At 37.9% G+C, this 461,373-nt stretch carries 415 protein-coding genes, 42 tRNA genes, 4 rRNA genes, 5 pseudogenes, 4 riboswitches and 5 other annotated features (2 of these 475 only partly in view); of the genes and pseudogenes, 348 read left to right on the top strand and 118 right to left on the bottom strand.

Annotation, left to right across the window (positions count from 1 at the left end; all coding sequences use genetic code 11):
- Both kynU and ald (V6670_RS18340) read left to right on the top strand, forming a co-directional pair.
- On the top strand, positions 1 to 263 hold the 3' portion of the coding sequence (kynU, locus tag V6670_RS18345) for a kynureninase (RefSeq protein ID WP_338651829.1). It extends 1,024 nt beyond the left edge of the window; only the last 263 of its 1,287 coding nucleotides appear in the window; the start codon falls outside the window, past its left edge; its stop codon occupies positions 261 to 263.
- 15 nt (positions 264 to 278) lie between these two features.
- Entirely contained in the window at positions 279 to 1,406 is a 1,128-nt protein-coding gene (ald, locus tag V6670_RS18340; RefSeq protein WP_338651828.1) for an alanine dehydrogenase, read from the top strand.
- Positions 1,407 to 1,720: 314 nt separating this feature from the next.
- Here the strand turns inward: ald (V6670_RS18340) and V6670_RS18335 are convergent, their stop codons facing one another.
- Entirely contained in the window at positions 1,721 to 3,157 is a 1,437-nt protein-coding gene (locus V6670_RS18335; RefSeq protein ID WP_036122875.1) for an amino acid permease, read from the bottom strand.
- 713 nt (positions 3,158 to 3,870) lie between these two features.
- On the opposite strand from V6670_RS18335, the gene V6670_RS18330 reads away from it, so the two are divergent.
- On the top strand, positions 3,871 to 4,368 hold the full coding sequence (locus V6670_RS18330) for a GNAT family N-acetyltransferase (protein WP_141904970.1): 498 nt from the start codon (positions 3,871 to 3,873) through the stop codon (positions 4,366 to 4,368).
- A 47-nt stretch (positions 4,369 to 4,415) separates the two neighbouring features.
- On the opposite strand, the gene V6670_RS18325 is transcribed toward V6670_RS18330, so the two are convergent.
- Both V6670_RS18325 and V6670_RS18320 read right to left on the bottom strand, forming a co-directional pair.
- Positions 4,416 to 4,697, bottom strand: a complete 282-nt coding sequence (locus V6670_RS18325) for a hypothetical protein (RefSeq protein WP_338651827.1) — start codon at positions 4,695 to 4,697, stop codon at positions 4,416 to 4,418.
- A 117-nt stretch (positions 4,698 to 4,814) separates the two neighbouring features.
- Positions 4,815 to 4,970 (bottom strand): YvrJ family protein, encoded by a 156-nt coding sequence (locus V6670_RS18320; protein ID WP_080717074.1) that lies wholly within the window; start codon positions 4,968 to 4,970, stop codon positions 4,815 to 4,817.
- 173 nt (positions 4,971 to 5,143) lie between these two features.
- Between V6670_RS18320 and V6670_RS18315 the strand changes: the two genes are divergently transcribed.
- Both V6670_RS18315 and V6670_RS18310 read left to right on the top strand, forming a co-directional pair.
- A complete protein-coding gene (locus V6670_RS18315) occupies positions 5,144 to 5,695 on the top strand; it encodes a sigma-70 family RNA polymerase sigma factor (RefSeq protein ID WP_141904971.1) in 552 nt (183 codons plus the stop codon).
- Between the two features lie 3 nt (positions 5,696 to 5,698).
- A complete protein-coding gene (locus V6670_RS18310) occupies positions 5,699 to 5,890 on the top strand; it encodes a hypothetical protein (RefSeq protein ID WP_036122865.1) in 192 nt (63 codons plus the stop codon).
- A 55-nt stretch (positions 5,891 to 5,945) separates the two neighbouring features.
- Here the strand turns inward: V6670_RS18310 and V6670_RS18305 are convergent, their stop codons facing one another.
- Positions 5,946 to 6,845, bottom strand: a complete 900-nt coding sequence (locus V6670_RS18305) for a 3-hydroxyacyl-CoA dehydrogenase (RefSeq protein ID WP_338651826.1) — start codon at positions 6,843 to 6,845, stop codon at positions 5,946 to 5,948.
- A 221-nt stretch (positions 6,846 to 7,066) separates the two neighbouring features.
- Positions 7,067 to 7,963, bottom strand: a complete 897-nt coding sequence (locus tag V6670_RS18300) for a copper oxidase (RefSeq protein ID WP_141904973.1) — start codon at positions 7,961 to 7,963, stop codon at positions 7,067 to 7,069.
- A gap of 342 nt (positions 7,964 to 8,305) precedes the next feature.
- Here V6670_RS18300 and V6670_RS18295 point away from each other — a divergent pair, with 342 nt between their 5' ends.
- Positions 8,306 to 9,367: an S-layer homology domain-containing protein gene (locus V6670_RS18295; RefSeq protein WP_141904974.1), complete on the top strand. Its 1,062-nt coding sequence runs from the start codon at positions 8,306 to 8,308 to the stop codon at positions 9,365 to 9,367.
- 39 nt (positions 9,368 to 9,406) lie between these two features.
- On the opposite strand, the gene V6670_RS18290 is transcribed toward V6670_RS18295, so the two are convergent.
- Positions 9,407 to 10,093 carry a zinc transporter family protein gene (locus V6670_RS18290; protein WP_244504876.1) on the bottom strand — a complete coding sequence of 229 codons (687 nt, stop codon included), beginning with the start codon at positions 10,091 to 10,093 and terminating at the stop codon, positions 9,407 to 9,409.
- Positions 10,094 to 10,327: 234 nt separating this feature from the next.
- On the opposite strand from V6670_RS18290, the gene V6670_RS18285 reads away from it, so the two are divergent.
- Positions 10,328 to 12,016, top strand: coding sequence for an FAD-dependent oxidoreductase (locus V6670_RS18285; RefSeq protein ID WP_338651825.1), 1,689 nt, complete (start codon positions 10,328 to 10,330; stop codon positions 12,014 to 12,016).
- A gap of 135 nt (positions 12,017 to 12,151) precedes the next feature.
- A complete protein-coding gene (locus tag V6670_RS18280) occupies positions 12,152 to 13,762 on the top strand; it encodes a GNAT family N-acetyltransferase (protein WP_338651824.1) in 1,611 nt (536 codons plus the stop codon).
- A gap of 39 nt (positions 13,763 to 13,801) precedes the next feature.
- On the opposite strand, the gene V6670_RS18275 is transcribed toward V6670_RS18280, so the two are convergent.
- A complete protein-coding gene (locus tag V6670_RS18275; RefSeq protein ID WP_141905595.1) occupies positions 13,802 to 14,425 on the bottom strand; it encodes a 3-ketosteroid-delta-1-dehydrogenase in 624 nt (207 codons plus the stop codon).
- 212 nt (positions 14,426 to 14,637) lie between these two features.
- On the opposite strand from V6670_RS18275, the gene V6670_RS18270 reads away from it, so the two are divergent.
- The 9 genes from V6670_RS18270 to V6670_RS18230 all read left to right on the top strand — a co-directional run bounded on the left by V6670_RS18270 (position 14,638) and on the right by V6670_RS18230 (position 24,455).
- The gene (locus tag V6670_RS18270) at positions 14,638 to 16,239 is read left to right on the top strand and encodes a Na/Pi symporter (RefSeq protein ID WP_338654675.1); all 1,602 of its coding nucleotides are present in this window, start codon (positions 14,638 to 14,640) and stop codon (positions 16,237 to 16,239) included.
- Between the two features lie 33 nt (positions 16,240 to 16,272).
- A complete protein-coding gene (locus tag V6670_RS18265) occupies positions 16,273 to 16,722 on the top strand; it encodes an SACOL1771 family peroxiredoxin (RefSeq protein ID WP_141905597.1) in 450 nt (149 codons plus the stop codon).
- Between the two features lie 141 nt (positions 16,723 to 16,863).
- Positions 16,864 to 17,499 carry a sugar transferase gene (locus V6670_RS18260; RefSeq protein ID WP_141905598.1) on the top strand — a complete coding sequence of 212 codons (636 nt, stop codon included), beginning with the start codon at positions 16,864 to 16,866 and terminating at the stop codon, positions 17,497 to 17,499.
- A 47-nt stretch (positions 17,500 to 17,546) separates the two neighbouring features.
- The gene (locus tag V6670_RS18255) at positions 17,547 to 18,641 is read left to right on the top strand and encodes a glycosyltransferase family 4 protein (protein ID WP_141905639.1); all 1,095 of its coding nucleotides are present in this window, start codon (positions 17,547 to 17,549) and stop codon (positions 18,639 to 18,641) included.
- Between the two features lies 1 nt (position 18,642).
- Positions 18,643 to 20,316, top strand: a complete 1,674-nt coding sequence (locus V6670_RS18250; RefSeq protein ID WP_338651823.1) for a GNAT family N-acetyltransferase — start codon at positions 18,643 to 18,645, stop codon at positions 20,314 to 20,316.
- A complete protein-coding gene (locus V6670_RS18245; protein ID WP_338651822.1) occupies positions 20,297 to 21,043 on the top strand; it encodes a hypothetical protein in 747 nt (248 codons plus the stop codon). Before V6670_RS18250 ends, V6670_RS18245 begins: the two co-directional genes overlap by 20 nt.
- A 4-nt stretch (positions 21,044 to 21,047) precedes the next feature.
- Entirely contained in the window at positions 21,048 to 22,040 is a 993-nt protein-coding gene (locus V6670_RS18240; RefSeq protein ID WP_338651821.1) for a polysaccharide deacetylase family protein, read from the top strand.
- 420 nt (positions 22,041 to 22,460) lie between these two features.
- The gene (locus V6670_RS18235) at positions 22,461 to 23,453 is read left to right on the top strand and encodes an agmatinase family protein (RefSeq protein WP_338651820.1); all 993 of its coding nucleotides are present in this window, start codon (positions 22,461 to 22,463) and stop codon (positions 23,451 to 23,453) included.
- A 114-nt stretch (positions 23,454 to 23,567) separates the two neighbouring features.
- A complete protein-coding gene (locus V6670_RS18230) occupies positions 23,568 to 24,455 on the top strand; it encodes a 5'-3' exonuclease (RefSeq protein WP_101966549.1) in 888 nt (295 codons plus the stop codon).
- Positions 24,456 to 24,541: 86 nt separating this feature from the next.
- On the opposite strand, the gene V6670_RS18225 is transcribed toward V6670_RS18230, so the two are convergent.
- Complete coding sequence (locus tag V6670_RS18225) at positions 24,542 to 25,045, bottom strand: C39 family peptidase (protein WP_338654673.1); 504 nt, start codon at positions 25,043 to 25,045, stop codon at positions 24,542 to 24,544.
- Between the two features lie 59 nt (positions 25,046 to 25,104).
- A complete protein-coding gene (locus V6670_RS18220; protein WP_101966547.1) occupies positions 25,105 to 25,419 on the bottom strand; it encodes a thioredoxin family protein in 315 nt (104 codons plus the stop codon).
- A gap of 375 nt (positions 25,420 to 25,794) precedes the next feature.
- Here V6670_RS18220 and V6670_RS18215 point away from each other — a divergent pair, with 375 nt between their 5' ends.
- The 15 genes from V6670_RS18215 to V6670_RS18145 all read left to right on the top strand — a co-directional run bounded on the left by V6670_RS18215 (position 25,795) and on the right by V6670_RS18145 (position 44,083).
- On the top strand, positions 25,795 to 28,179 hold the full coding sequence (locus V6670_RS18215) for a 3-hydroxyacyl-CoA dehydrogenase/enoyl-CoA hydratase family protein (RefSeq protein ID WP_338651819.1): 2,385 nt from the start codon (positions 25,795 to 25,797) through the stop codon (positions 28,177 to 28,179).
- A 49-nt stretch (positions 28,180 to 28,228) separates the two neighbouring features.
- Positions 28,229 to 29,401 (top strand): acetyl-CoA C-acetyltransferase, encoded by a 1,173-nt coding sequence (locus V6670_RS18210; protein ID WP_338651818.1) that lies wholly within the window; start codon positions 28,229 to 28,231, stop codon positions 29,399 to 29,401.
- Positions 29,402 to 29,527: 126 nt separating this feature from the next.
- The gene (locus V6670_RS18205; protein ID WP_141905604.1) at positions 29,528 to 31,312 is read left to right on the top strand and encodes an acyl-CoA dehydrogenase family protein; all 1,785 of its coding nucleotides are present in this window, start codon (positions 29,528 to 29,530) and stop codon (positions 31,310 to 31,312) included.
- Positions 31,313 to 31,543: 231 nt separating this feature from the next.
- Positions 31,544 to 31,900, top strand: coding sequence for an arsenate reductase family protein (locus tag V6670_RS18200; RefSeq protein ID WP_036119632.1), 357 nt, complete (start codon positions 31,544 to 31,546; stop codon positions 31,898 to 31,900).
- 206 nt (positions 31,901 to 32,106) lie between these two features.
- Positions 32,107 to 32,487, top strand: coding sequence for a glycine cleavage system protein GcvH (gcvH, locus tag V6670_RS18195; protein WP_036119635.1), 381 nt, complete (start codon positions 32,107 to 32,109; stop codon positions 32,485 to 32,487).
- 91 nt (positions 32,488 to 32,578) lie between these two features.
- Positions 32,579 to 32,920, top strand: coding sequence for a TOPRIM domain-containing protein (locus V6670_RS18190; protein WP_036119638.1), 342 nt, complete (start codon positions 32,579 to 32,581; stop codon positions 32,918 to 32,920).
- 14 nt (positions 32,921 to 32,934) lie between these two features.
- A complete protein-coding gene (locus V6670_RS18185) occupies positions 32,935 to 33,246 on the top strand; it encodes a thioredoxin family protein (RefSeq protein WP_141905606.1) in 312 nt (103 codons plus the stop codon).
- Positions 33,247 to 33,302: 56 nt separating this feature from the next.
- Positions 33,303 to 33,406: riboswitch (SAM riboswitch) on the top strand.
- An 83-nt stretch (positions 33,407 to 33,489) separates the two neighbouring features.
- Positions 33,490 to 34,518, top strand: coding sequence for a methionine ABC transporter ATP-binding protein (locus V6670_RS18180; protein WP_141905641.1), 1,029 nt, complete (start codon positions 33,490 to 33,492; stop codon positions 34,516 to 34,518).
- Positions 34,508 to 35,176 (top strand): methionine ABC transporter permease, encoded by a 669-nt coding sequence (locus V6670_RS18175; RefSeq protein WP_338651817.1) that lies wholly within the window; start codon positions 34,508 to 34,510, stop codon positions 35,174 to 35,176. The genes V6670_RS18180 and V6670_RS18175 overlap by 11 nt, the downstream gene beginning before the upstream one ends.
- Before the next feature lie 70 nt (positions 35,177 to 35,246).
- Entirely contained in the window at positions 35,247 to 36,095 is an 849-nt protein-coding gene (locus tag V6670_RS18170; RefSeq protein WP_141905608.1) for a MetQ/NlpA family ABC transporter substrate-binding protein, read from the top strand.
- Positions 36,096 to 36,625: 530 nt separating this feature from the next.
- The gene (locus V6670_RS18165; RefSeq protein WP_338651816.1) at positions 36,626 to 37,951 is read left to right on the top strand and encodes a nucleotide sugar dehydrogenase; all 1,326 of its coding nucleotides are present in this window, start codon (positions 36,626 to 36,628) and stop codon (positions 37,949 to 37,951) included.
- Positions 37,952 to 37,967: 16 nt separating this feature from the next.
- Entirely contained in the window at positions 37,968 to 39,398 is a 1,431-nt protein-coding gene (locus V6670_RS18160; RefSeq protein ID WP_338651815.1) for a polysaccharide deacetylase family protein, read from the top strand.
- On the top strand, positions 39,395 to 41,266 hold the full coding sequence (locus V6670_RS18155; RefSeq protein WP_141905610.1) for a glycosyltransferase family 2 protein: 1,872 nt from the start codon (positions 39,395 to 39,397) through the stop codon (positions 41,264 to 41,266). Before V6670_RS18160 ends, V6670_RS18155 begins: the two co-directional genes overlap by 4 nt.
- A complete protein-coding gene (locus V6670_RS18150) occupies positions 41,263 to 43,014 on the top strand; it encodes a polysaccharide deacetylase family protein (protein WP_338651814.1) in 1,752 nt (583 codons plus the stop codon). Before V6670_RS18155 ends, V6670_RS18150 begins: the two co-directional genes overlap by 4 nt.
- A gap of 37 nt (positions 43,015 to 43,051) precedes the next feature.
- Complete coding sequence (locus V6670_RS18145; RefSeq protein ID WP_338651812.1) at positions 43,052 to 44,083, top strand: glycosyl hydrolase family 18 protein; 1,032 nt, start codon at positions 43,052 to 43,054, stop codon at positions 44,081 to 44,083.
- Positions 44,084 to 44,460: 377 nt separating this feature from the next.
- Here V6670_RS18145 and V6670_RS18140 read toward each other — a convergent pair whose 3' ends face one another.
- Positions 44,461 to 45,363: a LysR family transcriptional regulator gene (locus V6670_RS18140; protein ID WP_141905613.1), complete on the bottom strand. Its 903-nt coding sequence runs from the start codon at positions 45,361 to 45,363 to the stop codon at positions 44,461 to 44,463.
- A 520-nt stretch (positions 45,364 to 45,883) separates the two neighbouring features.
- Here V6670_RS18140 and sufC point away from each other — a divergent pair.
- The 15 genes from sufC to V6670_RS18065 all read left to right on the top strand — a co-directional run bounded on the left by sufC (position 45,884) and on the right by V6670_RS18065 (position 59,901).
- Positions 45,884 to 46,669 carry a Fe-S cluster assembly ATPase SufC gene (sufC, locus tag V6670_RS18135; RefSeq protein ID WP_089934132.1) on the top strand — a complete coding sequence of 262 codons (786 nt, stop codon included), beginning with the start codon at positions 45,884 to 45,886 and terminating at the stop codon, positions 46,667 to 46,669.
- A gap of 18 nt (positions 46,670 to 46,687) precedes the next feature.
- Positions 46,688 to 47,995 (top strand): Fe-S cluster assembly protein SufD, encoded by a 1,308-nt coding sequence (sufD, locus tag V6670_RS18130; RefSeq protein ID WP_338651810.1) that lies wholly within the window; start codon positions 46,688 to 46,690, stop codon positions 47,993 to 47,995.
- Positions 47,995 to 49,224: a cysteine desulfurase gene (locus V6670_RS18125; protein ID WP_058844830.1), complete on the top strand. Its 1,230-nt coding sequence runs from the start codon at positions 47,995 to 47,997 to the stop codon at positions 49,222 to 49,224. Before sufD ends, V6670_RS18125 begins: the two co-directional genes overlap by 1 nt.
- On the top strand, positions 49,214 to 49,639 hold the full coding sequence (gene sufU, locus V6670_RS18120) for a Fe-S cluster assembly sulfur transfer protein SufU (protein ID WP_036119698.1): 426 nt from the start codon (positions 49,214 to 49,216) through the stop codon (positions 49,637 to 49,639). Before V6670_RS18125 ends, sufU begins: the two co-directional genes overlap by 11 nt.
- Positions 49,640 to 49,740: 101 nt before the next feature.
- Positions 49,741 to 51,138: a Fe-S cluster assembly protein SufB gene (gene sufB / locus V6670_RS18115; protein ID WP_036119701.1), complete on the top strand. Its 1,398-nt coding sequence runs from the start codon at positions 49,741 to 49,743 to the stop codon at positions 51,136 to 51,138.
- A gap of 259 nt (positions 51,139 to 51,397) precedes the next feature.
- Positions 51,398 to 52,393: an ABC transporter substrate-binding protein gene (locus V6670_RS18110; protein WP_141905615.1), complete on the top strand. Its 996-nt coding sequence runs from the start codon at positions 51,398 to 51,400 to the stop codon at positions 52,391 to 52,393.
- A gap of 177 nt (positions 52,394 to 52,570) precedes the next feature.
- Entirely contained in the window at positions 52,571 to 53,428 is an 858-nt protein-coding gene (locus V6670_RS18105) for a DUF72 domain-containing protein (protein ID WP_141905616.1), read from the top strand.
- Entirely contained in the window at positions 53,428 to 54,252 is an 825-nt protein-coding gene (locus tag V6670_RS18100; RefSeq protein ID WP_141905617.1) for a sulfite exporter TauE/SafE family protein, read from the top strand. The genes V6670_RS18105 and V6670_RS18100 overlap by 1 nt, the downstream gene beginning before the upstream one ends.
- A 20-nt stretch (positions 54,253 to 54,272) precedes the next feature.
- Positions 54,273 to 55,640: a bifunctional UDP-sugar hydrolase/5'-nucleotidase gene (locus tag V6670_RS18095; protein ID WP_141905618.1), complete on the top strand. Its 1,368-nt coding sequence runs from the start codon at positions 54,273 to 54,275 to the stop codon at positions 55,638 to 55,640.
- A gap of 33 nt (positions 55,641 to 55,673) precedes the next feature.
- Entirely contained in the window at positions 55,674 to 56,783 is a 1,110-nt protein-coding gene (locus tag V6670_RS18090) for an HD-GYP domain-containing protein (protein ID WP_141905619.1), read from the top strand.
- A 23-nt stretch (positions 56,784 to 56,806) separates the two neighbouring features.
- Positions 56,807 to 57,604, top strand: a complete 798-nt coding sequence (gene yunB / locus V6670_RS18085) for a sporulation protein YunB (RefSeq protein ID WP_051891599.1) — start codon at positions 56,807 to 56,809, stop codon at positions 57,602 to 57,604.
- A 106-nt stretch (positions 57,605 to 57,710) separates the two neighbouring features.
- A complete protein-coding gene (gene lipA / locus V6670_RS18080; RefSeq protein WP_036119719.1) occupies positions 57,711 to 58,628 on the top strand; it encodes a lipoyl synthase in 918 nt (305 codons plus the stop codon).
- A 33-nt stretch (positions 58,629 to 58,661) separates the two neighbouring features.
- Complete coding sequence (locus V6670_RS18075) at positions 58,662 to 59,009, top strand: YutD family protein (protein WP_338651809.1); 348 nt, start codon at positions 58,662 to 58,664, stop codon at positions 59,007 to 59,009.
- A gap of 117 nt (positions 59,010 to 59,126) precedes the next feature.
- Positions 59,127 to 59,654, top strand: coding sequence for an HAD family hydrolase (locus V6670_RS18070; RefSeq protein WP_338651808.1), 528 nt, complete (start codon positions 59,127 to 59,129; stop codon positions 59,652 to 59,654).
- A gap of 58 nt (positions 59,655 to 59,712) precedes the next feature.
- Positions 59,713 to 59,901: a hypothetical protein gene (locus tag V6670_RS18065; protein WP_186436239.1), complete on the top strand. Its 189-nt coding sequence runs from the start codon at positions 59,713 to 59,715 to the stop codon at positions 59,899 to 59,901.
- An 86-nt stretch (positions 59,902 to 59,987) separates the two neighbouring features.
- Here V6670_RS18065 and V6670_RS18060 read toward each other — a convergent pair whose 3' ends face one another.
- On the bottom strand, positions 59,988 to 60,254 hold the full coding sequence (locus tag V6670_RS18060) for a DUF3055 domain-containing protein (protein WP_036119730.1): 267 nt from the start codon (positions 60,252 to 60,254) through the stop codon (positions 59,988 to 59,990).
- An 88-nt stretch (positions 60,255 to 60,342) separates the two neighbouring features.
- Here V6670_RS18060 and V6670_RS18055 point away from each other — a divergent pair, with 88 nt between their 5' ends.
- Together V6670_RS18055 and V6670_RS18050 are read left to right on the top strand one after the other, a co-directional pair.
- The gene (locus V6670_RS18055) at positions 60,343 to 60,801 is read left to right on the top strand and encodes a DUF86 domain-containing protein (protein WP_036119733.1); all 459 of its coding nucleotides are present in this window, start codon (positions 60,343 to 60,345) and stop codon (positions 60,799 to 60,801) included.
- The gene (locus V6670_RS18050; RefSeq protein ID WP_141905622.1) at positions 60,798 to 61,550 is read left to right on the top strand and encodes a TIGR01457 family HAD-type hydrolase; all 753 of its coding nucleotides are present in this window, start codon (positions 60,798 to 60,800) and stop codon (positions 61,548 to 61,550) included. The genes V6670_RS18055 and V6670_RS18050 overlap by 4 nt, the downstream gene beginning before the upstream one ends.
- A gap of 80 nt (positions 61,551 to 61,630) precedes the next feature.
- Here the strand turns inward: V6670_RS18050 and V6670_RS18045 are convergent, their stop codons facing one another.
- Positions 61,631 to 61,867 carry a YuzB family protein gene (locus V6670_RS18045; protein ID WP_036119739.1) on the bottom strand — a complete coding sequence of 79 codons (237 nt, stop codon included), beginning with the start codon at positions 61,865 to 61,867 and terminating at the stop codon, positions 61,631 to 61,633.
- Positions 61,868 to 62,136: 269 nt separating this feature from the next.
- Here V6670_RS18045 and V6670_RS18040 point away from each other — a divergent pair, with 269 nt between their 5' ends.
- A complete protein-coding gene (locus V6670_RS18040; protein WP_141905623.1) occupies positions 62,137 to 63,201 on the top strand; it encodes an NAD(P)/FAD-dependent oxidoreductase in 1,065 nt (354 codons plus the stop codon).
- 71 nt (positions 63,202 to 63,272) lie between these two features.
- Here V6670_RS18040 and V6670_RS18035 read toward each other — a convergent pair whose 3' ends face one another.
- On the bottom strand, positions 63,273 to 63,608 hold the full coding sequence (locus tag V6670_RS18035) for a YuzD family protein (protein ID WP_338651807.1): 336 nt from the start codon (positions 63,606 to 63,608) through the stop codon (positions 63,273 to 63,275).
- 83 nt (positions 63,609 to 63,691) lie between these two features.
- Between V6670_RS18035 and V6670_RS18030 the strand changes: the two genes are divergently transcribed.
- Positions 63,692 to 63,928, top strand: a complete 237-nt coding sequence (locus tag V6670_RS18030) for a NifU family protein (RefSeq protein ID WP_004228295.1) — start codon at positions 63,692 to 63,694, stop codon at positions 63,926 to 63,928.
- Between the two features lie 47 nt (positions 63,929 to 63,975).
- On the opposite strand, the gene V6670_RS18025 is transcribed toward V6670_RS18030, so the two are convergent.
- Positions 63,976 to 64,668: a DUF2225 domain-containing protein gene (locus V6670_RS18025; RefSeq protein WP_338651804.1), complete on the bottom strand. Its 693-nt coding sequence runs from the start codon at positions 64,666 to 64,668 to the stop codon at positions 63,976 to 63,978.
- 186 nt (positions 64,669 to 64,854) lie between these two features.
- On the opposite strand from V6670_RS18025, the gene V6670_RS18020 reads away from it, so the two are divergent.
- Complete coding sequence (locus V6670_RS18020) at positions 64,855 to 65,229, top strand: iron-sulfur cluster assembly accessory protein (protein WP_036119760.1); 375 nt, start codon at positions 64,855 to 64,857, stop codon at positions 65,227 to 65,229.
- A 212-nt stretch (positions 65,230 to 65,441) separates the two neighbouring features.
- On the opposite strand, the gene satA is transcribed toward V6670_RS18020, so the two are convergent.
- Positions 65,442 to 65,963: a streptothricin N-acetyltransferase SatA gene (satA, locus tag V6670_RS18015; RefSeq protein ID WP_338654667.1), complete on the bottom strand. Its 522-nt coding sequence runs from the start codon at positions 65,961 to 65,963 to the stop codon at positions 65,442 to 65,444.
- Between the two features lie 212 nt (positions 65,964 to 66,175).
- A complete protein-coding gene (locus tag V6670_RS18010) occupies positions 66,176 to 66,727 on the bottom strand; it encodes a hypothetical protein (protein WP_338651803.1) in 552 nt (183 codons plus the stop codon).
- 169 nt (positions 66,728 to 66,896) lie between these two features.
- Between V6670_RS18010 and V6670_RS18005 the strand changes: the two genes are divergently transcribed.
- From V6670_RS18005 to V6670_RS17985, 5 genes are all read left to right on the top strand, one after another.
- On the top strand, positions 66,897 to 67,394 hold the full coding sequence (locus V6670_RS18005) for an NUDIX hydrolase (RefSeq protein WP_338651802.1): 498 nt from the start codon (positions 66,897 to 66,899) through the stop codon (positions 67,392 to 67,394).
- A gap of 24 nt (positions 67,395 to 67,418) precedes the next feature.
- Positions 67,419 to 69,170 carry a sensor histidine kinase gene (locus tag V6670_RS18000; RefSeq protein WP_338654665.1) on the top strand — a complete coding sequence of 584 codons (1,752 nt, stop codon included), beginning with the start codon at positions 67,419 to 67,421 and terminating at the stop codon, positions 69,168 to 69,170.
- Between the two features lie 6 nt (positions 69,171 to 69,176).
- Positions 69,177 to 69,914 carry a LytTR family DNA-binding domain-containing protein gene (locus V6670_RS17995; protein ID WP_338651801.1) on the top strand — a complete coding sequence of 246 codons (738 nt, stop codon included), beginning with the start codon at positions 69,177 to 69,179 and terminating at the stop codon, positions 69,912 to 69,914.
- A 118-nt stretch (positions 69,915 to 70,032) separates the two neighbouring features.
- Entirely contained in the window at positions 70,033 to 71,826 is a 1,794-nt protein-coding gene (locus V6670_RS17990; RefSeq protein ID WP_141905627.1) for a carbon starvation protein A, read from the top strand.
- A gap of 316 nt (positions 71,827 to 72,142) precedes the next feature.
- Positions 72,143 to 72,472, top strand: a complete 330-nt coding sequence (locus V6670_RS17985) for a YuiB family protein (RefSeq protein ID WP_036119784.1) — start codon at positions 72,143 to 72,145, stop codon at positions 72,470 to 72,472.
- Positions 72,473 to 72,562: 90 nt separating this feature from the next.
- Here the strand turns inward: V6670_RS17985 and V6670_RS17980 are convergent, their stop codons facing one another.
- Positions 72,563 to 73,048, bottom strand: a complete 486-nt coding sequence (locus V6670_RS17980; RefSeq protein WP_141905628.1) for a divergent PAP2 family protein — start codon at positions 73,046 to 73,048, stop codon at positions 72,563 to 72,565.
- 123 nt (positions 73,049 to 73,171) lie between these two features.
- On the opposite strand from V6670_RS17980, the gene V6670_RS17975 reads away from it, so the two are divergent.
- From V6670_RS17975 to cysI, 7 genes are all read left to right on the top strand, one after another.
- Positions 73,172 to 74,680 carry a leucyl aminopeptidase gene (locus tag V6670_RS17975; RefSeq protein ID WP_338651800.1) on the top strand — a complete coding sequence of 503 codons (1,509 nt, stop codon included), beginning with the start codon at positions 73,172 to 73,174 and terminating at the stop codon, positions 74,678 to 74,680.
- Between the two features lie 134 nt (positions 74,681 to 74,814).
- A complete protein-coding gene (locus tag V6670_RS17970; protein ID WP_036119794.1) occupies positions 74,815 to 75,018 on the top strand; it encodes a hypothetical protein in 204 nt (67 codons plus the stop codon).
- Between the two features lie 298 nt (positions 75,019 to 75,316).
- Positions 75,317 to 76,090 carry a uroporphyrinogen-III C-methyltransferase gene (gene cobA / locus V6670_RS17965; RefSeq protein WP_338651799.1) on the top strand — a complete coding sequence of 258 codons (774 nt, stop codon included), beginning with the start codon at positions 75,317 to 75,319 and terminating at the stop codon, positions 76,088 to 76,090.
- A gap of 9 nt (positions 76,091 to 76,099) precedes the next feature.
- Positions 76,100 to 76,843 (top strand): sirohydrochlorin chelatase, encoded by a 744-nt coding sequence (locus V6670_RS17960; protein WP_338651798.1) that lies wholly within the window; start codon positions 76,100 to 76,102, stop codon positions 76,841 to 76,843.
- Positions 76,843 to 76,992, top strand: a complete 150-nt coding sequence (locus tag V6670_RS17955; protein WP_080717104.1) for a YezD family protein — start codon at positions 76,843 to 76,845, stop codon at positions 76,990 to 76,992. The genes V6670_RS17960 and V6670_RS17955 overlap by 1 nt, the downstream gene beginning before the upstream one ends.
- Positions 76,993 to 77,034: 42 nt before the next feature.
- Positions 77,035 to 78,828 (top strand): assimilatory sulfite reductase (NADPH) flavoprotein subunit, encoded by a 1,794-nt coding sequence (locus V6670_RS17950; protein WP_338651797.1) that lies wholly within the window; start codon positions 77,035 to 77,037, stop codon positions 78,826 to 78,828.
- 124 nt (positions 78,829 to 78,952) lie between these two features.
- Entirely contained in the window at positions 78,953 to 80,668 is a 1,716-nt protein-coding gene (gene cysI / locus V6670_RS17945) for an assimilatory sulfite reductase (NADPH) hemoprotein subunit (protein ID WP_141905633.1), read from the top strand.
- Between the two features lie 611 nt (positions 80,669 to 81,279).
- Here cysI and V6670_RS17940 read toward each other — a convergent pair.
- The 4 genes from V6670_RS17940 to V6670_RS17925 are packed head-to-tail and all read right to left on the bottom strand — an operon-like array spanning position 81,280 to position 85,149.
- Positions 81,280 to 82,350, bottom strand: coding sequence for a sulfate/molybdate ABC transporter ATP-binding protein (locus V6670_RS17940; protein WP_036119803.1), 1,071 nt, complete (start codon positions 82,348 to 82,350; stop codon positions 81,280 to 81,282).
- Between the two features lie 15 nt (positions 82,351 to 82,365).
- Complete coding sequence (gene cysW, locus V6670_RS17935) at positions 82,366 to 83,241, bottom strand: sulfate ABC transporter permease subunit CysW (protein ID WP_141905635.1); 876 nt, start codon at positions 83,239 to 83,241, stop codon at positions 82,366 to 82,368.
- A gap of 10 nt (positions 83,242 to 83,251) precedes the next feature.
- On the bottom strand, positions 83,252 to 84,085 hold the full coding sequence (cysT, locus tag V6670_RS17930; protein WP_338651796.1) for a sulfate ABC transporter permease subunit CysT: 834 nt from the start codon (positions 84,083 to 84,085) through the stop codon (positions 83,252 to 83,254).
- An 11-nt stretch (positions 84,086 to 84,096) separates the two neighbouring features.
- Positions 84,097 to 85,149: a sulfate ABC transporter substrate-binding protein gene (locus V6670_RS17925; RefSeq protein WP_338651795.1), complete on the bottom strand. Its 1,053-nt coding sequence runs from the start codon at positions 85,147 to 85,149 to the stop codon at positions 84,097 to 84,099.
- Positions 85,150 to 85,614: 465 nt separating this feature from the next.
- Here V6670_RS17925 and V6670_RS17920 point away from each other — a divergent pair, with 465 nt between their 5' ends.
- From V6670_RS17920 to cysC, 4 genes are all read left to right on the top strand, one after another.
- On the top strand, positions 85,615 to 86,316 hold the full coding sequence (locus tag V6670_RS17920) for a phosphoadenylyl-sulfate reductase (protein WP_036119818.1): 702 nt from the start codon (positions 85,615 to 85,617) through the stop codon (positions 86,314 to 86,316).
- A 12-nt stretch (positions 86,317 to 86,328) separates the two neighbouring features.
- Positions 86,329 to 87,393 carry an inorganic phosphate transporter gene (locus V6670_RS17915; RefSeq protein ID WP_141905637.1) on the top strand — a complete coding sequence of 355 codons (1,065 nt, stop codon included), beginning with the start codon at positions 86,329 to 86,331 and terminating at the stop codon, positions 87,391 to 87,393.
- Between the two features lie 71 nt (positions 87,394 to 87,464).
- Positions 87,465 to 88,604: a sulfate adenylyltransferase gene (gene sat / locus V6670_RS17910; RefSeq protein WP_141905638.1), complete on the top strand. Its 1,140-nt coding sequence runs from the start codon at positions 87,465 to 87,467 to the stop codon at positions 88,602 to 88,604.
- Entirely contained in the window at positions 88,601 to 89,194 is a 594-nt protein-coding gene (gene cysC, locus V6670_RS17905) for an adenylyl-sulfate kinase (protein ID WP_036119825.1), read from the top strand. Before sat ends, cysC begins: the two co-directional genes overlap by 4 nt.
- Before the next feature lie 52 nt (positions 89,195 to 89,246).
- On the opposite strand, the gene mnhG is transcribed toward cysC, so the two are convergent.
- Genes mnhG through V6670_RS17870 form a run of 7 tightly spaced genes read right to left on the bottom strand, consistent with a single transcriptional unit; the run spans position 89,247 to position 95,002 of the window.
- A complete protein-coding gene (gene mnhG, locus V6670_RS17900) occupies positions 89,247 to 89,615 on the bottom strand; it encodes a monovalent cation/H(+) antiporter subunit G (protein WP_036119829.1) in 369 nt (122 codons plus the stop codon).
- On the bottom strand, positions 89,599 to 89,880 hold the full coding sequence (locus tag V6670_RS17895) for a Na(+)/H(+) antiporter subunit F1 (RefSeq protein WP_004228375.1): 282 nt from the start codon (positions 89,878 to 89,880) through the stop codon (positions 89,599 to 89,601). The genes mnhG and V6670_RS17895 overlap by 17 nt, the downstream gene beginning before the upstream one ends.
- Complete coding sequence (locus V6670_RS17890; protein WP_036119832.1) at positions 89,877 to 90,356, bottom strand: Na+/H+ antiporter subunit E; 480 nt, start codon at positions 90,354 to 90,356, stop codon at positions 89,877 to 89,879. Before V6670_RS17890 ends, V6670_RS17895 begins: the two co-directional genes overlap by 4 nt.
- Before the next feature lie 4 nt (positions 90,357 to 90,360).
- The gene (locus V6670_RS17885; RefSeq protein WP_036119835.1) at positions 90,361 to 91,848 is read right to left on the bottom strand and encodes a Na+/H+ antiporter subunit D; all 1,488 of its coding nucleotides are present in this window, start codon (positions 91,846 to 91,848) and stop codon (positions 90,361 to 90,363) included.
- A complete protein-coding gene (locus tag V6670_RS17880; protein WP_004228379.1) occupies positions 91,841 to 92,182 on the bottom strand; it encodes a Na(+)/H(+) antiporter subunit C in 342 nt (113 codons plus the stop codon). Before V6670_RS17880 ends, V6670_RS17885 begins: the two co-directional genes overlap by 8 nt.
- A complete protein-coding gene (locus V6670_RS17875) occupies positions 92,182 to 92,604 on the bottom strand; it encodes a Na(+)/H(+) antiporter subunit B (RefSeq protein ID WP_036119837.1) in 423 nt (140 codons plus the stop codon). The genes V6670_RS17880 and V6670_RS17875 overlap by 1 nt, the downstream gene beginning before the upstream one ends.
- Entirely contained in the window at positions 92,591 to 95,002 is a 2,412-nt protein-coding gene (locus V6670_RS17870; RefSeq protein WP_080717040.1) for a Na+/H+ antiporter subunit A, read from the bottom strand. Before V6670_RS17870 ends, V6670_RS17875 begins: the two co-directional genes overlap by 14 nt.
- A 154-nt stretch (positions 95,003 to 95,156) precedes the next feature.
- Between V6670_RS17870 and V6670_RS17865 the strand changes: the two genes are divergently transcribed.
- Complete coding sequence (locus tag V6670_RS17865) at positions 95,157 to 95,720, top strand: DUF5366 family protein (protein ID WP_058844855.1); 564 nt, start codon at positions 95,157 to 95,159, stop codon at positions 95,718 to 95,720.
- A 64-nt stretch (positions 95,721 to 95,784) separates the two neighbouring features.
- On the opposite strand, the gene V6670_RS17860 is transcribed toward V6670_RS17865, so the two are convergent.
- Entirely contained in the window at positions 95,785 to 97,635 is a 1,851-nt protein-coding gene (locus tag V6670_RS17860; RefSeq protein ID WP_338651793.1) for a transglycosylase domain-containing protein, read from the bottom strand.
- A gap of 238 nt (positions 97,636 to 97,873) precedes the next feature.
- Here V6670_RS17860 and V6670_RS17855 point away from each other — a divergent pair, with 238 nt between their 5' ends.
- Both V6670_RS17855 and V6670_RS17850 read left to right on the top strand, forming a co-directional pair.
- Positions 97,874 to 98,461 carry a peptidylprolyl isomerase gene (locus tag V6670_RS17855; protein ID WP_036118107.1) on the top strand — a complete coding sequence of 196 codons (588 nt, stop codon included), beginning with the start codon at positions 97,874 to 97,876 and terminating at the stop codon, positions 98,459 to 98,461.
- Between the two features lie 22 nt (positions 98,462 to 98,483).
- Positions 98,484 to 98,696: a hypothetical protein gene (locus tag V6670_RS17850; RefSeq protein ID WP_036118109.1), complete on the top strand. Its 213-nt coding sequence runs from the start codon at positions 98,484 to 98,486 to the stop codon at positions 98,694 to 98,696.
- Positions 98,697 to 98,757: 61 nt separating this feature from the next.
- Here the strand turns inward: V6670_RS17850 and V6670_RS17845 are convergent, their stop codons facing one another.
- Together V6670_RS17845 and V6670_RS17840 are read right to left on the bottom strand one after the other, a co-directional pair.
- A complete protein-coding gene (locus V6670_RS17845) occupies positions 98,758 to 100,176 on the bottom strand; it encodes a hypothetical protein (RefSeq protein WP_338651792.1) in 1,419 nt (472 codons plus the stop codon).
- Positions 100,177 to 100,288: 112 nt separating this feature from the next.
- On the bottom strand, positions 100,289 to 101,458 hold the full coding sequence (locus V6670_RS17840) for a MalY/PatB family protein (protein WP_338651791.1): 1,170 nt from the start codon (positions 101,456 to 101,458) through the stop codon (positions 100,289 to 100,291).
- 72 nt (positions 101,459 to 101,530) lie between these two features.
- On the opposite strand from V6670_RS17840, the gene V6670_RS17835 reads away from it, so the two are divergent.
- Positions 101,531 to 101,791, top strand: a complete 261-nt coding sequence (locus tag V6670_RS17835; RefSeq protein WP_080717041.1) for a DUF1871 family protein — start codon at positions 101,531 to 101,533, stop codon at positions 101,789 to 101,791.
- A gap of 82 nt (positions 101,792 to 101,873) precedes the next feature.
- On the opposite strand, the gene V6670_RS17830 is transcribed toward V6670_RS17835, so the two are convergent.
- The gene (locus tag V6670_RS17830; protein WP_036119854.1) at positions 101,874 to 103,214 is read right to left on the bottom strand and encodes a sodium-dependent transporter; all 1,341 of its coding nucleotides are present in this window, start codon (positions 103,212 to 103,214) and stop codon (positions 101,874 to 101,876) included.
- A gap of 219 nt (positions 103,215 to 103,433) precedes the next feature.
- On the opposite strand from V6670_RS17830, the gene V6670_RS17825 reads away from it, so the two are divergent.
- From V6670_RS17825 to yugI, 3 genes are all read left to right on the top strand, one after another.
- Complete coding sequence (locus V6670_RS17825; RefSeq protein ID WP_338651790.1) at positions 103,434 to 103,631, top strand: sigma factor; 198 nt, start codon at positions 103,434 to 103,436, stop codon at positions 103,629 to 103,631.
- Positions 103,585 to 103,959 (top strand): hypothetical protein, encoded by a 375-nt coding sequence (locus V6670_RS17820; RefSeq protein ID WP_338651789.1) that lies wholly within the window; start codon positions 103,585 to 103,587, stop codon positions 103,957 to 103,959. Before V6670_RS17825 ends, V6670_RS17820 begins: the two co-directional genes overlap by 47 nt.
- Positions 103,960 to 104,043: 84 nt before the next feature.
- Positions 104,044 to 104,421 (top strand): S1 domain-containing post-transcriptional regulator GSP13, encoded by a 378-nt coding sequence (yugI, locus tag V6670_RS17815; protein WP_036119858.1) that lies wholly within the window; start codon positions 104,044 to 104,046, stop codon positions 104,419 to 104,421.
- A 42-nt stretch (positions 104,422 to 104,463) separates the two neighbouring features.
- Here yugI and V6670_RS17810 read toward each other — a convergent pair whose 3' ends face one another.
- Positions 104,464 to 105,771 carry a sigma 54-interacting transcriptional regulator gene (locus V6670_RS17810; protein WP_141905889.1) on the bottom strand — a complete coding sequence of 436 codons (1,308 nt, stop codon included), beginning with the start codon at positions 105,769 to 105,771 and terminating at the stop codon, positions 104,464 to 104,466.
- A 145-nt stretch (positions 105,772 to 105,916) separates the two neighbouring features.
- Here V6670_RS17810 and pruA point away from each other — a divergent pair, with 145 nt between their 5' ends.
- The 5 genes from pruA to V6670_RS17785 all read left to right on the top strand — a co-directional run bounded on the left by pruA (position 105,917) and on the right by V6670_RS17785 (position 112,771).
- Positions 105,917 to 107,461, top strand: coding sequence for an L-glutamate gamma-semialdehyde dehydrogenase (gene pruA, locus V6670_RS17805; protein ID WP_036119871.1), 1,545 nt, complete (start codon positions 105,917 to 105,919; stop codon positions 107,459 to 107,461).
- A gap of 252 nt (positions 107,462 to 107,713) precedes the next feature.
- Positions 107,714 to 108,907, top strand: coding sequence for an ornithine--oxo-acid transaminase (locus V6670_RS17800; protein WP_338651788.1), 1,194 nt, complete (start codon positions 107,714 to 107,716; stop codon positions 108,905 to 108,907).
- A gap of 83 nt (positions 108,908 to 108,990) precedes the next feature.
- The gene (locus V6670_RS17795) at positions 108,991 to 110,235 is read left to right on the top strand and encodes a Glu/Leu/Phe/Val dehydrogenase (protein WP_036119879.1); all 1,245 of its coding nucleotides are present in this window, start codon (positions 108,991 to 108,993) and stop codon (positions 110,233 to 110,235) included.
- Between the two features lie 271 nt (positions 110,236 to 110,506).
- Complete coding sequence (locus V6670_RS17790; RefSeq protein WP_338651787.1) at positions 110,507 to 111,670, top strand: iron-containing alcohol dehydrogenase; 1,164 nt, start codon at positions 110,507 to 110,509, stop codon at positions 111,668 to 111,670.
- A gap of 363 nt (positions 111,671 to 112,033) precedes the next feature.
- The gene (locus tag V6670_RS17785) at positions 112,034 to 112,771 is read left to right on the top strand and encodes a hypothetical protein (protein WP_338651786.1); all 738 of its coding nucleotides are present in this window, start codon (positions 112,034 to 112,036) and stop codon (positions 112,769 to 112,771) included.
- A gap of 54 nt (positions 112,772 to 112,825) precedes the next feature.
- On the opposite strand, the gene V6670_RS17780 is transcribed toward V6670_RS17785, so the two are convergent.
- Both V6670_RS17780 and V6670_RS17775 read right to left on the bottom strand, forming a co-directional pair.
- Entirely contained in the window at positions 112,826 to 113,809 is a 984-nt protein-coding gene (locus V6670_RS17780) for a cation diffusion facilitator family transporter (protein ID WP_036119886.1), read from the bottom strand.
- A gap of 13 nt (positions 113,810 to 113,822) precedes the next feature.
- Positions 113,823 to 114,545 carry an MgtC/SapB family protein gene (locus V6670_RS17775; protein ID WP_036119888.1) on the bottom strand — a complete coding sequence of 241 codons (723 nt, stop codon included), beginning with the start codon at positions 114,543 to 114,545 and terminating at the stop codon, positions 113,823 to 113,825.
- A 368-nt stretch (positions 114,546 to 114,913) separates the two neighbouring features.
- Between V6670_RS17775 and V6670_RS17770 the strand changes: the two genes are divergently transcribed.
- The 24 genes from V6670_RS17770 to V6670_RS17655 all read left to right on the top strand — a co-directional run bounded on the left by V6670_RS17770 (position 114,914) and on the right by V6670_RS17655 (position 123,016).
- Positions 114,914 to 115,813, top strand: coding sequence for a DMT family transporter (locus V6670_RS17770; protein WP_141905892.1), 900 nt, complete (start codon positions 114,914 to 114,916; stop codon positions 115,811 to 115,813).
- A 271-nt stretch (positions 115,814 to 116,084) separates the two neighbouring features.
- Positions 116,085 to 117,638: ribosomal RNA gene (locus tag V6670_RS17765) — 16S ribosomal RNA — on the top strand.
- Positions 117,639 to 117,945: 307 nt separating this feature from the next.
- Positions 117,946 to 120,872: ribosomal RNA gene (locus V6670_RS17760) — 23S ribosomal RNA — on the top strand.
- A 168-nt stretch (positions 120,873 to 121,040) separates the two neighbouring features.
- Positions 121,041 to 121,156 (top strand): 5S ribosomal RNA (gene rrf, locus V6670_RS17755).
- The 16S, 23S and 5S rRNA genes sit together here with 20 tRNA genes alongside, the layout of an rRNA operon.
- 10 nt (positions 121,157 to 121,166) lie before the next feature.
- Positions 121,167 to 121,242: transfer RNA gene (locus V6670_RS17750), tRNA-Val, on the top strand.
- A 3-nt stretch (positions 121,243 to 121,245) separates the two neighbouring features.
- Positions 121,246 to 121,321: transfer RNA gene (locus V6670_RS17745), tRNA-Thr, on the top strand.
- Positions 121,322 to 121,328: 7 nt separating this feature from the next.
- A tRNA-Lys gene (locus tag V6670_RS17740) sits at positions 121,329 to 121,404 on the top strand.
- A gap of 16 nt (positions 121,405 to 121,420) precedes the next feature.
- A tRNA-Leu gene (locus tag V6670_RS17735) sits at positions 121,421 to 121,505 on the top strand.
- A gap of 35 nt (positions 121,506 to 121,540) precedes the next feature.
- Positions 121,541 to 121,615: transfer RNA gene (locus tag V6670_RS17730), tRNA-Gly, on the top strand.
- A gap of 5 nt (positions 121,616 to 121,620) precedes the next feature.
- Positions 121,621 to 121,709: transfer RNA gene (locus V6670_RS17725), tRNA-Leu, on the top strand.
- A gap of 8 nt (positions 121,710 to 121,717) precedes the next feature.
- Positions 121,718 to 121,794: transfer RNA gene (locus V6670_RS17720), tRNA-Arg, on the top strand.
- 8 nt (positions 121,795 to 121,802) lie between these two features.
- Positions 121,803 to 121,879: transfer RNA gene (locus V6670_RS17715), tRNA-Pro, on the top strand.
- Between the two features lie 16 nt (positions 121,880 to 121,895).
- Positions 121,896 to 121,971: transfer RNA gene (locus tag V6670_RS17710), tRNA-Ala, on the top strand.
- Between the two features lie 27 nt (positions 121,972 to 121,998).
- Positions 121,999 to 122,072 (top strand) — tRNA-Met (locus V6670_RS17705).
- Positions 122,073 to 122,079: 7 nt separating this feature from the next.
- Positions 122,080 to 122,156, top strand: a tRNA-Ile gene (locus tag V6670_RS17700).
- 15 nt (positions 122,157 to 122,171) lie between these two features.
- A tRNA-Ser gene (locus V6670_RS17695) sits at positions 122,172 to 122,264 on the top strand.
- A 53-nt stretch (positions 122,265 to 122,317) separates the two neighbouring features.
- Positions 122,318 to 122,392: transfer RNA gene (locus tag V6670_RS17690), tRNA-Met, on the top strand.
- Positions 122,393 to 122,395: 3 nt separating this feature from the next.
- Positions 122,396 to 122,471 (top strand) — tRNA-Asp (locus V6670_RS17685).
- Positions 122,472 to 122,528: 57 nt separating this feature from the next.
- A tRNA-Phe gene (locus V6670_RS17680) sits at positions 122,529 to 122,604 on the top strand.
- A 5-nt stretch (positions 122,605 to 122,609) separates the two neighbouring features.
- Positions 122,610 to 122,683, top strand: a tRNA-Gly gene (locus tag V6670_RS17675).
- A gap of 1 nt (position 122,684) precedes the next feature.
- Positions 122,685 to 122,758 (top strand) — tRNA-Ile (locus tag V6670_RS17670).
- Positions 122,759 to 122,765: 7 nt separating this feature from the next.
- A tRNA-Asn gene (locus V6670_RS17665) sits at positions 122,766 to 122,842 on the top strand.
- 9 nt (positions 122,843 to 122,851) lie between these two features.
- A tRNA-Ser gene (locus V6670_RS17660) sits at positions 122,852 to 122,942 on the top strand.
- Positions 122,943 to 122,944: 2 nt separating this feature from the next.
- A tRNA-Glu gene (locus V6670_RS17655) sits at positions 122,945 to 123,016 on the top strand.
- 60 nt (positions 123,017 to 123,076) lie between these two features.
- On the opposite strand, the gene V6670_RS17650 is transcribed toward V6670_RS17655, so the two are convergent.
- The 4 genes from V6670_RS17650 to nadB all read right to left on the bottom strand — a co-directional run bounded on the left by V6670_RS17650 (position 123,077) and on the right by nadB (position 127,184).
- Positions 123,077 to 123,493 (bottom strand): VOC family protein, encoded by a 417-nt coding sequence (locus V6670_RS17650; RefSeq protein WP_141905951.1) that lies wholly within the window; start codon positions 123,491 to 123,493, stop codon positions 123,077 to 123,079.
- A 197-nt stretch (positions 123,494 to 123,690) separates the two neighbouring features.
- Positions 123,691 to 124,794 carry a quinolinate synthase NadA gene (gene nadA, locus V6670_RS17645; RefSeq protein WP_141905950.1) on the bottom strand — a complete coding sequence of 368 codons (1,104 nt, stop codon included), beginning with the start codon at positions 124,792 to 124,794 and terminating at the stop codon, positions 123,691 to 123,693.
- Positions 124,781 to 125,641: a carboxylating nicotinate-nucleotide diphosphorylase gene (nadC, locus tag V6670_RS17640; RefSeq protein ID WP_141905949.1), complete on the bottom strand. Its 861-nt coding sequence runs from the start codon at positions 125,639 to 125,641 to the stop codon at positions 124,781 to 124,783. Before nadC ends, nadA begins: the two co-directional genes overlap by 14 nt.
- The gene (nadB, locus tag V6670_RS17635) at positions 125,598 to 127,184 is read right to left on the bottom strand and encodes an L-aspartate oxidase (protein WP_141905948.1); all 1,587 of its coding nucleotides are present in this window, start codon (positions 127,182 to 127,184) and stop codon (positions 125,598 to 125,600) included. The genes nadC and nadB overlap by 44 nt, the downstream gene beginning before the upstream one ends.
- A gap of 100 nt (positions 127,185 to 127,284) precedes the next feature.
- Here nadB and V6670_RS17630 point away from each other — a divergent pair, with 100 nt between their 5' ends.
- The 23 genes from V6670_RS17630 (at position 127,285) to V6670_RS17520 (ending at position 132,113) form a co-directional block, all read left to right on the top strand.
- A complete protein-coding gene (locus V6670_RS17630; protein WP_141905952.1) occupies positions 127,285 to 128,355 on the top strand; it encodes a cysteine desulfurase family protein in 1,071 nt (356 codons plus the stop codon).
- Positions 128,356 to 128,674: 319 nt separating this feature from the next.
- A 5S ribosomal RNA gene (gene rrf, locus V6670_RS17625) occupies positions 128,675 to 128,790 on the top strand.
- A 10-nt stretch (positions 128,791 to 128,800) separates the two neighbouring features.
- Positions 128,801 to 128,876: transfer RNA gene (locus tag V6670_RS17620), tRNA-Val, on the top strand.
- A gap of 3 nt (positions 128,877 to 128,879) precedes the next feature.
- Positions 128,880 to 128,955: transfer RNA gene (locus V6670_RS17615), tRNA-Thr, on the top strand.
- 7 nt (positions 128,956 to 128,962) lie between these two features.
- Positions 128,963 to 129,038, top strand: a tRNA-Lys gene (locus V6670_RS17610).
- A 16-nt stretch (positions 129,039 to 129,054) separates the two neighbouring features.
- Positions 129,055 to 129,139 (top strand) — tRNA-Leu (locus V6670_RS17605).
- 35 nt (positions 129,140 to 129,174) lie between these two features.
- Positions 129,175 to 129,249, top strand: a tRNA-Gly gene (locus V6670_RS17600).
- A 5-nt stretch (positions 129,250 to 129,254) separates the two neighbouring features.
- Positions 129,255 to 129,343, top strand: a tRNA-Leu gene (locus V6670_RS17595).
- An 8-nt stretch (positions 129,344 to 129,351) separates the two neighbouring features.
- Positions 129,352 to 129,428 (top strand) — tRNA-Arg (locus tag V6670_RS17590).
- An 8-nt stretch (positions 129,429 to 129,436) separates the two neighbouring features.
- Positions 129,437 to 129,513 (top strand) — tRNA-Pro (locus V6670_RS17585).
- Between the two features lie 16 nt (positions 129,514 to 129,529).
- A tRNA-Ala gene (locus V6670_RS17580) sits at positions 129,530 to 129,605 on the top strand.
- Positions 129,606 to 129,632: 27 nt separating this feature from the next.
- A tRNA-Met gene (locus V6670_RS17575) sits at positions 129,633 to 129,706 on the top strand.
- 7 nt (positions 129,707 to 129,713) lie between these two features.
- Positions 129,714 to 129,790 (top strand) — tRNA-Ile (locus tag V6670_RS17570).
- A gap of 15 nt (positions 129,791 to 129,805) precedes the next feature.
- Positions 129,806 to 129,898 (top strand) — tRNA-Ser (locus V6670_RS17565).
- A 53-nt stretch (positions 129,899 to 129,951) separates the two neighbouring features.
- A tRNA-Met gene (locus V6670_RS17560) sits at positions 129,952 to 130,026 on the top strand.
- A gap of 3 nt (positions 130,027 to 130,029) precedes the next feature.
- A tRNA-Asp gene (locus V6670_RS17555) sits at positions 130,030 to 130,105 on the top strand.
- Between the two features lie 57 nt (positions 130,106 to 130,162).
- Positions 130,163 to 130,238, top strand: a tRNA-Phe gene (locus V6670_RS17550).
- Between the two features lie 5 nt (positions 130,239 to 130,243).
- Positions 130,244 to 130,317, top strand: a tRNA-Gly gene (locus V6670_RS17545).
- 1 nt (position 130,318) lies between these two features.
- A tRNA-Ile gene (locus V6670_RS17540) sits at positions 130,319 to 130,392 on the top strand.
- Between the two features lie 7 nt (positions 130,393 to 130,399).
- A tRNA-Asn gene (locus tag V6670_RS17535) sits at positions 130,400 to 130,476 on the top strand.
- Positions 130,477 to 130,485: 9 nt separating this feature from the next.
- Positions 130,486 to 130,576 (top strand) — tRNA-Ser (locus V6670_RS17530).
- A gap of 2 nt (positions 130,577 to 130,578) precedes the next feature.
- Positions 130,579 to 130,650 (top strand) — tRNA-Glu (locus tag V6670_RS17525).
- Positions 130,651 to 130,910: 260 nt separating this feature from the next.
- A complete protein-coding gene (locus V6670_RS17520; protein ID WP_141905369.1) occupies positions 130,911 to 132,113 on the top strand; it encodes a diaminopropionate ammonia-lyase in 1,203 nt (400 codons plus the stop codon).
- Between the two features lie 127 nt (positions 132,114 to 132,240).
- On the opposite strand, the gene V6670_RS17515 is transcribed toward V6670_RS17520, so the two are convergent.
- Together V6670_RS17515 and V6670_RS17510 are read right to left on the bottom strand one after the other, a co-directional pair.
- Positions 132,241 to 132,372, bottom strand: coding sequence for a hypothetical protein (locus V6670_RS17515; RefSeq protein WP_338651785.1), 132 nt, complete (start codon positions 132,370 to 132,372; stop codon positions 132,241 to 132,243).
- Between the two features lie 181 nt (positions 132,373 to 132,553).
- A complete protein-coding gene (locus V6670_RS17510; RefSeq protein ID WP_338651784.1) occupies positions 132,554 to 132,706 on the bottom strand; it encodes a hypothetical protein in 153 nt (50 codons plus the stop codon).
- A gap of 257 nt (positions 132,707 to 132,963) precedes the next feature.
- Here V6670_RS17510 and V6670_RS17505 point away from each other — a divergent pair, with 257 nt between their 5' ends.
- From V6670_RS17505 to V6670_RS17495, 3 genes are all read left to right on the top strand, one after another.
- Entirely contained in the window at positions 132,964 to 133,725 is a 762-nt protein-coding gene (locus tag V6670_RS17505; protein ID WP_141905368.1) for a MerR family transcriptional regulator, read from the top strand.
- A 75-nt stretch (positions 133,726 to 133,800) separates the two neighbouring features.
- The gene (locus tag V6670_RS17500; protein WP_141905367.1) at positions 133,801 to 134,250 is read left to right on the top strand and encodes a TraR/DksA C4-type zinc finger protein; all 450 of its coding nucleotides are present in this window, start codon (positions 133,801 to 133,803) and stop codon (positions 134,248 to 134,250) included.
- Between the two features lie 47 nt (positions 134,251 to 134,297).
- Positions 134,298 to 135,224 carry a dipeptidase gene (locus V6670_RS17495; protein WP_338651783.1) on the top strand — a complete coding sequence of 309 codons (927 nt, stop codon included), beginning with the start codon at positions 134,298 to 134,300 and terminating at the stop codon, positions 135,222 to 135,224.
- 13 nt (positions 135,225 to 135,237) lie between these two features.
- Here V6670_RS17495 and V6670_RS17490 read toward each other — a convergent pair whose 3' ends face one another.
- Positions 135,238 to 136,158 (bottom strand): 1,4-dihydroxy-2-naphthoate polyprenyltransferase, encoded by a 921-nt coding sequence (locus tag V6670_RS17490; RefSeq protein WP_036123142.1) that lies wholly within the window; start codon positions 136,156 to 136,158, stop codon positions 135,238 to 135,240.
- A gap of 247 nt (positions 136,159 to 136,405) precedes the next feature.
- Here V6670_RS17490 and V6670_RS17485 point away from each other — a divergent pair, with 247 nt between their 5' ends.
- The 7 genes from V6670_RS17485 (at position 136,406) to V6670_RS17455 (ending at position 144,308) form a co-directional block, all read left to right on the top strand.
- Positions 136,406 to 137,791 carry an isochorismate synthase gene (locus V6670_RS17485; protein ID WP_058845031.1) on the top strand — a complete coding sequence of 462 codons (1,386 nt, stop codon included), beginning with the start codon at positions 136,406 to 136,408 and terminating at the stop codon, positions 137,789 to 137,791.
- Positions 137,784 to 139,499, top strand: coding sequence for a 2-succinyl-5-enolpyruvyl-6-hydroxy-3-cyclohexene-1-carboxylic-acid synthase (gene menD, locus V6670_RS17480; RefSeq protein ID WP_141905365.1), 1,716 nt, complete (start codon positions 137,784 to 137,786; stop codon positions 139,497 to 139,499). Before V6670_RS17485 ends, menD begins: the two co-directional genes overlap by 8 nt.
- Positions 139,496 to 140,305 (top strand): 2-succinyl-6-hydroxy-2,4-cyclohexadiene-1-carboxylate synthase, encoded by an 810-nt coding sequence (gene menH, locus V6670_RS17475; protein WP_089934524.1) that lies wholly within the window; start codon positions 139,496 to 139,498, stop codon positions 140,303 to 140,305. The genes menD and menH overlap by 4 nt, the downstream gene beginning before the upstream one ends.
- A 63-nt stretch (positions 140,306 to 140,368) precedes the next feature.
- Complete coding sequence (menB, locus tag V6670_RS17470; protein ID WP_036123154.1) at positions 140,369 to 141,187, top strand: 1,4-dihydroxy-2-naphthoyl-CoA synthase; 819 nt, start codon at positions 140,369 to 140,371, stop codon at positions 141,185 to 141,187.
- Positions 141,188 to 141,257: 70 nt separating this feature from the next.
- Positions 141,258 to 141,386, top strand: coding sequence for a hypothetical protein (locus V6670_RS17465; RefSeq protein ID WP_338651782.1), 129 nt, complete (start codon positions 141,258 to 141,260; stop codon positions 141,384 to 141,386).
- A 214-nt stretch (positions 141,387 to 141,600) separates the two neighbouring features.
- A complete protein-coding gene (locus V6670_RS17460; RefSeq protein ID WP_141905363.1) occupies positions 141,601 to 143,025 on the top strand; it encodes an o-succinylbenzoate--CoA ligase in 1,425 nt (474 codons plus the stop codon).
- 131 nt (positions 143,026 to 143,156) lie between these two features.
- Entirely contained in the window at positions 143,157 to 144,308 is a 1,152-nt protein-coding gene (locus V6670_RS17455) for a transglutaminase domain-containing protein (protein ID WP_338651781.1), read from the top strand.
- Positions 144,309 to 144,377: 69 nt separating this feature from the next.
- Here the strand turns inward: V6670_RS17455 and V6670_RS17450 are convergent, their stop codons facing one another.
- The 4 genes from V6670_RS17450 to ytzI all read right to left on the bottom strand — a co-directional run bounded on the left by V6670_RS17450 (position 144,378) and on the right by ytzI (position 146,096).
- Positions 144,378 to 145,418 (bottom strand): zinc ABC transporter substrate-binding protein, encoded by a 1,041-nt coding sequence (locus V6670_RS17450; RefSeq protein WP_338651780.1) that lies wholly within the window; start codon positions 145,416 to 145,418, stop codon positions 144,378 to 144,380.
- Positions 145,419 to 145,527: 109 nt separating this feature from the next.
- Positions 145,528 to 145,761 (bottom strand): membrane protein insertion efficiency factor YidD, encoded by a 234-nt coding sequence (gene yidD, locus V6670_RS17445; protein WP_036123166.1) that lies wholly within the window; start codon positions 145,759 to 145,761, stop codon positions 145,528 to 145,530.
- Positions 145,758 to 145,919 carry a hypothetical protein gene (locus V6670_RS17440; RefSeq protein ID WP_180957787.1) on the bottom strand — a complete coding sequence of 54 codons (162 nt, stop codon included), beginning with the start codon at positions 145,917 to 145,919 and terminating at the stop codon, positions 145,758 to 145,760. The genes yidD and V6670_RS17440 overlap by 4 nt, the downstream gene beginning before the upstream one ends.
- 30 nt (positions 145,920 to 145,949) lie before the next feature.
- A complete protein-coding gene (gene ytzI / locus V6670_RS17435; RefSeq protein ID WP_094029263.1) occupies positions 145,950 to 146,096 on the bottom strand; it encodes a YtzI protein in 147 nt (48 codons plus the stop codon).
- Positions 146,097 to 146,233: 137 nt separating this feature from the next.
- Here ytzI and V6670_RS17430 point away from each other — a divergent pair, with 137 nt between their 5' ends.
- On the top strand, positions 146,234 to 146,551 hold the full coding sequence (locus V6670_RS17430) for a hypothetical protein (RefSeq protein ID WP_016992524.1): 318 nt from the start codon (positions 146,234 to 146,236) through the stop codon (positions 146,549 to 146,551).
- Positions 146,552 to 146,914: 363 nt separating this feature from the next.
- Here the strand turns inward: V6670_RS17430 and V6670_RS17425 are convergent, their stop codons facing one another.
- The 4 genes from V6670_RS17425 to V6670_RS17410 form a co-directional block, all read right to left on the bottom strand.
- Positions 146,915 to 147,595 carry an AroM family protein gene (locus V6670_RS17425; RefSeq protein WP_338651779.1) on the bottom strand — a complete coding sequence of 227 codons (681 nt, stop codon included), beginning with the start codon at positions 147,593 to 147,595 and terminating at the stop codon, positions 146,915 to 146,917.
- Positions 147,592 to 148,734 (bottom strand): amidohydrolase family protein, encoded by a 1,143-nt coding sequence (locus tag V6670_RS17420; RefSeq protein WP_338651778.1) that lies wholly within the window; start codon positions 148,732 to 148,734, stop codon positions 147,592 to 147,594. Before V6670_RS17420 ends, V6670_RS17425 begins: the two co-directional genes overlap by 4 nt.
- Complete coding sequence (locus V6670_RS17415; protein ID WP_338651777.1) at positions 148,731 to 149,801, bottom strand: amidohydrolase family protein; 1,071 nt, start codon at positions 149,799 to 149,801, stop codon at positions 148,731 to 148,733. Before V6670_RS17415 ends, V6670_RS17420 begins: the two co-directional genes overlap by 4 nt.
- A 62-nt stretch (positions 149,802 to 149,863) precedes the next feature.
- A complete protein-coding gene (locus V6670_RS17410) occupies positions 149,864 to 151,465 on the bottom strand; it encodes an ABC transporter substrate-binding protein (RefSeq protein WP_338651776.1) in 1,602 nt (533 codons plus the stop codon).
- A gap of 216 nt (positions 151,466 to 151,681) precedes the next feature.
- On the opposite strand from V6670_RS17410, the gene V6670_RS17405 reads away from it, so the two are divergent.
- The 10 genes from V6670_RS17405 (at position 151,682) to V6670_RS17360 (ending at position 161,105) form a co-directional block, all read left to right on the top strand.
- Complete coding sequence (locus V6670_RS17405) at positions 151,682 to 152,644, top strand: ABC transporter permease (protein WP_036118726.1); 963 nt, start codon at positions 151,682 to 151,684, stop codon at positions 152,642 to 152,644.
- Between the two features lie 2 nt (positions 152,645 to 152,646).
- Complete coding sequence (locus V6670_RS17400; protein WP_338651775.1) at positions 152,647 to 153,513, top strand: ABC transporter permease; 867 nt, start codon at positions 152,647 to 152,649, stop codon at positions 153,511 to 153,513.
- A gap of 17 nt (positions 153,514 to 153,530) precedes the next feature.
- Positions 153,531 to 154,553 carry an ABC transporter ATP-binding protein gene (locus V6670_RS17395; protein WP_338651774.1) on the top strand — a complete coding sequence of 341 codons (1,023 nt, stop codon included), beginning with the start codon at positions 153,531 to 153,533 and terminating at the stop codon, positions 154,551 to 154,553.
- On the top strand, positions 154,537 to 155,544 hold the full coding sequence (locus tag V6670_RS17390; protein ID WP_089934505.1) for a dipeptide ABC transporter ATP-binding protein: 1,008 nt from the start codon (positions 154,537 to 154,539) through the stop codon (positions 155,542 to 155,544). The genes V6670_RS17395 and V6670_RS17390 overlap by 17 nt, the downstream gene beginning before the upstream one ends.
- Positions 155,545 to 155,595: 51 nt before the next feature.
- Positions 155,596 to 156,549 carry a DUF1177 domain-containing protein gene (locus tag V6670_RS17385; RefSeq protein WP_036118738.1) on the top strand — a complete coding sequence of 318 codons (954 nt, stop codon included), beginning with the start codon at positions 155,596 to 155,598 and terminating at the stop codon, positions 156,547 to 156,549.
- A complete protein-coding gene (locus V6670_RS17380) occupies positions 156,542 to 157,810 on the top strand; it encodes an ArgE/DapE family deacylase (protein ID WP_338651773.1) in 1,269 nt (422 codons plus the stop codon). Before V6670_RS17385 ends, V6670_RS17380 begins: the two co-directional genes overlap by 8 nt.
- A 135-nt stretch (positions 157,811 to 157,945) precedes the next feature.
- Positions 157,946 to 158,707: an IclR family transcriptional regulator gene (locus V6670_RS17375; protein WP_338651772.1), complete on the top strand. Its 762-nt coding sequence runs from the start codon at positions 157,946 to 157,948 to the stop codon at positions 158,705 to 158,707.
- An 11-nt stretch (positions 158,708 to 158,718) separates the two neighbouring features.
- Positions 158,719 to 159,642 carry an aminopeptidase gene (locus V6670_RS17370; protein WP_338651771.1) on the top strand — a complete coding sequence of 308 codons (924 nt, stop codon included), beginning with the start codon at positions 158,719 to 158,721 and terminating at the stop codon, positions 159,640 to 159,642.
- 235 nt (positions 159,643 to 159,877) lie between these two features.
- Complete coding sequence (locus tag V6670_RS17365) at positions 159,878 to 160,345, top strand: NUDIX domain-containing protein (protein ID WP_338651770.1); 468 nt, start codon at positions 159,878 to 159,880, stop codon at positions 160,343 to 160,345.
- A complete protein-coding gene (locus V6670_RS17360) occupies positions 160,329 to 161,105 on the top strand; it encodes a prolyl oligopeptidase family serine peptidase (RefSeq protein ID WP_036118745.1) in 777 nt (258 codons plus the stop codon). The genes V6670_RS17365 and V6670_RS17360 overlap by 17 nt, the downstream gene beginning before the upstream one ends.
- Before the next feature lie 96 nt (positions 161,106 to 161,201).
- On the opposite strand, the gene V6670_RS17355 is transcribed toward V6670_RS17360, so the two are convergent.
- On the bottom strand, positions 161,202 to 162,158 hold the full coding sequence (locus V6670_RS17355; RefSeq protein WP_338651769.1) for an alpha/beta hydrolase: 957 nt from the start codon (positions 162,156 to 162,158) through the stop codon (positions 161,202 to 161,204).
- 85 nt (positions 162,159 to 162,243) lie between these two features.
- A complete protein-coding gene (gene pckA, locus V6670_RS17350; RefSeq protein WP_036118749.1) occupies positions 162,244 to 163,830 on the bottom strand; it encodes a phosphoenolpyruvate carboxykinase (ATP) in 1,587 nt (528 codons plus the stop codon).
- Positions 163,831 to 164,219: 389 nt separating this feature from the next.
- Positions 164,220 to 164,338, top strand: a riboswitch (SAM riboswitch).
- Between the two features lie 257 nt (positions 164,339 to 164,595).
- Between pckA and metK the strand changes: the two genes are divergently transcribed.
- Positions 164,596 to 165,792, top strand: coding sequence for a methionine adenosyltransferase (metK, locus tag V6670_RS17345; RefSeq protein ID WP_141905346.1), 1,197 nt, complete (start codon positions 164,596 to 164,598; stop codon positions 165,790 to 165,792).
- Between the two features lie 178 nt (positions 165,793 to 165,970).
- On the opposite strand, the gene V6670_RS17340 is transcribed toward metK, so the two are convergent.
- Complete coding sequence (locus V6670_RS17340) at positions 165,971 to 166,483, bottom strand: gamma carbonic anhydrase family protein (protein WP_036118752.1); 513 nt, start codon at positions 166,481 to 166,483, stop codon at positions 165,971 to 165,973.
- Positions 166,484 to 166,617: 134 nt separating this feature from the next.
- Here V6670_RS17340 and V6670_RS17335 point away from each other — a divergent pair, with 134 nt between their 5' ends.
- Both V6670_RS17335 and V6670_RS17330 read left to right on the top strand, forming a co-directional pair.
- Positions 166,618 to 167,424, top strand: coding sequence for an alpha/beta hydrolase (locus V6670_RS17335; RefSeq protein WP_141905345.1), 807 nt, complete (start codon positions 166,618 to 166,620; stop codon positions 167,422 to 167,424).
- Between the two features lie 127 nt (positions 167,425 to 167,551).
- Positions 167,552 to 169,060, top strand: a complete 1,509-nt coding sequence (locus tag V6670_RS17330) for an alanine/glycine:cation symporter family protein (RefSeq protein ID WP_338651768.1) — start codon at positions 167,552 to 167,554, stop codon at positions 169,058 to 169,060.
- Between the two features lie 59 nt (positions 169,061 to 169,119).
- Here V6670_RS17330 and V6670_RS17325 read toward each other — a convergent pair whose 3' ends face one another.
- The gene (locus tag V6670_RS17325) at positions 169,120 to 169,695 is read right to left on the bottom strand and encodes a class I SAM-dependent methyltransferase (RefSeq protein ID WP_141905343.1); all 576 of its coding nucleotides are present in this window, start codon (positions 169,693 to 169,695) and stop codon (positions 169,120 to 169,122) included.
- Positions 169,692 to 170,648: a TIGR01212 family radical SAM protein gene (locus tag V6670_RS17320; RefSeq protein WP_338651767.1), complete on the bottom strand. Its 957-nt coding sequence runs from the start codon at positions 170,646 to 170,648 to the stop codon at positions 169,692 to 169,694. Before V6670_RS17320 ends, V6670_RS17325 begins: the two co-directional genes overlap by 4 nt.
- 236 nt (positions 170,649 to 170,884) lie before the next feature.
- On the opposite strand from V6670_RS17320, the gene V6670_RS17315 reads away from it, so the two are divergent.
- The 4 genes from V6670_RS17315 to leuS all read left to right on the top strand — a co-directional run bounded on the left by V6670_RS17315 (position 170,885) and on the right by leuS (position 177,138).
- Complete coding sequence (locus V6670_RS17315; RefSeq protein ID WP_338651766.1) at positions 170,885 to 172,063, top strand: MFS transporter; 1,179 nt, start codon at positions 170,885 to 170,887, stop codon at positions 172,061 to 172,063.
- Positions 172,064 to 172,209: 146 nt separating this feature from the next.
- Complete coding sequence (locus tag V6670_RS17310) at positions 172,210 to 172,557, top strand: metalloregulator ArsR/SmtB family transcription factor (protein WP_036118762.1); 348 nt, start codon at positions 172,210 to 172,212, stop codon at positions 172,555 to 172,557.
- A 56-nt stretch (positions 172,558 to 172,613) separates the two neighbouring features.
- Positions 172,614 to 174,356: a SulP family inorganic anion transporter gene (locus V6670_RS17305; protein ID WP_338651765.1), complete on the top strand. Its 1,743-nt coding sequence runs from the start codon at positions 172,614 to 172,616 to the stop codon at positions 174,354 to 174,356.
- 66 nt (positions 174,357 to 174,422) lie between these two features.
- Positions 174,423 to 174,633: a binding site (T-box leader), on the top strand.
- 87 nt (positions 174,634 to 174,720) lie between these two features.
- Positions 174,721 to 177,138, top strand: a complete 2,418-nt coding sequence (gene leuS / locus V6670_RS17300) for a leucine--tRNA ligase (RefSeq protein ID WP_338651764.1) — start codon at positions 174,721 to 174,723, stop codon at positions 177,136 to 177,138.
- A gap of 136 nt (positions 177,139 to 177,274) precedes the next feature.
- On the opposite strand, the gene V6670_RS17295 is transcribed toward leuS, so the two are convergent.
- The 8 genes from V6670_RS17295 to V6670_RS17260 form a co-directional block, all read right to left on the bottom strand.
- On the bottom strand, positions 177,275 to 178,456 hold the full coding sequence (locus V6670_RS17295; RefSeq protein ID WP_338651763.1) for a nucleoside transporter C-terminal domain-containing protein: 1,182 nt from the start codon (positions 178,454 to 178,456) through the stop codon (positions 177,275 to 177,277).
- Positions 178,457 to 178,929: 473 nt separating this feature from the next.
- Complete coding sequence (locus V6670_RS17290; protein WP_338651762.1) at positions 178,930 to 180,192, bottom strand: permease; 1,263 nt, start codon at positions 180,190 to 180,192, stop codon at positions 178,930 to 178,932.
- Between the two features lie 4 nt (positions 180,193 to 180,196).
- Positions 180,197 to 180,895 carry a response regulator gene (locus V6670_RS17285; protein ID WP_338651761.1) on the bottom strand — a complete coding sequence of 233 codons (699 nt, stop codon included), beginning with the start codon at positions 180,893 to 180,895 and terminating at the stop codon, positions 180,197 to 180,199.
- Positions 180,896 to 180,933: 38 nt separating this feature from the next.
- Complete coding sequence (locus tag V6670_RS17280; RefSeq protein WP_036118768.1) at positions 180,934 to 181,686, bottom strand: histidine kinase; 753 nt, start codon at positions 181,684 to 181,686, stop codon at positions 180,934 to 180,936.
- 37 nt (positions 181,687 to 181,723) lie between these two features.
- Positions 181,724 to 182,716: a dipeptide ABC transporter ATP-binding protein gene (locus V6670_RS17275; RefSeq protein WP_338651760.1), complete on the bottom strand. Its 993-nt coding sequence runs from the start codon at positions 182,714 to 182,716 to the stop codon at positions 181,724 to 181,726.
- A complete protein-coding gene (locus V6670_RS17270; protein ID WP_338651759.1) occupies positions 182,713 to 183,726 on the bottom strand; it encodes an ABC transporter ATP-binding protein in 1,014 nt (337 codons plus the stop codon). The genes V6670_RS17275 and V6670_RS17270 overlap by 4 nt, the downstream gene beginning before the upstream one ends.
- Before the next feature lie 14 nt (positions 183,727 to 183,740).
- Entirely contained in the window at positions 183,741 to 184,661 is a 921-nt protein-coding gene (nikB, locus tag V6670_RS17265; protein WP_036118771.1) for a nickel ABC transporter permease, read from the bottom strand.
- 14 nt (positions 184,662 to 184,675) lie between these two features.
- Positions 184,676 to 185,578 carry an ABC transporter permease gene (locus V6670_RS17260; protein WP_036118772.1) on the bottom strand — a complete coding sequence of 301 codons (903 nt, stop codon included), beginning with the start codon at positions 185,576 to 185,578 and terminating at the stop codon, positions 184,676 to 184,678.
- Between the two features lie 181 nt (positions 185,579 to 185,759).
- Here V6670_RS17260 and V6670_RS17255 point away from each other — a divergent pair, with 181 nt between their 5' ends.
- The 6 genes from V6670_RS17255 (at position 185,760) to V6670_RS17230 (ending at position 193,898) form a co-directional block, all read left to right on the top strand.
- Positions 185,760 to 187,319, top strand: a complete 1,560-nt coding sequence (locus tag V6670_RS17255; protein ID WP_338651758.1) for a glutathione ABC transporter substrate-binding protein — start codon at positions 185,760 to 185,762, stop codon at positions 187,317 to 187,319.
- 43 nt (positions 187,320 to 187,362) lie between these two features.
- Entirely contained in the window at positions 187,363 to 188,613 is a 1,251-nt protein-coding gene (locus tag V6670_RS17250) for an amidohydrolase family protein (protein WP_338651757.1), read from the top strand.
- Entirely contained in the window at positions 188,610 to 189,821 is a 1,212-nt protein-coding gene (locus tag V6670_RS17245) for an amidohydrolase (RefSeq protein WP_338651756.1), read from the top strand. The genes V6670_RS17250 and V6670_RS17245 overlap by 4 nt, the downstream gene beginning before the upstream one ends.
- 167 nt (positions 189,822 to 189,988) lie before the next feature.
- Entirely contained in the window at positions 189,989 to 190,894 is a 906-nt protein-coding gene (locus V6670_RS17240) for a DMT family transporter (RefSeq protein ID WP_338651755.1), read from the top strand.
- Positions 190,895 to 191,660: 766 nt separating this feature from the next.
- Positions 191,661 to 192,929 carry an OFA family MFS transporter gene (locus V6670_RS17235; protein WP_036118777.1) on the top strand — a complete coding sequence of 423 codons (1,269 nt, stop codon included), beginning with the start codon at positions 191,661 to 191,663 and terminating at the stop codon, positions 192,927 to 192,929.
- Between the two features lie 276 nt (positions 192,930 to 193,205).
- Positions 193,206 to 193,898: an AIM24 family protein gene (locus V6670_RS17230; RefSeq protein WP_036118779.1), complete on the top strand. Its 693-nt coding sequence runs from the start codon at positions 193,206 to 193,208 to the stop codon at positions 193,896 to 193,898.
- Positions 193,899 to 194,373: 475 nt separating this feature from the next.
- On the opposite strand, the gene V6670_RS17225 is transcribed toward V6670_RS17230, so the two are convergent.
- Entirely contained in the window at positions 194,374 to 195,624 is a 1,251-nt protein-coding gene (locus V6670_RS17225) for an NAD(P)/FAD-dependent oxidoreductase (RefSeq protein ID WP_338651754.1), read from the bottom strand.
- Positions 195,625 to 195,911: 287 nt separating this feature from the next.
- Between V6670_RS17225 and asnB the strand changes: the two genes are divergently transcribed.
- The 4 genes from asnB to V6670_RS17205 all read left to right on the top strand — a co-directional run bounded on the left by asnB (position 195,912) and on the right by V6670_RS17205 (position 202,047).
- Positions 195,912 to 197,762 (top strand): asparagine synthase (glutamine-hydrolyzing), encoded by a 1,851-nt coding sequence (gene asnB / locus V6670_RS17220; RefSeq protein ID WP_036118787.1) that lies wholly within the window; start codon positions 195,912 to 195,914, stop codon positions 197,760 to 197,762.
- 271 nt (positions 197,763 to 198,033) lie between these two features.
- Entirely contained in the window at positions 198,034 to 199,647 is a 1,614-nt protein-coding gene (locus V6670_RS17215; RefSeq protein WP_080717031.1) for a polysaccharide biosynthesis protein, read from the top strand.
- A gap of 10 nt (positions 199,648 to 199,657) precedes the next feature.
- The gene (locus tag V6670_RS17210; protein WP_141905329.1) at positions 199,658 to 200,371 is read left to right on the top strand and encodes a pseudouridine synthase; all 714 of its coding nucleotides are present in this window, start codon (positions 199,658 to 199,660) and stop codon (positions 200,369 to 200,371) included.
- 158 nt (positions 200,372 to 200,529) lie between these two features.
- Entirely contained in the window at positions 200,530 to 202,047 is a 1,518-nt protein-coding gene (locus tag V6670_RS17205) for a GGDEF domain-containing protein (protein ID WP_338651753.1), read from the top strand.
- Between the two features lie 47 nt (positions 202,048 to 202,094).
- On the opposite strand, the gene V6670_RS17200 is transcribed toward V6670_RS17205, so the two are convergent.
- Complete coding sequence (locus V6670_RS17200) at positions 202,095 to 203,264, bottom strand: MFS transporter (protein ID WP_080717032.1); 1,170 nt, start codon at positions 203,262 to 203,264, stop codon at positions 202,095 to 202,097.
- A gap of 283 nt (positions 203,265 to 203,547) precedes the next feature.
- The gene (locus tag V6670_RS17195) at positions 203,548 to 203,769 is read right to left on the bottom strand and encodes a DeoR family transcriptional regulator (protein ID WP_036118795.1); all 222 of its coding nucleotides are present in this window, start codon (positions 203,767 to 203,769) and stop codon (positions 203,548 to 203,550) included.
- 357 nt (positions 203,770 to 204,126) lie between these two features.
- Between V6670_RS17195 and pepV the strand changes: the two genes are divergently transcribed.
- From pepV to V6670_RS17160, 7 genes are all read left to right on the top strand, one after another.
- Positions 204,127 to 205,533, top strand: coding sequence for a dipeptidase PepV (gene pepV / locus V6670_RS17190; RefSeq protein ID WP_338651752.1), 1,407 nt, complete (start codon positions 204,127 to 204,129; stop codon positions 205,531 to 205,533).
- Between the two features lie 27 nt (positions 205,534 to 205,560).
- A complete protein-coding gene (dat, locus tag V6670_RS17185; protein WP_338651751.1) occupies positions 205,561 to 206,415 on the top strand; it encodes a D-amino-acid transaminase in 855 nt (284 codons plus the stop codon).
- Positions 206,416 to 206,897: 482 nt separating this feature from the next.
- A complete protein-coding gene (locus tag V6670_RS17180) occupies positions 206,898 to 207,902 on the top strand; it encodes a nuclease-related domain-containing protein (RefSeq protein WP_141905325.1) in 1,005 nt (334 codons plus the stop codon).
- A gap of 3 nt (positions 207,903 to 207,905) precedes the next feature.
- Entirely contained in the window at positions 207,906 to 208,838 is a 933-nt protein-coding gene (locus V6670_RS17175) for a diacylglycerol kinase family protein (RefSeq protein ID WP_338651750.1), read from the top strand.
- A 95-nt stretch (positions 208,839 to 208,933) separates the two neighbouring features.
- Positions 208,934 to 209,584, top strand: a complete 651-nt coding sequence (gene trmB, locus V6670_RS17170; RefSeq protein ID WP_338651749.1) for a tRNA (guanosine(46)-N7)-methyltransferase TrmB — start codon at positions 208,934 to 208,936, stop codon at positions 209,582 to 209,584.
- 11 nt (positions 209,585 to 209,595) lie between these two features.
- Positions 209,596 to 210,459, top strand: a complete 864-nt coding sequence (locus tag V6670_RS17165) for an MBL fold metallo-hydrolase (protein WP_338651748.1) — start codon at positions 209,596 to 209,598, stop codon at positions 210,457 to 210,459.
- Between the two features lie 129 nt (positions 210,460 to 210,588).
- Positions 210,589 to 211,815 (top strand): hypothetical protein, encoded by a 1,227-nt coding sequence (locus tag V6670_RS17160; RefSeq protein ID WP_036118808.1) that lies wholly within the window; start codon positions 210,589 to 210,591, stop codon positions 211,813 to 211,815.
- Between the two features lie 53 nt (positions 211,816 to 211,868).
- On the opposite strand, the gene V6670_RS17155 is transcribed toward V6670_RS17160, so the two are convergent.
- Positions 211,869 to 212,183 (bottom strand): peptidase M4, encoded by a 315-nt coding sequence (locus V6670_RS17155; RefSeq protein WP_036118810.1) that lies wholly within the window; start codon positions 212,181 to 212,183, stop codon positions 211,869 to 211,871.
- 165 nt (positions 212,184 to 212,348) lie between these two features.
- Between V6670_RS17155 and V6670_RS17150 the strand changes: the two genes are divergently transcribed.
- From V6670_RS17150 to V6670_RS17110, 9 genes are all read left to right on the top strand, one after another.
- Positions 212,349 to 213,425 carry a M42 family metallopeptidase gene (locus V6670_RS17150; protein ID WP_036118812.1) on the top strand — a complete coding sequence of 359 codons (1,077 nt, stop codon included), beginning with the start codon at positions 212,349 to 212,351 and terminating at the stop codon, positions 213,423 to 213,425.
- Positions 213,426 to 213,484: 59 nt separating this feature from the next.
- Complete coding sequence (locus V6670_RS17145; RefSeq protein WP_338651747.1) at positions 213,485 to 214,006, top strand: DUF84 family protein; 522 nt, start codon at positions 213,485 to 213,487, stop codon at positions 214,004 to 214,006.
- A gap of 94 nt (positions 214,007 to 214,100) precedes the next feature.
- Positions 214,101 to 214,619, top strand: coding sequence for a hypothetical protein (locus V6670_RS17140; RefSeq protein ID WP_338651746.1), 519 nt, complete (start codon positions 214,101 to 214,103; stop codon positions 214,617 to 214,619).
- A gap of 70 nt (positions 214,620 to 214,689) precedes the next feature.
- Positions 214,690 to 215,514: a DUF1444 domain-containing protein gene (locus V6670_RS17135; protein ID WP_036118818.1), complete on the top strand. Its 825-nt coding sequence runs from the start codon at positions 214,690 to 214,692 to the stop codon at positions 215,512 to 215,514.
- Positions 215,511 to 216,125 carry a YtpR family tRNA-binding protein gene (gene ytpR / locus V6670_RS17130; RefSeq protein ID WP_338651745.1) on the top strand — a complete coding sequence of 205 codons (615 nt, stop codon included), beginning with the start codon at positions 215,511 to 215,513 and terminating at the stop codon, positions 216,123 to 216,125. Before V6670_RS17135 ends, ytpR begins: the two co-directional genes overlap by 4 nt.
- 261 nt (positions 216,126 to 216,386) lie before the next feature.
- Complete coding sequence (locus V6670_RS17125) at positions 216,387 to 219,779, top strand: DNA translocase FtsK (protein WP_338651744.1); 3,393 nt, start codon at positions 216,387 to 216,389, stop codon at positions 219,777 to 219,779.
- A gap of 229 nt (positions 219,780 to 220,008) precedes the next feature.
- Positions 220,009 to 221,322: a UDP-N-acetylmuramate--L-alanine ligase gene (murC, locus tag V6670_RS17120; protein WP_036118824.1), complete on the top strand. Its 1,314-nt coding sequence runs from the start codon at positions 220,009 to 220,011 to the stop codon at positions 221,320 to 221,322.
- Positions 221,323 to 221,431: 109 nt separating this feature from the next.
- A complete protein-coding gene (locus tag V6670_RS17115) occupies positions 221,432 to 221,935 on the top strand; it encodes a DUF948 domain-containing protein (RefSeq protein ID WP_036118825.1) in 504 nt (167 codons plus the stop codon).
- A 133-nt stretch (positions 221,936 to 222,068) separates the two neighbouring features.
- Positions 222,069 to 222,560: a YtxH domain-containing protein gene (locus tag V6670_RS17110; protein ID WP_036118827.1), complete on the top strand. Its 492-nt coding sequence runs from the start codon at positions 222,069 to 222,071 to the stop codon at positions 222,558 to 222,560.
- Positions 222,561 to 222,645: 85 nt separating this feature from the next.
- On the opposite strand, the gene V6670_RS17105 is transcribed toward V6670_RS17110, so the two are convergent.
- Positions 222,646 to 223,976, bottom strand: a protein-coding gene (locus V6670_RS17105; RefSeq protein ID WP_338651743.1) for an IS3 family transposase whose coding sequence is annotated in 2 segments (ribosomal slippage) — positions 222,646 to 223,598 and positions 223,598 to 223,976 — 1,332 coding nt in all. Because the reading frame shifts where the segments join, the coding sequence is not laid out codon by codon here.
- Between the two features lie 142 nt (positions 223,977 to 224,118).
- Positions 224,119 to 226,272 (bottom strand): pilus assembly protein PilM, encoded by a 2,154-nt coding sequence (gene pilM, locus V6670_RS17100; RefSeq protein WP_338651742.1) that lies wholly within the window; start codon positions 226,270 to 226,272, stop codon positions 224,119 to 224,121.
- Positions 226,273 to 226,446: 174 nt separating this feature from the next.
- On the opposite strand from pilM, the gene V6670_RS17095 reads away from it, so the two are divergent.
- Positions 226,447 to 227,532 carry a bifunctional 3-deoxy-7-phosphoheptulonate synthase/chorismate mutase gene (locus tag V6670_RS17095; RefSeq protein ID WP_036118830.1) on the top strand — a complete coding sequence of 362 codons (1,086 nt, stop codon included), beginning with the start codon at positions 226,447 to 226,449 and terminating at the stop codon, positions 227,530 to 227,532.
- 174 nt (positions 227,533 to 227,706) lie between these two features.
- Positions 227,707 to 228,711 carry a catabolite control protein A gene (gene ccpA, locus V6670_RS17090; protein WP_036118832.1) on the top strand — a complete coding sequence of 335 codons (1,005 nt, stop codon included), beginning with the start codon at positions 227,707 to 227,709 and terminating at the stop codon, positions 228,709 to 228,711.
- A gap of 244 nt (positions 228,712 to 228,955) precedes the next feature.
- Here ccpA and V6670_RS17085 read toward each other — a convergent pair whose 3' ends face one another.
- From V6670_RS17085 to V6670_RS17075, 3 genes are read right to left on the bottom strand one after another with little or no spacing between them, the layout of a single operon-like run.
- Positions 228,956 to 230,116 (bottom strand): acetoin utilization protein AcuC, encoded by a 1,161-nt coding sequence (locus V6670_RS17085; RefSeq protein ID WP_141905320.1) that lies wholly within the window; start codon positions 230,114 to 230,116, stop codon positions 228,956 to 228,958.
- The gene (locus V6670_RS17080; RefSeq protein ID WP_058843409.1) at positions 230,116 to 230,763 is read right to left on the bottom strand and encodes an acetoin utilization AcuB family protein; all 648 of its coding nucleotides are present in this window, start codon (positions 230,761 to 230,763) and stop codon (positions 230,116 to 230,118) included. Before V6670_RS17080 ends, V6670_RS17085 begins: the two co-directional genes overlap by 1 nt.
- 24 nt (positions 230,764 to 230,787) lie before the next feature.
- Positions 230,788 to 231,420, bottom strand: coding sequence for a GNAT family N-acetyltransferase (locus V6670_RS17075; protein WP_036118837.1), 633 nt, complete (start codon positions 231,418 to 231,420; stop codon positions 230,788 to 230,790).
- Between the two features lie 327 nt (positions 231,421 to 231,747).
- Here V6670_RS17075 and acsA point away from each other — a divergent pair, with 327 nt between their 5' ends.
- The 5 genes from acsA to V6670_RS17050 all read left to right on the top strand — a co-directional run bounded on the left by acsA (position 231,748) and on the right by V6670_RS17050 (position 237,983).
- Entirely contained in the window at positions 231,748 to 233,469 is a 1,722-nt protein-coding gene (gene acsA / locus V6670_RS17070) for an acetate--CoA ligase (protein WP_141905370.1), read from the top strand.
- Between the two features lie 237 nt (positions 233,470 to 233,706).
- Positions 233,707 to 234,741 (top strand): N-acetyl-gamma-glutamyl-phosphate reductase, encoded by a 1,035-nt coding sequence (gene argC, locus V6670_RS17065; protein WP_338651740.1) that lies wholly within the window; start codon positions 233,707 to 233,709, stop codon positions 234,739 to 234,741.
- Between the two features lie 57 nt (positions 234,742 to 234,798).
- A complete protein-coding gene (gene argJ / locus V6670_RS17060; protein ID WP_338651739.1) occupies positions 234,799 to 236,031 on the top strand; it encodes a bifunctional glutamate N-acetyltransferase/amino-acid acetyltransferase ArgJ in 1,233 nt (410 codons plus the stop codon).
- Entirely contained in the window at positions 235,994 to 236,779 is a 786-nt protein-coding gene (gene argB / locus V6670_RS17055) for an acetylglutamate kinase (RefSeq protein ID WP_338651738.1), read from the top strand. The genes argJ and argB overlap by 38 nt, the downstream gene beginning before the upstream one ends.
- Positions 236,780 to 236,852: 73 nt before the next feature.
- The gene (locus V6670_RS17050) at positions 236,853 to 237,983 is read left to right on the top strand and encodes an acetylornithine transaminase (RefSeq protein WP_338651736.1); all 1,131 of its coding nucleotides are present in this window, start codon (positions 236,853 to 236,855) and stop codon (positions 237,981 to 237,983) included.
- A 182-nt stretch (positions 237,984 to 238,165) separates the two neighbouring features.
- Here V6670_RS17050 and V6670_RS17045 read toward each other — a convergent pair whose 3' ends face one another.
- Together V6670_RS17045 and V6670_RS17040 are read right to left on the bottom strand one after the other, a co-directional pair.
- Positions 238,166 to 239,047 carry an NAD-dependent epimerase/dehydratase family protein gene (locus V6670_RS17045; protein ID WP_036118853.1) on the bottom strand — a complete coding sequence of 294 codons (882 nt, stop codon included), beginning with the start codon at positions 239,045 to 239,047 and terminating at the stop codon, positions 238,166 to 238,168.
- A gap of 137 nt (positions 239,048 to 239,184) precedes the next feature.
- Positions 239,185 to 242,199: a transglycosylase domain-containing protein gene (locus V6670_RS17040; protein ID WP_338651735.1), complete on the bottom strand. Its 3,015-nt coding sequence runs from the start codon at positions 242,197 to 242,199 to the stop codon at positions 239,185 to 239,187.
- Between the two features lie 102 nt (positions 242,200 to 242,301).
- Positions 242,302 to 242,510 (top strand) — a binding site (T-box leader).
- A gap of 86 nt (positions 242,511 to 242,596) precedes the next feature.
- On the opposite strand from V6670_RS17040, the gene tyrS reads away from it, so the two are divergent.
- Entirely contained in the window at positions 242,597 to 243,865 is a 1,269-nt protein-coding gene (gene tyrS, locus V6670_RS17035) for a tyrosine--tRNA ligase (protein WP_141905314.1), read from the top strand.
- A gap of 56 nt (positions 243,866 to 243,921) precedes the next feature.
- On the opposite strand, the gene V6670_RS17030 is transcribed toward tyrS, so the two are convergent.
- Positions 243,922 to 244,725, bottom strand: a complete 804-nt coding sequence (locus V6670_RS17030) for a cobalamin-binding protein (RefSeq protein WP_338651734.1) — start codon at positions 244,723 to 244,725, stop codon at positions 243,922 to 243,924.
- A gap of 144 nt (positions 244,726 to 244,869) precedes the next feature.
- Positions 244,870 to 246,075, bottom strand: a complete 1,206-nt coding sequence (locus V6670_RS17025) for an iron-containing alcohol dehydrogenase (protein WP_338651733.1) — start codon at positions 246,073 to 246,075, stop codon at positions 244,870 to 244,872.
- A 524-nt stretch (positions 246,076 to 246,599) separates the two neighbouring features.
- On the opposite strand from V6670_RS17025, the gene V6670_RS17020 reads away from it, so the two are divergent.
- Positions 246,600 to 247,148, top strand: coding sequence for a MarR family transcriptional regulator (locus V6670_RS17020; protein WP_338651732.1), 549 nt, complete (start codon positions 246,600 to 246,602; stop codon positions 247,146 to 247,148).
- 91 nt (positions 247,149 to 247,239) lie between these two features.
- Positions 247,240 to 248,408, top strand: a pseudogene (locus tag V6670_RS17015) (MFS transporter).
- Positions 248,409 to 248,527: 119 nt separating this feature from the next.
- Here V6670_RS17015 and rpsD read toward each other — a convergent pair.
- Complete coding sequence (gene rpsD / locus V6670_RS17010; RefSeq protein WP_036118865.1) at positions 248,528 to 249,130, bottom strand: 30S ribosomal protein S4; 603 nt, start codon at positions 249,128 to 249,130, stop codon at positions 248,528 to 248,530.
- A gap of 472 nt (positions 249,131 to 249,602) precedes the next feature.
- On the opposite strand from rpsD, the gene V6670_RS17005 reads away from it, so the two are divergent.
- Positions 249,603 to 251,486: a GGDEF domain-containing protein gene (locus tag V6670_RS17005; RefSeq protein WP_141904662.1), complete on the top strand. Its 1,884-nt coding sequence runs from the start codon at positions 249,603 to 249,605 to the stop codon at positions 251,484 to 251,486.
- Positions 251,487 to 251,572: 86 nt separating this feature from the next.
- Here the strand turns inward: V6670_RS17005 and V6670_RS17000 are convergent, their stop codons facing one another.
- Entirely contained in the window at positions 251,573 to 252,052 is a 480-nt protein-coding gene (locus V6670_RS17000) for a GAF domain-containing protein (protein ID WP_338651731.1), read from the bottom strand.
- A gap of 24 nt (positions 252,053 to 252,076) precedes the next feature.
- Entirely contained in the window at positions 252,077 to 252,871 is a 795-nt protein-coding gene (hisJ, locus tag V6670_RS16995; RefSeq protein ID WP_338651730.1) for a histidinol-phosphatase HisJ, read from the bottom strand.
- A gap of 163 nt (positions 252,872 to 253,034) precedes the next feature.
- On the opposite strand from hisJ, the gene ezrA reads away from it, so the two are divergent.
- From ezrA to V6670_RS16970, 5 genes are all read left to right on the top strand, one after another.
- Positions 253,035 to 254,735 (top strand): septation ring formation regulator EzrA, encoded by a 1,701-nt coding sequence (gene ezrA, locus V6670_RS16990; RefSeq protein WP_141904664.1) that lies wholly within the window; start codon positions 253,035 to 253,037, stop codon positions 254,733 to 254,735.
- Positions 254,736 to 254,842: 107 nt separating this feature from the next.
- Positions 254,843 to 255,289, top strand: coding sequence for a GNAT family N-acetyltransferase (locus V6670_RS16985; protein WP_338651728.1), 447 nt, complete (start codon positions 254,843 to 254,845; stop codon positions 255,287 to 255,289).
- A 106-nt stretch (positions 255,290 to 255,395) separates the two neighbouring features.
- Positions 255,396 to 256,550 carry a cysteine desulfurase family protein gene (locus V6670_RS16980; RefSeq protein ID WP_141904666.1) on the top strand — a complete coding sequence of 385 codons (1,155 nt, stop codon included), beginning with the start codon at positions 255,396 to 255,398 and terminating at the stop codon, positions 256,548 to 256,550.
- A complete protein-coding gene (thiI, locus tag V6670_RS16975) occupies positions 256,550 to 257,761 on the top strand; it encodes a tRNA uracil 4-sulfurtransferase ThiI (protein WP_338651727.1) in 1,212 nt (403 codons plus the stop codon). The genes V6670_RS16980 and thiI overlap by 1 nt, the downstream gene beginning before the upstream one ends.
- 144 nt (positions 257,762 to 257,905) lie before the next feature.
- Positions 257,906 to 258,121 carry an alpha/beta-type small acid-soluble spore protein gene (locus V6670_RS16970; protein ID WP_058843395.1) on the top strand — a complete coding sequence of 72 codons (216 nt, stop codon included), beginning with the start codon at positions 257,906 to 257,908 and terminating at the stop codon, positions 258,119 to 258,121.
- 70 nt (positions 258,122 to 258,191) lie between these two features.
- On the opposite strand, the gene thiE is transcribed toward V6670_RS16970, so the two are convergent.
- From thiE to thiM, 3 genes are read right to left on the bottom strand one after another with little or no spacing between them, the layout of a single operon-like run.
- On the bottom strand, positions 258,192 to 258,833 hold the full coding sequence (gene thiE / locus V6670_RS16965) for a thiamine phosphate synthase (RefSeq protein ID WP_338651726.1): 642 nt from the start codon (positions 258,831 to 258,833) through the stop codon (positions 258,192 to 258,194).
- Positions 258,823 to 259,647, bottom strand: coding sequence for a bifunctional hydroxymethylpyrimidine kinase/phosphomethylpyrimidine kinase (thiD, locus tag V6670_RS16960; protein ID WP_338651725.1), 825 nt, complete (start codon positions 259,645 to 259,647; stop codon positions 258,823 to 258,825). The genes thiE and thiD overlap by 11 nt, the downstream gene beginning before the upstream one ends.
- Complete coding sequence (gene thiM, locus V6670_RS16955; RefSeq protein ID WP_338651724.1) at positions 259,635 to 260,402, bottom strand: hydroxyethylthiazole kinase; 768 nt, start codon at positions 260,400 to 260,402, stop codon at positions 259,635 to 259,637. Before thiM ends, thiD begins: the two co-directional genes overlap by 13 nt.
- 91 nt (positions 260,403 to 260,493) lie before the next feature.
- Positions 260,494 to 260,591: riboswitch (TPP riboswitch) on the bottom strand.
- Positions 260,592 to 260,781: 190 nt separating this feature from the next.
- Here thiM and V6670_RS16950 point away from each other — a divergent pair.
- The 5 genes from V6670_RS16950 (at position 260,782) to V6670_RS16930 (ending at position 265,860) form a co-directional block, all read left to right on the top strand.
- Positions 260,782 to 262,383 (top strand): acyl--CoA ligase, encoded by a 1,602-nt coding sequence (locus tag V6670_RS16950; RefSeq protein ID WP_338651723.1) that lies wholly within the window; start codon positions 260,782 to 260,784, stop codon positions 262,381 to 262,383.
- Positions 262,384 to 262,549: 166 nt separating this feature from the next.
- The gene (gene sppA, locus V6670_RS16945) at positions 262,550 to 263,563 is read left to right on the top strand and encodes a signal peptide peptidase SppA (RefSeq protein WP_036118896.1); all 1,014 of its coding nucleotides are present in this window, start codon (positions 262,550 to 262,552) and stop codon (positions 263,561 to 263,563) included.
- Between the two features lie 12 nt (positions 263,564 to 263,575).
- Positions 263,576 to 264,202 (top strand): RDD family protein, encoded by a 627-nt coding sequence (locus V6670_RS16940; protein WP_141904672.1) that lies wholly within the window; start codon positions 263,576 to 263,578, stop codon positions 264,200 to 264,202.
- 134 nt (positions 264,203 to 264,336) lie between these two features.
- Positions 264,337 to 264,840, top strand: a complete 504-nt coding sequence (tpx, locus tag V6670_RS16935; protein WP_004226187.1) for a thiol peroxidase — start codon at positions 264,337 to 264,339, stop codon at positions 264,838 to 264,840.
- Between the two features lie 90 nt (positions 264,841 to 264,930).
- The gene (locus V6670_RS16930) at positions 264,931 to 265,860 is read left to right on the top strand and encodes a class I SAM-dependent methyltransferase (RefSeq protein WP_338651722.1); all 930 of its coding nucleotides are present in this window, start codon (positions 264,931 to 264,933) and stop codon (positions 265,858 to 265,860) included.
- A 208-nt stretch (positions 265,861 to 266,068) separates the two neighbouring features.
- Here the strand turns inward: V6670_RS16930 and V6670_RS16925 are convergent, their stop codons facing one another.
- The gene (locus V6670_RS16925; RefSeq protein WP_036118901.1) at positions 266,069 to 266,518 is read right to left on the bottom strand and encodes a universal stress protein; all 450 of its coding nucleotides are present in this window, start codon (positions 266,516 to 266,518) and stop codon (positions 266,069 to 266,071) included.
- 425 nt (positions 266,519 to 266,943) lie between these two features.
- Between V6670_RS16925 and ald (V6670_RS16920) the strand changes: the two genes are divergently transcribed.
- On the top strand, positions 266,944 to 268,059 hold the full coding sequence (ald, locus tag V6670_RS16920; RefSeq protein WP_141904674.1) for an alanine dehydrogenase: 1,116 nt from the start codon (positions 266,944 to 266,946) through the stop codon (positions 268,057 to 268,059).
- 47 nt (positions 268,060 to 268,106) lie between these two features.
- On the opposite strand, the gene V6670_RS16915 is transcribed toward ald (V6670_RS16920), so the two are convergent.
- Positions 268,107 to 269,195: a Xaa-Pro peptidase family protein gene (locus V6670_RS16915; RefSeq protein ID WP_338651721.1), complete on the bottom strand. Its 1,089-nt coding sequence runs from the start codon at positions 269,193 to 269,195 to the stop codon at positions 268,107 to 268,109.
- A 233-nt stretch (positions 269,196 to 269,428) separates the two neighbouring features.
- On the opposite strand from V6670_RS16915, the gene V6670_RS16910 reads away from it, so the two are divergent.
- Together V6670_RS16910 and V6670_RS16905 are read left to right on the top strand one after the other, a co-directional pair.
- On the top strand, positions 269,429 to 270,112 hold the full coding sequence (locus V6670_RS16910) for a metal-dependent hydrolase (protein ID WP_089934174.1): 684 nt from the start codon (positions 269,429 to 269,431) through the stop codon (positions 270,110 to 270,112).
- 151 nt (positions 270,113 to 270,263) lie between these two features.
- Positions 270,264 to 271,571 carry a DRTGG domain-containing protein gene (locus V6670_RS16905; protein WP_058843387.1) on the top strand — a complete coding sequence of 436 codons (1,308 nt, stop codon included), beginning with the start codon at positions 270,264 to 270,266 and terminating at the stop codon, positions 271,569 to 271,571.
- A 60-nt stretch (positions 271,572 to 271,631) separates the two neighbouring features.
- Here V6670_RS16905 and V6670_RS16900 read toward each other — a convergent pair whose 3' ends face one another.
- The gene (locus tag V6670_RS16900; protein ID WP_141904676.1) at positions 271,632 to 271,937 is read right to left on the bottom strand and encodes a YtpI family protein; all 306 of its coding nucleotides are present in this window, start codon (positions 271,935 to 271,937) and stop codon (positions 271,632 to 271,634) included.
- 90 nt (positions 271,938 to 272,027) lie between these two features.
- Here V6670_RS16900 and V6670_RS16895 point away from each other — a divergent pair, with 90 nt between their 5' ends.
- The 8 genes from V6670_RS16895 to V6670_RS16860 all read left to right on the top strand — a co-directional run bounded on the left by V6670_RS16895 (position 272,028) and on the right by V6670_RS16860 (position 282,343).
- The gene (locus V6670_RS16895; RefSeq protein ID WP_036118911.1) at positions 272,028 to 272,972 is read left to right on the top strand and encodes a bifunctional oligoribonuclease/PAP phosphatase NrnA; all 945 of its coding nucleotides are present in this window, start codon (positions 272,028 to 272,030) and stop codon (positions 272,970 to 272,972) included.
- A 43-nt stretch (positions 272,973 to 273,015) separates the two neighbouring features.
- Positions 273,016 to 276,078 carry a DNA polymerase III subunit alpha gene (dnaE, locus tag V6670_RS16890; protein WP_338651720.1) on the top strand — a complete coding sequence of 1,021 codons (3,063 nt, stop codon included), beginning with the start codon at positions 273,016 to 273,018 and terminating at the stop codon, positions 276,076 to 276,078.
- A gap of 131 nt (positions 276,079 to 276,209) precedes the next feature.
- Entirely contained in the window at positions 276,210 to 276,851 is a 642-nt protein-coding gene (locus V6670_RS16885; protein ID WP_141904678.1) for a GntR family transcriptional regulator, read from the top strand.
- Positions 276,852 to 276,875: 24 nt separating this feature from the next.
- Positions 276,876 to 277,733: an acetyl-CoA carboxylase, carboxyltransferase subunit beta gene (gene accD / locus V6670_RS16880; protein WP_141904679.1), complete on the top strand. Its 858-nt coding sequence runs from the start codon at positions 276,876 to 276,878 to the stop codon at positions 277,731 to 277,733.
- A complete protein-coding gene (locus V6670_RS16875) occupies positions 277,726 to 278,682 on the top strand; it encodes an acetyl-CoA carboxylase carboxyltransferase subunit alpha (RefSeq protein ID WP_036118918.1) in 957 nt (318 codons plus the stop codon). Before accD ends, V6670_RS16875 begins: the two co-directional genes overlap by 8 nt.
- A gap of 323 nt (positions 278,683 to 279,005) precedes the next feature.
- On the top strand, positions 279,006 to 279,965 hold the full coding sequence (pfkA, locus tag V6670_RS16870; protein ID WP_036118919.1) for a 6-phosphofructokinase: 960 nt from the start codon (positions 279,006 to 279,008) through the stop codon (positions 279,963 to 279,965).
- A gap of 26 nt (positions 279,966 to 279,991) precedes the next feature.
- A complete protein-coding gene (gene pyk, locus V6670_RS16865; RefSeq protein WP_141904680.1) occupies positions 279,992 to 281,752 on the top strand; it encodes a pyruvate kinase in 1,761 nt (586 codons plus the stop codon).
- Between the two features lie 201 nt (positions 281,753 to 281,953).
- Positions 281,954 to 282,343, top strand: coding sequence for an FxsA family protein (locus V6670_RS16860; RefSeq protein WP_141904682.1), 390 nt, complete (start codon positions 281,954 to 281,956; stop codon positions 282,341 to 282,343).
- On the opposite strand, the gene V6670_RS16855 is transcribed toward V6670_RS16860, so the two are convergent.
- Positions 282,327 to 283,292: an AI-2E family transporter gene (locus V6670_RS16855; RefSeq protein WP_338651719.1), complete on the bottom strand. Its 966-nt coding sequence runs from the start codon at positions 283,290 to 283,292 to the stop codon at positions 282,327 to 282,329. The genes V6670_RS16860 and V6670_RS16855 overlap by 17 nt on opposite strands.
- 250 nt (positions 283,293 to 283,542) lie before the next feature.
- On the opposite strand from V6670_RS16855, the gene citZ reads away from it, so the two are divergent.
- From citZ to V6670_RS16730, 25 genes are all read left to right on the top strand, one after another.
- Positions 283,543 to 284,658 (top strand): citrate synthase, encoded by a 1,116-nt coding sequence (gene citZ, locus V6670_RS16850; protein ID WP_036118926.1) that lies wholly within the window; start codon positions 283,543 to 283,545, stop codon positions 284,656 to 284,658.
- Between the two features lie 79 nt (positions 284,659 to 284,737).
- The gene (gene icd, locus V6670_RS16845; RefSeq protein WP_036118927.1) at positions 284,738 to 286,000 is read left to right on the top strand and encodes an NADP-dependent isocitrate dehydrogenase; all 1,263 of its coding nucleotides are present in this window, start codon (positions 284,738 to 284,740) and stop codon (positions 285,998 to 286,000) included.
- Between the two features lie 179 nt (positions 286,001 to 286,179).
- The gene (gene mdh, locus V6670_RS16840) at positions 286,180 to 287,118 is read left to right on the top strand and encodes a malate dehydrogenase (protein WP_036118928.1); all 939 of its coding nucleotides are present in this window, start codon (positions 286,180 to 286,182) and stop codon (positions 287,116 to 287,118) included.
- Positions 287,119 to 287,304: 186 nt separating this feature from the next.
- Positions 287,305 to 287,745 carry a MaoC/PaaZ C-terminal domain-containing protein gene (locus V6670_RS16835; protein WP_141904685.1) on the top strand — a complete coding sequence of 147 codons (441 nt, stop codon included), beginning with the start codon at positions 287,305 to 287,307 and terminating at the stop codon, positions 287,743 to 287,745.
- 52 nt (positions 287,746 to 287,797) lie between these two features.
- A complete protein-coding gene (locus V6670_RS16830; protein WP_141904687.1) occupies positions 287,798 to 288,514 on the top strand; it encodes a response regulator transcription factor in 717 nt (238 codons plus the stop codon).
- Positions 288,511 to 290,046, top strand: a complete 1,536-nt coding sequence (locus V6670_RS16825) for an ATP-binding protein (protein ID WP_141904688.1) — start codon at positions 288,511 to 288,513, stop codon at positions 290,044 to 290,046. The genes V6670_RS16830 and V6670_RS16825 overlap by 4 nt, the downstream gene beginning before the upstream one ends.
- Positions 290,047 to 290,411: 365 nt before the next feature.
- The gene (locus V6670_RS16820; protein WP_036118937.1) at positions 290,412 to 290,780 is read left to right on the top strand and encodes a CidA/LrgA family holin-like protein; all 369 of its coding nucleotides are present in this window, start codon (positions 290,412 to 290,414) and stop codon (positions 290,778 to 290,780) included.
- Positions 290,777 to 291,490: an LrgB family protein gene (locus tag V6670_RS16815; protein WP_141904689.1), complete on the top strand. Its 714-nt coding sequence runs from the start codon at positions 290,777 to 290,779 to the stop codon at positions 291,488 to 291,490. Before V6670_RS16820 ends, V6670_RS16815 begins: the two co-directional genes overlap by 4 nt.
- Before the next feature lie 149 nt (positions 291,491 to 291,639).
- The gene (gene tnpA / locus V6670_RS16810) at positions 291,640 to 292,113 is read left to right on the top strand and encodes an IS200/IS605 family transposase (protein WP_036129052.1); all 474 of its coding nucleotides are present in this window, start codon (positions 291,640 to 291,642) and stop codon (positions 292,111 to 292,113) included.
- Positions 292,114 to 292,365: 252 nt separating this feature from the next.
- Positions 292,366 to 293,328, top strand: coding sequence for an FtsH protease activity modulator HflK (hflK, locus tag V6670_RS16805; protein WP_141904691.1), 963 nt, complete (start codon positions 292,366 to 292,368; stop codon positions 293,326 to 293,328).
- Positions 293,328 to 294,338 (top strand): protease modulator HflC, encoded by a 1,011-nt coding sequence (locus V6670_RS16800; RefSeq protein WP_338651718.1) that lies wholly within the window; start codon positions 293,328 to 293,330, stop codon positions 294,336 to 294,338. Before hflK ends, V6670_RS16800 begins: the two co-directional genes overlap by 1 nt.
- 183 nt (positions 294,339 to 294,521) lie before the next feature.
- Positions 294,522 to 294,938, top strand: coding sequence for a hypothetical protein (locus V6670_RS16795; protein WP_036118946.1), 417 nt, complete (start codon positions 294,522 to 294,524; stop codon positions 294,936 to 294,938).
- 104 nt (positions 294,939 to 295,042) lie between these two features.
- A complete protein-coding gene (locus V6670_RS16790) occupies positions 295,043 to 295,249 on the top strand; it encodes a hypothetical protein (RefSeq protein ID WP_338651717.1) in 207 nt (68 codons plus the stop codon).
- Positions 295,246 to 297,873: a DNA polymerase I gene (gene polA / locus V6670_RS16785; protein WP_338651716.1), complete on the top strand. Its 2,628-nt coding sequence runs from the start codon at positions 295,246 to 295,248 to the stop codon at positions 297,871 to 297,873. The genes V6670_RS16790 and polA overlap by 4 nt, the downstream gene beginning before the upstream one ends.
- Before the next feature lie 12 nt (positions 297,874 to 297,885).
- The gene (gene mutM, locus V6670_RS16780) at positions 297,886 to 298,758 is read left to right on the top strand and encodes a bifunctional DNA-formamidopyrimidine glycosylase/DNA-(apurinic or apyrimidinic site) lyase (protein WP_141904695.1); all 873 of its coding nucleotides are present in this window, start codon (positions 297,886 to 297,888) and stop codon (positions 298,756 to 298,758) included.
- Positions 298,759 to 298,771: 13 nt separating this feature from the next.
- Complete coding sequence (gene coaE, locus V6670_RS16775; RefSeq protein WP_141904696.1) at positions 298,772 to 299,365, top strand: dephospho-CoA kinase; 594 nt, start codon at positions 298,772 to 298,774, stop codon at positions 299,363 to 299,365.
- Positions 299,366 to 299,569: 204 nt separating this feature from the next.
- A complete protein-coding gene (locus tag V6670_RS16770; RefSeq protein ID WP_036118955.1) occupies positions 299,570 to 300,592 on the top strand; it encodes a glyceraldehyde-3-phosphate dehydrogenase in 1,023 nt (340 codons plus the stop codon).
- Between the two features lie 187 nt (positions 300,593 to 300,779).
- Complete coding sequence (gene nrdR, locus V6670_RS16765) at positions 300,780 to 301,250, top strand: transcriptional regulator NrdR (RefSeq protein WP_036118958.1); 471 nt, start codon at positions 300,780 to 300,782, stop codon at positions 301,248 to 301,250.
- A 16-nt stretch (positions 301,251 to 301,266) separates the two neighbouring features.
- Positions 301,267 to 302,631 carry a DnaD domain protein gene (locus V6670_RS16760; protein ID WP_036118960.1) on the top strand — a complete coding sequence of 455 codons (1,365 nt, stop codon included), beginning with the start codon at positions 301,267 to 301,269 and terminating at the stop codon, positions 302,629 to 302,631.
- 27 nt (positions 302,632 to 302,658) lie between these two features.
- Positions 302,659 to 303,588 (top strand): primosomal protein DnaI, encoded by a 930-nt coding sequence (gene dnaI / locus V6670_RS16755; protein ID WP_255358782.1) that lies wholly within the window; start codon positions 302,659 to 302,661, stop codon positions 303,586 to 303,588.
- A gap of 502 nt (positions 303,589 to 304,090) precedes the next feature.
- The gene (thrS, locus tag V6670_RS16750) at positions 304,091 to 306,022 is read left to right on the top strand and encodes a threonine--tRNA ligase (RefSeq protein ID WP_338651715.1); all 1,932 of its coding nucleotides are present in this window, start codon (positions 304,091 to 304,093) and stop codon (positions 306,020 to 306,022) included.
- Between the two features lie 170 nt (positions 306,023 to 306,192).
- Positions 306,193 to 306,341 (top strand) — a sequence feature (ribosomal protein L20 leader region).
- Positions 306,342 to 306,436: 95 nt separating this feature from the next.
- Entirely contained in the window at positions 306,437 to 306,940 is a 504-nt protein-coding gene (gene infC / locus V6670_RS16745; protein WP_025114499.1) for a translation initiation factor IF-3, read from the top strand.
- 31 nt (positions 306,941 to 306,971) lie between these two features.
- Positions 306,972 to 307,172: a 50S ribosomal protein L35 gene (rpmI, locus tag V6670_RS16740; protein ID WP_004226312.1), complete on the top strand. Its 201-nt coding sequence runs from the start codon at positions 306,972 to 306,974 to the stop codon at positions 307,170 to 307,172.
- A 55-nt stretch (positions 307,173 to 307,227) separates the two neighbouring features.
- Positions 307,228 to 307,587 (top strand): 50S ribosomal protein L20, encoded by a 360-nt coding sequence (gene rplT / locus V6670_RS16735; RefSeq protein ID WP_004226314.1) that lies wholly within the window; start codon positions 307,228 to 307,230, stop codon positions 307,585 to 307,587.
- Between the two features lie 135 nt (positions 307,588 to 307,722).
- Entirely contained in the window at positions 307,723 to 307,986 is a 264-nt protein-coding gene (locus V6670_RS16730) for a DUF1294 domain-containing protein (RefSeq protein WP_058843380.1), read from the top strand.
- 24 nt (positions 307,987 to 308,010) lie between these two features.
- On the opposite strand, the gene V6670_RS16725 is transcribed toward V6670_RS16730, so the two are convergent.
- On the bottom strand, positions 308,011 to 308,406 hold the full coding sequence (locus V6670_RS16725; RefSeq protein WP_036121631.1) for a hypothetical protein: 396 nt from the start codon (positions 308,404 to 308,406) through the stop codon (positions 308,011 to 308,013).
- Positions 308,407 to 308,513: 107 nt separating this feature from the next.
- Here V6670_RS16725 and V6670_RS16720 point away from each other — a divergent pair, with 107 nt between their 5' ends.
- The 3 genes from V6670_RS16720 to V6670_RS16710 all read left to right on the top strand — a co-directional run bounded on the left by V6670_RS16720 (position 308,514) and on the right by V6670_RS16710 (position 311,946).
- Entirely contained in the window at positions 308,514 to 308,999 is a 486-nt protein-coding gene (locus V6670_RS16720) for a dUTP diphosphatase (RefSeq protein ID WP_036121628.1), read from the top strand.
- Positions 309,000 to 309,093: 94 nt separating this feature from the next.
- Positions 309,094 to 310,182, top strand: a complete 1,089-nt coding sequence (locus V6670_RS16715; protein WP_036121625.1) for a M42 family metallopeptidase — start codon at positions 309,094 to 309,096, stop codon at positions 310,180 to 310,182.
- A 237-nt stretch (positions 310,183 to 310,419) separates the two neighbouring features.
- Positions 310,420 to 311,946, top strand: coding sequence for a thiol-activated cytolysin family protein (locus tag V6670_RS16710; RefSeq protein WP_141904698.1), 1,527 nt, complete (start codon positions 310,420 to 310,422; stop codon positions 311,944 to 311,946).
- A 169-nt stretch (positions 311,947 to 312,115) separates the two neighbouring features.
- Here the strand turns inward: V6670_RS16710 and V6670_RS16705 are convergent, their stop codons facing one another.
- Positions 312,116 to 312,775 (bottom strand): 4'-phosphopantetheinyl transferase superfamily protein, encoded by a 660-nt coding sequence (locus V6670_RS16705; protein WP_338651713.1) that lies wholly within the window; start codon positions 312,773 to 312,775, stop codon positions 312,116 to 312,118.
- A gap of 65 nt (positions 312,776 to 312,840) precedes the next feature.
- Positions 312,841 to 313,800 (bottom strand): AraC family transcriptional regulator, encoded by a 960-nt coding sequence (locus V6670_RS16700; RefSeq protein WP_338651712.1) that lies wholly within the window; start codon positions 313,798 to 313,800, stop codon positions 312,841 to 312,843.
- Positions 313,801 to 313,985: 185 nt separating this feature from the next.
- Here V6670_RS16700 and V6670_RS16695 point away from each other — a divergent pair, with 185 nt between their 5' ends.
- The 24 genes from V6670_RS16695 (at position 313,986) to V6670_RS16580 (ending at position 349,999) form a co-directional block, all read left to right on the top strand.
- Entirely contained in the window at positions 313,986 to 314,579 is a 594-nt protein-coding gene (locus V6670_RS16695) for an MptD family putative ECF transporter S component (RefSeq protein ID WP_338651711.1), read from the top strand.
- Positions 314,580 to 314,619: 40 nt separating this feature from the next.
- Entirely contained in the window at positions 314,620 to 315,342 is a 723-nt protein-coding gene (locus tag V6670_RS16690) for a CbiQ family ECF transporter T component (protein WP_141904702.1), read from the top strand.
- A complete protein-coding gene (locus tag V6670_RS16685) occupies positions 315,336 to 316,805 on the top strand; it encodes an energy-coupling factor ABC transporter ATP-binding protein (protein ID WP_141904703.1) in 1,470 nt (489 codons plus the stop codon). The genes V6670_RS16690 and V6670_RS16685 overlap by 7 nt, the downstream gene beginning before the upstream one ends.
- Positions 316,806 to 316,870: 65 nt before the next feature.
- Entirely contained in the window at positions 316,871 to 318,619 is a 1,749-nt protein-coding gene (locus tag V6670_RS16680) for an ABC transporter ATP-binding protein (RefSeq protein ID WP_338651710.1), read from the top strand.
- Between the two features lie 108 nt (positions 318,620 to 318,727).
- Positions 318,728 to 320,440: an ABC transporter ATP-binding protein gene (locus tag V6670_RS16675; RefSeq protein WP_338651709.1), complete on the top strand. Its 1,713-nt coding sequence runs from the start codon at positions 318,728 to 318,730 to the stop codon at positions 320,438 to 320,440.
- Between the two features lie 37 nt (positions 320,441 to 320,477).
- Complete coding sequence (locus V6670_RS16670; protein WP_338651708.1) at positions 320,478 to 322,121, top strand: AMP-binding protein; 1,644 nt, start codon at positions 320,478 to 320,480, stop codon at positions 322,119 to 322,121.
- Positions 322,118 to 329,920, top strand: coding sequence for an amino acid adenylation domain-containing protein (locus V6670_RS16665; RefSeq protein ID WP_338651707.1), 7,803 nt, complete (start codon positions 322,118 to 322,120; stop codon positions 329,918 to 329,920). The genes V6670_RS16670 and V6670_RS16665 overlap by 4 nt, the downstream gene beginning before the upstream one ends.
- Positions 329,917 to 330,885 carry a MetQ/NlpA family ABC transporter substrate-binding protein gene (locus V6670_RS16660; RefSeq protein WP_338651706.1) on the top strand — a complete coding sequence of 323 codons (969 nt, stop codon included), beginning with the start codon at positions 329,917 to 329,919 and terminating at the stop codon, positions 330,883 to 330,885. Before V6670_RS16665 ends, V6670_RS16660 begins: the two co-directional genes overlap by 4 nt.
- A 14-nt stretch (positions 330,886 to 330,899) precedes the next feature.
- Positions 330,900 to 331,658, top strand: a complete 759-nt coding sequence (locus V6670_RS16655; protein WP_338651705.1) for an ABC transporter ATP-binding protein — start codon at positions 330,900 to 330,902, stop codon at positions 331,656 to 331,658.
- Positions 331,642 to 332,406, top strand: a complete 765-nt coding sequence (locus V6670_RS16650; RefSeq protein ID WP_338651704.1) for an ABC transporter permease subunit — start codon at positions 331,642 to 331,644, stop codon at positions 332,404 to 332,406. The genes V6670_RS16655 and V6670_RS16650 overlap by 17 nt, the downstream gene beginning before the upstream one ends.
- Before the next feature lie 11 nt (positions 332,407 to 332,417).
- Entirely contained in the window at positions 332,418 to 333,455 is a 1,038-nt protein-coding gene (locus tag V6670_RS16645; RefSeq protein ID WP_141904711.1) for a methyltransferase, read from the top strand.
- A 1-nt stretch (position 333,456) separates the two neighbouring features.
- Positions 333,457 to 338,973: an amino acid adenylation domain-containing protein gene (locus V6670_RS16640; protein WP_338651703.1), complete on the top strand. Its 5,517-nt coding sequence runs from the start codon at positions 333,457 to 333,459 to the stop codon at positions 338,971 to 338,973.
- A complete protein-coding gene (locus tag V6670_RS16635; protein ID WP_338651702.1) occupies positions 338,957 to 340,081 on the top strand; it encodes a saccharopine dehydrogenase NADP-binding domain-containing protein in 1,125 nt (374 codons plus the stop codon). Before V6670_RS16640 ends, V6670_RS16635 begins: the two co-directional genes overlap by 17 nt.
- Positions 340,078 to 341,160, top strand: a complete 1,083-nt coding sequence (locus tag V6670_RS16630) for a Gfo/Idh/MocA family oxidoreductase (RefSeq protein ID WP_141904714.1) — start codon at positions 340,078 to 340,080, stop codon at positions 341,158 to 341,160. Before V6670_RS16635 ends, V6670_RS16630 begins: the two co-directional genes overlap by 4 nt.
- The gene (locus tag V6670_RS16625) at positions 341,151 to 341,921 is read left to right on the top strand and encodes a thioesterase domain-containing protein (protein ID WP_141904715.1); all 771 of its coding nucleotides are present in this window, start codon (positions 341,151 to 341,153) and stop codon (positions 341,919 to 341,921) included. The genes V6670_RS16630 and V6670_RS16625 overlap by 10 nt, the downstream gene beginning before the upstream one ends.
- Positions 341,922 to 342,150: 229 nt before the next feature.
- Entirely contained in the window at positions 342,151 to 343,116 is a 966-nt protein-coding gene (gene argF, locus V6670_RS16620) for an ornithine carbamoyltransferase (protein WP_141904716.1), read from the top strand.
- 295 nt (positions 343,117 to 343,411) lie between these two features.
- Positions 343,412 to 344,308, top strand: a complete 897-nt coding sequence (locus V6670_RS16615) for a LysR family transcriptional regulator (RefSeq protein WP_141904717.1) — start codon at positions 343,412 to 343,414, stop codon at positions 344,306 to 344,308.
- A 184-nt stretch (positions 344,309 to 344,492) separates the two neighbouring features.
- Positions 344,493 to 345,821, top strand: a complete 1,329-nt coding sequence (locus tag V6670_RS16610) for an LLM class flavin-dependent oxidoreductase (RefSeq protein ID WP_141904718.1) — start codon at positions 344,493 to 344,495, stop codon at positions 345,819 to 345,821.
- 45 nt (positions 345,822 to 345,866) lie between these two features.
- Positions 345,867 to 346,880: an LLM class flavin-dependent oxidoreductase gene (locus V6670_RS16605; protein WP_141904719.1), complete on the top strand. Its 1,014-nt coding sequence runs from the start codon at positions 345,867 to 345,869 to the stop codon at positions 346,878 to 346,880.
- 13 nt (positions 346,881 to 346,893) lie between these two features.
- On the top strand, positions 346,894 to 347,172 hold the full coding sequence (locus V6670_RS16600; protein WP_036128274.1) for a glutaredoxin family protein: 279 nt from the start codon (positions 346,894 to 346,896) through the stop codon (positions 347,170 to 347,172).
- A gap of 20 nt (positions 347,173 to 347,192) precedes the next feature.
- Positions 347,193 to 348,017, top strand: coding sequence for a transporter substrate-binding domain-containing protein (locus V6670_RS16595; protein ID WP_141904720.1), 825 nt, complete (start codon positions 347,193 to 347,195; stop codon positions 348,015 to 348,017).
- A 23-nt stretch (positions 348,018 to 348,040) separates the two neighbouring features.
- Positions 348,041 to 348,745: an amino acid ABC transporter permease gene (locus tag V6670_RS16590; protein ID WP_338651701.1), complete on the top strand. Its 705-nt coding sequence runs from the start codon at positions 348,041 to 348,043 to the stop codon at positions 348,743 to 348,745.
- Positions 348,746 to 348,757: 12 nt separating this feature from the next.
- Positions 348,758 to 349,471, top strand: a complete 714-nt coding sequence (locus V6670_RS16585) for an amino acid ABC transporter permease (RefSeq protein ID WP_141904722.1) — start codon at positions 348,758 to 348,760, stop codon at positions 349,469 to 349,471.
- A 15-nt stretch (positions 349,472 to 349,486) separates the two neighbouring features.
- Positions 349,487 to 349,999 carry a GNAT family N-acetyltransferase gene (locus V6670_RS16580; protein WP_141904723.1) on the top strand — a complete coding sequence of 171 codons (513 nt, stop codon included), beginning with the start codon at positions 349,487 to 349,489 and terminating at the stop codon, positions 349,997 to 349,999.
- A 46-nt stretch (positions 350,000 to 350,045) separates the two neighbouring features.
- Here the strand turns inward: V6670_RS16580 and V6670_RS16575 are convergent, their stop codons facing one another.
- On the bottom strand, positions 350,046 to 351,425 hold the full coding sequence (locus V6670_RS16575; protein WP_141904724.1) for an FAD-linked oxidase C-terminal domain-containing protein: 1,380 nt from the start codon (positions 351,423 to 351,425) through the stop codon (positions 350,046 to 350,048).
- 78 nt (positions 351,426 to 351,503) lie between these two features.
- On the bottom strand, positions 351,504 to 351,713 hold the full coding sequence (gene sspI, locus V6670_RS16570) for a small acid-soluble spore protein SspI (RefSeq protein ID WP_036128269.1): 210 nt from the start codon (positions 351,711 to 351,713) through the stop codon (positions 351,504 to 351,506).
- Between the two features lie 238 nt (positions 351,714 to 351,951).
- Here sspI and V6670_RS16565 point away from each other — a divergent pair, with 238 nt between their 5' ends.
- Both V6670_RS16565 and V6670_RS16560 read left to right on the top strand, forming a co-directional pair.
- Positions 351,952 to 352,479 (top strand): sigma-70 family RNA polymerase sigma factor, encoded by a 528-nt coding sequence (locus tag V6670_RS16565; RefSeq protein WP_141904725.1) that lies wholly within the window; start codon positions 351,952 to 351,954, stop codon positions 352,477 to 352,479.
- Between the two features lie 197 nt (positions 352,480 to 352,676).
- Positions 352,677 to 354,821: an EAL domain-containing protein gene (locus tag V6670_RS16560; protein ID WP_338651700.1), complete on the top strand. Its 2,145-nt coding sequence runs from the start codon at positions 352,677 to 352,679 to the stop codon at positions 354,819 to 354,821.
- 51 nt (positions 354,822 to 354,872) lie between these two features.
- Here V6670_RS16560 and V6670_RS16555 read toward each other — a convergent pair whose 3' ends face one another.
- From V6670_RS16555 to V6670_RS16540, 4 genes are all read right to left on the bottom strand, one after another.
- A complete protein-coding gene (locus V6670_RS16555; protein ID WP_036128267.1) occupies positions 354,873 to 355,064 on the bottom strand; it encodes an H-type small acid-soluble spore protein in 192 nt (63 codons plus the stop codon).
- A 12-nt stretch (positions 355,065 to 355,076) separates the two neighbouring features.
- Entirely contained in the window at positions 355,077 to 355,241 is a 165-nt protein-coding gene (locus V6670_RS16550; RefSeq protein ID WP_139149533.1) for a YfhD family protein, read from the bottom strand.
- Positions 355,242 to 355,381: 140 nt separating this feature from the next.
- Positions 355,382 to 356,791, bottom strand: a complete 1,410-nt coding sequence (locus V6670_RS16545) for a LysM peptidoglycan-binding domain-containing protein (protein ID WP_338651699.1) — start codon at positions 356,789 to 356,791, stop codon at positions 355,382 to 355,384.
- Between the two features lie 554 nt (positions 356,792 to 357,345).
- The gene (locus tag V6670_RS16540) at positions 357,346 to 357,741 is read right to left on the bottom strand and encodes a (deoxy)nucleoside triphosphate pyrophosphohydrolase (RefSeq protein WP_338651698.1); all 396 of its coding nucleotides are present in this window, start codon (positions 357,739 to 357,741) and stop codon (positions 357,346 to 357,348) included.
- 172 nt (positions 357,742 to 357,913) lie between these two features.
- Here V6670_RS16540 and V6670_RS16535 point away from each other — a divergent pair, with 172 nt between their 5' ends.
- The 3 genes from V6670_RS16535 to pheT all read left to right on the top strand — a co-directional run bounded on the left by V6670_RS16535 (position 357,914) and on the right by pheT (position 362,538).
- A complete protein-coding gene (locus V6670_RS16535) occupies positions 357,914 to 358,678 on the top strand; it encodes an RNA methyltransferase (RefSeq protein WP_058844332.1) in 765 nt (254 codons plus the stop codon).
- 392 nt (positions 358,679 to 359,070) lie between these two features.
- Entirely contained in the window at positions 359,071 to 360,108 is a 1,038-nt protein-coding gene (gene pheS / locus V6670_RS16530; protein ID WP_036128260.1) for a phenylalanine--tRNA ligase subunit alpha, read from the top strand.
- A gap of 12 nt (positions 360,109 to 360,120) precedes the next feature.
- Positions 360,121 to 362,538 (top strand): phenylalanine--tRNA ligase subunit beta, encoded by a 2,418-nt coding sequence (gene pheT / locus V6670_RS16525; protein WP_338651697.1) that lies wholly within the window; start codon positions 360,121 to 360,123, stop codon positions 362,536 to 362,538.
- Positions 362,539 to 362,816: 278 nt separating this feature from the next.
- Here pheT and rnhC read toward each other — a convergent pair whose 3' ends face one another.
- Complete coding sequence (gene rnhC, locus V6670_RS16520; protein ID WP_141904729.1) at positions 362,817 to 363,743, bottom strand: ribonuclease HIII; 927 nt, start codon at positions 363,741 to 363,743, stop codon at positions 362,817 to 362,819.
- Positions 363,744 to 363,878: 135 nt separating this feature from the next.
- Here rnhC and zapA point away from each other — a divergent pair, with 135 nt between their 5' ends.
- The 14 genes from zapA to V6670_RS16450 all read left to right on the top strand — a co-directional run bounded on the left by zapA (position 363,879) and on the right by V6670_RS16450 (position 380,571).
- The gene (gene zapA / locus V6670_RS16515; RefSeq protein WP_036128254.1) at positions 363,879 to 364,139 is read left to right on the top strand and encodes a cell division protein ZapA; all 261 of its coding nucleotides are present in this window, start codon (positions 363,879 to 363,881) and stop codon (positions 364,137 to 364,139) included.
- A 5-nt stretch (positions 364,140 to 364,144) separates the two neighbouring features.
- Positions 364,145 to 364,684, top strand: a complete 540-nt coding sequence (locus V6670_RS16510; protein WP_036128251.1) for a CvpA family protein — start codon at positions 364,145 to 364,147, stop codon at positions 364,682 to 364,684.
- 58 nt (positions 364,685 to 364,742) lie between these two features.
- Positions 364,743 to 366,452, top strand: a complete 1,710-nt coding sequence (gene polX, locus V6670_RS16505; protein ID WP_141904730.1) for a DNA polymerase/3'-5' exonuclease PolX — start codon at positions 364,743 to 364,745, stop codon at positions 366,450 to 366,452.
- Between the two features lie 18 nt (positions 366,453 to 366,470).
- Entirely contained in the window at positions 366,471 to 368,837 is a 2,367-nt protein-coding gene (locus V6670_RS16500; RefSeq protein ID WP_141904731.1) for an endonuclease MutS2, read from the top strand.
- A 22-nt stretch (positions 368,838 to 368,859) separates the two neighbouring features.
- Entirely contained in the window at positions 368,860 to 369,273 is a 414-nt protein-coding gene (locus V6670_RS16495) for a DUF350 domain-containing protein (protein ID WP_141904732.1), read from the top strand.
- Positions 369,274 to 369,701: 428 nt separating this feature from the next.
- Positions 369,702 to 371,396: an AMP-binding protein gene (locus tag V6670_RS16490; RefSeq protein ID WP_141904733.1), complete on the top strand. Its 1,695-nt coding sequence runs from the start codon at positions 369,702 to 369,704 to the stop codon at positions 371,394 to 371,396.
- A gap of 147 nt (positions 371,397 to 371,543) precedes the next feature.
- Positions 371,544 to 372,125 (top strand): TetR/AcrR family transcriptional regulator, encoded by a 582-nt coding sequence (locus tag V6670_RS16485; RefSeq protein ID WP_036128243.1) that lies wholly within the window; start codon positions 371,544 to 371,546, stop codon positions 372,123 to 372,125.
- A gap of 14 nt (positions 372,126 to 372,139) precedes the next feature.
- A complete protein-coding gene (locus tag V6670_RS16480; RefSeq protein WP_141904734.1) occupies positions 372,140 to 372,913 on the top strand; it encodes an enoyl-CoA hydratase in 774 nt (257 codons plus the stop codon).
- 113 nt (positions 372,914 to 373,026) lie between these two features.
- Complete coding sequence (locus tag V6670_RS16475; protein WP_036128240.1) at positions 373,027 to 373,800, top strand: electron transfer flavoprotein subunit beta/FixA family protein; 774 nt, start codon at positions 373,027 to 373,029, stop codon at positions 373,798 to 373,800.
- Between the two features lie 47 nt (positions 373,801 to 373,847).
- The gene (locus tag V6670_RS16470) at positions 373,848 to 374,825 is read left to right on the top strand and encodes an electron transfer flavoprotein subunit alpha/FixB family protein (protein ID WP_101966536.1); all 978 of its coding nucleotides are present in this window, start codon (positions 373,848 to 373,850) and stop codon (positions 374,823 to 374,825) included.
- 129 nt (positions 374,826 to 374,954) lie between these two features.
- Positions 374,955 to 375,187, top strand: a binding site (T-box leader).
- Positions 375,188 to 375,245: 58 nt separating this feature from the next.
- The gene (locus V6670_RS16465; protein ID WP_141904735.1) at positions 375,246 to 376,595 is read left to right on the top strand and encodes an amino acid permease; all 1,350 of its coding nucleotides are present in this window, start codon (positions 375,246 to 375,248) and stop codon (positions 376,593 to 376,595) included.
- Positions 376,596 to 376,716: 121 nt separating this feature from the next.
- Positions 376,717 to 377,028 carry a thioredoxin gene (gene trxA, locus V6670_RS16460; protein WP_004226420.1) on the top strand — a complete coding sequence of 104 codons (312 nt, stop codon included), beginning with the start codon at positions 376,717 to 376,719 and terminating at the stop codon, positions 377,026 to 377,028.
- A gap of 123 nt (positions 377,029 to 377,151) precedes the next feature.
- Positions 377,152 to 378,942, top strand: a complete 1,791-nt coding sequence (gene uvrC / locus V6670_RS16455) for an excinuclease ABC subunit UvrC (RefSeq protein WP_141904736.1) — start codon at positions 377,152 to 377,154, stop codon at positions 378,940 to 378,942.
- Between the two features lie 109 nt (positions 378,943 to 379,051).
- A riboswitch (Lysine riboswitch) is annotated at positions 379,052 to 379,230 on the top strand.
- A 114-nt stretch (positions 379,231 to 379,344) separates the two neighbouring features.
- Positions 379,345 to 380,571: an aspartate kinase gene (locus tag V6670_RS16450; RefSeq protein WP_338651696.1), complete on the top strand. Its 1,227-nt coding sequence runs from the start codon at positions 379,345 to 379,347 to the stop codon at positions 380,569 to 380,571.
- 95 nt (positions 380,572 to 380,666) lie between these two features.
- Here the strand turns inward: V6670_RS16450 and V6670_RS16445 are convergent, their stop codons facing one another.
- Complete coding sequence (locus V6670_RS16445; protein WP_036128229.1) at positions 380,667 to 381,101, bottom strand: YslB family protein; 435 nt, start codon at positions 381,099 to 381,101, stop codon at positions 380,667 to 380,669.
- A 272-nt stretch (positions 381,102 to 381,373) separates the two neighbouring features.
- Between V6670_RS16445 and V6670_RS16440 the strand changes: the two genes are divergently transcribed.
- The 13 genes from V6670_RS16440 (at position 381,374) to V6670_RS16380 (ending at position 391,606) form a co-directional block, all read left to right on the top strand.
- Positions 381,374 to 381,982 (top strand): succinate dehydrogenase cytochrome b558 subunit, encoded by a 609-nt coding sequence (locus tag V6670_RS16440; protein ID WP_141904737.1) that lies wholly within the window; start codon positions 381,374 to 381,376, stop codon positions 381,980 to 381,982.
- A 66-nt stretch (positions 381,983 to 382,048) separates the two neighbouring features.
- Positions 382,049 to 383,803 carry a succinate dehydrogenase flavoprotein subunit gene (sdhA, locus tag V6670_RS16435; RefSeq protein ID WP_036128225.1) on the top strand — a complete coding sequence of 585 codons (1,755 nt, stop codon included), beginning with the start codon at positions 382,049 to 382,051 and terminating at the stop codon, positions 383,801 to 383,803.
- A gap of 5 nt (positions 383,804 to 383,808) precedes the next feature.
- Positions 383,809 to 384,588: a succinate dehydrogenase iron-sulfur subunit gene (gene sdhB / locus V6670_RS16430; RefSeq protein ID WP_058844339.1), complete on the top strand. Its 780-nt coding sequence runs from the start codon at positions 383,809 to 383,811 to the stop codon at positions 384,586 to 384,588.
- A gap of 225 nt (positions 384,589 to 384,813) precedes the next feature.
- The gene (locus V6670_RS16425; RefSeq protein WP_338651695.1) at positions 384,814 to 385,278 is read left to right on the top strand and encodes a thioesterase family protein; all 465 of its coding nucleotides are present in this window, start codon (positions 384,814 to 384,816) and stop codon (positions 385,276 to 385,278) included.
- Positions 385,279 to 385,465: 187 nt separating this feature from the next.
- Complete coding sequence (locus tag V6670_RS16420) at positions 385,466 to 385,687, top strand: LuxR C-terminal-related transcriptional regulator (protein ID WP_004226437.1); 222 nt, start codon at positions 385,466 to 385,468, stop codon at positions 385,685 to 385,687.
- A 74-nt stretch (positions 385,688 to 385,761) separates the two neighbouring features.
- Positions 385,762 to 386,214 carry a MarR family transcriptional regulator gene (locus tag V6670_RS16415; RefSeq protein ID WP_016991542.1) on the top strand — a complete coding sequence of 151 codons (453 nt, stop codon included), beginning with the start codon at positions 385,762 to 385,764 and terminating at the stop codon, positions 386,212 to 386,214.
- 10 nt (positions 386,215 to 386,224) lie between these two features.
- A complete protein-coding gene (racE, locus tag V6670_RS16410) occupies positions 386,225 to 387,022 on the top strand; it encodes a glutamate racemase (protein ID WP_141904740.1) in 798 nt (265 codons plus the stop codon).
- A gap of 134 nt (positions 387,023 to 387,156) precedes the next feature.
- The gene (gene rph, locus V6670_RS16405) at positions 387,157 to 387,906 is read left to right on the top strand and encodes a ribonuclease PH (protein ID WP_141904741.1); all 750 of its coding nucleotides are present in this window, start codon (positions 387,157 to 387,159) and stop codon (positions 387,904 to 387,906) included.
- A 2-nt stretch (positions 387,907 to 387,908) separates the two neighbouring features.
- Entirely contained in the window at positions 387,909 to 388,502 is a 594-nt protein-coding gene (locus V6670_RS16400; protein WP_036128214.1) for an XTP/dITP diphosphatase, read from the top strand.
- Between the two features lie 12 nt (positions 388,503 to 388,514).
- Positions 388,515 to 389,018 (top strand): metallophosphoesterase, encoded by a 504-nt coding sequence (locus V6670_RS16395; RefSeq protein WP_338651694.1) that lies wholly within the window; start codon positions 388,515 to 388,517, stop codon positions 389,016 to 389,018.
- A gap of 130 nt (positions 389,019 to 389,148) precedes the next feature.
- A complete protein-coding gene (locus tag V6670_RS16390) occupies positions 389,149 to 390,609 on the top strand; it encodes a YdiU family protein (protein ID WP_338651693.1) in 1,461 nt (486 codons plus the stop codon).
- 98 nt (positions 390,610 to 390,707) lie between these two features.
- Positions 390,708 to 390,878 (top strand): DUF2639 domain-containing protein, encoded by a 171-nt coding sequence (locus V6670_RS16385; RefSeq protein WP_338651692.1) that lies wholly within the window; start codon positions 390,708 to 390,710, stop codon positions 390,876 to 390,878.
- Positions 390,879 to 390,937: 59 nt separating this feature from the next.
- Positions 390,938 to 391,606: a DUF2071 domain-containing protein gene (locus V6670_RS16380; RefSeq protein ID WP_338651691.1), complete on the top strand. Its 669-nt coding sequence runs from the start codon at positions 390,938 to 390,940 to the stop codon at positions 391,604 to 391,606.
- A gap of 14 nt (positions 391,607 to 391,620) precedes the next feature.
- On the opposite strand, the gene V6670_RS16375 is transcribed toward V6670_RS16380, so the two are convergent.
- Positions 391,621 to 392,271 carry a hypothetical protein gene (locus tag V6670_RS16375; protein ID WP_338651690.1) on the bottom strand — a complete coding sequence of 217 codons (651 nt, stop codon included), beginning with the start codon at positions 392,269 to 392,271 and terminating at the stop codon, positions 391,621 to 391,623.
- Positions 392,272 to 392,363: 92 nt separating this feature from the next.
- A complete protein-coding gene (locus tag V6670_RS16370; protein ID WP_338651689.1) occupies positions 392,364 to 393,110 on the bottom strand; it encodes an SDR family oxidoreductase in 747 nt (248 codons plus the stop codon).
- Positions 393,111 to 393,330: 220 nt separating this feature from the next.
- On the opposite strand from V6670_RS16370, the gene V6670_RS16365 reads away from it, so the two are divergent.
- Positions 393,331 to 393,404, top strand: a tRNA-Arg gene (locus V6670_RS16365).
- A 94-nt stretch (positions 393,405 to 393,498) separates the two neighbouring features.
- Here the strand turns inward: V6670_RS16365 and V6670_RS16360 are convergent.
- Positions 393,499 to 393,933, bottom strand: coding sequence for a site-specific integrase (locus V6670_RS16360; RefSeq protein WP_338651687.1), 435 nt, complete (start codon positions 393,931 to 393,933; stop codon positions 393,499 to 393,501).
- A gap of 48 nt (positions 393,934 to 393,981) precedes the next feature.
- On the opposite strand from V6670_RS16360, the gene V6670_RS16355 reads away from it, so the two are divergent.
- Positions 393,982 to 394,386 (top strand): phage holin family protein, encoded by a 405-nt coding sequence (locus tag V6670_RS16355; RefSeq protein ID WP_338651686.1) that lies wholly within the window; start codon positions 393,982 to 393,984, stop codon positions 394,384 to 394,386.
- Positions 394,383 to 394,859: pseudogene (locus V6670_RS16350) on the top strand (N-acetylmuramoyl-L-alanine amidase family protein); the annotation flags it as partial. The gene V6670_RS16355 and the pseudogene V6670_RS16350, both read left to right, overlap by 4 nt.
- A 335-nt stretch (positions 394,860 to 395,194) precedes the next feature.
- On the opposite strand, the gene V6670_RS16345 reads toward V6670_RS16350, so the two are convergent.
- Positions 395,195 to 395,791, bottom strand: a complete 597-nt coding sequence (locus tag V6670_RS16345) for a hypothetical protein (protein ID WP_338651685.1) — start codon at positions 395,789 to 395,791, stop codon at positions 395,195 to 395,197.
- A gap of 79 nt (positions 395,792 to 395,870) precedes the next feature.
- Between V6670_RS16345 and V6670_RS16340 the strand changes: the two genes are divergently transcribed.
- Positions 395,871 to 396,143 carry a hypothetical protein gene (locus tag V6670_RS16340; RefSeq protein ID WP_338651684.1) on the top strand — a complete coding sequence of 91 codons (273 nt, stop codon included), beginning with the start codon at positions 395,871 to 395,873 and terminating at the stop codon, positions 396,141 to 396,143.
- Between the two features lie 49 nt (positions 396,144 to 396,192).
- Here V6670_RS16340 and V6670_RS16335 read toward each other — a convergent pair whose 3' ends face one another.
- Positions 396,193 to 396,528, bottom strand: coding sequence for an epimerase (locus tag V6670_RS16335; RefSeq protein ID WP_338651683.1), 336 nt, complete (start codon positions 396,526 to 396,528; stop codon positions 396,193 to 396,195).
- Between the two features lie 12 nt (positions 396,529 to 396,540).
- Here V6670_RS16335 and V6670_RS16330 point away from each other — a divergent pair.
- A pseudogene (locus V6670_RS16330) lies at positions 396,541 to 396,867 on the top strand (recombinase family protein); the annotation flags it as partial.
- A gap of 347 nt (positions 396,868 to 397,214) precedes the next feature.
- Here the strand turns inward: V6670_RS16330 and V6670_RS16325 are convergent.
- Positions 397,215 to 397,379, bottom strand: a complete 165-nt coding sequence (locus tag V6670_RS16325) for a hypothetical protein (protein ID WP_338651682.1) — start codon at positions 397,377 to 397,379, stop codon at positions 397,215 to 397,217.
- A 1,072-nt stretch (positions 397,380 to 398,451) separates the two neighbouring features.
- Between V6670_RS16325 and V6670_RS16320 the strand changes: the two genes are divergently transcribed.
- The 12 genes from V6670_RS16320 (at position 398,452) to V6670_RS16265 (ending at position 407,405) form a co-directional block, all read left to right on the top strand.
- Positions 398,452 to 399,852: a reverse transcriptase domain-containing protein gene (locus V6670_RS16320; RefSeq protein ID WP_338651681.1), complete on the top strand. Its 1,401-nt coding sequence runs from the start codon at positions 398,452 to 398,454 to the stop codon at positions 399,850 to 399,852.
- Between the two features lie 537 nt (positions 399,853 to 400,389).
- Positions 400,390 to 401,193, top strand: coding sequence for a sce7726 family protein (locus V6670_RS16315; protein ID WP_338651680.1), 804 nt, complete (start codon positions 400,390 to 400,392; stop codon positions 401,191 to 401,193).
- Positions 401,194 to 402,165 carry a sce7725 family protein gene (locus V6670_RS16310; protein ID WP_338651679.1) on the top strand — a complete coding sequence of 324 codons (972 nt, stop codon included), beginning with the start codon at positions 401,194 to 401,196 and terminating at the stop codon, positions 402,163 to 402,165.
- Between the two features lie 20 nt (positions 402,166 to 402,185).
- Entirely contained in the window at positions 402,186 to 403,277 is a 1,092-nt protein-coding gene (locus V6670_RS16305; protein WP_338651678.1) for an RES domain-containing protein, read from the top strand.
- Positions 403,278 to 403,394: 117 nt separating this feature from the next.
- Positions 403,395 to 403,469 (top strand) — tRNA-Ser (locus V6670_RS16300).
- A 154-nt stretch (positions 403,470 to 403,623) separates the two neighbouring features.
- On the top strand, positions 403,624 to 403,905 hold the full coding sequence (locus V6670_RS16295) for a hypothetical protein (RefSeq protein WP_338651677.1): 282 nt from the start codon (positions 403,624 to 403,626) through the stop codon (positions 403,903 to 403,905).
- Positions 403,906 to 403,994: 89 nt separating this feature from the next.
- Entirely contained in the window at positions 403,995 to 404,195 is a 201-nt protein-coding gene (locus V6670_RS16290) for a hypothetical protein (RefSeq protein WP_338651676.1), read from the top strand.
- A gap of 451 nt (positions 404,196 to 404,646) precedes the next feature.
- On the top strand, positions 404,647 to 405,087 hold the full coding sequence (locus tag V6670_RS16285; protein ID WP_338651675.1) for a hypothetical protein: 441 nt from the start codon (positions 404,647 to 404,649) through the stop codon (positions 405,085 to 405,087).
- 15 nt (positions 405,088 to 405,102) lie between these two features.
- Positions 405,103 to 405,591: a hypothetical protein gene (locus V6670_RS16280; RefSeq protein ID WP_338651674.1), complete on the top strand. Its 489-nt coding sequence runs from the start codon at positions 405,103 to 405,105 to the stop codon at positions 405,589 to 405,591.
- 726 nt (positions 405,592 to 406,317) lie between these two features.
- Entirely contained in the window at positions 406,318 to 406,464 is a 147-nt protein-coding gene (locus V6670_RS16275; RefSeq protein WP_338651673.1) for a hypothetical protein, read from the top strand.
- Positions 406,461 to 406,994 carry a hypothetical protein gene (locus tag V6670_RS16270; RefSeq protein ID WP_338651672.1) on the top strand — a complete coding sequence of 178 codons (534 nt, stop codon included), beginning with the start codon at positions 406,461 to 406,463 and terminating at the stop codon, positions 406,992 to 406,994. Before V6670_RS16275 ends, V6670_RS16270 begins: the two co-directional genes overlap by 4 nt.
- 183 nt (positions 406,995 to 407,177) lie before the next feature.
- Positions 407,178 to 407,405 (top strand): hypothetical protein, encoded by a 228-nt coding sequence (locus tag V6670_RS16265; protein ID WP_036125924.1) that lies wholly within the window; start codon positions 407,178 to 407,180, stop codon positions 407,403 to 407,405.
- Positions 407,406 to 407,456: 51 nt separating this feature from the next.
- On the opposite strand, the pseudogene V6670_RS16260 reads toward V6670_RS16265, so the two are convergent.
- A pseudogene (locus V6670_RS16260) lies at positions 407,457 to 407,757 on the bottom strand (IS3 family transposase); the annotation flags it as partial.
- Positions 407,758 to 408,099: 342 nt separating this feature from the next.
- On the opposite strand from V6670_RS16260, the gene V6670_RS16255 reads away from it, so the two are divergent.
- The 5 genes from V6670_RS16255 (at position 408,100) to V6670_RS16235 (ending at position 411,333) form a co-directional block, all read left to right on the top strand.
- Positions 408,100 to 408,585, top strand: coding sequence for a DinB family protein (locus V6670_RS16255; RefSeq protein WP_338651671.1), 486 nt, complete (start codon positions 408,100 to 408,102; stop codon positions 408,583 to 408,585).
- Between the two features lie 267 nt (positions 408,586 to 408,852).
- Positions 408,853 to 409,467: a hypothetical protein gene (locus tag V6670_RS16250; protein ID WP_338651670.1), complete on the top strand. Its 615-nt coding sequence runs from the start codon at positions 408,853 to 408,855 to the stop codon at positions 409,465 to 409,467.
- Between the two features lie 34 nt (positions 409,468 to 409,501).
- On the top strand, positions 409,502 to 410,113 hold the full coding sequence (locus V6670_RS16245; protein ID WP_338651669.1) for a hypothetical protein: 612 nt from the start codon (positions 409,502 to 409,504) through the stop codon (positions 410,111 to 410,113).
- A gap of 639 nt (positions 410,114 to 410,752) precedes the next feature.
- On the top strand, positions 410,753 to 411,109 hold the full coding sequence (locus V6670_RS16240) for a hypothetical protein (RefSeq protein ID WP_338651668.1): 357 nt from the start codon (positions 410,753 to 410,755) through the stop codon (positions 411,107 to 411,109).
- A 20-nt stretch (positions 411,110 to 411,129) separates the two neighbouring features.
- Positions 411,130 to 411,333 (top strand): hypothetical protein, encoded by a 204-nt coding sequence (locus V6670_RS16235; protein WP_338651667.1) that lies wholly within the window; start codon positions 411,130 to 411,132, stop codon positions 411,331 to 411,333.
- Positions 411,334 to 411,854: 521 nt separating this feature from the next.
- Here the strand turns inward: V6670_RS16235 and V6670_RS16230 are convergent.
- From V6670_RS16230 to V6670_RS16205, 6 genes and pseudogenes are all read right to left on the bottom strand, one after another.
- Positions 411,855 to 412,319, bottom strand: coding sequence for a hypothetical protein (locus V6670_RS16230; RefSeq protein WP_338651666.1), 465 nt, complete (start codon positions 412,317 to 412,319; stop codon positions 411,855 to 411,857).
- Between the two features lie 17 nt (positions 412,320 to 412,336).
- A complete protein-coding gene (locus V6670_RS16225) occupies positions 412,337 to 412,687 on the bottom strand; it encodes a hypothetical protein (protein WP_338651665.1) in 351 nt (116 codons plus the stop codon).
- A 492-nt stretch (positions 412,688 to 413,179) separates the two neighbouring features.
- On the bottom strand, positions 413,180 to 413,281 hold the full coding sequence (locus V6670_RS16220; protein ID WP_139149540.1) for a YjcZ family sporulation protein: 102 nt from the start codon (positions 413,279 to 413,281) through the stop codon (positions 413,180 to 413,182).
- Between the two features lie 261 nt (positions 413,282 to 413,542).
- Positions 413,543 to 414,232, bottom strand: a pseudogene (locus V6670_RS16215) (serine hydrolase domain-containing protein); the annotation flags it as partial.
- A 174-nt stretch (positions 414,233 to 414,406) separates the two neighbouring features.
- On the bottom strand, positions 414,407 to 415,534 hold the full coding sequence (locus V6670_RS16210; protein WP_338651664.1) for a hypothetical protein: 1,128 nt from the start codon (positions 415,532 to 415,534) through the stop codon (positions 414,407 to 414,409).
- A gap of 648 nt (positions 415,535 to 416,182) precedes the next feature.
- Positions 416,183 to 417,187: a hypothetical protein gene (locus V6670_RS16205; RefSeq protein WP_338651663.1), complete on the bottom strand. Its 1,005-nt coding sequence runs from the start codon at positions 417,185 to 417,187 to the stop codon at positions 416,183 to 416,185.
- 406 nt (positions 417,188 to 417,593) lie between these two features.
- Between V6670_RS16205 and V6670_RS16200 the strand changes: the two genes are divergently transcribed.
- The 4 genes from V6670_RS16200 (at position 417,594) to V6670_RS16185 (ending at position 422,128) form a co-directional block, all read left to right on the top strand.
- Entirely contained in the window at positions 417,594 to 419,261 is a 1,668-nt protein-coding gene (locus V6670_RS16200; RefSeq protein ID WP_036124257.1) for a spore germination protein, read from the top strand.
- A 21-nt stretch (positions 419,262 to 419,282) separates the two neighbouring features.
- Positions 419,283 to 420,380, top strand: coding sequence for a spore germination protein (locus V6670_RS16195; protein ID WP_036124259.1), 1,098 nt, complete (start codon positions 419,283 to 419,285; stop codon positions 420,378 to 420,380).
- Complete coding sequence (locus V6670_RS16190) at positions 420,377 to 421,567, top strand: Ger(x)C family spore germination protein (protein ID WP_141904995.1); 1,191 nt, start codon at positions 420,377 to 420,379, stop codon at positions 421,565 to 421,567. The genes V6670_RS16195 and V6670_RS16190 overlap by 4 nt, the downstream gene beginning before the upstream one ends.
- Before the next feature lie 99 nt (positions 421,568 to 421,666).
- On the top strand, positions 421,667 to 422,128 hold the full coding sequence (locus V6670_RS16185) for an SAM-dependent methyltransferase (protein ID WP_141904996.1): 462 nt from the start codon (positions 421,667 to 421,669) through the stop codon (positions 422,126 to 422,128).
- Positions 422,129 to 422,244: 116 nt separating this feature from the next.
- On the opposite strand, the gene V6670_RS16180 is transcribed toward V6670_RS16185, so the two are convergent.
- Positions 422,245 to 422,940, bottom strand: coding sequence for a helix-turn-helix transcriptional regulator (locus V6670_RS16180; RefSeq protein ID WP_058844352.1), 696 nt, complete (start codon positions 422,938 to 422,940; stop codon positions 422,245 to 422,247).
- Between the two features lie 144 nt (positions 422,941 to 423,084).
- Here V6670_RS16180 and V6670_RS16175 point away from each other — a divergent pair, with 144 nt between their 5' ends.
- The 7 genes from V6670_RS16175 to V6670_RS16145 all read left to right on the top strand — a co-directional run bounded on the left by V6670_RS16175 (position 423,085) and on the right by V6670_RS16145 (position 429,503).
- Positions 423,085 to 424,710 (top strand): NAD(P)/FAD-dependent oxidoreductase, encoded by a 1,626-nt coding sequence (locus tag V6670_RS16175; protein ID WP_141904997.1) that lies wholly within the window; start codon positions 423,085 to 423,087, stop codon positions 424,708 to 424,710.
- Positions 424,711 to 424,736: 26 nt separating this feature from the next.
- Complete coding sequence (locus V6670_RS16170; RefSeq protein WP_186436204.1) at positions 424,737 to 425,462, top strand: SDR family oxidoreductase; 726 nt, start codon at positions 424,737 to 424,739, stop codon at positions 425,460 to 425,462.
- Between the two features lie 32 nt (positions 425,463 to 425,494).
- Complete coding sequence (locus V6670_RS16165) at positions 425,495 to 426,448, top strand: alpha/beta hydrolase (protein WP_141904999.1); 954 nt, start codon at positions 425,495 to 425,497, stop codon at positions 426,446 to 426,448.
- Positions 426,449 to 426,584: 136 nt separating this feature from the next.
- Positions 426,585 to 427,001, top strand: coding sequence for a YugN family protein (locus V6670_RS16160; RefSeq protein ID WP_141905000.1), 417 nt, complete (start codon positions 426,585 to 426,587; stop codon positions 426,999 to 427,001).
- Positions 427,002 to 427,153: 152 nt separating this feature from the next.
- Complete coding sequence (locus V6670_RS16155; RefSeq protein ID WP_186436205.1) at positions 427,154 to 427,318, top strand: hypothetical protein; 165 nt, start codon at positions 427,154 to 427,156, stop codon at positions 427,316 to 427,318.
- A gap of 634 nt (positions 427,319 to 427,952) precedes the next feature.
- Complete coding sequence (locus V6670_RS16150; RefSeq protein WP_141905001.1) at positions 427,953 to 429,032, top strand: sorbosone dehydrogenase family protein; 1,080 nt, start codon at positions 427,953 to 427,955, stop codon at positions 429,030 to 429,032.
- Positions 429,033 to 429,083: 51 nt separating this feature from the next.
- Positions 429,084 to 429,503, top strand: coding sequence for a universal stress protein (locus V6670_RS16145; RefSeq protein WP_036123932.1), 420 nt, complete (start codon positions 429,084 to 429,086; stop codon positions 429,501 to 429,503).
- A 52-nt stretch (positions 429,504 to 429,555) separates the two neighbouring features.
- On the opposite strand, the gene V6670_RS16140 is transcribed toward V6670_RS16145, so the two are convergent.
- The 7 genes from V6670_RS16140 to V6670_RS16110 all read right to left on the bottom strand — a co-directional run bounded on the left by V6670_RS16140 (position 429,556) and on the right by V6670_RS16110 (position 436,870).
- Entirely contained in the window at positions 429,556 to 430,413 is an 858-nt protein-coding gene (locus V6670_RS16140) for a DUF6612 family protein (RefSeq protein WP_338651662.1), read from the bottom strand.
- Between the two features lie 299 nt (positions 430,414 to 430,712).
- Positions 430,713 to 430,997, bottom strand: coding sequence for a cytochrome aa3 quinol oxidase subunit IV (gene qoxD, locus V6670_RS16135; RefSeq protein WP_004226585.1), 285 nt, complete (start codon positions 430,995 to 430,997; stop codon positions 430,713 to 430,715).
- Positions 430,997 to 431,596 carry a cytochrome aa3 quinol oxidase subunit III gene (gene qoxC, locus V6670_RS16130; RefSeq protein WP_004226587.1) on the bottom strand — a complete coding sequence of 200 codons (600 nt, stop codon included), beginning with the start codon at positions 431,594 to 431,596 and terminating at the stop codon, positions 430,997 to 430,999. Before qoxC ends, qoxD begins: the two co-directional genes overlap by 1 nt.
- A gap of 1 nt (position 431,597) precedes the next feature.
- Positions 431,598 to 433,541: a cytochrome aa3 quinol oxidase subunit I gene (gene qoxB / locus V6670_RS16125; RefSeq protein ID WP_141905002.1), complete on the bottom strand. Its 1,944-nt coding sequence runs from the start codon at positions 433,539 to 433,541 to the stop codon at positions 431,598 to 431,600.
- Positions 433,542 to 433,597: 56 nt separating this feature from the next.
- Positions 433,598 to 434,491, bottom strand: coding sequence for a cytochrome aa3 quinol oxidase subunit II (qoxA, locus tag V6670_RS16120; RefSeq protein WP_338651661.1), 894 nt, complete (start codon positions 434,489 to 434,491; stop codon positions 433,598 to 433,600).
- 830 nt (positions 434,492 to 435,321) lie between these two features.
- Positions 435,322 to 436,164 (bottom strand): DUF2785 domain-containing protein, encoded by an 843-nt coding sequence (locus V6670_RS16115; RefSeq protein ID WP_338651659.1) that lies wholly within the window; start codon positions 436,162 to 436,164, stop codon positions 435,322 to 435,324.
- A gap of 241 nt (positions 436,165 to 436,405) precedes the next feature.
- Positions 436,406 to 436,870 carry a hypothetical protein gene (locus tag V6670_RS16110; protein ID WP_036123947.1) on the bottom strand — a complete coding sequence of 155 codons (465 nt, stop codon included), beginning with the start codon at positions 436,868 to 436,870 and terminating at the stop codon, positions 436,406 to 436,408.
- Positions 436,871 to 437,085: 215 nt separating this feature from the next.
- Between V6670_RS16110 and V6670_RS16105 the strand changes: the two genes are divergently transcribed.
- The 18 genes from V6670_RS16105 to V6670_RS16020 all read left to right on the top strand — a co-directional run.
- Entirely contained in the window at positions 437,086 to 438,069 is a 984-nt protein-coding gene (locus V6670_RS16105; protein WP_338651658.1) for a DUF3196 family protein, read from the top strand.
- Between the two features lie 118 nt (positions 438,070 to 438,187).
- Positions 438,188 to 439,477 carry a trigger factor gene (gene tig, locus V6670_RS16100; RefSeq protein ID WP_338651657.1) on the top strand — a complete coding sequence of 430 codons (1,290 nt, stop codon included), beginning with the start codon at positions 438,188 to 438,190 and terminating at the stop codon, positions 439,475 to 439,477.
- Between the two features lie 681 nt (positions 439,478 to 440,158).
- Entirely contained in the window at positions 440,159 to 441,430 is a 1,272-nt protein-coding gene (clpX, locus tag V6670_RS16095; protein ID WP_036123956.1) for an ATP-dependent protease ATP-binding subunit ClpX, read from the top strand.
- A gap of 230 nt (positions 441,431 to 441,660) precedes the next feature.
- The gene (lon, locus tag V6670_RS16090) at positions 441,661 to 443,985 is read left to right on the top strand and encodes an endopeptidase La (protein ID WP_058844880.1); all 2,325 of its coding nucleotides are present in this window, start codon (positions 441,661 to 441,663) and stop codon (positions 443,983 to 443,985) included.
- Between the two features lie 4 nt (positions 443,986 to 443,989).
- The gene (gene yihA, locus V6670_RS16085; RefSeq protein WP_036123963.1) at positions 443,990 to 444,571 is read left to right on the top strand and encodes a ribosome biogenesis GTP-binding protein YihA/YsxC; all 582 of its coding nucleotides are present in this window, start codon (positions 443,990 to 443,992) and stop codon (positions 444,569 to 444,571) included.
- Positions 444,572 to 444,709: 138 nt separating this feature from the next.
- The gene (locus tag V6670_RS16080; protein WP_082673761.1) at positions 444,710 to 444,883 is read left to right on the top strand and encodes a YjfB family protein; all 174 of its coding nucleotides are present in this window, start codon (positions 444,710 to 444,712) and stop codon (positions 444,881 to 444,883) included.
- A 140-nt stretch (positions 444,884 to 445,023) separates the two neighbouring features.
- Positions 445,024 to 446,682: a hypothetical protein gene (locus V6670_RS16075; protein ID WP_036123966.1), complete on the top strand. Its 1,659-nt coding sequence runs from the start codon at positions 445,024 to 445,026 to the stop codon at positions 446,680 to 446,682.
- A gap of 194 nt (positions 446,683 to 446,876) precedes the next feature.
- A complete protein-coding gene (locus tag V6670_RS16070; protein WP_338651656.1) occupies positions 446,877 to 448,325 on the top strand; it encodes an S-layer homology domain-containing protein in 1,449 nt (482 codons plus the stop codon).
- Between the two features lie 18 nt (positions 448,326 to 448,343).
- Positions 448,344 to 451,265 (top strand): VWA domain-containing protein, encoded by a 2,922-nt coding sequence (locus V6670_RS16065; protein ID WP_338651655.1) that lies wholly within the window; start codon positions 448,344 to 448,346, stop codon positions 451,263 to 451,265.
- 198 nt (positions 451,266 to 451,463) lie between these two features.
- Complete coding sequence (gene hemA / locus V6670_RS16060) at positions 451,464 to 452,828, top strand: glutamyl-tRNA reductase (RefSeq protein WP_036123975.1); 1,365 nt, start codon at positions 451,464 to 451,466, stop codon at positions 452,826 to 452,828.
- Positions 452,829 to 453,025: 197 nt separating this feature from the next.
- Positions 453,026 to 453,838 (top strand): cytochrome c biogenesis protein CcsA, encoded by an 813-nt coding sequence (ccsA, locus tag V6670_RS16055; RefSeq protein ID WP_338651654.1) that lies wholly within the window; start codon positions 453,026 to 453,028, stop codon positions 453,836 to 453,838.
- Between the two features lie 18 nt (positions 453,839 to 453,856).
- A complete protein-coding gene (hemC, locus tag V6670_RS16050) occupies positions 453,857 to 454,789 on the top strand; it encodes a hydroxymethylbilane synthase (RefSeq protein WP_338651653.1) in 933 nt (310 codons plus the stop codon).
- Positions 454,779 to 455,540: a uroporphyrinogen-III synthase gene (locus tag V6670_RS16045; protein ID WP_338651652.1), complete on the top strand. Its 762-nt coding sequence runs from the start codon at positions 454,779 to 454,781 to the stop codon at positions 455,538 to 455,540. Before hemC ends, V6670_RS16045 begins: the two co-directional genes overlap by 11 nt.
- On the top strand, positions 455,537 to 456,517 hold the full coding sequence (hemB, locus tag V6670_RS16040; RefSeq protein ID WP_036123992.1) for a porphobilinogen synthase: 981 nt from the start codon (positions 455,537 to 455,539) through the stop codon (positions 456,515 to 456,517). Before V6670_RS16045 ends, hemB begins: the two co-directional genes overlap by 4 nt.
- Positions 456,518 to 457,810 (top strand): glutamate-1-semialdehyde 2,1-aminomutase, encoded by a 1,293-nt coding sequence (gene hemL / locus V6670_RS16035; protein WP_058844884.1) that lies wholly within the window; start codon positions 456,518 to 456,520, stop codon positions 457,808 to 457,810.
- 307 nt (positions 457,811 to 458,117) lie between these two features.
- The gene (locus tag V6670_RS16030) at positions 458,118 to 458,564 is read left to right on the top strand and encodes an SRPBCC family protein (protein ID WP_036124000.1); all 447 of its coding nucleotides are present in this window, start codon (positions 458,118 to 458,120) and stop codon (positions 458,562 to 458,564) included.
- A 169-nt stretch (positions 458,565 to 458,733) separates the two neighbouring features.
- Positions 458,734 to 459,408: a valyl-tRNA synthetase gene (locus tag V6670_RS16025; protein ID WP_186436207.1), complete on the top strand. Its 675-nt coding sequence runs from the start codon at positions 458,734 to 458,736 to the stop codon at positions 459,406 to 459,408.
- A 272-nt stretch (positions 459,409 to 459,680) separates the two neighbouring features.
- Positions 459,681 to 459,939: a binding site (T-box leader), on the top strand.
- A gap of 81 nt (positions 459,940 to 460,020) precedes the next feature.
- Positions 460,021 to 461,373, top strand: the 5' portion of a protein-coding gene (locus V6670_RS16020; RefSeq protein ID WP_141905012.1) for a valine--tRNA ligase. It continues 1,293 nt past the right edge of the window; 1,353 of the gene's 2,646 nt are visible here — the first part of the coding sequence; it begins with the start codon at positions 460,021 to 460,023; its stop codon lies off the right edge, out of view.

The raw sequence follows: 461,373 nt of genomic DNA, 5'->3' as shown, positions 1-461,373 counted from the left end.
GTTTCGAAGTTAATTGCCCAGTAATCAATGAGCAACGAGGTGGACATGTCTTTTTAACACATACAGAAGCGGCTCGTATTTGTAAGGCATTAAAAGCGAAGGGAGTTATTCCTGATTTTAGAGCACCAAATGGTATTCGTATCGCACCTGTGGCACTTTATAATACCTTTGAAGAGGTCTATGAAGTCGTTCAAATACTAAAAACAATTATGGATGAAAAATTGTATGAGCAATTCAAAAATGAACGGGAAATCGTTGCATAATAAAGGAGTAATGGAATGATTATTGGTGTACCTAAAGAAATAAAAGTAATGGAAAACCGTGTTGCTTTAACGCCTGCAAGTGCAAGTGTTTTAATAGCTGCAGGTCATATAGTACTTGTTGAATCGAACGCAGGTCTTGGCTCGAATTTTACAGATGAGCACTATATAGAAGCTGGTGCAACCATCGTTCCAACGGCGAAGGACGCATGGGCTGCCGAAATGGTCCTGAAGGTAAAAGAGCCAATCGCTTCAGAATATGATTATTTTTACAAAGGACAAATCTTATTTACCTACTTACATTTAGCAGCAGATGAAGCATTAACGAAGGCACTTTTAGAAAAAGAAGTAGTAGCCATTGCTTATGAAACGGTCCAATTAGCCGATGGAAGCCTGCCACTTCTTGCTCCGATGTCAGAAGTGGCTGGTCGAATGGCTGCGCAAATTGGTGCACATTATCTAGAAAAAACAAATGGTGGTAAAGGTATTTTACTAAGCGGTGTGCCAGGTGTAGCAAAAGGTAATGTAACCATTATAGGTGGTGGGGTTGTCGGCTATAATGCAGCAAAAACTGCTGTAGGCTTAGGTGCAAATGTAACGATTTTAGATGTCAATCCTGCTCGACTTCGCCAGCTTGAAGAGATATTTGGGGATCGTATTCAAACGTTGCTATCCAATAGCTTCAACATTGCAGAACAATTAAAAACAGCAGATTTGGTTATTGGTGCAGTACTTATTCCTGGTGCCAAGGCGCCTCGACTTGTGACAGAGATGATGGTGAAAGCCATGCAGCCAGCCTCTGTTATCGTAGATGTGGCCATTGATCAAGGCGGAATTGTGGAAACAGCAGACCGTGTAACAACACATGATAATCCAACATACGAAAAACACGGTGTTGTGCATTATGCAGTGGGTAATATGCCAGGTGCAGTGCCGAAAACATCATCAATGGCTTTAACGAATGTGACATTACCATATGCTATACAAATTGCAGCAAAGGGCTATAAGGAAGCACTATTACAAAACGAATCATTGCGAAAAGGTTTGAATGTTTATCAAGGTATAATTACAATGCGTAAGGTTGCTGAAGCTTTACAGCTACCATATGAAAGCGCAGAGGATCTATTAAAAGGTCAAATCGTGTAATCGTACTCGAAGAAATGAGATTATATGAATGTAAAAAGAAATTGAAAAGGTCTGAGTTCAGTATAGTATAGGAACTCAGGCCTTTTATATAGTAGCATCTTTATCTGGCTGTTAGCTATGTGTACGATCAATAGACTTTTAGAACTGAATGGCTTTGCTTTCTAATAGTATTAAGATCAAGTTTACATCTGGTTATCTAGGAGTTGTTTTGCTTGTATTAATCTATAAAAAATACCTCCAAGACGGATAGAGAATTTCCTATCCTTTATCAGTCTTGGAGGTATCTTATTAGTTTTAGCGCTTTAACAACTATGCTATATGGTTTCTACTTGCTCTTCCTCAAGATCATTTGTGATGACACGATTTTTTGCTATGTTTATTCGTTTCCAAATATAATAGCAGATAGAAATGAAGATAAGCCAAGGGAAGCCGACAAGTAATGTTGCTTTAAAATCAGGAGAGAACCATGTTGATAATACGACAGAAGCTAATAGAACGGCTCCTAAAATGGTTAAATAAGGATAACCAATCATACGTACAGGTAGTTTTTCTCCATCTATTGGTTTGTATTTTTTACGGAAAAATAGATGCGTAATGAAAATCATAAACCACGCAAACATAGCGCCAAAGCTTGAAATTGAAATCATAAGCGATAAAGCTGATTCTGGCTTGAAAATCGAAAATGCTGTAGCAATGATAATACCGATAACAGATGCGAGCAATGCCCTCGTCGGAACTTGTCTTTTGTTAAGCTTACCCAATTGCTTCGGAGCAAAGCCACCCCGTGAAAGTGAGAACATCATACGAGTAGAAATATAAAGCTGGCTATTCATAGCCGAAAGCGCTGCGATTAGAACAACAAAGTTCATCATAGATGCGCCACCAGGAATATTTAATATTTCCATTACTTTAACGAATGGGCTCTTGTCTGCACCTGCCATTCCCCAAGGGACAATCATCAGCATTAGTACAAGTGTTACAATATAAAATAAAATTAAACGAATCACAGCTGATTTTAATGCAATTGGGACAGCTTTCCTTGGGTTCTCTGCTTCCCCAGCACTTACAGCAATCATTTCAATACTTAGATAACTAAATAATGAAATAAATATACCCATCCACATTCCCCAAAAACCATGTGGGAAAAAGCCGCCATCATTGAAGTAGTTTTGGATGCCAATATTGGAGGAGCTATCTGCCCCGAAAATAACAATACTAGCTAAAATAATAAAGCCGACAATCGCAGTGATTTTAATAACGGAGAACCAATATTCTACAGCGCCAAATAATTTCACTGTGGTAGCGTTTACATAAAGCAGTATAGCAGCAAATAATATAATCCATACAGCATTGGGTACACTTGGGAACCAATACCGCATATAAAGGGCAACAGCGGTCACCTCTGTACCAATTGAACAGATTAATGAGAACCAATAGGAATACCGAATAGCAAATCCTGCCCAGGAATTTACGTATTTTTCAGCATAAGCACCAAATGATCCAGTTGTAGGATGCGCAACCGTCATTTCTGCGAGACAACCCATTAGTAATAGTGCAATGAGAGCTCCTATAGCGTAACTCACAATAACACTTGGACCAGCTAGACCGATGGCTAAGCTACTGCCGAGAAATAACCCTGTCCCAATGGCACCTCCAATGGCAATCATCGTAATTTGATTTGTCTTTAATCCCTTGTTTAAACCTTGCTCACGTTCCATAATGTCTTCCATACTGTGGTTATGTTTAACCATTCTTTCATCCCCTTTGTGTAAATTTCATCTTTCATAAATCAACTTCTTTCTATCATTTCTAAAAAATCTGGTGAATCTATGCATATACTAAATTAAAAATGACACAGTGTCAATATAATATGTCATAATTTTCTGAATATATATCTTTTTTCTCTTTAATGTATGTAATTTGGTTTGTTTATTTAATCAACAATGGATTGGAATCACTAAAAGTAAGATGTTTCATGTATAATTATCCTTTATGCTTAATAAAATCAGTCCGAAAATAATTGATACTATATCACTTATTTAGTAGAGGTTATGCTTGATAAGAAAACAAATCTCCTAAAAAAATCCCTAGTGTTATACGAAAATGATATCTCTCATAAATAGCCAGCAACTGTATAGCTTGAAAATATGCAGTGGGTTTGCTTAGCAAAATCCTTTAAGAACGCTTGCAAAACAATTGTTTCGTTAAGGTCGCTCTATGTCTTGATTACTTAGTACAAAGCGTTTTTCTTGTACTGCTAATAGTGTTCACCGATAGACTATTTACCTTTATGTATAAATAGATCATAGACGGGAGCGAATGAGTTCGTTGCGTCTACAGTGTAAGAGTGTGTTTCGCGATACTGCTAGACATCTATTTTAACCTTCTTCATTTTCCTGAAAAAATACATCAAATGCTATTCGCTATGGTCGATAAAAATGAAAAGTGTTATAGGAGGGGAAGAATGGAAATTAGGCTTTTAACAGCAGCAGATGCTGAGGTATATCGTCAATTGAGATTAGAGGGACTACAAATGAATCCGGAGGCATTTGGTTCTAGCTTTGAAGAGGAAAAGGATATGGGGCTTGCATTATTTGCAAGTAGACTAGAGGGGCAGGAATCGTTTACATTCGGGGCATTTGAACAGAATGATTTGCTGGGCGTTGCGACATTGGTACAGGAAAATAAAATGAAGCTAAAGCATAAAGCAACCATTTTTGCCGTTTATGTTTCTCCAAAAAAGCGAGGGCTTGGTTTAGGTAAACATTTAATGTTAGCCGTCATTAATCAAGCAAAGGTATTAGCGGTCGTTGAGCAGATCAATTTAACAGTTGTGTCTTCCAATGATTCAGCAAAAGGGCTATATAAATCGCTAGGCTTTCAGGTGTTTGGAACAGAAAAGCGTGCGTTAAAAATAGGACAGCAATATGTTGATGAAGATTATATGGTGCTGTACATCTAGTAAAAAAAGAAATGCCTTTGAAGTCAGCCTTCAAAGGCTATAAGTTTTTATGGTGAACTCCAATAGAACAATGAAAATAATGCAATGACTAAAGTAATACCAGTCATAACAAGTATAAGTAAAGTGCTAACAATGGGCACTTTCTTTTTAAGTAGCCATATACTCAACACAATCATAATAATTGATAAGGGGAGTGTCAGCCAAAATCCTAGATTGCCTAAGTATTCAATTTGAATGGCGAATGAATCGTAAAAGTAATTATAGGAAATGCCAAGCATGATAAAAAGGGTCATGACAATATTCGGTGACAGCATGTTATTGTGATTCATAAAATCCCCTCCCATCTATAAAGTATTTGGTCTTACATATATTGTATGAATTTGCACGGTTAAGTCACACGGCAGCATTCCTTTTAAAGAGTGCTGCCGTAAATTTTTTTAGGCTGATTATTGCTCCATTTTATCTAATAATCTCAAGATGACCGCTTCTAAAACCTCTATTTTCTTTTCGAATCGCACAAAGAGATAGATGGTAATGGCAATAGGGAAACCAGAGTTTCCAATTAAGCTAACCCATATTTGAATAGTTTCAGGTGTAATCATGACATCTTCCTCCTTCAATATTGTTGTGCCTTACAATGACTAAAGTGAATTGCTGCACCATAAAATCAATATAAATTAACCTTAAACAGAACATTTGTTCTGTGTTTGGTTTATAATAGAGAGAGGATATTCACTTTATTTAGCAAGAAGACGGATAGATAGGAGTGATAATAATGTGTAATGAGCATCAAAAAATAGAGGCGTTTTTTCGCAGGAATATAGAGCAGATTAAAAATCCAATTATTAGAAGTTTTTTAGCTGATGCTAAAAATCTTTATTTGGTTCAAAATGCCATTTTATATCCAACCGATTGTAATAGGAAAATGGTTGATGAAATTTTTCAAACTCACTATATAAGGGTTCGAAAAATAACATATGTCAGCAGTTTAATTTATTTCTTCAGCCTGGATTTTGATAAAAAAAGGAGAAGATTGCAAAACCGCTTCTTATTAATCGTAGATAATGCCCTATTTGACGCTGAGTGTACTAGAGAAGACGTGAAAATTGAGGGAGGATTATTGGACACGGTTGAAAACGAACAGCTCTTTAAAGCTTTAAAAACATTAACGGGCAAGCAACTTCAAATTTTAGAGCTGATTTATGTCAAAGACTGTTCGATTAAAGTAATAGCAGAAACATTACACACGTCACCTCAAAATATATCCAATCTACATCGAAAGGCATTAAAGAAACTTCACCAGATGCTTAGAAAAGAGGAGAGATAATCAATGGAAAACAATTACAATGAGGAGACGCTAATAATCATTGAGAATTTCATGCCAAAAATTAAGCAGTGTCTTCATCAAACAAGTTATCAGGAGAGAGAGGATCTGGAACAGGAGATCAAATTAAAAATTATTGAAAAAATGGCGACAAAAGAATTTAAAGACACACCTGGATTTTGGGATTTCTTTACATGAAACAAAAGAAAAGAGCAATTTTCCTTTTTAATGGGATAATTGCTCTTTTGAATCATTAACCTTTTAAGAAGTCTGGTTTAGCAAAGCTTGGGTTTGGATATGTGTAGAAGCCCTCGCCAGTTGCACGACCAAGTTTACCTTTTTCAATGTACTCTGATTTTAATAGGTTAGCTAATTTTTTCATGTTTTCATCGTCAGTAGCATTTGCTTTCGCTTCCACAATGTTATAGGCTGTGTTAATGCCAACGATGTCTAGGATAGCAAATGGCCCAAGTGGAGCACCAGTACCAATCATCCATGTTTTATCAATCGTTTCTGGATCAGCTACTTCCTTTACAAGCAAAGATTCAGCTGCATCTAAAAATGGCACAAGCAATGAATTTAAAATATAGCCAGGTTGTTCTTTATATAATGGTAGAGGTACCATGCCGATTGCACGTGCAAATTCTACAACCTCATCAAATACTTTCATATCTGTACCAGGATGTTTCATAATTTCAGCTGTATTGTTTTTCCAAATAGTATTTGCAAAGTGGAGAGCTAAAAATTTCTCAGGGCGTCCAGTTGCCTCAGCAAATTGACTAGGTAATAAAGTAGACGAGTTTGTTGCAAAGATTGTTTTTGCTGGTGCTACTTTGCCTAGATTTGTGTAAAACTCAGTTTTGATGCTCACAACCTCAGGAATTGCTTCAATTACAAGGTCTGCATTCGCAACAGCTTGAGCTAAGTCACTATTAAAAGTAAGACGTGCATAAGCAGCATCTACTTCTTCTTGTGTTGCACCTAGGTCTTGTTGATACAAGGGTTTTAAATTTGTAATGCGATCCTGTGCATTTTTTAGAGCCTCGTCATTAATGTCGTAAACGGTTACATTAAAACCTTTGAAAGCAGATTGGTAAGCAATTTGACTTCCTAATACACCGCTACCTGCAACCGTAATGTTTTGATAATTCATCGAAATTCCTCCTTTGAAATTGTTACATTAATATAATAGTGTGGATAGGTAGATAATCCTTCGTTACAATTCCATACTACTTCTAACCTTCAATAAAAATCAAATGATAGACTCTAATATTATAGAGATATAAAGATTTATGTGATGTTCCTTATCAAGTATGTACCCAATAATAAAGAAATATAACGTTAAAAAGAACAGCTTTTAAGCTGTCCTCCATGTTAAAGATAATTCACTGTAGTAAACATGCCCCCAACACCAGGTGCGCCATTGTTTGTAACATGATGGGGCATATGACAATGGATGGGCCAGATACCAGGGTTATTAGCCGTAAAGCTTATATCCCATGTTTCACCAGAGGCAACAAGAATGGTGTTTTTAGCAATTTGTGTGTGGCTTGCGATAGGAAAACCATCTGCCCCAACGACATGGAATTGGTGACCGTGTAAATGGATGGGATGGTGATGCATTTGGATGTTGCCAAAACGAATTTTTACAGTATCACCTAAATGTACGGCTAATGGCTTTGTGAAAGGATAGCATTTGCCATTGATCGTGAAAAAATTAAATTCAGGCTTAATAAAGTTTAAAGGATACGTACCTTTTGTAAGCTTCCCCCAGGATAATTGATCGACAGCCCATTCTTGTAATAGGCATAGATAATCCTTGTGCTGAGAAATGTTTTGTAAGCATGGGTCTTCAACGATAAATCCGCCTAAAAGGCCAGCATTATCTTGCACAGCGACATTCACATGCGAATGATACATATATGTTCCGGGAGGGTTTTTAATTGTAAAATGATAATCGAAATAATGTCCTGGCTCGATAAAAGGTGACGGTTCAATGGGAGGAACACCATCCATTGTGTTCGGGACAAGTAAGCCGTGCCAATGTACACTAGTTTTTTCAGGTAGTCGATTAATGACACGAATACATATATGATCCCCCGGATAGACACGAATGGTTGGCCCAGGTGTGGAACCGTTGTAGCCCCACGCCTGAATGAAGATTCCATCGACAAGCTCCCACGTTATTTCTTCTGCAATCAAAGTGAAAAACTTTGTACCATTTACTTGCATGACATAGGGTAAATCTTTAATACCAGGGGTGATAACCATTAAGAAGCCTCCTGTAATCATGATTTTCTATTGTATGTTTGTTGTTGTTAAATTTAGGACATGTAAGGCGGATGGTTTCAATAGCATCTATGACTAGAAACACACATAAAAATCATGCTAGTAATCAATATAAGGTGGTAATATTATTAAATTTTTTTAGAAATAATAAAAAATTACCTTGTCGCTTAATTGAATGCATGCCGAAATAAAAAGAGCAGTAGTAAAATTTTAGTATGTAATTAATAGGTCTTTCTTATAATTATTGAATTATTTACATATTTTTATAGATTTACTAAGTCCTGTTTTAGTACACTGGGTGTATGAATCGAAGGAGGAAGAACGATGAAAAAAGTAATGTTAGCTGGTGCGCTAAGTATTGCATGTTTAACAGGAGGATTTGGTGGACAGGCACAGGCACAGGAAACTATAAATGTGGCAAATATTATCCATCCAAAGCAGGCTGTTGCAGCTACTAGTCAATTACAGGCAATGTCCTATCAAGATATTTATAAAATGCTATTGCTATCTAAAATAGGCTTTGAGAATGATGAAGTCTCGATTGTTACAACGAAAAATAGTATTACAGTAAAAATTTCGTTAGAGTCGATTCTTCAATCCTACAAGGATGGTACAAACCTATATCCAGAGGGAGAAAAAGAATTTAAAGAAAACTACGAAGAGCTTAAAAAGTTGTTCGGTAATGCGATTCAAATAAAAATTACGCAAACTGGCAATGGTTTTAAGAGTGAAGTTTATACAGCAGGGAAATGGGAAGCTGTTAGCACAGAGGATTTAAATGATATGGTTCAAGTATTTGCTCGTGCAGATGTTGAGTTAAAGCCAGGTGGATATTTTAAGGATGCCATTGGTCATTGGGCTGAGAGCTATATCCAATTGCTATATCAAGCTGATATTATCACGGGTACATCTGCCACAACTTTTAATCCGAATGGACAAGTAACTAGAGGAGAATTAGCGGCCATTATTTTCCGAGCATCTGGCTTAAATGTAAATGAAGATTATGAGGGACCAGCTACTTATACGGACCTGAATGGATTCTGGGGTGCAAAGGAAGTAGCGATTCTAGAAGAGTATGGCTTAATTGATATTTTTAATGGTGAAAAATTTGAGCCGAAAAAGCCTGTTACACGCGAGGAAATGGCATACATTACTGCTAGATATTTAGAAAGTATGGAAGTTAATGTTTCACAAGTGAGCAAAACTAATACTTTCACAGATAAAAATCAAATGCGTAAAGAAACAGTAGAAGCTATTGGTCTCTTACAACATTTAGGAATTTTAAATGGCACGAATGGGAAGTTTAACCCGAAAGGAAATCTGACTCGTGCAGAGGTTTCTAAAATTTTAACGCTTACTTTAATGCTACTAAGTGAAGAAGAATAATGAAAAAGGGATGTCTCTAATATTAGAGACACCCTTTTTTTACTCCACAAGTATATGGAAAATATAGCTGAGGAAGTAGCCTAAAAAGAGATAGATAAAAAATGATTTAAACGAGACTTTCTGTAGCTGATGCAAAATAAATTCAGAAATACTAGCCGTGGCAATTAATCCTATCGATATCCCCATTAAGACCCCCTGTGCTTTCTCCGTCAAAGACCAATATTGTCCAAACCAAATAAAAATACTAAAGAAAATAGAGAAAATAAAAAAATAAATGAAAAGTCTCCATAGCTTTTCCCCCTGAGAAATAAGTGCGGTTGAAAGAGCAAAGCCTTCTGGAACATGGTGAAGAATAATAGAGGCTGTGAGAGAAATACTTAAGGCAGCATTTCCAAGTAAGTTTCCAACAGTGAGACTAATAGGGATTGTATGGATAATCATAGCAAGAGTTAGGAGAGAAACCGATGGATTTTGTGTATGTGAAGCATGAAATAAGGTGTCTAGTAGTTGAAAGATGAAATAACCGATAAAAATGCCTAGTATAATACCGAATGATTGATAGATTTGAAATGAAGAAGGGATGATATCTAGCACAAGTATGCCTACTAGAAAGCCCCCACATAATAATGATAATCCCTGTGTCGTATGCTGAAATAGCTTAGAGAAAATCCAGGCAATCGCACCCCCAATGCTCACACTGAAAAATAGAAATCCGCCAAGTATCATTGCACTCACCTGTAAAGTTCCTCCGCCCTATCATAAACTTTAATGTCATTTTTCCAAATATATGCTAATTGGACATGAATATGCTTGCAAGAATGTATCTAGAAAGCGGTGGATAATTTCATAATGTAGGAAAATAGCGAATTTATTCAATTGACTGAATATTAGTTTAATTCTATACTTTTTAATAGAAAGACCAGATTCATCGATTAAGCTCATATAGGGAGGAATGGTTGAATGAAATGGGATGCAAGCTATGATGTAGTTGTAGTAGGATCAGGTGCAGCAGGATTGACAGCAGGTTTAACAGCAAAATTACAAGGATTGAAATCATTAGTGATTGAAAAAACAGCTCGCTACGGCGGTGCTTCTGCTATTTCAGGTGGTGCCTTATGGATTCCAAATAATCATGTCATTAAAGGTGCAGGTGTTCCAGATACACATGAACTTGCACGCCAATATTTAGATTCAACAATCGGTGATCGTGTGCCAGAAGCGTTAAAGGAAGCTTATATTACGAGAGGACCTGAAATGTTACGCTTTTTATACAATAAAACTAAGCATATGCGCTTCCAATATGCAAAAGGCTACTCAGATTATTATCCTGAAAAACCAGGTGGCTTGTCACAGGGACGTTCCATTGAACCACTGATTTTCGATTTAACGAAAATGGGTTCTTTAGCGAATACTATGCGTCGGGCAACACTATCAACAAAAGGCTTTACGATGAATAGCTACGAGTTTCATAAGGTGAATATGATTACAAGGACGTTGCAAGGAAAAACGACTGCACTGAAATTAGGGGCGCGTTTAGTAAAATCAAAGGTGACAAAGAGTGACCCAGTAGCTTTAGGCGAGGCTTTAGTGGCACGTTTACGGCTCTCTCTTGCGGAGGCAAATGGCGAGCTTTGGCTATCGACTGCCTTTAAAGATTTCATTATGGACAAGGGACGAGTGATTGGCATCGTTGTGGAACGTGATGGGCAAGAGCAGCGCATTGAGGCAAAGAAGGGTGTTGTTCTTTCATCAGGTGGCTTTTCACATAATCAGGCACTCCGCGAAAAGTATTTACCTAGCCCAACGAATGCTGCGTGGACTTCTTCACCAGAAGGGCAGACAGGTGACATTATTGAACCTGGCGTGAAAATTGGCGCTACGTTAGATTTAATGGATAAAGTGTGGGGAGCGCCTTCTGTTATTGATCCACAAGGGCAACCATTCTTCCTAGTGGCAGATCGCGGTGTACCGAATATGATGGTAGTGGATAGCACAGGGCAACGTTTTGTCAATGAAGCGGCACCCTATCATGAATTTGTAGAGAGGATGTACAAGCATCAAGAAGCTACAGAGCAGGCTGTTCCTTCCTGGATATTGATTGATGCCTCTGCTAAAAGCCGTTATATTTTTACAGGGCTGTTTCCAGGACAAGCCTTCCCAAAAAGTTGGTTTGATCATGGCATCGTGAAAAGTGCGGAGACGATTGAAGAGCTTGCCAGAGAAATGGATGTGCCAGCTGAGAGACTAGTAGCGACGGTAGATCGTTTTAATGACTTTGCACGAAACGGTCATGATGATGATTTTTATCGAGGAGATAGCGCCTATGATAATTACTATGGGGACCCGACATTACCAAATCCAAATTTGGCAGAGATAAAGAAAGCCCCGTTCTATGCATTGCGTTTATTTCCAGGAGATATTGGTACAAAAGGTGGTTTAGTAGTGGACGAATATGCTCGGGTGATTAAGAAAGATGGTGAACCAATCGAAGGTTTATATGCTTCAGGCAATTGTTCAGCGTCTATTATGGGAGAAACATATCCCGGACCAGGAGCGACCATTGGACCTGGTATGACTTTAAGCTATGTGGCGACAACATATATGGCCAAGGAAGTAGCAAAAGAAGAGGCATCACTTGTAAATGTATAAATTGGACGAAACCCTTCCAACACGCTGATGAGGAAGGGTTTTACATTGGGGAAATGTTCTAACACTTTCTTGCTAAGAATATAGTGGCTACTAAATGTATGGCGATGAAAACGGAAAAAGGAGCGATTTAGTACGTTGCTAGCTTATAGACTCATCACTGACATTGAAACATTAGAGCCCTATAGAAGTACTTGGTCAGGAATACTTGAACGAGAGCATAATAATAATCCTTTTATTGAATACGAATGGATCTCAACGTGGTGGACAACACTAGGGGCTCATGACAATGTAGAGATTTATGTAGTCGAAAATGAAGGCATGGCCATTGCTTTTTTTCCGTTCATTCATTCTGTGAGGTATGGAATCCATCATTTTAGCTTTATAGGACAAGGATTTGCGACCTATATGGAAGTCATAGCAGAAAAGCGATGGCTAGAGCAGGCAATTGCTTATTTAATGAAGGAATTTAGCCAAAAATATAAGCGTTATTTGTTAGTATTTCATGGCTTGTTAGAAAGTAAAACTACCTCACAAGCGCTTGAAAAGTATGCCATAGAATACCAGATGCCTCATTCTATATTTCGAACAGTAACATCCTATATAGATTTTCAATCGATCTCATTGGATGAGTTTTTGAAAAAGCACCGGAAAAAATTCAAAGGCTTGAAGCGTCGTGAGCATAAATTAAGGTCACTTGGTCAAGTAGTCTTTCAAAGTGTGAAGCACAATCATATACAGGATATGTTTACGTTATATACAAGAAGATGGCAAAAGAAAATTGATAAAAGTGGTTTTACAGCAAAGCAAACTCGCTTATTTTATGAGCGATTAGCCAAAACGAATAGCAAGGTATTACGGGTAGAAGTAGATCACTTGCAATTTGAAGGGCAGTGGATTGCTTTTACCATTGATCTATGCTGTAGAGAGCGTAACTTCTGTCAGGCAATGGGACATGAGCCTGATTTCAATCTATTTGGTCCTGGTCGCATCATAGAAAAAGAAAACATGTTAAAAGCCCATGACTCTGGCTATCGTTATTATGACTTAGGAAGTGGCTATGAGCCATATAAGTTTGAATGGTATACACATATTGATTTCACAAGGAAGTTTGTCATGAGTACAAAAGGGGTCAAAGAGCGTGTTATTCGAACATGGATGGTATTTCGTGATCGCCTGAAAGGTCTATTAACGAATAATCATCAGCTAGTGAAATTGAAGAGAGATCGACTAGGGGAACTGCGTTATTTTGTGAAGAATGCCAGTGCAAAAGATTGGTTAAAGGCTTTAACGATCAAACTCCAACGAATTCTAGCCATTCACATATTAGACGTTTATATCGCAGAGCAAAATCAAGCAAAAGAATTAGTAAACTTTCAAGAGATAACAATGAAGGATATCATGACGCTGAATGAGCGAGCAGATTATGTTGCTAGTTTCTATAAGGGCTATCGGCTGTTTGGGGAAAACAATCAAGTTTTATATAGGAGACACGATAAAATAGCAACTGAAGAAATGCTTGACTATTCTTATGAGCTGCCAGAAAATATGTCCTTTATCAGGGAATATGATAGCCAGCGACTAGCTGACATTGTTGCTGATGTGCAGCGTGAAGGGAGAGCGGTTTGTACAATCGCTTCATGGTATGATGGACACAGGCGGCGCAAGCTTCAGTATGCTGGGTTCCATAAGGTAGCCAAAATTCATATTGTGAAGTTGTTCAAATGGCGAAAAATATATCAATTCTAAAAAATAACACCCTCAGCAAAAAAAGCTGAGGGTGTTTCATTAAAAATGGATACCAGGTTTATCGATTAGTTTACAGCCTGTACCATATTTTGCTTTTAACGCACCTTTGAAATGAGTGTGCTCAAGTTCAGGAAATGTTTGCTTCCAAAGCTCAAAGACATTATGACTGGATGCTTTGCCATCCTTCGTTAGTCGTGCAATATGGAAGCCGTATTCGTCATTACAACGAGCTAAAGGACGATTTTCACGGACCGTTAAAATGCGACCACTCACTGTCATTTCATATAGCCCTTCATAGCCAGCAATAGCACGGCTTTCTTCAGTTCCTTCAGCTACAGTTTCTTTTTTTTCTACCGCTGGTGCTCCTTTTTCTTCTGTTGCTGCCTGTTGATTAGAAGTTTGCGTTTCTTCATTGCTGCTTGCTGTTGGAAGTTGTTCAACAATGACGAAATCTTTATTAGAAGCTTTATCGCTCATTGTCGCCATAACGTTCATAATAGAACCAACGTAACGTAAAGGTTTATCTCGCCCTTCTTCAAAGACAAAAATATTATATTCGGTTTTATTGATCTTTTTCATAATAATATTGCCTGTTGTAATTGTAAAACCGATAAACTTATTCTTTTTAAGTGCTTGTATTGCTTCTTGCTTTGTTAAAATCATTTGAAAATCTCCTAAATAATTATTTATTCTATTCTACCATAAAAATTATCATCTTGTTTTTCGTAAAATAATGGATTATTTTGTTCGTTAAAGGAAAACATCCCTATTTTCTCAAATTCAATAATGGTACGATGAAGAAATAAAATGTCTCCAAAGAGGAGTCGAGCATCAATAGAGATTATTTAGTAGGGAGTGTTGATAGGTTGATCAATGTGCTAGGGGGCATCGGTTTATTTTTACTTGGGATGACGATGCTAACTAACGGTTTGAAGGAATTGGCAGGAGATGCCTTGAAAAAATGGCTAAATCGTTTTACAGGAGGGACCATTAGCTCGGTATTATCAGGAACATTGATGACGATGCTAGTGCAATCCTCCACTGCCACTACCTTGATTACCATTGGTTTTGTCAGTGCGGGTCTCCTCACGTTTGTCCAATCAATTGGTGTTATTATTGGCGCTAATATTGGGAGTACAAGTACTGGTTGGATTATTTCACTAATAGGCTTCAAAATTAATATGCAGACAATGTCACTGCCTTTCATTGCTCTTGGTGTGTTTGTGCAATTGCTTGCTCCTCGTGACTACAAAGCAGTAGGTGGGTTAGTTACTGGTTTTGGATTATTATTCTTAGGTATTGATGTCCTGCAGGGAGGAATGGCAGCTGTACAGGATAAAATTCCATTCGATGCATTTAGTGCAAATTCTATTAGTGGAATACTAATTTTAATTGTTTTAGGCCTTATTATGACGGTTATTATGCAGGCTTCTAGTGCCGCAATTGCCGCTACTTTAACAGCTTTATATGCAGGCGCTATCGATTTTGAACAGGCAGCTTATTTAGTTATTGGCCAAAATATTGGTACGACTGCTACAGCATTATTTGCTGCAATTGGTGCATCAACAGCTGCTAAACGAACAGCCGTGACACATGTATTGTTCAACGTAGTAACGGCTATTCTAGTGACATTTGGTGCAACGTTTATGTTCACACTAACCGAATTTGTCACGAAATCCATCAATGGTAGCTTCGATGAAACATTAGGCATTGCTGTTTTCCATACATTATTTAGTGTCATCGGAGCCATTCTTTTTGTGCCTTTTGTACGCCCTTTCGCAAAGGCTATTGAAAAAATGATTCCTGAAAAAGGAAATCATTTAACACGGAATTTAGATGATAGTGTAGCTCAATTACCAGGGGTAGCTGTAGAAGTATCCTTCAATACGTTACAGGACATTACCAAGGAATTGACGACTGTCATTGTTACCCTTATACAAGAGAAAAAACGAACAGCCGAAATAGACAGTCAATTAGCTCAAATTGATGAGGCGATTGAAAAAACACGTTTATTTATGGATGCTATACAATCTTCTTCGCAAAAGGAACGTTCTAAGCATATAGCACTTTTACATGCTTTAGATCATTTGTACCGTCTATCTAAGGCATTACGTGAGCAGAACCCTAATGCCTTCCAATTACAGGTGACGTTAACTCAAAAATGGTTAGAGGTATTGGAAAAAGTTCTATTGATTATCGATGAGGATGAGCGTTTACCTGAGATTGCTACTCTGCTTGAGGTTACATCCTCTGAAATGGCGGCAGTTCGACGTGACAAACGAAATGCGTACTTCGAGCATACTGTTGAAAATGTGGTAGAGTTAGAGACAGCCGTATCGAAAGTGGAGGCTTTACTGTGGCTTGATCGCCTTATTTATCACTATTGGCGTACAACGGCTCGCCTTGCTGAGTATCAAACCGTAACTAAAAAAGGTCGTCATGTTGAGGCAGAAAAAAACACAGCAATAGTTGAATAAAAGGAATATTCATCTCCAGAAGGAGGATATAGAATGGTTCAGCATAAATTTACAATGGATTTAACATGGGCAGAGGGAAGAAATGGTACAGGGAACATCAAAGCAAGCAATTTGCAAACAGAAATTTCTATTCCTCAGGAAATGAATGGACCTGGCATTGGGACAAATCCTGATGAAATGCTGTTAGGGGCAGCGGCAACGTGTTATTTAATTACATTAGCAGCCCTCCTTGAAAGATCAGAAATTGAGGTGCAGCAATTATCCATGCAAGCGCATGGGTTTGTCAGTGTAGAAAATGGTGTATTTACTTATGAGAAAATTGTGCATAATCCAACGATTGTTGTCCAAGCATTATCAGAACAACTTGCAAAAAGAGTGGAACGTTTAGCACAAAAGGCGGAACAAACATGTATGATTAGTAAAGCGTTAAAAGGTAACGTTATGATTGAATGTGATGTTCAAATTTTGGAAGCAAGCATATAATAAGGCAAAAAGAGTTATTCAGCATAGGTCGCTGATATAACTCTTTTTTTTATAAAAGGAGGCACTTTTTTTTAATAGTTCTAGAAATGTTCAAAATGAATATATAGTGATAAGTGCTAAAAAAATGCAAAGGATGATGTATTGCACGTTCAGACAGCTCAGAATCTCACATTCTATGGTCAGTACGGCAAAAGAATATTTGATATAGTTGGAGCATTACTTTTACTTTTCATAACAATCCCTCTCATGCTAATAGTATTCCTCATTTTACTCATGACGACAGGTCGCCCTATTTTCTTTAAACAAATAAGAACTGGCCTCGATCATCACCGCTTTGTGATTTGGAAGCTACGAACCATGTGTATTCAAGCAATTCCAGTGAATATGCCTGCTATTTGTGCTGACGGTATCCCAGATGATTATTATTTTAAAACAGAGCAAGATACACGGATTACAAAAGTGGGCGCTATCCTTCGAAAGCTCAGTATTGATGAAATTCCACAACTTTTAAATGTGTTAAAGGGTGAGATGAGCATTGTCGGACCACGCCCAGAGGTTCCCACAATTACAAATGCGTATAACCCGCTACAGGCCAGGCGTCTGAAGGTAAAACCCGGCTTAACGGGTCTTGCCCAAATTAACGGTAGGTCGAATATTTCACATGGACAAAAAATTTCTTATGATGTTGAATACGTTGAAAATTATTCCTTTTGGATGGATGTTCAAATTGTGTTGAAGACACTTTATGTCGTAGTAGCAAGAACAGGTGCCTATTAAAGAAATAAGGAGTGGCTAGACTGAAGATTGTTCAGCTTATTACACGAATGGATAAAGTGGGAGGAGCACAAAAGCATGTGGAGGCACTTGCTATCCAGCTCAAACAAGATGGGCATGAAGTCACTGTCGTGACAGGTTCCTATCAGCCCTCATTATGGTGCTTACAAGAACAACAAATTCCAGTGATCACCATCCCTACCTTGCAAAGAGCTATTCATGTAACGAAAGACTTTCAAACATTTTGGCAATTAAGAGCAATCTTCAAACGAATACAACCTGATGTTGTAGCCACCCATTCATCTAAGGCAGGTGTAATAGGTCGTGTCGTTGGCAGTTTACTACGTATCCCAACTGTTTTTACTGCACATAGCTGGAGTTTTACAGAAGGTGTTCCCCGCAAGAAAAAGCTACTCTATCATCGGGTGGAAAAATCGGTTCAGCCATTCACAACAAAAATAATTACAGTATCTGAATATGATCGGGAACTAGCCTTATTGGAAAAGGTTGCGCCCGCTCATAAATTGCTGACCATCCATAATGGAATTGATCGAATTGAGAGAAGCAAGGCAACTGAAAAGACATTTGTGGAGCAGCCAATCATTATCATGGTTGCTCGTTTTGAAGTGCCAAAAAGACAGGATATTTTACTAAAGGCATTAGCAGAGCTGACAGATCTATCTTGGCATCTTCAATTAATTGGGGATGGCTCTTTACGTCCAGCTCTTGAGGATTTCGTTGTTCAGCATGGTTTAACGAATCGTGTAACCTTTTTAGGCAATCAATTAGACGTTCATTCATATCTAGAGAAGAGCCATGTATTTGTATTGTTGTCAGATTGGGAAGGCTTGCCGATTTCTATCATTGAAGCAATGCGTGTAGGTCTTCCAATTATTGCAACAAATGTAGGTGGTGTGAATGAACTTATTGCAGATAAGGATAATGGATTTTTAGTAGGGCGAGAAGAATATGAATTATTGAAGAAGAGGCTTCGTACATTGTTAATGGATACTATTTTAAGGCAACAAATGGGGAATGCTAGTGAACGCCGTTACTTGCAGGATTTCACGTTTATCCCCATGTATCAAAAAACAGTAACAGTTTATCAACAGGCTGTTTCAGAACTTGTGAAGAAAGGGGATTAAATTGCAATTAATTCGCATTAGAACAGATGATGAGCTTATGTGGTACAAGGAAATTTGGGATGCCATTTTAGAAGCAGAGGACAATGATAACCCATTTATAGAATTTGCTTGGTTTTATAATTGGTGGCAAATTGTAGGGCGTAAAGAACGAGTTGAGCTTTACGCCATTGAACATGACGGGACAATCATTGCGTTTTTCCCCTTTAAGGTATCTGTTCGATGGGGGATAAGAGTGTATGCCTTTGCAGGTGAAAATATTGCTAACTATACAGGGGTTGTTGCCAAACATCAATGGTTACCACAAGCAACGACCTTCGTATTTGATGAACTGATTAAGAAGCATCGGCATATTGTTTTTTCACTGCATGGCTTATTAGAAAGTAAAGTGTCTACAAAAGTCGTGGAGCAATACTTTGTAGAGCGACAATTACGTACAAGTATTTTCCGTGTTGTGACACCCTATCTCGCCTTTTCAGAAGTAGATTTTCAGCATCATTTCCAGCAACGGCGAAAAATGCATGGTGTTGATCGTCGCGAACGAAAGCTCCGAAATTTAGGCTCCTTAACAAGGCGTGAGCCATCACAGGACGAGCTTTGGCAAATGTTTCGGTTGTTTGATAGACGCTGGGCAAAGAAGCTAGATACAAGTGATTTTACAAAGGGCAAGAAAAGAGATTTTTTTGAGCGTCTTACAATGCTAAAAGGAGAGGCATTACAGGTGGAGGTCGATGCACTTGTTTTTGAAAACCAGTGGATTGCTTTCACCTATGGTCTTGGCTGTCGTGGTCGTTATGTAACTTATGCTCTGGCACATGAGCCAACCTTCAATTTATTTGGTGCAGGTCGTATAGTCAATCAGGAAACCATTCAGCGAACGTTTGCAGCAAACTATAACTTATTTGATATGAGCATTGGCTATGAGCCTTATAAATTTGATTGGCGTTCTAGCATTGATTTTACGAGGCATATGCTTGCTAGCAGTGGTACGAAACGTACAAATCTATTGGCAGGTTTTTTGACGCTAAAGGAACGGCTCAAAGAACACGTAAAGGGCAATCAACGAATTGTGGACTGGAAGCGTAATACACTAGGCTATTTACGTTATTTAGTAAAGTATGGAAAGATAAAAGATTGGCTAGAATATGGACAACAATTCGTAGAAAAATGTATTCGTTTGAAACAAGTGGAGCTGTATGAATTATCCCCATCAGAGGACGTATCGCCACAGCAGCCTGTAGGTAATTTATTTGAAGAAATGTCCATTCAGGAAGCGATGCAGCTTGATCAGGAAGAAGTCATTGCTCTTTATTATAAGGGCTATAAGATCTATAAAGACTCCTTTGCGGAAACGAATAAGCCAGCCTTTGCGTTACATGCCTCCAATTGGCGTGTAGAGTCAATGAAAATTGTAGAAGCCTTACCGAAGGAAACCTATTTTTTAGCCTATGATGTTTTCAAACAAATCGATATTATTACAGCGTATTTCCGAAAAATAAAACCAGCACAAACATTGTGGGTAACAGTAAGCTTTTGGCAATGGCGGAAACGTAAACGTTTAGTACAGCTAGGCTATAAACCTATTTCTCGAATGAAACATTATAAAATCGCTCGTTTTGAGCGACAGCGTGTAGAAAAATATACAGAGAGTGGGGGCGATGTTCATTCTGTCCATTAAAAGTAAGCGATGGAATATCGCAATGCAGCATTTTTATTTTTTAGAAAAACCAGCGAATTTTCGAAAATCAATGAAAGTCGTAGGGTATACACATTCATTGGTACCTAGTCGAAAGCTTGTAAAAAGCGAAACGATTCACATTCATTTGCAAGAGCATGAGCTATCATTGTATTTAGCGCTTTCTGAAGGGAATCGCAAAATTTTACGACGTGCCCAAAAAGAATCTTATCAAGTCATTTTGTATAAAGAGCCATCCCTCGAAAACTTACGAGCCTTTCAGCAATTTTATAATCATTTTGCTAAAAGAAAAAAGCTTGAAGCGATTGGCAAGTCACAAATGGAAACTATTTTGCTCCTCAACGAGCAGGGGGCATTATTATTATCTGAGATCCAAAGTATTTGTGGACAAACACTGTGCTATCGATTAGATATTGTACATGAGAAAAAAGCGATGTCCTATTATGTGGCAACTTGCCATGCATCAGCTATGCCTGCTCATTTAAAACGCCCAATCCGTTATGCTAATCGTTTTTTAATCTGGCATAACCTACTGCATCTAAAAGCACAAGGTTTTGTTTTATATGATATGGGTGAGTTAACGGACAATCGAAATGTACGAGCCTTTAAATTAAGCTTTGGAGGCAAGCTTGTCCATGTTTACTCAGGCTATATTACTCAATCCAAAATACGTGCACTGTTACTAGGTGTGCAAAAATGGAGGAAGTAGTTACATGAATGGTGGGGGTCTCGTTATTTCATTAGATTTTGAGCTGAATTGGGGTGTCCATGATGTATTTCGATATGGACAATATAATAAGAACCTTTATGGTGTACGGAAAGCCTTGCCCAGGATACTAGCGTTATTTGAGCAATATGACATACATGCGACTTGGGCTACAGTCGGATTATTGTTTGCAGAATCAAAGGCAGAAATGGCTCATTATTTACGAGGTATCCCTGTGAAATATGATAACATGCGCTTTGCGGCGCATAGCCAGCTAGCAAAAGTAGGCGAAAATGAACAAGAGGATCTCTTGCATTTTGGGAAATCATTAATTGAGGAGATTAAACGTACACCACATCAAGAAATAGGAAGCCATACCTTTTCTCATTTCTATTGCTTAGAGAATGGTCAAACAGAAGCAGCCTTTTGTGCAGACTTACATGCGACAAAAACGATTAGTGAGGGGTATGTTGCTCCGATGAAATCCATAGTCTTCCCCCGTAATCAAGTAAACAAAGATTATTTAGCAGCCTGTTTAGAAGCGGGCTATGTTTGCTACAGAGGTACTGAAAATCATGTTCTGTATGATGCCCAAAAGTTTACGAAAAAAGGAAGACTTTTGGGTGCCAAAAAGTGGCTAGATAGCTATTGGAATCTAACTGGTCATCATATGGCTACACTGGAGGAAATGCAAGAGGACCAACTAATTAATATTCGATCAAGTGCCTTTTTAAGACCTTATTGTAGTCCGTTACGTGTATTCGAGGGTTTAAAAGTAAATCGCATAAAGGAAGGCATGCTTGAGGCTGCTAAGGCAAAAGCATTTTATCATTTATGGTGGCATCCTCATAATTTTGGCAAACATCTTGATAAAAATTTAGCTATGCTAGAAGAGCTATTAAGTTATTTTCAGACCTTGCGCAGTCAATACGATTTTCAAAGTTACTCCATGTATGAAGTAGCAGAACTTTGTGAAAGCCGTTCTAAACAGCAGAAGTAGAGGATTAGAGTGCTTTTATTAAAAGTGGAGAATTTTTGGAAACAGGGTTGGGGGTTCACATCTTCTTTACCACGGTGGCTTGCTCATGAGAGTGGTCCAATAGCTCTCGAGGTGAGAAAGCCGCTTATAAAGAAGAGCAAGGCGTTCTAAAATAGTGGTAACTCTTGTGAAAGACACCAACTCGGGACTAAAAACAAATATTTATTCATATAAAATGTGCAGAGCAAACTGATTTCTAGTTTGCTCTTTTGTTGTATAAGGAGAAAATTTAAAAGAAAAGAGGAAAAAAGAAAAACAGTGACGAAGTTGAATGTACGAATGGTACTATTACTATAGAGGATATATGTTAAGACTTTTTAGGGAGAGCATAAGTTCGTATAGGTCAATTTAACTTGAATAGAAAAGATATAAAGGTGGTAGATGAATATGTTTATACAACCAGAATGCCAATGGAAGCAAGAAAATGGATCAGCGATGCATCAATGGATAAAGCAGCAGCTAAATCCAAACCCGAATGATGTGGATATTGTCGTATATGGTGCACTTTTATCGTATGCCGGTGGAGCCTCAACAAAAGCGCAATACCCAACAGCATTTCGGAAAGCTTGGCCAAGCTTTCAATCGTATAATTTAGATGAGCAGATAAATTTACGTGCACTATCAGTCGTTGATATAGGAGATGTGGCGATTCATGAACAAGATAGAATGCTTTCAGAATCGGCCATCGAGGCGGCAGCGGAAAATTTAAGTATCGCCTTTCAAAAAAGCTTTACTTGTTTGATTGGAGGCGATCATGCCATTACAGCATGCTCACTAAAAGGCATAAAGAATGCTTTTCCACAAGATCGGATTGGCATTATTCAAATTGATACGCATCTAGATGCAAGAAATCAAGAGGAGGTTGGTTTAGCGCAAGATTCGCCAATCCATCAGTTAATGGCAGCAGGGATTGTGGAGGGGAAACATGTGTATAATGTCGGTCTGCATGGCTTTTTTAATTCTCCTGAAATGATTCATTATGCAAGAGAGCAAGGGATTCATATGATTACGTTAAAGCAAATGCGACGTGATGGTATTCAGCTCACAATCCGCGAAATGTTACGTCAGCTTATGTATGAGGTAGATCGCATTTATGTTTCCGTTGATTTAGATGCTCTTGATATTATGTTTGCGCGCGATGTTCCGGCAGCAACACCAGGTGGTTTAACGGCCTATGAATTATTTGATATTCTTAAACTAATTGGTGAAAATGAAGGGGTTCGTCATATTGATTTTGTTTATGCCGACCCGAAGGAAGGAGTGCTACGTCCAGAAACTGTTAAGATTGGAGTGACAGCTTTTTTACAATGGTTAACAGGGATTCAACTGGATCACCGCAATCGCATCTCGAAAAAAGGGAAGGTTATGTTGTAAAGTAAGCGTATTTCCGTGTATTAACAATGCTGATTATTGAAAGTTTGCTATAATGTTTAAGTAGAAAACAATAATAGATACAAACTTTGTATTGTAATAGAGAGGAAATATAGCATGACAACAAAACCAAAACTATTGATTATTGACGGGATGGCACTGTTATTCCGGTCATTTTTCGCTTCCGCTGCAATGGGGCATTTTATTCGTCTGGCAGATGGAACACCGACTAATGGAGCCCAAGGATTTGTGCGACATGTGTTAACGGCACAATCGATCATGAAGCCAACACATATGGCTGTTTGCTGGGATATGGGGGCACATACATTCCGCAATGATTTATATGATGGCTATAAAGCGAATCGCCCAGCACCACCAGAGGAAATGCTCCCTCAATTTGATATGGCGAAAAATTTATCACAGCAAATTGGCTGGCAAAATTTCGGAGTGAAGGGCATGGAGGCTGATGATTTAATTGGCTCGATGATTACCAAATGGCAGGAACAGGCAGACATTACTGTCATTAGTGGTGATAAGGACTTGCTTCAGCTTTTAAGACCATCTACAGAAATTGCCTTTATGAAAAAAGGCTACACAGAATACGATATTTATACACATGCTCGCTTTAAAGAAGAATATAGTATTGAACCAACACAGTTTGCACAGGTTAAAGCCTTTATGGGTGATACAAGTGATGGCTATCCAGGTGTGAAGGGGATTGGTCCTAAGCAAGCACTAACGTTAATTCAAACATATGGCTCGATTGACAAAATTTTAGCGTCACTCGGTGAATTGAAGCCAGGGCAACGGACAAAAATTCAAGAGAATTTGGACATGCTGCAATTATCCCATGAGCTTGCAACAATTCAAACGAATGTTCCAATTGATGCCGATTTTACAAGCCTCATGTTACCAAACTATGAACCGCAAATTTTTAAAGAGATAGAAGAGAGTGGCTACACGCTAATTGCAAAGCACGCACGCTCATTATATTCCCTTATTTAATGGATCATCACAGAGTATAGCAATATGCTCTGTTTTTTTATGAGAAATGAGTGGAGAGAGCAAATAAGGACGATTCATTATTTGCCCTACTGAGGTGTTATTTTAACGAACGATAATACCTTGACATTGTCTTTATAGAGAGCCTGCCGAATTTGACTGTCCCGTTGTGGCCCACCATTATCATGAAATATTAACCATAGCGCATCATTTTTTATGGTATAGCCAATAAGCGGTACCCAATGGTAGGCAAAGGTTGATTTTTTATTCTGCCACTGTAGGCTAAAATAGCGGTCAAAACGCATAGCAACAGGGCGACCTGCGTCAATTTCTTGTAAAGCTTCTTTTAGTGAACAAGTTCGAATATTCCAGGTGGGTTGCATTTCGCGGAGGTTGTGAATCAGTCGCCATTTGAACAAACCAATTTTTGTGCCACCAAGCTGTCGATAAAGCTTATTAATAGAAGGAGCTGAACTGTTCAAATAGTTTAAGATGACGTAAATCGTAGTGGGCCCACAGGCAGAATTTCGATAGCTTGGTGCAATGGATGCATCATATTGTGATGTTCCATATAAAGCCAATTGTTGGTGCATCATGTTTCCCTCCCAAAAAGAGCTGCATTTCAAGAAGAAATGCAGCTCTTTATTCATTATTATTGTGCAGCTAAAAATTCTGTTACTTGCTGAGGTGTTTTGGCATTGGCACTGTGTAAGTGTGCAAGTTTTTCACCGTTTTGGAAAATCAATAAGCTTGGGATTCCCATAACATCATATTTGTCAGCGATTTCTGGAAGCTCATCACGATTTAGCTCATACCAATCATATTGGCTGTACTCTTCAATGATTGGATCGATGAACATATTCATGCGTGTGCAATCTGGGCACCAGCCAGCGTAAAATTTCACTAGCACTTTTTGGTCACCAGCGATTAGTTCATTAAATTGTTCTGCAGTAGTAATTGTTTTCATAAGTATTCACTCTCCTTGCTTTTCATTCTACACATTTTTCTCTCAACCTGAAAGTTTTCTGTTTGGCCGTTTTGATCGCTACATATTGTCTGCTTTTAGCTCGTAAAGAACAAAAAAAGATGTATATTGCAAAAATAATTCTTGAAAAAAGATTGCTAAATTAGACAAAATAATCTACACTAAAAACAGAAAAGTAGTTTTATCTTCATTCATTAAGAGTTGTAATGGGAACGGAGATAAACCTTAGTAGTGCTTGGTTGAATGGAGTGAATCTCATCCAACAACAAGACAAAATCCACTAAGGTACACTTGATATTTTTTTGGCCAAAAAATGAATGGCTATTCATTCAATGGGAGAATAAGGGGGAATTGCTTGTGACTTACAACATTAAAAAAGCAGCTGTTCTAGGTTCTGGGGTGATGGGCTCTGGAATTGCAGCACATTTAGCAAACATCGGTATACCAACATTACTATTGGATATCGCACCGAAGGAACTGACGCAAGAGGAAGAAGCAAAGGGTCTTTCTTTAGCGCATCCAGCTGTAAGAAATCGTATTGTAAACGGAGCTTTGCAAAAGTTATTAAAGCAAAAGCCAGCACCACTTACTTCTAAGAAAAATTTATCACTACTAACGGTTGGCAACTTTGAAGATGATCTAGGGAAACTAAAAGATGTAGATTGGATTATCGAAGTTGTTGTGGAAAATTTACCAATTAAACAAAGTCTCTATGAAAAAATTGATGCTGTTCGTACACCGGGAACAATCATTAGTTCAAATACATCTGGTATTAGTATTGATGCTATGGCAGAGGGACGTTCAGATGATTTTAAAAAGCATTTCCTTGGCACACACTTTTTCAACCCACCTCGCTATTTAAAATTACTAGAGGTGATTCCTGCTAATACAACTGCTCCTGAAGTAGTTAGTTTCATGAAAACATTTGGGGAAGATGTGCTTGGTAAAGGTGTTGTAATGGCGAAGGACACACCAAACTTTATTGCAAACCGCATCGGAACATATGGCTTACTGATAACATTACAGGAAATGTTAAAAGGTGGTTATTCAGTTGGTGAAGTAGACTCTGTAACAGGTCCACTTATTGGTCGTCCAAAATCTGCAACTTTCCGTACACTAGACGTTGTTGGTTTAGATACATTTATTCATGTAGCAAAAAATGTTTACGATCAAACAACAGATGAGGAACAGCAAGTATTTGCGGTACCTGAATTTTTACAAAAAATGGTTGAAAATGGCTGGTTAGGTGCAAAATCGGGTCAAGGTTTCTTCTTAAAACAGGGAAAAGAGATACTTGAGATTGATCCAACAACATTATCATATAGTCCAGCGAAAAAGTTAAAAACAGCTTCTATTGAAATGGCGAAACAAACACGTGGGTTAGCTAATAAAGTGAAGGCATTAACCTATGCAAAGGATCGTACAGGTGAGTTATTGTGGGGGATCTTTGCTCCAACATTAATTTACTCAGCACAGCTACACGGTGAAATTGCAGATGATGTTGTAGCCATTGATAATGCCATGAAATGGGGCTTCGGCTGGCAACAAGGACCATTTGAAATTTGGGATGCTATTGGTGTACAAGAATCTGTAGCAAAAATGGAGGCTGAAGGTCGAGAAGTCCCTGCATTTGTCAAAGAGATGTTAGCGAATGGCTTTGAGACATTTTATTCTGAATTAGATGGCGATGTAGCTTACTATGATGGTTCGCAATATGTGAAAGTTCCAGTCAATGAAAAAGAGATTAACTTAAAGCGCTATAAGAAAAAGCATGGTGTTATTAAATCAAACACAGGTGCTAGTTTAATAGATTTAGGTGATGGAGTTGCACTGCTTGAGTTCCATTCACAATCGAACGCAATTGGTTTAGATATTATCCAAATGATTAACTTTGCGGTTGATGAAGTAGAGGCTAACTATAAAGGCTTAGTAATCGGCAATCAAGGGAAAAACTTCTGTGTAGGTGCAAATCTAGGGATGATTTTAGTAGAAGCACAGGATGATAATATTTTTGAGCTAGATTTCGTAATTAAGGCATTCCAAGATGCTATGCAAAAAATCAAATATTCACGTAAGCCTGTTGTGGCAGCACCTTTTGCCATGACATTGGGTGGAGGAGCAGAGGTTTGCTTACCAGCTGCACATATTCAAGCAACGATGGAAACGTATATGGGCTTAGTGGAAGTTGGCGTTGGTTTAATTCCAGGCGGCGGTGGTAATAAAGCGCTTTATCAAAAATTCCTAAAGGGCTTACCGAACGGCGTAGATGTAGACTATCAACATATTGCTAATAAAGTATTTGAAACAATTGCAATGGCGAAGGTTTCAACTTCTGGTGAGGAAGCACGTGAAAATAACTTCTTAAACTTTGCAGATGGTATTTCTGTTAACCCAGACCATCAATTATATGATGCGAAGCAAGCTGCATTAGCGCTTTACGAAGCGGGCTATCAACCACCTGTACCAACAAAAGTGCCAGTGGTCGGTGCATCAGGCTACGGAACATTACTCATCGGTGCGCAAGGCATGTTTGAGTCAGGCTTTATTAGCGAACATGATTTAAAAATTGCTAAAAAATTAGCTTATGTAATTGCAGGTGGTAAGGTTCCGTACGGTACATTAGTTGACGAACAGTATCTATTGAACTTAGAGCGTGAGGCTTTCCTTAGCCTTGTTGCTGACCCACTTTCTCAGCAAAGAATGCAACACATGCTGTTAAAAGGTAAACCACTTCGTAACTAATTGACAAAATAGATCAATCTTGCACATGAAACAAAGGGGGATTAATACGATGCGTGAAGCCGTTATTGTAGCAGGAGCACGAACTCCAATTGGAAAAGCAAAAAAAGGTTCTTTAGCAACAGTAAGACCAGATGATTTTGGTGCTGTCGTAGTCAAAGAAACATTGAAAAGAGCGGGCTATGAAGGACCGATTGATGATTTAATTTTAGGCTGTGCGATGCCTGAAGCAGAGCAAGGGATGAATGTAGCACGTAGTATTGGGGCACTAGCAGGATTACCAGATACAACTCCTGCGCTAACGATTAATAGATTTTGTTCATCAGGTTTACAGGCAATTGCGTATGCAGCAGAACGAATTATGCTAGGTCATTCAAAGGTGATTCTAGCTGGCGGTGTCGAGTCTATGAGTATGGTGCCGATGGTGGGGAATACACCACGCTTAAATCCAACATTAGCTGAATCGGCTCCTCAATATTATATGGGTATGGGGCATACGGCTGAGGAAGTGGCTCGCCAGTACAATGTTAGTCGTGAAGATCAAGATGCCTTTGCAGTTCGCTCGCATGTTCTTGCTGAAAAGGCGATTAAAGAAGGTAAATTCAATGATGAAATTGTACCAATCGAAGTGGAACAGCATTACGTAGACGATAACAATAAACTACAAGTAAAAAAATTCACATTTAGTATGGATGAAGGTGTACGACCAGGTACATCAGTTGAAGGCTTAGCAAAATTGCGTCCAGCTTTCCATGTAAAGGGCAGTGTAACGGCTGGTAATGCCTCCCAAACTTCTGATGGTGCAGCAGCTGTACTAGTGATGGATCGTGAGGAGGCCGAACAGCAAGGACTGACACCAATGGCAAAATTCCTAGGCTTTGCAGTTGGTGGTGTGCCTCCTGAAGTAATGGGAATTGGTCCGATTGTGGCAGTACCTAAAGCGTTAGAAATTGCAGGTTTATCCATAGATGACATTGATTTATGGGAAATCAATGAAGCATTTGCTTCTCAATCATTACAGGTAGTACGTCATTTAGGCATCGACCAAGAAAAAGTCAATGTCAATGGTGGAGCAATTGCATTAGGTCACCCTCTAGGTGCTACAGGAGCTATTTTAACGTTAAAGCTTATTCATGAATTGAAGCGTCAAGGGAAGAAATATGGCGTGGTGACAATGTGTATTGGCGGCGGCATGGGTGCTGCTGGTGTATTTGAAATTTTATAAAATTTTCTAGATCAGCTTGAGGTGTACGGTTTACGGTTGCCTCCGAACATGTTCACATCAAGCTTTTCTATACATGTTCATTTGGGGATTAAACAATCAAAATAGATATATTGGGAGGAATTTATCATGACTGAAAAAACAACTGATTTCATTAAAGGCGGCGGATTTCTAATTGAAGATGTGGAATTAAATCGTGTATTTACACCAGAAGATTTCACTGACGAGCATAAGATGATTGCTAAAACAACAGAGGAATATGTAGCAAATGAAGTTTTACCAGTAGTTGAAAATTTAGAGCACCATGAATTTGAGCATTCAGTGCGTCTCCTAAAAAGTGCAGGCGAATTAGGTTTACTTGGAGCAGATGTGCCAGAAGAATATGAAGGGCTTGGACTAGACAAAGTTTCTTCAGCTTTAATTGCTGAGAAAATGTCTGTTGCAGGTGGTTTTTCCATCACACATGGTGCACATGTTGGGATTGGTTCACTACCGATCGTTCTATTTGGTAATGAAGATCAAAAGAACAAATATTTACCTAAGCTTGCTTCAGGTGAATTAATCGCAGCATATGCATTAACAGAGCCAGGCTCAGGTTCAGATGCTCTAGGGGCAAAAACGACTGCGAAATTAAATGAGGCAGGCACACATTATATTTTGAATGGTGAAAAGCAATGGATTACAAATGCAGGCTTTGCTGACGTATTTGTTGTTTATGCAAAAATTGATGGTGATAAATTCTCTGCCTTTATCGTAGAACGTGCCTACAATGGCGTTTCAGTAGGCCCAGAAGAGAAGAAAATGGGGATTAAATCATCGTCAACTCGTACATTAGTATTAGAAGATGCGGAAGTACCTGTAGAAAATCTATTAGGTGAAATTGGTCGTGGGCATGTCATTGCCTTCAATATTTTAAATATTGGTCGTTATAAGCTTGGTGTGGGCACAATTGGTGGCTCTAAACGTGCATTGGAGTTAGCTATCCAGTATACAAACCAACGTCAGCAATTTAAAACAAAGCTTTCTGATTTCAATCTAACAAAAGAGAAATTGTCAACAATGGCTTCTCAATTGTACGCGTCCGAATCATTAAACTATCGTACTGTTGGTCTATTTGAGGATCGTTTAAGCCAGTTAAGCCTTGAAGAGCAAAAGCAAGGAAAAGTAATTGCAGGTGCTATTGCTGAGTATGCAATTGAATGCTCTATTGCGAAAGTATTTGGGTCGGAAACATTAGATTATATTGCAGATGAAGCCGTACAATTACATGGCGGTTATGGCTTTATGGCTGAATATGAGGTAGAGCGTATTTACCGTGATTCTCGTATTAATCGAATTTTTGAAGGTACAAATGAAATTAACCGCATGATTGTCCCTGGCACATTTATGAAAAAGGCGCTAAAAGGCGAGCTTCCTTTATTACAAGTTGCTCAAAATTTACAGCAAGAGCTGCTAATGTTAATGCCAGAAGACATCGGTACAGAGCCACTAGCACAAGAAAAATATTTAGTGAAAAATGCTAAGAAGATTGCTGTATTAGCTGCAGGCTTAGCAGCACAACGCTTTGGTGCGAAGCTTGATCAGGAGCAAGAGGTATTAGTGAATATTGCCAATATCGCTAACCAATTATTTGCAATGGAGTCAGCTGTCTTACGTACAGAAAAGGCAATTGCTCGTGATGGCGCTGAAAAAGCACAGCAGAAATTGCTATACACGCAAATCTTCTGCCAAGAAGCATTCACAGAAATCGAAAAGGAAGCAAAAGACACAATTCTTGCTTCAGCAGATGGCGATGCAGCACGTATGACATTATCTGCACTTCGTAAATTAACACGCAATAACCCTTATAACTTAATTGCGAAGAAACGTGAAGCTTCTGTTAAACTAATCGAAGCTGAAAAATATATTGTTTAATAGCATACACTGTAACTTAGCTATCTGTAAGAGGATAGCTAGGTTTTTTTATGAGAGATGGATAGAAGCGTGAAACTGATGGATAGAACAGCTAGATTGACGGATAAAATGGAAAAAGTGATGAATAGAACAGCAAAACGGATGGATAGGCTTACGAAAATGAGAGAAGTTCCACCATTCGAAACAATTATGATGGTATACTACAGAAAAAGACAGTAGAGGAGCATTTTAATGACGATTCAATTTATCCATTATCCGAAATGTACGACATGTAAAAAAGCACAAAAGTGGTTAAATGATCATGAGGTTTCCTATGAAGAGGTACACATTGTAGAGCAATCGCCAACAAAGGATGAAATAACAGCCATTTGGCAAGCCAGTGGACTGCCTTTGAAGAAATTTTTTAATACATCGGGTATGAAATATCGTGAGCTTGGTTTAAAGGACAAGCTAGCGGAAATGACTGAAGATGAGCAGCTGGAGCTACTTGCTTCTGATGGGATGTTAATCAAACGTCCAATCGTAACGGATGGCCAAAAAGTAACGCTAGGGTTTAAAGAATCAGATTTTGAGCAAACTTGGAAATAGCCGTATTTAAACAGGATCGAACGACTCTTCTAACCGAGATAAAGTCACCGGCAGATGTCACAAATTTTTAACAGAGATGTATTTCAAGTAACTTGAAAAAATTGTGGACCGCAATTAAGCTGGCACGTAATTGAATCTTGTTTTTATAGGAGAAGTATGGCACACTGAAAGTGAATATATTACATATTTATGGAGGGGTTTTTTGCATGAGCACACCTAAAGACTTACGTTATTCTGAAGAACATGAATGGGTAAAAACAGAAGATGGAAAAGTACGTATTGGTATTACTCACTTCGCACAATCTGAATTAGGAGATATCGTTTTCGTTGAGCTTCCACAAGTTGGCGACGAAATCAAAACAGATGATCCATTCGGTAGCGTAGAATCAGTTAAAACTGTTTCTGAATTGTATGCACCAATCTCAGGTACTGTAGTTGAAGTAAATGCAGATTTAGAAGATAGCCCAGAATTCGTTAATGAATCACCATATGAAAAAGCATGGATGATCGTTGTGGAGCCTGCTGATGCATCAGAAGTTGAAAAACTAATGACAGCAGAGCAATACGAAGAAATGATCGCTGAATAAGACAAGCTATAATCGAAAAACGTCGGAAACTACCGGCGTTTTTTGTTATATAATGACTTATAAGTGGGTATGTCTAAATGGAGGTGGCGTAATGTTCGAGGGAAAATGCTTAATAGTAGAAGGACGCTCAGATAAGCTACAAATTGAGCCAATTTTAAATGAGAATGTTACAATACTATGTACGAATGGTACAATTGGTGTGCATCAATTAGAAGAGCTGCTCGATCCCTATGAGAGCTGTGAGCTATTTACTTTTTTTGATGCAGATACTTCAGGCGACAAGCTGCGTGCATTAATGGACAGACATTATCCAGAGGCAGAGCATTTACGTACAATGCCAACCTATAAGGAAGTAGAGACGACACCAAGAAAAGTGTTAGCGATGATATTACTGCGTGCACATTTTTCAATCCATAATGAATATATTTTGTAAGGTTGCGTGAGGAAATGGAAGAATGGTCAAAAGAGCAGTGGGAAACGGCTAAACAGTCTGGACAGAAAGCTGCGTTTTATTTATATACACCGATGTGTGGAACGTGTGCAGTGGCATCTAAAATGATGTCCATTATTGAACAATTATTGCCACAGCTACCAATAGGTAAAGCGAATATAAATTTTTTAGAGCATGTTGCTGTTGAGCATCAAATTGAAAGTGTTCCGTGTTTACTTGTTAGTGATGGCGGAAAAGTGACAGATAAGATTTATGCTTTTCAATCCGTACCATTTTTATACGAATTGTTAAAAAAATCAATTGACTGAACTTTACTAGCGTGGTAAAGTATCAAATATATTACTAAAACATTAAATATATCGAACTCTTATAAAGAGTGGCGGAGGGAAGTGCCCTATGAAGCCCGGCAACCATCACAAAGTGAAAAGGTGCCAAATCACTCAAAGATTTTTCTTTGAAAGATGAGAGAACGGTTTAACGTTATTATACGTGACCCCTTCTACTTGTCTGTGAGTGAAGGGGTTTTCTATATGAGAAAAGGAGTATTCGCTATGATCCAGCTTCAAAATATTACGAAGAAGTACAAAACAGCAAATGGCGAATTAACGGCAGTCAAAGACGTCAACCTTACCATCAATAAAGGTGAAATTTTTGGCATTATCGGCTATAGTGGCGCTGGTAAGAGTACCATGATTCGTTTATTAAACGGTTTAGAGAAACCGACAACAGGAACAGTAACGGTGAACAGTCAAGAGTTTTCATCGATTAAAGGGCAAAAGCTTAGAGCAGCTAGACAAAAGGTAAGTATGATTTTCCAACATTTCAATTTACTTTGGTCTAGAACAGTTGCCGAAAATATTGCATTTCCACTAGAAATAGCAGGTGTTTCAAAGGCTCAACGTGAAGCACGAGTGAAGGAATTAATTGCACTTGTTGGTCTAGAGGGACGTGACAGAGCATATCCATCCCAGCTTTCTGGTGGACAAAAGCAGCGTGTAGGGATTGCCCGTGCATTAGCGAATAATCCAGAGGTTTTACTATGTGATGAGGCGACTTCCGCACTCGATCCTGAAACGACGGATGCCATTCTTGATTTACTCGTTGATATCAATGAACGTTTAGGCTTAACAATCGTTTTGATTACCCATGAAATGCATGTCATCCGCAAAATTTGTCATCGTGTAGCGGTCATGGAGGCAGGCGAAATAGTGGAACGTGGTGAGGTATTGCAAGTTTTCCAAGCACCACAAGCGGCTATTACTAAAAAATTCGTATCTCAGATTACGGATACAAAGGAAACACAGGATACGGTGGCACAAATCAAAACAAATTATCCAACTGGACAACTTGTTAAACTGATTTTTGTTGGTGAAAAGACCGAACAGCCGGTTATCTCACATCTTGTGAAACAATTTGATGTAGAAGTAAGCATTGTTCATGGTAATATTTCGCAAACGAAAAACGGTGCATACGGTACACTGATTGTGCAAATTGATGGCTCGAAGACAAATGTGGCTGAAGCCCTTCGTTATTTAAATACAGTCGAAGTACAAACGGAGGTGATCGCAAATGGTAACTAATCTTTTTCCAAACGTAGACTGGGAAAATATGTGGCAAGCTATGTATGAAACATTGTACATGACAGCAATTTCTACAGTTGTCACATTTATTCTTGGGTTAGTCATTGGGATCGTTCTATTTTTAACAAGCCCTAATCAGCTATGGGCTAATAAAATGGTTAACTTTTTAACGGGTTCAATCGTTAATATTTTCCGCTCCATCCCATTTATCGTGTTAATTATTTTATTAATTCCATTTACGAAATTCTTACTTGGTACGATTCGGGGAGCAAATGCGGCATTACCTGCTCTAATTATCGGTGCAGCCCCGTTCTACGCTCGTATGGTATTAATTGCGTTACGTGAAATAGATAAAGGTGTCATTGAAGCAGCCCGTTCAATGGGGGCAAAAACATCCACAATCATTTGGAAAGTACTGATCCCTGAATCTTTACCAGCACTAATTTCAGGAATTACTGTAACGGCTGTTGCCCTCGTTGGTTATACTGCAATGGCAGGGATTATCGGTGCAGGTGGTCTTGGTAACTTAGCTTTCCTAGACGGCTTCCAACGAAATCGCCAAGATGTGACATTAATGGCAACTATTTTGATCTTAGTAGTTGTATTTATCATTCAATGGATTGGTGATCTAATAACGGTGAAGATCGATAAACGTTAGTAAGACTAAAAGAGGTTAATCCGGTTCTAACCGCTAACATATTTGAAACAAATAAAAGGGAGTGTCATAAATGAAAAAGTTATTAGCAGGATTATTTTTATCTATACTTGTACTAGCATTAGCAGCTTGTGGTACAGATAAAAAAGAAGATGCCAATTCAGCATCTGATCAAACAGATAGTAAAGACAACGTAACATTAAAAGTAGGTGCTTCTAATACACCACACGCAGTCATCCTAGATAAAGCAAAACCAATTTTAGCTAAAGAAGGCATTGATCTTGAAATTGAAACTTATACGGATTATGTTCTTCCAAACCAAGATCTAGATTCAAAAACACTTGATGCAAACTTTTTCCAACATATTCCATATTTAGAGCTACAAATTAAAGATAATGGCTATGATTTCGTAAATGCTGGTGGCGTTCATATTGAACCAATCGGTATTTACTCAAAAAAATATAAAACTTTAGAAGATCTGCCTGAAGGCGCAACAATCTTACTTTCTAACTCAGTATCAGACCACGGTCGTATGCTATCATTACTGGAAGCTAAAGGCTTAATTAAATTAAAAGAAGGTATTGATAAAACGGCAGCAGAAATAAAGGATATTGAAGAAAATCCTAAAAACTTTAAATTCGATGCGAATACTGCACCAGAAATGCTTGTACAAATGTATGAAAATGATGAGGGCGATGCAGTACTTATCAACTCTAACTTTGCGATCGATAATGGTTTAAATCCAATCGAAGATGCTATTTCTCTTGAAGACAAAGAATCTCCATATGTGAATATCATCGCAGTACGTGCAGGCGACGAAACAAGACCAGAAATTAAAAAATTATTAGAAGTATTAACTTCTAAAGAAATCCAAGACTTCATTTTAGAAGAATGGAAAGGTGCAGTAGTACCAGTACAATAATTCAAAGGGTAAGTGAGTGATCTAACTCACTTACTTTTTTATTAGCCTCCTCAAGTATCGCTCATTAATGATACTTGAGGGGGCTATTTTTATTGCAATTATTAAAAAGTTGATTTATCAACTATTAACATCAATCAGTGTTGTTTTTAATCAAATTATTTTAGAGTTAGAAAGTAATTCTGAAATTATTTGTTAAATAGGATGAACATTATTGCACAAATATTATTAAATTACATAAAATGTAGGTGTTTATGAGTATATTTTATAATTGTTTAGAAATTGTTTAGTTATAATTAGTACTATATAAATGTTGATGAAGTTTTTTTGAGTTAAATTTATTTTTTTAATCTATTTTGACTAGAAAAATCATACGTAAGTATGTAGCGATGAAAGGAGTCTGTACAGTACGATGATGAGAAGTGACAAATTACTTTGCAGAATGCTTGCGATGAATAACTCTGGTCAAATGACGCTGTAACGAAAAGAACGATGACAATGGACTACTAGATTAGATAAAGGAGTAATTTTTTATGACAATTGAAACGACATCATTAAGCAAAGCTTTATTAAAAAAAATCCACACAAAAAAAGCTACAATTGGGGTTATTGGGCTTGGCTATGTAGGGTTACCATTTGCAGTGGAAATGGTTCGAAGTGGGTTTCAGGTGATAGGCTTTGATAAAAACCAAGATAAAATCATGCAGTTACAAAATGGTCATAGTTATATCGCTGATCTACCTAAAGAAAATATACAGCAAATGATAAAGAGTAATCAATTTGAGCCAACGAATGATTTTTCTAAGCTTTCACAAGTGGATGTCGTTATGATTTGTGTGCCTACACCTACTTCTACAGAAGGAACTCCCGATATTTCATATATAAAAGAGGCAACACATACCATCGGACAATATATAAAGACGAATGGGTTAGTTATTCTTGAAAGTACAACGTATCCTGGGACAACAGAAGAAATTGTCCAGCCTATTTTAAAAGATTATGGTTTTGCGATTGGTCAAAATTTATTTTTAGCCTATTCACCAGAACGTGTGGATCCAGGAAATATCAACTTTTCCGTATCGAATACGCCTAAAGTGGTTGGCGGAATAACTGCAGCATGCTTAGAGGTATCAAAGGTCTTTTATGAAACAGTCATTCATACCAATGTTTGTCCTGTTTCAAGCCCAAGAGTGGCTGAGATGGAGAAATTGCTGGAAAATACATTTCGTCAAATTAATATTGCCCTTGTCAATGAGTTAAGTCAGATTTGCTACAAAATGGATATCGATATTTGGGAAGTCATTCATGCAGCTTCTACAAAGCCATATGGTTTTATGCCATTTACACCTGGACCAGGAGTAGGAGGGCATTGTATTCCAGTCGATCCTAAATACTTATTATGGGCAGGACAACAACACGGAATCTCAGCAACGCTAATTGAAGCGGCAGATAAAGTCAATGATTCCATGCCCCATTTTGTTGTAAACAGACTAGAAAACTACTTACGTCTACAAAGTAAAGAGCTGTGTAAGGCAAACATTGTTGTCATTGGCGTTACTTATAAGCCCAATATAAATGATTCACGTGAATCTCCAGCACTTCGTGTTATTCAACAACTACTAGATAATCAGTGTCAGTTAAAGATTATCGATCCTTTTATTGAATCTTTTTCTGTAGAGCAAGCTCTTGTCAAGACGGACCTATTAACAGTAGAAATAATCCAACAGGCAGACGCAGTATTAATTTTAACGAATCATTCAGATATTGATTACTCTTTAATTGATCAACAGGCTTCTTTAATTTTTGATACGCGAAATACCCATTTTCTGTTTAAAAATAAAAATTATTACAAATTATAAGGAGAATTCATGGGAAATGAAACAACTTAAACTATGTGGTCTGCTCATTCTGCTGTTGTTAGCAGGCTGTCAATCTGCTCCTAAAGAAACGATTCACCCAGTTGATTCTACCATAGACGTCAAAAAATCTGATGGTACTATGAGTGACTTAATCAGTCATGCCAATATAGTTGTGCCAAAGGTTGCCTTAACATTTAATGGCTTCGCAGATAATGAAACGATGGAGTTACTACTGACAAAATTAGATGAATCGAATATGAAAGCAACCTTTTTTCTAGAGGGGATGCGTGTTGCTCAGGAGCCAGAGCTTGTTAAAGAAATATTAAAAAAGGGACATGAGGTGCAAAATGGCACATTGACATTTCCAGATGTATCAACTTTAGATTATGACCAAACGTATGAAGAAATCGTTTTAACCAATCAAATTTTTAAAGAGCATTTAGGTTATACACCGCAATTTGTTCGCAGTCGCTCAGGTGATGTTACCGATAATATGCGCTTAGCAGCAGCGGCACTAAATATGAAGGCCGTTATTGGATTATCTATTAATCCACTTGATCGAAAAATGCAAAGTGCTCAGGAATTGATCGACTATATCGGCCAATATATTGATAGGGGCTCTATTATTCATCTCAACACATACATTAACCCTGCTATTATGGATGCCATTCCTTTATTAGCCCAATTAGCTAATGAACGGGAGTATACCTTTACTACTTTAAGTGATTTATTAGATGAGCGCTATTTAACAAAGTCTGTAGAAGAGATAGCTGGTTATGATGCTGTTAGCCCCAATTTAAATTATGAGCAGGTCAAGCCGAATTTATATTATCGGAAAGAGACGACTAAAAAGGAGATTGCAATTACTTTTGATGACTGGGCACATGAAAAAAGAGTAAAAGAAGTGTTGGATATTTTACGTAAATATGAAATCAAAAGTACTTTTTTCTTAATCGGTAGTGGCGTGGAGAAAAATCCACAATTAGCAAAGATGATTGTAGAGGAAGGTCATGAGGTAGCTAGTCACTCCTATTACCATCTAGATGTTACGAAAATGACACCCGAAGATTTACAGGACGATTTAGTAAAAGCACATAAGGCTTTGACCTATGCGCTACAAGAGCCACCTCTACTCTATTTTAGACCAGCACAAGGCATAATGGATGAGCGAACAGCCAAAATCATCACTGCTGCGGGCATTAAAACGATTGCTATGTATGATATAGCTTCTTTTGATTGGAATTTAGAGTATACAGCACAAGACATTTATGATCGAGTGATGTCTAGGGTCGGGCCAGGAAAGGTCATTGTCATGCACATTTTAGATGGAACTAATACGGTAGAAGCACTGCCACTCATCATTGAAAAGCTGCAACAAGATGGTTACAGCTTTAGTAAAATGTCGACTTGGATTGAAGAAGATTCAAATAGGGATGTGAATGAATGATGAAAACGAAAAAAGAGGTTTTAACCATACCACGCTCTGATCGTCGGATTTTATCAAATATTCCTGATCCCGAAAATGTACGGAGCCTTGTCAATCGGCGTGGAGCATCCTACCAGAAAGATGAAATTGATCCTGCCGATGTGAATGAAATTTATCGGCTCCAACAACTAAGCTTGCGCTATGAAACTCATTTTGAGGTGCAAATTAAACGAGCACGACGTCAAGTGAGTTCAGACAAATACTATGCGGAGGATATTTCAGTAACAGGTATCCTTGTTTACACGAATAAGCCCTATCATTTACTCATCGATGAAATACTAACAATGAATTTTACAATACCAGGTGGAGCGATGCCTGAGGGCTATGAAGCTAAAGTAAAGTTAAAGGCTAAGGTTAAACGTCTTTTTACGAAAGAGGTAGATGGACAAATCCGGTATTACGTTGCCTGTGAATTTTTACAGCCTTTGAATGAATACATGACAAAAAAACGTTGGGGCATTTCTATTTTTATGGCCAGTTTATTTTTATTGGTCGTATCACTTATTGTCATGTTAATGCGGGCCGAAAGTGTGATTTACTTTAGGTTTAATAAATTTTTATATTTATATAGTATTATTGCGGCTACGTTTCTACTAAGTAGATATATATTTGGGATTTTCTATAAGAATGTACCAATCAATCCGAAGTTTGAACCAGGTGTATCGATTATTATCCCCGTGTTTAATGAGGAAGAATGGATTCATCGTACAATTTCAAGCTGTATCAATCAATATTATCCAGTAGATAAATTAGAAGTCATTGTTGTGGATGATTGTTCAACAGATCGTACGGAAGAAAAGGCAAAGGACATGATTGACCTTATTCATCATGAGGGCGAGCGTTTTAGGACAAATGATCGCTTACAGTTTTATAAGCTGCCACAAAATGGAGGGAAACGGGAAGCGTTAGTAGCTGGTGTTCATCAAGCAAAGCATGATTTAGTTGTTTTTGTGGATTCAGATAGCTTTTTAGAGCCACATGCAATCCGCAATTTAGTACAGCCATTTCAAGATCCTAAAATGGGCGGTGTAGCTGGCCGAACTGAGGTTGAAAATAAATTTACGAATGCTCTAACGAAATTACAAACGGTCCGTTATTATATCGCCTTCCGCATTATGAAAGCAGCTGAATCATGGTTTGATACGGTTACTTGCTTATCTGGGCCATTAGCATGTTATCGAAAAGAGCTTATTTTAAAAAATGAAAAGGCCTGGCTCAATCAAAAATTTCTTGGTCAGCCAGCGACATTTGGTGATGATCGCAGTATGACTAACTATATTTTGAAAACGCATCGAACAGGTTATCAGGACAATGCCATCTGCTCAACGATCGTACCCTCTGACACAAAAGTTTTTTTATCACAGCAAATGAGATGGAAACGCTCTTGGCTAAGAGAATCATTACGAGCATTTTTATTTATGTGGAAAAAAGAACCGTTCATGTTCCTTTTCTTCATCATTGGTTTAATTGTGCCGATTGCTGCACCTATTGTCGTTGTTTATAACTTAATTTATGTACCACTGATGTATGGTATTTTTCCAACGACTTTTTTAATTGGTTTATTACTAATGGCCATGTTAATGAGTTTGGCTCATTTATTCTTTAGAAAAAGTAAATTATGGGGATTTGGCTTTATCTTTGTTCTCTATTATGAATTTATTTTGCTTTGGCAGATGCCAGTTGCTTGGGTGACGTTTTGGAAATCTACATGGGGGACAAGGGAGACACCTCAGGACATTCTCGCGAAAGAAAAGAAAATGGAAAAGCAAAAATTACGAAAATCCCGATTTTCGATGTTAAAAATTAGAAAAATGGGTGAGAAGGAATGAATGAGAAAAATATAGAACTCCAGCCAGCAAAAAAAAATCGTCGAAAAATCATCCGTTCGATCGTGCAATTAATCATTGTAGTTTTGTTAGCTGTTATTTTAATAAAAGCTGTATTTCTAACAGAGAAACGAACGGCTGACACGGAACCATTAAACAATAAAGAGGGCTTTATTGCCCTTTCCTATTTCGGTGTGAGTAGAAATGATTCACCAAAATATGTGTCCAAAAAGAATTTAGAAGAACAATTAACATTGCTAGAAAAGCAAGGTTATCAAACCATTACGCAACAGGACATTTTAGATTTTTATCAAAAAGATAAACCATTGCCAAAAAAAGCATTGTATTTATCGTTTGAGGATGGACGAACAGACTCTAGTATTTTTGCTCAAAATATTATGGAAAAATTAAATTATAAGGCGACGATGTTTACGTATGCTAATAAAATGGATACTCGAGACAATAAATTTTTAAAGCCTAAAGATTTAAAGCTAATGGAACGAAGCGGTTATTGGGAGCTAGGATCTAATGGGTATAGGCTAACCTATATTAATATTTTTAATGATAAGGGACAGTCTCTTGGTGTGATTGATGAAAATAATGTACCAAATAAAACAACGATAGAATACTATAACCACTATTTAATGGATTTTATTCGGAATCAATATATGATTCCAAGTGAAACACGACTAGAGATGGAAAAACGCATTCGCAAGGATTACACACTGATGGAGGAAATCTATCAACAGGAGTTTGACGAAGTGCCGAAAGCCTATGCAATTATGCATGCCAACTCACTCTATAACAATATGGACCCACTTGTTCAGCATGTCAATGATAAGGAAATTAAAGACAAGTTTCGTATGCACTTCAATTTAGAGTTAGGTGCCTATAATGATCGAGAGGCAGATTTGTATAATTTAAATCGCTTGCAAGTCTCCCCCTATTGGTCAACCAATCATGTCATGATGAAAATCCGTCAAGCTAGTAAACAAAATGTTGAATTCAAAATAGGGGATCTTTCATTAGCACAGAAGTGGGATGTAATGAACGGTGCTGCTGAATTTGAAAACAATGAAGTTACGTTAACATCAGCACCATCAAGTGAAGGGAGAATTCTCTTTAAGGAAGCCTTACCCGAAAACTATCAGGCGCATTTTACTTTTAAGGGAAATGTTGTGGGTCAGCAAGCCTTCTATATTAATTACGATGAAAAAACGAATAGCTATTTGCGAGTTGCATTAGTAGATAATGAGATTGTGATTAGCGAAAAATTACCAGGAGCAGGAATTGTTGAAAAGCAGCGTTTTCAGTTAAATGAAATAAAATGGAATGAAGAGGAATATGCCTTTAACAAAGCGACCGTTTATTCCTATCAAGATACACAAAATGGGTCACGGATTAATGACAAAGAATACCCAAGAAACTTAACGAAAAAAAGAGTATTTAACATTACCGTGAATAAGGATAAAATAGAAATAGATGTTGATAATGTATTATCCGAGACCGTTCAAATAAATCCATTGTTACAAGGGTCACAAATTGGATTTGGTGCATTGTACAGTAAAAAGGATACTTCACATGAACAGTATGCAGATGATATTTACGATACATTGATAGAGGATATATTGATTACAGACAGTAAAGATCAAACTATATTTACGAACCAATATACGAATTTTGAGAAGGTGAAGCATAAAACCATCACCATGTTTAATCAGGTTGTGGATTTCTTTATTGAAACCTTCTAAATCGGGGTGAAATTTGATTCAAGTGAAGAACTTTGTATTGTTTATATGTATAGCACTACTATTTATCACTGCTTGTAGTAATAGTAAAGAGCCACCAGCTGAAGCAAAGGTAGGAATAAAGGACAAGGAGAAGCTTCGATTGTCCATCTGGTTACCAGAATGGCAAAATAAATCTGCGATGGAGGATGTGAAAAAGTCTCTAGATGGATTACAAGATATACGGGTTTTCGGTGCTTATTTTAATAGCAAAGATGAACTATTATTAACTGAAAATGCGATTGACATGCTACAACAAACGCAGCAACAATTTAATGATTCCCATCCTGTAATCCTAACGCTTATCAATGATTATGTAACAGATAATGCCCCTTCTGTTCAAAAGGACAGTACGCTTTTGCATAGACTCGTGCAGGATTCTTCTGCGAGGCAAAAGCATATCAATAATATTTTGCAAGTAGTCGATCAATACCAAGTGAGTGGCATTGAGATTGATTATGAAAAGGTAGCACAGAAAGACCTTCGAAACTACATTCTTTTTTTAAAAGAGCTGTACAAAGCTCTTTCAAAAAAGGATGTGACATTACATGTCGTTCTAGAGCCAAGTTTTCCATTTAATATGAAATTGCCAAATGGACCAATCTATACTGTCATGGCCTATAATGTTCATGGCTATCATAGTGGTCCAGGTGCGAAGGCCACTTACTCTTTTCTCAATGATTTAGTGAAAAAAGTGAAGAAGTCCAATCAGGATTTAGCGATTGCCTTTGCTACAGGAGGCTTTGATTGGGTAGCCGAAGGTCAAATTGTTGCTTTAACAGAGCTTGAGGCTGAACAACTATTAGCTGAAACGAATGCAGTGAAGCAGCGTGATAAGGCGAGTGGGGCCGTTTATTTTACGTATGTAGATGATGACGATGTCAGTCATGAGGTTTGGTATGCAGATCAAGAAACACTTGAAAAATGGGTAAACTATATACAAAAAAGAAGCTATCATGACGTGGTGCTATGGCGTGCTGGAGGCTTAGGTGCAAGAACTTTACAATGGATCAGTGAGCAATCAATTGAATAGCATTCATGCAAAAAAATCGCCTGAAAAGGCGATTTTTTTCATAGTATTGAAAAACAAAACAAACAATAGACTTTTGGTGAAAGGTGAAAAGGGCTTTTCGTTTTAGGAAACTTGCTTGCCGCTTTTGTGCAGAATAAAAGCAGTTGCCCCCTGTCACGCTATCCTACGGGAGTCAAGTAGTCTGCCACTCTCATCCGCAGAGTGATATCTTTTTAGCAGAGGTTGCACAAATAAAATGATGGTTGATTGGAGTAGAACCAGCATCACTCCTAGGGATTAGCGGCTCATTGGATGCCCCTTGGAAAGGATGCTGGCGGAACGGAAATCAACCTCTCACCTTGCCAAAAAGTCTTTCTCTGCTATTGACATCGTCTTTTTTATTGGAATTGGGAAAGACGAGAAAAGAAATGTTTCACAAAATCTAAAAAGATTGCTTCAGATGGTGCGATTTCTCGATTTACGGGTGAGATAATGCCAACAGTTCTAGGTATTGTGGGTGATTCAATTGGAACCTTGATGGTAAATCGTGCAGCTGAATCATATAAAGAGCTTTCAGGTAATAGACTAACACCTATACCAGCAGCTACTAAACCTTTCAGTGCATCCAAATCCTCACCCTCTGAAATAACATTTGGTAAGAAGCCTGCAGCACGGCAAGCATCCATAGCTACCTTATGTAATATATAGCCATCTGGAAATAAGACAAATAAATCGTTTTTCAACTCTGCTAGCTGAATACTTTCCCTTTTAGCTAATGGGTGATTGGCGGGTAGTAGTGCGGCGATGTTCTCAGTGAACAGAATTGTGGACTGAATGGATTCGTCCTTTGGGGGTAATGGTCCCAAAAAGGCTAGGTTTAACTCCCGATTTTTGACCGCATCAATTAAAAATCGATAAGATCCTTGACGTAGTTGGAATTGTAAATCAGGATATTCCCGTTTAAAGGCGGATATAACAGTAGGTAGAACATAGCTAGCCAAACTTGTTGGAAAGCCAATTTTAATAGAACCTTTGGCAGGATCCAAATATTCTTCCACTTGCTTTGCAGCAAAATCAATGGCCTTTAAGGCTGTAATGGTATGCTCAAGAAACGTTTTCCCAATGGGAGTTAATTTCACATTTCGACCAACGCGCTCGAACAACGGCGTGCCTAATTCATCTTCAAGGTTTGCGATTTGCCGACTGATGGCAGATTGGGCTACATGAAGATGCTCCGCGGCCTCTGAAATATGCTCCCGTTCAGCAACCTCTACAAAATAGCGTAATTGACGTAACTCCACAAACATTCACCTCTATTAATCTAAAAATAAGATTGATTTTACCTTAATTATATATTATTTAAGATGAAAAATGATTGTAAATGTCGAAATAATAATTAGAATATTATGTTATCTTGCGAGATGGATTTGGTTATTGAAGTCTAGAAGAAACTTTGCTTAAAATATCTTGTTTTTAATTGATTCCATTTTAATGAAATAGGTTATAGTATAGTTATGGTTGTTTATGCAAATTTGTCATAAAACCGCTACAATTAACACTTTCCAAGGGGTTTTCACTATGTAGCTAGATGAAATCTATTCTCAATTAGGGATATTTCATTGAAAATGAAGAAAGTCTATTCTCATTGTCTAGCTGAACTAGTAATAATCTGAAAATGCTTATAAATCCTTTATTTTTCAATATTTTATTTGAGAAATGGGAAAGTAATTGAAATGGTTTGCATAGAGAACGATTTTCAGTTAAGATTAGAATGATAATAATTAAGGAATGGTTGACCCATTCACTGAACACTATGGAGGTATTTTCATGTCAACTTTAGTTATTAAAGATCTTCACGTTGCGATCGACGGGAAAGAGATTTTAAAAGGCGTAAATCTTACAATTAATACAAATGAAATTCACGCAATCATGGGGCCAAACGGAACTGGTAAATCGACACTAGCTTCTGCAATTATGGGTCATCCTAAATATGAAGTCACTTCAGGTACTGTAGAGCTTGATGGCGAAGATGTACTTGAAATGGAAGTGGACGAGCGTGCTCAAGCTGGTTTATTCCTAGCAATGCAATATCCATCAGAAATTGCTGGTGTAACAAATGCTGATTTCTTACGTTCGGCGATTAATGCACGTCGTGAAGAAGGCGATGAAATTTCATTAATGAAATTTATTCGTGAATTAGATAAAAATATGGATTTCCTAGAAATGCATGAAGATATGGCTCAACGTTATTTAAATGAAGGTTTCTCTGGCGGTGAGAAAAAACGTAATGAGATTCTTCAATTAATGATGATTAAACCAACATTTGCAATTTTAGACGAAATTGACTCTGGACTTGATATTGATGCATTAAAAGTAGTATCAAAAGGCATTAACGCAATGCGCGGTGAAGGCTTTGGTTGCTTAATGATCACACACTATCAACGTCTATTAAACTACATTACTCCAGATCATGTACACGTAATGATGCAAGGACGTGTTGTAAAATCTGGTGGTGCAGAGCTTGCACAACGCTTAGAAGCAGAAGGCTATGATTGGATTAAAAAAGAATTAGGTATCGAAGAAGAAGCAGAAGAACAAGAAGCATAAGAAGGAGGACGAACTAGCATGACAGTGGAACTTAACTTGCCTGTAACAGTACAGGACGTGCGCTCGTTCTCAGAAGCAAATGGTGAACCAACTTGGTTTACAGAACTTCGCGCGGCAGCACTAGACAAAGTAACTGGTTTAGATTTGCCAAAACCAGATAGAACGAATATTACAAAATGGGATTTCTTGGATTTCCCAGCATTGGCGGTTCATAGTGAGGCATTCTCTTCATTGGATGCTCTACCTGAAGAAGCAAAAGGGTTAATTGACCTTGAAGCACAAGAAAACCTATATATTCAACGTAATAATACACCAGCGTACATTAAGACATCACAAGAACTTATTGATAAAGGTGTTATTTTTACTGATATTTTCACAGCAGTCCGTGAACATGGTGAACTTGTTCAAAAATACTTTATGACAGAAGCTGTTAAAGTGGAGGAGCATAAGTTAACAGCACTTCATACAGCGCTTGTTAATGGTGGTGTGTTTGTATACGTACCTAAGAACGTAATCATTGAGCAACCACTTCAAGTTGTTTTCCTAAATGACAATGCAGAAGCTTCATTATACAACCACGTTTTAGTAGTAGCGGAAGCTAATTCTGCTGTAACTTATGTAGAAACATATATTTCAACAATTGAAGAGGCAAAAGGTCAAGCAAATATTATTGCAGAAGTCGTTGTCCAAGATAATGCACAAGTAACATATGGTGCAGTAGATGTACTTGCAAAAGGCTTTACGACATACGTAAATCGTCGTGCACGTTTAGCACGTGATGCAAAAGTTGACTGGGCTCTTGGTTTGATGAATGACTCAGATACAATCTCTGAAAACATTACACATTTAATTGGTGACGGTTCTCATGCAGATACAAAAACAGTAGTAGTTGGTCGTGGAGAACAAAAACTTAACTTCACTACGGAGGTTCGTCACTGGGGTAAAAACTCTAACGGGCATATCTTAAAGCATGGTGTAATGAAAGATGCAGCTCAATCAATCTTTAACGGTATTGGCTATATCGAGCATGGTGCGACAAAAGCAGATGCACAACAAGAATCGCGTGTATTAATGCTGTCAGAAAAAGCTCGTGGGGATGCAAACCCAATTTTATTAATTGATGAAGATGATGTAACAGCAGGACACGCAGCGTCTGTTGGTCGAGTAGATCCATTACAGCTTTATTATTTAATGAGCCGTGGTATCTCAAAAGCAGAGGCAGAGCGCCTTGTTATCCATGGATTCCTTGCGCCAGTTGTTACGCAATTACCAATTGAGGGCGTTCAAAAGCAACTGACGGAGGTTATTGAAAGGAAAGTTCGCTAATGATGAATAAAGACATTAAAAGCTATTTCCCAATTTTAAATCAGGATGTCAACGGTCATAGACTTGTTTATCTTGATAGTGCTGCAACGTCTCAAAAACCTGTTCAAGTGATTGAAGCAATTAAAGCATATTATGAATTTGATAATTCTAATGTTCACCGTGGCGTGCATACATTAGGAAATCGTGCAACAGATAAATATGAAGGTGCACGTGAAAAAGTTCGTAAGTTTATCAATGCACAATCAACGCAGGAAATTATATTTACACGTGGCACAACAACGGCTTTAAATACTGTGGCGTCAAGTTATGGGCGTGCTAATGTCGTAGAGGGTGATGAAATTGTTATTACCCATATGGAGCACCACTCCAATATTATTCCTTGGCAACAGCTGGCTAAAGAGAAAAATGCAACATTGAAATACATTGAGCTAGAAGCAGATGGTACTATTAGTCTGGAGAAAGTTCGTGCAACAGTCACACCTAAAACAAAAATCGTTTCCGTATCTATGGCGTCAAACGTCCTTGGAACAATAAATCCAATTAAAGAAATTGCTCAAATTGCACATGCTAATGGTGCGGTTATGGTAGCCGATGGTGCACAGGCTGCCCCACATATGAAAATCGATGTGCAAGATTTGGATGTGGATTTCCTCGGATTCTCAGGGCATAAAATGTGCGGACCAACTGGAATAGGTGTACTATATGGTAAAAAGGAACACCTTGAAAAGATGGAGCCAATTGAGTTTGGTGGCGAAATGATTGATTTTGTCGGGCTTTATGATTCAACGTGGAAGGAATTACCGTGGAAATTTGAAGGTGGAACGCCTATTATTGCAGGTGCAATAGGTTTAGGTGCCGCTATTGATTTCTTAACTGACATTGGGCTAGATAATATTGCAGCACATGAGCATAAGCTTGTAGGCTACGCAATGGATCAGCTTGAGACAATTGACGGTTTGAAAATTTTCGGCCCACGTGATCCAATGAAGCGTTGTGGATTGGTGACATTTAACTTAGATGATGTACATCCACATGATGTTGCAACGGTGCTTGACATGAATGGGATTGCTGTTCGTGCAGGACATCATTGTGCACAGCCACTAATGAAATGTCTTCAGCAAGTAGCAACAGCGCGTGCAAGCTTCTATCTGTACAATACAGAGGAGGATATTGACCGTTTAGTTGCAGGGTTACGTTCTGCGAAGGAGTATTTTGGAGATGTCTTTTAATAATTTAGATCAACTATATCGTTCAGTCATTATGGATCACTATAAAAATCCTCGTAATAAAGGATCTTTAGAAGAGGATGCTGTAACGATTGATATGAACAATCCAACATGTGGCGACCGCATTCACTTAACATTAAAAGTGACTGACGGTATCGTAGAGGATGCAAAATTTGACGGCGAAGGCTGCTCTATTTCCATGTCCTCTGCATCGATGATGACACAGCTCATCAAAGGGAAAAAGGTTGAAGAAGCAATAGAGCTTTCAGATATTTTTTCTAAGATGATGATGGGGGAAGAGTATAGCGATAAATACGACCTTGAGGATGTAGAAGCACTGCAAGGTGTTTCACAATTTCCTGCACGAATTAAATGTGCGACATTAGCTTGGAAAGCAATGGAAAAAGGCGTGAAATAAATCTTACATCCTTGTTGCTTGGATGAAAGCGACATGGCTTTCATCCAAGACAAGGGTTGAATACCTGGAGAAAATACATCTCAGTGAACGGAGGAGAAACGATGGCTAAAAAAATGCCTGATATCGGCGATTACAAATACGGATTCCATGACAAGGACGTATCAATTTTCCGTTCAAAACGTGGTTTAACTGAAGAAATCGTCCGTGAAATTTCAAATATGAAACAAGAGCCAGAGTGGATGCTTGAGTACCGCTTAAAAGCACTTGAAACATTTTATACAAAACCAATGCCACAATGGGGTGGCGATCTTGGAGATTTAGATTTTGATGAAATTACGTACTACGTAAAACCATCAGAAGCTACACAACGATCATGGGATGAAGTGCCTGATGAAATCAAAGCTACATTTGATAAATTAGGTATTCCAGAAGCAGAACAAAAATATCTTGCTGGTGTATCAGCACAATATGAGTCTGAGGTAGTTTATCACAACATGAAAAAAGACCTTGAAGATCTTGGTATTGTGTTCAAAGATACTGACTCAGCTTTACGTGAAAACGAAGATATTTTCAAACAATATTGGGGCAAAGTAATTCCTTACACGGACAATAAATTTGCTGCATTAAACTCAGCTGTATGGTCAGGTGGATCATTTATCTATGTACCACCAGGTGTAAAAGTAGAAACACCATTACAAGCTTACTTCCGTATTAACTCTGAAAACATGGGTCAATTCGAACGTACATTAATTATCGTGGACGAGGGTGCACACGTACATTATGTTGAAGGTTGTACAGCGCCTGTTTATACAACAAACTCTTTACACTCTGCAGTTGTAGAAATTGTTGTACGTAAAGATGCTTATTGCCGTTATACAACGATTCAAAACTGGGCGAATAACGTTTACAATCTTGTAACGAAACGTACAGTTGTTGAAGAAAACGGTACAATGGAATGGATTGATGGTAACATCGGTTCTAAGTTAACAATGAAATACCCAGCATGTATCCTGAAAGGTGAAGGTGCTCGTGGTATGACATTATCCATTGCATTAGCAGGTAAAGGACAGCACCAACATGCTGGCGCAAAAATGATCCATATGGCACCAAACACATCTTCAACAATCGTATCGAAATCGATTGCTAAACAAGGTGGTAAGGTAACTTATATGGGACAAGTTCGTTTTGGTCCTAAAGCTAGTGGTGCACGTGCGAACATCGAATGTGACACACTGATCATGGACAATCAATCGACTTCTGATACAATTCCGTACAACGAGATTTTAAATGATAATGTTTCTTTAGAGCATGAAGCAAAAGTTTCAAAAGTATCTGAAGAGCAATTATTCTACTTAATGTCTCGCGGAATTTCTGAAGAAGAAGCGACAGAAATGATTGTAATGGGCTTCATTGAGCCATTCACAAAAGAACTACCAATGGAATACGCAGTAGAAATGAACCGTCTGATCAAATTCGAGATGGAAGGTTCTATCGGGTAATTAACTTACCACCCCTAGTCACAGTAAAACTTGTGACTAGGGGCTTTTTTATGATCTGATATATCAGATCGACAATGGATTTTTGTAATATATTAAAATAATACTGGATTTTTAGACGAATACATACTAAAATGATAATGAGAATCAATATCAATTGAAAAGTAGGAGCTGATAAAATAATTTCATGTTCAATGCTTCAATATGCCAGATGACATAGCTGTTTGTCATAACGATAACAATTTAAAGGAGATTATTGTCAATGAAAAAGAAGTTTCTATTTATTAGTGTCATCGCATTATTTATGCTGATCCTAGCTGCATGTGGTGAGAAAAAGGCTGCGGAAGAGGAAACATCCACAGATACGCAAAAAGAAGAAGCAACGCAAACAAAAGATGAATCTACAAATGAAGATGGTACGAGAACAATTGAATATCTTGGTGAAAGCTATGAAGTACCAGAAAAGGTCGAAAGAATTGTTGTAACAGGTGCTATGGAAGCGATGGAGGATATGGTTGTTCTTGATGTTCATCCAGTAGGAGCTATTGCTATTGGTGGCAAGTTCCCTGAGCTATATGCTTCTGTAACAGACAAAGCAGAATCAATTGGTGAGAAAATCAAACCAAATTTTGAAAAAATATTAGAATTAGATCCTGATGTCATTTTAGGTTCAACAAAGTTCCCAGAAGAAGTACAAAGTAAATTAGAGAAAATTGCTCCTACTATTTTAGTGTCACATATATCGACGAACTGGGAGTCTAATTTAAACTTATTAGCTGAATTAACAGGTAAGCAAGCAGATGCAGAGAAAATCTTATCTACATATAAGGCAGATATTGAAGCTGCTAAAACGACGTTAACTGAGAAACTACAAGATAAAAAAGTAGCTGCTGTTCGTATTCGTGGTGGACAGGCTTATGTTTATCCAAAAGAAGTATTTTTAAATGCTGTTCTTTATGGAGAACTCGGTTTAGCAGTGCCTGATGAAGTTGCGAAAGCAAAAGCACAAGAAGCAATTTCTGTGGAACAACTGGCAGATATGAACCCTGATTATTTATTTGTACAGTTTTCAACAGATGAAAATGCGGATGCACCAAATGCTTTAGAAGACTTTAAAAACAATCCAATCATCCAAAATATTAATGCCTTTAAAAATGACCAAGTGTTTGTCAATGTACTTGATCCATTAATGGAAGGTGGCCCAGCTTATAGCCGAATTAAGTTTTTAGAGGCTATCCAACAAAATCTTGTGAAATAATAGGTAGCCCAATTAAGTAGCATGAGTTCAAGGGTATATGGACTCATGCTTTTTCTTTTGCATATAAGAGACAAACCTTCATTGTGAATGTACAAAAGAATGCGATATTTTTTACATGATGTTTATTTCTAGTATCATACTGTGTGCTATGATTATGTACATAGAGGAGGGTGTCACATGATTGTAGTTGGATTAACTGGTTGGGGCGATCACCCTTCACTTTCTAGTGGAGTGACTACCTCAAAAGATAAATTATTTGATTATACAGGTCATTTTTTAACGGTCGAAGTCGATACGTCTTTTTACGCCATCCCGTCCAAGGAGCATGTACGTAAATGGTGTGAGGATACACCCGAAAATTTTCGTTTTGTTGTAAAGGCCTACCAAGGTATGACTGGCCATTTGCGTGGTGATATACCTTTTGAAACAAAAAATGACATGTTCAATGCTTTTATCGAATGTGCGAATGAATTTAAACGTTATGGAAAGCTAGCGATGGTATTAGCACAATTTCCACCGTGGTTTGATTGTCAGGCAAAAAATGTACAATATTTATTGTATATACGGCAGCAGCTCAAAGATTTTGAAGTGGCTATTGAGTTTCGAAATCAAACATGGTATGCAGAAAATGTCGTACAGCAGACGATGGATTTTTTACGTGAACATCAATTTATTCATACGATTTGTGATGAACCACAGGCTGGTGTAGGTTCAGTCCCCTTCTACCCTGTAGTGACGGCTAGTAAAGCACTTATCCGTATCCATGGGCGCAATATTCATGGGTGGCGCAACACAGGGAATGCAGAAAATTGGCGTAAAGTTCGCTTTTTATATGATTATAATAAAGAAGAATTACAACAGCTTGGGCATAGCATGCAAAAGCTTGAAACAGAGGTCAATGAACTCTTCGTATTATTTAATAATAATTCAGGTAATCATGCAGCGAAAAATGCAAAGGAGCTACAAGACATGTTGAATATTAAAGATGTTGGACTAGCGCCTAAACAATTAAACATGTTTGAAGGGGAACTATAATGGAATTTATTTTATTAGTCATCATTGCACTATTGGCGGGTCTAATTGGCTCATTGGTTGGGCTAGGTGGTGGTATCGTTTTAGTACCAGCAACCTTATACATTGGTTTAAATCTAGGGATGATTCCAGATATTACTCCTCAAAAAGTAGTCGGTTTATCAGTTGTTATGATGATTTTTACAGGGCTAGCCTCTACGTTAAGCTATATGAAATCCAAAACGGTGGATTATAAAAGTGGCTTTATATTTTTTCTTGGAAGTATTCCAGGAACGATTCTTGGAGCTTGGGTCAATAAAGGATTAGACTTACCATCCTTCAATTTATATTTTGGTATTCTGCTTATTATTTTATCGATCATTTTGCTTGTCCGTGACAAGTTGAAGCCAGTAAAATGGTTTGTGAAAAATGGTACGCAACAAGAATTTACAGACTCTGAGGGAAATACCTTTGTATATGGCTATCCTATTTGGTTTGCCTTTATATTAACATTTGGCATTGGCTTTGCTTCTGGGCTGTTCGGCATTGGTGGTGGCTCGATGATTGTACCAGCAATGATTATTTTGTTTTTATTTCCACCACATGTCGCAGTGGCAACATCGATGTTTATGGTGTTTTTAACGTCCATTGTAAATTCCGCAAGCCATATTTACTTCGGACATGTGCCGTGGCTCTATACAATCCCTGTTATTCCAGGGGCCTATATTGGGGCAAAACTGGGGGCGGCATTAAATAAAAGAATTAAATCAGATACGCTTGTACTCGCCCTAAGGATTATTTTATTATTATTAGGAATTCGTTCCATTATAGAAGGCATATTAGCTTAATTTGAAATGAGGTGGCTTTAATGCTTGAAAAAATCCATATTTTTCACACAAATGATTTGCATAGTCATTTTAAGTATTGGCCACGTATGCAAAGCTATGTGAAAGAGATGCGTAACAATCTAGCGGCAATAGGAGAAACAAGCTATTTGTTTGATGTTGGAGATCACTTAGACCGTTCTAATATTTATACAGAGGCGACGGTTGGGAGAGGCAATGTACAATTACTTAATGAGGCAGGTTATGATGTAGTGACAATCGGTAACAACGAAGGCATTACATTGTCACATGAAGAGCTCTTCCATTTATATGATGATGCCAATTTTGAAGTTGTGGTGGCGAATGTCTATGCCTCTCAAGGGGAAAAGCCATCTTGGATGAAGCCCTATGTTATTTTAACAACAGAAACAGGTACAAAAATAGGTGTAATTGCTGCAACAGCCATGTTTGAAGTGTATTATCAAGAATTAAGCTGGCATATGGACGATGCCCGCAGTACATTGCTACGTCTAGCACATCAACTACGTAAAGAGGTAGACATTGTTGTGTGCTTATCACATTTAGGCATTACAGAGGATGAGCTCCTAGCGGAAGAATGTCCCGAAATTGATGTGATATTCGGGTCCCATACACATCATGTCTTGCCAACTGGCAAACACATCAATGGTGTTTTACTAACAGGTGGAGGGAAATTTGGCCAATATACAGGTCATCTTGTCATAGAATATGATAAAAAAATGAGGAAAATTGTTGAAAAAGAGGATACTTTAATTCATAATAAGGATTTGCCAATTGTTAATAATGAACAGAAAATGGTACAGTTTTGGGAGGATGAAGGTAACAGAATACTGGATACACCAGTCTTTACAACAAATAAATCCTATAACAAGGAATGGTTCCATTACTCACAGCTATCAGATTTATTTGCACATGCCATTTTGGAAAAAAGCGGTGCCGACTGTGCATTGTTCAATGCAGGTATCTTTTTAGATGGTTTACCGAAGGGCACTGTAACTGCGCTAGATTTGCATCGAATTTTTCCACATCCTATTAATTTATGTACAATTGAATTATCCGTTGCAGAAATGAAAGAAATTTATATGCAATCCAAAAATGAAGAGTGGCCCTATATCGAATTAAAAGGTTTAGGGTTTAGAGGCGTTATTTTTGGGAAAATGTTGACATACGGATTTTCAATGAATGACAATCGCCAATTATTGATTAATGGCAAGCTAGCGGATCACGATCATATTTATAAACTTGTGACGTTAGATTTATTTACATTTGGTTATTTTTATCCAAGCTTTAAATATGCGAAGAAACAATATATTTTACCTGAATTTTTACGAAACATTATGATAGATTATGGTCAAAGATTCTTTAAACAATAGAGAGAGTTTAAAGAATGGATTGGGGAAAAAATCATGCGATTAATTTCAATCGATGTATTAAAAGAAGGAATGGTATTAGGTAGAACCATTTGGAATGAGGCAGGTCATCCACTTTTAAAGAAAGATGTTGTTATTAATGACCGGATTATTCAACGACTTCAACAGTTAAATATGCATTATCTATATATTAACGATGACATTTCTGAAGGTATAGAAGTAGAAGAGACCGTTCCACCTGCTATGCGAAATAAAGTGATTACAACTATAAAGGATTCATTCCAATCCATTGATGGTTGTAATCCCGTAAATGCCTCTTATATATTAGATCAGCAATCAAAGACAATTGTCTCAATTGTAGATGAACTACTTTCTGCAGTTACTGGAAATGATGAAATTTTAACTATTTTAACAGATGCTTATTTATTTGATGAATATTTATATCAACACTCCTTCCAAGTGACCTTGTACTCCATTGCGATTGCCAAAGAGCTTGGTTATTCGGCTGAGGATTTACGCTTAATCGGTATTGGTGCTTTACTGCATGATGTTGGTAAACTCATGGTACCTAAAGATATATTAACAAAGCCTGATCGCCTCACTAATGATGAGTTTGAAACAATGAAAATGCATGCTCGTTATGGTTTCGATTTATTGCGCAATTTACATTCTATCTCATTACTTGTGGCACATTGTGCTTTTCAGCATCATGAGCGAATTGACGGAAGCGGCTATCCAAGAGGGCTTGTTGATTTTGAAATTCATCCTTTTGCCAAGATTATTGGCGTGGCAGATGTTTTTGACGCAGTTACAACCAATCGTGTTTACCGTGAAAAGATGCTACCATCACAAGGGTTAGCAATTGTTGAAGCAGGCTCTGGTACTCTTTATGATGCCCGTGTTGTAAAAGCGTTAAAAAGAGCAGTGGTCCACTATCCAAATGGCGTTATTTTAAAATTATCGGATGGACGACGCGGTATTGTATCCAGACAAAATACATTGGATGCAGCATTACCGTGGATTCGTATTTTTGAAGAGCAAGATCAATTGCTTGCAGCTACATATGAAATCAATTTAGTGGATTATCCTAGTGTTTCAATTGAAAGTGTTGAGACCGATTACGTGGCTTCAGCAAAAGTAGAATAAATTGCTCCCCCTGTTCATACGTTATGGAACAGGAGGAGATTTTTTTGTTTTTCCCTCGAAAAAGGATGAAATTACGCTCATATAATCAAAGGGGAATACGTCTTAATCGATTAACAATTTTAATTGTGAGTACGGTTATTTGCCTTATATTATTTATTTATTATTTAAATGAACGGCTCATGCCAACCTATTTGCAGTATGCCGAGGTACAAACTACTAAGATTGCGTCATACGTTGTGAGCAAAGCCATTAATTCACGTACCTCAAATGTATTAGATGTCAATGATATCATTCAAGATATTCCTCCCGGTACATCTGAAATGATGACGACTAAGTTTAACACAGAAATTATTAATCGTGTTCGAGCAGAGACATTAGAGCTTGTTAAAATGTATTTAGAGCAAGCTGAACAAGGAGAGTTATCGCATTTACCTGAATTAGATAATGTTGAATATGATATTAACAGAATTCAGGAAGGTGATGGTATTGTCTTCTTTGTACCTCTTGGTCAAGCGGCCAATATACCTTTGCTCGGAAATTTAGGGCCAAAGATTCCGATACGCTTCCACGTGATTGGAAATGTTCATAGCAATGTGACGTCCTCCATTCAGGAATTTGGGATCAACAGTGCTTATGTGGAGGTAGGCATTCATTTAGAAGTCAATGTACAGATTATTGTCCCGTTCGCTAGTAAATCTTCAACCGTTGCACAGGATATCCCTGTAGCAATGGGCTTAACGAGAGGTCCTGTTCCAAACATTTATACAAATAGTAGTGATGCACCGCAACCCTCCATCGAAATACCTGTCCCTTATAAGTAGAAATGTTATGGTGATAGTTGTTGGAGCTCCTTTAATATGTTACATTGACAACAGTGAAGATAGTTAATATTAAAAAATGCATATTTTTGATAGGGGCGATATTCGTATGACATCTTGTAAACCTACAAGTAAAGAAGAACATGTAAGAAAACCAGACTGGCTAAAAATAAAACTAAACACGAACGACGAATATAAAGGGCTTAAAAAGCTGATGCGTGAGAAAAATCTGCATACAGTATGTGAAGAGGCTCGCTGTCCAAATATCCATGAATGCTGGGGAGAAAGACGTACTGCTACCATGATGATTCTTGGTTCCGTTTGTACACGTGCTTGTCGTTTCTGTGCAGTCAAAACAGGGTTACCCAATGAATTAGATTTGGCTGAACCAGAGCGCGTTGCAGATTCAGTAGCAATTATGAACTTAAAGCACGTTGTAATCACAATGGTAGCGCGTGACGATTTAAAGGATGGCGGTGCGCAAGTATTAGCCGAAACAGTTCGTGCTATTCGCCGTAAAAGTCCTTTCACATCTGTTGAGGTGCTGCCATCAGATTTAGGTGGTATAAAAGAAAACCTTCAACTGTTAATGGATTCGAAACCAGATATTTTAAACCATAATATTGAAACGGTACGCCGTTTAACACCAAGAGTACGTGCTCGTGCAAAATACGAACGCTCATTAGAGTTCCTTCGTTTGGCTAAAGAGATGCAGCCAGAAATTCCAACGAAATCCTCGTTAATGATTGGCTTAGGCGAAACACACGAAGAAATTTTAGAAGTAATGGACGATTTACGTGCGAATAATGTAGACATTATGACAATCGGTCAATATTTACAGCCAACGAAAAAGCATTTACCAGTTAAAAAGTATTATTCACCAATTGAATTTGGTAAACTGCGTAAAATTGCCATGGAAAAAGGCTTTAAACATTGTGAAGCAGGCCCACTTGTACGTAGTAGTTATCATGCAGATGAACAAGTAAATGCTGCAACAAAAGAACGTCAATTACAAGCAGAACTCTAAACGTCAAGGCTGAACGAAAAGGGTGGTGTCACTTTGATCATAATTGAAGGATTAGAATATGAACTAATAAAGGATTATCGAGAAGCCTTCCAGGAGGAAGTTTTTCAGGAAAGGTATTCAGATATTTTAGCCAGATACGATTATATTGTAGGGGATTGGGGCTATAATCAATTACGTTTAAAGGGTTTTTTTGATGATAAAAATCAAAAATCAACTTTTGATACGAAAATAAGTACGCTTCAAGACTATCTATATGAGTATTGTAATTTTGGCTGTGCTTATTTTGTGTTACGTAAAACGGGCAAAGTCATGAAACAGCCCGAAGTGTTGGATACAAGTGTGGTAACAAAGCCAACAGAACAAGAACCTTTAGCGGAATAAAAAAGATAAGAGAAACCTGATGTGATAGGCATCAGGTTTTTTCTTGTGTCCTTGTTTTCTTTTGCAGTAATGGGGGAAAACTAAAGCACAAAACAGCTTATTAAAGGTGTGTTGCATATGAAAAGAGCCGTATTTTTAGATCGCGATGGTGTCATCAATGAGGTACTAACGAGTCGTGTGAAATTTGTCAATAAGCCTAGGGATTTATACTTTTTACCACAGGTGCCTGAGGCGATCAAGAAGTTAAATAAACATTTTGATTATGTGTTTGTTGTGACAAATCAAGGTGGTGTCGGTTTAGGTTTTATGAAGGAAACGAGCTTACAGAAAATACATGAGTATATGGTGAAGGAGCTCAAGAAAAAAGGCGCCACTATCCATGAGGTCGTTTATTGTCCACATAAGCCTAGGTCGGGCTGTGCTTGCCGAAAGCCCAATAGTAAATTAATTGTGGATTTAGCGAGGAAATATAACATTGATGTATCTAAATCCTATATGGTCGGTGATACGGACACGGATATAATTGCAGGCAAACAAGCAGGAACGAAGGGTGTATTTTTAGGAGAACAAGATCCATTAGCAGATGCCGTTTTCCCAGATTTAATAAGTGCTGCACATTGGATTATTGAGGATTCAACGACTTAATTAGTGTAAAAAAAGAAGTATAAAACATTGAAAAAAGGATAATTTATGAGTGGAGGTGATGATATTGGCAAAGAACAAGCGCGATAAAAAGCCATTAGATCGTGAGGAATACGGATATGGTTTTGATATAAGTGTAGATGATTTAGCGGTTATTGGTCAAAATCAGCAAGCAAAAAAACAAAATGATCAAGAAAACAAAGACAATAAGCCCCATAATAAAAATAATCCATCTACTTTAAATAAATAACAATACGTAAAAAGATTTCGCAATCGCCTACAGGGTAACGCGGAATTTTTTTATGCCCTATAAAAAAACACCCAATAAAAAGGGTGTTAGTTCAATAATTCACGTAAATATTCTCGTAATTCTATCGTTTCTTCCTCTGTGCGATTGTACACATGTTCTAAGTAACCAGGTTCTTCTATATCATCAGGGCCGATGATAGCAAAACGACCAAATTGAATATCCATGACAAGCACTTTCCCAAAGAAGCGGCCTGATTGTAAAATAGCTAAATCATAACGTAGCTTTTTCCCAGCAAAACTAACAAAGCGTGTTTTTGTATCTTCTACATCATCATATAAAAAAAAACGTTCCATCTTTTAATCTCCTTCCAGTCCTATAGTTATGGTACTATAGAAGAGAAAAGACTATCAACTTTTAATGATTTGAATGGGGGCTTTCCTTGTGTATTTTGTAGATCGTAATAAAATCACAAAAAATTTACAGTACTTAGATGGGCTATTAACTATTTTGGAGACAGAGGATAATGATAACTGGCTTCAAAATGATATAAAGAAATTAGCTATCGAGCGAATTGGACACAACATTATGGAGTCAATGATGGATGTAGGCAATTTAATGATTGACGGTTTCATTATGCGTGATCCAGGAAGCTACGAGGATATCATCGATATTTTAGTCGATGAAAAAGTTGTAGCTGCTGAAATGGAAGCACCATATAAAGCAGTTGTCGGCTTGCGTAAAATGCTTGTACGCGAGTTTATAGATGTAGATATCCCAGAGGTTATTCAGGTACTAACAGCCAATTTAGAGGCTTTAAAGCAATTCTCGCCAGCAGTCCACCATTATTTAACAAATGAATTAGGGCCAGTTTCTGCTTTTTTACCAGAGGACCATCAATGAAACAATATAAAGCCTATTGCTTTGATTTAGATGGCACTGTCTATCGCGGGAAGGAAGGAATTCCTTCAGCAGTTGCGTTTATTCATCGTTTACAGCAAGCAGGAATTGAGCCATTTTATGTAACGAATAATTCTTCGAAGACGCGAGAACAACTGCAGGAAGCTTTAATGTCTATTGGTGTAAACGCACCATTAGAGCATATTTATTCAAGTGCATTGGTAACAGCAAAATATGTGGCACTTCATTTCGCAGGCAAAAAAGTAGCCATGATGGGCACAGATGGAATACGTCAGGCATTACTCAATGAAAATATTGAGCCTGTTGAAGATGAGCCGGAAGTATTTGTTATGGGTATTGATCGTACGCTTGATTATATGGCACTTGCTAGAGCAACGATTTTTGTCCAAAAAGGGGCAACCTTTATTGCGACTAATCAAGATATTAAATTCCCGACAGAGTACGGCTTTTTACCAGGCAATGGTTCTTTTGCTCGCTTAGTAGGAGAGGTTGCAGATGTTGAACCAATCTATATTGGTAAACCATCACCAGCCATGCTGGAAGTAATCGCTACAGAACATGGAATTGCTAAAGAAGACATGGTGATGATCGGTGATAACTATGACACGGACATTATGTGTGGTATTCGTTTTGGCTGTGATACCATTCATGTGAATACAGGCGTTACTCCTACAAAGGTTGTACTAGAAAAAGAATGTCAACCTACATATGTAGTGGATGTATTAAAATAATAAAAGGATGTTTATGCTGATTTTTAGCATAACATCCTTTTTATTTGTTCAAATTTATTTCATATAGGCATTTTAGAAAACTACCATAATGGATTTTCTTCAATAAATTGATAAATGGCTTTCGTTAATGCATCAGGAGAATCGGCTTCTACTAATTCACCATTTACAATTGCATAAAAAGATTCCGAGCACTTTGTACAATAACTGAGGCAGCCATATTCCAAAACGTCGATGTTTGGGTCGCGTTCGAGTACTTCATAAGTTGCTTGAGAGCCATTTGCTAAATTACTTATACAAAATTCAACCATTGGATTCATTCATGTCACCTCACCAAAGTAATGCTACTCGGTTTTACGATTTTCGTCAATTATTTATGTTTAAGGTAAAAGAAACGTTTTTTGATAAAAGATAAAGGGAATTCGTTATTAATAGCTCTAAAATCAATCGAAATGAACAAGTTCTCATTTATTATGTGAAATCTTTCACAAAATTTCATTCTGATATTGTGAAACTTCTCACAATCGGTTATACTCGTTTGTGGATACTTTGTGAACAATTATTAAAAGAGATATAAAAGGAGACTATTATGGGTAAATTAGTACTTTTAGGTGGCGGCTACGGCAATATGCGTGTCATGCTTCGTCTATTAAATAGCTTACCATTAGACAGAGAGGTAGTTATAGTAGATAGAGCCCCTTTCCATAGTTTAAAAACAGAATTTTATGCATTGGCGGCAGGGACTGCAACAGATAAAGAAATTCGTGTAAGCTTCCCAGAGCATGAACGTTTAACGGCTGTATATGGAGAAGTCGTTGAAATTAATCGTGCAGAAAAAGTAGTCCTTTTAGAAGACGGGCAACGTATTGAATATGATGATTTAGTCATTGGGCTTGGCTGTGAAGATAAATATCATGGTGTACCAGGTGCGGAAGAGCACACATACAGCATTCAAACGATGGGACAATCACGCGCAACATTCCAAGCACTTTGTGGTTTACCGGCTGGATCTACAGTGGGAATTGTAGGAGCTGGCTTGAGTGGAATTGAGCTTGCAAGTGAGCTACGTGAAAGTCGATCAGATTTAAAAATAAAGTTATTTGACCGTGGTCAACGTATTCTTAAGGATTTTCCAGAAAAACTAAGTAAGTATGTAAAGGATTGGTTTGTTAAGCATAATGTTGATGTTATAGCCAACTCCAATATTACAAAAGTAGAACCAGGTAAAATTTTCAATCACGAAGATGAAATTTTACTCGATGCTGTCGTTTGGACTGCAGGTGTACAGCCTGTCAAAATCGTTCGTGATATGGATGTTGAGAAAGATAAACATGACCGTCCACTTGTCACTCAGTATTTTAATGTACTTGATGATGAACATGTCTATATTGTTGGGGATTGTGCTTCATCAGAATTACCTCCAACAGCACAGTTAGCTGAGGAACAAGCGGAGCAAATTGTAAAAGTACTTCGTATGCGTTGGAAAGGTGAACATTTACCAGAGAAGATGCCGGACATTAAATTAAAAGGCTTCATGGGGGCTCTTGGTAAAAAACAAGGCTTTGTGTACTTAGCTGATACAACAGTCACTGGACGTATCGCGCGCTTAATGAAATCAGGATTATTATGGTATTACAAACGTCAAAATGATTAATTAGCTACTGTCTTTCATAGAGAGAAAAGGGATTGCTCTAACATCATGTTGAAGCAATCCCTTAGCTTTGTTTAAACAGTTTTGTCTGGAACAAAGCCTAAATTTTCAAGTGTTGTAAATACAGGCTTTAATTGCACATAGCCTTCACCAACAACTTCATTATTTATGAGGACAAGAGGGTAAAAAAACTCATCTTCTTGAATACGTTTGGCATACTCCTGGTCGCGATCATTCTCAATTGGACCTTCAATATCAATATAGCGAATATCGTAGGTTTGATCTGGGTACTTACGGTCGATGGCTGCTTGAAGCCACTCATATGTATCTTTTGAAGATGGAGCATTGACACAGCTAGCACAGATAACAGCTGTTCCATAAATTTCAATCATTGGTTTTGTTGATGGCATAGTATTTTCTCTCCTTGTGATTCAATATTGGATTTTTTCTGTTGCTAACATTATAATCATTATAAGGAAAGGAGTCGAGATAAATGGCAGAAGCAACAATTAACGACCAAGTACAAGAGGTATTAGATAAATTACGTCCATTCTTACTACGTGACGGTGGAGACTGTGAATTAGTAGATGTTGAGGATGGCGTTGTTAAATTACGTTTATTAGGTGCATGTGGCAGTTGCCCAAGTTCTACGATTACATTAAAAGCTGGTATTGAACGTGCTTTACTAGAAGAAGTACCAGGTATTGTGGAAGTAGAGCAAGTATTCTAAGCTATCATAAAAAGTTCTAGCTGTAAGCACAGCTAGAACTTTTTCAGCTATACATGGCGTGCATGTTCCTTCTCTTCACGTATAATGGCCCATTGCTCTTTCGCCATATCCACAATTTTTGCTTCGCCCCCAGCACTTTGTTTTTCAATGACTCTTGAAAAGAAACGTGTGGCATTTTCAATATCTCCAATGCGTCTGGATAATTCAGCAATCATATACATGATGCGGACAGCTGACATTTGTGTTGAACTATAATCCTCAGTTGAGTAAGATTCCATATAATAATCACGTGCTAATTTCAAAAAACGTTCCTCTTGTCCGCTATTGTTCAAAGAACGATAAAGCCAAGCAAGACGTAAAGTTAATCCGGCAATCGCTACATTTTTTTCTTTTTTAATTGTGCCACAAAGAAAAGCTAACTTATAGGCTTGAATCGCTTGAAATACGGTACGTTCACCCTTGAAATCATGGTGCACCCATTTTTCCGTAATTTGTGTACGAATTTCATCTTGAATACCTGGTGCAAAATATTTTGTAAAGTCTTCTGTAAAGGAGAAGCCGCAATGCTCGCAAACAAAGACGTTGTAATAAAGAGCATTGACATCATCTGCATAGATCGGTTGAAAATCTGTTTCGGTATGGTCTACTTTAATAAATTTTGAGCGTACCTTTAATGTTGGAAATTCTTTTTTGCAATTCAAACATTGAATCTTTTTTTCGTAATATGGTGAAATCTCCATATATATTCCCCCCTACAAAGAAGTCGTTGTAACTATTATACCAATAGAGTTTTTATTAACATGAATAAAAAATACTAAAAATGTGAAAAATATTAGAATTATGACTAAAAATCGACTTGAAGCTGAATGTTTGTCATACAATGGTCAAAATTGATATGATAATACGTAAGAAGGAAGGTGATTGGGATGACAAGTACAAAAAAAGTAATTGAAGTTACACAAGCTGCTGGCTTTCATATTAATGAAATGATGGAGCATAATGAAGAACAAGGTTCTTTTTTACGTGTAGTGGTGAACGGTGGCGGCTGTAGCGGACTATCCTATGGCATGCACTTTGATCAAGAGAAAAAAGAAGATGACTTTGAAGATGTACAGCATGGTTTAACAATTCTTGTTTCCCGTGAAGATGCGCCGATTTTGATGGGAACAAAAATTGACTATAAACAATCGCTAATGGGCGGTGGCTTCACAATTGATAATCCAAATGCTATTGCATCATGTGGCTGTGGTACTTCATTTAAAACAGCTAAACGTGAAGGTACACCTGAGGTTTGTGAATAAAAACTTGTATCAGGAAGTTGATAGATAAGTGTACACAATCCTTAAAATAAGAACACAACCCTAAAATAGCGGTTTAGGGTTATAGATACCAAGCCTTTTTGATTTGTATGTTGGGATAACAACAAATTGAAGAGGCTTTTACTATAGTTTGCAAACATAAAAATCTAAAACGAAAGCCCCGTTTATAAAATTAAACAAGGCACCCTAATATTTTAAAATTTATAATACCAAAAAATCGCTATTTCATTTGCTGTTGGAAAGTTTGCATAAAGCATTGTATCCACTGCACCTATTATAAAGTGATTTTTGGCATAAAAATGACAAGCTGAAACATTGATATCCTGTGTTTCAAGCATGAGACCACAAAAGTTCCTTTCTTTTGCCCACTCAATTGCTTTATTTAGTAAGGCAGTGCCCACACCATTTTTTCTATAATCCTTTGCAACAGCAATATCTTCAATAAGTGCATATCCGTTCCAATTAGAGCACATCTTAATCTGCCCAACACAGTTGTTTTCAATATAATAAAAAAATACAGCTTTCTCGACTTCCTCTATGTAACGAAGGTCCATTTCATCATCATCATATTTCTTGAAGTAAGGCTCAGAAAATATTTCCTCTGTGAATGTCCAAATATTATTTGCATATGTCGGTACAATCCTTCCTGAAACCATAAAACCGTCGTTTGTTTTATTAAAATCCTTTATATTATCTTGAGTCATTTTAATAATCATTTTCATCTCCCTTTCTCCATTGAGGTAGGATTTCTACCTATCTTAAGCCAAACTAACATCTACCTTCTTTAATGGAATTCCCGACAGCAGGAAATTGGAATTTACATGTTTACATTGGTGAGACCCTCTTTGATGAAATAATAGTTAATGTACAGTCAGTTCTAAGAAAAGCGCTTCTTTCATTGATGAGGAAAGAAGCCTTTTTCATGGAGTTAATCAGATTTTTCACGCTCAATAAACTTTGCCTCATTTAAAATAGCTAGCTGGTAAATGGCCCTTTTTTCATCGAGACCAAATTGTCCGTTTTCCGCAATAACAAATTGTTCATTGTTTGTTGTTTGAAAGTAATACGTTCCTACAGAGCCTATTTCATATTCGTAGATAACCTCATTTATATCTTGCCATTTATAAATAGTTTGTTTGTGATAATGTTGAAAAACGATTTGATCCTTTTGTATGGCGCTATAGCTTAAAAAAGAATAATAACCTAATACGAAGCTGCTTAAGATGATTGCAGATGAAATGGCGTAAATATATGGATTTCTTTTTAAACCGAGGACAATCAAAGCTAATACTATTAATCCGATGGCTATTAAAAGCATAATAAAGTTGCTAGGAGGTGTAATCAGTACGACATTATCCCTATTAAAATAAAATGTATGCGATATAGTTAAGGGCATAAAAAAGGCAAGAAAAGGAGTTAATATCGCTAACATAAGTGCTGCTATAAAGTACTTTGCTCGCACTGAGAGTGCATTTAACATAAGGTCTCCTCCTAAATTAAACTTCCTTGTTATTAAAAGTGTAACATATTTACAAATAAGGTATGCATACGCATTTTTGCAGTCTATAAAGATTGGTCGTAAAATTCTGAATAAAAGCTTCATTCCATTGAAAGCAAGCAGGTATAATAGTTATATAGAGGTGAAGGTTATGAAAAAGGATCGAGGAAAAATATGGTTGGGTGTATCAGGTGTTACGGTCAATGAGCTTGGACAATGGTTAGTTGTGAAAAAGGCTTATAGCGGCTTGAAAGGACGTTGGTCATTGCCAGCAGGGTTTGTCAACGCAGGTGAAACAGTGGATGAGGCGGTCATTCGTGAAATCAAAGAAGAAACAGGAATTGATTGCAGTGTATCAGGCTTAATTGGATTTAGAACGGGTGTCATCCGTGATGACATTAGTGATAATATGGCGATTTTTTATTGTCATATGCTAGATGAGCAGCAACAGGTATGCATTCAGGAAAAAGAAATACTAGAAGCCCAATGGTTGTATCCCCATGAGCTAGCACAAGATGAAACAACCTCGGTTATGTTAAAAGAAATGGCATCCAATCAATTCGAAAAACATCAATTAGAAGCGATAGAGGGGATTAATCCTGGCGATATTTTTGGTTATACCTCTTATCGACTGTTCTTTAAAAAATGATATGACTTCAGGAGGAAGGCTATGATGGAGTTATTTTTATTTATGCTGGAGCGAGTCGGTCTGATCATTGTGTTTGCCTTTTTAATGTCCAGATGGAGACTTTTTCGAGAAAAGTTGTTTCAGGAGCAAGGAACGAAGGAGAAAATATGGCTTATCATTATCTTTAGTAGCTTATGTATTATTAGTAGCTATACAGGTATTAAAATTGAAAGCGGTACGATTCATCCTTTAAATCAGATGATACATAGTACGATCAATGCTGAGGAGGCTATTGCTAATACGAGGTTAATCGGCGTAGCCATTGCAGGTATTTTTGGTGGGCCCCTTGTAGGTGTTTGTGTAGGGATTATTGCAGGTGTTCACCGAATTACACTTGGGGGCTTTACAGCGATAGCCTGTGGTGTTTCGACGATTCTTGCTGGCTTTATGACAGGTGGATTAAGCAAACGTTTCAAAATACGTCAAACTTTTTCCTATAAGAAAGCTGTCATTATTGGAATCTGTGCGGAAACGATTCAGATGATTGTCATTTTAGTAGTCGCGAAGCCATTCGAGCAAGCTTTGCAGTTAGTATCGTTAATTGCGCTGCCAATGATTTTGATGAATGCCTTTGGGATATTTTTATTTTTCATGATTATTAAAACATTTATTGATGAGGAAGAACGGACAAAAGCTTTACAAACACATCAAGCTTTTTCGATTGCCCAACAAACGATTGAGCATTTTCGTAAGGGGTTGAATGAAGAATCATGCCAAACGGTTGCTGAAATTATTAAAAGGGAAATAAAAGTAGAGGCGGTCGCTATTACTGATAAAAAGGGCATATTGGCACATGTCGGTGTTGGTGAGGATCATCATTTAATTCATCGTGAAATTATGACAGCTTTAACGAAACGTGTATTAAAGGAAGGCGAAATTTTAATGGCTACTTCGGCAAAGGAGATTCAATGTCCACATGATAGTTGCCCATTAAGCGCTGCCATTGTTCTGCCTTTAATGGTACAGCAGCGCACTGTTGGAAGCTTAAAGCTCTATTTCACGAAAGCAGAATCTTTAACGGGAGTGAAGAAGGAGCTTGCGGAGGGCTTAAGTAGACTATTCTCCTCACAGCTCGAATATGCTGAAATTGAACAACAGCGAAAGTTATTAAAAGACGCTGAAATTAAAGCATTACAGGCACAAGTTCATCCTCATTTCTTCTTTAATAGTCTGAACACGATTTCGAGCTTGATCCGAACAGATGCAGATGCGGCAAGAGCGCTATTGATCAAACTAAGCACATTTTTTAGAAGCAATTTGCAAGGCGCACGGCAAATGCTCATTCCATTAAAAAATGAAATTGATCATGTTGAGGCTTATTTATCCATTGAGCAAACAAGATTTCCTAATCGTTACGAAGTTGAATTTATGATGGATGAAACACTCTTTGATGTGCAAATTCCTCCATTTACATTACAGCCTCTTGTTGAAAATGCTATTGATCATGCCTTTAAAAACCGCAAGGAAGGCAAGATTTTTGTCAAAGTACAACGAGTGAACGATAAGCTAGTACTAGTAACGGAAGATAATGGCTGTGGTATGAGAAAAGAACAGGTGAAACAGCTCGGTAAACATATTATGCAATCGGAGCAAGGGACAGGAACGGCATTATGGAATATTTATCAACGCATTCATGAAATTTATGGCACAGAGGCAGATTTTCATATAGCGAGTACATTGGATGTAGGAACGAAAATAATGATTCAACTGCCGCTAAAGGCGACTAGATGGGAGTAGAAAAGATTGAATGTATATATTGTGGATGATGAACCGTTGGCACGCGCTGAGTTGAGGTATTTATTAGAGCAAACAGCGTTAGTAAATGTTTGTGGCGAATCTGAAAATCTAGAGGACTTTTGCAAACAGTATGAACAGATAGATTGTGTATTTTTAGATATTGAGTTAGGAATGAAGAATGGACTCGATTTAGCTAAGCAACTACTGTTAGATGCACAAAGACCCGAAATTATTTTTGCTACAGCCTATGATGAATATGCATTACAGGCATTTGAGGTCAGTGCCTTTGATTATATTTTGAAACCATTTGAGGCACAAAGAGTACAAGCTACTGTGGAAAAGCTATTAGCTAAAAAAAGAGCTGCCCAGGTAAAAACAATGGAAGAAATAAAGTTTTCACAGTTGGACAAGCTCGATAAATTAACGGTTTATGTAAACGATCGAATTTTATTAATGAAAATACAGGATATTTTATATTGTACATCTGAGGACAGTAAAACGGTGGTTGTGACAGAGCAAGGGAGATTTTTTGCTTCGGAGTCATTGGCAGCGTTAGAGAAGAAGCTGGCTTTAAAAGGTTTTGTGCGTGTCCATCGTGCGTTCATTGTTAATTTAGAGCATATTGTGGAACTAGAGCCTTGGAGTAGTTCTAAATATAATTTAATATTGCACAACAGACATTCAATTCCGGTTAGTAGGCTGTATATGAAGGATGTACGGAAAATTTTTGACCTATCAAAATAGTTGCATTTCAATAGAAGAATACGACATTTCAACTTTGATTTCTGACATTTCAGTTAATTTTATGAATATGGGGGACATTCCTTTGCTATGATGTGAAAAAAGTAAAAGGGGTGTTTGCATGAATGCGATTACAATTGTGATAGGATCTATTTGTGTTTTGGTGATTAGCTATCGTTTGTATGGCATATTCTTTACAAAAAGGGTACTCAAAATAAAAGATGATACGCCCACGCCAGCGCATGCTTTGGAAGATGGTAAGGACTATGTTCCGACGAATAAATGGGTAACCTTTGGGCATCATTTTGCAGCGATTGCCGCCGCAGGACCGTTGGTTGGACCGATTTTAGCTGCACAGTTCGGGTATTTACCTGGACTTCTATGGTTATTAATAGGAGCGGTAATTGGTGGGGCTGTCCACGATGCTGTTGTGTTATTTGCTTCCATGCGTCATGGAGGGAAATCCTTATCAGAAGTGATGAAGGAGGAGCTTGGTCCTATTGCTGGCTTCTGTACAGGCCTTGCGATGCTATTTATTATTACGATTACTATGGCAGGTCTTTCAATGGTGGTGTTAGGAGCTTTAGAACGTAATCCATGGGGAACGTTTGCGGTAGGGATTACTATTCCAATCGCGATACTAGTAGGGATTGCTTATCGTAAAACAGGCAATTTAATTTTAACATCCACAGTAGGCTTTATTTTATTGATGATTGGCGTATTTATCGGGCCACTTATTCAAGGTACAGCATTTGGTGAATTTTTAACGTTTGACCGTGATACATTAGCTATTATCTTACCGATTTATGCCTTTTTCGCCGCAGCCTTGCCTGTATGGCTATTACTAGCCCCACGTGATTATTTAAGTAGTTTCATGAAGATTGGTGTATTTATTGCATTAATTATTGGCGTTTTCTTTGTCAATCCTGCTATTCAGTTCCCGCCGTTAACAGAATTTATTCATGGCGGTGGCCCAGTAATTGCAGGTCCTGTATGGCCATTTGTGTCTATTACGATTGCCTGCGGAGCTATTTCAGGCTTCCATGCTTTTGTAGGCTCAGGAACGACGCCTAAAATGATTGATCGTTGGGAAGATATTCGTATTGTTGGCTTTGGCGCAATGTTAGTAGAGTCATTAGTAGGCGTGATGGCCTTGATTGCAGCTACAGCCCTTCATCCAGCAGACTATTTTGCGATTAACTCAGCACCAGCTGTATTTGCCACATTAGGGATGGAGCCTGTTCATTTACAAGCCTTGTCTCAAAGCATTGGTATGGATTTAGAGGGACGAACAGGAGGCGCTGTAACTTTGGCTGTTGGAATGACAGATATCTTTACAGGCATTCCTTGGTTCGCAGAGTTATCTTCTTATTTCTATCAATTTGTAATAATGTTTGAGGCTGTCTTTATTCTAACAGCCATTGATGCAGGAACGAGAGTAGCTCGCTATTTGATTCAAGACTTTGGTGGCAATGTTTATAAACCATTGAAGCGTACCAATTGGGTGCCGGGTACAATTTTTGCCAGTGCACTCGCCTGCTTTATGTGGGGCTATTTATTGTATTCGGGGGATATTAGCTCCATTTGGGTATTATTTGGTGTATCCAATCAGCTGATGGCAGCTATTGGTTTAGTATGTGGAGTGACGATGGTATTGAAGGTGGCAGATAAGCGAGTTTATGCGTTAACATGCTTTATTCCATTGGCTTATTTATACGTCACTGTCAATGTTGCAGGCTATTGGATGATTAAAAATGTGTATTGGAATCCAGCAGCTGCAGGCTTCAATATGTTAAATGGCATCTTATCCGTTATTATGCTGATGCTCGGTTTATTAATCGTCATCACAGCCTTTAAAAAATGGGCACAGCTTTGGAAATCACCGAAGTTCTTGCTAGCTCAAACAGCTTCATAAAGAAACAGCAAAACTATTGAAGATTAGAAGCTCTATCTTCAATAGCTTTTTGATGATAAGAGCGGGAAATACTCGCGATGAAGGAAGGAATACTCGCGGAAGACAGGGAAATACTCTCGATAGGAGGAGGAATACTCGCGGAAGACAAAGAAATACTCTCGGTAAGAGAAAGAATACCTACAAAAAAACAGGGGAATACCCGCGATAACTGAAAGATTAACTAAATATGTCGAACAAGCGAAAACAAGGATATGTTCATTGAAAGCGTTGTCGTAATCATGTAAACTAATGAGAGGAAAACGGAGGTTATACATACATGGATGGTCCAGTTTCATTAGTACAGTTAATCATTTCAATATTGTTATTTTTCGTCATGTTCTTTGGTATCGGATTTTTGTTAAATATGCTGTTACGTATGACATGGTTAATGTCGATTGTGTATCCAATCGTTGTCATCTTTATTGTAGATGAAGTAAGCTTCTTAGATTATATTTTTAAGCCAGGTTCTGCATTCCCAGCACTAATCGATAAATTACAGGCTCTACAGTTTGTAGATATTGCTATTTTATCAGGTGGATTTGCGGGTTCCATTGTGGCAGGTATCGTGATGATTTATTTACGAAAAAGTGGATATCGAATGTTCTAACTTGCTTAGTATTCTTCTTTCAATCGAAGGAAGAATACTTTTTTTATACAAAAAAACACAACCTCCCTCTAGAGGATGTGTTTTTATTGCTTATAATATGAAAAACTCGTAGGTTATGATGGCGATAAAAATACCTGTGAGAGCCCCAAAAAATACTTCGCTTCGTTTATGACCTAATAATGTTTTTAATTCCTCCATTTTCTCCTGCCCATCCATCTGAGGCCATTTTTTTAAATCATGGAGCAATGTTTGGAAGTCCTTGCGCAGCTGATTTAATATAGCGGCATGCTGTCCTGCTTGGTAACGAACACCACTTGCATCGTACATCACAATAATGGAAAACATAGCGGCTACTGCAAAAATAGGGGATTCCAACCCCGTCTCATAAGCAATCGAGGTTGCCAGTCCAGTGACTGAGGCAGAGTGAGAGCTAGGCATACCGCCCGTTGAGGTAAACAGGCTCCAATTCACTTGTCTAGTCATTAAAAAATGGATGGGGATTTTGACAAACTGTGCAAAGAGAACCGCAAAGAGGGCAATTAGTAATGGGGTATTTTGAAGTAAACTCAAATTCATCACAACCTTCGCAAATAATTGCTTTTATTATAACATTCATTATTTTCTAAAAGAAGATACAGGCAAATATTACGTACTTTTCAGAAACTTCGTTATAATAGTATATGGAATGGAGGAATTTACATGCATATTGTAAAAGAAACAAAAACATTTGAAACGATTTCTACAGAACTATTAGTGGTGGGAGTCACAAAACATTGTGAACAAATGCAGGATTGGACAAGCTTTTCATCTTTTTACGGTGAATCCCTTGATACGTGGATTAGTGCTGGGGACGTATCAACAGAATTAAAGAAACTAACGAAATTGCCATTTGTGAAAGACCATGCGAACCTTAAACGTATTTTATTTGTAGGCCTGGACGAGCGTAAAAACTTAACAGAAGGTGATATTCGCGCAGCATTTGGTTTAGTAGGAAAAGAATTAAAAGCTTTAAAGGCAAAAGAGTATTCCATTTGGCTTGAATCATTTACAACAGATTCAATCACAACTACAGATGTAGCGTTTTTAGCAGGAGAAGGAATTGGACTTGGCTATTATGCTATTCCTCATTACAAAACAACTTCAAACGAAGTAGATAAACGTATTGATGCTGTTCATCTTGTGACAATGTCAGAGGATATAGATGAAGTTGTGGCAAGCTTTGAAGTAGGTGTAATTTATGCGGATGCTGTCAATGAAGCTCGTAGTTTAATTAATCTACCACCAAATCTACTAACAGCAACTGATTTAGCCAATTATGCAGAATCACTTGCAGTAGAGTATGATTTTGAAGTAGAGATTTTAGGTAAAGCTCAATTAGAGGAACTAGGTATGGGTGGTATTTTAAGTGTTAACCAAGGCTCATATGAAGAACCACGATTAATTACTTTAAAATATAAAGCGACTGAAGATTTTGAAGATCCAATTGGCCTTGTCGGTAAAGGGGTAACATATGATACAGGTGGATATTCTTTAAAGCCAAAAGACTCAATGGTCGGTATGAAAGGCGATATGGGCGGCGCAGCAGCTGTGCTTGGAGCGATGAAAATTATCGGTGAATTACGTCCAAATAAAAATGTTGTAGCTGTTATCGGTTCTACAGATAACATGGTATCTGATACAGCATTTAAACCAGATGATGTGATTACTACGTATAGTGGGAAAACGGTTGAAATCTTAAACACGGATGCAGAAGGACGTTTAGTTCTGGCAGATGCGACTACATATGCTAAACAGCAAGGTGCTACATCACTGATTGATGTTGCTACTTTAACTGGAGGCGTCATTACTGCGCTAGGTATGGATAAAACAGGTGCTCTTGCGAATGATGATGCATTTTTCACAGCATTTATGGAAGCTGCAAACGAGACAGATGAATTTGTTTGGCGTATGCCTTTAACAGAGAATGATAAAAAACGAATTCGTAAATCAGATGTAGCTGATTTAAACAACTCTCCAGGTCGTGATGGTCATATGATTTTCGGTGGAGGCTTTGTAGGTGAATTCGTTGGCGATACGCCATGGATTCATTTAGATATTGCTGGCACATCTGATGCAGTGGCTATACATGATTTAGGGCCTAAAGGCGGTACTGGGGTTATGGTACGTACGCTTGCGAATTTTGTCCAACGTTTAGGGGAAGAAAAGTAAGAGAGAATGGCAATCAGCGGGAATTTGTTCTCGCTGATTTTTTGTGATTTAAGCACTAATCCCGATAGAATAGGCATTCTACATATGATAGATGTATCTTCCTTCATACGATAGAGTAAAAAGGGAGGTAGCATATGCGCAATTTCGGAGGTTACCCAGGAGGAGGATTTGGAGGCTTTATTTGGCCATTTGGTGCACCGTTTTTCGGTGGTTTTTTAGGAAGTTTCCTTGGCTCTCAATTTAATCAATATCCTTATAATCCATATTATCCAAACTATCGACCATATCAGCCAGGTCCATATTTTCGACCAGGTCCACGGTATCGCAGACCTTGGTAAGCACATAAAACGATCAACCAGTTGTCTTATAATCGGCAACTGGTTTTTGTTGTGCCTTACGAAGTAGCAAATTGGGTGTTGACAGAATATACTAAATTATTTATTATTCTTATTATATTACTAAGAATTAAATAGGTGGCTGACTAGCAAACTAGAGGCTTTTATTGTTCATAGGCATTGTTGTGCCTAAGGATAATATTGGCCTCTTTTATTATCTTGATTCAATAAGTGTTTTTTGAACCACCAGGTACAGAAGACTCCCTCCACTATAAATAGAGGATAGAAGGAGTGAAACGGAATGGGGAAAGTTTATATCGTAGGTGCAGGTCCTGGAGACGTTGACCTCATTACGGTCAAAGGATTACGTTGTATTGAATGTGCTGACATTATTTTATATGACAGACTCATTAATAAAGAGCTATTGGATTATGCCAAGCAAGACGCTAAATTGATTTTTTGTGGGAAATTGCCAAAACAGCATGCAATGATTCAAGAGCAGATCAACCAGACTCTTGTCAGTTATGCACAGCAAGGGTATGTCGTAACAAGATTAAAAGGAGGAGATCCGTTTGTCTTTGGTAGAGGGGCTGAGGAAGCTGAGGTACTAGCTAAGCATCAGATTCCATTTGAAATTGTACCTGGCATTACTTCAGGTATAGCAGCGCCAGCGTATGCAGGCATTCCTGTTACACATCGGGCATTAAGTTCAAGTTTTGCCATGGTTACGGGGCATATGCAGGATGGGAAAGAAGATGCGATACGTTGGGAAAGCCTAGCGAAGGGAATTGATACGATTGCCATTTATATGGGGGTTGGTAATCTGCCATACATTCGTCAGCAATTACTCAAATATGGCCGTGATGAAAATACGCCTGTGGCTGTTATTCATTGGGGCACATTAGCCACAAAGCAACAAACTGTTACGGGTACTTTAGCTACAATTGAAGAAATTGTGTGTACGGAAACTATTCAAAATCCTAGCATCATATTAGTAGGGGAAGTTGTGACACTAAGAGAAACAATTCAATGGTTTGAGCATAACACGCCACAGCCAGTCCAAATAACGGGGTAAGGATGTGGAATGATGCAAGCAATTTTATATATTGCACACGGCAGCCGAGTCAAGGCAGGCGTAGAGCAGGCCGTAACGTTTCTTCAAGGCGTGCAGCAGGAAGTTCATGTATCCATTCAAGAAATCTGCTTTTTGGAGCTTGCAACACCGACCATTGCTGAAGGAATTGAGAGCTGTATTCGAAAAGGTGCAACAGCGATTGCAGTGATGCCCATTCTACTACTAGCTGCCCAACACGCCAAACAAGATATTCCGAAAGAAGTGGCAAAAGCTCAAGAGCAATATCCATCTGTAAAGTTTACTTATGGTGAGCCTCTTGGAATCCATGAACGATTAATTGACTCATTACAAGCTAGGATAATAGAAAAACAGCAACCTAAGTTTGACGCAAGTGTTTTACTCATAGGGCGTGGGAGTAGTGATTCAGCCGTCAAAAGAGATCTAGCAAAAATTGCAGCAAAGTTACGTACTAAATATCACTATAAAGTTGTTGATACATGCTTTTTATATGGGATGGGACCGACTTTTGAAGACTGGCTCCAACAAGAAAAAGGGAAGCAACGGCAAGTCTTTATTGTACCGTATTTATTATTTACAGGTATTTTAAGGCAAAGTATTGCCAAGCGAATACAGGGTTTTGACAGCCAAGATATCGTGCTTTGTGAAAGCCTAGGCTACGATGACAATGTGAAAAAGGTGTTAGTGGAACGTATTGATGAATTATTACATTTTAAAGAGGAAGGTGTTTCGTAATGGTAGATAAAAGAGCTGAAAACGTAAATCTAGCATTAGAGAATGTCCGCCAAATGTTAAATACTGTGAACCACGGATCAATTACATTAATTGTACAAAATGCTTACGTGGTTCAAATTGAAAAAAAGGAAAAGATCAGGCTTCGATAATCTAAAAAAATGAAATGATGATGATTCGTGAGGTGGCAAAGATTGAAATTGCAAGTAATAAACAGTCCATTTAATGAAGAGCAGGTGAAGTTATTAAATGAGCTTCTTCCTAAATTAACAACCGAACAAAAAATTTGGCTTAACGGTTATTTAAGTGCACCACTAGCAATGTTGGAGGCAAGTGAGGAACAGCCAACACCAGCAGCCCAACCCATTACCAAAACAATGACCATTTTATATGGCTCTCAAACAGGCAATAGTCAAGGATTAGCTGAAAAATATGCAGCCGCTTTAAAAGCTCAACATGTAGAGGTCACTATCTCATCATTAGGAAAATTTAAAGCAACTAATTTAAAAAAGATAACAAATCTTTTACTGATTGTTAGCACACATGGGGAAGGTGATCCACCAGATCAAGCGATACAATTCTATGAGTTTTTGCACAGTAAGCGCGCACCTAAGCTAGAGCATCTACAGTATTCGGTCCTTGCTTTAGGGGATAGCTCCTATGAATTTTTCTGTAAAACGGGGAAGGATTTCGATGAGCAATTCTCCAAATTAGGTGCAACAAGAATGGTTCCCCGAACTGATTGTGATGTGGATTATGACGACACAGCTGCACAGTGGTTCTCAGCAGTTCAACAAAAATTTCTGCAGCAAGCAACTGCTGTAGGGTCTACTTCAATATCAAACGAAGACACGCAACTACTAGAAGAATCTACATATTCAAGAAAAAATCCATTTTACGCTGAAGTACTTGAAAATCTGAATTTAAATGGTCGTGGCTCGAATAAAGAGACACGTCATCTTGAATTATCAATTGAGGGAGCTCATTTTCATTTTGAACCTGGAGATAGCATTGGCATTCTGCCAGAGAATGATGAGCAATTAGTCCATACATTGCTGGCAGCCCTTCAATTCAATCCAGAAACGGAAGTGACTGTTTTTAATGAAACGGTAGCATTGAAGGATGCGTTACAGAAAAAATTAGAGATTACGGTGTTATCTAGGCCTTTACTCGAAAAAATAGGTGCTTATACAGAGCATCAACAATTTTCAAAGCTATTTGAGGAAACGAATGCTTGGAAGGGCTATGCAAAAGGTAGAGATTTACTTGATGTGGTAAAGGATTTTGCACCATTTACATGGAGTGCTCAGCAATTTGTAGAGATGCTACGTAAAATTCCAGCACGACTTTATTCCATCGCTAGTAGCCAAAAGGCCAATAACGAAGAAGTTCATTTAACCATTGGAAAGGTTAGCTACGAGACAGTTGGCAGAAAACGTTTGGGTGTTTGTTCTGGCAGTGTAGCAGAACGCGTTCAAATTGGTGATACATTACCAATCTATGTTCATAAAAACCCGAACTTCAGATTACCAGAGAATGAAGATACGCCAATTATTATGATTGGAGCAGGTACAGGAGTTGCCCCGTATCGAGCTTTCCTAGAGGAGCGAGAAGAGTTAGGGATTGAGGGGAAGGCGTGGCTTATTTTTGGCGACCAGCATTTTGTTACGGACTTTCTTTATCAAACGGATTGGCAACGTTGGCTTGCATCGGGCACATTAAGCCAAATGCATGTAGCCTTTTCACGAGATACCGACCAAAAAGTATATGTTCAGCATAAATTACAAGAAAATGCGGCGAGCTTTTATGAATGGCTTGAGCAGGGTGCTGTCATTTATGTGTGTGGTGATAAACAGTCGATGGCAGCTGATGTGGATGCAACCATTCATCACATCATTGAGCAGCAAGGGCAGAAAACACCAGAAGAAGCAAAAATCATTGTGAATGAATTAAAACAGCAGAAACGCTACCAACGTGACGTTTACTAACTGTATTTAGCATGAGTTCTTTAACAAATGATTCCTATAGTGAGGCTCGTACCTTAGCTAAAAAGCACAGCCCCAGATGGAAGCCAAAACGCCGAGGTGTAAAGGATTAAAGGAGCGATCAAGAATGACAGAAAAGATAGTTTTACCTCCACAGCCTGGAGAACCAAGTGATGTAGAGCGCATTAAGACTGACAGTAATTACCTACGTGGTACGCTCGAACGTACCATGAATGATCCATTAAGCTCTGGTATTCCAGAGGATGATAATCGTCTCATGAAATTCCATGGTAGTTATTTACAGGATGATCGAGATCTGCGCAATGAACGTCAACGCCAAAAGCTGGAGCCTGCTTATCAATTTATGGTGCGTGTGCGAACACCAGGTGGCGCAGCTACACCAGCACAATGGCTAGTCATGGATGAAATGGCTAGAACGTATGGTAATGGCTCTTTAAAGTTAACAACACGTCAAGCATTTCAAGTACATGGTATTTTAAAATGGAATGTCAAAAAATATATGCAGGAAATCAATGAGGTACTATTGGATTCTCTGGCAGCTTGTGGAGATGTAAACCGCAATGTGATGTGTAATGTGAATCCAAACCAATCAGCATTACATGAAGAGATTTACAACTGGTCTGCCAAACTAAGTGAGCATTTATTACCTCGAACACGGGCTTACCATGAATTGTGGTTGGATGGTGAAAAGGTGGTAGATAGTCAGGATGAAGAAATTGAACCGATTTACGGAGCACAATATTTGCCTCGTAAATTTAAAATAGGAATTGCGATTCCACCAAGTAATGACGTGGATGTTTTTTCACAAGATATTGGACTTATTGCCATCGTTGAGAAAAATCAGCTTATTGGCTTTAATGTAGCTGTTGGTGGAGGAATGGGCATGACCCATGGTGACCATGAAACCTATCCACAGCTTGCTCGTTTAATTGGCTTTATTACGCCAGATAAATTACTTGAAACAGCAGAGAAAATTATTACGATACAGCGTGATTATGGGAATCGTTCTGTGCGCAAAAATGCACGTTTTAAATACACGATCGATGCAAGAGGGCTTGCCTGGTTCCAAGAAGAATTAACACGTCGGCTAGGCTGGGAAATTCAGCAGGCTCGTCCCTATACATTTGAGCGTACTGGTGATGAATTTGGCTGGATTAAAGGGGCAGATGGTCATTGGCATTACACATTATTTATTCAAAATGGTCGTATAAAAGACTTTGAAGATTATCAGCTGTTAACAGGATTACGCGAAATAGCTAAAGTACACACAGGTGATTTTCGCCTAACACCGAACCAAAATTTAATGATTAGCAATGTGACTCCAGAAAAAAAGAAAAAAATTAATACGATTATTGAACAATACAAACTAACGGATGGTGCGCATTATTCTGCCTTACGTCGCAATTCCATTGCCTGTGTTTCTTTACCAACCTGTGGTTTAGCAATGGCGGAAGCAGAACGCTATTTACCTTCTCTCATTACGAAGATTGATGCCATTATCGATGAGGCAGGATTAAATGAAACAGAAATTGTTATACGCATGTCTGGCTGTCCAAACGGCTGTTCACGTGCAGCTATGGCTGAAATCGGCTTTATCGGTAAAGGACCAGGGAAATATAATATGTATTTAGGGGCAAGTTTTACAGGCAACCGATTAAATAAAATCTATCGTGAAAATATTGGCGAAGAAGAGATATTAGCAGAGCTTCGACCAATTCTTCTGCATTTTGCGAAGGAGCGTTTAGAGGGGGAGCATTTTGGTGACTTTGTTATTCGTGCTGGATATGTGACAGCTGTTAATGATGGGAGAGAATTTCACTAATGATTAAAGCCATGTAGCAAATTGCTTTGCTACATGGCTTGTTGTTGAAAAAAGGTGATGTCAATAGCAAAAAAAGAACCTTTAGCAAGGCGAGAGGTTGATTTCCGTTCCGCCAGCGTCCTTTCCAGGGGGCGTCCGATGAGCCGCTTCACTCACTGCGTTTCGCTCCAGGGTCTCACCTGTGGACGCTAAATCCCCTAGGAGTGACGCTGGCTCCACTCCAACCAACCATGTGCAAAAGTGTCTTTACCTGAACAAAATAGCCCATTATTTATTATAAGAGAGAGGGTAGGTTCTTATTTTCAAAGTGGAGAGGTGATGAGTGACAACACCCCTCCATAAAGAGTAGTGAATACCTTCACTTTATTTGAAGCCCTTTGCTAAAAAGAAGCATTTTTATGGATTGGAGTGGAAGGCTACTTGACTCCCGTGGGCTAGCGAGACAGGCGAGCCCCTGCACGGAGCGGTAGCGGAGGAAGCGGCTCGGCGCTCGCCCACAGGAAAGCAAGTAGCCTGCAACGGAAATCCATTTTCACCCTTCACAAAAATGCTATGGATGGTTTTGTTTTTCAACACTATGCCATGTAGCAAATTTCTTGCTATATGGCTTTTTAAATGGAGTAATCTTCGGGAATAAATACTTTTAATTGTTTTGGCTTTACAAATACTTGGTCGCCAACTTTAAGCTGTAGGTGGAAAAATTGTTCTTTTGATAACTCCGCCTCTAAAAATTCATCAAGATCCTCACGGCGTAGCTCAATTTGGACAATAGGTCCTAGCAAATGAATATGACTGATTTTAACAGGAACTGTCCCTGGAATACTTGTTTTTTCGATATGAATGTCATGAGGGCGTACATAGCCAATTACGTTATCATTCGTATGTGTGAGAGCATCTGGTACATCCAGTGCAACTTCGCCTTGCATGAGCTTACCATTATGTAAGCGACCTTTAAAAAGATTGACATTGCCCAAGAAGTCATAAACAAATGGACTATTTGGATTCGTATACACCTCATCTGGGCTGCCAATTTGTTCGATCTTGCCATTATTCATTACGACAATGCGATCCGCTACATCTAGTGCTTCCTCCTGGTCGTGTGTCACAAATATACTGGTAATATGAAATTCATCATGCAATTTTCGTAGCCAGCGACGTAATTCCTTGCGAACTTTTGCATCAAGTGCTCCGAACGGCTCATCCAATAAAAGAACCTTAGGCTCTACAGCAAGGGCTCTTGCCAGTGCTACACGTTGCCGTTGCCCCCCTGAAAGCTGTGTTGGATATCGATTAGCGTAATTTTCGAGTTTGACTAGCTGCAATAATTCCATTACTTTATTTGTTATTTCTTGTTTTGAGGGTCTGCTTTTTCGCGGGCGAACCTTTAGCCCATATGCGACATTATCAAAGACTGTCATATGACGAAAAAGAGCATAATGCTGAAAGACAAAGCCCACATTGCGCTCCTTTGGATGTCGATTGGTTATGGACTGACCATCAAATAAGATGTCACCAACATCAGTGGTTTCCAGCCCAGCAATCACACGTAATAAAGAGGTTTTTCCCGAACCAGAAGGGCCAAGCAGTGCTACTAGCTCCCCTGACTGAATATGGACTGATATATCCTCTAATGCTTGAAAAGCACCATATTTTTTGGATACGTTTTGAATTTGTATACTCAACGTGACCATCTCCTTTTAACTAGATTTTGATTTCCATGCGATTATATCTTTCACAACTAATGTAAAGATGGCCATAACACTCATTAAGGAGGCAACAGCAAAGGCTGCTGAAAATTGATATTCATTATAGAGAATTTCAATATGAAGTGGCATCGTATTGGTCATGCCACGGATATGACCTGATACAACAGAGACCGCCCCAAATTCCCCGATGGCTCGTGCATTACATAAAATCAAACCATAGAACAGTCCCCATTTAATATTGGGCAATGTAACATACCAAAATGTTTTAAAGCCGTTGGCACCAAGTGAAATGGACGCTTCCTCCTCAGATGTGCCCTGTGTTTGCATGAGTGGTATTAACTCACGTGCAACAAAGGGTAAAGTGACGAAAATAGTGGCGAGGACAATGCCAGGCAAGGCAAAAACAATTTTAATATCATGTGCGAACAGCCAATCACCGAAAAGTCCCTGTGAACCAAACAATAAAATAAATACTAGTCCTGCGATAACAGGGGAGACAGCAAATGGTAAATCAACGATGGTAAGTAATAGATTTTTCCCCTTAAAGTTAAACTTTGTAAGGGCCCATGCAGCCATTACGCCAAAAAGAGCATTAAGTGGTACAGCAATAGCTACAACCGTTAACGTAAGCTTAATAGCAGCTAACGCATCTGGATGTGTGATAGCGGCAAAATAAACGTCGGCTCCCTTTTGAAAGGCTGTAATAAAAATAGATAGTAAAGGTAGTACGATAAAGAAAGCTAAAAAAGCTAAGGCAATGAACGTTAACGAATAGCGAACAATACGGGGCTCCTGTAAAGCAGCAGACTTTGGGGCTACTTTATTTTTCTCACTACTAGCCTGCTGAATAAATGTTGATTGTTCCATGTGGTACCTCCTACTGTACAAAACGACGATTGGCTAGCCATTGGATCAAGTTGATGGTGAATAACAGAATAAAGGATGTCACAAGCATGACAACTGCTATTGCGGTAGCACCTGCATAATCATATTGTTCTAGCTTCGTCATAATAATTAACGGTGTAATTTCTGTTTTCATCGGCATATTTCCTGCAATGAAAACAACGGAGCCATATTCACCAAGTGCACGGGCAAAGGCTAATGAAAAGCCAGTTAAAATGGCAGGTAATAGCTCTGGCAGAATGACTTTATTGAAGGTTTGTAAACGATTGGCACCAAGACTTGCCGAAGCTTCCTCGACCTCAGCGCTAATATTTTGTAATACGGGCTGCACTGTACGTACTACAAAAGGTAGCCCGATAAATGTTAACGCGATCATAATACCAAGCGGTGTAAAGGCAATTTTAAAATCAAAAAATTGACCGATCCAGCCATTTGGCGCATAGAGTGATGTTAAAGCAATACCAGCAACAGCAGTAGGCAAGGCAAAGGGTAAATCTACTAGCCCATCAATGATTCGTTTAAATGGAAATTGATAGCGAACGAGAACCCATGCGATAATGGTGCCGAAAAGTACATTTAGTAAGCCCGCAATCAATGCTGTGCTGAAGCTCACTTTATAAGAGGCAACAGCACGAGGCTCTGTAATGATAGCGATAAATTCAGTCCAGCTTAAGGACATGGTATGAATGAAAATCATTGAAAGTGGTAGTAACACTAGTAAACTAACATAGAGCATTGTATAACCAAGAGACAGATGAAAGCCTGGAATTATTCGCCGTGATTTTTTAGGAAGGATTAACTGACTCATCAAAACGCTCCTTATTGTGGTACATATATTTCATCAAAGGTACCACCATCTTTAAAATGGGTAGCTTGAGCTTGTGACCAACCGCCAAAATCATCAATGGACACAAGTTCAAGCTGAGGAAATTGCTCTTTATATTTTGCTAGAATGGTTTCATTACGTGGTCGATAATAGTTTTTCGCCGCAATTTCTTGCCCGATATCACTATATAAATGTTGTAAGTAAGCTTCCGCAACTTCACGTGTTCCTTTTTTATCAACGATTTTGTCAACAACTGCAACGGGTGGCTCTGCCAAAATACTTAATGATGGTGTGATAATTTCAAATTCGTCCTTCCCTAATTCATTTAAAGATAAGTAGGCTTCATTTTCCCATGCAATTAAGACGTCTCCAATCTTTCGTTCTACGAATGTCGTTGTAGCACCACGAGCGCCAGAATCTAATACTTCAACATTGCTATAGAGTGATTTCATAAATTCTTTTATTTTTGTCTCATCCTTGTTATATAACTTTCCAGCATAAGCCCAAGCCGCTAAGTAGTTCCAACGTGCACCACCAGATGTTTTGGGGTTGGGCGTAATGACCGACACATCTTCTTTAATTAGATCATCCCAGTCTTGAATGTTTTTTGGATTCCCTTTGCGTACTAAAAACACAATGGTCGATGTATAGGGGGTCGAGTTATAATCAAATTCTGTCTGCCAATCTTTATTCAATAGCTCGCGTGTTTGAGCAATTTCGTCTATATCGTAAGCTAGTGCAAGGGTGACAACGTCAGCTTCGAGACCATCGATCACAGCTCGACCTTGTTTGCCAGATCCACCATGTGATTGATTGATTTTGACATCTTGACCTGTTTCGTCTTTCCATTTTTTTATAAAATCCTTGTTAAATTCATCGTAAAGCTCGCGTGTTGGGTCATAGGAAACATTGAGTAGTTCTACAGACTTCTTTGCTTCCTGACCACTTGCTTTTTCATCAGAATTAGCACTTCCACAGCCACTTAAACTTAACGTTACTGCAGCTAATAGTGCTAACGTTTGGAGAACATAGCTCCTTTTTTTCATATCATTTCGCTCCTTTTCCATCTAAAGAATGCAAAAAGCCATCCCCCATAATGTTATGACTTCATGGGTAGATGGCCTTCAGATTCTCTGATCAGCAACTTATTATTTATGTCAAAGCTTTAATAATACATTAAACATATATTTCCTATTAGTCAACAAGGAATTAAATAAAAAAATAATTATTTTGAAAATGAATGTAACGGTCACTAGATACCACTTATTCTATGCAAGAAGGAACTGAAAAAATGGGTGGATGAAAAAGATATGTCAAAAAACCTAGTTGACTGCTTGGTGTATTTTAGTATATATTTGGTAATAAGAAGAATGATTGTAGTACGAGGTAGCAAATACTAGTGAACAATCATTAAATAAAGAGCTGGCTAGTCAAACTAGAGGCGTTTTAACAAAGACCTGTTTTACTGTGTCTTATTGTTAAAACGCCTTTTTTGCTATGAGGGGGATTTGATGTTAACGTACGAAAATTGGCAAGAACCGATTATTGATTTTCAAGTCGATGATCTGTATAAGGGTGCACTGGAGGTTTTACAGTGGGGCTATCGAGAATATGGAGAGGAAATCGTCTATGCATGTAGCTTTGGCATTGAAGGTATTGTCTTAATTGATCTCATTTCAAAGGTAAAGCCAGACGCTACGATTGTTTTTTTGGATACAGATGTCCATTTTAAAGAAACCTATGAAACGATTAATAGAGTCAAAGAAAAATATCCACAACTAAATATTGTCATGAAGAAGCCTATCCTTACATTAGAACAACAAGCTGCTCAATATGGTGATGAGCTTTGGAAGTCCAATCCAAATAAATGCTGTGACATTCGCAAGATAAAACCATTGCATGAAGCCTTGTCAGGTAACAAGGCTTGGATATCTGGTTTGCGGCGTGAACAATCGCCAACACGTCAACAGACAAACTTTCTAAATAGGGACGATAAATTTAAATCGATTAAAGTTTGTCCACTGATTCATTGGACATGGAAGGATGTCTGGCGCTATGTTTCTAAGCACAATCTGCCATACAACCCATTGCATGATCAAGGCTATCCAAGTATAGGCTGCGAGCATTGTACAAAGCCAGCATTTACGATGGATGATTTACGTTCAGGACGATGGCAAGGTTCTGGTAAAACGGAGTGTGGTTTACATGAATAAAGGAGTTTTGCCATGCTTGAATATTTTGCAATAGCTATTAGTTTATTTTTTGCGATGAATATAGGGGCAAGCGGAGCAGCAGCCTCAATGGGCGTTGCTTACGGTGCAGGTGCCATCAAAAAAGCTTGGCAAGCATTACTTTTATGTGCAATAGGTGTCTATAGTGGAGCTGTATTAGGCGGAGGAGAGGTTGTCAAAACGATTAGCTCAGGCATTATGCCGCAGGACTATATTACGGCAAAGGTTGTCATCATTATCCTAATTTCGGCGACAAGCTCCTTATTTTTCGCCAATCTTTTAGGTATCCCCTTATCAACGAGCGAAGTAACGGTTGGAGCTGTTGTTGGAGTAGGAATAGCCTATAAAGTATTATTCGTGAGTTCACTGTTAGTTATCATATCATTTTGGATCATTGTACCGCTTGTCGCCTTTGCCATTGCACTTGTCTTTGGAAAATTATTATATAAATTACAAAACAGAGGGCTGCTAAAAGATCGTCCGATTTTAACGGTTCTTCTCGTATTAGCTGGATTTTTTGAAGCCTTTTCAGCGGGCATGAACAATGTCGCCAATGCTGTTGGACCACTTGTTGGTGCAGGAATGATGGATGTTAGCATGGGCATTGTCCTAGGTGGGGCATTTGTGGCACTAGGTGCTATGCTGCTTGGCAAACGAGTGCTTGAAACCAATGGGAAAAAAATTATGCGCTTTCAAAAAGCAGAAGGAATCTTAATTTCTAGTACAGGTGCCCTTCTTGTTGGCGTAAGCTCCCTTTTTGGGCTTCCAGTTCCTTTAACACAAGTAACATCTTCATCCATCATTGGGATGGGCATGGCGAAGAATGGAAAACAAATTTTCCATCAGCATATTGTCAAAAAAATCATTCGGATTTGGATTGTATCGCCTATCTTTTCGTTAGCTATTTCGTACTTTTTAGTGCAGCTATTTTTAGAAAAGGACCTCTATGCCATTATTTTGATTGGCACTATTATTGTTGGGACATTAGGTGTCATTAGCCTAATGCGTACGATGCGAGAAGAAGAGCAGTCCATTTATGACGCAGGTGAAGGCATATAAATTGAATCATGCTAGAACTAATATTTTGACTATAAAACTTAGTATTTAACTAGAAGTAGGAGGAGATTTTCATGAGTTTACAACCACATGGTGGGCTTCTTGTGCAAGCGTTTAACCCAGAAAAAGAGATAGCAATCATTCACAAGGAAATTGAGCTGGATGCTATTTCTTTAAGTGATTTAGAGTTAATTGCGATAGGTGGCTATAGCCCAATTGAAGGCTTTTTAACACAAGAAGATTATGAGTCAGTTGTGGAACAAAGTCGCTTAGCATCAGGCGTAGTATGGAGTATTCCGATTACATTACCTGTTACACAAGAAAAAGCAGCTACTATACAGCCTGGTGATGAGGTGAAACTGGTCTATCAAGATGAAGTTTATGGCGTTATTGAAGTAGTTGATATTTATGAGCCGAATAAACGAAAAGAGGCTTTGCTTGTATATGGGACAGAGGATTTAGCACATCCAGGAGTTCAAAAGCTTCATGACCGACCTGCTATTTATGTCGGTGGAAAAATTACCTTAATCAAACGTATCGCACAAAAATTTCCTGCGTATTCGTTTGATCCCGTAGAAACACGTCAATTATTTGCCGACAAGGGATGGAAAACAATTGTTGGCTTCCAAACTCGTAATCCAGTTCATAGGGCGCATGAATATATTCAAAAGGCAGCGCTTGAAACGATTGATGGGTTATTTTTAAATCCACTTATTGGTGAAACAAAATCGGATGATGTGTCAGCTACAATACGTATGGAGAGCTATGAGGTTTTATTGAAAAACTACTATCCTGAAAGCCGTGTACAATTAGGCGTTTTTCCTGCCGCAATGCGTTATGCTGGGCCAAAGGAGGCCATTTTCCATGCGCTTGTAAGGAAAAATTATGGTTGTACCCATTTTATTGTTGGTCGTGATCATGCAGGTGTAGGTGATTATTATGGTACGTACGATGCACAAAAGATTTTTGAACAGTTTACGGAAGATGAATTAGGAATAGTGCCATTAAAATTCGAACATAGTTTTTATTGCCAGCGATGTGAGGGAATGGCTACTACCAAAACGTGTCCGCATGATGGCTCTGCCCATGTTATTCTATCAGGAACGAAAGTGCGTGAAATGCTACGTAATGGAGAAGTACCACCTAGTACATTTAGCCGCAAAGAAGTTGTAGATGTATTAATCAAAGGCATGCGTAAGGAGGTAGTTAAATGAGTTCAAATATTGTTTGGCATGAAGCCTCCATTACGAAAGAGGAACGTCGTTCAAAAAACAAACATCAAAGCTTTATTTTATGGTTTACGGGATTATCTGCTTCAGGGAAATCATCCGTGGCCAATGCTTTTGCCCGGCGATTATTTGAACGGGGCAATCAAGCCTTCGTTTTAGATGGTGATAATGTGCGCCATGGCTTGAATAAGGATTTAGGATTTGATGAGTCCGGACGAAAGGAAAATATTCGCCGAATAGGGGAAGTTTCTAAGCTATTTATAGAAAGCGGTCAAATAGTGCTAACCGCTTTTATTTCACCTTATCGAGAAGATCGTCAAGTAGTACGTGGACTTGTAGACGACGGTGAATTTTTAGAGGTCTATGTAAAGTGTTCAGTAGAAACATGTGAAAAAAGAGATCCGAAAGGTTTATATAAAAAGGCAAGGAATGCTGAAATTACGAACTTTACAGGTATTAGTGCCCCATATGAAGAACCAGAGAATCCAGAAATTATTTTGAATACAGAACAGCATTCCATCGAGGAGTGTGTTGAACAACTGACGAAGATTTTAACTTTGAAGGGATACATTTAAAGAAATTAAAAGAACTGCTCGACAGTAGTACGAACGAGCAGTTCTTTTATGTTTATTTTACATTTTGTTCCTTTTTCATTCTGTCAATTTCAGGACCTAACTCATCACGTACTGTACCTTTCCAAGGCTTTACACCAGCGATATAGGAAGAACGAGTCATAATGTGTCCCCCAACAGGGCCAGTGATGAAGAGGAACAGTATCCCTAGTAAAATTCGGGGATTGAAATGATCTTCTATTAGCCAAAAGTGAAAGAATACACCAATCAATACACACATGACACCCAGTGTTGCACTTTTAGAAGCGGCATGGGCACGCGTATACAAATCAGGTAAGCGGACAAGTCCGATAGCTGTGACGACGATAAACAGTACGCCAACAGAAATGAAAAAGATAACTAAGCTATTAGCGAGAATTGTCACGTTTAATGATATCTCCTTTCTCTATGAATTTAGAGAAAGCCATTGTCCCGATAAACGATAAAATCGCAAGCAATAAAATAATTTCTAGAAAGAAGCTTGTTTCCACTAAAATCGAAAATAGCCCAATAAGAGAAATAAGTGAAACACCAAGTGAATCCAAAGCGACAACACGATCAGATGCAGAAGGGCCTTTTACCATTCGGTAAATAACTGCAATCATCGATAAGCAAATCACTACGATCACAGCAATAATAAATGTTGTCATGATTTACTCACCTCCAAAATCGCTTTCTCAAATGAATCTCGAATGGAAGCAACAGCTTCATCCACATCATTAATATCAATCGCATGTACATACAATGTTTTCGCATCATCTGATACATGCACTACCACTGTTCCGGGTGTTAACGTAATAAGACTTGATAATAAAGTGATTTCCCAGTCTTCGGTTAAAACAGTAGGATAAGCAAAAAAGGCAGGTTGCATGTCCAATTTAGGCTTTAACACGACCTTTAAAACTTGCACATTGGCTAATATTAACTCTTTAAAGAACAGCAAAGTCAGTTTAATAAGGGCCCATAAGCGGTAGACATAAAGACGTGATTTGAAAAATCTTCGCATGATGATAAGTAAAATGATCCCCATGATGAACCCTATGATAAAGCCAGCTGCTGTGTAATTAGAGGAGAGGAACATCCAGACGAAGGCAAGTACAAAATTTAAAATCATTTGAAATGCCATTGTGTTAATCCCCCTTCATAACAGCATCTATATAGATAGATGGATCGGTTAATAATTTTGCTGCATCGTCCATGAATGGCGTAATCCATTCTGAACCAACACCATATGCTACAGTAATGAGTACTAAAAGGGCAGTAGGCATAAACAGCATCTTATAGACAGATTTATCGACAGACCCGTGTGTTTCTTTCTCCTCACCCCAAAAAGCATAAAGGAAAATACGAATCACGGATAAGAGGACAAGCAGTGAAGATGCTAAGATAAAAATACTACTCCACATACTACCAGCCTCAAAGCCTCCCTGTACAATAAGCAGCTTTCCAACAAATCCACTAAGTGGTGGAATGCCGGCTAAACCAAAAGCTGCAATCAAATAACACCAGCCTAGGGCAGGATATTTCTTCATGAGACCACCCATCTTACGCAAATCAGATGTACCAGTAATGTAGATGACAATGCCGATTAACATAAAGAGTGCTGCCTTTATAAGCATATCGTGAATTAAATAAAACATAGCACCCTTTAAGGAAACCTCATTCATTTGAGAAACACCAAATAAAATGACACCTACTGCAATAACAATATTGTAGATAATAATGAGTTTGACATCAAAATAAGCGAGTGCCCCAATACATCCAGCTACGATAGTAGCAATGGCTAGTACCATTAATAAATCGTGCGTATAGGATAAATCATGTACAAAAAATAGCGTATAGGTACGTGTAATGGCATAGACCCCTACCTTTGTAAGCAAAGCACCAAATAGAGTTAGGACAGGAATTGGCGCTGCCGCATAAGAAGTAGGAAGCCAAAAGTATAATGGGAAAATGGCTGCTTTTAGTCCAAATACCATTAAAAACAGGACGGCAATAACCGTAATAATTCCCGGCTGATTAATTTCAGCAATTTTGACAGCAATATCCGCCATGTTTAATGTACCTACTACGGAATATAAAAAGGCAACGGTAATAACGAATAAGGCTGAAGAAATAACATTAATTAAAATATATTTAATAGACCCTTTCAGTTGTCCCTTCTCACCACCTAGAACGATGAGTAAGTAGGAAGCCATTAACAATACCTCAAAGAAAACAAACAAGTTGAAAATATCGCCAGTCGTAAAGGCCCCATTGACCCCCGTTAAAATAAACATAATACCAGGGTAATAAAAGAAGCGTTCACGTTCCTTCGTAATGGAACCGAAACCATACCAAACAACAAAAAATGCAATAAGCAATGTCGTTGTAACAAGTAATACAGATACCATATCAGATACCATTGTAATACCGTAAGGAACAGGCCAATTTCCGAATGTTACCTTTTGAATACCATCCTGTTTCACTTTTAAAAGAAGTGAAATAGCAGAGATGAAGGCGAGCCCAATACCAAGTAATGAAAATGACCGTTGATAGGTTAGATTTTTTTGCCCAAACATTAAAATCATACCGAAGAAAAACGGGATGATAATAGGCAATAATAGGAAGTTATTCATCCTCATCACTTCCTCTCATTAAGCTAATATCATCTGTGTTAAGCTCCTGATAGGAACGATAAGCAAGTACAAGGAAGAATGCTGTAACCCCAAAGCTAATAACAATAGCTGTTAAAATAAGCGCCTGGGGTAAAGGGTCCGCAAAAGTTTTGGCTCCTTCGTTTAAAACGGGTGGTGCTTCGCCACCAAGGCCTCCCATTGTTAAGATGAGCAGGTGGGCACCATGACTTAAAAGACCTGTTCCAATAATAATGCGTAATAAGCTTTTCGATAAAATTAAATAGACAGCTGCCATAAAGAGAAAGCCGATGACAAAGGCCATAATTATTTCCATTATTCATCCTCTCCAATCGTTTGAATAATGGTCATCGTAACGCCGACAACAACCAAATAGACACCGCTATCAAAAAGCATAGCCGTGTGTAATGACTGTTTGCCCAGAAGCGGTAAATCGAAATAATCAAAGTAATGCGTAAAAAACGGTTTGCCCACAAACATTGGGAATGCCGCAGTAGCAAGGGCTAGTAGTAAGCCAATAGCTGTTACATACGTATAATTGATAGGTAAGATATGGCGCACTGTATTGATATCAAAAGCTAGCACTAAGAGAACAAGTGCACTTGATGTTAACAGTCCTCCAACAAAGCCTCCCCCAGGCGTATAGTGACCAGCTAAAAATATATGAATGGAGAAGAAGAAAATAATGAAAAATACAATTTTAGCTGTAAATTGTATTATCACATCATTTGTTTTCATGTGTTTTCTCCTTTCTATTCATACGCAACTTAATCATGGCTAAAATGGCCATGCCCGCAATGCCTAGTACTGTAATTTCAAATAATGTATCGAAACCACGATAATCTACTAAAATTACGTTTACAATATTTCCTCCACCAGCTAATGAGTACACGGTTTCCTCGTAGTACTTAGCAATAGAAGGAATCAGTTTTTGTGAATGCGCAGATAGTGCCACAAGTGTTACCATAACACCAACTGCGATTGAAACAATGGCACGATTTAATTGGAATCTCATTCTTTCCTCGCGCTTGCCAAGCTTTGGGAGATGATAAAATGCTAATAAAAATAGTGCTACTGAAATCGTTTCAATAACGAGCTGTGTTAACGCTAAATCCGGCGCGTTAAAAATAACAAAGAATAATGCAACAGTGTAGCCAACAGCACCCAGTCCAATAATGGCTGTTAAACGTGACTTGGCCAAGATAGTAATGGCTGTACCAATTAATAAAACCACAATCAATATAATTTCATATGGTCTAATTGGTGAGGCCCCTTGGAATGAAAGACTAAAAGCATCCTTCACGAAAAGAGAGCCAATGACGATAATAGCGATTCCACTAAACATATAGAGTAAATAGTGACGCATCGAGCCAGTCATATAGCGTCGTGATAAACGATTTAAGCCAACACCCAACCCCTGCATGATTTTGTCATAGGCATTGTTTAATGTGAATGCTTGTGGGAATCGTTGGTATATTCCTTGCCATTTTGGTAAGGCAACAAATAATAATACCCCAATGATAATTATTCCAATTGTCATCAGTAGCTCAGGGTTAATGCCGTGCCAAGCTGATACATGTATATCAACAGCTTGTGGTGTATCATATAAAAATGGCTGAATGGCTTGAACAGCAGGCTTGACAAAGGTATTGCCTATCAAATTCGGGATGAAGAAAATAATTACGACTAATGCTGCTAAAAGTATCGGCGAAATAAGCATCCCTATTGGTGCCTCATGTGGTTTATGAGGTAATTGTTCCGGCTTGTAATTGCCATTAAATGTTCGGAAAACAAAATAAAAGCTATAGATAAATGTGAAAATACTAGCGATCCAAGCAATAATAGGGAAGAGTGCTCCCCATGTTTCAAAGCCGAAAAATTCAAACTTTTGAAGGGCAAGCATAGCTGTTAAAAACATTTCTTTACTTAAGAAGCCATTAAATGGTGGAAGACCAGCCATTGATAAGCTGCCAATAGCTGCCACAGTAAAGCTAATCGGCATGATACTCATTAATCCACCAAGTTTTCGAATATCACGAGTTCCTGTTTCATGATCCACAATCCCTGCAATCATGAATAGACTGCCTTTAAATGTTGCATGGTTGATAAGGTGGAAAATAGCTGCATATGCCGCAAATTTAATCGTATCGACTGTGTCGTTAGCATGAAAAGCAACGGCGCTCGCCCCAAGCAGTGACATAATTAGTCCCAGTTGACTGACTGTAGAAAATGCAAGAATGCCTTTTAAGTCTGTTTGTTTCACTGCAAAGAAGGAACCCCAGAATAACGTTAAGAGACCTACTCCTGTTACAAGCCATACCCAAAGCTCTGAGGCAGCAAAAATAGGTGTAAAGCGTGCCACTAAATAGATACCTGCTTTGACCATTGTTGCGGAGTGAAGATAGGCACTTACTGGTGTTGGTGCTTCCATTGCATCTGGTAGCCAAATATAGAATGGGAATTGTGCGGACTTTGTAAATGCGCCTAAAAGTAATAAAACGAGCGACCAAGTGAATAAAGGTTGGTCTACTAAATTAGGTGCCATCACAATCAGTTCACGGATGGAATATGTTCCTCCCATTAAATAAAGAAGAACGAAACCACCTAGCATCATTAAGCCGCCACCGACTGTTATCATCATGGACTTCAGTGCACCGAAGCGTGAGGCATCACGGTTATACCAATAGCCAATGAGTAAAAATGACGAAATAGATGTTAGTTCCCAAAAGAAATAAAGTGTTATTAAATGATCTGACTGTACTACTCCCAGCATGGCTGACATAAATAGCAATAAGTACACATAAAAATTATGTAATTTTTCTTTATGCTTATCTAAGTAAAAGATAGAGTAAAGTACAACCAATGAACCAATGCCGGTAATGAGTAGTGAGAATAATAAGCTAAGTCCATCCAAATACGAAACGATGGAAATATCAAGTGATGGAATCCAAGGTAGCTCTGCAATAAATACTTCTCCCTCAGCTACTTGTGCAATATATGTTGCATAGATAACTGCGAGTGTAGCAGGTACAGCAAGAACAAACCAGCCTGTGTGAATATTTTTCATGCGTTTATATAAAAAAGGCACTAATATTGCAGCAAGCATTGGAATGAAAATATAAAGTACTTGTAACAAAAAAACCCTCCTTTATGCAGGTAAGTATACCAATTATAACGTACTTTAATTGTGAATGCATATGGACGAATGGGATTTAGCTTGCGGTAGTGGAAGAATTTTCGTTATATTATAAATAGGAAGTTATCAATAAAAATAGAGGAAAAAATTTTTTATGAGGAATCCTTATATCTATGGTTATCTACCATTAATTACAATTTTATTGTTTAGTTTGACATTTGGCATGTATGCTGTTGGCGAATCCTTACAGATTTTTCAAGCAATCGGTGTTTATTCAGGTATGCGAGAATTTTTATCTGATTTTGAGTTACGCGTATTTTTGCTCATTGTTTTTGCCATTGTTTTTTTTATGTTATTTTCTGCACTCAAACTAGTAGGGGAAACGATTCATGAGCTAGGAATGCTGTTTTTCTCAAAAGATCATGATGGAGCTACTGTTAGTCAGGCTCGAGGTGGCTATATTATCTTGTTTATCGGCGCTATGTGTTCCGCATTTGCCATCCAATTTATTTATGTTTTGATTGGTATCTTTATCATAACTGTGTTTACCTATTTTATTTATCTGATTTATAAAATGAGTCATTTTATGTCGATGGGCGGCACAATTGGTCTATTAATCTTTGAGCTTTTTATGTGGACCATTCTTTTAACACTCATTATTTATGTTGTATTGAAGCTATATAATGGTATTTTGGCAAGTTTGCCGTTTGCCCATTAGTTACATTACATACTAGTGAAAAGAGGTAGCAGTCATGTAAGACTGCTACCTCTTTGCTGCTTCACTACTCTAATAAAACATTAAATAATTGATGATGGATTTTGTATGCCTCTAATTTTTGCATGGATTGAGGCTTATCATAGCCTAGCCATACAGCCGCAGTATAACCATCATTCAGTCCGGCAAGCCAGTAGTCTCGATAGTCATTGGTTGTACCTGTTTTTGCCCCTATATAGTCGCCGTTACTGTAAACCCCTTGTCCTGTCCCATTTGCCACAACATCAGCAAGAAGCTCACGCATATATTTCACCGTTTTCGGAGACCAGATTTGATTACGCTGTGTATCCCAACTATAAAGCTCAGTTCCATCTAAAGCTGTCACTTTACGAATACCATGAGCTAAAACATAGGAGCCATCGATAAAGCTTGTATAGGCATCTGCTAGCTCTAAGGCTGTCACACCGTAAGTTAGCCCACCCAATGAAGCGGCATAATTATGATCTTTCGCTACAATCGAACGGAAGTGAAAGTGATTGAGGTATTGAAAGGCCGTTTCAACGCCAACAGTTTCAAAGAGACGCAGTGCAGATGTGTTGTAGCTATGTCGAAAAGCCGTACGGAGTGACACATCACCATACGTATAGCCCCCATAGTTTTGCGGACAGAACGAGCCAACACAGAATCTACCTCCATTGACAATAGAATCAGGTGTATGTGCTGACGTTTCAAAGAAAGGGGCATAGACTGCTAAAGGTTTAAAGGCTGATCCAGGCTGACGTGTTCCTTGGAATGCACGATGATAATCAAATTTTTCATAGTTTTTTCCTGCATATAAGCTGACAATTTCTCTTGATTGGTTTTCAATGACAGCACCAGCTGCTTGCAACGAACCTGTACCGAGAATAGCTGACATTTTATCCTCATCATGCTGTTGTTTATTTGGGTCAAGCGCAGTTTGAATAATGAGTCCATTTTGAAATAATGTATCTAGTCGATTATCTAATTGTGCTTTAATTTTTTTCTTTTCTTCCTCATTCTCTGTATTGCTCAGTCGATCCGCATAACCCTCTTTTTCAGCAACTAACCACTTTAGCTCTTGAAGAACGTAAGTGCTATACATTGGATAACTTTGAATTTTATCTTTCACATTTAATGTAATCTGCTCAGCTTTGTAGGTAGCTGCATTTTCCTTTGTAATAGCGCCATTAACTGCTAGCGTATCTAACAAACGCTCCTGCCTCGCTTTAGTTTGATCGAAATTTTTCAAAGGATTATAAAGTGAGGGGTTATTTGGGATCGCCGCAATAAAAGCAATTTCAGCAATGCTTAATTCTTGAAGTGGCTTTTGAAAATAATAGGTCGCTGCTCCACCGATACCATAAACTTGGTTGCTAAAATAGGATTCATTAAGATACATTGTTAAAATAGTTTCTTTATCAAATTCTTTTTCTAATTCATGCGCATAAAAAAGCTCTGTTAATTTCCGCTCATATGTTTTTTCATCAGATAAATAACGCATTCGAACGAGCTGCTGTGTAATCGTACTACCACCTTGAGAGGCTGTGTTGCTATTCGAATTGGCTACAACTGCACGAATGATTGCACTTAAATCAAAACCGATATGCTCATAAAAATCAGCATCTTCACTTGTAATGAATATTTCCTGGGCAATTTGTGGAATTTCTTGTAAGGTTAACGGCTGTCGCCATTCGACATATTCCTCGCTAAATGTTTGCCCATTTCGATCAATTAGGGTGACAGGAAGTTGGGTTTGTACCTCAGGTAAATGAATGGCACTCGATATTTGTTCCTCATGTGCTTGAGCGATATTGATTTCTGTCCTAATGTTTGTACTAATCCACCATAAAGCAGGTAGGGATAGTAATATAATAAAAAAACCAAAAGCCTTTTTCATGTGTGCCTCCACTCTTTCGATAAATCCTTCATCAGAATAACATATTTTGGATTGATTCCAAATACTCGCTCAGACCTATTTCCTTGGTTTTGATTATGAAAGTTAAAATTGCAAAAATCGTCAATACTTTGATGAAGAAAACCAATAAGAAGTATGTTAGACTAAAATGAGGTCGGAAAGGATGCATTAGTCATTTTTTTCATTGAAACTGAAATTTATCATTAAAGGAGAGACTTCCATGTTTCCACAATTAACAACAGACGTACAAGCAGGCGAAGTGCTTGTAGAAATGAACACAACATTAGGTGCTATCAAAATTAAGTTGTTCCCTGAGCATGCACCAAAAACGGTTGAGAACTTTTTAGGGCATGCTAAATCAGGCTACTATAATGGCATTATTTTCCACCGTGTTATTCAAGACTTCATGGTTCAAGGTGGAGACCCAACTGGTACTGGTATGGGTGGAGAATCGATTTGGGGTAATTCTTTTGAAGATGAATTCTCAGATAACTTATTTAACCTGCGCGGTGCGCTATCAATGGCAAATGCGGGTCCAAACACAAATGGCTCTCAATTCTTTATCGTACAAATGAAGCATCTGCCAAGTGATATGCTTCGCCAATTACAAGGAGCTGGTTTCCCAGAGGAGATCATTGAAGCTTATGCACAAAATGGTGGTACACCTTGGTTAGACCATAAACACACAGTATTCGGTCATGTTGTGGAAGGTATGGACATTGTGGACAAAATTGCGGATGTTGAAAAAGATTTCCGCGATAAACCATTAGAAGATGTGAAAATTGAGTCAATTACGGTTTTTGAATAATACTTATAAGGACGTGTAGAGTATGCAAAACTTTATGTACCAATTTTTATATTTCCCTGAAGACAAATCAGGTTATATTCCAGCGGCTTTTGAGTTTTTAATCATGCTTATTCTATGTATTATCGTGTTTATGCTTTTTAGAAAAATTTCTAAGAAACAGGAAATGAAATCAAAAGAAATCGAAGCACGTATTCTAGCAGATAAAAAAAATACAAACAATCAACAAAACATTTAGCTAAAAAAGAATCTGCTTCCCACATTAGATGTTAAGGGTAAGTAGATTCTTTTTTTATAGATCATTTTTTATAACGACGAATCATATTTTGCACCGTCTTGAAGCCAGTGAAACAAACGAGTACAAGCGATAAACCAATCCCACTTAATGCGGTAATAAACGCTAGCCATTCGAATAGTGTATAACTCCAAATACTCTCGAAATCACTGCTATCCTTCCACCCCTCAATAACTAAGTTCATACCGTAAATACCAGATACCACAGTAAATACAGTTAAAATAAACAGTAAATTATTACTTCTATTATCTGATTGATCCTCTTGTGTGCGATACAAACTGTCCAATGTCGCTTTGGTTTCTACATAATGCTCATTAATACGGAACAGCTTTCGTAGCATTTGGGAAATTTCTCTTCCTTCCGTTCGAACAATCACTTCTTCAAAATAATAGCGTGCCGAAAATTTTGTAATTAATTCAATTAATTCATTCACAACGAGCTTATCTTTGCCCCATTTGATTTCACTATATTCATAGGACAACTTTAAGAGCATCATCTTGTAAAAATAATGAATGAAAAGATTATAATAGTGCGTTCCCATAAACTCTTGAATGCTATGTGTACACTTTTCAAAGGGCACATTCGTAAGGGTCATTTGCGCCTGTGCCGAAGTAATAATATAGCTATTGGGTGCCCAACGTGTATGTGCATGGTCTTGCACATATTGCGCAATATATTGAGCGTTTGTGCTGGAAATAAAGGGCTTGCCTGCAGGTGTTCTACCATCTACTTGTCCTAATCGAAATAAATGCTCAGGTAATATATCTGCTTCTTTCTCAGCAATTAAATAGGCAGAGGCATACATCCGCTCATCCTCGAAAAATGGTAATCCTTCGTAGCTATTGTCTTGTTGATGCTGTAAAAAAGGCAGCAAATAGGGGATAAAATAGTTAAATAATAGTTCACTGGTTGAAGAACAATGGCCAAAGGAAAAATGATGACTCGCCCCTTTTTCTTCTCGAAGCTTAGCCTCCAGTACTCTAAAATAGTGAATAAAATTTAAAATGTCACTTATATCATGTGGGGTATCTGTTATATTTGTTCTCACGGTTATAATACCATTTCCAAAAGGACATAGTGTTACATCCATACTCATGATTTCATAATGAATACGACTATCTAGATGATGTAAGGAGCCTTGGGTATAGAATGCTTTTGAAAACCGAATAAAGTCAGGGCTATTCATATCGTATGGGAATAATTTATCCTCTAAAAAGGGATAGAAAAACTGGGCAAGCTCCTCATGGATAATTGCCGTGTCACCGTAAAAGGCATTTTCAAGAGCTGTATTATTTAGAGTGAAAAAAGTAAAACCTTCCTTTAGTAGTACCTCTCCAATTTTTTGACGATTTTTCGTGGAATAGGCAAAGGGAAATAAGAATGTCATATATGCACGTTTAATCATTAATGGCGCTAAGTCCATGAAAACACCTCTTTTTACATCCGATTGATAAGAAACTTTTCCACAAAATCATTATTTTAAACATACAAAAGGATATCTCTAAAAGTTGAGATATCCTTTTTACTGTCATTTTCTATTCAAACACTTTTTTAAAGCGTTTTACACCATCTTGAACGGTTTCAAATGAACAAGCGACATTCATACGTAGGAAGCCATGACCCTCTTCTCCATATTTTGTCCCTGGCTCTAATGCAAGCTTTCCGATTTTTAATAAGCGATTCATGATGTCCTTTTCTTCAAGCTCTAGCTCGCGGTAATCAATCCAGATTAAATAAGTGGATTGTGGTATTGTGACACGAATGCCTGGAAGCTGCTCTAACTCGGCTTTTACATATTCCATATTTGCAGAAATATATGGAAGTAACTCGTCTAACCAAGGAGCTCCTTCTGTATAAGCGGCATGAAGTGCAACAGAGGCAAATGTATTTAATGAGCCTTGTCCACTTGCCATATTTATTGCCTCTAGCTGTAGACGTTTTTTCCTATCTGTTACGATCATATAGGAAACTTGAATTCCTGCTAAATTAAATGTTTTGGTAGGCGCCATGCACGTAATAATGCGATTGATCTCATCACCTGCAACCTTTGCTAGAGGAATATGCTTATCCCCGTTTAACATTAAATCAGCATGTATTTCATCAGAAATAATGATGACATCGTATTTAGCACAAAGTCGTACAATCTCCTTTAAAGTAGCTTCATCCCATACATAGCCTCCTGGATTGTGAGGGTTACATAATATGTAGGCTTTCACATCTTGCGCTAATGCCTGTTCAAAGGCTTCGAAATCATAGCCAATCACACCCTCTTTTTCAACTAATGGGCAGCTTACAACTTCACGACCATTACTTTTGGGGATGTTATAAAATGGTGGGTAGACTGGTGGCGAAATGAGTACTTTGTCACCAGGGTTTGTTAGAGCTACAATGCTATTGGCTAATGCCGCTACAACACCATTACAAAATAGGATAGATTCTTTATCAATATGCCAGTCATGGCGAGTATTTTGCCAGTCTACGATTGACTGAATCGCTTCTTCACCCATAAAACTATAGCCAAAAATAGTTTGTTCAGCGTGTTTCTGTAATGCCTTTGAAACGGCTAGTGGTGCTGCAAAATCCATATCGGCTACCCACATTGGCAAGATATCTGACGCATCATCTAGGCCATATACCTTTTCCATTGCGTCCCATTTTACAGAGTTTGTACATCGACGTTTGAAAGTTTGATCAAAAATAGACAAGCAAATCACTCTTTTCTTTTTTATTTAATATGGTATCATACGGGTATGATCAAAGGATAACAGGTGAGTATTTTGGAAAATATAAAAATGAATCAAGCAGCTGTACATCTGCTAGAGGAGTGGGATCCATTCCACTTAGGTCCAGACCATTATGATACAGAAACGGCAGATGTAGTAGCAGCATTGCAAGGGATAGATGATCCATCGACACTTGCAAAAATTATTCAAGAAACATATGAGCATTCGTTTGAACAATGGATACCATTTGAAGATTGTGTAGCCATTTCTTACAAACTAATTGCTATTAAATTTGAAGCAAAATGTATTATTTAAAATATTTTGCATATTCCTTATAAAAAAAAGGGGGCTGTCATTCGACAACCTCTTTTTTTATGTGCACGTTTGAGGCTAGTTCTTATTTAAATAAAGGTAAAATCCCCTGAATGAAAATAATGAAAATGGCAATTGGAGAAACGAAACGAACTAAAATATACCAGATATTAAACATTAAGCTAGATGCGGCTAATTCCTTACGTGAAATATCCTTCGTATAATAATAACCTGCAAATATAGAAATAAGGAAAGCTCCTATCGGCATGCCGATGCTGTTCGTCAGAAAATCAACAAAGTCAAAAATAGAGCGATCTAATATTTTTACATCTGATAATATACCAAACGACAGCGCACTTGGGATACCGAAAATAAAAATGATGATTCCACCAATCCAAGCAATCTTTCTACGTTTTTCTGGATGGTCTCCAATCGCAATGGCTACAACAATTTCTAACATAGAAATGGAGGAAGTGACGGTAGCAAATAGCAATAGGATGAAAAAAATGGTTAAGAACAGACCACCAAGTGGCAACTGCTCAAAAACAGCTGGCAAAATAATGAAAACAAGGCCAGGCCCTTGGTCAGGTGTATAGCCTAGAGCAAATACTGCGGGGAAAATAACAAGACCCGCAAGTAAAGAAATAATAATATTCATGGAAGCTACATTGATTGCTGAATTACCAATCTTCTCTGTTTTAGACAAATAGGAAGCATATGTAATCATAACGGCAATACCTACACTTAAAGAGAAGAAGGCTTGTCCTAAAGCCATTAAAAATGTTTCAGCGTTAAAGTAAGACCAATCAGGCACAAACATAAATTTAACGCCTTCCATTGCGCCATCTAAAGTTAAAGAGCGTATAACTAAGACAATGAAGAAAATAAAGAGCAAGGGCATCATCCATGTGCTGGCTTTTTCGATTCCACCTTTAATACCTGCCGATACAATCACTACTGTTAATAGCATGAATAGTCCCTGTACTAGAATGGCTTCGGAGGGGCTTGAAATAATATTGGTAAATAAATCTGCGTAGTTCATCTCAGAACTAGCATTTGTTAGCTTAAATGTAATGGCACGACCCAAATAGCTTAAAATCCATCCACCAACAACACTGTAGAACGATAAGATAAGGCCTGCAATCACCATGCCACCCCAGCCAATCAAATACCATGGCTTTCCTGGCGCTTGTTCTTTAAAGGAAGTGACAGCGTCTTTTTGCCCTCGACGACCAATCATAAACTCAGCAATAAGCACTGGTAAGCCGATAAAAAAAGTACATAAAATGAATAATAAAATAAAGACACTACCGCCATTAGTACCTGCCATATAGGGGAATTTCCAAATGGCTCCTAACCCTATAGCACTTCCAGCAGCAGCTAAAATAAAACCGATTTTAGTTGTAAACTGATCTCTCGATGACACGAAAATAAATCCTCCTTATACTAAAGTTTTATTTTACCTCAATATTCTCATAACACAAGCAGATATCAGAAAATTGACGATGGATATTCCTACATCAGCAGCTGTTTAGAAATAGAATAATAACATATTAGGAAGGGTCCTCTTTTTGAGTAAAAGATATATTATTTTTGTAACAATTGGGTATAATATTTCGTTTCACTAACAAAAGGGGGGATCGCTTTGACGGAGTCGGACTTAATAGCAAGGGCCCAACAAGGAGATAAAGAGGCCTATACAGAGCTTATTCGTATCCATCAACGAACTGTTGAAAAATTTGCCTTTCAATGTGGTGTACATAGGAATGATTTAGCTGACGTTTCACAGGAGGTATTTGTCAAATTGTACCGCTTTTTACATCGATTTAAGCAGGATCTATAAAATCACCTTAAATGCTACTCGTGATTACTACCGCAAGGAACAACGACAGCAGGCAAAAGAGAACAAGCTACACGCTCAACAACAAAATAACTATTCATCTGCGGAAGATAATCTTCTTCTATTTGAGGAGGACAGGCTGTTACATAGTGCCATTCAAACTCTTGTTGTAAAGTATCGCTATCCAACAGATCCATCCCAAACAACAATTAAAGTGGGCGTTAAACCAGAATCAATGCAGAAGATTGGACAGCATTTAACCTTCCAGCTAAGTACAATGTCTACAGAAAAAGGCGGAGAACGTTGCATCATTACGGCCATTTCCGAGTAAGGAGATTTTTTGCCCCGTTTTTACACGTATGTTATAATTTAAGCGATATATACGTAGCAAACAAAAAGAAAGTGGGCAAAGGTTATGGTAAAAAAATATGAATTAGGAGACGTGTTGACCGGAAAAGTTACAGGTATTCAACCATACGGTGCATTCGTAGCACTAGATGACAATACGCAAGGCCTTGTGCATATTTCGGAAATAACATACGGCTTTGTTAAAGACGTTAGTGAGTTTTTAGCTGTTGGGCAGGAAGTAGAAGTAAAAATTCTTGAAATCGATGAAGAGGCCGAAAAAATTAGTTTATCGATGAGAGCGCTACAGGAACGCCCCACATCAGTACGAAAAAAAGATGCACCGCCGCGTAAAACATTGCAGGACCGTGTAGATGAATCGGATGCAAATGGTTTTAATTCCTTAAAAGATAAGTTGCAAGACTGGATCGAACAATCAGGACACTAAAAAAACGAGGATACTTTCGACTGAAGGGATCCTCGTTTTTTGCTATTGTTTTTTTATTTTTCGGATTCGATATTGCAGGTTTTGGCGACTCATTCCAAGTGCATTCGCTGCTTTTGTAATATTGCCCTCATATAAATTTAAGACATTTTGCACATAATATGATTCGGCTTCACGCAAATAAGCATCGAGTGGCATGACTTCATGATTTTGATGAAACATAAAAAATTCTGGCTCACGATTGTTTGTGTCTTGCTGTTGTACCTTGAAGCGGAAATGGAGTGGCAATAAATCTGAAGTAACCGTTGACTCTGTTGTCATAAATGAAACGATTTCATCCAATAGCAGCTCAAGTTCCTTAAGATTTCCTGGCCAATCATATTGTAAGAATAATTCCTGTACATCTGGTGCAAGTTCAGTGACTTGGGAGGCAAAGCGTTCTCGATGTCGAGTAAAATAATCATCGACAAATGGAAGAATATCTTCTTTTCGATCCGTTAAATTAGGAATGGTAATAGCCATTGTTGCAAAGAAATAATAAAGTGACTTAGACAGCTTTTTTTCAGCGATCAATGTAATGGGGTCACTGCCCACACTTCCAATCAGCATATATTTGGACTGTGGAAGGGATTGTAGTATAGCTAAAAGTTGTTCCTGAATGTCTAAGCTCAAAAAATCTATGCGTTCAAAGAAAAAGGTATAGTCCGTATCTTCTTCTAACAGTTGCTGTAATTTATCCAGCACGGATTGAGCAGAACGGCGGCTGACAAGCGTCACAAAAGCTTCAGGATCTGGAGAGGCTGCATGGTGGATTCCTTCAGCCACTAAATCTTTCCCTGTGCCAGATTCACCAATTAATAATACAGGTAATTTTACGGCTGCTGCTTTTTTAGCATTCTCGATAACCTGCTTCATTGATTCTGAATCAGCTTTAATCATATCAAATGTTAATGGTTCATCATAACGACGAAGGGGTTGATAAACAAGCTTTTCAAGTGAGGTAATATCTCGAGCAAATTCTATTGCCCCAATGAGTTTACCTTCCACAAAAAGTGGAAAAGTATCATTGATTGTTGTAATTTCATGACCATTTTTATTCCAATAAGATTGTTTAACATTAATTTCTTTTTTTCCTGTTTGTAAAACACGCATTAACGTACTTTCGTGTTGACGGAACGAAAACAATTCAATAATAGAACGATCCGCAAGTTCATCAAAATGAAATCCTTCAATTTCTTTCATTTTTGTATTGTAAATAATCGTTTTACCAGATAGGTCTACTGCATGGATACCAACGGATACATTTGTTGCAATAAACTCATAAAAAGGTAGTAAAGGTTCAGAATTTTTCATAAAAATGTGCACCTCAAAAATTTTTTACTTGAAATATGCAACGAAATTTTGCATTATAATAAGTGTAAGAATATTTTATACGCAAAGATATTTTGCGTCAATGTTTTTTGCATACCCAAATACATCTCACAAGGGAGGATTAAGTATGATTCCATACAAACACGAACCATTCACAGATTTTTCACAAGAGGCAAACTACAATGCTTATGTGGAGGCTTTAAATAAAGTTGAAGGTTACTTAGGTCAAGACTACCCACTTATCATTGGTGGCGAGCGCATTACAACAGAAGATAAAATCGTTTCGTACAATCCTGCAAAGAAAACAGAAGTGATCGGCCGTGTGTCAAAAGCAAGCAAAGAGTTAGCTGAAAAAGCGATGCAAGCAGCGGATGAAACATTCAAAACATGGAAAAAAGTTGACCCTGCGATTCGTGCTGACGTTTTATTCAAAGCAGCAGCTATTATTCGTCGTCGTAAACATGAATTCTCTGCATTATTAACAAAAGAAGCAGGGAAACCTTGGGCAGAGGCAGATGCAGATACAGCGGAAGCAATCGACTTCTTGGAATACTATGGTCGCCAAATGCTACGCATTAAAGGCGGTCAACCAGTAGAAAGCCGTCCAGGTGAATATAACCGTTATGACTATATTCCACTAGGAATCGGTATCGTTATTTCTCCTTGGAACTTCCCATTTGCCATCATGGCTGGTACAACAGTGGCCGCTTTAGTAACAGGGAACACAGTCTTATTAAAACCAGCTTCTACAACACCAGTAGTGGCGTATAAATTTATCGAAGTATTAGAAGAAGCAGGTCTTCCAGCAGGTGCCGTGAACTTCGTACCAGGTTCTGGTGCTGAAGTAGGCGACTACTTAGTCGATCATCCAAAAACACGCTTCATCAGCTTCACAGGTTCACGTGATGTTGGTTTACGTATCAACCAACGTGCTTCTGTATTAAATGATGGTCAAATTTGGATTAAACGTGTCATCGCTGAAATGGGCGGAAAAGATACAATCGTGGTTGATAAAGAAGCAGACTTAGAATTAGCTGCACAATCAATCGTCAAATCAGCATTTGGCTTCTCAGGTCAAAAATGTTCAGCATGTTCTCGTGCAGTCATCGTAGAAGATGTATATGAGCAAGTTGTTAATCGTGTAGAAGAATTAACAAATGCTTTAACAGTTGGAGATCCAACAGATTTCAGCAACTTCATGGCAACGGTTATTGACCAAGCGGCATTCAACAAAATTACGGAATACATCGAAATCGGTAAAGGCGAAGGTCGTCTAGTGGCTGGTGGTACAGCAGATGATTCAGTTGGTTACTTCGTACAGCCAACTGTATTCGCAGACGTAGAACCTTCTGCACGTATTATGAAAGAAGAAATCTTCGGGCCAGTGGTAGCGATCGCAAAAGCAAAAGATTTCGATCACGCAATTGAAATTGCGAACGATACAGAATACGGTTTAACAGGTGCAGTCATCACGAAAAACCGTGTGAACTTAGAAAAAGCACGTGAAGAATTCCATGTAGGAAACCTTTACTTCAATCGTGGCTGTACAGGTGCCATCGTTGGCTACCAACCATTTGGTGGCTTCAACATGTCAGGTACAGACTCAAAAGCAGGTGGCCCAGACTACCTACAACTGCACATGCAAGCAAAAACAACTTCAGAAATGCTTTAATTTTATATTGACGTTAGGGCTACTCTAATAAGTAGAAATTAAAGCATTATGACAGGATTTGCAAAACTTCTCCAGGTAATACTATCCCTGGCTAAAACCGTAGACACTCATGACGAGGTAGTTTATTTTGGAGAAGTGAGCAAATTTATGGTATGAATTGTTGCTGAATTCTTAATTATTCTACTCATAGAGATACATAGTCCCTATCTTCCATAGATTTTTCATCATGATTTAGTAAGGAGAGAATAGGATATGACAAAAACTCAACAAGTTATTGAACAAACACAAAATTATGGTGCAGCAAACTATCATCCACTGCCAATCGTAATTTCAGAGGCTGAGGGTGCTTGGGTTAAAGATCCAGAAGGCAACAAATATTTAGATATGCTATCAGCTTATTCAGCTGTAAACCAAGGACACCGTCACCCAAAAATTATTGCTGCTTTAAAAGAACAAGCTGATAAAGTAACGTTAACTTCACGTGCATTTTACAGCGAAAATCTTGGTGAATGGTATGAGCTAGTAGGAAAATTAACAAATAAAGAAATGGTATTACCAATGAATACTGGTGCTGAAGCAGTAGAAACGGCCTTTAAAGCAGCTCGTCGTTGGGCATATGATGTAAAAGGCGTAGAAGATGGCAAGGCTGAAGTTATTGCATGTAATGGTAACTTCCACGGTCGTACAATGCTTGCTGTATCTTTATCTTCTGACGAAGAATACCGTCGTGGCTTCGGTCCAATGTTACCAAACGTTAAATTAGTAGACTATGGTAATCTTGAAGCATTAAAGGCAGCTATTACACCAAACACTGCAGCATTCTTAATCGAACCAATTCAAGGCGAAGCTGGTATTGTCATTCCAACAGAAGGCTTCTTAAAAGCTGCTCGTGAACTTTGCCGTGAAAACAACGTATTATTCATTGCTGACGAAATTCAAGCAGGTCTAGCACGTACTGGTAAAATGTTTGCTTGTGATTGGGAAGAAGTAGAACCAGATATGTACATCTTAGGTAAAGCACTAGGTGGCGGTGTATTCCCTATTTCTTGCGTGGCTGCAAACCGTAGCATTTTAGGTGTATTCAACCCAGGTTCACATGGTTCAACTTTCGGAGGTAATCCTTTAGCTTGTGCAGTTTCAATTGCATCTATTAAAGTTTTATTAGATGAAAAATTAGCAGAGCGTTCACACGAACTTGGTGAATACTTCAAAGGTAAATTAAAAGAAATTAACAACCCTGTTATTAAGGATGTACGTGGTCGCGGTTTATTTATCGGTATGGAGCTAACAGAAGCAGCTCGTCCATACTGTGAAAAACTTAAAGAATTAGGTCTATTATGTAAAGAAACACATGATACAGTAATTCGTTTTGCCCCACCACTTGTTATTTCTCAAGAGGATTTAGATTGGTCAATTGAACAAATTGAAAAAGTATTTAAACTTTAACAAAATGTTCACATTTTAATTCGGAAGTATGTTACAATGATGCCGATAACTATCATTAAAAAAAACAAAGAGGCGATTTAATAATGTCTGAAAACTTAAATCTTTTCACATCAACTCAAGATGTCATTCAAGATGCTCTAAATAAACTTGGCTATGATGAAGCAATGTATGAATTACTAAAAGAACCGCTTCGCATGCTACAAGTACGCATTCCAGTGAAAATGGATGATGGTACAACAAAAGTATTTACTGGTTACCGTGCACAACATAATGATGCTGTAGGACCAACTAAAGGTGGGGTTCGTTTCCACCCACAAGTGTCTGAGGAGGAAGTTAAAGCGCTTTCAATGTGGATGACATTGAAATGTGGTATTGTCGATCTACCATACGGTGGTGGTAAAGGCGGTGTCATTTGTGATCCTCGTCAAATGTCTATGGGCGAAATCGAACGTTTAAGCCGTGGTTATGTACGTGCAGTAAGTCAAATCGTAGGACCAACAAAAGATATTCCTGCGCCAGACGTATTTACAAATGCACAAATTATGGCATGGATGATGGATGAATATAGCCGCATGGATGAATTCAACTCTCCAGGCTTCATCACTGGGAAGCCACTAGTACTTGGTGGTTCTCAAGGTCGTGATCGTGCGACTGCACAAGGTGTTACAATCGTAATCGAAGAAGCAGCGAAAAAACGTGGCATTGACATTAAAGGTGCTCGCGTTGTGATTCAAGGATTTGGTAACGCAGGTAGCTTCCTTGCGAAATTCATGCATGATTTAGGTGCAAAAGTAATCGGTATTTCAGATGCTTATGGTGCACTGCATGATCCTGAAGGTTTAGATATCGACTATTTATTAGATCGTCGTGATAGCTTCGGAACAGTAACAACGTTATTTGAAAACACGATTTCAAATAAAGAATTATTAGAGCTTGATTGTGATATTTTAGTGCCAGCTGCTATTGAAAACCAAATTACTGCTGACAATGCACACAATATTAAAGCCACTATCGTAGTAGAAGCAGCAAACGGTCCAACAACATCTGAAGCAACTAAAATCTTAACAGAACGTGGCATTTTACTTGTACCAGACGTATTAGCCTCTGCTGGTGGTGTGACAGTTTCTTACTTTGAATGGGTACAAAATAACCAAGGTTATTATTGGACAGAAGAAGAAGTTGAAGAGCGACTATACAAAAAAATGGTTGAAGCATTTGACAATGTTTATACAACAGCAACAACACGTAACATCAACATGCGCTTAGCGGCTTATATGGTAGGTGTTCGCCGTACTGCTGAAGCTTCACGCTTCCGTGGATGGGTTTAAGTAGAAGATAAATGAAATGAAACGAGTCATTCCTATAATAATGGGGTGACTCGTTTTTTCTTGTTTATTTGTTTGAATAAGGTGCTCGAGGCGCTGTTGTACTAATCTAAGTAGTAATGACGCTAATGAGTATACGCAATATTCCATTTATATAGAGGGTGACTCAACAAAATCTGAACAATCACTAGTATTATGATTGCAAAGTCGGCGTTTAATCTTTGCTTTCTCCAATATAAATATGAGAAAATCCAACTAGGAAGGGGCGAATTAAATGGATTCATTTACATTTTTTAACCCAGTGAAGCTCCATTTTGGTGAAGATGCACTGGAAAAATTACCGAACGAATTAGCGCAATATGGCGAGAAGGTACTAGTTGTCTATGGTGGCGGAAGCATCAAAGCGAATGGTGTTTACAATGCTGTTATAGAGAAATTACAACAGGCAAATAAAACAATAGTTGAGTTAAGTGGTGTTGAACCAAATCCACGTGTGGAAACAGCGAGACGTGGTATTGAAATTTGTAAAACTGAAGGTATCGATTTAGTGCTAGCTGTTGGTGGCGGCTCTGTTATCGATTGTTCCAAATTAATTGCTGCTGGTGCAAAATATAATGGTGATGCTTGGGATATCGTAAAACGTAAGGTAATTGTAGAGCAAGCCATACCGTTAGGAACGGTATTAACGCTTGCAGCTACTGGTTCTGAAATGAACTCAGGATCTGTTATTACGAATGCAGCTACCGAAGAAAAACTAAGCTGGGGTAGTCCAGCGACATTCCCGAAATTTTCAATACTGAATCCAGTCTTTACTGTGACGGTACCTAAAAACCACACCGTTTATGGAATCGTTGATATGATGTCACATGTTTTCGAACAATATTTCCATAACACAACGAATACCCCGATTACAGATGAAATGTGTGAAGGAGTATTACGAACGGTTATTACGACAGCGCCCAAATTACTTGAGGATTTAGAGAATACGACATTACGTGAAACGATTTTATTGGCGGGGACAATTGGTTTAAATGGATTCTTATCAATCGGCTCTCGTGGTGATTGGGCATCTCATAATATTGAGCATGCTGTATCCGCTGTATTCGATATTCCACATGCAGGGGGATTAGCTATCCTCCAGCCACATTGGATGCGTTTAAATGTGCCTGTGAATCCTGAGCGTTTTGCGGGTATAGCAACACGTGTATTTGGGGTCGACGCAACAGGCAAGACAGTAGAAGAAGTTGCTTACGAAGGAATCGATCGTTTATCAGCATTTTGGACGTCATTAGGGGCGCCTAATCGCTTGGCTGATTATGATATTGATGATTCGAAATTCCAACAGATTGTAGAGCATGCTATGCAGAACGGTCCTTTTGGAAACTTTAATAAACTGCAAGAGGAAGATGTAAGAACCATTTTACAAAATTCTCTTTAAAACAATGAGTGTGAGGCTATGATTTATGGTCTTGCACGCATTGTTTTTTTAGGTTTCATGAATCGAAATGTTAAGAAAAATTAACGATTCATGTTGAATTTTGTCGTAGAAGTTTCTTAAGTCCTGCGATATAGTGAAATAGATAGATGAATAAGATAGTAGAAATATTATTTTCATTGTTTTTAAGTGAGAAAAGTCATGTGAAAATTGAATTGTTGGTTAATTATTGAAAACAATATTACTTTTGAATAAGAAGAAAAGTATTTTTGTCGTAATTGCTCGAATGATGTAAAGATGTTCAGAAATTGTTCAGCCATCTTTATTAAAATAATGACAATTTAAAACAAAGGGGAGAGGGATCAAATGTTGAAACGATTGTTAGAGAAGCGCATTGTTACATTAAATTGTGTGGAGATACCATTTCAACAGCATGTTTATAAAATGCAAAATTGTGTAGAGGTATTGGGAATTGAAGCGAAATCTCTACAAATTGAAAATAATAAAATTATCACAGGATACATTGATGATCAAAGTATATTTTTCAAAAGCTTACGTTTTGGGCAAACGATTATTCATTTTTCGGATGATGTAAATAAAGCAATTGTACAATTATTTGTTCGTCCTTCTGGAGAAATTGTTATAGAAGTAAAGCCTTATTTAGGAGAAGCTGAAATTGTCACTGTTTATTATCGAACAATTTTAGCGGATACATTTATCGCAATTGATTTAAAAGGTGCTTTAAAACATTATCTGGTGGCCCATCAATTCATGAACAGAGAAGATTCGATTGCAGAGGTGCACTATCAATCCATGCATCCAAATGTTTTAAAGGATTCTTTTGCTGGACATTTTGTATTAGGTTGTCATACGGATGGCAGAGAAATTCAAAATGCTAATGAATATGCTTTAGCTAACCGTCAAGCTTCATTACAATTTTCGAAAATCATCATTCTACAAAGGGGTCAGAGAAAGGCGATAGCCTGTGACAGACTGCTTACTTTTATGATTACCAACCATGTCTTTGTAGGGTACGAGGATATACCTGATTATCAAAATGAAGTTGCAAATTATGTAAAACGAGATTGTTTAATACCAGTATAACAAATAGCCAACTGCCTGAAATATGGCAATTGGCTATTTGTTTTCTTTAAATGATTATATGGTGTCTTTTGGTTTTTCGTTAACATGTACCCAATTTGTTTTTCCATCATCTTCATCAAATAAAATCGCTACTTTCGATACCCCTTTTTGGCTTAAGATGACCTCTGTTAAATGGTCACGTACGTCATCTAAAAAAGCCAGCGATAAATGAGGATCCGCTTCAGCTACTAATTCGACATGCAAAAATTCTCCTTCTTTAATTACTTCAAGGCGGAAGATATCTTTAATATTGGGATCATCCATTACAATATGGGCGATGTGATTTAACATTTCCTCGTCAGTCTCCCCAATGACGCCACGAGCGTTATCTAGAAATACTTTACCGACAACATAAAACATCATCGCGCCAATAATCATTGAAACAAGACCTTCTATTCGGCCCCAACCAGTAAAGTAGGCAATCAAAATGGCAGCAAAGGCTAAAAAGTTTCCGCTAGTAGCAACTAAATCTTCCATAAACACTAATTTGGTTGCAGGCTTTGCACGATTTAAATAAGAAAACGCTTTTGGAATTGTGGAGAGACCTGCCTTTTCTTGACCCGCTTCATGCAGCACTTCAGCAGCTGCTTTGGCAAGCACTGTACCCTCTAAAACAATCCCTATGAATAATACCCCGAGTGCAATTAGTATCCCACTAGACTCTCCAGTAGGATGAATAAAATGATGCCAACCTTCTTTTATCGTTTCATAAGAAAGGATAGCTACAATAATGACAGCAAATAAGCAGACTAAATTGACAATTCGACCGAAACCACCGGGAAATTGTTTTGTAGGTGCCTTTTTTGAAAGTGCTGAGCCTATATACACAAATAATTGATTTGCTGCATCACCGAGAGAGTGCATCATTTCTGCAAACATGGCAACATTACCAGTTAAGAAAAAGGCGACTCCTTTGATGATTCCTAAAAAGGTATTGACACATGCTGCCAATAGGGAGGGTTTGTTGCCATCCTTTAGTAATTTTAATAGTTCTGCCATAAAAATCCTCCAACTAGTTTAAAATTTCCATTTCGATTTTTTCTATATAAGATAGTGCTCGTAATGAACGATAAAATGATAATAGGTTATCAGAGACAATTAAGGATAGACGCAAATCCAATTCATGTAAAACATTATCATTTTTTAAAGGTACATCTTTAATGCGGATATTTTCGATGATAATGTTGTTGTCCTTTAAAAATAATAGAAATGATTCCGTATGGTTGTCATCATCAATTTGGACTTTTAATAAAATTTCTCGCATTCTAATTCGCTTAGGTCCAATTTTCATCAGGAAAGGCGATAGTATTTCAATGCCGAACACAATAATTACAACAGCTAGCGTTGCATCCATATAAAATCCTGCACCAACTGCAATACCGATACCAGCGGCTCCCCATATCATGGCTGCAGTTGTTAATCCCGTAATGCTATCATTGCCACGTCTTAAAATGACACCTGCTCCAAGAAACCCAATCCCGCTGACAATTTGTGCAGCTAAACGGAGAGGATCCATCGTAATATTAATATCTTCTCTGGAAGGAGTTGAGTATGCTGTTTCAATGGAGATAATGGTTAGTAGGCAGCTGAAAGTAGCAATAACTAAACTGGTTTTTAATCCAACTGGCTTCTTCTTTAATTCCCTTTCGATACCGATCACTAAACTTAATGTGGCTGCAATAATTAATTTTATGCCAACTTCATATGTAATCATATTTTCCAATAATGTTTCCATACACAACCCTCCATAGATATTTCGTATTGCTAAGAGATATGCAAGCTGTCATTATTATATGTGCATTACTTTTTTGTATTGTACATCATGGAAGTAAGGAAATATAATTATTTTTTTCTTGATTAAGCAGATGTTTTTTTGGAAATGAAAGAGAAGCATCAGACGTAGAAAATCTCCTTCTTGTATTGAATGGAGTGGAGCTTGTTTTTCAGCGGGGATTCAAACGCCTCGTGAAATAGGGGAACCTATGTCCTAAGGTAATGTGTTTGCATGAGGTAGATCAATTAACTGTTGTTACAAGACGTAATAACTTCTGGGGAGTCAGTTTGAATATTACGCGCGAGGCATCAATGATGGAGGTGAGATTTTTGGAGCAACCTAAAATTCATCCATACATCCCAATCGTAATTGGTGTTATTTCAGTATCAATGTCCGCTATTTTTGTGAAATTAGCATCAGCGGAAGCTGGCATCATAGCTTTTTATCGTATGCTATTTTCTGTTTTAATAATGGCACCGTTATTTTTGAGGAAGTATACAAAGGAGTTAACAGCTTTAAGGAGACGTGATTGGTTATTTTCTTCAGTTGCGGGAATCTTTTTAGCTTTCCATTTTATTTTATGGTTTGAATCACTCAACTATACTTCAGTAGCAAGCTCTACAGTTTTGGTGACATTACAGCCGTTGTTTGCATTTGTGGGAACATACTTTTTCTTTAAAGAGAAGATAACAAAGAAAACGATCGTTGCAGGTACCATCGCCATAGTAGGCAGTGTGTTAATCAGTTGGGGAGATTTTAAAGTAAGTGGAACAGCTTTTTATGGAGATATACTTGCGCTCATTGCTTGTGCGCTTGCCACGGCTTATTTTCTATTAGGACAGGATGTGCGTAAAAGATTATCTTTAATGACGTATACGATGGTTGTGTATGTTGTGTGTACCATTACTTTACTTTTTTATGTATTGATTAAAGGAGAATCTTTTGGTCCATACTCTTCGATGGATTGGTTATGGTTTTTCTTATTAGCGTTAGTCCCTAATTTATTGGGTCATACTCTATTTAATTGGTCTATTAAATATGTTAGTACGAATGTTGTTTCAATCGCTATATTATTTGAACCTATAGGGGCAGCTCTTTTAGCCTTGGTGATATTTAAAGAGTATTTGATTATGACACAAATCATTGGTGGATTGATTGTTTTAGCAGGGATTCTATTGTTTGTCATCGATGTTAAAAAGATTTTTAATTTTTTTATGAAAAATGCTTGATTTTTATAATGCTATATTATATATTATTACTTGTCCTTAACAAGAAGGAACGCTTGAAAATAAAGTTTTAAAAAGTTGTTGACTTCTTGTTGTGAACAAGATATGATAATAAAGTCGCTGAAAACGACTTGAATAAAATGAACCTTGAAAACTGAACAAGCAAAACGTAATCAATAAAGTTTCAAATAACTAGCTTTAGTTAGTGAACGAAACAAAAATTTTGGACATCAAAATTGATGCCAGCAAAACAATTTGAGCTATTCAAATTTCTTTTATGGAGAGTTTGATCCTGGCTCAGGACGAACGCTGGCGGCGTGCCTAATACATGCAAGTCGAGCGAACAGAGAAGGAGCTTGCTCCTTCGACGTTAGCGGCGGACGGGTGAGTAACACGTGGGCAACCTACCTTATAGTTTGGGATAACTCCGGGAAACCGGGGCTAATACCGAATAATCTGTTTCACCTCATGGTGAAACACTGAAAGACGGTTTCGGCTGTCGCTATAGGATGGGCCCGCGGCGCATTAGCTAGTTGGTGAGGTAACGGCTCACCAAGGCGACGATGCGTAGCCGACCTGAGAGGGTGATCGGCCACACTGGGACTGAGACACGGCCCAGACTCCTACGGGAGGCAGCAGTAGGGAATCTTCCACAATGGGCGAAAGCCTGATGGAGCAACGCCGCGTGAGTGAAGAAGGATTTCGGTTCGTAAAACTCTGTTGTAAGGGAAGAACAAGTACAGTAGTAACTGGCTGTACCTTGACGGTACCTTATTAGAAAGCCACGGCTAACTACGTGCCAGCAGCCGCGGTAATACGTAGGTGGCAAGCGTTGTCCGGAATTATTGGGCGTAAAGCGCGCGCAGGTGGTTTCTTAAGTCTGATGTGAAAGCCCACGGCTCAACCGTGGAGGGTCATTGGAAACTGGGAGACTTGAGTGCAGAAGAGGATAGTGGAATTCCAAGTGTAGCGGTGAAATGCGTAGAGATTTGGAGGAACACCAGTGGCGAAGGCGACTATCTGGTCTGTAACTGACACTGAGGCGCGAAAGCGTGGGGAGCAAACAGGATTAGATACCCTGGTAGTCCACGCCGTAAACGATGAGTGCTAAGTGTTAGGGGGTTTCCGCCCCTTAGTGCTGCAGCTAACGCATTAAGCACTCCGCCTGGGGAGTACGGTCGCAAGACTGAAACTCAAAGGAATTGACGGGGGCCCGCACAAGCGGTGGAGCATGTGGTTTAATTCGAAGCAACGCGAAGAACCTTACCAGGTCTTGACATCCCGTTGACCACTGTAGAGATATAGTTTCCCCTTCGGGGGGCAACGGTGACAGGTGGTGCATGGTTGTCGTCAGCTCGTGTCGTGAGATGTTGGGTTAAGTCCCGCAACGAGCGCAACCCTTGATCTTAGTTGCCATCATTTAGTTGGGCACTCTAAGGTGACTGCCGGTGACAAACCGGAGGAAGGTGGGGATGACGTCAAATCATCATGCCCCTTATGACCTGGGCTACACACGTGCTACAATGGACGATACAAACGGTTGCCAACTCGCGAGAGGGAGCTAATCCGATAAAGTCGTTCTCAGTTCGGATTGTAGGCTGCAACTCGCCTACATGAAGCCGGAATCGCTAGTAATCGCGGATCAGCATGCCGCGGTGAATACGTTCCCGGGCCTTGTACACACCGCCCGTCACACCACGAGAGTTTGTAACACCCGAAGTCGGTGAGGTAACCTTTTTGGAGCCAGCCGCCGAAGGTGGGATAGATGATTGGGGTGAAGTCGTAACAAGGTAGCCGTATCGGAAGGTGCGGCTGGATCACCTCCTTTCTAAGGATTATTTCGGAATACAAACCTAGGGTTTGTAAGATTACGTTTTGCGTTCAGTTTTGAAGGTTCATTCTTCTGAATGAAAATCTTCAAAACTTGTTCTTTGAAAACTGGATAAAACGACATTGAAATTGTAACAAACACATTTATTTTTTTAAGTTTTTTTATAGGCTTAATAACATTAAAAGGTTTCAAGACATGAGCAGTTCTAGGAAGCAATCGAGTGAATGAAGGAGCGTACTTGAGTACGTGACTGATTGAACGAGAGAAGCTGACAACGAAATGCGATGTGTATTGAAAGCTGATAGGTTAAGTTATTAAGGGCGCACGGCGAATGCCTTGGCACTAGGAGCCGAAGAAGGACGGCACTAACACCGATATGCTTCGGGGAGCTGTAAGTGAGCTTTGATCCGGAGATTTCCGAATGGGGGAACCCACTACGTTTAATCGCGTAGTATCTTGACGTGAATACATAGCGTCTTGAAGGCAGACCCAGGGAACTGAAACATCTAAGTACCTGGAGGAAGAGAAAGAAAAATCGATTCCCTGAGTAGCGGCGAGCGAAACGGGAAGAGCCCAAACCAAGAGGCTTGCCTCTTGGGGTTGTAGGACACTCAATACGGAGTTACAAAAGAACGAGTTAGATGAAGCGACTTGGAAAGGTCCGCCAGAGCAGGTAAAAGCCCTGTAGTCGAAAGTTTGTTCTCTCCTGAGTGGATCCTGAGTACGGCGGAACACGTGAAATTCCGTCGGAATCCGGGAGGACCATCTCCCAAGGCTAAATACTACCTAGTGACCGATAGTGAACCAGTACCGTGAGGGAAAGGTGAAAAGCACCCCGGAAGGGGAGTGAAAGAGATCCTGAAACCGTGTGCCTACAAGTAGTTAGAGCCCGTTAATGGGTGATAGCGTGCCTTTTGTAGAATGAACCGGCGAGTTACGATTACGTGCGAGGTTAAGCTTTAGAAGGCGGAGCCGCAGCGAAAGCGAGTCTGAATAGGGCGAAATAGTACGTGGTCGTAGACCCGAAACCAGGTGATCTACCCATGTCCAGGGTGAAGGTAAGGTAACACTTACTGGAGGCCCGAACCCACGCACGTTGAAAAGTGCGGGGATGAGGTGTGGGTAGCGGAGAAATTCCAATCGAACTTGGAGATAGCTGGTTCTCTCCGAAATAGCTTTAGGGCTAGCCTCGTGATGAGAATACTGGAGGTAGAGCACTGTTTGGACTAGGGGGCCATCCCGGTTTACCGAATTCAGACAAACTCCGAATGCCAGATATTTATACACGGGAGTCAGACTGCGAGTGATAAGATCCGTAGTCAAAAGGGAAACAGCCCAGACCACCAGCTAAGGTCCCAAAGTAATCGTTAAGTGGAAAAGGATGTGGCGTTGCACAGACAACCAGGATGTTGGCTTAGAAGCAGCCATCATTTAAAGAGTGCGTAATAGCTCACTGGTCGAGTGACGCTGCGCCGAAAATGTATCGGGGCTAAACGATTCACCGAAGCTGTGGATTGACATCTACGATGTCAGTGGTAGGAGAGCGTTCTAAGTGCGTTGAAGTCAGACCGGAAGGACTGGTGGAGCGCTTAGAAGTGAGAATGCCGGTATGAGTAGCGAAAGACGGGTGAGAATCCCGTCCACCGTATGACTAAGGTTTCCTGAGGAAGGCTCGTCCGCTCAGGGTTAGTCGGGACCTAAGCCGAGGCCGATAGGCGTAGGCGATGGACAACAGGTTGATATTCCTGTACCACCTCCTCACCGTTTGAGAAATGGGGGGACGCAGTAGGATAGGGTAAGCGCGCTGTTGGTTATGCGCGTCCAAGCAGTAAGGCGTGTGTGTAGGCAAATCCGCACACTGTAACGTTGAGCTGTGATGGCGAGTCCGTATGGACGAAGTTCCTGATTTCACACTGCCAAGAAAAGCCTCTATCAGGTGAGAGGTGCCCGTACCGCAAACCGACACAGGTAGTCGAGGAGAGAATCCTAAGGTGTGCGAGAGAACTCTCGTTAAGGAACTCGGCAAAATGACCCCGTAACTTCGGGAGAAGGGGTGCTCTTGAGCGTGCAAGCGCATGAGAGCCGCAGTGAATAGGCCCAGGCGACTGTTTAGCAAAAACACAGGTCTCTGCAAAACCGTAAGGTGACGTATAGGGGCTGACGCCTGCCCGGTGCTGGAAGGTTAAGAGGAGTGGTTAGCGCAAGCGAAGCTGCGAATTGAAGCCCCAGTAAACGGCGGCCGTAACTATAACGGTCCTAAGGTAGCGAAATTCCTTGTCGGGTAAGTTCCGACCCGCACGAAAGGCGTAACGATCTGGGCACTGTCTCAACGAGAGACTCGGTGAAATTATAGTACCTGTGAAGATGCAGGTTACCCGCGACAGGACGGAAAGACCCCGTGGAGCTTTACTGTAGCCTGATATTGAATTTTGGTACAACTTGTACAGGATAGGTAGGAGCCAGAGATCTCGGAGCGCCAGCTTCGAAGGAGGCGTCGGTGGGATACTACCCTGGTTGTATTGAAATTCTAACCCATGCCCCTTAGCGGGGCAGGAGACAGTGTCAGGCGGACAGTTTGACTGGGGCGGTCGCCTCCTAAAAGGTAACGGAGGCGCCCAAAGGTTCCCTCAGAATGGTTGGAAATCATTCGTAGAGTGTAAAGGCACAAGGGAGCTTGACTGCGAGACCTACAAGTCGAGCAGGGTCGAAAGACGGGCTTAGTGATCCGGTGGTTCCGCATGGAAGGGCCATCGCTCAACGGATAAAAGCTACCCCGGGGATAACAGGCTTATCTCCCCCAAGAGTCCACATCGACGGGGAGGTTTGGCACCTCGATGTCGGCTCATCGCATCCTGGGGCTGTAGTCGGTCCCAAGGGTTGGGCTGTTCGCCCATTAAAGCGGTACGCGAGCTGGGTTCAGAACGTCGTGAGACAGTTCGGTCCCTATCCGTCGTGGGCGTAGGAAATTTGAGAGGAGCTGTCCTTAGTACGAGAGGACCGGGATGGACACACCGCTGGTGTACCAGTTGTCTTGCCAAAGGCATCGCTGGGTAGCTATGTGTGGACGGGATAAGTGCTGAAAGCATCTAAGCATGAAGCCCCCCTCAAGATGAGATTTCCCATTACGCAAGTAAGTAAGATCCCTCAAAGACGATGAGGTAGATAGGTTCGAGGTGGAAGTGTGGTGACACATGGAGCTGACGAATACTAATCGATCGAGGACTTAACCAAAAATGTTTGAACCATTCAATGAACCGTTTATCCAGTTTTGAAAGAACAAAACTTTCAATAAAAAAAGAGCTTCACGACACTATTTATTTGAAGCTGATATTAAAGGAACTTCTGCTAAGAACGCAACATCCATGTTGCAACGCAGAAGCCAGCACATCCATGTGCAAGTCTAGTGATGATGGCAAAGAGGTCACACCCGTTCCCATACCGAACACGGAAGTTAAGCTCTTTAGCGCCGATGGTAGTTGGGGGCTTCCCCCTGTGAGAGTAGGACGTCGCTAGGCATAGTACCCAGGAGGATTAGCTCAGCTGGGAGAGCATCTGCCTTACAAGCAGAGGGTCGGCGGTTCGAGCCCGTCATCCTCCACCATATGCCGGTTTAGCTCAGCAGGTAGAGCAACTGACTTGTAATCAGTAGGTCGTGGGTTCGATTCCTATAGCCGGCACCATTTTTTAGAGCCATTAGCTCAGTTGGTAGAGCATCTGACTTTTAATCAGAGGGTCGAAGGTTCGAGTCCTTCATGGCTCACCATTTTTAATAATAATAAGCGGGTGTGGCGGAATTGGCAGACGCACTAGACTTAGGATCTAGCGCCGCAAGGCGTGGGGGTTCGACTCCCTTCACCCGCACCATTATTTCATTGCCAGATAAAAAAACTTATGCACATGCGGAAGTAGTTCAGTGGTAGAACACCACCTTGCCAAGGTGGGGGTCGCGAGTTCGAACCTCGTCTTCCGCTCCAAATGTGCCGGGGTGGCGGAACTGGCAGACGCACAGGACTTAAAATCCTGCGGTAGGTGACTACCGTACCGGTTCGATTCCGGTCCTCGGCACCATTTTTAATGCGCCCGTAGCTCAATTGGATAGAGCGTCTGACTACGGATCAGAAGGTTATGGGTTCGACTCCTGTCGGGCGCGCCAAAAAAGAACGGGAAGTAGCTCAGCTTGGTAGAGCACTTGGTTTGGGACCAAGGGGTCGCAGGTTCGAATCCTGTCTTCCCGACCATTTCCAAAGAAATTATGGGGCCTTAGCTCAGCTGGGAGAGCGCCTGCCTTGCACGCAGGAGGTCAGCGGTTCGATCCCGCTAGGCTCCACCATAATAAATTAACCAGTATAAAGATCCTGGCGGCGTAGCTCAGCTGGCTAGAGCGTACGGTTCATACCCGTAAGGTCGGGGGTTCGATCCCCTCTGCCGCCATCTTAAAGGACCTTTAGCTCAGTTGGTTAGAGCAGACGGCTCATAACCGTCCGGTCGCAGGTTCGAGTCCTGCAAGGTCCACCATTTATATAATGCAACGGAGGTATACCCAAGTCTGGCTGAAGGGATCGGTCTTGAAAACCGACAGGCGGGTAACACCGCGCGGGGGTTCGAATCCCTCTACCTCCTCCAGTTTTAAATCTTTATAAATGGTGCTTTAAAAACTCGAAACAGTATAAAATTATCGCGGGGTGGAGCAGTGGTAGCTCGTCGGGCTCATAACCCGAAGGTCGTTGGTTCAAATCCGGCCCCCGCAACCAAATGGTCCCGTGGTGTAGCGGTTAACATGCCTGCCTGTCACGCAGGAGATCGCCGGTTCGATCCCGGTCGGGACCGCCATTATTTTCATAAGAAGATATGATAAGCAAAAGAAAATAAGCTTAGCATGGACGAAATGGGTCAGTAGCTCAGTTGGTAGAGCATTAGATTGAAGCTCTAAGTGTCGGCGGTTCGATTCCGTCCTGACCCACCATTTATGCGGGTGTAGTTTAATGGTAAAACCTCAGCCTTCCAAGCTGATGTCGTGGGTTCGATTCCCATCACCCGCTCCAAGGGCCTATAGCTCAGCTGGTTAGAGCGCACGCCTGATAAGCGTGAGGTCGATGGTTCGAGTCCATTTAGGCCCATCATTATTCCGAAGTAGCTCAGTTGGTAGTAGCACCTGACTGTTAATCAGGTTGTCGCAGGTTCGAGTCCTGCCTTCGGAGCCATTTTTATGTGGGGAAGTACTCAAGAGGCTGAAGAGGCGCCCCTGCTAAGGGTGTAGGTCGGGTAACCGGCGCGAGGGTTCAAATCCCTCCTTCTCCGCCATTGGCCCGTTGGTCAAGTGGTTAAGACACCGCCCTTTCACGGCGGTAACACGGGTTCGAATCCCGTACGGGTCATACTAAAAAACAGTAGATGCACATGCATCTACTGTTTTTTCATATTCATAGATATAAATATTACTCTTGATTCAATGCATTTTCATCCATATAAACTACTTCCCAGATATGCCCATCTACATCCTGAAATCCCCAGCCATACATAAACCCATGGTCTTGGGGTTCACTATAAGATTTACCACCGGAGGCCAGTGCCTTATTTACTAATTGATCTACTTGCTCTCGATTTTCAGCAGATAGACATAAAATTGCTTCTGCAGACGTAGCAGTATTTGTAATTTCCTTCTTACTAAACCCTTTGAATCGTTCTTCCACCATCATTAATGCAAAGATATTTTCACTAATAATCATTGAGGCTGTAGTCTCATCGCTAAATTGTTGATTGAACTCAAAACCTAGTTCCTTAAAGAAGTTGATGGATTTGTTTAGATCTTTCACTGGTAAATTGATAAAAATATTTTTCGATTGAAAAGCCATTTATTTTCACCTCCAAATCGACAGTAGCATAGAGCATAAAGCCATGTCAATTTCAGCAATAGATGGTTATTCTTTGATTGGATCGATGATGATGCATTTGAAAATGGCAGTTGTTTAAGCTATTCAAAATAGATGTTATATGAACATAAAAAGCAGAGACGTTTTTTTACAACATCTCTGCTTTTAAAGCAACCTAATTATCCTCGTGCTAGCATTCTTTTGAGAGAGCTAAGTGCTTCAGCTGTAGTATATTCATCTACTTGGATACGGTTATGTGGTTGCCCCTGCTCAATGCTTTCTAAGCTCCATAACAGATGGGGAAGGTCAATGCGATTCATTGTTAAGCAAGGACAAAAATTTTCATTTAAAGAGATAATATGTTTATCTGGATGCTGCTTCATTATGCGATTGACAAGGTTCATTTCTGTTCCAATAGCCCATGCCGATCCGCTTGGTGCACGATTGATTGTCTCAATGATGTATTTTGTGGAACCTGCATCATCGGCAGCTGCTACAACTTCACGACTGCATTCAGGGTGAACAATAATTTGCATAGTTGGATGTTCTTTGCGAACGACCTCCGTATGGTGAACCGTAAATCCTTCATGTACAGAGCAATGACCTTTCCATAGAATAACCTGAATGTTCTCAAGCGGCTCATTTGTTTCAAGCATATTCTTATGGGGATTCCAAACAGCCATATTTTTAAGTGGAATACCTAAATCATAGGCAGTGTTTCTTCCTAAATGTTGGTCAGGTAAAAAGAAAATACGCTGTTTTTGTGTAAATGCCCATTGAACAAGCTCTTTAGCATTCGATGAAGTGACACAGGCACCACCATGTCTTCCCGTAAAGGCTTTAATGGCAGCAGTCGAATTGACATAAGTTAGCGGGATAATTGTATCACCAAAGAGTTGCTGAAGAATCGGCCATGCTTGTTCTGTTTGATAAATATCAGCCATATCAGCCATTGAACAACCTGCACGCATATCTGGTAAATAGACATGTTGCTGCTTCGTTGTCAGCATATCAGCAGTTTCCGCCATAAAATGCACGCCGCAAAATACAATATGTTCAGCTTCCTTGTTAGCGGCAGATAATTGAGCTAACTGTAGGGAATCACCAGTTGCATCAGCAAATTGAATGACTTCATCTTTTTGATAATGATGTCCTGGTATAAATAGTTTAGGTCCTAATTTTTGCTTTATTGATAAAATACGAGATTCCATTTCCTTTACGGATAATGCCCGGTAATGCTCTGGAAGTAGTGTCGTTTGTTGTAATAAACTAGTTATGGACAAGGGAATGATCTCCTTTCATTTGAACGAGTGCACTAATGTCAAAGGCTTTAACGGAATGCGTTAATGAACCAAGTGAAATAAACTGAACACCTGATTGTGCATAGGCCTTTAAATTTTCAAGTGTGATGCCTCCTGATGCCTCTGTCACAATAGAAGAAGGGACAGTGGGAAGCCATGCTCGTATTTCTTCTGGACTACGGTTATCAAACATAATAATATCTGCTCCAGCAATGATGGCTTCTTCTAGCTGGTCCTTTGTTTCAATTTCCACTTCGATTTTTACAGTATGACCGACTTTTGCTCTAGCAGCCTGAACAGCTTTTGTAATGCTACCAGCAAAGGCAATGTGGTTATCCTTTAGCATGATGGCATCATACAGGCCATTACGATGATTAAAGCCACCACCGATTCTAACAGCATATTTATCCAACATACGCAATCCAGGCATGGTCTTACGCGTATCACATATTTTCGCATGCGTACCAGATGTTTCTCGAACGGCATGATGGGTCGCTGTCGCAATAGCGGACATACGCTGAATAAGATTTAATATAACGCGCTCACCTATTAATAATTTTTGTAAGGGTCCCTTTACCACAGCAAGCACATCACCGGTCTTTACTGTCTCTCCATCTTTTTTTAGAAGTTGGATTTTTATTGATCGATCGAGTAAGTGAAAGCCATACTCAATAATGAGCGCCCCGCAGAAAACCCCATTTTCTTTAGCGTAAAAAGAAAAAGATCCCTGCTGTTCAGCTGAAAAGATATATTCACTCGATAAATCCCCATCACCTAAATCCTCATTAAAAAATTGCTTGAGCATTTCCTCGAGTTTGATGATATTCATACAATGAGTTCCTCACTTTCATTTGGCCTTGCGAAAAAATAATCCAACGACTTGCCCAGTGTACGTCCATTTCTAATTTATCCGTACGAATGTGAGCACCACGCGTTTCCGTTCGTGTAATTGCAGCATGTGCCATTAATGTTGCGACAACATGCATCATAAATAGTTCCAATTCAGCTTGTTCTAGACCCTTTAGATTCGTATAAAGAAGTGATTGTAAGGAGGGTAATTGCTGAATAAAATGCTGCAAGTCATTAACGTTTCGCACGATGCCTAAAAACTGCATCATGTATTGCTGTAACTGCTGTTTGCTAAATAAAGATGGCATTATTTCAGCACATTGATGGTGGTTATGTGTGAAATTTTTTTGATGGCAACCATGTTGAATGATGAACTGAGCCATTCTTTGCCCAAACGTAATACCTTCCAATAGGGAGTTACTTGCTAAACGGTTCGCACCATGGACACCTGTACAGGCAACTTCCCCCACTGCATATAGATTAGGTATAGTGGTTCTTCCTTTGTCATCAGCAATAACGCCCCCCATTAAGAAATGACTTCCTGGAGCTACAGGAATTAAGCCATCTTGTAAATAAACTTGATTGTCATAGCAAAGCTGAGCAATTGTTGGGAATTTCACTTCAAAATTTTGAATGTTAGTAATATCAATAAACGTCTCCTCACCAGCAGCACGTTTTTTAAAAAGTGCAAGTGCCGTAATATGTCTTGGTGCTAAGTCAAGTTGGGCATGTAAGCCTGTCATAATGGGCTGACGCTGTGCATCGACAAAGATGCCACCAGCACCTCGAACAGCTTCGGAAACTAATCCCTTCGCCTCATTTTCACACCAAAGCAGACTAGGGTGGAACTGCATAAATTCCATATCACTGATGGCAGCACCTGCGCGAAATGCTAACGCGATGCCGTCACCTGTATTGGTTGGATAATTAGATGTGCTTGAATAGAGTGCACCTGCACCACCTGTCGCTAAAATGACATGATGGGCCAAATAGCGTGTAATGCCTTTTTGTCCTTTGGTAAGTGCGCCTATGCAGCCACCATCTGTATTCCGTAAAAGCTCATAAGCCATTTCATAGCAATTCACCTTTGTTTTAGGTGAAAGTTTATGAAGTAAGTAATCTATGAAAATTTGACCAGTACGATCACCACCTGCATGTAGAATACGATGATGACTATGTGCCCCTTCGAGTCCTAGAGCCGGTTTTCCATCAACATGACGATCGATAGGGAGACCAGTCTTTAAATATTTCTGCATGATTTTAGTGCCATCTTCTATGAGTGTAGTAACATGTTTTTTCTCGTGATGATATTCTCCAGCTTTCAATGTATCAGCAATGTGGTGTTCAATATGATCTTTCTCACTTGTAACAGCAGCGATGCCACCTTGTGCACGATAAGAACTACTCATATAAAGAGATGATTTTGTAACAATTTGTACTTGAAAATGTTCTTCGAGCAGTAAAGCAGCTTGAAGTGCAGCAATTCCACTGCCGATTATAAGGACATCTGTCTTTACATCCATAGTTATACCCTCTTTACAGTTGTCTTGACACTTATCTTTACATAAAATAAAAAAGAAAACAAGACTTGATGAACTAGAGAGGGAGAAGACAATGATTTATATGGATTATGCTGCGACATCACCGATGACGAAGGAGGCTCTTGCAGCTTATGTAGAGGTAGCACAGCGTTATTATGGAAATAGTGCAAGTCTTCATGATTTAGGAGGACAAGCCTATTATTTTGTCCAGCAATCAAGAGAGGTTGTAGCCACTGCTTTAGGCGTAAATAGTGACGGTATTATTTTTACAGGGAGCGGGACAGAAGGAAATATCCTGGCTATCTTGTCATTAGCGCTGGCCTCTAAAAAAGGAAAACACATTATTTCATCTCAAGCTGAGCATACGTCTGTGCATGCAGCGTTGAATACGCTTGAGAAAATGGGTTTTATAGTGACAAAATTGCCTTTACAGATGGATGGATGGATTGACCTTGAACAATTACAGCAAGCAATCCGCAAAGATACGGCTTTGATTACAATTCAACATGTCAATTCTGAAATTGGCGCTATTCAGCCTGTAGAGAAAATAATAGAGATGGCTAAAAAATCTGATGTTTTCAGTCATATTGACTGTGTACAATCATTTGGGAAGCTCGCTATACCAAGTGGAGTAGATGCCATTACAATCTCAGCTCATAAAATAGGTGGGCCAAAGGGGTGTGGTGCTGTCTATCTGAATCCTGCGCTCCGAGTACCTGCCTTAACACCGGGTGTAACTCATGAGAGGGGTTTAAGAGGAGGCACATTAGATACACCAGCAATTGTAGCCTTTGCGGCAGCAATTGAAAACTATCAATATGAAAGACAACATTATGAGACTTTAAGAAGATTTTTGAAGAACAATTTGCCTGAAACATGCCAATTAATAGAATGTAACCAACAATTGCCTAATATTTGTGGCGTAATGATGGATAAAATAGAGGGGCAATATGTTCTTTTAAAGTTAAATGAGGCAGGAATCTGTATTTCGACGGGTAGTGCATGTGATATTCATAGTGAATCTGGAACGAAAGCTATTTTATCAATGGGTTACTCTTTGGAAGCAGCACGCCAATTTTTTAGACTATCTTTTGGAGCTTCCACAACATTTGAAGAAATTCTAAGATTGAAACAAGAGCTTTTAACTATTTAATGAAACAACAAGTGAAGGGTTTTCTATACCCTTTCCTTGTTTAGAAATAGATTATAAGCTAAGAAAATAGGTGAAATAAAATAATTGTTTTCTTTTGAAACAACAATTGTTATAATATTTTGCAGGGCAATATTTTCTCTTACTTAGCAAAAATAACTTCAAAAAGTAATAATTTCTTTTTTTTATAAAAAAGTATTGCACAATGTGAGAAAACGTTATACAATAATTCTTGTCTTGAAGGACAGGTAAACAACTTCAAAACAAGATACATAAAGAAACTTCTGCTAAGAACGCAGAAGCCAGCACAATCAAGTGCAAGTCTAGTGATGATGGCAAAGAGGTCACACCCGTTCCCATACCGAACACGGAAGTTAAGCTCTTTAGCGCCGATGGTAGTTGGGGGCTTCCCCCTGTGAGAGTAGGACGTCGCTAGGCATAGTACCCAGGAGGATTAGCTCAGCTGGGAGAGCATCTGCCTTACAAGCAGAGGGTCGGCGGTTCGAGCCCGTCATCCTCCACCATATGCCGGTTTAGCTCAGCAGGTAGAGCAACTGACTTGTAATCAGTAGGTCGTGGGTTCGATTCCTATAGCCGGCACCATTTTTTAGAGCCATTAGCTCAGTTGGTAGAGCATCTGACTTTTAATCAGAGGGTCGAAGGTTCGAGTCCTTCATGGCTCACCATTTTTAATAATAATAAGCGGGTGTGGCGGAATTGGCAGACGCACTAGACTTAGGATCTAGCGCCGCAAGGCGTGGGGGTTCGACTCCCTTCACCCGCACCATTATTTCATTGCCAGATAAAAAAACTTATGCACATGCGGAAGTAGTTCAGTGGTAGAACACCACCTTGCCAAGGTGGGGGTCGCGAGTTCGAACCTCGTCTTCCGCTCCAAATGTGCCGGGGTGGCGGAACTGGCAGACGCACAGGACTTAAAATCCTGCGGTAGGTGACTACCGTACCGGTTCGATTCCGGTCCTCGGCACCATTTTTAATGCGCCCGTAGCTCAATTGGATAGAGCGTCTGACTACGGATCAGAAGGTTATGGGTTCGACTCCTGTCGGGCGCGCCAAAAAAGAACGGGAAGTAGCTCAGCTTGGTAGAGCACTTGGTTTGGGACCAAGGGGTCGCAGGTTCGAATCCTGTCTTCCCGACCATTTCCAAAGAAATTATGGGGCCTTAGCTCAGCTGGGAGAGCGCCTGCCTTGCACGCAGGAGGTCAGCGGTTCGATCCCGCTAGGCTCCACCATAATAAATTAACCAGTATAAAGATCCTGGCGGCGTAGCTCAGCTGGCTAGAGCGTACGGTTCATACCCGTAAGGTCGGGGGTTCGATCCCCTCTGCCGCCATCTTAAAGGACCTTTAGCTCAGTTGGTTAGAGCAGACGGCTCATAACCGTCCGGTCGCAGGTTCGAGTCCTGCAAGGTCCACCATTTATATAATGCAACGGAGGTATACCCAAGTCTGGCTGAAGGGATCGGTCTTGAAAACCGACAGGCGGGTAACACCGCGCGGGGGTTCGAATCCCTCTACCTCCTCCAGTTTTAAATCTTTATAAATGGTGCTTTAAAAACTCGAAACAGTATAAAATTATCGCGGGGTGGAGCAGTGGTAGCTCGTCGGGCTCATAACCCGAAGGTCGTTGGTTCAAATCCGGCCCCCGCAACCAAATGGTCCCGTGGTGTAGCGGTTAACATGCCTGCCTGTCACGCAGGAGATCGCCGGTTCGATCCCGGTCGGGACCGCCATTATTTTCATAAGAAGATATGATAAGCAAAAGAAAATAAGCTTAGCATGGACGAAATGGGTCAGTAGCTCAGTTGGTAGAGCATTAGATTGAAGCTCTAAGTGTCGGCGGTTCGATTCCGTCCTGACCCACCATTTATGCGGGTGTAGTTTAATGGTAAAACCTCAGCCTTCCAAGCTGATGTCGTGGGTTCGATTCCCATCACCCGCTCCAAGGGCCTATAGCTCAGCTGGTTAGAGCGCACGCCTGATAAGCGTGAGGTCGATGGTTCGAGTCCATTTAGGCCCATCATTATTCCGAAGTAGCTCAGTTGGTAGTAGCACCTGACTGTTAATCAGGTTGTCGCAGGTTCGAGTCCTGCCTTCGGAGCCATTTTTATGTGGGGAAGTACTCAAGAGGCTGAAGAGGCGCCCCTGCTAAGGGTGTAGGTCGGGTAACCGGCGCGAGGGTTCAAATCCCTCCTTCTCCGCCATTGGCCCGTTGGTCAAGTGGTTAAGACACCGCCCTTTCACGGCGGTAACACGGGTTCGAATCCCGTACGGGTCATACTAAGTGCAGTAGATGAATTACATCTACTGCACTTTTTAATTGATTTGATAACATAGTTACTATAAAAATGAAGCCTTCACAGAACATCGAATCTGTGAAGGCTTGTTAATTATATAGGAAGTTAAGAAATTTTTCTCCCTTTTCCGTAGGGGATCATAAACGCATAACAAGGAACTTAGACAAATGTAAGTTCTGTATTGTATAATTTTGTATTTTGAAGCTAGATGGACTAAGCTAATGATAAAGGAGGGATAGGAATGAATGAAAAATTAAAGTGGGTGCACAATCAGCTGGATAAAGCAAATGACGGAACAGCTTTACTGCCATATTTTACATTGGAACAAGTAAAGAAAGTGGGGCAATTTCTACGTACATATGAGCAATTTGAAAAGACACCTCTCCATCATCTTGATTCACTTGCTTCATGGATGGGTATAGAAAAAATCTTGGTAAAAGACGAATCCTATCGATTTGGCTTAAACGCATTTAAAGTATTAGGCGGAGTTTATGCAATTGCGCAGTATGTTGCCAATAGACTCCAGAAAAATATAGAGGAACTATCGTTTGAACAATTAAAATCATCAGAAGTAAAAGCGCAGATAGGTAATTTAACCTTTATTTCAACAACAGATGGTAACCATGGTCGTGGTGTGGCATGGGCGGCTCGTGAACTGGGGTATCAAGCGCGAATATATATGCCAGCTGGCAGTGCCGATGAACGTTTACAGCATATTAAAAAAGAAGGAGCCTATGCTGAAATAACGACAATGAATTATGATGAAACCGTGCGTTATACCTCGCAGCTAGCACAAGAAAATGGCTGGGTCCTGATTCAGGATACGATGTGGGATGGCTACGAAGAAATACCATTATGGATTATGCAAGGCTACACAACACTTGTACATGAAATCGTTGAACAGATGCAGCAAGCTCCGACACATGTATTTTTACAAGCTGGTGTTGGGTCATTTGCAGGGGCAGTAGTAGCTTTTTTACAACAATATTATGAGCAGGATATTACATTTGTGTTAGTTGAGCCACATGTTGCTAATTGTTATTATGAGAGCTTTAAGGCAGGTACTGAGCAATATGTAACTGTTGGTGGAGAGATGAAAACCATAATGGCGGGCCTTGCTTGCGGTGAACCTAATCCACAGGCTTGGCGACTCTTAAAAGCCCATATAAAAATAAGCATCTCCTGTGAAGAAGAAATAGCAGCAACAGGAATGCGCGTTCTTGCAAATCCATTGGCTTCAGACTCACGTATTATAGCAGGAGAATCAGGAGCGGCTCCGTTTGGTTGCTTTTATGAATTAATGACTAATGAACACTACAAAGATTTAATACTCGACCTACAGCTAGACGAACATGCGAGGGTGTTGTTTATTAATACAGAGGGTGACACAGATAAAAAGAATTATCATCACATAGTGTGGCATGGGAAATATGCGAATCAATGAACAGTAAGATAGCTGGATCATTTTTAAACTACCAAAACAATGCAGAAGAAACGAACTATTGCGAAATAAGAGTATCTCGCGATAGTTTATTTTTTCCTTGCTTATTTTACGATTGTAAAAGACCTTATTAGTGAATAGTAATATGGGCAATATTAAAAGCACCATAATCATCTATTGTAACAGTATAGGTCTTATAGCAATCATAGAATTGATAATTTTCTTGTGCATCATAAAAATCACCCGTTTCGTTCATATCCACATAGTATTGACCATTTGAAAATTGTACATCTAATACCCCGTTGTTTTAAATAGAAGTAATATGCAATTTCATTACTATATTTCTCTAATTCTTGATAAGCTGAACTGCTAGGTGTAAGCATATCAGCAATCCAATAAAAATCACCCTCATTGAGTGCCATCTCATAATACAGACGGAATGCTTACACGAATTGACCAGCTAGTATAGCGTCTGCTTCGTTAATGGATTCTGTTTCAATAATAGATAGTTGACTGTTTTCATAAACATTCGCAACAGCATGAACTTCATTTGCTGAAAGTGGCTTAGCAATCCATCCTTCAAATTGGTCAAGCATACTGTAAAGAGGGATGGAGAAGGTAAAGTAGTTAGTACTTGTCTTGTATGATTCTCATGGTGACAATTTGGACACTTCATCCTATCACGTTCCTGTGAATTATTTATTATTCATATCGGCTTATAAAAACTCGGATTATAGATTTTTATGGAATTATATATTCTGAAAGGATGATTATAGTTCGATTAATATTTTTTATTTTGTCTTGACCTTAACGTTGCGTCAAAGTTTACAGTAGCATTAGAGGAGGTGAGCACATGGAATATTCCATTCAGGAGCTTGCTCAATTGTCGGGTGTTAGCACGAGAACATTGCGTTATTATGATGAAATTGGGTTGCTGAAGCCAGCCAGAACAAATGAGGCAGGGTATCGATTCTATGGCCAATTGGAGGTCGATATGCTACAGCAGATTTTATTTTATCGTGCATTAGATATGAAACTTGCGACGATTCAAGCGATTATTAAGGCGCCAAATTTTCAACATGCAGAGGCGCTAAAAACACATAGAGCAGCTTTGCTTCAACGCCAGGAACAGCTTGTAACAATCTTACAGACGGTAGAAAAAACAATACAATCCATTGAGGGGGAACAACCGATGTCCAATGAAGAAAAATTTAAAGGTTTTAAAGAAAGGTTAATCGAAGATAATGAAAAGCAATACGGACAAGAAATTCGTGCGAAATATGGAGAAGGCACAGTGGATGCTTCGAATGCTAAGCTTATGAATATGACAGAGCAACAATATCAGGCGATGCAAGAGCTAGAACAGCAAATGTTTGAGCGGTTAGCAGAGGCTATGGAGCTTGGGAATCCTACAAGTGACATTGCGATGGAAGTGGCAGAATTGCATAAACGCTGGCTAAGCTATACATGGAATGAATATTCTCAAGAGGCCCATGCAGGACTTGCACAAATGTATATAGCTGACGAACGATTTACGGCTTATTATGATGAGCGAGGTACAATGGGAACTGCACAATTTTTACATGATGCAATTATAGCTTACACGAGTAAATAAATAGGTCTTCCTTATGCTGACATGTTTTAGAAATCGTAAATTAGGAAAAAATGAAGGCATGAGGAGGAGATTTTTTTGGATCAACAAGTAATGCAACAATTAAAAAGACAACTAGAGCAAGAATTGCAAGAAATTGAACAACGATTAGAGGAATCAGAGCGTCCCCAAGCGACAGAGCTATCTAATTATGATAATCATCCTGCTGATAATGCGAGTGATTTAACGGATCAGCTAACAGAAATGGCTATGGATGAGCATCTTGGCGACAATGCGGAGGAAATTAAAAAAGCTCTTCAAGCAATGGCAGACGGAACATATGGTAAATGTGTGGTCTGTGGTGAAGACATTCCATTAGGACGTTTAGAGGCTATGCCACAAGCTCTGACATGTGTGGAGCATGCAGAACAGAAAGAAGAAAATTTACGACCAGTGGAAGAAGATGTACTATCTTCAACACCAAGATCTGATGATTTTATTGAACTTGAGGAATTTGGCTCTTCCGATACACCGCAAGATAAAATTTAGTCAGTTTTTCCTCGTGAAAGCAGTATAATAGCTGTAGAGGTGAGGATATGAAGATTATTGATTTACATTGTGATGCGCTTTTAAAATTAACAACTCTTGAAACGGCAAATTTTGCAGAGGATGAGCGTCTTCATACCAATCAAAAAAGACTGCAATTAGGGCAAATAGAGGCTCAAGTATTCGCCATCTTTATTGACCCAGAAATCCCACAAAATCTGCAATTTCTTGAGGTCATGCGCCAAATTGAAGCATTTCATACCCATGTTTTACAAACAGAGGGCATGGTGCATATAACAGATTGGGCGCAGTTAGACCGAATAGCTCCACATGAGATAGGAGCTATTTTAAGCTTAGAGGGCTGCAATGCCATTGGTGATGATTTAACAAAACTGACAGCCGTACTAGATGCTGGTGTAAAATTAGTGGGCTTAACATGGAATGAAGAAAATGCTGTTGCACATGGAGCTGAACAGGATGCAAGTCTAGGATTGAAGCCGTTTGGTCAAGAAGTTATACAATTACTAAATGAGCGAGATCTTATTATTGATGTCTCTCATCTGAATGAACAAAGCTTTTGGGACGTGTTGCCTTTAGCGAAGCATATTCTTGCAAGTCATAGTAATGCACGTGCACTATGTGACCACCCACGTAATTTAACGGATGCCCAAGCAAAGGCGCTTGTAGAACATGGGGGACATATCCATGTAGTTTACTTCCCACCCTTCATTGGTAAAGATGCAACACTAGAACATTTAGTGGATCATGTGGAGCATTTAGCAAAATTAGTAGGTGTCGAGCACATAGGATTAGGTTCAGATTTCGATGGGATTGATAGGACTGTCAAAGGCTTAGCGCATGCAGGAGAAGCACAAAATTTAGTAGAGGCACTACGCTCACGTTTTTCAGCCGAAGAAGTGCATGGTATCGCAAGTCAAAATTTCAGACGTTATATAAAAAAAGCAGCAACCCGTTAAGGCTGCCACATTTTTAATAAAAGAAATAATAAATTAATAAACCGATTCCTAATAGGAAGCCGAAGAATGTATTCGTTTGTGCTGTATATTTCATCGCAGGCATTACTTCTTTGGCTTCTTTTTTGTCTCGGAAAATTTGAATAGCACGTAATGGTTTTGGAATACTTAGGAAAATAATTAATGCCCAAAAAGTAATGCCATCAACTGCTACAAGGGCGATTACCCATAAATACGAGACGATAAAAAAGCCAGATAACACAGAAATCGCATTATCGCGTCCTACTAAAATAGCCAATGTTTTTCGTCCACCTTCTGTATCGCCAACAATATCACGGATATTGTTCGATAACATAATAGCACCGACTAAAATCATGCTTGGCACAGACAGCAATACAGCATCGAGTGTCACTGTAAGCGTTTGAATATAGAAGGCGATTAACACAATGCCCATGCCCATTACTGCCCCAGAAACAATTTCTCCAAATGGGGAATAGGCGATTGGATAAGGTCCACCTGTATATAAGAAACCAATAAGCATACAAACAAGCCCTACAGCTGCTAACCACCAAGATGTTGAGGCACATATGTAAATGCCAAGAAGCATAGCAATGGCATAGAAGCTTAACGCAATCAACATAATTGTTTTCGGCTGTACACCATGACGGACAATCGTTCCGCCAATTCCGACAGAATGCTCGTTATCTAATCCTAATTTGTAATCATAATATTCATTGAACATATTCGTTGCTGCTTGAATAAGCATACTTGCAATGAGCATAGCAAAAAATAGTCCAAAATCAATTGTTTCTTTTTCAATTGCTAGAGCAATTGCTGTCCCAAGAAATACGGGAACAAATGAAGCGGTTAAAGTATGTGGACGTGTTAAATGCCACCAAACTTTCAAACCCCTATCAGCTTCAATGACTTTGGTCATAAGGTCTTTCTCTCCTTCAAATGTTGTCGACTCTCCTTATTTTAAACGAAGAATGAGAAAATGGGTAGGTTCACAGCTTATTACATACTGTTTAATGAAAAAAAATGATACAATAGAACATGCATTTATGAACTGAAAATAAATAAGAATGATTAGCAACAGTACGAATAACAGTGTTGCCAACCAAAAAAATGATGTATTTTAATCATCATTGATTATGAACATTGCAGCAACGGAGGTAATTTTCATGCAACAGAAGTGGTACCAATCCACAGAGGTAGAAGTGGACTCTTTGGGCCAAAGCCTTCATTTTTATATGGAAACAATTGAAGTAAGTCGCTTATCTGCACTGGCGTTCTATGCAGCAGGCGAAGAGTGTTATAAAGGTGAACGATTTTATTGGCAAAATAGAGAAAAAACAATGACATTAGTTGGGCTAGGACATGCTCATACTATTCAAAACAATGCTCAACATGAACGTTTCGATGCTGTGGAAGCAGAATGGAAAAACTTAACGAAAAACTGTCCAAAAGGACAAAGTGAGTTACAGCCTATTTTGTTTGGTGGTTTTACATTTGATCCGCAAAATAATGTTGATGGAGAATGGACGGATTTTCCTGAGGCTTATTTTGCATTAGCAACATTTCAACTTGTGATTCGTGATGATAAAGCATACGTGAGTATTCATCTGTTGACACAAAATCATCAGGCTGAAGATCAGCTAGAAGTATTGAGAAAAGAGCGAGATCATTTAATTCATGCAGCCCAGGTTAAAGAAGTGAAAACGTATACAAAACCTGATATCACAAATTATTTCGAACCCTATAAGGAACCTTATTTAGCCTCGATTGACCAAGTGACAGCATTAATCAAACAGAAAAAAGCGGATAAAGTAGTTATTGCACGCTCACTTGCATTGCAATTTAAAGAGGATGTATCTGCACCACAAGTACTCTCTCAAATTATTCATGAGCAGCCAGAAAGCTATTTATTCGGTTTAGAGCATAAAGATTTATTGTTTTTTGGTGCATCACCTGAACGCCTTGTCAAAGTAGAAGAGGGTCGTGCGTTTTCTTCTTGCATTGCTGGCTCGATTAAACGAGGCAAGACGGCAGAGGAAGATGAGACTTATGGACAAAGTTTATTAAATGATCCGAAAAATAGTGGTGAACATCAATATGTTGTCGATATGATTGTGGATACTTTCCGTAAAAATTGCGTGGACATGACAGTGCCAGATAGACCACGCCTATTAAAAATTCGTGATATTCAACATCTATATACACCTGTAGAAGGTCAGTTAAATCAAAATGCTACAATTTTACAATTAACAAAATCATTACATCCTACACCAGCTTTAGGTGGTGTACCACGCAAAGAAGCATTGGCAGCCATTCGTAAGTATGAGCCGATGAATCGTGGTCTGTATGCCGCGCCAATTGGCTGGCTAGATGCTGAAGGTAATGGTGAATTTGCAGTTGCGATACGTTCAGCTGCGTTACTAAGTGATAAAGCTTATTTATATGCAGGTGGAGGGATCGTAGCAGATTCAGAACCACAATCTGAATATGAAGAAACATTAGTGAAATTCCGTCCAATGCTTCGTGCGCTAGGGGGACGATTACATGAGTGAACGAAAAAGATTAACAGATTATGTTTATAAAATGGTTGCATCATTAGTACAAGCCGGTGTAGAAAATGTTGTCGTCAGTCCAGGCTCACGTTCCACTCCTCTTGCCTATGCAGTTGCTTCAACGAAAGAAGTAAACATGTATCGTCAAGTAGATGAACGCTCAGCTGCATTTTTTGCGTTAGGCCTGGCTAAGGCTACTGCTAAGCCTGTTGTCCTCTTATGTACATCTGGTACAGCAGCAGCAAACTATTTTCCTGCGATTGTAGAAGCAAGCTATGCACGAGTTCCATTGATTGTCTTAACGGCAGATCGCCCTCATGAATTACGTGAGGTAGGTGCACCACAGGCTATCAATCAGCTTAATTTATATGGTTCACATGTGAAATGGAGTGTAGATTTTCCGTTAGCAGATGGGGCTGATCCGACATTACCTTTGATTGAGCGTCACCTCGCTCGTGCGGTAGCGATTGCCACAAGTGCACCATTTGGACCAGTACATATTAATGTACCTTTCCGCGAACCGTTATTAATTGATTTACAGCATGAACTGCCAACAGTAACATTCAAACATAGCAGTATGGGACAACTAACCCCAACGTTGGCTAATCAGCAGGAGCTTTCCTCTATACTACAATTGACTAAAAGAGGCTTTATTATAATTGGGGAATTAGCGCTTGGCACGGACTTATCCATCGTTTGGGAATTTGTCCGTCAGCTCAAGTGGCCAGTCCTTGTTGAAAGCTTATCGAATATGCGTGCATCTGTACCAGAGGATTGTTTACCATATATCGTAACAACCTATGATGCCATTATGAAAAGCGAGGATTTTAAAGCACTTGTTCAACCAGATACAGTATTACGTATTGGGGCCCAACCTGTCTCAAAATTTATTATGCAATTCATCACAAAATCACAGCCAAACGCTTATGTGATTATTGATGAAGATCCTATGTTTAGAGATGCTACGGGCGTATCTACGCATTTTATTCATGCTACTATCGGTCAGTGGCTGACACAATTAGCTATCAATGATACAGCCCTTGAAGAAACATACTTAACCAAATGGCAAAATGCGAATGAGCTGGCATCCATTTCTATTGAGCAGTATTCAGAAGTAGAGAAAGATGAAGGCGCTATAGTTAGCCGTTTACTTAAAATGATTCCTGACGGTAGTGATATCTTCGTTAGTAGCAGTATGCCAGTGCGTGATATCGATACATTTTTATTGGCCACACCGAAAGATTTGCGTATTTTTGCCAATCGAGGCACGAATGGAATCGATGGCGTAGTATCAACCGCGATGGGCTTCAGTCAAGGAAATAAACGAGCAACCTATTTGCTGATTGGGGATTTAGCCTTTTTACATGATGTAAATGGATTGATTGCCTCCAGATATCAGAAGTGTAACTTAACCATTCTTGTCATGAATAATGATGGTGGCGGTATTTTTTCTTATTTACCACAGTCAACTGTCGAAGATCATTATGAAGATTTATTTGGCACACCGACTGCACTTGAATTCCGTGACATTGCCCATATGTATGAGATGGACTATGTGCGTGTGGAAACAATCTCCGAGCTTTCAGAGAAATTTTCAACAAAGCAACATCATCCTTTACGTTTGGTTGAAATATTTACCGATAGAACCGAGAATGTTAATGCTCATCGAGCGCTATGGAATCGAATTAATGCGGAGCTAAAAGCATGACAAAATGCATGATTCGAGGACTTGAAACGCATATTGAAATATGGAATGACAACAGTGAACACACACTTGTTGCGTTACATGGATTTACAGGCAGCACGGCTACATGGCACGATCTAGCGCAAGCTCTACCTAATGTTCGTGTTATTGCCATTGATTTAATTGGTCATGGTCAGACAGCTATTCCAGAGGATATACAGCGTTTCTCCATGGAGGAACAATTACAAGATTTAGAAGAATTATTTTGCCAGCTTCATCTAGAGAAATTTACGTTGTTAGGCTACTCAATGGGAGGAAGAATTGCTTTATCGTATGCTATTGCACACCCAGGTCATATTCAACAGCTTATCTTAGAAAGTGCTTCTCCAGGTTTACGAACAGCAGAAGAACGAAAGGAACGCTGTGAGCGAGATGAAGTACTGGCACAAAAAATAATGGCAAATGGGTTACAATCATTTGTCCATGCTTGGGAGAACATACCTCTTTTTGCAACACAGCATCGTCTTCCGAGAAGCGTACGAGAAACCATTCGAGCAGAAAGACTTTCTCAGAAAGAAGAGGGACTGGCTGGCAGCCTGAGAGGTATTGGAACAGGTGTTCAGCCTTCAAATTGGGAGAGCCTAGCGCAAGTGGAAATACCTGTACTACTCATTACTGGTTCATTGGATGAGAAATTTTGTAAAATTGCACTAGAAATGAAAGCGCTATTAAATACTGTTAGCCATCTTACAGTAAATGACGCTGGACATGCAATTCATGTGGAAAATCCCGCTGAGTTTGCTACAATAGTAGAGGAGTATTTAACGTAATATACTGTTACGTTAGCGCCTCGCTAGTAACGAGACGAATTTATTGATATAGGAGGCAATTTAATGACACGTCAATGGACTACATTACATACTTATGAAGACATTAAGTATGAGTTTTATAACGGTATCGCAAAAATTACGATTAACCGTCCAGAAGTGCGTAATGCATTCCGCCCGAAAACGGTAATGGAAATGATTGACGCATTCTCACGTGCACGCGATGACAAAAATATCGGTGTGATTATTTTAACTGGTGAAGGTGAACATGCTTTCTGCTCAGGCGGAGATCAAAAAGTTCGCGGTCATGGTGGCTACGTAGGAGATGATGAAATCCCACGTCTAAACGTTCTTGATTTACAACGTTTAATTCGTGTAATTCCAAAACCTGTAGTGGCAATGGTTGCAGGCTATGCAATTGGTGGAGGACATGTTTTACATGTTGTCTGTGACTTAACAATTGCTGCTGACAATGCCCGTTTTGGACAAACTGGACCAAAAGTAGGTTCATTTGATGCTGGTTACGGCTCAGGCTATCTTGCTCGTATTATTGGTCATAAAAAGGCACGTGAAATTTGGTACCTTTGCCGTCAATACGATGCACAACAAGCACTTGATATGGGCTTAGTCAATACAGTTGTTCCTTATGAGCAATTAGAAGATGAAACCGTTCAATGGTGTGAAGAAATGCTACAAATGTCACCAACTGCACTACGCTTCTTAAAAGCAGCGATGAATGCAGATACTGACGGCTTAGCAGGTCTTCAACAAATGGCTGGTGACGCTACACTTCTTTACTACACTACAGATGAAGCAAAAGAAGGTCGCGACGCATTCAAAGAAAAACGTCAACCAGACTTTGGTCAATTCCCAAGATTCCCTTGATGATGAAAGGATGTAAAGCTCGTATCTTTTTGGAGATACGAGCTTTTTGTATGCATGCAGGAGGAGTGTGGTGGATAGAATGCTCGAAGTTGCGGATAGAACTCAAAATGTGAGGGATAGAGTAGTACTTATAATAAAAGAGATGGATAGAACGCTTAAAATAGTGGATAGAATGCAAAAAGAGGTTGATAAAACGTAAAAAGTGTTGGATAAAACGCAAGGTGTGAGGGATAGAGTAGTACTTTGAAAAAGAGAGATGGATAGAACGCTCAAAATGGTGGATAAAACTTAAAATGTGAAGGATAGAGCGATTAGCGGAACAGATAGACATACAAAAGGGCGAGAAAGACCATCGACTAATAGACAAAGTTGATGGGAAAGCGTTAAGATGTAGGGTGATTGGAGTGACAAAGATGTATCCAAATTGGATTTTACAACGAGCCTATTTAACACCATTACGGAAGGCATTGGCTTATAAAAAACAAAGCTGGACTTTTCAGGAACTACAGGATTTATCTATAAAACGTGCCCGACAATTAGTGGCACTCGGTATTCAACGGGGAGACCGAATTGCGATTATGGGGCCAAGTAAGCCTGAACTAGTTATCGTGATGTATGCTTGTATGCATTTACAATGTGAGATGGTGATGCTTAATCGTAGACTATCACAGGATGAACTGGCTTATCAGCTAGAGGATTCAGGAGCGGTGTGCGTGTTAATTGCAGATGAGGATATAGAAAAGTTGCCATCTGAAACAGGTCATCATTTATTTTCAACGATTGAAGAGGGGGTTGAGCGCACCGTAGATATTGAAAAGGAGTGGCCTTTACATCAAACTACAACGATCATGTATACATCGGGTACAACTGGCTTTCCAAAGGGAGTTCGCCAAACGGTTGGGAATCATCAGGCGAGTGCGACTGCCTCTGTTTTAAACATTGGACTACAGGCTCAGGATGTTTGGTTATGTGCTGTACCATTATTCCATATTAGTGGATTTTCAATATTAGTACGTTCACTGCTGTATGGCAATCAGGTTGTTTTATACGATCAATTTGATGTAGAGGCTATCTCACAACATATTATAGTTGGGGAAGTAACTCATATGTCTGTTGTAGCAGTGACATTGGAACGGATTCTACATACGTTAGAGCAGCATAATGCGAAAGCTTCGCCGCACTTTAAGTTGATGTTAGCTGGAGGTGGGCCTGTGCCCGTGGATTATTTAGTGAGAGCACATGCGTTAAACTTAGCTGTCGCGCAAACCTATGGCATGACAGAAACTTCCTCACAAACGGCTACATTGGCAAGTGAAGATGGCATGCGAAAAATTGGTTCTGCTGGCAAGCCTTTATTTTTTAATCAAATAAAGATTGCGCAGCCCAATGCGAAAGGTGAGGGAGAAATTTGTATTCGAGGGCCTCATGTAACTCCTGGGTATATTGGACGTTTTGCACAAAAAGATGCAACGATGGATGGCTGGCTGCATACGGGTGATATTGGTTATATGGATAAGGAAGGTTATTTATTCGTCATTGATCGTAGAGCAGATTTAATTATTTCAGGGGGAGAAAATATTTATCCTGCAGAAATAGAAAATGTGTTACTCACACATCCTACTGTCAAAGAAGCGGGGGTATGTGGTGTGGCAGATGAGCAATGGGGACAGGTTCCGATTGCCTTTATCGTGTTACATGAGCAAGCATCTGTTGAGCAGCTCCAAGCCTTTTGTTTACAGAAACTTGCTAAATATAAAGTACCTAAAGAAATTATTATTACAGACAGTCTTCCGCGAAATGGTGCGGATAAATTGCTGAGACGGAAATTATTACAATAAAAAACTTGTGAAAGAAGTCTTCTTAAAATGAAGGCTTCTTTTTTATTCGCACTTTTAGCATGAAATTAATCATTCATTAACATAATAAAAAATGAGAGGCATAAACTAGTTAGTAAAGGAGAATGACTCATATGAGGAAATATATATATAATGTTGTCATTATAGTATTTGTTCTACAAATGAGTCATGTGCAAGTATTTGCAAACGATGAAAAAGATAATGTAGCAACTGCTCATTCAATTGAAACACTACAATCTCTCATTAATAAAGAAGTTACGCAGCTATCTTCGGAATTTTCGATTCGCTATACTGGTGACATAACTGAAATAAAAGATGGACTAACAGACATTACAAAAACTGCGATTCAAAACTCTTATATTTATACTAATATTTCTAGCTTTAAATGGAAGTACGATGGTTATAACAATAATATTGTCATTGCCTTTGCCTTTACCTATCATATTTCCCCAACAGAGGAAGCGTTTGTAGGGCAAACTTTGGCGAATATTATTGCACCCATGCATGGATTAAGTGACATAGAAAAACTGCAGGCTGCACATGATTTTATTGTTTTAACTGCGGAATACTCCAAAGAAACAGAAGGAAGTCAATATTCCCCTTACACGTTACTAACAGAAAATAAGGGAGTTTGTCAGGCATATGCTTTAGTGCTTTATCGAATGTTAGAAATGTTGGGCTTTGAGGTACAATATGTGCCAGGAAAAGTGGGTGAACAGCTCCATGCCTGGGTATTAGTAAAGTTGGATCGTGATTGGTATCATATTGATGTAACTTGGGATGATCCATTGCCGGATCGTAAGGGAGAAGTGCGCTATCAATATTTTTTAGTGTCGGATCGTCAATTAGCACAGGATCATACTTGGGACTACGCAAGTTTTCCTGCTGCAACAAGCGAGAAGTATACAGAGATGCTAGAAGAAACGAAAATACAGAGTTTAACAATGCCTTTACAAGCTAGCTTTACTGAAAATAAAGGAATCTCTATTATTGGAGAAAATAAGCTGGCAGTACAACAATTAGTGGAACAGCCAACAAAGCTTATTGCACAAAAAACAAATGATCCAAACACTTTAGTTCAGTTTGACTTTACTGAATGGACACCAATGTTAGTGGAAAGTATGTCCGTTGGTATTGCGATTCAGCCGAAAGTGATACAGGATAAGGAACTAAAAACAACAAAGTGCCGACCATCTGTTTATCGAACGGGGAAACGCATGCCACAAGAAAAATACGTCATAATAAAGGAGGTGTCCCATTTGTAGGGGCACCTCCTTACTCATAATATGTTTGGTTTACACTGGCTTAATGTCTACTTGCTGGCTCTTACTTGATTAATGTGCGTTTAACGCCTTTTCTAGTGTTTGAATATTTTTTTGCATCAAGGTGAAGTAGGTTTCTTTATTTTTTTCATCATCAGCTGTTAATACACTTAAATTATGCAGGACAAGAGATTCTGCGCCAACTTCTTTTTGAATAACCTCTGCTAATTTAGAAGAAACATTTTGTTCAAATAAAATATAGTGAATATGCAATTCATTTGCTTTATCAACGATTTTTGTTAATTCTTTTTGAGATGGCTCATTTTGTGAATTTAAGCCAGCAATTGGCACTTGTGTAAAACCATATTGACCTGCAATATAGCCAAAGGCAGCATGTGATACAAAGAATGTTTTATTCGGTGCTTTGTCAGCCATTGCTTTGAAGTCATTATCTAAATCCTGTAGTTCTTTTACTAGTGCTTCATAATTCTCATTAAAAGTCGATTCTTGAGCAGGCATTTTTTCAACGAGTGTATTTTTAATAGCAAGTGCTAAATCCTGACTAATTGTAGGAGATAACCAAACATGTGGGTCGATATCGCCATGTTCATGCTCATCATGTCCGTGCTCTCCCTCTGTGGCAGCGTGATCGTGCTCATGATCGTGCTCTTCCTCTGTGGCAACGTGATTATGCTCGTCATGCTCATCTTCTGCATGAACATGACCTGTGCTGATAGCTAATTTTTCATCTGAAACTGTGTCAGCAGTTGCCACCATCGTGACATCTTCGTTTGCTAAAGTCTTTTTAGCGTTTTCGACAAAGCCTTCCAGTCCTAAGCCAATATAGAAGAAGATATTTGCATCTGCTAATTTCATCATATCTTTTTGAGTGGGTTCAAATGTATGCTCGTTCGCACCAGCTGGGTAAATAGAAGATACTTCAACAAAATCGCCACCAATGCGCTGTGCAAAATAGCTTAACGGATAAACCGTTGTATAGATGCTTAACGTATCCTTGTCATCAGACTTTTGGGAAGTGGAAGATTTGTCTCCACAAGCAGCAGTGAATAAGGCAAGGACTGCGACTAACAATAATAAATACAATTTTTTCATATAATCAGATACCTCTCTTAAATAGTAATCATTACGATTTATTTTTTAGAACAGTTATTATAATAACGCACAACTTAAAAAAGTACAAGAAAAAAATGCCCTCCGAAAGTTAATTCTTTTTCGAAGGCCATTTTTCAGGCACAGGATCAAAGCCACCAGGATGAAACGGATGGCACTTCGATATACGTGTAATGGTTAAGATGGAGCCTTTCAATGCTCCATGCTTTTGAAAAGCTTCTAGCCCGTAAGAAGAACAAGTAGGATGGAAACGGCAAGTTGGTGGCGTCATAGGTGAAATGAATTTTCTATAAAACTGAATGAGCCAAATAAAGGGGTATTTCATCGTTGTTCTTCCTCTTGCTGAGACGTCATTTGTTCAGGTTTTGGATCAATAGTTTGTGTAAAGATATGATTTTTTTTCTTCAAAATAATAATGACAGAAAGACCAAACATTAGCATCATCATGGCAATCATAATGATAATTGGTAAAGGTACACCCATTGCTTTCACTCCAAATTCAATAAATTATGATTAGTTATCCTCTTGATGATAGCTTTGCTGTGGTTTTTCATCAATAGTATGTTTAAAGGCATAGGCACGGTTGACACTGATAATCGTCGCAATAGTGATAAAGATAACAATGATAACTGCGACTATTAAGAGCGTAGTTAAACTCATAGTATTCACTCCGTTCTTTGTTCATCATACCTATTATAAATTATGTGGTTCTATTAATTGTGAAGGAAGTTTGACATTAAAGCGAATAAAACAACTCCGTTCTCTCCATACTATGGAAAAAGGAGTGAATCATAAAGATGGATCGTCAGCGCGTATATTTTTCACTTGCCAATAGAACCTATTATACAAATCCTTATGCTGGGCCGTGGAATTTTGAACTGAATGTAGATCGACAGGCATTAGATGTATTTGAGAGAATCTTTCAGCAAATGCAGCTGCTAGAAATTTCAAATGCATGGCGTGCACAATTACCGTATATACAGTATCACTTAGACAGGGAAAATGATGAAATCGATAAGCGATTAATGAAAATTTATGCACTCGTTCATGAATATGGGGATGATGACACAAAGGCATTTGTTGAGCAGCTTCCTTATTTCAATAAACGTGTCTAGCGGAACGGGAAAAGGGCACTGCCGATGCAGTGCCCTTTTTCATAGTGTTGAAAAACAAAACCATCCATAGAATTTATGTTAAAGGTGAAAATGGATTGGAAGTCAAATAGCCTTCCAATCCATAAAAATATTTCTTGTTATCAAAGGTTTTCAAATGAAGTGAAGGTATTCACTACTGGGGTGCTGTCACTCATGACTTCTCCACATTGAAAATAAGTGCCTATTCTTTTACCACATGGTTGATGAGACCCTGTGAGTGAAGCGGCTCATTGGGCATCCCCTGGAAGGGACGATGGCGGAGCGGAAATCAACCCGCGCCTTTCAAAATGGTTGTTTCTGCTGTTGACATCACCTTTTTTACCATTAACAAATGGCCTTTAAAATCGTAAATACTGCTTCTCTAGGAACAATGACGGGAATAGTGAGTTGATCTTTAATCATGTTTTTCATTGTTGTGGAATAACCCATACAATCAAGAATGAGCAAATCAGCTCCTTGATATTCTAATAGCTGTGCTTTTGCTAATAGATGTTGTGCATTGAACTGATAGGGCGAGCTAGCTGAAAAGGTGACATCGAACTGTGCTTTTTGCCATTTCTCCGCAACAGCTTGTTGTTGCTCAGGCTCAGGGCCTATTAATCCAAGTGCTAATTCTGTTTGTAACCCTTTCACTAAATTTGTCATCATGCGATCAGGTAGTAACAGGTTTTTACATGACAGCTTATTCGTAAAATCTCCTGTACACATAAGCAAAACCCAAGTGAATTCATGTAAATCATCAATGCATGTCTGAATATAGGGCATCAGCTTTTGTTTACTTAGCTTGACTTGTTGTCCATTTGTCAAAAGTGTCACTAAAACACCTGTGTCTTCACTAGACGGTGAAAGGGAAGTAATTTCGGCTGGAGAGAGTGAATCCAGTACGCCAAACTCATGAACATGTAAACCAGATGTTCTTAATTGCTGAATATCCTCCGCCATATCTTTGCGAGGCGCTTGACCAATTGTGACTACGGCAATTTTTGAATGTTTCAATAAGCTCACTCCGCTTCGTAATATTTTTGTCCATTGACATACGTTTGTAAGACCTTTGCTTCTGTTTCAAAAATAGGGTGTGACCAAACAACAAAATCAGCATCCTTGCCTTCCTCAAGGCTGCCAATACGGTGATCTAGCTGTACGAGCTTAGCGGCATTTAATGTAATACTTTTTAAGGCGGTGACCTCATCTAAACCATAGCGAATAGCTTCAGTGGCACAATATTTTAAGTACTGAATTGGTACGAATGGATGGTCTGTCATGATGGCAAATGGGATATTGTGCTCTTTAAAAATGGCTGCAATCGCCGGTGTAGAATTACGTGTTTCATATTTAGATGGGGTTAACATATAGGGCCCAAGTGTCGCATGAAAGCCACTGTTTTTAACCGCATCGACCATTAAATAGCCTTCTGTGCAATGCTCTAAATGGAGCTTCACATTAAATTCTTTAGCAATTCTTATAGCTGTCATAATGTCATCTGCTCTGTGACAATGAAGGCGAAGGGGCATGTCACCTCGTAGCACTTCAATGAATGGACGCAACTCTGAATTTTGTTTAATTTGCTCAGCTCGTTGTTGTTCATTCAGTTGACTTGCACGTTGGAAACCATCACGTAAAAGCTGGGCAATGGCCATGCGAGTCATTGGCTTTCGTTTGTATTGATTGCCAAAAACATTCTTTGGATTTTCTCCTAACGCGCCTTTTAAACCGCTTCGTTCTACTAAAACACGAGAGGGAAGAGTGGGCCCTGCTGTTTTAAGAATACTCCAAATGCCCCCAATGACATTGGCACTACCTGGACCAGTTTGTACAGTCGTCACACCGCCTTCTAACGCATGTTGGAAGGAAAAGTGTCGGATATCTACACTATCTAGAGCATGCATAAGAGGTGTAAAGGGCTCGCTATATTCATTAGCATCATTAATGTCTTCAGTAACCTCTGCCCATGTCCCAACATGGGCGTGAATATCAATTAAGCCTGGTGTGACATAAGCTCCCTGAAGATCGACTAACTCTGCTTGAGGAGGATAATCTTTGGCTGGACCGACATAGACTATACGTCCATCTTCGATCCATAACTGTTCAAAAATATCATTTTGTTCATTGACTGTGAGAAACTTAGCATGATGGTAAATAATCATTCTGAGAACCCTTCTTCCCGTGCATAAACTTTTGTTCCTTTAATAAAAGTAGCTACAACCTGTGCATCTAAATCTAATGGATGCTTATCCCATATGACAAAATCAGCTAGAAGGCCATCACGAATAGTGCCGGTTTTATGAGCGATTCCAAGGAAATTAGCAGCTCCTGTTGTTAGTGCATACAGAACATCCTGGCGTGCTAGCCCTTCTCTTACAGCTAAGCAACCTTCTAATGTTAGGTGAGAGGTGCTACTAACAGGATGATCCGTACAAAAAACAAACGGAGTATGTTGTTGGGACAACTGGCGGTATAGTTTTGGTGATAATGCCATCATCTCGTTATGCTCGATATATCGAAACGTTGGGCCAGCAATGACCGTATTGAAGGATATCTCTTGAAGCAGTGGAGCTTCAGTGCCGTGAATAATATGAAAATCAAAAGTAGACTTAAACTCTTGTTGAAGACGGTCAATGAATTCAAGATCCACAGCTTTATGTGCTCGTATGACAATTTTCTTAATTAAAGGTTCTTGTTGCTGAATCTGTTGCAATGTTTCTCTTAAAATTTTGGCAATCCCCATACGGGTTAGTGGCTTTCTCTTTTCAGCGAAAAATGTGCTTTTTGCTTGGTGTCCGATAGAGAAGGAATAAGCAATATCTTTGGCAATGACCATTTCATCAACCGTTGTATGTGTATGATGAATAATAGCCGTTTTTGCACCGATCAAGCTTTTAGGAGAGGGAACGATATGAGAGGCTGTCACCCCATGGGAGATAGCTTTTTGAAAGGCTGCATCGAATGGATAAACGCCATCAACTACAGAATAGTCCAGATGTGAGTCAAATTCATAGCTATCATCTCCCTCCCAACGAATCCCTATTTCAGCTAAGCCAATTTGTGAACAACTGTCGATAAGACCAGGTGTAATATAATAGCCATCTAAATCGATGTCTATTTCAGACATTGTAGAAGATGGAGCAAAGTATTGCGCCTGTACTTGAAATGACTGTTTGTTAAAGCTACGTGTCTCAGAGTTAAAAACAAGTCCATTTATATATCGAGTCATGGGATGAGATCTCTCCTTATGAAGAGAAAAGCGGAGACAAGCATCTCCACTTTTCCAGTTAATTATTTAGAAATGGATACGTTCGTACCGTTTGGATGTACAATTTGTACGGAGTTGTCAGCAGAAACCTCAAAGCCCTGTACTTTTTTGTTTACACCTGCAACGGTTTGTGTTGCTTCTAATTCAATACGCGGAACATCTGCTAAAATCAGTTTTAATGCTTCTTGGTATAATTTAGCACGTTCTTCCTGTACTACTGTTTCAGATACCGCACGCTCTAATAATTTATCTACCTCTGGGTTGCTATAGCCTTTACCATTACCTAACGCACCGATTTGATTTGTGTGGAATAATTGATATAGGAAGAAATAAGGATCTGGATACCAAGTCCAGCCACCAATATTCATTGGAGCGTTCCCTTTTGCAACAGTATCACTGTAAGTACCCCATTCAAGCACTTTAATTTCCACATCAATGTTTAAGTTTTTCTTTAATTGACTTTGGAAAATCGTTGCGTAAGGCACACGTGCTTCGGATACATAAATCTCTGTTTTGAAGCCATCAGGATAACCAGCCTCTGCTAGCAATTTTTTTGCTTCTTCTGGATTATATTTTGGTACTAAATCAACTAATGATTTATCATATCCCCATGAACCTGGTGGCAATGGTAAATAAGAAACATCACCGCCACCCCATTGGTTAACACCAGAAATGATTTCCTCAACATTTGTTGCCATATAAAGTGCCTCGCGAACACGTTTGTCAGCAGTCGGACCAACTTTGTTGTTAAGGTCAAGATAAACAATAGATAGACCTGGATTCGTTAAAAGCTCAAGGTTGCTATCTTGGTTAATAATTTCTCTGTTTTGGCCTTTGACATCCATAGCAATATCTATGTCACCAGAACGTAATGCATTTGTCATCATATTTTGGTCGGAGATAAACTTCATGGATAAATTATCAACATGAGGTTGTTCACCCCAATAATTGTCATGACGAACTAGTTTTACTTCTTGGTCTTTTTTCCATTCTGTTAACTGGAATGGGCCTGTACCAATGAAGTGTTCTGAGAAGTTATCGCCCCAGCCTTCAACCTCTTCTTTTGGAATAATGATATTTCCTGCATCCGTTAGCATAGCAAGAAGGGCAGCATTCGGTGTAGTTAAGTGAATTTCTATTTCATAATCTGACAACACTTTAACTTCTGTCACACCACTTAAACGATTCATAGCGGATTCTTTGGCGGAACGCTCTAAAGAATATTTCACATCTTCCGCTGTCATTTCACGGCCATCCTGGTATTGCCCCTTTTGGAATTTCACACCCTCACGTAATTTGAACGTATAGACTAACATATCATCTGACACTTTCCATTCTGTTGCTAAAGAGGGGATGATATCTGATAGATCTTTGTTATAAACAACTAAAGTATCACCCATTTGACGCATAACTTGCGATTCATAAACCCCTGTATATTTGATAGGGTCAAATGTTTTGGCATTGGCTGAAAGACCAATATTTAATTTGCCACCTGAAGTGACTTCTCCATCTTTTTCATTTGAAGAATTACTTTTTTCTGTGTTTCCACCACAAGCTGCTAAAACACCAATTAATAAAGTTAAAAAGAGTAGTAGTAAAGATTTTTTTACGTTTATCTTCTTCATCTGCATAAGCCTCCTTTATTTTGTTTCACAATATGAACCGTTGATTCAAAAATGATAGGTTCGAATTAAAATTAGCACATTTGTAAACAGAAAGTAAATAAAAAATTAAAAAGATTCAGAAAAAATATATTTACAAATAATTATCGCATGGTGTAGTATGTGGTTATTCACAATATGAACCACTGATTCTAATAATGAAAAGGAGGTCTTAATAAGATGGGCTCATTTATTTTAAAAAGGTTAGTCAACCTTATCCCGACACTGCTAGTAGTAGGAATCATCGTCTTCATTATTACGCGAATGATTCCAGGTGACCCAGCTTCAGTAATGCTTGGGCCACAGGCCAGTGTGGAAGATGTAGAGAATTTAAGAGAAGAGCTAGGATTAAATAAATCAATGCCTTCGCAATTTATTTCATATGTAGGAGACTTAGCACAGTTAAATTTAGGATATTCCTATTCTTATAGTGAGTCTGTCATCGGGCTTATTATAGAAAGATTCCCTAACACAGTGATACTAGCATTGGCAGCCTTGTTTATAGCGGTTGTGGTCGGTATCCCAGCAGGAATATTAGCTGCTAGAAAGCAAAATACAATCATTGATTATATTGTCATGCTTGTATCATTAGTTGGTGTATCTATGCCTATTTTTTGGTTGGGGATCATGCTTGTTTTATTCTTTAGTGTCAATCTTGGTTGGTTCCCAGCTACTGGAATGGGCAACATCAGTGATGGTCTATGGACCTATTTGAAACATTTAATTTTGCCAGCATTTGCATTAGCAACGATTCCAATGGCGACATTTGCACGGATTACCCGTTCAAGTATGTTAGAGGTTATTTCACAAGATTATATTAAAACAGCTCGTTCTAAAGGGATTAAAGAATATTTAGTGATTGGTAAACATGCATTTAAAAATGCCCTAACACCTATTTTAACGGTATTAGGGATGCAGATATCCAATTTACTGGGGGGAGCGGTTTTAACAGAAACGATTTTTAGTTGGCCTGGAATGGGGCGACTAATTGTAGATGCCATTGATAAACGTGATTTTGTTGTTGTACAAGGTACTGTTATTTTCATTGCGTTTATCTTTGTACTTGTTAACTTAGTAGTCGATGTACTGTATAAAGTGGTCAATCCTAAGGTCAATTTAGAATCGGATGGAGGGAAAAAATAACAATGACTCAAGCAATCGTCCATGAAACGAGAAAAAGAAATATGTTATTGCGCAAGTTGCTAAAAAATAAATTAGCGACAATTGGGTTAATCATTGTCACCTTAATGGGTATTGTTGCTATTTTTGCCCCATTGATTGCTACCCATCCACCGAATGAAATGATTGTCGGTAAATCATTTTTACCGATGAATACAGAAGGACATTTATTAGGAACAGATAACTATGGTCGTGATCTGTTTAGTCGCTTAGTTTATGGTACAAGAATATCGATGATTGTTGGGATTGCGGCAGTGCTATTTGGTGCTGTATTTGGAACGCTCCTAGGCTTAGTAGCTGGGTATTTTGGTGGACGCATTGATTCGATCATTATGCGTACGATGGATGGTCTTTTCGCATTCCCGTTTATTTTATTAGCTATCACATTAATGACGGTATTAGGGCAAGGACTTGTCAACGTTATTGTTGCGATTGGTATTGCTAATATTCCAGGTTTCGCACGACTTGTTCGAGGACAGGTTTTAAGTGTAAAAGAGGAAGAATTCGTTGAAGTAACACATTCCTTAGGTGCTACACATACGAGGATCATTTTTAGCCATATATTACCGAACTGTTTAGCTCCTTTAATTGTTTATGGAACGATGAGTACAGCGGGCGCTATTATTTCAGAAGCTGCCCTTAGCTTTTTAGGACTAGGCGTTCAACCACCGACAGCCTCATGGGGTAGTATTTTAAAAGATGGTAAAGACTTTTTAGTATTAAATCCCCAAATGGCGACATTATCAGGCATCTGTATTTTATTAACAGTTCTTGGTATTAACCTATTAGGGGATGGATTGCGCGATGCATTAGATCCGAAAATGAAAGTTTAATGGAAGGGGGTGGAGTCATGACTGAACGTTTACTAGATGTAGAAAACTTAACAGTAGAATTTAAAAGTGGCGGCTCTACAATGAAAGCTGTTAATGGAGTAAATTTACAATTAAATAAGAAGGAAACACTAGGTATTGTTGGAGAATCAGGGTCGGGAAAAAGTGTTACAGCCACTGCTCTCATGCGTTTAATTCCATCTCCGCCAGGAAAAATAACGAATGGAAAAATTTTATTTAATGGCCGCGATTTAATAGGAATTTCTGAAAAGGAAATGCGCAACGTGCGAGGTAATGATATTTCAATGATTTTCCAAGATCCTATTACAAGTTTGAATCCTGTATTAACAGTGGGCAATCAAATTATTGAAGTCATTCAAGCGCATGAAACAATCTCGAAGAAAGATGCCGCTATCAAAGCCGTTGATATGTTAAAAATGGTTGGTATTCCCGAGCCAGAGAAACGATTAAAAATGTATCCTCACGAATTTTCAGGAGGAATGCGTCAGCGTGTCATGATTGCTATTGCTCTTGCTTGTAACCCGAAACTACTCATTGCCGATGAGCCAACAACTGCACTGGATGTAACTGTACAAGCTCAAATTCTTGATTTAATGAAAAAATTACAACAAGACCATGATACAGCCATCATTATGATTACACACGATTTAGGTGTGGTTTGGGAGTTATGTGACAAAGTAAATGTTATGTATGCAGGTCGAACAGTTGAGTCGACTACAACAAGACAGCTCTATGAAAAACCTTTACATCCTTATACGTGGGGATTATTAGAGTCTCAAATTACAATGGGCACACAAGAGCAACAAAGATTGCCAGCCATTCCAGGTAGTCCACCGGATTTAACAATGCCCCATAGCGGCTGTCACTTTTCATCACGTTGCCCTTTAGCAACAGATATTTGTCGTCATACAGTACCCGACTTAGTGGAAGTGCAGGACAATCATTTTGTAGCCTGCCATTTACAAGCGAAAGATCAAATTGTTGCAAGGAAGGAGGGAATTTTTAATGCAACAGCACAATGAACTTGTTTTAAAGGTAAGTAATTTAAAAAAGCATTTTCCCATTAAAAGTTCAATCCCTTTTAAAAAATCAACACAATTTGTGAAAGCGGTAGATGGCGTCAGTTTTGAATTATATAAGGGAGAAACACTTGGGATTGTAGGTGAATCAGGTTGTGGGAAATCGACGGTTGCTCGTTTAATCAACCAGCTAATTTCTCCAACAGAGGGAATCGTTGAGTTTAAGGGTACGGATTTAGCAAGCTTAAATACAAAGGATATTCGCTCTGCTCGAAAGTCGATACAAATGGTTTTCCAAAATCCATATGCATCACTCGATCCTCGAAAAACGATTGAATATCTCATTGCCGAGCCATTAGTCATCCATAGTATTGGTGATGAAGCATCACGTAAAAAGCGTGTTATTGAATTACTTGAAACAGTAGGATTAAGTGCTTATCATGCAAAGCGCCATCCACATGAATTTTCTGGGGGACAAAGACAACGTATCAATATTGCTCGTGCCCTTGCGCTTAATCCAGATATTGTTGTATGCGATGAACCTGTTTCAGCATTAGATGTTTCTGTACAAGCACAGGTAATCAATCTATTAAAAGACTTACAGAGAGACTTCGGTTTAACATATATTTTTATTTCACATGATTTAAATGTTGTGAATTATATGTGTGATCGGATTGCCGTCATGTACCTAGGTAAAATTGTGGAAATTGGGACATATAAGGAAATTTATGAGAACCCTCAACATCCCTACACACAAGCCTTATTATCGGCTATTCCTAAGGAAAATCCCTTTGATAAAAAGGACCGTATTATTTTATCTGGAGACGTTCCAAGTCCAGTAAATCCACCGAGTGGCTGTGCATTCCATAAGCGTTGTCGTTTTGCTACAGACAAATGTGCAGACGTCCAACCGACACTCGATACAGTGACAGCTACACATCAAGTTTCTTGTCATTTATTTTCGTCGATACAGCAAGAAGTGTCGACGACTTAGAGCAGAAAGTAATTGAATCAATTATGGAAGTAAAAAAGGAGCGGACTGATTATGTCATTGAAGCATGTTATTGAATTATACGAGGTAATGGATAATTTCCATGTTAACGGAGAAACGATTAAAGCCTATTTACACAGCATTGATCCAACAGCAGATGTGAAGATCAAAACGATTAAAGGTGAAAGTGGCTCAACGGATTTTGTGCGTGTACTAGTGAAAGGAAAGCAAGGGAAATCCTCTGGTGGTCAGGCACCGACGTTAGGAATTATTGGTCGTCTCGGTGGTATTGGAGCACGTCCTGAAATGACAGGCTTTGTATCAGATGGTGATGGAGCACTAGCATGTATGGCAGGTGCAGCCAAAGCCATTGATATGGCTTTAAAGGGTGATCAGTTAGAAGGAGATGTTATTTTCTCAACACATATTTGTCCGACAGCACCCACTTTGCCACATGAGCCAGTGCCATTTATGAACTCTCCAGTGGATATTAGTGTAATGAACGAAAATGAAGTGGAAGAAACAATGGATGCCATTCTATCAATTGATACAACGAAAGGCAATCAAGTATGTAACCATAAAGGGTTTGCCATTACGCCAACAGTCAAAGAAGGTTACATATTAAAAATCAGTGATGATTTATTGCATGTTTACACACAAGCAGCAGGAATTTCTCCAGTTGTACTACCGATTACCATGCAAGACATTACACCATATGGCAATGGTTTATTCCATATTAATAGTATTTTACAACCAGCTGTGGCAACAACAAGCCCTGTTGTAGGTGTAGCTATCACAACAGAATCTGTCGTGGCAGGCTGTGCAACAGGCGCCACACATGTAACAGATGTAGAAAATGTAGTTCGATTTGTTTTAGAAGTAGCAAAAACGTATGGAGCTCATAAATGTTCCTTCTTTGACGAAAAGCAGTTTACACATATGAAAAATCTATATGGAAGCATGCATCATCTACAAACGAAAGGAAAAGAGGTATATACACATGAATGATTTACAAGCACTCAAAGCGCAGTTATTAGAGGCAGTTGAAAAGCATCAAGATGAACTGATTGCATTTTGTTCGAAACTCATTCAAATTCCTAGTGTCAATCCTCCAGGAGATACGACTGAAATAACAGTTTTTATCGAAAACTATTTACAGGATGTTGGCATTACTTATCAAAAATACGAAGCTGCAGATAAAATGTTTAATTTAGTAGCTTCTATTGGGAGTGGTGAGGGAAAGGAACTCATTTATTGTGGTCATACAGATGTTGTTCCTGTTGGTGATTTATCAAAGTGGGAATTCAATCCATTTTCAGGGGAGGTGAAGGATGGCTGGATGCTAGGCCGTGGTGCAAGTGATATGAAAGCTGGTTTAGCTGGTATTATTTTTGCAACAAAGCTACTAAAGAAATTGAATATTGAATTACCAGGGAAACTAACATTGGCGATTGTGCCAGATGAAGAAACAGGCGGCGAATTTGGTGTTCCGTGGTTGTTAGAGCGAGGTTTTGTGCAAGGAGATGGTTGCTTAATCGCTGAGCCTTCTTCACCGCTAAATCCAACCATTGGGCAAAAGGGTTCTTATTGGTTTGAATTAGAGGTTCGTGGGGAACCTGGACATGGAAGCCTATCACCTTTAGCTGGGAGAAATGCTATTGTCGATGCCATTCGAGCTATTCAAGAGATTCGTACACTATGGGATTTGGAAATTACGATCCCAGAAGAGGTACTGCCACTTATCGAGGTATCTAAAAAATACATGCGTGAGGTGGAAAAAGATCGCTTGAAATATCAAGAAGTTTTAGAGAAAATTACTGTAAATATTGGTACAATTGAGGGAGGTACGAAGTCCAACGTAATCCCAGATTATTGCAAGGTTCAGGTCGATTGTCGCTTACCATTCGGTATTACACAAGAAGAAGTAACAGAAATTTTGAAACATAAACTAGATGGTTTGGCTATCGATTATTCAATCAAACGTTTTGGCTTCAAAAGTGTAGCAAATTATACGCCTGCGGAAAACCCTGTATGTCAATCCATTGTGGAAAATATTTCATTTGTAACAGGGCAAGAGGCATATGGCGTTATGCAATGGGCAAGTAGTGATGCTCGACATTTCAGACAATATTATATTCCTGTATTGCAGTACGGCCCAGCCTATTTACCAAGTATTCATGGTTACAATGAAAAAGTGCGTGTTGAGGATATCGTACGCTGTGCAAAAGTATATATTACTGCTGCTGTTGATTTCCTATATCAAAAGTAAGAGATTAGCTACTCTCTTACTTTTGATAAAGTGATATCAGGTGCTGACGGCTGCTAAATCTGTCGCTTATTTCCCCCTTTAAGAGAAAGATTTGCAGCCGTTTGTACAGATAAATAGATCAAAAGGATGAGAGATATGCTAAAGACGTTAAATTTATCAATCGCGGTTTTAAAAATGTTTACAAAAGAAAAGCCCATATGGGGTGGAAGAGAGTTAGCAATGGCGATGAATATGAATCATACAAATTTATATCGCATTCTTGAAACCTTTGAAAATAACGGGTTTATTACAAAAGATCCTGTAACAAAAAAATACTCACTTGGTATTGCTTTATGGGAGATTGGTATGAATATGTATGATTCATTAAACATAGATCAGCTATGTATGCCGGTTCTTGAGAAATTAAAGGATGTCACAGGCGAAACAGCTATTTTTACTGTTCTGAATGGACTGGAAGCGTTAACATTACTAAAAGCCGAACCTGTTAATAAGGTGAAATTCACGGTTTCAAGAGGAAGTAGATCACCACTTTATGTAGGGGCATCCTATCGTTCGATGCTTGCTTTTCTAAATGAAGAGCAAATTGCCAAGGTGATTGACGAGCCTTTAACAGCCTATACGAATAATACGATGACGGATGCTAATGAAATACGAGCAGAGCTGGAAAAAATTCGTGCGTGTGGTTATGCACTCAGTAACAGTGAATATTCTGTTGATGTACTGGCACTTGCCATGCCCATATTCAATAGTGAAGATCAGGTCGTAGCCTCCATTACTGTTTCTGGGCCAATCTATCGTTTTACGGAACAACGTGTTCCAGAAGTTTTAGAACCATTAACAGAGGCGAGAAATGAAATAGAAGGAATTATTCGTAGATATCATTTGAATTTTAATTAAGGAGTTTTATTATGCAACATTTACATGATATTGCACTTACTATACTAAAAGGTAATCTAAATGTTCATTCATCTGAAACACTGTTAATCTTAACAGATATTCATAAGCAAGATATTGCGCAAATCTTTTATAAAGCTGGGCTATCTATTACAGCGAAGACAATGTTGATGGTCATGCCGCTATTAGATAAATCTGGACAGGAGCCAATCCAAGCTGTTTCGACGCTGATGACGAATGTCGATGTCACGCTTTGTATTACCTCGCACTCCTTAACACATACAGCTGCTCGTAAAAACGCCTGTGAACAGGGTGGCCGAGTGGCGACAATGCCAGGTGTTACAATGGATATGCTAGAGCAAGGTGCGCTACATGCAGATGCACAGGAAATAGAAAATATGGTAGAAAAATATGTTCATTTACTTGATGCAGCAAAAAATATTCGCATTGACAAAGGCGGACATACATTAACGTTTAGTGTAGAAAATCGTTTGGGAATTCGTTCTACAGGTGTTATACGCCAAGCTGGAGAGCATGGGAATATCCCTTCTGGAGAATCTTATATTGCACCACTAGAAACATCTGCGAATGGAGAGATTTTAGTGGATGGTTCGATTGCTAATATAGGTGTTTTAAAGGAGCCATTATTATTAAAAATCACGAATGGTCGTTTAGAGGAGGCAATCGGTCCTGATGGTCCTCAATTACTTGCTTTACTTGGTGAAGGAAATGGTAGAATCATTGCAGAGTTTGGCATCGGAGCGAATAAAAGTGCCATCCTATGTGGTAATGTACTAGAGGATGAGAAGGTGTATGGGACAATCCATATTGCATTTGGTAGTAATAAGCCATTCGGTGGAGCAAATATGGCTGATGTCCATATTGATTGCGTTGTGAAAAACCCCACTGTCTATTTCGATGGTCAGCAAGTCATCTAAGGAAAAGCGTGTCTTCATATGAAGCACGCTTTTTTGCTTTACCTCACTATAGCTTACAGTTGCTTGTCTTTGTAGGATTACACTATAGTTAACATAGATAAGCTAGAGTAAAGGAAGCATTTTGCATCTAGCATTTCGTTAACTAGGAATCAACATTAGATCCTGTCCATAAAATAGGAGCAAAGAATAGGTATCGCTTCTATTAGTCATCAAGAAAGAACGTGAGGTTGAAAATATGCTAACATTTACAGATTTACATGGTCTACAAGTAGATTTGAGTTTTTCAAGAGGGGAATTTGAAGTCGAGCCAAAGCACGTCCTTGTTTTTTTAAAGCATGAAAATAAATGGCTATGTACCATTCATAAACGACGTGGTGTAGAGGTGCCAGGGGGCAAATTAGAGCAAGGTGAAACTTTAGAGGAGGCGGCTATTCGGGAAGTTTTCGAAGAGACGGGTGTCCGTGTGAAAAATCTCCAATGGTTCGCAGAATATGCCGTTCATGATACCATTGTGTTTTGTAAATCTGTTTTTACTGCACAATTTTTAACGCAGGAGGACATTGAATTTGATTTAGAAACATCGGGTATGCTTTGGCTAACGGATGAAGAATTTGCTCATCATCCTAATTTAAGCTTTCATATGAAGGATGAGGGTATGAAGAAAATGCTGGAGGAGTTGAAAGACCGTGACATACAATGGTGAAATTGTGGAAAAACGTGCCTATCCCTCACCGAATCCAGCCATACGACTAACAGAAATAACCTATCTATCACAGGGCTTACGTATAAAAGGATTATTAGCAGAGCCAAAGGCAGAAGGTACATATGATGGCTTTTTATATTTAAGAGGGGGCATGCAAAGCATTGGGATGGTAAGACCTTCACGTATTGCCCAATTTGCTGCACAGGGCTTTATCGTTTTTGCCCCATACTATCGTGGAAATCGTGGTGGAGAAGGCCGTGATGAGTTTGCAGGAGCAGACCGTTATGATGCTGTTTATGCCGTAGATGTTCTCAAGCAATATTGTAATGACAATATACATGTTTTTGGTTTTTCTCGTGGGGGAATTATGGCTCTTTGGACAGCCATTTTAAGAAAGGATATTACCTCGGTCGTCACATGGGCAGGTGTTTCGGACGCAACAGCCACTTATTGGGAACGTACGGATATGCGCAGAATGATGAAGCGTGTAATTGGAGGAACACCGAATCGTGTACCAGAAGCTTATGATGCGCGAACCCCACTTTTCGAGATAGAGCAGATTACTGCGCCTGTATTAATCATACATGGCTATCGTGATGAAAATGTAGATATCGAACATGCCAGACAACTAGCCTTTTTTTTAGAAGATGCGAATAAATCATATGAAACCTGGTATGATCCAGACCATGCACATCAATACCCACCAGCAAAAAATCGTGAAACCGTCCGTGCCCTTTGTGAATGGATGAAACAGCAATAAATAAATGATGAAAAAAAATACCCCCTCCTTAGAATAGCTATCCGCTTCAGGCAAGATAGCCATGCTAAGGAGTAGGGGGCAATAAAGGGGTGATGATTATTTCATGTTACTTTCTAAAAATTGTTGTATCGTAGCCCAGTAAAGCTCGCTTGCAACACTTTCTGCGCCACCATGTCCAGCTCCTTCAACAATCAACTTTTGCTTTGGTACATCTGCCGCTTCATATACTTCATTCAACATGGTAGATGGGACGAACGTATCGTTGTCTCCATGAATAAACAACATGGGTGTCTTCGATTTTGCCACTTGTTCAACTGCACTCGCTTCACCTAATGTATAGCCTGCTTTTAGTTTCGTCACTACAGAAGAGAAATGCATGATTGGAAATGCAGGTAAGTGAAAGATTGCTTTCAACTGATAGGAAAATTCATCCCATACTGAAGAATAGCCACAATCCTCAATGATTGCTCTAACGTTTGTTGGTAAATCCTCTCCTGAAGCCATCATGACAGTGGCTCCACCCATCGAAACACCATAAAGAACAATTTCAGCGCTCTTATTTAAGCTGACAATGTGATTGACCCATGAAACAACATCAAAACGATCATGCCAGCCCATGCCAATATAATCTCCTTCACTTTTACCATGGCCTCTCGCATCTGGAATAAGTACATGATAGCCCATATCATAAAAATGTTTAGCATACTTTGTCATTTGTGCGCCTTCGCTTGAATAGCCGTGAAAGATGATAGCCCATTTGTCAGTGGGATGATCATTTTGGATGGAGTAAGCATGGAGCTTTAGCGAATCATAGGATTGAAGCGAAGCATCTTCATATTGCTTATTAAACCATTGCTCAGTTGTTTCTTTCTCTTTAGCTTCCTGAGGATTGACAGCTATTACATTATGAGGTGCATCTAGCACTGCTGTTTTATCAGTGTCAGGATTTAATGCCAGATTATAAAAGTAATTTCCCGCAAAAAAACCAGCGCCAACAAATAAAGCCAACAACATTATAAGAATAGAAAATAGTATTTTATATTTTTTTGTCATATGTATCTCCCTAATACTAGCTACCTTCAAGGTAAAGAAAAAGAGAACGAATGAATTCGTTCCCTTTGATTCTTGTGTCTAGTCGTTATTTTAATGGGCCACCAAGTGTAGTAATGGCATCAGAAACGTTTGAGAATTTCTTGAAGTTTTCGTTGAATAAGCCTGCAAGTTCAGCAGCTTTTGCATCATATGCAGCTTTATCTGCCCATGCTTCACGAGGATTTAACACTTCTGACGGTACACCTTCAACTGCTGTTGGAATGTGTAAACCGAAGACAGCATCTTGTGTCGTTTCAACATTTGTTAATTTTCCGTCGATTGCTGCACGTACCATTGTGCGTGTGTAAGACAGCTTCATACGGCTACCTGTACCATATTCGCCACCAGTCCAACCAGTGTTCACTAGGAATACTTGTGCACCATGCTCGTCAATTTTTTGACCTAACATTTCTGCGTACACTGTTGCTGGAAGTGGAAGGAATGGAGAACCGAAGCAAGTAGAGAATACTGGTTCTGGCTCTGTTACACCACGTTCAGTTCCAGCAAGCTTAGAAGTGAAACCGCTTAGGAAGTGGTACATTGCTTGCTCTTTTGTTAATTTACTGATTGGAGGTAATACGCCAAACGCATCAGCTGTTAGGAAGATGATTGTTTTTGGATGACCTGCAACAGAAGGATCAACAATATTTTCGATGTATTGGATTGGATAAGCTACACGTGTATTTTCTGTTAATGAACCATCATCATAGTCACAAATACGAGTTTCTGGATCAACAGCTACGTTTTCTAAAACAGAACCGAAGCGGATTGCATTGTAGATTTCTGGTTCTTTCTCAGCAGAAAGGTTGATTGTTTTTGCATAGCAGCCACCCTCAATGTTGAATACACCATTATCAGACCAGCCGTGTTCATCGTCACCGATTAGCTTACGATCTGGATCAGCGGATAATGTCGTTTTACCAGTACCAGATAGACCGAAGAATAATGCCACATCGCCAGCTTCACCAACGTTTGCTGAACAGTGCATTGAAAGGATACCTTGCTGTGGTAATAAGTAGTTCATGATACCAAAAATAGATTTTTTCATTTCACCAGCATATTCAGTACCACCGATTAAGATCATTTTCTTTTCAAGTGATACAATGATGAAAGTTTCAGAAGCAGTACCATCAACTGCAGGGTCTGCTTTAAAGTTAGGAGCAGAGATGACAGTGAAGTCTGCAACATGAGAAGCTAATTCTTCTTCAGTTGGACGGATAAATAATTGATGAGCAAAAAGGTTGTGCCAAGCGTATTCATTAATTACTTGGATGCTTAGTTGTGAATCTTTGTCAGCACCTGCGAAGCCTTTAAATACGAATAACTCGTCACGTTCTTTTAAATATTTTATTACTTTTACATATAAGTTATCGAACACTTCAGAAGAAATCGGTTGGTTGACTTTACCCCAGTCAATTTGATCTTTTGTGCTTTCTTCTTCTACCGTATATTTATCTTTAGGTGAACGACCAGTGTATTTGCCAGTTTCTGCACGAACTGCGCCATCTACTGTTAACATTGCTTCACCACGAGATGTAGCTTTTTCTGCTAATTGTGGTACTGAAAGTTGAACATTAATGTTACCGCCGTTTAATAATTCCTTCAGTTCGTTTGCAATTTCTACTGAATTCATCGATTAAATACCATCCTTTTTTATAGTATTCCCTTGATTTAGAGGGATTTTTTCTTAATTTCAAAAATAGTATAACACAATTGCTTAAATAATCTATACTAATTAAGAAATTATTTTAGAGTTTTTATCACTTTTCAATAAACTGACAAAAAATAATGTTTTTCGAGTAGAATCCGATCAATCCTACTGTAATTAGGCGCAAAAATTGAGCCACACATATGTTACCACAAGTAGCTAGGTATGTTGTAGGGATTAATTTGCTTCTATTTACATCATCATCCAAGTATGAAAAGTTTTTGTGTAATCAGTTCCTTCCTTTCTATACAGTAATACATAAGAAAATATTTGACAACGTTCAACCTTTTCAGTAACATGAAATTGAACGGATACTCTTATCCCGAGCTGGTGGAGGGTCAGGCCCTGTGAAACCCGGCAACCTGCATGTTTTATTTCACAACATGCGTTGGTGCCAACCTGATGCAAGGGAACATCCCTTGAACGATAAGAGTGAAAGGTTACGAAGTCATTATTCCTTTCCTCATGTGCAGTAACGTGAGTAAAGGATTTTTTTATTGTTAAAAAAGAATGTAAAGGTAAGTATATGTAGTTCTTTCCTTATTATAATGACAGATCTTTCGAAATCCTCGTGTTAAAAGCAGCAGTAACGGCTTGAGAGTTCAATCCTTAGGAGCGGACTTGACATGGGTAATGAGTACCGTATTCATACACAACTACTTTTTGTAAGAGTAATAGGAGGAAAACCAAATGACAAACCGTCGACTGTTTACATCAGAGAGTGTAACAGAAGGACATCCAGATAAGATTTGTGACCAAATCTCGGATGCCATTTTAGATGCTATTTTAGCAGAAGATCCAAATGCACGTGTAGCGTGTGAAACAACTGTCACAACAGGATTAGTATTAGTAGCAGGAGAAATAACTACTTCTACTTACGTTGATATTAAAGGTATCGTTCGTGATACTGTAGCAGAAATTGGCTATACACGTGGTAAATATGGCTTTGATGCTGAAAACCTAGCGGTGCTTGTAGCTATTGGCGAACAATCACCTGATATTGCACAAGGTGTTGACCAAGCTTTAGAGGCTCGTGAAGGCTCTATGACAGATGCTGATATTGAAGCAATTGGTGCTGGTGACCAAGGTCTAATGTTTGGTTATGCATGTAATGAAACACCTGAACTAATGCCATTGCCAATCAGCTTAGCACATAAATTAGCACGCCGATTAACAGAAGTTCGTAAATCAGGTGAATTAGCGTATTTACGTCCTGATGGAAAAACACAAGTAACGATTGAATATGATGACAATAATGTACCTGTGCGAGTGGATACAATTGTTATTTCAACACAACATGATGAAGAAGCAACACTTGAACAAATTCAAGCTGATTTGAAAGAATTTGTTATTGCACCCGTTGTGCCAAGTGAATTATTAGATGCAAACACGAAATACTTTATTAACCCGACTGGCCGTTTTGTTATCGGTGGACCTAAAGGGGACGCTGGCTTAACAGGACGTAAAATCATTGTTGATACATACGGTGGTTATGCACGTCACGGTGGTGGCGCATTCTCTGGTAAGGATGCAACAAAGGTAGACCGTTCAGCGGCTTATGCGGCACGTTATGTAGCAAAAAACATTGTAGCAGCTGGCTTGGCAGAGCGCGCTGAGGTACAACTTGCCTATGCGATTGGTGTGGCTCAACCAGTTTCCATTGCGGTTGACACATTTGGTACAGGTAAAGCAAAAGAAAGCGAAATCGTAGAGTGGGTACGTGAGCTATTTGATTTACGCCCAGCAGGTATTATTAAAATGCTAGATTTACGTCGTCCGATTTATAAACAAACGGCAGCTTATGGTCATTTTGGTCGTACAGATTTAAATGTCCCATGGGAACAAATCGATAAAGCAGATGCTCTACGAGAAAAGGCACATCTATAAACTATTGAGCTAAAGTAATGAAGACATTAGAAAATTATTCTAATGTATTAAAAAGGAAAGGGGCAATATTGTCCCCTTTGTTTTTACAAAAAATCCCTCGCTACGATCCGTGAACATTTTAGTTACACGGAAATGCGAGGTATTTTTTTCGTTAATATTGAATTTTTGTGTATGTTGTTTACTTCTGAAGGGATTTATAATATTGTCCTTTTTCTGCATATTCGCGCACGATACGTTCCATATCCTCTTTATCTTCTGCATTTAATTCACGGACTACTTTTGCTGGACGACCTAATGCTAAACTATTCGGAGGAATGACTTTACCAGGAGGTACTAGGCTTCCTGCCCCAATAAATGCACCCTCTCCTATCTCTGCCCCGTCTAATATAATGGAGCCCATACCAATTAAAGCATTTTTGCGAATTGTACAGCTATGTAAAGTGACTTGGTGTCCAACTGTTACCTCATCTTCAATAATTAGCGGAAATTTTGGACTTTGATGTAAGCAACAAAGATCTTGGATACTGACACGTTTTCCAATAATCGTTGGGGAAACATCACCACGAATGACCGTATTAAACCAAATGGTTGTTTCAGCACCAATTGTTACGTCGCCCGTAACAGTTGCGTAATCAGCAATGAAGACAGATGGATCGATCTTTGGCATTTTATCTTTAAATGGATAAATCATGAAAATCGCCTCAATTCTTTCTATAATGTAGTATTATCGTATCAAATACGCAACTTTATGGAAATATAAAATTAAAATGAGCTATTTATTTCGATATAATCAATGTGTAATTATTTTTTAGGAGGACTATGTGAATGTGGAAATGGGAAGCTGAAGGACAAGCAAAGGCTGTGATTGCTATAGTTCATGGTGCATATGAAAATCACCGATGGTATGCATGGCTGATAGAGAAATTAAGATTGGAAGGCTTCCACATAGTCATGGGAGATTTACCTAATCATGGCGTGAATGCAAGGTTTGCTCGTGTCCATGATGAGGACTTCAAATTGTACAATAAATATACAAGAAATCTGATTGAGAATGCTTTTTCATATAATTTACCAACTTTTGTAATAGGACATGGGCTTGGAGCAACGTTAGTTCTTCACACAATGCAAAAGAAGCAATATGAATGTGCAGGGATTATTTTGACATCACCTTGGCTGCAATTAAAGCTTTTACCAGGTAAATTATCAAATGCTTTAACGAGTCTAAGTGCATTGACTGCAAATGTTAAAATGACTCACAATATTTCATATGAGAACCTTACACGCAATGTTGAAGGTAAGGACGAAATGAAAGATGAGGTACCATTCATGTCAGTCGTTTCAGTGAAATGGTATCGAGAGCTTCAGCAGATGATGAAAAATTTAGTGATGCTTCCAAAAGGTGAATTTCCGAATATGCCTATGCTCATTATGACAGCTGAGAAAGATAAAATTACGGAAATACGACAAACTCGAAATTGGCTCCATCAACAAGAGTTTACAGAGTTTCAATTTAAAGAATGGGCAAATTGCTATCACAATTTATTTCACGAAGTAGAACGAGAAGAGATTTTTATGTATATTCGTGATTTTATTAATAATGCTCTTCGAAGAATCGGTTATATCATTAAATAGGTTTTATCCCTTCCATTTACTAGAAGACTTACTTAAATATTGTTACTTAAATATAATGTTGTAATTTTCAGAAAAGTGTAATACTATAATGACTTAAAGTATGGTATTTTCAAATTGGAGGGGTAAAATGGAGGTAATCGTTGGTAAGTTGAATGGTATTTTATGGGGACCGTGGTTTATTTATGGTATTTTATTGATTGGACTTTTTTTCTCAATCATCACAAGGTTTCTGCAAGTAAGACACATTAAAGACATGTTTGTTTTAATGTTTAAAGGGGAGAAATCGGAAAAGGGGATTTCATCTTTCCAAGCAATGTCGATTGCATTATCAGGCCGTGTAGGTACTGGTAATATTGCTGGTACTGCAACTGCAATTGGAATGGGGGGACCTGGTGCTGTCTTTTGGATGTGGGCAATCGCTTTCATTGGTGCGGCTACCGCGTATGTAGAGTCAACATTAGCACAAATCTATAAAGAAGAAAAAGATACGGAATATCGTGGTGGACCAGCCTTTTACATAGAAAAGGGAATGGGTCAAAAATGGTTTGCAGTTATTTTTGCTATAGCTGCGTTGATTGCAATGTTAATTTTAATGCCAGGTGTGCAGTCTAACGCCATTGCAGGAGCTGTTGAAAACGCTTTTGGTCTGGATACATGGATTACAGGACTGATTATTGTAGTGTTGTTAGGTGCTATTATTATTGGGGGAGTTAAATCTATCGCGAATGCTGCCCAAATCATTGTACCGTTCATGGCATTAGCATACATTATTATGGCTATTATCATTATTGCTATGAATATTTCTGAGGTACCTGCAGTCTTTGCTTTAATTTTCTCAAGTGCCTTTGGTGCACAAGAGATTTTTGGTGGTATCATTGGTTCTGCGATAGCTTGGGGAGTGAAGCGTGGCATCTATTCCAATGAAGCTGGTCAAGGAACAGGGGCGCACCCTGCTGCTGCTGCGGAAGTATCACATCCTGCTAAACAAGGGATAGTACAAGCAGCGTCTGTCTACATTGATACATTATTAATTTGTTCTGCTACTGCATTTATGATTTTATTTACAGGTATGTACAATGTACATGATGAAAAGGCCGCTGAAGGAGCAGATCCATTTATCCATATTGGGAAATTCAATAGTGGCGGATTAGCAGGCGATGAGCAAATGACATTTGCGAAAAGTATTGAAGCAGGTGCTGCTTATACACAATATGCAGTTGATTCATCATTACCTGGTTTTGGAGCTCCATTCGTAGCAATCGCGTTATTCTTCTTTGCCTTTACAACAATTATGGCCTATTACTATATTGCTGAAACGAATGTCGCCTATTTATTCAGAGGTAGCACGGAGAAGATTTTCATTTGGATTGCGAAAATTGCCATTTTAGTTGCTGCATTTTATGGTACAGTCCGTACGTCTGACCTAGCTTGGGCAATGGGAGATGTGGGTCTTGGACTAATGGTTTGGATTAACGTTCTTGCTATTTTAATTATTATGAAACCAGCTATCGTAGCATTAAAAGATTACGAGAAACAGAAAAAAGAGGGGAAAGACCCTGTCTTTGATCCTCGTAAACTAGGTATTAAGGGTGCAGATTTCTGGGTTGATTATAATGAGCAACGTAAAAATAAATAGTAAATGACGAAGGCTATCTACTAGTTTCTATTAATCTAGTAGATAGCCTTTTGCATGTATTAAATAGGAAATTCTTTCATTTTCTCTAACGCAATAACGAAAGGTGGATCATTTTGTTGATTGAGAAACTCGTATTTTAAGACATGTACATGTTTTTGTGGAAGCCTACTAACATAGTCCATGACCGTATCTCGTTCTTCCTTACCACCAGGATGACCATGATAAATAACAAGAACGATTAGGCCGCCAACCTTCAAAAGCTTTAGTAAATCCTCAATAGCTTGTGTCGTTGTAGCGGGCTTTGTAATAATGTCATGATTGCTGCCAGGTAAATAGCCAAGGTTGAAAATGGCTGCAGCTACAGGCTTGTATACATACTGTGCTACGTCTTCATGCCCTTTATTAAGGACCAGTGCACGATGCTCTAAACCGTGATCTAAAAGACGAAGGAGTGTTGCATCAACTGCTTCTTTTTGAACATCAAAGGCATAAACTTGTCCATTATCCCCCACAAGCTGTGCTAGAAACAATGTATCATGACCGTTTCCAGCAGTAGCATCGACGACCGTATCTCCCTCATCTATACTGTCCTTTAAAAGCTGCTGTGCATATTGTAAAACACGTTGTAGTTTCATTTTGTAACCTCAGCCTTATAAAACTTCCCTTGCCAGCTGCCACGACGTTCAAGCTCGGCATCAATGCCATTCAATACTTCCCATTTATTGACGCTCCACATCGGTCCAATCATTAAATCAATCGGTCCATCGCCGGTAATACGATGAATGACCATTTCAGGTGGGAGAAGTTCTAATTGATCTGCCACTAGTTTTGTATAGACATCCTGATCTAAAAATTCTAACATGCCTTTTTCATATTGCTTCACCATTGGCGTACCTTTTAGTAGATGTAATAAGTGGATTTTTATGCCTTGGACATCTAGCTGTGCTACTGCTTGAGCAGTTTCCATCATCATGTCATAGTCTTCAAGAGGCAGGCCATTAATGATATGTGAGCAAACACGTATGCCGTGCTTGCGCAATTTTTCAACGCCTTCCACATAGGTTGCATAATCATGGGCACGATTAATCAGATTCGCTGTTTTTTCGTGCACGGTTTGAAGACCAAGCTCAATCCATAAATACGTACGCTCGTTTAACTCTGCTAAGTATTCCACGACATCATCTGGTAAACAATCAGGACGAGTAGCAATGGAAAGACCAACAACACCTTCTTGTGCTAAAGCAGCTTCAAATTTTTCCTTTAAAACTGGCAGTGGGGCATGTGTATTTGTATAGGCTTGGAAGTACGCCATATATTTGCCGTCCTTCCATTTCTGATGCATTTTGTCTCGGATTTCAGCAAATTGTACATCGATTGAATCTACCTTATTACCGGCAAAATCACCAGAGCCTGCAGCACTGCAAAATGTACAGCCACCGAAAGCGACTGTGCCATCACGATTTGGGCAATCAAAGCCTGCGTCTAATGCGACTTTAAATACTTTATGTCCGAATTGATCACGTAAATAGCGATTCCATGTATAATACCTTTTTCCTTCTGAAGGAAAAGGAAAATTCGTTTCTGTCATTTATTTCACTCCTCTAACGCTTTATTCTATCATGTGCTTTTCGTTCCGTCATGGGGGAAGGGCTTGATCGTTACATCAATGAAGAAAAATTGTAATGAAAACAAGAAAAAGACTTTTAAAACTTAGTTAAAGTATGATGGCATACTTGTAAAAAGGGTAAAATTATTTTTCTTGTGCTTTTAAGATTTTCAGCATAAACTAGCTATTTAGAGAGGCGAAATAATGGAGGTCATCATATGCCAAAACGTGTTTGGTTTTTACTTATTGGAATGCTTGTGAACACAACAGGTAACTCTTTTTTATGGCCTTTAAATGCCATATATATGCATGATTATTTAGGGAAAACTTTAGCGATGGCTGGTTTTGTCTTAATGCTCAATTCTGCTGCTGGAGTATTGGGCAATCTATTAGGTGGTTACTTATTTGATAGAATCGGTGGCTATAAGGCGATTATGTTTGGCATCCTGCTAACAATTGCTTCATTAATAGGCTTAACAATTTGGCATGGTTGGCCACATTATGTGTGGTTTTTAACGATACTAGGCTTTAGTGGGGGCATCGTTTTTCCAAGTATGTTCGCATTAGCAGGGGCTGCATGGCCTGAGGGCGGACGAAAAGCCTTTAATGCGATCTATTTGGCACAGAATGTCGGTGTTGCAGTTGGCCCTGCTCTTGCGGGTATAGTAGCTGATTATCAATTTGATTATGTTTTTAAAGTGAATTTAGGCATGTATATTTTATTCTTTTTTATTGCTTTATTTACATTTAAACGTTTAGAGGCAGGCAGTATTGCCCCTAAAAATGTCGTCAGTGAAAGTAAACGAATTGTTAACAAAGCACCATTCTATGCGTTGTTAATTATTAGCGCATCCTCAGTGTTATGTTGGCTTGCATATTCTCAATGGAGTGCGACTATTTCATCCTATACTCAAGATTTAGGCTTAGGGTTAAAGCAATATAGTTTACTTTGGACAATAAATGGTTTGCTTATAGTTGTAGGTCAGCCACTCATTGCACCGCTTGTGAAAAGGTGGGAAAACAATTTGAAGCGTCAGCTAGTATTTGGTGTAATTCTGATTGCCCTATCGTTTGGAATCATCGCCTTTGCGAGTGATTTTAAAATGTTTGGAGCCGCGATGCTTGTTTTAACGTTTGGTGAAATGTTCTATACCCCAGCATTACCAACCATCGCGAATCAGCTCGCACCAAAAGGTCGACAAGGGTTCTATCAGGGCATTATCAATAGTGCAGCGACAGGTGGTCGGATGATTGGGCCATTATTCGGTGGGATAATGGTGGATCAATTTGGCATGATACCTCTTGTATTAACTTTAGTGGTAGTTGTGCTGTTGGCTATTATTCCATGTTTAACTTATGATTATCCTTTAAAAAAGAATAATATCGTTGCACATTAATAGTGGGCAAGGAAGAGAGCAAAAACGAGTGATCAGCACTTGGTTTTGCTCTTTTTTTATTGAAGCTATTGAAAAATAATCGATACAGGCTTACAATCATACATATTCAAATATTTGAATATGTAGTAATGTGGAGGGTGTTTTTTATGGAAGAGGGTTTACAACAATTTAAGGCGGATTTTTTTAAAGCATTAGCACATCCGTTACGCATTAGAATACTGGAACTCCTTGTAGAAGGTCAGAAAAGTGTCAATGAGATTCAAGATTGCTTAGAGAAAGAGGGTTCTGCTGTTTCTCAGCAATTAAGTGTATTACGCGCCAAAAATATCGTTTATGGTGTGAAGGAAGGTAAAAAAGTCTACTATTCTTTAAGTGATCCAATGATTGGTGAATTACTTGGGGTGGCAAAGGATATTTTCAATAACCATTTAGTTAATACCATTTCGAGATTAGAGGAAATGACGAGCAATGAAGGTGACGAAGGCAATAAGTAAATCAAAGAAGTTGAAAAATTATGCTTTGCTTATTATTTCGAAGGGAAGATTTATCTATGAAGTCACTGTTTACAGGACGCTTTGAAGGGTATTCTGTTCATCACGTCAAGAAGGATCTATTATCCGGAATTATAGTTGGGATCGTCGCTATTCCACTTGCCATGTCTTTTGCCATTGCATCGGGGGTGAAACCCGAATATGGGATTTATACCGCCTGTATTGCGGGTATTCTTATTTCTCTTTTTGGTGGATCGAAATATCAAATTGGTGGGCCAACAGGGGCGTTTGTACCGATTTTATTAGGAATTGTCATTACCTATGGCTATGAGGATTTATTACTTGCAGGATTAATGGCTGGGATTATGCTTTGCTTAATGGGCATTTTTAAGCTAGGATCTTTAATTAAATTTATACCTCGCCCTGTTACAGTTGGCTTTACAGCAGGTATAGCAGTTATTATTTTTACAGGTCAAATTGCCAACTTTTTAGGGCTAACAAATGTTAAAAGACATGAGTATTTTATTGCCAATATACAAGAAATTATGAAGCAGCTTGGAACGACCAATATGTATAGTATTTTGACGGCTGTTATCTGTTTTGTGACAATACTGATGACGCCGAAGTTTTTTCCAAAGGTTCCTGGAGCATTAGCAGGTATTGTTGTTTCTACACTTGTGGCCACTTTCCTTTTTGCAGGACATGTTGCTACAATCGCGACAGCTTATGGGCAAATTCCGAATTCATTGCCTCATTTTGCTATACCTGATATCACCTTTGAACGCTTACAACTGCTTATTGGACCAGCGTTTGTCATCGCCATGCTAGGGGGTATAGAGTCACTACTATCGGCAGTCGTTGCGGATGGGATGACGAATAGTAAGCATAACAGTAATCGAGAGCTGATTGGTCAAGGAATTGCTAATATCGTGACGCCTTTGTTCGGGGGGATTCCAGCTACAGGTGCTATTGCACGGACTGCAACTAATATTAAAACAGGTGCAGTATCGCCTATGTCAGGTATCATACACGGAGTATTTGTTTTAGTTACATTATTGCTATTAGCACCATATGCGTCTCATATTCCATTAGCAAGTATGGCTCCTGTATTGATGGTCGTAGCCTGGAATATGAGCGAACGACACCATTTCTCACATATTGTGAAATTAAAATCGGGTGACTCGCTAGTGTTATTGATTACCTTTTTATTAACGGTGTTTACAAGTCTCACATTAGCAGTGGAAGTAGGGCTTGTATTAGCTGTGCTATTATTTGCGAAACGCATGAGTGAAAAGCTTGTTGTGACAAAGGTACTCCCAGACCATTCAAACAAAAGTGAGAAGGTACAGCCCCATGTCGTTCACCAGCAGCATGATTGTCCACAAATTAGCATGTATACAATTGAAGGACCATTATTCTTTGGAGCTGCCCAAATGTTTGAACAAAAAATTGAAAGCACTTTGCATCAGCAACCAAGAGTTTTGATATTGCGAATGGGGAAAGTGCCCTTTATGGATTCCACTGGTGAAGCATATTTTAGCAATATCATTGAAAACTTTACAGCACAGGGGGGTAAAATCCTGGTAACAGGTGTGCAAGGTGATTTAAAAGTAGCTCTTCAGCACAATGGTATTTACGATAAAATTGGTGCGCATCATTTTTATCAGCATACTGGAGAAGCGATTACTAAGGCTCTCGGCTATTTGGACACAAAGAAATGCATCGGATGCCAGCATTTTGCTTTTCATGAATGTAAGAATTTATCAAACCCTAAGGAAGAAAAGGAATTAATTCTTCAGTAATGGGTTAGTCTGTAAACAAAGGCTTGTGCTTTTCAATACTTTCCATTAGAATAAATGCAATATCATGTAAAGACTGTGATGAGGAATAGTAAATTTGTCGTTCTTTTTAGAGAGCTAGCGGCTGGTGGGAGCTAGTAAGAAAGCAAGTTGAACTCGCCTTCTGAGTCTGCCCGCGTGAAACAGCGTGTGTCGTTTCTTCCGCGTTAAGGAAGCTTGAGCCGAGTGTAATCACTAATTTGGGTGGTACCGCGGGAGTACAAATTCTCTCGTCCCTTCTATAAGAAAGGGACGGGTTTTTTTATTTTTTAAATATTTTGTCAATTATGATGAAGAGCAGCATGATTCAATCGAAGGAGGAAAAAGAATGAGTTTTAATCATCTACAAATTGAAAAAAAGTGGCAGCAATATTGGGCTAATAACAAAACATTCAAAACTGAAAATGAAACAGCGAAGCCTAAATTTTTTGCATTAGATATGTTTCCATATCCATCTGGCGCTGGACTGCATGTAGGACATCCAGAAGGATATACAGCGACAGATATTTTATCACGCTTTAAACGTATGCAAGGCTACAATGTATTACATCCAATGGGCTGGGATGCTTTTGGTTTACCAGCTGAGCAATATGCACTCGATACAGGAAATGACCCAGCAGAATTTACAGCTAAAAATATTGCAACTTTTAAACGCCAAATTCAAGAGCTAGGATTCAGTTATGATTGGGATCGCGAAATTAACACGACGGATCCAGAGTATTATAAATGGACACAATGGATTTTTATCCAGCTTTATAAAAAAGGTTTAGCCTATGTGGATGAAGTAGCTGTTAACTGGTGTCCAGCGCTTGGTACGGTATTGGCTAACGAAGAAGTAATTGATGGGAAATCAGAGCGTGGTGGGCATCCAGTAGAACGTCGACCAATGAAACAATGGATGCTTAAAATTACTGCGTATGCTGATCGTTTAATCGACGACCTAGAAGAAGTTGATTGGCCAGAATCTATTAAAGATATGCAGCGCAACTGGATTGGTCGTTCAGAAGGGGCAGAAGTAACATTTGCTATTGATGGTTCAGATCAAAACTTCACGGTCTTCACAACACGCCCAGATACATTATTTGGTGCTACATATTGTGTACTTGCGCCTGAACATAAATTAGTAGAACAAATAACGACAGCTGAGCAACGTCAAGCTGTTGAGGCATATTTAGAAAAAGTGAAAATGAAATCTGATCTTGAGCGCACAGATTTAGCAAAAGAAAAAACAGGCGTATTCACAGGTGCTTATGCAGTGAATCCGATTAACGGGAAAAAAGCGCCGATTTGGATTGCTGACTATGTGTTAGTATCTTACGGTACAGGTGCTATTATGGCGGTGCCAGCACATGATGAACGTGACTATGAATTTGCGACTGCATTTGGTTTAGACATCGTTCCTGTACTTGAGGGTGGGGACATTAGCAAAGAAGCATTTACAGGTGATGGTCAACATATTAATTCTGAATTCCTTAATGGTTTAAATAAAGAAGATGGCATTGCGAAAGCAATTGAATGGTTAGAGGAAAAAGGCGTTGGAGAAAAGAAAATTTCTTATCGACTACGTGATTGGCTATTCTCACGTCAGCGTTACTGGGGTGAACCAATTCCAATGATTCATTGGGAAGATGGCACGATCACACCTGTTCCAGAATCAGAATTACCATTAGTGCTTCCAAAAACAGATAATATCCGTCCATCGGGTACTGGTGAATCACCATTAGCTAATATTGCTGAATGGGTGAATGTTGTAGATCCAGAGACAGGCAAAAAGGGTCGCCGTGAAACAAATACAATGCCACAGTGGGCTGGGTCTAGCTGGTACTTCTTACGCTATATCGACCCTACAAATACAGAGGCGATTGCAGATCCAGAGTTACTAAAACGTTGGTTACCAGTAGATATTTATATTGGAGGAGCGGAGCATGCAGTACTGCACTTACTTTACGCTCGCTTCTGGCATAAAGTTCTTTATGATCTAGGTGTTGTTCACACGAAAGAGCCATTCCATAAATTATTTAACCAAGGTATGATTCTTGGTGAAGGTAATGAAAAAATGTCTAAATCGAAAGGTAATGTTGTAAACCCTGATGAAATCATTTCATCACATGGTGCCGATACATTACGTTTGTATGAAATGTTCATGGGACCATTAGAGGCATCTGTTGCATGGTCAACAAATGGTTTAGATGGGGCACGTCGCTTCTTAGATCGTATTTGGCGTCTATTTGTTAATGAAGAAGATGGAGCCATTTCATCAAAAATTCAAGTGTCTAACGATCAAACACTTGAAAAAGCATACCACCAAACAGTGAAAAAAGTGACAGAGGATTACGAAGGTATCCGCTTTAACACAGCTATTTCACAGATGATGGTATTTATCAATGATTGCTATAAAGCTGACGTTATTCCAGCAGAGTATGCGGAAGGCTTTGTTAAAATGCTAGCACCAATCGCGCCGCATATTGCAGAAGAGCTATGGCAGCTATTAGGCCACGATTCAACACTTTCTTACGAGCAATGGCCAACATACGATGAAACGAAGCTTGTGGATGATGAAGTGGAGATTGCCGTGCAAGTTGCTGGTAAAGTCCGTGCAAAAATCGTCGTAGCGAAAGATGCTTCAAAAGAGGATATCGAAAAAGTAGCGCTTGCTGATGAAAAAGTACAAGAATATATGGCAGGAAAAAACCTAGTGAAAATCATCGTTATTCCAAGCAAACTTGTCAATATTGTCGTTAAATAAAATGATCTAAATAATAAAAATGTACATCACTAAATGAAATTTTAGTGATGTACATTTTTTTTCGTGAAGGGTTTATAGTGGATAATTTAAAAAACTACACTCGATAACTATCGGAGTGCAGTTCAAATGATGATGTTTAAATAATTAATCCAACAATAATAGCTGTTAGGATACTGACAAGTGTGGCTCCGTACAATAACTTTAAGCCAAAACGAGCAACGACATTACCTTGTCTTTCATTCAACCCTTTAACTGCTCCGGAAATAATACCGATGGATGAAAAGTTGGCAAAGGATACAAGGAATACCGAAATAATGCCCAGTGTACGTTCACTCATGGACTCTGAGACGTCGCCAAGGTTGATCATGGCAACAAATTCATTCGTTACTAATTTGGTAGCCATAATTCCACCTGCGGAAACAGCATCTGCCCATGGGATACCCATTAGGAAAGCGATTGGGGCAAAGATATAGCCTAATATTTCTTGGAAGGAAATGCCGATAATCATATCAAATAATGAATTGATTAAATCCATTAAGGCTACGAAACCAATAAGCATAGCGCCGACAATGATAGCTACTTTAAAGCCATCCATTATATATTCTCCAATCATTTGAAAGAACGCTTGCTTATGCTCATCTTCAATTGTTAAGATATCTTCCTTTTCCTCTACCGTATATGGATTAATGATGGAAACAATTATAAATCCACCAAATAAGTTCAAAACAATGGCTGTTACAACGTATTTGGGCTCAATCATCGTCATATAAGCTCCAACCACTGACATCGAAACTGTCGACATAGCTGATGCGCATAATGTATACATACGCTGTGGCGCAATCTTATCTAATTGTTTTTTGACTGTAATGAATACTTCCGATTGTCCAACCATTGCAGAAGCAACAGCATTATAGGATTCCAATTTCCCCATTCCACTTACTTTACTCAACAGTAATCCTATCCATTTCATGAAGAAAGGGAGAATTTTAAAATGCTGCAAAATCCCAATTAAGACTGATATAAAGACAATCGGTAATAATACAGCTAGAAAGAACGGAGACTCTCCTTCATTTGCTAATCCACCAAAAACAAATGATATCCCTTCATTTGCGTAAGACAATAAATGATCAAATACTTTGGTGATTCCTTTGATTAAAACAAAACCAACCGTCGTATTGAGTAGTAAAGCTGCCAATAAAAATTGGATGATTAACATCACCACTATATATTTATATTTTATTTCTTTTTTGTTTTTACTCATTAATAAAGCTAAGGCAAAAACAAGTAACAATCCACAAAAGGATATTAAGTATCTCATAAGTTCCTCCATAAGTATGTGTAATATTTTGTCCTGATGTTCCAAATTCAGAAGAACAGCTAAAGATCTTAATTAGTCAGACGTCAGACAAACAATCTCACTATAACAGTTTTTTTGCTAGTTATTCAATAGATAATAGAAAAAAAGTATGCAACAGGGCATACGAATACGATAAATACAGCTCTATAACAAGAAAAGCTCATGTTAAAACACTTTTTATTGTGTGAAGTTTTTAAAATTTTATGACCAACGTGTAAATGAAAACGTATTGCTTTTAGGAAACCAACTAGGGAAGTGAAAGGGTATAGGAGTGTTTGGGAAGTTCTGACCATTGTAGCAAACGTACGAGTGGTGTTATTTAAAGATGCAGAAGAAGGTATTCAGGATGTATTTTTTTACCTAATCATTATTTACGAAAACATAAAAGACATATATTTAGTTAACTAAAGACGAATGCCTGACCTCCATATATTTTAGGGTTCAGGCATTTTTTCTATAGTATCGGTCTGAAGCATTAATTGATAAATGCTAGAGATCATAAAGCTTGTTGCTAATCCGTAAAGCGCATTGAAGCTTAGAGCAACGCCAATTCCTACGAGGATAGATAGCAGTATGACAAACCAACTATGTTTATGAATACGGCGATTCGTAAATAAAAGAATTAACATAAACGGTAGTATGGTAATATGCAGGAACGCGAAAGAATAAATAACCCCTAAAATCGTTAAATCGATAGATAAGAAAAAAGTAAGTAAAATGACCATAAGTCCAATTAAGTAAAAATAATAGGGTCTTTTCTTCATAAAAAACCGTTTTGTTGCACGCATATCTACAAGTAAGGACGTCACAACGGCTAACAGAACAATGACAAGGAAAGCGAATGTCAGAAACCCAGGCTGTACTTCATATAAGAACGTAAAAATTAGCACTTGAAACTGACCAAAGGAGCCACTGTATAAAGCAATCATTAAAATAGCTGTAAAGGATAATGTTAATAATGCTAAAATCACACCTGATGAAAATAGGCTGCGACGTATTTTTTTTGGCTTGATAAATGCAATTAAATACCATGTTGATTTATCGAAAAGTACTTGTCCTAAAACGGCTAATTGAATAATGACATAGAACAGGAGGATTTCGCTATTTTTAAAATAAAATAAATAAGGGTGGTATAAGCGAATGCCTTCATAAACGGTGCTTGCTCCATTTTGTACAAAGTAGTAAATAGGGATAAAAATAAGTAATGAAAACAGGGCGATGATAAATAAAATTTCTAGCCAAAGTATACTTTTCACAGACATGATGCGATCAAGCAGTAACATACCGGTTAGAAATAAAAAAAGCGTAATGGGTATCGGGATATTTAACATGATTTCAGACAAGACACTAATGCTAATTAATTGAATTAACCAAAGTTCAATGCTTGTCAAAAGGTAAAACAGTCGTATCACTTTTAAATTCATACCACTCAATTTTTGTTGTATGGTAAAGAGTAAAAAGCTTTGGGTATGCTGGTTTTGCTTGTAATTCCTTTTATTTAACAAGGAGCTCAATACAATAAACGAAATAGCTGTTGCTAATGTATAACAAATGCCTGCCATAAAGCCAAAAGAAATAAGGGCTGAGGGAGAGGACAATAATAAATTACCGTTAATCCATCTTGCTAAAAGTATGATGACGCCTGCTGCTGTGCTTAAACTTGCAAATGGTACGAGCAATGAATATTTTTTTAACATACCATCAAATACCTTTACTCATTTTAGCGGATTTATATTGACGTGGCGATTGATTATACTTTTTCTTAAAGGCCACACTAAAATAGTGTTGGCTATTAAATCCACAGCTCTCCGCAATTGCAGACATGCTTGCATCCAGGTTTTCATTTATTTTCTTCACGGCCATTTCGAGGCGGTAATTATTTATATACTCATTAATTCCAATAGACTGCTCCTCCAAAAATTTACGACTTAAGTAGCTTGGATTCAAATGGATCTTTTCTGCAATAATATTTAAACCGAGCTTTTCATAATAGTTTTCATGGATATAGGAAAGCGCGCTTTGAATCGCATCATGGTTGGAGCTCCATACTTTATATTTCTCTACAATCGCATCTAATTCACTAGCAATAACAGGTTTTGTAAGATAATCTTTTACCCCGATACGCAATGCTTGCTGGGCATATTCGAAGGTCTGATAAGCGGTCACCATAATGATGTCTATTTCATACAATTCTTTTAATTCCTTACTCAAGGTGATGCCATCTTTCCCAGGCATTTGAATATCCAAAAAGGCGATAGTCATACGGTGTTTTTTAGCTAATTGCAAAGCTTGTGAAGCGTCCTGAGCAGTATGGAATGTCCAATTAGGGAAATGTGGCTTTAATAAATAAATCATTTGCTCAAGCTCTAAAGGCTCATCATCTGCGATTAATATATTCATGTTGAGGTTCTCCTTTCATATTCAAATGAGTAGAAAGCCTAAGCGGGAACGTGGATTGTAACTGTGTAAAACTGTTCATTATTTTGAATCGAAAATAAAACATTTTCGAGACCATAAATAAGCTCAAGCCGTTGTCTAATATTTTCAAGACCATAACCTTGCTGTAATTCATCTTCTAGCTGCTCAATAGCAGTTTCTATCTTTTCTAAGGGCTGTGTATTTTTTATTTCTATTAATAAGATCTTGTCCATTTTTTTTATCGTAATGGATAACTCAGCAGGTCCTATATGCTTTTCAAAGCTATGTTTATATGCATTTTCAATAATGGTCTGCAAAATAAATGGAGGTATTTGTACAGATAGAGCTTCATCATCCATATCCTTATGAATCGTCAAACGATGTCCAAAGCGTAACTGTTGAATATTTAAATAGCTATCCATGAATTGTATCTCGTTCTTTAATGCGATTAAAACCTCATGATTATTGTATTTAAATTTAAAAAACGTTGCTAAGGCCTCAATACCCGCAACCAAATCTTCCTTACGATTGATGCGGGCTAGGCTTAGCAATGAATTTAATGCGTTAAAAAAGAAATGTGGTTGTATTTGCTGATTTAACTGAAGAATATTCGCTCGTTGTAAATCCTGCTTGAGCTCTAAACTTCTTTTTTCTTCCTCAAGGCTATCGATTTGTTTTTCGAAAATAAATATAAAAGTAAGCAGAAAAGCTCCAATAATTGGAGCAATTACACATAGGAGAATATATATGTTGAAGGTTTCTAGTTGTAACATAATGATCTCTCCATTTATTTTATAAGTGTAAGATACATTAAACTAAATTTTCTGCAAAATGGCAAGCTACCTTATGTGTTGCAGTGATTTCTCGTAATGCTGGAACTTCTGCTTTACATTTCTCTGTGGCGAATGGACAACGTGTGTGAAAGCTACAGCCAGTAGGAGGATTAAGAGGTGACGGTAGGTCTCCTTTTAAAATAATGCGCTCCTTGCGATGTTGTTTGTCGATTACTGGAATAGAAGAAAATAATGCTTTTGTATAAGGATGATATGGCTGTGTGAAAAGGGAATGCTTATCAGCAATTTCGACAACCTTTCCAAGATACATGACCATGATACGATCTGAAATATGTCGAACAACACTTAAATCGTGCGAGATAAATAAAAATGTTAAATCTAAATCTCGTTGTAGCTGCTTTAATAAATTTAAAATTTGTGCTTGAATAGAAACGTCAAGAGCAGAAACCGATTCATCACAAATAATAATTTTAGGATTGACTGCAAGAGCTCTTGCAATTCCGATACGTTGACGCTGACCACCAGAAAATTCATGTGGATAGCGCTCTAAGTATTCAGGACGTAATCCAACAAGCGACATTAATTCAATCATGCGTGCCTCTTGTTGTTCAGGTGGTACTATTTTTTGAATAGACATGGCCTCTGTTAACATTTTACGAATGGTTCTTCGCGGGTTAAGGGATGCATAAGGATCTTGGAAAATAATTTGGATGTCCTTGCGTGCAGCACGTAGCTCTTTTTTGTTCATATTCACTAAGTTTTTACCAAATAACATTACTTCTCCAGAAGTAGGTTCATCTAATCTTAAAATAGAACGCCCCGTCGTTGATTTTCCGCAGCCAGATTCTCCAACAATGCTAAGTGTTTCACCAGGCATAATGTCAAAGGAAACACCATCCACAGCTTTTACAATTTGCTGAGGACCGAAGAGCTTTTCTTTTTTTAAGAAAAAATGCTGTTTTAAATCATTTACTTGTAAGAGTGGTTGTGTTTGTTGCGCTGTTGTCATACTGTCATCTCCTTCATCATTGTTTGCCCTCGCCATTCATTGCTGTACATCCAACATCTTACTTTTTTCTCGTGCTCCACAGTCATAAGCTCAGGTTGTTGTTCATGACATAAATCTGTAGCAAATGGGCAACGTTCTGCATAACGACAGCCAACCGGATAATTGTATGGACTTGGAACAGTTCCGTGAATAGTAGATAATTCTTCTTGCTCTTCATAGAGCTTTGGTAATGATTGTATTAATCCATTTGTATAGGGGTGTAACGGTTTTTCAAAAAGACTTTCTGTTGTGCCTTCTTCTACAATCTGCCCTGCATACATAACAGCAATTTTATCGCAAATTTCTGCTACAACACCTAGGTCGTGAGTAATGAAGATAATGCTCATGCCTAATTGCTTTTGCAGATTTTGTATAATTTCAATAATTTGAGCTTGAATGGTTACATCAAGTGCCGTTGTAGGTTCGTCTGCAATTAAAACATCTGGTGTACACGCTAATGCCATCGCGATCATAATGCGCTGACGCATCCCACCGCTTAACTGGTACGGCTCCTGCTTCGCTCTTTTTTCTGGTGCAGGAATTCCCACTAGACGGATCATATCGACGGCCTTTTGCCATGCCTCTTTACGTGATAAACCTTGGTGTAAGCGAATAGATTCAGCAATTTGCTCCCCAACGGATAACACAGGATTTAGACTTGTCATAGGCTCTTGGAAAATCATGGATATTTTATTGCCTCGAATTTTGCGTAATTCCTCATCTGATAATTTTAAGATGTCTGTATTATTTAAGAGAATCTCACCGTTGATGATTTTACCAGGAGGTGACGGTACTAAACGAAGTAACGATAGGGAGGTCATTGATTTCCCACAACCAGATTCACCAACAATGCCTAGTGTTTCTCCCTTTTGAAGTATAAAGGAAACATCATCCACAGCTTTGGCAACGCCTTCACTCGAATAAAAATAAGTTTGTAAATTTTTTACTTCTAACACGGTATTTTGTTTCATCGCTTTTTCCCTCCCTAGTTTAAATCCATTCGTTTATTAAAAATTCGATATAATATGTCTACGAAAAGATTAATGAAAACAAATATTAATGAGGCTACGAGAACGCCGCCTTGAACAACAGGTATATCTCGTGTACGAATAGCATCTACAATCATTCGTCCTAAGCCGTTGACAGCGAACACAGATTCTACTAATACTGTTCCCCCAAGTAAACTACCAAACTGTAAGCCTACAACTGTAATAACTGGAATTAAGGCATTGCGTAGTGCGTGTTTTAAAATGATAATATAGCCTTTTAAACCTTTCGCCTTCGCTGTTCGAATATAGTCTTGGTTCACAACCTCTAGCATACTAGAGCGAGTCATACGCGCAACGATTGCAGCGCCACCAGCACCTAGTGTGACCGCTGGTAGAATAATATGTTTGGCACTATCCCAACCTGCTACAGGAAGCCAGTGTAGCTGTACAGAGAAAACATACATCAATAAAATACCTAACCAAAAACTTGGTAGGGAAATCCCTAATAAGGCGACAATCATTAGTCCAACATCCATAAACGAATATGGACGGATTGCTGAGATGATGCCGGCAATCAACCCCAAAATAATAGTGATTAAAATACTATAAAAGGCTAGCTCAATTGTAATTGGTAAACGTGCAGTAATTTCCTCAAATACAGGTTGTTTATTTTTTAACGAATGCCCCATATCTCCCTGTACAAGATTTTTAATATAATCTGTATATTGGATAGCTAATGGTTTATTAAGCCCTAAATTTTCACGTAATTCTTCAACCGTTTCTTGAGAAGCTCCTTCTCCTGCTAAAATAATGGCGGGATCACCAGGGATCATTTGCATAATTAAAAAAACAACAAGCGTCACACCAAGGGTCACAGGAATAATTTGAGCGAGCCGTTTTATGATAAATAATGTCATGTGTCTTCTCTCCTTTAATTTTTCATTCTTGGGTCTAGCGCATCGCGTAAACCATCGCCAAATAAGTTAAATCCTAAAACAAGGATGGAAATCATAATACCAGGGAATAGCGCCATATAAGGAGCAGTAAATAAGAAATCTCTTCCGTTTGATAGCATGGCACCCCATTCAGGAGATGGTGGCTGTGCCCCTAATCCTAAAAATGATAGACCTGCTGCAGATAGAATAGCCGTTGCTAAACGCATAGATGCTTGTACAATAATCGGTGATAAAATGTTCGGGAAAATATGTTTAATTAAAATCGTCATATCATTTGCTCCGAGTGTTTTGACAGCATCGATATATTCTAGTTTTTTAACTTCCATTGTCGAGCCACGTACGATACGAGCAAACATGGGAATAGAGAAAAAACCTACTGCAATTGTGACGTTAATTAGACTTGGCCCTAATGCACTGACAATAGCTAGAGCTAACAAAATACCTGGAAAGGCAAGCATGATATCTAAAATTCGACTAATAATAGAATCAACCCATTTACCATAATAACCAGCGATAAGTCCTAGGAATGTGCCAATCGATCCACCAAATAACACAGCTGAAATACCAACTCCAATGGATAAGCGTGAACCATATAAAATTCGACTTAAAATATCTCGTCCTTTGTCATCGGTGCCCATTAAATGATCTAAACTTGGCCCTTGTAATTTTTGATCTAACTGTACGTCGTAAGGATCATAAGGTGCTAGAATAGGTCCGATAAGAAACATCAATATATATAGAAGAATGATGATGCCTCCAGCGACCGCCGCTTTATTTTTTTTTATTTTGTTTAGGAAAGAGACAAGATTCTTTTTTCTAGAGGCCTTGCGTGCATTCACTAAAACAGAATGATCGATAGTAGTAGTTACTTTATCCATATCGAATCTCCTTTTCTATTTGATTTGTTTTCAATTTAGTGAAAAGCGTAAAGAATGTAAATGATTAATGGAGTATTAGTCAGAAAATTTAAAAAACATGTAAAGATTTTAAAAAACAAGTGAATTTTATTTCTTTATAATTCGAAATGTAAGGATCAAATCATATAAGGAGGAAATGTTTATGAAGAAAATGAAGTTGATTTTATTTATGACACTCATTACCGTACTTGTTTTACAGGCATGTTCAACTGCAAGTAATCAAAGTTCAGAAGGTTCCAAGGAGGGATCAAAAAGTGTAGGAGGAGAATTAGTTGTTTTAAGAGCATCGGATGCGACAAGCCTTGATCCTCATTTTATTACAGATATTCCGTCAGCAAATATTATCCATGGCAAAATATATGAAACACTTGTTGCTTTTGATAGAGATCGCAAAATTGTTCCATTACTTGCAAAAGAGTGGGAGCAAAAAGATGATGTCACTTGGACATTTACATTAAATGAGGGCATTAAATTCCATGATGGAGCAGATTTTAACGCAGAGGCTGTTAAAGCTACATTTGATCGTATTTTAGATCCTGCAACTGGTTCACCACAACGTGATAAATTATCAATGATTAATGAAGCAGTGGTAGATGATACGTATGTTGTCACGTTGAAGTTAAAAGAACCATATGCACCGCTTTTATCTATTTTAGCAAGTCAAGAAGGTAGTATGATCAGCCCGAAAGCTATTGCGGAAGCGGCTGATGAATTAGCAACACATCCAGTAGGGACAGGTCCATTTGTATTCGAGGATTGGAAATCAGGTCAAGCAATTACATTAAATACAAACAAAGATTACTGGGGCACTGTACCGAAAGTAGATAAAGTAACATTTAAAGTCGTACCAGAGGACTCTACTCGTTTAGCAATGATTGAAAGTGGAGAAGCACATATCGCTGAACAAGTACCCGTAACAGAGATTGACCGCATAGAAAATTCTTCAACGATGAATTTATTCCGTGCCGAAGGACTTGCAGTAGAATTTATCGGTTTCAATGTGAAAGATGCACTATTATCAGATGTAAAAGTACGTCAGGCAATTAGTTATGCAGTTGACCGCGAAGCAATTATTAGTGGCATTTATGATAATGTAGGTACACTTGCAAATTCGGCAATGAGTCCTAAAATTATTGGTTATTCTAGTGAAACAAAACCATATGACTATGATGTAGTAAAGGCAAAAGAGTTACTAAAAGAAGCTGGCGTTAAAGAAGGAACAAAAGTTAAATTACTGACAAGTGACCGTAAAGAGCGTATCAATATGGCTGAGGTTATTCAATCTCAATTAAAAGGTATTGGATTAGATGTTGAAATTCAAGTAATGGAGTATGGTGCATTTATTTCTGAAATCACGAAAGAACAGCACCAAATATTTATTAGTGGTTGGGGTAATGCTACTGGGGATGCTGATTATAACCAATTTAATCTATTCCACACGGCTTCTATGGGACCTCCAGGCAACCATTTCTACTATTCAAATCCAGAGGTAGACAAGCTAATTGAGCAAGGGCGTTCTGAGTCAAATCAAGAAGCACGTAATGAAATCTACAAAAAGGCAATGCAAATAGAGTTAGATGAAGCTGTATACATTCCAGTTCGTAACTATGAGCATTTAGCAGTCTACAGCAATGCTGTGAAAGGTTTCTGGTTAGACGCATCTAACTACACAATAATCGGTGGCGTTGAAATTGTAGAATAATCGAATTTGGTGAAAGATAAAAAATACCAATTGGGAGGAAACTATGAGTAAACTATTGCTGAAAAATGTAAGATTAGAAGAAGCATATGAGCATGAAAATGAACATATTGTTGCAACTCGTACAGGTATTTATGATGTCCTAATCGTAGATGGGCATGTTCAACAAGTGGATAACAATATAGTGGTTGACGGAGACGTAGAAGTAGTGGATGCTCAAAAGCAACTATTAGTCCCTTCTTTCCGAGAAATGCACATCCATATCGATAAAACGTATTTTGGTGGGGAATGGCAAGCGCCAAGACCCATTACTAAAGGGATATTAACGCGTATTGAAGAAGAAAGAACGTTATTACCAAAGCAATTACCAACGGCTGCTTATCGAGCAGAGGAAATGGTGAAGTGGCTTATTTCTCAAGGACATACACATATTCGTTCACATTGTAATGTGGACCCACAAATTGGGACAAAACACATTGACATAACAAAGCAAGTATTAGAAAAATATCAAGAGCAAATCACCTATGAGATTGTGGCTTTTCCACAACATGGCTTATTACGCTCCAATGTGGAAGAATTGATCCGTGAAGCAATGGCAATGGGCGCAACGCTCGTTGGGGGCGTTGACCCATCCATTGTAGATCGCAATATTGAGAAATCACTGCACACAACGATGGGTATTGCCCAAGACTATAATGCAGGAATAGATATTCATATTCATACAGCTAACACACTTGGTGAATTTGAATTTTATAAGCTAATCGAGTTAACGAAACAGGCGAAAAAAGAAGGACGAGTGACAATTAGCCATGCGATGGCACTTGCCGATTTAGAACAGTCACGATTAGAAGATTTAGTACAGGCGATGGCTGCTGTACAAATGGATGTCACAACAACTGTACCAACAGACCTGAATCGTTCAACAATACCAATGCCTTATCTTTATAACAATGGTGTAAAGGTTTCTGTAGGACATGATAGTTTAACAGACCATTGGTCACCATACGGTACGGGCAATACGATTATGAAATTAAATGTGATGGCACAGAGATTCCGTTTTATCGACGAATATTCATTAAGTCGTGCTTGGAAATACGCTTCTGGTGGTATCACACCTTTGAACGACGCGGGAGAACGTGTTTGGCCACAAGCTGGTGATAAAGCCAATATGCTGTTAGTAGATGGCGTTAGCACTGCTCATGTTATAGCAAGAAGATGCCCAATTTCTACTGTTATTTCACAGGGCAAAATTATTCACCAACAGGAAGTAGGAGAGTTGAAAGGAGAATTCAGATGAAGCACTGGCTTACAAATGTTCTACTTGAAACAGGAGAATATGTAAAAGAAAATGATACAGTTGGTACGAAAGTGGAGCTTTTTAACCTTGAAATTACAGATGGCTTTATTTCTCAAATTGTACCAGCAACGCAGGTAATCGATTCTCCAAATGAAGTAACAAATATGAACGGGAAGCTGCTATTACCTGCCTTTAAGGAAATGCATAATCATTTAGATAAAACATACTTAACTTTACCGTGGAAGGCTTGTGTACCCGTAAAAAATTTAAAGGAAAGACTTGATCGTGAAGCACAAGAGTTATCCGTTCTTGCTACAACAGGTAAACAACGTGCAGCTGCAATGATTGAGAAAATCGTTAAGAATGGCGCCAACCATATTCGTACTCATGTTAATATTGATCCTTACATTGGCTTGAAAAATTTAGAAGGTGTACTAGCGGCATTGGATGAATATAAAGATGTCGTGACATCCGAAGTCATTGCCTTCCCACAGCATGGCTTACTAAGAGATGATGTCCCTAAATTATTGCGTGAAGCCTTACGCAATGGGGCAACGATGATTGGCGGCCTAGATCCAGCAGGGATTGATAATTCAATTGAGCCTTCTCTTTATGAAGTGATGGATATCGCACAGGAGTTTAATGTAGATGTTGATATTCACCTCCATGATGGTGGTCATGTTGGGTATTATACAATCGATAAATGGATAGATATCGTTGAGGATGCACAATATCAAGGTAGAACGGCGATTAGTCATGCATTTTCACTTGGGGATGTATCCGTTATGGAACAGCATAAAATCGCTGATCGTCTCGCACAACAGCAAGTGAAAATTATGTCTACTGTGCCATTCGATTTAAGACGTTTAATTCCACCAATTGATTTACTAACAGAGCACGGAGTAGATGTCCACTTTGGATGCGATGGCTTTTACGATTCTTGGAGTCCTAATGGCTCTGGAGATATTTTAGAAAAAGCGACTACTTTTGCTGATATTTCTCGTAAGCTAGATGAACGCTCTATTCGACAAACATTAAAATATATTACAAATGGTGTAACACCATTAGATGCAAATGGTCAGAAGGTTTGGCCGAATGTGAAAGACGAAGCAAGTTTTGTATTCTTTGACGCAGTATCAAGTGCTGAGGTCATTGCACGTAAACCATCTAACCGAGTGGTTATGTCAAATGGTAAGTTTATCAACTAAGTATAAATCTAAATCCCCCTTATTTAGATATGATAGCAAACTAGAAATCTTCTAGTTTGCTATACTTATGTTTTAATAGAAAAGATTAATAAAGGAAAGGGAAGTAGATTTTTAATAGTTGACCCAGAACTTATGTAGAAGTCTCTTTACATGCAGGTACGATTAATATGAAGCAATTCACTATCTATATGATTTTATTTAGCTGTGTATTTTTTTGGGCCAGTAACTTCATTATTGGCTCGATTTTAATTGAACACTGGGCTCCTATAACAGTCGCCATTTTTAGGCTAATTATCATTGTTTTATTTTTGGGATGTATTAGTTGGAAAGCTATTACCCGAACAATATTTACGCGCAAGAATTTACTATTGTTGGTCATTGCAGGAATACTGGGCGTTTCCATTAATCACTATAGTTTTTATGCCAGCCTTCAGCATACTTCTCCTATCACTGCGGCTTTAATATTAGCCTGTGCACCGATTATCACATCATTACTGAATAAATTGATTTATCATGAATCACGGAACGGCATATTTTGGCTAGGTGCAATCATTTCATTTGTAGGAGTTGGTCTTATCATTACAAAAGGAGCTCTCATCACCATTTCTATTGGTAAGGGAGAGGTGCTAAGTTTAATTACAATGCTAAGCTTTTCCTTCTTCCTTATTATTGTGAATCATCTTAGTCTAAAAATGTCAGCTCAGTCCATCACCTTTTATACAAATCTAATTGGCTTACTGATGCTTATACCATTTTCTTTTACTATATTGCCGCAAACAAATTGGCAAGTAACATACCCCTATTGGATTTTGCTAGTTTTATCAGCAATCGTTATTCATGGGGTTAGTAATTTAATGTGGAATCAAAAAATGAAGGAAATAGGCTCGACGAATGCTTCGCTGTTATTGAATTTTGAGCCAGCTATTGCCATGCTGTTGAGTGCGATTTTTTTAAAGCAATTTCCTACCAGTGTCCAAATTTATGGCTCCTTACTGATTTTACTAGGGATTTTGCTATGTATTTATTATAAAGAAATAAAAGTTATGCTTTTTATGAAAGGAAAAACAAATTAAAAAATGTATTTTTCTGTACAGTATGTTAGAGGTAGCTTCTAACATGCTGTTTTTTTGTAGCGCTTGTTTTATTTTTTTACAAAAACAATATGACTTCGAAAATCGTCTTGTTCCAGATTAATTGTATTCTATAAGAAGCAATTGATTTTGTTTAGTTGCCATTAATATTCAATTTCCTGAAATAAAAATGTATATTTGAATAATAAAAATAGGGAGCGATTGAAAGCTATTTATAAAATATGCATACTCTGTATTGTCAATAAATTATTTTTTTGAAAATTTAAGTAAAAACAGAATTGATTTTTAATTTTTATTGCTACTTCTAAAAATTAAAATTTCGTACATTTATATGGTGAAATTCTCTTTTGTTCTAAAAATTTCTATTATTCATTGATTTGATCTGCTTCTTTTTTAGAGAAGTGAGCATAAAAATATTGTTGGTAAAATAAGACGTATACAACATCAGAATGTGAAGTTATGCACAAAAATAATTATATTAATATAATTAATAATGCCTGGGATAATAGAGTAGAAAAGTAATATTAGCTAAAAGCTGTCATGTTTTTTGTAGGAAAAACGAATTTATACTTAGAGACTGTAAGGTTTATGTGATGAAAATCATTGATGAAAAAACAAAATACTTTTTGGAGAAATAATATTTTTTAGAAAAACATCTTGCATTTGAATAATTCTAAGTGGTAAATTGTTTTACATGGACGTTCATAGAATTTTCACAGGTAGCAAAAGAGGGGAGAAATGAGAATTTATGAATAAAAATAGATGGTTAATTGCATTATCTGCAATCGCTATTCACCTTTCAATCGGTGGAGCCTATGCATACAGTGTATATAAGCTACCGATTGTCACAGAAATGGGATGGAGTGAAACAAAGGTAACGGTTGCCTTTACCATTATGATGGGGCTTGCAGGTTTCTCTGCCGCATTATTTGGTAGCTTAGTAGAAAAAATGGGGCCACGTAAATCGGCGATGGTAGCAGCTGTCTTATTTGGAGCAGGACAAGCTGGTGCGGGTGTAGCGATTTCAATGGATTCTGTTGTCATGTACTGGTTAACATATGGTGTTCTTAGTGGATTAGGTATGGGGATTGGTTATATAGCCCCTGTATCAACACTTGTAAAATGGTTCCCAGATCGCCGTGGTCTAGCAACAGGTATGGCCGTACTTGGATTTGGATCTGGTGCATTAATTACAGCGCCAGTCGCAGCCAACTTAATGGAGGCAGTTGGCATTTCTACAACGTATTTTATTTTAGGGGCAAGTTATTTCACGTTGATGATTTTAGGGGCTTCATATATAGCGCCGCCTAAGCCTGGTTATATGCCAGCGAATATGAAGGCAGCTGCCGATAAAGGCAAAGAAGTAGTAAAGAAAGATTTAGCAGTGATGTCAGCGCGTGAGGCTGTCAAAACAAAGCATTTCTGGATGTTATGGTCCATGCATTTAGTCAATGTAACTGCGGGGATTATGATGATATCTGTTGCCTCTCCGATGGCACAGGAGATTGTTGGTCTATCAGTTGCAGGTGCTGCTGCAATGGTAGGCATAATGGGGCTATTTAATGGTGGTGGTCGTTTAATTTGGGCCGCTGTGTCTGATTATATTGGTCGTTCAAACGTTTTTGTTATTTTCTTTACAGCACAATTAATTACATTTATTGTCCTACCACATACAACAAACGTAATTATTTTCCAAGCACTTATTTTCTTAGTTGTTAGTTGCTACGGTGGTGGATTCTCGAATTTACCTGCATTTGCTAGTGATCTATTTGGTACAAAGCAACTTGGCGTTATTCATGGCTATTTATTAACAACTTGGTCATTAGGTGGTATTTTCGGACCATTGTTAGTAAGTACAATTAAAAATGCTTACGGAAGCTATATTCCTGTGTTCTATGTATTTGCTGGGTTAATCGCAGCTTCCTTAATTATTTCGTTAACACTACGTGCAGATGTACGTAAACAAACTGCTTTAAAAGCAGCACAAAATGTTGGAGATGTCTCCGCTACTCAATAAAGTGAGCTTTCAATTGAGACAGGAACTATATAAGTGTCATTTCGCACATGGCACTTATATAGTTATTTTTTTGTAGCGATTGTTATATAACAATTTTCATTTCTTCGTTTAATGTATAACAGTGTATACTTGATGTCAATAACATGACTGGAAATGAAGTGATTTTGTTATTAAAAGAGGAATTTTGTAACGAAATGCACAATGAGGGACAATACGCTAAAATTTGAATCTTTTCTCAACTGTAAACGTATATAAGGTAATTAGGAGGGATGAATCTTGGGGAAATTTTCTTTAGATGAATTTGTTCATAAAACACAGCAAGATGACAATGAAAATGATTATTTTGAATTGGAAACTGAACGAGTATTAGAAGTGAATCTAAACGGTGAAGTATGGTCAAAAATGGGTGCAATGATTTCCTATACGGGTGATATTAAATTTGAACGTGAGCGTGTGCTGGAGCATGGTCTTGGTAAGATGTTTAAGAAGGCTTTAACAGGTGAAGGCACGCAATTGATGAAAGCAAGCGGAAAAGGAAGACTTTATTTAGCAGACCAAGGAAAGAAAGTAACGGTCTTTGATTTGAAAAATGACAGTATTTGTGTAAACGGAAATGATTTACTTGCCTTTGAACCTAGTATTGAGTGGGATATACGCTTAATGCGTAAAATGGCTGGCATCATGTCAGGTGGTCTATTCAATGTAACACTACAAGGAACAGGGAAAGTAGCCATTACAACCCATTTCGAACCATTGACATTATTAGTGAAACCAGGTGAAACAGTTTATACTGATCCACATGCTACCGTTGCATGGTCAGGAAATTTAACACCTGAGTTTAAAACAGATATCAGCTTCCGTACATTTATCGGTCGTGGCAGTGGCGAATCCATTCAGATGGCATTTTCGGGTGAAGGCTTTGTCATTATCCAGCCGTTTGAAGAAGTTTATATGTCTAGTGAAAGCTAAAAAGAGCGTGTCCGTTTTTTTCTTGGACACGCTTTTTCATAGTGTTGAAAAACAAAGCAATCAATAGCATTTTTGTGAAAGATGAAAATGGATTTCCGTTGCTGGCTACTTGCTTTCCTGTGGGCGAGCCGCTTCCTCCGCTACCGCTCTGTGTAGGGTTTCAACTGTCTCACTATCCCACGGGAGTTAAGTAGCCTTCCACTCCAACCCACAAATATTTAACTTTTTAGCAAAGGTTTTTAAATAAAGTTTAGGTGTTCACTACGCATTTATTAAAGCGTGTTGTAACTAAACACTTCTCCACATTGAAAATAAGAGCCTGTTCTTCCTCTAATTATACAAATGGGCAATTCGATCGCAACAGCTAAATGAAAGATAAAGAAAAGACACTTTTTCCACATGGTGGAGGCGGCTTATCGGACGCCCCTTGAACGGAAATCAACCCCTTGCCTTGCCAAAAGGTCTTTCTCTTCTATTATAATGCAGCATGCATTCCTGCAATACGTCCCGTTACGAGAGCAGAGGTAATATTATAGCCTCCTGTATAGCCATGAATATCAAGAATTTCTCCACAGAAGAATAAACCTTCTTTTTTCTTTGATGCCATTGTTTTTGGCTCGATTTCTTTTACAGAGACACCACCGCCCGTAACAAACGCTTTGTCAAGTGACTGTGTGCCGCTCACTTTTAATGTGAAATTGACTAGTAAATGTGCTAATTGACGAATTTTCTCTTGGGATAACTCAGCACCCGTTGATTGGACATCGATATTTGCTCGCTCACATAAGAATAAGAGCCACCGTTCGGGTGTAATGCCTTTCCAGACATTTTTCACAGCCTTTTTTGGATCTTCCTTGATTAGTTTATTTAAATATTGCAGACATGTTTCTTCATTATAATGAGGCAGTGTCTGAATACGCATTGTCACTGGTTCATAGCCTGTTTTCATTAACTCTTTCACAACGAACTGACTACAGCGTAAAACAGCGGGGCCACTCAAGCCAAAATGGGTAAAGAGCATATCCATTTGATGTGTGACAAGTGTCTTGCCTTTTTTGTTGAGCACAGAGACAGCGACATCACGCAATGCTAGACCTTGAAGCTCACGCGCTTGGATAAAGTCCTCTTTTGATAGAACAGGCACCTCTGTTGGGAAGAGCGTCGTGATTGTATGACCAGCACGCTCTGCCCAAGGATAGCCATCACCTGTTGAACCAGTTTGTGGGACTGCCTTGCCACCAACTGCTACAACAACTGCTTGACTACGGACTTCGGAGCCATCCGCAAGACGTACACCCAAAATTTTATCTTCGTCCATCAGAAGCTTACTGACGGCTGTGTGTAAACGAACTTCAATATGTAGTCGTTGAAGCTGACGAATTAGTGTATCAACTACATCTTGTGCCCGATTAGATACAGGGAACATTCTGCCGTGATCCTCTTCTTTTAGGGCGACACCAAGCCCTTCAAAAAATGCGATAATATCTTCGTTATTATAAACTGTAAATGGACTATAAAGAAAACGACCATTGCCAGGTATATGCTTGACGATTTCTTCGACAGGTAAACGATTAGTAACATTACAACGTCCACCGCCAGAGATGGCTAATTTCTTGCCAAGTTTTGCGCCTTTTTCTAACAATAACACTTTCTTTTTACGCTCTCCGGCAGCAATCGCCGCCATTAAACCAGATGGGCCACCACCGATCACGATTACATCATACATAGTTAGAAACTCACTTTCTGTTCAAATTAGGAATCTTTCCTATTATACATGAAGTCTATATAGAGAGGGGCTTTCTTGGACATTGAAAATAATAGAAAAGTGTTTTATAATTCCTTATCTCATCTTTCGTGATGAAGAGTGTTTATAGTAGAATGAAACACATGAATCTTTGTTATACAATTGTTTCGATGAAAGTTTTCCTTTATTAGCATTGTCAGCATGAAATGAACGTCTTTTCATGCTATTATGGTAAAGGTTATGCACTAAATTATGAGGTGAAAAATAGAATGTGCGGATTTATTGGTTATATTAATGGAACAAATGTGATTGATCATCATCAAACAATAGAAAATATGATGAATACAATTATTCACCGCGGACCAGATAGCGGCGGTATTCATAGTGACGATAAAGTAACGTTAGGTTTCCGTCGATTAAGTATTATTGACTTATCAGAAGTAGCAAATCAACCATTATATAGTGAAGACGGCAATATTGTGCTTGTATTTAATGGGGAAATTTTCAACTTCCAAGAGTTACGTGCAGATCTTATTGAAAAAGGTCATACGTTTAAAACACAGTCAGATAGTGAAGTCATTATTTATGGCTATGTAGAATATGGCGTAGATTTTGTGAAAAAACTACGTGGGATGTTTGCCTTCTGTATTTGGGATAAAAAGAATGATTTACAATTTATTGCACGTGATGGTTTTGGTATTAAACCATTGTACTATTCTGAGCATACAACAGATGGTACATTTATTTTCGGCTCTGAAATAAAATCGTTTTTACCACATCCTTCATTTATTAAAGAATTAAATAAACAGGCGATACGCCCATACTTAACATTCCAATATTCTTCAATGGATGAAACCTTCTTTAAAGGTGTCTTTAAATTACCGCCTGCACACTATATGCTGATTCAAAATGGACAAAAGCAAATTGTGCAATATTGGGATAAAAAATTCCATGCAAAAGACGCACCGATTGAAAAATATATCGAAGAAATTCAGTCAACGGTTAAAGAGTCTGTAGAAGCTCATAAAATTAGTGATGTAAAAGTTGGTTCATTCTTATCTGGTGGTATTGACTCTAGTTATATTACTTCTTTATTACGCCCAGATAAATCCTTCTCAGTAGGATTTGCTGACTATGAAGATATGTTCAATGAGACAAATCTTGCAAAAGATTTATCAGATACGTTGAATATTCAAAATGAACGTAGATATATTACAGCAGATGAGTGTTTTGAAGCTCTTCCTAAAATTCAATGGCATATGGATGAGCCACAGTCCAATCCATCTTCAGTGCCACTTTACTTCCTTTCAGAGCTTGCATCAAAAGATGTAACAGTTGTGCTATCAGGTGAAGGCGCAGATGAAATTTTTGGTGGCTATGCTTGGTATCAAAACTCAGGGAAAATGCAAAAATACGAAAAACTACCATTAGGTCTTCGTAAAACATTACGAGGAATGGCAGAAGCCCTACCGAAAAATCAATATACGAACTTCCTGATTAAAGGTGCTCAAACGGTAGAAGAGCGTTTTATTGGAGAAGCAGTCGTGTGGGATGAAGTAGATGCCATTAACGTTTTAAAACCAGCTTATAAAAATGCGCCATCTGTAAAATCGATTACAAAACGAATTTATGATGAAGTGCCTGGTGATGACGATGTGACAAAAATGCAATACCTTGATCTAAACCTTTGGATGCCTGGTGACATTTTATTAAAAGCAGATAAAATGAGTATGGCTCACTCAATTGAATTACGTGTACCATTTTTAGATAAAGAAGTTATGGAATTAGCGAAAAATATTCCATCCAGATATCGTGTCAACGACATTGATACAAAATATGTTTTACGTCAAGCGGCACATCAAGAATTACCAGAGGAATGGGCGAAACGGCCAAAACTTGGTTTCCCAGTGCCAATTCGTCACTGGTTACGTGAAGAAAAGTATTACAGCATGGTGAAAGAAATGTTTACAACGGACTTTGCGAATGAATTCTTTGATACAAAACAATTAGTGGGTTATCTAGATGAGCACTATGAAGGGAAAGCAAATCGCGGTCGATATATTTGGACGGTTTATGTATTCCTAGTGTGGTATAAAAAGTTCTTTGTGGACATGGTATAAGAAATACGGTTAATCGGTGGGGATGTTCCATTCCTCACCGATTATTTTAAGGTCTTTTTTCATCAGGTATTTTTGAATGAACTTTTTGGTGTATTTATGCGTCTCATTTCCTATAAATATGTTAAGATTACAGTTGGTTTACTTATGCTATTCACAAGGTGATAGCGCTTGCATGTTGGTTTCTTTGAAGTAACAGAAACGAAAATGTTTTATAAGTATCCTTGAAGTGTTACGATAATAATATTGATTTTACAATGAATGGATGGGTATGATGTCCAATTTAATGAAAGGTACTGCGATATTAACACTGGGGATGTTTTTATCGAAGGTACTCGGATTAATTTATATTTTTCCGTTTTATGCAATTGTTGGCGAAAAGAACATTGCGCTTTATCAGTATGCATATATTCCCTATTCTATTATGTTGGCAATAGCTATTTCAGGTGCGCCAATAGCCGTCTCTAAATTTGTCTCCAAGTATAATGCAATGGGAGACTATCAATCAGGTCGCAAGCTGATGAAATCGGGCATACTCATTATGATGGTAACAGGCTTCGGGGCATTTATTGCACTCTTCCTGCTTGCAACGCCGATAGCAGGGCTAGTTATTAAAAGTGAGGAACAAGTCTTTACGGTTGAACAGATTGCTTCGGTGATTCGCTGGGTCAGCTTTGCCTTAATCGTCGTACCATTTATGAGTCTATGGCGCGGCTTCTTCCAAGGCTATGACAAAATGGAGCCTACGGCAGTTTCTCAATTGGTAGAACAAATTGTGCGAATTGTTGTGTTACTTGGTGGTTCTTTCTTAGTCGTTGTGGTGTTCAAAGGGAAGCCAGAGACAGCGATTTCGTTTGCTGTGTTTGCTGCCTTTATTGGGGCAATCGGTGGATTAGGTGTTCTTTATTACTACTGGAAAAAATATCAGCCTGAATTCAACTTATTACGTAGCCAAAGTGTGACGTCTACACAGCTACCGATGTCCAATATTTATAAAGAAGTGATTACCTATTCCATACCAATGGTGTTTGTTGGAGTAGCCAACCCGTTATTCCAATTAGTTGACATGCTTACATTTAATGGGGCGATGACTTCCATTGGTTTAGCAGAAGTGACAGATACTTATTTATCGATGATAAACTTTATGACACATAAGGTTGTCATCATTCCGGTCATGCTAGCGACAGGCTTTTCAATGGCATTAGTACCGACGATTACAAAATATTACACACAAGGTGAGTATTTATCGCTACGCCATGCGATGGATAAAACCTATCAAATTTTAATCTTTATTACATTGCCAGCTGTAGTAGGTATTTCTCTTTTAGCTAATGAAATCTACTTCATGCTTTATTCAGAAAGTGAAATGGGTGCTACTATATTAGCGCATTATGCACCAGTTGCGATTTTATTTGCGTTATTCCAAGTAACAGCAGCGTTGTTACAAGGGATTGATTTTCAAAAGTGGATTGTCTTCAGCTTATTATCAGGGATATTCGTAAAGCTAGCGTTAAATATTCCATTTATTCGTTGGCTGGAGGCAGATGGTGCCATTGTGGCAACTGCAATTGGCTATAGTGTATCGATTCTTATCAATATCCTTGTGCTACGAAAAACATTGAATTATCGATCAGAAATGGTTGTTCGTCGTGTTATGTTGATTGCTTTATTGACAATGGCAATGGCAATTAGCGTGCTCGTTGTGCATAAATTATTGGAATTGCTTATGGGCCCAGTTGATAGTAAATTCTCAGCATTACTATTCTCTATTATTTGTGCGGGTGTTGGTGTGGCTGTTTACGGCTTTTTATCACTGCGCTTAGGTTTGGCACAAAAGTTATTGGGAGAACGATTAACGCGCATTATGAGCAAGCTGGGAATGAAATAGGAGTGGTACTATGCGTTTAGATAAATTACTAGCGAATATGGGGTATGGTTCCCGTAAAGAAGTGAAGCAGCTATTAAAGCAAAAGGCTGTCACAGTGGATGGTGCTTATGTTAAAGACGCAGCGCTACATGTAGACCCAGAACAGCAAATTGTATCAGTGTTTGGAGAGCGCGTTGTTTATACAGAGTTTGTCTATTTTATGATGAATAAGCCACCTGATGTTATTTCTGCAACAGAAGATTTAAGAGACGAAACGGTGATTGATTTATTAGAGCCATTGCATCAGCATTTTCAACCTTTCCCAGTTGGTCGGCTGGACAAAGATACAGAAGGGTTACTGTTATTAACCAATGACGGTTTGCTTGCTCATAATTTATTGTCTCCGAAAAAACATGTGCCAAAGGTTTACTTTGCACAGATTGAGGGCGTTGTGACGGAAGAAGATGTCGAGAAATTTGCGCATGGCGTGGAATTAGATGATGGCTACGTTACAAAGCCTGGAAAGCTTGTGATTCTACAATCTGCACAGCAATCAGAAATAGAGCTGACCATTCAGGAAGGCAAATTTCATCAGGTGAAACGAATGTTTGAGGCTGTGGGTAAACGTGTAACGTATTTAAAGCGGTTGTCTATGGGGAATCTTCAACTAGATGATAAGCTGGCATTAGGTGAATATCGTGAACTAACTGCAGAAGAGCTAGCCAGCTTACAAAACAATCATTAACACAATCCTCGGTGCTACTATAGCATCGGGGATTTTTTATATACAGTATGATGACAGTAACGGTATAATATGAATGAGTTACTGTGATGTACTCATGTAGCTTATCATTATCTAAAGTTTTTAAAATATGATGGTGAAAATAGGTAGAGGACAAACATATGAAGAACCTGCGTATAAAATTATTACTATCTTTAATAGCTTTTGCAGTCATACTCGTTGCTGTCATTTCATATGTCAACAGACAAATACTAGTGGCAGATATCGAGAAGCAAGTGGCCATGAATAAAGTATTAATTGAAAATCATATTCTGACAGATATGCAAACGATCGATAATGCTCATTTTTATTTTGATAAAAATATGTCAGATAATATGGAACAGGAACTTAGACAATTACAAAACGATTATCGCAAAAATCCTGCTATTGAAACTTGGGATTTGCAACAGAAGAAACAGAAGCATGGTATGGATATTTACATAGTAGATCGATCCAACAAGGTGATTTACACGACATTTGAGAAAGATATTGGTTTGGATTTTTCGAGCTGCTGTCAGCGTTTTTCGGCATTATTGGATGAGCGGCGTGCTAGTGGTGAGTTTTATACAGATGGAATAGATATTTCGACAACGACAGGAGAATACCGAAAGTTCGGCTATTTGGCAACGCATGATAAGAAATATCTGCTTGAGTTAGGCATAGACTTACTGAATGATCCAGTCTTTCAAACCTTTAATTTTGAGAAAACCGCAGAATACTTAATTGCTAAATACGAGGATTTAGTAGAAGTGCAAATCATTAACGCCGGTGGAGTTTTTTTTGATGATTCTAGATTGAAGAAGATCACCGTGCGAGATCAATCCAAACAATTTCAGCAATATTTTGAGCTAGCAAAGAAAAAAATGGAGCCAGTTGAATTTCAAAAAGCATTACATCATGGTTATATAGAAACGCATCTTTTTTTGCCTTATGAAGCAGAGACAGTGAGAGGGGAGTCTTCAAAAAGGCTTGTTTATGTGAAATTTGTCAATTTTACTAAAATAGAAGCGCTCCAAAAAAATACAAAACAATTTTGGATTTTACTATCCATTGCCTTGCTAACAGCATTTATTATGCTATTAGTCATCAATAAAATTTTATCTAAAACAATCTATCTTGCCACATTCGATCCGTTAACAGGTGTCTATAATCGTGCTACCTATATTCGGAAGTTTGACAATTTATTAAAAAAACGAAAAATGAATGTGCCGGGTTTATTGTTAATCGACTTGGATAATTTTAAGCAAGTAAATGATCAATTTGGGCATGTTGAAGGGGATCGTATCCTGATTGAAACAGCCATGATTTTAAAGCATGTAGTGAAAAACAATGGCTTTGTCGTGAGATTTGGTGGAGATGAATTTGCCATTGTCTTGTACGATACGACAGAACAACAGATGCAACAAATTGCAAAGGCCATTTTGACTCAAATCAGAACCGTAAAATATGAGGGATATGCTAGTGAAAAATGGTCCGTATTATCTGTCAGCATGGGTGGCGCTATATATCATCATGCTGAAGAGACAGAAATGAGCTTATTTGAACGGGCGGATAAGGCACTATATCAATCTAAAAATGCAGGTAAAGATCAATATTCTAGTTATGCTGAGGTCGCTGCTGACGAAGACTATAGTATTTAAAAAACGCTCCATTCTATCATTAGCCAATGATAGCAATGGAGCGTTTTTTAATGCGTTGTCGTTTTGGATCTATAAAAGAAACAACTACATAATACAAGAATGGCGATGACAGCAAACATAGCATTCATATAATGAGTCAATAACCAACCACCTATTATGGGTCCAATAAAGCCGCCTAAATTTTTAAATTGCGCAGCGCCCAAATAAGTTGCTTTTTGTGTATCTGGTGCAATTTCATCAATCATAACATTCATTGTTGGGAAGGCAAAAATCTCACCTATTGTAAAAATAATCATGGCGATGATATAGAGCGTATAATTATTGGAGAATCCGAACAAAAATAGACCAATTGCAAAGAACAGTATACCTACCAACAATGTTGCGGACGATGAAAATCGCTCTGATACAATGCTTATTGGTAATTGTAATAATAAGACAACCGCTGCATTGAGAGAGATTAATAGCGAATAAAGTTTCGCACCTTCCTCAATTTTTAATTCAATGATTTGTGGTAATGTAGAATCAAATTGAGAGTATCCTATATTGATTAGGATGGCACCTAAAATAAAGCTAAGTAGTACACGATTTGTCAATAGGATTGTGAATGTGCTTAGTATTTTTGTTTGAGTGACAGCTTTAGGTTGTTGCATTTGATAACGGTTTAACACGAAAAATAAAAATACAGCATAAATGATATACATAATACCTGTCAGCATAAAGGGGATACTTGGACTTGATAGCTGTGAGATGTACACACCGATAATAGGGCCGATGACCGCTGCAATATTAATGGCTGTATAACGTAATGAAAATAGTCTTTTTCGTTTATCAGCAGGTGTAAAATCAATCATTAATGCCTGTGTGGAAGGTTCAAAAAATGAACGACAAAGACCATTCAAGGCATTGAATAGGACAAAGAGCCATACGGTATGAACAGTTGCAAAGCCGAAAAATACAAGGCTCCAAACAATAATTGTTAGTAAAATAACACTTTTTCGACCAAAGCGATCTGTTAGATAACCACCGAAAAATCCACCAATAGTGGAAATAAGTGGCGCAATTCCAATCGTCAACCCAATTTGTAAAGGGGAGGCTTGAATTTCATTATGTAGATAAATAGCTAAAAAAGGCATTGCCATAAAGCTTGCAATACGTGTAAATATTGTTCCGCCTAAGATGATCCAAACTAATGGATGAAAGTACGTTGACAATTTCAAATAAAACCCTCCTCTCAACATTTAGAATGTTTCGAGTTTAACGGATTGTTAAGCAACTGTAAATAGTCAAAATAATCTTGAAGGAGCACATAGGGAAATTTTTACGTAAGTATAGAGCATAAAGGGGATGTGAAATGTATGTTTTGAATGCACAACAGTGAAATGACCAGCCCTTCCAATAAGCCATAAAAAAATCTAATACGCTTATAATGACAAAAAAGAATGACCCCGACGAAAGGTCATTCTTTTTCCATACACAATGCTTTACGTACAAAACGTAAAACTAAGACGTCATTTTTACTTTTTTCTTCGTCGTTGTCCATTTGCCTCGACTTGGACTCATTACCAAATCGTTAAAGGCTAACACGTTCAAATCTCTTTGAACGGTGCGAGGAGTGATACTAAACTCTTCGACTAAATCCTGTGTAGACACGGTTCCTTTGTCTAAAATAAACATGTACACGTCTTTAATACGATTAAGCATTCGATCAGTAGTTGGTTTCATTAAATGAACCACTCCTTCATCTTAATTCTCTTGGCAAAGACTAGCGGACGACAATATGTGCGGAGTGCACTTAGGCTAATAAGTAGCTGCCTTAGACATCCCTTTTTCTAATTTTATAGTCAGAACAATTATTCTGATAACTTCATTATATAGAAAAACTACTTAATTTTCTAGTGAATGCAAGAGAAATTTACATTTGAAACATAAATTTTATACTGTATTTTGTGGGAATACGTGAAAAACATGCTATATGTGGTAGTGTCAGTAGAAGTTACTGAAAATAGTTGTCAGAAAGCTGATTGTCATATATGTTGTAAGGTGTAGAATAATGTTGATACTTTGAAGGAGGTATATGGTATGGATTGGTTACAGGCTGCAAAAGAAAGGCAAGATGAATTGATACAAGAGTTACAGGAGCTTGTGCAAATTAATAGTGTTCTTGATGAGGATACAATAACTACTGAAGTACCATTTGGAGATGGTCCACTTCAAGCGCTTGAATGGTTACTAGCAAAAGGTCAGAACCAAGGCTTACAAACGAAAAATGTTGATAATTATGCTGGGCATATTGAAATGGGTTCAGGTGAAGAATTACTTGGTATTTTATGTCATGTTGATGTTGTACCGGTTGGAGACGAAGCTGACTGGACATACCCACCATTCAGCGGTACAGTAGCAGACGGTAAGTTATATGCACGTGGTGCGATTGACGATAAAGGTCCTACGATTGCGGCATGGATGGCTATGAAGCTTGTGAAAGAAGCAGGTATTCCATTAGAAAAAAGAGTACGAATGATTATTGGTACGGATGAAGAAACAGGATTCCGCTGTGTCGACCACTATTTTAAACAAGAGGAAATGCCGACAATTGGTTTTGCACCAGATGCGGATTTCCCGCTCATCAATGCGGAAAAAGGCATTGCCGAGCTTGTGTTCTCTCAAAATAAAATAGGTGATGCAACGAAAGAACAACTACTACTATTTAATGCAGGAAAGCGCCCAAATATGGTACCTGATTTTGCGAAAGCAACAATTCAGCATGTCTTCGAGCCATTCGAACAGAATTTTCAAACATTTTTAAGCAAAAATCAGCTAGAAGGCTCTTTATTAATGGAGGACTCTCGCTATATAATAACTATCAAAGGTAAAGCAGCCCATGCAATGGAACCAGAAAAAGGTGTTAATGCAGCTGTTTATCTTGCAGCATTTTTACAACAAGAGTTGACGACAGAGGCAAGTAAACAATTTGTTGACTTTATCGCACATGCTTTTTATCAGGATCATTATGGCCATCAGCTTGCGCTACAATTTGAGGATGCAATGTCAGGAAAAACTACATTAAATCCAGGTATCGTCAGCTATGATGTTCATAAAGGTGGCAGTTTAGTAATTAGTATGCGCTATTCTGTGTCCTACCCATTCGATGAAAAAATAATGGCGGCTCAACGCTTAACGGTGGAAAAAGGGTTCTCACTAGATATTCAAGACGACTCCAAACCGCATTATGTCAGTGAAGATGATCCATTTATCCAGACATTAGCAGCTATTTATAGACGTCAAACGGGTGATAGAGAAACACCGCTATTATCGACAGGTGGTGGGACGTATGCACGTGTGATGAAAAAAGGAGTGGCATTTGGCATGCTGTTTCCAGGAGAGCCAGATGTAGCGCATCGTGCAGATGAGTTTGTTGTCGTTGAAAATCTCGTTAAAGCTGCAGCAATTTATGCTGAAGCAATTGTTGAACTTGCAGGAAAAAAATAACTCAAAGACGAAAAGGATGAACAAAACATGGCATATTCATTATGGAATGATCAAATTGTTGAAGAAGGATCGATTGTGGTATCTCCAGAAGACCGAGGTTATCAATTCGGTGACGGCATTTATGAGGTAATCAAAGTTTATAACGGAAATATGTTTACAGCACAAGAGCATATTGATCGTTTCTATGCAAGCGCCGAAAAAATTCGTCTTGTTATTCCTTATACAAAGGACGTTTTACACAAATTATTACATGAGCTAATTGAAAAAAATAATCTAGATACAGGGCATGTATACTTCCAAATTACACGTGGTGCTAATTCCCGTAATCATGTTTTCCCAGATGCGAGTGTTCCAGCTGTATTAACTGGTAATGTTAAAGAGGGTGCACGTGCATATGAAAACTTTGAAAAAGGGGTAAAGGCTACTTTTGTTGAGGATATTCGTTGGTTACGCTGTGATATCAAATCTTTAAACCTACTTGGTGCAGTATTAGCAAAGCAAGAGGCTGCTGAAAAAGGTTGCTATGAAGCGATATTACATCGTGGGGATATCGTGACAGAATGCTCATCAGCGAATGTTTATGGTATTAAAGACGGAAAGCTTTATACACATCCAGCGAATAACTTCATTTTAAATGGCATTACTCGTCAAGTCATTTTAAAATGTGCAGAGGAAATTAATTTACCTGTCGTTGAAGAACCGATGACAAAAGCTGATTTATTAACGATGGATGAAATCATTGTTTCGTCTGTATCTTCTGAAGTGACGCCTGTAGTTGATGTTGATGGAAACCAAATTGGTGCTGGTGTACCGGGGGAATGGACACGTCAATTGCAACAAGCTTTTGAAGCGAAATTACCACTTTCTTCAAATACAAAATAAAAAAACATTTTAGAGAACTACCAATAAGGATAGTTCTCTTTTTTTATGGATGTAATGTTGAGTGTCGTCATGTAAAATAAAAAGGATAGGAAAGAATAATTTTACAGATTGAAATTCGTAGAACAAATGTCGATGTAATGTATACAATTGCCTCTTTTTCTACTAAAGCAATCATAATCCATGATGCCTCGGTGTAATAGTGTCTAAATTTTTTCAAGCCTGCAAGTAAGAAGTTAACCTCAAGCCATCCTGTGCTGTGATAGCAGTTAACTATCTTCTCTTAAAGGTTGTAACATTCGTCGGGGGATTCGGGACAATTTGGAGTAGATCACGTCGTCATTGCTTCAGAGCATGATGCTTTTTGACAGTGTTCTCCCTATTTCAGCGAGCGTTTGAACACACGCTTTTAGTACAAAAAACAATTGCTGAATCAAGATAAAAAGAAATATAGATATGGTGAGTAAGAATGGAGTGACCTTTACATGGCACAATTGGTGAAATTACAAGATTATATTTCACGCTATCAAATTGATTTAGCGAGATATCCAACTCAATTTGTGCGCTTAAAGAAAAGTCAGTGGGAGCGCATTAAGCGTCAGTGGGAGTTGGGAGAGGATATAAGCGAATGGCAACATGACGACAATGAGGCAGAAACAAATGCCTTCGAAGAAAAGGAACGGTTTTCCTTCTTCAAAAAAATCTTTGCTGGTCGCCAAAAGGAAGCAACTGAGGATGTTGAAAAACTAGAAATATCCAACGAGCTTGTCAGTGATGAAGATACTATTCCAGAAGAAGAAACGACGCTCACATTTGAACCTAAAATTGTGTTTGCACCACAATCCATCCATGAGCTGAAACGAATGTTTATCGATCAATTTTTCCATTTTCAAATGAAATGGGCTAGTTCAACATTACGTGAAAAATCATATGTAGATCCTCGTTTCATGCGTGACTCTTTACTACGTACATTATTGCAAACGTTACCAGATAACTATTTGTTGTTTTATTATCCCATTCTACAAATAAGAAAAGCCCCTATTGAGCTTGATGTAGTACTCATGTCACCAACAGAATGTATTTGTATTACGGTGTTAGAAGCTGAAAATCAAGCTGTCTATGTAGGTGGTAGTGATCGCTTCTGGATGAAGAAAGTGGGAACTAAGGACGTTAAAGTACTGAATCCAACAATTAATTTAGGGCGGATGGAATCGGTGCTATCGCAATTATTTAAACAAGAGAATATAGATATGCCTATCCGTAAAGTTGTGCTAACTCGGAATGGTTATTTTGATTATCCTGGTGCACCATTTGGGGTTCGCTTTGTTGATCGTCGAAATTACCACGAATGGATAGAGCAGTTGAGAAAAGTTTCCTCTCCTATGAAGCATATGCAAATACGGGCTGCTCAAACAATTTTAAATACTGTCCAAACAACCTCCTTTAATCGAGACATTTGGCAGCAAGCGCCACAACCAACAGAGGACTGATATATGCAGGTATTATTTATTGTCAATGAGGCAGCAGGAAATGGGAAAGGCAAGAGGGTTTGGCTTCAGCTGCAACAGCAACTAACGATCACCTATCAAGTAGCTTTTACGGAATATGAAGGACATGGAAAGGAAATAGCCAAACAATGGGCTCAGCAACAGCAAGAACACATGTTACTTGTCGTTGTTGGTGGTGATGGCACCATCCATGAGGTAGTTAGTGGTGTTGTACATAATAAATACGTCATTATAGGTGTCGTTCGAGCAGGCTCTGGCAATGATTTTGCCCGCTTTTTCCCAATCTTTCAACATGCGAGGCAAATAGAGGCCTATGTAAGGACCACTATGGCCAATACACAGATGGATGCAGGAATTATTCAGCTCGGTGATAAATGGAAGGAAATTTTCGTTAATAATGCGGGTATAGGCTTCGATGCCTATGTGACAAAATCAATTAATACATCTCGTCTTAAATTTTATCTGAATAAAATTGGGCTAGGAAAGCTTTCCTACGCTGTAGCTGTTATGAGAGGGTTATTTCGCTTTGAGCGTTTTGATGTAACGATTCTTTCAGGTGAACAAGAATGGCAATTCCAGCAGGCATGGTTTGTAGCGATGAGTAATCAGCCTTATTTCGGGGGAGGCATGAAAATATCACCAGCTGCAAAAGCAGATGATGGCCATGTGGATATAACGATTGTCCATGGAATATCACGTATCAAATTATTACTTGTTTTTATCACTGTTTTTTTTGAAAAGCATACAAAATTTAAGGAAATTACTTTTTTACAGGGCCAACACTTTGATATGAGTGTACGCGCTCATCAGGTTGATTGTCATACGGATGGCAATTACGTGGGCGTTGTGAATCAAGGGACCCCTATACACTGTACAGTACAGCAAAATGCATGGCAGGTTATTGCTAAAGATGCCTAAAAATATCATTGTGCAATAATTTCATGCGAATTGTAGGGGAATACGTTATACTATAAAAAATCAATAATTTCACAAGAAAGAAATGAGGAACAACATTGAGATTAAGAAATAAGCCTTGGGCAGAGGAAATGATTACAGATCACCCAGAGGTGATTATTCCAAATCCTGAAGACTTTAAAGGAAAGTGGCAGTCTGTTTTCGGAAATGACAATCCTATCCATATTGAAGTAGGTTCTGGAAAAGGGCAATTTGTTACAGGCATGGCTTTGCAAAACCCAACGATTAATTATATTGGCATTGAGCTTTATGATAGTGTGATTGTTTGTGCACTAGAAAAAGTGCTAGAGGCAAAATCTCCAGCGAATTTACGCTTACTAAAAGTAAATGGCGCAGATTTATATAAATTCTTTGATAAAAATGATGTATCACGTGTATACCTGAATTTCTCAGATCCTTGGCCAAAAACACGTCATGCAAAAAGACGTTTAATGCACGAGGGTTTTTTGAAATTATATGAGTCGATTTTAGTGGATAATGGGGAAGTCCATTTTAAAACGGATAACCGTGGTCTGTTCGAGTATTCTTTAATCAGTATGTCTGAATATGGTATGTTACTAAAGTATGTATCTCTCGACCTACATGCAAATATGCCAGAGGATAATGTGATGACGGAATATGAGGAGAAATTTTCTGCGAAAGGGCAGCCGATTTATCGCTTAGAATCACAATTTATCACTAAATTGTAGGGGGAATATGGATGGATCAGTTACAGTTTCACAAAATGTCATTAACATGGCTTAACGGGGGTGTTACGTGCCTAGATGGCGGGGCAATGTTTGGTGTTGTACCGAAGCCGCTTTGGTCACGTAAATATCCAGTCAATGAAAAAAATCAAATTGAATTACCAACAGAACCCATCCTCATTCAATATGAGGGCAAAAACTACCTGATTGATACAGGAGTTGGTTTTAATAAATTAAACGAAAAACAATTACGAAACTTTGGTGTAACCGAGGAATCCTCATTAACGGAAAGCTTACAGGAACTGGGATTAACAACAGCGGATATTGATGCAGTGTTAATGACTCATTTACATTTTGATCATGCTGGTGGCTTAACACAATGGGAAGAGGATGTACTTGTGCCAACTTTTCCGAATGCCAAAATTTTTGTTACGAAAATTGAATGGGATGAAATGCGTAATCCTAATATCCGCTCTAAAAATACGTATTGGAAAGAGAATTGGGAGCCAGTGCAGCACTTAGTTGAAACCTATGAAGATACGTTGGAAGTGATACCAGGGATCGAAATGATTCATACAGGTGGACATAGTGAGGGACATGCCGTTATCAAGCTAACGCAAAATGGTGAAGTATTATTGCATATGGCGGATATTATGCCAACACATGCTCACCAGAATCCATTATGGGTATTAGCGTATGATGATTACCCAATGACAAGTGTATTTGCCAAAGAGCGACTTATGAAAGAGGCGCTTACCAATAGCTATAGCTTTATTTTCTATCACGATGCATATTACCGTATGATTAAATGGGATGAAACGGGCAAAGAAATTGTGAATAAGCTTGAGCGTAGTAGACAAGCTGTTATTACATTTTAATAGCGCCAGCAAAGGCCGAGGTAATTGACATATAAAATGTCAATTACCTCGCTTTTTTGTTCGTGAACAGGATAGAAAATATGATACACTTAACACGATACTAAAATACAAAAGAGAGTTGAAATAAACATGGCAACTGAACAACCATTTTTACCAGTTTTACTAGGATCAGATATGAATGCATATGGTATGGCACGCGCGTTTTATGAAGCATATGGTATTAAACCACTTGTCTTAGGACGTTCTCATTTAACAGCGACTCAAGATAGCCATATCCTACAATTTCAAGAAATAGATCGTTTAAATGAACAAGATGTTTTTGCACCTGCACTTGCAGAAGTTGCAAAAAAATATGCTGATAAAAAACTATTACTTTTAGCATGTGGAGACGATTATGCTAAGCTGATTATTAAAAATAAGCCAGCGTTACAAGAGCATTTTACTGTACCGTACATCGATGAATCGTTGATGGATGAAATTTTATTGAAAGAAAACTTCTATAAAATGTGTGATCAATATAATTTTAAATATCCAGGTACAACAACGGTGACAGCCGATAACTATGAAAACTTTACACCACCATTTGATTACCCTATTATTTTAAAAGCTTCAAACTCTGTAGAATATTGGGCATGTAAATTCCCAGGTAAGAAAAAAGTATTTGTTGCGCATGATGATGCGGAAAAAACGGCCATATTAAAAGCGATTTATAGCTCAACATATCAGGATACTATGATTATCCAAGAATTTATTCCTGGTGATGATTCTTATATGCGTGTGTTAAATGCTTACGTAGGGAAAGATGGAAAAGTAAAGCTGATGTGTCTAGGTAATCCTATTCTAGAAGAACATTCTCCTGAAGGAATCGGAAGTTATGCAGCCATCGTTACAACCTATGATAAAGAATTAATGGATCAAGTACGATTCTTCTTAGAGGATATCGGTTATACAGGCTTTGCAAATTTCGATATGAAATATGATATTCGAGACAAGCAGTATAAGCTATTTGAAATTAATTTACGTAATGGTCGCTCTAGCTACTATGTAACAGCAAGTGGTCATAATTTAATGAAGTATGTCGCTGATGACCATATGTTAAATATCGAGCAAGATGTCACATATGTGCAGGACAAACATTTATGGATGATTATCCCTAAGGGCGTATTATTCAAATATGCATCAAATGAAAAGCTTAAACTAGAAGCAAAAAAATTAATTAGTGAGGGCAAATATACAAACTCTCTTTACTTTAATGAGGATATGAATACGAAGCGTTGGGTGAAGTTAACCCTCAATAACTTGAATTATTATCGTAAGTATAAAAAGTACTTTAATAATAAAGGTTTATCCGAATAACAATAAGAAGCCATCTCATTCATTGGAGATGGCTTCTTATTGTCTATACATGATTAAACTTCTGTTAGTTCCACTACAACACCAGAGCGTGCGTCGGCAGCAAACTCGAAAGTCTGCATTTCCCCTTCATTCATACGAGAGATTCCTCCGCGATATACTGGAATAGTCATAATACCGTTTGTGAAATCTTCTGTTTTCATAAAAATCCAAGAACCGTCAATCGGTGCATCCTTTTTAAACTCTCTTTTTATGTTTTCAAGTACTTGTCCTGCAGGTACGAACGGAGAAACTTTTTCACTAGCTTCTTTAATAATGACTGCGGCAGCTAAGCCAGTTGCAACACCAATTAAAAAATCACGTAATTTCATACATCTTTCCTCCTTTTTCTATACCTATATTTTAGCATAGCCTATGGAGTGAATGCACGTTCACACTTTAACAGTTTTAGGAAATGTATCAATATTTCGAATTCGGAAATAAATGTGTTACAATAGGCAAGGAAGAATATTCTACTTCGTGGGGAGAGAGTCATCATGAATGAGGAAACATTACAATTATTTAAAACATTAACAGAACTACCAGGCGCTCCGGGGAATGAACATGCTGTACGTGCGTTCATGCGTTCTGAGTTAGAAAAGTACTCGGATGAAATCGTTCAAGATAATTTAGGGGGCATCTTTGGTGTTAAGCGCAGTGAGGTTGCTGACGCGCCAAAAGTGTTGGTTGCTGGACATATGGATGAAGTAGCATTTATGGTTACTTCTATTACAGATAATGGCATGATCCGTTTCCAAACATTAGGTGGCTGGTGGAACCAGGTTATGCTTGCACAGCGTGTAGAAGTTTATACAAAAAATGGCGCAATACCTGGCGTTGTTTCATCTATTCCACCGCATTTATTAACAGATGCAGAACGTGCTAAGCCGATGGATATAAAAAATATGCTTATCGATGTTGGCGCTGACAACAAAGAAGATGCAATGGGTATGGGTGTTCGTCCAGGACAATCTATCATTCCTATTTGTCCATTTACACCAATGGCCAATCCGAAAAAAATTATGGCTAAGGCTTGGGATAACCGTTATGGCTGTGGTCTAGCGATTGAGTTAATGAAAGAAGTACAAAATGAAAAACTAGGATCGCATTTATATTCAGGCGCAAATGTTATGGAGGAAGTAGGTTTACGTGGTGCTCAAGTATCAGCAAATATGATTAAACCAGATTTATTCTTCGCATTAGATGCTTCTCCTGCCAACGATACGTCGGGAGAAAAAAATCAATTTGGACAGCTTGGCAAAGGTACATTACTTCGTATTTTAGACCGCACAATGGTCACACATCGTGGTATGCGAGAATTTATTTTAGATACTGCCGAATCAAATCATATTCCTTACCAGTACTTTGTATCTCAGGGAGGAACTGACGCAGGGCGAGTACATACAGCAAATGATGGTGTTCCAAGCGCTGTTATTGGTGTTTGCTCACGCTATATTCACACGTCAGCGTCCATTATTCATATTGATGATTACGCAGCTGCCAAGGCATTAATTGTTGAATTAGTGAAAAAAGCAGATCGTTCGACATTAGAGACAATTCGCGCTAATGTATAAGAAGTTAAAAAGATGCCTTTTAGAGGCATCTTTTTCTATGGAAAGAAAGTGGGGATTAGATGAATATAGCCATTGGGACAATGAATAAAGCGAAGACAGAGGCAGTTGAAGTAATTGCTCGACAATATTTTGAAGATGCCATCTTTACGCATGTGAAAGCTGCTTCTGAAGTGTCAGATCAACCAATAAGTAATGAAGAAACGAGACTAGGGGCGATTAATCGTGCAAAAAACGCCATGAACACAACAGGTGCACAATTCGCATTTGGCTTAGAGGGTGGCGTAACTGAAATAGATGATGAAATGTATGTTTGTAATTGGGGTGCATTAACAGTTTCTGATGGAACCATTTTCACAGCTGCTGGTGCACAAATTATATTACCAAAAGAAATTGCCCAGGAAATAAGAGGTGGTGGAGAGCTTGGCCCTATTATGGAGCAATACACAAAACGTCGAGATATTCGTCAAGGTACAGGTGCTGTAGGTATTTTTACGCAAGGTTTAGTGAGTCGACAGATAATGTTTGAGCATATTGTATCACTATTGGTTGGTCAATATTTGTTCACATTTTTACAAAAATAGTTAAATGGAATTAGTATTCAGCATGCAGTTAGGTTGCATCTGATGAATAATTTTTTTAAAATAGAAAAAAGTTAGCAGAGAAAGGAAGAGGGACATGTCGTTTACCTGGCTAAAAACTATCAGCCTGATGCTTTTACTTCTGGTCCTTTCTGGCTGTAATCAATCGATTGATGACCAAATTGCGAATGGGCTCCAATTAACGGAGACGGTTTTTGCTGAAGAGCCAGAAGAACATACGGAGAAAATTGGAGATATCAAATTATACTTACCTTCAAACTTTAAAGTTGAAGACAGTTCAGATGCTTATAATATTGTGATTTCAAAAGGAAAAGAAAGCTATATTCTTTTTATTAATGATGAAGAAGCGCAAGACAGTAAACTTTATTATAATCTTTTAAAAGAAAATGAAGCGGACAAAATTATCGAAGAGTCGACTTATGACAAGAATGGTCGTTTTGGCTTCACTGCGGTTCTAAAGACGGAAGATAAAAATGAGATGGAGCTAATTGTTAGTAGCGGCGGCGTGAAAATGACAACGATTTCCCAGACCAAACATATTGAAACTAATTTGCGTGAGATGACGAAAATTGTACATTCGGTTAAAATGAAGTAAATAGATTGGATTGAACAGACGGTTCACAAACATGTGAGCCGTTTCATTTTGAAGTCAGGATGTGAGAAAAATGAAGCAATTGAAATCAGAACAACTGATAGAGCTATTAAAAAAACGATTGAATGAAGAGAAATACGAATTTCATTTTGATAAAAAGCATGATAAATTACGATTGAATCATAAGACGATTGACAAAGGAATGGAGCTCTCATTACCTGGTATCTTAGCAAAATACAATGATAAGCAAGAGGCAGCGATTGAGGAAGTTGTCTATACGATTGAGCAGACTTTTAATGCGATGGAGCAAGAAAAAGAACAAGGCTTTCAAACGACTACACAAATTTATCCTATTATACGTGCGACTTCTTATCCCCAAGCATCTAAAGAAGGACATGCGTTTATTACAACTGAGCATACAGCGGAGACACGTATTTTTTATGCGCTCGATTTGGGTAAAACCTATCGTTTTATTGATGAATCCATGCTAGAAGCATTACAATTAACGGTAGAGCAAATTCGAGAAATGGCACGCTTTTCAGTAAAGCAATTACCAACCGCATATAAAAAGGATGAGGTAGCAGGTAATCTATTTTATTTTGTCAATGTGAATGATGGCTACGATGCTAGCCGTATTTTAAATGAGAGTTTTTTGACAGACATGCGAGCACTGGTGGAAGGCGATATGACATTGTCTGTGCCACATCAAGATGTGTTAATTATAGGTGATATTCGCAATGAAACAGGGTATGATGTATTAGCACAGATGACGATGCATTTCTTTACTGTCGGTATAGTACCGATCACATCATTATCTTTTATTTATGAAGATGGGGAACTAGAACCAATCTTTATTTTAGCCAAAAACAGAGTGAAAAAGGAGCAAGAAAAACAATGAACGTATTTTACAACAAAGACCATGTAGGAGATGTCTTACTAGTTCAATTAGCAACCGAGTCTATTGTGAAAACAGTAGTAGAACGAGCTGGAGATATCGCTATTTTAAAAGAAGCACAAACAGGAGAAATAAAGGCGTTTAATTTATTTAATGCAAGCAGCTACATCCAAACAGATGCAAGAGGCTTAGTGGAAGTGACACCAGAACTAGTAGCACAACTAACTGCAGCCATCGAGAAAAATGGAGCTACAATCAACCTTGATGTTGACTTTTCTCCAAAATTTGTGGTGGGTTATGTGGAAACAAAGGACAAGCATCCGAACGCTGATAAATTAAGTATCTGTTCCGTAAATGTAGGCGATGAGACATTGCAAATTGTTTGTGGTGCTCCTAATGTAGAAGCAGGTCAGAAGGTAGTTGTTGCCAAAATTGGTGCAGTAATGCCTTCAGGTATGCTCATTAAAGCAGGAAATTTACGTGGTGTTGAGTCTTACGGCATGCTTTGCTCAGCTCGTGAATTAGCCATTCCTAACGCTCCTTCTGAAAAAGGAATTTTAGTATTACCGGAAGATGCCACTATTGGTAGTGCTTTTGAAACACCAACTAAATAGAAATGCCTTTATTTGAAAAGGAATTTATTAAAATTTAAATGTTTTATCATGATATTATTCCTTGTATCAAGGTGAAATGCCCTAAATCGTTATGTTACTAATATGCTAGTAGCGTAACGATTTTTTTGTTTAGAATGAGCCTCTAAATGCAAGTTTCAAGAGCGTTTTTATGGTATGCTTTTTGATATAGACATTGAGCTATTAATTATATGAATCAAGCCAATGCTATAAATGAAGTGTAAGAGAAATGAGTGAAACGAAGTGAACTGGTTTAAAAAACAAATTAATAAATTTATAAATAAAGAAGATGAATATTACGAGTATGAAGAATATTATGATGGCTACGAAGAAGAGCAGACAGAGCAACTACATACGCAAAATGAAGTACCGATGGCTAAGCAGAAGACTTTCCGTTTTCCATTGATTGACGATGATGAAAGCGGGACATCCTACACACCACAAAAAGAAATGTTTGATCAAATGGGTAATGATGATTATGGACAGATTGGTGATTTATCTTTACCGAAGCATTTAAACCACCATATTGTTGACTCCAGTGTTTATGATGTGGAGGTTTCAGGGATTCGTGATTTATTAGCAAATCGTTCAAAACGCACTGGTCGAAAAACAACGATGAAAAGTCAGCCTGTAGAACAGCAATATCGTTCACGAGCAAGCTTAGTGTTTCGGGATGCACAACATGAGACAGTCAATGTTAAGTCTGCGTCTGCACCAGCATCTGTTTCGAAAGAGAAAAAGCAGTGGAAGGAACAAAAAGTTGAAAGCATTTTACCTGAGAATCGTAAACGCTTTGTGCCAACAGATGTACCTTCACCCGTCTATGGATTTGCCAAACCAAGTCCCATCAAAGAATTATTAGATAAAAGAAAAGAAGAATACGAGGAGCAAGAAACCTCGGTACATGATGCCGAAATGGTGACGGTTACGAACTCTATAAAAGAAACGACAACAAATGAGGCTAATGAAAATATACTAGAAGAAAAAGAGCCGGCTAGCATAGATCAAATGGTTGAAGTAGAGCAGTATGAAATAATTGAACCTGATGAGCTACCTTTAGCAAATGAGCCTATTCATTTTGATGATGATGTATCGGTAGAGGCTAATGGTGAGCAGGAGAGTATGTCATCTAATATGGCTATACCTCAAACAACATCATTTGCCATGGCCTTTGAAGATCAAGTGAAAGAAGCTGTTCTGCAAGACCAAACAGTTCAACAACTTTCTGCCGATCAATCTGAAATTCACGTGAAAGAAATGATAGTAGAGCAAGTACAAATCGAAAATTCCACGATTCATATCGGAGAGGTAACAGTTGTACAGCCATCGAAGGATGACCCATTACTTGTTGACGACCAACCTGCTGATACGGTGCAGAAGGAAGAAACAAGTCGTATTCCTTTTAATGTCCTCATGTTAAAAACGGATAAAGAAAAATGGAGAATCCAACAGCAAATGAAAAAGGCACAGCCTATTCATGTTGAAAGTACTCAGAAAGCAATGGAAAACGAACCAGTGGATGTGGCGGTAGCCTATGAAGAGGAAGAATCATGTTCTCCAGACAGTGTTGTAATAATAGATCGTCCCCAACCAGCTGATTCACTAACAGAAGAGGATCTTGTTGAGTCAATGACAGAGCATATGCCATTGCAAGATGATTTAGCATTGCATCAATATGCCAAGGACGATACGCGAAATGCTACTACTCCACCTAGCTCTGAAGACAATGTAGCAGTCATTACAATGACACCTGTGACAACAATGTCTGGTGTATTAACGCAAGAAAGAACAGAAATTGAAAAAGCCGCTATTGATGAAATTTCAGCTACTACTGAGCTAGAGCTAGAGCTAGAACGAGATTTAGAGCCAGAGCTAGAATCAGAGCTAGAACGAGATTTAGAGCCAGAGCTAGAATCAGAGCTAGAACGAGATTTAGAGCCAGAGCTAGAATCAGAGCTAAAATGGGATTTAGAGCCAGAGCTAGAATCAGAACTAAAACGAGATTTAGAGCCAGAGCTAGAATCAGAACTAAAACGAGATTTAGAGCCAGAGCTAGAGTCAGAACTAAAACGAGATTTAGAACCAGAACCAGAACTAACTACCAACACGGATGAAATTTCAGAAATTGTAGCGTATGGTCCTGTACAATCTGTTGACAAGCAAGAGGAACCACCAGTATTTGAAATGGAAGCACAGGAAGCTGAAAAACCTGCAAAGCCAGTTCATGTCTATCAAAAGCCTACAGATGAGTATTTAGAGCCACCAGAGGAGAAAACACAGGATACGGATTGGATGGAACAACAGGGAGATACATTGGTCGAGGCACTTTCTTATTTCCAGGTTTCCGCTCAAATTGAATCGATTATGCAGGGGCCAGCTGTTACGCAATTCGAAATAACGGTGAGCCATGGTACAAAGGTTAGTAAAATCCGAAACTTAGCCGATGATTTAAAACTGGCCTTAGCAGCAAAAGATATTCGTATTCAGGCACCAATCCCTGGAAAAAGTTCAATAGGTATTGAGATTCCAAACCGCGTATCTCGTGCTGTTCGACTGTCAGAGGTGACAAATAGTGCCTCTTTCCTTGAATCGGATTCTCCATTAGAGGCAGCGTTAGGTCTTGATTTAACAGGAAAGCCTGTTACATTAGATTTGCGAAAAATGCCTCATGGCTTAATTGCTGGTGCAACGGGTTCGGGTAAATCTGTTTGTATTAATTCCATTTTGGTTAGTTTATTATATAAAGCTGCACCACATGAGTTAAAACTCATGCTGATCGACCCTAAAATGGTAGAGCTTGCACCATTTAACCATATTCCGCATTTAGTTAGCCCTGTTATTACAGATGTGAAGGCAGCAACGGCTGCACTGAAATGGGCAGTGGAGGAAATGGAGCGTCGCTATCAGCTATTTGCTCATGCAGGTGCACGTGATATTACACGTTATAATGCAATAGCAGATAAAAATAATGAGCATAGCTTGAAGCTACCCTATATTTTAATTGTCATTGATGAGTTAGCTGATTTAATGATGATGTCTCCCGCCGATGTAGAGGAGGCCATTTGTCGAATTGCTCAAAAGGCACGTGCTTGTGGTATTCATTTAATTGTTGCGACGCAAAGACCTTCTGTGGATGTTATTACAGGGTTAATCAAATCAAATATTCCTACACGTATTGCCTTTGCTGTTTCCTCACAAATTGATTCTCGTACTATTTTAGATGGGCAGGGAGCAGAAAGATTACTTGGGCGAGGGGATATGCTATATTTAGGTAACGGTATGTCAGCGCCAGTGCGACTACAGGGAACATTTGTGACAGATGATGAAATTGAAGCCATTATTGAGCATGTTCGTGAGCAGGGAGAGCCTGATTATATTTTCGATCAAGAGGAGTTATTGAAGAAAACAGAGGTGTCCGCAGAACAGGATGATCTGTTTGAAGATGTTTGCCGATTTGTCTATGAGCAAGGTGGCGCCTCAACCTCATTGATTCAACGAAAGTATCATATTGGCTATAATCGTGCTGCTCGTTTAATTGATATGTTAGAATCACATGGCTTTGTTTCGGAGGCAAGAGGAAGTAAGCCGCGTGAAAGTTACATTACAGAAGAAGATTTAATTACTATGTTTGAATAAGAATTGCATTGTTTTCGTCTAGATTATCTAATTTACGTCGATTTTAGTTTTTTTAGAAAAGTTACACATCTATCCTTATGCATAAAAAGTGCTATAATAGACAGGATGTGTTGAATAGTACGTATTTTTTAACACTTGTGAAGGTATTAATACCTAACGATACGTGAAATAATACGTTACACCTAATAGATGATAGATGGGATATTGAAATTCCCGGGGGGTTTAATTAATGACAGTTTTTCATTTCACAGGCATTAAAGGTTCTGGCATGAGTTCGCTTGCACAAATCTTATTTGATGCTGGTGAACAAGTACAGGGCTCAGATGTCGATAAATATTTCTTCACGGAGCAGCCGTTACGTGAACGTAATATTCCAATTTTTACATTTAATGCAGATAATATTAAAGAAGGCATGACAGTAATTGCAGGAAATGCGTTTCCAGACGATCATCCTGAATTAGTACGTGCCCAAGAAATCGGTGTAGAAATCATTCGTTACCATAAATTTTTAGGTGAATATATTGGCAACTATACATCCATTGCAATCACAGGTGCGCATGGTAAAACATCTACAACAGGCTTGATGGCACATGTTGTAGGCGGTTATAAGCCAACATCTTATTTAATTGGTGATGGTACAGGTGCAGGGCATGAAAATGCTGATTTCTTTGTGATGGAAGCATGTGAATATCGCCGTCACTTCTTAGCCTACAATCCAGATTATGCTGTGATGACTAATATCGATTTTGATCATCCAGACTACTTTGCCAACATAGAGGATGTATATTCTGCATTTCAATCATTAGCGTTACAAGTGAAAAAAGCGATCATCGCATGTGGTGATGATGAACAGCTTCAGCGTATTCAAGCAAAAGTACCAGTTGTCTATTATGGATTTGGTGCTGAAAATGACTTCGAAGCGCGTAATGTAGAAAAAACAACTAAAGGTACAAAATTTGATGTATTTGTTCGCAATGAATTTTATAGTACTTTCTTTATCCCGTTATTTGGGGATCATGCTGTTTTAAATACATTGGCTGTCATTACGCTATGCGAATATGAAGGCATTTCACCTGATATTATTCAGGAGCGTCTACACACATATAAAGGTGTTAAGAGACGTTTTACTGAAACCGATATAGGGGATACTGTTTTAATAGACGACTATGCACACCATCCAACGGAAATTCGTGCAACAATTCAATCGGCACGACAAAAGTTCCCTGAACGTGAGCTAGTTGCTATTTTCCAACCACATACATTTACACGTACCCAAGCTTTTTTACAAGATTTTGCGGATAGTTTGAGCCTTGCAGATACAGCCTATTTATGTGATATATTTGGCTCTGCAAGAGAAACGCAAGGTGCACTATCTATTCATGATTTAGCGTCTCTTATCGAAGGCAGTGCAGTGATTACCACTGAAGGAATTGATATATTAACAAAACATAAAGGCGCGGTATTTTTATTTATGGGCGCTGGTGATGTTCACAAGTTCCAAGATGCTTTTGAAGACGTGCTTACAAACAATGAAACAGCTTAGTCCGTAGGGGTTAAGCTGTTTTTTCTCAAATTTGAGAAGGAATTCCGTTTTTTTTGTCGAAGATAGGGAAAGTAATAGTAAAGACAATTTACTAGCAGGAGGTTATCTTATGGAAGTGATTTTGTATATTGCAGCCATTATTGCTGCAATCGGATTTTTAATTTTATGTGTGAGCGTTGGTATGACATTATTTTCGCTCAAGTCCATTTTAAACAGTTTAGCTGGGACATTATCAGGGATTGAAGGACAAATGGAAGGCATTACGCGTGAAACAACGTCCTTATTAACAAAAACAAATAGCTTAGCAGATGATATTCAACATAAATCGGAACAATTAAATTCAGTTGTTCAAGCTGTTAAAGGTATTGGTGATTCCGTTAATGGTTTAAATAATTCTGTACAGCAAATCACTTCTTCTGTTTCTAAAAGCGTAGAACAAAACGAAGAAAAAATTGCACAGGTTGTACAATGGAGTAATGTGGCGATGGGTATTGCGGATAAGTGGAAAAAACGCAAAATCATTGAGCAAGAGTCAGTTTCTGAGGATGCCTATGCATTTGAAACGGTACAAGTAGAAGAAAAGCCAAAAAGAAAATGGGGTCGTAAAAAATGATAATTATTCAGTGAGTATTACATGCTGACTGAATAAAAATAAAGTCTTAGACATAAGTTGTAGATGCATCTGTGAAAGTAGATGGACAACCAGTCTAGACAAATTTGATAATAAGATGGGGAGGAATTGTTGTATGACAACTCAAAAGCCAAATTTTAACGAAGTAAAGGAACAACAGCTTGAAAGTTCTTTACCTCAGCTTTATCATTCACAAGACTCGATTTATGAAGAGGAGCGTGTAAACATGAAAGATTTTGTGATTGGCGCATTAGTCGGAGGAATCGTAGGTGCTGCGGCAGGTCTACTATTAGCCCCAAAATCAGGAAAAGATTTACGTAGTGATGTGGCGGTACAAGCTGTTCAGTTAAAAGATAAGAGTGCAGACTTCTCGACAACTGCAAAAGATAAAACGGTTCAACTTTCTAAACAACTTCAAGAACAATCTACACAATTAGTGGAAAAAGTAAAAACATTGAAAACGGCAAAAGCACCAGCTGTTTTTGATGATGGTACGGTTTCCTTTGAGGGTGAAGAACCGCTAGAGGAATTTATTCCTAGTGAGGAGCCTAAAGCACAAGAAATAAAGGAACAAACAGAAGAGACAAATGAAGAAGTACGCGCATAATGCATAATAAAAAGGGATACGTTACATGATAATGAACTGAACCCTATTTGGTAGACAGTTTAATAAAAAGGGATGTAGTTTTAGGTTAAGCCGCAATGAGATGGCTTCGGTAAGTTGCCGGAGCCATCTTTTTTAATGTCCATTGCTTTCGTGTGTGATTATAATGGTTCATATAGTCCATCACTATTGTGTGTAATTCTGCCAAACTTTCTGCTTGTTTATAGTCTACTTCATCTTTGAAATGACCGAAAAACGATTCCATTGGCGCATTATCAAGACAATTTCCTCTGCGGGACATTGATTGAAAAAGTCCCATTTCTTTTACACGCTGCTGATATTCTGGGTGTGTATAATGAATACCTTGGTCCGAGTGAATCAGCGCTTCTGGATGAAGATTGCCTTCTAGATGTGTTTTTAACTTTTCAAGCGTCTTATAGACAAGGGACATCTTTAACGTAGTAGATAATTCGTATGCTACAATTTCTCGTGTTGCGACATCTTTCACGCATGATAAATACGCCCTTTGACCACCTCTATATTGCAGATACGTAATATCTGTTAAGAATACTTTTCCTGGCTCTTCTTGCTTAAATGCTCGGTTTAAATGGTTCGGTATACGGCGATGCGCCTCTGTTGCTTTTTCTAACAGACGATACGGATTCGCACGACGTACTTTCGCATATAAATTGAACTTACGCATCAGACGAAGAATCTTTTTATGGTTCATCGGTGTGTCCAGCACATCTACCAGTGCCATATAAAATCCACGATAACCAATTTTCCCTTTCGCTTGATCATAAATTGATTTTAATAAGATGTCATCTTGATAATCAGCTTCTTCACGTAAAGCGTGTTTCTCCTTATTTTGAAGCCACTTATAATAGCCGCTTGGACTGACATTCGCTACCTGACAAAGGTGACGAGTCATCTTTTTTAATTGATAGAAACGAATTGTTTCATTGATGGCTTGGTATTTCTCTTTCGGTGTTAAAAACGATTCTTTTTCGCCTGCCTTTCCATTTCGTCGAGCTTTTTTAGCAGATGAAGCTCTGCCTCTAACAGTTGAATACGCGCTTCCGCTTTCTCAAGTTTCTTTTCTGCGGATAAGTTTTCAAGGCGTGGACGGCCAGTACTCTCATTTCCACGACGTTCCTCTAAAAAGCCTTCCTTACCATGTGTTTGATATGTTTTCTTCCAACGGCTAATTGCACTTTTAGCTTTCTTAATTCCTATCAGCTCTAAGTCAAATCCCGCTTCTCTGAAGATTTGGACTGGACCTTTTCCTTGTAAATTTGCCTGAACAGCTTTTAATTTAAAGTCGGCTGTATATTGAATTGAGCGGTCGGATACTGAGGCGACATTTGGATTCGCTTCAATTTGTCTGCGTTGGCGTTCGTTAAAAATTATTTTACTCATGATGTTCTCCCGTTCATAAATGGTATGGTTAGTATAACGGGGTTTTCAAACGTTGAAAATAGAAAAACCCCGAATAGGTCCACTTTTTTTAAAGTGTCCACTATTCGGGGTTCAGTTCATAATGATGTAACGTATCCCTTTTTTAAGTGATGGGGGAAGCTTCTAATAGTATTTCTAGTTGATCGCCACCAAATATTTCTGTATCAAAGCTTGCTGGTTGACCATTTCTTAAAATCGTGAAATTCCCTTTAAATGTACCTGGTAACTGCCAATTAGAGAAACGGAATACATCCTGATAAATCCAACGACTGCGATCTTTTTCTCTAAATTCGATAGTTGCTCCATTCGGCACAGTGGACAGTGGTGATACAACGTTTTGATTGACGAGCGCCTCATTTGCTGTTTTCTTTAGTTCTACAACTTCCTGTTGGAAATGAATAATGATTTTATCCTCTAGCAAAAGGTTCATTTGGTCTGCTATACGTTGTACGGTTGGTAAAGATGGTTGGTGAAAGCTAATGATATCGCCATCTTGAACCGCATAGCTCATTTTCGCTATTTTTCCATTAATCATTAGCTGTGAAGAGAATTCTGGTAAATACAAAGGTTGACTGTCCACTTGAATAGAATAGGATTCAAATTGTTTGACTAAATCCCAGTTGTTCGTGACTTTAAATACATCTTCAATTGTATCAGCTATATCAAAAACTACTCTATCACGATCATTTAAAATTGTATCAAGTGATGCAGGTGATTGATTGACAGTAATTTTTGGCTCAATCACATATTTGGTTTGTTGTATTGTAATTGTTTTTATCGCTGCATCATCAACAAGATCTCTCACTGTAGCTATTGCAGTCTGCCCATCTTGCCCTTCGATTAGCTGAATAGCATCACCCGATTTAATCAACGTTTTGGTAGATGCCTGTTGGCCATTGACCAATATTTCTGCTGGTTGCCCATGACCACCAGGGATAAAAATATCTTGTCCATTGACACTGACAGATAGCCCAAGTCCAGGTTTTCCATATAATTGCTTTGCTCGTATATTTGCCGCTAAAAAAGCATCCGCCACAGTCATTTCCTTTAATTCAAAAAGGCGAACCACTTGATTATTAACCGTTAAACTCATGTATTGAATCGGCATTTTCTTAGCAGCAATCGCAATTCCAATCGGCGTGACTAGCTCAGGTGATGCTTTTATATGTTCTTCCTTTGTAAGGTTTTGAATAGCATCAATACCTCGAACAGCGATACGATTTGCTGGTAAGTCAAGGACTTGTCCAAGTTCTGTAGTCAGATTGGGTGTTAAGCTACCACCACCAACTAACATAACGGCTTTCGGTGCGACACGATTATTGAGTCGTAAGATTTCTTCACCAATAGACTTTGCCAGTTGCTTTACTGCAGGCTCAATTGCTAATAACACCTCATCCTTTGGATAAAACTGATCAAATCCAAGGATATCTTGAATTAATATTTCTTCTGCTGTTTGGAGCTGACGTTTTGCCTCTTCTGCTACAGGGAAGTCTAGTAAATAGTGGTCGCTTAATGCTTCTGTAATTTCGTCACCAGCTGTTGGCACCATACCATAGGCCACAACTGTACTTTTATCAGTGATCGCGATATCAGATGTTCCTGCCCCTATATCAACAAGTGCCACATTTAAGCGACGCATCGTTGGCGGAATGAGCACATTAATGGCAGCAATAGGCTCTAATGTCAGTGCTTCCATTTCTAAATCTGCCCGTTTAAGAGCAGCAATAAGTGATTCTACTACAACGCGAGGTAGGAAAGTAGCAATCACTTCAATTTGTGCTTCATCACCTTGTTGATCGAGCAGACTACCAATTTCCTCGCCATCCAAGCGATAATAGAGGACTGAATAGCCTACACAATAATAGTGGCTAATCTTTGCATCCTCCTTTTGTTGTAAAAGTTGTTGCTGTGCTTGTTGAACAGCCTGAAGTTCCAAGCGACTAATATCTTCTTCAGTAAAAATAGGCCGATTACGTATATTAATGGTCACACTAGCTTGTTCAGTTTTCAAAGATCGACCTGCGGCAGCCACACTTACCTTTGTAAGAGGACCATGTTTTTCTTCGAGTTCACGTTTTATTTCATTTATTAAATCTGCCACATACATGACATTATGTATTTGACCATCTACCATGGCACGTTCTTTATGCTCTTTCACTAAAATATCTTCCACATGAAAATGGTCATTTTCTTCTTGTAGAATAATCCCGACCACTGAGCGTGTACCAATATCAAGTGCGAATAATTTAGAACTCAATGTAATCGCTTCCTTTCGCGTCATACTTGAAAAATAATTTAGCGAGTTGAAGCGCTAAATTAAAAATGCGTGACATTCTGAACAACATTGATTATAATAATGCTATTATCTAAAAATGTAACATACATTTCAGAGTTCTGAAAGTGTCTGTCATGAGGAGAGGAGCAAGTAAGCATGAGCCAAAAAGATTTAGAAAGCTTACGTAGTCAAATTGACGGTTTAAACTTAGAAATTCTTCGTCTAATTAACGAACGTGCAGCTGTAGTTGATGAAATCGGTAAGATTAAAGAAAAGCAAGGTGTGAATCGCTATGATCCACTACGTGAAAGACACATGCTCGATCTTATTAAAGAACACAATCAAGGACCATTAAACCAAATGACGGTTGATTATATATTTAAGCAAATCTTTAAAACAGCTTTAAAACAATTAGAAGCTGATAAGAAGAAGGAATTGCTTGTATCTCGTAAAAAGAAATCCGAAGATACAGTTGTTAATATTAATGGTGAATTAATTGGACAAGGGAAGCCATCTTTCGTATTTGGTCCTTGTGCAGTTGAGTCGTATGAGCAAGTAGCAGCTGTTGCCGCTTCTATTAAAGCAAAAGGTGAAAAGTTAATTCGCGGTGGTGCTTATAAACCACGTACTTCTCCATATGACTTCCAAGGTCTTGGGCTAGAAGGACTTAAAATTTTAAAACGTGTGTCAGAGGAATATGGTCTAGGTGTGATTACAGAAATCGTAACACCAGGTCATTTAGAGGAAGCATTAGACTATATAGATGTTATCCAAATTGGTGCACGTAATATGCAAAACTTTGAATTATTAAAGGCAGCAGGTGCAACAAATAAACCTGTCCTATTAAAACGAGGCTTAGCTGCTACAATTGATGAGTTCATTCATGCTGCAGAGTATATTATGTCTAAAGGCAATGAAAACATTATCCTTTGTGAGCGTGGTATTCGTACTTATGAAAAAGCAACACGTAATACATTAGATATTTCAGCTGTACCAATTTTAAAACAAGAAACGCATTTGCCAGTATTCGTAGATGTAACGCATTCAACAGGTCGCCGTGATTTATTATTACCATGTGCTAAAGCAGCCATCGCAATTGGCGCTGATGGCGTTATGGCAGAAGTGCATCCAGATCCATCTGTAGCATTGTCTGATTCACAGCAACAAATGGACATCCCAACATTTGACGCATTCTATGAAACACTACAAAAATTCATGAAAAATCATGAAATTCATGCTTAATTGTTAACAGCGAACACCGCTTGCTTACTTCGGCAGGCGGTGTTTGTTATATCGTGACAAAATAATGTCTAGAATAGGACTATTAGTACTTGGTTTTTACGTAGTTCTTCTTGAAAATAATATGAAAATTATCGTATGATAAGGCTATAATAGGAAAAAAGGGAGGCACGTACGATGACTGTTACAATTTATGATGTTGCAAGAGAAGCGAATGTTTCCATGGCAACGGTCTCTCGTGTAGTCAATGGTAATCAAAATGTAAAACCAGCAACACGAAAAAAAGTATTAGAAGTAATTGAGCGATTAGAATACCGTCCAAACGCAGTAGCGCGAGGTTTAGCAAGTAAGAAAACAACAACAGTTGGCGTGATTATCCCAGATATTGCAAACAATGTTTATGCGGAGCTGGCTCGTGGTGTAGAGGATATTGCCACGATGTATCGTTATAATATTATTTTAGCCAACTCAGATCAACATGAAGATAAAGAGTTACAGCTACTGGATACGATGCTTGGAAAACAAGTAGATGGAATTGTTATGATGAGTGATGAGGTCACAGAAAAAATGCAACAAACGATGGATCATTCTCCAGTACCGATTGTGCTAGCTGGCTCGGTTGATGAATCGCAGACAATTGCCACTGTGAATATCGATTATTTCCAAGCAGCCTATGAAGCAATTTCATTACTTATTCAAAATGGACATACACGTATTGGTTTCGTAACTGGTCCACTTTCGTATACAATTAACGGAAAATTCAAGCTAGCAGCCTATAAGAAAGCATTGCAGGATGCTGGTTTACCAATAGATGAGGCATTAATTGCCGCAGAAGAGTCTAGCTATGACATGGGCTTAGAGGCTTGGGAAATATTATCTGCTCTCGAACATCCACCAACAGCTTATTTTGCAGGTAGTGATGAGCTGGCAATCGGCTTAATTCATGGCGCACAAGACGCAGGCAAAAATGTTCCAGAGGATATTGAAGTCATCAGCTTTGAGAACTCAAAGCTAGCGCGAATGGTACGCCCACAGCTAACAAGTGTAGCATTACCGCTTTATGATATTGGGGCAGTTGCCATGCGCTTGCTGACAAAATTAATGAGCAAGGAGCCTGTCGAGGACGAGGCAGTTATTTTACCACACCGTATTGAGCATCGACAATCGGTCAAAAGTAAATAATGATGGTAACACGTAAACTTGTGAAGAGTTTGCGTGTTTTTTTATATGGATGGATAGAACTGCAAAAGTGGTGGATAGGAGTATAAAAATGATGGATAGAATTCTAAAAGCAGTGGATAAAACTATAAAAGTGGTGGATAGAACTCCAAAATGAAGAATAGAACTATAGAAGCGATGGATTAAATGCAGCGGACTATTATCGCTCCAATGAAAAAGCCTCACGTTGATCGTGAGGCAAAAAAAGTTAATCTCTTTTTTCATTTCGAATAATATGTAGCGCTTTGGCTAACATTTGAGCATTCTTCTCTTCGATTTCAGCTTTTCGAGGAATGGGCTCATATAAAGGAATTGGGTCCTCCCAAGTTGGTATAAAAGGAACAGGTGCTTCTGGCTGCCAGCGATCAAGCCATGCCTGAGGGAGTGATCCTGTTGGACATACTTGATCAGTCATTTCCAACCATAACATGGACCAGGCGCGAGGCACCACTCGCCAAATATCATAGCCACCACCACCAACAGCAATCCATTTCCCCTGACAATACTCATGTGCTAATTGATGGGCGAGCCTTGGAATTTCACGATAAATATTCATCGTTCCGTGTAAATGTGTTAACGGATCAAAAAAATGGGCATCAGCACCATTTTGTGTTAACACAACATCGGGCTTGAAAAACTCAAAGACCTCTCGCATGGACTGTTCATAGATATCTAGGAAACTTTCATCCTCTGTGAAAGCATCCATTGGAAAATTAAACGAGGTTCCATAGCCTTGACCATTGCCGCGCTCTGTGATGTTTCCTGTTCCTGGAAAGAGATAGCGGCCAGTTTCGTGAATAGACAATGTACAAACATTTGGATCCTCATAAAAGCTCCATTGGACACCGTCTCCATGATGAGCATCTGTGTCTACGTAAAGTACACGAGCATTGTATTTTTCCTGCAAGTAACGAATAGCAACCGAACTATCATTGTAAATACAAAATCCTGATGCACGACCACGGAAACCATGATGTAGCCCTCCGCCAAGGTTGAGGGCATGTTCGGCTTTATCTTCCATTACATAATCAACAGCGGTTAACGTTCCACCAACGAGCTGTGCACTTGCCTCATGCATATTGGCAAAAATAGGTGTATCTTCAGTGCCAATACCATAGCTTTCACATTGTGCTTCCGATAATTCACCATGTCCAGCTCTTTTCACGATGTCTATATATTTTGGATCATGTGCGAGCAATAACTCTTCTTCCGTTGCAACACGAGCAGGCACAATATCCACATCATCAAGAGCATTGATATTTTTTAGTAAATCCATAGTTAGCGTCAAGCGTTTATGATTGAAAGGATGTGTATCTGAAAATTTATATCCGAGTTGTTCAGGCGAGTAAACGAATACGGCCTTTTTCATTATAATGAAACACCTGGTAAATTGGGCCAAAGAACATCAAAGCCTTCTTTGCGAAGGTCTTCAATCATGGCTAAAGGATTCAGTGTTTTTACTCGGACACTTAAAATTTTATTTTGTGTATTTTCAGAATCAGGATAAACTAAGACGCTTTGGACATTGGCATGATGTTGATGAAATATTTTGGTGATTTCAAATAGAACCCCTGGCGTATCTGATACTCGGATCTCGATTTTTGAGCCAGGCTCCGTAGCACCGGTCAGCTCTATATATGTATAGAGTAAGTCTGTTGTTGTCACAATCCCTACTAATTTTCCACCAGAGACAATCGGTAAACAGCCTATTTTGGTTTCATAAAATGTAAGAGCTACCTCTTCAACGAAATCTAGTGGATGACCGATAAGCGGGTCTTTCACCATAATTTCCTCTACTTTTGCATTAAAAACAGGAGAGTGAGGTTCATCCTGTAATGATGACGGTAAGACCTCTTTAATATCTCGTTCAGTAATTACACCTAAAACGTGACGTTCCTCATCTATAACTGGTAAATGACGAACTTTTTTTTCACGCATTAGCTTTAGTGCTTCATGCACGGTATTAGTAGGCGCTAATGTGTAAGGCTCATCATTCATAATTTCTTCTACGATCATATACGCATCCCCTTTGTGTTGGTTTTAATACATGAAACGATTTCTAAAACGAAGCCTATCAAATCTTTCCATTGTCTCAGGAGGCACACGTTTTCCTTCACGTGCCATAAGGCAATTTGCTGGATGTGAAGTAATTTCGGGATCATCCGTAGCGAAATATTCAAAGCCGACGGAGCTCATCATTTTCTCCATCATTTTGCGGTAGTCCCAAACATTTAAACCCGTTCCTTTTAAATCCCAATGCCAATAATACTCGGTAGTAATCACCAGATAGTCTTCCATTTCATCTCCCATAAATGAAACGGCTAGCAGAGCCTTACCTGAACCCGTTCCACGATAGTCTGGAATGACTTCAATGGCTCCCAATTCAATCATGTCATCGATTCGATCTTCTGCCCATCGTTCAAGTGGATCAGGATAAAGGTAGGTAACATAGCCTACGATAATATCTTCGTTTCGAATAATAATAATACGACCTTCTGGGAGCCCTGCAATTTCGATGATGGCCTGCTGCTGCTGTTTTGGAGGTCTGAAGGCAACCAAGCCCTCATGGAATGAATATGTAGCTAATTTTTCTGGAGGTACAGGTCCTTCCACATACACAGTACCATGCTTAGTTTCCTTTGTGACAGAAAAAAAAGTTTTTTTATGTTCCATAATTACACCACCTGAGTTTAATAATTCCATTATAGCTGATTTCTTGCGGAAAAACGCTTATTTTTGCAAAATATACCTGTATTTTTGGAAAAGTGAAAATATTAAGACAATCCATCGAAATTCGTGTAAAATAAAAATATAATGCTTCTGTTATTTAACAGATGAAAGTAGTGTGATTAAGAATTCTATCATTATTATAGTAGTAAACTGTTATATAACAAAGGCTGTATATCAAATTTGCTTTTACGATTATGTCTAAATTTTAACAGGGGGGATTGTTGAAATTTAGACAAATGCAAAAGCGAAGAAAGGGGTAGTTTTATGGGGATGAAAATGAAGGAGAAGCTAATGGCTTTACCTGGTCAACACCATTTAACGAATTACGAAGAAGTAGCAAAGTCTCATAATTGGACGAATACGGAAAAGGCATTTAGCTGGCACGAAACAGGTTTAGTAAATATGGCGTATGAGGCAATTGATCGTCATACAGAAACACATCGTAAAAATAAGGTGGCACTTTATTTTAATGATGGTAAACGAAAAGAGGCTTACTCTTTTAATGAAATGAAGAGATTAACAAATAAAGCGGCAAACGTTTTTAAATCAGCTACTAGCCTGCAAAAGGGTGATCGTTTATTTATTTTTATGCCACGTTCACCTGAGCTTTACTTTTCATTGTTAGGTGCACTGAAAATGGGTGTTATTGTTGGACCATTGTTTGAAGCTTTTATGGAAGGAGCTGTGTATGATCGTCTGGCAGATAGTGAGGCGAAAGTATTAGTCACAACACCAGCGTTGCTTGAACGTGTGCCATTAGCCAAGTTGCCTCAGCTAGAACATGTTTTTTTAGTTGGGGAGGATATTGAGGAAACAGCTCAAATTCTAGACTTTAATAAACATTTAAAAGAGGCTTCGGCACGATTTGAAGTGGAGTGGGTTGAGAGAGAAGATGGGATGATTCTTCATTATACTTCAGGTTCAACAGGTGCTCCAAAGGGTGTGTTGCATGTCCATAATGCAATGATTCAGCAATATCAATCAACACAGTGGGTGCTTGATTTACGAGAAGACGATATCTATTGGTGTACAGCCGATCCTGGATGGGTTACTGGAACAGCCTATGGTATTTTTGGGCCTTGGTTAAACGGTGTGACAATGCTAATTGTTGGCGGAAGATTTTCACCGCAAGCATGGTATCAAGCCATTGGGGATTATGGTGTAACAGTTTGGTATAGTGCGCCAACTGCGTTCCGTATGCTCATGGGGGCAGGTAGTGGTTTACTCGAAAGCTATGATTTATCCTCTTTACGACATGTGTTATCTGTTGGTGAGCCTTTGAATCCAGAAGTTATTCGTTGGGGAATGGAGGAATTAGGACATCGTATACATGACACATGGTGGATGACCGAGACAGGAGCTCATATGATTTGTAATTATCCTTCGATGGATATTAAGCCGGGTTCGATGGGGAAACCTCTTCCAGGTATTCATGCAACGATTGTTGATGATGCTGGTAATGAAGTGCCACCCTTTACAATGGGTAATCTAGCTATTCAACGTGGTTGGCCAGCCATGATGCGCCAAATTTGGGGCAACCCAGAGCGCTATGAATCTTATTTTCTAAAAGGACAATGGTATGTATCCGGTGATTCGGCTTATATGGATGATGATGGTTACTTCTGGTTTCAAGGACGTGTGGATGATGTCATCATGACAGCTGGTGAACGTGTAGGACCGTTTGAAGTAGAAAGCAAGCTTCTTGAGCATCCAGATGTAATCGAAGCAGGTGTTATCGGGAAGCCAGATCCAGTGCGTGGGGAAATCATTAAAGCCTTTGTATCTTTACGAGAAGGGGTTGAACCTTCTGATGCATTGATTGAAGATATCCGTGATTTTGTTAAGAAAGGTTTATCTGCACATGCAGCACCGCGTGAAATTGAATTTAAGGATAAGTTGCCAAAAACACGTAGTGGTAAAATTATGCGTCGCGTATTGAAAGCATGGGAATTAAATTTGCCAACTGGTGATTTATCGACGATGGAAGATTAAACAAGTAAGCTATAACAACAATTGATATTTATACAACATATGCATAAAAAGAAGGCAAGGATTCATTCGATGAACGAAAGGATTCTTGCCTTCTTTTTTCTGACTTTACAATGTTACATAAGCATTCTAAAGATGAAGTAAAGTCTACAGAGAAAATATATAATTTTATAAAAATTCAGTTGACTTAATAAATATGCAGACGTATACTATTTTTAACTTATTTCAGAGGTGAGTGCATTGAAAGTAGGTATTGTTGGAGCAACTGGATATGGTGGACTAGAGCTTATTCGATTTTTACATAACCATCCGGCTGTGGATCAGATTGATTTATTTACCTCATCAGAAGAGGGTGTACTTTTTTCTTCAAAATTTGGTCATCTTGTTACGATAGTAGATACGCCATTACAAAAAATAGAGTATGACACTTTAGAAAAATTTGATGTTTTGTTTACGAGTGCACCATCTGGCGTAACTAGTGAGCTTTTACCGCCATTGATTGGAAAAGGGCCAAGATTAATCGATTTATCTGGTGATTATCGCTTAAAAAATCTCGCAAGCTATGAAGCATGGTATGGCAAAAAAGCGGCACCATCCCATAGTGTGCAACAGAGTGTGTATGGCTTAACGGAATGGAATACAGAACTTATCCAGCAAGCAACACTTATTGCTAATCCAGGCTGTTACCCAACAGCGGTTTTGTTATCCTTATTGCCACTTGTAAAGGAGCGGTTGATTGATCCGAGCTTTTTAGTGATTGATGCTAAGAGCGGTATTTCGGGAGCTGGCAATAAGCCATCACAAACGACCCACTTTAGTGAGGCGAATGAGAGCTTTTCAATCTATAAAGTAAATACACATCAGCATATACCAGAAATCGAACAGGCACTTTCCATGTTTGCTCATGTAGATACAACGATTACTTTTAATACGCATTTGGTGCCAATGACACGGGGGATTTTGGCGACATCCTATGCACCTGTTATGCCTGGCATTACAGAGGCACAATTGATCACTTGTTTACAGACAACCTATGAAGAGCATCCATTTGTTCGAATAGTTACGGATGCAAAGGGTTTAGGGACAAATCGTGTGAAAGGATCAAACTATTGTGATATTTTGGTAAAAGTTGATTCCCGTACGAATCGTGCCACGATTGTCAGTGTAATTGACAATCTTGTCAAAGGGGCAGCAGGGCAAGCTATTCAAAATATGAATGTGCAATTTGATTTACCACAAACGACAGGGCTAGATGTTGTACCGTTCTTTATTTAACAGCATGCAGGGAACTGTATGCTTGTCTTATTTTATCCATCAAAGGAGGAATTTCGAATGACAGTCACTACGTTAACAACTGTAATGAAGAAATTATCAAGTAAAAATATCGTTTCACCAAAAGGCTTTAAAGCGGCAGGATTACATTGCGGTTTAAAGCATAAGAAAAAAGACTTAGCACTTTTAGTAAGCGAAGTACCCGCAAGTGTAGCTGGTGTTTTTACAACAAATGCTGTTCAAGCAGCACCATTAAAAGTCACGAAAGAAGTTGTCTATACAACAAAGAAAATGCAAGCAATCGTTGTGAATTCTGGCAATGCGAATGCCTGCACTGGTAAACAAGGGGTTAAGGATGCCCAAACGATGCAGGCGTTAGCTGCTGAAAAACTAGGAATTGCACCGAATTTGATAGGTGTTTGTTCAACGGGTGTTATTGGTGAAATAATGAAATTGGAACCAGTTGCTAACGGTATTCAACAGCTAGAGCCAAAGGATAATTTAGAAAGTGCCATTGACTTTGCACAGGCTATTTTGACGACAGATACGGTTATGAAAAACACAAGCTATACTACAACGGTGGATGGCAAGGAAGTCATTATCGCTGGTGTTGCAAAAGGTTCAGGCATGATCGAACCGAATATGGCAACAATGCTTGGTTTTATTACAACTGATGCCAACATTGAATCTGATGTGTTACAAGCGGCTTTATCAGCTATTACAAATTTGACATTTAACGCTATTACAGTGGATGGGGATACATCCACTAATGACACAGTGGTTGTATTGGCAAACGGTTTAGCGGGAAATGATACTCTAACGCCTGAGCATCCAGACTGGCAAAATTTTTATTACACGTTGCAAACAGTGGCGGAAGATTTAGCAAAAATGATCGCCAAAGATGGAGAAGGGGCAACAAAGCTCATAGAAGTGGAAGTTGTTGGGGCAATTTCAGATGAAGAGGCACGAAAAATTGCTAAAACTGTCGTGGGTTCACCACTTGTGAAGACGGCTGTTTTTGGCTGTGATGCTAACTGGGGGCGTATTATTGCTGCGGTAGGGTATAGTGGTGCAACTATAGATCCAGATAAAATTACTATTCAAATTGGTGGTGCCACAATGGTTGAAAACGGTGAGCCAATTGCTTTCTCTGAAGATGCGTTAATTCAAATATTAAAAATGCATGAAGTAAAAATCTATGTGTCTCTTGGTCTGGGTGAAGGTAAGGGGCATGCTTGGGGATGTGACTTAACATATGACTACGTCCAAATCAATGCCTCATACCGCTCGTAAACGTATGGTGATTAAGCTTGGAGGCAGTACACTGGAAGGGTTAAATGAAGCTTTCTTTGATAATTTTAAAAGGTTACAAGAAAGTGGGGTAGAACTGATTATCACCCATGGTGGTGGTCCAGCCATTAATCGCGAACTGGCTGCTCGAGGTATACAATCACATACAATAAATGGCATACGTGTTACGCATGAGGCGGCTATGAAAGTTGTCCAATCGACTTTAATCGGTCAAGTGAATCCTGCGCTAGTTCATGAATTAACACATGCAGGTATAGCTGCTCTTGGGTTAAATGGCTTTGATGGTCAATTGATGGTCGCAGACTTTTTAGATCAAGCTATTTATGGCTATGTTGGAGCTATCAAAACCATCAATACGTCATTATTGGAAATGTTAATGAGTGGGGGGATTGTTCCAGTTATTGCTTGTGTAGGTGCTAACGAAGCAGGTCAGGCTCTCAATATAAATGGTGATACAGTGGCAAGTGAAATTGCGCTAGCGATAGGGGCAGATAGCTTATTACTCGTAACGGATGTGAGTGGTATTCGTATTCAGGATGAATATCAATCAATAGCTACACCTGCTCTCATCGATCAGTGGACAGAGCAGGGGCATATATACGGAGGAATGATTCCGAAAGTACAAGGGGCTATTGACTGTTTACGTGCAGGTATTCCTTCTGTACAAATTGTGGGAGAAACATTAATAGGGACAACGATTATCGCTTCGAGTAAACTTCATTCGCCCTAGAGTTCTAATAAGATAATGTGATAAGTATAGTTGTTAAAAGAAGACTATTTCTAATGATAGTGGAGATGATAACATGAGTGCTTTATTTGGGAACTACGGTAAGCGCCGCGCACAAATTGTTAAAGGACAGGGGACCATTGTAGAAGATTCTACAGGGAAACAATATTTAGATTTTACTAGTGGAATTGCTGTAGTGAGCCTTGGTCATGCCCATCCAGCCATTGTGCAGGCACTGCAAGAGCAAAGTGAAAAGCTGTGGCATATATCAAACCTTTTTGATATACCGGGTCAGGAGAAGGTAGCACAAAAATTAATCGCCCATACGCACTTTGCTCATGCCTTTTTCTGTAATAGTGGAGCAGAGGCTAATGAGGCAGCTATTAAATTAGCGCGGAAGCATACAGGAAAACATCATATTATTACATTTGAAAAATCCTTTCATGGTCGTACCTTTGGCGCCATGTCTGCAACAGGTCAAGGCAAAGTACATAATGGCTTTGGACCACTCGTAGAAAAGTTTACGATTTTGCCATTCAATGACGTGGCGACACTTGAAGCAGCCATTGATGATTCGGTAGCAGCTATTATGCTGGAAATGATTCAGGGAGAGGGCGGTGTCAATAGCGTATCAGCAGAATTTGCAGCAGCTATTACAAAAGCTTGTGATGACAAAGGGATACTGCTAATTATTGATGAAGTACAAACAGGTATTGGACGAACGGGCACACGCTATGCCTTTGAACAAACGGTATTAAAACCACATATTATGACATTGGCAAAAGGATTAGGCGGTGGTTTCCCTGTTGGCGCCATGCTAGGAACTGCCGAGCTTCATGCGACATTTAGCCCTGGAACACATGGTACAACATTTGGTGGAAACCCTCTTGCAATGAATATAGCACAAGCTGTTTTGAGCCATGTATTTGAGCCGGAATTTTTACAGCAGGTACGAGAAGTATCGGCTTATTTTGTGGCTCAGCTAAAAGCAAATTTACCTTCTAGCTATACCATTCAGGGACAGGGTCTGTTGTTAGGGATTGGTTGTGGTGATACAGAGGTAGCACCTTATATTGCCGCAGCAGAAGAGCGTGGTCTTTTATTAGTGGGGGCAGGACCAACTGTTATTCGCCTTTTGCCACCATTAACGGTCACAAAGGAAGAGATAGACAAAGCAGTGGCTATTTTAAAGACGGTTTTACATTGAACGAATAGAGGATGAGTTATAATTAATTGTCCATGATGAAGGCTAGACATTTTCAATTAACAAAGCTATATAAATAGATAACCCGAACTATTACGAAACACTAGATGAGCGTTTCGTTAAATAGTTTGGGTTTTTCATTGGATAAAATCCTTTTGTACCAGCTGCCTTGTGTTGTTAAAGAGTTATTGGAGCTGTTTTACTAAAGTGCTCACTAATTCGGGTAGCCACTTTTCAAGCTGACTAAATGTAAATCCTGCTTTCTCTGCTTTCTCATTCGACATATACCAGTCTGCAGGAACTCCATAGGGTGACTGTGATTCCTCGTTTCCTCCAATAAGTGAAATTTTTGCACGCTTACCACTTATCTCTTCAATCATAGCTATTAGATCCTTAAGTGATATAGTACCAGACGCAGTAGCGTTGTATGGACCTTCTATAGGAGTAACACCAGTAAAATATAAAAATGCAGCTGCTTCCTCATCTGTAATATAGCTCATTTTTGCATCTATGTTTGGTAAAGTGATCGGTTGATCCTGTAAAATACGTTCAACATGGAAATGTAAACGATGTGTATAGTCATGTTCCCCCATCACAATCGGAAAACGTACAGCGACAACTGGGAACGAAGCCTCTTTAAATAAGACAGCCTCTGCTTGTCGTTTGCCCTCTCCATAAGAAAATTCCTCTTGTTGACCCATGCGAATTTGATACTGGAATGGGTCAAAGTCCTCTTCCTTTTTCATCTTTCCATCTACTTCATAGGTTGAAAGAGTAGAGGTGAAAACCAGTTTTTTAGTTTTCCCCTTTAATAGCTCACAAATTGCTTGTGCCTCGTTGGGAGAATAGCAAATATTATCATAAACAATGTCCCATGTAGTATTAGCTAGTGCCTGTGCTAAAGCATCACGATCATTACGATTGGCCACTAATTGCTTAACATTTGTACCAAAGGGATTACCGCTTTGACCACGTGTTAAAATCGTTACATCATGTCCATTTTGAATACAAAGTTCTACCAGCTTTTTACCAAAAAAACGTGTGCCTCCTAAAACTAATATGTTCATATTTTCCCACCCCTTCAAAATAGTAGTCCTCTTTATAATGACAAAAAAACAGACTTACTACAATTCATAAGTAATGATGTAGTAAGTCTGTTTAGCTAGATTGTTTTATTCGATTGCTTTATGCTAAGCAACATAGATTAGCGTCTTGTTGTTGATGTGTCAGGAGGAGGGGTGTTGCCATTGTCTCCTCCATTTGAGCCATCTTCCGGGTTTTCAGTCCCATTGCCATTGCCATTATTACCAGAGCCTTCGCCGTTATTACCAGAGCCGTTGCCATTATTAGAGCCATTCCCATTATTAGAGCCATTCCCATTATTAGAACCATTGCCGTTGCTACCAGAGCCATTGCCATTTGTAGGTGGCGTTGTTGGTGGAATTGGTTCTTGCTCGTTCTCCTCTGGGTCAGGTTCATTTTCGCTACCACCAGTAGAAACAACATTAGACTGTGGTGATGTTAGACCTGTAATGTCTACAGCGACCACAACATATGCTTGTCCACTAGCAACAGAGATACTTTGTGTTGACTCTAGCACAGACGTTACAAGTGTATTACCACCATTCGTAACGTTGTAGATACGATAACCAACAACATCATTTGATGACTCTGACCATGATAATGTCGAGCCATTTACTGTAGCTGTTACAGCTGCTGGTGGGCTATCGTCCGCTGGGAAATCAACTGCTGATACAGATGAATTCGACAATGTTGAATTCTTTGGTAATAGACTAGCCGGGTTACCACCAAGTCTACCTAGCATTCGTTTGATAAATGCTTGATTAATGCCTGCACCACCTGATTTAACAAATTCTGCTGGTGTATTTGGCAGAGCATTATAGGTTTTTCCTTTAATCGTTACAACACTTGAAGATGCTAAGCTATCATCAGGTTGTGACGGTAAAAATACTTTCGCATTAAATAAATCTGATCGTACAAGACCTGCGTTTGCACAAGCGGCAGAAGGTGCCATACCTGAAATACCACAGAATGAAGCAGTCACAACATTTTTAGGCGCCTTAAAGCTCGTCGGCGGATCAATTAATTGAGGGTCTGCATCATAAACAGCATTCATTAAAGTACCCCATAGCTTATTGACACGAACACTTGGCTGTAAATACGTATTGTTAAATGCATAAAGTGTACGAGGCTGATCGTACCCCATCCATACACCAAGGGATACATTTGGATTATAGCCAACTAACCAAACATCTTTATACTCTTGAGAAGTCCCTGTTTTTGCAGCGAAATCAGAAGAGAATTTTAACGTATTTCGTGCCATTGTCCCTGTTCCCTTCGTTAGAACATCACGTAACATATCTGTCACGATATAAGATGTTTCGGGACTGAACACTTGGACAGGTTCCACTTCATGTTGATAAACAATATTTCCTTCTTGGTCTTCAATTCGATCAATCATATAAGCATCAATGAATTGTCCACCATTTGCAAAAGTTGCAAAGGCATTTGTGTTTTCTTCAACAGTAGTCCCTTCACTTAAAGCACCGATACCCGTTGCTAAGTTTGTAAAATCATCAGGATGTAATTTTGTGAATCCCATTTTTACTAATAAATCAGCAGGGCGTCTATTAATAATGTCATTATATAAACGTAGCGCTGAAATATTTTGAGAGTCTGCTAATGCCTCACGAGCTGGAATAAGACCTCTTTCATCACTCGTAATATAGTTACTTGGACTCCAGGAACCAATCGAGAATTTCACATCAACGAGTGGACTACCTGCACCGATTACCCCATATTCTATAGCAGGAGCGTAAACAAGTAATGGTTTCATAGTAGAACCGTTAGAGCGAAAAGCCTGTGTAGCGTGGTTTACTTGTGTTGTTTTAAAGTCTCGACCACCAACAAAGCTTAAAATTTTCCCCGTAGTATTTTCTATTAAAATACTGCCCACTTGTACAGGCATCTCAATATCTATTTCTTCACCAGTGACAGGATCTTTTCCTTTACCAGTATACGTATGACCGTAATACTGGAAGTCCTTCGCGGCCTTTTGCATGGAATCATACATATCTTTATTAATGGTTGAGTAAATACGATAGCCTTTTGAACGAACATCACGATCTGCTAAAATCATGTATTTATCCTTTAGTTTTTTTTCTGCTTTTAATCGTTCTGGGTCAACCCCATCTTCTTTTGCTAGTTTCTCAGCAATAATTTCTTTTGCACGAGCTTCAAGCTCATATGTTAGCCATGGGTAACGATCCTCCGCACGCATTTCTGGTCCGCGGAAATCTGCCGCTATATCATAATCTAAAGCTTCTTTGTATTGCGCGTCGTCAATATAACCAGCTTCTTTCATACGATATAGTACTGTTTTCATACGATCAATACCCGGTTTTAAAGCTTCTTCACTTTTCAGTTCACCTGTATTCGTAAAAGGTGTGTAGGCAAATGGTGCCTGTGGAATACCAGCTATGTAAGCAGCTTGTGGAAGAGATAATTCTTTAGCTTTCACACCAAAAATCCCTTCAGCGGCTGTTTCAACACCAGCGATATTTCGACCTGAAGAGTTACGACCGTACGGAATAATATTTAAGTAAGCCTCTAATATTTCTTCCTTCGTCATAAAATGTTCTAAACGCATTGCCAGTAAGATTTCCTTAGCTTTACGTTCATAGGATACTTCGTTTGTTAGTACTTGGTTTTTAATAAGCTGTTGAGTAAGGGTAGATCCACCTGTTTGCGTAGCAGAATTAGTGACATCTTGTAATAAACCACGAACAACCGCCTTTGGTACTATGCCGTTATGATCGCGGAAATATTCATCTTCTGTTGCTAGAACAGCATTCACAACATCTGGTGCTACATTGCTAAGTGATGTTTCACGGCGATCCAAATCTGTCCGTAACTTCCCAATATAAATATCGTTGGCAAAATAAATTTCACTGGTTTCTTCATAACTAAAAATTTGATTGCGCAACTCTTCTTTTGAGCGTAATGGCTCTTCTTTTACGAGAGAAGCGAAATACCCAGCTCCAACTGATCCGACAAATACAGTGCCCACCAATGCAAAGACTAAAAATAGTAAAAATAAGTTCCAGGTAACACTACCTGAAATACGTAATTTCTTCATCCATTTTTGTTCAAGTAATTCATCGATCTTCGCATTGATTTTTTCAATCCAATCTTTCAATGTATCGACCTCCTAAAATCTTGTCTATTATAGCACATAATGTTTTAGCTCGAACATAGTTATTGACTTTGAAATAGATTCGTATAGAATTATGTTTATAGTTTTCTAGTGATGAAGAGTTTGCAGTAGTATCTATATTCCCTGTTTAGAGAGCCAGTGGTTGGTGAAAACTGGTCATAGTGTAGAGACGAATTACGTGCTTGGAGCTTAGACGTGCGCGCCTGCGATAAAGGCGGTTGAATGAAGTGGAAGATGGATGACATCTTCAAGCCGGGTGGTACCGCGTTAGCTTGTAACTTAACGTCCCTGCATGCAATTATTTGCGTGGAGGGACTTTTTTTATTTAAATAAGCCCATACACGCAACTGCATTTCAACCATTTTTAGGAGGAATTAACATGACAAATGAATTATTACAAGATTTAGAATGGCGTGGTTTGCTATACCAACAAACAGATGCGGAAGGTATGGCAAAATTATTAGATGATCAATCGGTATCTTTATACTGTGGTGTCGATCCAACAGCAGACTCAATGCATATTGGCCATATTGTGCCACTTTTAACGCTTCGCCGTTTCCAAAAAGCTGGTCACCGTCCAATTTTACTTGTTGGTGGTGCAACAGGGATGATAGGTGACCCATCTGGTCGTTCAGAAGAGCGTCAATTACAAACAGTAGAGCAAATCGATAAAAATGTTCAAGGAATTCGCAGTCAATTAGAACGTATTTTTGATTTTGCAGAAGATGGCAACGGTGCGCAGCTTGTGAACAACCGCGACTGGATTGGCAATATCAATACAATTGAATTTTTACGTGATTACGGTAAATTGATTAACGTAAACTACATGTTAGCAAAGGATACGATTGCTTCTCGTCTAGACACAGGGATTTCGTTTACAGAGTTTGCATACACGTTAATCCAAGGTATTGATTACAATCATTTATACAATCACTACAATTGTCGTATACAAGTAGGTGGCTCTGACCAATGGGGTAATATTACAACAGGGTTAGAAGTTATTCGTAAAACACATGAGGAAGAAACGAAAGCATTCGGAATTACGATTCCTTTAGTAACGAAAGCAGATGGCACAAAATTCGGTAAAACAGCAGGTGGTGCTGTATGGTTAGATAGTAAGAAAACATCTCCATATGAGTTCTACCAATTCTGGATCAATGCTGCTGATGCAGATGTGATCAAATACTTAAAAATCTTTACGTTCCTTTCTCGTGAAGAAATTGAAGCATTAGCAGTCTCTGTAGAAGAAGAACCACATTTACGTAAGGCTCAAAAAGCACTTGCAGAAGAAATGACTCGTTTAATTCATGGTCAAGAGGCATTAGAGCAAGCCATTCGTATTACTGCAGCTTTATTCTCAGGGGATTTAAAAGCACTTTCAGCTGAAGAAATGAAGGATGCATTTAAAGATGTTCCTTCTATTGAAATGGCTAAAGTAGACAAAAATATTGTAGACCTTCTTGTGGAAGCAGGGATCTCATCCTCCAAACGTCAAGCCCGTGAGGACGTATCGAATGGTGCGATTAGTGTAAATGGCGAGAAGGTGACGGACTTAGAATATGTATTCGATGCGAAGGACCGTTTAGAGGATGCATTCAGCATTGTGCGTCGTGGTAAGAAAAAATATCATATGGTGAAGTTCGTTTAATTTCTATAAATGAAAAAGCAACATCCTCTTGTTTTGGGGGATGTTGCTTTTTTCATTTATAAGAAACTTGGAGGTTTTATTTGTTTATATTCTTTAGGATGCAATAGGTTCGCAAGCTTTAAGGCACCTTCGATCAGCCGTGGAGAGGGGCGGCAATACAGCCATTCTTCCATTACGTGAAGCTGTTTCATTTGAACGGCATGTAGCTCTTTAGCATGTGGACGTTTTAATAAATTAGCAGGCTGTATACGCTCAAATGCTACACCTACCCAAGCCATCATAATGTAGTCGGGCTTTCGCTCAACGACATCTGCCCAATCTGTTTGAACACTGGCAAGATCTACATCTTGAAATAAATTAACCCCACCTGCAATAGCACTAATTTCCGTAAGCCAGTTTATTTTTCCTGGTGTAAAAATAGGATTGGGCCACCATTCCCAATAAAGAGTAGGTTTCTTTTGGATAGTCTGTGCAATGGAACGCATCTTTTCGATAGAATCCATGTATTGTTTGGCGATGGCCTGTGTATGTTTTTCTACATGACAAGCTCTTCCAAGTGTCAGAAGGTCCTGGGCAATCTCCTCTAGTGAGTTTGCATTAAAAATGATGTGGGGAATCTTTCTTTCTTTCAATGCTTCAATATTTCTTTCCATCCCAGGCACACTTAAGGAAGCTAGGACAAGATCAGGCTGTAATGCCTCTAGTGCATCCATATTAATCGATAAATCTGGTCCAAGCTGTGGTAAATCTTTAACCGTAGCTGGCCAATCAGAAAAATCATCGACACCAACGAGCTGGTCTGTCAGCCCTAAATAAGCGACTAATTCTGTATTGCTAGGACAAATTGAAATTAAACGCATATCGTTTTTCTCCTATTCTTTTTAAGAAAAGTATAGCGAGAGTTTCTAGTATAGACAATGTATGTATACTGAACCTATAAAAAAGTGGAGAAAACAAGCGTTTTCTCCACCTATTGTCATGGTAGGCTTATATGAATTCCTCGATTAAGAAAGGGCAACCGCTTCGAGTGACTCCTCTTTTTTCGCAAGAGGCCCCATTGCATTAGTAATGATTTGTTTAATATCCTCTAGTGTTGCTTTACGAGGGTTAGTCTCAGCACAAACATCCAGCATCGCATTTTTCGCTAAGATTTCGATATCCTCATCTTTTGCACCCAATTCACGGAAGCCGCTAGGAATATTTAAATCTTGTGATAGCTTTTCGATAGCTGTAATAGCCTTTTCAGCGGCATCACGCTTACTTAATCCTTCCACATTCTCTCCTAATAATTCAGCGATACGAGCAAAGCGCTCTGTACGTGCTGTTACGTTGTAGCGGCAAACATGTGGCAATAAAATAGCATTGCACACGCCATGTGGTAAATTATAGTAGCCACCTAATTGATGAGCAATCGCATGCACGTAGCCAAGCGATGCATTATTAAAGGCCATTCCTGCTAAAAATTGAGCATACACCATTTGCTCACGCGCTTCTAAATCAGCACCGTTGGCATAAGCACGCGGTAAAAACTCAGGCACGAGTTGAAGTACTTTTTCAGCACATGCATCTGTAATTGGCGTAGCATTAGTAGAAACAAATGATTCAATCGCATGTGTTAATGCATCTACGCCAGTAGCCGCAGTTAGAGCAGGTGGTAAGCCAATCATAAGCTCGGGGTCATTAATGGATAATAACGGTGTTACATGTTTGTCAACAATGGCCATTTTCACTTTACGTGCTGTATCTGTAATAATTGTGAATCGAGTCATTTCACTTGCTGTCCCAGCAGTTGTATTGATTGCAATTAATGGCACCAATGGATTTTGTGATTTGTCAACGCCTTCATAGTCATGAATGCGTCCACCATTCGAAGCAATAAGTCCGATACCTTTTGCTGCATCGTGTGCGCTGCCTCCTCCAAGAGAAACAATGGAATCGCAGTTTTCAGCATGATATACTGCTACGCCATCTTCAATATTCTGATCTGTTGGATTTGGTTCTGCTTTAGGGAAAATTGCTACATCGATTCCAGCAGCTGTAATGATGTTTGCAATTTGTTCTGAGAGACCTAATTTGTGTAATCCCTCATCTGTTACGATTAATGTCTTTTTCACTTCTAAATCATTTAAGCGCTTACCAACTTCTTGAATTGCTCCAGGTCCAAATAAGTTTGTTTTCGGCATAACAAATTGCTTTAGAACGTCTGACATATTTCCAACCCCTTTTAAAAAATTATTATTGCTTGAATGGTGGTGAACCACCTTTCGGAATTCATCGTATTCTATTTTTTGTAAAAGTTCAACTCGTATTTTTATTAAAATTGTTCATTTTATTCATGTTATTATTTCACAAAAAAGTTAAGGTGTTGAAAGGGTGTTTAGAAAGTAGTTTTGTATAAGAATATTGAATTTAATGTGGTTTGAAAAATATTTTACTATGAAAGTAAAATATATTTTTTGGAAAATGGTTCTATTTTCATGAGTAGTTGAATAGTAAATAACTGATATTTTGTTTTTATTATTAAGGTAGTGATTATGTTATTTTGAAACGGTGTAATTACTATTTTAAAGTACATAAGATTGTCATCATATGAGAGGGGAATAATTATTGCTCGTTATAATGAAATACGTCTGCGTTAAAAAATAGTGGCTTTATTTCGAGGGGATTTGTGGAAATAAAAGTTCTTGTATTAGATTAATTTTATAGTTAGATAATCTAATTAAAAGGTGATTCAATGACAAAACTTAAGAAAACGTACACGAATGAAGATGATTTACCAGTGTTAGGGGTAGAGCCATATATTGAACTGATTCAGGCGTCCTCTTCAAGTGAGACAAATCAAGAAGATGCAAAATTGGGATTAATGTTGTTATGGTTAAGTGATCATGTTTTAGATGTAACAGACAATGAGTTAGCTCCTTTTGGAATTACAGAAAGTAAATTGGACTTATTACTATTGCTGACACTACATGAAGAGAGACGTGCGACCCCGTCTGCTTTAGCTAAACGATTGGGAATTACGAGAGCATCAGCAACATCAATGCTGGATTGGCTAGAAAAGAGAAATCTTGTTATACGGAATCATAGTAAAGAAGATCGGAGGAATATCTATGTAAGTTTAACTGATGAAGGGCGTACTTTTATCGCTGAGGTTTTACCGACTTATTGGTCGTCATGTGCTTCTAATTTAATCGATTTGGAACCTGATGAACGAAAAGTATTTGAGAAAGTAGTGAGTAAATTATTAAAATCTATACAAAGAAAACTAAAGGTGGAACGTTAAACTGTAGCTATATTGATACAGTTTAATTTTTAGTCATTTAATTAGATTATCTAACTATAAGTTAATCAAACTAAAAAGGGTGATTTATTTAATGAACATTGTGATTTCAGGAAATCGTGCAAATTATACTTTAATGACAACTATTTTAGCCTGGACAGGTATGGTGGTGATGTCGAGCCTCTATTTAACAATACCTCTTATTAGTTTATTCAGTGATTATTTTCATATTTCATTGTCTAAAGCAGGTTTTACATCAAGTGTTTTTTCACTGGGATTTGCGCTAGGGTGTTTTTTCTATGGTGCAATATCAGAAAAATATGGACGTAAAAATGTCATTGTATTTGGGCTTTTTTCATTAAGTGTGATAACGTTACTTCTAGGTTTAGTTAATGATTTTTCTTTTATTCTTCTATTGAGAGGATTACAAGGGCTTGCGGCAGCTACATTTTCACCAGTAGCGCTTGCTTATACTCTTGAGGTTTTTCCAAATGATCGAAAAGTTGGGGCAGTTGGTTTTATTAGTACGGGATTTCTTGTAGCGGGTATAGTTGGTCAGGTATTTAGTGGATATGTAAGTGAACATAGTCATTGGCACGTCATCTTTTATGTGCTTGCAGTAGTGTATGCTATGACTGCTTTGTTAGTCGTGTGGATCTTACCGAAGGGAATGGTTCACAATGAACCCAAAAATATATGGGCTCCCTTGAAGAGAATCGGTATTATTTTCACCAATAGAAATTTGATATTTAGTCATTTGTCAGTATGTACATTATTTTGGGTGCATATTTAACAAGTGATTCCTTTGGTATGAGAAGTCAGAACCTCATTTACATTCGTGCCTTTGGGATAGTAGGAATGGTTATGTCACCATTTGCAGGGAAATTAGCAAAGCGTTTTAATGAGCTGTTTGTACTGAAAATGGCCTTGTCATTTTCGATTATCGCACTAACCATGATGAGCTTTATTTCAACCATTGCTGGTTTAACGATCGTTAGTATTCTCTTTGTTAGTGGGATTGCTCTTGCGGTTCCTTCATTAGTGACAATTGTTAGTCAGTTAGGCTGGAATATGGGAGGGATTGCAGTCTCTATGTATACAGTCATTTTATTTGCTGGAACAAGTGTTGCGCCATTCATATCTGTTTATTTGATACAATCTGGTAGCTTTGCTGTAGCCTTTCTTCTTCTAGCTATCACACTTAGTATCGGATTCGTTTCCGCACTAATGATTACAATTGGAAAAAACAAAAGTTTAAATTAATTGTTTAGGGGTGTTAGGATGAAGCTCCAAGTAAAAATTATTATTACAATTATATGGTGAAGACAATAAAAAAGCCCTGAAACCTTGATATACAAGGGATTTCAGGGCTTTTGTTGTCATTAACGAGAGTAGTACTCTACGATGAATGATTCGTTGATTTCAGCTGATAATTCAGAACGCTCAGGAAGGCGAGTGAATGTACCTTCTTTTTTGTCAGCGTCGAATGTTAAGTAGTCAGGTACGAAGTTGTTTACTTCGATAGCTTCTGCTACAACAGCAAGGTTTTGAGATTTTTCACGAAGAGAAATCGTTTGACCTGGTTTTACGCTGTATGATGGGATATCAACGCGTTTGCCATCTACTAAAATGTGACCATGGTTAACTAATTGACGAGAACCACGACGAGTACGAGCTAAACCTAAACGGTAAACTAAGTTGTCAAGGCGAGTTTCAAGAAGGATCATGAAGTTTTCACCGTGAACACCTTTCATTTTACCAGCGCGGTCAAATAGTGTACGGAATTGACGTTCGTTCATACCATACATATGACGAAGTTTTTGCTTCTCTTGAAGTTGTAAACCGTATTCTGATAATTTTTTACGTTGGTTTGGACCGTGTTGACCTGGTGCGTAAGGGCGTTTTTCGATTTCTTTACCTGTACCGCTTAGTGAGATACCAAGACGACGTGATAATTTCCAAGATGGACCTGTATAACGAGACATATTGTTGTCTCCTCCTTTAAATTTGGTTTTTTTGTTGTAAAACAAAAACCAGTAGTACCCATTCTTACACGCATTTTATTTTCATGTACTTTCGCCTATGCAGCCGTTAGGTTACACAATACACCATCTAATTTCCGTTGCTGAAAAATCTAAGTAGTTGTACATATGAAAATAGAGGAATAAAATACAGTTATAAGCTTATACCACTGCTGCGTTTATTTTACACAAACTTCATTGTAACTGCTCAGGACAAGGACGTCAATTATTAACATATAAAATTTCATCATGAGTTTTCATAGTAGGAAATTCCTTAAGACCTATTTCAAATGATGTGGAAATAGTTAATGATACGCTGTGTAATGTAAAATGTAAAAGTAAGGGATAATTACATAGTCAAAATGACACAAATTATGTATAATATATTATAAGTTAATAGTAATTGATTTGGACGTTATATAGAAAAGGTGATTTCATGACAGACCATTTACAAACGCTAAAATATATAAAATCTGATGTTTTGAGCTTTTGGGTGAGTTCTAATGAAGAACAAGCTAGTTTTAATGGGTATTTTTATTCATTAAAACAGTGTCTAAAGAAGCACTTGAAAATTGATAATGCAGCTTTTCTCAGCTTTGAAGGTAATTCATTAATACCTATTGAGGAGATGGCTTCATTAACAATTGAAACAAAGCTAAATGCTGTGTCATGGCTGATGATCGAAGCTAGTTTTTATCAACAAAAAGTAGTGAAAATTCCTTATATAATAAAAGCAAGACAGGCCTATTCAATGATGACAGATATGGTGCTTTTCCAAGCAGAGGGCAAACATCCCATTGGTGTATTACTTGTGGAGGCATCAGAGTCTTGGAATGACTTTATGACCTCGGATTATGGTGAAGAGTGTATAGAAATACTTTCGAAAGTTCTTCAAATGATGAGAGACAATTTAGATGTCAAAATAAACGAAGATCAATATAGAAAACTCTATAATATGACTGATTTATTTCATTCAACAATGGATATTGATTTAATTTTAGAAAATGTATTAAAAAATATAAGGGATAATTTCCCTGAGTTTAATGTAGAGCTTATATTATCGAATGATCAAGATCGACATACGACCATCGATATTAAGCTTTTTGATTATTTATCAGAAAGACCTGCTACAATTGAGGCTTTTGTATCAGGAGAGTTAACAACAGAACTAGCGAGTGATTTAAATTGTCGATTGTTAAATGCGCCGATAAAGGGCAGGCAAGCTATCTATGGCATCTTGCAAGTAAGTGCACCAACTACTTATCTTTTTTCAACGACTGAAAAAGACTTCGTACGAATGCTTGCACAAGCGTCAGGAAATGCACTTGAAAATGCAAAATTATATCATCAATCGCATCGTCTTGTAAGCGATTTACAACTCATCAATGAAACATCACATCGTTTAAATATGCGGATTGACATTCATGAAATGTTACTTTTCCTACAAAAGCAGTTACTGAAATCTTTTCAACCAATGGAAGTTTGTTTCGCATTTAAAAAAAATGATACGTTTGAAGTGACGGGCGCAAGTACATCTTTGTTCAATGCAGAAGAGGGGCAGACCTATATAAAACATGTTGAGCAGCATTTTGCTCAAACGAATGATCCACTGTTTATTGCCGATTTCAGTCGTTTAACAACGAATCAAATTGAGTACCGCTCCATTATGGCGATCCCTATATTAATGGAAGAAAAGATCAATGGTTTTAGTATTGTCTTACATAAAGAGCCATATTTCTTTTCGTTCGATAGTTTTAAATTAATGCAATCGTTAATTCATCACTCCTCTTTAGCCATTGCAAATTCAATTTTACGAACACAACTTCAGGAAATGGTCGATTTGGATCATTTGACAAAACTATATGCACGCAGCTATCTCGATCAATTTGTAGAAAAGTCGCTTGAATACGACCAGTCTGGGATGTTCTTGTTAATTGATATTGATAATTTTAAGCGCATCAATGATACGTACGGTCACCAAGTAGGGGATAAAATTCTTGTGCAAATAGCGCTCCAATTGAAAGAGACGATTGGTAGTCGTGGGATTTGTGCAAGATGGGGCGGAGAAGAGATGTCTGTTTATGTACCAAATATCAAGGAGCAGGAAGCATTAGAATTAGCATCCGCCATTGTGGAGGTTATTCCGAGTACTACAGATCCACAAGTAACTATTTCTGCGGGCCTCATAACATGGGATGAACGAGACCGACCAGCATTCCAATCTGTTTTTTTACATGCTGATACAGCTTTATATGAAGCGAAAAATAGTGGGAAAAATCGTTTTTGCATTCATGACGGCTCTTATCAAACTAATGTATAGGCGAATAAGGCGAAATGTATATGGCTGTACAAATAATTTGCCCTGAAATGACAATATAAAACATTTCAGGGCAATTTTTTAATATTTTATAAATGAAGAAGTAATGTTTGGACAAATTGTTCTAAGCCATTGCGGTCTTCCTCTGAAAAACGGCTCACAATGGGGCTATCAATGTCAAGGACACCAATGATCTTGCCTTGTTTTATCAATGGAATAACAATTTCGGACTGTGAAGCAGCATCACAGGCAATATGTCCTGGAAATTCGTGCACATCTTTGACAACAATCGTTTCTTTCGTTGCCACGGATGTTCCACAAACGCCACGACCAATGGGGATTCTCACGCAGGCTGGAAGACCTTGAAATGGTCCGAGTACAAGCTCATTTTCTTGTAGGATATAAAAGCCAACCCAGTTAATGTCAGTTAAAAACTGATTTAAAAGTGCTGAGGCATTACTTAAATTGGCGATCAAATCTGTTTCGCCAGTCAGTAGTGCATCTAATTGTTTGGATAATGTCAGATATTGGCCGGCAATTGATCCTCCGTAATTAATTTTTGTAAACATATAAGCACCTCGTTTAAAAATTATTTATATTGGTAATATAACATTATGATGTTGATGTAAGTCCGTTGCGCTATGTGCATCCGAACCAAATACATATGGCAGTTCAATAGCTTGACTATACTTGATAAAAGTAAATGGAGGGTAAGGCTCCTGACAATATTGTTTGCTTAAACCAGCACTATTTATATCTAGCTCATAGCCTCCACATTTCATGCTGTCTAATACTTCTTTGATGCGTGAGGCATCATTGATTTTTTCATTATGCACTAGCTGAAATTTATGAACAAGAGATGGATGCCCAATCCGCTTCGGCTTGTATGGACCAAGATCGGCCTTAATGGATTGTAGGACAGTATCATAATATAAATCATAAACCTGTTTAACAGAGCCAACTTTTTTTGAAAAATCAATAAAGCACTCAGGAGAAAAGTCGATACAGACAAAGGAATCTTGCCATTGCAAAAAATGGACAGACAAGATCGCATCATCTAAAAAATGTCCATATGTATCAAGGAATTGCCGAGTTTCTTGTTCAAAACCTTGGATATAGTCAACTTCTAACCCAATTCGGATGCGAATATCTTGTTCATACTGTTTTTGTAGGTGTTGCAATTCCTCAAAGTAGGGCATGAGATCATGTGGATTCATTCCGCTATCTTTTTGCGGGGTAGGATCGACAAAATTTTTTGGTAATGGGGCATGTTCAGTAAAGGTGATATCAGTGAAATGGTGAGAAATTGCTTTTTCAATATATTGCACGAAAGAGTCTGAACTGCCATGTGGACAAAAAGGACTATGTATATGCCCATCACGTTTCATAATTTACCACTCCTTTAGCTCTATAGATGCGCTATTTAAGTATTTCACAATAGCGAAAATACAGTTTTCTGAAAAACACTTAAATTTTAGTACAAAAGGCGAAAACATAGTATATAATAAAGACAACTAGCCAATTCGTTTATTGTAGAATAGGAGGCTTACGATGGAGTATATCATCATTCCGATTATCCTACTATTAATTTTAGCCATAGTAGGATTTATGATGCGAAGAAAACATGTTGCAATCATTGCAAAACTTGAAAATGAAAAATTACAAATTCAACATAATCCTATAAATGAAGAAATTTCAAAAGTAAAATCTTTAAACATGAACGGTGAAACGGAAGAAATGTTTGAACGATGGCGCAATACTTGGGATGAGGTCATCGATGTACATATGACTAAAATTGATTCATTGCTATTTGATGCTGAGGATCAAATTAATCGACTTCGTTTTAAAAAAGCGACGTTTATAGAACGTGAAATTGAAGATTATATTGAGAAATGCGAACAAGATAAAGATAAAATTTTAGAAGAACTGAATGAATTAATTGGCAGCGAAGAAAAAAATCGAATTGAAATTGAACAATTAAAGGAATATTATCGCTCTGCAAGAAAGACCTTGCTTGCTCACCAACATTCATTTGGTGTAGCGTTACCTGCACTTGAGAAAAAGCTAGAAACATTTGTACAAAAGTTTGAAGAGTTTGATGTATTGACAAATGATGGGAATTATTTGCAAGCACGCGAAATTGTCATTAGTTTAAATCAAGAATCACAGCAGACCTTTGAATTTATTAATGATGTCCCAACTATTTTAACGGAATTACAAGTGAAGCTACCAGGAGCGGTTCAGGAATTGCGGAATGGTCAGCGTGAAATGGAAGATCAATCTTACTATTTACAGCATTTAGAATTGACTGAGGCATTAAATAAGTATGAAAAAGAGTTTGATGAATTAAAAAAAGACTTAGCAGCGCTTAATTTAACAGTGGTTAAACCTCGTGTGACAGAAATAAATGAAGAAATCGATCATTTTTATGATTTACTTGAAAAAGAGGTTATTGCTAAAAATTACGTTGATCAAAATTGTGAGCGTTTATTAAGCTCTATCACTAATGTTATTTCTTCAACAAAATTAGTGAATGATGAAGCGACCTATGTGCAACAAAGTTATCATTTGAACGAAAAGGATGCAGAAATTCCGAAAGCTGCATTAAAGCAATTGGAAGCATTACAACGTCGCTACGACTTATTAGCTATGCGTGTGAGAGAAGAAAAATCGGCTTATTCTAGTTTACAGGAAGAATTAATCGAAATTAGTGAAGAGCTTGAACGAATTCATGAGGAGCAAGGACATTTATCAAATACAATGAAGAAGCTTCGAATTGATGAAAATAAAGCCCGCGCTCAAGTTGAAAATTTAAAGAAAATATTACAAGATACAGATCGCTTATTGAACAAGGCCAATATCCCAGGAATCCCTGAGGAAATGGATGCACGTCTTGATGAGGCTGCAGAGCACATCTACATTGTTATGCAAAGCCTGCAAGAAGTACCACTAAATATGGGGACTGTTCATAATAATTTAAATGCTGCCACACTGTGTGTTGAGGATGTAAAAGTCAAAGCACATGAGTTAATAGAAAATGTTATGCTTATTGAACGTATTATTCAGTATGGAAATCGTCATCGTGCTTCGAACCCAACATTGAATGCGCGTTTAAAAGAAGCTGAAGAGGCATTCCATCAATTCCGTTATGCGAAAGCATTAGAAGAAGCAGGAACAGCTGTTGAGGAGATGGAGCCAGGTGCTTTAAAACGTATTCAAGAAATAGTTGCAGAAGAGTCTATGTCAAATTAATTCAAATAACTGTTAGCTGTCTAAAAAGTATAGCGATTACTTTTTAGACAGCTTTCTTTTTAAATAGAGAGAAAGGTGTGATACGGTTGAAGCTGTCGCTACGAGAAATGAATGAAAAGTATGCGAGTGAAATTTTACAGTGGCATTATGCAGCACCATACGATCTTTATAATAATGACTTATCAGATGAAACCTTACAAGAAATGCTCGAAAATCCCTACTATGCTATCTTTAATGAGCAGGAGGAGTTAATCGGCTATTATTGCACAGGAACAGCCGCACAAGTGCCGAAAGGACATGACATTGGGGCATATGCAGAATGCTATGTAGATATCGGCATCGGTATGAAGCCCAATCTAACTGGTCAAGGCTTAGGGACGGCATTTTTTTCGTTTATTGTCAAAACAATTCAACAAGAGCATCAACTACCGCTTCGTTTAACTGTGGCCCGATTTAATAAGAGAGCTATTCGTCTTTATGAAAAATTCGGCTTTGTCAAAGATAGTGAATTTAGTACACCAACAGTCTTTATGACAATGTTGAAAAAAGTGTAATATGCTATTTAAAATTTGAAGAATCGTGAAAGTTAGTGGTCAATCGCCAAAGATTGCGTTATGATAAATACCGTTAAATCAACGTTTTGAAAGTGTGTGAAAAGTGATGGTTAAGACAATTTATTTAGATAATAGTGCAACAACAAAACCTTTAACAGAGGTTATGCAGACATTTATGGTAGTGAATGAGCAGTATTATGCCAATCCTGCATCCATCCATGCCATGGGAGTTGAAGCAAATGATTTATTAATGCGTGCACGTGAGCAAGTAGCAGATATTTTGCAGACAGAGGCAAAAAATGTGCTATTTACTTCAGGTGGGACAGAGTCAAATAATGCAGCTATTTTTGGTATAGCACGTAGTAATACACATATAGGAAAGCATATTTTAACGACTGAAATAGAACATCCATCGGTTTTAGAAACAGTAAAACAGCTTACAAAAGAGGGCTATGAGGTTGACTATCTTCGAGTTGATCAACATGGAGTCATTTCTTTAGATGAGTTGCGTGCTAAAATACGTAAAGATACAATTTTAGTTAGCATTATGCATGTAAATAATGAAATGGGTGCTATCCAGCCTATTAAGGAAGCAGCAGCAATGATTCATGAAATGAGTAGAGCAGCTCTTCATGTTGATGCTGTTCAAAGCTTTGGGAAATTAGCTGTGTCCTTTAATGGAGAAGAAGGTCCAGACAGTATTGCTATTTCTGGTCATAAAATTCATGGCTTTAAAGGCTCAGGTGTATTAGCCTTTCGTAAAAGCATGAGATGGCAGCCTTATGCACTAGGTGGAGGTCAGGAATTTGGTTTGCGAAGTGGTACTGTAGCAGTACCGCAAGCAGTTGCATTAGCAAAAGCTGCTCGATTAGCAGTAGAAACATTGAATGACTGTGCAATGAAATACCGTCAATGGCAAGATGAAATTCGTACGCAACTAAAAGGATACGGAGAGGCAGTGCATATTTTATCAACTCCACAAGGAGCTGCACATATTTTATCGTTCAGTGTTCGTGATTTAAAAGGGGAAGTCATTATTAATGCTATGCAAAAACGTGGCATCATCGTGTCAACATCAAGTGCTTGTTCATCGAAGCAAACGAAAACAAGCCATGTTGTCGAGGCTCTGCACCTTGATGAGCATTATAAAAAAGGTGTAATTCGTATGAGCTTTGGTGCACATAACACAGCACAAGATATAGAAAAGTTTAAACAAGTACTAGCAGAAGTCATGCTGGAACTCAAAGGAGAAATGAAGTAATGATTTGGAAAGAAATTTTAATTCGATATGGCGAGCTTTCTACAAAAGGTCGCAACAAAATGGATTTTATCCGTCGCTTACGTGAAAATATTCGTCATGCTTTTGCCGATTTAGGACAACTGCATATTCGTACAGAGCGTGATCGTATGTTTATTGCTATAGAAAATGAAGCACAAATGCAGGCACTCGTAACAGGCTTACCTAAAATTTTTGGTATTCAATCTTTTAGCCCTGTGGCTGCATGTGAAAAAGATATAGAAAGTATGAAGAAACTTGCCATCATTATAATGGAGACATTTAAAGATGAGCAGCATACATTTAAAGTAGAAGTAAAACGTACCGATAAAACATTTCCTTTAGAATCTCATGCCATCCAACGTGAGATTGGTGGCTATGTTTTACCGCAATTTCAAAATTTATCAGTCAAAGTGAAGCAGCCTGATATTGAACTACGTGTAGAAGTTCGTCATGATGCAACATATATGATGGCACAAGTTATTCCTGGCGCAGGTGGAATGCCTGTAGGATCTAATGGAAAATCTTTATTAATGTTATCTGGTGGTATTGATAGCCCTGTTGCAGGTTATTTAATGATGAAGCGAGGCGTGCGATTAGAAGCGATTCACTTCTTTAGTCCACCATATACAAGCGAAAATTCATTAGAAAAAGTAAAGGTACTTGCCAATGAACTAACGAAATTTGGTGCTAGTATTCGTTTACATGTCATTCCTTTTACTGAAATACAAGTTCTTATTAAAGAGAAAGTACCTTCTAATGTATCGATGACAACAACACGCCGTATGATGTTGAAAGTAGCTGATCAGGTGCGTGAGGAAATTGGGGCACTTGCCATTGTAACAGGTGAAAGTCTTGGGCAGGTAGCGAGTCAAACGCTTGAAAGTTTAACAGCGATTAATGCTGTAACGAATACACCTATTTTGCGTCCGTTAATTTCATCAGATAAACTCGAAATCATTGATATTGCAGAAAAAATAGGCACATACGAAACATCTATTCAGCCATTTGAAGATTGCTGTACGATTTTTACACCTACAAGTCCAAAAACAAAGCCGAAGCTTGAAAAGGTCGAGCATTATGAAAGCTTCTCTGATTTTGATGAGCTAATCGAGCGAGCAGTAAAAAATCGAGAGGTCTATATTTTCCCTAAGAAAGAAGAGCAACAACAAGATAAGTTTGCAGAACTATTATAAGGTTTCAAAGCCGTCTCAAAGTCCATTTTGAGACGGCTTTTTTATATTACTGGCTAGATGCCATTAGAGGTACAATTTACCTTTAAAATTTTCGTATTAAAAATCGAATATCGCACATTCTATATTCACAAGGAGGTGAGACACATGACTTCAAACAACAACAGCAGTTCAAACAAGCTTGCAGTACCTGGTGTACAACAAGCACTAGATCAAATGAAATACGAAATTGCACAAGAATTTGGTGTTCAATTAGGAGCTGAAGCTTCAGCTCGTGCTAACGGTTCCGTTGGTGGTGAAATCACTAAACGTCTTGTACAAATGGCAGAATCTCAATTAAAAGGTATGCCAAACAACCAATAAATGCTGACTAAGCATTTATAAACTTAAAACCAGTGACCGTAAAAGGCACTGGTTTTAGTTTGTTTATAGATCATTTTTTTATGCGAGATAACGACGTAAATGTAGATACGGTGTGTGTAATATCTTCACTTTCACAGATAGCAGAAATAACGGCAACACCATCAGCACCTGCTTGAAAAACAGAATGTGCATTTGTACAAGTAATCCCACCAATCGCTACAATCGGTAATTCAGGATAAAGATGATAAGCTTGCTGTAAAAAATTTGTACCGCATGGTGGTTGTGCATCACTTTTAGATGTTGTTGCAAAGATTGGACCAATTCCTACATAATCAGCATGATGGTCTATAGCTGTTTGTAATTCCTCCTGTGAATGTACAGAAACACCAAGTATCATGTTCCCGATTTTTTTACGTGCCATTTCAACATCTAAATCATCTTGTCCAATATGAACGCCATCAGCACCAAGTCGCAAAGCGAGCTCTACATCATCATTAACGATAAACGGTACATTATACTGCTGACAAAGTTTTTGACATTGGCGTGCAAATTGTTCATAGGCTAATCCAGTTAAGGCAACAGACCCTTTCTCGCGAAATTGAAACATCGTAATGCCAGCTTGCAATGCCTTTTCGAGGAGATGGATGGGATCTTGTTGAAAAACATTGCCTGTCCCCATAATAAAATAAAGCTGTAAATCCTCACGTTTCATGAATGATTACCTCACAGGCTTCCTTATGCTGTTGATAAGCGAAATGATTTGTAGGTCCGTGCCCGTTGCCGATGGATAAATCATGCATAATCGCTAATTGAATAAATTTTTTAGCTTCGATAATAGCCTCTTCCATCGCTAAACCTCGTCCAAGAAAAGCAGTGAGTGCTGCTGAAAATGTACAGCCAGTACCATGTGTATTTTTTGTTTGGATTCGTGGAGACTGCATCGAAAAAGACTGTCCATTTTTGAAAAATACATAATCAATGGCATAAAGTGGTTCTGCTAAATGCCCACCCTTTAGAATGACGCATTGTACACCTAGCTGTAAAAAGCTTTGAGCCACTTGTTTCATATCCTCAAAATGGCGAATGGCTCTCCCCGTGAGAGCCTCTGCTTCGGGTATATTTGGCGTAACAATCGTAGCTAGTGGTAGTAAAGATGAGCGTAACGCCTCAATAGCTTCTTGCTGTAATAAGCTTTCTCCACCTTTTGCAATCATCACGGGATCCACAACTAGTGGTATGTTTAATTCACCGATCATGCGTGCGATGGCTTGGATAATACCAGAGGAATAAAGCATGCCTGTTTTCATTGCAGCAATTGGAAAATCTTCGACTAACGCTTGAAATTGTTTTTCCACAAACGAAATGTCAATGGGGAAAACACCTGTCACGCCTGTTGTATTTTGTGCAGTTAAAGCTGTAATAACGGAAGTGCCGAACACCTCTAATTCCTGAAATGTTTTTAAATCAGCCTGTATACCAGCACCGCCACCACTATCTGATCCAGCAATCGTCGTTACAATATGCATGATGCTTCACCATCCTTTGATAAACGATGTATAGCATTAAGCAAAGCTATTTGAAAATCACCGATATCTGCAGTGAATGCAGAAGCTAGTACTGCTGCTTTTTTATAGTAAGTGAGTGTTTCTGCTAATTGGTGGTATGGCTTGTTACCTGCGACATAGGCAGCACCACAAAACGCACTAAGTAAACAGCCAGTACCAGTGACCTCTGTCATTTGTGGATGGCCACCAGCTATCCACTGGCTATGCTCACCATTTGTTATAAGATCACGTTCACCTGTTACAATAACGATACAATTATATCGTTGTGCCACTAGTAATGCTTCCGTCTCCAGTGACATGGAGCCATGACCACTATCTACACCTTTCTGTTGCCAATCTACATTGGCTATAGCCGCAAGCTCACCGATATTACAGCGAATTACGGCAAATTCTATGTTTTCAAGTAAGTATTGAACGGTTTCCTTGCGATAAGTTGTAGCCCCTGCCCCAACTGGATCTAATATAACTGGAATGCCAAGTGCATTAGCTTTTTTTCCTGCTAACAGCATGGCGTTTTTGGTGCGAGTATTGAGTGTCCCAATATTAATTAATAAAGCTTGTGCCATTGCTACCATTTCCTCAACCTCTTGGCTATCGTCAGCCATAACGGGCGAAGCACCTAATGCTAATAAACCATTTGCTTGGAAATTTGCCACCACATAGTTTGTGATGCAATGAATAAGTGGTTGCTGTTGACGAATTGTTTGAAATATCATTTTGTTTTTGTCCTCCTTTGTGGATGGACGTAAGCATGCAAAAAAGCTCTTTTTATGTAAAAATACACGAAAAAGAGCCTTTCATCTGAAAAAATCGATGTCTGTTGCTCCCTACGTCAGTATTAACTAACAGGTTCAAAGGGTCAGGTTTTACCTTCTCAACTCTTTCGAGTCCCCCTGCAATTTTGCTTTTAGTTGACCAAAATGTACCATACTTTTCATTTGTATTCAATAGCTAGTTTTCCTATCGACAAAACGTGACTGATGCCATATAGCTAGGTATGATAGTTGTCATGACTTTACCTAAATTAAGCGCAAACCATTGAAAATACTGAAAAAGGAGTTTTATAATGTGTCATAGCAAAAGGGGGCATTTGCCATGAAAAGACAAGATTTAGTTGCACCAGAATGGTATAACATAACAGAGGAAATTGAAAAATATGCTCAGGATGCAACGAAAAATGCTTTAATTATTTATGAAGAAAATCAAGCTGTACAATTTATTACATATGCACATTTGATGGAAAAAGCGAATCAAGCAGCACATGTTTTCACCTTACAAGGTTTAACGAAGGGTGATGTGATTTTAGTGATGGTACCACGCTCAGTGGAAGCATATATTGTTTATATTGCAGCATTAAAAGCAGGTTTAACCATCATTCCAAGTTCAGAAATGTTAAGAACAAAAGATATTGAGTATCGCATTCATCACGCGAATGCTAAAGGGGTTGTTGCCTATGAGCCCTATATTGAACAATTTGATGAAGTTGGAAATTTACAGGGCATACAGCAATTTGTCATAGGACAAGCACATGAGCCTTGGCAGCCTTTACTAGAAAAAATGCACCATCAACCTACAACTTACATAAATCCGACTCCGACAAAAAGTACTGATAATGCATTTTTAGCCTATACAAGCGGCACAACAGGTAACCCGAAAGCAGCGGTACATACACACAGCTGGGGCTATGCTCATTTACGAACAACAGCACCACATTGGTTAGGTGTACAAGAAAATGATATTGTTTGGGCAACAGCAGCACCTGGATGGCAAAAATGGATATGGAGTCCTTTTCTCGCTACATTAGGCAGTGGTGCTACTGCATTTGTTTACAAAGGTAAATTTGATGTGGTTTCCTATTTGGCACTGCTTGAAAAATTCAAAATCAATGTATTATGCTGTACACCAACTGAATATCGTTTTATGGCATCACTTGAAAATTTACAAGCATATGATTTACATGCAATTCGCCAAGCTGTATCAGCAGGTGAACCATTAAATAGTGAGGTTATCAACGTATTTTCAGAAACATTCCATTTACAAGTGCGAGATGGCTATGGTCAAACGGAGAATACATTACTTGTTGGTACAATGGTAGGGATGGAGGCGCGAGTTGGCTCAATGGGAAAACCTACTCCTGGCAACACCGTTAATATTATTAACGATTTCGGCAATCCCGTTGCAGTAGGAGAGGTGGGTGATATTGCTGTTCATCGTGAAACACCAGCTCTCTTTAAAAAATATTTAAATGATTCTGAACGTACAAATTTACAATTCCGTGGTGATTGGTATATAACAGGAGATCGTGCCTACAAAGATGAAGATGGCTACTTTTGGTTTGAGGGTCGAGGAGATGATGTCATTATCTCCTCCGGTTATACAATTGGTCCCTTTGAAGTAGAGGATGCTTTGATGAAGCATCCAACTGTGAAAGAAGCTGCTGTCATTGCCAGTCCAGATAAAGTGCGAGGAAATATTGTAAAGGCATTTATTGTTCTTCGTAATGGTGAAATTGGTGATGAAACACTTATTCAAACACTTCAAAGTCATGTGAAATCATTGACTGCCCCATATAAGTATCCTCGTGCTATTGAATTTGTCGAAGAGCTACCCAAAACATCCTCTGGAAAAATTCGACGAGTTGAATTACGACAACAAGAAACAAAGCAATGCCATTCATCATCATTTCCTAGGAAATAATGTCGAAAATCAAAGTTCATGCAAAGGTATGGACTTTGATTTTTTTTATTTTTTTAGGTAAGGTAATATGAGGAAATAAATAGCAACAAGCTTTTTGCATATTATTGCAAAAAAATGAAACAAATAAGCAAGTCATTCGTATTACGTGTTGAGGAGGCGGAAAGACATGAATGTAAAAAGGTGGGTTGCTTTAGTAGTCGCAGGTGTTCTTTTACTATTTTCATTAGGAATTAACACCATTTTTGCCCTATTTAAAGCAGATTTCCTAGGTAATTTTGATAGTTTGATGGCTGGGAATAATTTAGATGTATATGAAAATGTCATTGAAGGAGACAATTTTGATAAGCGAATTGCTTATTTAAAGGTAGATGGAGCGATTCAAGATATCGGCTCAAGTACATTATGGCAACCAGTTGCCTATGATCATACATTTTTCTTAGAGCAATTGGATAATATTTTGTATGATGATTCGATACAGGGCGTTGTTTTAAGCGTCAATTCACCAGGTGGTGGTGTGAAAGAATCTGCAGAAATCTATAAAAAGCTGCTAAAAATTAAAGAAGAACGACAAATTCCAATTTATGTATCGATGGATTCGATGGCAGCATCGGGTGGTTATTATATTTCAGCACCTGCAGATAAAATCTTTGCCCATCGTGATACAATAACAGGCTCAATTGGCGTCATTATGCAATCCATTAACTACCAAGCATTGGCTGAAAAAGTAGGTGTTAAATTTGAAACGTTTAAATCAGGGGAGCATAAGGATATGCTAAGCCCAATGCGTGAAGTGACACCAGAAGAACGTGCAATGATGCAGGATATGATTAATGAAACGTATGAAGAATTTGTAGACATTGTAGAGCAGGGACGTAATATGTCTGAAGCCGAAGTGAAGAAGGTTGCAGATGGTCGTATTCTTGGTGGCACAAAAGCGCTTGAAGCAGGTTTAATCGATGAAATTGGTGATGAAGAAGCAGCCATCGCTGCTCTACGTGCAGATTATGGACTGGAAGATGCTGCTTTATTTGAGTATGCGTACGATATGGGAGGCTGGCAATCATACGTTGGGATGAAAATTGGCTCCATGTTTGGTCCATCTGCAGAAGAAAAAATGCTAATGAAGATTATGACCGACTACAGTGCACCGAAAATGATGTATTTATACGGGGAATACTAAGGAGGGAGTACAATGACAAACAATGAATTTGTTATGCAAGGTTCACCCTCTATGGAAAATGGCTTTCTTATGAACGCTCCAGATGAGTCAGTAAAGCATAAAAACTATGCTTTAAAAACGGCTGGTTTTTGGATTCGGTTTTGGGCATTTTTATTAGATGGATTCATTATTTCTGCTGTAGTTGGAATACTTATCAATCCTATCTTTTATCTAATGGATTGGTCCTTATCAGAATCTGTTTGGTATGCACCGATTTCAATCATCACAGCGATCCTCTATTATAGCTATTTTGTACTGATGACAAAGTTCTTTGGGCAAACACTTGGAAAAATGGTTTTTGGCTTACGTGTTATTTCATTAAAGCATGATAAGCTTACTTGGTCAGATGTGTTATTCCGTGATTGGATTGGCCGCATTATCAATAATATTTTTATGCCTCTGTATATTTTGGTAGTCATTTTACCAGAAAATCAAGGGTTACATGATTATTTTGCAGATACAGCAGTGGTGCACGAAAAAGTCTTTGTTGAAAAGGATCCAGCACCAGCTGCTTTACCAAAACAGCAAGAGCAGATAGAAACGACTGTGCAAGAGGAAAAACTAGAACTAGCCAAGCTAGAGGAAAAAAATGAACAATAAACAAAGGGCTGTCTCCTAATTCGAGACAGTCTTTCCTATTTCTAAGCTAGTTCTTCTAAAGTAAGCTATCTTAGTTGCAATTAATTCCCTTCATTTAGTAATATTATGTACATATGAAATAAGGAGGCGTTTATATGGCACAAGTAACATTTAAAAATGGTCCAGTAACACTAGTAGGAAATGAAGTAAAGGTGGGCGATCAAGCTCCAGATTTTACGGTATTAGCGAATGACCTATCACCTGTAACATTAAATGATTCAGAAGGTAAAATTCGTCTATTCAGTGTTGTACCATCATTAGATACTGGTGTATGTGATGCACAAACACGCCGTTTTAATGAAGAAGCAGCTAACTTGGGTGACAATGTAGTTATTTATACAGTATCTGTTGATCTTCCATTCGCTCAAAAGCGTTGGTGTGGTGCAGCAGGTATTGATGCAGTGCAAACTGTATCAGATCACCGCGATCTTTCATTTGGTGAAGCGTATGGCGTGTACATTCAAGAATTACGTCTTCTGACACGTGCAGTATTCGTTGTGGATGCAAATAATAAAGTAACATATGTTGAATATGTACCTGAAGCTACAGATCATCCAAACTATGAAGCGGCCATTGCAGCTGTTAAAGCACTAGCATAATGAGCTGCTTTTAGGCTAAGATAATACTAGACAAAGGGGCTGTGACGAGAGTTTGTCACGGCTCTTTTCTGCGTGAAAGGAAGTTTAAATATGGAAAATATCGAGAAATTATTTGGTCTGCTAAATGAGCATGCTGAAAAGATCGAAAAAGAACAAGATTTAACATTGTTAGAAGGGTTGCTAGATGGTCTCGAGGCATGGCTTGAAGGCGAAGTTGATTTTTCACAAAAGGATGCAACAAAAGAGGATATTCGCAAAGCTATTCAAATCGCTATTTTAAAAGGAATGCGCAAAGGGTCGCAACCAAACCATCAAATGACACCTGATACGTTAGGGTTACTAGTTGGCTATTTTGTGGAGCAAATATTTGAAGAGCGCCTTGCAAACGAAAAAATGTCTATTATGGACCCAGCCGTAGGTACGGGGAATTTACTACTAACAGTCATGAATTTATTAGATGGAAAAGTGGAAGCGACAGGCGTAGAGGTTGACGAGCTATTAATTCGTCTTGCTGCTGCTACTGCTGATTTAACAGAACAGCCTATTTCCTTATACCGTCAAGATGCCTTAGAAGATTTATTGGTTAACCCAGTGGATGCCGTTGTTTGTGATTTACCTGTAGGCTATTATCCTAATGAGGAAGTAGCGCTCGATTATGAATTATGCGCAGCAGAGGGGATGAGTTATGCTCATCATCTATTCATTGAGCAATCGATGAATTATACAAAGGATGGCGGCTATTTATTTTTCCTTGCGCCATCACATCTTTTTGATTCGGAGCAGTCTAAGCAACTACACAAGTACATTCAAAAGCATGCTTGGATTCAAGCCATTATTCAATTACCTGAGGCTATGTTTGCCAATAAGGCATTAGAAAAAAGTATTGTGATTTTGCAAAAGCAAGCGAAGGAATTGAAAGCACCTAAAGAAGTACTATTAGCAAAAGTACCGAATATGCAGAATAAGCAAGCTCTTGCGCTGTTCTTTGAAAAAGTGAAGATGTGGAAAGAGGGCAAATAATTACTCAGGAAGCCGACATAAGTAAAAGATACTGTTACTACTAGCAGAAAAAGACCTTTTGGTAAGGCGAGTGTGATTTCTGTTGGGCCAGCGTCCTTTAGAATGGAAAGCCTTTTTCACCCTTTATAGAAATTCTAGTGATCGTTTTGTTTTTCAACACAATGTAAAAAGGTATCCTATGGAAGGATACCTTTTTATGTATTGCGAATTAGTTTTCTGGTGTACGAATAACAAGTACGTCACATTTAGCTGAACGTACAATTGCTTCAGATACTGAACCGATTAGGAAGCGTTCAACTGCATTTAGACCAGTTGCACCACAAATGATTAGATCTGCGTCTACGACTTTAGAAAGCTCTTTTGTAATGATATTTTTAGGAGAGCCGTACTCAATGATAAGATTAACGTTTGTTAAGCCTTCATCTTCAGCTTGTTTTTTGTAACCATTTAATAGCTCTTCAGAGAATGCTTGAGCACGTTCTGCAATGGAACGGTCATATGCTTCGATTGCAGCGAATGAACGTGTATCAATAACATTTACTAGATTTAAGACAGCACCTTCGTTTCGTTTTGCAACATCAATTGACTTACGAAATGCATATTCAGCTTCTTTTGAGCCGTCTACTGCAACAACAATGCTTTTATAATGATTAGCCATTTTGAAAAACCTCCCTGATTTGTATATGTTGATTATACCAAATGATTTTCTAAAGGAAATACTTTCCGAAAGAAAAATATGAAAAAGTGAAGACATTTCATTTCAAAATGTCAATTATATACACTTACTTAATTCCCACTATTTACAGCGTGTAAACGCCTTTTGATAGGTAGAACTTGTGGATATATTTACTTCGTTAGCAACTGTTATAGCCGTCTTTTTAGTTTTCAAATATAATAATTTAGACCATTATTCATCGTTTAAATATTTAGTATTTTGTAAATGTTAGAAATTTTATTTGTATTTGCTTTAGTTAAAGCTTTTTTTGCATTTGTTTGGTAATATGGAATGGCAAGGGGTGCATCAATTCTTAGTTACATAATAATGATGCTTATTTTTTATGCTATGGAAGGGGATAGGAAACAATGAAGATTGGTATTCCAAAGGAAATTAAAAACAATGAGAACCGTGTAGCCATGACACCAGCAGGAGTTGTAACTTTAACACACGCAGGTCATGAGGTATACATTGAAACTGGAGCAGGCTTAGGGTCAAGCTTTACGGATGCTGATTACATTGCAGCAGGAGCTTATATTGTTCAAACTGCTAAAGAAGCATGGTCACAAGAAATGATCATGAAGGTAAAAGAGCCTGTAGCTTCTGAATATGATTATTTCTATGAAGGTCAAATTTTATTTACGTATTTACACTTAGCGCCAGAGGTTGAATTAACTCAGGCACTTTTAAATAAAAAGGTTGTAGGTATTGCCTACGAAACAGTGCAATTAGCAAACGGTTCATTACCATTGTTAACGCCTATGAGTGAAGTAGCTGGTAAAATGGCTACGCAAATCGGTGCGCAGTTCTTAGAAAGAAACCATGCTGGTAAAGGTATTTTATTAGGTGGCGTTTCAGGTGTGCAGCGTGGCAAGGTGACAATAATCGGTGGTGGTATTGCAGGAACAAATGCTGCAAAAATCGCTGTTGGCATGGGTGCGGATGTGACAGTAATCGATTTAAGCCCAGAACGTTTACGTCAATTAGAAGACCTGTTTGGTCGTGATGTTCAAACATTAATTTCAAATCCTTATAATATTGCAGAATCAGTGAAAGATTCAGATTTAGTCATTGGTGCGGTGTTAATACCAGGCGCAAAAGCACCGAAACTTGTATCTGAAGAAATGATTCAGTCAATGCAAGCTGGCTCTGTTGTAGTCGATATTGCGATTGACCAAGGTGGCATTTTTGCTTCGTCTGATCGTGTGACAACTCATGATGACCCAACATACGTGAAACATGGCGTAGTACATTATGCAGTAGCAAATATGCCAGGAGCAGTACCGCGCACATCAACAATTGCTTTAACAAATAATACAATTCCATATGCACTGCAAATTGCAAACAAAGGCTATAAACAAGCTTGCCTAGATAATGCGGCACTGAAAAAAGGTGTGAATACATTAGATGGACAACTAGTCTATAAAGCAGTGGCAGATTCACAAGGTCTTCCATTTGTTGAGGTGGATGAGTTAATTCAATAAATCAAAAAAGGAAGCGCTACACTAGTCGCTTCCTTTTTTGTGTGTAATTATAGAACAATTAAATCTTTCGGGAATTTTGTTAATACTTCAACGCCATCTTTCGTTACGACTACATCATCCTCAATGCGTACACCTGTCACATCTGATTTATAAATCCCTGGCTCAATTGTAAAGACCATGCCTTCTTCCATCGTCATTTCATTTGCACCTGTAACGGATGGGAATTCATGCACAGAAATCCCAAGGCCATGACCAAGACGGTGAGTGAAATATTCACCATAGCCAGCTTCTGTGATAGTATCACGTGCAATTTTATCTAAGTCCATCGCACGAATACCTGGTTTTACAGCTGCGACAGCATTTGTATTAGCAGCTAAAACAGCGTGATAAATTTCCTTCTGTGCTTCACTAGGCTCCCCAAAGGCAACAGTACGCGTAATATCTGAGCAATAGCCATCGTAAATAACCCCAAGGTCAAATAATACCATATCCCCTTTTTCAATTTTACGTGCACCTGGCTTACCGTGAGGAGAGGCCGTTTTTGGACCACTTAATACCATTGTTTCAAAGGACATTTTGCAACCTTTATCTTGAATAGCACTTTCAATCGCTGTTAGAATTTCCATTTCTGTTTTCCCTTCAGCGATCTCCTTACAACCGATTTCAATTGCATAATCTGCTAGCTCCGCAGCCTTACGTAATTTTTCTAATTCAGTCTCATCTTTGATGACGCGCATAGCATTAATCTTTTCATCAAGGCGAACAAAGTTAGCCTGTGGGAATGATTGCTGTAAAGCTTCTAAACGCTCGACGATTAGTTGCGCTTTTTCAATAGCAAACGTAGTCGGATTAACTTGGCGTGAAATGATTGCTTGCGCAAGAACGTCCATCGAGTTTTCAGTATCCTGATGGCCGATTACCTCATAAGACCAACCTGCTGCCTTCGCATCTGGAATCTCCATTTGTGGACAAATTAGAAAAGGCTCGGCATCTTTAAAAATCATGACTCCTAGTAATCTTTCATGTGGATCACTTTTAAAGCCTGAAACGTAAAAAACATTGTCAGGTGTTGTTACAAATGCTGCATCGATGTGATGTTGCTGTAGATAACTTTGGATTTCTTCGACCTTTGACATCAATATGTCCTCCTTTTAGTACATGGGAAATTTTACGTAAAAAAGCGTCGACTCTATAAAGAAATGTCGATGTTCCTTTTCTAGTACTGAATAATTGCGCGCTAACAGGGTATAAGGCTGTTAGAGAACACTACGATTATTCTCTGTACAAGCATATCAAAAAAAGGGAAAAAGCGCATGAGTAGCGAATTAAAATGATGAACTGTAATTTGGTTTTCGAGGAGGATTTTAAAATGGAAATTAGTTATCATGGACATTCAGTTGTCAAAATTCAAACAAACGGGAAAACAATTTTAATTGACCCTTTTATTAATGGCAATGGGCAAACAGACTTAACGGTGGCAGGAGAAGCACCAGATATTATTGTACTTACACATGGACATAATGATCATGTTGGGGACACAGTGGAGCTAGCGAAGAAAAAAGATGCGTTAGTCATTGCCCCAAATGAATTAGCTAATTGGATCTCTTGGCAAGGTGTAAAAGCACATCCAATGCATATTGGTGGTGCTAAGGAGTTTGACTTTGGTAAGGTGAAGTTTACACAAGCCTTTCACGGTTCATCTTATGTAACAGAAAATAATGAAATAATTTATATGGGTATGCCGGCAGGGGTTTTATTATTTGTTGAGGGATTAACGATTTATCATGCAGGTGATACAGCTCTATTTAGTGATATGAAATTAATTGGCGAACGACACCCTATTGATATTGCATTTTTACCGATTGGGGATAATTTTACAATGGGACCAGAGGATGCAGCTTGCGCGGTTTCATTCTTAAAGCCGAAAATTGTCGTACCAATTCATTACAATACATTCCCACCAATCGAGCAGGATCCACAAATTTTTGCAGATTTAGTGCAAAATACAGAGGTTCAAATTTTGAAAGCTGGCGAAAAAGTAAACTGTTTCTAATCGTTGACAGGGCTGTACTATATGAATTGACACCACGCTGGTAGTTGAAATGATGGGGAAGTTAAACAATTTGATCACTTTATATTAAATATTTTTATAAAAAATATGGTACACTAAGAGCAGAATTGAAGCTTAGGAAATAGGTGATATTTTGTCTACAAAACATGAGAAAATTTTACAATACATCGAATCACTACCTGTGGGTGATAAAATTTCAGTACGTCAAATAGCGAAAGAAATGCAAGTGAGTGAAGGGACGGCTTATCGTGCCATAAAGGAAGCGGAAAATCGTCGCTTAGTAAGTTCGATTGAGCGTGTTGGAACAATTCGCATTGAGAAAAAAAAGAAAGAAAATATTGAACGCTTAACTTTTGCAGAAATTGTCAATATTGTCGATGGCCAAGTTTTAGGTGGAAAATCGGGTCTACATAAAACGTTAACGAAATTTGTCATTGGTGCAATGCAATTAGAAGACATGATGCGTTATACAGATGCAGGTAGCTTATTGATTGTTGGTAACCGGATTAAGGCACATGAAAATGCACTTCGAGCAGGTGCAGCAGTTTTAATCACTGGCGGTTTTGATACAACGGAAGATAATAAAATACTTGCGGATTCATTAGATTTACCCATTATTTCAACAAGCTATGATACGTTTACAGTAGCAACAATGATTAACCGAGCAATTTATGACCAATTAATCAAAAAAGATATTTTATTTATCGAAGATATTTATGTCCCAATGACTGACACGGCTGCTTTAAAAAATGATGAAACGATCCATCATTTTCATAAGTTAAATGAACGCACAACACATGGTGCATTTCCTGTTGTCACACATCAAAATAAATTAGTCGGGATGATTACCGTAAAAGACGTTATTGGTCGTGAAGAGAACGAGCTAGTTGAAAAAGTAATGACAAAAAATCCGATTGCTGGTTCCATGAAAATGAGTGTCGCTTCTGCTGGGCATCGTATGATTTGGGAAGGGATCGATCTCTTACCAATTGTTGATGATGACAATATTTTGCAAGGTGTTATTAGTCGTCAGGATGTACTTAAGGCTCTGCAATTAGCACAAAGACAGCCTCAGCACGGTGAAACGATTGATGATTTAGTGAAAAATGAGATGAAGGTACTGGGTGATGAAGAACTAATAGTAGAGTTTAAAGTCACACCACAAATGACCAATCAATATGGGGCCATTTCATATGGTGCTTTTACAACTTTACTAGCTGAAGTTGGTTCATTTGCCTTAAAACGCCGTAAACGTGGTGATGCAGTGGCTGAGAATATGACTATTTATTTTATTAAGCCGGTTCAAATGGAAAGTACGCTTACGGTTAAGCCTCGCATTTTAGACATGAGTCGTAAGTTTGTGAAAATGGACTTCGAAGTGTATAATCAACAAATGCTTGTCGGTAAGGCAATGATGATGTTCCAACTATTAGAACGTTAAGTATTGAAAAAGGGATGGCCTAGCGCAATTGCTTGGTCATCCCTTTGTTACATATATTATTTATTGATTAATGCGGAATTCTTCCTCAACAAATTGCCCATAATGGCGTGCCTTTTTTATATTTTCTATAATAACTAAGATGCCTAGCACGACAAGAATTGCTACAATAATAAAAGTATATAGGGTAGGGAATAAATAGGCTTGATTTAATCCGAAAAACACAAGGAAGGATCCAAAGCCGATATTCGCCTTACTTTTATACCAATTTTTAGCAATTGGTAATGGAGAACGGAATTGTTTTGTTTTAAAATAGAAATAAAAAACAAAAGATATGATAATCGCAAATACAAATATTAAATTGAGCATAGTAAACCTCCTAGCATAACTAGACATTATTGTAACGATAATTATAAAAAAATGCTAACGGTTCTTACTATCATTTTGGAGGAATTTAAGGTGAAAAGACAAATCATCGACACAATTAAGGCCTTTGAAACAATCATTATTCATCGTCATGTACGTCCAGATCCGGATGCTTATGGTTCTCAGCAAGGTTTAAAAGAGATTATTTTAGCCAACTACCCTGAGAAAAAGGTCTTTGCTGTTGGTGAACATGATGCTTCCTTATCATTTATGGCACAGCCTGATGAAATAGCAGATGATATGTACGACAATGCTTTAGTGATTGTCACAGACACGGCCAATACAGAGCGGGTTGACGATCAACGCTATACAAAAGGAAAAATGGTGATAAAAATTGATCACCACCCAAATGACGATGCATATGGTGACTTATTATGGGTAGATACGACAGCAAGCTCATGCAGTGAAATGATTTATGAATTGTATGAAGAAGGCAAGGCAGTTGCTAGCTGGCAACTTACAGATGCTGCTGCACGCTTATTATTTGCAGGAATTGTAGGGGATACAGGAAGATTCCAGTTCCCGAGCACGACAGCGAAAACATTCAAAGTGGCTTCAGAGCTGATTACATATGATTTTGATCGAAATCAAATTTTTGATGGTATGTATGAAATGGAGCAAAAGCTACTTAATTTACAAGGCTATATTTATCAAAACTTTACAATGGATGAGCATGGGGCTGCCTATGTAAAGCTAACAAAGGAATTGTTAGCAGAATATAATACAGTGCCATCTGAGGCCTCTTTATTAGTAGGCTGCCTTGGCAGTGTCAAAGGGATATGCGCGTGGGTTGTTTTCATTGAAGAAGTAGATCAAATACGAGTACGTCTACGTTCGAAGGGACCTGTTATTAATACATTAGCAAAAGAATTTAATGGTGGAGGACATCCGCTTGCATCTGGTGCGACAGCTTATTCATGGGAGGAAGCTGACCACGTTATTTCAAGATTACAAGAAATGTGTAAGGCGTATCATTAACAGAGAAAAGGAAGGGATTCATTTGACACATGTATATACGAAAATGTATACGAGCGCGGATTTATTGAAAAGCACAATTCGGCTTGAGCAATTGATTCCTTTTTTACAAGAGCAAAAGACACAGGCCTGTGCAATCGTTAATACGAAATTGTACGGGCTTTTGCCTTTTTGTAAAGCATTGCAGCAAGCAAGTATCCACGCTGTCATTGGGCTTTCAGTTAACGTACAGTGGCATGAGAAAACCATCCCTCTTGTTCTGTATGCACAAACGCAGGAGGGCTATCAACAGCTATTAAAGATTAGTAGTGCTATATCCATTAGACAAGACGAAGTGTTGCCTTGGAAGTGGCTTGAGGGATACGCAGCGGGTTGTATAGCTCTGCTTTCCACAAATGATTTTGCAGATTTAGAGGATTGGCATACTGCGGTCACTGCTTTAATTCAACTATTTCAACAGCAATTATATGTGGGCATCGCTAGACCAGATGGAGTAAAAACAGCGAATGAAGAAGAAATAGTGATTTGGTGCGAAGAACAGTCTATTCCGCTTGTTGCCACTCAAAGCTGTTATTTTTTACGTCCAGAAGATCATTTTGCTTATGAAGTAGCAAGAGCAATTGATACAGGTGATAAGCTAGGAAACACTATGCTAACAGCCGATGTGCAAGGCTATTTTGCACCGACAGCAGATGAATGGCAAAATTGGTTTGCTGATCATCCACAGTGGCTTGAAGCAAGTGTACAAATGCTTGCTAGCTGTAAAGCTGTTGTACCTGAAATGTCTGTGCAAATGCCTAAATTTCCTGTACCTGTAGATGAAACATCTGAAAGCTTGCTGATGAAGGAAGCATTTACAGGATTAGAAGAAAGATTTCAGCAAATGACGATACCTACAGCCTATCGGGAACGGCTACAATATGAGCTTGAAATTATTTGTTCCATGGGCTTTGCTGACTATTTTTTAGTTGTCGCGGATTTTATGCGCTATGCGAAAGAAAATCGCATTTTGACTGGACCTGGTCGTGGTTCGTCCGCAGGTTCCCTTGTGGCATATAGCCTCGCCATTACACAAGTAGATCCACTTGCCTATGGTTTATTATTTGAACGTTTTTTAAACCCTGAAAGAATTACTTTACCTGATATTGATATTGATTTTGTTGATAGTAAAAGACATCAAGTGATTCAGTATGTTGCCGAAAAATATGGCAAAGCCAATGTTGCGCAAATTATTACATTTGGCACACTGTCTGCAAAGGCAGTTGCGAGGGATGTTGCAAGGGTTTTTGGTTTTGAGGCAGAGACATTAGAAAAAATTTCGAAGATGATTCCAAATAAGCCTGGTATTACATTGCAAAGAGCTATGGCAGATTCACATGACTTTCAAAACTGGCTTGCGGCCAATGAAAAGCATCAGCGATGGTTCGAGGTAGCGCTAAAATTAGAAGGTCTGCCTAGAAATTCCTCTACACATGCAGCTGGTATTGTCATCGCCCCTTCGCCATTAGTGAATACGGTACCAATTGAAGAAGGGCATGATGGTATTTATAGTACGCAATGGCCGATGGGGGATATTGAAGCGTGTGGTCTCGTCAAAATGGATTTTTTAGGCTTGCGTAATCTCACCATTTTAGAGCAAATACGTTGGTCTATTTATAAAGCGGGAGGACCTTGGATAGAATTTGAACGAATCCCTCTGCATGATGAAAAGACGTTTCAACTTTTACAAAAAGGGGATACACTAGGGATTTTTCAATTAGAATCAGACGGAATGAAACAAGCTTTACGTGATATCCATCCTACGAACTTTTTAGATATTGTAGCTATAAATGCACTTTATCGTCCAGGGCCAATGGATTTTATTCCGGTCTATGCAAGAAGAAAAGCTGGTAAAGAAATGGTTACGATGCCCCATCCAGTGTTAGAGCCTATTTTACAAGAGACATTTGGTGTAATTGTCTATCAAGAGCAGATTATCAAAATTGCCTCAGTTCTCGCAGGATTTACAATGGGACAAGCCGATTTACTACGCCGTGCAGTTAGTAAAAAAGATCGTCAAGTTTTAGAGGAGCAACGTGCTGCATTTATTCAAGGGGCATTACAGCAAGGCTTTGATCAGCAAGTAGCGGAAGAAGTCTATGAACTGATTGTGCGTTTTGCGGATTATGGTTTCCCTAAAAGTCATGCGGTTGCCTATAGTGTCATTTCCTATCAAATGGCCTATTTAAAGGCGCATTTCCCTCGAAGCTTTTATGCAGCGTTATTATCTAATGCAACAGGTAATGTCGATAAGATTCAACAACTTGTCCATGAGGCAAAAGATAAAGGCATCCCATTTTATCCACCTTCTTTAAAAAACAGTACAAAGTATTTTACAGTAGAAAATGAAGGTATTCGCTACAGCTTATCTGGCATCAAAGGTGTGCCCCATACACTGATAGAAAAAGTGAATACGCTACGTCAAACAAGTCCAGAAGTACTGAATAATATGTTTGATTTGGCGGTTGCCTTAAGTGCACAGCATTTTAAAGCTAAAGTGATGGAAGCATTAATCTATGCTGGAGCGCTTGATTATCTTGAGAAGGACAGGGCTGTTCTTCTCATGACAGTAGACGCAGCCTTAAAACATGCGGAGTTATTAAGACCTACTGAAGATATAGATCTCGCATCAGCTATGACACTTAGTTTTGGTAAGCCAAAATATATGCAGGCAGAAGAGATGTCTCAAAAGGAAAAATTAGTACATGAGAAGGAAAGCTTAGGATTTTATATTTCTACCCATCCAGTTGCACAAGAAAGACTACACTGGCATGATGTCAATAGTACTTGTCGTGAGTTAAAGCAACTTCGTGACGGTAGTTACGTAAAAATGATTGGTATGATTGAAGAAGTGAAAAAAATTCGTACAAAAAAAGGGGAGCAAATGGCTTTCGTTCAACTACAGGATGAGTATGGAGCTGTTTCGATTACATTATTCCCTCAAGTTTTTCAACTTGTCCAGGATTTATTGCTAGAGGATGAGATGCTAGTAATTGATGGTGTGTTGGAGAGACGTTTTGGTAAGCTACAAATCAAAGTAAAACATGCACAAGCGACAAAAAAGATATGAAATGAAACAAGAATATAGAAACTGCATAAATTTTATGCAGTTTTTCCTTTACTTTTGAACGGTTCTTTTGTAAGCTAGAATCAACGTTAAAAAGTGGTCAGACCACTTTTTTGATAAGGGGAGTTAGTCGTATGGATAAAAAAACCGAACAAAAAAAAGTGTTTTTAGAAATCGTCCAACAACTACGTCAACTCATTAAAATGGAAAAAATCCAAGCAGGTGAAAAACTACCCTCCGAACGAGTTCTATCAGAACGTCTAGGTGTCGGGCGATCCTCTGTGAGAGAGGCTTTGCGAAGCTTAGAATTGCTAGGGCTTATTGAAACAAGACACGGTGGTGGTACTTTTCTTGCGTCCACACATAAGCATCAGCTTGTAGAAGTACTGTCGATGTTTATATTAGAAGATGAAAAATCGAAGAAAGATGTCGCATTAACGCGACAAATTCATGAAATGGAAGCAATCCGCGTAATAAGTTGTACAGAGATTCTTCGCACACTACCTGTGTGGGATAGTTTTTTTGTGAAACTAGAAATAGAGGGAGCGGTTAATTGTCGAGATATTTTACGAGAGTTATTGATTACGACAGGGAATCGTCTTTCTTTAAAAATCTGGTTTCAATTAGCAGCTTATGATGGCGACCGTTTAAATCGAAACTCAACAGAAGATGAAAAATTAATCATTCAAACGATGTTAAAATCAATGCAGCTTGGGTACGAAAAAGAAGCATTGAAAGCTTATGAACAGTGGATGAGTACTGTACAAAGCATTTAGCTAACAACAAAGGGGGAGTCGAACATGGCAATACGCAGCTTATTTAGTGGTAATCGAAAAAAGAAAGAGGACGGACAAGAAAAGACATTTCCAGAAGGGTTAATGACGAAATGTCCTGAATGTCGTCACATTCAACTAACAAAGGAATTAGAAAAAAACTATAAAGTATGTACAAAATGCAGTCACCATTTCAAAATGACAGCACAAGAGCGTGTGGACTATTTTTTAGATGAAGGCTCATTCGAATCAATGGATGATCATTTACAAACAAGTAATCCCCTTAATTTCCCAGCCTATGTAGAAAAAATTTCAGCCGACCAAGAGAAAACAGGTTTAAATGAGGCTGTCCTAACGGGTGTCGGAACGTTAGATGGCAAAGAAATCGTCGTAGCAATTATGGATTCTCATTTCCGCATGGGTTCAATGGGCTCCGTCGTGGGTGAAAAAATCACGCGAGCAATAGAAAAGGCAACAGCATTAGGTGTGCCATTTATCATCTTTACTGCTAGTGGTGGTGCTCGTATGCAAGAGGGCGTATTGTCATTAATGCAGATGGCTAAAACAAGTGTGGCTTTAAAGCGTCACAGTGATCATGGTTTATTGTTCATTTCTATTTTAACGCATCCAACAACGGGTGGAGTTTCCGCAAGCTTTGCTTCTGTTGGTGATATAAATATTGCCGAGCCACAAGCATTAATTGGCTTTGCAGGTCGTCGTGTTATTGAAGAAACAGTAAGAGAAAAATTGCCAAGCGATTTCCAAACAGCAGAATTTTTATTAGAGCATGGTCAGCTTGATGCTATCTTCCCTCGCAAGGATTTACGTAAACAAGTTTCATTACTTGTAAAAATGCATACGAAAGGTGGCGTCCAACATGCCTAAAAATTTAGCATTTGAAGAACCAGTCGTACAATTACGAGAGAAAATTGATGAATTAAAAACAATTGCTGCTGAAGCAGATGTAGATATGTCAGGAGAAATCGAAAAGCTTGAAACACGTTTATCGCAATTAGAGCAATCGATTTATGCCAATATGAAGCCTTGGGATCGTGTGCAGGTAGCAAGACACCCAGAAAGACCAACAACTTTACAATATATTGAAGCGATGTGTGAAGATTTTATTGAACTGCATGGTGACCGTACGTTTGGTGACGATGCAGCTATTCTAGGTGGGATTGCCATTTTTGAAGGGCAACCAGTAACGATTATTGGTCATCAGCGTGGTAAATCGACAAAAGAAAATATACGCCGTAATTTTGGTATGCCGCATCCAGAGGGCTATCGTAAAGCTCTACGTTTGATGAAGCAAGCTGAAAAATTTAAGCGACCGATTATTTGTTTTATTGATACAAAAGGTGCTTACCCAGGTAAAGCTGCTGAAGAACGAGGACAAAGTGAAGCAATTGCTAGAAATCTTGTTGAAATGGCAGGCTTAACTGTACCTGTTATTAGTATCGTCATTGGTGAAGGAGGAAGTGGTGGTGCACTAGCACTAGGTGTAGCAAACCGTGTCTTTATGCTAGAGAACTCAACATATTCCGTTATTTCTCCTGAAGGCGCAGCTTCAATTCTATGGCGTGATGGTAGCCTTGCTAAGCAAGCGGCAGAAGCTATGCGCATTACAGCACCAGATTTAAAAGAACTTGGTGTAATAGATGGCATTATTCCTGAAATAATCGGTGGTGCCCATCGCAATGTGGCAAAACAGGCTCTTTCTATTAAAGAATGCATTAGCGACACACTTCATACATTAAATTCTCTAAATGGAGAACAATTAATTGAAGATCGTTATGAAAAATTCAAAAAAATAGGACAATATACAGAAGCGTAAACATAGTTGTTCATAACAAATGCATGCTCTTATACGATCGTGTATAAAAAATCTAAGCGTATAAATTTGCTCGTAAAGAGACAAAATTTGTATCTTAACATATTAAAAGGCTATAAAAATTAAAGAAGATAATAGCGCATGATAAACGCCAGACTTCTTGAAGAAATGTTAGATTTAGGATGTTTTGGAATGGGAAGAGTGTGTGAAAGCGCATTCTTTTCATTTTTTATGTAAAAGTTATGTTTTTGTATCCTCAGAGCCCTTACATAGTTTGTTTTTTCATGTTAATGTGAATAATAATAGTAACTGCAGGAGGTTCGACAATGAAAAAAATTGCTGTATTAACTAGTGGTGGAGATGCGCCTGGAATGAACGCGGCTATTCGAGCGGTCGTTCGTAAGGCAGCGTTTCATGGAATTGATGTTGTCGGAATTAAGCATGGTTATGAAGGCTTAATAAAAGGATATATGGAAGAACTTGATTTAGGTGCAGTTGGTGGTATTATTCAGCGTGGTGGTACGCATTTAAATTCGGCCAGATGTCCAGAGTTTAAAGAGGATGCTATCCAACAACAAGGTATTGACAATTTAAGAGCTGCTGGAATTGAAGGACTTGTTGTCATTGGTGGTGACGGGTCTTATCGAGGTGCAATGGATTTAGTGAAAAAAGGTTTCCCTGTTGTAGGTGTGCCAGGAACAATCGACAATGATATTCCAGGAACGGAATATACAATCGGTTTTGATACGGCTCTTAATACAGTCGTAGAATCCATCGATAAAATCCGAGATACAGCTACATCTCATGAAAATTCTTTCATTGTTGAGGTCATGGGGCGTGATGCAGGTGATATCGCCTTGTGGGCAGGCCTTGCTGCTGGTGCTGAAACAGTTTTAATTCCAGAGGAAGATTATAATTTAGATGATATTGTAGCACGCTTAGACCGTGGAGCTGCACGTGGTAAAAAACATAGCATCATTATTGTAGCAGAAGGGGTCATGTCTGGCAGTGAGCTGGCAAAGCTGTTAAATGAAAAAACAGGAAAAGAAACACGCGTTTCAGTGCTAGGTCATATTCAACGAGGCGGTTCACCGACCGCACGAGACCGAGTATTGGCAAGTCAATTTGGTGCACATGCAGTTGAATTGCTAATGGAAGGCAAGGCTGGTCGAGCAGTAGGTATTCGTAATCACCAAGTCATTGATTATGATATGCCAGAAGCTTTTGAAAAAAATCATGAGGCAGATGTAAGCCTTTATACACTAATGAAAGAACTATCAATATAATTTGTTATAAAACGGAGTGGGCAAAAATGAGAAAAACAAAAATCGTATGTACAATCGGACCTGCAAGTGAGTCGGCAGAAACTTTAGAAAAATTAATGGAAGCAGGTATGAATGTAGCCCGCTTGAATTTTTCACACGGATCTCATGAAGAACATGCAGGGCGTATTCAATTAATTCGTGAAGTGGCACAAAAGTTAAACAAACCAGTAGGAATTTTACTTGATACAAAAGGACCTGAAATTCGTACACATAATATGAAAAATGGTGAGCTACATTTAGCAGCAGGCCAAGTGATTGATATTTCAATGACTGAAGTAGAAGGTACTGAGACAAGCTTCTCTGTCACATATGAGCGTTTAATTGAAGATGTTGAGCAAAACTCAATTATTTTACTTGATGATGGTCTTATTCAGTTACGCGTATTAGCAACTGATCTGGAAAAAGGTTTAATTCATACGATTGTTGAAAATGCTGGCGTCCTAAAAAATAAAAAAGGTGTAAATGTACCAGGTGTTTCTGTACAGCTACCAGGTATCACAGAAAAAGACGCGCAAGATATTCTATTCGGTATTGAGCAAGGTGTAGACTTTATTGCTGCTTCATTTGTTCGTCGTGCAAAGGATGTGCTTGAAATCCGTGAATTGCTTGAACAAAATGGTGGTAGTCATATTCAAATTATCCCGAAAATCGAGAACCAAGAGGGTGTCGATAATATCGACGAAATCATCCTAGTGTCTGATGGATTAATGGTTGCTCGTGGAGATCTTGGTGTTGAAATTCCTGCAGAAGAAGTACCACTTGTTCAAAAGAAATTGATTTTAAAGTGTAATCAAGTAGGTAAACCGGTTATTACGGCAACACAAATGTTAGATTCTATGCAGCGTAACCCACGTCCAACACGTGCAGAAGCAAGTGATGTAGCGAACGCAATCATCGATGGAACAGATGCCATCATGCTATCAGGTGAAACTGCTGCGGGTCTTTATCCAGTAGAATCAGTTCAAACAATGAATAAAATTGCACAGCATACTGAAAATTCGTTAGATTATCGAAAAATTGTTTCTGCCCGTAGTCGTGAAAAAGAAGCGAATATGACGGAGGCTATCTCTCAAGCAGTAGCATATACATCTATCAATTTAGGGGTAAAAGCCGTATTAGCACCAACTGAAAGTGGTAATACAGCAAGAATGATCGCTAAATATCGACCAGGAGTGCAGATTGTTGCAGTGACTGGCTCTCCAAATACAGCCAATACATTAACATTAGTATGGGGTGTCTATCCAATTGTTTGTCAACGAGTGACAACAACAGATGAAATCTTAGAGCTAGCTGTAGATGAAAGCTTGAAACATGGGTTCGTTACTCACGGAGATGCTGTTGTCATTACAGCAGGTGTGCCAGTAGGTGAAGCAGGTACAACAAACTTAATGAAAGTACACATTATCGGAGATTTACTAGCTCGTGGTCAAGGGATTGGCAAAGCCTCTGTTGTAGGTAAAACAGTTGTTGCTAAAAATGCTGCTGAGGCACTCGCTTACGAAACAGAAGGATGCATCCTCGTAACAGTTGGATCTGACCGAGATATGATGCCAGCTATCGAAAATTGTATTGGTCTGATTACTGAAGAAGGTGGCCTAACGAGTCACGCAGCAGTTGTTGGATTAAGTCTTGGTATTCCGGTAATTGTGGGCGTAAAAGAAGCAACAACATTAATACGTCATGGTCAAGAGATTACAATGGACGCTGAAACAGGAGTTATTTACAAAGGACATGCGAGTGTTCTTTAACAAGTAACGAAAAGCTCTAGTGCGATTTTTTGTACTAGAGCTTTTAAATAAGGTTGTACACATTTTGTGGTAACTTCTTTTCTCTATCAATACTAAGGAATAGACATTCTCTTTGAATGAGGGTATTCATTTTTTTATGAAACTAAATGGGCTATAATAACGTATAAAAGGTATAGCTTTTCATGTAGAAAGGAGAAAAATATGCGTAAAATTTTTCTTGGTTTCGTTGTCTACGCTTTAGCCGAATTGGCGTTATTAATAGTCATTGGACAAAATATTGGTGTTTTAAGTACTTTATTGCTCATTATTGCAACGAGCGTTATTGGCATTTATGTCATGAAGAACAAGGGTATGAATTCTGTCCAAAATGTAAAAAATACGTTGTCACGCGGAGAGGCACCAGGTGCTGCTTTAGTGGATGCATTATTAACGTTTAGTGGTGGTTTGCTTTTAGCATTACCAGGATTTTTAACAGATCTTATTGGTCTACTATTGCTCATGCCATTTTCTCGAAAAATGTTCCAACCAGTTGTCTATTACTGGATGCGTAAAAAAATGAAAAAAGGCCAATTCATTATCGTTCAAAGATAGAGTTTTCCTTTAGCTTTACTGCTAAAAATAAAAAGATAGGGCTAAGCAAGATCCCATAAAAGCCAAACAATAGAATAGAGGCAGCACTGATAAAAAATGTATGGAATGTACGTAATTGTAGCGTATTGGACCAAAGCATTGAATCAGCTAGCTGCCTTGTTAATTGAACAAATAAATACAGTAGTAAAATGGCTACACATAAAAAGGTGTTGCCGTTGAAATAAAAATAAATGCTCATTGGTACAAGAAAAACACCGATTCCGAAAAATGGTAATACATCTGCAAATGCTACAATAAAAGCTTTAATGATGGCTTGTTCAAACTGGAGAATCATAAACCCTGCACAAAGGATTAGTAGGGTAATGGTGAATAATTGAAACTCCACGAATAAGAAGTAATGAAAGAGTTGCATGATTTTTGCAAAATGAGATTGCCACTCATGGCGATATTTCTTAGGGACATATTGAAAAAACCAATAGCGTGATTTCCGTGTTTCTAATAAAGCGAAATAATAAGCGACTAAAAAGATAAACACCTCGATAACATTCTTCATTAATACTTGGAAAAGATCTGCTGTGTAAACGATGATAGAATCAAATATGGACAGTGACTTTTCTTTTAATACTTGTACAAACATGGATTCATATTCACTAAAAAGCGGGAAATTTTGTAATGTCTCTCGAATTTCTGGAAAGATAACAATGATACTGTTAATGGATATGACGACAAGAAGAAAAATACAAGTTAATATGAGTACTTCCACAATAATTGCTGCGATCCAATAGGCAATCCTACAATATTTATGTAAGAAATTTATAACAGGATACGTCGAAAAGGATAAAAAAATTGCAAGTGAAACAGGTAATACAAACCAAAGTATTACTAAATAAAAAATAAAAAGTAAAACACTTGTAGTTCTTTCATATGAAAAATACTTTAAATTCCTCATTTTTACAAATTCACCTCAAATCAATTGATAATACGATTGTCAAAATATACAAAAAAATCTCTTTGGAACAAATATATAGTCGTTCGGACGTCTTTTTCTTTATTTGGAGGATTTTCATTCACAAAGCTGTCAAAAATGATTATAATAGCAATGTAAGCGATTTACTTAATGGTTCATATGAGCAAAAACCGTAAATGCAACAAAAAAAACGCATTTATAACAAAGTTTAAATATGAGGGAGCGATAATTTATGTCAGCAACTAAAGGTTTAGAAGGTATCGTAGCAGCGGAATCTAAAATCAGTTCAATTATCGATGACACACTTACATATGTTGGTTACAACATTGATGATTTAGCAGAAAATGCGTCATTCGAAGAGGTAATTTACTTGTTATGGCATACTCGTTTACCAAAAGAGGACGAGCTAGCTGAATTAAAACAACAATTGGCAGACAATATGTCAATTCCGCAAGCGATTGTCGACCAATTCAAAACATACCCACTTTCAACTGTACATCCAATGGCTGCATTGCGTACTGCAGTATCTTTACTTGGTGTATTCGATGAAGAAGCGGATGTTATGGATCCAGAAGCAAACTACCGTAAAGCAATTCGTCTACAAGCTAAAATTGCTACAGCAGTAACTGCATTTGCACGTGTTCGTAAAGGTTTAGAGCCAGTTGAGCCGAAACCTGAATTAGGATATGCTGCAAACTTCTTATACATGCTAAAAGGCGAAGAGCCAGCAGCTATTGAAATTGAAGCATTTGACAAAGCATTAGTATTACATGCTGACCATGAATTAAATGCATCTACATTTACAGCACGTGTATGTGTAGCTACTTTATCAGACGTTTATTCAGGTGTAACAGCAGCAATCGGTGCATTAAAAGGACCACTTCATGGTGGAGCAAATGAGCAAGTGATGAAAATGTTATCTGAAATCGGCTCACTTGAAAATGTTGAATCTTACATTCAAAATAAATTAGACAACAAAGAAAAAATCATGGGCTTCGGTCACCGCGTATATCGTAAAGGCGACCCTCGTGCACCACATTTACGTGTAATGTCTAAAAAATTAACTGAGCTAACTGGTAAACCAGAGCTATATGAGATGTCAGTTAAAATCCATGACATGATCGTGGAACAAAAGAAATTACCTGCAAACGTAGATTTCTTCTCTGCGTCAGTGTATGATTCTTTAGGTATTGATCATGACCTGTTTACACCAATTTTCGCAGTATCTCGTACTTCAGGTTGGGTGGCACACATCCTTGAGCAATATGCAAACAACCGCCTAATCCGTCCACGTGCTGAATATGTTGGACCAGGCATGCAAAAATATATTCCAATCAGCGAGCGCTAATTTGGAAAATATGCTAGAATGTTTGGGACTGTGTTATCATTAACACAGTCCTATGATTATGAATTTAGGAGGCAACAGAATGTCAAACAAAATTGTAGTTGAAAATGGCGTACTTAATGTACCAAATAATCCAGTAATTCCTTTCATCGAAGGTGATGGAATTGGTCCAGATATCTGGGCAGCAGCATCACGCGTAATCGACGCAGCTGTAGAAAAAGCTTATAACGGTGAAAAGAAAATTGAATGGTTAGAAGTTTTAGCTGGTGAAAAAGCATTTAACCAAACTGGTGAATGGTTACCACAAGAAACTTTAGACAAAATTAACGAATACTTAATTGCAATCAAAGGTCCTCTTACTACGCCAATCGGTGGTGGTATCCGCTCTCTAAACGTAGCATTACGTCAACAACTTGACTTATATGTATGCTTACGTCCAGTACGTCACTTTGATGGAGTGCCTTCTCCAGTTAAACGCCCAGAAGACGTTGACATGGTTATCTTCCGCGAAAACACAGAAGACATCTATGCTGGTATTGAATTCGAATCTGGCTCTGAACAAGCTCAAAAAATCATCAACTTCCTACAAACTGAATTTGGTGTAAACCAAATCCGTTTCCCAGAAACTTCTGGTATTGGTGTAAAACCTGTATCGAAAGAAGGTACTGAGCGTTTAGTACGTTCTGCTATCGAATATGCAATTAAACATAAACGCCCATCTGTTACTTTAGTTCATAAAGGTAACATCATGAAATTCACTGAAGGTGGATTCAAAAAATGGGGTTATGAATTAGCTGAAAAAGAATTTGCTGATCAAACATTCACTTGGAATCAATATGATGCAATCAAAGCTGAACAAGGTGAAGAAGCAGCAAACAAAGCGCAAGCTGACGCTTTAGCAGCTGGTAAAATCTTAGTGAAAGATTCTATCGCCGATATCTTCTTACAACAAATTTTAACTCGTCCAACTGAGTTCGATGTAGTAGCTACAATGAACTTAAACGGTGACTATATTTCTGATGCTCTAGCTGCACAAGTTGGTGGTATCGGTATCGCTCCAGGCGCGAACATCAACTATGTAACTGGACATGCAATCTTCGAAGCTACTCACGGTACAGCTCCAAAATATGCTGGCCAAGATAAAGTAAACCCATCATCAGTTTTACTTTCAGGTGTATTAATGCTTGAACACTTAGGATGGCAAGAAGCTGCTGACATGATCACTAAATCTGTTGAGAAAACAATTTCTTCTAAAGTTGTAACTTATGACTTCGCACGTTTAATGGACGGCGCTACAGAAGTGAAATGTTCAGAATTCGCGAACGAGTTAATCAAAAACCTATAATTTTCTATTCTAAAATAGGAATTATCACTAAAGCGGATAGTTTATTCTGCCGATATAATTAGGGTGAAAGTAAATTTTAATTGAATATTTACGATAAACTTGTTTAAACGAGGGAGTGAGATGTATGTCTCCTCCCTCTTTTAAAATATATAACCTAATTTTAAAGGAGCGTATTCAAAATGTCTCTGAAACGTAAAAAAATCTCAGTAATCGGTGGCGGCTTTACAGGCGCTACGGCAGCGTTTTTAGCAGCTCAGAAAGAACTTGGTGATGTCGTATTAGTGGATATTCCACAAGCAGAAAACCCAACAAAGGGAAAGGCACTAGATATGTGGGAAGCAGCACCAATACAAGGGTTTGATTCTTATGTACAAGGCACTTCCAATTATGCAGATACGGCTGATTCGGATGTAGTCATCATTACTGCTGGTGTTGCGCGTAAACCAGGTATGAGTCGTGATGATCTCGTTCAAATCAATCAAGGTGTCATGAAAACTGTTTCAAAAGAAATTGCTACGCATTCACCAAATGCTACAATCCTTGTACTGACAAATCCAGTTGATGCCATGACTTATACAGTATACAAAGAAACTGGCTTCCCGAAAAATCGTGTTATCGGTCAATCGGGTGTTCTTGATACAGCTCGTTTCTGTGCATTTGTAGCACAAGAGCTCAATATTTCAGTGAAAGACATTACTGGCTTTGTATTGGGTGGTCATGGTGACACGATGGTGCCATTAACACGCTATTCATTTGCAGGTGGCATTCCGTTAGAAACATTAATTTCTGCTGAACGTTTGGAAGAGATTGTTGATCGTACACGCAATGGTGGAGCAGAAATTGTCAACTTACTTGGCAATGGTTCTGCCTATTATGCGCCAGCTGCGGCACTGATTGAAATGGCTGAAGCCATTATTAAAGATCAGAAACGTATTTTGCCATCTATCGCTTATTTAGAAGGTGAATATGGCTACCATGATTTATACTTAGGCGTTCCTACTTTACTTGGAGCCAATGGTATTGAAAAAATCTTTGAGCTTGAGTTAACGGACAAAGAAAAGGCAGCTTTAGACCAATCGGCAGATGCAGTCCGTAATGTGATGAAAATTTTAGTGTAAATGAATAATGCATCAGCGTTATTAAGCAGATTTTTCGAGCTTACTCGAAAACGAGCAGGATAATTCCTGCTCGTTTTTTTTATGTTCAAGTGTTAGGAAGCTTAAGGTCCTTCTGCTTTTCATTGTACTTTTAGCATAAAATTGATACTATGAATGTAGTATGATAGAAAAGGGGTTGGCGTATCTTTGCTTCAAAAAAATAGTAAACTTGGTCTCACAATCGATGAAATTACAGTTGGCGAGAAGATCCATATAACAGAAAAAATCGAGGATAGGGATTTATTGCTGTATTTAGGGCTGACAAACGATAGTAATCCGCTTTATATTCAACATGATTATGCGGCGATGACACCTTTTCAAAAACCAATTGTGCCGACAATTATGTTAAATGGAATTATTACATCAGCTGTGTCCAAGTATATTCCGGGGCCAGGTGCGCGAATTATTGAGCAACATTTAAAATATTTAGGTCCTCTCTATCATTATGAATTATTTGATACGCTTTTAGAGGTAACGGCAGTCAATAAATACGACAATACGATTACGGTATCTGTACACTCATATAATGAGCAAAAGGAGCTTGTGATTGAAGGGATGCTGTTGGTGACACCACCGCTTACATTATAGACGTCTTGAGATTTGAAATGGGGGTTTCAAATCACTTACGGAGGCATTATACATGACAAAAACAATTTTAGTTATTGAAGATGAATTTTCGATTGCAACATTATTGAAATATAATTTAGAACAGGCTGGCTATGTCGTTGAAACGGCTGCTGATGGTCAGGAAGGACTTGAAAAAGCAATCGACCTACAGCCCAATTTAATTCTTTTGGATTTGATGCTTCCAAAACTAGATGGTATGGAGGTATGTAAACAAATCCGACAACAACGTATGAATACGCCTATCATTATGTTAACTGCAAAAGATGACGAATTTGATAAAGTTCTTGGTCTTGAGCTAGGCGCAGATGATTATATGACAAAGCCTTTTAGTCCACGTGAAGTATTGGCACGTGTCAAGGCTGTGTTAAGACGTTTCACACAAAATGTTGTGGCAGATGATAAGAATGAGCCTAAAGAAAAAATGTATGAGTTTGGACAATTGAGAGTGTTTCCAGAGCGTTTTGAAGTATTTTTACAAGATGAAGCATTGGAATTTACACCAAAAGAGTTTGAGCTACTTATTTACTTACTTGAAAATAAAAATCGAGTTTTAACACGTGATCAGCTATTAAGTGCTGTATGGAAATATGATTTTGCTGGCGATACTCGAATTGTGGATGTACACATTAGCCACCTCCGCGATAAAATCGAGGAAAATAGCCGTAAGCCAATGTTCATTAAAACAATCAGAGGCCTTGGTTATAAATTTGAGGAGCCGAAAACGACATGAAATCAATGAGCAACCGCTTATTCTTGACATTCATGCTTTTACTTGGAACGATACTAGCTGTCCTAATGATTGTTATAGGTCAGCTTTTTCCTGTTTATATCAAGCAATACAATGAACAAGCAACCACGCAATTACAGGCGTCAATGGATCAAGTAATCGATGAACGCAAGATGGAATTATCAAAGGAAGATCAGGAAGCATTGTATGCAGTACAGAGCATGAAACAAGAGGAATCCTTGTTGTCCTATGTGCATGCCCGACTTTACTTAGTACTGGCTGTTCTTTTCACCATCACATTAATTTTAATCGCCATTGTAAGCCGTTATATGATTCGCAATTTTACGGCACCTATTGATAACGTGACAGAAACAGCTCTTGAGCTTGCCAAGGGGAACTACCGTGCACGTGCCCATGAAAACGAACATGAACGCATGATACCACTCAGTCATTCTATAAATATTTTAGCACGTAATTTACAGGATATTACGACGATACGTGAAGTAGAGGAAGAACGACTGAAGACCTTAATTGAAAATATGGGAAGCTCTCTCATGATGATTGGCCGTGAAGGAAATATTTCCATCGTGAATCGGGTATTTCTAGAGCGCTTCGATATGCAACTTGATGATGTACAAGGAAAGGTATTTCGTACAATAGGTTTACCAAAATCATTAGAGCAATTTATCGATCATGTCTTTCTAACAGAGATGCCTTATCGACAACAAATCAAAATGGAAATACAGCAGGAGTTCTATAATAAAGAAGTCTACGGGGCACCTGTCATCGGGGATCATGGACGATGGCTAGGCGTTGTTATCGTTATGCACGATATAACGGAACTTGTTCGATTGGAGCAAATTCGAAAAGACTTTGTTGCCAATGTATCACATGAATTACGTACACCTATTACTTCTATTAAAGGCTTTTCGGAAACATTATTGGATGGGGCCTATAAGGATGAAAAAATGTTGATCTCCTTTTTAGAGATCATTTATAAAGAAAGTAATCGACTTCAAATGCTCATTCAAGATTTATTAGAGCTGTCGAAAATTGAGCAGCATGGCTTTACTGTCAATATTATGCCGATGGGCTTACAAGATGTTTTAATCCGTGGAGCAGAGCTGACCGCACCGCGGTTAGATGAGAAAAATATGAGCTTCCAAGTAGATTTCGAACGAGATGTCCAAGTAATGGGGGATGCCAACCGTATTATTCAAATCGTGACGAATTTAATTACCAATGCTATTACATATTCTCCTGAAAACACGACTGTTTCCATTCGTTTAAAGGAAAATGAAACACATGGCATTATCGAAATAGAAGACCAAGGAATCGGTATTGAAAAGCATGAAATTGCTCGTGTTTTTGAGCGTTTTTATCGTGTGGATCGAGCAAGAAGTCGTAATTCTGGCGGAACAGGATTAGGGTTAGCGATTGTGAAGCATCTTGTAGAGGCCCATCATGGTCGTATTCAAGTAGAAAGCGAAGTCGGAATAGGGACTAAAATGATTGTCATGATTCCAAAAGATTAACAATTCCTTTACATGAATAACATGTTACATTCATATTTGGGTACTATACTAATTACTAGAAACCCCCTATATGATTGTTAAGACGATAACCATAAAAAATCTACTATCTAGTTGGAGATTTTTTAATAAGGATTTTATTTTCACCACAGAAAGAATGTAGTGTCTTTTTTAGGCACTACATTCTTTTTCTGTTTTACAGGGAGGAAAAATAGGTGTAAAGTATAGTAGCATAAAGTTTAACAACAATTCTTTTGGCAATTGTTTGTTAAACCATCGCTTTGACAGTCAGTGAATCAACCTTCTTTTCATTTGAATTGTGTTTTTCTGACTGTTGAGGCAGAGAAAAAAATGAGAGAAGGATGACCATGAAAATCGTCAAAAGTATCGTGCAGATCGGCTATCTTTACATCCTATTATTTATCGGAAATACTATTGCACGCCTACTTCACTTGCCGATTCCAGGGAGCATAATAGGGCTCGTCCTATTATTTTTACTTTTACAGTTTCATATAATCAAGCTTGAATGGATTGAATTAGGAGCAGCTGTATTACTAAGTGAACTCTTACTATTCTTTATCCCATCTGCCATCGGTGTAATTGATTATCATGCCTTATTCGGTGTGCAAGGAATGAAGGTTGTGCTGGTCATTGCTGTAAGTGCAATTGTCGTGATGTTTGTAACGGGCTATACAGCACAATGGCTAGAGCAACGAAAGAAGAGTGATACAGTATGAGTCTATTTATTGCTATCATCAGCTTATTAGGAACTATTGCTATTTTCTATATTTGTAAAATGTTCTATAAGAAATATAAAAAAGAATGGTTATCACCCATGTTGATGACGCCTTTAGTGATTATAGGTATTTTATTGCTGACAGGCATACCTTATAAAACCTATAATACTGGAGCGAATGTTTTAACAAATTTACTAGGGCCAGCAACCGTTGCGTTTGCGATTCCGATTTATAAAAATGTGAATCTATTAAAAAAACACGCATTCGAAATTTTTGTCAGTATTGCGGTTGGCTCTGCAGTTGCTATCGTATCATCCTTTATCATGGCTCTAGTGGTAGGGCTGAATGATGAGCTGGTGCATAGCTTAGTGCCACGTTCAGTAACAACACCGATAGCGATGGACATTTCAAATATGATCGGAGGTTCTCCTACTCTTACAGCCGTATTTGTTATGACGACTGGTATTTTAGGGAGCTTGTTGGCACCCATCGTTATTAAAATTTGCCGTTTCCACAGACCTTCATCTAGAGGCTTAATGCTTGGGATGGGTGCTCATGGAACTGGTACTTCTAAAGCATTTGAAATTGGCGAGCTAGAAGGAACATTTGCTAGCCTGGCAATGATCGTTGCCGCCTTAATCAGCATTGTATTATCTACAACCATTTTCCCAGTATTTGAACATCTGGTTATCAATATCCTGTTGCCATAAAAGGTAACAGGATTTTTTTGTGTGCTTTGAAAACCCCCTGCTATGCAGGGGGTTCCGGAAAGCTTTTAGCTATGGACAATAAAAAAACTCCAAACGTACAATAAAGTCAGGTCTAGTCAACCGACTTCGTACGAAAGGAGCCACCATAAATGGATAATAAAAGTTTAGCACATACAACGTGGAATTGTAAGTATCATATCGTCTTTGCGCCAAAGTATAGAAGGCAGATTATTTATGGTCAAATTAAAGCAGATGTTGGAAGAATATTGCGCCAATTATGTGAAAGAAAAGATGTAGAAATCATAGAGGCAACAGCCTGTCCTGACCATATTCATATGTTGGTAAGTATTCCTCCGAAATTGAGTGTATCTGCGTTCATGGGTTATTTAAAAGGGAAGAGTAGTCTAATGATTTTCGACCGACATGCGAATTTAAAGTATAAATATGGTAATCGTCAATTCTGGTGTCGAGGATACTATGTGGACACAGTCGGTCGAAATAAGAAAAAGATACAGGAGTATATAAAAAATCAATTACAAGAAGATATCCTGCAAGATCAAATGACGATGAAAGAATTCATTGACCCATTCACAGGAGAAGAAATCAAGAGAAAGAAAAAATAAGTAAGCCGCTTTAGCGGTTTGTGTGAAAACGGAGTGCGGTTGGCGGACCATTCAGAATGTCTTTAGACATGGGCCAGTACCCCAGCGTTTCACGCGCAGAGCAAACCACCAGTTATACTGGTGGTTCTGATTATCTTGCTTCAGAAATGTTTTTACAAAGCGTCACGTAAAAATAATTATATGAAAATATTTTGAAACTTTTTCTCAAGGTCTCCCGTAAACAATAGTACTAAGCAAAAGGGAGGAATAGACATGAGTGTGAAAAGGACACTAATGATAGTTGGACTTGGAATATTTGGTATTATTGCACTTATTACAGTTTTTACATCATGGTACACGGTGGATGAATCAGAACAAGCTGTTGTCATTACATTTGGTCGTGCTGATGATATGGTTACAAATCCAGGTCTTCACTTTAAATTACCTTGGCCAGTGCAGTCGGTCGAAATTTTATCAAAAGAAACATTTAGTTTACAATTTGGCTATAAGCAAAATAAATCAGGTGAATTAGAAGCGTACGATGTTGAAACAAAAATGATTACAGGGGATGAAAATATTGTTTTAACAGACCTTGTTGTTCAATGGAAAATTACTGAGCCTAATAAGTTTCTATTTAATTCACAAGATCCTGAAAGAATATTACATAGCGCGACATCGAGTGCCATTCGTTCTATTATCGGAAGTTCTTCTATCGATGCAGCATTAACAGAAGGTAAAGCTGATATCGAAGCAAAAACGCGTCAATTATTAGTATCTCTTATAGAAAAGTACGATATTGGAATTAGTGTTTTAGGTGTAAAATTACAAGATGTAGAATTGCCAAATAAAGATGTGCGTGCAGCATTCACAGCTGTTACAGATGCACGTGAAATGAAAAATACGAAAATAAATGAAGCTGAAAAATATGAAAACCAACGCATTAATGAAGCCCAAGGTGAACGTGATGCGATTATGTCAAAGGCAAAAGGTGCTAAAACAGCTCGTATTGAGCAAGCACAAGGTGATGTAGCTGTCTTTAATAAGATGTATGAGCAATACAAAGGGAATCAGCAGATTACACGAGAGCGCTTAATTTTAGAGACGCTTGAAAATGTCTTACCAAAAGCGCAAATTTACATTATGAATGATGATGGTAGTACAATGAAGTACTTGCCGCTACAGTCACTACAACCTCAGCAGACACAAACAGAGAAAAAAGAAGGGAGCGGTAACTAATGGACCAAAAAAATAAGGATCTTGACAAATTCCTCAATTTTTTATCGGGCAAAAGTAAAAAAACTGCTCCATCAGAAGGCGACTCAGGGGACAATGTAGTGAAAATGTCAAAAAAAGGTCCTAATAATCCAAAGAAGTATATCTCTCTAGCTGTAACATTAACAGCTATATTTGCTCTAGCGATTATTTTATTAACGAATATTTATATAGTGAAGGAATCAGAATATGCAGTTGTTCGACAGTTTGGAGAGGTTGTTAAGTTCGAGCGCGAACCTGGTTTAAATATGAAAATTCCATTTATTCAAAGTGTCACTAAGTTACCAAAAAACCAAATGACATATGAAATTTCAGAGGAAGAGATTAATACAAAGGATAAGAAGCGAATAATCATCGATAATTATGCTGTATGGCGTATTACAGATCCAAAATTATTAATTTCTAATGCAGGGACGATTGAAAAAGTGGAATCACGAATGGAAGAATTTATTTATTCTGTTATTCGATCTGAGCTTGGACGAATTGATTATAATCAAATAATTAATGATGAGGATTCTTCGAGAGGCAGCATTAATGATACGGTGACTGAACGTGTTAATGAACTGCTTTCAAACGATAAATATGGCATTGAAGTAGTAGATGTACGTATTCGTTGCATTGATTTGCCAACTGAAAATGAGCAATCTGTTTTTACGAATATGATTTCAGATCGTGAATCCATTGCCCAAAAATATCTTTCTGAGGGAGATGCTCAGAAACGTCGTATTGAAGCCAAAACAGATCAAGAAGTACAAGAAATGCTAGCTACAGCCAATAAAGAAGCTGCCATTATTCAAGCTGAAGGTGAAGCAGAAGCTGCAAAAATTTATAATAAATCATTCTCTCAAGATCCTGAATTTTATTCCTTATACCGCACGCTAGAATCATATAAGAAAACGGTTGGAGAAGATACGGTCATCATTTTACCTTCTACTTCACCATATGCAAATATTTTGTCTGGTTATATAAAATAAACAGTCAATATAAGTCGTCTCTTGTGAAAGAGGCGTCTTTTTTATTGCTACAAAATTATAACTATCTATTTATTTGGATTGTTATAATTTGAAAATAATAGAAATTTATAAATTTTTATTCCCCAATCTACTATAATTTGATAGAATGAAAATGTTTAAAATGAATAGTTGGGGGTAAGAGCTTTGAAATTAAAAATTAGCACATGGCTCCAAAATTTAGGGATCGCTTGTAGTATAGCATCGTTATTGACACTCTTCTTTCGCCTATCTGAATTTTCCTGGGTGACGAAAAGTGTTTATCATATACCAGTCTTTTTTGTTTGTATCTTTTTAATGAGTATTATTATTGCAGCGGATGTAAGAAATTTGTTTAAAAAATTGTTTTGGTATGAAAAACGTAAGATTCAGCGTCCTATTTGGCAAGTAGGGATCGGCTTTATTTTCTTTTTGGCACAAATCAGTATGGTAATGGTATTTAGTCAAGAGTTAACACAGCCACAATTAGGCGGCATGCCATTATTTCTAGTGATTGCCTTTATGAATGCATTTATATTAACCGTCATATATGAAGAAATTTTTTATCGTACATCCAATCAATAACAGCTATCGAATATTGAAATTTCAGATGGACCCAGATTATAACCTTTTAACGGTTTGATGATGTATTAATAAAGCCAATCGCCCTGAGCGGTTGGCTTTTTGCTATGGATCGAGATGCAGAAGTGACGGATAGTATATTAGAAGTGACGGATAAAACCACAAATGTGATGGATAGCGTGCCGAAAGTGACGGTTAGCACCTCGAAGGTAGCGGATAATCTTGCGGATGACCGTCTGCTTTTTTTACTTGAAATGCATTGTTATGATAAAGTAGAGGGAAGTAGAAGACAACGCAGGAGGATAAAATCATGACCAAAGAAAAATTACTATTATTGGACGGTAATAGTTTAGCGTATCGCGCGTTTTTTGCGTTGCCATTGTTAACGAATGATAGTGGCATTCATACTAATGCTGTATACGGCTTTACAACAATGCTACAAAGAATATTAGAGGAAGAACAGCCAACGAAAATATTGGTGGCCTTTGATGCAGGAAAAACTACGTTTCGCCATGAAACTTTCACGGAATATAAAGGTGGGCGACAAAAGACACCACCAGAACTATCAGAGCAGTTCCCTTATTTACGAAAACTTATAGATGCCTATGGTATTAAGCAATATGAGCAAGAATTATATGAAGCGGATGATATTATTGGGACACTTGCTAAAGAGGCTTCGTCGCAAGATATGGATGTCATCATCGTAACGGGAGACCGCGATTTAACGCAGTTGGCGACAGAGCAAGTAACCGTTTATATTACGAAAAAAGGCATAACAGAAATTGAGAAAAATACACCTGCCTTTATTGCAGAAAAATACGGTTTATCACCGCTACAAATTATCGATATGAAAGGTTTAATGGGGGATGCCTCCGATAATATTCCTGGTGTGCCGGGTGTTGGTGAAAAGACCGCTGTTAAATTATTGAAAGAGCATGGCTCCGTTGAGGCACTTTATGAGGCGATGGATACATTGAAAGCTTCTAAAATGAAGGAAAAGCTGGTGGCTAATGAAGAGCAGGCTATCATGAGTAAGAAGCTGGCAACGATCTATACAGAAGCCCCTATTACGATTTCACTTGCTGACCTCGCCTATAACGGACCAAATGAAGAAGAATTAATCAATGTCTGGCGTGAGCTTGGCTTTAAATCACTCCTTGATAAAAGTGACTTTACAATGCAGGAAGAAGAGCAAGCACCTTTCGATTATGTACTAGCCGAAGAAGTGCAACCAGAGGATTTACTAGATGTAATGGCTGTCCATGTTGAACTGGAAAATGAGCATTATCACACTTGTCAGCTACTAGGAATTGCGTTGTCAGATGGAACAAAGACGCAATATATTCCATTTGATATTGCAGCAAAATCGGATGCGCTCCGTCGCTGGCTAGAAGATGCTACAAAAATAAAATATATGTCCGATTCAAAGGCAGCTCAAGCAGCATTAAAGCGAGTCGGTATTCAATTGGCAGGCGTTGACTTTGATCTGCTACTAGCCTCTTATATTAATAATCCTGGATTAAGCGGGGATGATGTAGCAACACTTGCGAAGGAATTAGGTTACTATGATGTTCAAGCGGATGAGGTGGTTTATGGAAAGGGAGCTAAGCGTGCAATTCCTGGCATGGATCAACTTGCACAGCATGTTAGCCGTAAAGCCTTTGCTGTGTGGTCATTACAGCCAAAGTTAGCAACCTTATTAAAAGAGAATGAACAATTTGAACTTTATAAAAACCTAGAGCTACCATTGGCAGGGATTTTGGGCGAGATGGAAAGTGAAGGGATTACTGTTAACCGTGCTACGTTAGAGAAAATGGGTCAAGAGCTTAATGATAAGCTGATAGTGATTGAGCAAGAAATTTATGCGGAAGCTGGAGAAACCTTTAATATTAATTCCCCTAAACAATTAGGTGTTATTTTATTCGATAAGCTAGGGTTACCTGTCATTAAAAAGACCAAAACGGGCTATTCAACAGCGGCCGATGTACTGGAAAAATTACAGTCAGAGCATGCTATCATCAAACATATTCTGTTGTATCGCCAGCTTGGAAAATTACAATCCACATATATTGAAGGCTTATTAAAGGAAATCCATGAATCAGATAGCAAGGTCCATACACGCTTCCAACAAGCATTAACGGCGACAGGGCGTTTAAGCTCTACTGATCCAAATTTGCAGAATATCCCGATTCGTTTAGAAGAGGGTCGCAAAATCCGTCAAGCATTTGTCCCATCAAAAGAGGGGTGGATTCTGTTTTCTGCTGACTACTCACAAATTGAATTGCGAGTGCTTGCACATATGTCGGAAGATAAAAACCTTGTAGAGGCCTTCCGTGAAGGGATGGATGTTCATACACGTACTGCCATGGATGTATTCCATGTAGCCGAAGAAGAGGTTGATAGCAATATGCGTCGTGCAGCAAAGGCTGTTAACTTTGGTATTGTCTATGGTATTAGTGATTATGGCCTTTCACAAAACTTAGATATTACACGTAAGGAAGCGGCCACGTTTATTGAAAAGTATTTCGCAAGTTTCCCAGGTGTGAAACAGTATATGGATGATATTGTGCAAAATGCGAAATTTAATGGTTATGTCACAACGATTTTAAATAGACGTCGCTATTTACCAGACATTACAAGCTCCAACTTTAATTTAAGAAGCTTTGCAGAGCGCACTGCGATGAATACGCCGATTCAGGGAAGTGCTGCGGATATTATTAAAAAAGCGATGATCGATATGGATGCTCGATTGAAAAAAGAAAAAATGCAGGCAAAGCTACTTCTTCAAGTGCATGATGAATTGATCTTTGAAGCACCTCAGGAAGAGATTGCATTGCTAGAAAAAATTGTACCAGAGGTAATGGAAAATGCTATTGAGCTTTCAGTACCGCTCAAAGTAGATTTTAACCATGGCTCGACATGGTACGAGGCAAAATAAGGAGGGATTCAAATGCCTGAATTACCAGAGGTGGAAGGTGTCGTCCAGGCATTGAAACCAAAGATTGAAGGACGCACCATTCAACAGGTTCAACTATCTGAAAGAGTACATTTCTCTTTTAGTGAAGGGAAACAATGTATTGTAAAACAAGCAGAGCCTGATGCTTTTGAAATAACGATGTCCCAGATGACCATTACCAAAATTGAACGCCGAGCGAAATACATTTTCTTTCATTTGCTGAGGGATGATGTTCCATATGTCCTTGTCAGTCATTTAGGCATGACAGGTGCCTGGTTTGTTGTCAATTCACCAGAAGATATCCATGAGGCAAAATTCCAAAAGCATATTCATGCCACATTTAAAATGGCTGATGGAGGATACTTGATTTATTCGGATATTCGCCGCTTTGGCGAACTTCGCTTTCTAACAAAAATTGAAGATCATGCGCCATTAACAAAAATGGCCCCAGAGCCATTTGATGAGCACGCATGTGACTTTTTTATAGCAAAATCCAAGTTACCGAAATATGAAAATAAGGCGGTAAAAGAAGTGATTATGGATGGGCAAGTCATATCGGGCTGTGGCAATATTTATGCTACAGAGGCATTGTTTGCTCAGAAAATTCACCCAGCGCGCAAAATGAACCGCATCAGTGAAAAGCGGAAGCGGGCATTATTCAAGGAAATTGTTACTGTCCTACATCAAAGCATTGAAGCAGGCGGTTCAACGATATCTGACTATCGAAACATTAATGGGGAAGCTGGAAGTATGCAAAATCGACTGCAAATGTATGGGAAAAAGCTATGTCCAGTATGTGAAACGGCAACAAGTCAAATGACGATTGGTGGGCGTACCTCAGTTTATTGCCCAAATTGTCAACATTAAAGGGGATTTAACGATGATTATCGGACTTACAGGGAGTATTGCAAGCGGAAAAAGTACAGTAGCAAAAATGATGATCGAACTGGGGTTACCGATTGTCGATGCAGATGTTGTAGCACGAGATGTCGTAGAACCAGGAACAGAGACTTTAGCATTCATTGCTGAAAGCTTCGGACAAGCCATTTTGCTTGAGGATGGCCATTTAAATCGAACAATGCTTGGGGATATCATTTTCCATGAGCCTGCTAAGCGCAAAATATTAAATGATATTATGCATCCAGCTATTCGCAAAGAAATGCTACGTCAGCGCGATGCCTATTTAGAGGCAGGGCATGAGCATGTGGTGATGGACATTCCATTGTTATTTGAAAGTAAGCTGCAGCATTTTGTAGAGCGTATCATTGTGGTATCAGTCAGTGAAGAAGTTCAGCTCCGTCGTTTAATGGAACGCAATCATTTATCGAAAGAGGATGCATTGGCGCGTATGCACTCGCAGCTACCGATGTCTGTCAAAGAAAAAGGTGCACATGCGGTCATTTATAATAATGAGAATATAGAAAACACAGAGGAACAATTAATAAAAATCCTGCGCTATTGGGGTGTTATTTAATTGGTCAATCAGGTGCGTAGCAAGCCAATCTTGCTGCGCATTTTTTTATGGGAAAATGCCATAATAAAGAATAATTTTTCAGAAAATAAGAACTTTTATATTCTCAATATATAATGTTCATCTTTTTTAAAATTGTGTTATACTAATCACCATAAAGTATATAATTAATTAATTTGAGTTTGTACTCACGGGAGGATATTATAAATGACAGTATCAATTGCTATTAATGGTTTCGGACGTATCGGACGTATGGTTTTCCGCCAGGCTATCGTACAACAAGGTTTAAACATCGTTGCAATTAATGCAAGCTATCCAGCAGAAACGTTAGCACATTTGATTAAGTATGACACAAATCACGGAACATTTGAGGGTACGGTAGAACCAGCAGGCGATGCTTTAGTTGTAAATGGTAAACGTGTTCAAATTATTAGTGAACGTGATCCATTAAAATTACCTTGGGCTGAAATGGGTGTAGATATTGTTATTGAAGCTACTGGTAAATTTAATGAGCGTGATAAAGCAGCTATGCACTTAGAAGCTGGCGCAAAAAAAGTAATCCTAACAGCACCTGGTAAAAACGAAGATGTCACAATTGTTTTAGGTGTAAATGATGACAAACTCGATATTGCGAAACATGATGTTATTTCAAATGCTTCTTGTACAACAAACTGCTTAGCGCCAGTTGCAAAAGTATTGAATGACACATTTGGAATTGAAAATGGCTTAATGACAACGGTTCATGCATATACAAACGACCAAAAGAACTTAGACAATCCACATAAAGATTTACGTCGTGCACGTGGCTGCGCACAATCTATTATTCCAACATCTACAGGTGCTGCAAAAGCATTGAAATTAGTTTTACCTGAATTAGAAGGTAAAATTCATGGTATGGCACTTCGCGTTCCTACACCAAACGTATCTTTAGTAGACCTTGTAGTAGATTTAAATACGGATGTCACAGTTGACTCTGTCAATGCAGCATTCGTAAAAGCTGCAACAGAGGGTCCAATGAAGGGCATTCTCAACTTCTCAGTAGAACCATTAGTATCTGCTGATTACAATACAACTACTTACTCTTCAACAGTTGATGGACTTTCTACAATGGTTTTAGGCAATCGCAAAGTGAAAGTACTTGCTTGGTATGACAACGAGTGGGGCTACTCTGCACGTGTTGTAGACCTTGTGAAAAAAGTGGCGAATGCTTTAGAGACAGTAAACGCGTAATAATTTTTTATAGAGAGCACATTGAAATCGAAATGGTTTCAATGTGCTCTTTTTTGGAGAAAATTTCCTTGTGCTTTAGGTTCTTTAGGTTTATCATGAGCACACAAACATGAATGCACTTTTCTTACATGTAGGAAATTTGTTATAATAGAAATATTAAAATGTTGTAAATCAGGAGAGTAATTATATGAGATGTCCATCTTGCCAATTTAACGGAACGCGTGTTGTGGATTCGAGGCCAGTAGATGATAACAAAGAAATTCGTAGACGTCGTGAATGTGAGTCATGTGGCTTCCGTTTTACAACGTTTGAAAAGATTGAAGAAACACCATTAGTTGTAGTGAAAAAGGAAGGTTCACGAGAGGAGTTTAGCCGTGAGAAGGTACTTCGTGGGCTTATTCGTGCTTGTGAAAAACGTCCAGTGGCGCTTGACGTACTGGAGGAGCTTGTCCTGTCAATTGAAAAGGATCTTCGTCGTATTGGAAATTCAGAAGTACGTTCAGAAGATGTTGGTGAAATGGTAATGGACCGCCTAGCCAAAATCGATGAGGTCGCTTATGTGCGTTTTGCATCGGTTTACCGTCAGTTTAAAGATATCAATGTCTTTATTGAGGAAATAAAGGACATTATTCAACGTCAGACGGAGAAGAAATTATAGCAAACAGAGAGGATGAATGACGTTGATTCATTTATATAAGGAATTGCAGCCTGGCGATCCTTTCGACATTCGTCTACCTCATGCATTTTCTACACAGGAGCGTCAATTAGTTACATTATTTTATCAACCATTAACGGGTTCAGAGCCAATTAGCCTTTATTTAACATTATGGGCGGAAGCAGAGCAAATGCCAAAACAACAAATGACACATTATTATTTAATGAATGTGCTTGGATTGCCCATTGGTAAAGTGTTTGAAGCTCGAATTGCACTAGAGGCAATTGGTTTGCTGCGTACATGGAAAAAAGAAAATGCTGGTGAGCGTAGTTTTTTATATGAGCTACAGCGCCCACTAGATGCAGATAGCTTTATGAAAGACCCGCTGCTGTCGATGTTTTTGTTTAGCAAAATTGGCGAACAGGCCTATCGAAATTTACGTCAGCGCTTTATGTCACCAATAAAGGATACGGAGCTTAAGGATGTGTCCCGTGCCTTTATTGATGTCTTTAAGCCTGTTCACGCTAATATTCCAGCAGATATACAAGTAGATACGAGTCATAAGGATAAACAACCAAAAGTATATCCTTTTTATTTGGAGCAATTTGATTTTGAGCTATTACAAGCAGGTTTGTCAGAGCAATTGGTACCTTCCAATTTGCTGACATTAGAAGTACGTGAAGCGATAGCAAAACTGGCGTTTTTATATCATTTAACGGCCCTTGATATGCAAAAAGTTGTGATTCTTGCTTTGGATGATGATTTAGGAATTTCCCAAGAACGTTTACGTAAGGCTGCTGCCGATTTTTATAAATTAACCGTGTCAAAGGAGCCGCCAAAATTAGCACGGGTAACTGAACCATTACCAGCAGCAGAAGCAGGGCAAAAAACGAAGGATCAGGAGCTCCAACACTATTTAGAAACGACGGCACCTGTACAAGTGTTACGTGATATTAATAATGGGAAAGAGCCTTTGCAAACTTCTGTCCAGCTAGCGGAAAATTTAATCGTTCAGCATGGTATGCCTATTGGAGTGGTCAATGCTTTGTTAGAATACGTTATGCTAACGACAGATATGAAGCTGCCAAAAAAATATGTGGAAACGATTGCGGATCACTGGGTACGTAAAAATGTTCAAACGGCCAAGGAAGCTATGGAGCTTGCGCGTCAAGAGCATGATAAATATACGGCTTGGAAAAATAAGCCACAGACTACAAGTAAAACGAATCAACAAAACAAAAGACGTTCAGGACAGCAACGTGAAGAAAAAGTGCCTGAATGGTTCTATAAACGGAATGAAAAACAAGAGGAATCTACTTCCAGCACAATAGATTTTGAAAAAGAGCGACAGAAAATATTAGAGATGCTAGGAAAAAGTGAATAGTAAAGAAGGTGAGCAACTATCGAACCTATAAATGGACCATTAAAACGAGCAATTAATGTACCCTCGTTTCAAGAACGCTATGAAGCAATGCGACGTGAAATTTTAGAACATCCACGTGTGCAGGAATTTCTAGCTCAGCATGCAGATGAATTAAACTATGACAATATAGAGCGAAATTTACCTAAGCTTCATGAGTTTATTAGTCAATCTACTGAGTGCTGTGGCTGTGACAATACGGAACATTGTACAAACTATTTAAAAGGCTTCCTTCCTACATTAAGGGTAGTACGGAATTCTATTGAAATGGACTATGTACGCTGTGAGCAAAAAATCAGAGAAGAAGAACGTCGAGATGTTGCGAATATGATTGCCAGTATGCACATGCCAAAAGATGTGCTTCAAGCAACTATTCAAGATTTAAGTATTGATGATGAATCACGTGTGACAATTGCACAAAAGGCAGCTCAATTTGTAAAAATGACAAAAGAAACAGGTCAATTACCTTCAAAAGGTTTTTACTTATACGGTAAATTTGGTGTAGGGAAATCTTTTGTACTTGGAGCACTAGCTAATGAATTAGCGTCCACTAAAATTCGCTCTGTTGTAGTTTTTGTTCCAGAGTTTTTACGAGAAATGAAAAATGCCATTGGCGATAATACCTTGAACGAGAAAATTGATTATATAAAAAAAGCTCCTGTTTTAATGCTAGATGATTTAGGCGCAGAAACGATGACGGCTTGGACACGAGATGAAATATTAGGAACTATTTTCCATTATCGTATGGCAGAGCAATTGCCAACGTTTATTACATCTAATTTTAATTACGATGAATTAGAGCATCATTTAGCACAGTCACAAAAAGGTGATATCGAGGTTGTAAAGGCAGGACGTATTATGGAACGAATAAAAGCCTTGACTGAGCCTATTGAAATGCGAGGTAATAATCGTAGAATGTAACATAGCATTGATAGTTGCATTTTTCGACAATCGAGCGTATACTGACTCATATACTTAATATCAATATGCATTGATGAGGACATGAATTTTGTGTATCGGCTTATAGAGAGGGAAGTCATCGGCTGAAAACTTCCTAGTGTGAGCACATCATTTACTACCTACTGAGCAGCGAAAGGGATAATCTTTCGCCGGTACCTAGCCCGTTAGCTAGCCTTGAGCTTCGTCTGACTTTGGATAAGTCGGAAGGAAGAAGGGTGGAACCACGAGCATACGCTTCGTCCCTTTCGTAGGGACGGGGCTTTTTTATTTGTCTCAGATTTCATTGAAGTCGTTGTGGGAAATGGTGGCTCCGCTCATATAGGGAAAGAAGTAGCTTATGAAAGTAAAGTCTCAACTCCAACCGAGTAGGACCCCGCTCAATTCAAGCCGAAGTCATACAAACAATGACTCAAGCTAATCATCAAGCATTATGTATTCAACAAAATGAAGGAGTGCAAAGAATATGTCAGAAATGATTAAATTAACTTTCCCAGATGGCGCTGTAAAGGAATTTGCAAAAGGTACATCGACTGATGATGTAGCATTATCTATTAGCCCTGGCTTACGTAAAAAAGCTTATGCCGGTAAAATCAATGATGTGTTAGTAGATTTAAAAGCACCAATTGAAGAGGATGCAACAATTGCGATTATTACACAAGATGATGTGGAAGCACTTGAAATTTTACGTCACTCTACTGCCCATTTAACAGCACAAGCTATTAAACGTCTATTCCCAGATGTGAAGCTTGGTATTGGCCCAGTCATTGAAGGTGGTTTCTACTATGATATTGACTCACCAACACCAATTACTGCTGAAGATTTACCAGCAATTGAAAAAGAAATGAAAAAAATTATTGCTGAAAACCTAGAGGTAGAACGTAAAAATGTAAGCCGTGCAGAAGCACAAGCAATCTATGAGGAGATTGGCGATGAATATAAATTAGAATTACTTGAGGCCATTCCAGCAGATGAGCAAGTATCTATTTATTATCAAGGTGAGTTTTTCGATCTTTGCCGTGGTATTCACGTACCATCAACTGGGAAACTACGTGAATTCAAGCTGTTATCATTAGCAGGTGCATATTGGAGAGGGAACTCTGATAACAAAATGCTACAACGTATTTATGGTACAGCGTTCTTCAAAAAAGAAGAATTAAAACATCACCTACAAATGCTAGAAGAAGCAAAAGAACGTGATCACCGTAAAATCGGGAAAGAGTTAGAACTGTTTACAACTTCTCAAAAAGTAGGTCAAGGTTTACCACTTTGGTTACCAAATGGTGCAACAATCCGTCGTGTTATTGAACGTTATATTGTCGATAAAGAATTATCATTAGGTTATAAACATGTTTATACACCTGTACTAGGTTCGAAAGAGCTTTATCAAACTTCGGGTCACTGGGATCATTACCAAGATTCTATTTTCCCACCAATGGAGATGGATAACGAGACATTAATTATGCGTCCGATGAACTGTCCTCACCATATGATGGTATACAAAAACAGCATGCATTCTTATCGTAACCTACCATTACGTATTGCAGAGCTTGGTACAATGCACCGTTATGAAATGTCAGGAGCGGTTTCAGGTTTACAACGTGTACGAGGAATGACTTTAAACGATGCACATATTTTTGTTCGTCCAGATCAAATTAAAGCGGAGTTCCAAAAAGTAGTACAGTTAATTTTAGAGGTTTATAAAGATTTCGATTTAAATGATTACTCATTCCGTTTATCTTATCGCGACCCAGCAGATACTGAAAAATACTTCGATGATGATGCAATGTGGGAAAGAGCACAAAGCATGTTAAAAGAAGCAATGGATGAGCTTGGCTTAGATTACTTCGAAGCAGAAGGTGAAGCGGCATTCTATGGTCCTAAACTTGACGTTCAAGTAAAAACAGCGATTGGTAAAGAAGAAACTTTATCTACAGTTCAATTAGACTTCTTATTACCAGAGCGATTTGACTTAACGTATGTTGGGGAAGATGGAAAACCACATCGTCCAGTTGTTATTCACCGTGGAGTTGTGTCAACAATGGAACGTTTCGTTGCCTTCTTAATTGAAGAATACAAAGGGGCATTCCCAACTTGGTTAGCACCAGTACAAGTAGAAGTTATTCCAGTATCGAATGAAGCGCACTTCGACTATGCAAAACAAATTGAAGAGCAATTAACAGCAGCTGGCTTGCGTGTGGAAATGGATGATCGTGAAGAGAAATTAGGCTATAAAATCCGTGAAGCACAAATGAAAAAGATTCCGTATATGCTAGTAATTGGTGACAAGGAAGTAGAGGCGAATGGCGTAAATGTTCGTCGTTATGGCTCAAAAGATTCAGAAACAATTAGCTTTGAGGATTTTCTAGCAACTATAAAAGCCGAAATTACAAAATAAGCTTTCATAACAAAGTACGCTTGCCAAAGTGAGGGTTTCTGTGTAAAATGAATCTTGTTTTTGTATAGAACATTTACATTTAGGTCAAGCTAGTAGTGATAAGAAAATAAACATTTGACAGCTTATCATATACATGCTAATATAGTTAAGGTTAATGAATACAAAGTTTGTGGTTGAAGTAGAGGCTGCCCGCTTCTCACCTGATACAACGCTTTAAAGGCTGTGAACAGGTATGACACGTTGAATTGTTTTGCGTAGACTTGCGCATGCACATATAGCGGGCGGACATCTTCAAAAATGTCCGTCCTTTTTTTATGGACATGACAAGAGGATGTACCGTTCAACCGGGCAAGACTTTGCCCAAACCATGTATTCGCGACAACTACTTGGAGGTGGATTACTATTAGCAAAGACATGTATGTAAACGAAGGCATTCGCGCACGTGAACTTCGATTAATCGATCACAATGGTGACCAGCTTGGTGTAAAGACACGTAATGAAGCGCTAGAAATCGCCACTCGTGTAAACTTGGATCTTGTCCTTGTGGCCCCTCAAGCCAAGCCGCCAGTCGCTCGTATCATGGACTATGGTAAATTTAAGTTTGAACAGCAAAAGAAAGACCGTGAAATTCGTAAAAATCAAAAGGTCATCGTCATGAAAGAGGTTCGTTTGAGCCCATCAATCGATGAGCATGATTTCCAAACGAAGTTACGTAATGCGATTAAATTCCTTGAAAAAGGCGATAAAGTAAAATGTAGCTTACGTTTCAAAGGTCGTGCGATTACACATAAAGACATTGGTCAACGTGTGTTAGATCGTTTTGCTGAAGCTTGTGCTGAAGTATCAACGGTAGAACAAAAACCGAAGATGGAAGGCCGAAGCATGTTCTTAGTTCTTCAACCAAAGAACGAGAAATAATATTAGACGAACAGTTTAGGAGGAATTCGACATGCCAAAAATGAAAACTCACCGTGGAGCTGCGAAACGTTTCAAAAAAACGGGTTCAGGTAAATTAAAATATGACCGTGCTTATGGAAGCCACTTATTCGCAAACAAATCTACGAAACAAAAACGTCACTTACGTAAAGCAAACATCGTTTCATCTGGTGACTTCAAACGCATCAAATCTTTACTTGTTTACATGAAATAATTGACTACAAAAATACTAACATTCATTTTTAAATGAAAAGCAGGAGGTAATTCATATGCCACGCGTAAAAGGCGGAACAGTGACGCGCAAACGTCGTAAAAAAGTATTAAAATTAGCTAAAGGTTACTATGGTTCAAAACATACATTATATAAAGTTGCTAACCAAGCGGTAATGAAGTCAGGTCAATATGCATACCGTGACCGTCGTCAGAAAAAACGTGATTTCCGTAAATTATGGATCACTCGTATCAATGCAGCTGCTCGTATGAACGGTCTTTCTTACAGCCGTTTAATGCACGGTTTAAAAGTTGCTGGTATCGAAGTTAACCGTAAAATGTTAGCTGACCTTGCTGTAACAGATGCTGCAGCATTCACTCAACTAGCAGACGCTGCTAAAAAAGCAGTAGCGAAATAATAGTTGACAACGTCAATTATTATTTCTGCACCGAAAGCATAAGCGACAGGTGTTAAAAAAGACTGATGGATTTTTCCATCAGTCTTTTTTGTGTTAGATTAGTAGTATAACGTTTTCTAGATAAAGGAGTAAGAAATGGGACAAGCATTATTAGCGTATATGAGCATTGTATCGATTGTGCTGCTCATTTTAATGGGTATGGATAAATCGCGTGCTAAAAAACATGAATGGCGCATTGCGGAGCGCACGTTGTTTACGCTTGCCATAGCAGGAGGGGCAGGTGGTGGCGTGCTAGGTATGTATTTATTCCGCCATAAAACACGCCACAATCGTTTTGCATTTGGTTTTCCACTATTAGCAGCCATTCAAATTTTTATCATTGTACAATTGTGGTCATAATTGACATGAATTAAAAACACATCCTCATGATGGGGATGTGTTCCGCATAAGCTGTTCAATGGGCTGCTTCCAATTAATTTTTGCGTTTGGATAGTTCAATAAAATTTCCTGCTGTAAATATTCAAAGTCGCTTTTGGAGAGGCCTTGCAGCGTCGCAGCGTCACGCGCACCGACAAAAATAGTCACAACCTCGAAAGCATCCTCTGTCGTGCCTAGGTATTTTTCACCTTCAAAAAGAGCACCCTTATAGGAAATGAAGAAATTCTTTCGCACATTTTTAACGTCATCGTAAAAATAATATTGGCCTTTTTCATAGGCTTCATCAAGTTTGCGTTTAGGATCGGTTATATAACGAATCGCTTTATAAAATACATAGATAATAAGCGCTATCACAGCAAGTCGAATTAGTAACGGCAACATTTTTAAATTTTCCCCCTTGAAGAAAGGTTATTCTTTCCTATACGATTAGAGAGGTCAAATAGTTTCATTTTATTTAAAATATTTTTTTAGAAATTTAGGAGATAAAAATGAATTTACAACAATTGTTTACAATGCAACAAGAGCTGGATGATTTTATCGAGCAAACACAAAATATTCAGCAAGATGTGTTTCAGGAAAAGGGCTTAGCCTTAATGGTAGAGTTAGCAGAGCTTGCGAATGAAACGCGCTGCTTTAAGTTTTGGAGCACAAAGGGGCCTTCAGCACGTGAGGTTATTTTAGAAGAATATGTGGATTCTATTCACTTTATCTTATCGCTTGGCTTATTAAAGGGCTATACATCGATTGAAAAGTGGCCTGTGGTAGAAGAAAATCGAGATTTAACAGCCATTTTTTTAGAGACACAAAGTGCTATTTTAACATTTATTCAGCAACCTACCAAGGAGCGCTACTTAGCCATTTGGCAATGCTACGGGGTACTCGCGTATAACCTCAGTTTTACATTTGAGGACGTGGTTGGCGCTTATATTGAGAAAAACCAAGAAAATTACCAGCGTCAGCGTTCAGGATATTAAAGTAAGAAATACACTAATTTTCAGACGATTAAGCTAGGAATATTTCGGTAAACGAAGTATAATAAAGTAGATACGAGAAGTAGGAGGCAAAAGGATGACACAACTAGATTCAACATTGCAAATGTTTAAAGATTTAACAGATGCGAATGGTATTGCAGGTAATGAGCGTGCACCTCGTGAGGTCATGAAAAAATACATTGCACCATATGCAGACACTGTAGAAACAGATAACTTAGGTAGTGTAATTGCTAAAAAAGTAGGCGATGAAAACGGTCCTAAAATTGTCGTAGCAGGACATTTAGATGAAGTAGGTTTCATGGTAACGCAAATCGATGACAAAGGCTTTATCAAATTCCAAACTGTAGGTGGCTGGTGGAGTCAAGTAATGCTTGCACAGCGTGTAACGATTACTACTCGCAAGGGTGATGAAGTGATTGGGGTTATTGGTTCAAAACCACCTCATATTTTACCTGCAGATGTACGTAATAAAGTAGTAGACATTAAAGATATGTTTATTGATATTGGTGCTGCTTCTAAAGATGAAGTACTTGAGTGGGGCGTGCGTCCTGGAGATATGGTAACACCATACTTTGAATTTAATGTTATGAAAAATGATAAATATCTATTAGCAAAAGCTTGGGATAACCGTATCGGTTGTGCTATTGCGATTGATGTTATGAAAGCGTTACAAAATGAAAAGCATCCTAACATTCTTTATTCAGTAGGGAATGTACAAGAAGAAGTGGGGCTTCGCGGTGCTAAAACAGCAACACATAAAATCCAACCAGATATTGGATTTGCAGTAGATGTAGGTGTAGCAGGAGACACGCCAGGTGTTACAGCTAAAGAATCAACTAGTAAGATGGGTGCTGGCCCACAAATCGTTGTGTATGATGCATCTATGGTATCACATCGTGGCTTACGTGAATTCGTATTAGATGTAGCAGATGAGCACAATATTCCATATCAATTTGAAGCGATGGCTGGCGGTGGGACAGACGCTGGCTCCATCCACGTAACAGCAAATGGCGTACCAGCACTATCCATCGGTATTGCGACACGCTACATCCATTCACATGCAGGTATCCTACATCGTGATGATTATGATAACGCTGTTAAATTAATGGTAGAAGTTATTAAAAAATTAGACCGTGATGCAGTCAATAAAATTACATTTGATTGATAAGAACTAAATAGAATTCCCATAGTTTTGCCTTCTAACGACAATGTTAGGAGGCTTTTTTCGTTGCTCAAACCAAAAAATAGATATATAGCTTACTTAAGAAGGAATAGTTAGGATATCATAGCAAATGTTACACAATAGTCATTAGTACATACTAGATAGCAAGTTGAAAATGAAACCAAAATACTATTTTTGAAAATTAATTTTGTATGGTATAATTTCCTATAAAAGGAGTGGATTTATTTGGGAATTCAAAAAGTAATCAAGTTTTTATTATGTTTATCTCTTAGTTTATGTATCATAAATTATCCTAGTATTTCTTTTGCTGAAACACTTGATACGAATACATCTAGTGAAAAAAGCATATCTGACATTGATACAGGTATAGCAAACTTGAACTACAATAACAAGGAAGTATTAGCAGTGAATGGTGACAAGGTTGATAGCTTTGTTCCAAAAGAAGGTATTAACTCAAATAATAAATTTATAGTGGTTGAACGTAACAAAAAATCACTTACAACTTCACCGGTGGATATTTCAATTATTGATTCTATGGCGAATCGTACATATCCAGGAGCATTACAACTTGCAAACCGAGCTTTTGTAGACAATCAACCTAGTTTATTGGTAGCTAAAAGAAAACCTCTAAATATTAGCATTGATTTACCTGGCATGAAAAGGGAAAATACTATAACGGTGGATAATCCAACATATGGTAATGTTTCTGGGGCAGTAGATGAGTTAGTATCTACTTGGAGTGAGAAATATTCCACAACACATACTTTACCTGCAAGACTACAATATTCTGAATCTATGGTTTATAGCAAATCTCAAATAGCGAGTGCTCTGAATGTCAACGCCCAAGTTCTTGACAATTCACTAGGGATTGACTTTAATGCGATTGCGAACGGCGAGAAAAAAGTGATGGTTGCAGCATACAAACAAATATTTTATACCGTAAGTGCTGAACTACCTAACAATCCATCAGACCTTTTTGATGATAGTGTCCATTTTGAAGAATTAACGCGTAAAGGGGTAAGTAATGATGCTCCTCCCGTTATGGTATCTAATGTAGCTTATGGTAGAACAATTTATGTGAAATTAGAAACAAGCTCTAAGAGCAAGGATGTACAAGCTGCTTTTAAAGCCTTACTGAAGAATGTCAATACGAATGTAGAAACTAGTGCACAGTACAAGGATATTTTTGAAGAAAGCTCCTTTACGGCTGTAGTATTAGGAGGAGATTCACAAAAGCATAATCAAATTGTCTCAAAGGACTTTAATGATATTCGAGGAATAATTAAAGATAATGCAGAATTTAGTCTTAAAAATCCAGCATATCCAATTTCGTATACAAGTGTTTTCTTAAAGGATCATTCAATTGCTGCTGTTCATAATAATACAGATTATATTGAGACGACATCTACAGAATATTCTAAAGGAAAGATCATCCTTGATCATTATGGTGCATATGTTGCTCAATTTGAAGTAGCCTGGGACGAATTTTCCTATGATGAAAATGGAAATGAAGTATTAACCCATAAAACTTGGGATGGAAATTGGAAGGACAAAACAGCTCATTTCTCTACAGTAATACCACTTCCTGCCAATTCAAAAAATATAAGAATTTATGCAAGAGAGTGTACAGGTCTTGCATGGGAATGGTGGAGAACAGTTATTGATGAATATAATGTTCCAATGTCTAATGAAATCAAAGTCTCCATTGGAGGAACGACATTATACCCAACAGGTAGTATTAATTAACATCAAAATTCATCATAATGATGTGAAAAATGATATTCAATTTCGATAATAGGGTTTTACCTCCTAACAAATTATTGTTAGGAGGTTTTTTGCGTTGGTTAGAACCTGTACAAGTCCGATTGGTGAAAGCAAATAACACGTGAGAGATGAAAGCCCCCACGGATTGCAATCAAGATTCATAAACCATCTTATTGTTGAAAGAGGTGATGATAGTCTGTAAAGATAATAATTCAATAGTATTTGCTTCAATAGCTTCAGTAGAGCAGCAAGCAAGCGAATATTGTCCTTCGAGATGCGTGGATAAAAAAGAAAGAATTTCATAATGGTTACCATGGAAATGAATAGTGCCATCCATTATTTTAAAAGAAAAAGATTGAAGTGGCGTTGATAAGCCAATGCCTAAGTATTTGATGTAGGCTTCCTTTAATGTCCAAAGCTTAAAAAAATAATCTAATTGATCCTTGTCCGATAACGTGATGAGATCCTTATATTCCTCAGAGGAGAATATATGCTGGGCAAGATTGAGATCCAATAAATGATGCTTTTCAATGTCAACGCCAATTTCTGTATTACTGACACCACACAAAACATAATTTCCTGAATGAGAAACATTGAAAAAGGCATTTGGTAAATTTTTAATAAAAGGTTTGCCATACGAATTATTAGCAAATTCAATAGCACAGGGAGCTATATTAAAATTTGTTGAAATTAAATATCTAGCTAATATATCCCCAAATAGTCCTCGCTTGTAGTCTTCTTTATAGTGAAATTTTTGGAGTTTATTTTTTTTCTCATTGGAAATAAAAGCTGTAAGTTTCGAATGGTACATGTCAAAGTGTACATCTGTAATTGAAAGTAAAGCCAGTTTTATAATAATTATACCCTCCTATTCGTTTAGCCTTTCGATAATTGCTGTCTATACTCTTTAGGTGTAAGGTCTAGATAACGTTTAAATAGTTCTGAAAACCTTCCGGCACTTTGATAGCCTACTTTCCGAGCAATCTCATTAATAGGAAGCTCTGTATGAGCTAGTAGTTTCTCAGCCTGATGAACTCGTTGCTTTTGGATGTATTCAGTAATTGTACAGTGATACACTTCTTTAAATAGCTTTTTTAATTTTGTAGCACCCATACATGAAATTTTCGTTAAATGATCTAATGTTAGTTGAAGCGTATAGTAATTTTCGATATGAGCGGCTACATGCTCAATATGGTGAATATCTTCTTTAGAAATTTGTGAGCAATGACATGTTTTATCAGAAAGGGCTCGTTCAATAATGAGAGCCAGTGCTTCATATACTTTGCCTTCATAAAAAAGGGCAGAAGTTAGGTCGGAACCTCGATAAGCAGCTATTTGTCGAAGGAGAATAACCATCTCTGAAAAAGTAGATGTCGCTTTTAATGTTGTTAACGCTTGTCGTGGATTCACATATTTTTCACCATATTTATATGCTAAAAATTGATCACAAAATGTAGCAGTAAACTCAATGCCAATTGATTGTACTGGAATATTTTTATGAATAATAGCACTATATTTTTCACCTTTGCTCCAATAGCTTCTTATATAGCCAGACTTTAATGGTTGATAAGGATGAAGCTCCTCGCCTGAAATAGATTCGTAGTATGTGATTGTTAGTAGCTCAGGCATCGTTAATTCTAATCGATGATCCTCAAAAAAATAAAAATCATGAATAAGAATAGAAAACATATCTTTGGCATGATATATCCAATAATACCCGTTACCTAAAGCTGGATCAATTGTGAAAGTAGTACCTATGGCGTTATATTTACTCTTCTGATCATCTTGTGAAAATCCATTTTTTAATAATAGAGGTTCAAAATGTTGTAAAGTCATTTGCTTTCCCCTTCCCTCAATTAGACATTCCTTTTCCTTGATTAGACGTAAACACAGTATGGGCATATTTTTATGTACTGTTATTCATTATAATAGATAATGATAATCGTTATCAATTAAAGATGCTAATTATAGTAAAAATTACAATAGAAAGGGATTGTGATGTAAATATGTATACACAAACGATGCAACAAAAAACGCTTACGATGAAAGATTTAATAACAGTCGGTATTTTCTCAGCGCTTTTCTTTATATTTATGATGATTGGGTCAGCCTTTTTCGCACCCAACCCTGTATTGACTTTTTTAATGCCAGCGGGTGCAGCCCTATTAACGGGCCCTATTTATTTATTAATGCTAGCGAAAGTACCGAAATTTGGCCCAATACTGATTTTGGGGATATTGATAGCGATTATTACGTTCGTAACAGGGATGTACTGGTTATGGTCATTAGCATGTATAGTACTAGCTTTGCTAGGCGAATTAATTGCATCAATCGGCAAGTATAAAAATAATACGATTAATATGATGAGTTATATTGTTTTTTCACTTCATCCTATGGGGTCTTACATAATGCTATGGTTCAATCAACAAGCATATAAGGAGTATTTAGTAGGTCAAGGAACAGAACAAGCTTATATGGATACGATGCTAACAACGGCCCAAAACTGGATGCTACCAGCAATGATTATTGGTACAATGCTCTGCGCACTCATTAGTGGTTTTTTAGGAAAAAAATTATTGAAAAAACAGTTTGAGAAATCTGGGGTACTGGCATAGCTAGAGTGGTGAAACTTTAAGATTAAGGGAGAAGATTTATATGTATGAGCAGAGCAATGTGCATATGCAAGTTTCCACCGTCAAGCTTGATCCAAGAACAAAAATATACCTGCTACTGTTAGTGAATGTTGCGGTGTTTTTGTCACCTTCTTTTCAATACGAACTGCTATTAATGGTCATTATATTTAGTCTTTGTCTATTGATGGGTATGTTTTCATTTTCAATAAAAATGATGCTAGGATATGGATTTATTCTAGGTATTCACTTTATAAGTGAAAGATTTTTATCTGGTACATGGGAGCTAATGTTTGTCTCGTTTGCTATGTTTATTAGAAAAATTTTTCCATGTGTTGTCATGGGAGGGTTACTAGTTGGGACTACCAAAATCAATGAATTTATGACGGCCTTAGGAAAACTACGACTTTCAAAAAAAGTAATTATTCCATTAGCCGTCATGTTACGCTATTTTCCTATGATTGGGGAAGATTGGCGCTATATAAAGGATGCGATGAAATTAAGGGGCATTTCTCCCTCCATCATAGGCTTTCTAACAAAACCTGTGCAAACGGTTGAATGCATATATGTTCCTTTAATGATGGCAGCATCCAAAATTGCTGATGAATTATCTGCTGCAAGTATAGCGAGGGGAATTGAAAACCCGAAAGAGCGCTCCTGCTTTCAACATGTACATTTTCAACTAAGCGATAGTATTGTCGTTTTTGTATTGACGTTTTTTGTATTTGGAGGGCTGTTCATATGTTGAAAATCGAGCAATATTCATTCCGTTATACAGATGAGAAAAGTGAAGGTATCGAAAATATAAATTTTCACGTGAAAAGAGGACAGTGCATTTTATTATGTGGTAAAAGTGGCTGTGGGAAAACAACGATTATCAGAGCAATTAACGGTTTAATTCCTTATTTTTATTTCGGCCAACTTAAAGGGCAAGTGATGTTAAATAATCTACCTGTAGAAAATAGAAAGATGTATGAATTAAGTGAACAGGTAGGGACAGTTTTTCAAAATCCACGATCACAGTTTTTTAACGTTGATACAGATAGTGAGATTGTATTTGGAATGGAAAACATGGCCTATCCAAAAGAAATGATGGAAGAAAGAATGCAAGAGATTACATTGGAACTTCGTTTAGAAAAGCTTCGTCGTCGTAATATTTTTCATTTATCAGGTGGTGAGAAGCAGAAGATTGCCTTTGCGAGTGTCTATGCTGTTGCACCGGATGTTTTTGTGCTAGATGAGCCTTCGTCTAATTTAGATGCGGCTGCTATTGAAGAATTAAAGGATATGATTGCCTTACTAAAAATGCAAGGTAAGACGATTATTATATCTGAACATCGACTTTATTATTTAAGAGATTTAATTGATACTGCCATTGTGTTAAATAAGGGACAAATTGTATCAACTTATACACAAAAGGAATTTTTACAGCTTTCGAATCAACAGCTGGAACAGTTGGGGCTACGCACGCTTTATTTAAGCAATGTACAGTTTCAACATCGACAGCAGCCTGCTAAACATAAAGTCCATGAACTTGTTGTGAAGGATGTTACTATTTCACATAAAAAGAGAAATATACTGGAAAATATACACTTTGCAGCAAAAAGCGGTGAAATTATTGCCATCACAGGACATAATGGGGCAGGGAAAACGACCTTTGCTAGATCGCTATGTGGTCTACATAAAATAACATCTGGAAATATTTATTTTAATAATCAAAAACTAACTTCGAAAAAACAAGCACAGCTCTCCTATCTGGTGATGCAAGATGTTAATTATCAGTTATTTGCTGAAACAGTCGAAAAGGAATGTATCTTTGGGGTGAAAAATCCTGATTCAAATTTAGTACAACAGGTATTGGAGGAGATGGATTTATTAGAGTTGACAGACCGACACCCTAATACATTATCAGGTGGACAAAAACAAAGGCTTGCAGTAGCGGCTAGTTTAATAAGTGAAAAGGAAATTTTAGTATTTGATGAACCGACAAGTGGACTAGATTATGACAGTATGCAAAAGGTGGCAAGTATTTTAAAAAGTTTAGCGGAGGCTAATAAAGTTGTTTTTGTTATAACACATGACCTGGAATTTATAGCGACCTGCTGTCACCGTATTCTTCGTTTTGAAGATGGAAAGAAGCAAGACGATTATATACTGAATAAAGAAAATCAGCAGTATACAATTGATGCTTTCACTCTACAGCAAGGTTAGAGGCTGCTGAGTAAAGTACAATGTGAAATTACACAGATGATTGTGTAGGAAGGGGCTGAATAACAATGGAAAAAGCACTACAAAATAAAAATCCGATCTTCATGCTTCTTTCTTGGGCAGGAAAAGATAAAAAATATTTATATTTATCGGTTTTATGTTCTTTAATTAGTGGTCTTTCTACAATTGTACCTTATTTCGTTATTTATCAAATTATTGAGCAAGTCTATCACAATACCTTAACAGAAGCCTTATTAATTCAAAATTTATTACTTTTGATTACATCGATCATTGTTCGATTTGGGCTCTTTGCTATTTCTGGTACTCTCTCGCATAAAGGAGCCTATCGAATATTATTTAAAGTGCGTTGTCAAGTAACAGAGCATATGGCACAAGTACCATTAGGCTCTTTAAATGAACGAAATACAGGGGAAATTAAAACATTATTAAATGAAGAAATCGAAAAATTAGAATTATTTTTAGCCCATCATTTACCAGAGCTCGTCTTTTATATGAGTGGTCCAATAGCTGTCTTTATCTATTTATGTACGGTAAATGTACCGTTAGCGCTTATTTCGTTTATTCCATTAATCATTGCAGTAGCAGTTATGGCCATCATGTTTCGTGGTACGAATCAAATGATGGATCGTGCAGCACGTTCTATAGCTAATTTAAATGCAATCATTATCGAATATATTCAAGGCATGCGTTTAATTAAGGCATTTAACATGAGCAGTTCATCTTTTCAAAAGTTTGCTAAAGCTGTAGATGATGAATTTAAGACATGGAAAGAAATATCTTTGAAAATGGGCCCACCATATGCGAGCTATATCATTATTATAGAGTGCGGTTTATTGTTAATGGTGCCCATAGGTGGAATGTGGTTTTTAAATGGTAGCTTAACAGGAAGTGTCTTTATTCTTTTTGCATTTGTAGGTTCATTGTATTTAACAGAACTACGCCCTCTACAAGAATTAGGCATGAACTTTGCACAAGTATTAAATGCTGTAAAGAAATGTGTAACCTTTTTAGAAACACCTGTTTTTGAACAAGGGCAAGCATTTCCAAAGAATTATACTATTGAATTGAAAAATGTTAACTACTCTTATGATGGGCAGAAAGAACATTTGAAAAATGTGAATCTAACGATTGCTGAAAATGAAAAAATAGCTATTGTCGGTGCTTCAGGTTCAGGGAAAAGTACAATTGTCCAGTTGATTTCACGCTTTAATGATGTTCAACAAGGGGAAGTGTTAATCGGCAATCAAAACGTGAAGGCCATTGAGTATGAGGAATTATTAAAAAATATAACGATAGTATTCCAAAAGACATTTTTAACGAGTGGGACTGTTTTCGAAAATATTGTTATGGGCTCTAGCGCCACACTTGATGAAGTAAGAGAAGCAGCAAAAAAGGCCCAAATTGATGATTTTATCATTTCATTACCAGATGGTTATGATACGAAGGTAGGGAGCTTTGGCATTAGATTTTCTGGTGGTGAAAAGCAGCGTATTGCGATTGCACGTGCCATTTTAAAAAATGCGCCTATACTAATATTGGATGAAGCCACATCCGCAGCTGACCCAGAAAATCAAGCCGAAATTGATCAGGCCATTGCTGAGCTTTGTGTAGGTAAAACGGTTATTATCATTGCACATCGTCTTGGAATGATTAAGCATTGTGATCGAGTGGCCATTGTCGAAAATGAAACAATTCAAGCGTGTGGAACACATCAAGATATGCTAGAAGAATGCCCTTCATATAAAAAAGTTTGGCAGGATTATAGCAAAGCTAGAGAAATTACGTATGAATTGTAAGATATTTATCTTGGTTCAGCAGATGTCACATATTTGGAAGAAAATTACCTACGTGGCGACGGGTACAATTACGCCAAGGCGTAATTAATGGATGAAGGAGAATTTAGTATGGACAAAAAACATGCATTTAGAAAAAATATTTCTTTTTATCTTTCTGTTGTTTTCAATGTCATCGAAGGGATGCTAGCTGGTTTTAATTTTATCGTTTTATACTACACGATCAAAGCCTTAATTACAGAGCAATTAACGATGAGCATGTTAACTCAAACTATATTATTATTAGGTGCTGTTTTTGTTATTCGCTTAATTGTCTATGCATTTGGTTATACGAGAGGGCAAATTGGTGGTGCGCAAGTGAGTAGAATTCTTCGCTTGTCGCTGGGCGATAAAATGAAAAAAATACCACTTTCCTCCTTTACGAAGGCACAAATTGGCGAGTACATTAATGCAACGACAACAAGTGTTAATAATTATGAAAATATTTTGACTCATAAAATTGGTGATATTATAAAAAATACTTCATTTAGCTTACTGTTAATTAGCTTCGTTGCAACGCATTCTATATCTGCTGGAATAGTTCTTTTATGTTCAGGCTTATTATTATTACCATCACTTTACTTGTCCTTTTTAATGGTAAAAAAATATGGGAACGAGAAGAAAAATATTATGACAAAAAATACAAGTGATGTAGTGGAGTATATTAATGGTATTCAAACGCTACGATCATTTGGTTTAGGTGGTGTTAAAAATAAAGCAACAACTGATTCTATGAAAGCGTATAGTGATATTAGTTATTTATATGAGATCAAAGTAATTCCAATTGGTACGATATTTAGCATTCTCTGTTGGTTCAGTTTACCGATTGTTCTTTATTTAGCAGGTCATCAATGGTTGGCAGGAAATCTAGAGGCTTCTTCCTTCTTTCTAATTAGCATCAGCCCTTTATTTACATGTAAATTGTTTGGCACACTTTTTATTGACCTTACCTCTTATAAAAATTTTATGATTGCCAAACGTCAAATTGAAGCTGTATTAGATGCAGAGGAAGAGCCATCAAGTGATGCCTTTTTTGAACCTGAACAATATAGTATAGCTTTTCACAATGTGAATTTCGCCTATAGCCAAGAGGAACCTGTATTGCGTGATATCAATTTTGAAATTGGGTCTTCCCAATTTGTAGCAATTGTTGGGCCATCGGGTTCGGGAAAATCAACTATTTTAAATTTAATCACAAAATATTATGAGCCTAATCGTGGTGATATTTTAATTGGTCAGCAAACGATTCAATCGATTGCTACTGAAAAAGTAATGCAAAAAATTTCAATGGTTGATCAAGATACTTTTTTGTTTAATGACACGATATTAAATAATATTCGCTATACAAAGCCAGAAGCAACAAAACAAGAAATTATTGATGCTGCAAAAGAGGCAAACTGCCATGATTTTATTGAGAAGTTGGAGTATGGCTATGACACAATCATTGGAGAAAATGGTAATAAGTTATCTGGTGGTGAAAGGCAGCGTATATCCATTGCACGTGCCATTTTAAAGGATAGTCCTATACTTTTATTAGATGAAGCGACAGCTTCGTTAGATATCGAAAATGAGTTAGCTGTAAAAGAAGCGATTAAAAATCTTTTGAAAAAGAAAAAAACAGTGGTGATGATTGCCCATACACTTTCCATTATTAAAAATGCAGACAATATATTAGTTGTGGATGGAGGACAAATCATTGAAGAAGGGTCACATCAAAGTCTTATCGCTGAGGGGGGCAAATATGCAGCTATGTGGAAAAAAGAACATCAATTAAGTATCGTCTAACAAATAGATGTTAACAGAGAGAATGGAGGCGAAAAGGATGTCTCAGCAAATGGATTGGTATTTACAAGAAGTAGAACGATATGAAGAGTTGGGCTTTTTAAGAAAGAAAACATTAATGGAAGAGCTTGAAATCATTGCTCAACGATTTCCGCATCATCTGGCAGTAGTGGAAGGGAATCGACGCTTAACTTATGAAGAGCTGCTTCAAGAAATTGAGCAATTATCGTCAGGCTTTTTATCTTTAGGTTGGCAGCAGGGTGATCGAGTTTTAATGCAGTTACCAAATACAATTGAATTTATTACTGTTTTATTTAGTTTGTTAAAAATCGGTGTGCAGCCTGTTTTGATGCTGCCATCCCATAGAGAAGTAGAAATCGATACAGTTGCCAAAATGGTTCAGCCAATAGCTTATATATGTTGCAGCAGTTATCTAGGTTTCCAGTATGAATGTATGGCCGCACAGGTAATCCCTCAGCATAAAAGTATTCGATATATTGTGACGGCTGGGGAATCCACCATACAGTGGCCAGCATCCTATACACATGTAACAGTAGATCAGCTGAAAGAAAGGAACTATTCATTAGCGATTAGCGCTTCACCTCACTATAGAGATACTGCATTATACTTATTGTCTGGTGGCACAACAGGTATTCCCAAAATAATTCCGAAAATACATGAAGCTTATGCCTATAATGCATTCGCATCTGCTGAAAAATGTGGAATGACACCTGAAACGACATACATGGCTGTACTATCGATTTCACATGATTATCCATTATGCTCACCAGGTATATTAGGTACTCTTTTTACAGGTGGAAAAGTGGTATTATGTCAAACTTCTAGCTTTGATGAAGCATTTCATGAAATCGAAAAAGAACAGGTGACACATACCGCCATTGTACCAACAATTGCTAGCCTTTGGTTAGAAGCATTTGAATGGTATGAAGATTTGAACATGTCGAGCTTAGAGGTGGTCTTAATTGGCGCTGCTCACATAGAGCAGGAAATGGCTGTTCATTTTATGAATACATTTCACTGTAAAATACAACAAGGATACGGACTCGGCGAAGGGATTACTTGTTTCACAGCATTAAATGATCCTGTAGAAATTGTTACAAGCTGTCAAGGGCAGGCAATTTCGATAGGTGATGAAATAAAGATTATAGATGAGCTAGGAAGAGAAGTTCCTCAAGGTCAGCTTGGAGAATTGGTGGCAAAAGGTCCGTATACATTTGGCGGATATTATCAAGCATCTGCTTTAAATGCAGAAATTTTTACCAAGGATTACTTTTTACGTACTGGTGATAAGGCTCGTATTACATCAGATGGAAATATACAAATTGTCGGTCGAGTAAGGGAGCAAATTAATCGTGCAGGTGAAAATGTTATACCATCTGAAATTGAAAGTTTTTTACGTACACAGCCAATGATAAAAGATGCTGCTGTTGTTGGTTTACCAGATAAGGATCTAGGAGAAAGCATTTGTGCATTTTTAGTGACCGATGGACAAAGAATGGAACGAGATGAGATATGTAGTTATTTATTTCATATAGGTGTTGCTCCATATAAACTTCCAGATCGAATCATATATGTTGAGCAATTACCGTTTATAAATGTAGGGAAAGTGGATAAAAAAAAATTAAAACAGATGGCTATGGAAAGTGAGGCGTCTATGCATTGAAATTAGAAAGTGATTTAGACATCATCCGAAATCTAGCAATAGAAGTCAATCAACTTCTCGGTATAAAGAAAGAAATACGCGCGGATCAGAATTTATTGGAGTTAGGCTTAAACTCCTTACAAGTCATGAAATTAGTCAGCAAACTAAAAAAAGCTGGCATTACCATTACTTTCAAAGAATTAATATCTGAACCTTATTTGAGCGCTTGGTACGAATTATTAAATAGAGAGGCTGTCCATTCAATAAACAGTGATGACTCCCTATTAGAAAATCAAGATAAAACAATACCTAATATGTATGAGCCATTTCCATTAACAGATGTACAGTATGCCTATTGGGTTGGGCGACAAAGCGGTCAATATTTAGGTGGAAATGGCTGTCACGGTTATATGGAAATTAACGGTCAACATATTGATATAAAGCGGCTTGAATCGGCATGGGTCATCATTGTCCAGCATCATCCTATGCTCCGTGTTAAGTATACGGAGGATGGCCAACAGCAAGTTTTAACAGAATCCCCTTTTACAGCTATTGCTGTTCACGATTTAACAACATGTTCACAAGACGAGGTTAATCAACAATTAGAAGCTATTCGTGCGAATACTTCACATCGGCTATTGGCAATTGATCAAGGGGAAGTAGCTCGATTACAGCTATCTCTATTGCCTGATGGTAAAACGCGACTTCATTTCGATATCGACTTACTTGTAGCTGATGTGCAAAGTTTTCAAATCATTTTACATGATTTAGCGGCAGCTTATACTAGACAACAAAAACCAAAAGCACCTGAAAATTGGAACTTTGCGAAATATCTTTATGATAAAAAATTAGCAAATGCTGATGAAGAACGTCATGCCGAAGCCTATTGGAAAAACAGGTTAGCCACTTTACCATTAGGTCCTAAACTACCGTTGTCAAACAATGCTGTGTTGATTCAACACGAACCTAAATTTACAAGAAGAGAGTACTTTTTAGAAGATACTGCTTGGAGCAAGCTGCAATTGATTGCCTCTCGTTATAACGTTACTCCTGCGATGGTATTGTTAGCAGCTTATGCTTACACATTAAATAAGTGGAGCAGTGAATCCCGTTTTCTTATGAATATACCATTGTTCAATCGAGATACTTTGTCTGAAGAACTAGAGCATGTTGTAGCTGATTTTACTACCTTGTTATTATTGGAGGTTGATAGTGAAACACAACAGTCTTTTTTAGCCTTTACAAAAAGTTTACAACAGCAATTTCAACAAGATATGAACTATACGGCTTATTCAGGGGTCAAAATTCAACGAGATTTGGCTAAGTACCACCCAGATGAAAAAGTCTTTGCTCCAATCGTTTTTTCATGTAATTTAGGTGTACCACTAATTAATGAAGAATTTAAAGATGCATTTGGTAAGATTCATTACATGATTTCTCAAACACCTCAAGTTTGGTTAGACTTTCAAATGTTTGATATGGATGGTGGTTTATTATGTATTTGGGATGGTTTAGATGACATATTTCCATCAGGTTTATTGGATGACATGTTTGATCTGTTTATCAAAACTATTCATTGGTTAATTGAAGACGAACAGCATTGGCTCCAACATCCAGCTATCGAAACGAAAGCACAAATAGCAAGACGTCAAGTAATAGAAGATTCCATAGTAACAAATTCTGCACAGTGCTTGCATACGTCTTTCTTTGAAATAGCAAAGCAACAACCATATGCTACAGCGCTAATAGATGGGATAGGCCATCATGAAATAAGTTATAAACAACTGTCCTTACAGGCGGAACAGATGGCTGCCATATTGTTACATAACGGCTTTAAAAAAGGTGATCGAGTAGCGATTTCATTGCCGAGAGGATTAGAGCAAATTCAAGCAATTTTAGGGGTTTTGGCTATTGGGGGATGCTTTGTTCCAGTACATGTGACACAGCCAAGTGAACGCTATAAAAAAATTATTGAAAAGGCAAATGTAAACTTTATCTTAACAACTGCTCCCTATGAGGCAAAATATAAAAATATTGATCAAGTACAAGTTATTAAAATAGAACAAACACAACAATTTGGTCATGTGACATTGCCTAAAGTGGATGTAAACAGCTCAGCTTATATTATTTTTACATCAGGCTCAACGGGAGAACCAAAAGGTGTGGAAATTAGTCATAAAGCAGCTTGGAATACAATTGCAGATATCAATCAAAAATATGACATAAGCATGAAAGATCGTATTTTAGCAGTATCCTCATTAGATTTTGATTTGTCTATATACGATATATTTGGTCTTTTGAGTGTTGGTGGCAGTATTGTTCTTCTTTCAGATGATACGGCTCGAAACGCTGATATTTGGTTAAAGTTGGTTCGTCATTATCATGTTACAATATGGAATTCCGTACCCGCTTTATTGAAAATGTTTTTAATAGAGGCAGAAAGTGCAAAATTAATTTGTTTAGATTTACGTATCATCATGCTGTCAGGTGATTGGATTAACTTAGATATTCCTGACCGATTGTTAAAAGTAGCACCGAGAGGTTTATTAGTAGCGATGGGTGGTGCGACAGAAGCGGCAATCTGGTCCAATTACTATAATGTTGATCACCCGTTACCAGCAAGTTGGCGATCGATCCCTTATGGAAGACCATTGAGAAATCAGTTTTATAGAGTGATTGATGTAAATGGAGAAGATTGTCCGAATTGGAAAGCAGGAGAATTGTGGATAGGCGGCGTTGGTGTAGCCAAAGGGTATGTAGGAGAACCACAATTAACTGCTGAGCGTTTTATAGAAGAAAAAGGTATTCGCTGGTATAAGACAGGGGATAATGGGCGATTTTGGCATAATGGGCTTATTGAATTTTTAGGAAGAAATGATTCCCAGGTAAAGGTACGGGGTCATCGTATTGAATTAGGTGAAATCGAAAGTGTTATGCGAAGCTATGAGAAAGTGGAGGATGCCGTTGTCACGGTTATAGGGGAGGAAAACCGATATTTAGCCGCTTATATTGTTAGTTGTTCAGAAACAGAGAAGGTACAGTCTATAAAGAACAATAAACCCATGATTGATTGGTCTAACATAGATCAATTAAAAGCGTCAGGGTATTTTTTAAAAAACGTAAATGAGAATGAATATCGTTATCGATTATTTGAAAATTATTGTACCCACCTCACTATGGAAACGATTTGTAAAATACTTGTCAGATGTGGTTTTCCAATAGAAAAAGATGCAAGCTACAATAGGATAACGATCATAGAGCGAGAAAAGATCAACAGTCGATATCAAAGCTTAATCGATCAATGGTTTAGATTTTTAGAAAAAAACAATATCGTTTCATGTGATGGGCCGATTATTCATAATAAACAATGCTTAATCGTCCAAAATGAAGAGTCGTTTCATCGTTTAAATAAAAAACAAACAACATATATAAATGAATTTATTTCTGCCTTTTTTGAAAAAAGCTATGCACTTTTAACTGGTGAAATAGAGCCTTTAGAATTATTGCTTCCTCATAATGTACACACTTTAGAGCAATTGACAGATAACCTATCTGATGGAAACAAACAACAAGAAGTATTCATAAACTTGATTCAAACGGTATTAAATCATCGAATAGAACGTCAAGCACCACTCAAAATATTAGAGATTGGGACGCGTCATATCAACACGCTTCAAATAGTAATGGAAGCATTTTCGACAGATGAGCTACATTATACGGCTACAGATGAATCCAACTATTTTTTAAATCGTGCTCAACAAATTGTAGGGTCACAGCCGAATATCCATTATAAAATGCTTGATATAAATAAGTGCCCGATTTCTCAAGGCTTTGTAGATGGTGACTATGATGTAATTGTGGCTTCTCACTCTTTACATAGAGCAGCCCATATTAGAAATTCACTTAAACATTTAAAAAAGCTATTAAAGCATGGTGGTTTATTTATTCAATTAGAAATGACAGAAAATAATCCTCTGCAATTAGTCAGTACAGCATTTTTAGAGGATGGCTTTACACATTATGAGGATGAAAGGGCAAAGACATGCCTTCCCTTATTATCAGAAAATGATTGGCTTTCAGTATTGACAGACGAGGGTTTCACCAATATGACGACACAGTCTATTGATACAGCGTTTACACAGTATTTATTTGTAGCGCAAGTTGAACGACAATCAACATTAGATTTCCAATTAAAACCGCTTCACCATTACTTAGAACAACGATTACCAAACTATATGATTCCACAAGTCATTATTCAATTAGAGCAGTTGCCTATTACTGCTAATGGAAAAGTAGATCGAGCAGCATTACCAATCCCTCAACAAGAGCAAGCTGATCTAGCTAAAAAGGATTTTATTGCACCAACAACCTCGATCGAATTGAGATTAGCACAAATATGGAAAGAAGTATTAGGGCAAGAAGCCATTAGCATAGACGACCATTATTTTGAGCTTGGTGGAGATTCATTATTAGCTACTCAGCTTAGTGCAAAAATAAAAGAGCAATTTGCTGTCAAAATGAGTTTAGAAGCCATCTTTAATCAACCAGTGTTTCAACAAATGGCCTTGTTATTAGAGGAACTAATGCGCCAAAAGTCAAATGAGGACTCGGAGAAAAAATTACCAAGTATAGAGCCAAATGAGCAGGATCGTTTTAAGCCGTTCCCATTAACAGACGTTCAGCAAGCCTATTGGTTAGGCCGTAGCGGCATTTATGCGTACGGGGATGTATCTACTCATTGCTATTTTGAAATGGATTGTTCTTCCCTCGATCATGCAAGGGTGGAGCAAACATGGAATCGTCTTATCCAACACCATGATATGATGAGAGCCATTATTTTAAATGATGGACAACAGCAACAAGTCCAAGAATTTGTAGCGTATTATTCCATTGCTTCCTATAATCTTACGAATCTTTCAGCAGAACAACGTAAAGAACAGCTTACGTTAGTGCGCAGTGAGATGGAACATCAAACTTTTACTCCGAGTGAGTGGCCATTATTTGATATTCGTTTGTCGGCCATTAATGAACAAAAAACAAGAATCCATATTAGTTTTGACAATATAATTTTTGATGGCTTTAGTATGTTCTATTTATTTAAAGAGTGGAAGCGGCTATATGATGATTCTTCAGCAAAACTACAAACACTTCAAACGACATTTAGAGATTATATACTGGCTTATCAAAAAATTCGAGAGACAGAAATGTATAAGCGGGATATTCAATATTGGCATCAGCGAATTGACAATATGTATCCAGCACCTGATTTACCACTGCTTGATTATAAAGAAGACTTATCTAACTGTAAATTTACAAGATACGAGGAAAAGCTATCGACAGAAGAATGGCTAGTATTAAAGCAATTGGCTGCCAAAATGAACTTGTCACCAGCCTCGTTGTTAATAGCTGCTTATGCTGAAACTTTAGCGAGATGGAGTAGCCAACCGAAATTTACGATTAATCTTACTCGTTTCCATCGTGTGTTGTTCGAACCGGATGTTGACCAGCTCATAGGTGATTTTACATCTCTTAATCTGTTATCTATTGATATGTCAAAAGGAGAATCTTTTTTAGAGCGTGCAAGAACTGTTCAAAAGCAATTATTACAGGATTTAGAACATCCTTATGTAAGTGGTGTTTATGTCGAACGAGCACTAGCAAAAAAATGGAATCGACAAATGGGGATTATGATGCCCTTTGTCTTCACGAGTGGCTTAGGGCTTGAAAAAAATAATGGGTCTACAACAAAAACTAGCTATTTAGGGGATATTGTATATGGATTATCTCAGACACCTCAAGTTTGGCTTGATCATCAAGTTTCAGAGCAAAAGGGTGAATTATGGTTAAGCTGGGATGCCATAGAGGAGCTTTTCCCGCAGTATCTAATTCGCGACATGTTTGAAGCATACACACGTATTTTAAAGGAGCTTGCTAGGAAAAAAGACTTATGGCAACAGCCAATAAGGAGTCTTGTATGTTTCCCATGTCAAGAGCAAGAAGGGAATTTGAAAGGACCAGACACAGCTATCTCCGACGAGACATTAATCAGTCTTGTTGAAAAACAAATAGCAGCAAATCCTACTAATCTGGCAGTGATTTCGGAAGAAAAAAATATGACGTACGAACAGCTAAGTCATTTAACGAACCATACTGCGCAAGCAATACTCGCAATGGATCGTACTAAAGGAAGATTAGTTGCTGTTGTTATGGAAAAAGGCTGGGAACAGATAGTTGCTGTTTTAGGCATTATGAAGGCAGGGAAGGCATATTTACCGATAGATTGTACAACACCGATTGAACGGATGAAATTTCTTTTACAGGAAGGAGAAGTTCAATCCATTGTGACGCAAGCACATGTGCTTAAACAGCTACCTTTTTTAAATGATTATCATGTGACAGTCATTGATCCTGAATGGGTACACCAAGAATGTTTTATTACTAGTCCTGAATTATTGTCTTCTGATTTAGCGTATGTCATTTATACTTCTGGTTCTACTGGAAAGCCGAAGGGGGTCATGATTGATCATCGAGGTGCAGTGAATACGATATTAGATATTAATGATCGACTTGGCGTTTGTGCAGAGGATCGCATTCTTGCGTTATCTAACTTGACGTTTGATTTATCAGTCTATGATATTTTCGGTTTACTTGCTGTTGGAGGAGCCATAGTAGTACCACGAGCTGAGCGGATAAAAGATCCCGTTCATTGGAATGAATTATTGCAAACGCAGCACATTTCCATTTGGAATACAGTACCTGCCTTTATGCAAATGCTGGCACAATATACTAAAAATATAGAGTTTTTCACATATCCAACATTAAAAGCGGTACTACTGAGTGGAGACTGGATTCCAATAAGCTTGCCAAGTGAAATTTGGGAAATTGCGCCAAAGACACGAATTTTAGGATTAGGTGGTGCAACAGAGGCGTCTATATGGTCGAATATTTTCGATATACAAACAGTAGATGAAAATTGGAAGAGTATTCCATACGGAAAACCTTTAGCCAACCAATATTATTATATTTTAAATGACCAAATGGCGGCCTGCCCTGTGAATGTACCAGGAAATTTATATATCGGAGGAGTAGGGCTTGCAAAAGGCTATTGGAAAAATGAAGAGCGTACAAATGAGCAATTTTTAATTCATCCAATTACAAAAGAACGTCTATATGCTACAGGCGACTTAGGGCGATATTTGCCTGATGGCAATATTGAATTTTTAGGAAGAGCAGATTCACAAATCAAATTAAATGGCTATCGGGTTGAAATAGGCGAAATAGATTATCACCTAGCTAAATTGCCTTGTGTGAAGGAAGCAGCAACCATTGTTCATGAACGTAATGGAACATCAATACTAGTGGCATATGTAGTATTAGAAGATGAACAAAATGGACTAAATAATGAACAATTTAAACAATTACTTGCTCAAAAATTGCCTCATTATATGTTGCCTACAATCTATAAATCTATTGATAAAATGCCTCTATCAGAAAATGGGAAAGTAAACCGTAAGTTTTTACAACAGTTACCATTGAATGAGCAAGAGCTGTCAAGGAAGCATAGAGCACCTTATACAGAGATGCAAAAAGACGTAGCAGCAATATGGGAAGAAATATTATCCTACGCACAGCCTGGACTTGATGATGACTTTTTCACATGTGGAGGTAATTCTTTAATGGCCATTCAAATTATCGGAAAAATAAAAGAGCAATTCACTATAGAGCTTTCTATTCAAACATTATTCACGCATACACGCCTTGAACAACTAGCAGCATATGTTGAAGAGCAAAGTGTCACTATGGAGGAAGGAGCTTTATGAGACAGCATCCCCTTGCCCAAATATGTTTCATGATTATCATGATGGCTTGCATAAGTGGCTGTAGTGAAGAAACAAAAATAGCTAAGCATTCTTCATTAAAAATAGGTGTGTTACGAATCGATGATAGTCTGCCTTTATATGTAGCTGAGAAGGATCAACTTTTTCAAAAATATGGTGTCGATGTTGAGCTTATAGAGTTTGGCAGTGCTTCCGACCAATCTAAGGCGATGGAGGCTGGTGAGCTCGACGGCATGATGACTGATATGATAGTCCAAAATTTAATAAAAAAAGGAGGCTTGGATGTTAAAACCATTGCATTAGCATTAGGTGCGACGGAGAAGGAGGGAAGGTTTTTAGTCGTTTCTTCTCCGCAAAGCTCTATTGTTGAACCAAAGCAGCTAGAAGGACAATCTGTAATGATCGCTGAAAATACAATGATGGATTATCTAATGGAGCAATATGAGCGCCATTTAAAACTAGAATCCTCCCAAATAACAAAAATTCATTTGCCGAATCTTTCATTACGTGTAGATGCCGTATTAGCTGGTAAAGAAGCGCAGGTAGCTATACTACCAGAGCCATTGGCAAGCTATGCAGTTGCCCAAGGTGCAAATATTGTCATTGATGATACAACGCTTGGCGAGAACTTTTCCCAATCAGTCATCGTGATGACACAAAAAAATATGACAAACAATAGAGATGAGGTTAAAAAATTTCTGGAAGCCTACAATGAAGCCATTAAACAGGTAAATCGGCAGCCAGAAAAATACTTTGAGCTTGCCTTAGAAGTGGCGAATGTACCAGAAATTTTAAAAGAACAATATACAGTTCCAGCCTTTACGCCTAACCGTGTACCAGCACAAGAGAATATTGAGCGTCTTTCAGATTGGTTAGTTTCTAAAGGATTATTAGAGCAAGCCTTTTCATATGAAGAGCTAGTAGAGATATCCTTAGAAGAACAGTAAAAGGAGGATAGGCCATGTATCAAATTCAGCATGTTGACTTAGCATACAAATCAGCCTCAGGTATGGTGAACGCTCTGCAAAATATTAGCCTTCATATATCTTTAGGTGAATGTGTAGCTATTGTTGGTGTCTCAGGTAGCGGAAAATCCTCATTTTTAAATATTGTAGCTGGCTTGGAGAAACCGACTAAAGGAACCATTTATTTTGATGGTAAAGAACTGAAAGGACCACAGCAGGAGATAGCGATTATTTTTCAAAATTATGGCCTGTTTCCATGGAAAAACGTGAAAGCTAACATAGCTCTCCCTTTAAAGCTTGCTAAACGGTCTAAGCAGGAAAGGGACAGGAACACACAATTAATTTTATCGCAATTGAATATTCACGATTTGCAGAACCGCTACCCTTTCCAACTATCTGGGGGGCAGCAACAGCGGGTTGCCATCGGTAGAGCTTTAATTCAAAAACCAAAAGTCTTGTTAATGGACGAGCCGTTTTCAGCGTTAGATATTTTAACGAAGGAGCAATTAATGCAGACATTACAGACAATACGTCATGAAAGAAATTTAACCTTACTATTCGTGACACATAATATTGATGAAGCGCTGATGATGAGCGATCGAATTGTTGTATTTCACACGAATGGAAAAACAATTGCAGGAATTATTGAGAATGATTATCAAATGGAGGAGCGTCATCATCCTGCTTGCATGTATCGTCAGCAACAGCGGATTAAACAATTATTAAAGGGAGAGCCCTGTGAAGAAGACATATAGTATAGTGATTGCTGCCATCATGATTATTTTATTATGGCATCTGTCTAGCATTGCATTAAATAAACCTTTTTTACCTTCTCCTTTTAAAGCAGGACTATCATTTTTAACAGTAGTAACAAACGGTGATTTACCACCACATTTTATCATTAGTAGTTATCGAGTAGCTATTGGTATTGGCTGCGCTCTTTTATTAGCGATTCCTACAGGATTACTTATGGGATGGAATAATAAGATAGACCTCGTATTAAGTCCTTTATTGTATGTGCTCTACCCTATCCCGAAGGTTGTTTTTTTACCAATTATTCTTGTGTTATTTGGATTAGGCGATGCCCCTAAAATCATTTTAATTGCCTTTGTTCTTTATTTTCAATTAGTCGTAGTCATCCGTGATGCAGCGAAGGGAATTCCTTATGATCAGAAGCAAGTTATCCGGTCATTAAATGCTACAAAACTACAAACATTGTCTCATTTGACATTACCCTATTGTTTACCGAGTGTGATGACTTCTTTAAGGGCTTCATTAGGAACAGCATTAGCCATCCTATTTATAGCAGAAACTTTTGCATCTTTTAGCGGATTAGGATATTACATTTTAAATCGAATGGATAGTAGAGATTATCTAGCTATGTATGCAGGTGTGATAGGACTAGCTTTATTGGGTGGAGGGTTATATGCCCTTATTAATATCGCAGAAAACACTGTTTGTAAATGGTATAAATTGATGGCAGATAAAAGCAGTAACCATTAAGGAGAAAAACTATGGATATACAAGGAAGTATGATACGTTCAACGATTCAAGGCTTTTCTACATCTTATTTGCTCTATACAGCTTGTGAATTAGGAATATTTGATGCCTTATATCAAGAACGAAGACATGTATCGTTATTGGCAGAGGAATTAGCAATTGATGAAGACATACTCTTTCGTTTTATGAGACCATTAGTGGCTTTAAAGTATGTGAATGAAGAAAAAAATTATTTTAATTTACTTCCTTTAGGGGAACGGTTGGCAGGACAAGCAAAGGATTCTTTAAAGGATTTTCTGCTATTTACAGGGAGACAAGCAATGCCTTATTGGTCAAAACTATGTGAGGCAATAAAAATGAACAAAATCCCATATCAATTAGTAGAGCAACAGCCTTATTTTCAAGCACAAATACAGCAAAACGAAAAATTTGAAGTGTTTCATAATATGATGAGTAAAACAAGTGAACAGCTTCAATTAGACACCTATTTCGCAGCAAAAAAGGATTGGCACTGTATCAAGACAATTATTGATATTGGTGGTGGATCTGGAGAGATAATTGTGAAATTTTTGGAATATTATCGCAATGCTCAAGGGGTTGTAATCGATTTACAACATGTTCAACAAAAGGCGGAGGAGAAGCTGGCACTTTACGGTTTCGATAGTCGATGTACGTTTCAGGCAGGAGATTTTTTTCATGCAGTGCCACGATCAGGTGATCTCTATATTCTATCGAGAATTCTCCATGATTGGGAGGATGAAGCAGCAATCACAATTTTACGTAATATTGCCAAAAGTATGAGCGAAAATTCTGCACTAACTATTATTGAAAAAATATTACCAGAGGTCATTGAAGGAAATGCCTCACATTTATATATGACGGATTTAAATATTTGGACGATGTGCGGAGGTAAGGAAAGAACACAATCGCAGTTTGAAGCGTTATTCCATCAAAGCGACTTAAAGATCAAAGCACTTTATCCATTAAAAGAAGATGACTATCTAATAGAAGTTGTCAAAAAGGACTTCGAATATCAGGAGGGCATATTATAATATGAAAAAATTAGTAGCAGAGTATCGCGAATTGGGCGTAAATCTTTGGGTAGAAGATGGGAAATTACATTTTAAGGCTCCAACTGGTGTACTTACACATGAACGGAAAGAGCGGTTACGACAGCATAAAGAGCAGCTTCTTGACTTTTTACAAAAAGAACACCAGCCAATCACCCATGACGCAGAAAGACGTTATGATTCCTTTCCACTTACAGATATTCAATCAGCCTATTTAGTAGGAAGAAGCGGCAATTATCATTACGGTGGAGTAGGCTGTAAAGTATATGCTGAACTAGTTGGTACTATTTTTGATCCTATACAGCTTGAAAAGGCATGGCATCATGTCATAAAACGTCATGATATGCTTCGTGCGATAGTGCATCAGGAGGGCTATCAGCAAGTACTAGAAAATGTAGAGCTTCCAGCTTTACAGGTTATTGATTTAACAGAGGAAGCACCTGAAGCTGCGAATCAACGATTATTACAAGTAAGAAATGAGCTATCTGTTAAACAGTATGCTCCTGATAAGTGGCCATTGTACGACCTCGTCCTTACACAGCAAAAAAATCAAAGTACTGTTCATCTATCCATTGATATGTTAATTGCTGATTTTGTCAGTATCAATGTATTAATAGCTGAATTAGAACACTTTTATTATACAGAAAATACACCATTACCAGCTTTAGACATTCAATTTAGAGATGTAATGACCCAACAATATGAACAAAAATATAATCGATCGGCAGCCTATGACAAAGCTAAAAATTATTGGACTAGCCGTTTAGAGACTTTTCCAGAAGCGCCAGAGTTACCAGTTGTAAGTGACAAAATGGATAGTCATGCCGTTCGTTTTGAACAATTTAATTTTTTATTACCGAAACACGAGTGGCAAAGTTTAAGTCAGAAGGCAAAAGAGCATCGACTAACGCCATCTAGTATTATATTGACGGCTTTTGCTGAAATTATCGGCGTATGGTCAAAACAATCGCATTTTTGCTTGAATATTACGATGCTTAACCGTCCTACTATTCATGCTCAAATTCATGATATAGTTGGAGACTTTACAACGATTAATCTATTAGAAATATATGCAAAAAGAGATAGAGCTTTTTATGAGCATGCGGCTGAAATTCAACAGCAGCTCTGGACAGATTTAGAGTATCGGGATTTTTCAGGAATTGAGGTATTGCGTGAATTAAAGCGACAGCGCAATCGAGATGTTATTATTCCTGTTGTTTATACAAGCACATTAGGTGCTGAGGTAAATAGCCATATGTCTGATAATGAGCCTAAGTTGAAGTTAGCCTATAAAATTAGTCAGACTCCTCAAGTGTGGATTGATTGTCAAGTATCTGAACAACCTGATGGGGTATTGATAAATTGGGATGTACGAGAGGGCATTTTTCCAAATGGTTTAATGGATACTGCTTTTCAGTTTTTTGTGGATCACCTAACAAACCTGGCAAATAACAAGGGAGCGTGGACTGATCGCGATGTGATAGGCTTACCAGAAGCAATGCAAAAGGTTAGAAATGAAATAAAGAATACAACAGTTAATTTACCTAAAGGATTACTGTATGACAAAGTGCTAGATGCCATTACACAATATCCTAAAAATATGGCTGTTTATGCAGATGGCAAATATTTTACATATGAGGAGCTCGGTCGCTATGTATTTGCTATTCAACAGGCATTGCTGAAGGAAGGTGTACAGCAAGGGGATTTTGTAGCCATTGATTTACCGAAAGGGATTTGGCAAATTGCTGCTGTATTAGGAACATTAACAGCGGGTTGCGTGTATGTACCTTTAGAGAGAGAGCAACCGATTGCACGGAAGAAAGATATTATCAATGAATCGCAAATTACATTTATTTTAAGTCATAGTCATTCTAGTAAATTATACGAACAAGATGCTCTTACTTTTATTAGTGTCGAGCAATTAAACGTTGTATCAGAAGCACAATTAGTTCCTGTACGTGTAGACGTTGAGCAGCCAGCTTACATTATTCATACATCAGGCAGTACAGGTAAAGCAAAAGGCGTTATTGTCAGTCATAAAGCGGCGCTAAATACAATATTGGATATGAATCAGCGTTTCCATGTAACAGAGCATGATCGAGTTTTAGCAATTGCTAATTTAGCATTTGATTTATCCGTATACGATATTTTTGGCTTATTAAGTGTTGGTGGTAGCATTATATTACCAGAGCATAAACGTCATAAAGATCCAAAACATTGGCTGGAACTTATAACATCTCAGCAGGTCACTATTTGGAATTCAGTACCAGCTCAAATGCAACTTCTTTCCGCCTATATGCAGGATACGACAACAACTCTTCATAACGTATTGCGTCTAGTATTTTTATCTGGTGATTGGATACCTGTTACATTACCTAAACAAATGGCACATTATTTTGAAGAAGCGCAATTTATCAGTCTTGGTGGAGCTACAGAAGCAGCCATCTGGTCTATTTATTATCCAATAGATATGAATACGGCTTATAAAAATAGCATTCCTTATGGTAAGCCATTGGCCAATCAAAATTTTTATGTGTTGAATAAGGAGCTAGAAGAATGCCCTGACTGGACAATTGGTGATTTATATATTGGAGGAGAGGGGCTTGCCACTGGCTATCTACACGATGAAAAAAATACTACAGCGAAATTTATAATCCATCCTTACACAGAAGAACGGTTATATGCAACTGGCGATTTAGGCAGATACCGACCAGATGGTGTGATTGAATTTTTGGGAAGAGAAGATACGCAAGTAAAAATTCATGGGCACCGCATTGAACTAAGCGAAATTGAAAGCTCGCTACAACGAATGCAGCAGATAGAGCATGCTGCCGTAATTGCAAGTAAGGATTCGGCAACAAAAGAATTTAGTATTTCAGCATTCGCGCAAGCAAGAAAAAATACAAATGAAGTCACAACCTTCGTTCCTTCAGACAAGTTAGCAGCTATAGTGAAGACTGCTGGAGATCGAGCAACTCATGCTGTAGATCGCGAGCTATTTGCACAATGGTCTACAATTTCCAATTGGACAGCCGTCCTAGATATTATGAAAACATTCCAGGACTTAGATATATTTATAGATGATCGAGAATTTTCTTTTAGTGAGATTCAGCAAATTGTGAAAGTTCATCCCTATTATCATCAGCTACTCAGACGATGGCTGAATGTGTTATGTAAAGAGAATCTTATTCAGCAAAATCCAGCTACGACAAACTATTATCTAATTCATACAGATTTACCGCATAATGCTTCAGCAATGTCTTGGCTACAATGGAGAGAAATTGAGGGAAAAATGCAATATGGTAAAAAGCTTGTGGATTACTTTGAGGATTCAAGTAAGCATCTTCTAGGTTTACTTCGAGGCGAAATAGATTCGTTAGATTTATTTTTCCCAAAAGGCAGCTTTGAGATTGCCTTAGCAGCATATAAAGACAATCTGATTAGTCGTTCATTAAATCAAGTGACGATTCAAGCTGTTCATACGATTATAGATGAATTTAGAGCGAGTTATCCAAATAAACCATTTCGAATTTTAGAAGTAGGAGCAGGCGTAGGTGGTGTAAGTTTAGAGTTAATACCGTCATTAGATCAAAAAAATGTAGAATATGTTTTTACAGATTTATCACAATTCTTTTTAAATGAAGCACGTAAATCATTTGAACCTTATAAGTGGGTTACATATGGTTTGTATGATATCAATCAATCCTATTGGTCTCAAGGAATTCAAGCATCTTCCTTTGACCTGATTTTATGTAATAATGTTTTACACAATGCTAAAAAAGCACCACAAGTGCTACAGGCTTTTAAGGAAATGACAGTGGAAGGTGGGGCATTGATCGTGGCGGATACGACAGGGGAAAACTATTCCCTCCTTACATCGATGGAATTTCATGCGGGTCTAAATGATTTTGAAGATTTTCGTAAAGACAATGATCAAGTATTTTTCAATCGTGAACAGTGGCATGAGTTATTTGCAGCAGCACAAATGGAGATAGCGGGTGTATATCCTACCCAAAATGATCCATTATCAGCAGCCAATCAGGCAGTATTTGTTGGTCAGTTTATAGGTGAACGCAAGCGAATTTATGCGAGTGAGATTCAACAATATTTAGAAGAACAATTACCAGCATATATGCTCCCAGCGCATATTGAAGTACTCCGTGAATTACCGTTATCTGAAAATGGTAAAGTGGATCGTGGTGCGTTACAAAGTCGCTTAGAAGCATCTAATCCATTTATTGCACAATCTGGAGAATCCCCACAAAGCGATTTAGAGAAAAGAATTGCAGCTATCTGGGCAAAGGCATTAAATCGAGAAAGTATTTGGCGTAATGAAAACTTCTATCAAGCAGGTGGTGATTCATTACTAGTGGCACAAATTGTGGCCGCCATGAGAGATACACTACCAGAGGTGAAGCATTGGGAGTGGGATCAATTAATGGTGGAAATTTTACAAACGCCAACCATTGCAGAGATTGCAGAAAAGATAAGTCACTCACTGGAAGATCATCAAACAGTACAGGATGAAACTACTTCAGATAAGAAAACGTCTTTCGTTATTTTAGCTGAAGGTGAAATGGGCGGTAACATGAAAGTTCTATTTCATGATGGAACAGGGACACTTACACCATACAATCAATTGCTCCCTTATTTAATAGAAGAATCTAATCGCAAAGATACGATAGCAGGGTTTATTTTTGGCGATGAAGCAGATTATTTAGCCTATCCATCTGAATCACTCATTCAAAGTTTAGGGCAAAAATATGCCAAACAATTGTTAGAGCTAAATGCTGCAAGCTATGAACTAATAGGATACTGCATGGGTGGACTTATCGCTATTGAAACAGCAAAGGTGTTACTTGCAGAGGGAGTTCAGGTTGAACCCGTCATAACTATAGATACTACGCCGTGTGATGCCAAGCTTCGAAATGATTTATTAATGGAAAGAACATTTGGTTTATTAATAGGTGCAGATCTTGAAAAAAGCGGTCATGCTGTTGACGATGAATTACTCAAAAAAGCATTACAAGATTTAATCAAAAAAGAAACGAACATGATTACGATTGAAGATTTATGTGAACTAACGGGAGAGTTCACACCCGTTGCACACTGTTACCAAAAGCTTGCTAGTAAGTCACCTGAACAGAGATTGGTAGATTTATATACGACTGTTCCAGCTTTGCAGGGTGATATTTCTGCCTATCAAAAACAGCGAATGGAAACGCTATATCAAATTTTCTGTCAAAGCTTTAAAGGTGTTGTATCGTATGGAACAGAGCCTTTCATGGGAGATGTAGCTGCATTTAGCTGTATCGATAAAACGTCATCCTTTTTACCAGTCATGGGTACAAGAAATGAAGAATTTTGGAAAGAGATTACATTTGGTCACTTGAATATTATACCTATAAATGGCAATCACATTACCTGTTTACAAGAGCCATATGTGAAAGAGACTGCTCATTTACTGCTTAAAGGAGTTAGTCATGAACCATCAATTTAAAATAGGAATTATTGGCTACAGTGGATCCGTTGGACAAGCAGCTGTACGATTTTTAAAGGATAAATATCCACTACGCTGTGGTAGTAGAAGTGGCAATAAAGAACATGCTCACTCATATGAATATATAGATTATAGGCAAGTAGATATATATGACCAAGAGGCGTTAGAGACATTTTGTACAGGATGTACAATCATATTAAATTGTGCAGGCCCATCGTATAGCATTATTGATAGAGTAGCACAGGCTGCAAAAAAAGTGGGAGCCCATTATGTTGATGCATTTGGTGCCGATTTGTTGGAAAAAAAATTTATGCAGCAGGAGCTAACGAATATCATGATTCTTTCAGCAGGAAGTTTTCCCGGTTTATCTGGGATTCTTCCTCGTTTATTAGCTCAAGAAGGGTTCGATCAAATAGAGAAAGTAATCGGCTATGCAGGTGGTGAAGAAACATATAGTAAAGGAGCAGCTGCTGATTTAATGCTTAGCTCCATTTATGGGTTTGGCACAGCGAATGCCTTTTATAAGAATAAAGAAATAGTACGAGATACTGTACAGCCAGAAAAAATAAATGTCACCATTTATGGTGAGGAAAAAGAAATATATACTCAAAGGTATATAACAAATGAAACAATCCGCCTCGCAAAAAAGCTACAGATAACTGAAGCACATTGGCATAATATGTATCCAAATAAAGCTGTTTTTTCATTATTACAACAAGCGTGTATACGATTGGCGATGAAAAATACATCAGAACATTTACATCAAATTATAGATGAATTGATGGAAAGACTCACTGTATTCCCTGTGCGGCAAACATGGTACACCGTTATCATTGAAATGATTGGAAAGTATCAGCAACAGCCAATACGACGAAAAGCTCAATTACTTAGTCAAAATAGCTTTATAATTAGTGGCATTATTTGTGCATTATCTGTAGAAGCCATTATAGAAGGAATGGTGCACGAAAATGGTGTTTATTGGGCATATGACATATTAAATCCTACTATTGTGATGCGAGAATTGCGTGTGCAGGGTGCGATAGAATATTTTAGCATCACTTCACATACAGAAAATCATGTAAGCTTGTTGGAAGAAGGGATATTATGAGGCCGTTAAGGGTAGTGGTTTGTGGTACGAAATTTGGAGCGTATTATGTGCAGGCAATTTTAAACTTACCATCTCATTATAGGCTTGTAGGTATTTTATCTAAAGGTAGTAAACAGTCGGAAGAGCTCGCTAATACATTTAATGTACCGCTTTACACCGATGTGGATGAAATAACAAATGAGCAGGTGGATGTTGCCTGTGTTGTTGTTAAATCTACTATCGTGGGTGGGGCAGGGACAAGCATTGCACAAGCGTTTTTAGAAAAAGGTATACATGTTATTCAGGAGCATCCAGTGCATGAAGATGATTATTTAAAGCTAATTAAAAGTGCGAAAGCTGGTAATTGTAAGTATCACTTGAATAGTTTTTACCCAAATGTTGATGCCGTATATGCCTTTTTACAAACAGCGCAAACATTAAGAGAAGCTAGCGACATTATTTATTTAGAGGCGGCGTGTAGTATCCAAGTATTATTTCCAATGCTTGATATTATCGGAAAAGCACTTGGTGGCTTACAAACTTGTACACTTGAACCAATTAATAATCCTACAGAGCATGATCCCTTTTATACGCTATCTGGACAAATCCGGGATATTCCAGTGACGTTACGCATTTTCAATCAAATGGATTTAGCTAATCCAGAAAGTAATATTTATTTGTTGCATAGAGTGATTTTAGGAACGAACAGAGGAACATTGTATCTACCAGACCCGCATGGATCAGTACACTGGATGCCATGTATGAGCTCATCATTAAACGAATCAACTATATTTAATAAGAAAAGAGACAATAAATTCTTAAGCTATCCGGTTGAGGAGATTGTCTTTCCTGCACAAAATACGAGCTTTGAAGATTTATATATAAAGGTATGGCCAAAAAGTGTTGAACGCTCTCTTATAACATTTTCAGAAGAAATTTGGAGTCGTTCTTACTTCAATCAAACAACACAATATTATTTAACAGCTTGTAAATTATGGAATAATATTGGGAAGAAAATTGGACCGTCCCAAAAAGTCTGTATACAGGAACGAGAGCCGTTAAGAATGAGGGATATTAAGGGAGAAAAAGAATGGATATGATGAATGTGAAAAAATGGTTTCCTTTTGTGAAAGCGTTAGATTATGGTCATCCTTGTAAGCTTTTTTGCTTTCATCATGCTGGTGGCAGTGCAGCCGTTTTTAAAAATTGGAAAACATGGGAGAGGAACTTAGCTGTCTTTCCGGTCGAGCTACCTGGAAAGTCAACAAGAATAAAAGAACAGTACATGACAAATTATCATGATGTCATACCACAAATTGCAGAGGCTATTCATCAAGTGACAAGTCAAACACAAATTTATTTTTATGGTCATAGCATGGGAGCTATTCTTGCATTTAAGACAGCCTGTTTGTTAGAAGAAAAATATAAGAGAAAGGTGAATTTATTAATAGTAGCTGGCCGCCATGCCCCACAGGATGATTTTCCTGATGACTATCAAACAACGATGGACGATAGTGAGCTCATTCAAGAGTTAAAAAGAGTAGGTGGTACACCGAATGAATTGTTAGAAAATGAAGAAGTGCTGCAATATATTTTACCTATTGTAAAAAATGATTATCGCTTGAATGAGTCTTTTGATTATCAAGATGAATTATTCCATGGTCCGATTCTTGCACATTGTGGAACGAATGATCCTGATGCACCAGCATGTGATGTGAAAAATTGGCAAGTAGTCACGACTAATACCTTCCATTTGCAAGAGTTTTCCGGAAGTCACTTTTTCCCATATGAAAATAAACAGGATTATTATAAGGAGTTAGAACAGAGTTGTCAGGAAAACACCTGCCATATGAGTTATTAGTTACGCAAAGAATATATAAAGGATACCTTAAAACGGAGGTATCCTTTTTGTGCTTTAAAAGATTAGTATAGATGAATCTTAATGTATGCATAAATATTCTATATGACGAATTTTCGTCACATTTAAAGCCTCGTATTTTCTAATTGAAATAAATTATAAAAATTCAGTTGATTTTATATTTATGCATGTTATACTAATTTCAACAGCAACGATGTAAGGAGCGAAGGCAATGAAATTACTCGAAGAAGTACAGTTGAAGTTAGTATCTAGTTTAAAAGGAAAAGATCTTCTAACATTGCTAGACTATACAAGTCAAGAGGTTCAAGAACTGATTGAACTAGCAACACAGCTAAAAATGATTACAAAAGAGGGGAAATGTCCAAGATTATTAGAAGGTAAAACACTTGGCATGATTTTTGAAAAACATTCAACTCGTACACGTATTTCATTTGAAGTTGGCATGAATCAATTAGGTGGGAAAAGTATGTTTATGCATGCGCGCGATTTGCAAATTGGTCGTGGTGAATCGATTTATGATACAGCACATGTATTATCCGGTTATTTAGATGGGATTATGATTCGTGCAAATTCTCACGCGATGGTCAAGGAGCTTGCAGAGCATGCAGCTATTCCAGTCATCAATGGACTAACGGATATTTATCATCCTTGTCAGGCATTAGCGGATTTAGAAACGATTGCAGAAAATAAAGGCTTTTTAAAAGGGCTTAAAATTGCCTATGTAGGAGATGGCAATAATGTAGCGCACTCACTAGTCGTAGCTTCTGCACATGTCGGTATGAATGTCGCTGTGGCAACACCAGCTGGGTATGAGTGTGATGCGCAAGTAATCGCCAAAGCACAGGCGATTGCAGTGGCAAATGGCAGTACTATTACAATCACAAATGATCCTATCGAAGCCGTGTTAAATGCAGATGTGGTTTATGCAGATGTTTGGACATCGATGGGTCAAGAGGAAGAAGCAGCTAAACGTTTACAAGACTTTGCTGGTTATCAAATTAATGATGAGCTAGTTGCCTACGCAAAACCAAATTATATGTTCTTGCATTGCTTACCAGCACATCGAGAGGAAGAGGTGGCAACATCAGTTATTGATGGCCCTAATTCTTATATCTTTGAACAAGCCGAAAATAGACTGCATGCACAAAAAGCCGTACTGGCATCGATTCTTGCTTAAATTTGGACATATGCTTCTCGAGTTGAGAAGTACGATAAAGAGAGTTTACTTGCACAACAGAGGATGTTCAAGTGAATAACATAACAGTGGTAGCGCAGACAGAGGGCTGTAAACCACGCGCGATGTTTGTTGTCAAGATGGATGGCAACATCGCTACATAGTAAAGTAACCTAGGAGACGCTAGGTTACTTTTTCTTTTGATAAAAATTTAAAACATAGTTTTCTAATAAATTATAGAGAATATAAAGAATTATTTATATAATAGGATAAATAAGTATGAAGGGGTGAACTCCTCGTGAATATAGACCATATCGAGGCATTTTTATATGTTGTCCATTACAAAAGTACCCATAAGGCAGCCAATGCACTGTTTCTATCTCAGCCGACTGTGACAGCACGAATCAAATCGTTAGAGCGGGAGCTTGGTGTTGAATTATTTTACCGAGATGGGCGAAGTGTGAGCGTATCGGAGAAAGGAAAAGACTTTATACCGTTTGCTACACAAATTGTCCAAACGTTTCAGCAAGGAAAGAAGCAATTAGAGGAAACACAGGAAACAGATGAAGTATGTATTGGGGCAAATGGGGTGACAGCACAGTATTTCTTAGCCTATGCATTGCCAAAATGGAAAGAGCAATTTCCTAATTTGCGATTTCAACTAATTACAGGTTCAACTACGATGATTTTAGAAAAGTTACAAAGCCATCAAATCCATCTAGGTCTTATTCAATATGTGCATCGAGATGGCATCAGTAATGAGCTATTATTAAACAATGCGGTGAAACTTGTGAAACATCGTGATCATCTATTACAACAGCGTGAACGTATGCAAGCAAAGGAGTTAGCCCAACAGAAAATGGTGTTTTTTGAATGTGGAGCGTTTGATTGGAATTATGTGCATAAAATGTTTGAGATAGAGGGCGTGACAGCCAATATTGAAGTACGTACGGATCATTTAGAAGTTGCCAAGGAATTTATTCGGACAAAGAACTATATTAGCTTTTTACCACATCTTTGCGTCAAAAAGGAGCTCGAAAGCGGTGAATTTGTGGAGATAGACGTCAAGCATTTATTGGATATGAATCAACACATATTTTTAACCTATAAAGATAAAGAGGTGTTGACGACAGCCTTTTGGCAGACAATCTGTGAGACCGCTAAGCAATTTGAAAGCATGCAAGAAAGGCATTGATTAAATATTTTTTCAGAACTTAAAATTTTTTCTATTACGTAGCCTATTGCATATTGTCTAAAGGAACTGTAATATCATTCTCAATCCAAATTTATTTATGAATTAGCATAAATAAAAAATTTTTAAACAAAAACATACTTAACCACTAAGTTTAGTAAATAATAAGGATTGAGGAGGAATTGACATGGCTAGACAGGATAAAATTCGATTTGGGGCCATCATTCATGGAGTGGGGGGCAATATTTCTAGTTGGCGTCATCCAAAGGTAGCGAGTAATCAAAGTGTAAGCTTGCCTTTTTATATTCAGCAGGCTCAGAAGGCAGAGCAAGGGAAATTTGATGTAGCATTTATTGCAGATGGTTTATTTATTAATGAAAAATCCATCCCTCATTTTTTAAACCGCTTTGAGCCGATTACAATTTTATCGGCATTAGCTGTAGCGACGAAGAATATTGGCTTAGTTGGAACCGTTTCAACTTCCTATAGCGAACCATTTACAGTGGCAAGACAATTTGCTTCATTAGATCATATTAGTGCGGGGCGTGCAGGCTGGAATGTAGTAACTACTCCATTAGAAAGTACTGCTTTGAATTACAATAAAACAATCGACCAACATCCTAACCATGCAGAGCGTTATCAAATTGCGGAAGAATATTTAGAGGTTGTCAAAGGCTTATGGGACTCTTGGGATGATGATGCCTTTATTGCTGACGTTGACAATGATCAATTTTTTGATCCAGAAAAATTACACATTTTACATCATAAAGGGCCTTATTTTTCAGTTCAAGGTCCACTCAATATTGGGCGATCAAAACAAGGTCAGCCTGTTATTTTCCAAGCTGGGTCATCAGATGCAGGCATTCGATTGGCAGCCAAGGATGCAGATGCTATTTTTACACATGGTGCATCAATTGAAGAGGCGAAAACATTTTACAGAAGAGTAAAAACAGAGGTGGCAGCATTTGGGCGTAATCCAGATGAAGTAAAAATCTTCCCAGGCATTTCACCTATTATTGGCGATACAGTGGAGGAAGCAGAGGCAAAATATCAAGAAATCGTTGAATTAGTTTCCATAGACCGTGCACTTGCTTATCTTGGACGTTATTTTGACCATCATGATTTTACTCAGTATGATGTGAATGCTCCGTTTCCTGAACTAGGTGACATTGGAGCCAATAGCTTTAGAAGTACAACTGATTATATTAAACGATATGCTAAACAAGAAGGTCTTACATTACGTCAGGTTGCTTTACGTGAAGCTACACCTAAAACAGCCTTTTTTGGTACAGCTGAGCAGGTAGCGGATCTTGTACAGAAATGGTTTGAAAAGGAAGCGGCAGATGGCTTCATCATTGGTGTGACCGTGCCTGGTGCTCTTGAAGATTTTGTGGATAAGGTCGTGCCTATTTTACAAGCAAGAGGACTTTATCGTAAAGACTATGAGGCAGAAACACTGCGCGGGAATTTGGGATTACCATTCAAAGAAAGTCGCTATGTCACACAGTCTGTCTAAAAACCTAGTAAATTTATTCGAATAAAAGAAATTAGGAGGCATTGTATGAGCTATACATTAGGCATATTAGATCAAAGTCCGATTATCGAGGATGCAACAAACGAACAAACTTTGCACAAAACAGTGGCACTTGCACAAAAAGCGGAGCAGTTGGGTTACTCACGTTTTTGGGTGTCGGAGCACCATCATACAGAAACATTAGCAGGTTCCTCGCCAGAAGTATTAGTTGCCTATTTATTGGCAAAGACAAAATCCATTCATATCGGGTCAGGTGGTGTGATGCTACAACATTACAGCCCATACAAGGTGGCAGAAAACTTCCATGTACTGGCAGCGTTGGAGCCAGGACGAGTGGATTTAGGTATTGGAAAAGCACCAGGTGGTTTACCTCTTTCCACAAAGGCATTACAATATGGCACGCTCAATCAGGGGGACGATTTTGAAGATAGACTAACATTTTTACAGCAATTAATTGAGCAATCAATACCAAAAGAGCACGAATTATATGGTATACAAGCAACGCCGATTCCGAAGATAAAGCCAACATTATTTTTACTCGGTGCTAGCCCAGAAAGTGCTGCTCTTGCAGGAAAACTCGGCATTGCATTTGTCTTTGCTCGATTTATTAATAGTGACAATGATGTATTAGCGCAAGCAGCACGTATCTATCGTGAGTATAATGCCAGTGGCCACTTCGCCATATCAATCGCAGCCATTGCAGCTCCAACCAAAAAGGAAGCAAAGGAATTGATTGGGGATCAAAAAATAACGAAGGTGCATTTAGCGAGTGGTAGAACACTGACATTACAATCGATAGAGCTAGCTGAAAAATTTGGTCAAGAGTCTGGAGAGGCGTATACGGTCAAACAATATGAGGCAGATATTGTCTATGGATCGCCTAAGGATATTAAAGCAATATTAGATGATTTTCATGTTCAATATCAGGTAGATGAATTCATTTTGCATACTCCTGTATTGAAGGAGTTTGAACGTAAACGCTCATTCGAACTATTAAGTCCTGTTAATTTACAGCTACAGCAAAAAGTGGCAGTCAGCTAAGGAGGTCATCATCATGACAAAAAATGTAGAGATAATTGTTTGGTCGAAACAAGGTTGTAGTTATTGCGAGGATATAAAAGCGTATTTACAGGAACAACGAATAGCATACAAAACGGTGGATGTCACGTCGAATGATACGTTCCGCGACATCCTTGAAATAAAATATGGTGTTCGATATGTACCTGTTGTAGAAATTGGATCAAGTGAAACGGGTATCTATCAAGCTGTAACAGAAATAGGTTTAGAACACCTACAGAAGGCACTTGCTGTGAGCTTACCCTCACATGCATAACAGAAGGAAAGAGGGATTTTATGAAAAAAATATCGTTTTATCTACTATTTGTACTAGCAGCACTATTAACAGCCTGCGTAAGCTCAGAAAAATCAGATGGAGATGCGAGTGCCCAAAATACAGCACAGGGTGGGAAAGATGTTCAAAAAATCATTGTAGGTACGGGGACACAGTTTCCAAACATCTGCTTTTTAGATGATAAAGGCAATTTAACGGGCTATGACGTGGAGCTTGTTCGAGCAATTGATGAGAAGCTACCAGAATATGAATTTGAGTTTAAAACAATGGAATTTTCCAATTTATTACTAAGTTTAGAGACAGGGAAAATTGATTTTATTGCCCATCAAATGGAAGTCAATAGTGAACGACAGGAGAAGTTTTTATTCAATAAAGAGCCGTATAATGTCTTCCCGTTAAAGGTGACAGTGAATGAGAAAAATAAAGAAATTCAATCCGTTGAGGATTTGAAAGGGAAGAATATCAGTGTTTCACCAACGAGTAACTCCGCTGTTTTTATTGAAAAATATAATAAAGAGCATAATTTAGGAGCGAATATCGTCTATTCTTCTGGTTCAGTAGATGTCAATAATCAACTGGCTACTGGTCGTATTGATGCCATTATTACAACACCGTTCGCAGTCAGATACTATAACGAGAGCAATGAAGCACAACAAAAGGTTGTAGGTGACGCATTATTAAATTCAAAAGTATACTTTTTACTCAATAAAAATGAAGTGACATTACAGGAGCGCTTAGATGAAGCTATCGTTGAATTAAAGGAAGAGGGAGTGGTAAGTGAACTTAGTAAAAAATGGTTAGGTGATGATTACACAGTAGACTTCTAATGACAGGAAAGGAAGGCGGAAGTATGGAAAATAACTTTGATGTCATGCTCATTGCGAAGGTCATTCCAACATTGCTTCAATATTTACCAGTAACATTTGAAATACTACTATTCTCCATACTTTTTGGTATGGTACTAGGGATTGTGCTAGCCATACCGAAGCTACTCCACATACCCGTATTGAAGCAGATCATCACGGTCTATATATCCTTTATTCGTGGAACCCCTATTTTAGTGCAGTTGTTCTTAGTATTTTACGGCATACCTGCATTGCTAAAGTTGATTCATATTGACGTTACTCGCATGGATGCGATGTATTTTGTCATTATTACCTACACACTAAGCAATGCGGCAGCCTTTGCCGAAATATTTCGTGCTGCTATTTTAACTGTTGACCGAGGACAAATGGAGGCTGCCTATTCAGTAGGCTTAAATGGAACACAGGCTTTTATGCGTATTGTTTTCCCACAGGCAATTCGTGTTGCTTTTCCGAATATAGCAAACACGATGATTAGTTCATTAAAAGATACATCACTAGCGTTCTCTATTGGCGTAATGGATATGGTTGGACGTGGAGAAACCTTGATTGCTTCAACGACACGAGCGTTTGAAATCTATGTAGCATTGTCTATTGTTTACTATATTATCGTGATCGTGCTGGAAAAATTATTTAAATTCAACGAACGCTATTTTAATCGTTATATGCCAAAGGAATTGGCTTCACAATAGGGGGAATATAGTATGACCATTGATCTGGCTTTTATAGTAGAAGCCTTACGAGAAATTAGTAAAGTAATACCTTTAACCTTATTCATGACCATTACACCTGTTTTATTAGGTATTGTTATAGGGATAATCGTCGCTTTCGTTCGCATTAAACACTTAAAATTTATTGCGCCTATACTTAATTTTTATGTCTCTTTTTTTAGAGGCACGCCCATTATTATGCATATCATGCTCGTTTATTTTGGCTTGCCAATGCTAGTGGATATGATGGCAAGTACTTTACAGTTAAAGATACAATCAAGCACCATTCCTATATTATTTTTTGTCATACTCGCCTTAACACTTAGTGCGGGAGCTTATGCTTCTGAAATTATTCGCTCAGGAATATTAAGTGTACCGAAAGGACAATTAGAAGCAGCCTATGCGATTGGTTTAACATTTACTCAAGCGATGCGACGTTATATCTTACCGCAAGCATTTGGGCAGTCTATTCCGAATTTGACAAACGTCTTTATTGGCTTTTTACATGCCACATCCTTAGCATTTTTTCTATCTATTAAAGAGTTGACTGGTGCTGCGAATATCGTTGCTTCTGTGAATTTAAAGTTTTTAGAGTCATTTATTGCTGTGGGAATCATTTATTGGGGAATATCAATTGTGGCAGAATGGATCTCACATCGTCTTGAAAAAAGAGTAACCGCCTATCGTAAGGGTGGCTTTTCATCATAGAAAGGGGAAACTAGCATGGCAGTAGCTGACATTGTGATTGAACATTTACAAGAGGAAGATTATGAACGCTATCTTGAGGTTTTAGTCGAGAGCTATGAGCAATACGAAAAAGACTATCAGGACCCTGAACATTGGCAGTCATATTTAAGTGATATCCGTGCTTCAGTTGGCAATCCGAACGCAGAAACAATTCTTGTAGCAAAGCGTGGTGAGGAGATAGTAGGAGGGCTACAATTATTTACTGATGCGGAAAAAGCATATGGCTTGCCAGAGCTGAATATTCAATCTACGATCGTACGCTTGTTAGGCGTACATCCGAAAGGGAGAGGGCAAGGGGTCGCTAAGAAATTATTACACGAAAGTTTTGCCTTTGCCAGAAAGAGACAGGATAAGGCTCTTTATTTACATTCAGGTGATATCATGCAGGCTGCTATTAATCTTTATTTATCTCTAGGCTTTGTACGAGACGAGTCAAAGGAATTTTATAAGGGCGACATTTTAGTCAAGAGCTTCCGCTATGATTTATAAACATAAACCCGCTGATGACATAGTCATTCAGCGGGTTTATCGTTAGTTATAGGGTGAAAATTTTTCCTGGATTCATAATGTTATATGGATCGAGTGCTGCTTTTATACTTTTCATAACAGCTAAAGAGGTACCGTGCTCAGTAGCTTGATATTTCATTTTGCCAATGCCAACACCATGTTCACCTGTACATGTACCACCCCGAAGTAAAGCATATTGAACAATCTGTTCATTGAAGCGATCTGCTTTTGCCTGCTCCTCTATGTCATTAGGATTTAACATTAGTAGTGCATGGAAATTTCCGTCGCCAACATGTCCGACAATCCCGCCTGTAAGCCCAATATGATCAAGCTGCTCACGCGCATACAAAATGGTTTCTGCAAGCATGGAGATTGGTACACAGACATCTGTTGACATAAGCTTTTTCCCAGGGTAAGCATGAATATACGCATAGGCCAAGGAATGACGTGCTTCCCAAAGCTTGTTACGTGCCGCATTATCTTGTTCAAATTCAAAGGATAGACAGCCGAAGTCCTCAAAAATTTCTGTAGCAAATGCTATATCTGCATGCATACCTGCTTCATTTCCGTGAAATTCTAAAAATAATGTTGGTTTTTCGCTATAGGAAGTATCGTTATAGATATTGGCTTGTTTCATAGAGGCTTCATCAACTAATTCCACTCGGCCGATTGAAATGCCTGCCTGTAATAAAGCAGTGACGGCACAGACAGCATCGCCTACTGTGTCAAAAACTGCGCGTCCTGCTGTTACAAATTCAGGTATACCGTAGACTTTCAATATTAACTCAGTAAAGCAGCCAAGTGTCCCTTCTGAGCCTACAAATAGACCGTTGAGATGATAACCAGAAGAGGACTTCGCGGCTAAATTACCAGTATGGATGACGGAGCCGTCTGCAAGTACAACCTCTAAATCACGAACTTGATCCCGCATAACACCGTAACGTACTGCGGTTGTACCACTAGCATTCGTTGCTGCCATGCCACCTAATGTTGCATCTGCACCTGGATCTACTGTGAATTGTAGACCGTGCTTTTTTAATTCCTTATTCAATTGAGAACGTGTGACCCCAGGCTGTACTTTTACAAGAAGGTCATCAGGTCGAACTTCTAAAATAGTATTCATTTCAGAGAAGTCGATGGAAATACCATGTGCAATAGGAATTGCATTTCCTTCTAGGCTGGAGCCAACACCAAATGGTACAACTGGTACACGTTGTGCATGTGCAATTTTTAAAACGGCACTGACATCTGCTGTGGAGCGTGGAAAAACAACGATATCAGGTAGGCTCACCGCATGATGAGATTCATCCTTCCCATGTAGCTGTCGTACCGTTTCGTTTGTTGACACTTGTTCTTCTAATAACACCTGTTTGAGTTGATTGACAAGTAATTCTACTGCAACAGTCATTCCAATCCCTCCAAATTTTCTGATAAATAAAACTTTATCACGCATTTATTGGAAATGGAATGCACTGTGCATTAAAAATCAGTTTGCAAATATTTTTTCTAGTTTTTGAACGAATTCATCTTGTTCAGATGGACTTGATTGCTTCCACCAATTTTCGAAAAACACCCCAAGCCCTGGCAGTAAATGTTCTTCTCCACGGTTAATGGCATCTTCCACAATATCTTTAAATTCTGCTGCAGATTGACCATGAACATTTGCAGTAATGGCATCTCTTATTTGAAAATTCATCTATTTCGCCTCCTTAGTAGTAATTTGTCCAATCATCGTTTAAATATGTATGAAATGCCAAAGAAAAATATATGATTTTTACAATAAATTGCTGAGATTATATATAAATAGGACAGGGATTTTAGTCATTCTCAACGATGTAATGATGAAAATGTGTACTCGCGTTCAATAAACGCCAGGGACTAAGATAGTATCACCTAGGAATATTGGACTGTGCATAGTCGACAGGAAGAGTAAAATGTCTATTCAGAACGAGCAAAAGCTTTCACCAACACAATCCTTTGAAGAAATATTAGAATGTGTGCAACCAATGATTACCGTTATTCTTAAGCAACTTCATATCTATAAGGAGTTTGATTATTATCGTCATATTGCTTCCATTGCTGTATGGAGGGCATGGCTAAAAGCAGACCCAGCAAAAGGACAATTTTCTGCCTATATATATTCATCGATCAAAGGAGAGATTTTAAATGAATTATCAAAGGAAAAAAGCTATAAAGAGCGAATAACAGTCGTTGATGATGAAACACTCGATTATGTTCGTAGTGAGTTCGAAGGAGGGGAGAATCAAAAAAATTCTATTGACCTTGAAAGTATTTTGACCCAGTTAAAGCAGATAGAAAGAAAAATACTACTCCTTTATTATGTAGAAGGCTACAATGATCAAGAAATAGCCAAAGTACTAGGTTTATCTGTCGCTGCTAGTAAAAAAAGGCGGGCTAGAATCTTCCAGAGGCTAAGTAACCAAGTTTTTGAAGTGGAATGAAGTACTAAAATATCAAAAGTATGCTAATATTGAAATAAAATGAATATTAGCATACTTGATATGAATGCATACAAATTCAGATAAAAGTGTTATGATTTGTAAGAAGTCAAAGAAATATACAATTCTAAGTGTATTATTTAATATAGTTAGTTATAATTTCCTAGTCAATGTTTAGATAGTTGTATGGAGGGTTTGTAGTGGAGAAATGGTTTAATCAAATAGAGAAAAAAGAGGTTTGGTACATAATATTGCCGTTATTACTTGTCATACCATTATTAAGCTTCAGCAATCAAATGTATGGTGTATTTCAAGGTGACATTTATCAAAATTTAAAATTGGTGATCCAAGTTTTAATCATTGTTTTTACAATGGCTATTGCGATCCAATCTTATTTAGTATTTTCACACTTATTATCCAATCAAACTTTATACATAGGGAACATTTTTTTTATAATTGCATTACTTGAATTAGTTAGCTTGTTCTTTAGTCAATCTACTGAATGGAGCTATATGGACGAGTCAATACATATATTAATGCGTGTGTATCTATCCATTGGATTTCTACTGATTATTTTATTCAAAAGACAACAATTATCAATGAACTATCGGTTGTTTACTTATGTTAGTTCTTTGCTATTCGTTATAGTCAGTATTTCTCTAGTGTATATGGTATCCAACATATTGTCAGAACAATTGCTAGTGTATATTGATAATATGGTACACCTTTTTGCTATAATTCTTCAAATTATAACCATTGTGATAGTAAGTAAGTATCTAAAAAAAATGCCGAAGCGATCGATGTGGTTAATCAGTGCAGCCATCTCGCTTATTGTAAGTGATGTCTTTTTTATTTTTAGTCAAGATCAAAATGCGATATGGGATTTCTCGGCACTAATTTATCAATTTTTAGCCTTTTACTTTTTCTTAAAGGCGATTTATTATACATCTGTGGAAAAGCCGTTTCAACAATTATTAAAAATTAAAAAGGATCTTGAACAATCTCAAGAAGAGCTGCGATTTCAGGCCTATCACGATGATATAACACTGCTGCCAAATGAGCATTTATTACTAAAGACGTTAAAGGAAAATTTACATGATAATCAAGTGCAGAAGGCCATCATTGCCATAGAAATTGACCGTTTTGCAGCCATTCGCTCTTCTATCGGGATAAGTAATTCTAATAAAATGATGAAGCTTGTCGCAGAGCGCATTCAAGCGATTGTACCTCCTCATTATTTTGCAACGAAGCTGCGCGAGGGTCAATTTGTTATTTATATTAATCACGTAAAGACGGTTGAAGAATTATTACAATTTTGTTTAAATCTCAAAAGTGCCATGAAAGACCCTTTGCAGGTACAATTATTTTCATTAAATGGCAATCTGAATATGGGCATTGCCCTCTATGAGGATAAATGGACGGGCGAAGAGCTATTGATGCATGCCCAATTAGCAATGAGAGAGGCTAGACAAATACCCCAAAGATTTCTTTTTTATAAGCCTTATATGTCAAAAGACATTGCAGATCGAATTTTGTTAGAGCAAGACTTACATAATGCATTAGCCAATAATGAGTTTTATTTAGATTATCAGCCACAGGTAAATTTAAAGACGGGCACAATTGAATCCGTCGAAGCATTAGCCCGCTGGCGGCATCCGACGCGTGGCTTTGTATCACCAGATGTATTTATTCCCATTGCCGAAGAGTGTGGGCTTATTATCCCATTAGGCAAATGGATATTAGAAACAGCTTGTATGCAAGCGAAAACATGGGAAAAACAAGGGTTACCTCCGATGAAGGTGGCAGTGAATTTGTCACTTGGGCAATTATTTCAGCAGGATTTAGTAGAAATGGTGGAAGAAATTTTACAACGCACAAAATTGACGCCTAAATATCTACAATTAGAAATTACGGAAAGTATGACGATGAATATTGATCAAATGACACAGCTATTACACGAATTAAAGGCATTAGGTATTCAAATTGCTGTAGATGATTTTGGAACAGGTTATTCATCTTTATCCTATTTAAAGGATTTTCCCATTGATTGTTTAAAAATCGACCGTACTTTTGTAAGAAATGTGCCGCATAATCCAAACGATGAAGCACTTGTTTCCATGATTATTTCGATGGCTAAACATTTGCGTTTAAAGGTTGTTGCAGAAGGTATTGAAGAAGTGGAACAACTATCATTTCTGATGGATGGCGGTTGTGATTATATTCAAGGCTATCTATTTAGTAAGCCAATCTCACCTCAGCAAATTTCAGAAACCTATACGGATTTACACCACCATATAGATGAAGTGTTAACACAGCTTCAATATATTGAGGATTATATTATTTAAATAAAAAAAGAACCTGCTTATTGACTATGCAAATAAGCAGGTTTTATCTGTTTAATGAACGAGATATTCTTCCTTTAATTCGGAAATAGCTACTTCAGATCGCTCCTCTAAAGAGCGGCGAAGGTGAACAGTCGCTGTTTTCTCATCATTGTGGAGTTGGTCGATCCAGACGGAAACGCCATTATAGCTCACTTCATATTCTGACGGTGAGGCGACAATTTCTTGTGCACGTTGAAAATTCAACGGAAGCCCCCCTTATTTTTTCTGTTTATTTTTGTTTTGTGTGACTGAATTAATGAGCTCCATAAACTCTTGAGAAAATTCTTCACTCACCTTATTTGGTGCGATTTTTTGGTTTTTTGGTGTTTGAGGTAATGAAGCTTTATTATTGCTTTGACCTTGTTTATTGTCTCTTCCCATGTGAGTTGCTCCTTTCCTGTTGATATAGGTTAATATGGCTTCAAACAGCATTTTTTATCCCGACATCACAGGTAGTAAGTCGTTACTTCACATGGTAAAAAGTTGCATAGCTCTTTATTTTTTGAGAACAATAACGAGCACTAAGGTTTTTTAATGGAAAAATGATTGCTTAATAAAACCCAATTTTGAGGGAATGGGAATCCTAATGCCCAATAACTAATACCTCGAAGGTTATAGTGTTTGACCATATCAAATTTCGCCTGTGCACTTCTTGCATCCTCAAACCATACCTCGTGATGCCTTCCTTGCTCATCGACATACTGATAAAAAGGAGATTGTGCAGTCGGGTCAAATTGTATTGTTGCTCCGTACTTGATGGCTCTATTAAGCGCCTCCTGCGGACTAAACGTTTCTGCTTCCTGTCCTTTGACATGAGGTAAGAGCCAATCACGCGCATACAGCTCAAAGCCCAATAGAATCTTATCGGCTGGAATTTCAGTTAAGGCATATTCCACAACTCTTCGCATTTCATTAATAGGGGAAATGGCTTGTGGAGGGCCAAGTCGATATCCCCATTCATACGTCATTAATACTACAAAATCTGCTATTCTCCCATGTGCTTCGTAATCATGTGCTTCATACAATGTGCCAGTTTGCGTAGCACTTGTTTTTGGTGCAAGGGCAGTTGACACTAAATAGCCCTTTGGATGAAGCATATCAGCGGCTAATTGTATAAAGGCATTGAAATTTTCACGATCTGCTGGCAAAACATTTTCAAAATCGATATTCAATACTTGGTAGCCTTTATCTTGCATCACTTGTAAAACATTATTCATGACTTTTTTTCGTAGGTCAGCATCGGACAAGACGACATGTGCTAAATTAGAGCCTTCTTCTGTAGCAGTAAAATTAGCGAGCGTTAACATAGGAATGATGTTTTTAGCCTTTGCAGCTGCTATCATACTTTCGTCGCTGATGGGCTGTAATGTACCGTCTTCCTTCATTTTATAAGCAAAGGGACTAAAGTAAGTTAAAAGATGACCAACGGCATTAATTGAATCAATCGCTTCTTCAGAAGGCTGATAGGAATAAGCATTGACTTCAATCTTCGGTAATTCTCTTGGGATGATTAAATTAGTTCCGACATATAGCATATTAGGATTGTTTATTTGATTTTCCACCACAATGACTTGAACGGTCGTACCGTAGCGCTGAGCTATTTGCCATAATGTTTCTCCTGGCTGCACGATATGGATGATGGGGGGAATTATTAATTTCGTTCCTGATGTTAACATATCAGGATTTGTTAGATGATTTTCTAAAATGATGGACTGTAAAGGAACACTAAAGCGTTGAGCAATTGACCATAACGTGTCCCCACTTTGAACAGTATAAATGGTATAAGGAGAAGGAATAACTAGTGATTGCCCGATAGCTAATTGATCGGGTGTAGCTAATGCATTTAATAGACTGATCGATTGAACAGGTACAGCATAATGATTGGCTATTTGCCATAATGTTTCGCCAGCACTCACTACATGAATAAGCATAGAACACCTCCTACACGATGTTATTAGTGCATCATATGTTTCAAAGGTGAAAATGAGTATTTTCATGTGAGTCCAGTAAAATGGTTGAAACTTCAAATTCTTTGATAAGTTTCATGGGGAGAAAGGCGCTTGTTGTTGAAAAAGGTGAGGCTCGTAGGGACGCAGAGGCCTTCTCCTTATGTATTTTAAATATCGATCATTTTAAAAACGTTCATGATATATAGGGTCATTAAGTGGGAGATGATGTCCTGTTCAATTAGCACAGCTACTGCAGCATCGAGTGCGTGTAAAAGACAATGTTGCTCGTTACGTCGATGAGGAATTTATCAGCATCTTACCAGTGAACGAAATAGCTGTGGCAAAAGCAATTGGAGAATAATTAAGACAAACTGTTAAGCAGGATAATTGGCCGACAGGACGTATTACGCTCAGTAGAGGGATTGCTACAATATACAGACATGCCTTTCATAAAAAAAGCAGACGAAGCACTGTATGTATTGAAAGCATATGGATGCAACCGAGTTACTCATTATCATGAGGTGAAATGAATGTCTTTATTTTTCGGCTAATAATTTTTGGATAGAAGGTAGATCTGCTGGAGCGAATGGAAGTTCGAGCAATTGCTTGCGAGAAACCCATTTTGCTTCAGCATGTTCTAGTATTTTGGGTACGCCTTTCACAATCGTTGCCTTATATGTTTCTAAGTGAACGAAAAATGTGTCGTATTCATGAAGGGTTACTGCGACTCGGTCACCTACTTGAATCATACAGTCAAATTCCTCGAAAATTTCACGATAAAGCGCCTGCGCAGGTGTTTCGCCGTGTTCTATCTTTCCACCAGGAAACTCCCAATAATTTGCTAGTACCATATGTGGATTTCTTAAAGCACAGAAAATTTCTTGCTGCTCATTTTCTATAATGGTACCAACGACATGTATCGTTTTTTTCATTTATATTCACCTGCCTTGACTTAGTATGCTGTGTCTAATTATAGCATGTCTGTATTGTTCTTTACTTAACGGCTGTAGAAAATAATAGTTTTCTCACATAACTATGAAATTTGCCATTTGCTAAGGTATAATAGTGGTCAATATATAGGAAAAAGGCGGTAAGAGGTAGCATATGAAGAGAATTGAATCTACGCAAAATGCGTTAGTGAAATATTGGAAAAAGTTAGCGACAACAAGAAAAGAGCGTGAACGATCAGGTGAATTTCTAATAGAGGGTTTTCATCTTGTGGAGGAAGCTTTAAAAAATAAAGAGCAAGTATTACAAATTATTGTACGTGAGGGTATTGATTTGCCAATGTTATGGCCGATTGATGATGTTGCTATTGTAGAAGTAACAGCAGCAGTAACAAAGGAATTCGCAGAAACAGAAACTTCTCAAGGCGTGTTTGCTGTATGTAAACAGCCAATTCTAGAGGATGAAGTGAAGGCCACTTGGCGTAAAGTGCTATTAATTGATGCAGTCCAAGATCCTGGTAATATTGGAACAATGATACGCACTGCCGATGCAGCAGGATTAGATGCCGTGATTTTAGGAAAAGGCTGTGCAGATGCCTACAATCCTAAAACATTACGCGCAGCTCAAGGCTCCCATTTCCATATCCCAGTAGTACGCGGAGACTTAGCAGAATGGGTAGACTTGCTACAAAATCAAGGTGTACCTGTCTTTGGTACTGCTTTGGATGAGGAGGCAGTGCCATATAGCGACATTCAGCATTCGGGTGCATTTGCTATTATTATGGGGAATGAAGGAAGTGGCATCCAGCCACAGCTATTAGCGATGACAGATCAAAATATGATTATTCCACTTTTTGGACAAGCTGAATCATTAAACGTAGCAGTTGCAACAGGTATTGTTTTATATGGCTTTGTGAAATAATTGACAGATCCTTGTGAGAATCAGGTAGTTGTCTCTTGATTTGCTACTATTCGTTATTGTATAATTTATTCTAAAATGTATGTTTAAATAATAAATGCTTTGATCGGGAAGTAGTAAAGATTGTGAATGGACGACAGGGAGCGTAAGGCCGGAGATTGAGAGCCGACGCCGTACCAATGCAATTTTGAATTCAGCCCGTGAGCAGCTACCGGGACCAGCGTGATGCTGTAAAGGTGTGCCGGCTTCATCAAGTCGTTATGTCAATGAAGTGATTGTAAGTTTTTGGCTTGCAATAACTAGGGTGGTACCGCGAATATGTCCTCGTCCCTTTTTAGGGGCGAGGTTTTTTTATGCCTAAAATGCAGGCATTTATTTTCTAAGGAGGTTTTAACATGGAAGAGCAATTAAAACAATTAGAGCAAGAAGCTCTTGCTAAAATTGAAGCAGCAGCAAATTTAAAAGAATTGAATGAAGTGCGTGTTGCATATCTAGGGAAAAAAGGACCTATCACAGATTTACTAAAAGGGATGGGGAAATTATCAGCTGAAGAACGTCCGAAAATGGGGGCTTTAGTGAATAATGTTCGTGAAAATGTAACAGCAGTACTAGAAACAAAGGTGGTTGTTCTAGAGGAAGCGGCGATTGCTGAAAAATTAGCAAGTGAGTCGATTGATGTCACTTTACCAGGTCGTGAAGTGAAAGTAGGAAATCGCCATCCGTTGACACGCGTCATTGAAGAAATTGAAGATTTATTTATCGGAATGGGCTATGAAATTGCTGAAGGTCCTGAAGTAGAAAAGGACTACTATAACTTTGAAGCACTAAATTTACCAAAAGGACACCCAGCACGTGATATGCAAGATTCGTTCTATATTTCCGAGGAAATATTGCTACGTACGCATACTTCGCCAGTACAGGCTCGTACAATGGAAGCCAAAAAAGGCGAATCTATTCGCATCATTTGTCCAGGTAAAGTATTCCGTCGCGATAATGATGATGCAACACATTCCCATCAATTTATGCAAATTGAAGGTTTAGTCATTGGCGAGAATATTCGTATGAGTGATCTAAAAGGAACATTAGATACTTTAGCGAAAAAAATGTTTGGTGCAGACCGCGAAATTCGACTTCGTCCGAGCTTCTTCCCATTCACAGAGCCATCAGTAGAAATGGATATTTCTTGTTTCAAATGTGGTGGCGCAGGTTGTAATGTATGTAAGAGCACAGGGTGGATTGAGATTCTAGGCGCAGGTATGGTTCATCCAAATGTATTAGAAATGGCTGGCTATGATCCGAAGAAAGTTTCTGGCTTCGCTTTCGGTATTGGTGCAGAACGTATTGCGATGTTGAAATATGGTGTTGACGATATTCGTCATTTCTATACAAGTGACACTCGTTTCTTATCACAATTCGAGCGAACAGAAGCGTAAGGGGGATAAAACATGTTAGTATCATTAGAATGGTTAAAAGATTATGTCAATACACAGGACTTAGCGCCTGAGCTATTAGCTGAAAAAATTACACGCTCTGGTATCGAAGTAGATGCAGTTATTGATCGTGCAAATGCTATGGATAAAGTAGTGGTTGGCTATGTAGTGTCTAAAGAGAAACATCCTGAAGCTGATAAGTTAAATATTTGTCAAGTTGATGTTGGAGAGGCAGAGCCACAACAAATTATTTGTGGTGCACCAAATGTAGATGCTGGTCAAAAAGTCATTGTTGCTCGTCCTGGTGCACATTTACCAGGTGGCATTAAAATAAAAAAAGCAAAACTTCGTGGTCATGAATCAAACGGTATGATTTGCTCATTGCAAGAACTTGGAATTGAAGGCAAGCTTGTTCCTAAAGCATATTCAGAAGGAATCTACGTATTGCCATCAGATGCAGAAGTTGGCTCTGATGCACTGGCTATTTTAGGCTTACGTGATACAGTGCTAGAGCTAGGCTTAACACCAAACCGCTCAGATGCTCTTTCTATGCTTGGTGTAGCCTATGAAGTAGGTGCCATCCTTACAGAGGAAATTAAGTATCCAGAGATTGCATATAAAACGGCTAATGAAAAAGCACAGGATTTATTAAAGCTACGTGTGGAAGATTTACAAGCAAATCCGATGTATGTAGCAAAAGTGGTGAAAAACGTAAAAATTGGTGAGTCACCAATATGGTTACAAAATCGTTTAATGGCAGCGGGTGTACGCCCACACAATAATGTCGTGGATGTAACCAACTATGTGTTAATGGAATATGGTCAACCATTGCATGCTTTCGACTATGATAGCCTAGCAACAGGTGAAATCGTCGTTCGTAAAGCAAAAGAAGGTGAGAAAATCACAACATTGGATGACCAAGAGCGAACTTTAAAAGCTTCTGATTTAGTCATTACGAATGGAAAAGAACCAGTGGCGATTGCTGGCGTAATGGGTGGTGCCAATTCAGAGGTAACAGACGCAACAACGACTGTTGTCATTGAATCAGCTTATTTTGACGGTTTAACAGTACGCCAAACATCTCGTCACCTTGGTCTACGTTCAGATGCATCGGCTCGTTTTGAAAAAGGGGTAGACCCAAATCGTGTCTTACCAGCCGCTGAACGTGCTGCCGCATTGCTTGCTGAATTAGCTGGCGGTGAAGTATTAGAGGGTACATGTCTAGTAGACGAGTTAGATAAAACAGCAGCGCGAGTAGTCGTTTCTCCAGATTTTATTAATGAGCGTTTAGGGATGAAGATTGCATTGGAAGATATGCTTTCGATTTTAGAGCGTCTAAAATTTGGTGTAGAGGCAGCAAATGGCTTACTAATGATTGATGCACCAACACGCCGCCAAGATATTAAAATCGAAGAGGATATTGTAGAGGAAATTGCTCGTCTTTACGGTTATGATGAAATCCCTATGACATTGCCAGAGGGAGCAACACAAGTAGGTAATCTAACACCATACCAAGCTAATCGCCGTGTTGTTCGTCATTATTTGGAAGGGGCTGGCCTCTACCAAGCTGTAACATATTCATTAACATCTGATGCATTGTCACAACGTTTTGCCTTAAAAGCAGAGCCAGTAACTAAATTGTTAATGCCAATGAGTGAGGAGCGCTCTACATTACGTCAAAGCCTTATTCCACACTTAATCGAAGCGGCTGCGTATAATGTGGCTCGCCAGGCTGAGGGTGTTGCTTTATATGAAATTGGTTCTGTGTTCCTTGGTCAATCAGGTGAAGGGCAACCTTACGAAGAAGAGCATGTAGCTGCAGTACTAACAGGCAAATGGCTAGATCATGCTTGGCAAGGTGAGAAAAAAGCAGTAGATTTCTTTGTGCTAAAAGGTATTATCGAAGGTGTAATCGGTAAACTTGGCTTAGAAAATCGCATGACATTTGTGAAAGCACAAGTGGATGGATTACATCCAGGACGTACGGCTAGTATCTTATTAGATGGCGAGCAAGTCGGTATTATTGGTGGACTCCATCCTGCAGAGCAAAAAGCATGGGGAGTCAAAGACACATATGTTATGGAAATGAATTTAGTTGCCCTATTAAATGCAAATGCACAAGAAGCCCCACTTGCATATACATCAGTGCCTCGTTTCCCAGTCATGTCTCGTGATATCGCTCTCATTATGGACCGTGCAACAACAGCAGGTGAAGTTGTCGAAGCTATCAGCGCAGCTGGCGTGAAATTATTAAAAGACGTTCGCATATTCGACGTTTATGAAGGGGAAAAAATGGAGCTAGGTAAAAAATCCGTTGCATTCTCTCTCACATACTTCGATCCAGAACGTACTTTAACAGACGATGAAGTAGTAGCCGCACACAATAAAGTGTTAAAAGCTATTGCTACGATTGCAGGTACAGAAGTACGCTAATCTATTTGAAAAAAGACTGTCTTTTTGAGGCAGTCTTTTTTTACTTGGGGAATTTAGCTAAGGGGAGGCTCAGCGCAAGCAGAAAGGCACTCTCAAAGAGGCTCAAAGCGTTCACTCCGAGAAGTTAGTTGCTCAAAGTAGTCCAAGTCGCTCTCAATCGAATTAAAAGCATTCTCGCCCAATTGGAATCTAGCAAGATTATTTACCTCCAAAAGAACACAGACATAGGAACTGCCCGTAAGACTCCCCCTGCTACTTAAAAGAACATGTAATGCTTTTTAAATCTTCTTTCGTGCTTTTTCGGTGTTGGCAAAATGCCATTTTGTTATGGAGCGTAGAAATTCCTCGCCATGGCTGCGCCAAATGCGAGCTGCTTGCATATCTACCTTGCTAGAAGCCCCCTTCATTAAGGTAAGCCCTGCGATTGCACTCAATCGATCCATTTCCTTTAAAAATGCAGCACGCGCTAAAATAGATGCTGTAGCGACAGCGACATGTAATTGCTCTGCTTTGGTAGAAAAATAGACATTTTCTTGTACAAGTTCATGTTCGTTTTTTAAATAATTGTAATAGATACCGCGTTCGGCAAACTGGTCGATTAAAATGAATTCGGGTTTTTCAGGTGCCATTTTCGTCAGCGTATTTTTTAGAGCCTTGTTGTGCATCATGGCTTTCATTTTCCCTTGGGAATAGCCTTTTGCCTGTAGGGTGTTATATTTCTCGTTGCGTAATACGAGGACACTATGGACACAAGCTGCTCGTAAATCCGGTGCAATTTTTCGCATATAATCATCCGTTAGCATTTTCGAATCTTTTACGCCAAGCTCATTAATAAGTTCGATTTTGGAGGTAGGTACATATACCGCAGCCACTGTGATAGGGCCGAAATAATCACCTGTGCCAGTTTCATCTGAGCCTAAGACAGACATTGCTGCGAAATTTTCAGGTAGTACATCACCCTTTGCCCCGATAGATGAGGATGTCTGGCTAGTTGTTTTTTCAATAGTTCCCCAACGTGCCGCCTCGCGTTCAGCGCCACCCCCTTGAAACATTAATTTTCCTGATTTATACATAGTAATGGCGGTATCTGGTAGCTTTGCAGCAAAGATGACACCAGGAGCCTTACGCTCGATAAAATAGGTTGCGTAGTAAGCCATCACCTCTTTTTGAATATTTGTTGAAATGGAAAGCACAATATTTGACATTTAATCGTTCCTTTCTGTCCTCATTGTTCACAATTTTATACCTTTCATGGTATGATAATAAATAGCTTTTTTGTGTGATGGTGCTCACAAGCTGAAAAGATCATGTGTGCATCGAATTTATAGGAGGGTGCGACTATGGAAAAACAAGAAAAAAATAAAATTTCTGTGGAAATATATGGTCATACATATAAAATGGTCGGCTCAGAATCCATTGGCCATATGCGACTTGTTGCTTCGATTGTTGATGACCGGATGCGCGAGATGAGCGTACATAATCCCTCACTTGATAGCACAAAACTTGCTGTTCTGACGGCAGTAAATACAGTACATGATTATTTACTATTAAAAGAACGAATGGAGCAACTAGAAGAAGAATTGAAAAAATTAAAGGGTTGAAGAGAATGTTAGATTTAATCATATTAGTGGTACTGCTAGCTGGAATTGGTGTCGGTGCAAAACGAGGTTTCATTGTACAAATGATGCACATTGTCAGCTTTGTCGTAGCCCTAATTGTTGCGTATATTTATTATAAGCCATTAGCACAAAAATTTGTATTTTGGGTGCCTTATCCAGGTGTCACTGATACAGGTAGCCTTGGTGTCGTCATTGATAGTCTCGATTTAGATCGCACCTTCTATCGTGTGATTGCCTTTGCGGTAATTTTCTTTGCTGTTAAAATAACATTGCAAATCGTGGCATCGATATTTGATTTTATTGCGTATTTACCTGTGCTCAATACAGTGAATCGTTGGCTTGGCGCATTACTTGGCATGATTGAAAACTATTTAATTATGTTTATTTTGCTATACGTGTGCGCTTTATTGCCGATTGATGTCATTCAAAATTTAATGTCGAAGTCATTGTTAAGTGGGCTTATGTTGGAGCATACACCGATTATTACGAAGATGTTCCAAAACTGGTGGTATATTTATATGCAATAGTAAACTGTGCACTTCTCTCTGTTTGAGAGAAGTGTTTTTACGATAGGGGGAATTACCAATGAATAAAAAAACAATTATTCGCACACTCGAAAAAATTGCTTTATATATGGAACTACAAGGAGAAAACCCATTCAAGGTATCTGCTTTTCGGAAAGCAGCTACAGCACTGGAGGGGGACGAGCGTTCATTAAGTGAAATGGACGATGTAACAAAACTTAAAGGGATTGGTAAAGGAACGGCTGCTGTCATTGAGGATTTGATGGTAACAGGTGAATCGAGTTTGTTAAAAGAACTAGAAGACATTGTCCCTAAAGGATTATTGCCATTGTTAAAATTGCCAGGCTTGGGAGGTAAAAAGATTGCGAAGCTTCACCAAGAGCTAGGCATTGACTCAGCAGAAAGCTTAAAAGCAGCTTGTGAAGCAGGGAAAGTTCGTGAATTAGCAGGCTTTGCTGTAAAAACAGAGGAAAAAATTTTAAAGGAACTCGCTAATTTGGCGAATCGCTCAGATCGTTTACCAATTTGGCAGCTTGAGCCTGTGGTTTTACAAATAGAGGCGCTTCTAGGTAGTATGAAGGAAGTGGAACGTTTTTCAGTTGCTGGAAGCTTCCGTCGGGCGCTAGAAACAAGTAAAGATATTGATTTTATTGTGGTGACACAAGCAGTTGAGGCTGTACGTGAAAAGTTATTAAATGGATTAGCCATCCAAGAAGTAGTGGCAGCGGGAGATACTAAAATTTCAGTGATTTTAGACTTAGAGGAGCCAGTTGGTGTTGATTTCCGTTTAGTGAAGGACAATGAATATGCAACTGCCTTGCATCATTTTACAGGGTCAAAAGACCACAATGTGCGTATGCGCCAACTTGCCAAAGCGCGTGGTGAAAAAATTAGTGAATATGGTGTTGAACAGGAAGATGGTACCGTTATAACGTTTTCAGATGAAGCGGCATTTTTCGCTCATTTTGACCTACCTTGGATTCCACCAAGCTTACGTACAGGAACAGTGGAATTTGATAATACAAAGACGATTCAACAGTTAGTGCGATTAGAGGATATTCAGGCAGATTTACATATGCATACGACCTGGTCTGATGGTGCATACTCTGTTGCAGAAATGGGCGAGGCATTACGAGCGCGTGGCTATCAATATAGCGTTATTACAGATCATTCACAATTTCTAAAAGTGGCAAATGGTTTAACACCGGAGCGTTTAGAAAAACAGCGTGTGGAAATTGAGGCATTTAATGCAACACATCCAGATTTCCATTTGTTTAAAGGGACAGAGATGGATATTTTGCCAGACGGCTCCCTTGATTTCGACGATCAAGTGTTAAAAGAGTTAGACTTTGTTATCGCTTCTATTCATTCGAGCTTTACACAATCACAAGATAAAATTATGGCACGTTTACTAACGGCCATGCAAAATCCTTATGTTCATATGATTGCCCATCCAACTGGTCGAATTATTGAGGATCGTGATGGCTATAATCCTGATATGAAACAGCTAATTGCGTGGGCGAAGGAATATGGTAAAATTTTAGAGTTAAATGCAAATCCGTATCGTTTAGATTTGTGTGTGGAACATTTAGAAATGGCTTTAGCTGCAGGTGTACCTGTAGCCATTAATACAGATGCTCATGATATAGTGCATTTACGTTTTATGGATATCGGTGTTCGCTATGCCAATAGAGCATGGCTACCGAAAGATATGATAGTGAATACATGGACGCTTGAACAATTTGAGGCGTTCATACGACGAAATAAATAGGTTGAGGAGGTGTTCTCAGTGATAGCAGAACGCGCATTGAAAACACTAGAATACGATAAAGTACGGCAACAAGTGGCCTCATATTGTACTTGCTCCATTGGGAAATCTGCCATTGAGGAGCTTGTACCACAAACAGATTTTGATAAAGTAGTACAATTATTAGAGGAGATGGATGAGGGATTATCCATTTTACGTGTTAAAGGCAATGTTCCAATGGGAGGAATATTTGATGTACGACCATCTGCAAGACGTGCCCAAATAGGAGGCATGCTAGCAGCAATAGAATTAATGGAAATATCGAGCACAATTCGAGCAAGTAGAATTTTACGTAATTTCATTGAGGATTTAGAGGCTGATGAAGTGATTGAAATTCCACATTTCATCGCGAAAAAGGAAGCGATACCTGTTTTAACAGGTTTGCAACATGAAATCAACAACTGTATTGATGACAATGGAGCTGTTTTAGACTCGGCTAGTCAAACGTTGCGTTCTATACGCCAATCTTTACGAGCTGAAGAAGGAAAAGTCCGTTCTAAGCTGGAAAGTTTAATTCGTGGAAGTAATGCAGCAAAAATGCTTTCTGATACACTTGTGACAATTCGTAACGATCGCTTTGTCATTCCTGTAAAACAAGAATATCGTCACCATTATGGCGGGATTGTCCATGACCAATCCTCTTCTGGTCAAACCTTATTTATCGAGCCAGACTCTGTTGTACAAGCGAATAATGAAATTCATCGCTTAAAAATGAAGGAGCAGGCGGAAATTGAGCGTATTTTACTGGCATTAAGTGCAATGGTGCAAGAAGTAGCATCAGATTTATTTAATTTAGTGAAAGCTTTAGGGGATATTGATGTTATTTTAGCAAAAGGCAAATATGGACAAGCCAATAAATGTACAATGCCTAAAATGAATAAGGATGGCTATATTCGACTTGTTCGTGCACGTCATCCACTTCTACCAATAGAGATAGCTATTCCGAATGATATTGAATTTGGTAAAGAAATTACAGCTATTGTCATTACGGGTCCTAATACAGGTGGTAAAACGGTAACATTGAAAACGGTAGGTCTGTGTACATTAATGGCGCAGGCAGGATTACCAGTGCCAGCATTAGATGGCTCAGAACTCGCTGTATTTGAGCAATTGTTTGCTGATATTGGTGATGAGCAATCAATTGAGCAGTCACTTTCCACGTTCTCGTCTCATATGGTCAATATTGTAGACATTCTACAAAAATTTGATCATGAATCACTTGTTCTTTTCGATGAATTAGGAGCAGGTACTGATCCTCAGGAAGGAGCAGCCTTAGCTATCTCCATTTTAGACGAAGTACATGGACGCGGTGCACGTGTAATGGCTACAACTCATTATCCTGAGCTAAAAGCGTATGGCTATAATCGACCAGGTGTTGCCAATGCTAGTGTAGAGTTTGATATTGAAACTTTGAGTCCAACCTACCGTCTACTTATTGGTGTACCTGGGCGCTCTAATGCATTCGAAATATCCAGTCGTCTTGGACTGCCTGAATCCATTATCGATCGTGCGAAAGGCTTTACAGGGACAGATCGTCATGAGGTTGAATCGATGATTGCCTCATTGGAGGAAACACGTCGCCAATCAGAAGATGATGCAGAACGTTCCCATGCATTGCTAGTAGAATCGGAAACTTTACGTAAAGAGCTTCAAGATAAATTACAAGCCTATGAAGAGCGTAAAGAGGCACTTGATAAGAAAGCAAAGGAAAAAGCTCGTAAAATTGTTGATGAAGCGAAAAGAGAAGCGGAAGCGATTATTGCAGAGCTTCGAGAAATGCGCAAAAATGCTGATCAAGTTGTCAAGGAGCACGAATTGATTGAAGCACGTAAACGTCTGGAAGAAGCAACACCACTTGAAGACAATAAAGTACTGAAAAAAGCAGCGCAAGTAAAAGCACGTGCGCAAAACTTAGTTGTCGGGGACGAGGTAAAGGTGTTAAGCTATGGTCAACGAGGTACTTTGTTAGAAAAAGTGTCGAATACCGAATGGGTTGTCCAAATGGGGATTTTAAAAATGAAAATCGCTGATAGTGATTTAGAGTATATTAAGCCTGAAAAAGAGACGATATTACGGACAGCTGGTGTGAAAAATCGCAATAGCCATGTAAAATTAGAATTAGATTTGCGTGGTGAACGCTATGAGGACGCGATTTTAAGAACAGAGAAATATATTGATGATGCGTTACTCGCTAATTATGGGCGTGTGTCTATTATTCATGGGGTTGGTACAGGGGCTTTACGTCAAGGTATTCAAAGCTATTTAAAGAAGCATAAGCGCGTGAAATCCTTCCGTTTTGGTGAAGCCGGCGAGGGGGGCTTAGGCGTCACAGTTGTTGAATTGAAATAAGCTATAAAGGGGACGGAGAAAAATGCTGAATTCTGGCTTTTGGCGATATCCAATGATCGAAACGGCAGGATATTTTAGTGTTGTTGTATTATGTTTAGTCGTCTCGATGGCATTGTTCGAAGTCGTTACGAAATATAAGAATTGGGAAGAAATTAAAAATGGTAATGTTGCTGTGGCCCTTGCAACAGGTGGAAAAATACTAGGGATTTGCAATATCTTTCGTTTTTCCATTGCACGCCATAGCACATTAAGTGAAATGATTGGCTGGGGTCTTTTTGGCTTTACACTATTGATTGTAGCGTATTTCTTATTTGAATTTATGACACCTCGTTTTAATGTAGATCAAGAGATTGCCAATGATAATCGCTCAGTTGGTTTCATTTCCTTTACCATTTCAGTCGGTCTATCGTTTGTAATTGGGGCAAGTATTGCATAGGAGTGTCATGACATGGAAAAATTAGCAAAAGTACTAATCATTGTCTGTATTGCATTTTTGGCAGTGGGCGTCTACTATATGATGACTGTTTAAGTAAAAAACGCATTCTCTTATGAGGGTGCGTTTTTTGTATTTACTTCAATTTCTGCTAACAGCTATTCATTTTCCTCCATAATCTGAATAAATAATTATTTTTATAGTATAGGAATATCCTCATAATTTTCTATTTGAAAGATTTGAGAATGAATGAGGATTCATAAGGTGTATGCAAATAAAACAGACTAAACATCTGTCATATTAATGTTGTGAATTGCATAATAATTAATCGAAAATGCATTTATTTTCTATTTTCTGTTTGAAACTGCATTTCTTTTTCATTATAATAAATATAAGAATTGACAAAGTTTGGGACAAAGGGGAGAGGACGTATGACAGCAAAACCATGGCTAGCAAATTATCCTGAAGAAGTACCATCGTCTTTAACGTTTGAGGAAATTCCGGTGCAAGAGTTTTTGACACGCGCCTATAAAAAGAATCCATCCAAAGTTGCGATTCATTTTATGGGGAAGGATTTGACGTACACCGAGCTATATGAGTCAGCTTTAAGGTTCGCAAACTATTTACAAGCATTAGGTGTGGAAAAGGGAGATCGAGTAGCTATTATGCTACCTAACTCGCCACAAAGTGTAATCGCTTACTACGGCGCTATGTATGCAGGTGCTGTTGTCGTACAAACAAATCCACTTTATACTGAACGTGAGCTTCAATACCAAATGGCTGATTCAGGTGCAAAGGTTATTCTTGTCATGGATATTTTATATCCAAGAGTGATGAAAATTATGAAAGAGACAGCACTTGAAAATGTTATCGTGACAGCCATTAAAGATTATTTACCATTCCCAAAAAATTTAGTCTATCCATTTATTCAAAAAAAGCAGTATGGCTTTAGTGTCAAGGTTGAACATAGCGGGCAAAATCATTTATTTTCAGAAATTATGCGCTCTGCACCGATTAAGGTAATTGATCATATCTCATTTGATTTTGCAGAAGACCTAGCACTCCTACAATATACTGGTGGAACAACGGGGTTCCCAAAAGGGGTTATGTTAACCCATAAAAATTTAATTGCCAATACGACAATGTGTGATGCCTGGATGTATAAATGTGTGCATGGTGAAGAGACCATTATGGGCATTCTTCCATTCTTCCACGTCTATGGTATGACAACGGTTATGCTATTATCAGTATTCACTCAAAATAAGATGGTGCTCTTACCGAAGTTTGATGCTGAAACGGCATTAAAAACGATTGATAAACAAAAACCAACACTTTTTCCCGGTGCACCAACCTTATACATTGGTCTTCTAAATCATCCAGACATTGCGAATTATAATTTATCATCTATTAAGGCGTGCTTAAGTGGTTCTGCTTCATTGCCAATTGAAGTTCAGGAGAAATTTGAAGCGGTTACTGGTGGGAAGCTTGTAGAGGGCTACGGATTAACGGAAACATCACCTGTAACACATGCTACGCCAATTTGGGGTAAGCGAGTGATTGGTTCAATCGGTTTACCTTGGCCTAATACAGAAGCTGTTATTTTACGTACAGGGGATACGGAAGAGCTTCCAGTTGGCGAAGTGGGTGAAATCGCTGTCAAAGGTCCACAAGTGATGAAGGGCTACTGGAACCGACCTGAGGATACAGCAGCGACATTTGTCAATGGCTGGTTTTTAACAGGTGATCTTGGTTATATGGATGAGCAGGGTTTCTTCTATGTAGTGGATCGTAAAAAAGATTTGATCATAGCGGGTGGCTTTAATATTTATCCTCGTGAAGTGGAAGAAGTGTTATACGAACGCGAAGAAATTCAAGAGTGTGTTGTTGCAGGCATACCTGACCCGTATCGTGGAGAAACAGTAAAAGCTTATATTGTTTTAAAAGAAGGATATTCGATCTCGGAGGACGAATTAAATAAATATTGCCGTCAGCATCTAGCGGCATTTAAAGTTCCTCGTTATTATGAATTTAGAGATGAACTACCAAAAACAGCCGTAGGAAAAATTTTACGCCGCTCTTTGGTAGACGAAGAAAAAACAAAATTAGCGAATAAAGAAGCGAAATAAATACGTGTGAAAGTATTGACAAGTAATGCTGTTAAATATAATATGAAAATATGAATGAATGACCATTCATATTTTCATATTTTTTTAGGTTCACACGTCATATTGATATTGTAGACGTGCGCATGTTTTTTAGGTGGTGATATAAAAGTGAAACGAGATAAGCCGAAATATAAGCAAATTATTGATGCAGCTGTCATCGTTATTGCGGAAAATGGGTATCACCAAGCGCAAGTATCGAAAATCGCCAAACAGGCAGGGGTGGCCGATGGAACAATCTATTTATATTTTAAAAATAAAGAAGATATATTAATTTCTGTCTTTAATGAAAAAATGGCTGTTTTTGTAGAGTCATTACAAGATATAATAGAAAATGGAAGTACGTCTCGTGACAAACTTTCACGAATGATTGCCAATCATTTTAATGTTCTTGCGACAGATCGATACCTAGCAACCGTCACACAATTAGAGCTTCGCCAGTCAAACAAAGACTTACGATTAAAAATTAATGGTGTACTACGTGAGTATTTACATTTACTCGATCAAATTTTAGTCGAAGGTATGCTTTCAGGGGAGTTCAATCAGACGATGGATGTACGCTTGGCACGACAAATGGTTTTTGGAACAATTGATGAAACGATTACGTCGTGGGTTATGAATGACTATCGATATGATTTGATGGAACAAGTTCCAAAGGTTCAGGCATTAATCCTGAACGGCATTAAAGCTTAAAAGGATGTGGAGAAATGGAATTTCTAAGTTGGAAAGTAGAAGATGGGGTAGCGATTATTACAATTGCACGTCCACCAGCAAATGCATTATCTCGCGGTATTATTGCAGAAGTTAACGCTGTCTTAGATGCTGTTGAACACGATGATGCAGTAAGAGTCCTTGTACTTCATGGTGAAGGCCGTTTCTTCTCTGCAGGGGCAGATATTAAAGAATTTACTGGGGTAGAATCTGGAGAAGAATTTACGAAGCTAGCTAGCAATGGGCAGCAAGTATTTGAGCGAGTTGAATCATTCTCGAAGCCTGTTATTGCAGCCATTCATGGTGCAGCATTAGGCGGTGGGCTTGAATTAGCCATGAGCTGTCATATGCGATTTGTCACTGAATCGGCAAAACTAGGTTTACCTGAATTACAATTAGGTCTTATACCTGGCTTTGGCGGTACACAGCGCTTACCACGTTATGTAGGTGTAGCAAAGGCTGCTGAAATGATGTTTACAAGTGAGCCAATTACTGGTGCAGAAGCCGTGCAGTGGGGCTTAGCGAATCGTTCATTCTCAGACGAAGCACTGCTAGATGAAACGCTGAAAATTGCGAAAAATATTGCAAAGAAAAGCCCAATTGCTTTAAAAGCAGCTATTCAAACATTGCAATATGCAAAGCCTGCATCATTTTATGAGGGCATTGAAGCAGAGGCAACATCCTTTGGGACAGTATTCGTATCAGAAGATGCCAAAGAAGGAATTCAAGCATTCATTGAAAAGCGTGAGCCTGTGTTTACTGGCAAATAATTTCCCAAATGTCGATAACAGTTTTAAGATGTTATCGGCGTTATCGAAACTAAAAATATATAATATTTATAAGTTTACTTAGAATTATAAAACGTTCCAGGAGGTATGGATATATGAATATTTTTGCATTAATTAAACGTACGTTTGATACAGAAGAAAAAATCGTAGTGTCGGGTGGTAAAATCCAAGAGGACGGCGCAGAATTCATTATCAACCCTTATGATGAATATGCCATTGAAGAAGCAATCCAAGTTCGCGATGCTGCTGGTGGTAAAGTAACAGTAGTGACAATTGGTGGCGAGGATGCAGAGAAACAATTACGTACAGCACTTGCCATGGGAGCAGACGAAGCAGTGCTAATTAATACGGAAGACGATTTAGATGAGTTAGACCAAAATGCAGCAGCTTATCTATTAGCGGAATACTTAAAAGATAAAGAGGCGGATTTAATTTTAACAGGAAATGTTGCGATCGATGGTGGTTCAGGTCAAGTAGGTCCACGTGTTGCAGACTTATTAGATATAAATTATGTAACAACGATTACAAAGCTTGAAATTGATGGAACATCTGCGAAAATTGTTCGCGATATCGAAGGAGATTCAGAGGTAATTGAAACTTCTTTACCATTACTAGTAACAGCTCAACAAGGTTTAAATGAGCCACGTTACCCATCTCTACCAGGTATTATGAAAGCGAAAAAGAAACCGCTTGCAGAGCTTGAGTTAGATGATTTAGATATCGATGAAGATGATGTAGAAGTGAAGATTGAAACAGTAGATATCTTCTTGCCAGCTCAAAAAGCAGCAGGCCGCATTCTAGAAGGCGACCTTTCTGTACAAGTAAAAGAGCTAGTAAATCTACTTCACACAGAAGCAAAAGTTGTTTAATTATTTGATGTTAATCGAATCTTAAAGGGTAACGGAGGGAATATGCTATGTCAAAAAAAGTATTAGTATTAAGTGAAGTTCGTGAAGGAAGCTTACGTAATGTTTCTTTCGAAGCAATTGCAGCTGCAAAACAAATAGCTGATGGTGGCGAAGTTGTTGGGGTACTTTTAGGAGATGCTGTAGCAAGTTTAACAGGACCATTATTTGAATATGGTGCTGACCGCGTAGTAACAGTGGAACACCCACATTTAAAACAATATACATCTGATGGCTATAGTCAAGCACTATTAGCTGTTATCGAGCAAGAAAAACCTGCTGGCATTGTCTTTGGACATACAGCAAATGGAAAAGATTTATCACCAAAAATCGCAAGTAAATTACAAGCAGGTCTAGTATCTGATGTTACTGCTATTGAGGGTGCAGGCGATGATGTTGTCTTCATCCGACCAATTTACTCTGGTAAAGCTTTTGAAAAAGTGAAAGTGAAAGAAGGCGTTGTTTTAGCTTCTATTCGTCCAAATAACATTACACCTTTAGAAAAAGCAGAAGGTAAAAATGGCGATGTGTCTGCAATCACTGTTGATATTACAAACCTTCGCACAATTATTAAAGAGGTTGTTCGTAAATCTTCAGAAGGTGTTGATTTATCAGAAGCGAAAGTAGTCGTTGCTGGTGGTCGTGGGGTGAAATCTGAAGAAGGTTTCGAACCATTAAAAGCGCTAGCAGATTTACTAGGCGGTGCAGTTGGAGCATCACGTGGTGCATGTGACGCTGAGTACTGTGACTATTCACTACAAATCGGTCAAACTGGTAAGGTAGTCACACCAGATCTTTATATTGCGGCTGGTATTTCGGGAGCGATTCAACATTTAGCAGGAATGTCAAATTCAAAAGTAATTGTTGCTATTAATAAAGATCCAGAAGCTAATATTTTCAAAGTAGCGGATTATGGTATCGTTGGAGATTTATTCGATGTGATCCCACTTCTAATAGAAGAATTTAAAGCGTTAAAAGTAAACGCGTAATGCACAAGCGGGAAGGGCTAATCCTTCCTGCTTTTTTTGTGATGAAGTACTATTTGAAAATTATCGCAAAATAAAATATTGACATAATTAACGTTACCCAGTATAGTGATTGATACAATAATAATGATTAGAAACGCAAAGATTAGGAGTAGTAAAAGCTCATTATTCGGTGAAGAGAGCTGCGGGATGGTGCAACGCAGACCAATAAGACTTTGAACTTGCCTAGGAGTGGTAACATAAATAGAATTGTCTGATTATTCTATTTGTTTGACGATTAACCTTCGTTACAAGGTTTTTAAGCTGGGTTCTCAAGAACCAATTAGAGTGGTACCGCGGTTTGCTGATAGCATATCGTCTCTTCTTTCATTTGATGATGAAGGAGTAGACGATATGCTTTTTTGATTTTTAGGAGGTAAGAAAGTGGAAAAAAACAAGCAACAATTAACAAGAACTATGACCTCGCGTCATATCACCATGATGGCGTTAGGTGGAGCCATCGGAGCAGGTCTATTTAAAGGAAGTAGTGCAGCCATTGATATGGCAGGACCTTCAGTGCTGATTGCCTATTTAATAGGGGGCATTATTTTATTATTTGTCATGCAAGGTCTAGCAGAAATGGCTGTTCGAAATAAAGACGCAAGAACGTTCAGAGATTTAGTTCAATCAGTGTTGGGAAAATACCCTGCTTATTTCCTAGATTGGATCTATTGGAAAATGTGGGTTTTAAATATTGCAGCAGAATCTGTCGTCGCCGCTATTTTTATTCAATATTGGTTGCCAGAATATCCAATTTGGATACTGGCCCTGTCTGTTTCTGTGTTAGTGACAGCCATTAATTTATTATCGGTGAAAATATTTGCGGAAACGGAATACTGGCTAGCATTGATCAAAATTACCGTTATTATTGTCTTTATTATAGCAGGACTAATTTTATTACTTGCTACGTTTGGAAACCATACTGCCGTTGGTTTTTCTAACTTAACCGAGCACGGTGGTTTTTTCCCTAACGGATCTATGGGATTAATTGCTGCTATGTTAGTTGTTATTTATTCTTATGGTGGTACAGAAATCATTGGGATTACATTAGCAGAAACGAAAAATCCTGAAAAAGTAGTGCCAAAAGCGGTTCGCAGTACATTAGTACGTATTGTTACATTCTATTTACTACCTTTCTTTATTATCGTAAGCTTGATTCCATGGAATGAAGTAAACGGAGTTCCAGAAAGTCCATTTGTAATGGTGTTCAAAATGATTGGCATTCCAGGCGCAGATCACATTATGAATGCTGTTGTTATACTTGCCATTATTTCTTCCATGAATTCAGGGCTTTATGGCTCATCCCGTGTACTATATACACAAGCTGTAGACGGACGGGTTCCTAAAATATTTGCCCACTTATCTAAAAGAAAAGTGCCAGTATATGCTATTTTAATGTGTACATTAGCGATGTATTTAGGAGTTATTTTATCTTTATATGTTGGCAGCAAGACTTTTGATTTTCTAATGGGATCACTTGGCTATACCGTGTTATTTATTTGGTTAATTATTGCGATTGCCCATTTGAAATCCCGTAAAAAACAAGCAGAACATACAAGTGCCTATGAAGTGAAATGGTTCCCATATACAACGTGGATTGCCATTATTGCGTTAAGTGCGATTTTAATTGGGATTATTTTTACAACATCTATTATCGTGACAAGCATTACGTTAGGCATTTATCTTTTTATAACATTCACCTATGTATGGAAAGGTCGTTATCAAGCCAATTAATGGTCTTTATAGTTTTTTTCGACACAGTTTTTCATAAAAAATACATTGCAGGCAGATTGTTCGCTCAAGTGAATTTATCCATGCTATACTACAATCATAGTAAGTTTAAGGAGGATTTCAAATGGCAATTGTACATGCAACAGATGCTACGTTCCAGGACGATATTAAAGAAGGGTTAGTACTTGTAGACTTTTGGGCTGCTTGGTGCGGACCTTGTAAAATGATTGGGCCAGTTCTTGAAGAAATGGACGCTGCAGGAAGTGCGGCTAAAATTGTAAAAGTTGACGTAGACAATAACCAAGGTACTGCAGCTCAGTATCAAATTATGTCAATTCCGTCTTTACTATTATTTAAAGATGGAGAATTAGTTGACAAAACTGTAGGCTTCCAACCGAAAGAAGCTTTAGAAGCATTTATCGCAAAACATGCGTAATTAATGAAGTTCACAAAAGCCGGACCATCAATAGATGTGTTCGGCTTTTTTTCGTTATATAATAAAGGTAATATCTATCATATTCAATTGAGGGGAATTTTTATGTAGGGGGGCAGGTAGGTAATGAACGATTTAATCAAGCGTAAACTAGATATTTTACCGGATCAGCCTGGCTGCTATTTGATGAAGGATCGTCAAGGGACAATCATTTATGTGGGCAAAGCGAAAATACTGAAAAACCGTGTACGTTCATATTTTACGGGAACACATGAAGGCAAAACACAAAGGCTTGTCGGTGAAATAGAAGATTTTGAGTATATCGTGACATCATCTAATATTGAAGCACTTATTTTAGAGCTGAATCTCATTAAATTACATGATCCAAAATACAATGTCATGCTAACAGATGATAAGACATATCCATATTTAAAAATTACGAATGAAAAACATCCACGTCTTATTACGACACGTAAGGTAAAAAAGGATAAGGCTAAATATTTTGGTCCTTACCCTAATGCTTATGCGGCAAGTGAAACGAAAAAGCTGTTGGATCGATTGTATCCATTGCGCAAATGTGTCCAATTGCCTTCAAAAGTTTGCTTGTATTATCATATGGGGCAATGTTTAGCACCTTGTGTAAAAGAAATTAATGGTCAAGTTTATCAAGAGATGATTGAAGATATGACGAAGTTTTTAAATGGTGGTGTCGAGGCAGTCAAAAAAGAGCTTGAAGTTAAAATGCTTGCAGCTGCTGAAAGCTTAGAATTTGAACGAGCGAAAGAGTTTCGCGATCAGATTGCACATATTGATACGGTCATGCAGAAACAAAAAATAGTATCAAGTGATACAACGAACCGCGATGTATTTGGCTATGCCGTCGAAAAAGGCTGGATGTGTGTGCAAGTTTTCTTTGTTCGCCAAGGAAAGCTGATTGAGCGTGATGTCTCGGTTTTCCCAATCTATCAAGATGCTGAGGAAGAGTTTTTAACATTTGTTGGCCGCTTTTATGAAAAACCAGAGCATATTAAGCCGAAAGAAATTTTTATTCCACAAGCAATTGATGCAGCCATCTTAACGGAGTTATTAGAGCTTAAAGTTCTCACACCAAAAAGAGGTCAAAAGAGGGAATTGGTTGAATTAGCAACTAAAAATGCTGAAATTGCTGTGGCAGCTAAATTCCAGCTAATTGAACGGCAGGAAGAACGGACAATTGGTGCTTGTGAGGCACTTGGTGAAGCAATAGGTATTTCAACGCCATTACGAATTGAGGCATTTGACAATAGTCATATGCATGGCACGGATGCTGTATCAGCTATGGTTGTCTTCATTGATGGAAAGCCTGCGAAAAAGGAATATCGTAAATACAAAACGCGTACGGCTGCAAAGCATGATGATTACGGTGCGATGCAAGAGGTTATACGTCGGCGATATTCGCGTGTCTTAAAGGAAGGCTTGCCATTGCCAGATTTAGTCTTAATTGATGGTGGCAAGGGGCAAATGGAAGTCGCCCGTGAAGTACTAGAAGATGAGCTTGGACTTGTTATACCGATTGCTGGTTTAGCAAAAGATGATAAGCATAATACATCGCAGCTATTGTTTGGTGATCCACCAGAAGTAATTGCCTTAAAGCGTACTAGTGATGGCTTTTATTTATTGCAACGAATTCAGGACGAAGTTCACCGCTTTGCTATTACCTTCTTGCGCCAACAGCATGAGAAGCATGCTATTCAATCGGTGTTAGACCATATTGAAGGTGTGGGGCCAAAACGCAAGCAGCAGTTGCTCAAACATTTTGGTTCAGTTAAGAAAATTCGAGAGGCAAGCGAGCTAGCTTTGCAGGAGGCAGGAATACCTGCTAATTTAGCGAGCCAAATTTATAGCTATTTTCAGCAAGAGTCATTGTCAAAGGAATAGACATGTGCTAAGGTTGTAAATAACATTGTTCGTCAATGTGATGAATAGCGAACTGGTGTGGCTAGCATGTTAACGCCAGCGTTAAACCAATTGAATACATTCACTTTATGGTGATGATAGAGGTGCAAGATTCAAGAGTAACACAATGGAGGATGAACAAGTCCAGAGATCGTGTGTGAAAGGGAAGCTTGCCGAAGTACAGCATTGTTGTTTCCTTTGTTGTACTGGTTTTACATTTAAGAAATGTAAGATTGTCGATTCTAAAAGTTTCGGAGAGCTATCACACATGCACAAGTTACGATCATTGTACATGTTATAGGCAGCTTTCACGTTATGTGGAGGCTGCCTTTTAGTTTTTTAGAAGCAGGTGAAATATATGGACTGGAAAGGAGAACGCAAGAAATGGCTAAAATAATGATGAAGTTTGGAGGGGCTGCACTAGCTTCTACTGAACAAATCCAAGAGGCAGCAAGGAAGGCGATTGCTGAAAAGGACAGAGGCTTCGATGTAGTCGTGGTCGTTGCAGCAATGGGACACACAACGAAAGATGTGCAAACGATGGTACATCAACTAACGGACGAAGTGCCCAAACGGGAATTAGCTGCAGTCGTGTCTACGGGCTCTCAATTATCCAGCGCTTTATTTGCCATCGCATTACAAGAAGCGGGCTATGAGGCAGTGTCCTTAACTGGATGGCAAGCAGGTATACATACAGATTGTAAGTATCGTCATGCACGTATCGACTATATCGATGACAGTCGTATTGAAGAACATCTTGTACAGGGACAAATTGTAGTGATTGCTGGAGAACAGGGTATTGATGAGGAACAAAATATTACTACACTTGGCAAAGGCGGAGCTGAAACAACAGCTATAGCACTCGCTGTAGCATTGGAAGCAGAGCGAACTGATATGTATACAAATGTTGACGGTGTTTATACAGCAGATCCACGCTATGTCAGCAAAGCTCAAAAGCTGCAGGAAATCTCCTATGATGAAATGCTGGAGTTATCTAATTTAGGATCACATGTTATTCATCCTCGTGCAGTGGAGTTAGCAAAAAAATTTCAAATGCCCGTTATTATACGCTCTAGCTTAGTAGAGTCAGTAGGTACTTTATTGAAGGAGGAAGTGGAAATGGAGAAAAATTTAGTTGTCCGTGGTGTAGCCTTTGAGTCAGATATTATCCGTTTAACAGTGGGGTATGATGCGTATGCCGATGGTGCATTGGCAGATATGTTTACAATCCTTGCAGAAAACCGCATTAATGTAGATATTATTGTACAGGCAATCATTGATGGCTTAAAACCAACTGTGTCTTTTTCCATTTTAAAAGAGGAATTTGCGGAAACATTGCGTGTTCTAGAAGATAGTAAATTGTCACTTGGCTTTAGTTTTGCTGACTTTGAAATAGGATTGGCGAAGGTTTCTATCATTGGTTCAGGTATGGCCTCTAATCCAGGTGTTGCTGCTCGCATGTTTGATCGATTACGTCGTGAAGATATTCCTATAAAAATGGTTAGTACGTCTGAAATAAAAGTGTCTGTTGTTGTACCACAGGATGATATGATTCGTGCAGCAAATGCCTTGCATGATGAATTCAATTTAGAGCAAGCACTTTATATATAATAATAGAAGAAACAGTATTTTATGTAATAGTCCGAAATTAAAGGAAGAAAAAAGAAGGATTGTCATCCCGTTGAATAGGGAGACAATCCTTTTCATTATTCAGTAGGAATGGTATTCATAATACGTTCCTTGACATCCCATTTGACTGTAAACATGACATAGTGCTGCTTTTCTCGCTTTTCATCATAGCATTCTGTAAGGTAGCCTTTAGCTAATTGAATTTGCTCTGCTATAAATCCTGCTTCCAGTCTAAAGCTTCGTTGTTTGATTTGCAATATTTCAGGGTCATTTGTCAATTGGAAAATGCGACCATCCTTTGATTCCTTCATGAGCTCTAGTGTACCCCAGCAGGCATCTGCGAAAAATGCGATAAGTTCGTCTTGACTTTTGCATGGGAACTTGCGAGCAAGCTCTTTACCTGCCCAATAAAGGACATCATTCTCATGTTTACCAAGGATAGAAGATAGAATATGATCGCGAATGAGCTCATAACCAAATGATGAAATTGTAGGAGATGGAGTGTTTAACATTGTTATCCTTCTTTCTTAGAATTTTCTTAAAATTCAACAGTAATAAAGTAATGATAGATTTTTCGAGAAAAAACAACGCATCATGTACTAGATTAGTTCTTTAATAAGCTCTATGAAAAACTCCGAGTTGCCTTGACGCTCGTAGCTCTTGAGAGTACAATAAACATGTCATAATATTGTACCATGATGAAATACACAGTCAATGAAGTATCATTTACAAAATGATGACTTCTTTTGTTGTGCTATTTTAAGTACTAAGGGGGGTAACAGTCTTGTCGAAAGATCGAGAGTTTTTATGGCGTCGCTTACATTCTCTACTTGGTATCATTCCAGTAGGTCTGTTTTTAACGATGCACCTGTTCATTAACTTTACAGCAACAGGCGGGGCAGAAAGTTACAATGATGCTACCGCAGTAATGGAAAAGATTCCATTCCTTATCCTAGTTGAATGGATTGTCATCTATATTCCATTAATGTTCCACGCATTCTATGGTGTCTACATTGCATTCACTGCTACACCAAACACAGGACGTTTCAGCACATACCGTAACTGGATGTTCTCTTTACAACGTTTCACTGGTGTATTCCTAGTGATTTTCATTGCATGGCATATTTTCCAAACTCGTATTCAAAAAGCACTTGGCACACACGTTGATTACGACATGATGGCGAATATCGTTGCTAATCCATTCATGCTTGGATTCTACATTGTTGGTATTTTATCAGCAACTTTCCACTTATCTAACGGTTTATGGGCATTCCTAGTAAGCTGGGGTATTACACAATCTCCTCAGTCTCAAAAGATTGCTACTTACGTAACAAACATTATTTTCGTAATTCTAAGTGTAGTTGGTGTGGCTGCTATTTTAGCTTTCGTATAATTCAATAGAAGCTACGATAGAGTAACAGCAATCATTGCAATTTTTTAAGAGGAGTGAGAAATAATCATGGCGAAAAGCAAAATAATTGTTGTCGGCGGTGGTCTTGCCGGTCTGATGGCAACGATTAAAGCAGCTGAAGTTGGTACTGAAGTTGATTTATTCTCATTAGTTCCTGTAAAACGCTCACACTCTGTTTGTGCGCAAGGCGGAATTAATGGTGCGGTAAATACAAAAGGTGAAGGGGATTCTCCATGGATTCACTTTGATGATACAGTATATGGTGGGGACTTCTTAGCGAACCAACCACCAGTAAAAGGTATGTGTGACGCAGCACCTGGCATTATCCACTTAATGGACCGTATGGGTGTTATGTTCAACCGTACACCAGAAGGACTTTTAGATTTCCGTCGTTTTGGTGGTACTTTAATGCACCGTACAGCTTTCTCTGGTGCAACAACTGGTCAACAATTACTATATGCGCTAGATGAGCAAGTTCGTTCTCATGAAGTAGCTGGTTTAGTAAATAAATATGAGCACTGGGAATTCCTTGGTGTTATCATCGATGATGACGGCGTTTGCCGTGGTATCGTAGCGCAAGATATGCGTACAGAAGAAATTAAATCATTCCGTGCAGACGCTGTTATTATGGCGACTGGTGGCCCTGGGATTATCTTCGGTAAAACAACAAACTCTGTTATTAACACAGGTTCTGCTGCTTCTATCGTTTATCAACAAGGTGCTTCATATGCGAATGGCGAATTCATTCAAATTCACCCAACAGCGATTCCTGGAGATGACAAAAACCGTCTAATGTCAGAATCAGCTCGTGGTGAAGGTGGTCGTATTTGGACTTATAAAGACGGTAAACCTTGGTACTTCTTAGAAGAAAAATACCCAGCTTATGGTAACTTAGTACCACGTGATATTGCAACACGTGAAATTTTTGATGTCTGTGTAAACCAAAAACTTGGTATTAATGGCGAGAACATGGTATACCTAGATCTTTCTCATAAAGATCCACATGAATTGGACGTTAAACTTGGTGGTATCATCGAAATCTACGAAAAATTCGTAGGGGATGATCCACGTAAATTACCAATGAAAATTTTCCCAGCAGTTCACTATTCAATGGGTGGATTATGGGTTGATTACAACCAAATGACTGAAATTCCTGGTCTATTTGCAGCAGGTGAATGTGATTACTCTCAACATGGTGCAAACCGTCTTGGTGCGAACTCATTATTATCTGCTATCTACGGTGGTATGGTTGCAGGACCAAACGCAGTAGATTATGTAAAACACCTTAAAAAGCATGCAGAAGATCTTCCACAAGAGATTTACGATGCTCGTGTCAAAGAGGAACAAGCGAAATGGGATGCTATCATGAAAATGGAAGGCACAGAAAACGCTTACTTACTGCATAAAGAGCTTGGTGAAATGATGACTGCTACAATGACTGTAGTACGTTACAATGATCAGCTTGAAGATACATTGAAAAAACTTGATGAGCTTACTGAGCGTTGGAATAACATCAACATTAACGATACGCAAAAATGGAGTAATCAAGGCGCGCACTTTACGCGTCAACTTAAAAATATGTTAGTGCTTGCAAAAGTAATGACAAAAGGTGCACTATTACGTAATGAATCTCGTGGTGCACACTATAAACCTGATTTCCCTAACCGTGATGACGAGCAGTTCTTAAAAACAACAATGGCGAAGTTTGATCCAACTACTGGTAATCCAATCATCACGTACCAAGAAGTCGACGTTTCTTTAATCCCACCACGTAAACGCGACTACTCTGCGAAAGGAGACTAAAAGTTATGCAAATCGCAGCTAATACTGGAAGAATGGTCAAAGTGGAAATCTTACGTCAAGATACACAAGGCGGCAATAGCTACTGGCAAAAATTCCAAGTGCCTTACCGTCATGGTATGAACGTAATCTCAATTTTAATGGAAATTCAAAAAAATCCTGTTACTGAAGATGGTGTAAACACATCGCCAGTATCATGGGATATGAACTGTTTAGAAGAAGTTTGTGGTGCATGTTCAATGGTCATCAATGGCCGTCCACGTCAATCATGTTCAACACTTGTTGATCAGTTGACTGAGCCAATTAAGCTTGAGCCAATGAAGACATTCCCTGTTATTCGTGACCTACAAGTTGACCGTGAACGTATGTTCAATGCACTTAAAAAAGTGAAAGCTTGGGTACCAATTGATGGTACTTATGATTTAGGTGAAGGTCCACGTATGCCAGAAGGTAAACGTCAATGGGCTTATGAATTATCTAAATGTATGACTTGTGGTGTATGTATGGAAGCATGTCCAAACGTGTCTGAAAAAGCTTCATTCATCGGCCCAGCTCCATTATCACAAGTACGTCTTTTCAACACTCACCCAACTGGTGCAATGGTTAAAGATGAACGTTTAAATGCTATTATGGGTGATGGTGGCCTTGCGAACTGTGGTAACTCTCAAAACTGTGTAGCTGCATGTCCAAAAGGAATTCCTTTAACAACATCTATCGCTTCACTAAACCGTGCAACTACAGTGCAAATGTTCCGTAACTTCTTCGGTTCTGACCACTACGTAGATTAATATACGGACAAGCTGAATGCCCAAACTCTCTTACACTTTGTGTGAGGGAGTTTTTTTATTTGAAGTTGCATATGATATAAACAGAAGGAATATTTGTGATAAAAGGCGTAAATTGCGGTTTTTTCTATGATAATATAGTATTTTCTTTTATAATGAATATGTATTCATTTCATTTGCCGTCATTATAATTAAAACAGGCAAATACATAACAGGGGATGGTGTAACATGAAAGCAAACTATATTGAAGATTTTCAAGAGTGGGAAAAGGATTTTTCCTTTTATAGTGAGGTACGTGTACGTTTTTCAGAGACAGACATGTTTGGTCATATGAACAATACCGTTAGCTTTACATATTTTGAGCAAGCAAGAATTGATTATTTCCATCATTTAGGTATTTTAATGCCTTCAGCAGTTAATGAGGATGTGCAGGCTATACCGATAGTGGCCGATTTACAATGTGATTATGTGAAGCAGGTCTTCTTTGATGATGCTCTCCGAATTTACACAAAGATCGCGAAAGTTGGAAATTCATCACTGGACATTCATTATCTAGCTAAAAATCAAAAGAATGAAATTTGCTTCACTGGTCGTGGAACAATTGTGCAAATGGATCCACGAATAGGCAAGAGTGTGCCGATTTCTGAGGAAGATAGGACGAAATTCATTCAATTGGCTATTCTTCCTCATTAGTTTATAGTGTAATTATATAAAAGTTTATTGAAAAAGTAGGAATTGCATTTTACATAAAATTTATGAATGTATTGATGTAATTTTCGAAATTTTTAAGGAAACATGGAATAATCATGCAAATAGCCGTCACCGCTTCCAGCCCCTTAACATAAGTTACAATACGTGCGGGGGAGGAGGGTGTAACTGAATGAATGGCTCTCATCATCGTTCTCTTTTAACAAACCGAGAACGTGAAATATTTGCGCTTTTATTAGCTGAAAAAACAACGAGAGATATTGCAGAGCAGCTTGGTATTAGTGAAAAAACAGTGCGGAATCACATTTCCAATACAATTCAAAAGCTAGGTGTAACGAATCGATCTCAGGCGTTAATTGAGCTGTTACGCTTGGAAGAATTTAAATTAGACTAATGGACACTTGCTATTTCGTGAAAAAAACGACAAAATAGAACTATTCAACGTATTTTTAGGAGTGAAATAGTTATATGTCGGATGAAGTAACAAAGCACTCACCTGAAACCGTTGCAACGGTTGAGAAGGAATTACGCTATATAGCGGCCATCGTGAAGCAAAAGGGAAGAGAAATTGTTTCCGACTATGCGATAACGCCGCCACAATTTGTTGCATTACAGTGGTTAGAAGAGCTTGGTGATATTACAATTGGCGAATTATCAAACCGTTTATATTTAGCCTTTAGCACAACAACAGATTTAGTGGATCGAATGGAGAAAAATGAATTAGTCAAGCGTGTGCGTGATGAAAATGATCGCCGTGTTGTTGTCGTTCATCTTCTCGAAAAGGGCGAACGTATTATTCAAGAAGTTATTGAAAAAAGGCAGCAATACTTGCAGGAGATGCTTGTTGGTTTTAATGAACAAGAAGTCGCGCAATTATCAAGCTATTTAGAAAAACTACATGTACACATGAAACAGGATTGAGGCGGAAAGTATGAATGCCCCGATAGGCGTTATTGACTCAGGAGTAGGCGGTTTAACCGTAGCAAAAGAAATCATGAAGCGATTGCCAAACGAAACGATCTATTACATTGGCGATACAGCAAGATGTCCGTATGGTCCAAGAAGTCGTCAGGAAGTACGGAATTTCACTTGGCAAATGGCAAAAGCACTCGAAAAAATGAATATTAAGATGCTCGTTATTGCTTGTAATACAGCGACTGCAGTAGCACTCGAAAGTTTACAAAGAAATATGCCTTTTCCGGTACTAGGCGTTATTAATGCTGGCGCACGTGCAGCTGTAAAAAAGACGAAGCGACATGAAGTCGTTGTGCTTGCAACAGAAGGAACAATTAAAAGTGGGGCGTATGAAGAAGCCTTATTATCACTTAATACGTCAACACATATTATCCCAATAGCATGTCCAACATTCGTACCACTTGTAGAAAGTGGCGAATACAAAGGTGACTTTGCAAATAAGTTAATAGCTGAAGGCTTAAAGCCGTTGAAAAATCGACAATTTGATACGGTTATTTTAGGGTGTACACATTACCCTATTTTACAAAAACAAATTGAAGCTGTTGTCGGAGGAGATGTGAATGTGTTATCTTCTGCGGAGGAAACAGCAAAAGATGTTCAAGAAATGTTAGCGTATAACGGCACTTTAGCAAATGCTGATGCGGTGCCTGCTCATAAATTTTTTGCATCTGGTTCTGTTCCAATTTTCCGTTCAATCGCTGAGAATTGGCTGGAGCAAGGTACTCTTGACATAAAACGTATTACATTAAAATAAAAAATCAGCTTAGCAACAGGCTAGGCTGATTTTTGCCGTTTTTTTAGCTATGTACATAAACGTCCGAGTACTTTTTTGATGGCACAAATTGTGATAAGATGAGGGCGCGAAAGTTTTTAGGAGGAACGAATGATATGACAAGATTTGATGGAAGAAATGCAGACGGGCTACGACCTGTAAAAATGGATACTGAGTATCTATTACACCCAGAAGGCTCCGTATTAATTCAAGTAGGTAATACAAAAGTAATTTGCACAGCAACAATTGAAGACAAAGTACCTGGCTTTTTACGTGGCCAAGGGAAAGGATGGATCACAGCCGAGTACTCAATGCTTCCTCGTGCAACCGCTCAACGTACACCACGTGAATCCTCACGGGGAAAAGTCAATGGCCGTACGATGGAAATTCAACGCTTAATTGGGCGTGCATTACGTGCTGTTGTCGATTTAGAAGCCCTTGGAGAACGCACTGTATGGATTGACTGTGATGTTATTCAAGCTGATGGTGGCACTCGTACAGCATCTATTACAGGAGCATTTGTTGCAATGACACAGGCAATTGCTAAGTTTGCTGAAGAAAAGCCATTTGAGAAGTTCCCAGTAACAGACTTTTTAGCGGCTACAAGTGTTGGCATTGTAGAAGAACAAGGTGCCATTCTTGATTTAAATTATGTAGAAGATGTGGCTGCTGCTGTTGATATGAATATTGTGATGACAGGTACAGGGCGATTTGTTGAAATACAGGGTACAGGTGAGGAAGCTACCTTTTCTCGTGAAGAACTGAATGAATTGTTAGCATTAGGTGAAAAAGGCATTCAGCAATTAGTAAATCTTCAAAAAACAACGCTTGGTGAACTGGCCAACAAAGTCGGAGGGAATCAATAATTATGAAACAAGTAGTCATTGCCACAAAAAATAAAGGAAAAGCAAAAGATTTCGAAGCATTATTTGGTCCACTAGGTTATGAAGTAGTGACAATGTTTGAAGTAGCACCAGAAATGGAAATAGAAGAAACTGGTACAACATTTGAAGAAAATGCAATCTTAAAAGCAGAAGCGTTGGCGAAGGAACTTGGCACAATTGTGATTGCAGATGATAGTGGCTTAGCAGTGGATGCATTAAATGGTGAGCCAGGCGTGTATTCTGCCCGCTATGCTGGCGATCATGACGATGAAGCAAACATGGTAAAATTGTTAGCTAATTTACATGGTGTCGAAGATGACAAACGTACTGCACGTTTTTGCTGCTGCATTGCAATTGCAGGACCTGATTTTGTAACGACAACGGTATTCGGCACATGTGAAGGGGTTATTGCACATGAAAAACGTGGAACGAATGGATTTGGCTATGATCCAATCTTTTTCGTACCAAGCTTAAATCGTATGATGGCTGAGCTTTCACCAGAGGAAAAAGGCTCTATTTCTCACCGTGGCAATGCCATTCGCAAGTTAAAGGAACAATTACCAAATCTTATAAAATAAGAGGTGATATCCATGAAAATACTTGTTATGAGCGATACACATGGTGACAGTCATGTCATCGAAAAGGTTAAAGGTTTTTATCCTGAAATAGATGTTGTAATTCATTGTGGAGATAGTGAACTTCCTTTCTCACATGAGGCATTAAAAGGCGTGAAAAAAGTAAGAGGAAACTGTGATCGTGAAACAGCTTTCCCCGAAGAGGAAATTTTCACAGTCAATGACGTTAAAATTTTTGTGACGCATGGCCATTTATTCAATGTGAAAAATTCCATCTTATCATTAACCTATCGGGCCAAAGAGGTGAACGCACAAATCGTATGCTTTGGTCACTCTCATATCCTTGGTGCCGAAATGATTGATGATATATTATTTTTAAATCCTGGAAGCTTATTAAAACCACGTGGTCGTAAAGAGAAAAGCTTTGCGGTTGTGGAAATCACTGCAACCTCTTTTAAAGTCGCTTGCTTGACAGATGATCATCAAAGTATTGCGACCCATACTTTTCAACGAAATTAACATAAAATAAAAATCCGCATAACATTAAAGTTATGTGGATTTTTATGTAGGCTTTCTAGTGGTAAATTTGACTAGGAATGATTAATGTTGAATTAGCAAAAATAAATCAAAAGGCAATAAAGGAGAAAACATGGAAAAGACAATTGGCTGGCATTTTGATAATAGTTATGTTCGACTACCAAGTATTATGTATTCCGATATTTCGTTAAATCCTGTTCGTTCACCAAAGCTAGTTCTGTTAAATGAAGCTGTTGCAGCGTTACTTGGATTAGATGCTCAAGCTTTACAGAGGGAAGAGGGAGTCGCTATCTTGGCTGGCAATAAAATCCCAGAAGGTGGCGAACCAATTGCACAAGCCTATGCAGGGCATCAATTTGGTCATTTTAATATGTTGGGTGACGGTAGAGCGCTTTTATATGGAGAACATATAACACCTCAACAGGAACGGTTTGATATCGCACTAAAAGGTTCTGGTAGAACACCTTATTCTCGTGGTGGAGATGGACGAGCTGCGTTAGGACCAATGCTAAGGGAGTACATCATGAGTGAGGCGATGTTTGCGTTAGGGATTCCCACATCACGTAGTCTTGCAGTAGTGGCTACAGGTGAAATGATTATGCGAGAAACTGAATTACCAGGAGCAATTGTCACGCGAGTTGCCAGCAGTCATTTGCGAGTAGGGACCTTTCAATATGCCGCACAATGGGGAACAGATGAAGAGCTCCAGCGCTTGGCTGACTATGCATTAGAACGTCATTTCTCAGCTGATACTGGCACTCAAAATCGTTATCTTTATTTGCTAAAGGAAGTCATGAAGAAGCAGGCATCCTTAATAGCACAGTGGCAGTTAGTGGGCTTTATTCATGGAGTCATGAACACAGATAATATGAGCATTAGCGGTGAAACCATTGATTATGGTCCTTGCGCTTTCATGGACACCTATGATCCCGCGACTGTATTTAGCTCTATTGATCGGCAAGGTCGTTATGCTTATGGCAATCAGCCCAACATTGGTGGCTGGAATTTAACACGCTTAGCTGAGACGTTACTCCCTTTCATTCACGATGATCAAGAAGAAGCTATTCAATTGGCACAAGACACGCTACAACAATATCCTCACTTTTACGTTGAAAATTGGTTAAAGGGGATGCGCGCAAAGCTAGGTATTTTTAATGAAGAGCAAGAAGATGTCCAGCTTATTGAAGGGCTTCTCCAGCTTATGCAACAATACGAAGCAGATTATACGAATACGTTTATCGCTTTAACCTTTGAGCAAATGGAAGTTACCCCATTAATGAATGCATCAGCGTTTCAAGAATGGTATCAAAAATGGACGGAGCGATTAGCGAGACAGCAGCAAACGAAAGAAATGTCACAACAATTAATGCGTCAACATAATCCTGCTGTTATTCCTCGCAATCACAGGGTAGAAGAAGCTTTAGAAGCAGCTGTAGAACGAGACGACTATAGTGTTATGAACAATTTATTAAAAGTCCTTGCTCAGCCTTATGCCCATACGAAAGAGCAACAAGAATATGCTGCATTACCTGAACCGTCTAATCAACCATATCGTACTTTTTGTGGCACATGAGTAAAAACGAGAGACATTCATTCTCTCGTTTTTTATTGTATATAGGCACTCTACAGAATCCAATCGCATACTCTATGTATGAATAAAGATAAAGGAGAATGGGGTCGGTGCATAAATTTTCAAAAGGTTGGTTTGTCAAAGAGTTACGAGCTCATGGGATAATGGTTCATCCTCAATTTAAAAACCATTTAGGCTTATTTAAAGAATCTGAATTACGAAATTTATATTATCGGTATGTTGAAATAGAATATGCTGAGCAAGATAAATAGTCCAGTTGTTTGAATAACTCCTTTCTAGGAAAAGCTAGTAGTTAGAAAGGAGTTTTTCTATGTGGATGATGACACAGACATGGCAAGATGTTCTATTTTTACACTGGCCCATAGACCCCAAAGAGTTAGAAAAACATCTACCTGAGGAACTAAAACTTGATCTCTTTGAACAAAATGCTTGGCTAAGTGCTGTCCTTTTTAAAGTTCATCGACATCGACTACGATTTCTACCAACCATTCCTGGGATGAATATCTATTTACAATTGAATGTCCGAACATATGTAGAGTATAACGGCATGAAAGGCATCTATTTTTTTCATTTAGATGTAACGAATTATTTCGTGTCAAAAATCACGGCATTAGGCAGTTTACCATACCGCTTCTCCAAAATCTTAGCAAAACAAAGAGAAAATCACTTTTCATATACAAGCCATTACAAAGCCTGTGACGAAAGATTAAGGGTTACTTATACAATAGAAGATAACACGAATACTAATTTTGACCAATGGATTGTAGAACGTTATCATTCATGGGCCAAGTGGAAGGATACCCTTTTTCGAATTGATATCCACCACTCACCATGGGAATTACAGCGGGCAAGTGCAACGATTCACAGTAATACATTAGCTTCTTTTATGAAGGGGAATTTTCAGGGAACGCAGCCTATTGCTCATTTTGCTAAAAACAAAGTAGCGAAAGTTTTTCTGCCAGTAGTTGAACGCAAATAAATGGGTTTTTTACATTAAAAAAGATAACAAAATTGCATCACAATGGCGCCAGCAATCATATCTGACATGGCTAGAGCTTCTGCTTCAATTTCATCAAAAACGTCTATATCCGCTTGATAATCTTTCTGGATCATCGTCACGGCTTCATTTTTCGTTAAAGCTAAATGCGTATAAAACATTTTTTGGACAGCCTCTCTTCTTAAGTAAGGATTAATCGTATGCAAAAATAGTGCAATATCATCTGCATTGCGATACCATTCCTTCTCTTTTGCTTCCGCTGTGGTAGCGTCTCCTTTAGCAGCAGCTGTCACTAATTGAGCAGCCAGCAGCAGATGTTCTTTAATTAATGCTGTATATCGATCTGCTATAGAGTCGCCGTAAAAGGGACGTAGACAATTTCCTAAATCAGCCGCATTTCGTAACAGACGCTGCTGCACAAAAGGAAGATCAGGTAAATTGAAGACAATGCTAATAATCGTCATTCGCGTCCAATTGACATGCTCCATCCAGAGTAAGCGATTCATCGCCATAAAATCAGCTTCGATTTTACTGATACAGCGCCGGTAATCATGTGAATGTAAAAAGTGACGAATCGGTGCCGTATATTGAGTAGAGGGGGCTTGATACAACTGGCTTAATGAAAAACCATTTGAATAGGGGTACAAGGCTTCACTCCTTCTTGTTCTTTCTCCTACAGTAGCATACTCTAAGGAAACTCTGGGTATGAAGAACAAGTAAGGAAGAGCAAATGACAAAACTACTCTTCATACATCATTTTCTTTGTCATGCCGCCATCGACCGTAAGATTAATGCCTGTCACAAAATTATTTACGGGGTTTGTTAGATAGAGACAAGCCTGTGCGATATCTTCAGGCACACCAACCCTTCCTGATAAATGCTGTACATGATCGACTGGTCGAAGTGCCTCATAATCGCCTGTTTCAATCCAGCCAGGCGAAATACAATTCACCGTGATTTGATCAGGACCTAAAGACCGCGCTAAAGCATGTGTTAACGCCACAATACCACCTTTTGTAGCCGCGTAGGCTTCTGTATTAGGTTCTGACATCTCAGCCCGTGTAGATGCTAACGAAACAATCGAACCACCTTTCACATTGTGCCTCATCACCTTCGCAGCCTCTCTTGCACAGAAAAAGGCACTCGTTAAATTTGTGTGTAGTAGATGATTCCACTCCTCAAACGTCACATCATAAGGAGAGATATGCTGAAACTTCCCAGCATTATTAATTAAAATATGAATAGTCCCATATTGCTCAACAGCTCGTTGCATTAACTGAACGATATCCTGTTCCTTCGTTACATCTGTTTGAACAAATGTAACAGCGTAGCCTTGTGCAAGCATATCCTGTTCTAATTGTTGACCTAAACCGTCATTTAAATCAGCAATTACCACCTTTGCGCCATGCCGTGCATATGCAAGCACCATCCCTTTGCCAATCCCTTGTGCGCCACCTGTAACAACAACAACCGAATCCTTAAACATCTACATACCTCCGAATTTTTTATCGCCAATAGTGTAGCAAATATTTTCATATTCGTCTTCTTGAGAGAAGTAAGACATGGTATAATCGAAGCTGTGGCAACATATGATGAACAATATGAGGCAAACCTTGCCTACATAGTAAAATTAATGTTGACATTATGCCATAAAGTACATATAATAAGTATTGTCCTTCCTATGAAATACATAGAAACGACACCATGTCTCAGTAGCTCAGCTGGATAGAGCAACGGCCTTCTAAGCCGTCGGTCGGGGGTTCGAATCCCTCCTGGGACGTCATAAAAAGCCTTACAGCCACAACGGTTGTAAGGCTTTTTATTTTTATGCATAAATGCATAATATTCTGTTTGGTGCCCAAGAGGTGCCCAAATCAATCTTTTTCATCAAAAAGTTTATCAAAGTGAGAACTTGCTCGCTGATCCGTTTCTTGTAAAAGATGTCCATAAGTATTCATGGTAGTTGTAATATTTGAATGACCTAATCTCGACTGTATGACTTTTGGATGTTCACCAGCATGAATCAAAAGGGTAGCTGAAGTATGTCTTAAATCGTGAAAACGAATTCTAGGTAAATCGGGATTCTTTTTCATAAAACGATCCCACCACTGACTTATTGAATCTGGACGATAAGGTTTACCAAACTCATTTGAAAAAAGAAAAGTATGTCCTTCCCATACTCGCTCCTCGCCTGCCTCTTCCAGTTGATATTTTTTTACTGCTGCAGGTGTAACTAAATCATTCAGAATATTTGAAGGAATAGTTACTACACGTTTTCTTTTACCTTTTGTTTCTTTTATATAAAGCACTCTCAAATTGAGGGTGCTTTTAATATTGGAAAAAGGGGAAGTGTTGTAATGGAAAAATGGATCGCTGTAGTAAGTGGAACAATAGGCACAATCATTTCATATTCAGTGGATGGTCTAGGAATGGCTGTTACTGTTTTAATCGGTTTCATGGTTATTGACTATGCCACAGGTATCATGAGTGGAGTCGTTAATCAAAATTTAAACAGTCGTACAGGCTTTAACGGTATCATACGCAAGATTTATTACTTAATGCTAGTTGGATCGGTTTATTTATTGTCCGTTGTGATTCCTGGTATTGAGTACGCAGGGGATGGGGCAGCCATTGCATTTTGTGTATTAGAATTTATTTCAATTACAGAGAATGGTACAAAGATGGGCTTGCCAATGCCTGACTTCATTAAAAATATTTTAGCAATCGTGAAGGATAAAACAGGAGAGGGTGAGGTTAAATGAGCTACGTATTTAAACAGACTTTTTTACCTTCAAACAAGTATTCATTAAAGGCTCCATATACGATGGCACCACAGTTCATTACTGTACACAATACAGCCAATGATGCACCAGCGGAAAATGAAATTTCGTACATGATTGGTAATAACAATCAGGTGTCATATCATGTTGCTGTTGATGATAAAGAGATTATTCAAGCAATTCCTTTCAACCGTAACGCCTGGCATTGTGGGGACGGTGGAGGGAGTACCGATCTTAACGCCCTAAAGAAAGGTAATCGGCTTTCAATTGGTGTAGAAATTTGTTACAGCAAAAGTGGTGGTGTTCGTTATGGCGTTGCAGAGGAAAACGCTGTTCAATACATTGCAAAGCTATTAAAACAGTTTGAATGGGGTATTGAGCGCGTGAAGAAGCACCAAGATTGGAACGGTAAGTATTGTCCACATAGAATTTTAAGCGAAGACCGTTGGGGTAGTTTCTTAAAACGAATTGAAGAAGCAATGAAACCAAAAGAATCCGATAAACCAACAGAAAAGGATGATGACACAATGAAATTCACAAACGAGACAACAAAAGATGCAGTACGTGATTACATTAAACAATCAGTTGATAAAAAGAAAATTGATAAGTCATGGCTAGATAAGTTTGACGCTGGAACAATGACTACAGGTGACTATGAAGGTTTGAAACTTATCATTGCACAGCGCAGTAACTAAAATGTAAAGACCAAGATAGCTTAATTGCCGTCTTGGTCATTTTAAATAGTACTATTAAGCACATCTAATCAGACGGCTCAATTTGTGACTAACATTTATTTGTTAGAATACCAGCTGTAATCCCAGTCTTCAAATACTACAACTTCAGCCTTTTTGTAAGTGTTCGTAGCTATTCCATTTGCGTACATTCTTTGCGTTACTTCATATACTACATATTTAGGCTGAAATTGAATTGTTTTCTTCTCGCCCTTTGCAAGAGTAATTGTATAGGAAGTCCCATAAGTTTTTGCTTTACCAATTGTTACACCTAGTGATGCTCCAATTTTAGCCTCTCCGATTGGAAACTCTCCTGATATTGTATTTGTAAATTCGCGATTAAGAGTAGTTGAATGATTAATACTTAATGTTCCTGGTCCTGTACCTGTAGGTCCATTTCTAAAATCACCCCAACCTCTACCTACAACTTTCTTATCAGTGATTTTATAAGTAATGTTTGTTGGACCAAATCTAGGTGTTATTTCATCAACAGACTCTTCTTCGTACATTGTACTATCCTCAGATAAATCTGCTGTAGGTGTATTCCCAACTTCATAATCTACATCTTGTAATACCTCGGTTGCTTCTGCTAAACTAGGAACATAAACCAATAATGTCAATATAATTCCAAAAAGCAGTAAAGAAATTTTTCTCATTTTCACTATTTCCTCCTAATATATTCTATTTCTTACAAATGTTAGTATATCATAATAATTTAAGTAAAAGGGAGTTTTTATGAATAAAATGAATTTAAAAGAGTTTTTTATGTTAATTTGCAGTGTTTTATCTTTTTTCATGTTTTGTTTTTTAGTTTTGTTAAATAGAATTGCTTTTATATTGGAGAATCCAGATTTTGTATTTGAACAAGAAGAACCTATTAAAAAATGGTTTGAGATGAATAATGCATTAATTAATTTCGTGACATTTGCTCCAATAGGACTCTCTATTGTTTTTTTAGTTATTTTTATATTGTTAAAATTAAATAGTGATAGTCAAAATGTTCGTTAACACAAAAAATGCCCAGGTACTCATTAATTTGAGCCTGGGCTTTTTGTGTTTATTCTATTTTCTCTAAAATTTTTAATTGGATAGTTAAAATAATTGTAGTAATGGATGCAATAATTAAAATGCCCATAGAAGATAATTGTACAGATGTTAGGTGAAGAGTTTTTATCCAATAATATCCTACAATTATACAGATAAAAGATGTCAAGGCGGAAATAATTAAACCTAGGAATCCTAATTCGTCTAACTTCTGTTCTGTTAAACCTATAAGACTTAATACCTTAGTGAAAATACCTGCAATTATAAATAATACAAAAGATAAAATAAACAATGACATTATTCCTGAATGATTAATTGTATCTGGAACAAATTTAACTAAAGCCATCATAATAAATGCTGGAAGTTCAAGACGATGGGCGACATGGGAAAGTTAATGGAAGACCAATTTTTATCTTTGTTGGCTTATGTAGCTGAACAGGAGCGCAAAAAGATGCTACAACGTCAAAAGGAAGGTATTGCAGTAGCTAAAGCACAGGGGAAACATCTGGGCAGACCACAGTTAAACCTATCTACACTATCAAAGCAACAGAGAGCAGACCTAGAAGCTAATTATCAAGCATGGAAAGATAAAACAATCACAGGGGTAAAGTTCATGGAAATCTTAGAGCTGAAAAAGAACTCTTTTTACAAGATTATCGGTGAATATGAAAATTCAATTGAAGCATAAAACATTGATACATAAGGCTTTATGACTGCTTCTTGAAAAATAGAAGTACAGGTAAAATCATCGTTTTATTTTGAGTTTGACACATGAGCGACAGAGCCACTCGTGAAAATACAGGAGCTTCATAGCTTGCTCCAAGAGGTCGAAATGACGAATGAGGTTATGTTGGCTCGTTGGTGGAAACCTAGTAACACCAATCTCAACTAAACTTGACAGGTTATGACGTTCCCATCGCACACAAACGTCTAGGATACCATATTCCATTATAAATAAAAAAAGCGTAATACACTATTAAGACCAGTGTTTACGCTTTTTTAGTTGTTTGCGGGTTTCACCCACCGCTCCCAGAGCTAACCCTCCGCTACGCCCGCAAAGGCAGTTATTACAAGAATAACGCTTAAAACAACTAGTGGTGATGCATTTAAAATTAGTGACATAGTAATCCCTCCTGTAATAACACTTTGACTAATTAAATTCGATAAGTTAGCCATATTTGTGGAAGTAATTGCAGACACCAAAATGGTGAAGCACCAATTTCTTATATGGTTGGAAGGTCCAGGAATCGAACCTGTAGGTGAGCAAAATAATAAAAATATGAATTAATTATAATAGTTTTTACTAAAAATTTCAAATCTATAATTAATAGTTTGATAAATAAAATACAATCATTGTTGTATCAGTTCCTCATGAGGTATCTTTATTAATTGAAAATAGTATTAAAGGTGTATCTTTCTTCTCATTTATAAGGTGAATCCAATCAGATAGCAAACTGTATCCTTCGGTATTTATCCTTTAATTTATAAGGCTTTTCATCACATTGTTATTGTTTAAATGAAGAAATAAAATATAGATTTTATTTGAGCTGTGATGAAGCTGTCAGACGGTTTGTTCAGGGATATAGGAGAGCCATGACAAGCCGTGATAGGGCGAGTTGACACATTTGGTCAATGAAGGTCGAAAAAGTCACACAGAGCCATTTGACAAGTATTGAGAATTTTGCTTATCAAAGTTAAGTGTACCCCCCCATATTTTCCGATATTTTAGCTATTCCTAAGTGAGAACAAGGACGACCCACTACACGCACACCAAAAGGGGATTGACAGATATCATAATTTCAACAGCATATGAAGGTTTTGAAAAGTTATGGGAACTTAAGTGGTTACATATAATCATAAAGTAGAACTTGTCAAATGGTCAGCTATATTTGACAAATTAGGTATTTTTATGTAATGTTTGGTTGTGCATTCAATTGGGAATGTTAGTTGGAAGTTTCAGCGCAAGCGATTCAGCGAGCATTTGAAGAATTATTTGAAGAAGAATACTGACTACTATTGTCATAGATTCATTAATCAATTGTTCTGATACGCTAATCAATTCGTAAACAACTCCTATAGTCACTGACGGATATACATCCACAGTATGATTATAACACTTATTCAGTTTGATGAGATGCCCAGGCTAAGGAGTCCGCTATTTAGACGTTATTACTTAGTCTGCAATTTTTGTATGCTAGAGAGCAGTCTTTATAATTGGCAAGTTAAGCTCTCTAGCTCTTCAAACTAAAATTAAACTAAGGACTAATATACTATGACAATAGATTTTGAAAAATATAAACCTAAAGCATATTTACATTTAGATACAAGAGTTAATTTTAAGCGTGTTTATCCACAAATTAGTAATACGAAATTTGTGGAAAAATATGCTTTTTATCCTTTTGTTCATTTTAAAATGGATTTAAAAAAATATACTATTAAGTCTGATTATACTAATAGAGAAGCTAGAATAGCTCAAAATCAAAAAGAATATAAGTATAGAAAGCCAAAAGAAAGATTAATATTCTTTGCTTCACATATGGATAGTTATATATACAAATATTATGGAGAGAAGTTAAATAAGAGCTATACAAAGTATGTAAAGAATGTAATAGATATCGATAATGAAGTGTTAGCTTATCGTGATAATAAAAAAGGGAAAAACAATATTCATTTTGCTAAGGAAGTATTTAAAAAAATAATAGAACAAGAAAAAGCATTAATTATAATGATGGATTTTACATCATTCTTTGATAATCTTAATCATAAAGTGTTGAAGCAAAATCTAAAAAGGGTCTTGGACGTAGATGAGTTACCTACACATTGGTATAAGTTATATAAGTCTTTAACAAAGTATTGTTATGTAGATAAGAAAAAACTAGACTCTTTTTTAGAAGAGAAGTATGGAGAAGGTTATAAAGTTAAAATAAAGAATAGAGATATCACTAGGTATATGTCACCTGAAGAATTTAGAGAACAAAAGAAAAATCCTGGTTTTATTGAATTTAATCCAGGAAAGGATAAAGGAGTTCCACAAGGTTCTGGTATGAGTTCCGTATTATCAAACATCTTTATGATTGAAGCAGATGAGAGAATAAAAAAACTAGTCTCTACTTATAGTGGGATGTATAGAAGATATTGTGATGATATTGTAATAGTTATACCTTTAGAAGACGATGTAGATAAAATTGCTTTACGAAATACCGTGGAAGAAAATATACTTTCTATTATTGGTGAATATGAAGGGCTAGAGGTACAAAAAGAAAAGACGGAAATCTTCAAATATAGCAATAACCAAATTTATCTTTTTAATGAAGAGCAACAAGAAGATGAGCAAAGAGTAAGTAAATTTGATTATTTAGGATTTTCTTTTGATGGTAAGAGAATTCAATTACGTGAAAAAAGTGTATTTAAATATTATAGTCGAGTCTATAAAAAAATTAGAATAGTAAATAGATATTCTGCGAAGTATAATAAAAAAGTTTATCGAAAATCTTTATATCAAATATATACTCATATGGGTAGGGATTATAAGGGCTATGGTAACTTTATTAGTTATGCTGAAAAAGCACATAATGAAATGTCGGAATTACCTATAGAGTCATTGATTAATAACCAAATCAAACGGCACTGGTATAAAGTGCAAAAAAGACTAATTAAATATGATTTTAAGTAATAAGAAAGAAAAGGAAAGAGATTTGCTAAGCTTTTTATTAAATCAGTATTTAAATAAACATTTATAGTACTATAATATTAGAATAATGCCTTCGACCTAAGTTCGTTGTTGAGAAAATCGTTCAAATAACCGCATAATGCTACATGGTAAAGAGGGCTTCTAGACTCTCTTTTTTGTTGGGTAAAATCATTATTTTTAAGAAGTAAGTCACATGTGTGATTTAGATATTAATAAGTGATATACTTCTGTATTTTCGATATACTAAAATAACTATTATTGTATGTGTAGCCTTGTACATTTCTACAGTGTGAGGTTGTGATTTATATATGACTATAAAATAAAACTAATAACATTAAGAAAACTAGATGGGTATCCAGTCTTCTACCTAAAGAACTGTAAATGTGTTAAAAAGTGGATAATTATTTCTAAAGGTTTATAATAGAGAAGGAAATATTTTTCTTTATCAAGTTGGAGAAATAAATTATAATTTTTTTCTATTAATCTAAAAGATTCAAATTAGAAAGTGTGAATTAAGAGATGGAAATAAATTATTTAAATAGGTTTTTTACTAAAAGAAATCTATTCGCTACATTACAAGAAAAGGACTTTCAAAACTGTTCTTTTATTGAGGAAGTATCAGAGAACTATAAAGTACTAAGTTTAAAGTATCGAAATGAATTTTTTTATAAGAACACTATTTTTAATAAAATTGTTCTTGGTAAATATAGTTTATCTACTACAGTGGCTTATAGTGAAGTAAATATTGTTAAGTCTAAAGCTGATTATATTATAATAAATAATTTAAAGGCAACAGTTTATGAAATTAAGACTGAATTAGATAATTTAGAAAGATTAGTCTATCAATTAACAGATTATTCTAAAGTGTTTAATGAAATATTTGTTGTTACATCAGAAAATCTTTATTATCCCGTTTATAAAGTTTTAAAAGAAGCTAATTTAGACGTAGGGATAATAGTATTAACTAAAAGGGATAGATTAAGTATTAGGAAAAATGCCGTAAATAATGTATGTAATTTGAATCATGAGGCTTTATTTAAACTTCTTAGAAAGTATGAATATGAAGAAATTTTAAAATTAAAGTTTGGGGAAGTACCTAATGTTAAACCAGTTGAATATTTCAAAGCGTCTCTAAATTGGTTTAAAGCATTGGATATTCTTGAAGCTCAGCGTCTAGTTTTTAAAAGTATTTCTGACAGAAAAAAAATTAAGAATAGTGTTTTATTAAAGCAAGTACCATTTGAACTGAGATGGTTAGTTTACAATGAATGCAATAATGATAGTGAAGTGGAAAATGTATTATGTAAATTAAGGGGCGATTAGATGTATTATCCGTTGATTAGAGGTAGGCAATATGATTTATTGGCATTAAGGGAACTAATAACGAGAGATTTATTAAGCAAGAGAATTATGCCTATAATTGAACCTATAAAAATTAGTCCGACTTTGGTTTCTACTATTAAATGTTTTGAGGAAAGAGAGAAAAAAATAATAGTAGTTACAAATCCAAAAGTAGGGGCTATGAAAGAAGAATTATCTGTTGAAAAGATTTATTTCCAATATAGAGAAATGATTAATAGCAATGCAGTAATTATCGGACATCACATGAATAAACAGTCTAAAACTCAAATTGGAGCGAATTTAGATGAATTTAAAATAACTTTAGGGGACATAGCGATAATTCATAGTGATAGAAATTTAATTGATTTGTATAAACAGATTTATAAAGATAATGGCTTACTTCATTCTCCATGTATTAATGTGGTACCACAAGACAGTTCGTATCGCAGGAAATTAAATGGAGAAAAATTAGTTATATTAGAAGATAAATTTAATAAATTAAGTAGAAATGCTGATTATGCAGATTGTGAGCATGAGTTTTTCTCTGAAGAACATCTCTATTTTAGTGTAGATGGCTATATTGGATATTCTGATTATTCAATTGTGGGTGCAGATTATAATGAGGCTGGATTTGCTCCTTATGCTGTAGCTATTCATATTGTATTTCCAAATGATGAAAACGCTTTGGAAATTATGCATTTTGTATCTGATTCAAATGAAGATACAAGTGACCCAGCGGGTAAATTCTCTGAAGCATTAGGAAAAATGATTACCTGGTTAGATGAACGGAACTTTAATGAGATTATGTCTACTTATGCGATAAGTGTTTTTAAGCAACATTATGAAGATGGAACTTATCCAGGTTTACCGACTTTGAAAAAATTATCAATTATGCATCATCTTGAGTTAGTAGGTAAAATTTTAGACAGAGTAGAGGAGAACACAAAAGGATGAAATGCTGTGAAAAATGCTTTATGCATGGGGTTATTAAAGATACAATCCGTAGCTTAAGCAATAAAGCATGCTGTGATTTTTGTGGTTCTCAAAATGTTTTTGTGTATGATATCAGCTATGATTCAGGGCTAGATGTAAAATTTAGTGGAATATTTAATGTATTTAGAAAAAGAGATGAACTACCTAAAGATTATCCTTCGGGTAAATTATTTTTAATTAAGGATGTCTTTGCTAATCAATATAATGTATTCTCTGATGTATTTCCAAAGGAAAGAGTAGTTGATTTTTTGGAAGAACTTTTAAAGAGTAATTTCCCTGATAAAGTAGACTTGTTAAGAGAAACAGTGGGTGTTTCAGAATATACTTCAAGTAGCTTTTTAAATAGTAGTTCATTATTAAAAGAATTTACTTGGGAGGAATTTATATCGTACATACGTTGTAATAATAGATTTCATTCAAGACATATTAATTTTGATATTTTTAAGGAATATATTGAAGGGTTAACTAGAACTATTAAAGAAAACTCAATATTTTATAGAGCTAGGATAAGTAATAATGAAGAATTAATTAAAGAAAAGATGTACGCTCCTCCAGCGGTTTTAGCACGTGCTGGTAGAGCTAATTCAGAGGGAATAAGTCACCTTTATTTAGCTAAGGATATAGAGACTGTAATAAAAGAAATTCGTCCAAAAACAAAAGATAAAATATATATTGGTAATTTTAGATTAAAACATGACATTAAGGTGGTAGATTTTCGAAAGCTAAAAACAATTAGTATTTTTGATTTTGAAGATAATCCTGCAAAATATATAGTCAATTATGATAATTTTAGAAAACTGAGCGATGAAATTTCAAAACCAATTAAAACAGGGGATAGCATATTAGATTATCTTCCAACGCAGTTTTTTGTAGATTTGATTAAATCAATTAATGATTTTGACATGAGAGAGGAGGATATTCGTTTCTCAGGGATTGAATTTAAAAGTACATTAAGTACCACGGGACACAATCTAATGGTTTTTTCCGAGAATTGCTTTGAATGTATTGAAATTAGTAAGACAGAGATTAACGCAGTTTCATATAATCATGAAGTTCAACTATTGGAAGATTGATAAAACTGGATTCTTTTCAGGTATAGTGTTTATAATGAGTGAAGAAGATACTTTCGGTCTTAGAACGTAATTTGACCGAATCCCTTATACGAATTAAATACGTCTCAAACGCTTGGTGTGCCTAGTATAAGTAGTGAAAACTATAGCGGTAAGCTAAGCCGTCGGTCGGGGGTTCGAATCCCTCCTGGGACGTCAATAACAAATCAAAGGTTAATTTTTAACCAAATTGAAAAGCGCTTGAAACCTTACGAATACTGGGTTTTGAGCGCTTTTTTCCAGATGTTTTGAAAATAGCAAAGAATAACATATTAAATTAAAATTTATAGGTAGATGGGAGTTGTTATTTATGTTTATTACTTTGATATTAAATTTTAGTGAGTATCATACATTTACTGATTTCGATGAAAATAAAAATTTCTCACTATTAGAAAATGATTTTATACCAAGAGTTAATGATTATGTTTATGATACTGGATTTAGAAAAGATTTCAAGGTTTCGAAAGTTGTATGGGATTATAAACATAATAAATGTAATGTATATCTAAGTAGGTCTAACATTGGTAGTTTTGAAGAAATAAAAATTCAAGCAATTGATGCAGGTTGGAAAGCAACTCAAGGTCACATCTAACAAGGTGTGGCTTTTTATTATGTATCAAAATCCTATCACACAGTAAAACCTTTCCAGTGTATTGTAGCAAGAAAGGGGGGTAAATGATAATGAAGCAATTATCTATTATATATTGTGAAGCTAACGGTGAGTGTCTTGTAATGAATGAATTTAAAGATACAATACCTGTTTTGCCAAATGTAGGTGATAGAGTAGGCTTGGGAAGCGCATTTTACAAAGTCGTAAACCGTGACTTTGTTTATTTAGAAGAAAACCATTCTGTTGAAGTGTATATTTATTTAGATAACTAATACATAAAGGTCATATCCAATTGGATGTGGCTTTTTATTATGCCATGAAGTCCGATGGATGTATCGAATGGACTTTGCGAGCAAGGAGTTTGAATTGTGGAGGGCAAGTAAATGACAATCTTTATATCACTTTATCTGATTCATTGGGTTGTGCCTATCCCTTAATTCAGAAGTCCTTTAGGTTCTTTTCTTTTATTAAATATGATTTTAAACTAAAATAACAAATTCCAGTCATTTGTTATTTTGGACCTTAATTTTGCTAAAAATATTGAAATTGTTGACATTTCTAAAAATTAACTCTAGTATTAATTTTAATAATTGATAATATTTGTCAATTATGTAATTTGACAATAAATAAGTTATAGGAGTTGATATAATTAATAAAACAAAGATTTATAAAGCGTTATTAATATTGTTACCCATTAGCTTACTATTGAATTTATTTTTTGTAGTGAAGTTTACAGAAGATAATTCGAGGAAACAAGAATACTTCATTTACAACCTAAACCTCAAATTATATGAATTAAATTTAGCAATAAACAATCAAAAAGAAAACGATTGGCAGGACCCTCAAATTGTAATGAATCAGCTAGAGAAGGTAAAAGGTGTTTTAGTTGATTCGGTAATAACTAATAATTTCGCAAGTAGTGTGTTGAATGATAAAGAAAAAAAGATGCTACTGAGCATATACAATTTTTTAGAGCCTTTGCCAAAAAGTGATTTATTTGAGGTAGGAAAATGGGAAGAAGCGGATACAGAATACATTTTAAGGGTTGGAGAAGCATTAAGTTTGTCTAACTATACTGCTAACAGCTTCCCTGAGCAACGTTGGAATTCAGTTGTAAAACAATGGGAACAACTGGTTAAGGCATTTGAAACTGATTTTAATTAAGAAAAAGTTGAGAGGATGAAAACTATAAATATTCGTAAGAGATTTTTAGTTATGCCTTTTTTAATATTTATTATTCTGACAATCTTTAGTGCAAATGCAAGTGAGTTGATTCCCGAAGAAATTGAACATTTAACAACAGTAGGCTTCACTGAAGACATCGCCCCAAGTGTGACAAAAGAAGAATATGTTGAATATTATCAAGATTTAACTGCTGCAGAGGAGCCACAGAATGTTACGAATTATTACAACTTTGTTTCCAATAAACATTTACCTGAAGGGACTTTGGAAGTAACTAAATATTCTGCAGAAGAAGCTTTTAGCGAAATGAATAAACCAGAACAGTTCGCTGTTGGTATCAATAATAGCACTTGGTTAGCAATGACTCTATCTTCTACAAAGCTTACAAACGGACGAGTATTGCTGAAAAATGAATTTATGTGGAAAAAGGACCACAGGTATTCTTTGAAGATGCATTTGCGATTACACACTCTGCAAACGTTGTAAGATATGACAATACTATTAATTTCCGTTATATATTTAGAGATATTCACGGATCTGACAGATATTATACAGGATCAAACGAAAAAAATAATAATGGAGTAGCTAACATTATTTAATATAAAAGGCGAACCAGGCTACTCTCATACAGGTTATTTATCAGTCGAAGCAAATAGATCGAGTTCTAGTGATATTAGATCAAATATATTTGGTCATTATACACATATGACAATTGGGTTTACTGGTTCGGTTACAATTACTACTGGAGATATTTCATTAGGATTGGCGGCAAAAGAAAGTAAAGCAGATGATGCGTCTATTACACATGAATGGTAATAAGTAAGTCAAAAATTTAAAAATATGCACATCGTTTCGTCCTCACAGTAAATAGCCATCTATCAGATAGTTCGTATAGATGGCTATTTCGTCTAATTTTAGGGATGAACTGATATCTAAATGTAAGATGCTTCGTTTCAGTAAAATTACTGAAGGTTTTTCAAAAAATACTGATTTTACTAATTTGTATGGGCTAAATAAATTTGTCAATTAAAGTTGTCCATAAGATTAGATCAGGTAGGTGTACCTGGTCTTTTGTTATTTGTTGAGCTATATTATTCTGGACAAGAAAGTCCAGACCCGATGCTGTTCCTGTACCTTAATTCAGAAGTCCTTTCGAGGGCTTCTTTTCTTTTTAAATAAAAATATGTAACTAACGAAAAGGGTGGATGAAATATGCAAATTATATTACGAATTATTGGACAGGATAAAACTTTTACAAACGACTTTGTGAAGGCACTTGTATTCAGAAATGCTCTTAAAATGAATGAGAAAATGTGTTTAGAAGGTAACGAAATTTCAGTTGATCCTTTCGATGAATGATCGGCTTTGTAGTAAATGTCTTCGATAATCAATTCACTGTGGATGACATGTGGGATAGGCTAGAAGCAGGACTATTACAAAACGAAATCATGCGTGTATTCAATAGTATACTTAATATCGGTGGTCTAGAGATCGCTTCCACAACAACCATGTTAGGTAACTGGTATAATCAATCGACTTTTGTCTTTAAACCTGAAAAGGAACGTTTACAATATAACAATGAAAAAGGAGCAAAATTTTTTAATTTTGAGGACTATATAACTTCATTGTTAGATAACTATCAAAATATTAAACGAGAATTTCCTTATATGTTTGAAATTATTGTTGTTTATTTACTTCTGATAGAGAAAGATAAACATTTGAGTTATGAAGAATGGTTTCCGGAAATTAATCCAGAAATATTTAAAGAACTCAGGGAGAAAATTTTAATTCCCAACAGAAATTTGATCAATGATTGCCATCCAATAAAATATTTATTTAGAGAAGTTGGAATAAAACCTTTTTTCAAAGGTGATTTTTTTAATGAATAAATACTAAAGCCACATTCAAAAGAATGTGGTTTTTATTTTGTTAACTCATAAAAATAAATAAGTAAGAAAATGAATTTCTTAATACTAGGAAAGTTCGCAAAAAAACAGTGTGAATTGATCAAAAGCGTTGATTACTTCCATCCTATTTGTCCCATGATATAGATAGATGGGGGGTGTTGGTTAATGGATTATGAATATACTGTAAAGTTTTACTTTGAAGAAAGTCGTGAAGAAGAATATAAAATCAAGACTAATATTGGACAAGAAACTTTTGCAGAAGAAATTACTAATGGATTCAATGAGAAGTCCTGGTATTCATTTACTGAAACAGAAAATTATAAAACGGTATTAATTAATACTAAAAATGTTTATAAGGTATCAGTAGTGCAAGACACTGTAGAATTTGATTAATCATAATAAGTCACATCCAAAGGTAGTGACCTTTTAATGTTAAAGTTTTAGTTATGCAGCTAATTGGCTGGCATGAGTTCGGTAATTTACTGGGCTCAAGCCAGCCAGTTTTTGTTTTAATTCGTTCATTATTGTAGTAATCGATAAACTTCTCTATTTTCTTTTTTAACGCTTCATAGGAGATTCATTCTTCCACGTCATATATTTCTTGTTTGAGTAAATCAAAGAAGTTATCCATTGCGGCATTGTCTGCACAAGTTGTTTTACGAGATATGCTTTGGAAAATCTTGTTTTGTTTTAATGTTTGCACCCACGAATTATGTTGATAATGCCACGCTTGATCTGAGTGAATGGTCGTATGGTATTTTACACGTTCATGAATGATTAGGAGCACTAACCCATCACAAAATCGAGTGTCGGGCATTTTGATATGCTAAAGCAATAATCTCACCATTATATAAATCCAGTATTGGACTTTTTCGTCTATATGTCTGTTACGACTTTTTGAAGGGTATATGGTACTGAAACGACGGTTTAAACGTTCCCAAACAGTGCCTTTATATGATTTATAGCGTGATTTGCGTACGAATTTCTCATATTTGAAGGAATTAAAGAGAAGGAATCCTAACTATATATGAAGAAGTAGTAACTTGTTGAGATGACTCAATCATTTTTAAATTAAGGAGGAACTTTTTTGCAATTACTTTTTAAATATAATTGGATGGTAAGAGAAGACTGGTTTCGTTGGTGTGACGAGTTGAGTGAAGAAGAGCTTTTGCAAAACCGACCTGGTGGAATGGGAAGTATATTACATACACTTTTCCATATAATTGATGTCGAATGGAGTTGGATACGACTTTTACAAGGTAAAACTGATTTTCAGGAGAGTTTTGAGGAATATAATAGCTTGGAAAAGGTTCGTAAATTGGAAGCTGAATTTCATTTAGAAGTAGAAAACTTTGTAAACCGATGGGACGACAGTATGGAAGAGCGTTTACTCCATAATACATTAGCAGATGGAAGGATTGAGACACATACATGGGGTGAAGTCATTCGCCATACGATTGCACATGAAATCCATCATATAGGACAGTTATCAATTTGGGCTAGAGAGATGGGGAGAGAGCCTATCTCTGCAAACCTAATTAGACGGGGTCTCTCTTCATCATTGAAGGATTAGAGGTAGTGACCAAATAAATATAAATAGATGGAAAGATTTAATAAGTTTTTAATATACCGATTGATAAAAAGCTATAAAAATAGGTTTTAGATAGAGGAAAATGAAAATATAGTAATGGATAGAAAAAGTAAAAATAGCTTAGATATCAGACACTCTCGCATGAGGGTGTTTTTTTATTGATAGGAGTAAAAAATGTAGAAATATGAAAATAATCATAGAATTACCTCGATTATCCATGTATATTTGTGGAGAAGGGAGTTTGAATAAATGAAAAAATTGCTTATTTTACCACTTATTTTGCTACTAGGTATTTTGTTAGTAGCTTGTAGCCAAGGTGATGATAGTGGTAAGAAAAAAGAAGGTGCTGATAAAGCATCAGAAGAAACATTAAAAGTGGATAAAGGACTTTTAAATGTTGAAGTTACCATACCGGCTACACTTTACAAGGGACAAGACATAGATTCTATTATTTCGGAGGCAAAAAATAGTGGAATTAAGGAAGTTATTAAGAATGATGATGGATCTTTAACTTATAAAATGTCTAAATCCGAGCACAAAAAAATGATGAAGGAATTAAAAGAAAGAATAGTAAAAAGTGTAGAAGAACTTAAAACAAGTGAAGATTTTGCTTCTATAAATGATGTGGCTTATAACAAATCTTTTTCTGAGTTTACACTCACAGTAAATAAGGAAAAGTTTGAAGGTAGTTTCGATGCACTGGCATCCTTTGGGCTTGCTTTAGCGGGCATGTACTACCAATTATTTAACGGTGCAGACGTTGAACATTATAAAGTCACAGTATATATTAAAGATGAATCAAATGGAGAAGTATTTGATACTATGGTTTATCCAGATGAATTAAATGAAAATAACGATAAGTAACTTGAAGAGCACCTAATATACAGGAGGAGTTTTCATGAAAAAGCTAGGATTATTATTATTGGTGTCTATTTTATTGGTAGCTTGTGGTCAAAGTGATAAAAACAGCAGTTCAGATAACAAAACAAAAGAGTCTGTTGAGAAAAATGCAGAGGAAGAAGTTAAGGCATCTGAAAATAATGAAGAAAATGAACCAGAGGTAGAGGAAGTTCTGACGATTACTAAAGGTAATGTATTAGTAGTTGATAATTACGCAGAAATCACAATCAACAACAATATTTTTGGTAAACAAATTTCACCACCAAATCCAAGTTCTGTGTATACATATTACAAAAACGAAGAGGAGGGGGAAGTGTACTTAGATACAATTATTTCAGTAAAAAGTTTACTAACAACAGGTCAAACATCTAATGAATTTGTAGATGTAAAAATTATTTATGATGGAAAATACGAATACAAGACTTTCTCAACAATAGAAAATCGAGGTGGATCAGATTTCACGTTTACAAATATTACATCAATCGAACCTCTGAAAAATGGTACACTACATTTTCTAGCTTCCGTTCCAGAACAAGTAGAGCAGGATGGGAAGCCGCTTAAAGCGGTAATTACTGTAAAAGGGAAAACGTATGAACAAATAATTAGATAGCTATTTATTGTATTAAGCACTCCTATTTGGGTGCTTTTTACTATGTTAAAAAGAGACAGCAACTATTCGAACAGTAATCCAAATCGACGATCGTTTGAGCCAGCCATGAGAGCAATACAAGGCTGTTCAACTTATCTTTATATCTCCTAAAATAGGAAGCAATCAAGCTTCAAGGTAGCTACAGTTACCTCAAAAGTATCTAATAGTATAGTTTTGTTCGGCACACAACTCTCCGACAAGGAGGATAAAAAACATTTAGCGTGAAGCCATCCAGATGGTAATAAATCTTCTTCAAATAACATAGTAGTCATTTTAAATATCGTTTGCTACGTTCATGAGAAAACAATATGTGTAGACGAATATGCTTTGTTAAGATTAATAACATATTAAAAAAGTTTGCTAAGGTATAGTGAAAAATTTACTTGTTTAAAATAAGTTCATTCTTTGGGAAAGTAGCTTAGCTATATTTATAAATGCAATGTAGATGTCATATTTTCTTTTCCTAGTTATTTAGCTTTATTGCAAGGACATTTTTTTAATTTGATTTATACTATTAACACTTAAAATGATTATTTTGTATTGAGTGGAATTTCCTAATTATGATACCATATAGATTAATACATATATGGAGGAATTATTATGGAAAAGAGTAAAATAAAGTTATTATTACTATGTTTATTGTATATTTTAATTCTATCAGCATGTAATCAGAAAGAAGAGCGTGTTGATAAATCAGGTGAGAATGAACAAGAAAAAGTAGAGACTTTACATCAAGAGGAAAAAGCAGTAACAACAAATCAAGATAATTTAGCTATCGAGAAAGCTTCCACTAATGAAGAGACTGATGAAGACAATCATTTAAATACATCTTTGACAGTAGTTTTAGAAGATGTTATTCCTAGAGATCCTAGTACTGATAATAATGTCTATGGATATGAATTAAATTTTATTATGAAATATATAAATCACACAGATAAAGACATTAAAGGATTTTAGCAGAAACATATTTTTATGATATGTTCAGCGAGTTAGTATACAAGTCAGCAATGAAATATGAATGGGATGTTATTCCTGCAAATGGTTCTACAAACTTTAATACTGCTGTTGATTTAAATCAATTCAATGATGTAGATATGCGCTTTTATAATTTACCGTTTGAGAATATGACTTTTAACTATAAAATTAAATCCATAATCTTTACGGATGGAACAAGTATATAAAGCCTTACAATATGTTTATAAGATAACTTTAATTATCAAATAGTTTTTACATTCTTGCTTCTTGATTAAATAACTATTTATATAAATTAGCAAAAGTGTGTCGTTAATCGATAACACGAATCTGGATTTTTTTATAATATAATCCCATCACTACTGAAGGAGTAACGAAGATAAGCTTTACCAAACTCAGTTGAGAATAGATAAGTATACCCTTTCCATTCTCGCTCCTTACTAGATTACAACAAGCAGTCGATAAAGCTTGGTTTGACAAAAAATGAACTGATTAAAGGAAATTTAGAAGGTTGAAGATTATTTTTTCAGCGTTAAAAATAGCTGAATGTATAGGACTTTAAGAGAATTTCTACACCATTTTTTATTATTTTTCGCAATTTCAATCATAGATGCAGTATCGCTAGACTGCTTGAATAAAAAACCCCCATAAAAGTTTAAATTAGTATCTGACTTTTATGGGGTTAGTTCATATGATTCTCTGTTTTTGGAAGGGAATTACTCCATTATTATTAATTAATTGCTTGTAATGAGTCTAACCCTTCTTTAAGATATATAAAACTTTTATATTTTATTACATTACTATCTACCGCCATCAAAGAATTTAAATATCTCTTTAATTCATTAATATAAGCACTTGTAAAATCGAATAAATCGAAAGTATGTATCCATTCATTATTACCAGATAATTGACTGTAGTTCGTAATAATGAGATGATGACCTTTCTTTTCAAAGCTAATAATATTAGCGTTTCCAAATGGGTCTAATTTTTGTACTTCATTTGTTTGATGAAGTTGTATTAATAACTCATTTAATTCAATCACAATAGTACTGTGCATAGTTGTAGAAAAGAGTAATTCTTCGACATCTCCATCATTAACTAATACTTCTAAATAACTATCGAAATAGTAATCATAACCAAGATCCTCGTTTTTTAAAACGAATATATCTTCATCGACATTAAATTTTATTCGCATTTAGTGCTCTCCTCTAATTATTTTTTAGTGATGACTGATTTCCCACTGGTTGGGTAAGAAGTTTTTATAACATAATTATCTGTCACAACTGTTGTCATTTCATCAATACCATCTTTTGGATTAACACTTGCTAATTGTCCTTTTTCTAGAGACTCCATAATTAAATTTTTAATTTTCGCCTCACCAAGGTGTTTTGGAAAAAGTGTTGTCCCTTTTGTAGCAGCAGTTCCTGACACATGTCTTTTATCAATATGTTGCCATCCAGTCTTAGAATTTCCATCGATTAAGATTCCTCTGCTATTAAACTTTTGAACTTTCCCTAATCTTGCTAATGCATTTACCTCATCCTTTTTACCAGATTTCTTCAATAAACTATAAATTTTCCCCTATTTTACGTCTTTACCTGCTGAAAATAAAGAAATGATAGCAAGATTTATTTATGATGAAAAGCGAGAAATGAAAAACAGGCGACTTTATTTGCTATCTGTTCTATTTTTCTCTGCCATCTTTCAATATAAAACTTTCCTCGAATTGTGCATCTGGAATTTCTATCATTTTATTCAATTATGTCTAGCTTATTGGTTATATTGAATTAACGGAAATTGAAGTGAGAACAATAGCATTTCCTTAAAAAAGACGCCTAGTCCGATGAAAAGCTGGGAAAAGAACTGGCTTTTTACCTAATTGTGGACTAACAAAATTTGACGAGGCAAGTTTTATAATGACATCAACAAGGTGTTCTCACCATAACAAAAGGGTCACCAGCTGGAGGTGACCCTTTTGTTATGGTGCTGTAACGACATGATCGATAGTTGCCAACTAGCTTATATTCGTTTTCTTACAGTGAAAGATGATTCATATTAATATTCTTTTTGCACGAAAGTTGCGCCTACAATAATTAAAAGAATAAATAGAACAACAATTAAAACGAATGTGGAACTATTATTTTTACCGTAGTCCATGCAATAACCTCCGCCATAGTCTTGACCAAAGCCTTGACTATAGCCTCCGTAACAACAATTAAAACCGCCTGTGTTTCCAAAGTATCCCATTGTGACCTCTCCTTTCTTCAATTTATTGTATGTGGGGATATTGAAAGGAGAGGGGTATTCGTCTAATTGATTATTCTATAATGACCCAATCCAGAATTGTAGCTAGTGTTTTAGCTTAAATGAAGCGGTGATACTTTTATAAAAAAATAAATGTCAAGTTTCAAAAACGCCGCTAGATTGTACTTGATGAACGCCTACAAAAGATTGATCCATGCCAATAGGTTGTAAAATATTTTGCTGGATATATTGATCAAATGGCTGTTTCGAAACATGCTCAATCATTAGTCCTAAGACATCATAATTAATCGTTGCATATTCAAAGGAGCTACCTGGTTTGCGATTTAATGGATGATCCAGTAATGTTTTGACCGTTAGCTCAAGGGCGTTATCAGCCGTGCTTTCTGGAATTCGAGTAATTGAATTAGAGGGAATTCCACTTGTATGTGACAATAACTGCTGAATTGTCATGATCTGTTCCTTCCCTTTATAGGCTAATGTTAACCAAGGGATATATTTTTGAACATTATCAGAGCGTTTTAACAAACCTTGATTTTCTAATTGCAGAATAGCAAGCGCCGTAAATGCTTTTGATGTGGAGCCTAGCTCAAAAAGGGTATGAGGAGTGACAGGCGTTTTTGTTTTCATATCTGCAAAACCAAAGCCCTTTTGATATACCGTTTTCCCTTTATCAACAATGATTACCGAAAGGCCTGGGATTTCGCTAATGGTTTGCTGTTCCTCAATAAATTGATCAATTTTCCTAATTGTATCATTTGATGCTGCCTGTACTAATTTGGGTATCAAAATACAAAAGATCAATATTACAGCAATCATCATCGATTTTTTCATTAATCGTGTCAGGTTGTTTTCTCCTTAGAATGTAATATATTTGTTACAACATGGATTACTATAACAACCAAAATATGGTCAAACCATCGATTAACATGACTATTCGAGGGATAACATGACAATTTTGTCACATCAGAAAACTCAAAAAGGGCTACTCCTATATCAATAGGAGAGCCCCAATAAAATTTATTTAGTTTGCTCTGGAAGTAAATCTTGCCCATTAATTATGAGTTTAGATGCAGAGACGAGAACATCTTTATTGGCCTCATAATAAGGATCTAAAATTTTATAGAAGGCTTCCCATTGCTCACCAGCTTTTTCTTCTTCCCCATCTTTCTCAAGGGTAACAGCTTTTTCATAGTGTTGTTTTAATTTTGTGTAATCCGATTGACTAATTTCGAATTCAATATCAGCCATATATTCTTCAAAGGAAATTTGTTCATATTTAAAATGTGAGTTCAACTTTTCGTAGAATTGATCCCAAAGCTTCATTGATAACTCTTCGTTTTTATCTTTATCTGCTTTTTGAGCTTCATCATAGATAGATTTTAGCTCTGCGAGTTCCTCTTTTGTCAAATCTACTTCCATGTCCGCCATGTATTGCTCAAACGTTAGTGGCGGATACAGCTCTTGGTGATACGGCTCAAGGATCGTGTAAATTTTATCTATTTTTTCTTGTGCCATTTCCGTTTTATCTTCTTTTATAAATTTTATCCATTCTGTATAAAGAGTTTTCAACTGCTCTTTATCTTGAGCTTTAATAACAATGTTCTTTTCAGTAAATGCGGCTTCATTGATAAATTCTTCAAACGGCTCAGGTTGCCAGTTTGCTAATTCATAAGGTCTTGTGATGTTATCCATCGCTTGATAGAGACGTTCCATTTCCTCATAATTCTCTTCTTTTCCTGCTTTTTTCATGTCATGAAAGAGTTTTTCTAATTGGATTAACTCTTCTTTCGTTACTCCCTTAGGTAGTGATTTTTTGTACACATCAAAGGTATAGAAGTCCGAGTAATCCTCTATAATGCTACCTTCAACTGAAATTTCCTGTCCTTCCACTAACTTCAATTGCTCGATTTGCTGATCAGAGAATTTGTGTAACCCAATATAATAATTTTTGCCATCTGTACCTTTGATGGTAAGGCCATCACCACCAAAATATTTAACGGTACCTTGTATTTTTTGTTCTATTTGCATTATGACATTATTTGTTGTTTCCACAGATGTTGCACCAGCTTGCAGCGGTGTTAATACAGCCATTCCTAGTGTTAGTGCTGAAGCCAATAGCCATGTTTTTTTAACAGGTTTTTTCATGTTTATCAATTCTCCTTTAGGTTAACTTGTGTTACCAATAATTAGACGTTTTACCAATTGAAAAGGTTTTATCTTTTTTTAAAATTTTTAAAGAAATCAAAGAGCGGAGTTCAAGACATGTCCTCTCTTTTTTAGTACCCGATTGCTTTGAAAAATAGCCATTATTTACAGTACAACTTACACAAAGGATTGGGTCTTATTTAGATTGAAGGGAGGAGTATATGTACAAGGACATGACGAAAGTGTTTTCTATAGGGAGAAAGAGAACTGAACGTTACTATTCTGCAAGGAGAGGAGCGTTTTCCGTTACGACCGAGTACGTCCTGGGAATTTCACGAGTAACGAAGGCATTAGTGCAGAGTATGATGGTTTTAGCTTTGTGCTCCTAATTGTAAGCTTTAGGAGCACTTTCTGATGAACATCAATTGAATTCCAATGTTTAAAATGTGCCACTACTGCTGACTAGCTGACTATAGTGAAAGTCTCCGCTTCCAGTAGGTAAGCGAGCCTTTTTGAGACCCTGCACGTAGAGATAGCGAAGGAAGTAGCTTAACGCCAATCCACAGGAAAGCGGATAACCTGAAATGGGAATCATTATTTTTTATCTGTTTATGTTAAATCAGCTTTCATAAAAAATGAATGCCCTTTCTACTGTTCATCCTGGAAATAAATTTTATAGAATTTACGATTCGTTGCCTCATCATAGCCAACTTCAATCAGCTCATCTATTTGATCGATATGTTGAATATTTACTTGTATTTCAATGTTGGCATCAAGTTTGATTTTACGTTTATACTTCTTCTCAGCCTTTTCTAATGCACTGTCCGAAATGACTGTTTCATAGGGTTTGACTGAGTTGATGATGATATCTTTTTGGCTAGCATCTGCTTGCTCAAATACGGTGTCGATATAATGGTTTACTTGAAACTCCTCTTCATTTCTAAAATAATCTAGTGTTTTATTCAGAAGTCCCAGCTTCTCCGTGTTTGTATAATTTTCTTCCTTTAAGATGTATTTTTTACATTCAGCTAATGCTAAATCCGTTTTATGATAATGTTCATCTGCTGCTTTAATTTTTAAAAATCGTTCTTGCCAATAAACAATATCTTCTTTACGTTTAGTTTTCATAAACACAGCAGGTGCTTGATCTGATCCCATATCAACAATGATAGCCATATTATTTATTTTCTTGACGTTAATACCATCAACGCCGTTGATAATCATTTGATTGTGGTCATTTTTTACATCTAAAAATATTTCTTTTTCATCAATTTTGACAATGGCAATAACCTTTTTAGCCTCATTCAATAGTAAACAATTTTCGAACAAACCAATAAACAGTTCACCGCTTTTGATGTTTGGATGTTGTGAGACACTATGTAAGTGCCTAGCCATATTTTGTGACTGTTCTAGAAAGTTACTGTTCTGTTCAAAAATAGTCTTAGAATACGTAAAAACTTCATTAAGCTCAATATTGGTTTCATGGAAAAATTCGTATTGCTGCTCCATATCTATTTTACTAAATGCAAGCTGTGTAAAGGCTGCTTCTAGCATGACTTCGGGTTGAGACAAGGCTTCTTCTCCTAAAATAAGCGTTTCGCTCACAAAATGTAGACTATATTGTGCTAATTTACTTTCACTGACTTCTAGCATAAATTTCACCTTCTAATTTTTCATAGTAGCTAGTATACCATATCCTATTTAATAGATTTCATTTATCCTAAACATTAAAGGTGGAAATAAGGTATGAGAGGGGAATGGGGAGTCCTGCTCATAACGCATGAAATCAATTTCGTTAAAGAAAATTGGATTTAGAAAGTAAGTAGAATAGATATTGAAGAATACTTAGGAAAGACAAGTCAACTTATCCAATACCTCAACAATTTATTAATACCAGTTCTCAAATTATTTGAGGCTGGTTTTTTTTATGGCTATCAAAGAGCAGATGTCTTGTTTTGAGAAGAATGTTGGGGATTAGAAGTTTAAAATGCCGTTGCTTAGATAATGCTAAAAACATGTAGGGATACTCTGTACGATTGTACTAAAGAGGGTGATCAATATGTGGGAAAAGGTGATTTCCTATGTGCCGCATTGGCAAGTTTTTTTTCAGGGCTTTTTAGCATTTTTCATTCCATATTTGATTTTCAAATTGTTTAATGGTTTTTTTATTGTCAAAAAGGGCAACGGCAAGATTGATATAAAAGAATATAGTGATCAAAGTGAGACGGTGCATAAACCTATTCAAAAAACGTTAGAGCAATTTACAGGTAATTACAGTGAAGATCTCTTACTAATGAGGAAAGAACTTGGTCATAATTGGGATATTCATTTCAGAGAATTTCACATTGGAAATACTGGTAATCGTGCAGCCATCGTTTTTCTTAAAGGGTTATGCGATAAAGAGCTGATTGACAAGCATATTTTAAAATCATTAATGAATGGACTTTCAGAAAGTTCCACGTTGATAAGAGGTTATGAATTACAACAATTGATTGCAAATGAAATCCTACCAGTGAGTGATCTTATAGATGAATCGAATGTCATGAATTCCGTGGGAAAAGTATTAACTGGATCTACTGTATTAATTGTTGACGGTATACCGAGTGTATTTATCATTGGTACCGCACATGGAAAGACTCGAAATCTTGAGGAGCCTGTTTCTGAAGCATTGGTACGTGGACCAAGGGTGGGCTTCACGGAAAAATTAAGTGTCAATACTTCTTTATTGAGGCAACATGGTGAAAACCAACATTTATCTATTATTGAAATGGAAGTGGGGGAGCGAATAAAAAAACAGTTAGTCTTAGCCTATATAGATGAAATTGTGGAACCTGATCTCGTCAAAGAGGTGAGGAAACGGATTGAAACAATCAATTTGGATGATGTAGCTGAATCAGGTTATATTGAGCAATTGATTGAGGACAATTACCTTAGTCCGTTTACGCAAGTACAGAGTACCGAGCGTCCTGATCGTGTTGTTGCAGCTTTACTGGAAGGAAGAGTTGCAATTCTATTAGACGGCACTCCCTTTGCTTTAATTGTACCTGTCACATTTAATATGTTATTGCAGTCACCAGAAGATTATTATGAACGTTGGTTGCCTAGCTCTCTTATCCGTTTGCTTCGTTATTTTGCTGCAGGTATCACTTTATTTGGACCATCCTTGTATATTGCCTTTGTGTCGTTTCATCAGGGGTTAATCCCCACTAAACTAGCGTTGTCTATGATGGGGACAAGGCAAGGGGTACCCTTCCCAGCATTAATCGAAGCTCTCATTATGGAGGTTGCCATTGAAATACTACGAGAAGCGGGCCTTCGCTTGCCTAAGCCGATTGGTCCGACAATGGGAATTGTTGGGGGGCTTGTCATTGGAGAAGCAGCAGTACAGGCAGGAATTGTTAGTCCAATTATGGTTATTGTTGTTGCACTAACGGCCATTTCCTCCTTTGCTATTCCCCAATATAATGCTGGCATCACGCTACGAATGCTGCGATTTGTCTCGATGTTTTCTGCTGCTTTATTTGGACTATATGGCATCATCCTATTTTTCTTATTCCTTTGCAGTCATTTAGTGAAACTAAAGAGCTTCGGCGTACCATATCTTAGTCCTACTGTTCCGTATAGAGCAGGTGACTGGAAAGACTTTATGGTTCGTATGCCGTTCAGGGTGATGAAACATCGTCCGAGATTATTAAAGCCAAAAGATTCTATCCGCAAAGGGAAATAAGAGGAAAGGAGAAAAACAGCCATGAACAGCACTTTAAAAGATAAAATAACGACATCACAAGCAGTTGTTATTATTATTAACTATATTCTTGCCACTGGAATTCTTACCTTACCTCGTGCATCTGTAGAAAAAGTAAAAACGCCGGATGTATGGATTAGTGTTTTTTTAGGTGGAGTTGTTGCCATGATTGCGGGCGTAATTATTGTCAAGCTAAGCCAACAATATCCTGACAAAACATTTTATCAATACAATCAAGATATTATAGGGAAATGGTTGGGCTCATTCATAAGTATATGTGTAATTGTCTATTTTTTTACCATTTCTGCTTTTGAGGTTCGCATAATGGCTGAGGTAACCTCTCTCTTCTTATTAGAAGGAACACCTACATGGGCTATCATTTTGCCTTTTTTGTGGGTAGGGATTTATTTGATTAGTGGTGGCATCAATACAATTGCTCGTTTGTTTGAAATTATTTTCCCTATAACCTTTGTGATTTTTTTGCTCGTGGCCTTTTTAAGCTTAGGAATCTTTGAAATCGATAATCTTAGACCAGTATTAGGTTTGGGTGTTGTACCCATGTTAAAGGGGATCAAAACAGCGACACTGGCATTTTTAGGTCCTGAAATTATGCTGCTTATAGTAGCATTTATGTATCCATCAGATAAATCAAAAGCTGTAAAGGTTGTACTAGTGGGCATAACGATTCCTTTACTTTTTTATGTTATTACAGTTGTTATGGTTATTGGAGCTCTATCCATTGAAGGGGTTATGACAAGGACATGGCCAACGATTGAATTGATGCGAAGTTTTGAAATTCCTGGATTAATTTTTGAACGCTTTGAGTCGTTTTTACTGGTCATCTGGATTATGCAAATATTTGCTACCTTCTCGATTACCTATTATGCAGCTGCTTTAGGATTAGCTCAACTTTTTAAGAAAAGTATGAATCCTTTCTTATACGGATTATTACCGATTATTTATATCATTGCGATGACGCCAAAAAATATTAATGATCTTTTTACATTTGGCGATAAGATTGGCCATGCTGCACTAATTTTATTTGGTGCCGTACCTATAATTTTACTCCTTATATCGAAATGGAGAGGAAATAAAGCATGAAGCGAAAACATCAATATATCCGATACCTTCTATTAATGACTATATCCTTTCTTCTTACTGGTTGCTGGAGCAGTAAAGAGATTGAGGATTTAGGTATTATTGTAGGCACATCATTGGATTTAGAAACGGGCGATGTATCTTCTGAGGAGCAACAAGATGCTAGATATGCAAATAGGGATCTGCTAACAATTACCAATCAATTCATTACATCAGAGACAACAGTTTCCGGAACGAAAGAGGGTACCTTACCTGAAAAAGCATATAAAAATGTCACTGAAACGGGTGATGCGGTATTGCCAACATTACGAAATATGCTTTTAAAAGTTGACAAACGCTCCTTTGCTGAACATTCCAAAGTGATTATTATTGGAGAAGAATTAGCCAGTACCGTCAATCTTCAACAAACGCTAGATTTTTTTCTAAGAGAATTAGAAATACGGCCGAGTGGCCTGCTCCTTATTGCTCAAAATCGTGCAAGTCAGGCACTTGAAACGAATGAACCAACGAAAATTCCAGCTTTTCAATTAGTGGAAATGATGGAGGGACATGAAAGGACGACTAAGATTTTACCACCGATGACCGTTGCCAAGTTAGAAGGAAAGCTCTATTCAGACTCGAGCTTTTTATTGCAAAATGTGTTAGCGGAAGATGGGGAAGTAAGGTTTGCAGGAGCTGCTGTCATTGAAGGTAAAACGAAAAAGTTGCGTGGCTTTTTAAATGAAAGTGACTTGGAAGGAATTGCATGGATAACAGGCAAAGGGAAAGGTGGTTTAGTCAAAGGCTTTGATGAGGAGTCGGGGGCGCCCATTATCTATGAAATTATTTCAGCTAAAAGTAAAATTATTCCTCTCATAAAGGAAGACCAAATCTCTTTTACCATAAAAATTCAAACAGAGGGTAGAATCTCTGAACATTGGGTCCTATCAGATAAGGCATTTGACAATCGATTTTTGAAAAAAGCGGAGAAAGTATTTGAAAAAGAGATTGAACGATTAGTGAAGAAGGTTTTGGAAAAAACGCAACATGAATTTCAAACGGATGTTGCTGGATTTGGCAATAAAATAAGAATAGATTATCCAAAGGTATGGCAAAAAATAAAAAAAGATTGGGATCAAACATTTAGTGAGGTTCCAATCACATGTGAAGTGAATGTAACCATTAAGGATTATGGGACGTCAGGTGATTAAGGTGATTAACGAGGTTAATCATCTTTTTTTGTCTATTTTGTATATACTGGAATTAAAGTCCGTATTATTAAACATTCGAAAAGATGGGAGATAAAAGACATGCAATATACCGTTCAATCAATCGCTACAGTTTATAACAATCGGCAAATGATAAAAGATGATCATTGGGGAGAGATTATTTCAACTATTGAACTTGCTGATCATATCCAGGAGGCATCCTTAAAAGGAATAGGAGATTTTTCTCATCTAGAAATTATTTTTTATTTTGATAAAGTTACAGACGATCAGATCCAATATGAGGCGAGACATCCTAGAAATAATCAAAATTATCCCGAGGTCGGCATTTTCGCGCAAAGGGGTAAGAATAGACCCAATAAATTAGGAAGTACAATCGTTGAGTTATTAGAGGTCAAACCTAGAGCATTAATCGTCCAAGGGCTAGATGCCATTGATGGCACACCTATACTAGATATAAAGCCTGTGATGAAAGAGTTTTTACCTAAAAAGGATGTTCAACAGCCAGCATGGTCAATAGATTTAATGAAGGCCTACTGGGGGTAATAAAGTTGTTAAAGCGAAGACATTTGAGCATTTTTAAGAATATTGTTGCACTATGCGATGGATGCAGAGCATATTTGTGTAGTAATCGAGGGGAGTAGCATGCTCCCCTTGAATTTTTATAGAATAATTCCCTCTTGATAAAGAATGCTAATGGCATGAGAGCGATTTCTGGCATGTAATTTTTTGATAGCGGATTTGACATATTGGGTAATAGTTAATTCACTTAAATCCATAAAATCTGCAATTTCCTTCGTACTTCCCCCCTGTGCTACCTGTCTCATCACCTCCAGCTCACGTTTGCTAAGAAGACCTTCCTTTTTGCTATTTCTAGCTTGCATGATAAGTTGACCAATAACATTTCCAAAAGCTGTCATGTCATCCAATAGCTTTTCATTTATAGCGATTTCTTCTTCCAATTGTGTACTACAAATATAACCGAAAACATATTGGCCAATGAAGATGGGAATGATTAAAAATGAATTATTTTGTGAGGGAATAGAATATTTAATACTTATATTTTTTAAATAATCCATTCCTGTACAAAATTTAGCCTTCTTATCCTCAATAGCAGCATAAATAATAGGGAAGCTACGAATCTCCTCTCGAATTTCACCGATATGACTACCTCCAGATTCATTCAAAAAAATGATTCCTTCAGCTACAAAGCCTATTGGAGAATACCTTAATAAGTAGGCATCTTTGATAGGAAAAGAATCTAAATATACCTGCAAAATATGTATCAACAGCTCTTCATGATTGGCATAACTTTGTACCGTGTCGAAACGTTTTTGAATGGTATAAAGATTGGACATGACCTATCCCCTTTTTTAAGTATATACTACGCTTAAAATAAGGAATTTTCAATATTTTCTGTAAGTTGTAGTATTTAAGCTAAGGAAATCCAGTATTTTCTTGTATTTGTATTTAATAATTTATTGGAGTGAGGGGTGTAGTGGATGAGTAGCCAAACAATTAAAGAGGTGGATGCAGTTGTTTTAGGCGCTGGCTTTGCAGGCTTGTATATGTTACATCAGCTGAGGAGTAAAGGTTTTTCTACCATTGTATGCGAGGCTGGAGATGGTGTAGGCGGTGTTTGGTATTGGAATCGTTATCCGGGCGCTAGATGTGATATAGAAAGCATCTATTATAACTATACATTTTCAAAAGAGTTGTATGAAGAATGGACTTGGACATCTAGATTTCCAGAACAAGCGGAAATATTACGTTATTTAAATTACGTGGCAGATCGCTTTCAATTGCGAACGGATATCCAATTTAATACAAGGGTCACTGCAGCACATTTTGATGAGGAACGTCATAAATGGATTGTTTATCTAAACGACGGACAGCACATTTTAGCAAAGTATTTTATTACAGGAATAGGCTGTCTGTCTGCTGCCAATGTTCCTAACATTCAAGGACTGCAACAGTTTAGCGGAAATTGGTATCACACGGGGCATTGGCCACATGAAAAGGTTGATTTTACAGGGAAACGAGTAGGAATTATCGGGACAGGCTCCAGTGGTATTCAAGCCATACCTGTAATTGCGAAAGAAGCAGAGCAGCTTACTGTATTTCAACGGACACCACAATATACGATTCCAGCTCGTAATCATCCATATGATGAGAACTTTATCAAAGAAACCAAGCAAAATTTCGAAGCTTTAAAGCAGTCGATGAGAAATTCTGTATCAGGTACACCTTTTGCACAAAATCAGCAATCTGCAATGGAGGATAGTGATGATAAAAGGATGGCGGTTTTTGAGGAAGCTTGGGCACAAGGCGGTTTTGCCTTCGCAGCCACTTATGATGATTTGTTAACAAATGAACAATCCAATGAAAAAGCAGCGGAATTTATTCGCTCTAAAATACGACAAATTGTGAAAGACCCTGTGGTAGCAGAAAAATTATGTCCGAAGTATATGTATGGAACGAAAAGACAGGTTTTAGATAGTGATTATTTTGAAGCCTACAACAGGGAGAATGTTGTACTGGTGGATGTAAAAGAATCACCTATCAAAAAAATAACAGAAACAGGCATTCAAACGACGGATGAACATTACGATTTAGATAGTATCATTTTTGCAACAGGCTATGATGGCATGACAGGACCATTATTTAAAATTGATATAAGGGGAAGGAACGGTGAGACATTAAAGGAAAAATGGGAGGATGGTGCTTCTGTTCAAACATATCTCGGACTAACAACAGCAGGTTTTCCTAATTTATTTATGATTACTGGTCCAGAAAGTCCATCTGTCCTCGTGAATATGCCAATCGCTATTGAGCAGCATGTAGAATGGATTGCACAATGTATCGATTACTTGCGTGAGCATAACATTGACCTTGTGGAACCAAATAAAGAAGCCGAGGAAGCTTGGAGCAAGCATTGTCGAGAGATTGCTAACACAACACTTTACGTCAAAGGTGATTCCTGGTATACGGGAGCTAATATTGAAGGTAAACCCCGCAGTTTTTTAATTTATCTGGGCGGATTTGATTATTATACAAAGCATTGTCATGAGGTGGCTCAAAATAATTATGAAGGCTTTAAATTAATGAGATTAAAATCAATATCATAGTTTGCAAGAGAGGAGCATATATCAATATGGGACAACAAGTAGTCATTATTACAGGTGCAGGAAATGGTATAGGGAGAGAAACAGCAAAATTACTAGCCACACAGGACAAGGCATTAGTATTAGTAGATTTTGATGAGAAAAGTGGTCAAGACACACTACACGCTGTGAAGGAACATCAACAACAGGCTATCTTTGTCCACGCAGATGTTTCGAAAAGCCAAGACGTGAAGAAATATGTGGAGGCTGCAAAAGAAGCATTTGGTAGAATTGATGCGTTCATCAATAATGCAGGTGTGTTAAGCCCGCCATCTTTACTAGCAAATTTAGAGGAAGAGACATTTGATAACGTCATTTCGGTCAATCTAAAAGGAACTTTTTTAGGCTTAAAATATGTATTAAAAGAGATGGAGCAACAACAGTCAGGTGTCATCGTGAATACTTCTTCAGCGGCAGGAATACAAGGACAACCCTATTTAGGCGGCTATGCTGCTAGTAAGCACGGTGTTATTGGGTTAACTAGAACTGCTGCCATTGAATATGGTCCTAGCGGTATACGAGTAAATGCTATTTGTCCAGGTGGTGTAATGACTAATATGACAAAGGGATTAACGTCCAGTCCAGAGGAAAACGGCCCCCTAAGAAGATTAGCAAATGCTTCTGAAATCGCAAATGTAATCGCTTTCTTAATTTCGGAGGAAGCCTCTTATGTGAATGGCGCTGTTGTACCAATTGATGGCGGTTTAACATCGTAAAAAATATTTTAAATAAGAAAGGAAGAATTTTAATGGAACATCGTATTGATTCAGAACTAAGAGAAACGTTAGCAATTTTCCCCCCATTAGATTTAGATAATGTACAGGCAACAAGAGAAGGAATGGCAGCCGTTGCTGTGCCAGCTCCGATAGATGAACGGATAACAGTTGAAAATAAAGTGATTCAAGGGCCTGATGACAACGATTCTCTTCGTATTCGTATTTATAAGTCAAAGGAGCAGAAAGAAATTTTTCCAGGGCTGCTATGGATTCATGGCGGCGGCTATGTCTTAGGTGCTCCAGAAGGAGATGATTTACTTTGTCAGCGCTTTGTTAATGAAGCGAAGTGTGTGGTTGTATCTGTAGACTATCGACTTGCTCCTGAACATCCTTATCCAGCACCACTTGAAGATTGTTATGCTGCGTTAAAATGGGTAGCAGATCATGCGGACGAATTAGGGATTGATCCCAGTCGGTTAGGAATTGCTGGAGCAAGTGCTGGAGGAGGGCTCACAGCTGCACTCGCATTACTTACTCGAGATCGTAATTATCCAAAGCTTAGTTTTCAAATGCCTCTATATCCAATGATAGATGATCGGAATAACACACCATCTTCATTAGAAATTACGGGACATATGATCTGGAACCACTCGCTCAATCAAAAAGGCTGGGAAATGTATTTGAATGGAGAGAACGGCAGCGATAATGTGTCACCATATGCCGCAGCAGCTAGAGCAGATGATTTATCAGGATTACCGTTTACGTATACATGTGTTGGCCAATTAGATCCATTCCGTGACGAGACTTTACAATATGTGACAAAGCTATGTCAGGCTGGAGTAGATGTCGAGTTCCACTTATACCCAGGTTGCTATCATGGCTTTGAAAGTATTGTTCCAACAGCCGCAGTCAGTCAAAGGGCTGCCACAGAGTATGTAGAAGCTGCTAAATATGTTTTGCATCGAAAGATTTCAGTGCCTTTATAATTAACTTACAAAAGTCTCGAAACTTTGATTTAAAAAAGTTTCGAGACTTTTTTGGCAATCATAATTACATCATAACTAGTTTGTAATGCCACCTTTTAGGTTAGACTTTTATCGAGTGAAAGGAGGAGAATACAAATTGCTACAATTTGATTCAAAAATTGTTGGAAAAGAGATTGGTTTCGGCTATTTACGTGATAAAATTGCCAATCGAGGTTTTACGATTGGTGGGAATTGGGAGTATTATAAAGGAAGCTTCGATTCGGTATTATGGAAAGAGGCAGGGGAAACTATTTATTTGCGTGTTCCCTTTATCGTAACATCAGGGGAACTTGATAATGAGGATGCCCAAATTCGTTTTCAAAAACCATTTGTCATTAAGCATGTTGAGAATATAGGTCTAGATTATGATGAGGGGTCTTTACTTGATGCAACTGGTGTTAGTCAATTCCAAACTCCGCTTGATAAAGACGGGTATATTCACGATAAAAGTAGATGGATTCAAGCAGGCGAACAAGCTGTTGAAGAAAAAGTGCTACCTTTTTTTATGCATTAGCTAGATAAATTTGAATAGCTAATGGCTAAAATTATATGCCTTTTATCCTTTTCATTATTGGGAACTTGTAATCAAAAATAGAAATAGAATTGTCGTAAGAATTTTCCAACATTATAATAGTGTTAACGTACACTACTAGAAGAGGTGAGTTTATGGACAAAATAGCTATAGATGATTTTCAACATTCCCATCAGAAATTGCAACAAGAAAGACTCATCCATCGAAAAGAAGCGTATCTTGATGTGTTAGCGAAAACAAAAGCATTTGGTGAAATAATCACTTTTGAAGGTATAAAAGGTAATAAAAGAGACGTCTAGGGGACGTCTCATGTTGTTGAAATAAGATCATGTCAATAGCAGAAAAAGAACTTTTAGCGAGGGGGTGATTTCCGTTCCGCCAGCGTCCTTTCCAGGGGGCGTCCGCTGAGCCGCTTCACTCACTTCCGTTCGCTCCAGGGTCTCAGCTGTGACGCTAAATCCCCTAGGAGTGACGCTGGCTCCACTTCAATCAACCATTTGGCAAAAGTGGCTTTTCTTTCTCTTTCATACGAGCCGTCACGATCAAAATCGCTCCTTATTTGCCTGATGAGAGAAAGGAAAGCTCCTTATTTTCAATGTGGAGAAGTGATGCGTGACAACACCTCTTCATAAAGAGTAGGGAACACCTTCACTTTATTTGAAAACCTTTGTTAAAAAGAAACATCTTTATGGATTGGAGTGGAAGGCTACTTGACTCCCGTGGGATAGCGAGACAGGCGAGCCCCTGCACGGAGCGGTAGCGGAGGAAGCGGCTCGGCGCTCGCCCACAGGAAAGCAAGTAGCCTGCAACGGAAATCTATTTTTACCTTTCACAAAATTTCTATAGATCGTTTTGTTTTTCAACACTAAGAGACGTCTAGGGGACGTCTTTTTCTATTTTCTTAACGCATTAAAAATGAAAGGGTGAACAACAATGAAATGTATCATGCCATTATTACTGCTAGTAATGGTTTTATGTGTTGCTTGCGCGCCACCTAAGGACAAGAATGACGGAGGCTTAGAAAAAGAGGAAGCGCGCATGGCTCCTTCAATAAATTCAACAGTAGAAATACTAGCAAATCAATTGCAAACACCATGGTCGATTCAAAAAAATGGTACTGTTTTTTATGTAGCAGAAAGGCCCGGTAGTATTGTGAAAATTGAGGAAGGAGGAGCAGTTGATAGGCAACAGGTCATCCTCAATAAGGAGCTTTCAACAGCGCCAGAAGCTGGTTTATTGGGGTTTGTATTAGCACCTAATTTTTCAGACAAACAGATTGCCTTTGCTTATTATACGTATGTTGAAGGAAGCGAGCAGTTTAATAGAATTGTTACATTAACCTTGAACGATAATAAGTGGTTAGAAACGGATCTTATCATAGATCGGATAAAGAGTGGTACATATCATCATGGTGGTCGTTTAAAAATAGGGCCTGATGGTAAACTGTATGCAACAGTAGGTGATGCGACGCAACCTTCCTTAGCACAAAATTTAGATGCTCTAGAGGGGAAAATTTTACGCATCAATTTGGATGGCTCCATACCGAACGATAATCCTTTTCCACAGTCCTATGTATACAGCTATGGACATCGAAATCCACAGGGCTTGACCTGGGCAACAGATGGTACGATGTATGCCAGTGAGCATGGCAATGCCGCAAACGATGAAATTAATATAATCGAGAAGGGGAAGAATTATGGCTGGCCCGATATTGAAGGAACAAAGAAACAGCAAGGTATGATCACACCTCTCTTTACATCAGGTACTTCTAAAACGTGGGCACCATCTGGCATTGATATGATGGATGATCAATTATATGTCGCAGCTTTAAGAGGTAGTGCAGTGTTAGCGTTTGCTGTGAAAGAAAACAAACATATTGAACGATTGTCGGAATTTGGAAGAATTCGTGATGTCTTTGTGGATGACGCATTTCTTTATTTTATTAGCAATAATACAGATGGTCGAGGAAGCCCACAGTCACAGGACGATAAACTATATCGGATACCATTGTGATATACTATTTGTGAAGACATAGAAGGGTATAAGGAATGGGGAGGACTAACATTGGCTAATTATCTTAAAATCGCAGTGGCAATTGATTTCTCGGAACAATCATTAAAAGCATTGGATCGAGCAAGTCACTTAGCTATGCAACACAATGCTATTTTGCAATTAGTGAACGTCATTGATACAAAATCATTTGGAGCGGTATCTGCATATGATTTGAAATATGCGGAGGAACTAAAGAAAGAAAACGTTGTAAAAATGGAACAGCTGGAAAAAGAGGCATTGCAGACAGGAGTCAAAACCGTGGAATCTGTAGTAGAAGCAGGCTCACCAAAAGGTATTTTAACGCAATTACCGAATGTGGACTTAATTGTCTGTGGTGCAACGGGGTTAAATCGTATGGAGAAAATGATGTTAGGATCTGTTGCAGAGAAAGTAGTGCGCTATGCTCTATGTGATGTGCTAATTGTCCGTTAATTTTTAGAATAAAAAAGACCTGCTTGTGCTAGTAGACAAGCAGGTTTTTTCATTATTCGATTGTTTGAGCGTTATCAATAATGCTTTGAGGAATATCAATTGTTTTTAGGTGGTTGAAATCAGTGTAAGTAACGACTGATTTTGTATTCATGACTAATTCGTCACCTTCTACGGCCATTTTTAAATCAAAATTCATATCCATTTTTTTTGTATCGAAAGTCTCTTTATCGATGTGTAATACATAGTTGATTTTTTCAATTGTTAATTGATCCATTGGATTTTCTTCTAATCCCATATCCTCGATAGATTTAGTGATCTCAGAATCAATTAGCTCTTTAAATTTATCGCCTTTTGCTTCTAATGTAAGGACATACTCATCGTCTGTTTGTTCAAATTTAAAATCACCAATGAATTTTTTTAGATGTTCTAGCTGTTCTTTCGCATCTGCAGAAGCAGCCGTTTGATCTAAAATCTCATCAAAATTCTCATCAGGTAGCTTGATCCAGCTATCAGTTGTCATATCTTTCATGAAAAGACCAGTGTCTTTCTTCATGTACATTTCTATTGGCATGTCCGTTGTTTCTTCGCCTTCACTCATCATATCGGGCATCGACATTGAACCTGACAAATGCATTGCAAGTGGGTCAACAATGATGTCCATGTCCATTTTAGAGTCGATAGAAAATTCCATAGCCTCTTTACCAGATCCAACCTTTGTTACCTGTGTCATGTCCATATTGGCACTTGCACTTTTAATGTCAGCCTGGCGGTCCACTGCTTTGTTATACACTTGTTCTAAAGTGAGTTTGCTTGTTTTAGTTGTGTCTTTCGTAGGGGTAGCACTCGAGTTACAAGCTGCAAGTGTCAATGCTAGTGTCCCAACTGCTAATACTTTAAAAATTTTCTTCATTACTTTCATCTCCTATTCTTGGTAAAAAACACTATCTACTACTATACGCCCTAAAAAAGGAAAAGTTTCGTTATTTTTTAAAAAAGACTAAGCTTTTATTAAAAAAATAACATTCTTTTCACAACTGCACGTGATAAACATGTGAAAATTAATAAAGGTACAGAAGCCATAATTAAAAAAGAAAAAGCTGTCACCAAGCAATTGTTCAATGACAATTGCTTGGGACAGCTTTTTTGATTATCTTTGTTCTGCAGAGATTTAAGTGTCCGCTGATCACGATAATGCCCTGATGTAATGGATTAATTATAACCCCAGATCATGGCGAATAATGTACCAATGATTGTTACTACACCTACGAATACTGAATATAAAATCGTTGTATACAACGTTTTCTTATCTTCAGATTCACCGATGTGCATGAATAATACTAATTGTACAGTTGCTTGTGCAAGGGCAGTTACTAGTAAAATTCCAAATGCCATATTAAGAGACATATCGAATTTAACAACAGCTAAAGCTACAATTGTTAGTAATAGTGAGAAGCCGAAGCCCATCACATGTTGTTTTGGGAATAATTCCTTCATCAGCTAATCAGTCCTTTCAAGTAGACGAAGCTGAAGATGAAAATCCAAACAACGTCTAGGAAATGCCAGTACAATGAGAAGATAAACGCTTTGTTCGCTGTTTGTGGATTTAAACCACGTTTAGCCACTTGGATTAAAATAGCTACGCCCCAGAAGAAACCAAATGTTACGTGGGCACCGTGCGTTCCAAGTAAAGTCATTAAGGACGATAAGAATGCGCTTGTTTGAATCGTCGCACCTTCGTGTACATAAGTGACAAATTCATCTATCTCAATAGCTAAGAAGCCAAGACCTAGTAAAAGAGTGATGATAAAGAATGTCATCATCGCTTTTTTACGACCAATACGCATTGCATGAACACCAAGACCAATTGTGAAACTACTTGTTAATAATAAGAATGTTTCCCATAGAACTGGAGTTAATTCGAAAATTTCGGCACCATTTGGTCCACTACCTGTACGTGTATGAAGTGTGAAATACACTGTAAATAATGTGGCAAATAACACGATTTCGGCGCCAAGGAAAATCCAGAAACCAAAGATTTTTAGACGGTTTTCCTCTGTACTATATTCTAATGGAAGTGAAGAATCGATTTTCATATTATTTATCACCTCTCAAGCTTTTCTCAGTTGCCATAACTTCTTCAACTGAAATGTAACGACCATGATCTTTTTCGAATGAACGATGGATCATGAAGCCAAATACACCAAGCATACTGATGATGGCTGGAATCCACAGATTGAACACAGCAAAGAATGCTGCTAGGAAGAAGAATCCACTCATCCAGAATGGTGTGCCTGTATTATTTGGCATGTGAATTTTTTCAATTTTACCTGCTGTAATATCGCGACCTTCTTTTTTCGCGAACCAAAACTCGTCTAAGCGAGTAACAGTCGGTACTATAGCAAAATTGTATTCTGGCACTGGAGAATGTGTAGCCCACTCAAGTGTACGACCATCCCAAACATCTGCCTTTTCATTGCGAGGCATATGTTTCCAGCTGTAGTAAATGTTATAAACAATTAATGCAAAGCCGACTGCAAGTCCTAGCGCACCGACGAACGATAACATGTTCAATGGACCATAACCAGTAGACTCTGAATAAGTGTACATACGACGAGCATAACCATCTAAACCTAAAATAAATAGTGGGAAGAATGTTACGTTGAAGCTAATGGCAATGAACCAGAAGCCAGCTTTCCCTAATTTTTCATTTAGACGGAAACCGAACATTTTTGGCCACCAGTAGTGGTAACCTGCAAGTACACCAAATACTGTACCTGGAATTAATACATAGTGGAAGTGGGCAACTAAGAACATCGTATTATGATATTGGTAGTCGGCACTTGCCATCGCGAGCATAACCCCTGTAACCCCACCAATAGTGAAGATAGGAATAAAGCCAAGTGCATAAAGCATCGGTGTTGTAAATTGAATTTTCCCGTGCCTCATTGTGAGTAGCCAGTTAAATATTTTAACACCAGTAGGAACTGCGATTGCCATTGTTGTAATAGAGAAAACACTGTTAACCATTACACCGTGACCCATTGTATAGAAGTGGTGGGCCCAAACTACGAATGATAGAAGGGAAATGACCACCATACTCATCACCATTGATTTGTAACCGTATAAGTTTTTACGTGCAAATGTTGCAATGATTTCTGAGAAAATACCGAAAGCAGGTAGGATAACGATATAAACCTCAGGATGTCCCCAAACCCAGAATAGGTTTGCCCAAAGCATATCCATACCACCGTCTTGCATTGCAAAGAATTTTGTGCCGAATTGACGGTCAAGCATCATAAGTGCAAGCGCTACAGTTAATACTGGGAACGCGAATACGATAATAATGTTTGTAATTAAAATAGACCAAGAAAACATTGGCATTTTCATTAATGTCATACCAGGGGCACGCATTTTAATGATCGTCGTGATAAAGTTAACACCTGTCATTAAAGTACCAATACCTGATAATTGAAGTGCTAAAGAATAATAGTTATTCCCTACAGTCGGACTAAATTCCGTACTTGCAAGAGGGAAGTAGGCTGTCCAACCAGCGTCTGGTGAACCACCGATAATGAATGATAAGTTTAATAAACCAGCACCTGCTGCAAATAGCCAGAAGCTGACAGCGTTTAGACGTGGGAAAGCAACGTCACGTGCACCGATTTGAAGTGGAATGACAATGTTCATTAAGCCGATAACAAATGGCATCGCCATAAATAGAATCATTAATAAACCGTGTGTTGTGAAAATTTCATTATAGTGTTGTGCATCAAGAAGTCCGTTATCTGGAACGGCTGTTTGTGCACGCATTAACAGTGCATCGATACCACCGCGGAATAGCATTAATAAGGCTACTGCGATATACATAATCCCGATTTTTTTATGGTCAACAGTTGATAGCCAGTTTTTGTAGAAATAGCCCCATTTTTTGAAATAAGTAAGGCCTGCTACGATAACCACTGCACCAACTACGATACTAATAGCTGCCGCTAAAATCATCGGTTCTTGCATTGGATGGAATAATTCTTCCATACTCATTGGATGCGCTCCTTTCAAAATTAAAAATGAATGTAAATATTCGTTCGAATAAAAAATTAGTGATGTCCTGAATGTTCTTCAGACATATCCTCATGATCCATGTCATCCATATTCATGTGTTTACCATGTTCCATTGGAGCTGGTCTGAAGTCTAAGTGTGTAGATGAGAAGCTTTGGCGACCAACATGCTCCGCCTCTAATAGCTCGTCAAATTTTTCTTCAGTTAATGGTGCTTCTTTTGCTTTGACATCAGCAACCCATTGATCGAAATCGTCTTGCGTCATAGTTTGTGCTTCAAATTCCATTTCTGCAAAGCCACGACCATTAAAGTTAGAGTTACGTCCCATAAATGAACCAACTTCATCTGCAGCCAAGTGAATCGTTGTTAACATATCACTCATGGCATATTTTTGACCTGCTAATTGAGGAATCCAGAAACTTGTAATTGGACCAAATGAATAAAGCTTAAACTCTATTGGACGGTCCACTGGAATGTTTACATAGTTAACTGTTTCAACACCTTCTTCAGGATAACTGAAGTGCCATTTCCAGTTTGATGATGATGCATAAATAACTAAAGGCTCCTTATCGTCATAACCCGCAGGTTGAGCTTCTACTGTAGAAGTTGTTCTTACTGTAACAACAGCTAAGAAAGCTACGATAATAATTGGAATTACTGTCCATGTAATTTCAAGAAGATGGCTACCCTCTTCATGAGGAGGCTCATAATCTGCAGATGCTTTTGATGCGCGATATTTTGTTAGCATAAAGGCTAAAAGCACATACACGACTAGTAATATAAAGGCCATTGTAATAATGGATAAGATAATTGTGTTTGATAATGTTTCGGCATTAGGTCCTTTTGGGTTGAACACTGTTAATGGTTCACAACCAGCAAGAAGAGCAAGCGCACTCAATGCTACAAACATTAGACTTAATTTTTTCTTCATGTTTGACTCCTTTCTATAAGAACGGCTATTCATAAAATTCATGTGTTTTTTGTCAGTCTCACATTTACAAATAGTAGATACTGAGGTCACCTCTTTTATCTTGGAGTATCAATCAACAGCGTAAGAATTTACAATGGCATGGTTCAATATGAAACATAAAATCTAGTGTTGATTGATGTGATGCAAGCGTTAGCAAAATCAAAGCGATGTGCAATCGTTTCTAAAGACGTACTTGCCTGACTACGATTGTCACATTTTGTCGTTGTTTGCACATTGGATTATACGCCCTGTTTTTAAGAAAAAACATAATTTTGTTATGAAAATGATAGTAAGACGACACCGAATTTGAACATTTTTTGAACGAAAATCGTTATTTTAGTATTGGTATTTATAGGTTTTTATTAATAAACACTGTGGAAACGTTGAAAATACTGGATTCCTCATGTTTACCTAAGTAAATAAATTTTTTTGTGAAAAATAGCATTTCACATTTTGGACGCTGTTTTGTAATAAAATCAGCGCCTAATAAGTCGTTACAACACTTTTCGTTTGCCTTTTTTTAAAAAAAGGAGTACACGCAATAGCGTTGTGTGGAAACTATAGGATGAATTTTCAATGTAAGGAATTTGCAATAAGGGAATAATTGGAGGGGGTTATTAATTATGTTAATATAATTATTACTTTTCTTTAGTATCCAATTTTTTACTTTGTTTATTCTATCTGAAAAGTAAAAAAGCAAACTAAGACTTGTCCTAGTTTGCTGGTGTTTTAGAAAATTTTTAAGTTATGGAGAAGGAAATGTAGTAAATCAGCATTTTTGAAGTTGACTGTCAATCCCCGAGCTTTAGCCATTTAGAAACTTGCCCATAAATCGTGTTTTGCAGTTGATGTGCTTTATTATTCATTTTCAACGAAAAATACAATGTTTTCATAAAGTTTAAGGTACAGGTGCGCCCACTAAAGAAGGAATTATTATAACCTTGTGTCATTAAATGCATTTCAAATCTATCAAAAGCCTGTTCTACAAACTCTATTAGTGCTTCTTCGGAATAATTTTGTTGTAATAGTGCGTCAACTATGTTGATTAAGCGCTCCTCTTCATCATTGATATAGACATTGTCCTTCCAAGTTACAAGCTTTAATGCGTGTAAAATTGATGGTGCGTATTGTAAATCGAATTTTGGATGTTTAATGGTCGTTGCAGCTAAGTCAGCCCCATGTGCAATGCTATGTGCCCATCCTTTATTCTGTACATAACCTCTTATATCCTGCTCCAATAATAGATAGCGTCCGATTTTTTTAAAGAAAATGTGTAAGTCATCATCGTTTAAAACTAATAATTCAGCATCCTTTGCAAGAAGCCCTGCTACAAGTAAAGCAGAAAATGAACGAGTAAAGACGCTATCTGTAGCTTTTTCACCAATATGTAAATATAAGAAATCCTCGCTAATTGCTGTTTCAAATAAATAGTGTAGTTGTTGGGGAGTTAATAAATTGTCACTTAGTAATTCAATGAAAGTCCGATAAATTAGGTGGTCGCGTAATTCTGCATCAACTGAGCCGATATGAGCTAACATTTCTTGTAATAACCAATCACTATGCTGTAGCATAAATGCCTGTCGTTCAGAAAGTGTCATTGTAGAAAAAGACTGTAATGTTTCTTTAATGTTCATATTTGAGAAAGCCCCCATCATCATTTTTGTACTATATATTATAGCCTTTTTTATTTCGAATGGAGCAATTTGAAACCTTCATTATATGAAGAAAGGATATGTGGCTAATTACCAATATAACTTTTACAATATTATTTCCAGAAACTATAGAAAGTTGTTATGATAGAAACGCTACAAAATGGTAAAGCTTAAATGTGAACAATAAAAAAAGACATACCTATTTAAGTATGTCTTAGTCTAGTTAGACGATGATCGCCGCTTTTATGCCGATGGGCCATTCAATAAGGGTGTGCTGATTTGTTTTTAACTCGACAAGAATGTGGGTATTTTTGATCGCATCAATAAGCCATTCACTGTAATGATGATTTGGCTCAGGATGTTGTAAAATTTGCTGCATATCTTTTTTATCAACATGTAACAGCTTGTAGTTACATTCAATGTTTACTTTTTGAGGAATAATGGCAAGTGATTCATTTTGATGACCAAGTGCAATAGAACCAGGAATACACCCTTGAATACGTAAAATATAGGTGCAGGCTTCTTGCGTATAGACGTCAATTTTGGTGCGTGTTAAAAATTCAAATTCTATCGGCTTATCTTGAAAAGGTCCATCCGCTGTAGAAAATGAAATGACTTTAATTGATAATGCCTCAAATGCAGATGAGATACAATGATCAAATTCTGTGATTGTATCTAGTAATTGCATGGATTCCACTCCTTATTAAGAACTTGATTTTCTTGAAGTAGCAGACATTAATAAAGAGCGTCCGCAATTTGTAATAAATTTTAGATTATTCTAATTATAATACAATTTATTACAAAATATGAATGTAAAGCAATGATTTTTTGTTAAAAATAAGAAACTTGTGGATTTTTTAGTAAATAACCGAAATGAAAAATAGAAATAAAGAGGTGAGAAAAATGACAAAACGAAAGCGTCATGTTCTTAAACATGACAATATTGTTGTTTTTCCTGGCACTGTCCAAACGTTACTACGTGAAGGGCATATGTTTGCTGAGAATTATCAATATGAAAAAGCGGTAGCCAGTTTTGAAAAGGCATTTGCCTATGAAGCGGGAGATGAATTTGCACTCAGTGCATATGCCTTTGCTTTATACGAATTAAAAGATTATGACAAAGCAAAAGGTGTTTGTGAACAGTTATTTACGATGGGAACGACACTTTATGTGGAAGTGATGGAATTGTACATTACAATATGTATGCAGTTGAAAGAATACCATCAGGTTGAGACATTAATTACGACGCTTCTTGAAGAAAATGTATTACCTCATGATCAAGTGGAGAAATTTGAACGATTGAAGAGTTTAAATAGAGAAGTGTCTAAAAATCTAGAAAAAAGAGAAAATGCTCAGCTTTTAATAGAGGAACAGGAATATGAGCTGGAGAAATTTTGTGCCCTTACTCCAAATGAACAATCCATTCGTTTACATCGTCTGATGGATACAAATGTAAGACAATTAAAAACGGCACTAAAAGCGATTATTGAATGTTCAACGATTCATCCTTTTGTCCAGAGCTTGGCATTAATTTTATTAGTGGAACAAGAAGTAGCCATTGACGTTACCATAGCCAAATTTAAGCAAACCAAAAACGTTAATCCTGCCCAGTTAGTATTACCTAACCAGCTACCACAGTATGGCGAGATAAAAAATATAATAGAAAAGAAGCTAGAACAAGACCCAACGACATTAGAAATGGTACAATATTTAATGGCGAAACATGCTATTGTAACGTATCCGTTTGAATGGCATCCATTCGAAGCCGATGATGTTGCCTATAGTTATATTGATTTTGTCTCAGCGATGCTAGGTAATGTGCAGGAAATGGACTATGAACTCATCGACTTTTTACAAATGTTAGAAAAGCTAACAGAACTACATTAGGTATGAAATAAGTTGAAACTATACTCATCTATGTTATACTGAAATGGTTGTCAAAATCGTAGTTACGAATGAATTGTCTAACATCTAAACTTGATTATTTATTTGGAGGTATTTATACATGTCAGCAAAATGGGAAAAACAAGAAGGTAATATCGGTACTCTTACAATCGAAGTACCTGCTGTAGAAGTAGATGCAGCAATGGACCAAGCGTTCAAAAAAGTTGTAAAACAAATTAACGTACCAGGTTTCCGTAAAGGTAAAATGCCTCGTAAAATGTTTGAACAACGTTTTGGTATCGAATCTCTATACCAAGATGCATTAGAAATCATCGTTCCTGATTCTTATGCAAAAGCAATTGATGATGCTGGAATTATGCCAGTTGATTACCCAGAAATCTCTGGTACAGAAAACTTTGTACATGGCCAAGACTTCACTTTCACTGCACAAGTAACAGTGAAACCAGAACCAAAGCTTGGTGACTACAAAGGTCTAGAAGTGTCTAAACTTCCAGTAGAAGTAACAGATGAAGAAGTGGATGCTCAAATTCAAGAACAATTAGCTCGTAAAGCTGAGCTAGAAATTAAAGAAGATGAAGCAATCGTAGAAGGTGATACAGCTGTAATCGACTTCGAAGGTTTCGTAGGTGGAGAAGCTTTTGAAGGTGGTAAAGGTGAAGACTATCCACTAGAAATCGGTTCAGGTTCATTCATTCCTGGGTTTGAAGAGCAATTAGTAGGTTTAAAAGCTGGCGAATCTAAAGATGTTGTTGTGACATTCCCAGAAGAATACCATGCAGCTGAATTAGCTGGTAAAGAAGCTACATTCAAAGTAACTGTGAAAGAAGTTAAAACAAAAGTTCTTCCAGAGTTAAATGATGAGTTCGCAAAAGAAATTGATCCAGAAGTAGAAGGCGTAGAAGCTTTACGCACTAAAATTAAAGAACAAACTGCAGAGCAAAAAGTAGCAGAATCAGATGCAGCTCTTCGTGATGAGCTAGTAGAAAAAGCTGCTGAAAATGCTGAATTTGAAGTACCAGCAGGGATGATCAACTCTGAAACTGATCGTATGTTACAAGAGTTCGGTCAACGCTTACAAACGCAAGGTATGAACTTAGATCTTTACTATCAATTCTCTGGTCAATCAGAAGAAGATCTACGTGGCCAAATGAAAGAAGAAGCAGAAAGCCGTGTACGTGTATCATTAACACTTGAAGCGATTGCTGAAGCTGAAAAAATTGAGGCAACTGAAGCTGATATTGAAGCAGAATTAGAAAAAATGGCTGCTCAATTCAACATGACAAAAGATCAAATCACAGGTGCTTTAGGTGGAACAGCAGTACTTGAAAACGACATCAAAATCCAAAAAACAGTTGAATTTTTAGTAGAAAACGCTAAAATTACTGAATAGGTTTTTGTGTAATTAGATAGTTAAAAAAAACAAGGTACGGCATTAATCCGTGCCTTGTTTTATCACATAAACTCTTAAAATCAGTCCCCTTAAAGTTTAGTTCTCTTTTTACTTCACTTATACATAGTATTGTTTTAGTTTTTATTTTCATTCAGCAGATGTTTGTACTGAAAGTATAGATCAGTACAAAAGACCTCTTCTTTTTAGGGGAGTGTTGTATTCTATATAGACTTTGTAGTGTGTGTCCAATCACTGAATGAAGATAGAGCCATTGACAGGTTTCGAGAAATTAAAGGTGCTAGCACAATTTAAAATTTAGATGACCTTGCGTCAAGGCGAAATTGATACGATGCTAAATTTAACTTCATTCAGATAGATCTTATTAACATGACTTATTCTTTTGAATGAAAAAAGCCCTCGGTCCATGCATGTAGTAGATTTATAAATAGAGATCAGTTATTCTTTTGTATAACTGGAGGGAAGAGCCGTAACTTTATAGCGCGTAAGGTGGCAAAGGTAACAGGTTTCTACAGTGCTTCAGGAGACAAATGAAGTAAAGTACATGACGATGCGTTATAATCTATGTAGGCAGGAACGCCGAGCAGTAAATGATGCAGACAATTTATTTGATAAAGGTTCAATAATCTTGTAAGATTGTTGCTTGAATAGGGGTGAAACATATTGTTCAAATTTAATGATGAAAAAGGCAATTTAAAATGCTCATTCTGTGGAAAACCACAGGAACAAGTACGTAAATTAGTTGCAGGTCCAGGTGTTTATATTTGTGATGAATGTATCGAGCTTTGTTCCGAAATCGTTGTAGAGGAACTAGGTGTAGAAGAGGAAATCGAATTCCAAGATATCCCAAAACCGAAAGAGATCCTAACGATTCTAGATGAGTATGTAATTGGACAAGAGCGTGCTAAAAAAGCATTGGCAGTCGCAGTTTACAATCACTATAAACGCATCAATACGAACAGTAAAATTGATGATGTTGAATTAGCAAAATCGAACATTGTGTTAATCGGCCCAACTGGTAGCGGTAAAACTTTATTAGCTCAAACGTTAGCACGTATATTAAATGTTCCATTCGCAATTGCGGATGCTACCTCACTAACTGAAGCAGGTTATGTCGGTGAGGACGTAGAAAATATTTTATTAAAGCTAATCCAATCAGCAGATTATGATATCGAGCGTGCTGAAAAAGGGATTATCTATATTGATGAAATCGATAAAGTTGCACGAAAGTCAGAAAACCCATCGATTACACGAGATGTTTCTGGCGAAGGTGTTCAGCAGGCACTCCTTAAAATTTTAGAAGGAACAGTTGCAAGTGTTCCACCACAAGGAGGACGAAAACACCCTCATCAAGAGTTTTTACAAATTGATACAACCAATATTCTTTTCATTGTTGGTGGTGCATTCGATGGTATTGAAACTATCATTAAACGCCGACAAGGGGAAAAAGTAATTGGGTTCGGTTCAGATCCGAATAAAGTAGAAGTTGATGAAGGTTCTATCATGTCCAAGCTGATTCCTGAGGATCTACTGAAATTTGGTCTAATACCAGAGTTCATTGGTCGATTACCTGTACTTGCGAGTCTAGAGCAATTAAATGAAGCTGCACTTGTACAAATTTTAACGGAGCCAAAAAATGCACTAGCTAAGCAGTATCAAAAAATGCTTGAAATAGATGGTGTTGAGCTTGAATTTGATGAAGGGGCTCTTGTGGCAATTGCGAAGGAAGCGATTGAGCGTAAAACAGGTGCGCGTGGTCTTCGTTCAATTATTGAGTCAACAATGCTTGATGTAATGTACGAATTGCCTTCCCGTGAAGACGTAAAAAAATGTATCATTACAGCAAAAACAATTACGGATAAAGAAAAACCGAAATTGCTTCTTGAAGATGGCACTGAACTCGATGAAGGTAGCGACACTAAAACTTCAGCATAACGAATAGATGTGGCTGTCTACCGTTGTGAGATAGAGAGTAATTAGCTGACTTCGATTGTGCAATATTCGCACATATCGACAGTCAGCTTTTTATTCATTCCTACATAAAGCCAGCTGTAACTTGAAGAAATTTTTGGCTCGCTTCAATAACTAGTGTGAATCAATTTTTTAAACACATACTAGTAGCGCGGGATGTGAACATGAAAATTTTGACGGAGGTGAATGCCCGCATGGTGACAATACAAAAAACAACAAATGTACCATTATTGCCTTTACGTGGACTTTTAGTATACCCATCGATGGTGTTACATATTGATGTGGGTAGAAATCGTTCTGTAGCGGCGCTAGAGCAGGCGATGTTAGAGGACCAAATGATTTTATTGGTGACACAAAAAGAAATGCACGATGAACAGCCAGAAGAGCAAGATTTGTATGCAGTTGGTACGATGGCTTTTGTTAAACAAATGCTAAAATTACCAAATGGCACATTGCGTATACTAGTAGAAGGGGTATCGCGTGCTACCTGGAATAACTACCGTGCGTTAGAGAAGTATACTGTTGTGGATGTTGACGTAAAAGAGGAGTCAATAGATAAAGATGTAGAAACGCAGGCATTGATGCGTACATTAATGACGTATTTTGAAAAATATGCAAAATCCTCCAATAAGATTACGACTGAAACCATCAACACTGTAACAGATATTGAAGAGCCTGGCCGTTTAGCAGATATCATTGCTTCTCATTTACCATTTAAGATTGCGGATAAGCAAGAAGTATTGGAAATGCTGAATGTAAAAAAACGATTAGATCACTTAATTATTCGTTTGCACGATGAACAAGAAGTGTTAGATTTAGAAAAGAAAATTAATTCTAAAGTAAAGCAATCAATGGAGCGTACGCAGAAGGAATATTATTTGCGTGAGCAAATGAAAGCTATTCAAACAGAGCTGGGAGACCGCGAAGGGAAGACTGGAGAAGTAGCGGAATTGCGTAAGCGTATTGACGAAGCGGGTATGCCAGAGTCAACAAAAGAGGCGGCACTGAAAGAATTAGATCGATATGAAAAAATACCAAGTGCCAGTGCAGAAAGCGGCGTTATTCGCAATTACATCGATTGGCTCATCTCATTACCATGGACAAATTCAACAGAAGATCGCATGAATATTGCCCATGCTGAGAATATTTTAAATCGAGATCATGATGGATTAGAAAAAGTCAAAGAACGAGTTTTGGAGTATTTAGCTGTGCGTCAGCTGAAAAATTCGCTTAGAGGACCTATTTTATGCTTGGCAGGACCACCAGGTGTGGGGAAAACATCGTTAGCTCGCTCTATTGCGGAGAGCTTAGATCGTAAGTTTATTCGTATTTCATTAGGTGGCGTGCGTGATGAATCTGAAATTCGTGGACATCGACGAACGTATGTAGGCGCAATGCCAGGACGTATCATTCAAGGAATGAAAAAAGCGGGTACCATTAATCCGGTATTTTTATTGGATGAAATTGATAAAATGTCGAATGATTTTAGAGGTGACCCAGCAGCGGCAATGCTAGAGGTTTTAGATCCTGCGCAAAACAATACATTTAGTGATCATTATATTGAGGAACCGTATGATTTATCGAATGTATTATTTATTGCAACAGCCAATGATTTAAGCAGTATTCCAGGACCATTGTTAGATCGTATGGAAGTGATTTCTATTGCGGGTTATACAGAAATTGAAAAAGCCCAAATAACGAAAAACCACTTAATACCAAAGCAACTTAAAGAACATGGCTTGAAAAAAACACAAGTGGTAATGAAGGATGAAGCAGTCCTCGACATTATACGTTATTATACACGTGAGGCAGGCGTTCGTGGTTTAGAACGGCAAATTGCTACACTTTGTCGTAAAATTGCCAAAGTAATTGTATCTGGTGAGAAAAAACGAGTAACAGTTAGCTCAAAGTCTGTACAAGAATTACTTGGTAAACATCGCTTCCGTTATGGACAGGCTGAAAAGGAAAATCAAGTGGGAGTCGCTACAGGGCTTGCTTATACAACAGTCGGTGGAGATACACTTCAAATTGAAGTATCCTTAACACCAGGTAAAGGGAAGTTACAGCTAACTGGTAAACTTGGTGAAGTCATGAAGGAATCTGCTCAGACAGCATTATCCTATGTTCGTACGAAAATGGAACAACTTAATGTGGATGCAGAATATTTTGATAATCATGATATTCATATCCATGTGCCAGAAGGGGCTGTACCAAAAGATGGACCATCCGCTGGTATTACAATGGCAACAGCTATTGTCTCAGCGATTCTACATCGTCCGATTCGCCGTGAGGTAGGTATGACTGGTGAAATTACGTTACGCGGTCGTGTATTGCCAATTGGCGGTCTAAAAGAAAAAACATTAAGTGCTCACCGTGCAGGCTTAACAACGATTATTTGTCCAAAAGATAATGAACGTGACATAGAAGATATTCCTGACAGTGTCCGTGAGCAACTAACATTTAAACTAGTGTCGTCGGCTGATGAAGTATTAGCCTATGCACTGGACGGAGGTTTTTAGAAAAATGAAAGTCCATAATGTCGAAATGGTCATTAGTGCGGTAAGGCCAGACCAATATCCAGAAGATGGACTGCCAGAATTTGCATTAGCTGGTCGTTCGAATGTAGGGAAATCTTCCTTCATTAATCGAATGATTGGACGTAAAGCTTTAGCGCGGATTTCTTCGAAGCCTGGTAAAACACAAACCCTTAACTTTTATAAAATCGAAGAACAATTATTTTTTGTGGATGTTCCCGGTTATGGATATGCAAAGGTTTCTAAGTCTGAACGCGAAGCTTGGGGAAAAATGATCGAGCGTTACTTTACAGGGCGCCAGGAATTAAAAGCGGTTGTACAAATTATAGATTTGCGTCACCCACCAACAGCAGATGATCGCATGATGTATGATTTTTTAAAGCACTACAATATTCCTTGTATTGTTATTGCAACGAAGGCAGATAAAATTCCAAAAGGTAAATGGGATAAACATAAAAAAATTGTCAAAGAGACATTGGAACTGGAGAAAAGTGATCCACTTATTGTCTTTTCTTCGGAAACGGGTCTTGGCTTTGAAGAAGTTTGGGAAACAATTGAAAATAAAATGTAATGTAAAAACATCTATTGTGTCTAGTCGTTAGGACAGTAGATGTTTTTTGTCTTTTTACCAGTAAGATAAGTAGAAAATTGGGGAAAACGCTTGATGATTAAACAATTTGTCCGATAAATGAGATAGGAGGTGGACTAGATGGATATCGCAGCTTTATCAATGGCAATGAATCAAGCGACACTTATGCAAAATGTATCTTTAGCTGTTACGAAACAGGCTATGGATATGCAGCAACAAAACACAGAACAATTAGTTGAAATGTTAGATGCTCCACATCCAACAGCCGGACATACAATAGATATTCAAGTGTAATGCAGGCAAGGTAGCTTGAAGTTGAAAGCTACCTTTACTTTTAAGAATGTTTGAAACTTCTAAAATGTAACTTTTCGAATAAGAAAAACTACCAATAATACGATATACTATTACTAATATTTAGTAAGGAGGCAGGATTTTTGAGAAAGTATTCATACATACTAATGCTGATGTTACTGATGGTTATTGGATTTTCCTTTAGCCAACCTGCAAAAGCAGCCCAATTGGTGACGGGGACCTTTGTCGATGTAACGTATTCAGAATATACAAAGCCAGATGGTACGATAGAAAAGCAGCTTAGCAAAGTGACATTGCAAAATGATCGTGGACGAACAGTCACATTCAATATTAATAAGAACACTCGTTTATCAATTAATAATACGTCTACGACTATTGAGGGCTTTAAAATGGGCATGGCAGTGGAGGCTGAAATATCCTTAAGAAGTGTTGTAGAACTTCGTGGTACATCTAATACACCAATAGAAACGAATGGAACATCAACTGGAGGTAGCGTTAAAACGTCGGCTGGTGTCGTAACGAGTATTGATCCAAATGGATTATTTATTATGGTAAAACCAGATGTTGGTGCAGAAACAACCTACTATATAAACAAAGAAACCAATTATCAAAAAGGCTCTTCAGCAACAGATATTAGTGCGTTATATGTTGGTGATCGAGTTAAACTAAGTTTTAAAAATAAAAATACCTCTGTGGTTACGAAAGTAGCCATTAGTGAAACAGGTACTCTAGTGGAAAACTTATACAAAGGCGAAATACAAGCGGTCAATCCAAATGCTAATAAATTAACCGTGAAAAACCAACATGCCTTTGTTAATTGGCAATTTGGCTCACAAACAACAAATGACCTTTCGACAATGTCTTTTACATCCAAGGTGCCAATATATGTTGGCAATACGAAAGTAGAGAAAGGTCAACTGAAAAATTATATAGGTAGTGAAGCATACTATGCGACAGTTAAACAATTTGGGAAAGAAGTAATTGAGAAGATTGTAGTATTGAAAAATAATGAGCGAACGTATTATGAGCCAATGCTTTCTGTAGATACAGATTATAAACTGTTGAAACTAAAAACAGCGGGCTCAATGTACTTCCATAATGGTACCATTTTAATTCGGAATGGGCGTTTAATTGAACCTACTGGGCTGATGGCGTATGGTACTGCTTTTGTCATTACAGACGGTGCTGCTCGTGATCATTATGCACAGGTTGTACAAGTGACAAGTGATAGCTTTATATCACCTAACTTAGCTGGTCATGAATTATATTATGGACGCTTAGCTCAAGCAGATGGTTATTTAATTGAGATTGACGATGCGATGAAAATTGAATCGAATGTTTTCAAGAAAACTGAACGTACGGTACTGTCAGTAAGTAATTCCACAAAAGCTTTAGTGGATGACGGCAATAAAACATATAGTGTCATGCCGGATATTGAACTTTACTTATCTGAAGGTGATTATGGTTACTTCTATGTGAAGGAAGGGCATGTACAAGCACTTCATATTTTAAATAATGCTAAACCTGTTGCTCCATTAATGCTGACAGGGAAGCTACAATCAGTAAAATCTACGTATCCTGCTGTGCTAAATGTCAAGAGTGTGAGCCAATGGCAAAATGGTCGTTGGTATGAAGCGGGTGAAATGGTTAATGTGAATATTGACCAAGCGACGTTGATTAAAGCGGGAAAAGTCATTCAAGCTTCTGACTTACAACCATCCGATCGTTTAGTTGTCTTATCGGATCGATTTGTGAAAGCTCATTTTATTTTAGTAGATTAGCATAAAAGACAAAGAAAGAATCTGCGAGTCTAATGCGAATAGTATTTGCAAAAAGGCGATGTATACATGATCTGAAAAGAGGAAGGTACTTCGCATAGGCTTGAATACATTCGATAGACGAGCAGATTTTTTGTTAGTCATAGAGACCAAGCTTCATTATGCACTTCATGCACAGTGAAAGAGAGGAAAAGCAAATGCAAAAATATTTATCCAAAATAACGTTGGTAGTTCTTGTTATTTTTGTAATTGGAACTACTATCCCGTTCAATGCATCGGCTGCTTCATTAGAAACAACAGGTGCTGTAAAAAACGAGTATACATATGAGGAAGCCGTGTTCCTGTCAGGGACACCAGTTATTTTTAAGGGAACAAGTAAAGATCTTAAAATTGCACAAAAGGAATCCAAAGGTAAGTTAACAGAAACGTATAGCATGAAGCTAACGGCAAGCAATGGGGCTACATTGACAAGAAACATTGCCTACGAATCTGATGTAGTAGATTATGCGGTACTCGGCCAAAAAACATCCAATGGTGAGGTTAAAAAGTATACTGAGAAAATTACGATTGGATCTATTACTTATACATTAGTCGATTATCAATTTTCTCAAGGAACGGTTACGGATAATCGTGCAGCCTCTGATTATTACTCAGGAAATGTAATCTCGCGAAAAACGTATGCATTTGAAACAGGAAAAGGAAAAAACGCAGTTCAAAACACAGTAACGATTGAAACAGATAGTCGACATGCTGGCTATGAAAATTTTTGGGGAGCAACAGAAACACAAATTACAGAGTCAGTTTATTCCTATAGTAATGGCAAGACAAGCCATGTGAAAAATCGTTTATCTACAAGTAAATCACGTGTTTTAAATTATGAAGAAAACCTTGGTAGTTTAGGAAGTTTTGAGGGTGGCTATGCAGTTTTAAGTGAAAAGGATGTTATTTCTGAATACACTTATGATTTATCTTCTGGACAAAAAGGTACGCTTGATTTAGATACAGAATACATGCCAACGATCGAGCGTCTTATTATTCCTAAATTCCGTGATTTAACTAATCACTATGCAAAAGAAGCCATTGAAAAGCTATATTCTCTAGGAATTTATTCAGATTCAAGTAATTTCTTCTCTCCAAACACACCGATGAAACGCATAGACTTTACAACAGCAATTGGTAAAGCAGTAGATTTACGTGTGTTTGAAGAAAAGAAATCAAAAAAGACTGCAACTACAAGCGTGTTTAGAGATTTAAAGCGTTCTGTTAAAGATTATGGTTATATAGAGACAGCCTTAAATAAAGGGATAATTAAAGGTGTATCTGCTGATTACTTTAAGCCAGATAGTGCCATAACAAGAGCACAGGCTGCCACTATTTTTGTTCGTGCCTTAGGCCTTGAAAATAGAGCACCAAATCCTGGCTATATAACGAAATTTAAAGATGAAAACCAGATTCCAAACTATGCAAGAGATGGCATCTATATTGCAAATGAAATTGGTCTTATGATTGGCGACTCGGCCGGTCGTTTTAATCCAAATAAACCATTAACTCGTGCAGAGGCATCAGTTGTTCTAGAGCGTTTCTTGAAATATTTAGAAGATGACTTAAAGCAAAACTATCGTGATGACATATTGTTCTTTAACTAAGGAAAGGACTGAACAAAAATGACCTATGTAAAAAAAGCATTGCTCACTACGCTTTGCTTCATGCTAATACTGATGACAGCAACGCCTGTCGTCACGCAAGCAGCTACAACAATTAAAGATGTTCCTACAAATAGCAATAATTATAAGGCTATTTCTTGGGCAGTTGACAATGACTTAATGCCCTTGAACAGTGCCAATAACTTTTTACCAAATGAACAAGTAACGGAACGAGAGCTTATCTTGATGTTTGCTAAGCTGGATCGTAACTATGCATTATCATATATTGATAGTGTTGCTTATAATTTCTATAGTGATTTTTATTTACCGTTTAATGGTACAAATGTGAATGCTAATCGAACAAAAGCCGTTACACGTGGCCAATTTGCTCGAATTTATGCTGCCTTTAAAGGCTTAGATTTAGATGAACCACAGGCTGTACAATATTTATATTCAAATGAATTATCTACAAGTAGCTCAGGCAAAAAAACATTTGCTAGTTTTAATCCTTCTACTAAACTAACACGTGGTGATGTTGCAACCTTTTTATATAGAGCTGTTCAAAATGGCAATTTTGCTGTACAAGGATTAAAACGTAGTGCAGCAGGTCGTGATAATGACAGTATCACTTTACCGCCTGGTTTCATGGGCTCCAACAGTTCTGATTTTGAAGTACCAAAGGATAATTCCAATGATTTTACTGGCCCTAACAATGTTAATAATGCATTGCAAAGCATTGTGGTGGAAAAGCCAGATTTAATTGCGAACGATGTAGATTCTACACTTGTGACCGTATCGCTAAAGGCTTGTAATGGTGACCCGATTGCGGATGATAAATCGTATACGTTCAAAGTTACGTCATCTTACGGCACAATTGTTGATACATCTGGAGAAGCAGTTAAAACTGTCCAATCTGACGGCTCGACTGTATCAGCTATCGTTATCGCACCATCATTAACTAAATCAGTACGTGATACTATCTCTTTTGAGCTAGTGAATAATACGGATCCAGCTATGAAATGTCTTGTTGGGGAGAAGCTAAATGCAGAAGTTCGTTATTCACCACAGCCAGAATTACGTATTGATTATCAAGTATATGATCCTGCAAATTCAGATGATGATAATGGCAATGTGACACCTCCATATATCCCTTATGAAAAATTGCCAGAGTTCTTCACACAAAACTTAATTGATGTGTATGATCCAATTCCTTTTGCTTATGATGGGGATAAAAAGCTATTTAGTATTGGGCAGCAAACAAATGTAACAGATGCTTTGGGGAATGTACAAAATGTCTATTTGCGTTATGGTGGATCTGACCCTAGATATCCAGCATTAGGGTATGAACATGCAATATTACAATTTGAAAACTATGATATTTCCGTTTTCTTATTTGAAGAACTAATAAAAGGTCGTCTTCTCGACTCTGTGACTACACCTGCTAAAACTGAAATCATGTATATGATTTCGGAAGACGGTCGTCCAATTTATCGCGTTCAAGGGATTGATGATGATATTGCATCACAGGTTGAAAATATTAATCCGGTCGGCGCCATTATTCAACTTATGAAAGAAATGCCAGATGAAAAAAATCTAACATTAGAGCACTATGATAGTGTGATGAAAATTTATGCTATCTTCACTAACTTAAGTAACTATGACCGTACGGTGTTATTAAAATATCAAGGCGGGAAATTACTTGGGCAAGTAGAGGCCTACAAAAAACGTGTAGATGCATTGAAAGAAAGTGCCGATGCAGCCTCAAGACCATCTGGGAAAGATCGATATACAAAAGTTATGGTGACTTTAGTTCGCCCTGGTGGAGAGCCTGTGACGGATTATCAAGGAACCGTTAAAATTAAGTATGATGGCGTGGAAAAAACAGCTTCATTCATTACGAATACTTCAGATCCATTAAATAATACAGGTAGCCCAGGTACGGCCGTAGCCTACTTTGACTCAATTATTTATGGAAAATCAAAAGTGGAGGCAACACTCGTTAATCCAATAGATCCTCGCTATGCAACAATTTTAAGGGGTTTAAAAGATAAAACAGTAACGAAAGATATTTTTACTAATCCATACTTTAGTAAAAATTCATGTTCGTTAGCAACAGAGATTGCCTATGTAGTCGACTATTCTTCTTCTATGAAGGCAGTTGATCCAACGAATTATCGTGGCAAAAAAATGATTGAGCTGATCAATCAATTGAAAGCAAAAAATAATATCGTCATCGAAACGAATACAAAAGCAACGGTTCTTGGTGAGGGAACGACAGATGCTGTGCTGAAGAAAGACCTTTACAAAGCATCCAAAGAGAAGGGTGCGACAGATATTTTTGCTGGTATTGATATTGCACTAACAAAATTCTCAAATGATACAAAAACAGCCAAAGCGATTGTCGTAGTATCTGACGGTAAAACAAGTAAAGCCAAAATGACGAAGGTTATTAATGAGGCGAAAAAGCAAGGCGTTAAAGTGTACACTGTAAGTATGGGCAAAAAATCACAAGTAAATGATGCCACATTAATGCAATTGTCTACAGAAACTGGCGGAGCATATTTCCATGCAATTGATAATCTAAAATTGCATCAAGTGTTCCAGAAGTTAATTGATACTATTTTATGTAAAACACCTGCTTCAAGCTGTATCAACCCGGAAGATTTATTTGAAGAAACAAGCGTTTCGCTACGAAAAGGCTATCTTACAATGAGCGCTCGAGTTGATGGTAATTGTCAAAACGTTGATAAGATGAATGTACGCTACAATTCGATTAGTGGAGATGTCCAATTTGAATTACAAAAGCGTAGTGATCATGTTTATATGTTAACGAAAACTGTACAAACGATGCAGGACTTTAAAGTCAATAATGAAATCCAGTTTGTGGCATATGATAAAGATGGCAATATAATCGCGTTACAAACAGTTACAATTACAAATTAATAAGCAAACTGCCCCCAAACAGTGGGGGCAGTTTTTTAATTTGAAACAAGACGTATAATTTGTTACACTTAGTTTATAATAATTCTAATGTAGATGACGAATTGCAGTTCTTCATGACATGTTCACAAATTAGTGATGAACTATTGTCGAACTGTGCTATAATGAGATTTGTGAATTAGAACGTGTGAGGTGTTATTCATGCATACCATCGTAGTAGGCTTGAATTATAAATCAGCGCCTGTTGAAATACGTGAGAAGTTATCATTCATTGAGAGTGAACTACCACAAGCAATGGAAGCGCTGCAAAAGCAAAAAAGTATTTTAGAAAACGTTATTGTTTCGACTTGTAACCGTACAGAAATATATGCTGTTGTGGATCAATTGCATACTGGACGTCATTTTGTGAAACAATTTTTAGCCAAATGGTTTGATTTGCCTGTGGAGACATTTTCTTCGTATTTAACGATTCGTGAAGAAGATGAGGCAATCGAACATTTATTTAAAGTGACAGCTGGAATCGATTCAATGGTTCTTGGTGAAACGCAAATTTTAGGGCAAGTAAAAAAAAGCTTTTTAAGTGGACAAGAGATTGGTACAACAGGTACGGTTTATAATCAGCTATTTAAACAAGCGGTAACCTTTGCAAAACGTGCACATAATGAAACAGCGATTGGTGAGAATGCAGTATCTGTTTCCTATGCAGCCGTTGAATTAGCTAAGAAAATTTTTGGCTCTTTACAACGTAAGCATGTAGCTATTTTAGGTGCAGGAAAAATGGGGGAACTTGCTATTGAGAATCTTTACGGTAGTGGCGTAGGAAAAGTTACTGTCATCAACCGTACATTTGAAAAAGCAGAAACTTTAGCAGCTAAATTCCACGGAGAAGCCAAGTCAATGAAGGAATTACAATGTTCTCTCTTAGAGGCGGATATTTTAATCACTTCAACAGGTGCAACAGATTTTGTTATTGATTATGAGCTGATGCAATTTGTGGAACGTTTACGTAAAGGAAAACCTTTGTTTATGGTTGATATTGCTGTTCCTCGTGACATTGATCCACGAGTAGGCGACTTACCAAATGTTTTCTTATATGATATTGATGATTTACAAGGTATAGTTGAAGCGAATTTAGCAGAGCGTGAACGTGCTGCTGCTGATATTACAGATATGATTGGCAAAGAAGTTGACCAATTTAAAGACTGGGTAGCAACGCTTGGTGTAGTACCAGTCATCTCAGCGTTACGTAAAAAAGCTAATCGTATTCAAGAAGAGACGATGATTAGTATCGAAAATAAAATGCCAGATTTAACGGATCGTGAACGTAAAATTTTAAGCAAACATACAAAATCTATTATCAATCAATTGTTAAAAGAGCCAATTTTACAAGCTAAAGAATTGGCAAATGAACCAAAAGCAAATGAACAGTTACGTTTATTCCAACAAATTTTTGGTATAGAAGAGGCTGTTGAAGTTGAAGTTCAGGAGATGACAAAGCAAGATCTAGAGCGTAAAGAACGCTCAAAGGCATCTCAAACTTCTGCTGAGCCAAAGTACTCTTTCTAAAATATCCAATGTGTACGCGTAGCCAAAATGGTTGTACGTAAGTACTTTGCGCAATTGGATTCTCTACTGATATTACAAGAGGCGTTTTCGTATCTGTATGGTAAACTAAGGATACGAAAACGTTTTTTTTGTTTTCTGAGAGATACTAGCTTGACCATTTTACTACAAAGAAGGGATGTCTATTGGCTGATTTGACCATGACGAGACTATATGAAGTGATGATCGTCTTGTATGCGATCAGTCTAGTTTTTTACTTTACTGATTATTTTTATAAGCAAGTACGAGCAAGACGCATTGCTTTTTGGCTTGTTTCATTTGTATGGATGATTCAAAGTGCCATTATTATTTTAACATTTGTGGAAACAAAGCGTTTTCCGATTCTATCCTTGTCCGAGGGAATTTTATTTTATTCCTGGTTACTTGTGACGTTATCGATTATCCTTCACTGTATTGCGAAGGTGGACTTACCGGTGTTTATTATTAATATACTAGGATTTTTATTCGCTAGTATCTTTACATTTATGCCTAAACGCCCTACAGGAGCCGTCGGAGAGACATTAATTTCGGAAATGCTTTTTATTCATATATCATTTGCGATACTGTCATATGCAGCGTTCACTTTAACATTCGTGTTTGCCATTTTGTATCTCGTTCTATATCGTTTACTGAAAAAGAAAAAGTGGACACATTTATGGACAAGATTACCATCCCTACAGCAAACGAGTAGCTGGATGAATATTTCATTTTTTATTGGGATTCCGATGTTATTTATAAGTTTAATATTAGGGTTTGAATGGGCACTATTAACATTAGAGAGTCTTTCGATTTTCGATTCGAAAATCATAGGGTCCTTCATTATTTTAATTTTGTATTGCTTTATCCTATATGTGAATCGCAAAAGCAAGCTGACAGGAACAACTTATGCATGGGTACATATTTATGCCTATCTATTAGTTGTTGTGAACTTCTTCCTAGGAAGTAGTTTATCGCGATTCCATTTATGGTATTAGAAGAAAGGTTGGAGACTGTTGAGAAAAATTATTGTAGGTTCTAGGAGAAGTAAGCTAGCGCTAACTCAAACAAATTGGTTCATTAATGAATTAAAAGCGGCTGGTGCCCCATTTGAATTTGAAGTAAAAGAGATCGTAACAAAAGGGGATCAAATTTTAGATGTGCAGCTTTCAAAAGTAGGGGGAAAAGGATTGTTTGTGAAAGAAATCGAACAAGCTCTCTACGATAAAGAAATTGATTTTGCTGTGCATTCTATGAAAGATATGCCTGCTGTGTTGCCAGAAGGGTTAGTGATTGGTTGCATTCCTCCACGTGAAGATGCACGTGATGCCTTTATTTCGAAAGGTCATGTTAAATTTGCAGAACTTCCTGCGGGAGCGGTAGTTGGGACAAGTTCATTACGTCGCAGTGCACAGCTATTAACAGTACGCCCAGATATCGAGATTAAATGGATTCGAGGAAATGTTGATACACGTTTAGCTAAGTTGGAGACAGAGGAATATGATGCAATTATTCTAGCAGCCGCTGGTTTGAAACGTCTTGGCTGGAGTGATGATGTAGTCACAGAGTTTTTACCTGTAGAACATTGTCTGCCAGCAGTAGCGCAAGGCTCTCTTGGTATTGAATGTCGTGGAGATGATGCGGAGCTATTAGCTGAGTTAGGAAAATTAACGGATCCATCCACTTGGCAAGAGGCACATGCGGAACGTGCCTTTTTGGCAGCAATGGATGGTGGCTGTCAGGTACCAATCGCTGGGTATGCCACTTCAAATGGGAGCAAAATGACATTAACTGGCCTTGTCGCAGCTCCAGATGCTTCTGTTTTGTATAAGGAAACAGTAGTAGGAACAGACGCACAAAAAATTGGGGAAGAGCTGGCTGCTATTTTAACAGAACAGGGCGCTTTCGAACTGATTCAACGTGTAAAGGCAGAGCAAGATGCCAAGTAATTTACCTCTAAAAGGTAAAACCATCCTTTTAACGGGGACATCTAAGACAACAACCATTGTCGACAATATAACAGCTTTAGGTGGCCATGCCATCATTGCCCCATTAATAGAAACATGCGAACGATTAGACAATAATGATGCTGAACGATTGAATTGTGCGAATCAATTTGATTGGCTTATTTTTACGAGTCAAAATGCTGTCGATGCTTTTGCTCGTAAAATGCTGCGGCATCATTTGAATGCCGATCACTTCCAAGGGAAAATTGCTTCCATTGGAACAAAAACAACGACAGCATTAGAAAAGCTAGGATTTCAAGTGAGCTTTATGCCTTCTGTATTTAGTGCTGATATTTTCGTCCAAGAATTTCCGAGTGTAGCAGGTAATCTTCCGAGATGTTTGTTTATTCGTGGAGAGAAGGCGAAAAGTACGCTGAAGGATGGACTGCCCTTTGAAGTAAGAGAGTGGACTGTTTATGAAACGAGGGAACGACATGATCAAACCTCAGTTATTCTCAAATGCATCGAGCAACATCAAGATGTCACGGTCATTTTTGCTAGTCCATCAGCTGTTGATGTGTATGCAAGGGATGTAGCATCACATGTTGGCTGGCGAGCAACTCGTATTGCAGCCATTGGTCATATTACGGAAGCGGCTCTTGAACAATACGGTGCTACTGTGGAGATTATGCCAAGTGTATATACCATGCAAGCAGTTATCGAAGAAATTATGAAAGTAGGGGACAAATCATGACAAAACTACAATTTCAAAGACATCGTCGTTTGCGTGCTAATGCAACGATGCGATCAATGGTAAAAGAAACATACTTACATAAAGAGGACCTGATCTATCCTATTTTTGTAATTGAAGGCGAAAATATTAAAAATGAAGTACATTCAATGCCTGGCGTTTTTCAATTTTCATTGGATAAACTAGAAGCTGAAATTGATGAGGTTGTGGCATTAGGAATTCCTGCGGTTATTTTATTTGGTTTACCAGCTGAAAAAGATGCTGTTGGAACAGGTGCGTTCCATGATCATGGCATTGTTCAAGAAGCGACACGACTTATTAAAGCACGTCATCCTGAGCTATTAGTCATTGCCGATACATGCTTATGTGAATTTACAGACCATGGACATTGTGGCTTAATTGAAGGCGATCAGATTTTAAATGACCCTTCATTAGATGTGTTAGCCCGTACAGCTGTGTCACAAGCAAAAGCTGGTGCAGATATTATTGCTCCATCTAATATGATGGATGGCTTTGTTACAGCAATCCGTGCCGGTCTAGATGAAGCAGGATTCGAGCATATTCCAATCATGTCGTATGCAGTCAAATATGCATCTAGCTACTATGGTCCGTTCCGTGACGCTGCAGATGGTGCACCGCAATTTGGTGATCGTAAGTCCTACCAAATGGATCCATCGAACCGTTTAGAGGCTTTCCGTGAGGCAGAGTCAGATATCGAAGAAGGCGCAGATTTCTTAATTGTAAAACCTGCCCTTAGCTACTTAGATATTATTCGAGATATGAAAAATAACTATCCACTACCGCTTGTTGCGTATAATGTTTCAGGTGAATATGCAATGATTAAAGCGGCTGCTATGAATGGTTGGATTGAAGAGAAAAAAGTTGTGCTTGAAACATTATTAGGTATGAAACGTGCAGGCTCTGATTTAATCATTACGTATCATGCAAAAGATGCTGCACGTTGGTTGGAGGAGAAATAAATGACACGTTCTTACGAAAAATCAAAGCAAGCTTATGCTGAAGCTGTTCAATTAATGCCAGGTGGCGTTAGTAGCCCAGTACGTGCATTCAAATCAGTAAATATGGATCCGATTTTCATGGAATCTGGCCACGGTGCTATTATTAAAGATATTGATGGCAACGAATATATTGATTATGTATTATCTTGGGGGCCACTGATTTTAGGCCATACTCATCCAGAGGTAGTGAAAGCAATTGCTGACACAGCAGCAAAAGGCTCTTCCTTTGGTGCGCCAAGCTATACAGAAAATCGTTTAGCTCAATTAGTTTTAGATCGTCTTCCAGGTATGGAAATGATTCGCTTTGTTTCTTCAGGAACAGAGGCTACTATGTCTGCCTTACGTGTAGCTCGTGGTGTTACTGGACGTGATAAGATTTTAAAATTTGAAGGCTCTTATCATGGTCATGGTGATTCCTTATTGATTAAAGCTGGCTCTGGTGTAGCCACATTAGGCTTACCTGACAGCCCTGGTGTACCGGCAGATATCGCTCGAAATACGTTAACAGTTGCCTACAACGATTTAGAAGGGGCAAAAACGGTGTTCGAGAAATTTGGTGCAGAGCTAGCAGCAGTCATTGTGGAGCCAGTTGCAGGGAATATGGGGGTTGTACCACCACAGCCAGGTTTCTTAGAAGGTCTACGTGCCCTTACAACGGAGCACGGTGCAATATTAATCTTTGATGAGGTTATGACAGGTTTCCGTGTAGATTATGGCTGTGCACAAGGCTATTTTGATGTCACGCCTGATATAACTACTTTAGGAAAAGTAATCGGTGGTGGTCTGCCGGTAGGAGCATTTGCTGGGAAAAAAGAGATTATGGAGCAAGTAGCACCAGCTGGCCCTATTTATCAAGCAGGTACACTATCTGGGAATCCATTAGCGATGACAGCCGGCTACGAAACGTTATCACGCTTAGACCATAGTACGTATGATTACTTTAAAAAATTAGGTGATCTGCTGGAAGCAGGTTTCCGTGAAGCCGCAACAAAATACAATATTCCACACACGGTTAATCGTGCTGGTTCTATGATTGGTTTCTTCTTTACGAATGAAGATGTTATTGATTTTGCTTCAGCTAAATCATCTGATTTACAATTATTCGCTGAATACTTCCGCCTGATGGCAGAGGAAGGGATTTTCCTACCACCTTCTCAGTTTGAGGGATTATTTATTTCCACAGCACATACGGAAGAACATATTGCTAAAACAGTGGATGCCTTCCATAAAGTATTTGCACAATTAGCAAGATAACAACGTTTAGGGCATGCTAGAAACAAATCTAGCGTGCCTTTTTTAGCTTAATTCAGCTTAAAGTGAAGCGACAGAGACAGAAAACCGCAAGCGCTTACGATTAATGGTTTTCTATGATGGAAGTCATTCTAGTACTTGAGCAATGAATGAGCAAAAGAGAAAGTATAGCATATATTAACTAGCAAATAAGAACTTCTATACTGGATGAAGGACCTGTTTTTGTTAAAATTATATCTTTCAGCATAGCCAAATTGTGGGCGATATCGTTTATAATATAGCTATTCATAATAGAAAGTAGTGAATTAATATGGCAACTGGCACACACATGGTCGAAGTACCCGTAGGAATTGATAATGTATGGGAATTCGTCAGTGATATGGAAAAATGGGCAAAGCTTGTCCCAGGTTATAATACACACGAAATGATTGATGACAAACATTCAACATGGACTTTTAAAGGCAATGTTGGCGTTTTGAAAAAAACGGTACAAGTAGAAATTACGATTTTAGAATGGGTAGCACCATCAAAAGTTACATTCGAATTAAAGGGTCTTTCTGATAATTTCACTGGAAATGGCTATTTCCTTGCAGAAAGCATTGATGCTGAAAACACAAAAATGACAGGCTTTTTAGAAGTCGTTGCTGGCGGCTTAGCTGGCCCTGTGTTAAATCCGATTTTTAAACCGATCGTACCAAAGGCAACACAAATGCTAACAGATCGTGTAGCTAATAAAATTAAATTAGTTAATGTTTAAATGATAAGAACATCTATGAAAATGGCATGCTAGAAGTAATTCTAGCATGCCATTTTTCTAGTAGTATCTATTGATAATTGTGTTCAACTTGAAACACCCTAGCATACTATCCTTTAAATCGTCATATGATGCAAAGGGAGGGATTATTATCGAACAAAAAACTTGGAATATGCGAGAAACATTTTGTTTTCCTGGATATGGTTGTCCAACAGAATTAGCTGCTGTACAAATTAAACCACAGTGGCAAGCCATGCAGTTAGAGGATTCACTTCGATTAATGGGCATCTACCATATTACTGCACATGTTCGTTTTGATTTTCAAGATATGCAAGCATTTACAGGTGATGATAATTTAATTACAATTGATGCCCTTGATGTCCAAGGAGATACTGGTTATTTTGAGTATGCTGTACCTTTACATGTGGATTTACCAAAAGAATCAGATGTCAAAGATTTAATGGTCAAAGATATTCGCCCTAGTCTGTCGAATCAGATGTGTCAGCTTGAGTGGACAGTTACAAGTATTTTTAACGAATATGAACCCGTTGTTGAAAATGATACTTTAGACAATCCACACCTAATGGCTCATGCTTTCGATCAAGAAGAAAAAATGGCTGTAATCGAGGAAAGTGTTCAAGTGAAACAACCTACCGCAGTAGCAGCAGCTTCACGCCAAGAGACCTCTACAACAGTTGACCAAAAGATAGCAATGAGAGAATCCTCAAGCCATATTGTTGTACGTGAATCCAGCACTTGGCATGAAGTGCCTTCCATGATTTGGGACCTAACAGAAGAGTATACACCGCTTAAAGTCCGTGTTTCAAATGATGTCTTTCAAAAGTAAATAGCAGAGAAGTAGTAGGAGCAATAAGAAGACTAAATCGCCTGATGTTGGCACAATAATGACACGGATAAACTGAAAAGCACAAATTGGCACAATAATGGTTCTACAATAAAAACGAACTTGTCGTAGCCAAGGGGGTAAAAGCCAAGGGTTATACTTGCGTCGACGCATTGAATTGTCACTTCCTTTTCTATTTACTTTACTCTTACTAAAAGATGACTAAATCACTTGAAAAATGACACGATTCTGCGGTACAATAAGGAAAATCAAATACAGATGCTATGATAGGGAAGAGTAAATTATGTCTACATTTTCAGAGAGGAAACGGTAGCTGAGAAGTTTCTATTTGTACTTAGTTGAAGGTAGCCCTTGAGCAGCTTTAGTGAACTAACAGTAGTTAAAGCCGGTTAAACACCGTTACCGAATTAAGAGCCAGTAGGGAAGGCTGAGAAAATGTGTCATTTAGCATTGATCTTAACCGCTGCTGGAATTAAAGGTGGTACCGCGAATTAAAACTCCTTCGTCCTTTTAGACGAGAGGAGTTTTTTTATTGGGTAAAAAAATGAACAGCATTTCTTTACCAATAGTCTTCAAACAATAGGAGGAGTCAAGATGACAGAAAACATTTCAATGCCAACTAAATATGACCCACAGTCCATTGAAGCCGGTCGCTATGAATGGTGGTTACAAGGGAAATTTTTCGAGGCACAGCCTGAAAGTGGGAAAAAGCCTTATTCCATCGTTATTCCACCACCGAACGTAACAGGTAAATTACATCTTGGGCATGCTTGGGATACAACATTACAAGATATCCTTACTCGTATGAAACGCATGCAAGGCTATGATGCCCTTTGGTTACCAGGTATGGACCATGCAGGGATCGCAACACAAGCAAAAGTAGAAGCAAAACTGCGTGAGGATAATATTACACGTTATGATTTAGGCCGTGAAAAATTCCTTGAAAAAACATGGGAATGGAAAGAAGAATATGCTGGACATATTCGTGATCAATGGGCAAAGCTTGGCCTTGGTTTAGACTACACACGTGAACGTTTCACACTAGATAAAGGTCTTTCAGATGCAGTTAAAACAGTTTTTATTGAGTTATATGAAAAAGGTTTAATTTACCGTGGCGAACGTATTATCAACTGGGATCCAGCAGCGAAAACAGCACTATCTGATATTGAGGTAATTTATCAGGATGTGCAAGGTGCATTCTATCATATGAAATATCCTTTAGCGGATGGTTCAGGATATGTAGAAGTTGCTACAACACGTCCTGAAACAATGCTCGGTGACTCTGGGGTAGCTGTTCACCCGAACGATGAGCGCTATCAGCATTTAATTGGTAAAACAGTTATTTTACCGATTGTAGGTCGTGAAATTCCGATTGTAGCTGATGACTATGTTGATAAGGAATTTGGTACTGGAGTTGTAAAAATGACACCAGCACATGATCCGAACGACTTTGAAGTTGGAAATCGTCACAACCTAGAGCGCATTCTTGTGATGAATGAAGACGGTACAATGAATGATCTTGCCGGCAAATATAAAGGGATGGATCGTTTTGAATGCCGTAAGCAAATTGTTGCTGATTTACAAGAAGCAGGCGTGCTGATTCGTATTGAAGAGCATATGCATTCAGTAGGTCACTCTGAACGTTCTGGTGCTGTTGTTGAGCCATACCTTTCAGCACAATGGTTCGTTAAAATGCAACCACTTGCTGACACTTCCCTCGAGCTTCAAAAAGACGAAGAAGGGAAAGTAAACTTTGTCCCAGCTCGTTTTGAAAACACATATTCTCGTTGGATGGAGAATATCCGTGATTGGTGTATTTCTCGTCAATTATGGTGGGGCCATCAAATCCCAGCTTGGTATCATAATGAAACAGGCGAAGTTTACGTAGGAAAAGAAGCTCCAGCTGATTCCAAAAATTGGACACAAGATGAAGATGTACTCGATACT

The organism is Lysinibacillus sp. Y5S-8, assembly GCF_036894365.1.
In the GTDB taxonomy this organism is placed as follows: domain Bacteria; phylum Bacillota; class Bacilli; order Bacillales_A; family Planococcaceae; genus Lysinibacillus; species Lysinibacillus fusiformis_D.
The sequence above is the reverse complement of the archived record's forward strand: the minus strand, read 5'-3'. Positions and strand labels throughout refer to the sequence as shown.

Coding starts and splice junctions, on each gene's coding strand:
- ald (WP_338651828.1), top strand. CDS start 279: ATGATTATTGGTGTACCTAAAGAAATAAAAGTAATGGAAAACCGTGTT.
- V6670_RS18335 (WP_036122875.1), bottom strand. CDS start 3,157: ATGGTTAAACATAACCACAGTATGGAAGACATTATGGAACGTGAGCAA.
- V6670_RS18330 (WP_141904970.1), top strand. CDS start 3,871: ATGGAAATTAGGCTTTTAACAGCAGCAGATGCTGAGGTATATCGTCAA.
- V6670_RS18325 (WP_338651827.1), bottom strand. CDS start 4,697: ATGAATCACAATAACATGCTGTCACCGAATATTGTCATGACCCTTTTT.
- V6670_RS18320 (WP_080717074.1), bottom strand. CDS start 4,970: ATGATTACACCTGAAACTATTCAAATATGGGTTAGCTTAATTGGAAAC.
- V6670_RS18315 (WP_141904971.1), top strand. CDS start 5,144: ATGTGTAATGAGCATCAAAAAATAGAGGCGTTTTTTCGCAGGAATATA.
- V6670_RS18310 (WP_036122865.1), top strand. CDS start 5,699: ATGGAAAACAATTACAATGAGGAGACGCTAATAATCATTGAGAATTTC.
- V6670_RS18305 (WP_338651826.1), bottom strand. CDS start 6,845: ATGAATTATCAAAACATTACGGTTGCAGGTAGCGGTGTATTAGGAAGT.
- V6670_RS18300 (WP_141904973.1), bottom strand. CDS start 7,963: ATGGTTATCACCCCTGGTATTAAAGATTTACCCTATGTCATGCAAGTA.
- V6670_RS18295 (WP_141904974.1), top strand. CDS start 8,306: ATGAAAAAAGTAATGTTAGCTGGTGCGCTAAGTATTGCATGTTTAACA.
- V6670_RS18290 (WP_244504876.1), bottom strand. CDS start 10,093: ATGATACTTGGCGGATTTCTATTTTTCAGTGTGAGCATTGGGGGTGCG.
- V6670_RS18285 (WP_338651825.1), top strand. CDS start 10,328: ATGAAATGGGATGCAAGCTATGATGTAGTTGTAGTAGGATCAGGTGCA.
- V6670_RS18275 (WP_141905595.1), bottom strand. CDS start 14,425: ATGATTTTAACAAAGCAAGAAGCAATACAAGCACTTAAAAAGAATAAG.
- V6670_RS18265 (WP_141905597.1), top strand. CDS start 16,273: ATGGTTCAGCATAAATTTACAATGGATTTAACATGGGCAGAGGGAAGA.
- V6670_RS18255 (WP_141905639.1), top strand. CDS start 17,547: ATGGATAAAGTGGGAGGAGCACAAAAGCATGTGGAGGCACTTGCTATC.
- V6670_RS18245 (WP_338651822.1), top strand. CDS start 20,297: ATGTTCATTCTGTCCATTAAAAGTAAGCGATGGAATATCGCAATGCAG.
- V6670_RS18240 (WP_338651821.1), top strand. CDS start 21,048: ATGAATGGTGGGGGTCTCGTTATTTCATTAGATTTTGAGCTGAATTGG.
- V6670_RS18235 (WP_338651820.1), top strand. CDS start 22,461: ATGAATATGTTTATACAACCAGAATGCCAATGGAAGCAAGAAAATGGA.
- V6670_RS18230 (WP_101966549.1), top strand. CDS start 23,568: ATGACAACAAAACCAAAACTATTGATTATTGACGGGATGGCACTGTTA.
- V6670_RS18225 (WP_338654673.1), bottom strand. CDS start 25,045: ATGCACCAACAATTGGCTTTATATGGAACATCACAATATGATGCATCC.
- V6670_RS18220 (WP_101966547.1), bottom strand. CDS start 25,419: ATGAAAACAATTACTACTGCAGAACAATTTAATGAACTAATCGCTGGT.
- V6670_RS18210 (WP_338651818.1), top strand. CDS start 28,229: ATGCGTGAAGCCGTTATTGTAGCAGGAGCACGAACTCCAATTGGAAAA.
- V6670_RS18205 (WP_141905604.1), top strand. CDS start 29,528: ATGACTGAAAAAACAACTGATTTCATTAAAGGCGGCGGATTTCTAATT.
- V6670_RS18200 (WP_036119632.1), top strand. CDS start 31,544: ATGACGATTCAATTTATCCATTATCCGAAATGTACGACATGTAAAAAA.
- gcvH (WP_036119635.1), top strand. CDS start 32,107: ATGAGCACACCTAAAGACTTACGTTATTCTGAAGAACATGAATGGGTA.
- V6670_RS18190 (WP_036119638.1), top strand. CDS start 32,579: ATGTTCGAGGGAAAATGCTTAATAGTAGAAGGACGCTCAGATAAGCTA.
- V6670_RS18185 (WP_141905606.1), top strand. CDS start 32,935: ATGGAAGAATGGTCAAAAGAGCAGTGGGAAACGGCTAAACAGTCTGGA.
- V6670_RS18180 (WP_141905641.1), top strand. CDS start 33,490: ATGATCCAGCTTCAAAATATTACGAAGAAGTACAAAACAGCAAATGGC.
- V6670_RS18175 (WP_338651817.1), top strand. CDS start 34,508: ATGGTAACTAATCTTTTTCCAAACGTAGACTGGGAAAATATGTGGCAA.
- V6670_RS18170 (WP_141905608.1), top strand. CDS start 35,247: ATGAAAAAGTTATTAGCAGGATTATTTTTATCTATACTTGTACTAGCA.
- V6670_RS18165 (WP_338651816.1), top strand. CDS start 36,626: ATGACAATTGAAACGACATCATTAAGCAAAGCTTTATTAAAAAAAATC.
- V6670_RS18160 (WP_338651815.1), top strand. CDS start 37,968: ATGAAACAACTTAAACTATGTGGTCTGCTCATTCTGCTGTTGTTAGCA.
- V6670_RS18155 (WP_141905610.1), top strand. CDS start 39,395: ATGATGAAAACGAAAAAAGAGGTTTTAACCATACCACGCTCTGATCGT.
- V6670_RS18150 (WP_338651814.1), top strand. CDS start 41,263: ATGAATGAGAAAAATATAGAACTCCAGCCAGCAAAAAAAAATCGTCGA.
- sufD (WP_338651810.1), top strand. CDS start 46,688: ATGACAGTGGAACTTAACTTGCCTGTAACAGTACAGGACGTGCGCTCG.
- V6670_RS18125 (WP_058844830.1), top strand. CDS start 47,995: ATGATGAATAAAGACATTAAAAGCTATTTCCCAATTTTAAATCAGGAT.
- sufU (WP_036119698.1), top strand. CDS start 49,214: ATGTCTTTTAATAATTTAGATCAACTATATCGTTCAGTCATTATGGAT.
- sufB (WP_036119701.1), top strand. CDS start 49,741: ATGGCTAAAAAAATGCCTGATATCGGCGATTACAAATACGGATTCCAT.
- V6670_RS18110 (WP_141905615.1), top strand. CDS start 51,398: ATGAAAAAGAAGTTTCTATTTATTAGTGTCATCGCATTATTTATGCTG.
- V6670_RS18105 (WP_141905616.1), top strand. CDS start 52,571: ATGATTGTAGTTGGATTAACTGGTTGGGGCGATCACCCTTCACTTTCT.
- V6670_RS18100 (WP_141905617.1), top strand. CDS start 53,428: ATGGAATTTATTTTATTAGTCATCATTGCACTATTGGCGGGTCTAATT.
- V6670_RS18095 (WP_141905618.1), top strand. CDS start 54,273: ATGCTTGAAAAAATCCATATTTTTCACACAAATGATTTGCATAGTCAT.
- V6670_RS18090 (WP_141905619.1), top strand. CDS start 55,674: ATGCGATTAATTTCAATCGATGTATTAAAAGAAGGAATGGTATTAGGT.
- yunB (WP_051891599.1), top strand. CDS start 56,807: ATGGAACAGGAGGAGATTTTTTTGTTTTTCCCTCGAAAAAGGATGAAA.
- lipA (WP_036119719.1), top strand. CDS start 57,711: ATGACATCTTGTAAACCTACAAGTAAAGAAGAACATGTAAGAAAACCA.
- V6670_RS18070 (WP_338651808.1), top strand. CDS start 59,127: ATGAAAAGAGCCGTATTTTTAGATCGCGATGGTGTCATCAATGAGGTA.
- V6670_RS18065 (WP_186436239.1), top strand. CDS start 59,713: ATGATATTGGCAAAGAACAAGCGCGATAAAAAGCCATTAGATCGTGAG.
- V6670_RS18060 (WP_036119730.1), bottom strand. CDS start 60,254: ATGGAACGTTTTTTTTTATATGATGATGTAGAAGATACAAAAACACGC.
- V6670_RS18050 (WP_141905622.1), top strand. CDS start 60,798: ATGAAACAATATAAAGCCTATTGCTTTGATTTAGATGGCACTGTCTAT.
- V6670_RS18045 (WP_036119739.1), bottom strand. CDS start 61,867: ATGAATCCAATGGTTGAATTTTGTATAAGTAATTTAGCAAATGGCTCT.
- V6670_RS18040 (WP_141905623.1), top strand. CDS start 62,137: ATGGGTAAATTAGTACTTTTAGGTGGCGGCTACGGCAATATGCGTGTC.
- V6670_RS18035 (WP_338651807.1), bottom strand. CDS start 63,608: ATGCCATCAACAAAACCAATGATTGAAATTTATGGAACAGCTGTTATC.
- V6670_RS18030 (WP_004228295.1), top strand. CDS start 63,692: ATGGCAGAAGCAACAATTAACGACCAAGTACAAGAGGTATTAGATAAA.
- V6670_RS18025 (WP_338651804.1), bottom strand. CDS start 64,668: ATGGAGATTTCACCATATTACGAAAAAAAGATTCAATGTTTGAATTGC.
- V6670_RS18020 (WP_036119760.1), top strand. CDS start 64,855: ATGACAAGTACAAAAAAAGTAATTGAAGTTACACAAGCTGCTGGCTTT.
- satA (WP_338654667.1), bottom strand. CDS start 65,963: ATGATTATTAAAATGACTCAAGATAATATAAAGGATTTTAATAAAACA.
- V6670_RS18010 (WP_338651803.1), bottom strand. CDS start 66,727: ATGTTAAATGCACTCTCAGTGCGAGCAAAGTACTTTATAGCAGCACTT.
- V6670_RS18005 (WP_338651802.1), top strand. CDS start 66,897: ATGAAAAAGGATCGAGGAAAAATATGGTTGGGTGTATCAGGTGTTACG.
- V6670_RS18000 (WP_338654665.1), top strand. CDS start 67,419: ATGGAGTTATTTTTATTTATGCTGGAGCGAGTCGGTCTGATCATTGTG.
- V6670_RS17990 (WP_141905627.1), top strand. CDS start 70,033: ATGAATGCGATTACAATTGTGATAGGATCTATTTGTGTTTTGGTGATT.
- V6670_RS17985 (WP_036119784.1), top strand. CDS start 72,143: ATGGATGGTCCAGTTTCATTAGTACAGTTAATCATTTCAATATTGTTA.
- V6670_RS17980 (WP_141905628.1), bottom strand. CDS start 73,048: ATGAATTTGAGTTTACTTCAAAATACCCCATTACTAATTGCCCTCTTT.
- V6670_RS17975 (WP_338651800.1), top strand. CDS start 73,172: ATGCATATTGTAAAAGAAACAAAAACATTTGAAACGATTTCTACAGAA.
- V6670_RS17970 (WP_036119794.1), top strand. CDS start 74,815: ATGCGCAATTTCGGAGGTTACCCAGGAGGAGGATTTGGAGGCTTTATT.
- cobA (WP_338651799.1), top strand. CDS start 75,317: ATGGGGAAAGTTTATATCGTAGGTGCAGGTCCTGGAGACGTTGACCTC.
- V6670_RS17960 (WP_338651798.1), top strand. CDS start 76,100: ATGATGCAAGCAATTTTATATATTGCACACGGCAGCCGAGTCAAGGCA.
- V6670_RS17955 (WP_080717104.1), top strand. CDS start 76,843: ATGGTAGATAAAAGAGCTGAAAACGTAAATCTAGCATTAGAGAATGTC.
- cysI (WP_141905633.1), top strand. CDS start 78,953: ATGACAGAAAAGATAGTTTTACCTCCACAGCCTGGAGAACCAAGTGAT.
- cysW (WP_141905635.1), bottom strand. CDS start 83,241: ATGGAACAATCAACATTTATTCAGCAGGCTAGTAGTGAGAAAAATAAA.
- cysT (WP_338651796.1), bottom strand. CDS start 84,085: ATGAGTCAGTTAATCCTTCCTAAAAAATCACGGCGAATAATTCCAGGC.
- V6670_RS17925 (WP_338651795.1), bottom strand. CDS start 85,149: ATGAAAAAAAGGAGCTATGTTCTCCAAACGTTAGCACTATTAGCTGCA.
- V6670_RS17920 (WP_036119818.1), top strand. CDS start 85,615: ATGTTAACGTACGAAAATTGGCAAGAACCGATTATTGATTTTCAAGTC.
- V6670_RS17915 (WP_141905637.1), top strand. CDS start 86,329: ATGCTTGAATATTTTGCAATAGCTATTAGTTTATTTTTTGCGATGAAT.
- sat (WP_141905638.1), top strand. CDS start 87,465: ATGAGTTTACAACCACATGGTGGGCTTCTTGTGCAAGCGTTTAACCCA.
- cysC (WP_036119825.1), top strand. CDS start 88,601: ATGAGTTCAAATATTGTTTGGCATGAAGCCTCCATTACGAAAGAGGAA.
- V6670_RS17895 (WP_004228375.1), bottom strand. CDS start 89,880: ATGACAACATTTATTATTGCTGTGATCGTAGTGATTTGCTTATCGATG.
- V6670_RS17890 (WP_036119832.1), bottom strand. CDS start 90,356: ATGGCATTTCAAATGATTTTAAATTTTGTACTTGCCTTCGTCTGGATG.
- V6670_RS17885 (WP_036119835.1), bottom strand. CDS start 91,848: ATGAATAACTTCCTATTATTGCCTATTATCATCCCGTTTTTCTTCGGT.
- V6670_RS17880 (WP_004228379.1), bottom strand. CDS start 92,182: ATGGAAATAATTATGGCCTTTGTCATCGGCTTTCTCTTTATGGCAGCT.
- V6670_RS17875 (WP_036119837.1), bottom strand. CDS start 92,604: ATGAAAACAAATGATGTGATAATACAATTTACAGCTAAAATTGTATTT.
- V6670_RS17865 (WP_058844855.1), top strand. CDS start 95,157: ATGAGGAATCCTTATATCTATGGTTATCTACCATTAATTACAATTTTA.
- V6670_RS17860 (WP_338651793.1), bottom strand. CDS start 97,635: ATGAAAAAGGCTTTTGGTTTTTTTATTATATTACTATCCCTACCTGCT.
- V6670_RS17855 (WP_036118107.1), top strand. CDS start 97,874: ATGTTTCCACAATTAACAACAGACGTACAAGCAGGCGAAGTGCTTGTA.
- V6670_RS17850 (WP_036118109.1), top strand. CDS start 98,484: ATGCAAAACTTTATGTACCAATTTTTATATTTCCCTGAAGACAAATCA.
- V6670_RS17845 (WP_338651792.1), bottom strand. CDS start 100,176: ATGGACTTAGCGCCATTAATGATTAAACGTGCATATATGACATTCTTA.
- yugI (WP_036119858.1), top strand. CDS start 104,044: ATGGTAAAAAAATATGAATTAGGAGACGTGTTGACCGGAAAAGTTACA.
- V6670_RS17810 (WP_141905889.1), bottom strand. CDS start 105,771: ATGAAAAATTCTGAACCTTTACTACCTTTTTATGAGTTTATTGCAACA.
- pruA (WP_036119871.1), top strand. CDS start 105,917: ATGATTCCATACAAACACGAACCATTCACAGATTTTTCACAAGAGGCA.
- V6670_RS17800 (WP_338651788.1), top strand. CDS start 107,714: ATGACAAAAACTCAACAAGTTATTGAACAAACACAAAATTATGGTGCA.
- V6670_RS17795 (WP_036119879.1), top strand. CDS start 108,991: ATGTCTGAAAACTTAAATCTTTTCACATCAACTCAAGATGTCATTCAA.
- V6670_RS17790 (WP_338651787.1), top strand. CDS start 110,507: ATGGATTCATTTACATTTTTTAACCCAGTGAAGCTCCATTTTGGTGAA.
- V6670_RS17785 (WP_338651786.1), top strand. CDS start 112,034: ATGTTGAAACGATTGTTAGAGAAGCGCATTGTTACATTAAATTGTGTG.
- V6670_RS17780 (WP_036119886.1), bottom strand. CDS start 113,809: ATGGCAGAACTATTAAAATTACTAAAGGATGGCAACAAACCCTCCCTA.
- V6670_RS17775 (WP_036119888.1), bottom strand. CDS start 114,545: ATGGAAACATTATTGGAAAATATGATTACATATGAAGTTGGCATAAAA.
- V6670_RS17650 (WP_141905951.1), bottom strand. CDS start 123,493: ATGGCTTTTCAATCGAAAAATATTTTTATCAATTTACCAGTGAAAGAT.
- nadC (WP_141905949.1), bottom strand. CDS start 125,641: ATGAATATCATCAAACTCGAGGAAATGCTCAAGCAATTTTTTAATGAG.
- nadB (WP_141905948.1), bottom strand. CDS start 127,184: ATGGATGTAAAGACAGATGTCCTTATAATCGGCAGTGGAATTGCTGCA.
- V6670_RS17630 (WP_141905952.1), top strand. CDS start 127,285: ATGGATTATGCTGCGACATCACCGATGACGAAGGAGGCTCTTGCAGCT.
- V6670_RS17520 (WP_141905369.1), top strand. CDS start 130,911: ATGAATGAAAAATTAAAGTGGGTGCACAATCAGCTGGATAAAGCAAAT.
- V6670_RS17510 (WP_338651784.1), bottom strand. CDS start 132,706: ATGCTTGACCAATTTGAAGGATGGATTGCTAAGCCACTTTCAGCAAAT.
- V6670_RS17505 (WP_141905368.1), top strand. CDS start 132,964: ATGGAATATTCCATTCAGGAGCTTGCTCAATTGTCGGGTGTTAGCACG.
- V6670_RS17495 (WP_338651783.1), top strand. CDS start 134,298: ATGAAGATTATTGATTTACATTGTGATGCGCTTTTAAAATTAACAACT.
- V6670_RS17490 (WP_036123142.1), bottom strand. CDS start 136,158: ATGACCAAAGTCATTGAAGCTGATAGGGGTTTGAAAGTTTGGTGGCAT.
- V6670_RS17485 (WP_058845031.1), top strand. CDS start 136,406: ATGCAACAGAAGTGGTACCAATCCACAGAGGTAGAAGTGGACTCTTTG.
- menD (WP_141905365.1), top strand. CDS start 137,784: ATGAGTGAACGAAAAAGATTAACAGATTATGTTTATAAAATGGTTGCA.
- menH (WP_089934524.1), top strand. CDS start 139,496: ATGACAAAATGCATGATTCGAGGACTTGAAACGCATATTGAAATATGG.
- menB (WP_036123154.1), top strand. CDS start 140,369: ATGACACGTCAATGGACTACATTACATACTTATGAAGACATTAAGTAT.
- V6670_RS17460 (WP_141905363.1), top strand. CDS start 141,601: ATGTATCCAAATTGGATTTTACAACGAGCCTATTTAACACCATTACGG.
- V6670_RS17455 (WP_338651781.1), top strand. CDS start 143,157: ATGAGGAAATATATATATAATGTTGTCATTATAGTATTTGTTCTACAA.
- V6670_RS17450 (WP_338651780.1), bottom strand. CDS start 145,418: ATGAAAAAATTGTATTTATTATTGTTAGTCGCAGTCCTTGCCTTATTC.
- yidD (WP_036123166.1), bottom strand. CDS start 145,761: ATGAAATACCCCTTTATTTGGCTCATTCAGTTTTATAGAAAATTCATT.
- V6670_RS17440 (WP_180957787.1), bottom strand. CDS start 145,919: ATGGGTGTACCTTTACCAATTATCATTATGATTGCCATGATGATGCTA.
- ytzI (WP_094029263.1), bottom strand. CDS start 146,096: ATGAGTTTAACTACGCTCTTAATAGTCGCAGTTATCATTGTTATCTTT.
- V6670_RS17430 (WP_016992524.1), top strand. CDS start 146,234: ATGGATCGTCAGCGCGTATATTTTTCACTTGCCAATAGAACCTATTAT.
- V6670_RS17420 (WP_338651778.1), bottom strand. CDS start 148,734: ATGATTATTTACCATCATGCTAAGTTTCTCACAGTCAATGAACAAAAT.
- V6670_RS17415 (WP_338651777.1), bottom strand. CDS start 149,801: ATGACTCGATATATAAATGGACTTGTTTTTAACTCTGAGACACGTAGC.
- V6670_RS17410 (WP_338651776.1), bottom strand. CDS start 151,465: ATGAAGAAGATAAACGTAAAAAAATCTTTACTACTACTCTTTTTAACT.
- V6670_RS17405 (WP_036118726.1), top strand. CDS start 151,682: ATGGGCTCATTTATTTTAAAAAGGTTAGTCAACCTTATCCCGACACTG.
- V6670_RS17400 (WP_338651775.1), top strand. CDS start 152,647: ATGACTCAAGCAATCGTCCATGAAACGAGAAAAAGAAATATGTTATTG.
- V6670_RS17395 (WP_338651774.1), top strand. CDS start 153,531: ATGACTGAACGTTTACTAGATGTAGAAAACTTAACAGTAGAATTTAAA.
- V6670_RS17390 (WP_089934505.1), top strand. CDS start 154,537: ATGCAACAGCACAATGAACTTGTTTTAAAGGTAAGTAATTTAAAAAAG.
- V6670_RS17385 (WP_036118738.1), top strand. CDS start 155,596: ATGTCATTGAAGCATGTTATTGAATTATACGAGGTAATGGATAATTTC.
- V6670_RS17380 (WP_338651773.1), top strand. CDS start 156,542: ATGAATGATTTACAAGCACTCAAAGCGCAGTTATTAGAGGCAGTTGAA.
- V6670_RS17375 (WP_338651772.1), top strand. CDS start 157,946: ATGCTAAAGACGTTAAATTTATCAATCGCGGTTTTAAAAATGTTTACA.
- V6670_RS17370 (WP_338651771.1), top strand. CDS start 158,719: ATGCAACATTTACATGATATTGCACTTACTATACTAAAAGGTAATCTA.
- V6670_RS17365 (WP_338651770.1), top strand. CDS start 159,878: ATGCTAACATTTACAGATTTACATGGTCTACAAGTAGATTTGAGTTTT.
- V6670_RS17355 (WP_338651769.1), bottom strand. CDS start 162,158: ATGACAAAAAAATATAAAATACTATTTTCTATTCTTATAATGTTGTTG.
- pckA (WP_036118749.1), bottom strand. CDS start 163,830: ATGAATTCAGTAGAAATTGCAAACGAACTGAAGGAATTATTAAACGGC.
- metK (WP_141905346.1), top strand. CDS start 164,596: ATGACAAACCGTCGACTGTTTACATCAGAGAGTGTAACAGAAGGACAT.
- V6670_RS17340 (WP_036118752.1), bottom strand. CDS start 166,483: ATGATTTATCCATTTAAAGATAAAATGCCAAAGATCGATCCATCTGTC.
- V6670_RS17335 (WP_141905345.1), top strand. CDS start 166,618: ATGTGGAAATGGGAAGCTGAAGGACAAGCAAAGGCTGTGATTGCTATA.
- V6670_RS17330 (WP_338651768.1), top strand. CDS start 167,552: ATGGAGGTAATCGTTGGTAAGTTGAATGGTATTTTATGGGGACCGTGG.
- V6670_RS17325 (WP_141905343.1), bottom strand. CDS start 169,695: ATGAAACTACAACGTGTTTTACAATATGCACAGCAGCTTTTAAAGGAC.
- V6670_RS17320 (WP_338651767.1), bottom strand. CDS start 170,648: ATGACAGAAACGAATTTTCCTTTTCCTTCAGAAGGAAAAAGGTATTAT.
- V6670_RS17315 (WP_338651766.1), top strand. CDS start 170,885: ATGCCAAAACGTGTTTGGTTTTTACTTATTGGAATGCTTGTGAACACA.
- V6670_RS17310 (WP_036118762.1), top strand. CDS start 172,210: ATGGAAGAGGGTTTACAACAATTTAAGGCGGATTTTTTTAAAGCATTA.
- V6670_RS17305 (WP_338651765.1), top strand. CDS start 172,614: ATGAAGTCACTGTTTACAGGACGCTTTGAAGGGTATTCTGTTCATCAC.
- leuS (WP_338651764.1), top strand. CDS start 174,721: ATGAGTTTTAATCATCTACAAATTGAAAAAAAGTGGCAGCAATATTGG.
- V6670_RS17295 (WP_338651763.1), bottom strand. CDS start 178,456: ATGAGATACTTAATATCCTTTTGTGGATTGTTACTTGTTTTTGCCTTA.
- V6670_RS17290 (WP_338651762.1), bottom strand. CDS start 180,192: ATGTTAAAAAAATATTCATTGCTCGTACCATTTGCAAGTTTAAGCACA.
- V6670_RS17285 (WP_338651761.1), bottom strand. CDS start 180,895: ATGAATATATTAATCGCAGATGATGAGCCTTTAGAGCTTGAGCAAATG.
- V6670_RS17280 (WP_036118768.1), bottom strand. CDS start 181,686: ATGTTACAACTAGAAACCTTCAACATATATATTCTCCTATGTGTAATT.
- V6670_RS17275 (WP_338651760.1), bottom strand. CDS start 182,716: ATGACAACAGCGCAACAAACACAACCACTCTTACAAGTAAATGATTTA.
- V6670_RS17270 (WP_338651759.1), bottom strand. CDS start 183,726: ATGAAACAAAATACCGTGTTAGAAGTAAAAAATTTACAAACTTATTTT.
- nikB (WP_036118771.1), bottom strand. CDS start 184,661: ATGACATTATTTATCATAAAACGGCTCGCTCAAATTATTCCTGTGACC.
- V6670_RS17260 (WP_036118772.1), bottom strand. CDS start 185,578: ATGGATAAAGTAACTACTACTATCGATCATTCTGTTTTAGTGAATGCA.
- V6670_RS17255 (WP_338651758.1), top strand. CDS start 185,760: ATGAAGAAAATGAAGTTGATTTTATTTATGACACTCATTACCGTACTT.
- V6670_RS17250 (WP_338651757.1), top strand. CDS start 187,363: ATGAGTAAACTATTGCTGAAAAATGTAAGATTAGAAGAAGCATATGAG.
- V6670_RS17245 (WP_338651756.1), top strand. CDS start 188,610: ATGAAGCACTGGCTTACAAATGTTCTACTTGAAACAGGAGAATATGTA.
- V6670_RS17240 (WP_338651755.1), top strand. CDS start 189,989: ATGAAGCAATTCACTATCTATATGATTTTATTTAGCTGTGTATTTTTT.
- V6670_RS17235 (WP_036118777.1), top strand. CDS start 191,661: ATGAATAAAAATAGATGGTTAATTGCATTATCTGCAATCGCTATTCAC.
- V6670_RS17225 (WP_338651754.1), bottom strand. CDS start 195,624: ATGTATGATGTAATCGTGATCGGTGGTGGCCCATCTGGTTTAATGGCG.
- asnB (WP_036118787.1), top strand. CDS start 195,912: ATGTGCGGATTTATTGGTTATATTAATGGAACAAATGTGATTGATCAT.
- V6670_RS17215 (WP_080717031.1), top strand. CDS start 198,034: ATGTCCAATTTAATGAAAGGTACTGCGATATTAACACTGGGGATGTTT.
- V6670_RS17210 (WP_141905329.1), top strand. CDS start 199,658: ATGCGTTTAGATAAATTACTAGCGAATATGGGGTATGGTTCCCGTAAA.
- V6670_RS17205 (WP_338651753.1), top strand. CDS start 200,530: ATGAAGAACCTGCGTATAAAATTATTACTATCTTTAATAGCTTTTGCA.
- V6670_RS17195 (WP_036118795.1), bottom strand. CDS start 203,769: ATGAAACCAACTACTGATCGAATGCTTAATCGTATTAAAGACGTGTAC.
- pepV (WP_338651752.1), top strand. CDS start 204,127: ATGGATTGGTTACAGGCTGCAAAAGAAAGGCAAGATGAATTGATACAA.
- dat (WP_338651751.1), top strand. CDS start 205,561: ATGGCATATTCATTATGGAATGATCAAATTGTTGAAGAAGGATCGATT.
- V6670_RS17180 (WP_141905325.1), top strand. CDS start 206,898: ATGGCACAATTGGTGAAATTACAAGATTATATTTCACGCTATCAAATT.
- V6670_RS17175 (WP_338651750.1), top strand. CDS start 207,906: ATGCAGGTATTATTTATTGTCAATGAGGCAGCAGGAAATGGGAAAGGC.
- V6670_RS17165 (WP_338651748.1), top strand. CDS start 209,596: ATGGATCAGTTACAGTTTCACAAAATGTCATTAACATGGCTTAACGGG.
- V6670_RS17160 (WP_036118808.1), top strand. CDS start 210,589: ATGGCAACTGAACAACCATTTTTACCAGTTTTACTAGGATCAGATATG.
- V6670_RS17155 (WP_036118810.1), bottom strand. CDS start 212,183: ATGAAATTACGTGATTTTTTAATTGGTGTTGCAACTGGCTTAGCTGCC.
- V6670_RS17150 (WP_036118812.1), top strand. CDS start 212,349: ATGAATGAGGAAACATTACAATTATTTAAAACATTAACAGAACTACCA.
- V6670_RS17145 (WP_338651747.1), top strand. CDS start 213,485: ATGAATATAGCCATTGGGACAATGAATAAAGCGAAGACAGAGGCAGTT.
- V6670_RS17140 (WP_338651746.1), top strand. CDS start 214,101: ATGTCGTTTACCTGGCTAAAAACTATCAGCCTGATGCTTTTACTTCTG.
- V6670_RS17135 (WP_036118818.1), top strand. CDS start 214,690: ATGAAGCAATTGAAATCAGAACAACTGATAGAGCTATTAAAAAAACGA.
- ytpR (WP_338651745.1), top strand. CDS start 215,511: ATGAACGTATTTTACAACAAAGACCATGTAGGAGATGTCTTACTAGTT.
- murC (WP_036118824.1), top strand. CDS start 220,009: ATGACAGTTTTTCATTTCACAGGCATTAAAGGTTCTGGCATGAGTTCG.
- V6670_RS17115 (WP_036118825.1), top strand. CDS start 221,432: ATGGAAGTGATTTTGTATATTGCAGCCATTATTGCTGCAATCGGATTT.
- V6670_RS17110 (WP_036118827.1), top strand. CDS start 222,069: ATGACAACTCAAAAGCCAAATTTTAACGAAGTAAAGGAACAACAGCTT.
- V6670_RS17095 (WP_036118830.1), top strand. CDS start 226,447: ATGAGCCAAAAAGATTTAGAAAGCTTACGTAGTCAAATTGACGGTTTA.
- ccpA (WP_036118832.1), top strand. CDS start 227,707: ATGACTGTTACAATTTATGATGTTGCAAGAGAAGCGAATGTTTCCATG.
- V6670_RS17085 (WP_141905320.1), bottom strand. CDS start 230,116: ATGAAAAAGGCCGTATTCGTTTACTCGCCTGAACAACTCGGATATAAA.
- V6670_RS17080 (WP_058843409.1), bottom strand. CDS start 230,763: ATGATCGTAGAAGAAATTATGAATGATGAGCCTTACACATTAGCGCCT.
- V6670_RS17075 (WP_036118837.1), bottom strand. CDS start 231,420: ATGGAACATAAAAAAACTTTTTTTTCTGTCACAAAGGAAACTAAGCAT.
- acsA (WP_141905370.1), top strand. CDS start 231,748: ATGAAAATGAAGGAGAAGCTAATGGCTTTACCTGGTCAACACCATTTA.
- argJ (WP_338651739.1), top strand. CDS start 234,799: ATGACAGTCACTACGTTAACAACTGTAATGAAGAAATTATCAAGTAAA.
- argB (WP_338651738.1), top strand. CDS start 235,994: ATGACTACGTCCAAATCAATGCCTCATACCGCTCGTAAACGTATGGTG.
- V6670_RS17050 (WP_338651736.1), top strand. CDS start 236,853: ATGAGTGCTTTATTTGGGAACTACGGTAAGCGCCGCGCACAAATTGTT.
- V6670_RS17045 (WP_036118853.1), bottom strand. CDS start 239,047: ATGAACATATTAGTTTTAGGAGGCACACGTTTTTTTGGTAAAAAGCTG.
- tyrS (WP_141905314.1), top strand. CDS start 242,597: ATGACAAATGAATTATTACAAGATTTAGAATGGCGTGGTTTGCTATAC.
- V6670_RS17030 (WP_338651734.1), bottom strand. CDS start 244,725: ATGCGTTTAATTTCAATTTGTCCTAGCAATACAGAATTAGTCGCTTAT.
- V6670_RS17025 (WP_338651733.1), bottom strand. CDS start 246,075: ATGTCAGACGTTCTAAAGCAATTTGTTATGCCGAAAACAAACTTATTT.
- V6670_RS17020 (WP_338651732.1), top strand. CDS start 246,600: ATGACAAAACTTAAGAAAACGTACACGAATGAAGATGATTTACCAGTG.
- rpsD (WP_036118865.1), bottom strand. CDS start 249,130: ATGTCTCGTTATACAGGTCCATCTTGGAAATTATCACGTCGTCTTGGT.
- V6670_RS17005 (WP_141904662.1), top strand. CDS start 249,603: ATGACAGACCATTTACAAACGCTAAAATATATAAAATCTGATGTTTTG.
- V6670_RS17000 (WP_338651731.1), bottom strand. CDS start 252,052: ATGTTTACAAAAATTAATTACGGAGGATCAATTGCCGGCCAATATCTG.
- hisJ (WP_338651730.1), bottom strand. CDS start 252,871: ATGAAACGTGATGGGCATATACATAGTCCTTTTTGTCCACATGGCAGT.
- ezrA (WP_141904664.1), top strand. CDS start 253,035: ATGGAGTATATCATCATTCCGATTATCCTACTATTAATTTTAGCCATA.
- V6670_RS16985 (WP_338651728.1), top strand. CDS start 254,843: ATGAATGAAAAGTATGCGAGTGAAATTTTACAGTGGCATTATGCAGCA.
- V6670_RS16980 (WP_141904666.1), top strand. CDS start 255,396: ATGGTTAAGACAATTTATTTAGATAATAGTGCAACAACAAAACCTTTA.
- thiI (WP_338651727.1), top strand. CDS start 256,550: ATGATTTGGAAAGAAATTTTAATTCGATATGGCGAGCTTTCTACAAAA.
- V6670_RS16970 (WP_058843395.1), top strand. CDS start 257,906: ATGACTTCAAACAACAACAGCAGTTCAAACAAGCTTGCAGTACCTGGT.
- thiE (WP_338651726.1), bottom strand. CDS start 258,833: ATGAAACGTGAGGATTTACAGCTTTATTTTATTATGGGGACAGGCAAT.
- thiD (WP_338651725.1), bottom strand. CDS start 259,647: ATGCATATTGTAACGACGATTGCTGGATCAGATAGTGGTGGCGGTGCT.
- thiM (WP_338651724.1), bottom strand. CDS start 260,402: ATGATATTTCAAACAATTCGTCAACAGCAACCACTTATTCATTGCATC.
- V6670_RS16950 (WP_338651723.1), top strand. CDS start 260,782: ATGAAAAGACAAGATTTAGTTGCACCAGAATGGTATAACATAACAGAG.
- sppA (WP_036118896.1), top strand. CDS start 262,550: ATGAATGTAAAAAGGTGGGTTGCTTTAGTAGTCGCAGGTGTTCTTTTA.
- V6670_RS16940 (WP_141904672.1), top strand. CDS start 263,576: ATGACAAACAATGAATTTGTTATGCAAGGTTCACCCTCTATGGAAAAT.
- tpx (WP_004226187.1), top strand. CDS start 264,337: ATGGCACAAGTAACATTTAAAAATGGTCCAGTAACACTAGTAGGAAAT.
- V6670_RS16930 (WP_338651722.1), top strand. CDS start 264,931: ATGGAAAATATCGAGAAATTATTTGGTCTGCTAAATGAGCATGCTGAA.
- V6670_RS16925 (WP_036118901.1), bottom strand. CDS start 266,518: ATGGCTAATCATTATAAAAGCATTGTTGTTGCAGTAGACGGCTCAAAA.
- ald (WP_141904674.1), top strand. CDS start 266,944: ATGAAGATTGGTATTCCAAAGGAAATTAAAAACAATGAGAACCGTGTA.
- V6670_RS16915 (WP_338651721.1), bottom strand. CDS start 269,195: ATGTCAAAGGTCGAAGAAATCCAAAGTTATCTACAGCAACATCACATC.
- V6670_RS16910 (WP_089934174.1), top strand. CDS start 269,429: ATGGAAATTAGTTATCATGGACATTCAGTTGTCAAAATTCAAACAAAC.
- V6670_RS16900 (WP_141904676.1), bottom strand. CDS start 271,937: ATGCTCAATTTAATATTTGTATTTGCGATTATCATATCTTTTGTTTTT.
- dnaE (WP_338651720.1), top strand. CDS start 273,016: ATGTATACGAGCGCGGATTTATTGAAAAGCACAATTCGGCTTGAGCAA.
- V6670_RS16885 (WP_141904678.1), top strand. CDS start 276,210: ATGGATAAAAAAACCGAACAAAAAAAAGTGTTTTTAGAAATCGTCCAA.
- accD (WP_141904679.1), top strand. CDS start 276,876: ATGGCAATACGCAGCTTATTTAGTGGTAATCGAAAAAAGAAAGAGGAC.
- V6670_RS16875 (WP_036118918.1), top strand. CDS start 277,726: ATGCCTAAAAATTTAGCATTTGAAGAACCAGTCGTACAATTACGAGAG.
- pfkA (WP_036118919.1), top strand. CDS start 279,006: ATGAAAAAAATTGCTGTATTAACTAGTGGTGGAGATGCGCCTGGAATG.
- pyk (WP_141904680.1), top strand. CDS start 279,992: ATGAGAAAAACAAAAATCGTATGTACAATCGGACCTGCAAGTGAGTCG.
- V6670_RS16860 (WP_141904682.1), top strand. CDS start 281,954: ATGCGTAAAATTTTTCTTGGTTTCGTTGTCTACGCTTTAGCCGAATTG.
- V6670_RS16855 (WP_338651719.1), bottom strand. CDS start 283,292: ATGAGGAATTTAAAGTATTTTTCATATGAAAGAACTACAAGTGTTTTA.
- citZ (WP_036118926.1), top strand. CDS start 283,543: ATGTCAGCAACTAAAGGTTTAGAAGGTATCGTAGCAGCGGAATCTAAA.
- icd (WP_036118927.1), top strand. CDS start 284,738: ATGTCAAACAAAATTGTAGTTGAAAATGGCGTACTTAATGTACCAAAT.
- mdh (WP_036118928.1), top strand. CDS start 286,180: ATGTCTCTGAAACGTAAAAAAATCTCAGTAATCGGTGGCGGCTTTACA.
- V6670_RS16830 (WP_141904687.1), top strand. CDS start 287,798: ATGACAAAAACAATTTTAGTTATTGAAGATGAATTTTCGATTGCAACA.
- V6670_RS16825 (WP_141904688.1), top strand. CDS start 288,511: ATGAAATCAATGAGCAACCGCTTATTCTTGACATTCATGCTTTTACTT.
- V6670_RS16820 (WP_036118937.1), top strand. CDS start 290,412: ATGAAAATCGTCAAAAGTATCGTGCAGATCGGCTATCTTTACATCCTA.
- V6670_RS16815 (WP_141904689.1), top strand. CDS start 290,777: ATGAGTCTATTTATTGCTATCATCAGCTTATTAGGAACTATTGCTATT.
- tnpA (WP_036129052.1), top strand. CDS start 291,640: ATGGATAATAAAAGTTTAGCACATACAACGTGGAATTGTAAGTATCAT.
- hflK (WP_141904691.1), top strand. CDS start 292,366: ATGAGTGTGAAAAGGACACTAATGATAGTTGGACTTGGAATATTTGGT.
- V6670_RS16800 (WP_338651718.1), top strand. CDS start 293,328: ATGGACCAAAAAAATAAGGATCTTGACAAATTCCTCAATTTTTTATCG.
- V6670_RS16790 (WP_338651717.1), top strand. CDS start 295,043: ATGGATCGAGATGCAGAAGTGACGGATAGTATATTAGAAGTGACGGAT.
- polA (WP_338651716.1), top strand. CDS start 295,246: ATGACCAAAGAAAAATTACTATTATTGGACGGTAATAGTTTAGCGTAT.
- mutM (WP_141904695.1), top strand. CDS start 297,886: ATGCCTGAATTACCAGAGGTGGAAGGTGTCGTCCAGGCATTGAAACCA.
- coaE (WP_141904696.1), top strand. CDS start 298,772: ATGATTATCGGACTTACAGGGAGTATTGCAAGCGGAAAAAGTACAGTA.
- V6670_RS16770 (WP_036118955.1), top strand. CDS start 299,570: ATGACAGTATCAATTGCTATTAATGGTTTCGGACGTATCGGACGTATG.
- nrdR (WP_036118958.1), top strand. CDS start 300,780: ATGAGATGTCCATCTTGCCAATTTAACGGAACGCGTGTTGTGGATTCG.
- V6670_RS16760 (WP_036118960.1), top strand. CDS start 301,267: ATGACGTTGATTCATTTATATAAGGAATTGCAGCCTGGCGATCCTTTC.
- thrS (WP_338651715.1), top strand. CDS start 304,091: ATGTCAGAAATGATTAAATTAACTTTCCCAGATGGCGCTGTAAAGGAA.
- infC (WP_025114499.1), top strand. CDS start 306,437: ATGTATGTAAACGAAGGCATTCGCGCACGTGAACTTCGATTAATCGAT.
- rpmI (WP_004226312.1), top strand. CDS start 306,972: ATGCCAAAAATGAAAACTCACCGTGGAGCTGCGAAACGTTTCAAAAAA.
- rplT (WP_004226314.1), top strand. CDS start 307,228: ATGCCACGCGTAAAAGGCGGAACAGTGACGCGCAAACGTCGTAAAAAA.
- V6670_RS16730 (WP_058843380.1), top strand. CDS start 307,723: ATGGGACAAGCATTATTAGCGTATATGAGCATTGTATCGATTGTGCTG.
- V6670_RS16725 (WP_036121631.1), bottom strand. CDS start 308,406: ATGTTGCCGTTACTAATTCGACTTGCTGTGATAGCGCTTATTATCTAT.
- V6670_RS16720 (WP_036121628.1), top strand. CDS start 308,514: ATGAATTTACAACAATTGTTTACAATGCAACAAGAGCTGGATGATTTT.
- V6670_RS16715 (WP_036121625.1), top strand. CDS start 309,094: ATGACACAACTAGATTCAACATTGCAAATGTTTAAAGATTTAACAGAT.
- V6670_RS16705 (WP_338651713.1), bottom strand. CDS start 312,775: ATGTACCATTCGAAACTTACAGCTTTTATTTCCAATGAGAAAAAAAAT.
- V6670_RS16700 (WP_338651712.1), bottom strand. CDS start 313,800: ATGACTTTACAACATTTTGAACCTCTATTATTAAAAAATGGATTTTCA.
- V6670_RS16695 (WP_338651711.1), top strand. CDS start 313,986: ATGCAACAAAAAACGCTTACGATGAAAGATTTAATAACAGTCGGTATT.
- V6670_RS16690 (WP_141904702.1), top strand. CDS start 314,620: ATGTATGAGCAGAGCAATGTGCATATGCAAGTTTCCACCGTCAAGCTT.
- V6670_RS16685 (WP_141904703.1), top strand. CDS start 315,336: ATGTTGAAAATCGAGCAATATTCATTCCGTTATACAGATGAGAAAAGT.
- V6670_RS16680 (WP_338651710.1), top strand. CDS start 316,871: ATGGAAAAAGCACTACAAAATAAAAATCCGATCTTCATGCTTCTTTCT.
- V6670_RS16675 (WP_338651709.1), top strand. CDS start 318,728: ATGGACAAAAAACATGCATTTAGAAAAAATATTTCTTTTTATCTTTCT.
- V6670_RS16670 (WP_338651708.1), top strand. CDS start 320,478: ATGTCTCAGCAAATGGATTGGTATTTACAAGAAGTAGAACGATATGAA.
- V6670_RS16660 (WP_338651706.1), top strand. CDS start 329,917: ATGAGACAGCATCCCCTTGCCCAAATATGTTTCATGATTATCATGATG.
- V6670_RS16655 (WP_338651705.1), top strand. CDS start 330,900: ATGTATCAAATTCAGCATGTTGACTTAGCATACAAATCAGCCTCAGGT.
- V6670_RS16645 (WP_141904711.1), top strand. CDS start 332,418: ATGGATATACAAGGAAGTATGATACGTTCAACGATTCAAGGCTTTTCT.
- V6670_RS16640 (WP_338651703.1), top strand. CDS start 333,457: ATGAAAAAATTAGTAGCAGAGTATCGCGAATTGGGCGTAAATCTTTGG.
- V6670_RS16635 (WP_338651702.1), top strand. CDS start 338,957: ATGAACCATCAATTTAAAATAGGAATTATTGGCTACAGTGGATCCGTT.
- V6670_RS16630 (WP_141904714.1), top strand. CDS start 340,078: ATGAGGCCGTTAAGGGTAGTGGTTTGTGGTACGAAATTTGGAGCGTAT.
- V6670_RS16625 (WP_141904715.1), top strand. CDS start 341,151: ATGGATATGATGAATGTGAAAAAATGGTTTCCTTTTGTGAAAGCGTTA.
- argF (WP_141904716.1), top strand. CDS start 342,151: ATGAAATTACTCGAAGAAGTACAGTTGAAGTTAGTATCTAGTTTAAAA.
- V6670_RS16610 (WP_141904718.1), top strand. CDS start 344,493: ATGGCTAGACAGGATAAAATTCGATTTGGGGCCATCATTCATGGAGTG.
- V6670_RS16605 (WP_141904719.1), top strand. CDS start 345,867: ATGAGCTATACATTAGGCATATTAGATCAAAGTCCGATTATCGAGGAT.
- V6670_RS16600 (WP_036128274.1), top strand. CDS start 346,894: ATGACAAAAAATGTAGAGATAATTGTTTGGTCGAAACAAGGTTGTAGT.
- V6670_RS16595 (WP_141904720.1), top strand. CDS start 347,193: ATGAAAAAAATATCGTTTTATCTACTATTTGTACTAGCAGCACTATTA.
- V6670_RS16590 (WP_338651701.1), top strand. CDS start 348,041: ATGGAAAATAACTTTGATGTCATGCTCATTGCGAAGGTCATTCCAACA.
- V6670_RS16585 (WP_141904722.1), top strand. CDS start 348,758: ATGACCATTGATCTGGCTTTTATAGTAGAAGCCTTACGAGAAATTAGT.
- V6670_RS16580 (WP_141904723.1), top strand. CDS start 349,487: ATGGCAGTAGCTGACATTGTGATTGAACATTTACAAGAGGAAGATTAT.
- V6670_RS16575 (WP_141904724.1), bottom strand. CDS start 351,425: ATGACTGTTGCAGTAGAATTACTTGTCAATCAACTCAAACAGGTGTTA.
- sspI (WP_036128269.1), bottom strand. CDS start 351,713: ATGAATTTTCAAATAAGAGATGCCATTACTGCAAATGTTCATGGTCAA.
- V6670_RS16565 (WP_141904725.1), top strand. CDS start 351,952: ATGTCTATTCAGAACGAGCAAAAGCTTTCACCAACACAATCCTTTGAA.
- V6670_RS16550 (WP_139149533.1), bottom strand. CDS start 355,241: ATGGGAAGAGACAATAAACAAGGTCAAAGCAATAATAAAGCTTCATTA.
- V6670_RS16545 (WP_338651699.1), bottom strand. CDS start 356,791: ATGCTTATTCATGTAGTGAGTGCTGGCGAAACATTATGGCAAATAGCC.
- V6670_RS16540 (WP_338651698.1), bottom strand. CDS start 357,741: ATGAAAAAAACGATACATGTCGTTGGTACCATTATAGAAAATGAGCAG.
- V6670_RS16535 (WP_058844332.1), top strand. CDS start 357,914: ATGAAGAGAATTGAATCTACGCAAAATGCGTTAGTGAAATATTGGAAA.
- pheS (WP_036128260.1), top strand. CDS start 359,071: ATGGAAGAGCAATTAAAACAATTAGAGCAAGAAGCTCTTGCTAAAATT.
- pheT (WP_338651697.1), top strand. CDS start 360,121: ATGTTAGTATCATTAGAATGGTTAAAAGATTATGTCAATACACAGGAC.
- rnhC (WP_141904729.1), bottom strand. CDS start 363,743: ATGTCAAATATTGTGCTTTCCATTTCAACAAATATTCAAAAAGAGGTG.
- zapA (WP_036128254.1), top strand. CDS start 363,879: ATGGAAAAACAAGAAAAAAATAAAATTTCTGTGGAAATATATGGTCAT.
- V6670_RS16510 (WP_036128251.1), top strand. CDS start 364,145: ATGTTAGATTTAATCATATTAGTGGTACTGCTAGCTGGAATTGGTGTC.
- polX (WP_141904730.1), top strand. CDS start 364,743: ATGAATAAAAAAACAATTATTCGCACACTCGAAAAAATTGCTTTATAT.
- V6670_RS16495 (WP_141904732.1), top strand. CDS start 368,860: ATGCTGAATTCTGGCTTTTGGCGATATCCAATGATCGAAACGGCAGGA.
- V6670_RS16490 (WP_141904733.1), top strand. CDS start 369,702: ATGACAGCAAAACCATGGCTAGCAAATTATCCTGAAGAAGTACCATCG.
- V6670_RS16480 (WP_141904734.1), top strand. CDS start 372,140: ATGGAATTTCTAAGTTGGAAAGTAGAAGATGGGGTAGCGATTATTACA.
- V6670_RS16475 (WP_036128240.1), top strand. CDS start 373,027: ATGAATATTTTTGCATTAATTAAACGTACGTTTGATACAGAAGAAAAA.
- V6670_RS16470 (WP_101966536.1), top strand. CDS start 373,848: ATGTCAAAAAAAGTATTAGTATTAAGTGAAGTTCGTGAAGGAAGCTTA.
- trxA (WP_004226420.1), top strand. CDS start 376,717: ATGGCAATTGTACATGCAACAGATGCTACGTTCCAGGACGATATTAAA.
- uvrC (WP_141904736.1), top strand. CDS start 377,152: ATGAACGATTTAATCAAGCGTAAACTAGATATTTTACCGGATCAGCCT.
- V6670_RS16450 (WP_338651696.1), top strand. CDS start 379,345: ATGGCTAAAATAATGATGAAGTTTGGAGGGGCTGCACTAGCTTCTACT.
- V6670_RS16445 (WP_036128229.1), bottom strand. CDS start 381,101: ATGTTAAACACTCCATCTCCTACAATTTCATCATTTGGTTATGAGCTC.
- sdhA (WP_036128225.1), top strand. CDS start 382,049: ATGGCGAAAAGCAAAATAATTGTTGTCGGCGGTGGTCTTGCCGGTCTG.
- sdhB (WP_058844339.1), top strand. CDS start 383,809: ATGCAAATCGCAGCTAATACTGGAAGAATGGTCAAAGTGGAAATCTTA.
- V6670_RS16425 (WP_338651695.1), top strand. CDS start 384,814: ATGAAAGCAAACTATATTGAAGATTTTCAAGAGTGGGAAAAGGATTTT.
- V6670_RS16420 (WP_004226437.1), top strand. CDS start 385,466: ATGAATGGCTCTCATCATCGTTCTCTTTTAACAAACCGAGAACGTGAA.
- V6670_RS16415 (WP_016991542.1), top strand. CDS start 385,762: ATGTCGGATGAAGTAACAAAGCACTCACCTGAAACCGTTGCAACGGTT.
- racE (WP_141904740.1), top strand. CDS start 386,225: ATGAATGCCCCGATAGGCGTTATTGACTCAGGAGTAGGCGGTTTAACC.
- rph (WP_141904741.1), top strand. CDS start 387,157: ATGACAAGATTTGATGGAAGAAATGCAGACGGGCTACGACCTGTAAAA.
- V6670_RS16400 (WP_036128214.1), top strand. CDS start 387,909: ATGAAACAAGTAGTCATTGCCACAAAAAATAAAGGAAAAGCAAAAGAT.
- V6670_RS16395 (WP_338651694.1), top strand. CDS start 388,515: ATGAAAATACTTGTTATGAGCGATACACATGGTGACAGTCATGTCATC.
- V6670_RS16390 (WP_338651693.1), top strand. CDS start 389,149: ATGGAAAAGACAATTGGCTGGCATTTTGATAATAGTTATGTTCGACTA.
- V6670_RS16385 (WP_338651692.1), top strand. CDS start 390,708: ATGGGGTCGGTGCATAAATTTTCAAAAGGTTGGTTTGTCAAAGAGTTA.
- V6670_RS16380 (WP_338651691.1), top strand. CDS start 390,938: ATGTGGATGATGACACAGACATGGCAAGATGTTCTATTTTTACACTGG.
- V6670_RS16370 (WP_338651689.1), bottom strand. CDS start 393,110: ATGTTTAAGGATTCGGTTGTTGTTGTTACAGGTGGCGCACAAGGGATT.
- V6670_RS16355 (WP_338651686.1), top strand. CDS start 393,982: ATGGAAAAATGGATCGCTGTAGTAAGTGGAACAATAGGCACAATCATT.
- V6670_RS16345 (WP_338651685.1), bottom strand. CDS start 395,791: ATGAGAAAAATTTCTTTACTGCTTTTTGGAATTATATTGACATTATTG.
- V6670_RS16340 (WP_338651684.1), top strand. CDS start 395,871: ATGAATAAAATGAATTTAAAAGAGTTTTTTATGTTAATTTGCAGTGTT.
- V6670_RS16335 (WP_338651683.1), bottom strand. CDS start 396,528: ATGATGGCTTTAGTTAAATTTGTTCCAGATACAATTAATCATTCAGGA.
- V6670_RS16320 (WP_338651681.1), top strand. CDS start 398,452: ATGACAATAGATTTTGAAAAATATAAACCTAAAGCATATTTACATTTA.
- V6670_RS16315 (WP_338651680.1), top strand. CDS start 400,390: ATGGAAATAAATTATTTAAATAGGTTTTTTACTAAAAGAAATCTATTC.
- V6670_RS16310 (WP_338651679.1), top strand. CDS start 401,194: ATGTATTATCCGTTGATTAGAGGTAGGCAATATGATTTATTGGCATTA.
- V6670_RS16305 (WP_338651678.1), top strand. CDS start 402,186: ATGCATGGGGTTATTAAAGATACAATCCGTAGCTTAAGCAATAAAGCA.
- V6670_RS16295 (WP_338651677.1), top strand. CDS start 403,624: ATGTTTATTACTTTGATATTAAATTTTAGTGAGTATCATACATTTACT.
- V6670_RS16290 (WP_338651676.1), top strand. CDS start 403,995: ATGAAGCAATTATCTATTATATATTGTGAAGCTAACGGTGAGTGTCTT.
- V6670_RS16280 (WP_338651674.1), top strand. CDS start 405,103: ATGAAAACTATAAATATTCGTAAGAGATTTTTAGTTATGCCTTTTTTA.
- V6670_RS16275 (WP_338651673.1), top strand. CDS start 406,318: ATGCAAATTATATTACGAATTATTGGACAGGATAAAACTTTTACAAAC.
- V6670_RS16270 (WP_338651672.1), top strand. CDS start 406,461: ATGATCGGCTTTGTAGTAAATGTCTTCGATAATCAATTCACTGTGGAT.
- V6670_RS16265 (WP_036125924.1), top strand. CDS start 407,178: ATGGATTATGAATATACTGTAAAGTTTTACTTTGAAGAAAGTCGTGAA.
- V6670_RS16250 (WP_338651670.1), top strand. CDS start 408,853: ATGAAAAAATTGCTTATTTTACCACTTATTTTGCTACTAGGTATTTTG.
- V6670_RS16245 (WP_338651669.1), top strand. CDS start 409,502: ATGAAAAAGCTAGGATTATTATTATTGGTGTCTATTTTATTGGTAGCT.
- V6670_RS16240 (WP_338651668.1), top strand. CDS start 410,753: ATGGAAAAGAGTAAAATAAAGTTATTATTACTATGTTTATTGTATATT.
- V6670_RS16235 (WP_338651667.1), top strand. CDS start 411,130: ATGTTCAGCGAGTTAGTATACAAGTCAGCAATGAAATATGAATGGGAT.
- V6670_RS16230 (WP_338651666.1), bottom strand. CDS start 412,319: ATGCGAATAAAATTTAATGTCGATGAAGATATATTCGTTTTAAAAAAC.
- V6670_RS16220 (WP_139149540.1), bottom strand. CDS start 413,281: ATGGACTACGGTAAAAATAATAGTTCCACATTCGTTTTAATTGTTGTT.
- V6670_RS16210 (WP_338651664.1), bottom strand. CDS start 415,534: ATGAAAAAACCTGTTAAAAAAACATGGCTATTGGCTTCAGCACTAACA.
- V6670_RS16205 (WP_338651663.1), bottom strand. CDS start 417,187: ATGCTAGAAGTCAGTGAAAGTAAATTAGCACAATATAGTCTACATTTT.
- V6670_RS16200 (WP_036124257.1), top strand. CDS start 417,594: ATGTGGGAAAAGGTGATTTCCTATGTGCCGCATTGGCAAGTTTTTTTT.
- V6670_RS16195 (WP_036124259.1), top strand. CDS start 419,283: ATGAACAGCACTTTAAAAGATAAAATAACGACATCACAAGCAGTTGTT.
- V6670_RS16190 (WP_141904995.1), top strand. CDS start 420,377: ATGAAGCGAAAACATCAATATATCCGATACCTTCTATTAATGACTATA.
- V6670_RS16185 (WP_141904996.1), top strand. CDS start 421,667: ATGCAATATACCGTTCAATCAATCGCTACAGTTTATAACAATCGGCAA.
- V6670_RS16180 (WP_058844352.1), bottom strand. CDS start 422,940: ATGTCCAATCTTTATACCATTCAAAAACGTTTCGACACGGTACAAAGT.
- V6670_RS16175 (WP_141904997.1), top strand. CDS start 423,085: ATGAGTAGCCAAACAATTAAAGAGGTGGATGCAGTTGTTTTAGGCGCT.
- V6670_RS16170 (WP_186436204.1), top strand. CDS start 424,737: ATGGGACAACAAGTAGTCATTATTACAGGTGCAGGAAATGGTATAGGG.
- V6670_RS16165 (WP_141904999.1), top strand. CDS start 425,495: ATGGAACATCGTATTGATTCAGAACTAAGAGAAACGTTAGCAATTTTC.
- V6670_RS16155 (WP_186436205.1), top strand. CDS start 427,154: ATGGACAAAATAGCTATAGATGATTTTCAACATTCCCATCAGAAATTG.
- V6670_RS16150 (WP_141905001.1), top strand. CDS start 427,953: ATGAAATGTATCATGCCATTATTACTGCTAGTAATGGTTTTATGTGTT.
- V6670_RS16140 (WP_338651662.1), bottom strand. CDS start 430,413: ATGAAGAAAATTTTTAAAGTATTAGCAGTTGGGACACTAGCATTGACA.
- qoxD (WP_004226585.1), bottom strand. CDS start 430,997: ATGAAGGAATTATTCCCAAAACAACATGTGATGGGCTTCGGCTTCTCA.
- qoxC (WP_004226587.1), bottom strand. CDS start 431,596: ATGAAAATCGATTCTTCACTTCCATTAGAATATAGTACAGAGGAAAAC.
- qoxB (WP_141905002.1), bottom strand. CDS start 433,541: ATGAGTATGGAAGAATTATTCCATCCAATGCAAGAACCGATGATTTTA.
- qoxA (WP_338651661.1), bottom strand. CDS start 434,491: ATGAAGAAAAAATTAAGTCTAATGTTTGTAGCATTGAGTGCGCTTGCT.
- V6670_RS16115 (WP_338651659.1), bottom strand. CDS start 436,164: ATGAACATTAAAGAAACATTACAGTCTTTTTCTACAATGACACTTTCT.
- V6670_RS16110 (WP_036123947.1), bottom strand. CDS start 436,870: ATGCAATTACTAGATACAATCACAGAATTTGATCATTGTATCTCATCT.
- V6670_RS16105 (WP_338651658.1), top strand. CDS start 437,086: ATGACAAAACGAAAGCGTCATGTTCTTAAACATGACAATATTGTTGTT.
- tig (WP_338651657.1), top strand. CDS start 438,188: ATGTCAGCAAAATGGGAAAAACAAGAAGGTAATATCGGTACTCTTACA.
- lon (WP_058844880.1), top strand. CDS start 441,661: ATGGTGACAATACAAAAAACAACAAATGTACCATTATTGCCTTTACGT.
- yihA (WP_036123963.1), top strand. CDS start 443,990: ATGAAAGTCCATAATGTCGAAATGGTCATTAGTGCGGTAAGGCCAGAC.
- V6670_RS16080 (WP_082673761.1), top strand. CDS start 444,710: ATGGATATCGCAGCTTTATCAATGGCAATGAATCAAGCGACACTTATG.
- V6670_RS16070 (WP_338651656.1), top strand. CDS start 446,877: ATGCAAAAATATTTATCCAAAATAACGTTGGTAGTTCTTGTTATTTTT.
- V6670_RS16065 (WP_338651655.1), top strand. CDS start 448,344: ATGACCTATGTAAAAAAAGCATTGCTCACTACGCTTTGCTTCATGCTA.
- hemA (WP_036123975.1), top strand. CDS start 451,464: ATGCATACCATCGTAGTAGGCTTGAATTATAAATCAGCGCCTGTTGAA.
- ccsA (WP_338651654.1), top strand. CDS start 453,026: ATGACGAGACTATATGAAGTGATGATCGTCTTGTATGCGATCAGTCTA.
- V6670_RS16045 (WP_338651652.1), top strand. CDS start 454,779: ATGCCAAGTAATTTACCTCTAAAAGGTAAAACCATCCTTTTAACGGGG.
- hemB (WP_036123992.1), top strand. CDS start 455,537: ATGACAAAACTACAATTTCAAAGACATCGTCGTTTGCGTGCTAATGCA.
- hemL (WP_058844884.1), top strand. CDS start 456,518: ATGACACGTTCTTACGAAAAATCAAAGCAAGCTTATGCTGAAGCTGTT.
- V6670_RS16030 (WP_036124000.1), top strand. CDS start 458,118: ATGGCAACTGGCACACACATGGTCGAAGTACCCGTAGGAATTGATAAT.
- V6670_RS16025 (WP_186436207.1), top strand. CDS start 458,734: ATGCGAGAAACATTTTGTTTTCCTGGATATGGTTGTCCAACAGAATTA.